The organism is Psychrobacter sp. H8-1 (assembly GCF_904846575.1).
GTDB lineage: Bacteria > Pseudomonadota > Gammaproteobacteria > Pseudomonadales > Moraxellaceae > Psychrobacter > Psychrobacter fulvigenes.
Genome location: NZ_CAJHBG010000001.1, coordinates 865,074 through 1,326,446, shown reverse-complemented (window position 1 = coordinate 1,326,446; position 461,373 = coordinate 865,074). Strand labels below are relative to the sequence as shown.

The 461,373-nt window shown below is 43.7% G+C and carries 380 protein-coding genes, 2 tRNA genes, 1 other RNA gene, 6 pseudogenes and 1 riboswitch (1 of these 390 cut by a window edge); of the genes and pseudogenes, 153 read left to right on the top strand and 236 right to left on the bottom strand.

Features of this window, described 5'->3' with window-relative positions; genetic code table 11:
- Positions 1-243 carry the beginning of a solute carrier family 23 protein gene (locus JMY01_RS05585; protein ID WP_374220362.1) on the bottom strand. 1,077 nt of this gene lie to the left of the window's left edge, so 243 of the gene's 1,320 nt are visible here — the first part of the coding sequence; the start codon lies at positions 241-243; its stop codon lies beyond the left edge, outside the window.
- Positions 244-898: 655 nt separating this feature from the next.
- Between JMY01_RS05585 and JMY01_RS05580 the strand changes: the two genes are divergently transcribed.
- Positions 899-2,332 (top strand): L-serine ammonia-lyase, encoded by a 1,434-nt coding sequence (locus tag JMY01_RS05580; protein ID WP_227677696.1) that lies wholly within the window; start codon positions 899-901, stop codon positions 2,330-2,332.
- Positions 2,333-2,463: 131 nt separating this feature from the next.
- Here JMY01_RS05580 and JMY01_RS05575 read toward each other — a convergent pair whose 3' ends face one another.
- The 3 genes from JMY01_RS05575 to xthA form a co-directional block, all read right to left on the bottom strand.
- On the bottom strand, positions 2,464-2,862 hold the full coding sequence (locus JMY01_RS05575) for a DUF4377 domain-containing protein (protein ID WP_201574658.1): 399 nt from the start codon (positions 2,860-2,862) through the stop codon (positions 2,464-2,466).
- Between the two features lie 590 nt (positions 2,863-3,452).
- Positions 3,453-4,676 carry a bifunctional glutamate N-acetyltransferase/amino-acid acetyltransferase ArgJ gene (gene argJ / locus JMY01_RS05570; RefSeq protein ID WP_201574657.1) on the bottom strand — a complete coding sequence of 408 codons (1,224 nt, stop codon included), beginning with the start codon at positions 4,674-4,676 and terminating at the stop codon, positions 3,453-3,455.
- A 43-nt stretch (positions 4,677-4,719) separates the two neighbouring features.
- The gene (gene xthA / locus JMY01_RS05565) at positions 4,720-5,544 is read right to left on the bottom strand and encodes an exodeoxyribonuclease III (RefSeq protein WP_201574656.1); all 825 of its coding nucleotides are present in this window, start codon (positions 5,542-5,544) and stop codon (positions 4,720-4,722) included.
- Positions 5,545-5,808: 264 nt separating this feature from the next.
- On the opposite strand from xthA, the gene JMY01_RS05560 reads away from it, so the two are divergent.
- The 4 genes from JMY01_RS05560 to JMY01_RS05545 all read left to right on the top strand — a co-directional run bounded on the left by JMY01_RS05560 (position 5,809) and on the right by JMY01_RS05545 (position 10,102).
- Complete coding sequence (locus tag JMY01_RS05560; protein ID WP_227677694.1) at positions 5,809-6,375, top strand: hotdog domain-containing protein; 567 nt, start codon at positions 5,809-5,811, stop codon at positions 6,373-6,375.
- Between the two features lie 9 nt (positions 6,376-6,384).
- Positions 6,385-7,254 (top strand): ATP-binding cassette domain-containing protein, encoded by an 870-nt coding sequence (locus JMY01_RS05555; RefSeq protein ID WP_201574654.1) that lies wholly within the window; start codon positions 6,385-6,387, stop codon positions 7,252-7,254.
- Between the two features lie 129 nt (positions 7,255-7,383).
- Positions 7,384-8,175, top strand: coding sequence for an iron export ABC transporter permease subunit FetB (gene fetB, locus JMY01_RS05550; RefSeq protein WP_201574653.1), 792 nt, complete (start codon positions 7,384-7,386; stop codon positions 8,173-8,175).
- 235 nt (positions 8,176-8,410) lie between these two features.
- Entirely contained in the window at positions 8,411-10,102 is a 1,692-nt protein-coding gene (locus JMY01_RS05545) for an AMP-binding protein (protein ID WP_201574652.1), read from the top strand.
- 89 nt (positions 10,103-10,191) lie between these two features.
- Here JMY01_RS05545 and JMY01_RS05540 read toward each other — a convergent pair whose 3' ends face one another.
- The 5 genes from JMY01_RS05540 to sohB all read right to left on the bottom strand — a co-directional run bounded on the left by JMY01_RS05540 (position 10,192) and on the right by sohB (position 16,137).
- The gene (locus JMY01_RS05540) at positions 10,192-11,061 is read right to left on the bottom strand and encodes an SDR family oxidoreductase (RefSeq protein ID WP_201574651.1); all 870 of its coding nucleotides are present in this window, start codon (positions 11,059-11,061) and stop codon (positions 10,192-10,194) included.
- Positions 11,062-11,201: 140 nt separating this feature from the next.
- Positions 11,202-11,954, bottom strand: coding sequence for a histidine phosphatase family protein (locus JMY01_RS05535; protein ID WP_201574650.1), 753 nt, complete (start codon positions 11,952-11,954; stop codon positions 11,202-11,204).
- A gap of 201 nt (positions 11,955-12,155) precedes the next feature.
- Positions 12,156-13,406, bottom strand: coding sequence for a phosphotransferase family protein (locus JMY01_RS05530; RefSeq protein WP_201574649.1), 1,251 nt, complete (start codon positions 13,404-13,406; stop codon positions 12,156-12,158).
- Between the two features lie 195 nt (positions 13,407-13,601).
- A complete protein-coding gene (locus JMY01_RS05525) occupies positions 13,602-14,837 on the bottom strand; it encodes an acyl-CoA dehydrogenase family protein (protein ID WP_201577261.1) in 1,236 nt (411 codons plus the stop codon).
- A 331-nt stretch (positions 14,838-15,168) separates the two neighbouring features.
- Positions 15,169-16,137, bottom strand: coding sequence for a protease SohB (gene sohB / locus JMY01_RS05520; RefSeq protein ID WP_201574648.1), 969 nt, complete (start codon positions 16,135-16,137; stop codon positions 15,169-15,171).
- Positions 16,138-16,753: 616 nt separating this feature from the next.
- On the opposite strand from sohB, the pseudogene aspS reads away from it, so the two are divergent.
- The 5 genes and pseudogenes from aspS to JMY01_RS05495 all read left to right on the top strand — a co-directional run bounded on the left by aspS (position 16,754) and on the right by JMY01_RS05495 (position 22,733).
- Positions 16,754-18,580: pseudogene (gene aspS, locus JMY01_RS05515) on the top strand (aspartate--tRNA ligase).
- A gap of 103 nt (positions 18,581-18,683) precedes the next feature.
- The gene (locus tag JMY01_RS05510) at positions 18,684-19,664 is read left to right on the top strand and encodes a lysophospholipid acyltransferase family protein (protein ID WP_201574647.1); all 981 of its coding nucleotides are present in this window, start codon (positions 18,684-18,686) and stop codon (positions 19,662-19,664) included.
- A 114-nt stretch (positions 19,665-19,778) separates the two neighbouring features.
- Positions 19,779-20,555, top strand: a complete 777-nt coding sequence (locus JMY01_RS05505) for a glycosyltransferase (protein ID WP_201577250.1) — start codon at positions 19,779-19,781, stop codon at positions 20,553-20,555.
- 256 nt (positions 20,556-20,811) lie between these two features.
- Entirely contained in the window at positions 20,812-21,615 is an 804-nt protein-coding gene (locus JMY01_RS05500) for a hypothetical protein (protein ID WP_227677692.1), read from the top strand.
- 23 nt (positions 21,616-21,638) lie between these two features.
- Positions 21,639-22,733, top strand: coding sequence for a glycosyltransferase (locus JMY01_RS05495; RefSeq protein ID WP_201574646.1), 1,095 nt, complete (start codon positions 21,639-21,641; stop codon positions 22,731-22,733).
- Between the two features lie 15 nt (positions 22,734-22,748).
- On the opposite strand, the gene JMY01_RS05490 is transcribed toward JMY01_RS05495, so the two are convergent.
- From JMY01_RS05490 to JMY01_RS05480, 3 genes are all read right to left on the bottom strand, one after another.
- Positions 22,749-23,558, bottom strand: a complete 810-nt coding sequence (locus JMY01_RS05490; protein WP_201574645.1) for a glycosyltransferase family 25 protein — start codon at positions 23,556-23,558, stop codon at positions 22,749-22,751.
- A 92-nt stretch (positions 23,559-23,650) separates the two neighbouring features.
- Positions 23,651-24,733 carry a glycosyltransferase gene (locus JMY01_RS05485; RefSeq protein ID WP_201574644.1) on the bottom strand — a complete coding sequence of 361 codons (1,083 nt, stop codon included), beginning with the start codon at positions 24,731-24,733 and terminating at the stop codon, positions 23,651-23,653.
- A 64-nt stretch (positions 24,734-24,797) separates the two neighbouring features.
- Positions 24,798-25,661 (bottom strand): glycosyltransferase, encoded by an 864-nt coding sequence (locus JMY01_RS05480; RefSeq protein WP_201574643.1) that lies wholly within the window; start codon positions 25,659-25,661, stop codon positions 24,798-24,800.
- Between the two features lie 356 nt (positions 25,662-26,017).
- Here JMY01_RS05480 and JMY01_RS05475 point away from each other — a divergent pair, with 356 nt between their 5' ends.
- Positions 26,018-27,355 (top strand): glycosyltransferase, encoded by a 1,338-nt coding sequence (locus tag JMY01_RS05475; protein ID WP_201574642.1) that lies wholly within the window; start codon positions 26,018-26,020, stop codon positions 27,353-27,355.
- Between the two features lie 98 nt (positions 27,356-27,453).
- Here JMY01_RS05475 and JMY01_RS05470 read toward each other — a convergent pair whose 3' ends face one another.
- Entirely contained in the window at positions 27,454-28,383 is a 930-nt protein-coding gene (locus JMY01_RS05470) for a branched-chain amino acid transaminase (RefSeq protein WP_201574641.1), read from the bottom strand.
- Between the two features lie 228 nt (positions 28,384-28,611).
- Positions 28,612-31,459: pseudogene (gene glnE / locus JMY01_RS05465) on the bottom strand (bifunctional [glutamate--ammonia ligase]-adenylyl-L-tyrosine phosphorylase/[glutamate--ammonia-ligase] adenylyltransferase).
- Positions 31,460-31,890: 431 nt separating this feature from the next.
- Between glnE and tusD the strand changes: the two are divergent.
- The 4 genes from tusD (at position 31,891) to JMY01_RS05445 (ending at position 33,633) form a co-directional block, all read left to right on the top strand.
- Entirely contained in the window at positions 31,891-32,400 is a 510-nt protein-coding gene (tusD, locus tag JMY01_RS05460) for a sulfurtransferase complex subunit TusD (RefSeq protein WP_201574640.1), read from the top strand.
- Between the two features lie 35 nt (positions 32,401-32,435).
- Positions 32,436-32,759, top strand: a complete 324-nt coding sequence (locus JMY01_RS05455) for a hypothetical protein (protein ID WP_201574639.1) — start codon at positions 32,436-32,438, stop codon at positions 32,757-32,759.
- A 218-nt stretch (positions 32,760-32,977) separates the two neighbouring features.
- The gene (locus tag JMY01_RS05450; RefSeq protein WP_201574638.1) at positions 32,978-33,307 is read left to right on the top strand and encodes a hypothetical protein; all 330 of its coding nucleotides are present in this window, start codon (positions 32,978-32,980) and stop codon (positions 33,305-33,307) included.
- A complete protein-coding gene (locus JMY01_RS05445) occupies positions 33,304-33,633 on the top strand; it encodes a TusE/DsrC/DsvC family sulfur relay protein (RefSeq protein ID WP_201574637.1) in 330 nt (109 codons plus the stop codon). The genes JMY01_RS05450 and JMY01_RS05445 overlap by 4 nt, the downstream gene beginning before the upstream one ends.
- Before the next feature lie 72 nt (positions 33,634-33,705).
- Here the strand turns inward: JMY01_RS05445 and JMY01_RS05440 are convergent, their stop codons facing one another.
- A complete protein-coding gene (locus tag JMY01_RS05440) occupies positions 33,706-34,269 on the bottom strand; it encodes a tRNA (cytidine(34)-2'-O)-methyltransferase (RefSeq protein WP_201574636.1) in 564 nt (187 codons plus the stop codon).
- 376 nt (positions 34,270-34,645) lie between these two features.
- On the opposite strand from JMY01_RS05440, the gene JMY01_RS05435 reads away from it, so the two are divergent.
- Positions 34,646-34,789 (top strand): entericidin A/B family lipoprotein, encoded by a 144-nt coding sequence (locus JMY01_RS05435; RefSeq protein WP_201574635.1) that lies wholly within the window; start codon positions 34,646-34,648, stop codon positions 34,787-34,789.
- A 105-nt stretch (positions 34,790-34,894) separates the two neighbouring features.
- Here the strand turns inward: JMY01_RS05435 and hemW are convergent, their stop codons facing one another.
- Entirely contained in the window at positions 34,895-36,190 is a 1,296-nt protein-coding gene (gene hemW / locus JMY01_RS05430; protein WP_201574634.1) for a radical SAM family heme chaperone HemW, read from the bottom strand.
- A 252-nt stretch (positions 36,191-36,442) separates the two neighbouring features.
- Between hemW and JMY01_RS05425 the strand changes: the two genes are divergently transcribed.
- The 4 genes from JMY01_RS05425 (at position 36,443) to accC (ending at position 40,930) form a co-directional block, all read left to right on the top strand.
- On the top strand, positions 36,443-36,931 hold the full coding sequence (locus JMY01_RS05425; RefSeq protein ID WP_201574633.1) for an EVE domain-containing protein: 489 nt from the start codon (positions 36,443-36,445) through the stop codon (positions 36,929-36,931).
- A gap of 249 nt (positions 36,932-37,180) precedes the next feature.
- Entirely contained in the window at positions 37,181-38,548 is a 1,368-nt protein-coding gene (locus tag JMY01_RS05420) for an MATE family efflux transporter (RefSeq protein WP_201574632.1), read from the top strand.
- A 476-nt stretch (positions 38,549-39,024) separates the two neighbouring features.
- Positions 39,025-39,453 carry an acetyl-CoA carboxylase biotin carboxyl carrier protein gene (gene accB, locus JMY01_RS05415; protein ID WP_201574631.1) on the top strand — a complete coding sequence of 143 codons (429 nt, stop codon included), beginning with the start codon at positions 39,025-39,027 and terminating at the stop codon, positions 39,451-39,453.
- Between the two features lie 115 nt (positions 39,454-39,568).
- A complete protein-coding gene (gene accC / locus JMY01_RS05410) occupies positions 39,569-40,930 on the top strand; it encodes an acetyl-CoA carboxylase biotin carboxylase subunit (RefSeq protein WP_201574630.1) in 1,362 nt (453 codons plus the stop codon).
- Between the two features lie 188 nt (positions 40,931-41,118).
- Here accC and JMY01_RS05405 read toward each other — a convergent pair whose 3' ends face one another.
- A complete protein-coding gene (locus JMY01_RS05405) occupies positions 41,119-41,736 on the bottom strand; it encodes a hypothetical protein (RefSeq protein WP_201574629.1) in 618 nt (205 codons plus the stop codon).
- A 364-nt stretch (positions 41,737-42,100) separates the two neighbouring features.
- Positions 42,101-43,885 (bottom strand): 2-isopropylmalate synthase, encoded by a 1,785-nt coding sequence (leuA, locus tag JMY01_RS05400; RefSeq protein ID WP_201574628.1) that lies wholly within the window; start codon positions 43,883-43,885, stop codon positions 42,101-42,103.
- 204 nt (positions 43,886-44,089) lie between these two features.
- Between leuA and JMY01_RS05395 the strand changes: the two genes are divergently transcribed.
- Positions 44,090-44,578 carry an Lrp/AsnC family transcriptional regulator gene (locus tag JMY01_RS05395; RefSeq protein ID WP_201574627.1) on the top strand — a complete coding sequence of 163 codons (489 nt, stop codon included), beginning with the start codon at positions 44,090-44,092 and terminating at the stop codon, positions 44,576-44,578.
- Between the two features lie 57 nt (positions 44,579-44,635).
- Here the strand turns inward: JMY01_RS05395 and JMY01_RS05390 are convergent, their stop codons facing one another.
- The 5 genes from JMY01_RS05390 to JMY01_RS05370 all read right to left on the bottom strand — a co-directional run bounded on the left by JMY01_RS05390 (position 44,636) and on the right by JMY01_RS05370 (position 51,148).
- Positions 44,636-45,910: a YbfB/YjiJ family MFS transporter gene (locus tag JMY01_RS05390; RefSeq protein ID WP_201574626.1), complete on the bottom strand. Its 1,275-nt coding sequence runs from the start codon at positions 45,908-45,910 to the stop codon at positions 44,636-44,638.
- Between the two features lie 90 nt (positions 45,911-46,000).
- Positions 46,001-47,353, bottom strand: coding sequence for an AarF/ABC1/UbiB kinase family protein (locus JMY01_RS05385; protein WP_201574625.1), 1,353 nt, complete (start codon positions 47,351-47,353; stop codon positions 46,001-46,003).
- Positions 47,354-47,402: 49 nt separating this feature from the next.
- Complete coding sequence (locus JMY01_RS05380; protein WP_201574624.1) at positions 47,403-48,236, bottom strand: HesA/MoeB/ThiF family protein; 834 nt, start codon at positions 48,234-48,236, stop codon at positions 47,403-47,405.
- A gap of 21 nt (positions 48,237-48,257) precedes the next feature.
- Positions 48,258-49,157 carry a peptide chain release factor N(5)-glutamine methyltransferase gene (gene prmC / locus JMY01_RS05375; RefSeq protein ID WP_201574623.1) on the bottom strand — a complete coding sequence of 300 codons (900 nt, stop codon included), beginning with the start codon at positions 49,155-49,157 and terminating at the stop codon, positions 48,258-48,260.
- A gap of 74 nt (positions 49,158-49,231) precedes the next feature.
- Positions 49,232-51,148, bottom strand: coding sequence for an MFS transporter (locus JMY01_RS05370; protein ID WP_201574622.1), 1,917 nt, complete (start codon positions 51,146-51,148; stop codon positions 49,232-49,234).
- Positions 51,149-51,611: 463 nt separating this feature from the next.
- On the opposite strand from JMY01_RS05370, the gene JMY01_RS05365 reads away from it, so the two are divergent.
- The 3 genes from JMY01_RS05365 (at position 51,612) to JMY01_RS05355 (ending at position 54,091) form a co-directional block, all read left to right on the top strand.
- Positions 51,612-52,541 (top strand): LysR substrate-binding domain-containing protein, encoded by a 930-nt coding sequence (locus JMY01_RS05365; RefSeq protein WP_201574621.1) that lies wholly within the window; start codon positions 51,612-51,614, stop codon positions 52,539-52,541.
- Positions 52,542-52,885: 344 nt separating this feature from the next.
- Positions 52,886-53,905 carry an LLM class flavin-dependent oxidoreductase gene (locus JMY01_RS05360; protein ID WP_201574620.1) on the top strand — a complete coding sequence of 340 codons (1,020 nt, stop codon included), beginning with the start codon at positions 52,886-52,888 and terminating at the stop codon, positions 53,903-53,905.
- 30 nt (positions 53,906-53,935) lie between these two features.
- Positions 53,936-54,091 carry a hypothetical protein gene (locus tag JMY01_RS05355; RefSeq protein WP_201574619.1) on the top strand — a complete coding sequence of 52 codons (156 nt, stop codon included), beginning with the start codon at positions 53,936-53,938 and terminating at the stop codon, positions 54,089-54,091.
- 136 nt (positions 54,092-54,227) lie between these two features.
- Here the strand turns inward: JMY01_RS05355 and JMY01_RS05350 are convergent, their stop codons facing one another.
- From JMY01_RS05350 to ispF, 6 genes are all read right to left on the bottom strand, one after another.
- On the bottom strand, positions 54,228-55,247 hold the full coding sequence (locus JMY01_RS05350; RefSeq protein ID WP_201574618.1) for an ornithine cyclodeaminase family protein: 1,020 nt from the start codon (positions 55,245-55,247) through the stop codon (positions 54,228-54,230).
- A 160-nt stretch (positions 55,248-55,407) separates the two neighbouring features.
- A complete protein-coding gene (locus JMY01_RS05345; protein WP_201574617.1) occupies positions 55,408-56,367 on the bottom strand; it encodes an AEC family transporter in 960 nt (319 codons plus the stop codon).
- Between the two features lie 160 nt (positions 56,368-56,527).
- Positions 56,528-58,423: a tRNA uridine-5-carboxymethylaminomethyl(34) synthesis enzyme MnmG gene (gene mnmG, locus JMY01_RS05340; RefSeq protein WP_201574616.1), complete on the bottom strand. Its 1,896-nt coding sequence runs from the start codon at positions 58,421-58,423 to the stop codon at positions 56,528-56,530.
- Positions 58,424-58,706: 283 nt separating this feature from the next.
- Positions 58,707-59,237 carry a hypothetical protein gene (locus tag JMY01_RS05335; protein ID WP_201574615.1) on the bottom strand — a complete coding sequence of 177 codons (531 nt, stop codon included), beginning with the start codon at positions 59,235-59,237 and terminating at the stop codon, positions 58,707-58,709.
- 231 nt (positions 59,238-59,468) lie between these two features.
- Positions 59,469-59,819 carry a Grx4 family monothiol glutaredoxin gene (grxD, locus tag JMY01_RS05330; protein WP_201574614.1) on the bottom strand — a complete coding sequence of 117 codons (351 nt, stop codon included), beginning with the start codon at positions 59,817-59,819 and terminating at the stop codon, positions 59,469-59,471.
- Positions 59,820-59,988: 169 nt separating this feature from the next.
- The gene (gene ispF, locus JMY01_RS05325; RefSeq protein WP_201574613.1) at positions 59,989-60,486 is read right to left on the bottom strand and encodes a 2-C-methyl-D-erythritol 2,4-cyclodiphosphate synthase; all 498 of its coding nucleotides are present in this window, start codon (positions 60,484-60,486) and stop codon (positions 59,989-59,991) included.
- A 138-nt stretch (positions 60,487-60,624) separates the two neighbouring features.
- Here ispF and mnmA point away from each other — a divergent pair, with 138 nt between their 5' ends.
- From mnmA to JMY01_RS05310, 3 genes are all read left to right on the top strand, one after another.
- Positions 60,625-61,827 (top strand): tRNA 2-thiouridine(34) synthase MnmA, encoded by a 1,203-nt coding sequence (gene mnmA / locus JMY01_RS05320; protein WP_227677690.1) that lies wholly within the window; start codon positions 60,625-60,627, stop codon positions 61,825-61,827.
- 297 nt (positions 61,828-62,124) lie between these two features.
- On the top strand, positions 62,125-63,528 hold the full coding sequence (gene purB, locus JMY01_RS05315; protein WP_201574612.1) for an adenylosuccinate lyase: 1,404 nt from the start codon (positions 62,125-62,127) through the stop codon (positions 63,526-63,528).
- A 27-nt stretch (positions 63,529-63,555) separates the two neighbouring features.
- The gene (locus JMY01_RS05310) at positions 63,556-64,191 is read left to right on the top strand and encodes a DUF2238 domain-containing protein (RefSeq protein WP_201574611.1); all 636 of its coding nucleotides are present in this window, start codon (positions 63,556-63,558) and stop codon (positions 64,189-64,191) included.
- On the opposite strand, the gene JMY01_RS05305 is transcribed toward JMY01_RS05310, so the two are convergent.
- Positions 64,188-64,373 carry an NF038104 family lipoprotein gene (locus tag JMY01_RS05305; RefSeq protein ID WP_201574610.1) on the bottom strand — a complete coding sequence of 62 codons (186 nt, stop codon included), beginning with the start codon at positions 64,371-64,373 and terminating at the stop codon, positions 64,188-64,190. The genes JMY01_RS05310 and JMY01_RS05305 overlap by 4 nt on opposite strands.
- A gap of 169 nt (positions 64,374-64,542) precedes the next feature.
- On the opposite strand from JMY01_RS05305, the gene JMY01_RS05300 reads away from it, so the two are divergent.
- The 3 genes from JMY01_RS05300 (at position 64,543) to JMY01_RS05290 (ending at position 67,992) form a co-directional block, all read left to right on the top strand.
- On the top strand, positions 64,543-65,715 hold the full coding sequence (locus tag JMY01_RS05300) for a cupin domain-containing protein (protein WP_201574609.1): 1,173 nt from the start codon (positions 64,543-64,545) through the stop codon (positions 65,713-65,715).
- A gap of 323 nt (positions 65,716-66,038) precedes the next feature.
- Positions 66,039-66,785, top strand: a complete 747-nt coding sequence (locus tag JMY01_RS05295; protein WP_201574608.1) for a hypothetical protein — start codon at positions 66,039-66,041, stop codon at positions 66,783-66,785.
- A gap of 379 nt (positions 66,786-67,164) precedes the next feature.
- Positions 67,165-67,992 carry a carbonic anhydrase gene (locus JMY01_RS05290; RefSeq protein WP_201574607.1) on the top strand — a complete coding sequence of 276 codons (828 nt, stop codon included), beginning with the start codon at positions 67,165-67,167 and terminating at the stop codon, positions 67,990-67,992.
- A 141-nt stretch (positions 67,993-68,133) separates the two neighbouring features.
- Here the strand turns inward: JMY01_RS05290 and JMY01_RS05285 are convergent, their stop codons facing one another.
- Together JMY01_RS05285 and JMY01_RS05280 are read right to left on the bottom strand one after the other, a co-directional pair.
- Complete coding sequence (locus tag JMY01_RS05285) at positions 68,134-68,658, bottom strand: Rrf2 family transcriptional regulator (protein ID WP_201574606.1); 525 nt, start codon at positions 68,656-68,658, stop codon at positions 68,134-68,136.
- A 57-nt stretch (positions 68,659-68,715) separates the two neighbouring features.
- Positions 68,716-69,957 (bottom strand): NnrS family protein, encoded by a 1,242-nt coding sequence (locus tag JMY01_RS05280; protein ID WP_201574605.1) that lies wholly within the window; start codon positions 69,955-69,957, stop codon positions 68,716-68,718.
- A gap of 154 nt (positions 69,958-70,111) precedes the next feature.
- On the opposite strand from JMY01_RS05280, the gene JMY01_RS05275 reads away from it, so the two are divergent.
- A complete protein-coding gene (locus tag JMY01_RS05275; protein WP_201574604.1) occupies positions 70,112-70,753 on the top strand; it encodes a carboxymuconolactone decarboxylase family protein in 642 nt (213 codons plus the stop codon).
- Between the two features lie 103 nt (positions 70,754-70,856).
- On the opposite strand, the gene JMY01_RS05270 is transcribed toward JMY01_RS05275, so the two are convergent.
- Complete coding sequence (locus JMY01_RS05270) at positions 70,857-71,294, bottom strand: DUF3429 domain-containing protein (protein WP_201574603.1); 438 nt, start codon at positions 71,292-71,294, stop codon at positions 70,857-70,859.
- Positions 71,295-71,353: 59 nt separating this feature from the next.
- A complete protein-coding gene (locus JMY01_RS05265) occupies positions 71,354-72,679 on the bottom strand; it encodes a DASH family cryptochrome (RefSeq protein ID WP_201574602.1) in 1,326 nt (441 codons plus the stop codon).
- Positions 72,680-72,869: 190 nt separating this feature from the next.
- Between JMY01_RS05265 and JMY01_RS05260 the strand changes: the two genes are divergently transcribed.
- The 6 genes from JMY01_RS05260 to JMY01_RS05235 all read left to right on the top strand — a co-directional run bounded on the left by JMY01_RS05260 (position 72,870) and on the right by JMY01_RS05235 (position 78,396).
- On the top strand, positions 72,870-73,100 hold the full coding sequence (locus JMY01_RS05260) for a hypothetical protein (RefSeq protein ID WP_201574601.1): 231 nt from the start codon (positions 72,870-72,872) through the stop codon (positions 73,098-73,100).
- 254 nt (positions 73,101-73,354) lie between these two features.
- Positions 73,355-73,981: a TetR/AcrR family transcriptional regulator gene (locus JMY01_RS05255; RefSeq protein ID WP_201574600.1), complete on the top strand. Its 627-nt coding sequence runs from the start codon at positions 73,355-73,357 to the stop codon at positions 73,979-73,981.
- Between the two features lie 394 nt (positions 73,982-74,375).
- Positions 74,376-75,593 (top strand): iron-containing alcohol dehydrogenase, encoded by a 1,218-nt coding sequence (locus JMY01_RS05250; protein ID WP_201574599.1) that lies wholly within the window; start codon positions 74,376-74,378, stop codon positions 75,591-75,593.
- 203 nt (positions 75,594-75,796) lie between these two features.
- Entirely contained in the window at positions 75,797-76,846 is a 1,050-nt protein-coding gene (locus tag JMY01_RS05245) for an NADP-dependent oxidoreductase (RefSeq protein ID WP_201574598.1), read from the top strand.
- Between the two features lie 190 nt (positions 76,847-77,036).
- Entirely contained in the window at positions 77,037-77,714 is a 678-nt protein-coding gene (locus JMY01_RS05240; protein WP_201574597.1) for a type 1 glutamine amidotransferase domain-containing protein, read from the top strand.
- A 52-nt stretch (positions 77,715-77,766) separates the two neighbouring features.
- Positions 77,767-78,396 carry a glutathione S-transferase family protein gene (locus JMY01_RS05235; protein WP_201574596.1) on the top strand — a complete coding sequence of 210 codons (630 nt, stop codon included), beginning with the start codon at positions 77,767-77,769 and terminating at the stop codon, positions 78,394-78,396.
- 124 nt (positions 78,397-78,520) lie between these two features.
- Here the strand turns inward: JMY01_RS05235 and JMY01_RS05230 are convergent, their stop codons facing one another.
- The 7 genes from JMY01_RS05230 to cysS all read right to left on the bottom strand — a co-directional run bounded on the left by JMY01_RS05230 (position 78,521) and on the right by cysS (position 89,240).
- The gene (locus JMY01_RS05230; protein WP_201574595.1) at positions 78,521-79,861 is read right to left on the bottom strand and encodes a D-arabinono-1,4-lactone oxidase; all 1,341 of its coding nucleotides are present in this window, start codon (positions 79,859-79,861) and stop codon (positions 78,521-78,523) included.
- Positions 79,849-81,096, bottom strand: coding sequence for an alanine racemase (locus JMY01_RS05225; protein ID WP_201574594.1), 1,248 nt, complete (start codon positions 81,094-81,096; stop codon positions 79,849-79,851). The genes JMY01_RS05230 and JMY01_RS05225 overlap by 13 nt, the downstream gene beginning before the upstream one ends.
- Before the next feature lie 335 nt (positions 81,097-81,431).
- Positions 81,432-82,085: a pyridoxamine 5'-phosphate oxidase gene (pdxH, locus tag JMY01_RS05220; protein WP_201577230.1), complete on the bottom strand. Its 654-nt coding sequence runs from the start codon at positions 82,083-82,085 to the stop codon at positions 81,432-81,434.
- A gap of 47 nt (positions 82,086-82,132) precedes the next feature.
- A complete protein-coding gene (glmM, locus tag JMY01_RS05215; protein ID WP_201574593.1) occupies positions 82,133-83,509 on the bottom strand; it encodes a phosphoglucosamine mutase in 1,377 nt (458 codons plus the stop codon).
- A gap of 192 nt (positions 83,510-83,701) precedes the next feature.
- Complete coding sequence (gene guaB, locus JMY01_RS05210; RefSeq protein WP_201574592.1) at positions 83,702-85,174, bottom strand: IMP dehydrogenase; 1,473 nt, start codon at positions 85,172-85,174, stop codon at positions 83,702-83,704.
- A gap of 409 nt (positions 85,175-85,583) precedes the next feature.
- Positions 85,584-87,674: a mechanosensitive ion channel family protein gene (locus JMY01_RS05205; RefSeq protein ID WP_227677687.1), complete on the bottom strand. Its 2,091-nt coding sequence runs from the start codon at positions 87,672-87,674 to the stop codon at positions 85,584-85,586.
- Positions 87,675-87,779: 105 nt separating this feature from the next.
- Positions 87,780-89,240 (bottom strand): cysteine--tRNA ligase, encoded by a 1,461-nt coding sequence (gene cysS, locus JMY01_RS05200; protein WP_201574591.1) that lies wholly within the window; start codon positions 89,238-89,240, stop codon positions 87,780-87,782.
- A 237-nt stretch (positions 89,241-89,477) separates the two neighbouring features.
- Between cysS and JMY01_RS05195 the strand changes: the two genes are divergently transcribed.
- Positions 89,478-90,146: a cob(I)yrinic acid a,c-diamide adenosyltransferase gene (locus tag JMY01_RS05195; protein ID WP_201574590.1), complete on the top strand. Its 669-nt coding sequence runs from the start codon at positions 89,478-89,480 to the stop codon at positions 90,144-90,146.
- Positions 90,147-90,235: 89 nt separating this feature from the next.
- Here the strand turns inward: JMY01_RS05195 and JMY01_RS05190 are convergent, their stop codons facing one another.
- Positions 90,236-91,189 (bottom strand): hypothetical protein, encoded by a 954-nt coding sequence (locus JMY01_RS05190; RefSeq protein ID WP_201574588.1) that lies wholly within the window; start codon positions 91,187-91,189, stop codon positions 90,236-90,238.
- Positions 91,190-91,514: 325 nt separating this feature from the next.
- On the opposite strand from JMY01_RS05190, the gene JMY01_RS05185 reads away from it, so the two are divergent.
- The 4 genes from JMY01_RS05185 (at position 91,515) to JMY01_RS05170 (ending at position 98,698) form a co-directional block, all read left to right on the top strand.
- Positions 91,515-92,321, top strand: a complete 807-nt coding sequence (locus JMY01_RS05185; protein WP_201574587.1) for a glycerophosphodiester phosphodiesterase — start codon at positions 91,515-91,517, stop codon at positions 92,319-92,321.
- A 619-nt stretch (positions 92,322-92,940) separates the two neighbouring features.
- Positions 92,941-94,146: a fatty acid desaturase gene (locus tag JMY01_RS05180; protein WP_201577222.1), complete on the top strand. Its 1,206-nt coding sequence runs from the start codon at positions 92,941-92,943 to the stop codon at positions 94,144-94,146.
- Between the two features lie 323 nt (positions 94,147-94,469).
- Positions 94,470-95,936: a YdiU family protein gene (locus tag JMY01_RS05175; protein WP_201574586.1), complete on the top strand. Its 1,467-nt coding sequence runs from the start codon at positions 94,470-94,472 to the stop codon at positions 95,934-95,936.
- Positions 95,937-96,382: 446 nt separating this feature from the next.
- Positions 96,383-98,698 (top strand): NADP-dependent malic enzyme, encoded by a 2,316-nt coding sequence (locus tag JMY01_RS05170; protein ID WP_201577219.1) that lies wholly within the window; start codon positions 96,383-96,385, stop codon positions 98,696-98,698.
- Between the two features lie 24 nt (positions 98,699-98,722).
- On the opposite strand, the gene JMY01_RS05165 is transcribed toward JMY01_RS05170, so the two are convergent.
- Complete coding sequence (locus JMY01_RS05165) at positions 98,723-99,373, bottom strand: IS1595-like element ISPssp3 family transposase (RefSeq protein ID WP_201574297.1); 651 nt, start codon at positions 99,371-99,373, stop codon at positions 98,723-98,725.
- Between the two features lie 205 nt (positions 99,374-99,578).
- Between JMY01_RS05165 and JMY01_RS05160 the strand changes: the two genes are divergently transcribed.
- The 9 genes from JMY01_RS05160 (at position 99,579) to JMY01_RS05120 (ending at position 107,258) form a co-directional block, all read left to right on the top strand.
- Positions 99,579-100,766, top strand: coding sequence for a tRNA nucleotidyltransferase (locus JMY01_RS05160; protein WP_201574585.1), 1,188 nt, complete (start codon positions 99,579-99,581; stop codon positions 100,764-100,766).
- A gap of 50 nt (positions 100,767-100,816) precedes the next feature.
- Positions 100,817-101,614 carry a pteridine reductase gene (locus JMY01_RS05155; RefSeq protein ID WP_227677686.1) on the top strand — a complete coding sequence of 266 codons (798 nt, stop codon included), beginning with the start codon at positions 100,817-100,819 and terminating at the stop codon, positions 101,612-101,614.
- A 78-nt stretch (positions 101,615-101,692) separates the two neighbouring features.
- Positions 101,693-101,769, top strand: a tRNA-Ile gene (locus JMY01_RS05150).
- Between the two features lie 149 nt (positions 101,770-101,918).
- Positions 101,919-103,112: an integrase arm-type DNA-binding domain-containing protein gene (locus JMY01_RS05145; protein ID WP_201574584.1), complete on the top strand. Its 1,194-nt coding sequence runs from the start codon at positions 101,919-101,921 to the stop codon at positions 103,110-103,112.
- A 10-nt stretch (positions 103,113-103,122) separates the two neighbouring features.
- Positions 103,123-103,686: a hypothetical protein gene (locus tag JMY01_RS05140; protein ID WP_201574583.1), complete on the top strand. Its 564-nt coding sequence runs from the start codon at positions 103,123-103,125 to the stop codon at positions 103,684-103,686.
- Positions 103,655-104,050 (top strand): hypothetical protein, encoded by a 396-nt coding sequence (locus JMY01_RS05135; protein WP_201574582.1) that lies wholly within the window; start codon positions 103,655-103,657, stop codon positions 104,048-104,050. The genes JMY01_RS05140 and JMY01_RS05135 overlap by 32 nt, the downstream gene beginning before the upstream one ends.
- A 131-nt stretch (positions 104,051-104,181) precedes the next feature.
- The gene (locus tag JMY01_RS05130) at positions 104,182-104,448 is read left to right on the top strand and encodes an AlpA family transcriptional regulator (RefSeq protein ID WP_201574580.1); all 267 of its coding nucleotides are present in this window, start codon (positions 104,182-104,184) and stop codon (positions 104,446-104,448) included.
- Positions 104,441-105,988 carry a DUF3987 domain-containing protein gene (locus JMY01_RS05125; protein ID WP_201574579.1) on the top strand — a complete coding sequence of 516 codons (1,548 nt, stop codon included), beginning with the start codon at positions 104,441-104,443 and terminating at the stop codon, positions 105,986-105,988. The genes JMY01_RS05130 and JMY01_RS05125 overlap by 8 nt, the downstream gene beginning before the upstream one ends.
- A gap of 55 nt (positions 105,989-106,043) precedes the next feature.
- A complete protein-coding gene (locus JMY01_RS05120; protein WP_201574578.1) occupies positions 106,044-107,258 on the top strand; it encodes an IS256 family transposase in 1,215 nt (404 codons plus the stop codon).
- An 889-nt stretch (positions 107,259-108,147) separates the two neighbouring features.
- Here JMY01_RS05120 and JMY01_RS05115 read toward each other — a convergent pair.
- The 7 genes from JMY01_RS05115 to JMY01_RS05085 form a co-directional block, all read right to left on the bottom strand.
- Positions 108,148-111,306, bottom strand: coding sequence for a tyrosine-type recombinase/integrase (locus JMY01_RS05115; protein WP_201574577.1), 3,159 nt, complete (start codon positions 111,304-111,306; stop codon positions 108,148-108,150).
- On the bottom strand, positions 111,299-113,611 hold the full coding sequence (locus tag JMY01_RS05110; protein WP_201574576.1) for a hypothetical protein: 2,313 nt from the start codon (positions 113,609-113,611) through the stop codon (positions 111,299-111,301). Before JMY01_RS05110 ends, JMY01_RS05115 begins: the two co-directional genes overlap by 8 nt.
- Entirely contained in the window at positions 113,598-114,050 is a 453-nt protein-coding gene (locus JMY01_RS05105; protein ID WP_201574575.1) for a hypothetical protein, read from the bottom strand. Before JMY01_RS05105 ends, JMY01_RS05110 begins: the two co-directional genes overlap by 14 nt.
- A gap of 354 nt (positions 114,051-114,404) precedes the next feature.
- Entirely contained in the window at positions 114,405-114,557 is a 153-nt protein-coding gene (locus JMY01_RS05100) for a helix-turn-helix domain-containing protein (protein ID WP_374220361.1), read from the bottom strand.
- Positions 114,558-114,900: 343 nt separating this feature from the next.
- Positions 114,901-115,335: a PD-(D/E)XK nuclease family protein gene (locus JMY01_RS05095; protein WP_201574571.1), complete on the bottom strand. Its 435-nt coding sequence runs from the start codon at positions 115,333-115,335 to the stop codon at positions 114,901-114,903.
- Positions 115,336-115,386: 51 nt separating this feature from the next.
- A complete protein-coding gene (locus JMY01_RS05090) occupies positions 115,387-116,160 on the bottom strand; it encodes a YafY family protein (RefSeq protein ID WP_227677684.1) in 774 nt (257 codons plus the stop codon).
- Between the two features lie 374 nt (positions 116,161-116,534).
- Positions 116,535-117,392: a PP2C family serine/threonine-protein phosphatase gene (locus tag JMY01_RS05085; protein ID WP_201574569.1), complete on the bottom strand. Its 858-nt coding sequence runs from the start codon at positions 117,390-117,392 to the stop codon at positions 116,535-116,537.
- A gap of 482 nt (positions 117,393-117,874) precedes the next feature.
- Here JMY01_RS05085 and JMY01_RS05080 point away from each other — a divergent pair, with 482 nt between their 5' ends.
- From JMY01_RS05080 to JMY01_RS05065, 4 genes are all read left to right on the top strand, one after another.
- Entirely contained in the window at positions 117,875-119,176 is a 1,302-nt protein-coding gene (locus JMY01_RS05080) for a hypothetical protein (RefSeq protein ID WP_201574567.1), read from the top strand.
- Between the two features lie 617 nt (positions 119,177-119,793).
- Positions 119,794-121,893, top strand: coding sequence for a RecQ family ATP-dependent DNA helicase (locus JMY01_RS05075; RefSeq protein WP_201574565.1), 2,100 nt, complete (start codon positions 119,794-119,796; stop codon positions 121,891-121,893).
- Positions 121,890-123,269, top strand: a complete 1,380-nt coding sequence (locus tag JMY01_RS05070) for a DNA-processing protein DprA (protein WP_201574562.1) — start codon at positions 121,890-121,892, stop codon at positions 123,267-123,269. The genes JMY01_RS05075 and JMY01_RS05070 overlap by 4 nt, the downstream gene beginning before the upstream one ends.
- 321 nt (positions 123,270-123,590) lie before the next feature.
- Positions 123,591-124,043: an IS630 family transposase gene (locus JMY01_RS05065; RefSeq protein ID WP_227677682.1), complete on the top strand. Its 453-nt coding sequence runs from the start codon at positions 123,591-123,593 to the stop codon at positions 124,041-124,043.
- 391 nt (positions 124,044-124,434) lie between these two features.
- Here the strand turns inward: JMY01_RS05065 and ppc are convergent, their stop codons facing one another.
- Positions 124,435-127,209: a phosphoenolpyruvate carboxylase gene (gene ppc, locus JMY01_RS05060; RefSeq protein ID WP_201574561.1), complete on the bottom strand. Its 2,775-nt coding sequence runs from the start codon at positions 127,207-127,209 to the stop codon at positions 124,435-124,437.
- A gap of 232 nt (positions 127,210-127,441) precedes the next feature.
- Between ppc and JMY01_RS05055 the strand changes: the two genes are divergently transcribed.
- Entirely contained in the window at positions 127,442-127,792 is a 351-nt protein-coding gene (locus tag JMY01_RS05055; protein ID WP_201574560.1) for an IS630 transposase-related protein, read from the top strand.
- Positions 127,719-128,291 carry an IS630 family transposase gene (locus JMY01_RS05050; protein WP_201574559.1) on the top strand — a complete coding sequence of 191 codons (573 nt, stop codon included), beginning with the start codon at positions 127,719-127,721 and terminating at the stop codon, positions 128,289-128,291. Before JMY01_RS05055 ends, JMY01_RS05050 begins: the two co-directional genes overlap by 74 nt.
- A gap of 245 nt (positions 128,292-128,536) precedes the next feature.
- On the opposite strand, the gene JMY01_RS05045 is transcribed toward JMY01_RS05050, so the two are convergent.
- The 14 genes from JMY01_RS05045 to JMY01_RS04985 form a co-directional block, all read right to left on the bottom strand.
- Positions 128,537-129,166: an IS630 family transposase gene (locus JMY01_RS05045; protein ID WP_227677677.1), complete on the bottom strand. Its 630-nt coding sequence runs from the start codon at positions 129,164-129,166 to the stop codon at positions 128,537-128,539.
- Entirely contained in the window at positions 129,142-129,381 is a 240-nt protein-coding gene (locus JMY01_RS14070; protein WP_227677680.1) for a transposase, read from the bottom strand. The genes JMY01_RS05045 and JMY01_RS14070 overlap by 25 nt, the downstream gene beginning before the upstream one ends.
- 66 nt (positions 129,382-129,447) lie before the next feature.
- Positions 129,448-130,467, bottom strand: a complete 1,020-nt coding sequence (gene dmpG, locus JMY01_RS05040; RefSeq protein ID WP_201574558.1) for a 4-hydroxy-2-oxovalerate aldolase — start codon at positions 130,465-130,467, stop codon at positions 129,448-129,450.
- Between the two features lie 3 nt (positions 130,468-130,470).
- The gene (locus tag JMY01_RS05035; RefSeq protein WP_201574557.1) at positions 130,471-131,412 is read right to left on the bottom strand and encodes an acetaldehyde dehydrogenase (acetylating); all 942 of its coding nucleotides are present in this window, start codon (positions 131,410-131,412) and stop codon (positions 130,471-130,473) included.
- Positions 131,413-131,468: 56 nt separating this feature from the next.
- Positions 131,469-132,254 carry a 2-keto-4-pentenoate hydratase gene (locus JMY01_RS05030; protein ID WP_201574554.1) on the bottom strand — a complete coding sequence of 262 codons (786 nt, stop codon included), beginning with the start codon at positions 132,252-132,254 and terminating at the stop codon, positions 131,469-131,471.
- Between the two features lie 135 nt (positions 132,255-132,389).
- The gene (locus JMY01_RS05025) at positions 132,390-133,217 is read right to left on the bottom strand and encodes a transporter (protein ID WP_201574553.1); all 828 of its coding nucleotides are present in this window, start codon (positions 133,215-133,217) and stop codon (positions 132,390-132,392) included.
- 248 nt (positions 133,218-133,465) lie between these two features.
- Complete coding sequence (locus JMY01_RS05020) at positions 133,466-134,800, bottom strand: Rieske 2Fe-2S domain-containing protein (RefSeq protein WP_201574552.1); 1,335 nt, start codon at positions 134,798-134,800, stop codon at positions 133,466-133,468.
- 408 nt (positions 134,801-135,208) lie between these two features.
- The gene (locus JMY01_RS05015) at positions 135,209-135,655 is read right to left on the bottom strand and encodes a lipocalin-like domain-containing protein (protein WP_201574551.1); all 447 of its coding nucleotides are present in this window, start codon (positions 135,653-135,655) and stop codon (positions 135,209-135,211) included.
- Between the two features lie 28 nt (positions 135,656-135,683).
- The gene (locus JMY01_RS05010) at positions 135,684-136,526 is read right to left on the bottom strand and encodes an alpha/beta fold hydrolase (RefSeq protein WP_201574550.1); all 843 of its coding nucleotides are present in this window, start codon (positions 136,524-136,526) and stop codon (positions 135,684-135,686) included.
- 19 nt (positions 136,527-136,545) lie between these two features.
- Positions 136,546-137,499 carry a VOC family protein gene (locus JMY01_RS05005; protein ID WP_201574549.1) on the bottom strand — a complete coding sequence of 318 codons (954 nt, stop codon included), beginning with the start codon at positions 137,497-137,499 and terminating at the stop codon, positions 136,546-136,548.
- A gap of 87 nt (positions 137,500-137,586) precedes the next feature.
- On the bottom strand, positions 137,587-138,300 hold the full coding sequence (locus tag JMY01_RS05000; RefSeq protein ID WP_265089844.1) for an SDR family NAD(P)-dependent oxidoreductase: 714 nt from the start codon (positions 138,298-138,300) through the stop codon (positions 137,587-137,589).
- A 65-nt stretch (positions 138,301-138,365) separates the two neighbouring features.
- Positions 138,366-139,814, bottom strand: coding sequence for an indoleacetamide hydrolase (iaaH, locus tag JMY01_RS04995; protein ID WP_201574547.1), 1,449 nt, complete (start codon positions 139,812-139,814; stop codon positions 138,366-138,368).
- A 102-nt stretch (positions 139,815-139,916) separates the two neighbouring features.
- Complete coding sequence (locus JMY01_RS04990; RefSeq protein WP_201574545.1) at positions 139,917-141,239, bottom strand: M20 family metallopeptidase; 1,323 nt, start codon at positions 141,237-141,239, stop codon at positions 139,917-139,919.
- A gap of 29 nt (positions 141,240-141,268) precedes the next feature.
- Positions 141,269-142,402, bottom strand: a complete 1,134-nt coding sequence (locus JMY01_RS04985; protein ID WP_201574544.1) for a 2Fe-2S iron-sulfur cluster binding domain-containing protein — start codon at positions 142,400-142,402, stop codon at positions 141,269-141,271.
- 291 nt (positions 142,403-142,693) lie between these two features.
- Between JMY01_RS04985 and JMY01_RS04980 the strand changes: the two are divergent.
- Positions 142,694-143,174, top strand: a pseudogene (locus tag JMY01_RS04980) (transposase); the annotation flags it as partial.
- A 158-nt stretch (positions 143,175-143,332) separates the two neighbouring features.
- Here the strand turns inward: JMY01_RS04980 and JMY01_RS04975 are convergent.
- The 5 genes from JMY01_RS04975 to JMY01_RS14065 all read right to left on the bottom strand — a co-directional run bounded on the left by JMY01_RS04975 (position 143,333) and on the right by JMY01_RS14065 (position 148,432).
- Positions 143,333-144,547: an IS256 family transposase gene (locus tag JMY01_RS04975; protein WP_201574543.1), complete on the bottom strand. Its 1,215-nt coding sequence runs from the start codon at positions 144,545-144,547 to the stop codon at positions 143,333-143,335.
- A gap of 84 nt (positions 144,548-144,631) precedes the next feature.
- Entirely contained in the window at positions 144,632-145,630 is a 999-nt protein-coding gene (locus tag JMY01_RS04970; protein WP_201574542.1) for an AraC family transcriptional regulator, read from the bottom strand.
- 114 nt (positions 145,631-145,744) lie between these two features.
- On the bottom strand, positions 145,745-146,875 hold the full coding sequence (locus JMY01_RS04965; protein WP_201574541.1) for a 2Fe-2S iron-sulfur cluster binding domain-containing protein: 1,131 nt from the start codon (positions 146,873-146,875) through the stop codon (positions 145,745-145,747).
- 713 nt (positions 146,876-147,588) lie between these two features.
- Entirely contained in the window at positions 147,589-148,218 is a 630-nt protein-coding gene (locus JMY01_RS04960) for an IS630 family transposase (RefSeq protein WP_227677677.1), read from the bottom strand.
- A complete protein-coding gene (locus JMY01_RS14065) occupies positions 148,211-148,432 on the bottom strand; it encodes an IS630 transposase-related protein (RefSeq protein WP_227677675.1) in 222 nt (73 codons plus the stop codon). Before JMY01_RS14065 ends, JMY01_RS04960 begins: the two co-directional genes overlap by 8 nt.
- A 301-nt stretch (positions 148,433-148,733) precedes the next feature.
- Between JMY01_RS14065 and JMY01_RS04955 the strand changes: the two genes are divergently transcribed.
- On the top strand, positions 148,734-149,384 hold the full coding sequence (locus JMY01_RS04955) for an IS1595-like element ISPssp3 family transposase (protein ID WP_201574297.1): 651 nt from the start codon (positions 148,734-148,736) through the stop codon (positions 149,382-149,384).
- A gap of 457 nt (positions 149,385-149,841) precedes the next feature.
- On the opposite strand, the gene JMY01_RS04950 is transcribed toward JMY01_RS04955, so the two are convergent.
- The 18 genes from JMY01_RS04950 to JMY01_RS04865 form a co-directional block, all read right to left on the bottom strand.
- Positions 149,842-151,524 carry an NAD-dependent malic enzyme gene (locus JMY01_RS04950; RefSeq protein ID WP_201574540.1) on the bottom strand — a complete coding sequence of 561 codons (1,683 nt, stop codon included), beginning with the start codon at positions 151,522-151,524 and terminating at the stop codon, positions 149,842-149,844.
- Between the two features lie 328 nt (positions 151,525-151,852).
- Positions 151,853-152,395 carry a cupin domain-containing protein gene (locus JMY01_RS04945; RefSeq protein WP_201574539.1) on the bottom strand — a complete coding sequence of 181 codons (543 nt, stop codon included), beginning with the start codon at positions 152,393-152,395 and terminating at the stop codon, positions 151,853-151,855.
- Between the two features lie 53 nt (positions 152,396-152,448).
- Positions 152,449-153,318, bottom strand: a complete 870-nt coding sequence (locus JMY01_RS04940; RefSeq protein WP_201574537.1) for an alpha/beta fold hydrolase — start codon at positions 153,316-153,318, stop codon at positions 152,449-152,451.
- 99 nt (positions 153,319-153,417) lie between these two features.
- Complete coding sequence (locus tag JMY01_RS04935) at positions 153,418-154,362, bottom strand: 3-carboxyethylcatechol 2,3-dioxygenase (protein ID WP_201574536.1); 945 nt, start codon at positions 154,360-154,362, stop codon at positions 153,418-153,420.
- A gap of 196 nt (positions 154,363-154,558) precedes the next feature.
- The gene (locus JMY01_RS04930; RefSeq protein ID WP_201574535.1) at positions 154,559-155,611 is read right to left on the bottom strand and encodes a hypothetical protein; all 1,053 of its coding nucleotides are present in this window, start codon (positions 155,609-155,611) and stop codon (positions 154,559-154,561) included.
- A 150-nt stretch (positions 155,612-155,761) separates the two neighbouring features.
- Positions 155,762-157,015: a 3-(3-hydroxy-phenyl)propionate transporter MhpT gene (gene mhpT / locus JMY01_RS04925; protein WP_201574534.1), complete on the bottom strand. Its 1,254-nt coding sequence runs from the start codon at positions 157,013-157,015 to the stop codon at positions 155,762-155,764.
- A 77-nt stretch (positions 157,016-157,092) separates the two neighbouring features.
- On the bottom strand, positions 157,093-157,872 hold the full coding sequence (locus tag JMY01_RS04920; RefSeq protein ID WP_201574533.1) for an SDR family NAD(P)-dependent oxidoreductase: 780 nt from the start codon (positions 157,870-157,872) through the stop codon (positions 157,093-157,095).
- 51 nt (positions 157,873-157,923) lie between these two features.
- Complete coding sequence (locus JMY01_RS04915; RefSeq protein ID WP_201574532.1) at positions 157,924-158,472, bottom strand: 3-phenylpropionate/cinnamic acid dioxygenase subunit beta; 549 nt, start codon at positions 158,470-158,472, stop codon at positions 157,924-157,926.
- Positions 158,459-159,790, bottom strand: a complete 1,332-nt coding sequence (locus JMY01_RS04910; RefSeq protein WP_201574531.1) for an SRPBCC family protein — start codon at positions 159,788-159,790, stop codon at positions 158,459-158,461. Before JMY01_RS04910 ends, JMY01_RS04915 begins: the two co-directional genes overlap by 14 nt.
- 38 nt (positions 159,791-159,828) lie before the next feature.
- Positions 159,829-161,679 carry an AMP-binding protein gene (locus JMY01_RS04905; protein ID WP_201574530.1) on the bottom strand — a complete coding sequence of 617 codons (1,851 nt, stop codon included), beginning with the start codon at positions 161,677-161,679 and terminating at the stop codon, positions 159,829-159,831.
- A 118-nt stretch (positions 161,680-161,797) separates the two neighbouring features.
- Positions 161,798-162,766, bottom strand: coding sequence for a nitronate monooxygenase family protein (locus tag JMY01_RS04900; RefSeq protein ID WP_201574528.1), 969 nt, complete (start codon positions 162,764-162,766; stop codon positions 161,798-161,800).
- A 5-nt stretch (positions 162,767-162,771) separates the two neighbouring features.
- A complete protein-coding gene (dmpG, locus tag JMY01_RS04895) occupies positions 162,772-163,791 on the bottom strand; it encodes a 4-hydroxy-2-oxovalerate aldolase (RefSeq protein ID WP_201574526.1) in 1,020 nt (339 codons plus the stop codon).
- A 2-nt stretch (positions 163,792-163,793) separates the two neighbouring features.
- Positions 163,794-164,729, bottom strand: coding sequence for an acetaldehyde dehydrogenase (acetylating) (locus JMY01_RS04890; RefSeq protein ID WP_201574524.1), 936 nt, complete (start codon positions 164,727-164,729; stop codon positions 163,794-163,796).
- A 56-nt stretch (positions 164,730-164,785) separates the two neighbouring features.
- A complete protein-coding gene (locus JMY01_RS04885; RefSeq protein ID WP_201574522.1) occupies positions 164,786-165,571 on the bottom strand; it encodes a 2-keto-4-pentenoate hydratase in 786 nt (261 codons plus the stop codon).
- 35 nt (positions 165,572-165,606) lie between these two features.
- Positions 165,607-166,494 carry a VOC family protein gene (locus JMY01_RS04880; protein WP_201574520.1) on the bottom strand — a complete coding sequence of 296 codons (888 nt, stop codon included), beginning with the start codon at positions 166,492-166,494 and terminating at the stop codon, positions 165,607-165,609.
- Between the two features lie 43 nt (positions 166,495-166,537).
- Entirely contained in the window at positions 166,538-167,779 is a 1,242-nt protein-coding gene (locus tag JMY01_RS04875) for an NAD(P)/FAD-dependent oxidoreductase (protein ID WP_201574518.1), read from the bottom strand.
- Positions 167,776-168,084 (bottom strand): bifunctional 3-phenylpropionate/cinnamic acid dioxygenase ferredoxin subunit, encoded by a 309-nt coding sequence (locus tag JMY01_RS04870; RefSeq protein ID WP_201574516.1) that lies wholly within the window; start codon positions 168,082-168,084, stop codon positions 167,776-167,778. Before JMY01_RS04870 ends, JMY01_RS04875 begins: the two co-directional genes overlap by 4 nt.
- 12 nt (positions 168,085-168,096) lie before the next feature.
- The gene (locus JMY01_RS04865) at positions 168,097-168,927 is read right to left on the bottom strand and encodes an alpha/beta fold hydrolase (RefSeq protein WP_201574514.1); all 831 of its coding nucleotides are present in this window, start codon (positions 168,925-168,927) and stop codon (positions 168,097-168,099) included.
- A gap of 660 nt (positions 168,928-169,587) precedes the next feature.
- On the opposite strand from JMY01_RS04865, the gene JMY01_RS04860 reads away from it, so the two are divergent.
- The gene (locus tag JMY01_RS04860) at positions 169,588-170,154 is read left to right on the top strand and encodes a TetR/AcrR family transcriptional regulator (RefSeq protein WP_201574512.1); all 567 of its coding nucleotides are present in this window, start codon (positions 169,588-169,590) and stop codon (positions 170,152-170,154) included.
- Between the two features lie 153 nt (positions 170,155-170,307).
- On the opposite strand, the gene JMY01_RS04855 is transcribed toward JMY01_RS04860, so the two are convergent.
- The 3 genes from JMY01_RS04855 to JMY01_RS04845 form a co-directional block, all read right to left on the bottom strand.
- Entirely contained in the window at positions 170,308-171,123 is an 816-nt protein-coding gene (locus JMY01_RS04855; RefSeq protein WP_201574510.1) for a thioesterase family protein, read from the bottom strand.
- Positions 171,124-171,308: 185 nt separating this feature from the next.
- Entirely contained in the window at positions 171,309-172,376 is a 1,068-nt protein-coding gene (locus tag JMY01_RS04850) for a maleylacetate reductase (protein WP_201574508.1), read from the bottom strand.
- A gap of 68 nt (positions 172,377-172,444) precedes the next feature.
- Positions 172,445-173,362 carry a LysR family transcriptional regulator gene (locus tag JMY01_RS04845; RefSeq protein ID WP_201574507.1) on the bottom strand — a complete coding sequence of 306 codons (918 nt, stop codon included), beginning with the start codon at positions 173,360-173,362 and terminating at the stop codon, positions 172,445-172,447.
- A 349-nt stretch (positions 173,363-173,711) separates the two neighbouring features.
- On the opposite strand from JMY01_RS04845, the gene JMY01_RS04840 reads away from it, so the two are divergent.
- From JMY01_RS04840 to JMY01_RS04830, 3 genes are all read left to right on the top strand, one after another.
- Positions 173,712-174,872 carry a muconate/chloromuconate family cycloisomerase gene (locus JMY01_RS04840; protein WP_201574505.1) on the top strand — a complete coding sequence of 387 codons (1,161 nt, stop codon included), beginning with the start codon at positions 173,712-173,714 and terminating at the stop codon, positions 174,870-174,872.
- Between the two features lie 71 nt (positions 174,873-174,943).
- Positions 174,944-175,234: a muconolactone Delta-isomerase gene (gene catC / locus JMY01_RS04835; RefSeq protein WP_201574503.1), complete on the top strand. Its 291-nt coding sequence runs from the start codon at positions 174,944-174,946 to the stop codon at positions 175,232-175,234.
- 82 nt (positions 175,235-175,316) lie between these two features.
- On the top strand, positions 175,317-175,547 hold the full coding sequence (locus tag JMY01_RS04830) for a dioxygenase (RefSeq protein ID WP_227677673.1): 231 nt from the start codon (positions 175,317-175,319) through the stop codon (positions 175,545-175,547).
- On the opposite strand, the gene JMY01_RS04825 is transcribed toward JMY01_RS04830, so the two are convergent.
- The 3 genes from JMY01_RS04825 to JMY01_RS04815 all read right to left on the bottom strand — a co-directional run bounded on the left by JMY01_RS04825 (position 175,539) and on the right by JMY01_RS04815 (position 176,729).
- Positions 175,539-176,015 (bottom strand): IS3 family transposase, encoded by a 477-nt coding sequence (locus JMY01_RS04825; protein WP_227677979.1) that lies wholly within the window; start codon positions 176,013-176,015, stop codon positions 175,539-175,541. The two genes, JMY01_RS04830 and JMY01_RS04825, sit on opposite strands and share 9 nt — an antisense overlap.
- The gene (locus JMY01_RS14420; protein ID WP_374220360.1) at positions 175,930-176,307 is read right to left on the bottom strand and encodes an IS3 family transposase; all 378 of its coding nucleotides are present in this window, start codon (positions 176,305-176,307) and stop codon (positions 175,930-175,932) included. Before JMY01_RS14420 ends, JMY01_RS04825 begins: the two co-directional genes overlap by 86 nt.
- A gap of 110 nt (positions 176,308-176,417) precedes the next feature.
- Positions 176,418-176,729, bottom strand: a complete 312-nt coding sequence (locus tag JMY01_RS04815) for a transposase (RefSeq protein WP_192529932.1) — start codon at positions 176,727-176,729, stop codon at positions 176,418-176,420.
- A gap of 55 nt (positions 176,730-176,784) precedes the next feature.
- Here JMY01_RS04815 and JMY01_RS04810 point away from each other — a divergent pair, with 55 nt between their 5' ends.
- Entirely contained in the window at positions 176,785-177,957 is a 1,173-nt protein-coding gene (locus JMY01_RS04810; protein ID WP_201574501.1) for a sigma-54-dependent Fis family transcriptional regulator, read from the top strand.
- 242 nt (positions 177,958-178,199) lie between these two features.
- Here JMY01_RS04810 and JMY01_RS04805 read toward each other — a convergent pair whose 3' ends face one another.
- From JMY01_RS04805 to JMY01_RS04710, 20 genes are all read right to left on the bottom strand, one after another.
- Entirely contained in the window at positions 178,200-179,654 is a 1,455-nt protein-coding gene (locus JMY01_RS04805) for an aldehyde dehydrogenase family protein (RefSeq protein ID WP_201574500.1), read from the bottom strand.
- A 156-nt stretch (positions 179,655-179,810) separates the two neighbouring features.
- Positions 179,811-181,613 carry an acyl-CoA dehydrogenase C-terminal domain-containing protein gene (locus JMY01_RS04800; RefSeq protein WP_201574499.1) on the bottom strand — a complete coding sequence of 601 codons (1,803 nt, stop codon included), beginning with the start codon at positions 181,611-181,613 and terminating at the stop codon, positions 179,811-179,813.
- A 63-nt stretch (positions 181,614-181,676) separates the two neighbouring features.
- Positions 181,677-182,762 carry a TRAP transporter substrate-binding protein gene (locus JMY01_RS04795; RefSeq protein WP_201574498.1) on the bottom strand — a complete coding sequence of 362 codons (1,086 nt, stop codon included), beginning with the start codon at positions 182,760-182,762 and terminating at the stop codon, positions 181,677-181,679.
- Positions 182,763-183,446: 684 nt separating this feature from the next.
- A complete protein-coding gene (locus JMY01_RS04790) occupies positions 183,447-184,352 on the bottom strand; it encodes an MBL fold metallo-hydrolase (RefSeq protein ID WP_201574496.1) in 906 nt (301 codons plus the stop codon).
- Between the two features lie 30 nt (positions 184,353-184,382).
- A complete protein-coding gene (locus tag JMY01_RS04785) occupies positions 184,383-184,838 on the bottom strand; it encodes a MarR family winged helix-turn-helix transcriptional regulator (RefSeq protein ID WP_201574494.1) in 456 nt (151 codons plus the stop codon).
- Positions 184,839-184,888: 50 nt separating this feature from the next.
- The gene (locus JMY01_RS04780) at positions 184,889-186,784 is read right to left on the bottom strand and encodes a feruloyl-CoA synthase (protein ID WP_201574492.1); all 1,896 of its coding nucleotides are present in this window, start codon (positions 186,782-186,784) and stop codon (positions 184,889-184,891) included.
- 511 nt (positions 186,785-187,295) lie between these two features.
- Entirely contained in the window at positions 187,296-188,126 is an 831-nt protein-coding gene (locus JMY01_RS04775; protein ID WP_201574490.1) for a p-hydroxycinnamoyl CoA hydratase/lyase, read from the bottom strand.
- 668 nt (positions 188,127-188,794) lie between these two features.
- Positions 188,795-190,087, bottom strand: a complete 1,293-nt coding sequence (locus JMY01_RS04770) for a TRAP transporter large permease (protein ID WP_201573378.1) — start codon at positions 190,085-190,087, stop codon at positions 188,795-188,797.
- A complete protein-coding gene (locus tag JMY01_RS04765; RefSeq protein WP_201574489.1) occupies positions 190,084-190,611 on the bottom strand; it encodes a TRAP transporter small permease in 528 nt (175 codons plus the stop codon). Before JMY01_RS04765 ends, JMY01_RS04770 begins: the two co-directional genes overlap by 4 nt.
- Before the next feature lie 228 nt (positions 190,612-190,839).
- A complete protein-coding gene (locus JMY01_RS04760) occupies positions 190,840-191,493 on the bottom strand; it encodes a 3-oxoacid CoA-transferase subunit B (RefSeq protein ID WP_307781393.1) in 654 nt (217 codons plus the stop codon).
- A complete protein-coding gene (locus tag JMY01_RS04755; RefSeq protein WP_201574488.1) occupies positions 191,490-192,161 on the bottom strand; it encodes a 3-oxoacid CoA-transferase subunit A in 672 nt (223 codons plus the stop codon). The genes JMY01_RS04760 and JMY01_RS04755 overlap by 4 nt, the downstream gene beginning before the upstream one ends.
- Before the next feature lie 45 nt (positions 192,162-192,206).
- Entirely contained in the window at positions 192,207-193,394 is a 1,188-nt protein-coding gene (gene pobA / locus JMY01_RS04750) for a 4-hydroxybenzoate 3-monooxygenase (protein ID WP_201574487.1), read from the bottom strand.
- A gap of 58 nt (positions 193,395-193,452) precedes the next feature.
- On the bottom strand, positions 193,453-194,076 hold the full coding sequence (gene pcaG / locus JMY01_RS04745) for a protocatechuate 3,4-dioxygenase subunit alpha (RefSeq protein ID WP_201574486.1): 624 nt from the start codon (positions 194,074-194,076) through the stop codon (positions 193,453-193,455).
- A 3-nt stretch (positions 194,077-194,079) separates the two neighbouring features.
- Entirely contained in the window at positions 194,080-194,808 is a 729-nt protein-coding gene (gene pcaH, locus JMY01_RS04740) for a protocatechuate 3,4-dioxygenase subunit beta (protein ID WP_201574485.1), read from the bottom strand.
- A gap of 63 nt (positions 194,809-194,871) precedes the next feature.
- Positions 194,872-196,044, bottom strand: coding sequence for an alpha/beta fold hydrolase (locus JMY01_RS04735; RefSeq protein WP_201574484.1), 1,173 nt, complete (start codon positions 196,042-196,044; stop codon positions 194,872-194,874).
- A gap of 2 nt (positions 196,045-196,046) precedes the next feature.
- Complete coding sequence (gene pcaF, locus JMY01_RS04730) at positions 196,047-197,255, bottom strand: 3-oxoadipyl-CoA thiolase (protein ID WP_201574483.1); 1,209 nt, start codon at positions 197,253-197,255, stop codon at positions 196,047-196,049.
- Between the two features lie 306 nt (positions 197,256-197,561).
- Positions 197,562-198,353, bottom strand: coding sequence for a class II aldolase/adducin family protein (locus JMY01_RS04725; protein ID WP_227677672.1), 792 nt, complete (start codon positions 198,351-198,353; stop codon positions 197,562-197,564).
- 59 nt (positions 198,354-198,412) lie between these two features.
- A complete protein-coding gene (locus tag JMY01_RS04720; protein ID WP_201574480.1) occupies positions 198,413-199,462 on the bottom strand; it encodes a TRAP transporter substrate-binding protein in 1,050 nt (349 codons plus the stop codon).
- Positions 199,463-199,513: 51 nt separating this feature from the next.
- On the bottom strand, positions 199,514-200,569 hold the full coding sequence (locus tag JMY01_RS04715) for a TRAP transporter substrate-binding protein (RefSeq protein WP_201577205.1): 1,056 nt from the start codon (positions 200,567-200,569) through the stop codon (positions 199,514-199,516).
- Between the two features lie 226 nt (positions 200,570-200,795).
- Positions 200,796-202,166, bottom strand: coding sequence for a lyase family protein (locus JMY01_RS04710; RefSeq protein ID WP_201574478.1), 1,371 nt, complete (start codon positions 202,164-202,166; stop codon positions 200,796-200,798).
- A gap of 48 nt (positions 202,167-202,214) precedes the next feature.
- Here JMY01_RS04710 and JMY01_RS04705 point away from each other — a divergent pair, with 48 nt between their 5' ends.
- Entirely contained in the window at positions 202,215-203,003 is a 789-nt protein-coding gene (locus tag JMY01_RS04705; protein ID WP_201574477.1) for an IclR family transcriptional regulator C-terminal domain-containing protein, read from the top strand.
- Positions 203,004-203,296: 293 nt separating this feature from the next.
- Here the strand turns inward: JMY01_RS04705 and JMY01_RS04700 are convergent, their stop codons facing one another.
- Positions 203,297-204,961, bottom strand: coding sequence for an alpha-keto acid decarboxylase family protein (locus JMY01_RS04700; protein WP_201574476.1), 1,665 nt, complete (start codon positions 204,959-204,961; stop codon positions 203,297-203,299).
- 272 nt (positions 204,962-205,233) lie between these two features.
- On the opposite strand from JMY01_RS04700, the gene JMY01_RS04695 reads away from it, so the two are divergent.
- The 4 genes from JMY01_RS04695 to JMY01_RS04680 all read left to right on the top strand — a co-directional run bounded on the left by JMY01_RS04695 (position 205,234) and on the right by JMY01_RS04680 (position 207,763).
- Positions 205,234-205,308: transfer RNA gene (locus JMY01_RS04695), tRNA-Gly, on the top strand.
- Positions 205,309-205,595: 287 nt separating this feature from the next.
- Positions 205,596-206,669, top strand: coding sequence for an HNH endonuclease domain-containing protein (locus JMY01_RS04690; protein WP_201574475.1), 1,074 nt, complete (start codon positions 205,596-205,598; stop codon positions 206,667-206,669).
- A gap of 23 nt (positions 206,670-206,692) precedes the next feature.
- Positions 206,693-207,337, top strand: coding sequence for a bifunctional 2-polyprenyl-6-hydroxyphenol methylase/3-demethylubiquinol 3-O-methyltransferase UbiG (locus JMY01_RS04685; protein ID WP_201574474.1), 645 nt, complete (start codon positions 206,693-206,695; stop codon positions 207,335-207,337).
- A gap of 108 nt (positions 207,338-207,445) precedes the next feature.
- Positions 207,446-207,763, top strand: coding sequence for a DUF1244 domain-containing protein (locus tag JMY01_RS04680; RefSeq protein ID WP_201574472.1), 318 nt, complete (start codon positions 207,446-207,448; stop codon positions 207,761-207,763).
- Positions 207,764-207,963: 200 nt separating this feature from the next.
- On the opposite strand, the gene JMY01_RS04675 is transcribed toward JMY01_RS04680, so the two are convergent.
- Positions 207,964-208,812 (bottom strand): IS630 family transposase, encoded by an 849-nt coding sequence (locus JMY01_RS04675; RefSeq protein WP_201574471.1) that lies wholly within the window; start codon positions 208,810-208,812, stop codon positions 207,964-207,966.
- Between the two features lie 166 nt (positions 208,813-208,978).
- Between JMY01_RS04675 and JMY01_RS04670 the strand changes: the two genes are divergently transcribed.
- Complete coding sequence (locus JMY01_RS04670; RefSeq protein ID WP_201574469.1) at positions 208,979-209,506, top strand: peroxiredoxin; 528 nt, start codon at positions 208,979-208,981, stop codon at positions 209,504-209,506.
- 467 nt (positions 209,507-209,973) lie between these two features.
- Here JMY01_RS04670 and JMY01_RS04665 read toward each other — a convergent pair whose 3' ends face one another.
- From JMY01_RS04665 to rluF, 11 genes and pseudogenes are all read right to left on the bottom strand, one after another.
- Positions 209,974-211,227, bottom strand: coding sequence for an FAD-binding oxidoreductase (locus JMY01_RS04665; RefSeq protein ID WP_201577203.1), 1,254 nt, complete (start codon positions 211,225-211,227; stop codon positions 209,974-209,976).
- Between the two features lie 97 nt (positions 211,228-211,324).
- Complete coding sequence (locus JMY01_RS04660; protein ID WP_201574467.1) at positions 211,325-212,353, bottom strand: ornithine cyclodeaminase family protein; 1,029 nt, start codon at positions 212,351-212,353, stop codon at positions 211,325-211,327.
- Positions 212,354-212,497: 144 nt separating this feature from the next.
- Positions 212,498-213,933: pseudogene (locus tag JMY01_RS04655) on the bottom strand (FAD-binding oxidoreductase).
- 135 nt (positions 213,934-214,068) lie between these two features.
- The gene (locus JMY01_RS04650; RefSeq protein WP_201574465.1) at positions 214,069-215,355 is read right to left on the bottom strand and encodes an FAD-binding oxidoreductase; all 1,287 of its coding nucleotides are present in this window, start codon (positions 215,353-215,355) and stop codon (positions 214,069-214,071) included.
- Positions 215,356-215,370: 15 nt separating this feature from the next.
- Positions 215,371-216,834 carry a Na+/H+ antiporter NhaC gene (gene nhaC, locus JMY01_RS04645; protein WP_201574463.1) on the bottom strand — a complete coding sequence of 488 codons (1,464 nt, stop codon included), beginning with the start codon at positions 216,832-216,834 and terminating at the stop codon, positions 215,371-215,373.
- A 189-nt stretch (positions 216,835-217,023) separates the two neighbouring features.
- Positions 217,024-218,514: an aldehyde dehydrogenase family protein gene (locus tag JMY01_RS04640; RefSeq protein ID WP_201574461.1), complete on the bottom strand. Its 1,491-nt coding sequence runs from the start codon at positions 218,512-218,514 to the stop codon at positions 217,024-217,026.
- A 159-nt stretch (positions 218,515-218,673) separates the two neighbouring features.
- Positions 218,674-220,074 carry a VOC family protein gene (locus JMY01_RS04635; protein ID WP_374220359.1) on the bottom strand — a complete coding sequence of 467 codons (1,401 nt, stop codon included), beginning with the start codon at positions 220,072-220,074 and terminating at the stop codon, positions 218,674-218,676.
- 147 nt (positions 220,075-220,221) lie between these two features.
- Positions 220,222-220,815, bottom strand: coding sequence for an aminotransferase class III-fold pyridoxal phosphate-dependent enzyme (locus tag JMY01_RS14255; RefSeq protein ID WP_265089843.1), 594 nt, complete (start codon positions 220,813-220,815; stop codon positions 220,222-220,224).
- An 88-nt stretch (positions 220,816-220,903) separates the two neighbouring features.
- Entirely contained in the window at positions 220,904-221,497 is a 594-nt protein-coding gene (locus JMY01_RS14250; protein ID WP_265089842.1) for an aminotransferase class III-fold pyridoxal phosphate-dependent enzyme, read from the bottom strand.
- A 209-nt stretch (positions 221,498-221,706) separates the two neighbouring features.
- Positions 221,707-222,636, bottom strand: coding sequence for a LysR substrate-binding domain-containing protein (locus JMY01_RS04625; RefSeq protein ID WP_201574458.1), 930 nt, complete (start codon positions 222,634-222,636; stop codon positions 221,707-221,709).
- 323 nt (positions 222,637-222,959) lie between these two features.
- Positions 222,960-223,958, bottom strand: a complete 999-nt coding sequence (gene rluF, locus JMY01_RS04620; protein ID WP_201574456.1) for a 23S rRNA pseudouridine(2604) synthase RluF — start codon at positions 223,956-223,958, stop codon at positions 222,960-222,962.
- A 282-nt stretch (positions 223,959-224,240) separates the two neighbouring features.
- On the opposite strand from rluF, the gene JMY01_RS04615 reads away from it, so the two are divergent.
- Positions 224,241-225,236 carry a diaminopimelate dehydrogenase gene (locus JMY01_RS04615; protein WP_201574454.1) on the top strand — a complete coding sequence of 332 codons (996 nt, stop codon included), beginning with the start codon at positions 224,241-224,243 and terminating at the stop codon, positions 225,234-225,236.
- Positions 225,237-225,516: 280 nt separating this feature from the next.
- On the opposite strand, the gene betT is transcribed toward JMY01_RS04615, so the two are convergent.
- The 19 genes from betT to JMY01_RS04525 all read right to left on the bottom strand — a co-directional run bounded on the left by betT (position 225,517) and on the right by JMY01_RS04525 (position 248,989).
- On the bottom strand, positions 225,517-227,562 hold the full coding sequence (gene betT / locus JMY01_RS04610; protein WP_201574452.1) for a choline BCCT transporter BetT: 2,046 nt from the start codon (positions 227,560-227,562) through the stop codon (positions 225,517-225,519).
- Between the two features lie 278 nt (positions 227,563-227,840).
- Positions 227,841-229,541, bottom strand: a complete 1,701-nt coding sequence (betA, locus tag JMY01_RS04605) for a choline dehydrogenase (RefSeq protein WP_201574450.1) — start codon at positions 229,539-229,541, stop codon at positions 227,841-227,843.
- Positions 229,542-229,657: 116 nt separating this feature from the next.
- Positions 229,658-231,172, bottom strand: coding sequence for a betaine-aldehyde dehydrogenase (gene betB / locus JMY01_RS04600; protein WP_201574448.1), 1,515 nt, complete (start codon positions 231,170-231,172; stop codon positions 229,658-229,660).
- A 140-nt stretch (positions 231,173-231,312) separates the two neighbouring features.
- Entirely contained in the window at positions 231,313-231,885 is a 573-nt protein-coding gene (locus JMY01_RS04595) for a TetR/AcrR family transcriptional regulator (RefSeq protein WP_201574447.1), read from the bottom strand.
- A 515-nt stretch (positions 231,886-232,400) separates the two neighbouring features.
- Positions 232,401-233,114, bottom strand: a complete 714-nt coding sequence (locus JMY01_RS04590) for a hypothetical protein (RefSeq protein WP_201574446.1) — start codon at positions 233,112-233,114, stop codon at positions 232,401-232,403.
- 611 nt (positions 233,115-233,725) lie between these two features.
- Positions 233,726-234,307 carry a YeeE/YedE thiosulfate transporter family protein gene (locus JMY01_RS14245; RefSeq protein ID WP_265089841.1) on the bottom strand — a complete coding sequence of 194 codons (582 nt, stop codon included), beginning with the start codon at positions 234,305-234,307 and terminating at the stop codon, positions 233,726-233,728.
- Positions 234,276-235,013 carry a YeeE/YedE family protein gene (locus tag JMY01_RS14240; protein ID WP_265089840.1) on the bottom strand — a complete coding sequence of 246 codons (738 nt, stop codon included), beginning with the start codon at positions 235,011-235,013 and terminating at the stop codon, positions 234,276-234,278. Before JMY01_RS14240 ends, JMY01_RS14245 begins: the two co-directional genes overlap by 32 nt.
- Positions 235,014-235,292: 279 nt before the next feature.
- Positions 235,293-235,940, bottom strand: a complete 648-nt coding sequence (locus JMY01_RS04580; protein ID WP_201574445.1) for a glutathione S-transferase — start codon at positions 235,938-235,940, stop codon at positions 235,293-235,295.
- Between the two features lie 97 nt (positions 235,941-236,037).
- Positions 236,038-237,357, bottom strand: a complete 1,320-nt coding sequence (locus JMY01_RS04575) for a short-chain fatty acid transporter (protein WP_201574444.1) — start codon at positions 237,355-237,357, stop codon at positions 236,038-236,040.
- 144 nt (positions 237,358-237,501) lie between these two features.
- Positions 237,502-238,647 carry a CaiB/BaiF CoA-transferase family protein gene (locus tag JMY01_RS04570; protein ID WP_201574443.1) on the bottom strand — a complete coding sequence of 382 codons (1,146 nt, stop codon included), beginning with the start codon at positions 238,645-238,647 and terminating at the stop codon, positions 237,502-237,504.
- On the bottom strand, positions 238,640-240,811 hold the full coding sequence (locus JMY01_RS04565; RefSeq protein ID WP_201574442.1) for a 3-hydroxyacyl-CoA dehydrogenase NAD-binding domain-containing protein: 2,172 nt from the start codon (positions 240,809-240,811) through the stop codon (positions 238,640-238,642). Before JMY01_RS04565 ends, JMY01_RS04570 begins: the two co-directional genes overlap by 8 nt.
- Positions 240,812-240,881: 70 nt before the next feature.
- Positions 240,882-242,090 carry an acetyl-CoA C-acetyltransferase gene (locus JMY01_RS04560; RefSeq protein ID WP_201574441.1) on the bottom strand — a complete coding sequence of 403 codons (1,209 nt, stop codon included), beginning with the start codon at positions 242,088-242,090 and terminating at the stop codon, positions 240,882-240,884.
- A gap of 100 nt (positions 242,091-242,190) precedes the next feature.
- Positions 242,191-243,342 (bottom strand): acyl-CoA dehydrogenase family protein, encoded by a 1,152-nt coding sequence (locus tag JMY01_RS04555; RefSeq protein ID WP_201574439.1) that lies wholly within the window; start codon positions 243,340-243,342, stop codon positions 242,191-242,193.
- 229 nt (positions 243,343-243,571) lie between these two features.
- Complete coding sequence (locus JMY01_RS04550) at positions 243,572-244,075, bottom strand: hypothetical protein (protein ID WP_201574437.1); 504 nt, start codon at positions 244,073-244,075, stop codon at positions 243,572-243,574.
- A gap of 393 nt (positions 244,076-244,468) precedes the next feature.
- Positions 244,469-245,452 carry an MDR family oxidoreductase gene (locus tag JMY01_RS04545; RefSeq protein ID WP_201574435.1) on the bottom strand — a complete coding sequence of 328 codons (984 nt, stop codon included), beginning with the start codon at positions 245,450-245,452 and terminating at the stop codon, positions 244,469-244,471.
- 80 nt (positions 245,453-245,532) lie between these two features.
- Positions 245,533-246,165 (bottom strand): TetR/AcrR family transcriptional regulator, encoded by a 633-nt coding sequence (locus JMY01_RS04540; protein ID WP_201574433.1) that lies wholly within the window; start codon positions 246,163-246,165, stop codon positions 245,533-245,535.
- Positions 246,166-246,232: 67 nt separating this feature from the next.
- Positions 246,233-246,817 carry an alpha/beta hydrolase gene (locus tag JMY01_RS04535; RefSeq protein WP_201574431.1) on the bottom strand — a complete coding sequence of 195 codons (585 nt, stop codon included), beginning with the start codon at positions 246,815-246,817 and terminating at the stop codon, positions 246,233-246,235.
- 57 nt (positions 246,818-246,874) lie between these two features.
- Complete coding sequence (locus JMY01_RS04530; RefSeq protein ID WP_201574430.1) at positions 246,875-247,789, bottom strand: hypothetical protein; 915 nt, start codon at positions 247,787-247,789, stop codon at positions 246,875-246,877.
- Positions 247,790-248,386: 597 nt separating this feature from the next.
- Entirely contained in the window at positions 248,387-248,989 is a 603-nt protein-coding gene (locus JMY01_RS04525; RefSeq protein WP_201574429.1) for a hypothetical protein, read from the bottom strand.
- A 458-nt stretch (positions 248,990-249,447) separates the two neighbouring features.
- Between JMY01_RS04525 and JMY01_RS04520 the strand changes: the two genes are divergently transcribed.
- The 4 genes from JMY01_RS04520 (at position 249,448) to JMY01_RS04505 (ending at position 253,247) form a co-directional block, all read left to right on the top strand.
- The gene (locus JMY01_RS04520; RefSeq protein WP_201574428.1) at positions 249,448-250,647 is read left to right on the top strand and encodes a sugar transporter; all 1,200 of its coding nucleotides are present in this window, start codon (positions 249,448-249,450) and stop codon (positions 250,645-250,647) included.
- Between the two features lie 317 nt (positions 250,648-250,964).
- Positions 250,965-252,227 carry an MFS transporter gene (locus JMY01_RS04515; RefSeq protein ID WP_201574427.1) on the top strand — a complete coding sequence of 421 codons (1,263 nt, stop codon included), beginning with the start codon at positions 250,965-250,967 and terminating at the stop codon, positions 252,225-252,227.
- 133 nt (positions 252,228-252,360) lie between these two features.
- The gene (locus JMY01_RS04510) at positions 252,361-253,044 is read left to right on the top strand and encodes a glutathione S-transferase family protein (RefSeq protein WP_201574426.1); all 684 of its coding nucleotides are present in this window, start codon (positions 252,361-252,363) and stop codon (positions 253,042-253,044) included.
- Positions 253,045-253,073: 29 nt separating this feature from the next.
- Positions 253,074-253,247 carry a hypothetical protein gene (locus JMY01_RS04505; RefSeq protein ID WP_265089839.1) on the top strand — a complete coding sequence of 58 codons (174 nt, stop codon included), beginning with the start codon at positions 253,074-253,076 and terminating at the stop codon, positions 253,245-253,247.
- A gap of 7 nt (positions 253,248-253,254) precedes the next feature.
- Here the strand turns inward: JMY01_RS04505 and JMY01_RS04500 are convergent, their stop codons facing one another.
- Positions 253,255-254,469, bottom strand: a complete 1,215-nt coding sequence (locus JMY01_RS04500; RefSeq protein ID WP_201574425.1) for an IS256 family transposase — start codon at positions 254,467-254,469, stop codon at positions 253,255-253,257.
- Positions 254,470-254,527: 58 nt separating this feature from the next.
- Between JMY01_RS04500 and yghU the strand changes: the two are divergent.
- Both yghU and JMY01_RS04490 read left to right on the top strand, forming a co-directional pair.
- A pseudogene (gene yghU, locus JMY01_RS04495) lies at positions 254,528-255,241 on the top strand (glutathione-dependent disulfide-bond oxidoreductase); the annotation flags it as partial.
- Between the two features lie 245 nt (positions 255,242-255,486).
- On the top strand, positions 255,487-256,071 hold the full coding sequence (locus JMY01_RS04490) for a TetR/AcrR family transcriptional regulator (RefSeq protein WP_201574424.1): 585 nt from the start codon (positions 255,487-255,489) through the stop codon (positions 256,069-256,071).
- 36 nt (positions 256,072-256,107) lie between these two features.
- Here JMY01_RS04490 and JMY01_RS04485 read toward each other — a convergent pair whose 3' ends face one another.
- The 8 genes and pseudogenes from JMY01_RS04485 to hppD form a co-directional block, all read right to left on the bottom strand.
- Positions 256,108-256,833: an ABC transporter ATP-binding protein gene (locus tag JMY01_RS04485; RefSeq protein WP_201577201.1), complete on the bottom strand. Its 726-nt coding sequence runs from the start codon at positions 256,831-256,833 to the stop codon at positions 256,108-256,110.
- 43 nt (positions 256,834-256,876) lie between these two features.
- Positions 256,877-258,109 carry an ABC transporter permease gene (locus tag JMY01_RS04480; protein ID WP_201574422.1) on the bottom strand — a complete coding sequence of 411 codons (1,233 nt, stop codon included), beginning with the start codon at positions 258,107-258,109 and terminating at the stop codon, positions 256,877-256,879.
- Positions 258,106-259,410: an efflux RND transporter periplasmic adaptor subunit gene (locus JMY01_RS04475; RefSeq protein WP_201574420.1), complete on the bottom strand. Its 1,305-nt coding sequence runs from the start codon at positions 259,408-259,410 to the stop codon at positions 258,106-258,108. Before JMY01_RS04475 ends, JMY01_RS04480 begins: the two co-directional genes overlap by 4 nt.
- 149 nt (positions 259,411-259,559) lie before the next feature.
- Entirely contained in the window at positions 259,560-260,420 is an 861-nt protein-coding gene (locus JMY01_RS04470) for a CoA ester lyase (RefSeq protein ID WP_201574418.1), read from the bottom strand.
- A gap of 257 nt (positions 260,421-260,677) precedes the next feature.
- Positions 260,678-262,082 (bottom strand): annotated as a pseudogene (nhaC, locus tag JMY01_RS04465) (Na+/H+ antiporter NhaC).
- A 92-nt stretch (positions 262,083-262,174) separates the two neighbouring features.
- The gene (locus JMY01_RS04460; protein ID WP_201574416.1) at positions 262,175-262,516 is read right to left on the bottom strand and encodes a 4a-hydroxytetrahydrobiopterin dehydratase; all 342 of its coding nucleotides are present in this window, start codon (positions 262,514-262,516) and stop codon (positions 262,175-262,177) included.
- 142 nt (positions 262,517-262,658) lie between these two features.
- Positions 262,659-263,474, bottom strand: a complete 816-nt coding sequence (gene phhA / locus JMY01_RS04455) for a phenylalanine 4-monooxygenase (RefSeq protein WP_201574414.1) — start codon at positions 263,472-263,474, stop codon at positions 262,659-262,661.
- Positions 263,475-263,704: 230 nt separating this feature from the next.
- On the bottom strand, positions 263,705-264,805 hold the full coding sequence (hppD, locus tag JMY01_RS04450; RefSeq protein ID WP_201574413.1) for a 4-hydroxyphenylpyruvate dioxygenase: 1,101 nt from the start codon (positions 264,803-264,805) through the stop codon (positions 263,705-263,707).
- A gap of 148 nt (positions 264,806-264,953) precedes the next feature.
- Here hppD and JMY01_RS04445 point away from each other — a divergent pair, with 148 nt between their 5' ends.
- The 8 genes from JMY01_RS04445 (at position 264,954) to JMY01_RS04410 (ending at position 275,483) form a co-directional block, all read left to right on the top strand.
- On the top strand, positions 264,954-265,883 hold the full coding sequence (locus JMY01_RS04445; RefSeq protein ID WP_201574412.1) for a LysR family transcriptional regulator: 930 nt from the start codon (positions 264,954-264,956) through the stop codon (positions 265,881-265,883).
- Between the two features lie 156 nt (positions 265,884-266,039).
- Positions 266,040-267,236 carry an amino acid aminotransferase gene (locus JMY01_RS04440; protein WP_201574411.1) on the top strand — a complete coding sequence of 399 codons (1,197 nt, stop codon included), beginning with the start codon at positions 266,040-266,042 and terminating at the stop codon, positions 267,234-267,236.
- A 271-nt stretch (positions 267,237-267,507) separates the two neighbouring features.
- On the top strand, positions 267,508-269,685 hold the full coding sequence (locus JMY01_RS04435) for an FAD-dependent oxidoreductase (protein ID WP_201574410.1): 2,178 nt from the start codon (positions 267,508-267,510) through the stop codon (positions 269,683-269,685).
- 214 nt (positions 269,686-269,899) lie between these two features.
- Positions 269,900-271,207 (top strand): ABC transporter substrate-binding protein, encoded by a 1,308-nt coding sequence (locus JMY01_RS04430; RefSeq protein WP_201574409.1) that lies wholly within the window; start codon positions 269,900-269,902, stop codon positions 271,205-271,207.
- Positions 271,204-272,964 carry an ABC transporter permease gene (locus JMY01_RS04425; RefSeq protein WP_201574407.1) on the top strand — a complete coding sequence of 587 codons (1,761 nt, stop codon included), beginning with the start codon at positions 271,204-271,206 and terminating at the stop codon, positions 272,962-272,964. Before JMY01_RS04430 ends, JMY01_RS04425 begins: the two co-directional genes overlap by 4 nt.
- 185 nt (positions 272,965-273,149) lie before the next feature.
- Positions 273,150-273,794, top strand: a complete 645-nt coding sequence (locus tag JMY01_RS04420; protein ID WP_201574406.1) for an ATP-binding cassette domain-containing protein — start codon at positions 273,150-273,152, stop codon at positions 273,792-273,794.
- Between the two features lie 206 nt (positions 273,795-274,000).
- A complete protein-coding gene (locus JMY01_RS04415) occupies positions 274,001-274,642 on the top strand; it encodes a CDP-alcohol phosphatidyltransferase family protein (RefSeq protein WP_201574403.1) in 642 nt (213 codons plus the stop codon).
- Between the two features lie 49 nt (positions 274,643-274,691).
- Positions 274,692-275,483, top strand: a complete 792-nt coding sequence (locus tag JMY01_RS04410) for a sterol desaturase family protein (protein WP_201574402.1) — start codon at positions 274,692-274,694, stop codon at positions 275,481-275,483.
- 7 nt (positions 275,484-275,490) lie between these two features.
- Here the strand turns inward: JMY01_RS04410 and JMY01_RS04405 are convergent, their stop codons facing one another.
- From JMY01_RS04405 to cobT, 3 genes are read right to left on the bottom strand one after another with little or no spacing between them, the layout of a single operon-like run.
- Positions 275,491-276,051: a histidine phosphatase family protein gene (locus JMY01_RS04405; protein WP_201574400.1), complete on the bottom strand. Its 561-nt coding sequence runs from the start codon at positions 276,049-276,051 to the stop codon at positions 275,491-275,493.
- 57 nt (positions 276,052-276,108) lie between these two features.
- A complete protein-coding gene (gene cobS, locus JMY01_RS04400; RefSeq protein WP_201574398.1) occupies positions 276,109-277,008 on the bottom strand; it encodes an adenosylcobinamide-GDP ribazoletransferase in 900 nt (299 codons plus the stop codon).
- Positions 277,008-278,066 carry a nicotinate-nucleotide--dimethylbenzimidazole phosphoribosyltransferase gene (gene cobT, locus JMY01_RS04395; protein ID WP_201574396.1) on the bottom strand — a complete coding sequence of 353 codons (1,059 nt, stop codon included), beginning with the start codon at positions 278,064-278,066 and terminating at the stop codon, positions 277,008-277,010. The genes cobS and cobT overlap by 1 nt, the downstream gene beginning before the upstream one ends.
- A 119-nt stretch (positions 278,067-278,185) precedes the next feature.
- Between cobT and JMY01_RS04390 the strand changes: the two genes are divergently transcribed.
- Positions 278,186-279,322 (top strand): glycerate kinase, encoded by a 1,137-nt coding sequence (locus JMY01_RS04390; RefSeq protein ID WP_201574395.1) that lies wholly within the window; start codon positions 278,186-278,188, stop codon positions 279,320-279,322.
- Between the two features lie 63 nt (positions 279,323-279,385).
- Here the strand turns inward: JMY01_RS04390 and JMY01_RS04385 are convergent, their stop codons facing one another.
- The gene (locus JMY01_RS04385) at positions 279,386-280,255 is read right to left on the bottom strand and encodes a LysR family transcriptional regulator (RefSeq protein ID WP_201574393.1); all 870 of its coding nucleotides are present in this window, start codon (positions 280,253-280,255) and stop codon (positions 279,386-279,388) included.
- Positions 280,256-280,345: 90 nt separating this feature from the next.
- On the opposite strand from JMY01_RS04385, the gene JMY01_RS04380 reads away from it, so the two are divergent.
- Positions 280,346-280,849 carry a lactoylglutathione lyase family protein gene (locus tag JMY01_RS04380; RefSeq protein ID WP_265089838.1) on the top strand — a complete coding sequence of 168 codons (504 nt, stop codon included), beginning with the start codon at positions 280,346-280,348 and terminating at the stop codon, positions 280,847-280,849.
- A gap of 253 nt (positions 280,850-281,102) precedes the next feature.
- Positions 281,103-281,927: an enoyl-CoA hydratase gene (locus tag JMY01_RS04375; protein ID WP_201574391.1), complete on the top strand. Its 825-nt coding sequence runs from the start codon at positions 281,103-281,105 to the stop codon at positions 281,925-281,927.
- 59 nt (positions 281,928-281,986) lie between these two features.
- On the opposite strand, the gene JMY01_RS04370 is transcribed toward JMY01_RS04375, so the two are convergent.
- From JMY01_RS04370 to JMY01_RS04330, 9 genes are all read right to left on the bottom strand, one after another.
- Positions 281,987-283,147 (bottom strand): FAD-dependent oxidoreductase, encoded by a 1,161-nt coding sequence (locus JMY01_RS04370; protein WP_201574389.1) that lies wholly within the window; start codon positions 283,145-283,147, stop codon positions 281,987-281,989.
- A 70-nt stretch (positions 283,148-283,217) separates the two neighbouring features.
- A complete protein-coding gene (locus JMY01_RS04365) occupies positions 283,218-283,922 on the bottom strand; it encodes a cupin domain-containing protein (RefSeq protein ID WP_201574386.1) in 705 nt (234 codons plus the stop codon).
- Between the two features lie 36 nt (positions 283,923-283,958).
- Positions 283,959-284,372, bottom strand: coding sequence for an alternative ribosome rescue aminoacyl-tRNA hydrolase ArfB (gene arfB, locus JMY01_RS04360; protein ID WP_201574385.1), 414 nt, complete (start codon positions 284,370-284,372; stop codon positions 283,959-283,961).
- Between the two features lie 167 nt (positions 284,373-284,539).
- Positions 284,540-286,066, bottom strand: a complete 1,527-nt coding sequence (locus JMY01_RS04355; protein WP_201574384.1) for an acetyl-CoA hydrolase/transferase family protein — start codon at positions 286,064-286,066, stop codon at positions 284,540-284,542.
- 206 nt (positions 286,067-286,272) lie between these two features.
- Positions 286,273-286,701: a tetratricopeptide repeat protein gene (locus tag JMY01_RS04350; protein ID WP_201574383.1), complete on the bottom strand. Its 429-nt coding sequence runs from the start codon at positions 286,699-286,701 to the stop codon at positions 286,273-286,275.
- A gap of 374 nt (positions 286,702-287,075) precedes the next feature.
- Positions 287,076-287,564 carry a hypothetical protein gene (locus JMY01_RS04345; RefSeq protein WP_201574382.1) on the bottom strand — a complete coding sequence of 163 codons (489 nt, stop codon included), beginning with the start codon at positions 287,562-287,564 and terminating at the stop codon, positions 287,076-287,078.
- Positions 287,565-287,762: 198 nt separating this feature from the next.
- The gene (locus JMY01_RS04340) at positions 287,763-288,758 is read right to left on the bottom strand and encodes a histone deacetylase family protein (RefSeq protein ID WP_265089837.1); all 996 of its coding nucleotides are present in this window, start codon (positions 288,756-288,758) and stop codon (positions 287,763-287,765) included.
- A gap of 338 nt (positions 288,759-289,096) precedes the next feature.
- Positions 289,097-289,858 carry an SDR family oxidoreductase gene (locus JMY01_RS04335; RefSeq protein WP_201574380.1) on the bottom strand — a complete coding sequence of 254 codons (762 nt, stop codon included), beginning with the start codon at positions 289,856-289,858 and terminating at the stop codon, positions 289,097-289,099.
- Between the two features lie 80 nt (positions 289,859-289,938).
- Positions 289,939-291,759, bottom strand: a complete 1,821-nt coding sequence (locus tag JMY01_RS04330) for an acyl-CoA dehydrogenase (RefSeq protein ID WP_201574379.1) — start codon at positions 291,757-291,759, stop codon at positions 289,939-289,941.
- Positions 291,760-291,937: 178 nt separating this feature from the next.
- Here JMY01_RS04330 and JMY01_RS04325 point away from each other — a divergent pair, with 178 nt between their 5' ends.
- Positions 291,938-292,960 carry a GlxA family transcriptional regulator gene (locus tag JMY01_RS04325; protein WP_201574378.1) on the top strand — a complete coding sequence of 341 codons (1,023 nt, stop codon included), beginning with the start codon at positions 291,938-291,940 and terminating at the stop codon, positions 292,958-292,960.
- Positions 292,961-293,081: 121 nt separating this feature from the next.
- Here JMY01_RS04325 and JMY01_RS04320 read toward each other — a convergent pair whose 3' ends face one another.
- The 4 genes from JMY01_RS04320 to speB all read right to left on the bottom strand — a co-directional run bounded on the left by JMY01_RS04320 (position 293,082) and on the right by speB (position 299,316).
- Entirely contained in the window at positions 293,082-294,488 is a 1,407-nt protein-coding gene (locus JMY01_RS04320) for a YjiH family protein (RefSeq protein WP_201574377.1), read from the bottom strand.
- Positions 294,469-296,301, bottom strand: coding sequence for a D-lactate dehydrogenase (gene dld, locus JMY01_RS04315; protein ID WP_201574376.1), 1,833 nt, complete (start codon positions 296,299-296,301; stop codon positions 294,469-294,471). The genes JMY01_RS04320 and dld overlap by 20 nt, the downstream gene beginning before the upstream one ends.
- Before the next feature lie 46 nt (positions 296,302-296,347).
- The gene (locus tag JMY01_RS04310) at positions 296,348-298,057 is read right to left on the bottom strand and encodes a 5-guanidino-2-oxopentanoate decarboxylase (RefSeq protein ID WP_201574375.1); all 1,710 of its coding nucleotides are present in this window, start codon (positions 298,055-298,057) and stop codon (positions 296,348-296,350) included.
- Positions 298,058-298,347: 290 nt separating this feature from the next.
- Positions 298,348-299,316 (bottom strand): agmatinase, encoded by a 969-nt coding sequence (speB, locus tag JMY01_RS04305; protein WP_201574374.1) that lies wholly within the window; start codon positions 299,314-299,316, stop codon positions 298,348-298,350.
- Between the two features lie 249 nt (positions 299,317-299,565).
- Here speB and JMY01_RS04300 point away from each other — a divergent pair, with 249 nt between their 5' ends.
- Entirely contained in the window at positions 299,566-300,471 is a 906-nt protein-coding gene (locus JMY01_RS04300; RefSeq protein ID WP_201574373.1) for a LysR family transcriptional regulator, read from the top strand.
- 109 nt (positions 300,472-300,580) lie between these two features.
- On the opposite strand, the gene JMY01_RS04295 is transcribed toward JMY01_RS04300, so the two are convergent.
- Together JMY01_RS04295 and JMY01_RS04290 are read right to left on the bottom strand one after the other, a co-directional pair.
- Positions 300,581-300,919 (bottom strand): RidA family protein, encoded by a 339-nt coding sequence (locus JMY01_RS04295; RefSeq protein ID WP_201577197.1) that lies wholly within the window; start codon positions 300,917-300,919, stop codon positions 300,581-300,583.
- Positions 300,920-300,957: 38 nt separating this feature from the next.
- Positions 300,958-302,217 carry an FAD-binding oxidoreductase gene (locus JMY01_RS04290; RefSeq protein WP_201574372.1) on the bottom strand — a complete coding sequence of 420 codons (1,260 nt, stop codon included), beginning with the start codon at positions 302,215-302,217 and terminating at the stop codon, positions 300,958-300,960.
- A 237-nt stretch (positions 302,218-302,454) separates the two neighbouring features.
- On the opposite strand from JMY01_RS04290, the gene JMY01_RS04285 reads away from it, so the two are divergent.
- The gene (locus JMY01_RS04285) at positions 302,455-302,799 is read left to right on the top strand and encodes a multidrug efflux SMR transporter (RefSeq protein ID WP_201574371.1); all 345 of its coding nucleotides are present in this window, start codon (positions 302,455-302,457) and stop codon (positions 302,797-302,799) included.
- 14 nt (positions 302,800-302,813) lie between these two features.
- On the opposite strand, the gene JMY01_RS04280 is transcribed toward JMY01_RS04285, so the two are convergent.
- From JMY01_RS04280 to surE, 3 genes are all read right to left on the bottom strand, one after another.
- Positions 302,814-305,000 (bottom strand): ATP-dependent helicase, encoded by a 2,187-nt coding sequence (locus JMY01_RS04280; protein ID WP_201574370.1) that lies wholly within the window; start codon positions 304,998-305,000, stop codon positions 302,814-302,816.
- 331 nt (positions 305,001-305,331) lie between these two features.
- Positions 305,332-306,129, bottom strand: a complete 798-nt coding sequence (locus tag JMY01_RS04275; RefSeq protein WP_201574369.1) for a peptidoglycan DD-metalloendopeptidase family protein — start codon at positions 306,127-306,129, stop codon at positions 305,332-305,334.
- 297 nt (positions 306,130-306,426) lie between these two features.
- On the bottom strand, positions 306,427-307,269 hold the full coding sequence (gene surE / locus JMY01_RS04270) for a 5'/3'-nucleotidase SurE (RefSeq protein ID WP_201574368.1): 843 nt from the start codon (positions 307,267-307,269) through the stop codon (positions 306,427-306,429).
- Between the two features lie 485 nt (positions 307,270-307,754).
- On the opposite strand from surE, the gene JMY01_RS04265 reads away from it, so the two are divergent.
- Positions 307,755-308,165 carry an MCR_0457 family protein gene (locus JMY01_RS04265; RefSeq protein ID WP_227677664.1) on the top strand — a complete coding sequence of 137 codons (411 nt, stop codon included), beginning with the start codon at positions 307,755-307,757 and terminating at the stop codon, positions 308,163-308,165.
- Between the two features lie 415 nt (positions 308,166-308,580).
- Positions 308,581-309,747, top strand: a complete 1,167-nt coding sequence (locus JMY01_RS04260; RefSeq protein ID WP_201574366.1) for a D-alanyl-D-alanine carboxypeptidase family protein — start codon at positions 308,581-308,583, stop codon at positions 309,745-309,747.
- A 394-nt stretch (positions 309,748-310,141) separates the two neighbouring features.
- On the opposite strand, the gene JMY01_RS04255 is transcribed toward JMY01_RS04260, so the two are convergent.
- The 3 genes from JMY01_RS04255 to JMY01_RS04245 all read right to left on the bottom strand — a co-directional run bounded on the left by JMY01_RS04255 (position 310,142) and on the right by JMY01_RS04245 (position 313,141).
- On the bottom strand, positions 310,142-310,759 hold the full coding sequence (locus JMY01_RS04255) for a flavodoxin family protein (protein ID WP_201574365.1): 618 nt from the start codon (positions 310,757-310,759) through the stop codon (positions 310,142-310,144).
- A gap of 77 nt (positions 310,760-310,836) precedes the next feature.
- On the bottom strand, positions 310,837-311,853 hold the full coding sequence (locus JMY01_RS04250; RefSeq protein ID WP_201574364.1) for a polyphenol oxidase family protein: 1,017 nt from the start codon (positions 311,851-311,853) through the stop codon (positions 310,837-310,839).
- Positions 311,854-312,022: 169 nt separating this feature from the next.
- Positions 312,023-313,141: an RluA family pseudouridine synthase gene (locus JMY01_RS04245; protein WP_374220358.1), complete on the bottom strand. Its 1,119-nt coding sequence runs from the start codon at positions 313,139-313,141 to the stop codon at positions 312,023-312,025.
- Positions 313,142-313,767: 626 nt separating this feature from the next.
- Here JMY01_RS04245 and JMY01_RS04240 point away from each other — a divergent pair.
- From JMY01_RS04240 to yfaE, 12 genes are all read left to right on the top strand, one after another.
- A complete protein-coding gene (locus JMY01_RS04240; RefSeq protein WP_201574363.1) occupies positions 313,768-314,985 on the top strand; it encodes an outer membrane protein assembly factor BamD in 1,218 nt (405 codons plus the stop codon).
- A gap of 170 nt (positions 314,986-315,155) precedes the next feature.
- The gene (locus JMY01_RS04235; RefSeq protein ID WP_201574362.1) at positions 315,156-317,309 is read left to right on the top strand and encodes a DNA primase; all 2,154 of its coding nucleotides are present in this window, start codon (positions 315,156-315,158) and stop codon (positions 317,307-317,309) included.
- 643 nt (positions 317,310-317,952) lie between these two features.
- Positions 317,953-319,830, top strand: a complete 1,878-nt coding sequence (gene rpoD / locus JMY01_RS04230; protein ID WP_201574361.1) for an RNA polymerase sigma factor RpoD — start codon at positions 317,953-317,955, stop codon at positions 319,828-319,830.
- Between the two features lie 207 nt (positions 319,831-320,037).
- Positions 320,038-320,180: riboswitch (TPP riboswitch) on the top strand.
- A 138-nt stretch (positions 320,181-320,318) separates the two neighbouring features.
- Positions 320,319-320,966, top strand: a complete 648-nt coding sequence (gene tenA / locus JMY01_RS04225; protein WP_201574360.1) for a thiaminase II — start codon at positions 320,319-320,321, stop codon at positions 320,964-320,966.
- A 56-nt stretch (positions 320,967-321,022) separates the two neighbouring features.
- A complete protein-coding gene (locus JMY01_RS04220) occupies positions 321,023-321,721 on the top strand; it encodes a class I SAM-dependent methyltransferase (protein WP_201574359.1) in 699 nt (232 codons plus the stop codon).
- A 252-nt stretch (positions 321,722-321,973) separates the two neighbouring features.
- A complete protein-coding gene (locus JMY01_RS04215; RefSeq protein ID WP_201574358.1) occupies positions 321,974-322,369 on the top strand; it encodes a YbeD family protein in 396 nt (131 codons plus the stop codon).
- Positions 322,370-322,892: 523 nt separating this feature from the next.
- Entirely contained in the window at positions 322,893-325,169 is a 2,277-nt protein-coding gene (gene nrdA / locus JMY01_RS04210; RefSeq protein WP_201574357.1) for a class 1a ribonucleoside-diphosphate reductase subunit alpha, read from the top strand.
- 531 nt (positions 325,170-325,700) lie between these two features.
- The gene (locus JMY01_RS04205) at positions 325,701-325,928 is read left to right on the top strand and encodes a hypothetical protein (protein WP_201574356.1); all 228 of its coding nucleotides are present in this window, start codon (positions 325,701-325,703) and stop codon (positions 325,926-325,928) included.
- A gap of 189 nt (positions 325,929-326,117) precedes the next feature.
- Positions 326,118-326,318, top strand: a complete 201-nt coding sequence (locus JMY01_RS04200) for a hypothetical protein (RefSeq protein ID WP_201574355.1) — start codon at positions 326,118-326,120, stop codon at positions 326,316-326,318.
- 69 nt (positions 326,319-326,387) lie between these two features.
- Positions 326,388-326,780, top strand: coding sequence for a hypothetical protein (locus JMY01_RS04195; RefSeq protein WP_227677661.1), 393 nt, complete (start codon positions 326,388-326,390; stop codon positions 326,778-326,780).
- A gap of 101 nt (positions 326,781-326,881) precedes the next feature.
- Positions 326,882-328,015 (top strand): class Ia ribonucleoside-diphosphate reductase subunit beta, encoded by a 1,134-nt coding sequence (gene nrdB / locus JMY01_RS04190; protein WP_201574354.1) that lies wholly within the window; start codon positions 326,882-326,884, stop codon positions 328,013-328,015.
- A gap of 140 nt (positions 328,016-328,155) precedes the next feature.
- Positions 328,156-328,422, top strand: coding sequence for a class I ribonucleotide reductase maintenance protein YfaE (gene yfaE / locus JMY01_RS04185; RefSeq protein WP_201574353.1), 267 nt, complete (start codon positions 328,156-328,158; stop codon positions 328,420-328,422).
- A gap of 89 nt (positions 328,423-328,511) precedes the next feature.
- Here yfaE and JMY01_RS04180 read toward each other — a convergent pair whose 3' ends face one another.
- Positions 328,512-329,834: a S1C family serine protease gene (locus JMY01_RS04180; protein ID WP_201574352.1), complete on the bottom strand. Its 1,323-nt coding sequence runs from the start codon at positions 329,832-329,834 to the stop codon at positions 328,512-328,514.
- Between the two features lie 334 nt (positions 329,835-330,168).
- Between JMY01_RS04180 and JMY01_RS04175 the strand changes: the two genes are divergently transcribed.
- Entirely contained in the window at positions 330,169-331,011 is an 843-nt protein-coding gene (locus JMY01_RS04175) for a Nif3-like dinuclear metal center hexameric protein (RefSeq protein ID WP_201574351.1), read from the top strand.
- An 802-nt stretch (positions 331,012-331,813) separates the two neighbouring features.
- Complete coding sequence (locus JMY01_RS04170) at positions 331,814-333,031, top strand: transglycosylase SLT domain-containing protein (protein WP_201574350.1); 1,218 nt, start codon at positions 331,814-331,816, stop codon at positions 333,029-333,031.
- A gap of 129 nt (positions 333,032-333,160) precedes the next feature.
- On the opposite strand, the gene JMY01_RS04165 is transcribed toward JMY01_RS04170, so the two are convergent.
- The 3 genes from JMY01_RS04165 to JMY01_RS04155 all read right to left on the bottom strand — a co-directional run bounded on the left by JMY01_RS04165 (position 333,161) and on the right by JMY01_RS04155 (position 338,400).
- On the bottom strand, positions 333,161-336,178 hold the full coding sequence (locus tag JMY01_RS04165) for a LysM peptidoglycan-binding domain-containing protein (RefSeq protein WP_201574349.1): 3,018 nt from the start codon (positions 336,176-336,178) through the stop codon (positions 333,161-333,163).
- Between the two features lie 433 nt (positions 336,179-336,611).
- Positions 336,612-337,106, bottom strand: a complete 495-nt coding sequence (locus JMY01_RS04160) for a hypothetical protein (RefSeq protein ID WP_201574348.1) — start codon at positions 337,104-337,106, stop codon at positions 336,612-336,614.
- 181 nt (positions 337,107-337,287) lie between these two features.
- Positions 337,288-338,400 (bottom strand): hemolysin family protein, encoded by a 1,113-nt coding sequence (locus tag JMY01_RS04155; RefSeq protein ID WP_201577188.1) that lies wholly within the window; start codon positions 338,398-338,400, stop codon positions 337,288-337,290.
- Positions 338,401-339,080: 680 nt separating this feature from the next.
- Between JMY01_RS04155 and yajC the strand changes: the two genes are divergently transcribed.
- The 7 genes from yajC to JMY01_RS04125 all read left to right on the top strand — a co-directional run bounded on the left by yajC (position 339,081) and on the right by JMY01_RS04125 (position 345,923).
- Positions 339,081-339,410: a preprotein translocase subunit YajC gene (gene yajC / locus JMY01_RS04150; protein WP_201574347.1), complete on the top strand. Its 330-nt coding sequence runs from the start codon at positions 339,081-339,083 to the stop codon at positions 339,408-339,410.
- A 358-nt stretch (positions 339,411-339,768) separates the two neighbouring features.
- Positions 339,769-341,646: a protein translocase subunit SecD gene (gene secD, locus JMY01_RS04145; protein ID WP_201574346.1), complete on the top strand. Its 1,878-nt coding sequence runs from the start codon at positions 339,769-339,771 to the stop codon at positions 341,644-341,646.
- A 9-nt stretch (positions 341,647-341,655) separates the two neighbouring features.
- Complete coding sequence (gene secF / locus JMY01_RS04140; protein WP_201574345.1) at positions 341,656-342,936, top strand: protein translocase subunit SecF; 1,281 nt, start codon at positions 341,656-341,658, stop codon at positions 342,934-342,936.
- Between the two features lie 308 nt (positions 342,937-343,244).
- Positions 343,245-343,385, top strand: a complete 141-nt coding sequence (locus JMY01_RS14055) for a hypothetical protein (protein ID WP_227677659.1) — start codon at positions 343,245-343,247, stop codon at positions 343,383-343,385.
- A gap of 56 nt (positions 343,386-343,441) precedes the next feature.
- Complete coding sequence (locus JMY01_RS04135; RefSeq protein WP_227677658.1) at positions 343,442-344,632, top strand: MATE family efflux transporter; 1,191 nt, start codon at positions 343,442-343,444, stop codon at positions 344,630-344,632.
- A 296-nt stretch (positions 344,633-344,928) separates the two neighbouring features.
- Complete coding sequence (locus tag JMY01_RS04130; protein WP_201577186.1) at positions 344,929-345,567, top strand: AzlC family ABC transporter permease; 639 nt, start codon at positions 344,929-344,931, stop codon at positions 345,565-345,567.
- A complete protein-coding gene (locus tag JMY01_RS04125; RefSeq protein WP_201574344.1) occupies positions 345,564-345,923 on the top strand; it encodes an AzlD domain-containing protein in 360 nt (119 codons plus the stop codon). Before JMY01_RS04130 ends, JMY01_RS04125 begins: the two co-directional genes overlap by 4 nt.
- Before the next feature lie 150 nt (positions 345,924-346,073).
- Here the strand turns inward: JMY01_RS04125 and purF are convergent, their stop codons facing one another.
- The 11 genes from purF to JMY01_RS04070 all read right to left on the bottom strand — a co-directional run bounded on the left by purF (position 346,074) and on the right by JMY01_RS04070 (position 357,243).
- Positions 346,074-347,597, bottom strand: coding sequence for an amidophosphoribosyltransferase (gene purF, locus JMY01_RS04120; protein ID WP_201574343.1), 1,524 nt, complete (start codon positions 347,595-347,597; stop codon positions 346,074-346,076).
- A gap of 394 nt (positions 347,598-347,991) precedes the next feature.
- Positions 347,992-348,489, bottom strand: a complete 498-nt coding sequence (locus tag JMY01_RS04115; RefSeq protein ID WP_201574342.1) for a CvpA family protein — start codon at positions 348,487-348,489, stop codon at positions 347,992-347,994.
- Between the two features lie 84 nt (positions 348,490-348,573).
- Complete coding sequence (locus tag JMY01_RS04110; RefSeq protein ID WP_201574341.1) at positions 348,574-349,608, bottom strand: quinone-dependent dihydroorotate dehydrogenase; 1,035 nt, start codon at positions 349,606-349,608, stop codon at positions 348,574-348,576.
- A 172-nt stretch (positions 349,609-349,780) separates the two neighbouring features.
- The gene (locus tag JMY01_RS04105; RefSeq protein WP_227677657.1) at positions 349,781-350,302 is read right to left on the bottom strand and encodes a hypothetical protein; all 522 of its coding nucleotides are present in this window, start codon (positions 350,300-350,302) and stop codon (positions 349,781-349,783) included.
- 113 nt (positions 350,303-350,415) lie between these two features.
- A complete protein-coding gene (gspM, locus tag JMY01_RS04100; RefSeq protein WP_201574340.1) occupies positions 350,416-350,937 on the bottom strand; it encodes a type II secretion system protein GspM in 522 nt (173 codons plus the stop codon).
- A 92-nt stretch (positions 350,938-351,029) separates the two neighbouring features.
- Positions 351,030-352,358: a type II secretion system protein GspL gene (gene gspL, locus JMY01_RS04095; RefSeq protein ID WP_201574339.1), complete on the bottom strand. Its 1,329-nt coding sequence runs from the start codon at positions 352,356-352,358 to the stop codon at positions 351,030-351,032.
- Between the two features lie 142 nt (positions 352,359-352,500).
- Positions 352,501-352,959 (bottom strand): phosphohistidine phosphatase SixA, encoded by a 459-nt coding sequence (gene sixA / locus JMY01_RS04090; protein ID WP_201574338.1) that lies wholly within the window; start codon positions 352,957-352,959, stop codon positions 352,501-352,503.
- 21 nt (positions 352,960-352,980) lie between these two features.
- Positions 352,981-354,354, bottom strand: a complete 1,374-nt coding sequence (locus JMY01_RS04085; protein ID WP_201574337.1) for an NAD(P)H-dependent glycerol-3-phosphate dehydrogenase — start codon at positions 354,352-354,354, stop codon at positions 352,981-352,983.
- Positions 354,355-354,498: 144 nt separating this feature from the next.
- The gene (locus JMY01_RS04080) at positions 354,499-355,176 is read right to left on the bottom strand and encodes a nitroreductase (RefSeq protein WP_374220357.1); all 678 of its coding nucleotides are present in this window, start codon (positions 355,174-355,176) and stop codon (positions 354,499-354,501) included.
- A gap of 87 nt (positions 355,177-355,263) precedes the next feature.
- Entirely contained in the window at positions 355,264-356,367 is a 1,104-nt protein-coding gene (gene zapE / locus JMY01_RS04075) for a cell division protein ZapE (protein WP_201574335.1), read from the bottom strand.
- A 222-nt stretch (positions 356,368-356,589) separates the two neighbouring features.
- Positions 356,590-357,243 (bottom strand): alpha/beta hydrolase, encoded by a 654-nt coding sequence (locus JMY01_RS04070; RefSeq protein ID WP_201574334.1) that lies wholly within the window; start codon positions 357,241-357,243, stop codon positions 356,590-356,592.
- Between the two features lie 535 nt (positions 357,244-357,778).
- On the opposite strand from JMY01_RS04070, the gene JMY01_RS04065 reads away from it, so the two are divergent.
- The 3 genes from JMY01_RS04065 (at position 357,779) to xseB (ending at position 360,250) form a co-directional block, all read left to right on the top strand.
- Positions 357,779-358,147: a hypothetical protein gene (locus JMY01_RS04065; protein WP_201574333.1), complete on the top strand. Its 369-nt coding sequence runs from the start codon at positions 357,779-357,781 to the stop codon at positions 358,145-358,147.
- 245 nt (positions 358,148-358,392) lie between these two features.
- Complete coding sequence (gene xseA, locus JMY01_RS04060) at positions 358,393-359,823, top strand: exodeoxyribonuclease VII large subunit (protein WP_307781392.1); 1,431 nt, start codon at positions 358,393-358,395, stop codon at positions 359,821-359,823.
- A 181-nt stretch (positions 359,824-360,004) separates the two neighbouring features.
- Positions 360,005-360,250, top strand: coding sequence for an exodeoxyribonuclease VII small subunit (xseB, locus tag JMY01_RS04055; protein WP_201574332.1), 246 nt, complete (start codon positions 360,005-360,007; stop codon positions 360,248-360,250).
- Between the two features lie 9 nt (positions 360,251-360,259).
- On the opposite strand, the gene pncB is transcribed toward xseB, so the two are convergent.
- The 5 genes from pncB to JMY01_RS04030 all read right to left on the bottom strand — a co-directional run bounded on the left by pncB (position 360,260) and on the right by JMY01_RS04030 (position 368,866).
- Complete coding sequence (gene pncB / locus JMY01_RS04050; RefSeq protein ID WP_201574331.1) at positions 360,260-361,486, bottom strand: nicotinate phosphoribosyltransferase; 1,227 nt, start codon at positions 361,484-361,486, stop codon at positions 360,260-360,262.
- A 396-nt stretch (positions 361,487-361,882) separates the two neighbouring features.
- Entirely contained in the window at positions 361,883-363,763 is a 1,881-nt protein-coding gene (msrAB, locus tag JMY01_RS04045) for a bifunctional peptide-methionine (S)-S-oxide reductase MsrA/peptide-methionine (R)-S-oxide reductase MsrB (RefSeq protein ID WP_227677656.1), read from the bottom strand.
- 460 nt (positions 363,764-364,223) lie between these two features.
- A complete protein-coding gene (locus JMY01_RS04040) occupies positions 364,224-365,108 on the bottom strand; it encodes an ATP-binding cassette domain-containing protein (RefSeq protein ID WP_201574330.1) in 885 nt (294 codons plus the stop codon).
- A gap of 24 nt (positions 365,109-365,132) precedes the next feature.
- Positions 365,133-367,076 (bottom strand): glycine betaine ABC transporter substrate-binding protein, encoded by a 1,944-nt coding sequence (locus JMY01_RS04035; protein WP_201574329.1) that lies wholly within the window; start codon positions 367,074-367,076, stop codon positions 365,133-365,135.
- A 341-nt stretch (positions 367,077-367,417) separates the two neighbouring features.
- Entirely contained in the window at positions 367,418-368,866 is a 1,449-nt protein-coding gene (locus JMY01_RS04030) for a coniferyl aldehyde dehydrogenase (protein ID WP_201574328.1), read from the bottom strand.
- A 379-nt stretch (positions 368,867-369,245) separates the two neighbouring features.
- Between JMY01_RS04030 and lipB the strand changes: the two genes are divergently transcribed.
- The 3 genes from lipB to JMY01_RS04015 all read left to right on the top strand — a co-directional run bounded on the left by lipB (position 369,246) and on the right by JMY01_RS04015 (position 371,472).
- Entirely contained in the window at positions 369,246-370,184 is a 939-nt protein-coding gene (lipB, locus tag JMY01_RS04025; protein ID WP_227677972.1) for a lipoyl(octanoyl) transferase LipB, read from the top strand.
- A 145-nt stretch (positions 370,185-370,329) separates the two neighbouring features.
- Positions 370,330-370,860 carry an inorganic diphosphatase gene (locus JMY01_RS04020; RefSeq protein ID WP_201574326.1) on the top strand — a complete coding sequence of 177 codons (531 nt, stop codon included), beginning with the start codon at positions 370,330-370,332 and terminating at the stop codon, positions 370,858-370,860.
- A gap of 144 nt (positions 370,861-371,004) precedes the next feature.
- On the top strand, positions 371,005-371,472 hold the full coding sequence (locus tag JMY01_RS04015) for a hypothetical protein (protein WP_201574325.1): 468 nt from the start codon (positions 371,005-371,007) through the stop codon (positions 371,470-371,472).
- A gap of 409 nt (positions 371,473-371,881) precedes the next feature.
- Here the strand turns inward: JMY01_RS04015 and JMY01_RS04010 are convergent, their stop codons facing one another.
- The 4 genes from JMY01_RS04010 to JMY01_RS03995 form a co-directional block, all read right to left on the bottom strand.
- Complete coding sequence (locus tag JMY01_RS04010; protein WP_201574324.1) at positions 371,882-372,769, bottom strand: SDR family NAD(P)-dependent oxidoreductase; 888 nt, start codon at positions 372,767-372,769, stop codon at positions 371,882-371,884.
- Positions 372,770-373,107: 338 nt separating this feature from the next.
- Positions 373,108-374,145 (bottom strand): tRNA dihydrouridine synthase DusB, encoded by a 1,038-nt coding sequence (dusB, locus tag JMY01_RS04005; RefSeq protein WP_201574323.1) that lies wholly within the window; start codon positions 374,143-374,145, stop codon positions 373,108-373,110.
- Between the two features lie 120 nt (positions 374,146-374,265).
- Positions 374,266-376,311, bottom strand: a complete 2,046-nt coding sequence (locus JMY01_RS04000) for a BCCT family transporter (protein ID WP_201574322.1) — start codon at positions 376,309-376,311, stop codon at positions 374,266-374,268.
- 276 nt (positions 376,312-376,587) lie between these two features.
- Positions 376,588-377,025, bottom strand: coding sequence for an HIT family protein (locus JMY01_RS03995; RefSeq protein WP_201574321.1), 438 nt, complete (start codon positions 377,023-377,025; stop codon positions 376,588-376,590).
- Between the two features lie 298 nt (positions 377,026-377,323).
- Between JMY01_RS03995 and JMY01_RS03990 the strand changes: the two genes are divergently transcribed.
- The 3 genes from JMY01_RS03990 (at position 377,324) to JMY01_RS03980 (ending at position 381,679) form a co-directional block, all read left to right on the top strand.
- Positions 377,324-378,091, top strand: a complete 768-nt coding sequence (locus JMY01_RS03990) for a hypothetical protein (RefSeq protein ID WP_227677655.1) — start codon at positions 377,324-377,326, stop codon at positions 378,089-378,091.
- A 172-nt stretch (positions 378,092-378,263) separates the two neighbouring features.
- The gene (gene ilvD / locus JMY01_RS03985; protein WP_201574320.1) at positions 378,264-380,174 is read left to right on the top strand and encodes a dihydroxy-acid dehydratase; all 1,911 of its coding nucleotides are present in this window, start codon (positions 378,264-378,266) and stop codon (positions 380,172-380,174) included.
- A gap of 260 nt (positions 380,175-380,434) precedes the next feature.
- Complete coding sequence (locus tag JMY01_RS03980; RefSeq protein WP_201574319.1) at positions 380,435-381,679, top strand: sodium:proton antiporter; 1,245 nt, start codon at positions 380,435-380,437, stop codon at positions 381,677-381,679.
- A gap of 62 nt (positions 381,680-381,741) precedes the next feature.
- On the opposite strand, the gene JMY01_RS03975 is transcribed toward JMY01_RS03980, so the two are convergent.
- From JMY01_RS03975 to JMY01_RS03960, 4 genes are all read right to left on the bottom strand, one after another.
- A complete protein-coding gene (locus tag JMY01_RS03975) occupies positions 381,742-383,106 on the bottom strand; it encodes a serine hydrolase (protein ID WP_201574318.1) in 1,365 nt (454 codons plus the stop codon).
- Positions 383,107-383,235: 129 nt separating this feature from the next.
- Positions 383,236-383,748, bottom strand: coding sequence for a beta-lactamase hydrolase domain-containing protein (locus tag JMY01_RS03970; protein ID WP_201574317.1), 513 nt, complete (start codon positions 383,746-383,748; stop codon positions 383,236-383,238).
- Between the two features lie 108 nt (positions 383,749-383,856).
- Positions 383,857-384,774 carry a MaoC/PaaZ C-terminal domain-containing protein gene (locus JMY01_RS03965; RefSeq protein WP_201574316.1) on the bottom strand — a complete coding sequence of 306 codons (918 nt, stop codon included), beginning with the start codon at positions 384,772-384,774 and terminating at the stop codon, positions 383,857-383,859.
- Positions 384,775-385,075: 301 nt separating this feature from the next.
- A complete protein-coding gene (locus JMY01_RS03960; RefSeq protein ID WP_201574315.1) occupies positions 385,076-386,476 on the bottom strand; it encodes a 3-oxoacyl-ACP reductase in 1,401 nt (466 codons plus the stop codon).
- 988 nt (positions 386,477-387,464) lie between these two features.
- On the opposite strand from JMY01_RS03960, the gene JMY01_RS03955 reads away from it, so the two are divergent.
- Together JMY01_RS03955 and ppk2 are read left to right on the top strand one after the other, a co-directional pair.
- Positions 387,465-388,997, top strand: coding sequence for an acetyl-CoA C-acetyltransferase (locus JMY01_RS03955; protein ID WP_201577182.1), 1,533 nt, complete (start codon positions 387,465-387,467; stop codon positions 388,995-388,997).
- Positions 388,998-389,498: 501 nt separating this feature from the next.
- Positions 389,499-390,512, top strand: coding sequence for a polyphosphate kinase 2 (gene ppk2, locus JMY01_RS03950; protein ID WP_265089835.1), 1,014 nt, complete (start codon positions 389,499-389,501; stop codon positions 390,510-390,512).
- A 112-nt stretch (positions 390,513-390,624) separates the two neighbouring features.
- On the opposite strand, the gene JMY01_RS03945 is transcribed toward ppk2, so the two are convergent.
- The 11 genes from JMY01_RS03945 to rsmG form a co-directional block, all read right to left on the bottom strand.
- Positions 390,625-390,972 carry a PilZ domain-containing protein gene (locus tag JMY01_RS03945; protein ID WP_201574314.1) on the bottom strand — a complete coding sequence of 116 codons (348 nt, stop codon included), beginning with the start codon at positions 390,970-390,972 and terminating at the stop codon, positions 390,625-390,627.
- Positions 390,973-391,071: 99 nt separating this feature from the next.
- The gene (locus tag JMY01_RS03940; protein ID WP_201574313.1) at positions 391,072-392,211 is read right to left on the bottom strand and encodes a DNA polymerase III subunit delta'; all 1,140 of its coding nucleotides are present in this window, start codon (positions 392,209-392,211) and stop codon (positions 391,072-391,074) included.
- A gap of 52 nt (positions 392,212-392,263) precedes the next feature.
- On the bottom strand, positions 392,264-393,094 hold the full coding sequence (gene kdsB, locus JMY01_RS03935; RefSeq protein ID WP_201574312.1) for a 3-deoxy-manno-octulosonate cytidylyltransferase: 831 nt from the start codon (positions 393,092-393,094) through the stop codon (positions 392,264-392,266).
- 48 nt (positions 393,095-393,142) lie between these two features.
- Positions 393,143-394,285 carry a tetraacyldisaccharide 4'-kinase gene (gene lpxK, locus JMY01_RS03930; RefSeq protein ID WP_201574311.1) on the bottom strand — a complete coding sequence of 381 codons (1,143 nt, stop codon included), beginning with the start codon at positions 394,283-394,285 and terminating at the stop codon, positions 393,143-393,145.
- Positions 394,286-394,299: 14 nt separating this feature from the next.
- Entirely contained in the window at positions 394,300-396,024 is a 1,725-nt protein-coding gene (gene msbA / locus JMY01_RS03925) for a lipid A export permease/ATP-binding protein MsbA (protein ID WP_201577179.1), read from the bottom strand.
- A gap of 198 nt (positions 396,025-396,222) precedes the next feature.
- Positions 396,223-396,654 carry a biopolymer transporter ExbD gene (locus JMY01_RS03920; RefSeq protein ID WP_201577176.1) on the bottom strand — a complete coding sequence of 144 codons (432 nt, stop codon included), beginning with the start codon at positions 396,652-396,654 and terminating at the stop codon, positions 396,223-396,225.
- Positions 396,655-396,770: 116 nt separating this feature from the next.
- Positions 396,771-397,529: a MotA/TolQ/ExbB proton channel family protein gene (locus JMY01_RS03915; protein ID WP_227677654.1), complete on the bottom strand. Its 759-nt coding sequence runs from the start codon at positions 397,527-397,529 to the stop codon at positions 396,771-396,773.
- A gap of 157 nt (positions 397,530-397,686) precedes the next feature.
- Entirely contained in the window at positions 397,687-398,004 is a 318-nt protein-coding gene (locus JMY01_RS14415) for a hypothetical protein (RefSeq protein ID WP_374220345.1), read from the bottom strand.
- A complete protein-coding gene (locus JMY01_RS03910) occupies positions 397,907-398,836 on the bottom strand; it encodes a ParB/RepB/Spo0J family partition protein (protein WP_374220344.1) in 930 nt (309 codons plus the stop codon). The genes JMY01_RS14415 and JMY01_RS03910 overlap by 98 nt, the downstream gene beginning before the upstream one ends.
- Positions 398,837-398,974: 138 nt before the next feature.
- Positions 398,975-399,754 carry a ParA family protein gene (locus JMY01_RS03905; RefSeq protein ID WP_201574310.1) on the bottom strand — a complete coding sequence of 260 codons (780 nt, stop codon included), beginning with the start codon at positions 399,752-399,754 and terminating at the stop codon, positions 398,975-398,977.
- A 348-nt stretch (positions 399,755-400,102) separates the two neighbouring features.
- Entirely contained in the window at positions 400,103-400,819 is a 717-nt protein-coding gene (rsmG, locus tag JMY01_RS03900) for a 16S rRNA (guanine(527)-N(7))-methyltransferase RsmG (protein WP_201574309.1), read from the bottom strand.
- 576 nt (positions 400,820-401,395) lie between these two features.
- Here rsmG and JMY01_RS03895 point away from each other — a divergent pair.
- The 3 genes from JMY01_RS03895 to JMY01_RS03885 all read left to right on the top strand — a co-directional run bounded on the left by JMY01_RS03895 (position 401,396) and on the right by JMY01_RS03885 (position 406,314).
- Positions 401,396-404,191 carry an ATP-binding protein gene (locus tag JMY01_RS03895; RefSeq protein WP_201574308.1) on the top strand — a complete coding sequence of 932 codons (2,796 nt, stop codon included), beginning with the start codon at positions 401,396-401,398 and terminating at the stop codon, positions 404,189-404,191.
- 356 nt (positions 404,192-404,547) lie between these two features.
- A complete protein-coding gene (locus JMY01_RS03890; protein WP_227677969.1) occupies positions 404,548-405,588 on the top strand; it encodes a YafY family protein in 1,041 nt (346 codons plus the stop codon).
- A gap of 72 nt (positions 405,589-405,660) precedes the next feature.
- Positions 405,661-406,314, top strand: coding sequence for a TerD family protein (locus tag JMY01_RS03885; RefSeq protein WP_201574306.1), 654 nt, complete (start codon positions 405,661-405,663; stop codon positions 406,312-406,314).
- 106 nt (positions 406,315-406,420) lie between these two features.
- On the opposite strand, the gene JMY01_RS03880 is transcribed toward JMY01_RS03885, so the two are convergent.
- Both JMY01_RS03880 and JMY01_RS03875 read right to left on the bottom strand, forming a co-directional pair.
- Entirely contained in the window at positions 406,421-407,401 is a 981-nt protein-coding gene (locus tag JMY01_RS03880; RefSeq protein WP_201574305.1) for an ion transporter, read from the bottom strand.
- Between the two features lie 316 nt (positions 407,402-407,717).
- Positions 407,718-407,945 (bottom strand): hypothetical protein, encoded by a 228-nt coding sequence (locus tag JMY01_RS03875; RefSeq protein WP_201574304.1) that lies wholly within the window; start codon positions 407,943-407,945, stop codon positions 407,718-407,720.
- 358 nt (positions 407,946-408,303) lie between these two features.
- On the opposite strand from JMY01_RS03875, the gene JMY01_RS03870 reads away from it, so the two are divergent.
- Entirely contained in the window at positions 408,304-408,936 is a 633-nt protein-coding gene (locus JMY01_RS03870; protein WP_201574303.1) for an OmpW family protein, read from the top strand.
- 164 nt (positions 408,937-409,100) lie between these two features.
- Here the strand turns inward: JMY01_RS03870 and JMY01_RS03865 are convergent, their stop codons facing one another.
- Both JMY01_RS03865 and aceE read right to left on the bottom strand, forming a co-directional pair.
- On the bottom strand, positions 409,101-410,828 hold the full coding sequence (locus tag JMY01_RS03865) for a 2-oxo acid dehydrogenase subunit E2 (protein ID WP_201574302.1): 1,728 nt from the start codon (positions 410,826-410,828) through the stop codon (positions 409,101-409,103).
- Positions 410,829-410,869: 41 nt separating this feature from the next.
- The gene (aceE, locus tag JMY01_RS03860; RefSeq protein WP_201574301.1) at positions 410,870-413,689 is read right to left on the bottom strand and encodes a pyruvate dehydrogenase (acetyl-transferring), homodimeric type; all 2,820 of its coding nucleotides are present in this window, start codon (positions 413,687-413,689) and stop codon (positions 410,870-410,872) included.
- A gap of 1,100 nt (positions 413,690-414,789) precedes the next feature.
- Here aceE and JMY01_RS03855 point away from each other — a divergent pair.
- The 3 genes from JMY01_RS03855 to JMY01_RS03845 all read left to right on the top strand — a co-directional run bounded on the left by JMY01_RS03855 (position 414,790) and on the right by JMY01_RS03845 (position 418,320).
- The gene (locus JMY01_RS03855) at positions 414,790-416,880 is read left to right on the top strand and encodes a hypothetical protein (protein ID WP_201574300.1); all 2,091 of its coding nucleotides are present in this window, start codon (positions 414,790-414,792) and stop codon (positions 416,878-416,880) included.
- Positions 416,881-417,124: 244 nt separating this feature from the next.
- Entirely contained in the window at positions 417,125-417,589 is a 465-nt protein-coding gene (locus JMY01_RS03850; RefSeq protein ID WP_201574299.1) for a hypothetical protein, read from the top strand.
- 47 nt (positions 417,590-417,636) lie between these two features.
- Complete coding sequence (locus JMY01_RS03845) at positions 417,637-418,320, top strand: hypothetical protein (protein ID WP_201574298.1); 684 nt, start codon at positions 417,637-417,639, stop codon at positions 418,318-418,320.
- Here JMY01_RS03845 and JMY01_RS03840 read toward each other — a convergent pair.
- Positions 418,317-418,967: an IS1595-like element ISPssp3 family transposase gene (locus JMY01_RS03840; protein ID WP_201574297.1), complete on the bottom strand. Its 651-nt coding sequence runs from the start codon at positions 418,965-418,967 to the stop codon at positions 418,317-418,319. The two genes, JMY01_RS03845 and JMY01_RS03840, sit on opposite strands and share 4 nt — an antisense overlap.
- Positions 418,968-419,111: 144 nt before the next feature.
- Between JMY01_RS03840 and JMY01_RS03835 the strand changes: the two genes are divergently transcribed.
- From JMY01_RS03835 to JMY01_RS03825, 4 genes are all read left to right on the top strand, one after another.
- On the top strand, positions 419,112-420,464 hold the full coding sequence (locus JMY01_RS03835) for a hypothetical protein (protein WP_201574296.1): 1,353 nt from the start codon (positions 419,112-419,114) through the stop codon (positions 420,462-420,464).
- 146 nt (positions 420,465-420,610) lie between these two features.
- Positions 420,611-423,757 (top strand): DUF11 domain-containing protein, encoded by a 3,147-nt coding sequence (locus JMY01_RS14050; protein WP_227677653.1) that lies wholly within the window; start codon positions 420,611-420,613, stop codon positions 423,755-423,757.
- A gap of 129 nt (positions 423,758-423,886) precedes the next feature.
- Positions 423,887-425,944 carry an outer membrane protein gene (locus JMY01_RS14045; protein WP_227677652.1) on the top strand — a complete coding sequence of 686 codons (2,058 nt, stop codon included), beginning with the start codon at positions 423,887-423,889 and terminating at the stop codon, positions 425,942-425,944.
- A 115-nt stretch (positions 425,945-426,059) separates the two neighbouring features.
- Positions 426,060-427,022, top strand: a complete 963-nt coding sequence (locus JMY01_RS03825) for a hypothetical protein (protein WP_201574295.1) — start codon at positions 426,060-426,062, stop codon at positions 427,020-427,022.
- 214 nt (positions 427,023-427,236) lie between these two features.
- On the opposite strand, the gene JMY01_RS03820 is transcribed toward JMY01_RS03825, so the two are convergent.
- From JMY01_RS03820 to glpK, 4 genes are all read right to left on the bottom strand, one after another.
- The gene (locus JMY01_RS03820) at positions 427,237-427,950 is read right to left on the bottom strand and encodes a TetR/AcrR family transcriptional regulator (protein WP_201574294.1); all 714 of its coding nucleotides are present in this window, start codon (positions 427,948-427,950) and stop codon (positions 427,237-427,239) included.
- A 222-nt stretch (positions 427,951-428,172) separates the two neighbouring features.
- On the bottom strand, positions 428,173-429,201 hold the full coding sequence (locus JMY01_RS03815) for an endonuclease/exonuclease/phosphatase family protein (RefSeq protein WP_201574293.1): 1,029 nt from the start codon (positions 429,199-429,201) through the stop codon (positions 428,173-428,175).
- A 121-nt stretch (positions 429,202-429,322) separates the two neighbouring features.
- Positions 429,323-429,835 carry a hypothetical protein gene (locus JMY01_RS03810; protein ID WP_201574292.1) on the bottom strand — a complete coding sequence of 171 codons (513 nt, stop codon included), beginning with the start codon at positions 429,833-429,835 and terminating at the stop codon, positions 429,323-429,325.
- A gap of 407 nt (positions 429,836-430,242) precedes the next feature.
- Positions 430,243-431,832, bottom strand: a complete 1,590-nt coding sequence (gene glpK, locus JMY01_RS03805) for a glycerol kinase GlpK (protein WP_201574291.1) — start codon at positions 431,830-431,832, stop codon at positions 430,243-430,245.
- 575 nt (positions 431,833-432,407) lie between these two features.
- Between glpK and JMY01_RS03800 the strand changes: the two genes are divergently transcribed.
- From JMY01_RS03800 to JMY01_RS03780, 5 genes are all read left to right on the top strand, one after another.
- Positions 432,408-433,964, top strand: coding sequence for a TolC family protein (locus tag JMY01_RS03800; RefSeq protein ID WP_227677651.1), 1,557 nt, complete (start codon positions 432,408-432,410; stop codon positions 433,962-433,964).
- Between the two features lie 109 nt (positions 433,965-434,073).
- Positions 434,074-434,934, top strand: coding sequence for a YihY/virulence factor BrkB family protein (locus JMY01_RS03795; RefSeq protein WP_201574290.1), 861 nt, complete (start codon positions 434,074-434,076; stop codon positions 434,932-434,934).
- A gap of 145 nt (positions 434,935-435,079) precedes the next feature.
- Entirely contained in the window at positions 435,080-436,291 is a 1,212-nt protein-coding gene (locus JMY01_RS03790) for an HlyD family secretion protein (RefSeq protein WP_201574289.1), read from the top strand.
- 3 nt (positions 436,292-436,294) lie between these two features.
- Positions 436,295-437,563, top strand: a complete 1,269-nt coding sequence (locus tag JMY01_RS03785; protein WP_201574288.1) for an ABC transporter permease — start codon at positions 436,295-436,297, stop codon at positions 437,561-437,563.
- Positions 437,563-438,774 carry an ABC transporter permease gene (locus tag JMY01_RS03780; protein ID WP_201574287.1) on the top strand — a complete coding sequence of 404 codons (1,212 nt, stop codon included), beginning with the start codon at positions 437,563-437,565 and terminating at the stop codon, positions 438,772-438,774. The genes JMY01_RS03785 and JMY01_RS03780 overlap by 1 nt, the downstream gene beginning before the upstream one ends.
- A gap of 100 nt (positions 438,775-438,874) precedes the next feature.
- Here JMY01_RS03780 and sthA read toward each other — a convergent pair whose 3' ends face one another.
- The 3 genes from sthA to JMY01_RS03765 form a co-directional block, all read right to left on the bottom strand.
- The gene (gene sthA / locus JMY01_RS03775) at positions 438,875-440,530 is read right to left on the bottom strand and encodes a Si-specific NAD(P)(+) transhydrogenase (RefSeq protein WP_227677650.1); all 1,656 of its coding nucleotides are present in this window, start codon (positions 440,528-440,530) and stop codon (positions 438,875-438,877) included.
- 87 nt (positions 440,531-440,617) lie between these two features.
- Complete coding sequence (locus JMY01_RS03770; protein WP_201574286.1) at positions 440,618-441,025, bottom strand: DUF4377 domain-containing protein; 408 nt, start codon at positions 441,023-441,025, stop codon at positions 440,618-440,620.
- A gap of 137 nt (positions 441,026-441,162) precedes the next feature.
- Positions 441,163-442,059 (bottom strand): pyruvate, water dikinase regulatory protein, encoded by an 897-nt coding sequence (locus tag JMY01_RS03765; protein WP_374220343.1) that lies wholly within the window; start codon positions 442,057-442,059, stop codon positions 441,163-441,165.
- Between the two features lie 413 nt (positions 442,060-442,472).
- Between JMY01_RS03765 and ppsA the strand changes: the two genes are divergently transcribed.
- The 6 genes from ppsA to ssrA all read left to right on the top strand — a co-directional run bounded on the left by ppsA (position 442,473) and on the right by ssrA (position 448,142).
- Positions 442,473-444,857 (top strand): phosphoenolpyruvate synthase, encoded by a 2,385-nt coding sequence (gene ppsA, locus JMY01_RS03760; RefSeq protein ID WP_201574285.1) that lies wholly within the window; start codon positions 442,473-442,475, stop codon positions 444,855-444,857.
- A 280-nt stretch (positions 444,858-445,137) separates the two neighbouring features.
- Positions 445,138-446,115: an RDD family protein gene (locus tag JMY01_RS03755; RefSeq protein WP_227677649.1), complete on the top strand. Its 978-nt coding sequence runs from the start codon at positions 445,138-445,140 to the stop codon at positions 446,113-446,115.
- A gap of 292 nt (positions 446,116-446,407) precedes the next feature.
- The gene (gene rpsF / locus JMY01_RS03750) at positions 446,408-446,812 is read left to right on the top strand and encodes a 30S ribosomal protein S6 (RefSeq protein WP_201574283.1); all 405 of its coding nucleotides are present in this window, start codon (positions 446,408-446,410) and stop codon (positions 446,810-446,812) included.
- A gap of 16 nt (positions 446,813-446,828) precedes the next feature.
- Positions 446,829-447,056 (top strand): 30S ribosomal protein S18, encoded by a 228-nt coding sequence (gene rpsR / locus JMY01_RS03745; RefSeq protein ID WP_201553980.1) that lies wholly within the window; start codon positions 446,829-446,831, stop codon positions 447,054-447,056.
- Between the two features lie 25 nt (positions 447,057-447,081).
- The gene (rplI, locus tag JMY01_RS03740) at positions 447,082-447,594 is read left to right on the top strand and encodes a 50S ribosomal protein L9 (RefSeq protein ID WP_201574282.1); all 513 of its coding nucleotides are present in this window, start codon (positions 447,082-447,084) and stop codon (positions 447,592-447,594) included.
- A 189-nt stretch (positions 447,595-447,783) separates the two neighbouring features.
- Positions 447,784-448,142: a transfer-messenger RNA gene (gene ssrA / locus JMY01_RS03735) on the top strand.
- 122 nt (positions 448,143-448,264) lie between these two features.
- On the opposite strand, the gene JMY01_RS03730 is transcribed toward ssrA, so the two are convergent.
- The 3 genes from JMY01_RS03730 to JMY01_RS03720 form a co-directional block, all read right to left on the bottom strand.
- On the bottom strand, positions 448,265-449,629 hold the full coding sequence (locus JMY01_RS03730; protein WP_201574281.1) for a hypothetical protein: 1,365 nt from the start codon (positions 449,627-449,629) through the stop codon (positions 448,265-448,267).
- Positions 449,630-449,978: 349 nt separating this feature from the next.
- Positions 449,979-450,230: a hypothetical protein gene (locus tag JMY01_RS03725; RefSeq protein WP_201574280.1), complete on the bottom strand. Its 252-nt coding sequence runs from the start codon at positions 450,228-450,230 to the stop codon at positions 449,979-449,981.
- A gap of 475 nt (positions 450,231-450,705) precedes the next feature.
- Positions 450,706-451,377, bottom strand: coding sequence for an alpha/beta hydrolase (locus tag JMY01_RS03720; RefSeq protein ID WP_201574279.1), 672 nt, complete (start codon positions 451,375-451,377; stop codon positions 450,706-450,708).
- Positions 451,378-451,826: 449 nt separating this feature from the next.
- Between JMY01_RS03720 and JMY01_RS03715 the strand changes: the two genes are divergently transcribed.
- The 4 genes from JMY01_RS03715 (at position 451,827) to JMY01_RS03700 (ending at position 456,112) form a co-directional block, all read left to right on the top strand.
- On the top strand, positions 451,827-452,636 hold the full coding sequence (locus JMY01_RS03715; protein ID WP_201574278.1) for a response regulator: 810 nt from the start codon (positions 451,827-451,829) through the stop codon (positions 452,634-452,636).
- A 54-nt stretch (positions 452,637-452,690) separates the two neighbouring features.
- Entirely contained in the window at positions 452,691-454,442 is a 1,752-nt protein-coding gene (gene creC, locus JMY01_RS03710) for a two-component system sensor histidine kinase CreC (RefSeq protein ID WP_201574277.1), read from the top strand.
- A 105-nt stretch (positions 454,443-454,547) separates the two neighbouring features.
- A complete protein-coding gene (locus tag JMY01_RS03705) occupies positions 454,548-455,762 on the top strand; it encodes an IS256 family transposase (protein ID WP_201574248.1) in 1,215 nt (404 codons plus the stop codon).
- A 164-nt stretch (positions 455,763-455,926) separates the two neighbouring features.
- Positions 455,927-456,112, top strand: a complete 186-nt coding sequence (locus JMY01_RS03700; RefSeq protein WP_201574276.1) for a hypothetical protein — start codon at positions 455,927-455,929, stop codon at positions 456,110-456,112.
- A gap of 149 nt (positions 456,113-456,261) precedes the next feature.
- Here the strand turns inward: JMY01_RS03700 and aroC are convergent, their stop codons facing one another.
- Both aroC and prmB read right to left on the bottom strand, forming a co-directional pair.
- Positions 456,262-457,365 carry a chorismate synthase gene (gene aroC, locus JMY01_RS03695; protein WP_201574275.1) on the bottom strand — a complete coding sequence of 368 codons (1,104 nt, stop codon included), beginning with the start codon at positions 457,363-457,365 and terminating at the stop codon, positions 456,262-456,264.
- 65 nt (positions 457,366-457,430) lie between these two features.
- Positions 457,431-458,600: a 50S ribosomal protein L3 N(5)-glutamine methyltransferase gene (gene prmB, locus JMY01_RS03690; RefSeq protein WP_201574274.1), complete on the bottom strand. Its 1,170-nt coding sequence runs from the start codon at positions 458,598-458,600 to the stop codon at positions 457,431-457,433.
- A 362-nt stretch (positions 458,601-458,962) separates the two neighbouring features.
- On the opposite strand from prmB, the gene JMY01_RS03685 reads away from it, so the two are divergent.
- A complete protein-coding gene (locus JMY01_RS03685; RefSeq protein WP_201574273.1) occupies positions 458,963-460,378 on the top strand; it encodes a L,D-transpeptidase family protein in 1,416 nt (471 codons plus the stop codon).
- 200 nt (positions 460,379-460,578) lie between these two features.
- Positions 460,579-461,370, top strand: a complete 792-nt coding sequence (locus JMY01_RS03680; protein WP_201574272.1) for an aspartate dehydrogenase — start codon at positions 460,579-460,581, stop codon at positions 461,368-461,370.
- Positions 461,371-461,373: the final 3 nt, after the last annotated feature.

Sequence of the window (461,373 nt, the reverse complement as noted above, 5' to 3'; positions counted from 1 at the left end):
GAACATCAGCGTACAGATGCCAGACATCAAAATAGCCAAGTTGGGGTCAAAACCCATCAATAAGGGTGCCAGTACGGTCGCACCAAACATCGCAAAGGTATGCTGAATACCAAGTAAGATACTTTTAGATGGCGGTAGATACTCATTAATACCGACGGGATTGTGATCAAGATCTCCTTGATAAGGTCGCCAAGTTGGGAACCAACGTCCATTCTCAAAATCTGGGTTGTCTATGAGCTGCATCGAGGCTGGATCTATAGCAGCTGTTTGCGCAGTTGAAGAAAGTGGCTCTTTAGAGTTGTTTTCTGATTGAGAGGAGTGCTCCGAGGGAGATACCATGCGCGCGTTTCCTATGTGACTGTTTGTAACTGAGACTTTGAATTAAAGCTTAGATATAGAGTTTTGATCAACGACGGCAAACATTGTTTTATGCAGTCTGTCATCTATTAGGTCTAGCAAGTATCAGGCATAAAGAGTTTTAGTTGTACTAGAACATACTTATTTTTATGAATGCGCTAGATTCTACTAGATGTCTTAGCCCAGATATGTTCTACTAAACTCAGCGCTTAGGTTGATTACGTCATGATATATTCTATAGTGACAAACAGCTTACAGGATGTTACATAAGCGTCGATGCTGAGCATCATAACGGAATTCAATAATAAACAAAAGATATTATTCTCCCATCATCCTTATTACTACGTTTACATACTTTCATAGACAACTCGCCGAATCCATCTTTGATGATGATATTGATTATTGATATAAGCCATATCTGTGATGCTTATATCAGAGGTCAGTATCTGGGTGTTATGGTAGCAGCGAAACGCTCAAAGTTGTAAAGCTATTTAGGATGAAAAACCATGCTCATTCCATTTCACTTTTTTGGTAACTTATTATGATCAGTGTATTTGATTTATTCAAAATCGGGATTGGCCCTTCAAGCTCACATACCGTAGGCCCTATGGTGGCGGCCAATTTATTTTTGGCTTCATTAGCAAAGCAAACAGAGCTGACAGATGTTAAAGCCATAGAAATCGAGCTGTATGGTTCCCTCGCTGCGACAGGTAAAGGACATGCGACCGATACAGCCGTGTTGTTAGGACTGTTGGGTCATACTCCCAGCACCATAGACACCCGTTTAACCAGTCAGTATTTGACACCTATATTTTCTGATAAAAAACTAAACCTTGCTGGCAAACATACTATTACCTTCAATAGCGAACGCGATATCCACTGGTACGGCGACACTGTCCTCTCCTATCATCCGAATGCCTTAACCATTCGGGCAGTATTGGCAGATGATACCAGCTATCAGCAAACCTATTATTCCATCGGTGGCGGCTTTGTTATCAATGAAGAAGATGCCAATAACCCAGACGAAGATCAAGCCAGACCCAATATTGACATCGCCCCCTACCCGTTTAGTACGGGTGCAGAGCTTCTCGAGCAGTGCCGCAAACATCAGTTGAGTATCAGCGAGGTAGTGCTTGCCAACGAATGTCACTATCGCGACCAAGAAGAAGTCTTTGCCTATTTAGATACCATCTGGGATGTGATGCAAGATTGTGTCAAACAGGGCTGTGAAAATGCAGGCATCTTGCCTGGCGGGCTTGATGTCAAGCGCCGTGCCCAAGATCTGCATCTACAACTGATCGCTGAGAAGGATCAACCTATCTCAAAGACTGATAAGTTGGCGGCGATGGATTGGGTAGATCTCTATGCACTGGCCGTCAATGAAGAAAACGCCAATGGCGGCAAAGTAGTCACCGCACCGACCAATGGTGCGGCTGGCATCATTCCAGCAGTACTGCATTATTATCGTGATTTCCTCCCAAGCTATAGCCAACAGGGTGTCCGCAATTTTTTATTAAATGCGACTGCGATTGGCGGCTTAATCAAGCAAAACGCCTCTATCTCTGGCGCTGAAGTAGGCTGCCAAGGTGAAGTGGGCTCAGCCTGCTCAATGGCAGCCTCTGGACTAGCAGAGCTGATGGGCGGTGATCCTGCCAAGTGTCTCAACGCTGCCGAAATCGGCATTGAACATAACTTAGGTCTCACTTGCGACCCTATTGGCGGTCTCGTACAAGTGCCTTGTATCGAACGCAACGCTATGGGCGCGGTAAAAGCAGTCAATGCAGCTCGCCTTGCCTGCCGCGGTAATGGACAGCACTTCGTCTCTTTTGACAAGGCCATCCAAACGATGAAACAAACCGGTGCTGACATGTCAGATAAGTATAAAGAGACTGCACGTGGTGGCCTAGCGGTTTATGCTGATAACCGCATTCCTACCGCGACCCATGGTGTCAGTGTCAACTACAGCCAATGTTAATTGTTAGGGTCTATTAAAACAGTCATGATCATTTAAAATAGCCATAAAAAAAGCCTCTAACGAATTAGAGGCTTTCCTTTAATCTAAGATATAGCTATAGATTTAACTATTAAGTTACTCAACAAACCCTATTACTCAGCGGTTTTTGAGATAACTTCATTCAAATACCATACTGGCTTCACAACGCCTGCAGCTTCGTCAGCCACTGCTTCTTGACGTACGTCTAACACGTAGCGATAACCTGGCTCATAAGTGAAGCCCTGGATATCACCATTAAATGTGGTGTAGTTTCTTTGGAAGGTTTGACGGAACTGTAAGCACTCAGCTTTAATCATCTCGCCAGTAGCAGTCTGTACATCACATACTGCTTTGCGCGGTGCAAGCTCTACTTTTAGACTTGGAATATTAACGACTTTAACATCCATTGCCTGACCTTCTACTACCATGGTGCGCTTATCATCTAAGTTCATAGTAGAACAACCCGCTAGGGCAAATGTCGTCATCAATGCTGCGATTGCTAATTTTTTCATTATTCTTCCTCAGTTAATTATTTATGCTCATTAATTATGTTGGTTACTTCTGAAGTATTAATGCTTAAGTATTAATGTCTAATTTGGCTTATTTACTACTTTACAGTTAACGATCCGTAAAGCGTAATCTTTCAAAACCTATCTAAATATTAAGCATTAATAATGTTAAGCATTAATAATAGTGCTGTTAGCACTGCCTGAATTGATAGACAGCCATGTTTCAACAGCACCGTTTATTGTTGTACTTCACTGAGTATAGAGTGCCCAAGGCCTTATCCTCTATAACTACTTTGTAACATAACGTCAGTATTTGCAACTCATGTTAAACAAACGTATGAAATAATAACTTAAAGGGTATCTGTAGCAGATTTACTTTTATTATATAGAGGGTAATTCAAGCGAATCTATTATATAGCCAGTCCAATATGAAAAAGATACAGCGGAACTGGGATGAATTTTTTGCAGCCTCTGTCGGCGTAGGCACAGCAAGCTAGAAAAATTTATACCAGTTTCGCGTTATTAAATAACGTATCCATTTTATTTAGTATCGACTATACATAGGCTAAGCGAAAGTCGTACCTACAAATTTTTTAGCTACGATAGTCAGCATTAATCTTGACATAATCATAAGACAGATCACAAGTGTATACGGTGTCAGTGGCATCACCGCGAGCAAGATCGATATGAATGGTAATCTCCGGACGGCTCATAACAGTATTGCCTGCCTCTTCCGTGTAGTCAGGCGCCACACCGCCACCTTGCACGATCTTCACCTCATCGAGTGACACATCGACTTGCTCGGTATCAAGATCCTCAATACCTGCATAACCAACAGCCGCCAAGATACGTCCCCAATTAGCATCACTGGCAAAGAATGCTGTTTTTACCAGTGGCGAATGTGCGACGGCATAAGCGACATCGCAGCACTCTTGACTGGTTTTGCCGCCTGTCACTTTGACGGTCATAAACTTAGTTGCGCCTTCCCCATCACGCACGATTAATTGTGCCAAACGTACAAATACGTCGGTTAAGGCTGCATATAGTGGCTGATAATGCGGATGCTCTGGACTATCAATCACATCTGAGCTGGCAGCGCCCGTGGCTATCAATACACAGCAATCATTGGTTGAGGTATCACCATCGACAGTGATTCGGTTAAAAGACTGCTCATTGATGGCGCTGAGCATTTCTTGTAAGACATCAGCGGCAATGTTGGCATCGGTCGCTACGTAGCCGAGCATGGTCGCCATATTTGGGCGTATCATCCCAGAGCCTTTAGAGATACCTGTGACATGGTAGCTAGCACCAGCAACATCGACCTTTTGACTGGCAAGCTTGGGGATAGTATCAGTGGTACGAATACCATTGGCGGCTGCCAGCCAGTTATCGGCAGCTAGGTTAGCTAGCGCCTTATCCAACCCCGCGATTACCGCTTCACTATTGAGCGGCTCACCAATGACACCAGTAGAGAATGGTAATACGCTATTGGTATCGACGCCTGCTTTACTGGCTAATGCCGCACAAATATCCTCTGCACGGCGCATGCCGTCAGCACCCGTACCTGCGTTGGCATTACCCGTATTGGTTACTAAATAGCGCGGGCTTGCTTTGGCAAAGTGCTCACGCAATACACGGACAGGAGCGGCACAAAAGGTGTTTTTAGTCGTGACAACCGCACTGGTCGCGGTCTCAGAAATCTCAATAACCACTAAATCGTCACGATCTTTGTAGCGCACCCCTGCGGCGGTAGCACTCAGTTTGATACCATCAATGGCATAAATAGTCTCAGGTATTGCAACATTTCCGACAGCCATAGCTCAATCCTTATTTATTGATATTTATCATGGTTTATTTAGATTAGGGTTTACTAAAATCAAACGACGACCAAATCGGCGCATGGTCAGAAGGTTTTTCCATTCCGCGCAGCTCATAACTGATACCAGCGTCTACCGAGTGCGCCTGCAAGTCTGCTGTGCATAAAATATGATCGATGCGTAACCCACGCTTTGGATCATCATTAAAGCCGCGACTGCGATAGTCAAACCAGCTATACAGCTCTGTACTGTCTGGATAATGCAGGCGATAGGTATCAAAAAGCTCACGTGACATCAGTGTCTCATACCAGTCACGCTCCTCTGGTAAAAACGAGGTTTTACCCGTTCTAAGCCAACGCTTAGCATTGGCCTCACCAATACCAACATCGATATCTTCTGGTGCGATATTCATATCGCCCATGATGATAAGCGAGCGACCTTCCGCCTTTAAGGTATCGATATAAGCGGTTAAATCTGCATAATAGGCACGTTTCATAGGGAATTTGGTTGGATGGTCTTGACTCTCACCTTGCGGAAAATAACCATTAAGCACATCAATCTCGCGACCTTGTAGCAGATAACGTGCATGGATGAAACGCTTTTGCGCCTCAATGTCTTCCCCAGGAAAGCCTTTTTGCACGAAAATAGGGGCGACTTTTGATAACAGTGCTACCCCATAGTGTGCCTTTTGCCCGAAGTATTCAACATGATAGCCAAGACCTTCTACATTTTTGAGAGGGAATTGCTCGTCATGTACTTTGGTTTCTTGCAGACCCATTACATCGGGATCAATCACTTCTCGTATTGCTTCGAGCTGATGTTGACGGGCGCGGATACCATTGATATTAAAACAAACAAAACGAGTCATGCCTTATCCTATATTAATTTATTAAAATTTGATTATTTTTTGGGCGTCACTATGATAACAGACCTCAGCCAACCTAGCTGTTGCGTGTCCTCAAATCTTAAGCTACAGTAGAAAAAAATTGATACATTAAGATCTTGTGTTAATAATCCTATAAAGTACTGTGCTAATAAACGCTGTATTTTGATTCACTCTTACATGGCGTTTTTCAATAACCTCTCAAGAAAACGATGAAATCCCTGTCAACAAAACTATATGAGCCAAACTATGACGACAACCGCTACAAACCACACAGCCACACCGCTATTTTCTACTGACTATCATATCTACATTAATCATACCGATGCAGGTGGCATAGTCTACCACGCTAATCACTTAGTGTTTTTTGAAAACTGTCGCCGTGACTGGTTTACCAAGCTTAACTTAAACGGTTATTTTATGCATTCTGATGAGGGTCAAGTTCAGCATTTTGTCGTCAGTCAGGCACAGCTACAGTACAAAAAAGCCATCCTGTTAGATGAGGTCATTAATGTGCGTATCGATCGTGTTGAGCTAAAGCCTGCCAGCATCGTATTTTATCAGAGCATTCATCGCCGTCTGCCAGCAGATGCGGACGAAAAACAGCGCTCATCTACAAACACCTTATTGAGCAGTAGCAAAATCGTCATCGCCTGTGTACAAAACCAAATCAAGCCTGAGCCACCACAGTCAACCAATGCATCAAGCACCACGACTGCAGTAGATAATGCCACCCCTATGCGGCCCATACGCGTGCCAGAAAAGCTCTATAATACCATCCAGCAAGCTATTGCGCACCATGCCGATGAGCAGTGATATCAATCGATGAACGATCATTGTGATACTAGCGCAGCGATGCTCACCTTCGAGGATATTTGGGTTTACAGCAAGCGCACTACTCTAGCAGCCTCTGAGGAAGACCGCACTGCTGTGGCCGCTAGTATGCTCGCACCGCATAAGAAATGGCTGACTCGGATAAAGGGTGAAGCCACAGCTGATAAGACTTTGTCTGCGCATCAGCGTACTCTGATCGCTGGCGCTCATGGCAAACTAATAGCTGGCCAAGTAACTGTATTAACTGGTCACTCTGGCAGTGGGAAGTCAATATTATTGCGAATGCTATCAGGACTGTCTCCTATGAGCGCAGGTAATGTCTGGCTACAGCATGGTAATGAGAAAGTGAATAGTGAACAAAATAGTAGCAAGAAAACTAGCTACGACCGTCTCAGCATTCACAACACCTCACCCACACAATGGCGCGCGCAAGTCGCTCTATTAGCGCAACACCCACAACTGCTAGAAGGCAGTGTCCTTGATAATCTGACAATGCCTTATCGCCTACAAGCCTATCAACACAGTCGTTTTGATATGGAGTGGCATATCAAACAGCTTGCGCAGTTAGAGCGCACAGCTGACTTCTTACAGCAAGATGCCAACCATCTCTCTGGCGGCGAGCGACAACTGGTCAATACGCTGCGTCTATTGCAGTTAGAGCCGCAAGTACTACTGTTAGATGAACCGACAGCGGCATTAGATGCCGATACCTCAGCCAAGCTTGTTCACCTACTGATCAACTGGTTACGTGCAAAACCAGCGCGCACATTGTTATGGATAACTCATGATACGCAAGACATAATGCCTTTGGCAGATAAGCATTGGCACATGCAAGCAGGTGTGTTAACCGAAGTATTCTAATAGTATTTTGAACCTCACACTTAATAGCAACTTTTAGTAGCAACTTTCAAACTCTAGCTCGATAGTTAATCGTTATTTGTCTATTTTATATTAGATTTTTTTACCGCCATTTTTTTCAAACGAGCACCTATGACTGCTAAAGACGACCTGCAAATCTTACTGACTTATAGTGACATTGTGCTTGCCAGCAGCTTGATTGCCATTGTGCTTATTGTGTCGTGGCGACTACGCTTACGGCTAACATCGACACTATTGATGGCTGCTGTTCGTACCGTGGTACAGCTGAGTTTTATTGGTCTGATATTGGCATGGATTTTTGCACGCGAACAGTGGTATGAAGTATTGCTCATATTGACCATCATGACTCTGATTGCGGGTAGCGCTGCTAGGAATCGTGTCAAACGCAGCTACAAAGGCTTGTTTGTCGATACTCTCATGGCAGTCAGCATCTCAGCCGTATTGGTCACTATCATTGCTATCAGTCTTATCTTACGGGTGCAGCCTTGGTATACGCCGCAGTTTATCATCCCGATATTAGGCTTGATACTAGGGAATTCTTTGACTGCCATTTCTTTGACCAGTAACCAACTTATCGAGGCCTTTCATGAGCAGCAGGCGCGTATTGAGATGATGTTAAGTCTATCTGCCCGTCCATTTGAAGCCGTACACGAGCAAATACGTGCTGCAATCGTCAATGGTATGACACCCACGCTGAACTCTATGTTAGTCGTTGGTATTGTCAGCTTACCCGGCATGATGACTGGTCAAATACTCGCCGGCGCAGACCCTACTCAAGCTGTACGCTATCAGATTGTCACCATGTTTTTGATATGTGTTAGCAGTACACTTGGCTGCACAATAAGCTCACTCCTGATTTATAGACGCTTTTTTAACAAAAAAAAGCAGTTCATCCTACCTTAAATACCGCCAGTCGAATATAGTTTGACTTATCCGTCAGCCTATTTGTCTACTTTCTCTATCTTAGCCAGTTTTGTCATGCTAGTATGAGCTGAAATTACGTTGTTGTTACTCTTCTGTAGGACTTAATTACAATTAATCATATATCAGTCGTATCCGTGCTGATCCGCTCTACAGATAGCAACTGAGTCATTTTCTCGTACACATTCCCTATGACTACAACTTGAGGACGCTGGCAATGACAGTGAACAAACCCTGGCTAGATCACTATCCTTCAAATGTGCCAAAAACGATAGATCCAGATCAATATGGCAATCTGATAGAGCTATATGAGGAATGCTTTGAGCGCTTTCGTTTCCATCCTATGAGTATCTGCATGGGGGTTACTCATACTTATGATGATGTTGACAAAGCATCACTCGCAGTTGCTGCGTGGTTACAAGGACAAGGATTGGCTAAAGGCAGTATCGTGGCACTAATGATGCCCAATGTACCGCAGTATTTACCGATTATGATCGGTATCTTGCGTGCAGGTTTTGTCTGTACTCCTATCAACCCTTTGTATACTGGTCGTGAGCTACGCCATCAGCTCAATGACTCTGGTGCTGAAGTTATATTTATCGTCGATAACTTTGCTCAAGCTCTCGAACAAGTCGTAGGTGAGACCTCTATTAATCGTATCATCCTCTCAAAAATGGGTGACATGATGGGTCTAAAAGGCATCTTAGTAAATACTGTTATTCGTCAAGTAAAACGCTTAGTGCCCAAATATGCTCTGAACGACCCTAAATATAAAGTGACCAAGTTTCCTGATGTGCTCAAAGCGGGAAAAAACCTGCCCCATCAAGCACCGGAGATGGAATTAGAACAAAAAGCCATTTTACAATATACAGGCGGCACTACAGGGTTATCAAAAGGCGCTGTATTGACTCAGCGCAATATCGTTGCCGCAGCCATGCAGTCAGAAGCATGGTATCGTCCGGTCACCTCAGAGATTGACGAGGTGTATATCAATATGGTTATGGCATTGCCGCTATACCATATTTTTGCTTTTATGCTGAGTTTGCTCGGTATGCGCTCAGGCTATACCTTTATTTTGGTACCAAACCCACGCGACATACCAGGATTTATCAAAACTCTCTCAAAGCAGCCTTTTCATATATTTCCCGCTGTCAATACGCTGTTTAAAGGACTACTTGATCATCCAAAATTTGGACAGTTGAACTTCAGCTCTTTACGTATCTCACAAGCAGGTGGCATGGCAGCGACTGAGCAAACTGCAGCGCGCTGGTTAGAGGTGACAGGCTGTGCGATGATTGAAGGTTGGGGTATGACTGAAGGCGTCGCTGTAGGCACAGCAAACGTGGTCACAGATCGTCAGTTTAATGGCACAATTGGCGTGCCAGGCCCTGGGGTTGATGTTATCGTCGTTAATGAAGACAATGAGCGTGTCGGTATAGGCCAAGCAGGTGAGATGTGTATTAAAGGCCCTAATGTCACCTCTGGCTATTTTAATCATGATAATAGTGACAGCTTCACTGAAGATGGTTACTTTCGTACTGGTGACATCGTCAGTATGGACGAAAAAGGCTACTTTACCTTGCTAGATCGAAAAAAAGATATGATCTTAGTCTCAGGATTTAACGTATTTCCCAACGAAGTTGAGTCCGTGATGCTCGACTGTGACGCTATCGTTGACTGCGCCGTCATTGGTATTCCAGATGAACGCCAAGGCGAAGCAGTGAAGATTTATATCGTACCTGCAGACAGCAACGTCACCGAAGGTGTGATTAGATATTTTGCTCTAGACAACCTAACTGGCTATAAGTGCCCGCGCTATATTGAGTTTGTCAGTGAACTTCCAAAGAGCAATATTGGCAAAGTACTACGTCAAAAACTACGTGAAAAGCATATGGCTGAGCATGGTTAGACTACATAATATATCAATGGTCATAAAAAACCCCTCTACACAATAATGTAGAGGGGTTTTTGCTGTTTAAATAAGCATTGACGAACTGATTAGCTAATTTTGTTAACAATACCAAGTGGTAAGTGCTTCATTGCTTGACCCACAATTGACCAAGGCAAGCTTGGTACACAGGCTTCTGCCACCCCAGACTCAATAGCAGCCACGATGGCTTTGGTACCTGTATCAGCATCGACTTCAAATGGCAACGGTTTGGCATTGGTATTGATTTCGGTACGAATATAACCTGGATAAATAGTAGAAACCTTAATTGGCAGTTTCTCGAGTAGCATATCCGCACGAATACCTTCTGCCAAATATGCCAAACCAGCCTTGCTAGCGCCATAAGTGGTCATATGCTTAGGCAAGCCGCGCATCGCTGACATGCTAGATATTACCACCAAATGACCACTGTTTTGCTCGCGGAATATTTTCATTGCCGCTTCGCACTGTGCCAACGCTGAGATGAAGTTAATCTCAGCCGTACGGCGATTGGTCTCAAAACGGCCTTTACCAATGCGGCGACTCTCTCCCACTCCTGCGTTGACTACTACGCGGTCGATGTGACCGAAATCAGCAGCAAAAGCATCAAACACTTCAAATATCGCATCATAATCAGTGACGTCAAGCACGCGATACTCAATACGAATATCAGCATAGCGATCCATGAGCTCAGCTTTGAGCTGTTCCAGACGTTCGGCACGGCGGGCACAGATGGCTAAATTGTAGCCTAGACTTGCAAAGATGCGCGCCATTGCCTCACCAAGGCCTGAGCTGGCACCGGTGATCAATACCGTTTTGTCGAGGCCAACTTGCGATTTCGTCAAGCCTTTTAAATAGCGTGCAGGCTGAATAGCGCTGAATGTCTGATCTTTGCCTTGTTTGGCAGTCTGCGTTACCAAATTCATTAATTTATTTTGCATAAGCAGTCCCTTATATAATAATGCGTTCATAAGAATAAAAAAAAGAGGGTTGGCACCCTCTATTATAATGGCAATACCCTAATAAATAAGTACGGATATGTATCAAAGAATCTAAAAAACAAACGCTATTAACTTTGATTCTAGCGCCAAGTGACAAAGCGCTCTCCATCAGAAAATAAGTGACTGTATTCATTTAACGACAACAGTTGCGGTACTTGTTCTCTGACAGTGATGGCCGTCACACCAGTATTTACAAGGTTTTTATTTATTTGATAAGCGGTTTGACTGCCTTGTCGTAATAATTGAGCGGTAATTGCAGCAATCACACCCCCTGAGGTAAAGACCAGCACCGTACTGTCGCGTTCCAAATGATTAAGTTGTGATGCTTGCTTGCGTACCTGATCGAGCGCTCGCTGAGCGCGCACATTAAACTGTGGCCAACTCTCTAGATAAGCCTCATCATTGTCTCCCGCATGCCAGCGCTGCATGGCCAAGTCAAACAACTCAGCCAAGCGTTGTTTTGGTACCTCTGCTTTGGCAATCTCTGAGGCGATTGCTTCTTGACTGGTAAATGCAGGATTGGATTTTATAAACACATCCTTATGATTAAACTCATTAAAGCTCTCAATCAAATAGCTATCAGGAACCGTCAAGTCTAATGCTGGTAGCGAAAGACTGGCCGCTGATGCAGGCTGATAAGCTTCCCAAAAGTAGCGCGCTGAGTCCTGTTGTCTTGACAAGCTGCCTGTAAATATCGCATCGATACGGCGCTGAGTGGTTGCATAATGCTGACCAAGTAAACGCGCCTGTAAGCCCCCTAACTCTGAGAGCTGATCGTAGTTTTGTTGTCCAAACGATGCTTGACCGTGGCGTGCCAAGAGAATAGTTGTCATAAAAATACTGCCTATGTCTATAAATACTGTAATATTTTTAATAAAGCTTAATATCAATACATCAAGCTCTCAACTTAGTTAAGCTGTAGGCTGTGGCTTTAGCCCAGCTTGAACCTTTGCAAAAGCAAAATGCTGGGCTAAAGCCACAGCTTACGCCAACATATTAAAATAGTTGGGACTAAGGCATGAATACCCTATAAGCTACTCAGATGGTTGCTCAAAATAGCTTTTGGGTAATATGCCTTTAATGACGGCCTGCACAGGGCTTGGTAGCTTCTCAATAGTAGCCATATCGACACCCATATCTTGCAAATGCGGCTGTACATGACTGTTAAATAGCGCCTCACCTTCGTATTGCGCAATCAGCTTTAAACACTTAGCATGCAGCACATGGTTGATAATCCAAAAGTTTTTGAAGGCAGGATTCTTAGTTTGCTTATGATAGTAGCGATAATAAATCTGCTGCACGATACCTGCTAAGCGAAACAGACCAAACACTTCATAAAATGTCCAGTTGTCTACTTTTAGACCAGTACGCTCAAGGTAATAATCCACCACTTCACTACGTGTCATCATACCTTCTAAGTGAGTCGGCTGACGGCGCGACTGCTGCATGATGATATTATCATCTTCCTCAATCCAGTAAGCGAGCGCGCTACCTAAGTCCATCAATGGATCGCCTAAGGTGGCCATCTCCCAGTCGAGTACACCGATGACTTTGGTAGGATAAGCAGCGTCTAAGACAATATTATCAAAACGCCAATCATTATGAATGACGCAGGTTTTAATATCGACGGGTGTATGCTTATTCAGCCACTGACGTACTAAGGCAAAGCTTGGTACATTGGGGGTTTTTGCCTTGACGTAACGCTTATCCCAACCATTGACTTGACGCTCGCAGTAACCATCACCGCGGCCTAAGGCTTTTAGGTCAGGATTGTCTTGGTAGTCTACTTGATGCAACTCAATCAAGGCATCAATCACATTGCTACATAGCTCACGCGTTTGGGTAGGCGTTAACACCACTTCTTTTGGTAAGTTGGCACGTGGAATGATACCTTCCATCCGCTCCATCACATAAAAGTCGGCACCAATGACCTCATCATCTGTGCACAAAGCCACCATTTTTGGTACATACGGATAATCTTCTTTTAGCGCTTTTTGTACCGTATATTCACGCACCATGTCATGCGCTGACTTCGCTTTAGTGCCTTTGGGTGGACGACGTAAGATAAGATCTTGGTTTTCGTACTGTAAACGATAGGTCCAGTTTGACGCACCTCCTGAAAACTGAGTGACAGTAGGTTCACCTGCTACCTCTACACCCTGATCTTGCAACCAGCTGCTTACTGCTTGTACATCAAGGGCTTCCCCGTCTCTTACTGGCCCACCTTCATCCAATACTTTATTATTGTTTTTCTCATTATTCTTTGCATTATTATCTGTTGCCATGTGATGTTCCTTATCATCTGGTTATTTATCATCAAAAATAAATCATAAGCGAGAGCCGACTTAGTCGTAGGGTGCTTTCTAAGCACCTAAAAGCTATTATAGTGGTGGATAAATCCACCCTACGCCCCTTCAAAGTCAGTTTCTATTAATCAATATTTATTGCTTAGGCTATTTTAATAGCTGACTTATTACAACTTAACGCTTAAGACGATATCCTTCACGCTTTAGCTCTAATTTGGCAATCATGGTTTTATGCACTTCATCAGGGCCGTCAGCTAAGCGCAGTGCGCGTGCTTGTGCAAAAAAGCTTGGTAGTAATGCATCTTGACACACACCCATGCCACCATAAATCTGAATCGCCATATCGACCACTTCTTGTAGCACAGTTGGAGCAACTACTTTAATGGCTGATATTTCAGTTAGCGCCGCTTTGGTACCTTGACTGTCCATTTTTTGTGCAGCATATAGCGTCAATAAGCGGGCTTGGTCAATTTTGATACGAGCATCGCTAATACGCTCGAGGTTACCGCCCAACTGCAATAACGGCTTACCAAAAGCCGTACGCTGCATACCGCGGTGAATAGCAAGCTCCAAAGACTTCTCTGCAGCACCAATACAACGCATACAGTGATGTATTCGACCTGGTCCCAAGCGCCCTTGCGCAATCTCAAAGCCCATCCCTGGCCCACCAATGAAGTTAGCGGCTGGCACACGCACGTCAGTAAAGCTCACCTCGCCATGACCATGCGGCGCATCGTAATCACCAAATACCTTTAGCATACGCTCGATTTTGACACCAGCGGTCTTAGCAGGCACCAGCACCATAGAGTGTTGATGATGACGATCTTTACTCTCATCAGGGGTATACGCCATGACTATCAACACATCAACAGCAGGATCACCAAGACCAGATGACCACCACTTGCTACCATTAATGATGATCTCATCACCATCGACCACGGCAGTTGCCTGCATGTTGGTCGCATCACTAGAGGCAACATCAGGCTCCGTCATACAGAATACCGAGCGGGTCTTACCTTCCAATAATGGCGTCAGCCACCTATCTTGCTGCTCAGTACTGCCATAACGCCACAACAGCTCCATATTGCCGCTGTCAGGCGCATTACAGTTAAAAACGTAAGGTGCCAATAAACTGCGTCCGGTCAACTCTGCAATCGGTGCATAATCAGTGACGGATAGCCCAGCACCTAGATTTTCATCAGGTAAAAACAGATTCCACAAGCCTGCAGCGCGTGCTTTTGCTCTCAGGGTCTCGTACGCTTCTGGCCACTGCCAGTTTTCCCAATGGCCATCAGGATTTTGCTCATGACAGTCTTGCCAGAACTGGGCTTCTATCGGCTCGATATGCGTTTCTATGAATTCTTTGACTTGTTGATGCATGGACTGACCATGCGCCGTTGCGCTAAACATAGTTTGTGATGTATTGGTTGTCATTATTATATTCCTCTTCCTTGTTAAATATTCTAGATTTTACCGTAAGCCACTAGCCATCAGTGACCACTAGCTATCTGTCTTTAGTGCAGATAGTCAATTCAATTTGCAAGTAGTACAAGGCAACCAAGTGTAGATGTATATTAAATGCTTCAAGCGAGGTTAACGCTGTAATACTTTTATAGTGGATTGACTATATTAGGTAGAACGCTCTCTACATTTATAGCATAACCCTTGTTCTGAAACAGAAAAAGGCGCGACCGGCTAGGCCACACCTTTAGGTTGTCAACACACTTTAATGACTCAGATTTTATTTTAGAATATTTAAGCGACTATTAAAGTCAAAGCGCATCAAGGCTTCTGGTAGCTTGTCAGCGGCGATATTAAGCGTCGCTTCTGCAGCCTGTGCCAGACCCAGCTTTTCGGCCAAAGTTGGCTTTTGGCGTGAATGCAATGCATACACTTGACTCCTATCCATCAACTGCAAAATATAACTGTCCGAAGTCTGTAAGCTATCCACCAGGTTTAGCGCTAAAGCGTCCTCACCATACCAATGTTCGCCAGTTGCAACCTTGTCCAAGTCCAAAGACGGACGATAGGTATTGACGAAATGCTTAAATAGCTGATGTGTTTGCTCAAGCTCTTCTTGATACTTCGCACGATCTTCTTCGTCGTTTTCACCAAATATAGTAACTGTGCGCTTATAATCACCTGCGGTGAACATCTCATAATCAACGTCGTGATTTTTGAGCCATTTATGGAAGTTTGGCAATTGTGATACCACTCCGATTGATCCAATAACCGCAAACGGTGCAGCAATGACCTTATCCGCGACGCAGGCCATCATATAACCACCACTGGCAGCGACTTTATCAACACAGACAGTAAGTTTAAGACCTGCATCTTTTAGGCGTGCCAACTGCGCCGCAGCCAGACCATAGCCATGCACCAAGCCGCCCGATGATTCAAGACGAACCACTACTTCATCACCTTTGTTAGCCGTGCTAATCAGAGTGCTGATCTCTTCACGCAGATGCTTCACCGCTGTGGCTTTCAGATCACCATCAAAATCAAGCACAAATACTTGCTGCGACTTGTCTTTACTTTTGGCTTTAACTTTTAAGGCCTTTTTCGCTTTTTTTGCCATGCTCTTTTTGAGCTGCTTAAGTGCGGCCTTACCTTGAGTCGCTTCCATAAGGTCTTCACGGCGCTTTTCTTGATTTTTATTGAGATGCAGAACTTTTAGCTCAACAGGGTTTTTGGGCGGATGAAATAGCATAAAGTTTCCTTAAATAAAATAATCGATATCAATCTTGTTATCAGTACAACCTACAACCGCTTAGTATGACAACTTATTAGCTTGGGTTGTATGTGAAAGTAATATAGTTAATATCAAACTGATATGCACGCACAGTCGACAGTTTTCAAGCCTACATACGATATTTAACCTATTATATGGCAGCTGTACAAACATCTGTTAAATGAACGTCGAACCATGACGCTATCAGCTTGTCACGCGTAACCGAATCTAAAGGGATTGTGCAAGCAGAGTTGTATAAAAATGGCAGATTAGGCATAATATGCGTTTACATCTATTTCCATGCAGCCAGCGCGACGAGGTTTTGTCTTGATCGCGTTTTATTTGCTATTTTTTCATAACATCTTAAATCACATCGACATAAGATACGCTATATTAAAATAGCAGCGCCACTTAAGCCTATACTTAGCAACTGATAAACGCTCATTTCTTGCCTACTGGTTCTCATGCCATGATGGCTTGTCGTGAGCCAATGACAAAAAAGATAGCATTGGTTGAAATCAAATAGCGCTGGCCGCATGATTGTACATCGAACTGGGCTGACAACTGGATAACTAATATTATGACGCAAAGTACTATGACGCATGGCAAATACCGAGACGAATATTGCGGAGCCGTAACCGAAAGCTTTATAGAACAAACCATCACTATCGTAGGCTGGGTACATCGCCGCCGCGATCATGGTGGCGTAATTTTCTTAGACATGCGTGATCGTGCAGGCATCCTGCAAGTCGTCATCGATCCTGATACTCCAGAAGCATTTGCGACTGCCGATGCGGCACGTCCTGAATACGTACTTAAAATTACTGGTCGCGTGCGTCGTCGTTATGAAGGCACCGAAAACCCAAATATGACCAGTGGTCAAATCGAGCTATTGGGCAAAGAAATCGAAGTATTGGCTAAGTCTGATACGCCGCCATTCCCGCTTAACGATGAAAACACCACTGTATCAGAAGACTTGCGCCTGAAGTATCGTTACCTCGATATGCGTCGTCCGCAGATGCAAGAGCGTATGGTATTCCGTGCCAAGGCCACATCAGCCATTCGTCGTTACTTAGATGACCATGGTTTCTTAGATGTTGAAACTCCTATCTTGACACGCGCGACCCCTGAAGGTGCTCGTGACTATCTGGTGCCGTCACGTACACGCCCAGGTAACTTCTTTGCCCTGCCGCAGTCGCCACAGTTATTTAAACAGCTATTGATGGTATCTGGTTTTGATCGCTACTATCAAATCGCTAAGTGCTTCCGTGATGAAGATTTACGAGCTGATCGTCAGCCAGAGTTTACGCAAGTGGATATTGAGACTTCTTTCTTAGATGAAGAAGAAATCATGAACATCAACGAAGGTCTCATCAAGCACTTATTCAAAACCATGATGGATGTGGAGCTTGCCGACTTCCCACGTATGACCTATGCGGATGCGATGCGTGACTACGCTTCAGACAAACCTGACCTACGTATTCCCCTAAAACTGGTCGACGTTGCAGATCTCATGCAGAGTGTTGATTTCAAAGTCTTCTCCGGCCCAGCCAATGATCCAAAAGGTCGCGTCGCGGCACTACGTATCCCTAATGGTGCGGCTCTCACCCGTAGACAAATCGATGAATATACCAAATATGTTGGTATCTATGGTGCGCGTGGCTTAGCTTATATCAAAGTCAACGATGTAAGCTTGATCAACAATGGCGTCGATAAAGAGTCTGGATTACAATCGCCAATCATCAAAAACATGACCGATGAGGTGTTAGCCAGCCTAGTCGAGCGCACTGGTGCACAAGATGGCGACATTATCTTCTTTGGTGCAGATAAAGCCAGTGTTGTTAATGATGCCATGGGAGCACTGCGTCAGAAGATTGGTCTAGATCTTGAGATGCAGACTTGCACGTGGGCGCCGCTATGGGTCACCGACTTCCCTATGTTTGAAGAAACGGATGATGGAAAATGGACCTCGGTACACCATCCCTTCACTAAGCCATAAGGCTCAGTAGATGAATTAAAGAACAGCCCAGAGACTGCTCTTTCTGTCGCCTATGACATGGTACTGAACGGTACTGAAGTCGGTGGTGGTAGCTTGCGTATCAATACGCTTGAGATGCAAAAAGCCGTGTTTGAAGCACTCGGTATCGACGAGGCCGAAGCAGAAGCGAAATTCAGCTTCTTACTTGACGCCCTTAAGTTCGGTGCGCCGCCGCACGGTGGTCTGGCCTTTGGTTTGGATCGTCTGATTATGCTAATGGTTGGTGCGGACTCCATTCGTGATGTCATCGCCTTTCCGAAAACCAAAACTGCTGAATGCCCATTGACTCAAGCCCCTGCTGAAGTTGACAGCAAACAACTGCGTGAATTGGGCATTCGTGTGCGCGAAAAAGCACAGGCTGACACCAATAAACCTGCCCAATAAAGGGTCTGATAATGCATACATTTTTTTTACAGCGTGATTGTGTGTTCAGTAGCATCTCGAGTTATGAGAGACTACACAGTCATCTATTACAATGTGAAAAATTATGAATCCTTATCAGGTTTTCAAATACGTGCCACTATCTGTCTTACAGGTATTGGCGCGTTTTGTTGCCTACATCATAATGCGCATGCCTAATGCCAGTCTGACTCGTGCGATTAACATCAACTTATCGCTGGTGGCTCCTGCATTATCTGCTGCTAAAAAACAAGCACTGATTAAAGACATCGTGCTACATCAATGTCTTAGCAGTGTCGAGTCTGTCAAAAGCTGGGCAATGTCTCCTGAATGGAGCATTAAGCAAGTCTGTGACGTCCATAATAAAGACATTTTGCTTGAGGGTCTTAATAACCCAAATGGCATGCTCGCTATCGTGCCGCACTTGGGTACGTGGGAGATGATGAACGCTTGGCTCAACCAGTTTGGTGCGCCAACCATCATGTACAAGCCAGTGAAAGGCAATATTACCAATGACTTTCTCCTGCGAGGACGTTCGCGGCTCAATGCAACTTTAGTGCCTACCGATGCCAGTGGCGTCAAGGCGATATTCAAAACCCTCAAACAAGGTGGTTTTAGCATTATCCTGCCTGATCATGTTCCTGAACCAACAGGCGGCGTAGTAGTACCGTTTTTTGGTGTCGAGACATTAACCAGCACCCTGGCCTCAAAACTCGCTAGCAAAACCAAATGTGCCTTGGTAGGGTTGTCCTGCATTCGTCGTGACGATGGTCGCGGATTTGATATTCATTGTTATAAGCTTGATGATCCAGCACTATATGACCGTAATGTATCTACTGCTGCTCATGCACTCAATCAAGCGATGGAAGATATGATTTATGACAACTTTGACCATTACATGTGGGGCTACAGGCGCTTTAAGCATATACCCATCATAGAAGACCCTTATCGCGCAGATGAGACTGCTCTAGCCGACTTTATTCACGCTCATCACAATAATAACAATTGTAATGAGCAAGCTAACAATGACAGCTCAACGAATCTTAGCAAAAGCAGCAAAGACAGCTAATACGATGACTTAGACGTACAGTAAATAAGGTTTATGCTAAAATCAGTACCATTCTTTGCCCTTCTTTGATATCAATAAGAGTCTATTATGACAAGCAATCAAACTGAATCTCTAATGACAGAGCAAGAAGTCTCTACAAGAGATAGCACACCTGAGCAGCGTTATATCATCTGTATGAAATGGGGTGATAAATACGGTCCTGAATACGTCAATCGTTTATATAATATGGTCAGCAGGCATCTAACTTTAGATTTTCAGATGGTCTGTCTGACCGATGATAGCACTGGTATTGATTCTGCCGTTCGATGCTATCCAATTCCAGAGATGGATCTGCCAGCTGGCCCTGAGCGTGGTTGGAAAAAGCTCACCACTTTCAAACCTGAGCTATACGACCTTAAAGGGGTTGCGCTGTTTTTGGATATCGATATCGTTATCGTCGATAATATCGATGCTTTTTTTACTTACGAAGCCAAGCATGACGATAGCGTGGTCATCATTCGTGACTGGAAAAAACCTTGGCGTATGATCGGTAACAGCTCGGTCTATCGCTTCAAAATTGGGCAAAACACCTACCCTGACTTGCTTGCAAACTTCGAACGTAATTTCGACAGCATTCGCCAGCAAGTTCGTCATGAGCAAGCTTATCTCTCTAACTACTTACGTGAGCATCATCACTTAGAGTACTGGGATAAAACATGGTGCGTTAGCTTCAAATACCAGTGTATTGCCCCTATTCCATTTAACCTTGTGCGAGCGCCAAAACTCCCTGATGGTGCAAAAATCGTCATCTTTCATGGTGAGATTAATCCGCCCGATGCGATTAAAGGTGGCGGCGGAAAATGGTATCGTCATGTGAAGTCCAGTCCATGGCTTGAGAAACATTGGGTATAATTAGACATTGGGTATAATTAAATTAGCAGACCCAGTTAAAGCATTGGCTTGCATTGTTATGAATTTGCGCATTTTCTAGAGCTATGGTTCGTTCGAAATAAAACCGATACGCTAATATGGGCGTGCTGCTGTGATAAATAAATATTGTTTAAAAGCTAAATGATAAAACTCTGTAGGAAATACTATATTGGATAATAATATAAAAAAAGCTATAAACTTTCCTGATGCCATAGCTATAAGTGTCCATGGAAAAAAGGTGAGTATCAAAGCTTTTGACGCCAGTGAAGACAGTCAAAACCTGAACAAGCAAGTGGTCAATATATTTGCATCCGGGCCTTCTATTGCGGATTTGGTTTTTGATAAACATTTGACATCCACACCAAGTATATTTGTCAATGGCAGTTTAAGCTTAACGAAAGAGCATGCTTTTTCTAATATTGTAGGCTATGTGATCAGCGATGCCAGATTCATTAAAAACAATCCAGAGGTTCTAACTCAATATTATAAAGGGCAGCTTCTATACGCTACCCTTGCTGTCTATGAAGCAATGAGCGCAGACTTACCTGAGTTAATATCTCAGTATCACAATAATATGAGAATAATATTTCCCGTTGATAGACCATTAAATAGTAGGGTCAATAAGCACTGGCTTACTTCATTACCTGTCATTAAGAAGTTTGTAAATAAAAAGATAGCGCTCAGTGAACTTGCCAATCACTCTAACTTTGTGATTGATGACTCTCACAAGCCAGAGGCTATTGGGGTCTCGCTGAATGTCACTGACGGCTTTGTTGAAGCGGGAACTGTTGCCTATATTGCAGCTCAATTAGCGTTTTCGCGGCAAGCAGGCGCTATTCACTTGTATGGTATAGACTTATTAAACAGTCATAAACCACGATTTTATGAAGATGAGGACAACAATGCTCCATGTAAGCTTGACAAAGCCATCACTGATCGTATTGTGCCCTCTTTTAATTTACTGAGTAGAGTTTATAACAAACTGGGTGTTCCCGTGATGAATCATTCGCCAGTATCTAAAAAACTTTTTAACTCTCATTAGGGTCTATTGAACATTTAAATATTATGACAATACCTACACATCCCAATAAAAAACTACAGACCATTATTCTGGCAATACCTTCTTTAAATATTGGAGGTGCAGAGCAATTTGTAATTACCTTGGCTAAAGCCTTAAAAAAAGCACAGCATAATGTACATATTTTGCTACTACGTGATGAGATTAAATTGCCTGTCCCTAGTGATATACCTGTGCACATTTTTCCTTATGATAACTATCGCAAGATACCAAGATTCATGCGAAAGAAAATCATAGCAAAGGCGATAGATGCGTTTATTATAAAAAATATAGGTGCTCCCGACTTATTATTGTCTAACTTAAAATCTATCGATCAGTTTTTGGCGCATAGTCATTTAGATAATGTCTATTTAGTGGTTCACAATACTTTATCTAAGCTTCATAGCATGTCATCAAGATCATTGAAGCAGTTAAAAGACATTTACTTATCAAAGCCTTGTATAGGTGTCAGCCAGGGGGTGACCGCAGATTTGCCTATTCTGTTAGAGCAAGCTATTGATATAACGACCATTTATGATCCTGTTGATCTACAAAAGGCTGAAGATTTATCAGCGCTATTTACCCCTCCATATCAAGACTATTTGATAAATGTCAGTACGTTTAAAATGGCAAAAAGACATGATCTGTTAATCAAAGCTTATGCAAAAAGCAACTTAGACGTTGATTTAGTATTGGTTGGTGATGGAGTAGAACGTCCAGCATCTGAAGCACTGGCTAAGCAGTTGGGGGTCGCTAATCGCGTTCATTTTGTAGGTCTTACAACAAACCCATATCCTTATATAAAGAACGCTCTAGCCATGGTCATCTCATCAGACTATGAAGGATTAAATATTGCCATGCTTGAAGCCATCTCTTTAGGTACGCCAGTTATTAGTACCGCTTGTCCATCAGGGCCTCCTGAAGTATTACCTTCCAAAAACCTAGTACCTGTCGATGATACGGATACTTTATCGCAAAAAATGTTAGCAGTAGTAGACAATCCTGAAAAATTTATCATTGCTTTAGAGGAGAAGTTTTATCCTGATTATGCTGCTGTACAATACTTAGAGCTTATCGGTAGCGACAATACCATTGCTAGTTAATGTATCAGCATTGCACTACTCTTTATATTCGATCTTTTGCTTTTTGTAGCCGCCAACAGTCAATAGTAGTGAACGCGAAAAATTTACTAACTGCATTTGTGTCCAAAGTCTCATTAGCTCTCTATTAATTTTTTGTTGTGCAGAGAGTTTGACTTTGATAACAGGCCTAGCCTGCCTTTCTTCTTCAAGACAACTTCCAAAGCGCGTAGATTGTTCATTATATATCTTATCTTGGATACATAAAGCTGGGGATACTTGATACACTTTGCTCGCTTTTTGCTCAATCAGCCTATCGAACATAATATGATCAACAGGCCTATCGACCCCTAACCCTTGTATCATTGTCACCAGCTTTTTAGCCCCTTTTTGGCTAATAATATATCCAGCCATACCCATGTGACTGCTCCTCATATGGCATAACTTATGATCTAGCATGATGTCGATGCCTTTATTGATCATAACCCTACCATGCATAGTCTCAAGTTTAATCACATCAAAATCATTGGGTAACCAATCAAGGTTATTTAATAAGGTTTTAGCTCTTTTAGAAAAATATATATCATCTTCAAAAACCATTAAATATGGCAGCTTGTGCGCTATAACTTGCTGCCACAAACAATAGTGACTTAGATAACAAGCAACCTCTCCTGCAGACATTCTTGCTGATTGAACTTTTAAACCATGTTTCTGCAAAGTATCTTCAACTTGAGTCTTATTTATAGCATCAAAGTAGCTAAAATCAAGATTATGTGCATCAAACAAGCTATCAATATGTTGACGACGTTCATGCTCATCAATAAGGCTAACAACAGCTACTTTTTTCATCTTAAAATTTCTCTTTTCTGCGAATACTATGAGTAAACTAATTTACCTATTGATTAGAGTCTATTGAACAATAACAATGAACCAAAAGCACATTAGACAACAGTTTGTACAAACTCAAGATATTTTTTGGCAATCTCTTTCGGGAGAAGTGCTTCATCGAAGTCTGCGTAGAATTGTTGTGGGTTTTTCATAGCTTGGCTTAACTTCTCCGCGACAGCGTCGACATTATCTATCGGCATTAAGTTTTTTTCAGGCAACATCTCTCTTGGTCCAGACTGGCAGTCAGTACTGATAACTGGCGTGCCAAGTGCCAAAGCCTCTGCAAGAACCATCGGAAACCCTTCTCGATTAGACGTCATGATTTCAAATTGGGCATGCTTGACATACGGATATGAGTTTTTCTGAAAGCCTAATAGGGTTACCTTCTCTGTTAAACCAAGATCGACGATTAATTGCTCTATGTCACTTTTTAGCTTACCTTGTCCTAGGAGTAACAAAGGTAAGGATTGGTCAGTTTTTGCATAAGCCTTGAGTAGTATATCGTGGCGCTTAGCTTCTTTAAAGCTACCAACATGCACAATATAATTTTGATAATTAGGAATAAACTCTGTAGCTAACTCCTGAATACTATCTCGATCAATAGGATTATTAATAGTGGTTATAGGGGTAATATTACCCAGATGCTGAATAAAATCATCTTTTACGCCGTCACTTACGCATATACAGGGATGTTGAGAGTAAATGTCTCGCAGTTTTAACTTTAACTGATCAAGATTGCTTACCTGATTAAACTTATAATATAACGATAATGTACTGTGAATCACATAAGCCACATTCGGCAACTGGCTATAACGAAAAATATTGTCTGGTCGCTCTAGATTAGATAAAACAATATCAGGTTGACCAATCTTATTTAAAATATAGTTATCAACAGCACGGGCAAAAATTTTGTGACGACGCGCTGCTCCTGGAATGAGCTTATAAGGCTTAAATTTTAATAAGTGATAGTTCAAATTATCATTCAGATTATATTCTACGAGCGGCTTAAACCTCAAAATATGGACATCATAGCCCAAATCATAAAACCCTTGCCCCAGTGTGAGCACAGAGCGCTCAGCACCACCGCCTTGTAGACAGTTAATAACAAGTACCGCTATTTTGGTACGTTTATTCATAAATAAAAACCTATTATAAAGTAACACTCATCTCATGGATTAAGGTATGTTGAACATAATTTTTTTAACGTTTAAAAACTCTCGAAAATAACGATCTGGAGACGTGTGGACGAGTGACCTTATTGCCCGTATAGCGTTGCTGAGTTTTTTTTGGAAAAGCACCAAATGGCTCTACTCGATAGTTATCTAACTGGTAACCATTATCAAGGGCTTCGTAATAGTATTTATCGAATAACTCGACTAAATCCTGTCTTGGATGCGGCATTATTTCTCCATCAAACCAGTGCTCACGGCCTTCTGCGCTCAATCTCTTTAATGAGTGCTTATGGCTGAACTGAGTACCCATATCTGAATAATGCAATATTCTGATATCTTCAATCGCTAAACCTTCTCCATCCACACAGTTATAGCTGTCTTGATACGGCTCGACAAGCTTAGGGTCTTTTTTGATGAGCTTCATCATTTTACGATGGCCTTTAGGGTCTTTTCTGAGCTTTGTAACTGCTGGAATGGTATTTTTTGCCTTACTACAATCCCATACACAAGTACAAAGACGTGTCATATCGGCTTTTGTCTTAGCTGCTACAATGGATTTACCATTTATAGGATGTGCCCATAATTCGGCCAGATCAGACAGCACAATCATATCTGCATCCATGTAGATTGCCCGTCCTGAAAAATTGCAATATTCTGGTATTGCCCAGCGAAATCCTGAAAAAGGGGTTGGCCATTTAGTGGTGTTCCACCCTTCATCTGTCTCAGGGTTAGAATACCAGAAGCTTTGTGGATCACGTGACAATTGCATCCATACAATCTCAACAGGCAAGCTAGTATATTTATGAATACTATAGTCTAGCACCATCATTTGTTCTAAATCACAGTTGTTAGGATCACAGCCTACAAACACCTTAATAGTATCACTACTCATATACCACCTTCGTAAATTAACAATCTAAGAATAAAAGCTATTTAACACCCATTATACTAGCTGCCTACTGACATGCTATCTAATCATTTTTTAATTATGACTATATTTTAAACTATATGGATCGCTTAGCTATGCTCATTAAGTGATAGCATTTATAATAGCCCTATTATATACACTCCCTATTAAGGGTATGGGTATTATACAGCTTTTACCTAATGTGTGGACGTATTTACCCTATCAAACCATACAGTTATATAAGCTTATATAGTTATAATCAAAGACACCTATCAGTCACTTATCTACTTATTCAATAGCGATCACTCTTTTCACTAAACATTTAATAAAGGAAATAATTTATGCCACCTGAACTGGCTGTAAATAATTTTAATAAACCCACCAACATTCTTTTCATTTATCATCGTCTTGACGGCATCGGTGGTATTGAGACCCGCTGGATAGATGAATTTCAATATTTAAATAAACACAATTATCACGTCTATTTACTAACTCACAAGAGAGCCTTTGATCCGAATATTGCTAAGCTATTCAATACCTGTCATTTTACTACAGTTGATATAGAAAGCGTGTCTTTAGCGACTGACTTCATCAAACTGGTCGATCATGTTGTTGATACTATCGAGAGTCATGATATTGAATTACTGAGCATACATATGCTTGATTTGTTTGCCTGTGCAGCTGTGATGGCCGCTCAACTTTGTCGTATCCCTGTCATATCTACTATTCATGGAACACCAGATATATACCGCGCACCATTTAATCGGTTATTTATTCAGAGTCTAACAGGTAATAGTTTCAGTTTATCAGTCAGTGTCTCTAAACATTTAGAAGGTATATATTTCTCTCAAGCACCGTTGATTAAAGTAATTCCCAACTTAATTAATTTAAATGAATATCGACATCAAGCAAGTGAAATAACACCAGCTTGGCTATTGATCAGTCGTATAAGTGCTGAAAAGTACGAGTCAATTTTACGTTTTTTGCAGGCAGCAAATAGTTGTAATATAGCTAATATTGACATCGCAGGCGGCGGTGATCCATTAGAACTACGCAAACGTATCAATGCTCTTGATATCAAGACTCAAGTAAGGTTTTTAGGTGAAGTTAGAGATATAGCGGAACTGATGCCAGGGTATTTAGGTGTTGCTGGAATGGGCCGTGTCGCTATAGAAGGCTTAGCGTGTCAAAAGCCAGTGTGTATTATTTCTCCTGAAGGCAATTTGATCGGTTTAGTGACGGCATATAACTTTACACGCCTTAGAAATTACAATTTCACTGGCAAAGGACTTGTGGCAATTGACAATCAAGAGCTATCCAAACAGCTCGAACGTCACACTCCTGAAAATAGTCAACACCTCTATCAAAAATTAAAACATGAGCTTTCTATCGATAATTGGGATAAATACATCGAGCTGTATAAAAAAACAACTTTTATAGACAACCAAGCTTTAGAATCTCTTTATCATAAGCTTGCTTACTTCGCAGTTACCCTTTCACGTCCATTTGAAAAAGATAAGTTTTTCTGGCATTTATTTTACGAGACACTTATTGAATATAAATTAGACGATATCAAAGAGATGTATCATTATTACGAAGACAGTATCGGTCTGACAAGCGACTATCCCAATCCTTATGTGACAAATAAAAAAGTGAAATGGCGAGATAAATTTAAATAGCTGTGTTTAAGATCTGTTGAATAAACGCAAAAAAGCTAAGACCCATAGAAATCTTAGCTTTTTCTATATAAAAAACATCTAACTATGCTAACTTATGATTAATCAATAAAACTTAACCAATCCATATACTGCTCATTGCGGCCATGTACTACGTCAAAATATAACGTCTGTAGCTGCTCAGTCAACGGACCACGACCACCATTGCCGATAGTACGGTCATCGTATTCACGAATCGGGGTCACTTCGGCAGCCGTACCTGTCATAAAGATCTCGTCTGCCAAATAAAACTCGTCACGAGTGATACGGCGCTCAACGACTTTGATACCTAAGTCGTCAGCAAACTGAATGATCGTACGACGGGTGATACCATCTAGCGCACCACCGCCCAAATCTGGTGTATGTAGTACGCCGTCTTTCACTAAGAATAAGTTCTCGCCAGCGCCTTGACAAACATATCCTTGTGGATCCATCAAAATGGCTTCATCGTAACCATTACGGGTCACTTCTTGGTTTGCCATGATAGAGACTGGATAGTTGCTCGAGGCTTTGGCCTTACACATGGTCACATTGGTCATGTGATGCGTGAATGATGAGGTCTTCACACGGATACCATTTTTGATACCGTCTTCACCAAGGTAGGCACCCCAGTGCCACGCAGCAACCATCGCATTGATACTGTTATCACGTGAAGACAAGCCCAGCTTCTCTGCACCGACCCAAATCAGGGGACGAATGTAAGCTTCAGCCAAGTTGTTTTGCTTAACCACATCTTTGTGTGCTTGCTCAAGAGTGGCAGCATCGAAAGGCACGTCCATTTGGAAAATTTTGGCAGAGCCTAATAAGCGCTCAGTATGCTCTTTTAGACGAAAGATTGCGGTACGATTGTCAGCAGTTTGATATGCACGTACCCCTTCGAACACTGCCATACCATAATGCAGGCTATGTGTGAGCACGTGAACCTTGGCATCAGGCTGTTCAATTATCGTGCCATTCATCCAAAGCTTGCCTTCCTGTGTTGCCATATTCATTTAGTAATCCTTATGTTAGTGCTAGCGACTAACTTTTTTGTTGAGTAAGTGTTGCAATTTAAACTATAAGCTGACACTGTTTTTATAGTGAAACCGATTATATCACTGGCAGAGCAAACAAATGAAACATTTTAGTGATTCACTGTCTTTTAGCTGCTCAAAACCTGTCTTTTATTGATATCACTTTTTCATACCGCATTTTATATATACCGTATCTTAGACAGCGTTTTATTCTGGCTCGCCCTGTCTGGAAGGCACACCCATCAGACGCTGCCACTGTGCTTGTACCAGTGCGCGAGTTTCTTGCCACAATGTTTCATCTACCAGTAGTGACTGCTCGGCCAACGCTAATTGATGAGTAGCAGCACGAATGCGCAGATAAGCATCAGTGAGATCTTGACAGACCTGCGCTTCCCAAATACCAAGCAGCGCGACTTCTTCAAAGATACGTACGTTATCACTCCATTTGGTCAAGCTTGGATGTTCATGCGAGTAAGCCAACACCGCAAACTGTGCCAAAAACTCAATATCAATGATACCGCCAGCATCTTGTTTCAGCTGAAACTTGCCTGCTTGTTGTTGCCATTGACTGGTACCCAGATGCTTTTGCATCTTGATACGCATGCTGGTCACTTCGGTGCGCACTTGATCGAGGGTACGTGGTAAGGCCAACACCTTGCGGCGAATGTCACAAAAGTGTGCCGTGACGCGTTTGTCACCACATATCGCCCGCGCCCGCACCAAGGCTTGATGCTCCCAGGACCAGGCTTTTTCGCGTTGATAAGTCTCAAATGCGTGACAAGAAACCACCATCATGCCAGCATTGCCTGAGGGCCGCAGGCGCATGTCAATCTCATATGCTCGCCCATCACGGGTTTGGGTATGCAGATAAGTCATCAGCTTTTGTGCCAGACGCGCGGCAAACTTCATCCCACTAACAGACTTTTCTCCAGTCGTCATACCCTGCTCTTTTATCTTGTGCAAAAACACCAAGTCTAGATCAGAGGAATAAGACAGCTCAAGACCGCCAAGCTTACCATAGCCAATAATCGCAAAGCCACAGTCCGCTTCCAGTCACTGGATCGCCATTTTGGGCAATGGGATAGCCGTGGCGTTTGACCAATTCTGCAAAAGCGCGTTCAAGCGCCGCTTCTAACACCACTGCCGCAATATAGGTCAGTGAGTCAGACACCTTCATAATTGGTCGCTCAGCCAGTACATCACTCGCAGCAACTGCCAATACTTGATTCTTTTTAAACAGCCTCAGGACGCTTAGCAACTCTTCTTCGTCGTTTGGCTCGACTCGCAGTAGCTGCTGGCGCAAAATATCACGCAGCTCTGGTTTGTCCGGCAGATGACGGTAACGCTGCTGCAAAAAAGTATCTAGCAGCACAGGATAACGCGCCAGCTCATTGGCAATCCATGGACTCGCAGACAACATCGGGATCAGCTCAACGGTTGCATTAGGGTTTTCAGCAATCATCACTAGGTAGATAGAGCGCCGACAAATCGCTTCAAGCAAGGCAATCAGTCTTGGTAATGCGGTATTGGCCAGCTGCTGCTGTTCTTGATGGGCAAGCAAAGCATGGACGATCACTGGGTAAGCGGCATCTAAGCGGCTTCTGGCTTCATCACTGAGGTTTGCAACCATCTTTGATTGCCAAAACGTCTGTAATAGCTCTCGGTTAGATTCAGTGAGCACCTTATCGAGCTGCACAACTTGTTCGTCTAAGTCAGCAGGTTCAAGTGCAGTGTCTTCCTGCGCTGGCACTTGACGCTCGGTCACCATGCGCTCAAATGGCACGTTGACATTATCTCGATGGTGATTCAGCGTTGTCAGTAAGCCTTTCCAGTCCTCAAAACCTAAGGTAACGGCTAGATTGTGCTGCCACTGAGCATCCTGTGGTAGGCGCTGAGTTTGCTGATCATTAATCGCTTGAATACCATGCTCAAGCCGACGTAAAAAGCGGTAGGCTGCTTGCAGCTCCTCGTAAGTTGATAACTCTAGATACTCAAGCTTACACAATACCTGCATCGCTTGTAAGCACGCCTTCACCTGTAGTTGTGGATGGCGACCCCCATATATCAGCTGAAAGGCTTGCACGATAAACTCAATATCACGGATACCACCTGCACCCAGCTTAATATTGTCCAAATCTTCTCGCTGCGCTACTTGGTTCTGAATGAGCGATTTCATCTCTCTGAGCGCTGAAAAGGCACTGTAATCGACATAATATCGAAACACAAAAGGCTTAATCAGTGCTTGTAGCTCATCATAAAACGGCGGTGAAACCTGACCGACCACTCGCGCTTTGAGCCAAGCAAAGCGCTCCCATGCACGGCCATGATTGGCGAAGTACTTTTGTAGTGCTGACAAGTGAATCGCCAAATCACTACCATCACCCCACGGACGCAAGCGCATATCCACTCGGAATACAAAACCATCTGCCGTGCAGTTATCGAGCAGTTTGATAATACCTTGACCTAGACGAGTCATAAAACGCTTGTTGTCGATACTGCGCGTGCCCTGCGCTTTATCGCCGTCCGTTTCACCGCGCGCTTGATGGACGAAGATCAAATCAATATCACTGGATAAATTTAGCTCATGTGCTCCAAGCTTGCCCATAGCCATAATGGCCATATCATCGATGTGTCGTACGCCTTTACTATCAATGAAGGTTGGATGACCATATTTAGCAACCAAGTGCTGATAGGTATATTCTTTGGCAAACAGAATACAGCCATCCGCCAGCTCCGATAGCTCATCGGTCAGCTGCTCAAGCTCGATTAGTCCTAGTGCATCTTGCCAAATCCAGCGCATCATTAGTAGCATACGCAAATTTCGCAAGCCTTTCATGACAGTGGCTTCGTCACCCAACTGATAATTCTCATCTAAGGTATAGTCTTGAATGAGGTCATCTATCTGCTGGCGCGTCAAGGTCTGATCTAAAGGATAGCTGCGTAAAAACATCTGGCAAGAAGCCGTTCGACTCTCCCATATTTGCGCTGCAAACTCACTGGCAGTAAATAAGACTTGAATTTGTTCGGGCGTAACAGAAGACATAGCTGGTAACATAATAATAAAAGCTCCGTGCAGCATAGGACTATAAGACTACCTGAACCCAGCCGTATTGTTGATAATTTTTTCTTACGAGGTGGTCATGCGTATGGGTAGTGATATGAAATAGACACATCATGTTTGCTTGACTGACTGTCATTACAAAACAAATGGTATTGTATTTGATTCAGCTGTACTTATGGTAGCATGACATCCATAGCACATCCTTAAGAGACAAAGCATTCTTTTACCAGTAAGGTGTTGAAGAGTACTAAATAGGCAATTACAATGCCTAGGGCAAGCTTCCATTTTGAGAATATAGATACTAAAGCCCCTAATTTTAAAATAGGTTACTCTCGAACAAGCTTTTTCTCAATCACTTAGTCTCTTAAAACAAAATAGCCCCTTAAAAAGCGACCACTACTAAAACATGACTGATGACATAACCTATGACTGATAAGCCTACGCCACTACTGTTGATTACCGCTGATCCTAGTCAGCCGCTCGCTCATTTAGCATTACGTTATGCACGTGCCTATTTAAAACACAAAAAGTTAGAGAAAGAGACGTTAGAACAAACAAAGCTAGAAGAGGCCACGTCGCAACAAACAGCAGCCCATAATAACATCGATCCTGAAATTTCTGACGACATGGCTAAAAACGATACGCCGCCATTAAACCTGTTTTTTTATGCGGACGCCGCACATACTGCCAATCGCTTACGCTGGCAGTCAGCCGACCAAAGCGATTTAACCAAAGAATGGCAAGCGCTTGCCAAACAACATAACCTCTCGCTACCTGTTTGTGTCAGCACCGCGCTAAGTCGCGGTATCAGTGATACCGACAACAGCGCACGCCATCAATTAGATAGCGAAAATCTTGCAGAAGGGTTTCATTTGGTTGGACTCAGCGAGCTTGCCATGATGATGCAAGACAATTGCCGCCTGATTCAGTTTTAAGTGCTAAAAAAACGCCAATAGTAAAGGTTAAACTCATGAAATTACTCATTCAGCTACGCACTCCGACTGAAATGGCAAGCTATGAAGGCTGCGCCCTAGCCTTGACGCTTGCGACTTTCGGTCATGAAGTACAGCTTTATTTAGACGCGCCTGTCTTTGGATTGTTAATGCAGCCTAATTCGCGTTTGCATGGCATGATTCAATCCCTTGAACTATACGATATGCCGCAAGCTTGGCTCCCTGACGATGTATTTAGCGGTTGGATGACTGGCATGGTGCCAGACGACCTAGCCTCACAGCTCACCTTGATACCAGAAGTGGTGAACTCACAAGACTTTGAGCAAGTCTTAACCTTTTAGCTCTCTATATAGTCAGCTGAATGTAAAACTGTTATGGATTTAAACGCGCTACTGGTATAAATTTTACTTGCGTGCTGCGTACCCAGAGGCTGCGCAACTGTACTTCAAAAGATAGCATCCCAGTAGCGCTATGACATTTTTAGAGTGTATCGACTATAGCATCAGATTCTTTAGCATTAAACATTCGCTCAACGCTTTGCAATCAATCGGAACCTCATATGGCAACTCTATACCAATTACACAGCTCAATGGATAAGCTTAGACGCAGTACAGAACAGATGGCGCAAACTTGGCGCGCTGGTGACAGTATTATTTTATTAGGAGCGACCGCTGCTTTTATTGACTGGCTCAATGCCTATTTAGAGGATAATGATATAGACCGCATCGCCAGCATCTACGCCCTAGCTGATGATGTAGCGCAGCTCGGTGACCATACCAATGCAAAGCTAAACCTAAATACAAAGCTAACAGCAGTTTTGTCAGATACTGAGTGGGTAACCCTAACCCAAGACCCACAGTTCGATAAAGTGGTGACAATCGCGCTATGACTACTTCTACTTCCAACATTGCTTTAGATCAAGACGGTCATCTTTGTGATCATACTATTTGGACACCTGCTATCGCCCAACAATTAGCCGATACGCTAGAGATAAAGCTAACGGATGAACATCTGGCTATTCTGCAGCAAGTACGGGCATTTTTTGTCAAATTCAATCACGCACCAGCGACGCGCCCCCTGATTAAATGGCTACAAAAAACCTTACCTGAGCACGACATCAGCAATCAAAAACTACAGCAGTTATTCAATACTGGCTTGGTAGCAAGACATGTCAATCGTCTCTCTGGATTACCCAAGCCGCCTAACTGTTTATAGTTACTTTTTTTATAGTTACTTTTTGTTTATAATTACTTTTTTATAGATATTCGTGACAGTTATTCCTTATCGCTATTTGGGATCATAGACCGCAAGCGTCTCATAACCCGTACTGCGACCGGTATCACCGTAAAACCCTTGCTGGCGCCACACTTCATAGAGGCATATCGCCACACTATTAGCTAGGTTCAAGCTACGTGAATCAGGTAACATAGGCAGTCTTAGCCAGTTATCCTCACCAATATCATCACGTATATCGTCGCTCAAGCCTGCTGTCTCAGAGCCAAACACCAATGCCACACTCGCTGCTGCCCCTAATGTATCGGCTGTATTGGTATTTGCTTGCATCATGAAGTCGTAGTCATAAAATGGTTGACTAAGCTTGGTGGTTAACGCTGTGATTGCCTGACATCCTGCCGTAAGCAATGCCTGCTTTGCCGCTGCCCAATCTGTGTGTACCTGCAAGTTTGCATATTCATGATAATCCAAGCCAGCACGGCGTAGTTTTTTATCATCAAGCTCAAATCCCAGCGGCTGTACTAAATGCAGCTGCGCGCCGCTATTGGCACACAAACGAATAATATTACCCGTATTACTGGGCATTTTTGGTGCGACTAGCACGATATGAATGGTCATAAGACGATTCCGTAAAGTTAATTGGACAGGGTTCTAAAGGATTGGGAGGGTTGTCATCAAAAATTAGCTGACTTTTACTTGTCAATGACTCTTACCACATAACAGCGATATAAAATAATAAGATAACAAGCGTAATCAAAAGTTACAGTTTACTGTCAATACTTACATTTTGATACTGTGCACAGATTTCAACTTTCACTATGATGTCTGTAATGGATATCCAGACAATGCCGTGATATCAGAAACATATTTTTTTAATATGACTCTGATGCCACTATTTTGTAGTGTGTCCTGTATAGCGTTTATGATGTTTGAGCACAGCGCTTAATATCATTTTCGTTAATTGTAATAACCCACCCATTTTGAGGACTTTATTATGAAAAAAGTAATTATCGCATCTTTAGCTGCTATGTTTGTACTAACTGGTTGCAACACTTTCAAAGGTTTTGGCCAAGACGTCTCAAGCGCTGGTGAAGCTGTTACTGGCGGTGCAGAAAGCGCTCAGCAGAAAATCCAATAGTTAGTAGCTAACCGTTAGGTTTTTTAAAAGACTCACCATTGGTGGGTCTTTTTTTATTTAGGCCAAAGCCTTAACTAGGGTCTGTTGAACATTCACAAATGAGCATTATAAAAATGGTTGTAATATTTGATTCATATAGCGACGACCCAGTGCGGTTGGTTGTAATTGCTCAGCGCTATCAATCAATAAACCTTGCTTGATAAGGCCTTGCACTTGCTGTGCAATACTCTCATAGCTCAGTCCTGTGCGCGTCTCAAATAGCGACCACGTCACGCCATCATATAAGCGCAGTGCATTTAGCATAAACTCACTAACAAGCTCATCATCTGCAATCTGTTGCCAGCCAACCATTTTTGGGGCGTTCTGATAACTCATATAATCTTTTGGTAAGCGAGACTTACTAAAACGATAGATACCTGTGTTTGGTAGCTGCTCATTGTCTGTTAAACCTTCAGCTAATAATAAACCAAAGGCACCTTTATTTAGCGTGCTATTATCTAGCGTTACTTTACCGTGAGCGCCTGCGCCAATTGCCAGATAGTCGCCAAACTGCCAATAGTTTACATTATGTCGACAAGGGGCGTCTGCGGCTCCTGCCCATGCTGATACTTCATAGTTGTCATAGCCTAGACGCTGTAATAATGCCTGACCCTCTGATTCAATATCGGCTAAATTATCTTCATCTGGTAACACAGGCTGATTACGATAAAATACAGTATTTGGCTCAATAGTTAGCTGATACCAAGAAATATGCGTCGCGCCAGCCTCATGGGCGGTTTGAATGTCATATAACGCTTCGTTCAGGGTTTGCTGCGGGAGACCGTGCATCAAATCCACATTTACCCGCTCAAAACCCGCGACTCTTGCTGATTTGATAGCAGAAATTGCCTGCTTAGGATCATGAATACGCCCAAGCGTCTGCAACTTATCGGCAGCGAAGCTCTGTACCCCTATAGATAAGCGGTTGATTCCCACCTCTAAATACTCAGCAAAGGGCGCATGCTCTAAAGTGCCTGGATTGGCCTCCATCGTCACTTCCACATCGTCCGTAACGTCAAAACAGTCACGTAAGCCAGTAAACAGGCGCTGATACTGGGTAATGGGTAATAATGAAGGCGTACCACCGCCAATAAATATGGAGCTAATCGGGCGTCCTTGCATCAGTGGCTGCTGCATCTGTGCATCTAACAACAGGGCATCTACATATTCGTCATACATGGATAGCGGTGCGTCAGCGCGCAACTCATGCCCCAACTCATGTGAGTTAAAATCGCAATACGGGCATTTTTTGACGCACCATGGAATATGTATGTATAGTGCCAACGGGACACTTTTAACATCTATAAGAGAGGCGCTTGTCGTGCTTGCAAGATGGTCGGGCTTAGAATGAGAGATAGGCATGGCATAAACTTATTGGGCAAAGGACTGTGGTAAACAGAAAAAACACGACTAGGATAACGGCTTGACACCATAATGGAAAGCACTGATATTTGCTATTTAATTAGAATACAAATCAAGACTTGCTGCTAATCTAGTGAAATAACGCTTGTTGCTAAACTTATAACAAAATTATTAATGAATGCTCATATTAATCAAAGGTTATTAGCGTTAACTTAGACTGAATTTTACAACTAAAATATTAGGATGCATGACATGGCTTATTGGCTGATGAAATCTAATCCACGCTTCTTTGGTATTGACGATCTACAACGCTTGGGCACAGACAGTTGGGATGGCGTACGCAACTACCGCGCTCGTAACTTCATGCGCGCTGATATGCAGGTGGGTGACAAAGTATTTTTTTACCATTCAAGTGCCAAGCCATCTGGCGTGGCTGGCATCATGAGCATCAGCCAAGCAGGCTACCCTGACCCCACTCAATTCCATCCCGAGCATCGACATTACGATCCAATAGCAACGGAAGAGGAACCACGTTGGTATATGGTGGATGTCACCTTTGAGCAGACGTTTTTAGATGTTTTACCATTATCAGAGCTAAAGTTTATCCCTATGCTTGAGGATTCATTGCTACTCAGAAAAGGCTGCGAACAATTAACCGTGATTCCGCTTGAACCCAAACACTGGCAAGCCATTATGGCTATGGCAGAGACGCTTGAGATACTGCCTGAGAGTTTTGAATAGCATTACTATGAATATTCGAGTCCTGAGAAGCGTTGACATCACATAACGGCTTCTTTACCATTCTCTCTACTTTTAACCTGTCAGTTCATAACTTGAATTGACGGGTTATTTTTATTTTAGTGTCTTTTATTTTCAATCAGAGTATTATCGTCCGCACTGTTTTTCTCTACACCATCTTACTATGAAAGTGTTGATGGCAGTATTTACTTATCAATAATAACCACCGTGAATAATGAAAAGTTGCTAACTATGGTTTTTCCATTATCCTTTCCAGATTTTAAAAGCTACAGCTTACGCTTGGGCGTGCTTGCATTGCCTATCTTGATTACCCAGTTTTGCCAAGCAGCACTTGGCGTCGTTGATGCCATTATGGCAGGACAAGTCTCCGCTCTCGATCTGGCTGCTGTCGCAGTTGGCTCTGGTATTTGGCTGCCGCTGTTTTTATTAGCCACAGGCATCTTAATCGCGACCACACCTTTGATTGGTGAGGCGATAGGTCAAAACAAACACAGTCAAGTACCACATATTACCCAACAATCAATCTGGGCGGCTGGGGTCATTGGCATCGCTGGGTTTATCATCGTCAACCTTATGCCAAACGTACTGGGCATTATGGGTGTGCCTGACAATATTCGGCCCATAGCCTCGCAATATTTACATGGGGTTTCCTTTGGTTTCCCTGCTATGGCAGTGTATGCAGTGTTACGCAGCTACTGTGAGGCGCTCGGACGACCAGAGCCAGTGACCGTTATCAGTATCATCGGTCTGCTGGCTGACATTCCGCTCAACTATATTTTTATCCATGGATTATTTGGCATGCCAGAGATGGGCGGCGCTGGTTGCGGCGTAGCAACCGCCATCGTTCTATGGATAAACGTATTGCTTTTGGGCACTTATACTACTTTTACTAAGCGTCAGCAATTTGCCAGTACCCGCTTTTTTTATAGCTTTACCAAACCCAATCGCGAGCAAATTACCAAACTATTGAAGCTAGGCATACCCATTGGTATTTCTATCTTTTTTGAAGCCAGTTTATTTAGCTTAGGGGCGTTGGTTATTAGCCCGTTAGGTGAGCTGGCGACGGCGTCACACCAAGTGGCCTTGTCAGTGACGTCACAGCTGTTTATGATTCCCATATCGGTCGCCATGGCACTGACCATCATGGTCTCTAACCGCTTTGGTGAAAAAAACCTCATGGCCCTGCGCCAAGTACAAGCGACTGGGCTAATATGGACAGTGATTATTGCTGTTGTCTGTATGCTTGGAATTTGGCTGTTTAGACCTCAGTTAGCCGCCGCTTTTACTGATAACTTAGAAGTACGAGCACAGGCCATGCACTTGCTTATCTTTGCACTTGGTTATCAGCTGTTTGATGGTTGGCAGGTCAACGTCGCTGGTATATTGCGCGGTATGCAAGACACCACTGTGCCTATGTGGGTGACGCTGTTTTGTTATTGGCTCGTCGCCTTGCCACTTGGTATCTATTTAGTGCGCTTTACGGATGTTGGAGCGCAGGGTTTTTGGGTGGCATTGATTACGGGTTTGTTCTTATCCTCTATACTCCTGACACTGCGATTACGCTATCAGCAAAAGCGCCTACTAGAGCTATGGGGCTAACCTTAGTCAACAAATGCTAGCACTTACTGGCCACATAGACTATGATAAATAATGGCTCTTTTAATGTATGCCTATAATAAATACAATCACCTTTACCCGCTACAGAAATGCAAGGACGCTTTCTTTTTTGGTGGTGTTCTAAAAAGTATGCTAGCGATAGAAGTCAATAAGAAATCTATGCTAAGTTCTCTGATTCTATAGGGCTTTAAAGGCTTCAAAAATTGTTCAAGTTTTAATCAGCATACTTTTTGACACACCACCTCTTTTTTAAATATAGTTGGCACAGCATCGAAGCTTTAGAAAACATATGAGGTCTTACCAATATGTATGTTTGCGTCAAAAAAATGTAAAATATTCCAGTTAACAACTGTACATTGATTGCTCATTGCAGCAATTATAGGTATCATTAGCAACTAACTAAACAATATTTTGTTACACTATTTCTTTTTAAATTCAGCAGAGGTATAAAAAAAACTATGGATATTGAAAAAATACGCACCCTAATCGCCCTCATGGAAGAAAACGAGCTGGTCAATTTAGAAGTCAGTTCAGACGATGAGCATATTAGTTTAACCCGTCACTATGACGCCCCTGCTCCTACGATGATGGCTGCGCCTGCTGCTGCCGCTCCTATTGCTGCGACCCCTGCCAAAGCAGCTGGCAAAGCTGGTAGTGTAGAGACAGCTCCGATGGTTGGTGTCTTTTATTCTGCTGCTAGTCCTAATGATCCACCGTATGTTAAGGTCGGTCAAAAAGTACAGGCTGGTGATACCTTAGGTATCATTGAAGCAATGAAAATCATGAACCCGCTTGAAGCGACTCAAAGTGGTGTTATTGACGAGATCTTAGTGGACAACTCTGAGGTTGTACAGTTTGGCCAGCCAGTTATACGCTATAAAGCCTAATTGTACTTGCTGTACCTTATTTTGTTATGCTCAATTTATCGCTCATATTCATAGTCAATTATGAGTAAATTGCAGCGATTGAGTTGATCAACACCGCTTTGACAAGGATGACCCCATGATAAAAAAACTGCTCATCGCCAACCGAGGTGAGATTGCCTTACGTATCGTACGTGCGTGTAAAGCGCTAGGTATTGAGACTGTCGGTGTCTATTCCACCGCAGACGCCAACCTCATGCATCTACGCTTCGTTGATGAAGCGATCTGTATCGGCAACCCAAGTGCCAGCGAAAGCTATTTGAATATCAATACCATCTTAACGGCAGCTGAAATCTCTGGTGCTGACGCTATTCATCCTGGTTATGGTTTTTTGGCTGAAAATGCTGAATTTGCTGAACGCATCGAAGAAGCCGGCTTAACCTTCGTGGGACCCACTGCTGATCATATCCGTCTAATGGGCAACAAAGTCTCTGCCATTAATGCCATGAAAAAAGCAGGCGTACCAACTGTGCCTGGATCCGTTGGCGCTGTAACTCTGCACAATGCTGAAGAGCAAGCCCGTAATATCGGCTTTCCGCTTATCATCAAAGCAGCCTCTGGTGGCGGTGGTCGTGGTATGCGCGTCGTAGAACGCTTTGACGAGCTTATCGGTCAGGTACAAGCAGCTAGGCAAGAAGCTGAGCTGTGGTTTGGTGACGATACCGTCTATATGGAGCGCTACTTACAAAACCCGCGCCATGTCGAGATTCAAGTATTGGGTGACGGGAATGGTAATGCCATTCATCTATACGATCGTGACTGCTCCCTGCAGCGTCGCCATCAAAAAGTACTAGAAGAAGCCCCTGCTCCTGATATCCCTGATGATGTTCGTGAGCCGATATTGCAAGCGTGTGTGAAAGCTTGTGAGTTGGTTCAGTATCGCGGCGCTGGGACGTTTGAGTTCTTATTTGAAAACAATGAATTCTTCTTTATTGAAATGAACACACGGGTACAAGTCGAGCACACCATCACTGAGATGATCACTGGCATTGATGTGGTCGTTGAGCAGCTCAAGATTGCAGCAGGCTACGGTCTCTCTTATCGTCAAAGTGAAATTGAAGTTCAAGGCCATGCCATTGAGTGTCGTATCAATGCTGAAGATCCAGTGACTTTTGTGCCGTCACCTGGTACGGTCACCCAACTGTTCACGCCTAGTGGTGCGGGAATACGTTTTGACTCGCATCTGTATCCTGGTTATGAGATACCGTCTTATTATGACTCGTTAATAGGCAAGCTTATTTGTCACGGGCAGACACGCCAGCAAGCAATATCAAAGACACTGCATGCCCTTGATGAGCTCATTATTGAAGGTATTAAGACCAATATACCTATGCATCGTGATGTCATTTTAGCGGATGAAGGTTTTGTTAATGAAGCGCAAAACATTCACTATCTAGAAGAAGAGCTGCTCAAGTCTCAAGAGACCAAAACAGCAAAATAGCTAAAACCTTATCCTAGGACATACGCTAATACTTCTCATAACTGAAAAAACCGCTCTCTTAAAGAAAGCGGTTTTTTTGTGTTTGATTGACAACGCAAAGCAAATATACAAACATAATAGCGATGTTCACTATCTACTATATTTAGTAGTTTTATTTGCTAGATTTATTTACTAATTTCATTCATTAGCTATGGCAATACTCTATGGAAATTCATATAGCATTCTGTGCCATCAGGATCAGCACACCACTGCATTGTATTGCCTTCATGGTTTAAAAAGGCAATCACTGCTTCGCCCGTTTGATCCACCTGATTGCCTGAGCAGTCGACTTCATTATTATCATAAAGGGTCTTGATGGCGATAATGGGTAAGCCCTCTTCACGGTGGGTCACCAAATAACGTCCATACGTCCATTCTTTGCCGCTAACCGACCACATTTCATTATCTGCACCAAAGTTGTATAATTCGCGGCATTGATTGGTCTTGGTTGTTGTCTTTACAGTGTCTATGGCGGTAGGCTTAATATTCAAAATGCGTTGTTCATTTTGAGTCAGTACCCCACCTTCTGCACCTGCAGTTATCTTAGGCTCATTGGTTTCGATATTTTGAGTAAGTTCCTGCGCTGCTTGTCTGGCTGCAGCCTCTTTAGTCATGGTCACTTCGCTGTCTAAATCTATCTCCCATTGTCCAGCGATGGCAGGGCTAATATGCGTCTTGATGACCGATTGACTGACTGGCTCGCCATTGGCAGGTAATGATGCCAAAATAGATGCTAAGGTGAATGACGCAAATGAGATAGGTTCCATAATTAACCTTGTATTTTTATTTATAATAATAAGCAATACCATTTTCAAAAATTAGAATAACGCGGAAAACTTGCGCAAGTACTACATCTAGTAAGCTTAGCAAGTTTGACAAAGCTAATCGCACTTTTTGGGTTTGGTATAATGTGCACACATTAGTGTAAGTCTTAGACACCGAACACACAAGTAACATTATGCTATTAGTGCTTGGCTTAAAACAGACATTTATATGTCTAAGAAGCCTTAAAGCATCATAGTCAAGCAATTTTAAAAGTACTCCGACTATACTCCCCCTGCAAACGCAAAATAACGCTATGCATCATAAAGAAACATAGCGTTATCGACACTCAGACTAATCCAATTTGGCTTATGCTGCTACTGTCGTTGGCGCTTGAGCAAAAGCAGACAGTGCACCTTTGAGCATTGCAGATACCGTGCTGCTGCAAGTACCGATGCCAGAATACACCTCACCATCGACATTCAACTGGATATAAGCCGCCGCATTGGCATTGGTCTTATTATCATTGTTGTTGCCATCATCGATACCATCGCCGCTATTGTGCTGCGGGTTGATGGCATGTTCAGCATAGTTAATGACATGTATCGACTTACCAGTATACTGTGCAAGCCCATCGATAAATGAAGATAAGGGACCGTTACCTGTGCCATCAAGAGTAATGGCATCGCCATTCATCTGCACTTGACCATTAAAGAACACTTCACCGCCTTTGTTATTGACACTATAATCAAGAAGCTCAAAGCTACCTTGCTTCAAGTAAGTGTCTTCAAAGGTCTGCAAAATCTCATCATTTTGTAACTCTCGTGCAGCCACTTCAGCTTGTTGCTGAATGACACCACTAAAGTCAATTTGCATCCAGCGTGGTAAGTTGAAGCCGTAATTACGTTGTAAGATATACGCTACACCCCCTTTACCAGACTGACTATTGATACGTACCACATCTTGGTAACTGCGACCAATGTGCGCAGGATCAATCGGTAGGTAAGCCACGTCCCAGACGTTGTTTGTTTCGTCTTGATGTTTCTCATTATAATCGAGAGACTTTTTAATCGCATCTTGATGCGAGCCACTAAAGGCGGTAAATACCAATTCGCCAACATACGGATGGCGCGGATGTAATGGCAAGTTATTACACTCGCTAACCACCTGTACAATCTCACTCATGTTGCTAAAATCAAGCTCAGGATCGATACCTTGGCTGAACATATTCATCGCCATGACCATGATATCCATATTACCCGTACGCTCACCATTACCCAGCAAAGTGCCTTCGATACGATCCGCGCCAGCAAGCACACCAAGCTCAGCGGCAGCCACAGCACAGCCACGGTCGTTATGAGTATGTAGGCTGATAGTGACATGTTCACGCTGTGCTAAGTGACGGCAAAAGTATTCTACCTGATCAGCAAAGACATTAGGCATAGAGGCTTCAACAGTGGCTGGTAAGTTAATAATAACCCCCTGCCCTTGCTGTGGCTGCCACACTTCACAGACAGCATCACAAACTTCTACTGCATACTCAGTCTCTGTTTGACTAAAGCTCTCTGGTGAATACTGAAATACCCACTCTGTTTCTGGATACTTGGCGGCATACTGCTGCAACAGCTTGGCACCAGTGATAGCAATCTGTTTGATTTCAGCTTTATCTTTACCATACACCTTTTCGCGCTGTATCTTACAGGTAGAGTTATAGACGTGCACAATGGCACGTTTGGCACCTTTTAACGACTCAAACGTACGCGCAATGAGATGCTCACGCGCCTGTACCAATACCTGTAATGTAACATCTTCAGGGACATGGTTTTCTTCGATAAGCTGGCGGGCAAAGTCGAATTCAACTTGCGCAGCAGAGGGGAATCCAATCTCTATCTCCTTAAAACCAACACCAACTAGCGTCTTAAAGAAGCGCATTTTTTGCTCAATGGTCATAGGATCAATGAGCGCCTGATTACCATCTCGCAGATCTACGCTTGCCCATATTGGTGCTTTTTCTAGCGTTTTGCTTGGCCAAGTGCGATCTGGCAGCGACGGTGCAAAAGCAAATGGACGATATTTGCGATAATCAAAAGCGGCATGCTTTGGGGTAATTTTTGCAGGGCGTTTGGCCGCATTTTGTGTGGTATTGTCAGACATAATCAATCCTCTTCGATGATGTGATAGGCTAGGATGTATTTACGAAATATACTTCATCTTATGAGATGATAATTTGTATTATAATAATAGCAAAGTTTATGCGCTAGAAAGCAGCTTTATCAATCAAATTAATGACTAGTTTTAGTGATTAACACTAATATTCAATATATAATTGATATAAACCACTAATAATTAATAAACTTTATGACTGACAGAGATTTGACTACCCAAAGCGCTCATGTAGTTGATGATATCGATAGACGCCTTTTGCGTCTATTACGGACTGAAGCACGCATGAGTATTACTGAGCTGGCCGAGCACGTTAATCTGTCAGCGACTCCCTGTGCACGCCGTATCAAACGTCTAGAAGATGCAGGTATTATCACAGGTTACCATACCCAGACTGATGCAGAAAAACTTGGCTATCCTCTGGCAGTGTTCATCGCTGTCAGTATGGATCGGCATACTGCTGAGCGCTTTGAGATGTTTGAACAAAAGGTTCAAAGCTTCGATGAAGTCATTAGCTGTAGCATCGTCACAGGCCGCTCTGAAGATTATCTCATTAAGGTACGGGTACGTGATATGGCCCACTATGAAGAGTTTTTATTACATAGGCTAAATCGTATTGAGGGAGTCGCACAAGTGCATACCAGCTTTGAGCTACGAGAGATATTTAGCCGTAGTATTGTTTAACAGATGACAACTTCCCTATTTTGCATATCTCAGCCCTTCTTATGAGAGCTCATGTTATCAAAGCTGATGATTTCGTTGCTGACGAAACCATATGATCAGTCCAAGCCCAATCAGTAACCCGATAGCAGCAACTAACAGTCCTGCATTAAAGTTGTCGTCCTGCCCTGCCAGCGCCACCGTCACTAATGGCCCGATAAACTGCCCAAGCGCATAAGCCAGTGTCGCAAGCCCTATCAATAAGTTTGAGTAAGCAGGATTGATGTTTTTGATGATGGTCAAGGTCATTGAGACCATGCCGACAAAGGTTAACCCCAAGATGACCGCATTTGCATATAAGCCAAGCGCACCTTCGAACCATAAAGGCAAAAACATACCAAATGCCTGCAATAAGGTCAAACCCATCAAGGTTTTTATCTCGCCTATGCGTTTGGCAAGTGCGCCCCATAGAGGGTTGGATAGCATCGCAAAAATACCGACTAGCAACCAGATCAGCAATCCAGCATAATTCTGTGTCGTCAGCCTTTGTGCAGCCATCACTGGCAAAAAGGTGGCTGAGGTAATATAACCGAACCCTGCTAGCACATAGCTTGCTGACAAGAGCAGAATGGCTTTGTTATGACCAACGATTGCTTCATACAGCGCGCGTTTAAAATTAGTATAAGCTTGAAGTATAGATAGTTGCGCAGAACTATGCTTTGAATATTCCTGTCCGACTTCGCCAGATGTATCTGTGACTATGCTTACAGGCCGTAAACCATATAGCAGCCACAGTAACGGCAAACTACTGACGCCCGCCACCAACCAAATGATATCAAAATGGTAGCCAAGCACTAATAACCACCAAGTCAGTACTGCCGAGAGACTGATACCAACACCGATCCCCGCATAATGCAACGCTGAAAGCACAGAGCGGCGCTCGTTACTAAAGCTTTGTATCACCAGTGACGAGCTCAAAATCATCGCGACACCGCTAGCGATACCTGATAGCAGGCGAATGACATACCATAGATTTAATGACATCTCTGGCACGACGAGTAGCATGGTAGTGATCACACTGACAATCGTCCAAAACATCAGCATTTGCCACGTTAATCGCTGCGGCACAAACATAGCAATGAGCGCCCCAATAAAATAACCAATATAATTAATCGACGCCATCCAACCAGCGATGGCAGTCGATAACGATAGTTGAGTCATAATATCGGGTAAGGTGGCAGTAAATAAAAAGCGCCCATAGCCCATTACCACCGCTAGACAGTAGAGTCCTATCCAAGCGATGGCGGCTTCGTTAGTAATAATAGGGAATAGGCGGCTTTTGGGAGCAGTCGTCATGACAGAGCCAATTTGTGGCAATTAGCACACAATCCTTTGTGTTAGAAAATCTATAAGCAATATTCAAAAGCCGCCATAAATTATTAAAGGCTACGAAACGTTAAGCGGTGGCGTTGCAGATTGCTCTATATCTGGCTGTCCTAATATCTGTACCCGCTGATCACTAAACATATCCATATCAGGGGCGAGCGTGCGCATAAAACGATCGAAATATAATAACTGCTTGGTCAATAAGGCAAAATCACGTGGGAAATGAATACCATGTCGCTTGCCGACATCAACGATCTCTAACATCATCTTATTCAGCTCGTCTGCCTGCTCTTTTGAATTAAAAGGCACGCCGCTGGTAAATGCCATGTCTTCTGCCATGATAGACTTCATCATACGCTGTAAGTCAATTGCTAGTGCAGCTTCGTCTACTTCATGGCGGCCATGTGTCATTTCCATATCTATCATGTGTTTTGCCATTGCTTGATAGTCATTGTCTTGCAAAGCTTGCATCATACCCATGCACGCACGCCAGCTCTCGGCTTTTAGCTTACCCACGATACCAAAGTCTAGAAACCCAATGCGACCATCGGTCAATAGCATTAAGTTACCAGCGTGCAAGTCAGCGTGGAAGCTGTTACACATTATTAGGCTTGCAAACCAAGTGTTCAACGTATCTGCCATTACTTGTGCAGGATCAGCACAATATTGTCGCATCGCTGACTCATCGATCATAGAGACGCCATACAACCGGCTCATGGTCAGTACGCGCTTAGTGGTCAACTCATCGTAAACCTGCGGCGCAACCACTCGAGTATTACCCGATACCAGCAAGAACTGCTGAAAATCACGAATGTTTTGCGCTTCAGCAACAAAGTCCGTCTCAGCCAACATACGCAAACGAATCTCATCGATAATTGGTGCAATGCTGGCAAACTTCATCGAAGGCATCAGCAGCTCGATCAGTTTGGTGACGCCATGCAACACACCCAAATCTGTCTGCATGATGGTCTCGACTTCAGGCTTTTGTACTTTTAATACCACCTCATCGCCATTATGCAAACGCGCCGCATGTACCTGTGCAATAGAAGCTGACGCCAAAGGCTGCTGATCAATGTGAGCAAACTTGTCGTCTAGCGTTTGCCCATCAACCGCCAGCTCAGCTTTCAGTACCTGTTCTATATAGTCATACGATAGCGGTGTTGTTTGATCCAAACAGTCTTGAAAAGCTTCTACATATTCACGTGGAAACAACGATGGCGTACTGGCGATAAACTGCCCGATTTTGATATAAGTCGTGCCCAACTGCTCAAAAGTTTCTTTTAACAATCTGGCATCAGGCTTTTCGCCTTTTGCGACTCGCAGCGCAGACAAGCCTGCAACACTCGCCGTTTGGCGCACACGGTTCACCACATTAAAAGTATGCTTTAATAAATGAGGACGATGAATTTTCATAAACGACAACTATAATTAGTAAAAAGAATAGAGATAAACAAAAAAACAGCTAAACGGCGCATACAGGGCAATTCTTATCTTGCCGATAACCCATGAGTCGCTGCTGCATTCGACTACCATCCCACAAAAGCAGCTTGGTTGTCAGTGGATTTTTAGTTAGCCCTAAATATTGCAACGCAGCATTGGCCTGCAAGTTACCCATAATACCAGTCGTACTGGCCAGCACCCCTGAGTTGGCACAAGTGCGTTCATCAGCCTCAGTATTAATATCAGTATCAGGCCCATTATTAGCACTAGGATCACCGAATACACAGTGGTAACAGCCAGTATGCAACTGCGGCTCGAACAAGGCCAGTTGCCCCTGCATTCCGATCGCTGAAGCTGTCAAAAGCGGGATTTGGAAACGCACACTAATGCGATTGATAATGTCACGAGTAGCAAAGTTATCGGTACAATCCAATAACAGACTCGGCTTGCCTGTCGCCATATCAAGCAGCTCATAAGCGTTGTCTGCACTCAGCCGTGCAACCGTACCGCGCGCTGTGATTAATGGGTTGATTCTCTCTAGCATCTCGGCAGCAGTCAGCGCCTTGGACTGTCCAATATCTTCAGGTAAAAATAGCGTTTGACGCTGTAAGTTGCTTGCCTCAATCTCATCGTCATCAATCAAATGAACCTGTCCAAGCCCTGCACGCACTAAGGTCTCAGAGGCAGGACAGCCAAGGCCGCCCGCCCCTATCATGACGACACGCGATGATTTTAGCCGTAGCTGAGCATCAATATCCCAGCCCTCAAGCAACACTTGGCGAGCATAGCGTAGTAGTTCAGCGTCTGTTAGTGTCTGATGGTCAATTGAAGCATCAGTGTCTATTAACTGCGTCATATTTATCACCAAATTTAGAAATTAAAGCTGCCCAAGGGTCACTCTATCATTACCCCCAAAGTCTTGCACAGTGTCAACGGACTCAAAGCCATTAGCCAAAAACAGCTGACGAACGGCTGCCCCTTGATCAAAACCATGCTCTATTGCTAAAAGCCCGCCAGCACGCAAGTACTTCGGCGCATATACAACAATATGCTCTATGTCTGCCAAGCCTTGATTGGGCGCACTTAACGCACTGATGGGTTCGGCTTGCAGGCACGCTAAATGCCCATCGGCCTCATCAATATAAGGCGGGTTCGAGACAATCACATCGAATAACGCTTCAGCATGAGTAGGCAAATTTAGATACCAACTGCTCTGCACAAACTCAATATTGGCAACATTATTCATGGTGGCATTGTGCTGAGCAACCTTCAGTGCTTCTAGCGATAAATCAACTGCCACCACCTGCCATCTCTCTGATGTGCTGCCAATGCTGCTATTATTCAACTCATGCGCCACGCTAATGGCGATACAGCCTGAACCAGTACCCAGATCCAGTAAGCGCTTTGGTTTATCATCATCTGTGCTCTTTGGCTGTACTTTTATCCAATTTAATACTTGCTCGACCAATACCTCAGTGTCTGGTCTAGGTATTAAAGTATGTGCGTTCACTTTAAAATCAAGCGACCAAAACGCTTGCTGTCCCGTTAGATAGGCGAGCGGCGTGCCAGCCTGCATCTGCTGCACACCAGCATTGAACTGCTCAAGCTCACGATCCGTTAGCTGATAATCGTCATCTGTAATTAAAAATATCGCAGGCTTATCGATAACATACAACAGCCAGTCACTTAACCAAAATGACGGTAACGTGCTTCCTGAAGCCTCATTTGTCAGTTGCTGGATCTGCTGTTTTATTTGACCGACGGTAGACGCTGCCATAGATAACTCGTAAAAATACTGGATAATGGTTTAAGTAACAACTGTAAATAACAGCGCGGCTGATATAGTTTTAGCTACTCTGTTGCCCGTGGTGGCTCTTTGGTATCGGTCAAACTAGGGTTTACCTTTGTTAATGACGGCTTACCATCACTATTGCTATCATCGTCACCCTCATCATCGCCATAAATATCGTCGTTATCGCCAATGACGATGTGTCTATCGACCAGATAAATAAGCAGTAATACCGGAATACCAATAGCGAAAGTGAATAAGAAAAAGAAAGGATAACCCATATTATCAACGATACCGCCAGAGTATCCACCTAACACCTTGGGTGCCAGTGTCATCAATGACGAAAATATTGAATACTGTACCGCTGTAAACCTAATAGAAGTCAAAGCTGATAAAAAGGCAATAAATACCGCACTAGCAAAACCTGCCGCCAAATTGTCTAAAATAACCGCCAGATACATGTGCGGTAAGCTACCTGGATTATAAGTCAATAATACAAATAATAAATTGGTCACACAGGCTAATAATGCGCCCAGCATCATAGCATGCATCAGCCGCATCTTTTGCGCCAATACCCCGCCCAAAAACCCGCCAGCAAGCGCCATTAATACGCCTACCAACTTGACCGCATTGGCAATCTCAACTTTGGTAAAGCTCATATCTTGGTAAAAAACGTTGGAGATTACCCCCGCCACGATATCAGAGACTCGGTACAAACCAATAAGTAGCAATAATAATAATGCCTTTTTGCCATAGCGTTTGAAGAAGTCAGCAATAGGATCTATCCACATGGTTTTGGCGACTTCTTTTTTGGCCAGTCCCACATGAGTCAATCCATATCCTACCGCTACGGCTACCACTAAGCTGCCTAGCAAACGTACGGTTTCAGCCACAAAGCTCAATAATACGCTTTCACTATCGTCAAAAAAGCTACCAATAATAATAAAAGCGGCGATAAAGCTGATGACCGTAAAAGCAAACAGCAAGACGATTCTGACGTAATCCTCACTGGTCTCAACCACCAAAGAGACTTTATTGATAATCTTAGGCTGGTTTATAATAAAGAATAAAAGTAGCAGCGGCGCACAAGCAACCAAAGCTAGGAAGTAGAAATTAACGGCTGGCATGATAGCGAGTGGTATGACATTGATAGTCGTATCTAAAAAATTATTATAGATAATCTCAATCAAACTCAACACACCATAAATCGAGCCAGGAATCACCAATAACCCAGCATAAATAAAAAATAATTTAAGATTGAGTTTTTGCTTTTTAACTTGCAAAATCTCAGCAATAGGCTCATAGCCTGCAAAGGTAGTCAGGATACCAATCGACATCACTGCGGCCATAATATAATAGGTATTACGCCAAGCCTCATAGCTATAAAAGGCTTCGGTAGAACCAAAATAGTCTGCTAAATATAACGCCCCTGCCCCCGCAACAATCATACCTATGCGGTAGCCTGCCACATACATAGCCGCTAAAGTCGGCTGCAAGGTCGGCGGTGCAATCTCAATTCGATAAGCATCGATGACGATATCCTGCGTCGCTGAGGAGAAGCCTAACAGAACTGCTGATGCCGCCATGAACCACAGCACACTTTCACTGACTGGATTGAAGCTTGCCATCAATAAGATAGCAATGACTATGAGTAGCTGTGAAGTGACAATCCACGCACGTCGTCGTCCCAGCCATTTGGTCAAAAAAGGTACCGGAAGAGCGTCAATCAAAGGGGCCCAGATAAACTTAAAAGAATAACCAAGCGCCGCCCAGCTAAACATAGTCACCACACTACGCTCAATGCCTGCTTCTCGCAGCCACAGTGATAAGCTTGAGAAAATCAGCAAAATGGGAATGCCCGCTGAAAACCCCAAAAACAGCATAATAACAGCACGCGGCTCGAGATAGGCTTTTATCGCCTCGCCCCATGATTTTTTGGGAACAGCAGAATTAGGTGGCACAGATTTGACAGCAGACATAACAACTCACCAACACTTGAGACAAAGAAAACAACTGCGCATAGTCTTTATCGATTATTCGATTTGTATTATTTTGCTTTAGACAAATTTGCTTTAGACAAAATCGATAAAAACTGCTCAACGTTGTACAAATACGACCATGACAACAAAATTCAATTATGTTACTTGAGAACGCCTACCTTGACTAGATGTTTTTGTATTAACTGATGCATACAGACTCTCACAACTGCTTATGTTTCATTCTAGTAACGTGCTGTGTCAATACCCTGCTTTATTGTGAAAGAAATGGCCTCTTTGTCTCATCTTAACTATTATATATTCCTATTGTTCATAAGCTGATAGCTATTTGCTATATACAAGAATAATAGACTTGATTTACACTGGTCGCTTATTAGTCGGTATTTATACGTTTTATTTTTTATATACAGACGCGATCTGTATATTTATACAATAGGGTTAAGTTATGGCAATCGATATGGTCGTCAATCAGCGGCATCTACAGATTCAGCTCAAACAGTTGGAGACGGTGTGGCATACGGTAATTAATGGCTATAACTTAAGTCAAGCAGCGACGGTATTACATACCAGTCAGTCAAGCTTGTCAAAACACATCGCGGCACTTGAGAACCAACTCAAAACTGAAGTATTCGTGCGTCAAGGCAAACGCCTGACAGGCCTTACCACCATGGGCACAGCGCTGATGCCGCATATTGAGACTATTTTCGCTGAGATCCGAACGATTGAGAACCTCAGCCTTGATTTCAATGACCCTAATATCGGCACATTAACCATTGCTACCACTCATACGCAGGCACGTTATGTCTTGCCACAAGTGGTTAAAGAGTTCAAAGAGCGCTTTCCCAAAGTAAATTTAATCTTGCAGCAGGCTGACCCCGAAACCATCGCCCAGATGGTCATCCGCGGTCAAGCCGATATTGGCGTGGCAACCGAATCCCTACTTCATAACAACTACCTAAGATGCTACCGTTATTATGACTGGACGCATCGCGTCATTGTGCCGAGCGACCACGAACTTGCTGGAAAAGAATCCATTGACTTACCCACATTGGCAAGCTATCCAATCGTGACTTATCATGGAGGCTTCACAGGACGCGGTGCCATTGACAAAACTTTTGAAGCGGCAGGATTAGAGCCTGATATTGTATTAGCCGCGCTTGATGCTGATGTCATTAGCACCTATGTTGGTCTTGGCTTAGGTATTGGTATCATTGCTGAGATGGCTTTTGAGCCAAGTCACTATCAAAACCTAACGGCGATTCCAGTCGACCATTTTGGGCGCTTTACCAGTTGGATGGCGGTACGTGATGATGCAGAAATTCGCCAATATGGTCGTGCTTTTATGGAGCTCTGTCAAAAGCAGTTTAGTGAGTAGCTTTTTAAATAGTAGCTTGTTAAATAGTAACTACTCTACGCATAGCTAATGAGCACTTTTATCTATAAAAATTCAACGGCATCGTTATCAGCAGATAGCGGTGCCGCTTGCTTTTTATACTATTATTTCTCCTAAAAACTGTATTTCACTCCTGTACAACCATCACATTATTAAGATTTGTTATTACCTCATACTCTGACCTTGATATTCACTATAACTGCCCCATCATACTAATTATTGAACAATCAGTAGGCAGTCACGTCAAACTAGTGCTTTCTATAACTATAATTGAATACAAATATAATAATGTCGTTGAGACACGGCATCATAACAATAGGTGAGTCATGAGTAATACAATCCCTTTGTCATTTTTAGACCTAGCGCCCGTTCCTGAGGGTAACACCATCGCTGAAGGTATCGCCCAGACTGTTGAGACCGCACAACAAGCAGAGGCAGCCGGCTTCAACCGTTATTGGATGGCAGAGCACCACAATATGCCCGGTATCGCTAGTGCAGCGACCTCGGTGCTACTATCGCATATTGGTAGTCAAACCAAGCGCATCCGTATTGGTGCAGGCGGTGTGATGTTACCTAACCATGCTCCGCTGGTCATCGCTGAGCAATTTGGTACCTTGCAAGCACTCTATGGCGACCGTATTGATTTGGGCTTGGGCCGCGCCCCTGGTACAGATGGAGCGACGTTTCAGGCGCTACGTCGGCAAATGAAAGATGCTGAGCGCTTTCCGCAAGATGTACAAGAACTGATGTATTTTTTGGGCAATGATACTGATAATAGTCCTGTACAGGCATTCCCAGGCGCCAAATCAAACATTCCCATTTGGATATTAGGCTCATCATTATTTGGAGCGACCCTAGCTGCACATTTAGGACTCCCTTATGTGTTCGCTTCTCACTTTGCACCACAAATGCTGACTCAAGCTATCGCCGCTTATCGAGAGCAGTTTAAGCCTTCAAAGTATTTAGATAAGCCTTACGTGATGCTAGCTGCGAATTTATTACTTGCTGATGATGATGAAACTGCACAGTATCACTTTACCTCAGCGCAGCAGAGTTTTGTACGCTTACGCCGTGGTGAAACAGGTCAAATGCCAAAACCGACTCATGATATGGATAGCATCTGGAGCCCAACAGAAAAAATGATGGTCGACAATGCGCTATCGGTATCTTTTATTGGCTCTGTAGAAACCGTGCAGCCCAAACTTGCTGAGTTCTTGGCAAAATATCAGCCAGACGAGCTGATTGTCACTGCCAACGTCTATGATCAGGCAGCACGTTTGCGTTCACTTGAACTTACACCCGAGCTAAATTTGTTTACTTTACAATCGGCAGCAGCGCTTGCATAATTATTATTGAACTCCAATGAGATAATAGTCATGGAAAACTCTACCACTTTTATCGGTTCAGCAATATTTTTATACATCGTCGCATTTATTGCAGTGATGGCAGTTGGTGGGTATCTGACGTATCGTACTAGCCCAAAACGCAAGAAGCGCCGAGAAGATAAGCGTAACAAAGACAACTTGAATTAGGGTCTGTTGAACATACTCTAAACTCAAACAAATTAATGTCAAAGCCCCCTTCTCTTATTCGAAAAGGGGGCTTTTTTGACTGTATTTACCTAGGACTAACTATATTACAGTATTAAAGTTATTCGTGTTATTAGAGCTACCAATCAACTGATGTTCCAAGGCTCTTTTGCGCCGCTTGCTGCGCGACATATAACGCCACTGCCGCATCAAATCTAGCAGCACCAACGGACTTAAACAGAGTGATACCATCACTAGATTTTTTAATTTTCTGTGTCACTAGTGCTTGCAGATCACCGCTAATATCATCCCAAGTCCATGAGCAGTCAGAATTATCGTGGGCTTGAATCAGATCCCCCGCTTCATGACGACCACCAGCCAAGTCATCTATTACCACGATACTACTGCTTTCAATGACATCATCGCTGATCTCTTTCATCGATGGCTGATAGGCGCCTACAGCATTAATATGGGCATCAGACTTTACTTTATCGACACTAAACAAGCCTTCGTTAGCGCGAGTTGCTACATTAATCACATCCGCATCACAGATAGCATCATCAATTGCTTCACAAACTTTGATGTCTACATTCCATTGACTATAGTTTTGAGCAAAGCGTTCTTTGAACGTCTCAGCACCTGCATGACTTCTATTCCATAAGTAGACAGTTTTTATCTCAGGGCGTACCGTCAGTACCGCATGCAACTGCTCATAGGCCATACCACCGCACCCAACAACTGCCACACTCTCACACTCAGACTTTGCCATATATTTAGTCGCGATACCCGATAGTGCTGCTGTCCGTACTTGAGTGGTATAGATACCATCCATAATGGCCAATATCTCACCCGTATCGTTTTTTGATACCGTAATAATCGCCGTAGTCGTTGGCAGATCGCGACTCGGGTTGTCTGGACAAATAGTAACCAGTTTGACTGCGGTATACTCTTGCTCACCATCGTAGATGGTTGCCGGCATCGATAAATGTGACCCTTGGCTATTGTTATCATCCTCGCTAAAGGTATCAATAACTAAGCGATCAGGCGACTTAATCCAATTAGGGTTTTTCTCTTGAAGACGTAAAAGCCCTTCAATCGCATCGATAGCAGCTTGCATATTTAGGTGTTCGGCGACTACCGCTTGGTTTAGTAACTGCACTTTGAGTACTCCTTGCTTGTTAGAATTATTACGTTGTAATCGAATTTAGAAATTAGTTTTAGAGACAAATTATCGTTTAATACTTAATTCTTAATATTTGATAGCTAACTACTCTATCACTCCTTTATCAAACGTATAACACATTCACTGTCATTTTATATTATATCAGCCCTAAAGCACGTAACAATGCCGCCCCAATTGCCATTCCAAACATCCCAACCACAGTGGTGAAGGCTAAAATATTGGCCGCCAATACATCATTGCCACCCATTGCTTTTGCCATGACGTAACTGGCAGCCGCCGTCGGTGACGCTACCATCAAAAACAGCACGCCCAGATGGACACCTGATAAACCAAAAGCCAATCCAACTGCGACAGCTATTAATGGCGCGATAATAATGCGGCCAATACTGGCTTGCATGGACAGTCCAGAAAGATGCAGCATGGCTTTTAAATCAATGCTGGCACCTGCACAGATCAGCGCCAGCGGCAACGCCACCGCTGCGAGCAGACCTCCTGTGGTATGAATTACACCAGCAAGTGGCGGCAATGGCAATGCCTTGTATGCAAACGCAGCCAGTAATGCCAGAATAAGCGGGTTGGTGAATAATTTTTTGGTAATCATAGTGCTGCGGCTGATCCAAGTGTCTTCAGCACTCTTAGAGACGCGGCTGAGGGTAATGACTGCTAGGATATTAAACAGTATCGTCACCACACCCATATACACTGCGCCAATACTTAGGCCGTGCTCTCCATAGGCGTTGGCGACAGTCGCCAATCCAATAATGGCCATATTACTGCGAAAGACACCTTGGACAAACACCCCTTGGTCAGCAGGTAGTTTGACAAAGCGATTGGCATACCACTCAGCCCCTATAAACAAAATAAAGGTCACGACAGTACCAGCAGCGATCAAAATCACTTGCTTACTATAATCAACATCGCTATCGACGACACTAAAAAACAGTAGTGCTGGTAGACAGTAATTAAAGACAAAGTAAGATGCTTGATCGATAAAGGTTTGACTGACTTCACCACGCCGCTGCATAAAAAAACCCAACCCCATCAAGAAGAGGTTGGGCAAAACAATCGTGATAGCAAAAACAATGGCGTCGATCATAAACAGGCTCAAAATAATAAAATGCCCACAATAATAGGGGCATTTTTATTGGCAATATAATGGGGTTAGATAAAATGAGTAGTGAGCACTTATACTAGCATTTATATAACAACTCCAGTCAAACACTCTCTATTTATCTCATCCTATTATAAAGTCAAAGCTATGAATTTAACGCGGCCTTGGCTTTTTTGTTCTTTTTTACTGTCATCGCCAATAACTGTATAGCAGCAGGCGTGACACCGCTGACACGGCTTGCTTGCGCCAAAGTCGCAGGTCGTACGTGATTGAGCTTTTGCACGATTTCATTGGATAGACCTGACACTATATTGTAATCAAAGTCCATCGGCAGCGCCGTATTCTCTAAACGCTTCATCTGCTCGATATCTTCTTGTTGACGATCGATATAGCCTGCATATTTGACCGAGATTTCTATCTGTTCACCGACTTGTGCGTCGACTTGCGAGTCCGTAATCGCTTTGATATCAGCAAAATGTATTTGCGGACGTTTCAGTAAGTCATAAGCAGTTGCTTCTTTGCTGAGCACCTCACCCGTTTGTGCAGTGACTTGCTTGCCTAACGCATTGGCAGGCGTGGCCCACATGTCTTTTAGACGCGCAGATTCGGTGGCGATGGCTTCCATTTTTTGTTGATAGGCTTGCCAGCGTGCGTCTCCGACCAAGCCAAGCTTACGCCCTGTCTCAGTCAGACGCTGATCGGCATTGTCTTCACGCAGCAGTAAGCGATACTCTGCACGGCTGGTAAACATGCGATACGGCTCATTGGTACCATGAGTGATGAGGTCATCAACGAGTACGCCAAGGTAGGCCTCGTCGCGGCGCGGTGTCCAAGTCTCATACTCACTATTATCACAGGTCACGAGTGCCGCATTGGTACCAGCAAGCAGTCCTTGCACGCCTGCTTCTTCATAGCCAGTCGTACCATTGATTTGGCCCGCGAAATACAAGCGGTCAATAGACTTGGTTTCGAGTGTGGGCTTTAGATTCTGCGGATCAAAGTAATCATATTCAATGGCGTAACCTGGACGAGTAATGTGCGCATTTTCAAGTCCTTTCATACTATGGATAAAGTCTAATTGCACATCAAACGGCAAACTGGTTGAGATACCATTTGGATACAACTCATGCGTGTTCAGGCCTTCTGGCTCGATAAAGATCTGATGACTGTCTTTATCAGCAAAGCGATGAATCTTATCTTCAATAGAAGGGCAATAACGCGGACCGACGCCTTCGATTTTGCCAGAGAACATCGGTGAGCGGTCTAGGTTTGCACGGATAATGTCATGAGTACGCGCGTTGGTATGCGTGATATAACAGTTAACTTGCTCTGGATGCATAGATACGTCACCCATATAGCTCATGACTGGCAATGGCGTATCACCAGGCTGCGCCGTCATCACACTAAAGTCAACACTACGGGCATCGATGCGGGCTGGCGTGCCTGTCTTTAGACGACCCACTGGCAACTTAAGCTCACGTAAGCGATCGGCAAGCTTGATAGAAGGTTGATCCCCTGCTCGTCCACCTTTTGAGTTCTCAAGGCCAATATGAATGACCCCGCCTAAGAAGGTTCCTGAGGTTAATACAACGGTTTGCGTATTGAATATAATACCTGTCGATGTCACTACTGCCGTTGCACGGCCGTTTTCAACCAAAATATCATCAGCACCTTGCTGAAATAAATCAAGATTGGGCTGATTCTCAAGCGTTTGACGAATAGCGGCTTTATATAAAATACGATCCGCTTGCGCACGCGTGGCACGGACTGCGGCACCTTTACGGCTGTTCAGTACGCGAAACTGTATCCCTGCTTTATCAGTTGCCAAGGCCATCGCCCCACCCAAGGCATCGATCTCACGTACTAAGTGTGATTTACCAATCCCACCAATCGCAGGATTGCAGCTCATCTGACCGAGCGTCTCTATATTATGTGTCAATAGCAAGGTCTGTGCGCCCATACGTGCAGCAGCCAAAGCAGCTTCCGTACCAGCATGACCGCCGCCGATCACTACCACGTCGTAATTTTTGGGATATTGCATGCATGCCTCACTTGAGTGATGATACCTTGATGACTGTAAGCAAGTGACTGATATAGTAACCGCTTACAATACGATGAATAGGTGTCAAGGATATAAAAATAAATAGCTGCCACTGTCAGCGGCCAAGCGTTAATAGGTAACAGATAATTATAGCAATTTTTTGAAGTTTAAAAAACCATAGCGCAAAAACAGCTGAAATTTCATTCAAAAACATCTTGGCTGTTTTCGCGTTTTTGCATTGTGTTTTTACATTGTTATGTTAGGGTGTATTGATCATTACGCCCTAGTTATTGAGATTATTACCAGGGCTTAAAGGTACCACTCTATCTGTCTCACTACTGGTTATCAGATGCTGACTCCCATGACCTTCAGGGTTGATTTGTAGATAAGCATTCATTTGCCCAATTGCCTCACCATCATTACTGGCTAAGATTTGTTCTTTTATCATCTCAACGGGCGGTAATGGCAAGTTTTTGAGTAATGCCAAGCGTTGGTGGTTATCACCTTTGTTGATGACCAGTTCGATAAGCTGGCGCGCATCAATCGGCAAATCTGGTGTGCTTTGGGCCAATAATGCGAGATGATAGGCGCCCGCAGCATCTTGATCGGCCACGATACGCTGCTCAATAGCGATATAGGTGCCTTCCGTCGCGCCGCCTGCCACACTCAGCTGATGGATACACTTCAGCGCAGAGTTTGGCTCATTGTCAGCAATGTCACTAATGCGCACTGACTCAGATTTTAATTTTTCACGGCGTTTTTCGATGGCAGCTTGCTCAAGGGCTTGTTGATTTTCAATGGATTGATTACTCATAAGACTCTCTTTTTATTCAATATATGGTTATCTTGCACACTATTATGGGGATAAAGTTTGTAAAGACAATAAAAGCTCGTTGCAATAAAAAACTCGAGTAGCCATTGTAGTAGGCCACTCGAGTTTTTATATACCAAACGAGGATTTATTCATTCAGATCTATTCGGAGTCAGAGCACGGACAGTGCGTAATGCTTAGTCTGGCTGACTGTCTGAACAAATAGTATCGTTATTAGGCAGCAGGACTGTTTGCTTCAACCAATGGCTTAAGCTCACCTGATTGATACATTTGCAAGATAATATCTGATCCGCCCATCAATTCGCCATCAATCCATAGCTGTGGAAAGGTTGGCCAATTAGCGACTTTTGGTAAAGTGGCACGAATTTCTGGGTTTTCTAAGATATTGACAAAGGCAAATGGACGGCCAATTTGCGTCAGCACTTCAATAGAGCGCGCTGAAAAGCCACACTGCGGGAACTGCGGTGTGCCTTTCATATAAATCAGCACTTTATTGTCTTTGATTTGGTCACGAATCAGCTGTTCAACGTCAGTTGCAGCAGTATTTGGGGTTTGATCACTCATAAAAGCTCCTATTGCTAAAGCAGTTTATTAAAGGTAGGTAGTTATTTAAAATATAGGTTCGCTATGTTGCTGATACATGGGGCAACTGCCACTAAATTACAAGCAAATTAATACACTGAATACGCTCTTATCTATTGAACGTCAGATACATTATTAGCCATTAGATACGCTAGGCACTATATGTTGGCACTAATAGTACCACAGCACTCGCCATGATACCCTCTTGGCGACCGGTAAAGCCAAGCTTTTCGGTAGTCGTGGCTTTTACACTGATATTACTCACATCCGTTTGCAAGTCACTGGCAATGTTGTCACGCATGGCTTGATTGTGAGGGGCGAGCTTTGGGCGTTCACACATGACGGTAATATCTGCATTACCCAAAGTATAACCAGCCGCTTGAATTTTGCCATACACATAACGTAGTAGTACCCGTGAATCAAGACCAGCATTGGCCGCATCCGTATCTGGAAAATGCTGACCGATGTCTCCAAGTGCCAAAGCGCCAAGCAACGCATCTGCCAGTGCATGTAATACCACGTCCCCATCAGAATGCGCAAGCAGACTGTGCGTGTGTTCAATGGGCACGCCTGCCAATATGACATATTGCTGCTGCTCGCCTGTGTTATGAAAAGCGTGAACATCGATGCCTTGACCGATTTTTATCATTGTCACTCCAAAATAAGTGAAAGGTAGTTAGAGCGACACCGTAGCAGTTTAAAAGTGTGCTGACTATAGGTCGCCACCAGTTTCAATTAACTGGTATAATATGACGCTTATTTTATCATAAGTTGTTGAGCGATTTTTATGCCAGCTATTTCAGATGCTTTCAGTACCCACCCTCCCTTAAGCCTAACCGATATTGCCAATCCTACGACGACGCGCGTCATCGTGGGTATGTCCGGTGGTGTCGACTCTTCCGTATCAGCCGTTTTGCTGCAGCAAGCAGGCTTTATCGTGGAAGGGCTGTTTATGAAAAACTGGGAAGAAGATGACGGTACCGAATACTGTACGGCGATGGACGACCTAGCGGATGCGCAAGCTGTCTGTGACAAAATCGGCATGAAGCTGCACACTGCCAACTTTGCGATGGAGTACTGGGATCGTGTTTTTGAACATTTCTTAGCGGAATATAAAGCTGGCCGTACGCCCAACCCTGACATCTTGTGTAATAAAGAAATTAAGTTTAAAGCATTTTTGGATTATGCCTTAACACTCGGTGCAGACTATATCGCTACTGGTCACTACACACGTCGTAGCGTCAATTATACAAACAGCAATGGTGATGAGGTCGCACAGCTATTGCGTGGTCTGGATAATAATAAAGACCAAAGTTACTTCTTACATGCTGTTGGCGGTGATAAAGTTGCCAAGACTCTATTCCCTGTCGGTGAGCTTGAAAAGCCTGTCGTGCGTCAAATCGCTGAAGAACATGACCTGATTACCGCAAAAAAGAAAGACTCTACGGGTATTTGCTTCATTGGTGAGCGCCACTTTAAAGACTTCTTGCAGCAGTACTTGCCTGCGCAAAAAGGCGACATCGTCACTGACGATCATAAGACCATCGGCACCCATGATGGCTTGATGTATTACACCTTAGGTCAGCGCGGTGGCATCGGTATCGGCGGTGTCAAAGACCGCCCAGAAGAGCCTTGGTTTGTACTCGCCAAAGACTTGGACAAAAACCGCCTAATCGTTGGTCAAGGTCACGAGCATCCCATGCTAATGAGTAATGAGCTGCACGCTTATAAGCTCGATTGGGTCGATGGTTTGCCTCCAGCAGATATTTTTACCGAAGACGGCTTACGCAGCATGTCAAAGTCACGCTATCGTCAGCCTGACCAAGCTTGCCGTGTATTTGCGACAAATACTGATGGCAGCGAAGTGCGAGTCGTGTTTGATGAGCCGCAACGCGCCGTGACCCCTGGTCAGTCAGCGGTATTCTATATCGACGAGGTTTGTCTCGGCGGCGGCGTGATTAAGTCGATAGATGCACCGTGTGGCTTCTAGAATACACGCAAAGCGTTAAATAGATGCCTATTGTTATAGTTGCTATTTGGCTCTCAATATTATTGTTTCTAGTACTTGGAGTTATGACATTACCTAAAAAAGGAGAGCCTAAATACTCTGCTATAAAACGTAATGTATTATTGGTATTTTTAGCCATTCATATAATTTGCTCGTTGGTTTTTATAGTGGTGCTTATCTCAGCAGTTTTTGATGTAAACGCCTCTATTTAATTATGAATAATTTTTCATGTAAAAAAGTCTCACCCACTCAATTCAAAATTGTTATTTAAGGATATTTATGTCTACCTCTTTATCTGCCTTGACCGCACTCTCCCCAATTGATGGCCGTTACGCGTCTAAAGCCGACAGCTTGCGCCCTTATTTATCTGAATTCGGTCTGATAAAAGCGCGTGTCACTGTCGAGATTCGCTGGTTACAGTCATTGGCTGATAATAGCGCGATTGGTGAATTGGCAGCATTTGATGCAGATACCAATGCCTTTTTGAATGCCATTGTTGATAATTTTAGTGAAGCCGATGCGCAAGCGATCAAAGATATTGAAGCGACGACCAACCATGATGTCAAAGCGGTTGAATACTTTATTAAGGATAAGTTCCGCGGTAATGAACAACTAGAAGCCAGTCTCGAGTTTATCCATTTTGCTTGTACCAGTGAAGATATCAACAACTTATCGTATGCGTTAATGCTCAAAGACAGCCGCGAGCTGGTAGTTGCCAAAATGCAGCAAGTCACTGATAGCATCGTTGACTTAGCCATTACTCATGCTGACCAGCCCATGCTGTCACGTACTCACGGTCAGACTGCCAGCCCCACCACGCTAGGTAAAGAGATGGCAAACGTCGCCTATCGCCTTGCTCGCCAAATCAAGCAAATCGGTGACGTTGAGCTACTCGGCAAAATCAATGGCGCGGTTGGTAACTACAACGCTCACTTCTCAGCCTATCCAGAGGTTGACTGGCAGACGCATGCAGAGCAGTTCATCACAGAAAGCCTTGAGCTAACCTTCAACCCTTATACCACGCAAATCGAGCCACACGACTATATCGCTGAATTGTTTGATGTGGTCAAACGCTTTAATACCGTATTGATCGATTTTAACCGTGATATTTGGCAGTATATTAGCTTAGGCTATTTTAAGCAGCGCCTAAAAGATGGTGAAGTGGGTTCATCGACCATGCCGCACAAAGTCAATCCTATTGATTTTGAAAACTCTGAAGGTAACTTGGGTGTGGCCAATGCCATGCTCGCACATTTGGGCGAAAAGCTACCGATTTCACGTATGCAGCGTGACTTATCAGACTCAACCGTACTACGTAATATCGGCGTAGGACTGGCACAAAGCATGATTGCTTATGATGCTTGCCTCAAGGGTGTGGGCAAACTAGAGGTCAATCCAGAGCGCCTCAATGACGACCTGCATCAAGCGCAGGAAGTGTTGGCCGAGCCAATTCAAACGGTCATGCGCCGCTATCGCGTTGAAAACCCATATGAGAAGCTCAAAGCCTTGACCCGTGGTAATGCCATGACCCGCGAAGCCATGCTAACTTTCGTTGACAGTGATGAGCTGTCTGCGGTTTCAGATAGCGACAAAGCACGCCTAAGGGATCTGACGCCTGCCACCTATATCGGTAATGCGGCTGAGCAAGCAAAAACCATCAAAGAGTGGATTGCTAAGCTGTAACAGCTCATCAACAAATGAAACTGGAAAATGAACCGAAGCTTTAAATCAGTGCTTGTCAGTACTGTTGCGGTATTCATCGTAATGGTGCTGGCAAGCATTGAGCCTTTAGAGTGGTCAAGCTACCTACTGCATCAATTAGGCACGCTGCTGTTTTTAGCTCTAATGATAATCGCTTATCGCTACGGCTATATTGGCTCGCGCTCTTATATGCTCGCGGCAGTATTTTTGCTGATTCATATTATAGGCGCACGTTATCTGTACTCGTATGTCCCATATGATGACTGGACGCAGCACCTATTTGGCGTCAGCTTAAATGAGTTATTTGGTTGGCAGCGCAATATGTATGACAGGCTGGTACATCTTAGCTATGGTCTGCTGCTGTTCAGTGCCATGTATGAAAGCGCAAAAACTATTTTTAAGATTCAATCTCCCAAGCAGCTGATCGTCATAGCGCTGATGATCAATATGTCATCAAGCTTACTCTACGAGCTATTGGAATGGGGTATTGCTACTACCTTGTCGCCAGAAGCCGCTGAAGCTTACAATGGTCAGCAAGGCGATATCTGGGATGCTCATAGTGATATGGCACTGGCACTACTCGGTGGACTGATTGCGGCTTGTATTGCTTTATTGCAAACTCGTAACAACCAAATGATGCCTTAATCGTCTTTTTTATCATCATCACTGTCGCCTGGTATGATGGCTTTACCGACAGCGACTGTGCCTTTGACCACGCCTTTAGTGGTTTTATAAGCAACCTTAGTAGGTACGGTCACTATCTTATGTACACAGGCTTGTAGTAAAAACATGCTAACGATGATGACGATAAAATGTAATTTTTTCATAAGTGTCCTACGATTGAGTGGATGCTCTGATGCTAGCTGCTAGTAACTATTCGTTAGTAGCTATTTATTAGTAGCCACCAGATAGCCGCTCATCATAAACTATTAAAACCTTCCTATAAAGTATTCTTTATTATTAATCTCATAGCCATTTTCAGATACGGATTTATCAATGACCTCTATACCCCTTTGTTTACCCGACTCTATTAGTCCAGAGCAGTTCCTAAGCGAATACTGGCAAAAAAAGCCCCTATTAATCAAGCAAGGCTTACCGCAATTAATCGGTATGTTTGAGCCAGAGGATATGCTCGGTCTTGCGCTTGAAGAGGACGCTTCGGCGCGCCTACTGACACAAGCAGCAACCAAGCAAGAAGGCCTACCACAATGGCAGCTCAAAAAAAGCCCGCTAACTGAAGCAGACTTTGATAACTTGCCAGCACAATGGACCGTACTCGTTCAAAACCTTGAACAATGGTCACCAGAGCTTGGTCAATTATGGCAAGCATTTGACTTTATCCCGCAATGGCAGCGTGATGACATTATGGTCTCCTATGCGCCCAAAGGTGGCTCTGTTGGCAAACACTATGATGATTATGATGTGTTTTTAGCGCAAGGGTTTGGGTCCCGGCGTTGGCAGTTGGGCAAATTCTGTGATAAGAATACTGAGTTTGTCACCGATGAGCCAATCAGGCTTTTTGATGATATGGGCGAGATCATCTTTGATGAAGTACTAGAAGCTGGGGATGTACTCTATGTACCGCCGAAACTCTCACACTTTGGTGTGGCCCAAGATGACTGTCTGACTTTTTCATTTGGCTGCCGTCGTCCAAACTTAATGCAGATCATCGATAGTCTGGCTGATGTTGCCACCAACGATAGCGATTTGTTTATACCAATGTTATTGCCGCAAACCCTACAACCCTCTGGTGAACTGCAAGCGGACAGCATCGTTGCAATTAAAAACAAGTTATTACAAATGCTACAGTCTGAGCGCGGCGACGATATTATTCGTCAAGCAGTCAGTGAGGTGGTAAGCAAGCGTCAGTATGATGCACTGGTACCAGAAGAGACCTTAAATACTGATGAATTAATACAAGCCTTGGCTGACGGCGCGACGCTACAGGCGGACTATAGCAATCGTCTGTTATATAACCGAACTGACGATGGCATTGCTGTATATGCCAATGGTCAACGCCTTGATGGCGTCGATAAAGCGACAGCAGCGTTACTGATGCGTTTAGCTGATGGTGAGCATCTACAAAGCCACGATGTCACAGAGGTTGACCCCGATGAGTTAATGGAATGGCTAGAAAACGGTTGGATCTGGGTTGATTATGCGGAGTAAGCTTTAACCTGCCCCTTAATCACAGCTAACCTTTCAATCAAAGCTACTCTTTAACCTTACCATCAAAAGCCGATGTTCAAGACAAACTTGGACATCGGCTTTTCGCTGTTAATTTGACTCTATGGCAATACATCGAGGTTCCGCAACTAAAAGACCATAATACCTGACTACATACAAAAGCTTTTTTCTTACATACCTTAACAGCGCTATCAGTCATAATCGAACGATTAAAAATACTAATCGCTAATATCAACTAGCATATTACTCCAAGTATTTTTTTACTTTATAAACATTTACTTTCTAATAATTAAGGATTAGCACCAATGGCAGATAAAATTTATGACTTGGGCGCAGGGTTTTGGAATATTCGTGGATCATTTCGCTTAGGCGGTGTCATCGATATAGGCACGCATTGCTCACTGATAAAATTAGAGTCAGGGCGCTTTATCTTTTTGGACAGCTACACATTAACGGGTGATGTCCGAGATGAAGTCATGGCACTAACCAATGACGGTCAAGATGTAGAGGCGGTATTAAACGTCCACCCTTTCCATACTGTCAGCTGTGCACAAATGGCCAAAGACTTTCCAAAAGCGACTTTTTATGGCAGTAGCCGTCATAAAGAGCAAGTACCTGAAGTTGAGTGGTCAGAGGATTTGGTAGAAAGTGACGCGGTAGCCAAGCGCTATCCTGAACTTGAGTTTTCTATATCTGAAGGCATCCACTATATTTCACCAAATGACAAAATCCATGCCGGCTCGCTACTGGTATATCACCCTGTCAGCAGAAGCTTGCACGTTGACGATACCTTCATGAGCCCGCCTGCAAAAATTCTTGAGGCCGTATTGCCTGAGCTACTTTTGCACCCTACTACCAAGCATGCGCTCAAAGACGAGCCAAACGCTGGTCAGCAATATTGTGACTGGGCGACCCAACTTGCACACGAGTGGCGTGATACTCACAATTTCTGTGCGGCACATTCTAGCTTGATTACCTTTGAAGTTGGCGGCTTTGAGAAAGCGTTATTAAAAGCCGTAGAAAAGGCGCGTCCAAAGCTTGAAAAGGCTTGAACTAAAAAACTCAACTAAAAACATACCAAAAAGGGCTGCTGCAAAGGCAGCTTTTTTTATGGGATTTAAAATTTATTTGGATTCAATAAAAACCCTCATATAAACATGGATCTAGCCTATATCAGCAAGATAATTTAACTATTTTATTAATAACTCTTAACTAAAGAAACACGGTTCAGTTACTTGTATCTGTTACAACATACGGGTGACTATTAATAGTGTCCAAAACATGATGGATAATACCTAATCAACAAACTTTAATTTTTTTAATTGCTTTTCATAGAAGCAGTGAGTGTTTAATTGCTCATAAAAATGGATTTGACATGGTGTGTTTTGAATCAAATATAGCAGATTGTTTTCTTATAAAAGGAGTTTAAGTATGAAGCGTAATCTTCTCACCGTTGCCATTATAGCCGCTAGTGCCATGGGTTTTAGCGCCTGTTCTAATAGCTATAAAACCGCCGAGCAAGCAAGCAACCCAACCAGTCCCGTTGTCGCTGAGTCAAAAAACAAAGACGACCGTCAAGCCAGCTGGTCATATGTTGGCAATACTGGACCTGAGTATTGGGGAGATGTTGAAGGTGCAACCACTTGTGGAATTGGGCAAGAGCAGTCCCCTATTGATATCAAGACGGTAACTGCCAGTGTAAAAGACGCTCCTACTATCAATTATAGCCAATCAGCAAGCCTAAATATCAACGATAATGGTCATACCATCGTCTATACCCCAAGCACCTCTGAAAATACAATAACCATCAATAATGAGCCTTTTGAGCTACAACAGTTCCACTACCACACCCCAAGTGAGCATCAGTTTGGTAGCCAGCATTATCCAGCTGAGGTTCATTTTGTGCATGCCAATAGTACAGGTAATCTTGCAGTGATGGGCGTGATGCTGACACCAGGACAGTCTAATGAAGTTGTCGAGATATTACTTAACGGCACAAAGGTAAGTGCTCAGAATAAGACTGACTTTATGGCAAATAATATCGATTTGTCAGCAATAATTCCTGCCATGCCGACTTTTTATCATTATGAAGGCTCGCTGACGACCCCGCCTTGCTCAGAGCAAGTACAATGGTATGTAGCCAAAGAACCAGTAGAGCTTGCACCTGCTCAAATTGCTACTATGGCTAGCCTATATGAAGGTAATAACCGTCCTGTACAGCCTCAGAATAATCGTACCGTAGAGCAACTTAGCAATTAATATTGTTATGATTTAAATCATAAACTTCTAAATCATATCGAAGTAAGAAATTAGGCTCACAATTAGCGATACATTATGGCTAATTGTGAGCCTTTTTTAATGTGTACGAAATATTTATAAAGTATTTATAAAACATCACTGTCATAAAGACAATAACGTATTCAGCTCATCTTTATTATTAATAATATCCGCTAAGGTATAACGCTCAAGCACGTTAATAAATGCGTCTAATGCTTCAAAAAATACCGCTTTTAACTGGCAAGCAGGGCTAATCACGCAGCCCAGTGAAGCGGCATTTTTTGATTCTTCTATCAGGGTAATTGGTAACCCTTTTTGCGTGACTTCATTGTTTTGACTGCTGTTATCGTTTGCCAAGGTAGTTGCAAAACACTCAACCAAAGCAAAATCTGGCTCAATCTGCTTAATTAGCACGCCAAGATTAATATCTTTTGGTGCACGTGCTAGCCGAATACCGCCATTTTTACCACGCACGCTATCGATATAACCCAGCTGGCCCAACTGATGAATGATCTTGGTCAAATGGCTCTTGGAGATGTTATAGCTGTCTGCAATATCACTGATATTAGCAAGCGCTTGCGGCGCGGGCTTGACTGCCAAATATATCAACGAACGCAGTGCATAATCAGTGTAATTGGTTAGCCGCATTTGATAACACTCCTCTATTTTTCATTTCATTTATTAAACTTCATTACTCAAACTTCATTACCCAAATAAGCCATCTGGTCTCTCACGTGACAGCATCGGCAAATAGCTGATGCAAAACAACACAAAGCAGGCAATCCACGCCCCCTGCGCTATCATCACCCACAATAGATAATCATCCATATCAACCAAGGGTATAAACACCCGACTGATAAACGCCAACACCATGAGTGCAAATATGGCATTGACCATTTTGGGCGGCTGGTGAATACTGCGTCCCGTATGTCCAAGTGAGACTCGCGCCATCATCGCCACTGTCATCATACCAATACCAGAAACCGCCAGCGCATGCATAGCAATACTGTGAGTAAATCCAAGCCACGGTTGCAAAGCATATAGCACAAAGCTGATACACATACCGGCAAAGGCAAGATACAGCGACCACAGTAGTGGCTTTTGCCAAATACGATGATGATACCAACCTTTTAGGCGCACGATATTAACAATTGCCACCCCAAGTGCGGTAATAGTCAGCAAGTACTTATTAGGATAAAACAGATCAACGATAAAAAAGGCCAAAAAGAATAATAAGCTAGCAATATCTTGTGCTTTACTATTGCGCAACTTGATCACGTCTGTCGTCCCTGCGCTCAGGCCACGCTCAATAAAGAACGGCACGACTCGCCTGCCAATGGTCAACACCAAACCAATAATCAGATAAAACCCCAAATACATGCCTATTCGAGTCAGGTTCATGTCGTTGCTAAAAACGCCCCAATAGCATAGCCCATTACCGAGGGTCAATAATGCCAGCTTGGATAATATACCCATCTGTTTATACTGCTTGACCTGTAGCACAGCGTGAAATATCACCCATGCCATCCATGCGATAAACAGCATATCAAATATAGCAGCGATATACAGCAGCGAGGCGCTGCTACCGCCAACGGTCATGCCAAGAGCAAATGCCGCCCAGCATAAACGCGCCAACAACCAACAAACAAAAATACCAAGCAGCTTATAGCCGTGTGGCATCTTGACCCCTGTCCACGTCTGCACTGCGGTCAATAAAAACCCCGCCACAATCGCCAGCGCATAACCATAAATCATCTCATGACCATGCCAATACAGTGGATTGAGCGCCTGCGCATCAATATCCGTGTGACCAGTAAAGACAAACGCCCATAGAGTCATGGTGATAATGGCAAACAGCGCGCCTGCACTAAAAAAAATCCGAAAGCCAAAATTAAGAATGGGATGCGGCGAGGTTGGCGGCTTACTGGGTAAATTGATAGAGTTCATGGTGGTCTTCTTAGCATTGGTTGATAACTGTTTTCTTAAAGATTCATTTTAAATGAATGTTATATCTTATACAACACCTATATATAGGTGTTGATATTGCTACAGATTGACTATACTTGAGGAAAGCACCATTATTTTTAAAAATGAGACACATATGAAATCGTTAGATTCAGTCAGCCAAACCATAGGGTATAAGCGCAAATTTAACTTAAGAGAATTGTATAGCGCGTTTACTTACGTACCAAAAGCGACTGCCAAACTTGTTCAGAACAGTAAAAACACCATAGTCGATAAGCATTTTTTGAAGCGTCTGATGTTAGCGGTAACAGAGGTCAACGGTTGCGCAGCCTGCTCATATCAGCATACTAAAATGGCACTGCATCAAGGTATGAGTAATGAGGAAATAAGCAGCTTCTTAAGTGGAGGAAATGAGTTTATTAAATCTGAAGAAGTAAAAGCCATTATGTTTGCGCAGCATTTTGCGGATTCAAAGGGATTACCCGCGCGGTATGCTTATGATGCGGTGGTCAAAGAATACGGTCAAGAGCGCGCCTCTATCATTTTGTCAGCGCTACAAGTCATACTTGCCGGCAATATGTATGGTATTCCATACAGCGCATTTCAATCAAGGCTTCAAGGGCAAACCTATGAGGACAGCTCATTGTCTTATGAGTTAGGCATGCTATCAGGCGGCATTATTTGTCTGCCAATAGCGTTGGTTCATGGGATTGCAAGAGGTGTGGTTAAACCCTCAAATATTAGGTTTGATAAGCGCTTAACAGAGGAACCTAGGTGATATGAGACTACTTATCCAACGCTGTGTCAAAAGTCTTGATGCCTCAAAGTAGTGTGGCGAGCAGGGTCACATGCATGGTCATATATACTAGGGTCAATAGTTTTTATAATTGCACGGCGGATACGATTAAAGAGGCCACCACGATCAAAGTGACATACTTTCTGACCTGAAAATACGGCTGACTGATAATATTGGCTTGCTTAAGACCGACATCAATCACTAGCAAGCTGATAAAACCAACCACCAGCAACCATATAAACCCCAAATCTGGTAAGCTTAAAAACCCAAGCCACAATAAAACAGCAATAATACTGCTAAATATCGGCAGCTTGAGCGCCCAAGCGTCATCATCGGTAAGGCTTAAATGATTGCCCCAATGCGCCCCCGCCATAAACGACGCTATCACTAAGCCATAAGCCGCTAAAATATCTACCGTCTTGCCCAGCCCTATCACAGCGTCAATGCCTAAGGTGATAAAGACCGCGCAGACGACAAAAGGAATCGCGCCAGCAAAGGTTAAATATGGACTTGGTTTTTTCATTATTAAAACTCATTATCTATCAAAATTTTTCACTTCATATAATCTTTATGGCATTTACTTTACGCCAACCACTTATCTCGAAACTCGCCATTGGGGTCGTGCTGCTGGGTTTGTTTTTTGAGATTAAACTGCCGGCAGCCTCTAGGGTCAGCGCCAACACCTGCCAGATACTGCCAATTGCCCCAGTTGCTTGCGACATCATAATCAATCAATTGCTGCTCAAAATAGGTCGCGCCATAGCGCCAATCAAGCCCTAACTCATGAATAAAGCAGCTGGCTACCAGTTGCCGACCACGATTGGACATATAGCCGGTATGATTGAGCTGCTGCATACAGGCGTTAATAATAGGATAAGCAGTCTTGCCCTGTTGCCATTGCTCAAGGCGCTCTTGATGGTAGCGAGTTGGCGGTTTTTTATCACTGATACCTTGAAATAAAAATAGATTTTTCTGATGCGTCATCGCATACCAGTAAAAATACTCACGCCACAACAGCTCAAACCATATCCAATAGGTAGATTCATTGGCGACGACCTCACGCTCATAGTGACGCAAACGATTGAGCACTGTCTTGACTGAGAGCGAGCCATTGGCTAGCCACGGGGAGAACTTGGTAGAATGCGACCATTCATCCATCGCGTTGCGAGTGACTTTGTAACTGCTTGGCGCGTCGGAGTCAAAATAATGCTGTAAATGCGCCAGCGCTTCAGTCTCGCCGCTTTTAAAGTTCGGCTCTAGCTGTGCAGGCTCGTTAGGCTGCTCATCAAAGGGCGGCACCTTAAAATAGTATTCATCGTTACTAGCAAGACTGGTCGGCAATGGCGCAAGCGTCACAGGTGTTTGGCAACTATCCAAATCAGCGCTAGCGCTTAATAAATCGTGGCTATATTCTACCTTTTTACGAAACTGAGTAAAGCTTTGCGGTAAATCTTTGGTCGGCATAGTAGCAAATAGCGTGGCGGTTGCCTGATAGTGCCAGCTTATCTGCGGATACTTATCTTGCAGCGCCTCATAAGCCACATTCTGCGCATAATCAGCCGTTTGACTGACACAAATATAGCTAACGCCCTGCGACTCAATGATTTGTAGCAGCTGCTCTGAAGTTAAATAAAGCAGCCTATTGCCTAGACTTTGTAAGGACTTATCCAAATCCGCTAAGCTTTCATCTATAAACTGCTGGCGCGCCGGACCTTTTTTATCAAAGCTATAAGCCTGACTCCAGTTTTTTGATTGCAAATCATCCGCCAAAGTGGGCGCAAAGGTAAGTATCAGCTTGCCCTCATCAGCCAAAGCAGCCGCTTTATGCAAAGTTGCATTGTCATGCAAGCGTAAGTCGTTATGAAATAGTACCAGTACGGTTTTTTTCTCTGTAAACTGCTTGGACATAGTAGAATCTCTGGGTAAAGTATTCATAAAGACAACGGTCAACAAAACTATAATGCTTTATGATAGCGGGCACAGTATAAAGCGTGTTAAACACTCAAGCGTTGCTATATCAATATTGTTTTGATTATTATGATATACATTGACTCAAGTTCGTCGGACTGCTTAAATGGCTCATTTCTAGGAGAATAATATGACTGAAGAAAACACACCAGAAGAAAAACGTAAGATCGTCAATAAGTTTTTGGCGAAGCTTACCAAGGAAGAGCCGCAAATGTATTATGCAACGACATCAGAGATCTCTCGTAGCATTCATACGATGATAAAAGAACACACCAATCGTTTGTCAGTAGAAGAGCAAGCACTCGTTAAAAATATTTCTATTGAAGAAATAGAAGCCTTGTTAGGTTTTCATTCTCGATAGGACAGTTTTAGACAGCTCAATTAATACTCACACAAAAGGCCGCCATAAAAGCGGTCTTTTTTTATGAGCATGTCTAGCAACTTTAAATACACTTTGCATAAAAACTTAAATAAAAATTATAGCGTGTCAAAACCTAACTTGATAGACGACTGGTCTAATGGTACTATGCATTATAGTGTTCAACGATGACTTACACCTTATTTATTAAAATATCTATAATAATCAAACATTGTTCCAAGGAGAATTTGACTGTTATGTCTAAAACTACAGCTTCATCAAGTAGCGAACCTTTAAGTACCACGCCAGCAGACACAAAGGCACATCTACTAGCGATAGGCTATCAACTCATTGCGCAAAAGGGCTTTACTGCTGTTGGTATCAAGCAGATACTAGATACAGCGGGTGTTCCAAAAGGATCTTTTTATCACTACTTTGCTTCAAAAGAAGCGTTTGGTGAAGCGATTATCAATCATTACTTTACCAAATATAAGAATCGCCTTGAGGCTATCAATGCCCAAGATATTAGTGCGCAGCAGAAGCTTTATAACTACTTTCAAAACTGGTATGACACACAGCAGAATGGCTGTGATCATGAAAAGTGCTTGGTGGTTAAACTGAGTGCCGAAGTGGCAGACTTGTCAGAGCCAATGCGCAAAGCACTTCATGCCGGCTATGGGCAAACCATCAACTGGCTTGCCGAACAGATCAAAGCGGGCTGGGCAGATAGCTCGGTGCCGCAGCCTGGCAATATCGCTGCTGAGAGCATGGCAAAACGTTGGTATTTTGCCTGGCTTGGCGCCAGTTTGATTGCTAAAATCAGTCAAACCAATACCCCTCTTGCAGAGGTATGGCAGATGACGACTACTGAGATGGGGCGCTAATAGCGGCTCTTTACTCTGTATCCCCTTTTATAGTTAGCTTCAAGTTTTACAAAGTATTTTTAAGATCCATTATTCCTAGCCTTTTAGCCATATTAAACTGGTTTTTCTGTCTGTCATTTTCATATTAGCTGCCCTACTCTCAAAGTAATCTGAGCAGCGCTTGGCCACATGTGAGCGACCAAGCTTTCACCTTAATTTCTGTTTGATGACTTTATTATTCTAGTTTTATATACGATTTTTCTTAAATTACAATTTTACGAGTGTTTTGTAAACACCTCTAGACGACCGGTCTAATTAATGTAAAATAGCCCTACATACGAAAAACAGCATAATTTATTTTTTAAAAACTGACTGTTAAAACACTCAAACATACTCAATAAAACTTAGGAATCTTATGAAAAACTTTCAATACTACAATCCAGTCCGTATTGTCTTCGGTGAAGGCCAAATCGAAAAGCTCTCAGATTTAGTTCCTAGTGAGGCAAAAGTACTTATTACTTATGGTGGCGGTTCGGCTGAACGCACAGGTACTTTAGATGAAGTCAGAGCCGCACTAGCAGCAAGTGGTAGCCGCGAAGTATTTGAGTTTGGCGGCATCGAGCCAAACCCAGAATTTAATACTCTGCTTAAAGCAGCTGATATGGTTAATGAGCATAACATTGACTTTCTATTAGCGGTTGGCGGTGGTTCAGTTATTGATGGCAGTAAGTTTGTCGCGCTCGTGTCTTCACTTAACGAAGACGACAGCACTGTCTCACGTGAGAAAGCATGGGATGCACTGCTTAGTGGTTGTGCAAACATTGATAATGCCATCGATTTAGGGGTGGTACTCACTATTCCAGCGACTGGTTCTGAGATGAATAATGGCGGTGTCGTCAACCATAGCGAACGTCAAGCCAAACTCCCTTTTCGTAGTCCACTGGTCTTCCCTAAGTTCTCAATTCTAGATCCTACTAAGACGCTAACCTTGCCTGAACGTCAGGTAATGAATGGGGTTGCGGATGCCTTTGTACACGTCATGGAACAATACCTGACTTATCCAGTCAATGCAAAAGTGCAAGATACCTTTGCTGAAAGTTTACTGAAGATTTTGATTGAAGAAGGTGCAGCGGTCAAAGCAGATCCAGATAATCTAGAAACACGTCAGAACATTATGTGGAGCGCAACGATGGCACTTAACGGCTTAATTGGCTCGGGCGTGCCGCAAGATTGGACAACACACATGATCGGCCATGAATTAACGTCATTACATAGCATTGATCATGCTCGCACTTTAACCATATTATTACCCTCAGTTATGCGTGAGCTGAAAGACAGCAAAAAAGACAAGTTACTTCAATATGCCCGTAACGTTTGGGCTCTCGATAGCAATACTGATACAAAACAAGACGACGACAGCATCATCGAGACTGCTATCGTATATACCGAGAACTTCTTCCGTAGCCTTGGCCTACCAGTTAGCTTAGCAGATGCTGAATTAGATAAGTCAGCGATTGACCCAATCATCAAACAGCTTGAAGCGCATAACATGGTAAAACTGGGCGAACACGGTAACAATGACTTAGAAGTATCACGTCGTATATTAGAACGTTCGTTAACCAGTGCCGCTTAATAGTCGTAAATTCTCTTAAAAGCCGTAAGCTGAGAATATAAGTAAATAAAAATAATAACTTTATATAAAACAGCGGCTTTGCGTATTTTTTTATTATTAGTAGCCATTCACTGTCGAGTGGCTGCTAACTTTAAAACCTATACTCTAAAACCAAAACTATACTTTAAAACTATAAACCAATAAATAAAATAAGGATTATTAAAATGAGCTTTAATAAACATCAAAACCAAGAAACAAACCGTCAAATTAAACTGGCAAGCCGCCCTCATGGTGAACCGAAAGCTGAAAACTTTGACATGACCACCAGCGATATCCCAACGCCAAATGACAACGAAATGCTATTACGTACTGTCTATTTATCACTAGATCCTTACATGCGTGGACGTATGAGCGATGCAAAAAGCTATGCCGATCCGTTAGAAGTTGGTGATGTAATGATGGGCGCAACAGTTGCTCAAGTCGTTGAATCTAACCTTGATAAATTTGCCGTCGGTGATTTGGTTGTATCAAATTCAGGCTGGCAGGATTATAGCGTCAGTGATGGCGAAGGCGTGCTGAAACTCGATAAAGATATGCCAAACCCCTCTTATGGTTTAGGCGTATTGGGTATGCCCGGCTTTACTGGTTATATGGGTTTGACTGATATCGGTAAACCACAAAAAGGTGAGACGCTCGTCGTCGCTGCTGCAACCGGTCCCGTTGGCGCAACGGTTGGTCAAGTTGGTAATCAATATGGCGTACGCACCGTTGGTATCGCAGGCGGTAAAGAGAAATGTGACTTTGCAGTGAATGAGCTTGGCTTTGATGTCTGTATTGACCATAAAGCCGATGATTTCGCTGAACAATTAAAAGCAGCCTGCCCAGATGGTATCGATATCTATTACGAAAACGTCGGCGGTAAAGTATTTGACGCAGTGATACCATTACTAAATGCTCATGCACGTATCCCAGTATGTGGTCTGGTCTCACAATACAACGCCACTGAACTGCCTGATGGCAAAGATCGTTTAGGTATGCTAATGGGTCAAGTATTGGCCAACCGTCTAACCATCAAAGGCTTTATCATCTTTGAAGAGTATGGCGATCACTTCCCAGAGTTCCTCAAAACCATGAGCAAATGGGTTGAGTCAGGTGCTGTGAAGACTAAAGAATCTATCGCTGAAGGCTTAGACGATGCACCAAATGCTTTCGTTCGTATGCTAAATGGCGATAACTTCGGTAAAACAGTAGTCAAAGTAGCTGACGTTAAATAACGACTTAACAACACAACTGGTTAAGACAACTACTGAAAGTGACACACTAACCATGAATACTATTGGCAGTCATCATTAATGACGATATTAAGTTAATTTAGTACGAACAATTAGCTCAGTACGAATAGTTAAAAATGACTGCTAACCATCAATCATTTAAAAATAATATTAACAATAAATAAGGACAATTATGAATATTTTAATGGTACTAACCTCACACGATAAATTGGGCGATACTGGTAAAAAAACTGGCTTTTGGCTAGAAGAATTCGCGGCACCTTACTATGCGTTTTTGGATGCTGGTGTCAATGTAACTCTCGCCTCTCCTGCTGGCGGTCAGCCACCTCTTGACCCTAGTAGCGATACTGAAGACGCGCAAACAAAAGATACTAAGCGTTTTAAAGAAGACAGCGATGCGCAAAAGCATCTTGCCAACACCAAAAAGCTTGCTGATATGAAAGCGGAAGACTTTGATTCAGTATTCTACCCTGGTGGCCATGGTCCTTTATGGGATTTGGCCGTTGATGAAAACTCAATCAATTTGATTGAAACCTTTGTCAAGCAAGATAAGCCTGTTGCTTTTGTTTGTCACTCTCCTGCCGCCCTTAAAAATGTCAAGATCGATGGCGAGTACTTAGTAAAAGGTAAGACCGTTACTGGCTTTACTAACACTGAAGAAGAAGCAGTTGGCCTTACCGACGTGGTACCATTCCTAGTGGAAGATGCGCTGATGGCCAATGGTGGCAACTATGAAAAAGCTGCTGATTGGGAATCGTTTGTGGTCGAAGATGGTTTATTGATTACGGGTCAAAATCCAGCCTCATCAGAAGCAGCAGCCAAGCGTTTGATTGCTAAGCTTAAAGGCTAATGGCATTCGATTGATGAATAACACAACATACTAAGCAAAAAAGGCTAATATTATGATTCGTTTACATCATCTTAATCAATCGCGCTCGCTACGTACGCTTTGGCTCTTAGAAGAGCTTGGCGAACCTTATGAGATTGTCAGCTATCAACGTGACGCCAAAACCAATTTGGCACCAGACAGTCTCAAAGAAGTACACCCACTGGGTAAATCACCAGTTATCGAAATAGATGGGGTGATGTACGCAGAATCAGGAGCGATCACCCAACTATTAATTGAACGCTTTGCACCTGATAGTTTGCGCCCTGCCATAGATAGCAGTGACTATGGGCATTACCTACAGTGGATTGATTTTGCTGAAAGCTCGCTTATGGTGCCTTTGTTGCTTGAGTTGTTTACTAATAAAGCTGGCATCACTGACAATGAGTTTTTGAATGGCTACATCGCTGCTGAAAAGCACAAACTGTTAAGCTATCTAAACGATGAGGTCGAAGGTAAATCATTTATCGTTGGCAACAAGCTAAGTGGTGCTGACTTTATGCTGTCGTTTGATTTGATTATGCTGGCTAAGCGTGAAGCATTGGAAGATTATCCACATATCAAGCAGTATGCGTTGCAATTAGCCAGTCTTGATAGCTACCAGCGCAGTATGCGTTTGGAAGCGAATCATGACCAATCTATTTAATGTCTTAGTCTAACTACTGATTGTCTAAGTTTTAAATAATTATTGGATGTATAAAAAACAGCCCTAACAAGAGCTGTTTTTTTATGCGCGTAACAGAAGCATATTGGTTGTCGATTTGGAGAACCTAAAGGCTCTGATTTAAAAACTTCTGTTCAAGCCAGCTATTCATAAACACATTATCAGGATCGTACTCACGGCGAATTTCTAAAAACCGATTAAGCTTGGGATATAGATGCTGTAGCTCAACATGATTGAGTTTATTGACTTTACCCCAGTGTGGACGACCCTGCCATTTTTTCATGTACTCATACAGCCATTTAAATAGTGGTTCGCATTCCATGCCCTTATACACATGAAAGGATAATACCGCACAGTCCTCACCTTGAGTCGGGCTTAGCATGCCAGTCTCACCCTTATGCGTGCGCACTTCAATGGGAAAGTGCGAGCCTTTATTGTCTGCTAATAAGATACGATTGACCTCGGTGATACATTCATCAAAATCTGACAGCTTAATAAAATACTCTGATTCGTTAAACTTCACGCCACGCGGTGTCGGAAACACTTCATAGCTATACCCTTCTCGCTTGGTGTTTGGAATGGAATTGGCTGATATTTCACTGACCTTTTTTGTCAATGATGGTTTCATTCGCGCTAGCTCACACAACACATATAAAGCACCATTAAGCGTCACCACACTGTCAAATTGGTCTTTGGCTTTTTGTATGCTACTCATCGGTTTGGGTTCGATCACTGATAGGGTTTTTTGCTGCAACTTATTGGTGCCTGGAAATAAAAACCATTCTAAATGCCGATGAGCATGAGCAGTATCATAAAACCTTGCTAACCCTTCTTCAAAATCTAACACTTCGTTGCGTTCTTGCAGCCCGTATAATTCCACAACTTTTAGCGTTAACTTGGTAAATACACCCAACATGCCAAGGCTCACATGTAAGGCATTGCCCAGATCATCTGTCTTTGGGTCGCCCCGATGATGAGTATGTATCTGCCCGCGCCCATCCACCCATTCCCAAGCCACAACTTGACTGGCAATAGAGCCCAAGGTAATCCCTGTACCATGAGTGGCAGTACTGGCAGCGCCTGCGATGGTCTGTGCTTGTACGTCACCCATATTTTCTAATGCCAGACCGTGCTCTTTTAACGCTTCGCCAATTTCGTGTAAATAGGTGCCAGCATGTAAAGTCGCCAGTTTGGCCTCAGCATCCACTGAAATGAGCCCGCGCATATTATGCAAACTAACAGCAATCTCTTCAGGCTTGCCGCAGCCACTAAAAGAATGTGCAGCACCTGTCACTCTCACGCGCTTTTTATTAGCTCGTGCACTCTTAATGATATCTTGTAGCTCTTCTAGCGATGAAGGCGTGAGTTTTTGCTCAGGCTGAGCGGTCACATAACCTACCCAATTTTGCCACTCACTATTCCTTTGCCATTGTCTTAATGAAAACATTTGCCCTCTCCTCGGTAAGTTGTCATAGTTTGGACAACTTCCTCACTAGCGATAGCCTCCTCATTATTTAAATTATCTGCATACTTGCTAGGGCTTCGATAACATATAAGCGCATTAAAGTGCTCACATAGCTCGCCCGCTTTGGCATGTCGGCACCAGACAGCATCGCCAATCTTTAGCTCACTTTCACCCTTAGTCGTTTTGTTACTAACTTTAGCAACCGTCATGGGTGTTTGCACCTCCCCAAAACCTTCGTCATTTAATATAGATAAATTAGAGGGGTAATGCACAATAGGTGCCTTATCTACCCCTATCGCACCCGAGGCGATAAAGCCACCACCGTGACAAGTAATCACGCCTTTTTCAGGCTGGCGCGTGTCAGGTAATACAAACCCAGCAGCTGGCTGAAAATTATTCATACTCTCCATATAGTCAAAATACGCAGGTTTGTAGTACGCTGACCCTACCGTGATTTCGGTAACTTCAGGCTGGCTTGAGGTAAAGTCCATACTACCGCTACCACCACCATTGACGAGCTGTAACTGATAGCCTTGTTTGTTTAACCAATTGATGATTGAGCCACGGCGCTGACTGACTTGTTTTTGCGAGCGTTTTTTTAATAGTTTGATGGCAAGTGTCAATAACGCTTTACCTGGTAGATGTTCAGACAATCCTGCAATTTGCGCCTCATAACCCATGGCTGCACAGACATTCACATTGGCTGATTTTTTGATGTGCTTAAGTAGTTTTTTCACGTCCTTTTTACTCAGCAATGCGGAGCGCTTGGTACCAAAATACAGCTTTGGCAGTGGCATCGACATATTAATATCTAGGCAGATATCAATAACCACATCATTCTCTTTAGCGACTTGATTCAGAACATCTACATGCTCAGGGCGATCAACCATCCAAATCATGGTTGCGCCTTGTTTGGTATGTTCAAACGTTTTTACGACGCTGATCATATCTAGTGTTGGATAAGCGCAAAGAATATTATCAAACCCACTCTCAAGCAGATGCACTGACTCGTCGGCGGCATAGGACATAAGGCCGATAAAATTGGGAGAATGGTCTTTTATATAATGCAAAACATCGACAGAGCGAATAGATTTGGTGGCTAAACGCAGATTAACGGCTTGGGTCTTTTGATTGACGAGCGCGATATTATGATCGAGGGCATCCATGTCGAGCCACGCACTCGGCGTTGTAGGTGGAACGATTTGCGCAAAATCCATTTTGCTCTCCGTATAAATGGTTCAGCACAGGACTGTGCTTATTTATTCTTATTTTAATTGCCTATTATTAATTGATAGAAACCAATCATTCAGCTTCATAGTTTGACCCGAGTTATCAGGAGCGTCAAGCACAGCCTCTGTAAAACAGCGTACTTATCAGACACTTAATATTATTGGTAATTAAGTAATATGCCCGTTAACACCCAAATAAAAAGCCCAAGATAAACTTGGGCTTTGTAATTCGCTACTACATTTTAGAAGAAAATACTCTAGCAGCACTATATCGATTTTAAACCAGTTTGAATATAATTGGTGTATATTAGCTAACCTATGACTTATGGCAACAAACGTTTGGTTATCCAGCTGTCTGTATCAGCACTACCATCCTGCGTATAAACAATTCGATCATGCATGCGGCTGGCACGCCCTTGCCAAAATTCAATACGCTCAATCGTAATCTCATACCCACCCCAAAACTCTGGCGTTGGCACTTGGCTATTTTCTGGATAGTCGTTTTGCAAATCTACAAACGTTTGTTCCATTACCTCACGATTGGCGACTTCACCACTTTGTGGTTGGCTCACCCACGCCCCCACTTGGCTATCATGCGGACGTTTTTGAAAGTATGCCGCAGATTTACCAGCATCTATTTTAGCGATATGTCCGCTGATACGAATCTGACGCTCAAGCTCATGCCAAAAGAAGAGTACTTCTGCATTTGGGTTTTCTGCGATATCTTGCCCTTTGGCACTTTCATAATTGGTATAAAAGACAACACCAGTCTCTGTAATCTCACGCAGCAACACAATACGCACACTGGGTTTGTTGTCTGCGCCACAAGTGGCTAAGCTCATCGCATAAGGCTCTTGCACTTGCTGCTCTATTGCTTCATTCATCCAAGCGCTTAACAGCTCAAATGGTGACGCTGGTACTGACTGTTGATCAAGCTCGCCTTTCTCATATGAGCGACGTTGATCGCTGAAATCCATGCTCATCGTGATTCCTCATTTTTGTCTTATTTTCATATTAAATGCTATTAGCCCAATACTGCTTTAATATGATCGGCTAAGTCATTGGCCATTACATCACACTCTATCTCATCATCTGACTCAACCATCACACGAATCATTGGCTCTGTACCCGACTGACGAATCAGTAGACGGCCTCGACCCTCTAGCGTCGCCTGTGCTTTGTCAAAAGCAGCAACCAACTCTTCATGCTCAAAAGGATCTTGCATCTTATTCAAACGCACATTGACCAGCTTTTGAGGCAACACTTCAAAACCTTCCATCAATACACTTAGGGCTTTACCTTGAGCTTGCATCACTGCCAACACTTGTAGCCCTGCGATAATCGCATCCCCTGTACGGCTCTTGTCTAAACACAAGATATGACCCGATGGCTCTCCGCCAAGTATCCAACCATTGGCTTCTAGGTCTTGCATCACATAGCGATCGCCTACTTTTGCACGGGTAAACTCAATGTCAGCCGCTTTGAGTGCCAGCTCCAGTCCCATGTTACTCATGAGCGTTCCAACGACCCCTTCCGTACGATCCTGACTTTGAGTAGCAAGCACATAGAGAATACCATCGCCATCAACCAGTTTGCCGGCCTCATCAACCATTACGATACGATCACCATCGCCATCTAAGGCAATCCCAACATCAGCGTTATGCTCTAACACTGCCTGTTGCAAGCTTTCAGGGTTCATTGAACCACAGTTCTCATTAATGTTGATGCCGTCAGGTTTATTGTGGATGGCTATCACATTGGCACCAAGCTCACGCATGACACGCGGTGCCACGCTATAACCTGCACCATTGGCACAGTCTACTACTACGGTAAGACCGCCTAAGTCATACTGATAAGGAAAACTGCCTTTACAGAATTCAATATAACGACCTTTGGCATCATCAATACGATGGTTTTTACCTAACTGTGCTGGATCAATTATAGGCATTAGTAGACCGTCTGCATCTTCGTCCTCTACTCCACTCATGATCGCTTTTAGCTTATCATTAATGGCGTTTTGCATCTCATCGGTGAGTTTTTTGCCATCACCTGAAAACAGTTTAATGCCGTTATCGTAATAAGGGTTATGCGAGGCTGAAATAACAATGCCAGCATCCGCATGGAAACTGCGAGTCAAATGTGCAATCGCAGGGGTTGGCAATGGCCCTAGCATATGAACGTCAACACCAGCGGCATTAAAACCTGCTTGCAATGCACCCTCAATCACATAGCCTGAAAGACGAGTATCTTTACCAATAACCACACTGGGTCTGCGTGCAGGATTGTCGTTATTTTCTATCAGTACGCGGCCAGTCACATAGCCTAGTTTCAAAATAAAATCAGGGGTGATCGGAAGCTCACCAAATTTTCCACGAATACCATCGGTGCCAAAATAGCTCATTATTTTTATATCCTTATGCTAGCCACTAAGAGTAAGAGATTAAATCCATCCTATCTGTAAGGCGAATTATTGATGTCCTATTTTACAAAAAAAACAGCCAACAACACACGAGCATTGTTGGCTGTTTGTATCTTATGACATAATATACCAAATACTAATCATCTAAGACTATTATTTAATCAACGCGCCAGTCTAATCAACTCGATAGTTTGGCGCTTCTTTAGTGATTTGCACATCATGGACATGCGACTCTTTCATGCCAGCCGACGTGACCTTAATGAACTGCGGCTTGCTGCGCATCTCTTCGATGGTCGCAGAACCGGTATATCCCATTGATGAGCGCAGACCGCCAACCAACTGATTGACGATACCAGCGACTGGCCCTTTATAAGGAACGCGACCTTCGATACCTTCTGGCACCAGTTTTTCTATGCCATCTTTGGCATCTTGGAAATAACGATCTGATGAACCGTTTGAGCCTGACATGGCGCCAAGACTACCCATACCGCGATAAGCCTTGTAGTAACGACCTTGGAACAGCTCAACTTCACCTGGTGCTTCTTCGGTACCAGCCATGAGTGAGCCTACCATAATGCACGATGCACCAGCGGCTATGGCTTTTGCCATATCGCCAGAATAGCGAATACCACCATCAGCAATCAGTGGAATGCTGTCTTGTAGGGCGCTGGCAACGTTATCAATGGCTGAGATTTGCGGCACACCGATACCAGCAATGATGCGAGTGGTACAAATAGAGCCAGGACCAATGCCCACTTTTACCGCGTCTGCACCAGCGTCACGTAAGGCTTTGGCAGCATCACCCGTTGCGATATTACCGCCGATTACCTGTACATTTGGATAGTGCTTTTTAATCCAAGATACTTTGTCAATCACGCCTTTTGAGTGACCGTGAGCTGTATCAACGACGATAATGTCGACATCAGCATCGATTAATGCTTCAACACGTGCTTGCGTATCTGCACCAGTACCGACCGCTGCGCCTACACGGAGGCGACCTTTTTCATCTTTACAAGCGTTTGGATTGTTTTCAGCTTTTGTAAAGTCATTAACCGTGATAAGACCTTTTAAACGGAAGTCATCATCAATAACGATCACTTTTTCGATACGATATTCGTGGAGCAATCTTTTGATATTCTCATTGCTCTCACCTTCATGTACCGTGACCAGCTGGTCTTTTGGTGTCATAATTTGACTAACTGGCAGTGATAAATTGGTCTCAAAGCGCCAATCTCTGTGGGTCACGATGCCCACGACTTTATCCGTGCCTTTTTCGACTACAGGTACGCCTGAGATATTATTGTCTTCGGTCAACTGTATTAAGTCGCCAATAGTCATCTCAGGATGTACAGTGATAGGATCGACTACCGTACCTGCTTCAAACTTCTTGACGCGGCGTACTTGGGTAGCTTGCTTGGCGATATCCATACTCTTATGTAAGATGCCCATGCCACCTAACTGCGCCATCGTGATCGCCATTTCAGATTCAGTCACCGTATCCATAGCTGCAGAGATAAGCGGAAGATTGAGTGTGATGTTTTTAGTCAGGCGGGTAGACAGATCGGCAGTTTTTGGCAGGACTTCAGAATAGGCTGGTAACAATAAAACGTCATCAAAGGTTAAGGCTTCATCGACAATGCGCAACATACATACCCCTAGTGGTGGTTATCTTGATGGGTGGGTAATGCAGCATTAAGTGGATAAATTAAATCTGCGCTAGCACCATAAAATCAAACAATAAGTGATAGCTTTCAAACGCTGACGATAAACGTTCGTTATTAACTTATCAGCAGTAATTAACCTAGTAGAAATATAGACTCACAAATATAGCGTATCTAAACTCTCCAAACACTTAATCACATAAACGCTTAATAACTGAATTAACCCTTAAAAATAACGCCATATTATAACAAATAAGCTGACTGACCGCATGATATATTTATCAGCTTATTTTATAACCTCACTCCCAAAATTAGTTGACACTTTTGAGATGAAACACCATTCATAAGAAAAGCCAGATACCTTAATATCTGGCTTCTTTTGAACGCATCAATTCCTAGTCTCTTTTTTCTTTAAGACTTGCATCTTTATAGATAATGCGTTCAGCTGGCAAATACTCTTTTTGTTCATGATAGAGATATTTCAGCATCTGCTCACGTACCTGACACTCCAAAGCAAAAGCACTTATCGGACCATCAGATGCCAAGCTACCACGCAGCTTGATGGTATCTTCACTGACAGATACCACCAAAAGCTCAGGCTCAGTCTCACCATCCCATAACGTATTTGCTTTGACCAATTCAATATACTTTCGACGAATAGCATCAATATCAGCACCATAATCAACGTGCAGATAAACGACACAGGTTTGATGCACTTCGGTATGCGACCAATTCTCTATCACCTCACTGATTAAGTAGCGCATTGGCACGATTAATCGCCGCTCATCCCAAGTCTTTAACACCGCATAGGTATAGCGCAAATCTTCAATCGTCGTCCAATCCCCCTCCATTATTACTGTATCGCCAATACGAATTGGCTGAGTAACAGCTACCTGCACACCGGCGATAATATTACCCAATATAGGCTGCGCGGCAATACCGATGACCACGCCAGCAATACCAGCCGAAGTCAATAATGTCTTGCCTAGCCCCTCCATGTTGGCAAACTCACTGAGACCTATCCAGATACTGCCCAGAATCATGACAAATATGAATACCCGGCGAAAAATAGATACATAAGTACGGCGACGGCGTTCTTTATCGAAATGTTCTTCAGCGAGGTTTTCGATTTGCAGGTTTTGGTAACGATTGGCAAAAAAGTTAATCACTCGTATGCCTAGCCACATGGTACTGAATACCAAGCCAACCCAAATGATTGGGCGAGTTGATGATGCCACGGCATCTAGATAGGGAAACCCACCTGATACCAAAGTAAAAACCAGCGAAAAACTGATGCTAAATGTCAAAGGGACGGTCAGCTTACTGACTAAATCTGCCACACCATGCGTACTGCCGACATAAGCGCTGTACTTTTCAGTATCAATATAACGGCTGATGATTTTTTCAGTACCTTTACTGAGCAGCCAACCTATGCCCATGGTCATTAAGAAAAACAATCCTAGCGCTAAGAACTCCCATAGGGCAATGCTAAAAAACTTAAGTTTCATCCATGTGGGCAAGTAACGCTCAAACTCTGCTGGATGATATTGTTCATACAGATTGTCGATATTACCAACCGTTTGCGCCGAAAACACCCATTGAGGCGCATTATCCTCAACCCGTACTCGCTCCAAGTAAATAGGTACACGGCGTTCACGATAATCGATATAGCCAAGCTGAATAGAACGCCTAGGAATACCCATCACACTACTGGTATTGCCTAAAGGTGGCTCAATCAACCCATCTGGACGATCAGGCAAGTCATCAAAGACATAAAGCTCTTTTTTGGATAATAAAAAATCCAGACGCTTAGACAGCTCAAGCGCACGGCTGCGCTGAGTATTACTATCAATCAAATTCATATTGAGCGCATAAGCAGCCAAATCAAACTGCTGCTTCATCACTGCCGACTGAAAAAACTCTAAAGTCGCCAGTGGCGTTGACAAGTTTGGCGGTTCAGATAATATTGGCAGACCTGTATTGAGCTTGGTCAATGGGTAGTAATTTTGGTTGTACTCCCCTGTCAGTCCTGAATCACCTTGTAAATTGCCAGCTTGCTCTACCGCCTTGCGCTCGATAGGATCGAACACTTCATCAGCAATCTCAGACGCACTGATACCCTCTTCTGTGATCGTATTGACCTTTTGCCCAACATACTCAATTAAATTATCTGGTTTATCAGTCTCTTGATGCGCTTGCGTCGACTCGTCATTGTTCTGACTGCTACTTTGTTTATTAGAGTTTTGTTGGTCAGCATTGATTGCAGCATGAGCAGGTATATAAATAAAGCTGAGTACAATCACGAAGCAGCCAAGGATTAATTGCAGAGTACTATGACGTTGATAACAGCGCACACCAATGACATCAGCACTCTTTATGGTGCTCTCTATCGCACTCTCGCTATGAGTACGGTTTTGAGTCTGATGAGCAGTGTTCTTATTTGAGAGTTGAGGAGGCATTTGCATACGATTAAAAGTCTCTGCCATGGTATTAAGTTAACCTAAAGTAGTCTGCAAAAAAAAGCCAGCGCAACGCTGACTTAATTTATTACCGTTTGTATATGATGCAGCTTGCTGCTAAGTATGACGCCACTAAGCACGGCGCCATGTCGTACCTGCGCGGCTATCTTCAAGCTCAATCCCCGCCTCTTTCAACTGATCGCGTATCTCATCTGCACGCGCAAAGTTTTTGTCGGCTTTGACATCGTTACGCTCGGTGATTAACGCATCGATATCTGCATCTGTTAGACTTCCCTCTTGCTCACCGCCAATCGCAGCTTGCAAGAACTTCTGTACTGGCTGCTGCAGTATATTCAGCACTTGTGCCAATGCTTTTAGCTGCTGCGCCAATTGCCATGCCGTATCCACCTCTTCGGCTTTAATGGCTTTATTGATATCACGTGCCAGCCCAAATAATACGCTGATGGCTGTTGAGCTATTAAAGTCATCATTCATGGCTTTGATAAAATCTTGCCCCGCAGTGCTGCTGTAAGCCTCATTTATCAGTTCATCATTGATTGTTAGCGTCTGACCTTTTTGCTGCTCAGCCAGTTTTAAAGCATTATATAGTCTGCTTAGGCTATTATGCGACTCATCCAAGGCACTATCAGAGAAGTTTACTTGGCTACGATAATGGCTTGATAATAAGAAAAAACGCACCGTTTCTGGCAGATATTTTGCTGTCACATCACGAATGGTAAAAAAGTTGCCAAGTGACTTAGACATCTTTTCGCCATCGACATTGATAAAGCCGACATGCATCCAGTTGCGTGCGTACTCACAGCCAGTCGCTGCCTCAGACTGGGCTATCTCGTTTTCGTGATGCGGAAACTGCAAGTCATGACCACCGCCATGAATATCAAAAGTATTGCCCAAGCACTTGGTCGACATCGCAGAGCATTCAATATGCCAGCCTGGACGCCCTTGGCCCCATGGTGATGCCCACTGCGGCTCACCAGGTTTCGCCGCTTTCCATAATACAAAGTCAAAGGGGTTGCGCTTGTCAGTTTCGACATCTACCCGCGAGCCTGCTTGCATATCGTCCAGATTACGCTTGGATAACTTGCCATAGTCCTTGAAGCTATCGACAGCATAATAAACATCACCATTATTGCCTGCATAAGCGTACTTGCCTGTGACCAAGGTCTCAATCATCTGCTGCATCTCGTCGATATGATCGGTGGCGCGAGGCTCAGCGTTTGGCATTAGGCAACCGAGCGCATCCGCATCTTCGTGCATTGCGCCAATAAAACGCTGAGTAAGCTGACCAATATCTTCGCCATTTTCGGCAGCACGCGTGATGATTTTGTCATCGATATCGGTAATATTACGGATATAATTGACGTCATAACCTAGCTTGGTTAGCCAGCGCACCACCATATCAAAGGCAACCATGACCCGTGCGTGTCCGATATGACAATAGTCGTAGACGGTCATTCCGCACACGTACATACCTACCTTCCCTGCTTTGAGCGGCTCAAACTGGCGTTTACCGCCAGTGAGTGAATCATAAATGGCAAGCTGAGACATAGCGTCTGCAAGTGGTGTGGTCATAATAAAATAGCCCTGTGATTAAAAATACAATGGATACAATGGATACAATGAGGTTATAAAAACATCAAAAATGCTTGAGTGATAAATAAAAACGTTTATGCAATGTTTTGCGCTAGCCATGAATACAGCTACACTATAAAACTTAACCCATTATCTTAGCGAAAACCGCCGTAAAATACTACAATGAGCGCGAAACTAACACTATTGAACGATAAAACCGTTAAGGATTTAGAAATTATGGGCAATCGCTTAAGCAAGATATATACGCGCACTGGAGATGATGGCAGTACAGGGATGGCAGATGGCAGCCGAGTGAGCAAAGCTGATAACTTATTCAGCGTCATGGGTGATATCGATGAACTCAACTCTCATATCGGTCTGGTTCGCTCCCATCTTACCCAAGCGGTGACGACCGCTAGCACTGATCAATCTGCTCAGAAAAAACTGCCTGAGCGTTTAGAACCTAAGCGTTTAGAACAAGGCGATCAAGGCGATCTGGACTTTGCACAAGCCTTAGTCATCATTCAGCATTTATTATTCAATATCGGTGGTGAGCTTGCGATGCCAGAATATGAAGGCGTGAATGCAACTCACATCGAATGGTTAGAACAGCAGATTGATGCGATGAATACGACCCTGCCACCACTAAAAGACTTTATTTTGCCGACAGGCTCAGTATTGGTCAGCCAACTCCATGTGGCCAGAAGTGTTTGCCGCCGCGCTGAGCGCCAAGCGGTGCTACTACAGCAGCAACGCCCAGAAGCCATTCGTAGTACGGCCATCAGCTTTATCAATCGCCTGTCTGACTGGTTATTTGTAGCGGCACGCTTTTGTACTGATCCAGAGCAAGTCTCAGAAGTACTGTGGGACAGTCAAGTCTTACAGAAGTTTGCCAAGGATCAATAATCCATATATGCACATAAAAAAACCAGCCCATTATTTAAATGATAGGCTGGTTTGTCTTATGATAGTAGTTATAACTAATGCTTTTCTGATTAATAAGTAGCGCTTTCATCTTCGATGATGACCATATCGATACTGTCATCTTTTGGTACAGCCTTAGGTACTGCTGGCGTGACTGGTGCCGCAGCGTTGGCGCTAGGCGTCACTGCCGTGTTACTTTGATTAATAGTCGGCGGCGTAGCAGGTTCAGCGGGACGTACTGGCTGAGCAGGTGTCACAGCACTTGGCTGACGATTGGCCTGATTTTCGCGTTCTTTTTGAGCCGCAGCGCGGCGACGAGCAGCTTCTTGCGCACGGCGTTCGGCTTCTGCAGCTTGACGCTTAGCTTGCTCTTCATCCATGACCGACTTAAATACAGAGCCTGCCATCACATCCGCAACGATAGCGATTAGTGCTGGCTGGCCTGCGATACGAGCCTGAACCTGTCCACCTTGAGCTCCTGCCACGTAAGTAAAGGCATTATCGACCAGCATGTTGTTGTTGATACGGATGTTATTTTGCGCCAAACGAGTTTGCAAGCTCGGCTGATTGTTTGCAGCATGTACTTGGCTGGCTTGATACAGATCCTCACTTGGCAATGTCATGCTGACACTTGCTTGACACGTCGTCATACCGTTGGCATTCGCTGCTTGTAATACCGCTGCATTTTGCACATCAATCATAATGCCATTGACTTTGTCACTGACAGCGCCACTGCTTAGACTGACTTCTGCCTCGTTAGCATAGTTGGCAGCCAGCGTTTGTGCTTGTTGATTGAGCGTGTTTTTTAGAGCAGTTTTGAGACGATCTTGTACCATAGCGTCATCACAGCTGACAGAGGTTGCTGCCGCATTTTCACTGGCAGTTGGCTGTTCTGTTAATTCTGCATTTTCAGTCGCTGCATCCTCTTTTTCTGAGCGATCACAGCCTGCAAGGGCTAAACCACATACCATGCTGATTCCGGCAACCTTTTGCCACTTGCTCCAACGTTTATTTGCTACGCTCATATCTGCCTTGCTCCTAATTTACTGATTCATACCGTCAGCGATGGACTGTATCATCTATATGGCTATTTTAGCGTTATAAGTTTGTGTCACTGACAATGAAAAGCTGTATACCATGAAGAATAAAATTACGCTATTATACGGAGTTTGCAAGCCTTGTTCATCAATGAAGACCGTTGATATACAAATAAATCTCATCGACTCACTCAAAGCCTGCCTTTGGTTGCAAAACCATAACAAAGTTATGTGTTCACTAAGGCGTATCCTTAATCTGAACGATAAATTCTAAATTGATTGAAAAACAACTGATCATGAAAATATATGCTCTATGATAAAACTTGGAAATACGCGACTTCTCGGACATCGCGGTGCACGTAATGAAGCACTAGAAAACACTTTGTTTGGCTTTCATCATGCTCAGCGCTTACAGTCACGCGGCTTGGCAGGGGTTGAGCTTGATGTGCAGCTAACCGCTGATGGACATTTGATTGTCTTTCATGACGATACCCTACAGCGGCTATGCAGGCTACAGTCACGCGTTGATCAGCTGAGTTTGGCTGAGATTCAGCGCCACTTACAGTTTGGGCATCAAATTATTACCTTAGATAGATTAGCTCAAGCATTGCCAGCATCGGATCAAACATTACCCTTACAAGAGCAGTCAGCGCTGACTCAATTTGCCCATATCGAGCTGGAAATCAAAACTCATGACAGGACAAACTACCCCAAATTGATTGGGGCATTGACGCGTTATTTGATAGACACTCCTCTTGCCAGCTTACCTATCGTCCTGACCACCTTTGATATACAACTCCTTGCCCAACTACAGCGTAATACCTTACTGTCAAAAATCCCACGTGGCTTGCTCATTCGCACGCCAGAATTGCTCGCTTCTGCACCAAACACTGCGCTACAACTGGGCTGTACCCAGTTAGGTATCCACTACCCACTTCTGACTCAAGCTATCATTGCCAATGCTCATCGTTACGGCTTACCTGTGAGCGCGTGGACGGTCAATGATATCGAAACCATCAAACAGCTTGTAAAATGGCAGGTTGACTTTATCATCACCGACATCCCAACACAGATTTTGTCGCCTGTTCATTCCCCTGTCTCATTTCAAAACGCGCTTTGATGGTTTCTCAACTTCATGGCGTAGTTGTTGTAGCATAGTTGTCTTGGCCTAGTTTTATAGCTTGGCAACAGAGCTGATACACAGACATGATAAACTCACTCTCTATAGAATACGATAGTGTCCATTTGTATGAACCTCTTATCGAGCAATACTATGTATTTGTATAAAAGACTGATAAATATCAGCTTTTACAGTCACCTTATGAGCTAACGAGGAGTGGTCATTGAGCTACAAGAATTCGCTTATCGTTACACTTTTGCTTAATTCCTGAAAGCTAGTAAGGTATTAATCTCATATAATCTATATATTCATACAAGTTATTGTTATTGCAATATTTTTCTAGTGTATGACTGTTCACTTTCTCCTCTATTTAGGTTAATATAGGGCCTGAAACTAATATCGTTAGGAATATTACATGATTGCAAAAAAAGCAATTGGCTTACCGCTTAAAGGCTTACGTTTCGCTATCAAATCTGGCGACACCATTTTACAAAATGCGACCGTACAAGCGTCGCGTTTTAAGACTTGGTTTGATGATGCCAAAGCGAAAGGTGCGCTCGATGAGCAGCCTACTACAAAACGTAGCTATGCAAGTGCTACCAGCCCAAGTGACGTCGCAATGAGTGATGAGGCTGTGACCTTGAGCTTGCGAGAACTTGAGTTTAAAAAAGCGCCAATAAACTGGATACCAGCAGTTATTTTGGTGTCGACGCCGATTGCTGCGGCAATCATTACTCCTTGGTATTTAATGAACCACCAAGTCAGTGCGCCAGTTTGGGGCGTCTTTGGTGCCTTTATGGTGTGGACAGGCCTTAGTATTACGGCAGGCTATCACCGTCTGTTGGCACACCGTGCCTACAAAGCGCACCCTGTCGTCAAAAACTTTTTATTGCTGGGTGCAACCTTAGCAGTACAAGGTTCTTCGTTTGATTGGGTCTCTGGACATCGTAGCCATCACCGTCATGTCGATGATCGCCTAGATGACCCGTACTCAGCGAAGCGTGGGTTTTGGTTTAGTCATATTGGCTGGATGCTACGCAACTATCCAAGTGGTAAGTTTGATTACAAAAACATTCCTGACTTGACCAAAGACAAAGTGCTGCAAATCCAGCATAAATATTATGGTCTGTGGGTACTGGCTACCAATATTGGTTTGGTATCAGCAGTTGGTTGGTTGATCGGTGATGTCTGGGGCACCTTAGTATTGGCTGGCTTGCTACGTCTGGTACTGACTCATCACTTCACCTTCTTTATCAACTCACTGTGTCATATGATTGGTAACCGTCCATATACAGATACCAATACGGCGCGTGACAACTTCATATTAGCCATCTTTACTTGGGGTGAGGGTTATCATAACTACCATCACTTCTTCCAATACGACTATCGTAATGGGGTTAAGTGGTGGCAGTACGACCCAACCAAATGGTTGATTGCTGGCTTGTCAAAAATTGGCTTAACCACTGAGCTACGTACTGTAGATGACACAACTATCAAACATGCTGAAGTACAGATGCAGTTTAAGAAGGCTCAGAAAACAATTGATGACTTAAACGCTGACAACATCGACGTACCTCATGCGATGCAGAGCTTCCAAGATCGTATTAAGTTTGAATACGATGCCTTTACGCAGACTGTAGAAGAGTGGCAAGCGCTAAAAGCGAAAGCCGTTGAGATGAAAAAGACTGAGTTTGCAGATCGCTTACATGAAGTAGATGACAAGCTGAAGCTTGAATATGCCAAGATTGAAAAGAAAATTCATGAGCATAATGATAACTTAAAAACAGCTTTCCGCTCGATTGGTCATAGCAGCAGAGCCGCATAACCATGGCTGATTGAGTCTTGATTGAGCACAAATATTGTAACGTTTCTCCTACCCTCTATCTGCTACAGATAGAGGGTTTTTTATGTCTTAAAGGTAATAAAAACATCTATCTAAAGCCTTTAAAAAGTACATTACAAGATACGGACAGAGCCTTGTGATGTCGTATTCTAGCTATGTTATAGTGAGGTTATTTACTTTTATTGATGAGGCGCTTAGTCCTTCATTGATTAAAAGCATTTGTCTATAGTCATTTGTTTTACAATCATCTACTTAAAAGTCACAAAATATAAATACGTCTTTACCTAATTAGGAACCGCTTATCTATGCGCTACCACAATACTTACGTCCATCTAGATCCACGCTTATATCATCAGCAGCCACCAACACCCTTAAAAAACCCAAGGGCTGGACACTTCAACCTGTCAGTCGCAGAGCAACTCGGCTGGACAGAGGATGAAGACCTAATGGCACGCTGGGTCGATATCCTCGGTGGCGAGTATGTTCCTGCACAGTTTGAACCTCTAGCCATGGCCTATGCAGGTCATCAGTTTGGACAGTGGGCGGGACAGTTGGGCGATGGACGCGGCTTACTCATGGCGCAAGTGTTGGATGATAACGACCAATTGCAAGACTTGCACCTCAAAGGCAGTGGCTTGACGCCTTACTCAAGAATGGGCGATGGACGCGCGGTACTCCGTAGCACCATTCGTGAATACCTGTGTGGTCATGCGCTCAATCAGCTTGGTATCCCCTCCTCTAACGCCCTTGGATTTGTGGTATCTGACACGCCCATACGCCGCGAATGTATGGAAGCAGGTGCGGCATTGATGCGGGTGGCCGATAGTCATATTCGCCTTGGCCATATAGAGTGGATCGCAAGCTTCGCCCCTGACTTGCTCAGTGAGTTTACCGATTATATGATCGATACTTATTACCCAGAATGCCGAGACAGCGACACGCCAGTGTTGGCATTTTTGCAGAAGGTGGTCGAGCGTACGGCACGCATGATTGCTGATTGGCAGCTGATTGGTTTTGCCCACGGGGTCATGAATACTGACAACCTTTCAATCACTGGTAGTACCATGGACTTTGGCCCGTTTGGATTTATGGAGCGCTTCAATCCTGCTTGGATTAACAACCACTCTGACCATACTGGACGCTATGCCTATCAAAACCAGCCAGCCATCGGACACTGGAATCTCAACATTTGGCTTCCGCACTTTATGCGCTTAGAGGGCGTGACTCGCGAAACGCTGGCCGATTGCCTAGCACCTTATGAAGCCACCTTTATGCAGCATTATCAACAAGGGCTGTGCCGCAAGCTTGGGCTACCACATCAAAGCGAAAGCCTCACCATCGCTTTTGAATGGCTGACGTTATTAGAAGACAACTTGTTGGATTATACCAATGGCTTCCGCGCTTTATTAGGATTGGTTGCCCCGGATGAGCACCCTTATGAGCAGCAACTACTGCTGACATTGACCAGCGAGCTCCAAGGTGAAGCCTTACAAGCTTGGGAGGATTGGTCAACACGCTATTTGGCACAGATACAATCGTTTCCAATTGAACAAGTCATCAACAGCCTCAAAACCAATAATCCAGCTTATGTACTGCGCAATAGCATGGCGCAGCGTGCTATTACTGCCGCTGAACAAGGACAGTTTGAAGAAGTGGCTCGATTATATGACCTGCTTGCTAGCCCATATACCGTACAGGATATCGCCACAGCATTGGATAGTAGCCCACCTGCTCCTAATGCGCCGCAAATGCCGATAAGCTGCTCCTCCTAAATGCTTGATTATGTTTGCTTGTGTGTTCTGATGATTAGCATGGGCTTATAACCAAAGACTGACGGTTTGTATTTTTATTGAAAAAAGTTCAGTTTTTTATCACTATCAACTGGCTAAATGTTCGTTATCAATTTATGATATATTTTGCGCATCCCATCATAGTTGACTAGGCAGTGAATTAGCAAAAATGCTAGAATGGTTATTTTTGTTAGCTTGCTGTTTTAGGATGTCAACTAAGCGCAGATTATCGCCAGTTTACTTTTGCATTACCTTTTAATAATTTACTTGCAGCTGCTTGGTTTATATCGGTCTGTTAGCGCTTATTCATAGCGGATTTGATTGCCATTAAGCAAACTGCACTTAATGATTTTTAGGTCAGGCGTTAACTCATTTATTTGTCACATTTTATTTTATTTCAATTTATTCCAACCATGGCCATTACTATGATGAATGACGATACCAATTTGAATACGGATAATCCTAATATGGAAAAAGAGCAGTTTGAACAAGCAGCTCTGCATTACCATGAGTTTCCTAGACCTGGTAAAATCTCGGTCACCCCTATCAAGCAGCTGGCAAACCAGCGTGACTTAGCACTGGCTTATTCGCCAGGTGTCGCAGTGCCTTGTCTTGAGATCGAAAGAGATCCAAAGCTGGCTGCCAAATATACAGCACGTAGCAACTTGGTTGGTGTTATTACTAACGGTACTGCCGTACTGGGATTGGGTAATATCGGTCCGTTGGCCTCAAAGCCAGTGATGGAAGGTAAAGGGGTACTATTCAAAAAATTCGCTGGTATTGATGTCTTTGATATCGAAGTGGCACAAAACGATCCTGACAAATTCATCGAAGCCGTTGCTGCTCTTGAGCCAACATTTGGCGGTATCAACCTAGAAGATATTAAAGCACCTGAGTGTTTCAAAATCGAGCGCGAATTGCGTAAACGTATGAACATTCCAGTATTCCATGATGACCAACATGGTACTTCGATCATTGTTGCCGCTGCCATGCTCAACGCTTTATTATTAACAGGCAAAAAAATCGAAGAGATTAAAGTTGTCTGCTCAGGCGCTGGTGCAGCTGCCATCTCATGTCTAGACCTAATCTGCGCCCTTGGCGTTGATGCTCATAACATCCTAGTATCTGACTCACGCGGTATCATCAGTACCAGTCGTGAAAACCTTGATGAATCCAAGCAGCGCTATGCTCGCGACACTGACGCCACTACCATAGAAGAAGTCATGGACGATGTGGACATGTTCTTGGGTCTATCTATGCCAGGTATCTTGAGCACAGACATGGTTCGCCGTATGGCAAAAGACCCTATCATCTTTGCACTTGCCAACCCAACCCCTGAAATCATGCCAGAACTGGCGCATTCTGTACGCCCAGATGTGATTATGGCAACTGGTCGCTCAGACTATCCAAACCAGGTTAACAACGCCTTATGCTTCCCTTACATCTTCCGCGGTGCGTTAGATGTAGGCGCGACAACCGTCAATGAAGAGATGAAAATCGCTTGCGTACGCGCAATCGCTGCCATGGCACACGTTGAGGCAACACCAACCACCAACGTCAAAGACATTGAAGCGATGAAGAGCTTTGGTCGTGACTACCTCATCCCAGGACCACTAGAGCCAAACTTAATCATCGAGATTGCCCCTGCTGTTGCAAAAGCAGCGATGGACTCTGGCGTGGCGACACTGCCGATTGAAGACTTTAATGCTTATCGTCAGCGCTTATCTGAGTTTGTATACAACTCTGCATTTGTAATGAAGCCAATCTTTGCCCGTGCCAAAGCAGATCCTAAGCGTATCGTATACTGTGAAGGTGAAGATAGAAACGTGCTATTGGCCGTACAAGTGGTTGTTGATGAGCATCTGGCTCAACCAATCCTAGTAGGTCGTCCTGCCATTATCGAAAAAAATATCGAAAAACTGGGCTTACGCCTAAAAGACGGTGTCAACGTCACTATCGTCAATCAAGACGATGACCCACGCTATAAAGAATACTGGAAGGGTTATTACGAAAACAACAAACGTAATGGCGTTAGTATCGAGCTTGCCCGCCGTGATGTGCGCCGAAAAACCACTCTAATTGGTTCGCTATTGGTCGAAAATGGCGATGCTGATGGTATGATCTGTGGTACATTCAGCCATTACCATTTACACTTAAAATACGTCCAAAACGTGATTGGCAAAAAAGCAGGCGTGAATGACTTTTATGCGATGAACGCAGTACTCATGCAAGATCGTAATATCTTTATCGCTGATACTTATGTGCATGAAGACCCTACTGCTGAGCAATTGGCAGAAATGACAGTATTAGCTGCTGAACAACTACGCCGCTTTAGTATCACCCCACGTGTCGCTTTGGTTTCGCACTCAAACTTTGGTACCTCTGATCGTGCCAGTGCGGTAAAAATGCGCAAAGTCTATCAGCTCCTAAAAGAGATGGATGTAGACTTTGAGTTTGATGGTGAGATGCAAGGTGATGCGGCACTCAGTGAGCAAATCCGCTTAGAAGACTTCCCTTCGAGTGAGTTTAAAGGGGCGGCAAACCTGCTGATCTTACCAACACTTGACGCGGCAAACATTGCCTTTAACTTGCTAAAAACGGCAACCGCAAGTGCTTCTATCGGCCCTATCTTGTTAGGGGTGAACAAGCCTGTTCATATCTTAACGCCATCAGTGACAGCTCGCCGTGTGGTCAATATGACTGCGCTTGCAGTTACTGAAGCACAAGATTTAGAAAGCCAATAAAAATAAAGGGGCTGTCCTAGATAATTAGCTCAAACCCTGTTTAACCCATTGTTTTAATTGTAGTAATTGCGACTTTGGGTCACTGTGATTAAAACGCCACTCACATTCCTTTAAATAGAGGTGAAAATGCTCTTTTGGGACCCCGTTAAACTTACGTAGATGCCGTTTAGCTTGGTTCCAGAAGTTCTCTATACCGTTAATATGATTCTTGTCATTAACAAAGGTTTTAGAGTGGTTGATACGATAATGAGTAAACTCACTGACATCTAATGCGTTATAGCTTTTAAATGAGTCAGTATAAACAATGCTATCAGGCTTCACTTTTTCTCTTATGATGGGGATCAAAGTATCTGCTTTAGCATTGGGTATAATACAAGCGTAGACCTTGCCATTACGCTTTAGTAGGCCAAACACGGGCACTTTGCTACCAGCACCTCGCCCTCGCTTGCCTTTACGAGTTCCACCAAAGTATGATTCGTCTACTTCGATTTCGCCTTCAAATAGACCAGGGTCTTGGCTATTCTCGTAAATAAGTAGTCGTAGCCTATGAAAGTAATAACTGGCTGTAGTTTTATTAACACCAACTAGGCTTGCTGCTGTTCTGGCGGTAGAACCGGCAACAAATAACTCGATTAGTCTGCTTTGTTTATACCAACTTAGTTTGCTTTTTCTCATAGTGCTATCCTAAATAATTTTACTTATCTAGGACAGCCCCAAAATAAATTCTAAAAAACTCACTACTAATCATTATTGGTAGTGGTCTGTTATACTAAAACCAGTCAATGCCTTTGTAATAAATAGCATTGACTGGTTTTTTTTGCCTAAAAAACCATTTCTAAACTCAAATATGAATGCGTTCAATAATAAAAAAGAGGATGTCATGCAAGTTTATCTCGTTGGTGGTGCTGTCCGTGATCAGCTATTAGGTCGTCCTATTACAGACAAAGACTTTGTCGTCGTCGGTGCCACAATAAAAGAGATGCTAGCGGCAGGCTTTCAACAAGTCGGCGCAGACTTCCCAGTATTTTTGCACCCAACCACCCAAGAAGAATATGCATTGGCTCGTACTGAGCGTAAGCTTGGTCACGGCTATCAAGGCTTTAGCGTGCATGCCAGTCCTGATGTCAGCTTAGAAGAGGATTTGCAGCGCCGAGATCTCACTGTCAACGCCATGGCGATTGAAGTGACTAGCTTAACTGACGATACCCCACTGACCGGTAAGGTGGTTGATTATCATGGAGGGCTTGATGATATCGGTAGCAAAACCTTACGACATATATCAGCGGCTTTTAGTGAAGATCCACTACGCGTACTACGAGTCGCGCGCTTTTATGGACGCTACTATGATTTGGGCTTTCAGATCGCTGAAGAAACCCTCACTCTAATGCAGCAACTGGTCAGCTCAGGCGAGCTTGCTCATCTAAGTGCAGAGCGTATCTGGCAAGAATCAAGCCGCGCGACGATGCAAAGCTCTCCGCAAGTCTACTGGCAGCAGCTTTATGCCATTGGCGCTTTGACTGAACACTTTGCCCCCTTGCATGATGCTTGGGATGACGCAGACGTCAGAGAAACCATACAGACCGCATTATACTTTGCCGGTCAGATGCAATTGAGTTTATCGCAGCGTTGGGCACTACTGATGGCAAGCCTTGATAAGCCGTTGTTTCATAAAATATCTGATAAAGAAACTCATACTACAAAAGAGATCATTAAAATAGGCAACAGTGCCAAAGTCCCCAAAGCACACACTCAGTTTGCCACTTTATTCGTAGCCCAAGCTCAAAGGTTAAATGTCATAGAAAAGTTAAACGCTGCCGACAAGATCGATCTGATACAAGCTTGCAGTGCTCATAAAGACCCGAGCAAGCTTTCACAACTGTTGGTCACCAGCCATGTATTGCAGTTGGCACGTCAACACAGACAGATGATGCTCGCTCTCAATAGCTTCCATGCAGTCACCATCGCCGATATCGACCCTGAGCTAAAAAGAGCGGCAATTGGTCAAGCCATGAATGAAAAACGTATCGAGCACTTACTTGCTATGGCACACTCTAATAATCATAGCTAAAACCGTCTTAGCTAAACGAAATACGATTAAACGATGGAAAATTTATTTTTATGACAATGAAATTGACTGTAAATCCTGATAATAGCCCTGTAATGCTAGTCACTGGTAGTGCCAAACGTATTGGCGCTGCTATCATTGGTGCCGCACATGAGCAAGGATATCGTGTCATTATCCATTGCCATAATAGCCAACAACAAGCTCAAGACTTGGCAAATGAACTCAATAATATCCGCTCTGATAGTGCTGCTGTCGTCACCGCCGACCTAGCACTAGTCAACGATGACAGCTCATTACATCAATTTGTCCAAACTATTATTGCAACATTCGGTCAGCTTGATGTACTGGTGCATAATGCCTCACGGTTTTATCCAACACCTGTGGGCCGTATTGGCTATGATCAATGGGACGAACTCATTTTGACCAATGCCAAAGCGCCCTTGCTACTCAGTCAAGCCTTCCTACCCTATCTACAAGTACAGCACGGATGCATTATCAGCCTGCTCGACATCCATGCTCATAATAAGCCGTTTAATGGCTATACTGTTTACAATATGGCAAAGGCTGCCCACCGTATGATGGTACAATCTCTGGCGCTAGAGATGGCGCCTTATGTTCGCGTTAATGGCGTTGCTCCAGGAGTGAACATCCTACCTGACACAAATAGTGATCAGGCACTAGATAGTGAGCTGCAACAAAAGGTCACCAGCTCCATTCCTTTGCAGCGCATTGGGACACCAGAGGATATTGCCCAGTGCGTGCTTTATTTGGTTCAGGCCAGTTATATCACTGGTGAAATCATCGCTATAGACGGTGGCCGAGGCCTAACTTTGGCGGGTAATGGCCATTAATCATTAATAATGTCAAAACTATGCTTATTTGTACTTGAAAATTTAAAAAAATCAGGTATGATTGTGCGTCTAACGTTAGGGCCCATAGCTCAGTTGGTTAGAGCAGAGGACTCATAATCCTTTGGTCGTAGGTTCAAGTCCTACTGGGCCCACCAAATTTTAAATCAGGCTTGTTCGCAGTGATGCGGCAAGCCTTTTTTTATGGGGTTTCACAATATTTAAGAATACCTTGGTGTATGGCGAACCATATAGAATATTGGTATATTTGTTGGTATAGATTATACCAACGCGGAGATATACCAACATGCCATTAACTCATACTAGTATTAACAAACTAACTCCAAGTGGAAAATGCATCCCTAGCCGGCCTGATAAACACAGTGATGGTGACGGTCTGCAGCTGTGGGTAAGACATACTGGAAACAAGGTCTGGGTCAGCGCTTATCGCTGGCAAGGAAAGCAGCAGTCACTCACTTTAGGTAAATACCCAGTAATTACATTACAACAAGCACGCCAGCGTAACCTAGAAATAAAACAGTTAATTAGTGAAGGTATTAACCCGAAGGAAAAGAAAAAAGAAAAGCTCGCTGAGCAAGATGGTTCAAGACTTTTTGATAACATTGCCCAAGCGTGGTATGCAGACCGTAAAACCTTTTTAGCCACAAGTACGTTTAGTCGTAACTATTCAGCCTATCTACGTGACGTTAAGCCAGTTATCGGTCATAAGCTAATCGACGACATTACATCACCTGATATTTTAACAATTGGAAAAAACGTAGAAGCGCGCGGAGCTAATGAGATGGCACGGCGAATAATGGCAGAAGTTGGACAGATATTTAAGCATGCTATTCGTATAGGTGTGGGTACCTCAAACCCAGCAGCAGATTTATCAGCGGCCATTAAACCGCATAAAACTAAGAATCATAGTCGTATTACCTCGAAAGAGTTGCCAAGACTCTTACAAGATATTAATGACTACACTGGGCATATCACAGTCAAATTAGGCTTATGGTTTCTATGCTACACATTCGTACGTACCAATGAGCTTAGGTTCATGGAATGGTCAGAGATAGATTGGAACGATAAAATTTGGCGCATACCTGCAGACAAAATGAAGATGGATAGACCCCATATTGTGCCACTTGCGCCACAGGTTATAGAGATATTAGAGCAGATCAAAGAGCTAAATTTCTCAGAACAGTATGTGTTCTACAATCCCTCAACTCGAAAACCGTACAGCCAAAATGCATTTATTAATGCTCTTTATCAGATGGGTTATAAATATAAAATGACTGGTCACGGTTTCCGTGGGCTAGCGAGTACTACCCTACATGAACAAGGCTATATGCATGAGGCTATAGAGCTACAATTGGCTCATGAGCAGGAAAATAAAATTAGTAAAGCTTACAACGGCGCTCAGCATTTAGACTATCGTCGAGATATGATGAATGATTGGGCAAATTTTATTGAAAGTAAATTAAAAAAAGTTATTAGCTAAGGGTAGTAAAATGTTTGACAGCTCAAAAGAATACTACGATTTAGAAGAAGTTATAGAAGGTTTATCACAAATTTTAAATGAGCCTGTTACACCTTCTATGCTTTATGACTATATTCGTGTTAATAAATTGATTCCTTATGTTCTGTATTCAGGGGTAGTTTATGCAGCACAATCCAAAACTGTATTTTACGACAATAAACCTCCTGAAGTTGTTTTATTTAAGATGTCTGTTTCTTGTAAAGCCTACTTTAAAGCTTCGACTTATAATGTAGAGCTATTACCTCACGGTATTGCGCCAAAGATAGGATATAGTAGCCCTCTATATACTTTAGAAGATCTTTTAACATATAGAGATGAAAGTATGCAGGCACTCATATCATTAAAACCTGTTGGTTATCGTTTATTTAGTTTAGATAGTGAGATAAACGAAAACAGTAGATATGAATTAAAATGTGTTCTCAAATTTAAGTCTATCGATTTAATTCAATTTTCTAACGAAATTCGAACTTTATTAGAGTTTGACAACTTAATGATTCAGTTAAATGAAAATAAAAAAAACCATAAAAAGTCTTGAGAATGAAAACAGGTCACTCAAATCAAAGCTTGATAAGTACGATTCAGACAAAGTCACTACCCAATTATTACCAGTTGAAAAGAAAAATCTCATAACCAGTTTATTTAAAGGTACAGGTATAGCTATAGCTGATTATTTATGGAAAATGGACAAAAACAAAAAAATCAAAAAAAGTCAGATGGTTCAGCAGGTTAAATCAATATTATTCAATATAGATAGCCCTATGATTTCTAAAGATTTCGAAATCTCTAAAGATGACTCTATTAGTGAGTGGCTTAAAGATGTCGCTCCTGATTATGCTAAAAAAGGAGGTAGGCCTAAAAAAGACGATAATGAAGACATTACTTTGTGTATGAAAAAATAACCCCTATCTCATAAGTCGCCTTCCGATAACCCCCTTAATCATAGTGACTTGGGAGTTTTTTATTACCATCTAGAAACATATCATTCTATCCATACCGTGACATCCCGTCACGGCTCACATGGAGATATAGGATGAGTAATCAGAACCCGAATTATTCAGATAAAATTTCTAAAAACCCTCTTTTTTTACCACCTCAAGGCATGTCGCGAGCCCGCGATATCCTGCCACTTTTACCGTTCGGACGCACAACACTACACGAATGGTCTCAAGATGGCAGATTCCCTGCTAGTATTAGATTGTCGCCAACTATGGTTGCGTGGCGCAATAGCGACGTTCTAGAATGGCTGGAAAGTTATGGTAATCCTGTTCATAACGTACAGGAGAATGGCTGTGAATAAAATAAAAAATAAAAACGCTCATGTTAGTAGCATGAGCGTTACTGACCAAAATAAATTCACATGCGACTGTCAATCTAGTGATCATGTTAATAATAGCATAAAAAATGAGCAATGGCCTGATCCTGAATCACTAGCAAACGACCCTAGAAGCCCTACACACTACCCTATCAATGCATTCACGGGACTTCTAAAGGCAGTGATTGAGGGCGTGGCCTATTATGCACAGGTCCCACTTGCGATGGCAGGGCAGTGCGTTTTAGGGGCATTGGCACACATGGGACAGAAATTTATTGATGCACCGATGGGGCATGGTCACATGCCAGCCAGTTTAATATTAATCACTGAGAGCGAAAGCGGATCAGGCAAAACACAAGCAATGGGCTTAACGCATTTCAGTATCAATGAATTTGAGCGCCAGCAATATGAGCAGTATTTGCAAGATATAGACGTATGGGAGAGCGACAAAGCAGGCTTAAAGAGTAAAGAGCTTGCCGAATATCAAGACAATAACTCCTTTCCTAGCAACCCTAAGACTGTGTTTAAAGAAGCCACAATTGAGCCGATCCTTGATATGTTTATCAGTGGGCAGATCAGTAACGCATCGTGGACAACCGACGAGGCGGGGCAATTTTTTAATGGTCACACCATGACAGGAGACACGGCGGGCAATGCATTATCATCATTAACCACGCTGTATAGTGATGGCACTGTGTCCCGTGTGCGCTCGCAAAAGTCTGCATATGCCACGCCATGCACTGATGCGTACGATGTGAGAATGACCTTACTGCTACAAGGTCAGCGCGTGGTATTAGAACCGGCGTTAACCGATCCATTGATGAACGGACAGGGCTTTTTGGCACGGGCGCTTATTGCATGCCCTGATGATCTGCGCGGGCAGCGTGTTTGGAATGATCCACAGCGCCGTAGTGATAACCCTTATGACAATCCCACATTAATAGAATACTGGTCACGCTGTCATGCCTTACTTGATACCCTGCCCACCAATGAGCCAACAGACGCGCAAGGGCAGCCAAAGCGCGTTAAGATACACTGGCAGGACACACAAACCGAACAAACCTTTTATGAGCATATGCAGGCGATTGAGAACCGCCAAGCCCGCGGGCAAGCATTGGAATATTTAAAAGCGTATGCCTCACGAATGGCAGAAAATGCCAGCCGTATTGCCTCATTAATGGTGTTTTTTGATGAACGCACCACAATCACCACCGATGACATTTCCCGAGCTTTTATGTTGGTTGAATATTCCACAAGCGAGCGCTTGCGCTATCTTGATGCCACGCCACAAGGTGAGCAGAACGACAGTGAGAAACTAAGTAGCTGGCTGGTGAATAAGTCGAAAGATAAAAATACACATAAACTAAATAGGACTTATATTGCTAACCATGCACCTAATCCTATGCGTAAAAGTACAAAGTTGTTGCAGATTGAGTTAGACAAATTAGAGTCTGCTAAGCATATCAGGCAAGATATGGAGGGACGAAGCAAAATGATATTAATAAACCCTAAGTTATACGATTAGGGAGTTTCCTAAAAACTGTGTAACTGCTTATAATCCCCTAACAGGAGAATAAGCAATGACTACTCAATCTGACATTAAAAAACTGGCCGAGCAAATGGCTGGTAGCATGAACAGCTTTGATGACATCAAAGACTTCCAAAAGCAGCTCATGCAATCCTTTATCGACACTGCCCTTGAAGCTGAGATGGAAGACCATCTCGGCTATCCCAAGCATGAAAAGGCGGATAAACCTAATAAGCGTAACGGGCACACTAAAAAGACCGTCCGCAGTGACACAGGCGAGCTTGAAATCTCTACCCCAAGAGACCGTGATAGCAGCTTTGAGCCTGTACTCGTTAGTAAGCATCAAACCCGTATTAGTGGCCTTGATGACAAGATCATCTTCCTTTACGCCAAGGGTCAAACCACCACTGAGATCGTAGAGAGCATTAAAGAGCTCTACGATGTCGATATCTCCAGTAGCTTAGTTTCAAGAGTCACCGATAATATCTTAGACGACATCACCGCTTGGCAGAACCGGCCACTGAGCAGTGTTTATCCTATCGTCTATTTAGACTGCATCGTCGTCAAAGTACGTCAAGACAAGCAGATCATCAACAAAGCCATTTACTTAGCCCTAGGTGTTGCTCTTAACGGTAAAAAAGAGCTGCTTGGCATGTGGCTCTCAGAGAATGAAGGCGCTAAGTTCTGGCTGGGTGTTCTCACTGAACTACAAAACCGCGGCGTACAAGACATCTTAATCGCTTGTGTCGATGGTTTAAAGGGCTTCCCTGATGCCATCAATACCGTTTATCCCAACGCTCAGGTTCAGCTGTGTATCGTACACATGGTGCGCTATTCGATGAAGTTTGTACCTTGGACAAATAAAAAGGCAGTAGCGGCTGATCTAAAGGCTATCTACGGCGCTGATACGCTTGAGATAGCAGAGGCTAACCTTGAACACTTTGATGAGGTATGGGGCAAAGATTACCCGCACGTGGTCAAGTCTTGGCGCAATAACTGGGAGGGCTTAACGGTGTTCTTTGAGTATCCGAAAGACATCAGAAAAGTGATTTATACCACCAATGCGATAGAGTCGCTAAACAGTGTGATTCGGACGGCGGTGAATAAGCGTAAGGTGTTCCCATCTGATCAGGCAGCATTTAAAGTGGTGTACTTAGCAACTCAGCAGGCATCCAAAAAGTGGTCGATGCCGATTCGTAACTGGACGTCTGCTTTGAATCGCTTTATGATTATGTTTGATGACCGTATCAGTAAGCATTTAATCTAAATGGCAGTTACACAGAATCTGGGATGGTCTCTACGATTAATACTTGAGCTTAAGAAACCTTGCTTAAATTGCTTAAACAGCCTCTAGCCTTTATAGTTAGGGGCTGTTCATTAAGACTATCAAATCTCAAGCTTGCTTAAACTGCTTAAACTTACTTTAAAACTAATAAGCTTAAGATGAACTTAAGCAGTTTAAGTAATGTTAAGCAAACCTTATCTCAACCTTATCTCTTACCTATTATGCGTTACAGCCAATTTAAGCAGTTTAAGCGAATTTTCATAGGTATAAAACTATACTGACACTCATCGAAAACTCAAAGAACAAGAAAAGCAGAGCACCGGTGACGGATATCAAAACCAACCGCTTTGATGTAGCAGAATATTTAACAGACGAAACACTCATCAACGCCTACTTAGATGAACCCCAGTTCGTGATAAGTAACTCATTAAGCTGCTGTTAGTATTGATATTTCCTATTACTCTTGAAAACCAGCCAAGTCTTTGAAGGCAGGCTTCCCTATAAACCACTGTCAAAAGTGTGACTTTATAAGGTGAAATAATAATTATGCAAATAGTATCAATAACTTAAGCATTGACTTATCCCGAATTCAGGTTAGACGAGATTTTTATAGAAGGTGCATCTGGTGATTTCACTCAATCTCTTAACAACTTCGCAATATCATTGACGCTATGAGTTTACAAGTTACACTTAGTCCTAAAAGCCCAGCTTGATTTGTAGATACAGATCAATATCTATCAGTCTATATACAAAAAAGAGTATCTTTTTTGTATATATTGCCTCTAGCTCTCGTAGCCAGTAGCCTCTTGTTGTTAATACTGAATGTCTAACTGCACCAACATTGACTAAAATTAAGTAAATATTAAATATCCTACTGATTATTATTAATTTCAATTAACGCCTGCAATAGATGCCCCACAAACTTCAGCACCCCTGACGAGCCATAATAATCATCTGTCATCGCTAAATTTTTATCAGACCGCTTACGTTTTTTCTGTACTACCCGTACTTCATAACCATGAAAACTCTCACGAGCACCGATACGTATTGAGCTGTCCAGCCCTAGATCTTTTTTAATATCTCTTGCTGCTTGCTCACTATGTGTTCTAACTTGCCAATGACTGGCATCGATCAGCTGACAACCTACTGTCACGAACTGCTGTAGCATCTCAAGCTGGTTCTCTTTAATCCCAAAATGAATCGACGAGGTGTTTAAGTTTTGTTTAATAGAAAATATTTTTACAAAATTTTGAAGCTCATCCGGCTCCTCAATTGACATCTGATATGCCCGATCAAGCGCTCTGACTAAAACCTCTTGATTTTTATGTCCCGTTGGCGCACTCAAAAGCAATCTATTATCGACAAAAATCTGACTGGCTCTATCATAGATTTTCCTAGCTTCATGAATAGGAATGCCATGCCGAAGTGCGACCTCTGCCAACCGCCCTGCTCGTTTATCAGCGATTATTTTTTGTAGCTCTTCTAACAATGCAATAACATCATAAACTTTCGAATGAATGAATATAGACGGCTGAGTATCTACTGTGTCATTTGGTGTGTTTTGCTCATAATCTGTATTAGCTGGTGTGCTGTTATAAGAAAGTAGACACTCTTTGCTCGCAACTTTGTTGGTTAAATAGCCACGCATCTTATCAAGATGAACCTGTTTAGTGCTGGCATCATACGCTCTGCCATCTTGTCTATTCACCGTCTGATAACCAATACCTGTCACCATATCAAATACGGTTATAGGGATAACAAGCTTGACTTGACTCATTTGCCAGCCAGCCAATAGGTGCGCAGTATGAATGTAGTATTCAAACGTGGTGTCTGGCGTTAGATGCCCAGCAAAGCTAGCCAGCCCAAACCACATCCCTTTTTCTTTATTATTAGCAAGCACGGCGCTAGCGATAACGTCGCTAAGGGCTGTATCATAATCTGTCATCACCTGCGCAAGTGGTGAGCCGCTTAACACCAATGCCAGCTGACTAATCGCAGTATGCCGAAAGCTGTGAAAGGTAAAGTCATGGGTAATTAGCAATCGATCCCATATTATTTTCATCATATTACTGAAAAACACAGATGGTAATGGTTGATCGCCTGACCCTTGTGAGAATAAATAACGGCGCTTTAACCTTTTTTGTTGATAATAGAATGCGATGAACTGCTTTAACTCATCATCCTTGAAAAGACTATCTATCGGTATCACCCGTTTGGCACTACTGCTTTTGAGCCTACGATAGCGATTGGGTTTGAGGATTACTTTAGGTACTTCAATCACTTGACCATTGATAACACCTATATCTCTAATGTCTTTAACCTTAATACCAATGATCTCATTAATACGCATGCCAGTGCGATAAGCGAGTGTTAGTACAATCAAGCAAAGCCGCTTTTGATCAACCTCCAACTCTGATAACTGCACATACTCTTTCATCGCATGATAGACACGCGGAGACACTATATTCGCTTTAACGACTTGCCTACTACTCCCCCATGGAAAATAGACATAAGGGGCATCAAAGTGCATACGCTGGTAATCGTGAAATGCTTTTAGACGACCATAAGTAAATTTCTGGCTGTCTTTTAGGTGATTAAGATAGGAGATCGGTTCACCAGCATTATCATTATCTATACCACTAGAAATATCATCATCAAACTCTGATGACTTGCTCAGCACAGATACCCTGCGGCCATCTTTTACCTTACTTTGAATAATCTGCTCGTAAACTTCCTCAAAGTCACTACCCTCCCACTGATCAATGTCCTCATCCATCGTCAGCATCAGCCAGTCACGACCAATACAGCCCACATATTTACTGATGGTATTTAGTCTAATACTAGTGTCAGCAAGTAATGATAATACCCAGCTAAGCAAGCGTTGTGCATTAGGCTGGCTAGCATCTGTCTTTAATATTGAGATAGTGGAAGTAGCGGTTTTTCTAGTCAATTTGAGCGTATCTTGCAGCTCTTTGATTAGATTTTTACTAAAACTAGGATAGTTTATGGTACTACTTTGGCTATTCGTTTTTATCGATGATTGATAGCTGGCACTAAACAGCTCAGACCACTCGAGTGGCTTAGGGTTTTGATTGATAAGCTCTCGGTTATAATGGATTAGCTTATCCGCAGACAAACCAGTGGTTTTAATATCACCTTGCTTCACCACGGCTAGCGCCCCATCAATCAGGCTACTCTCTAGCTGTCGCCAGTAGTAGTTGGCATATTTGATGAGCAGTGAGTGCTGCGGGCGTTCGATATCTTTATTGGTAAGTTTAAGTGTTTTTGAGATATCGTTGATGATGGTATTAAATGGCTTTATCTTGGCAGTGTTTAACTCTTTATCCTTTAGAGCATATAAAAAACACAGGCTCATATCATCGGGAAAATAATCAACAAAACGGTGTAAGCATTCGCTGTCATCTACCGTAGCTCCATAATTATCATCACGCACTCTAAGCGGAATTACGGCTAACTGCTCTACCCTACTTTTTTCATCAGTCGCTGGCATGTTAATTTTATACATACGGCGCTCACCAAACAGCCAATCATAGAGCGCTTTTAACACATTAATATCATTAACACCGCCATATAGAATACTGCAATAGAACAAATCCTCAACCAAGTCATTAACTGAAAAACGCCGCTTTCGTTGCCAAACCTCCATCATTATCGCGCTACTGTCTGCTACAGCGCGTCCATTCACAAACCAGTCATAGTTAATGGTCAAGTGCTCACGAGTCGCCAGTATCGGTACCACAGGCTCATTAAGGTATATCTGATGAGCTTTATTATAATCACGAACAAACTCTAAAAACCCGCGACGCGCCAATTGGAAGTTTTGAGCGGTATCGAACTTCTCCTCTAGTAACTGGTTAATTGCTTCATAGTGATGCTGCAGCTCACAAGGCGGTTGCATAGGATTTTGATTGATATACTCTTTAATTAGGACTTTAGCATCACGCTTAACACTTTTTTTAGATTCTTCTCTATTCAGCTGTCGCAGTTTATGAGCGCTAATATTATCCATATAGACGAACCTCAATTTGTTTTAAGTGAAGATCTGTAGCAATCGCATCTACATGAGGACTGAGCTGGTGCAGCTGATTGATAGAGCTTGATGACATCGGGTGCATAAATTCTTGGTCAGGATGCTCGTGACCGTAAAGCGCGCAAATCAGATAGTCAGACACGCGCCCTGTGAACATAGACCTCAGCTGATGACGCAGCCAGTTATCCTGATGACTAAAAAAGTCTTGCAACTGGTAGCGAACTTGGCTTGGCGTAATGCTAGTAAAGCCCTTTGGGTTCTTTTTATAGAGCTGAATTAGAGGACGCTCAGATTGCAAGATGTCATTGATGGGATAAGGCGCTGCTGGACATAATGGATTATAGATGGCGGCAAATTGCTCAATATAAGTCATATAGTTTTGTATAGCAGTTATCAAAAACTTGCTAAGAGGAATGAGCCTGCCATCAGATTGGCCATGACGTTCTTCTTTATCGGATACCCATAATGTGCGCCGCTTAAAATCAAACTGATGTAGCAACCCTGGTGCGTGCCTGACTGGGCGGATACCCGTTTGGATCATAACAATATGCCATAGCCAAATACTATAACTATTACACTGCGCAATATAGCGATCCATGTGGGATTTTAGCTTGCCATTAAAGCTCTCGGCACTGACAGCCAGTTGATTAAGGAACTGCTGGCACATTGTGGTCTTTAGCGCCATATCACTACCAATGTGGTCTCTATGCCCGTTCATCGGTACGCTACACTCATCTATTAAAAGTGCTTTTTGCTCATCATTGCAGTATTCAGTTATCAGCTCTACTGCTTTTATATAGGTTTGCTCTAGCTCTACCGTTTTAGTACTAGTGTAATACAGCGCAGAGCTATGCCTTACATCAACGCCTGTGATCAGGTCAGCATGCAAGGGCTTATTAAGTTCGTTTTTGATAAGGATAAATAGCCCTGCTTCAATATACTGGGGACTCAGTGCTGGCAGGTTCAATATATCTTTAGCGTCAGAGATGGCGGCTTTAACAGTATCGGATGAAACGGTAGTTTTATCCTCAAGCATAATCTGTAAAGCTTCAGGAAGTGCGCGATAAAAGGTACCACCATAGCTTTGTCTGTGGGCAAGGAGATGACTTCGAGTATTGGTCGTCACATCAATCGTGATGGCAATGCAACTAATTTTACGGACCCGGTCATAAATAAAATACTGCCGTTGACTGAGACTGCATTGCCAATCAGCAATGATGCTATCAATACTAAGACCGCTTAGTATTGATAGCAGTAATACTGCATATCCAGTCTTATCTTCTGTATCTTCGCTAATAAAGCGTTGCCAAAGCGTAGCAAATAGCATTTGGTAGCCAGTAATACTCAACTGACGATGATTGGTTGGGAAGTGAAATTGATTACGGCGGGCGTGTTGATGGTTGTTTTTCAATCGCCATTGCTGTAGCTCAGAGGATTTAGCGATTTGTGTGGCGGGCTCAAAGTCATTGTCTAGCAATGGCACTTCGTCGTCATCGGCAATATTTTCAGCGATTGCCACGTTACTGTGCTTTTTTGATTGTTTCGTAACAAACACTATTCTTTGTAATGGCTCATTATCAGTATTGACCACTGTCTTGATGACCGCTTGAGCCGACTTTACGCGTTTAGTATCTTCAGTATAGGTTTTACCAATAAAAGCCTTATTATCAATCGCCACCTCATAAGCCAACCTAATTTGACCAATTTTGCTACCAAGATATTGGTTGGCTGTTTCACCTGTTGCCTCTTCCTGTTTGACGTTTGCTTCATATTGTCTGATATAAGGTAAACATGAGGACAAGTTATCGCACTGAGCATGAATGCTGATTAACTGGTCGAGAAGTCTACGTTGTGGATCAGTAGGTCTTAGCGCCATACGAACCCGTACGCTAAGCTTATCAATTTTGGCAAAGTGTTTGTTGTGGCGTACTGTGATCATAAATATCACTTTTAAGTAGCCGCTCATAAATCGCCAAGCATTATTATTGATATCAACTTCGCCATACACCTGATAAAAGACAATCAGCATATAGGTAACCGCCCACTCTACTGTTTTACCTTGCCGAATTATTTCTTTAATCACATCTTTACAGTCTATACCAGTAAAGCCTTTAAGATTGTCATACGGTGTCGAAAACACTAAACCAATATCATCATCTGGCACCAAGCTGATTATATGAGCCACAAGCGCATGCATTTGCATATAATGTGGCGAGTCTATAGGGATAAGCTTGTCTAATACTCGCCTAACAGTCACATCATCAAATAGTTTAGTTTGACTCATAAGAGGCATTCATCCAATTCATATTTTTGTGCAATCCCAGCAATGCCTGATCATCGGCCACTTTGCCCTGCTGATACTCATAAGCGCTTTGGTTGATACCAGCAAACTTGCAATAATTCTCTACCGTCAGGCGATCAATATTCATGAGTTCGCAAATAATGCTCTTTGGCGCATTGGTATTTAATGCCTTAAAAAACTCAGGATGGTAAATCCCTCTTGAGCAAGCCAGCTCGACAACCTCACTCCAAGCCAAGCGTTTAATGTCTTGCAAGCTTTCAGCCGCAACCAAGCAAGGCTGACGTAAACTGGTCTCTTCTGTGAGAATCTTATTGATTCGTCTAAACTCGTTAAAAAAATAGTAAGTCGAGTCTTTGCTAATGATTAAACGTAGAGGTGGTCGATAATAGTCATCCAAGCCACCTATATTTATACCTTTCATTCTTGGCCTAAATTGATGCCATATCAACAATGCCTTTTGCGCATCATGATGAATAAACAGATTAGATTTACTAAAATTTATAAACTTCTGAGTAGGCTTTAGGTGAATATTATTCATTTAAATTTCTTTAATAGTGAATTATATTAATTATGATATGTTATAACTTAACGATTGTAAACCCCTTAATATCGCTGTTATATCCTTATGTTTAGATAACTGACATGTTGATCTACAACCATTTTTTAGACGAAAAAAATACCCCTCAACCTATGATAAATAAAGGCTAAAGAGTATTTTAAATTTTAGTTGGGTGAGGAGGTTAACACCTTATATCAGTCGACCTTCCTATCAAGCTTAGTCTTCTTCATTCTCATCGGGAACATACTTTAAAACATCCCCTGGAGTGAATTCTAATACTTGGCACAACTTACTCAGGGTATCGAACTCTATTCGAGTTGTCTCATCGTTATAAATTCTATGAAGCGTTGATTTGCTGATGTCTGTCATTCTTACTAAATCTGCAACTCGCAATCTTCTTTCCGCTAAAAGCACTGGTAGATTACATGAAATCACAATAAAATCCTTATTGGTAAGTAAAAAAATACTTGCCAGTGACTACTTTTATGTTAAAATAATACTCGTTGGCAATAACTAAGTTTCTGTCAAAAACTATTTTATGCTGGCTAACGCTTTATTATGTCATATACCTATCTTGCTGCTCAATAGCTAGCTAATGACGATAGGTGCGACTGGTTTAATAGATATCATTATTAGATCTCTTGCAAAAGTACCACCCTATTGACTTCCACTCATAGAGTTGCAAGCGCTAGCGATGACTTATGCAAGAGGTCTAATAGTCAATTAATTGATTATGTTGATCTGCTGCATAGGGTTTATTCTCAATACAAATACCATAACTGTCATCACCAACCTGATATCTTAAATAAATATCCATTCGTCGCTGAGTACCACTCGCCAAAGTATGCTCTTCAAGCTTAACTTTAGTTTTATCTAAGTGTTCAATAAATGGCTGCCAATTAAGTTTCGAGTAAATAGTAGGTAAGCAATGCTCAACAAAGAGCTTTAAAAAGGTTTCTTGCTGAGCATGACTACCTTGTGGATCAAGCAAAGACGCTAAGATACGACTAAGCCCCAACTCATCGGTATTGATATAGTCAAAAGTATTAAAATCTGGTGAAAGCTGACGACTATAGAGTGCTTGCGCTGTCTCTAAAGCTTGGATTTTTTGACTCACTTCATTTATTAAGGTTTGGACTTCGCTCACAATTACGCTTCCTTATAATTTATTAATAGCTATTTAGTACATAGTATTTTACTAATGCTCATAAAGCTCTAGTCCACTCTTTAAACGCTCAAGAATCACTGTTTTAAGCTCATTTGGTTCTACCACCACTGCCAGCTGCGACATACTCACCAACCAATCTTGCAGACGAAGCGTATTAGCCACAGTAGCGCTGACTTGATTCCAAGTACTATCGATAACCGTAATCTGCTGACTTTGCGATAATGGACGCTCGAATAAGTGCTGACAGGCATATTTCTGTACCCTTAAAACCAGTTTGATCTGAACATTATCAGTAGGTTCTAACTTACCCAATTTATTCAAACGCTCTAATGAAAAAGCATTTCTCCCTACCCAATCAGGTACCACCTTATCTATAACTACTGCTTCAGTAATACGATTAACCGCAAAATTACGATGCGCTTTTAGCAGTACCTCATCATCGATATGATCATCAGTAGGATTAAACCCTGTGAGATAGATCATATTGTCAATAAAGATAAGCCCTTTAGCATAGATGACTCTCTCAGCAGAACTGCCATGCCATTTATTTTGATAGCTTATTTTAAGTTGAAGTCTATTTAGAAGAGCTTGGTGAATACCTGTAATCACATCATCATTAAGTTTCGGTGCTTGAACTATGCTCGGTAAGGTAATGAGATGATTTTGCCATTGTCCTAGCTTACTTTGATGGAAACCATCCTTATTGTGCCGACCTAATTGGGTGAGCTTATCTGTAATACTTTGCTTAAAAGAGGCTGGTAAGTAGTTTGCGGTATATTTATCAAGCATCTCCCAAAAGAACACCGTTTGCTCATTGATAATATCGATGCTAAAGCTCGGCTCAATATAAAACCGTGCTGTCTGTCCGCTAATATTCTGCCCCCATGCTGGACTCTCACTAATGCGTTACTATAAAAAATATCGTTAAAAATTTGGTTTAAGGCAATCAGATCATTCTCTAAGTTTTTACGTTCATTAGCGAAATTATCTGAATCATCACCATAACCAACCATAAGCTCTGTTAATGACATAGCATCAGTTCACTCCGAGGCAGACATTGATATAAAGCAAATAGACGTGTCGACTTTGTATAGCTTACGGTTGGGTGCGTGGGCATATCGGTTTCTCAGTTAAATCGTTCAATGGTAAGTTTATAGCTTCATTACTAAAACAATGGTTCAATCAAAACGAACCAAGATCGCGGTGCCATTATCATAAGCATTGCCATCTGAATCATAGACCTGATTTTTAAGAGTGATTAGCCACTCCTGTAAATCCATCTCCACACTGACAGCTTGCCATTCATGACTTGGTACTAAATCATGAATACCATCCGTACAAACCAAGAGACAATCGCCACTATTAACATCAATCTTTCGAGAGATGCTCTCTGGTGCTTCACTGCTGATATAACTGTCATCAGTGGTTAAGGCAAAGCTTTCGGTAATACTATATAGACTACCCGCCATCCCTTCTAGGTTATAGTCTGAAAACTCTGCGTAGCGACCTTGTTCTTGCGCCTGCTGATCAATGAGTTCATTTAGCAGATTATGATCGCGAGTCAGGCATTGCCATTGTGCCGCGCCTTTGGGCAGCCAATAAACACGACTATCACCTACATGCGTTATTGTTACTTTTATTATTCCATCACTATTTAACTCTCCAACCACCATTGCGAGGGTTGCCGCGGCACCATGACGCTTAGATGAATGCTTGGTTTGATTAACCAGCTGATGAATAGCATCGGCCGTTGGCTTTGTATTATTACTCCACAACCGGCTAATTGCTTTTACCACCGCCTTTGAGCAATGCTGTGAATGATTGGAGCTGGCAACACCGTCAGAGACTGCTAAACAAAAAGGAAGCTCGACTAATGTCACTGCCATCACGCCTAAGTCTTCTTGATACCAATTATCCAAAAAGAAAAAAGCGTCTTGTTGCAGATTATTACTAGCGTTACCTTTGAAGGTTATTGCACAAGCTTGTGCTAATTCTCCAATAGAAGGGTCATACTCATTACTCAAAGCAGCTATCATATTAATTCGCTCATTACTTGTGACTATTACGTAAGTATAATGAACTACTTAATAAATTATTTTCTAGGTTATGTACTATTCTAAATTCAATTGTTCGTTTCAATAATTATGATTAATTGTTAGGCGGGTTATTTTACAAGGCCTATGGATGTATATTATATAGAACAAATCATATACCGACTTTTGTCAGTATATAAAAATTGGTCGAACTCTACTGCTTAGGTGTTAATATCATCATTTTTTGGGGTGTGCTATTATTAGCCTCAATAGAATAAAGAACTGTATGTTTAGCATAACCTAGCAAAGAAAAGTACTGCTAAGTCAAATCAGAAATGACTTAGCAGCGCTTTTAAGGTTTTACGAAATACTCAGGTGGTATGTGTGATATTGGGGTTTGAAGAAGCTATGGCTGATTTAAAACAAGCATGGCAAGCCAGCCTTGAAGCTGAAGATAAGTTTAAAACTATACTAACTAGGTTTCTATGATGAATAAGCACTTAAATATTTTTAAAACATACACTAAGAAAAATAGAAGCTATCAACTAGAAAATGACTTAACGAGAGCTTTAGCAATATGCTTACAAGAAGACGCGCTGTTTTTCCATGAAGTACTGAAAACAATCATCGATGACTCAGATTTGTACAACAGGTTATTTGAAGATCTTGATGGCGATACAGAGGTACAAATAGAGATCCAAAAGAGGACCAGTCTAATTGAAGAGTTTGACAAGGTCTTCGCCGTTTCGTTGAGCGAAAGTGCTATGTCTAATTTTTGGCAACAAAATCACAATTCTGAGTATGATCCAATTTGCGATTTAGTAATTACTATAAACAATATACTCATTGTTGTAGAAGCTAAAAGAGATAACATCGACTGCACTTCTCAACTCTATAACCAAATACTCAATATTTTCAATAAGCAGAATAAGCCTTTCGAAAATAACCAAGAAGCAATTACGCCGTTTGATTTGAATTGGAAAAAATTAATGGCGATAGCCGTCAAAGTCGCTAGTTTTGAAAAGACGACAGGTAATACAAACCGATTCCTCACCGATTTTATCCAACTAGTCAAAGAACATAACTTTAGCTGGTTACCCGAGACACCGATCGGGTCTCTAAAAAACGTTAACGCTAAATCTATTTTTAGAAGAATTGAATCAGCAATTATAAAGTTTTGTGATAATAACGAAGCAATAGAAAAGCTCGCTTATAGAGACCGATTAGGCACCACATTTACAAAGGGGTGGGCTAACGAAGTGTTATTTAATGTAGATAAAAAAACAGGCGATCTTGTAGTAGAGATATACCCTGGTAATACCAAAGGTCAAGGTTATCATATCTTTCGCAATGAACCCCAATTTAACCCTCAATTAAATATTGATGGTGAATGTTACGCTATAGAGAAAAACTACCATATCAAATTAATGGGGCAATCATACATCACTGGTCTTTGGCTAGACGAAGATGATTTTAAAAAAAACCTCTATACCAAACGAAATTTTCAAAAAAACACGGGTAGAGTCAGAAGGGAGGCTTGGAAAGAGACCGAAGCTTTGTTAGATGAGCACATAAGCTTCGATTGGAAAAGCAAGTGTCAGTGGCAAGATAAAGTTTTAAATTCAAATAGAACCTTGTTCAATATTTCTTTCGGTTATTATATTAACGTAAGAATACCTTTCGAGAGATTATCACAATTAGATGTTTACCATAATGACATTATTCCTTTAGCCCATTTGATTGAGAGTATTTATAAAGCGTTTGAAGCCACTTTGCTTATCGAGTAAGCATCAATATGATGACCCAACAAGAATTAGAGAAATACAACTGGGACGCCGCCACTACTATGCGCGGCACCATCAATACAGGCGACTACAAGTAGTATATCTTCCCATCACTATTCTTTAAGCGTATGTTCGATGAAGAGTTTGAGAAAGCTTTAGTTGAATCAGATGGCGATATAGAGTACGCCGCCTTTGCAGAAAATCACCATTTCTAAATTCCAGAAGGGGCGCGCTGGCAAGACATTCGTGAAACTACAGTTAACATTGATTAGCACTGCAAGGTGCTATATGGGCGATTGAGCAAGCCACTCCAGAAACGTTACAAAGTATTTTGGGTTCAGAAACCTATATTTTAATATTTTTGAGAGCCTACCTAACTAGAGCTTAGTTACTAAAAATGTAGCCAAGTTTTCAAAATACAAAGTTTGTAGTTAACTTCTTAAATCTTATTCTTTATCAGGTATTTTAGAATAAATTAGGGTCTAAGACTCAGGTAGAAAACATATTCGAACAGGCATACGAGTTAAAAGAATAGAACAAGAAGCTCGCTCAAGCTCGTGACCTCCTACTACCCAAACTTATGAGCGGCGCGAGCTAAACGTGTAAATCAAGGAGTGATAATGAACCGGATCCAAGCCCAACAACTATTGCAAACTGCATTGGCAAACCCGACAGCAGAGTTCCGTGATGGACAGTGGGAAGCCATTGATGCTTTGGTCAATCTTCGACAGAAACTTCTAGTGGTGCAGCGTACCGGTTGGGGTAAAAGCTCGGTTTACTTTATCAGTACCAAAATCTTTCGTGACCGAGGTATGGGGCCAACGATTATTATCTCGCCCCTACTCGCCCTGATGCGCAACCAGATCGAATCAGCCCAGCGTTTGGGTATAGTAGCGGAGACCATGAATTCTACGAATATCGATGAATGGCATTCGGTGACTCAGCGCATTCTTAATAATGAAATAGACTGTTTGTTGATTTCTCCTGAGCGCTTAGCTAACGACAGCTTTATCGAAAAGGTGTTACAGCCGATTGCCGACCGCATCGCTCTGATGGTGATTGATGAAGCGCACTGCATTTCTGATTGGGGTCATGACTTTCGCCCAGATTATCGCCGTATTACAAATATTTTGCGCCAGTTACCCTCCAACACGCCAGTACTGGGTACTACAGCGACAGCTAACAACCGGGTAATCGAAGACATACAAACCCAGCTGGGTGATATCAATATTCATCGTGGTCCACTAACTCGTGAAAGTCTCGCTCTACAAACCATGATATTGCCTGATCAGGCTTCACGATTAGCTTGGTTAGCACAGGTGATACCTACGTTACCGGGTACAGGTATCGTTTATACCTTAACAGTAAGGGATGCTGAGCAAGTAGCCGAGTGGCTGGTCGCTAATGATATAGATGCCAAGGCATACCACGGCAGTGTTACACATGATAGCTTTGAAGACAGTAATACCTATCGTCAGCATCTAGAAAACCTGCTTCTCAATAACCAGTTAAAGGTGTTAGTAGCCACCACGGCGCTAGGTATGGGTTACGACAAGCCTGATTTAAGCTTTGTAATTCATTATCAGGCGCCAAGCTCTATCGTTGCCTATTACCAACAGGTGGGTCGTGCTGGTCGCGGTATTGATCATGCTGTGGGTATGTTGATGTCGGGTATGGAAGATCATAATATTCATGAGTTCTTCCGAGAATCGGCTTTTCCTTCAGAAGTGCAAGTGAATGAGATTTTACAGGTATTGGAAAACAGCGATGGCTTATCGATTCGCAGTATGGAAGAGCAAACTAATCTGCGTCATGGCCAGATTGAAAAAGTACTGAAGCTGCTGAGTGTCGAAAGTCCGGCGCCAGTAATCAAAGATGGCAGCCGTTGGGTTAGGACACCAGTGCCCTATAAAATGGACCATGCCCGAATCACTCACTTAACAGGACAACGTGTACAGGAATGGCAAGAAGTGCAGAAATATCTGGATAATACTAATTGTAAAATGACATTTTTACGCCGTGCGCTAGACGATCTAGATCCTACACCGTGCGGTAAATGTTCGTCTTGCTTAGGTCAACCTGTTATCAATATTTTGGTTGATCCTACTTTGGCACATCGTGCAGGTACTTTCCTTAAGCATGCAGAAATGGTGATTACCCCAAAAGCAAAAGTTGCAGCCAATGCGTTTCTAGATTATGGCTTTCGCGGCAATCTACCCCAGAAACTTCGCGCACAAGAAGGCCGTGTTTTGTCCCGTTGGGGTGATGCAGGTTGGGGGAAGATGGTTGCCGACAATAAGCATGCAGGTCGATTTAGTGATGAATTAGTTAAAGCTATAGCAGAAATGATTCAACAACGTTGGCAGCCCAATCCAGCGCCTCAGTGGGTGTGTTGTGTGCCGTCACGCTATCATTCTGAGTTGGTACCGGGTTTTGCACAACGTTTGGCTGATCGATTAGGTTTACCATTTGTAGATGCCGTGAGTAAAATCAAAGATAATCAACCACAAAAAGGCCAGCAAAATCGCTTCCACCAATGTCGCAATCTGGATGGTGTATTTGCTGTGACTCAGCCTTATGAGGGACAACCGGTTTTATTAGTAGATGATATTGTAGACTCCGGTTGGACACTCACAGTAATTGCGGCACTTTTACAGCAAGCCGGTAGCGGTTTGGTCTACCCTATTGCGCTTGCTTCATCTTCGGTGAAAGACTCATGAATGCATCTAACTTATTATCTCCTACAGCCCAAGCAACCTTGCTACTAACGAGCTATTTTTCAAAATCCAGTAACGAAAGTGCTAAGCCACTAAGTAATGCAGAATGGGGTCGCTTTGCCTTGTGGTTAAAAGAAAAGTCTATTACACCAGCTGACCTATTGGTTGGCGATCCTCAATCCTTGCTGCAAGGCTGGCATGATACGCGTATCAGTGCGGAGCGTATCATTGAATTGTTGAAGCGTGGTCATAGCCTTGCACTGGCTATGGAGAAATGGCAACGTGCAGGCCTTTGGGTAGTAACACGTTCCGACACGGAATATCCGAAGCGATTAAAACAGCGATTGAAAACAGACTGCCCTCCTGTATTGTTTGGCTGCGGAAATAAAGACTTATTAAATTCAGGTGGCTTAGCAGTGATCGGCTCGCGCAATGCTAGTGATTCAGACCTCGCCTTTACAGACCAGATAGGTGCTAAAGCATCATCAGAGAATATTGCTATTATCTCTGGTGGCGCACGTGGTGTCGATGAGACAGTAATGATTGGAGCTATGAGACAAGGGGGTATGGTCGTAGGCGTAATGGCTGACCGCCTTTTAAGAGCTGCAACCAGTAGCAAGTGGCGAAAAGGTCTGATGGAAGGCAATGTTGTATTAGTATCGCCTTTCTATCCTGAAGCTGGGTTTAATGTCGGTAACGCCATGGCTCGTAACAAATATATTTATTGTCTAGCGGATAGCTCTCTGGTAATTCATTCTGGTAAAAAAGGTGGCACACTCAGCGGCGCACAAGAAAACCTGAAAAAAACTTGGGTGCCGTTATGGATTAAACAAACCACAGACAAAGATGCTGCTAATGCCGATTTGGTTGCCAAAGGTGGCAACTGGTTAAAAGCAGATATTCAAGCCTTCTCAATTACAGATTTAATGAACAATAAAGAAGAACCTGTGAATCAGGTAAGCGAACCTACAGGTAATCTGTTTTCTACATATGCACAGCCTGAATTGTTTACTGAAACAGATTTTGAACCTGCGCTCACACCTGACTCTAAAGAAAACGTCAACGAAGTAATAATCGATAGAACAGCTATTGAGCTGCAAGCTGAGAATAAAGCTGACTCAACAGATGCTGCCGAAATCGACAATATGCCATTAGAACCTATAGATTTTTATAAATTGTTTATCTCTGAGCTTCAACACTTGGCTGAGGATCCAATCACTATCGACGAGCTGATTGAAAGCACCCAGCTCCATAAGTCTCAATTAACTGAGTGGCTTAAACACGCTATTGATGAAGAAGTTGTGAAGAAGCTCAATCGTCCAGTACGTTATCAAGTCAAAAATAGTGAATGGAAAGATTGTAGTGGCATAAAAAAATAGGTCAGCGAATAAGAGTATATATGTTTGCTGAGTAGCTAAATGAGTACTATATCTGAATCAAGTTAAAGATTCAGTTTTGAATTTGAGAGTGATATTTGAGAGCGATATTAGAGATCAGTTAACCTACACTATAAATTATTAGGTAATGGATCCCTCAATATTATAGTGTTCGGAATATTATTAATATCTATACTTACTATGGGTTTATTTAAATCTGATGAGTCGAAAAAGACCTATATGCTATTATTTATATAGTGTATAAGACTGAGGCATAAAGTTTATTCTTCTCAGGTGATATTGTTAATATCGGGGTTTGTGTATATGAATGAGAGCGGCTTTGAGGCTGAAACTATAAGACGTTACGGATACTCACCGATAGGCAAACCCTGTATCGACAGCTACAACTGGCAAGCAAAAAAGCGCACTAATGTCATCGGTGCTTTGTATAGAAAGATGCTGTTTGCGCTTGATTACTTTGAACAAAATATCAACAGCCATATATTTTATGACTGGTGCAAATATACGCTTATTCCAAGTCTCAAGACTAAATGCGTGATCGTTATGGATAATGCCCGCTTTCATAAGAGCAAGCGTATTCAAAAACTACTGAACAGGCACGGCCATCGTATTCTATGGCTGCCACCCTACAGTCCTGATCTAAACCCCATTGAAAAGAAATGGGCTCAAGCTAAGTTTCTACGCCAAGGGTGGATGGAGAATAATCTGCCTAAGCTATTTCAGGATATGGGCTGTATTTATTTTATTGTGAACTGACTATACTAAAAACCTCATTAGTACAGTGATAGTGATATTAAAATGTTGAATCAATATATAGCATAACTGATTTTAATAAAAGTATAAAATAATGCTAACACTATATATAGCATAGCGTTAACATTATTCTATATTTACAATTTTACTTAGGTGATGTGCTTAATATTGGGGTTTGATACTGGGGTTTTCTTAAGTGCTATAACGTTAGTTAGTAAGGGAATGAGATTATCATTATAACGAGCAAAGCTTTCAATATTTAAGTTTAAAATACTATAAAAAAATTGCTAGAACCATACATAATATAGTATTAGCAATCTTTTATAGTTTAGTATTTTATTTAGGTGAGGTTCTTAATATTAGGATCATAGCATCGCAAAGACTAATTATACTATTAACCCGTATTGCGTAGACCCGCTGCCAAAGCATTGATACTACGGATTAATGGATCTTCAACAGCAAGATCATCGTCATTATCTGTAGTGTCTTTTTGTCTGGCACGTTTCAACAACTCGATTTGGATGTAATTAATCGGATCTAAATAAGCGTTTCGCCATTGTAGTGACGCGGCAAGGTTTTGCTGATGCGCCAATAACGATGTCTGGTTAAGCAAAGAGTTCAAACCTGAGAAGGTTAGATGATGCTCATCGATTACCGCTTGCATAATCTTTTCACGTAATCCCTCATCTTCACATAACTGGCTATAAGCCTGAGCAATGCTCATCTCAGACTTGGTAAAAGCCATTTCAATATTACTAATAAATACGTTAAAAAATGGCCAGCAGCTATTCATCTCCCTCATTAAAGCTTCGTCTTCTTTAACGCTATGAAGAGCACTACCTACGCCATACCAAGCTGGTAGGGTAAAGCGCGCTAAAGACCAACCAAATACCCAAGGAATCGCCCGCAAGGTTGTCTTACTTGGCAGCCCTTTATTACGGTGCGCTGGGCGCGAGCCGATATTTAATAAAGAGATTTCCTGCACTGGCGTCACTTGTGAATAGAACTGATAAAACCCTTCGGTATGGTCCGTAAGCGTACGATAACTTTGTTCACCCGCATCTGCTAAACGCGCAAAGAGTGCTTCATAATTTGGTAGTTCAGGCGGTTGCACCACAAATCTTGTTGAGCACGCTTTAAGCGTACCAGTGATGCCCATGGTAAGCTCAAACACAGCAGTATCGGTGTTGGCATATTTGGCATAAAGCACTTCGCCCTGCTCGGTTACTTTAATTTCTCCATGCAGTGTCCCTGCGGGCTGAGCGGCAATTGCATTATGCGTTGAGCCACCGCCACGACTGACAGAGCCACCGCGCCCATGAAACAGGCGTGTTTTGATACCATATTCAGCAGCGATACGGTTAATGGTTTGCTGCGCGCTATAGAGCTGCCATGCAGACGTAATAATACCGCCATCTTTCGATGAATCTGAATAACCTAACATGATTTCTTGGGTATTATCTGAGTGCGCAAGCAACCCTCGATATAGCGGATTGTCCAAGACGGCAGGTAAGATCTTATCGATATTTTTAAGATCTTCGATGGTTTCAAACAAGGGCGCAACGGGTAAGTCAGCAGACAGCTGACCTGCATCATCAACTCTGCATAAGCCTGCAAAACGCATCAGTAGTAAGACTTCTAATAATTGACTGGCATTGTTGGTCATCGAAATCACATAACTGCCGAAAGTATCTTGCCCGACCAGTTTACGTAATGTCGCCACAGAGTGCATCAAGGCTAACTGTTCGCGGGTTTTTTCTTTTAAATTATCCGTATAAATGAGCGGTGTACCGGGCTTTGCAAGTAAACGCGTCAACCACTCTTGGCGCTCGGTTTCACCTAGAGTCTGATAGTCTGGTAAGTTCGAGGCATTGGCGAAAATATCGGCGATCACTTCACTATGATAAGACGACTCTTGGCGGATATCGAGCGCTGCTAGATGAAAGCCGCAGGTTTTGACCAGACGAATCGTATCGAGTAATAGCCCTTCGCCATGTGCTTTGTCATGAGTATTGACACTTTTTCGAATGATACGTAAATCTTCTAACAACTCTTGCGGGTTGGCGTAAGCATCGTGTGCGGCGTCGAGGTCTGTACCTTTACTTTGAATATGACGATTGGTCGCTTTTATTTTGGCAAGAATAATCGACAACAATCTGCGGTACGGCTCATTGTTGTAATCGTCAGGATTATAATAAAATACTTTTTGATCGAGAGTGGCGTACGCTTTTATACGAGCATAAACGTCTGGCGCAATCTTGATAATCGTATCGCTGTGAATGAGTTCACGACGCAGTTTTTTTAGCAGGACTTGATAATGACGTAGCACGGTATGGGCATGCATCAATACCGCCATTTCTGTGGTGTCATGAGTGACAAAGGGATTGCCATCTCTATCGCCACCTATCCAAGAGCCAAAGCTCATAAAGGCAGGTAACGGGTAGTCTGTTAGCTCTGGATAGATATCGATAATGGCGTCTTTAATATTACGATAAACCTTTGGAATGGCATTAAATAAACTGGCATTAAAATAATGCAGACCGTTATTTATCTCGTCATAGACTAATGGCTTACGCGTACGCACTTCATCCGATGACCATAATAAATCAATCGTCTGCGCCGTTTTTTCTTTTGCTTGTTCGTAGGCAAAGCTGTCTTCTGCAAGATTGTTTAAGGCGTCGCTATGAGTAAATAGACTCTGCAATAGATTCATGGTCGTACGGCGGCGCGCTTCAGTAGGATGGGCGGTAAAGACTGGGATGAATTTTAGCTGTTCAATCAGCTCTTGCATTTGGGCAGGTTCAATATTGCGTTCGCGACATTCAAGCAAGGTGCGGCGAAACGAGCCTTCCCAGCTTTGATCGGATTGCATACGTAAGGCATGACGCTGCTCGCGTAAGTAATTTTCCTCACTTAGATTTGCTAAAAAGAAATAGATAGAAAAGCTGCGGATGACATTTTTTAAGGTTCGATTATCTAACGAGGCGATGAAGTCGATAAGTTGTTGCTTATTCGCTTCGTTAGGCTCACGGCGTTGTTGAATAAAACCTTTACGCAGAGTTTCAATCGTATTAAGTGTTTCTTCGCCAGTCTGGCGAGAAATCGCATCTCCTAGGAATGAGCCTAATAAGCTGATGCGTTCACGTAATACGTCATTATTTATAGTCATCCTTAATCTTCCTTTAGTTGTTTTCCCCTAAGAATATTCACTCTTCAAGCTTTAATATTTATTAGAATGACCTTATATCTTATTATTTAATCTATATAAGTAATTTATTAACTGTAACAAAATTTAACTTAATGAATTAAAAATATAGAAGGTCGTGAACACTATACTATAGTCAATCCCACCTAAAAGTGTTATAAACTAACTATCAAATTCAATTGTTATTATAAAGACCATGACTTACTCACTAGATTTTCGCAAACAAGTACTAAAAAGCTTAGACGAGGGTATGACCTTTGCCGAGGCAGCTAAATTCTATAACCTCAGCCCAACCACCATACAAAACTGGAAGAGACGTGTTCATAGCAAAACAACCAGGCAAACCAAACCCTATAAAATACCAGATGATGTGCTACTTAATGATGTTCAAGAACATCCCGATGATTACCAGTATGAGCGAGCTCGTCGTCTAAACTGTAGTAAAACAGGCATTTATCATGCCCTAAAGCGACTTGGCATCAGTCAAAAAAAAGACCTTAGAACACCCAAAAGCCTGTCCGATCAAAAGAGCGATATACCACAGTAAGCTTGATAACTTTAAACAACAAGGCTATCCCATCGTCTATATGGATGAAAGCGGCTTTGAGCACGAGACCATTCGCTCTCATGGTTATGCACCGATTGGTAAACCCTGTATCGATAGTTACAACTGGCAAGGTAAAAAGCGAACCAACGTTATCGGTGCTCTATATGAAAAGATGCTGTTTGCCCTAGATTACTTTAAGCACAACATTAACAGCAGCATATTCTACGACTGGTGCAAACACAAGCTAATCCCAAGTCTTAAAACCAAATGCGTGATTGTCATGGATAATGCCAGATTTCATAAGAATAAACGCATTCAAAAGCTACTGAACAGGCACGGTCATCGTATTCTTTGGCTACCGCCGTACAGCCCTGATCTGAACCCTATCGAGAAAAAATGGGCTCAGGTAAAGTTTCTACGCCAAGGCTGGTTGGAAAATGACTTATCCAAGTTGTTTTATGATGTTTGTCCTAACCATAACAATTTTATTTTGAACTGACTATAGTTAAGTGTAAACGACCTCTTATTATTAAATTCTTTATTCTTTATTAAGTTGCGTCATTATAAATGAGGTTTAAAATACTAATGCTTGAGTCTATATTCAGTTCAAAATAAAATCGATACGCTAATATTAACTTGCAACTAATAGAGATTTTCTTTACGTCCTGCATCTACGCTGACAGAGACTGCGCAAAATTAATTCTAGCTGCAATGTATCGGTTTTAAAGTGAGTCAACTATATAGTCAATCCACAATAAAAGAGATACAACCCATATCATGAAATACCTTAGGCAGATTATTCTCCATCCAGCCTTGGCGTAGAAACTTAGCTTGAGCCCATTTCTTTTCAATGGGATTAAGATCAGGACTGTACGGTGGTAGCCACAAAATACGATGACCATGTCTGTTGAGTAGTTTTTGGATACGCTTATTTTTATGAAACCGAGCATTATCCATGACAATAACGCATTTGGTTTTAAGGCTTGGGATTAGTGTTCGTTTGCACCAGTTGTAGAATATGGTGCTGTTAATATTCTGCTCAAAGTAATCAAGCGCAAACAGCATTTTTTCATACAATGCCCCGATGACATTCGTACGCTTTTTTGCTTGCCAGTTGTAGCTATCTATACAGGGTGTACCTATCGGTGCATAGCCATGAGAGCGGATAGTCTCGTGCTCAAAGCCGCTTTCATCCATATAGACAATGGGATAGCCTTGCTGTTTAAAGTGATCAAGCCTACTCTGGAATATCGCTCTTTTGATCGGACAGGCTTTTGGATGTTCCAAGGTCTTTTTTTGACTGATACCAAGACGCTTTAAGGCAATCTCAATGCCTGATTTGCTACAATTTAAACGCTGTGCTCGCTCATACATGTAATCGTCTGGATATTGCGCAACGTCTTGAAGAAGTCTTCATTTGGTATTTTACTGGGTGCTTTATCCCGAGATTGTTTGATTGTTGGGTTTTTCAACCAGCGTTGTAATGCCGTCTTGCTAACGTCATAGAAAGTACACGCTTCACGAATAGTCATGTCTTTGTTTTTGACGCTTTTGATCACTTGCGCCCGGAAGTCTGCAGAATAAGTCATCGTTATTAATATCTTTCTCTTAGTTTTAATAGTATTGTATCTTATTTATAAAAAAGACCGACTATACTACCCCTTAACTTTATTAATTAAGTCCAAGGCCACATCAACGATCATATCTTCTTGACCACCGATAAGCTTACGCTTGCCTACTTCGACCAATATCTCGCGCACATCAATATCGTATTGCTTCGACGCTTTTTCAGCGTGACGTAAGAAGCTAGAGTAAACACCAGCATAGCCAAGTGTCAGCGTCTCACGGTCTACCCGAACAGGCCGGTCTTGTAGCGGTCGCACCAAGTCTTCAGCCGCGTCCATCAATTTATAAAGGTCGCAGTTATGCTCCCAACCTAAGCGGTTGATGGCGGCAATAAACACTTCTAACGGTGCGTTTCCAGCGCCAGCGCCCATACCCGTTAAAGAAGCATCGACACGCGTTACGCCGTTTTCGACCGCGACAATACTATTAGCGACGCCTAGACTTAGGTTATGATGCGCATGAATACCAAGCTCAGTAGTATCATTTAGCGTATCTTTTAGCGCTTTAACCCTATCTGCAATATCATTCATATTCATCGCGCCGCCACTGTCTACGACATAGACACAACCTGCGCCATACGACTCCATGATTTTTGCTTGTTTGGCCAGTTTGGTGGGCGATACCATGTGCGACATCATCAAGAAGCCTATGGTGTCCATGCCCATCGCTTTTGCGGTTTCGATATGCTGTTTTGAGACGTCCGCTTCTGTACAATGGGTCGCAACACGCACTGAACGTACGCCCAAGTCATAAGCGCGCTTTAAATCCTTGACAGAGCCGATACCAGGTAGCAATAGCGTGGTCAATACGGTTTTGTCTAATACATCAGCAACCGCCTCAAGCCACTCCCAATCGGTATGCGCCCCAAAGCCATAGTTAAAACTGCTACCACTTAGGCCATCGCCATGCGCGACTTCAATAGCATCAACACCTGCCTCTTCAAGCGCTTTAGCGATATCACGGACCTGGTCAATACCGTATTGATGACGTATGGCATGCATACCGTCGCGAAGGGTGACGTCTTGGATATATAGTTTTTTATTAGTCATGATTTATGCTCCCCTTAATGCTTGTCTGGCTACCGCAATTTTTTCAGCAGTTTTCAGTGCCGCTGAGGTCATAATGTCTAGATTGCCCGCATACGAAGGCAGATAATGCGCCGCCCCTTCTACTTCGAGAAATACTGAGGTTTTGAGTCCTGTCAGCGTGCCGATATCTGGTATATGCAATGGGTTTTGCTCGGTATAACGCTCAAACTGTACTGTCTGCTTTAAACGATAACCCGGTACATAGCTTTGTACCTCTTTTACCATTTCATCAACACTGGCTCTAATATCGTCCTCATTCGCATCTTCAGAAAAGGTCAATACGGTGTCACGCATAATCATCGGAGGCTCAGCAGGGTTTAAGACAATAATCGCTTTGCCTTTTTTGGCACCGCCTACCTGTTCAATTGCTTGCGAGGTGGTTTCCGTAAACTCATCAATATTTGCACGAGTACCGGGTCCTGCAGATTTTGATGAGATGGAAGCGATGATTTCTGCATAGTGCACCGGTGCCACACGTGATACGGCATACACCATAGGAATGGTCGCTTGACCACCACACGTCACCATATTGACGTTAGGCTGGTCGATATTAGACTCGCCATTGACGGCTGGAACAATAAATGGGCCAATCGCAGCTGGGGTCAAATCAACAATGACTTTGCCCGCTTCACTACAAACTTTAGAATGGGTGGCATGTGCAGAGGCTGATGTGGCATCAAAGACAATCGCGATGTCTTCCCATTCAGGCATAGCCACTAAACCATTGATACCTTCGTGAGTGGTCGCGACGCCCATACGTTTGGCGCGCGCCAAGCCATCAGACTCAGGATCGACACCAACCATGGCGACAATCTCTAGCTCTTGAGAGGTTCTTAGAATTTTAATCATCAGATCGGTTCCAATATTTCCTGAACCGATGATGGCGACTTTCGCTTTCGTTGACATATTATTGACATCCTTTTCGATAGGTGGACTTCTTATTCGGTTTGCTATTTGGTTGATTAATCGATGAAACTCACTGACACACTATTGAGGCCATCTATGCTGGCGGTAAAGCTATCCCCTGATTTGACAGCTATCATTGGACCTAAAGCACCAGATAGCACCACATCACCTGCTTTGAGTGCCTGACCATTTTCGATCATCATATTGGCAAGCCAGAGTGTCGCCAATAAAGGGTTGCCTAAACACGCCCGACCTTCACCTTCAGAGACGACTGCATCACCATTTGCTAACTGCATTTTGCAGCTCTCTAAGTCCAGTTGGCTGAGTGGTACGGGAGTGGTTCCCACGATAATTCCGCTATAGGAAGCATTGTCAGCAATAGTGTCAAACAGGCTAATATCCCAGTTCGCCACACGGCTATCGACAATCTCTAAAGCGGCAACAGCATAGTCAACGGCGTTGATGACATCGATAATCGTCAAATGGTCAGCATCTAAGTCAGACTTCAGTACAAAGGCAATTTCAGCTTCAATTTTGGGCTGCAAAAACTGACCGACAGATATTTGCGCCCCTGAGCAATAGCAAGTATCGGCGTAGACCATGCCGTAGTCTGGTTGATCCACACCCAATTGTGCTTGCACGGCGGTTGAGGTCAGGCCAATCTTGCGACCAATAGTGACTCTACCTTGCTCACTCCAGCGGCGGTGATTCTCTTGCTGAATCTGATAAGCCAAAGAGATATCGGTAGCATCAACTTGGTCACGCAGTGGTGCGATTGCGCCTTTGGTATAAGCGTCAAAGATTGTGGTGGCCAACTCTGCAGCTTTACTGTGATCTTTCATAATTTAAAGCTCTCTTGTTAAATATATTTAAGTAATAAAATTGCAGCGTTAACATAAACAACTAGAATAATATTTATTACTTAAGATAAAATTACTAGAAATAGTTCTCAATTATTGATTATTGCCTATTTTCACTTAAAACACTTTTGTCAATGAAGCACGTAAAGTTGTTCCTTCAAAAGTATTTTTATTAGAATACTCTTTATAAGCAGCAACATCTCCACCTAATAGATTACGTGGAGAAAAATAACCTAAAGATAATCCTAGTGCATTTCTTTCTTCATCACCATCACCTGTTTCAAAGGTATTATAACCAATTAATCCAGCATCAATTAAACCAAAGCTTTTACCTAAACCCCACTCTACAATGAGTTCGTCATTGCGATCATTACCATTAGGCATTTCGTAACGGCTAAGAGCACTAAAAGTTATATCACCTGTGGAATTAATTTTCACATTACCTCCAAGGCTTAGCATAACCGAACCATAACCCTTACCAGGGCTTGCAAACCTTCTAGCATCAAAGTCTCCAGTGTCCGACCAATAACCTGCTCCTGTAGTTACATCCCAACGCGTACCATGCCAACCAACAATGCCGCCGACATACAAATCTCCTAGACCTGTGCGCTCATCGATTTCTTGACCAGCAATTTTTAGGTCAGTTTTTAGTACAGGCAGAACAGCTTCAAATGCTAAATCACCGCCTAGTACCTTTTTAGGGGTAACCCATGCGACTCTATGAGCTAAAGCAGTAACATCGACCTTACTATCGGATGGTAATGAGTCATTTTTATCCGCGTTATAGCCTACTAGATAGCCTTTATAATATATGCCAGGTGGAGGTAGAACAGAACCCTTAACACCTTCAAGACCGGGAACATAATGAGAATCAGAAGCTGAAGCAGTTATCGCTAGACTTAAAGCTGTTATAGACAAACTAAGCGTGCCAAGAAAAAATCTCATAGAACATCCTTGTTCTTAAAAAATCTAATAGAAATATTATTGGAAAATCTTTATTTTATTAAACGAAACTATAAATCTCATAGTATGACGAGTAGTAAAAATATTTACTTAAAAGCTGATTTGTAATACTTACTTATATTGCTAAATAAGAGCAAAACCTACTTTATAAAATCATTCAAGCCTTACTCATGATAAGTAATTTTATACAATAAAAATCCAGTATCAAATATTTGATACTGGATTTTGCTTTATTCTTCTATTTTTCTGACTTTATAGCCTGGACGATGACCGTCTGCTGTATCCTTGTAGATTAAGCTAGTATTCTTAACAGAACCTGCAACACCACGTGCTGGTTTAGCAATACCACGATTCCATCTAGATGCAAGTTTACGCCAAGTAATTGGAGATACGTCAGTTGAAACTAACTGCTCTTGATTCCATCCTGTACCATCTGTATAAAAGTTCTGCATTGCTTCTCGTGCATACAGATCACAGTCGTTGAAGCCATGTAGCGCCAATGGTTTATATACAAGATCATATCTTTTTTGATACTTCTTACGCTCTTCAGGGGTATTACATACTTTGACCAAAATCTCCCAATATTCATGGGTATCATCAGTGATAGGCACGTACCACTCATATTGTACTACATGATCTTGAGGCCAGTTCTCAACCATTAGGACGCCAGGTAATACAACTGAAGTACGATAATATCGTCCATTCATACCTTCAACCTTGACACCAAGCTCTTTGTTTTCGAGAATGGGCTCCCATTTATCAGTGAACATCCACTGCATCATTCCCTTCGGGCCTTGATCATCTTCAACAACTTCAATTGCATCGTCAGAAGTCGGTACAATACCTAAGGGAAGTACCCAATCCATAGCATGAACAATAGTATTATCAGCATGAACTAAAATATGGGCATTATCGAAACCATTTTCACAAGCAATACGCCAATCACCAAAACCAGTACGATGCATTCCTAGAATCACTGCATTTTCATCAAGTACGCTCGGTGAGGCAGGCCATAATGGATGAGGAAATCTTTCACTGTTCTCAGGAAAACGAAACGGCAAGTCATCAGACAATGGTGGCACATCTTCTAAAGGAAAATCATCTTCTCTAACGAATACGAAAATCATTCCGTTAACTTCATGAATTGGATAGGTAGTAATTCCTGTGGTTCCAATCAGTTTATCATTTGGATTACCGACAATAGTAGTTAAATCACCATCTTCTAAATCAAAAGTAAACCCATGATACCAGCAGGTGATAGTATCTTTATTAAAACACATTGGCTTTTCAGATAGACGTACTCCGCGATGAATACACTGATCTTTAAGGGCAAATACTTTCCCGTTTGCTCGACGTAAAACAATAGGAATACCACATATTTGAATCCCTTCAACTTGATCCTCTTCAAGCTCTTCACTAAATAAAGCTGGATACCAGTGGTTTACGAATCCCCATGCTGCGTCTTTATAAGGCTGATATTGACTCTGAGTCTTAGCATCATTGGTTCGAGAGTCACTAATTCCTTTTGTAACTACACGACGACGGACAATTTTTTCTTCAGACATATTAAAATTCCTTTTTTGATAAAGAGTATTACGCTTTGTAATACTACAAAATAATAATATGCTATCTTAAAACCCTTATCACTCCCGTAAACGCTGATAACATCCTATAACCGCATAAGAATATTTCTAAAGATAAAAATGTTGTTAATCTATTGCACCTTTATCTTCAATAACTTATTGTCATATTTTTTAATAAAAAATATTAACTCTCTTAATTTTATTCTTGATACTATAGATCAAACGCTTTCTTAATTTATTTATTATTTGGGTATTTCTATAGAACTACTATTTTCGAATAAGTATCATTGTAATATTTAATCCAAGTAAAAAGGACTGAGTTCTTCTAAATGAAGAACTCAGTCCTTAAGTTTACAAAATTTCAAACCAGCTCTAAAATTAGTTATTTTTTTATGAAGTCTTTAATATTTTACGTCTGAACTTCAATTTAGACACACGAGCTTCAGTAGTACCTTCTTCTAGTTTAGCCGTCGTTAGTGAAAGTATATCTCCAATTAATTCAGCGTTGCGATATTGATTACCGCCCACCCAATTAGGAAAAATGCTTTGTTGTATTTGATGTGTAATAACATTGTTGTTCTCATCAACGTCGTAATCACCTGCATAAGTTAAATAACTACTATAAGCTCCTGCTTTCTCGCTATCATCAGCAGACCATTGACCACCTGTTGTAAACTGTTCACGGTTTTTTTTCGAGATGACACAAAACATACCGTAGTCGCTATACTCTATAAAACCGTCTAGCTCTTCACCCATCGGTAAAACTTTGCGTCCATCATCAAATAACTGCTCCCATGACATTACTTCCCAGCGTCCTTTAATAGACTCACGATTCATTTTTATCATCCTTCTATTATTAGTTTAATTATTTATCAAAAAAGTTAATAAGTAATTGAGTAAACTCTTCTGCTTTTTCAATCTGAACCCAATGACCACATTCACCAAACACATGTAATTGTGACTTTGAAATTAAACGTAGTAGACGTTCAGATACTTCAAGAGGTATTACCAAATCATCTCGACCATGAATAATTAAGGTACTATGTGGCAGCGAACGTATTTCATCTTCGCTTGAAGCTAACATCTCAATCCCAGCCTGGCGTGGCTCGGGAAACAGCTGCTCAAAGCGAGTTTGAACGTCATCTCTAATACTTGCCTCATAGCGCATCTGCACTAAATCATTATTAATAATACTATGATCATAAGCAAATACTTCCATTAATCCACGCATTGCCTCAACAGTTGGTTGATAACCCCAAACTTTATCCAAGCCATCTGTTAGCGGAAAAGACAATCCAGCTGCACCCATAAGCACTAATTTATTAGCTCGTTCTGGATATTTTTTAGCAAGTGCTAGTGCAATTGCACCACCAAATGAGTTGCCAACAATAGAAGCACGTTCAATTTGCAAAGCATCTAATAGACTAATTAATGACTCCACCCATGCATCAGTATCTAACACCTTATCGTCAGGACATTTGCTATAGCCAAAACCAAGCATGTCTGGAGCAATAACACGTAAACGTTCAGATAGATCAGGAATAATACCACGCCAGTTTGCCCAACTAGTTACGCCTGGTCCTGAGCCATGAATTAGTAAAACTGCCTCACCTTCGCCCTGATCATGGTAATTGAGAGTATAATCACCAATATCAATGCTATTAGCAACTTCTGGTGATGACTGTATACTAGTAGTTGAATTAGACATAATTTTTGACCTCTTTTAGTTAGTTATGGCTGTTTTGAGCAGTAGTAATTACGGGTGCACGTTGACCTTTTTTTGATAATTTTTTTAATATTTGTCTTGCTTCTTCGCGCTTATTATCAGGCAGCCATGTACGGTCATGCCCCCATAAGCTCATTCCTTCAAGCTCTTCAACCTTCCAATCTGAATCAATAGTACGTGTAGCCCATCCAAGCTCAATCATCCATCCATCAGGATTTTTTAAATAGAAGGAAATTGCGTGATCATTTATATGTCGACCTAGTGTCACACCGATACTGTCTGGATCTATTAATGCCATATCATAGGCACGACCAACATCATCAAAGTCATTGTACTCTAGCATTAGGTGATAGATTTTAGCAGGGCCCCCAGTGTGTGCAATACCGATAGTATGGTGACGTGGATTACAGTGCAAAAACTCCACACGAAAAGGTACTTCAGTATGATCACTTAGTTTTAAGCCAAATATATTGCGATATAAATGGCTCATTTTGTCAAAATGCTCCGTAATCAAAGCTACATGTCCTAAACCCATATCACCTGTTCGAAACCCACCAATAGGACGACCCGACTCAAACTGACTATCAGCATCTGCTAAACCATAACATACCTCTATACGTACCCCATCTGGATCATAAAAAAAGAACATGTCATCCACACCACGTAAAATTAACTCTTGCTGACTTCCTTCCGTAACAGCATAACCCTCTTGTTTAAGCATCTTACTAATCTTATTAAGCTCAATTTTTCCGGCTACTTCGAAACCCATTCCCATCGTGGCTTTACCATCTATTTTAGTAATTACAAAACGCTGAAACTTCTCATCTACACGTAAACGTACACATTGATTAGGCTCAACGACTTCAATCTGCATACCGACATGATCACGAGCTTGGTTTATCCAAGACTCTAGATGAGGAGTTTCTACAACGATATAACTTAAAGCCTGTATCATTATTTATTTCCCTTTAATTATTTAGTAATACTTGCAGAAAGTATTATTCTGCTGACATACCACCATCTATAGAAAGAGTAGTTCCTGTCACATAGAAGCCTGTTCAGACAATAGCCACAATACTGCTGTAGTCACTTCTTTGAGTTGACCGATTCGATGCATCGGTACACCATTATCGTACATATGATCATCACCACCAGTCACGCGGTCAAAACCAGGTGTTTTAATAGGTCCAGGACAAATGGCGTTAACTCTAATATTACTTTTAGCATAATCTAGCGCAACTGCACGCGTTGCACCAATAACTCCATGCTTAGACGCAATATACTCAGGTGTATTAGCCATACCTTTTAAACCAAAAATAGAAGCATTGTTAACAATTGACCCGCCACCATTTTTCAGCATAGCGGCGGTTTCATACTTCATTAAATATAGAATACCTTTTAAGTTAACGTCTATAGTATTTGAAACATCATTAATTGGTGTTTCATGCATAGGGCTAAATTCATATTGAGTACCTGAATTATTGAAAGCGGCGTCAAGACATCCGTACGTCTCTAAAGCAAACTGAACTAATGCTTCACAATCATCAGCAACTGACACATCAGTAACTTTGAATACCGCTTGTCCACCACTATTAATAATTTCATCAATAATTGCTTGTCCTGCTTGTGAATTACGATTCCCAATAACTATCTTAGCCCCTAGGTTTGCTAGAGTTAAACTGACATCTCGGCCCATACCACTAGCACCACCAGTTACTAAGATAACTTTATCGTGCCATTGATTATCAATACTCATAAACTCTGCTCCAACTTTTGTATTTAGCGTTCCTTGCTTGTATTAACTTTTAAAAACTTAATAAGTTATGCCATAGGTATACGACCAAATATGCTTTCTAAAACTTGGCCAATAGCAAGTAACCGACGATCACTACCAGCTGGACCATCAAGTTCCATGCCTACAGGTAATCCGGTAAAGTCACCTAGACCAATAGGAATCTGTATGCTTGGAATGCCTGCGCTAGCAGAAGATTCAGTATTCTGCATTAATCGCTCAAAGTTCTCTGGCCGATAAATATCATCATTAGCTAATGGAGCAACTACAGCAGTAGTTGGGAATATTAGTGCATCAATATTATGCTTAGTAAATAACTCTTGATATCGCTCCCTCAGTACTTGACGCCCCCTACTCTGTGCAGCTCTATAAATTGGCTCAACATCAATCAAACCGTCGTTGGAAGGCATCTTCCTTGGCAATATCCATTCTTTATAAATAGCCTGAACATCTGGACTACTAATTTTTTCAGCAAGCTCATCAATTGTCATACTATGACTATAATCATTCAAATATTTGACCATACAATCATATGCTTCATAGATAACAACAGAAAACCCAACTGGTTCATTGAGAGCTTGCAAACCAGCATCATCTATCTTTATGACAGTAACACCATGAGCTTTGAGCTTTTCAATAGCACCTTCTGCTAGCATAGAGGTATCACTATCAAGATTGTTCCAAAATTCAGTTGGTACACCGAGGCGTAACTCTTTAAGGGCAATGGGTGGTAATTCATATTCATCGGTAATTATGCTATCTAGCAGAATTAGATCAGACATACATAGCGCCATAGGTCCAACCGTGTCACGTGTTTCGGCAATTGGTATAAGACCTTCATTAGAATATCGGCCTGCACTAGGCCGCAGGGCAGCACACCCATTTAGGGCTGATGGAATACGCATAGAGCCACCCGTATCGGTCCCTAAAGACCCTAGAGCCATACGAGCCCCAAGCGCAGCAGCACTACCTGAGGAGGAGCCTCCTGCAATACGCGAATTGTCGTAAGGGTTACGAATACCTATCCCAATACCTGTGTTGTAGGCTTTGTTATAACCAGTGGTACCAAATGCAAGTTCATGCAAATTTGTTTTTCCTAAGATAATGGCCCCTGCTTCACGTAACTTAGCCACAGTTGGTGCATCTTCTCTAGGTATATACTCTGAAAAAGCAGGTGACCCAGCTGTACATAGTAGTCCAGCTGTATGAATATTATCCTTGACCACAATTGGAATACCACTCAGAGGCTTCATGACTTCACCATCTTTTCGCTGTTTGTCAGCACTTCTGGCAGCTGCAAGCGCTTTTTCCTTATCTAAGGTCACAAAGATATTTAACTCTTTACCTTCATTAGCACGTTCCAAACAAGCACTGACCAGCTCAACACTCGTTAGTTTTCCATTACGAAAGTCACTGACTGCTTCAGCAATTGTGATATCTGTCAATATAGCCTGAGAAGCTAGTTCAAATACTTCCATCTAAACTCTCCTTATTAGTAACCTTCAAGATATGAAAGTGTTGTCCTTAATATTTCCAACGTTTAAATAATCCATTCTTTTTTTATTAATTACTTTAAATACCTAAAGATCTAGTTCTTTTCTAGAGCGAGTTAAGGTATCTATTAGCGCGTAAAGAATTTTTTCCGCGCAAGGCATCAAATCAGGAACATATGTTGCTCCCATACCACCAAGACCTTCAGCTACTGGCAATGGTGCTCCAGTTGCTGGCCATGGCCAACCAATACGAGCGGTGGGGACACCGTAGCGACGTAAAGCAGCTCCATCTGTTTGACCAGCTAACAAATCTGGCACTCCATGTGGACGCTTCTCGATAAACTCCCAACCACGCTTACAAGACTGAATAATCCAGTTATCCTGATCAGTTGTACCTCCAGGAACGGAACCATATTGCTCCCAATCTAGATCAAGGCTTGGAAAACGGCTCCTAAGATCCTCAATGAAATCAGAAAACTGAGACTTTACATCAGCTGGACTAACACGAGGATTAACTCTAACATCAAAAAATATCTCGGTAACAGCACTTGGAAATGCAGGGCGCTCCACATCCCCACCGCGAACACCGGCAATCCAACCGTGTGGCTGTATCACACCACTTGTGTTTCGTTCGGTGTATTCTAAAATCCATTGTTGAAGCTCAGTAATAACCGTTGCAGCTGGTACTACAGAGCTACGAAAACCTGGTACATTGTGCGGGACACCAGCGTAACCAAGAGTTCCATAAACTTTTAGTTTGAACCATGCCATACCAGGTTCTTCATGAAAGACCCAATTCCATGGTTTCATAATGACAGCAAAATCCGGATACATACCACGATTAAGCATATGGAGAACGCCATTAGACATTCCAGAATTTCGAGAGCTGATATCAACAGGCATACCACCATCTGCCATACCTATTTGCAAATCACCTATCAAGGGCACTTTAGCTTCAATTAATGCATTAGCAACTTCAGTAAGAGTAGCAACCATTGCTTTAGGATTAGATGATCCCAACCCAAAGACCCAGTCATCGACTTGCTGTGCATAAGGCTGCAAATCAGCCTCTTCACCATCGCCTGTGAGAATCTCTTCACCAGCAACACGATCAAGGTGGGTATCTATAGGTGCATATAACAATACTGTTGCACCGCCTCCTGATCCTTTGTATTCAGCCATTACATTACCTGTAATATCACTCATAGGATAATAGCGAGATTTCATGCCTATTTTTTTGAAGTGGCCTGCCATAAACTCACTTGCTTCGCGCGTTGCTCCTGTCGGGCTGTGAATATTAGTTAAATCGAATAAAAGTTTTTGCAGGCGTTCAGGATTTAGCCTAGACCGAGCCTTTTCATACCATTCAGTCTGTTCAGCTGAAAAAGACATTTTTTTAGTAGTTTTCATATTTATCTCTTTGTAGTTAAAACAATTGATCAATGACTAGCAACGAAGTGTTCTGCGAAGATATTTTCAGCCTTTACTCCAAGTTCAACTAGACGAGCAGTTGCTGCATTAATCATCGGCTGTGGCCCACACAAATATGCTACTGTGTTTGGATCAGCAACATCATCTGCTTGTAATGGACTGACTGGATTACCTAGGTGATGTGCCTCTGTTGCCTCACGATCGACACAAATCCTTGTCTCTAATTTTGGTAGCCACTGCTCTCTTAGCTCAATATCTCCTAAGCAGAACAAAGCATCGGGTATGGCACAGCCAAAATTAAGTAACATTTTAGGTTTGATACCGCTGCTTTGACGTAATGTATCGATTATCGATAAGATAGGCGCAAGGCCTGTGCCGCCAGCGATGAAAATGTGCGGTGCTCGTTTATGTTCTTCTCGAAAGAAGAAGGCACCATAAGGACCAGTGAGGGTAAGGACTTGATCGGCTTCTGCTTGTTCGGCAAGGTAGGTTGACATGACTCCGCCTGGAATGAGACGAACTAAAAATTCCATTTTAGGTAGATCTTGATCGGTACTAGAAGGTGAATAGCTACGTACTAAGCCCACCCCAGGTACGTTGATTTGCATGAATTGACCAGGTCTAAAGCTCATGTGATAGCCATCTGCTAATTCTACAGTTAGCCTTACAGTATCGGCTGCTATCCGCTCTATTGAGTCAATAAATACTTTAGCTTCTTGAACGCTAGTAGCACCTACGTCACTACTGTAGGCTAGATCAAAACTACAATCTGAATTTGCTTGAGACACACACATTAGACGTTGCCCAAGGCTATATTCACTAGGCAGTAGAGTTGAGCTCTCTCCATCTAGAGTATTAGCGTCACCATCATTTATAGTACAGAGACAACTTGAGCAGCTACCCGAGCGACATTGATACAATACAGGTACGTCGTTCTCAAGAGCAGCATCAAGAATACTCGTATTAGGAGCAACGCTAAACTGCTTGGTAATACCATCAGAGAAGTTTAATGTTATTTGATAGTCAGTTACGACTGGATGTGATGAGCTTAATTGCGTAGAGATTTCATCATGCGTGTTGACAGCAACATCATGGTAGTCTGTATCTGAATCAATATTAAGATTGGGGGCTTGTTCATCCATGAGCATAGCGTGATTCCTTTCAATATGGTTCGCATTAACTCCATACTATGAAATATCCATCCCCTAACGCGCTCCATTTAGCACAGCACTTATCCCAAAAACGCAGTTATCCTTAAACTGAACCGCACTCTAAAAAATTTTAATTGTTTGAAACACTATCGATATATTAGTGCGTATTGAACATTGTCGATAAAATTTTGGTAAAAAAATAGCAAACGAGTAATCTTTAAGTTTTCACACCAAAAGACCTCATTTGCTATGCCTCGAACAATGCTCAAATATGAACACTGAATCAGATTAAAATTTAACTTGCTATAACCAAATATTTATGATGAAGGAAAACCGTGACAGACAGTTGAAAGTATTCTTTATCGGATGCAGGTGAATTGCCTTTTGCGTGACTTACCTAAGTATTTTGGTAAACCTAATACTATACACAAAGCTTACCAACTTTGGCCTCGTATCAACAAGCTCATTACTCTATTGAGATAGCACAAATCATAATGTGAAGGTGACAAAAGACTTAACTGCTAAAGTAAATTTGAGCACTACTATGACCTTATGTGCTAATAAGGTCTATAATTCTGATACGCTACGAGCGCATATCAAACAAGCCAGTTGTTACAATAGAATTCCTAGCAAACAGAATGCTAAATTCACCAATAACTATATGAAGCGTTACTTGCAAAAAGCTTACAATTTAGTAGAAAACAATTCCGCTAAGCTGAAAAATTACAGAGTAACTGCTATAAAGCTCAATAAGCTCAATAAGCTCAATAAGCTCAATAAGCTCAATAAGCTCAATAAGCTCAATAAGCTCAATAAGCTCAATAAGCTCAATAAGCTCAAACAGAATTATTATAGCACTCGCTTGCGGTTATTTTTGGTTGGAATTATGAGAGCCCATCCCAGATTCTGTGTAACTGCCATTTAGATTAAATGCTTACTAATACGGTCATCAAACATAATCATAAAGCGATTTAAAGCAGACGTCCAGTTACGAATCGGCATCGACCACTTTTTGGATGCCTGCTGGGTGGCTAAGTACACCACTTTGAATGCAGCTTGATCAGAGGGGAATACTTTACGCTTATTCACCGCCGTCCGAATCACACTGTTTAGCGACTCTATCGCATTGGTGGTATAAATCACTTTTCTGATGTCTTTAGGGTAGCCAAAGAACACCGTTAAGCCCTCCCAGTTATTACGCCAAGACTTAACCACATGCGGGTACTTATCACCCCAAGTCTCATCAAAGTGCTCAAGATTGGGTTCTGCTATCTCAAGCGTATCAGCGCCGTAGATAGCCTTTAAATCAGCCGCTACGGCTTTCTTATCCGTCCATGGCACAAACTTCATTGAATAGCGCACCATGTGCACGATACACAGCTGAACCTTGGCTTTGGGATAAACGGTATTGATGGCATCAGGGAAGCCCTTTAGACCGTCAACACAAGCGATTAAGATGTCTTGTACCCCGCGGTTTTGTAGTTCAGTGAGAACACCCAGCCAGAACTTAGCGCCTTCATTCTCTGAGAGCCACATACCAAGCAGCTCTTTTTTACCATCAAGCCCCACGCCTAGCGCCAGATAAATAGCCTTGTTGATGATCTGCTTGTCTTGACGTACTTTAACGACAATGCAGTCTAGATAGACAATAGGATAAACACTACTCAGTGGCCTGTTCTGCCAAGCGGTGATATCGTCTAAGATGTTGTCAGTGACTCTTGAAACCAAGCTGCTTGAGATGTCGACATCGTAGAGCTCTTTGATACTCTCTACAATCTCGGTGGTGGTTTGACCCTTAGCGTAAAGGAAGATGATCTTGTCATCAAGGCCTGAGATACGAGTTTGATGCTTGCGCACGAGTGTAGGTTCAAAAAAGCCATCACGGTCTCTTGGGGTGGATATCTCAAGATCGCCTGTATCACTGCGGACGGTCTTTTTAGTGTGTCCGTTGCGCTTGTTTGGTTTATCTGCTTTCTCATGCTTAGGATAGCCGAGATGGTCTTCCATCTCAGCTTCAAGGGCAGTGTCGATAAAGGATTGCATGAGCTGCTTTTGAAAATCTTTGATGTCATCGAAGCTGTTCATGCTACCAGCCATTTGCTCGGCCAGTTTCTTGATGTCAGATTGGTTAGTCATTGCTTATTCTCCTGTTAGGGGATTATAAGCAGTTACACAGTTTTTAGGAAACTCCCAATTGTGAATGTTCAACACGCATTACTATTAACGTAATAAAGTCTCATAAGGCGTTTCGCCAAATCGACGTTTGTAGTCAGTAGAAAAATGCCCTAAGTGATTAAAACCCCACTTAAGCGCTATGTTTGTCACAGTATCAGATCCCACATGACCACGCTTCAATCCTTCATTTACATATTGAAGCCGAACTTCTTTTAAATATCGCATCGGCGTAGTATTTTTATACTTTCTAAATCCTATAAATAGGGATCTACTACTCACACCCGCATACTCAGCCATATCGTTTATGGCAATAGGTTTGTGAGCATTATCATGTATGTAATGTTCTATTTGTCTAATAAAAGATGGCGTAACTGAAACAGAATTGTTATGAATTTCATCTGAAAAATTACTGTGTTGAAAATTTAATAGCATATTGACAATATTATTTTCAATTTGAGTTATCATTAAATGAGAAATATCACTTTGTTTAGATATTAGATCAGATATCCACCCAATCATTTGCAACCATTGGCTTCCTTCATTTGTTTCAAGAGACATAGTCGAATTGAATTCAACCGCTGTACCTAAGGTACGACCTATAATTTGTTGAAGGTTCTTTTCAATTAAACCTCTGTCAACACGAATCATTATTTTTTCAGTATTAGGACTATGGTTAATTATAGTTTTAACCTCAGAATTGATAATACCTACCATTTTTGGTGTACATAATATTTTATCCTTTCCTAAATATATTTTTTCAGAACCCCGTATAGGTATTTGTATAAGTATAAAATCTTCAAACACAACTGGGCTAATAGCTACTTCGGTACCATAACTAAGCCTTCCAAATCCTACACCACCAACTTTTCGATAGTATAAGCTTGCATTCAGTATTTTATTGCTACTATCTAGTTTAAGATCATTTGCACATAATACTCTAGCTGAACTGGAACGAACTTCATCCATATCACTTGATTCAAAAATCCGATAATTAGAGAGTACTAACTCAGGTTTTATATTTATATTAAAACTTAAATCTTCCATAATTCTTATTCCTTATAAACACTCCTTGTAAACTACCCAATTATATCAATCTATTAGGTTGCGCGCTTTAGTTAGTAGTTTTCATATTTATCTCTTTGTAGTTAAAACAATTGATCAATGACTAGCAACGAAGTGTTCTGCGAAGATATTTTCAGCCTTTACTCCAAGTTCAACTAGACGAGCAGTTGCTGCATTAATCATCGGCTGTGGCCCACACAAATATGCTACTGTGTTTGGATCAGCAACATCATCTGCTTGTAATGGACTGACTGGATTACCTAGGTGATGTGCCTCTGTTGCCTCACGATCGACACAAATCCTTGTCTCTAATTTTGGTAGCCACTGCTCTCTTAGCTCAATATCTCCTAAGCAGAACAAAGCATCGGGTATGGCACAGCCAAAATTAAGTAACATTTTAGGTTTGATACCGCTGCTTTGACGTAATGTATCGATTATCGATAAGATAGGCGCAAGGCCTGTGCCGCCAGCGATGAAAATGTGCGGTGCTCGTTTATGTTCTTCTCGAAAGAAGAAGGCACCATAAGGACCAGTGAGGGTAAGGACTTGATCGGCTGCTTGTTCGGCAAGGTAGGTTGACATGACTCCGCCTGGAATGAGACGAACTAAAAATTCCATTTTAGGTAGATCTTGATCGGTACTAGAAGGTGAATAGCTACGTACTAAGCCCACCCCAGGTACGTTGATTTGCATGAATTGACCAGGTCTAAAGCTCATGTGATAGCCATCTGCTAATTCTACAGTTAGCCTTACAGTATCGGCTGCTATCCGCTCTATTGAGTCAATAAATACTTTAGCTTCTTGAACGCTAGCAGCACCTACGTCACTACTGTAGGCTAGATCAAAGCTACAATCTGAATTTGCTTGAGACACACACATTAGACGTTGCCCAAGGCTACATTCACTAGGCAGTAGAGTTGAGCTCTCTCCATCTAGAGTATTAGCGTCACCATCATTTATAGTACAGAGACAACTTGAGCAGCTACCCGAGCGACATTGATACAATACAGGTACGTCGTTCTCAAGAGCAGCATCAAGAATACTCGTATTAGGAGCAACGCTAAACTGCTTGGTAATACCATCAGAGAAGTTTAATGTTATTTGATAGTCAGTTACGACTGGATGTGATGAGCTTAATTGCGTAGAGATTTCATCATGCGTGTTGACAGCAACATCATGGTAGTCTGTATCTGAATCAATATTAAGATTGGGGGCTTGTTCATCCATGAGCATAGCGTGATTCCTTTCAATATGGTTCGCATTAACTCCATACTATGAAATATCCATCCCCTAACGCGCTCCATTTAGCACAGCACTTATCCCAAAAACGCAGTTATCCTTAAACTGAACCGCACTCTAAAAAATTTTAATTGTTTGAAACACTATCGATATATTAGAAATTGCTTAATCCTAGAATATAGTCAGCTCCATATAAAGAAGATACAGTGAAACTGGAATGAATTTTTTGTAGCCTCTGTCGGCGTAGGCACAGCAAGCTAGAAAAATTTGTACCAGTTTCACGTTGTCAGATAACGTATCCATTTTATTTAGTACCGACTATAGTCCAAACTCCAAATTATTAGGTAGCAAACCCCTCAATACTATGGTGTTCGAAATATCGTTAATATCTATACTTGCTATGGATTTATTTAAACCTAATGAGTCGAAAAAGCTCTATATGCTTTTATTTATATAGTGTAGAGAGCTAAGGTATAAAGTTTAATTTTCTCGGGTGACGACGTTAATGTCGGGGTTTGACCATTACTTTGGAGATGTTCTGAATACTAAATATAAAATATGGCACTATCATTGGTATCCGATGCATTATGCGTATCTAGACCCAGCGATGGGAGCCTATTTGATAGTGCCAGAAGGTATATGGAATATATTACGAGGCAGATTTGAGAACAGTATCTATATGTTGGGAAGGCTTAATATAGTCAATCCACAATAAAAGAGATACAACCCATATCATGAAATACCTTAGGCAGATTATTCTCCATCCAGCCTTGGCGTAGAAACTTAGCTTGAGCCCATTTCTTTTCAATGGGATTAAGATCAGGACTGTACGGTGGCAGCCACAAAATACGATGACCATGTCTGTTGAGTAGTTTTTGGATACGCTTATTTTTATGAAACCGAGCATTATCCATGACAATAACGCATTTGGTTTTAAGGCTTGGGATTAGTGTTCGTTTGCACCAGTTGTAGAATATGGTGCTGTTAATATTCTGCTCAAAGTAATCAAGCGCAAACAGCATTTTTTCATACAATGCCCCGATGACATTCGTACGCTTTTTTGCTTGCCAGTTGTAGCTATCTATACAGGGTGTACCTATCGGTGCATAGCCATGAGAGCGGATAGTCTCGTGCTCAAAGCCGCTTTCATCCATATAGACAATGGGATAGCCTTGCTGTTTAAAGTGATCAAGCCTACTCTGGAATATCGCTCTTTTGATCGGACAGGCTTTTGGATGTTCCAAGGTCTTTTTTTGACTGATACCAAGACGCTTTAAGGCAATCTCAATGCCTGATTTGCTACAATTTAAACGCTGTGCTCGCTCATACATGTAATCGTGGATATTGCGCAACGTCTTGAAGAAGTGCTTCATTTGGTATTTTACTGGGTGCTTTATCCCGAGATTGTTTGATTGTTGGGTTTTTCAACCAGCGTTGTAATGCCGTCTTGCTAACGTCATAGAAAGTACACGCTTCACGAATAGTCATGTCTTTGTTTTTGACGCTTTTGATCACTTGCGCCCGGAAGTCTGCAGAATAAGTCATCGTTATTAATATCTTTCTCTTAGTTTTAATAGTATTGTATCTTATTTATAAAAGACCGACTATATCATAGATAAGCGTAATTACAATAAGGATGATGATCCTATTGAGATTTATAGCATAATAAAAATATAAATAAAAAAATTCTCATATTTAACAAATGATAACAATATTTCTTGTTGAATCTGAATACCTAAATTTGGCTAGTTGACCAAGCTTTTACTCAAATGAATAGTTGGTATATTGGTTGGTATAAAAATTTTAGGGGCTGTCCTAGATAAGTAAAATTATTTAGGATAGCACTATGAGAAAAAGCAAACTAAGTTGGTATAAACAAAGCAGACTAATCGAGTTATTTGTTGCCGGTTCTACCGCCAGAACAGCAGCAAGCCTAGTTGGTGTTAATAAAACTACAGCCAGTTATTACTTTCATAGGCTACGACTACTTATTTACGAGAATAGCCAAGACCCTGGTCTATTTGAAGGCGAAATCGAAGTAGACGAATCATACTTTGGTGGAACTCGTAAAGGCAAGCGAGGGCGAGGTGCTGGTAGCAAAGTGCCCGTGTTTGGCCTACTAAAGCGTAATGGCAAGGTCTACGCTTGTATTATACCCAATGCTAAAGCAGATACTTTGATCCCCATCATAAGAGAAAAAGTGAAGCCTGATAGCATTGTTTATACTGACTCATTTAAAAGCTATAACGCATTAGATGTCAGTGAGTTTACTCATTATCGTATCAACCACTCTAAAACCTTTGTTAATGACAAGAATCATATTAACGGTATAGAGAACTTCTGGAACCAAGCTAAACGGCATCTACGTAAGTTTAACGGGGTCCCAAAAGAGCATTTTCACCTCTATTTAAAGGAATGTGAGTGGCGTTTTAATCACAGTGACCCAAAGTCGCAATTACTACAATTAAAACAATGGGTTAAACAGGGTTTGAGCTAATTATCTAGGACAGCCCCAAATTTTATTGATATATAAAACTATTCAATATCATACATTTAATTACTAAGTTAAGTTGATACTGGGCCCACCAAATTCAAACCCTTACAGTCATTGACTTGTAAGGGTTTTTTATTGCCTATGACTTAATGAAATCTAACAAAAAAGCCCAATGCTACTTTATATAGCACTGGGCTTGTCTGCATCTAACACCACTTCCAAAAATTAGAGTATAGTCAGCTGAATGTAAAATTGTTATGGATTTAAACGCGCTACTGGTATAAATTTTACTTGCGTGCTGCGTACACAGAGGCTGCGCAAAATTCATCCCAGTAGCGCTATGACATTTTTAGAGTGTATCGACTATAACGCGGAAAACTTGTGCAAGTACTACTCATAGTAGGCTTAGCAAGTTTGACAAAGTTAATCGTACTTTTTGGGTTTGGTATAATTTGCAAAGTTAAAAAGAAGTACGACGATAGTTACGATACTCAGGTAACCAAAAATTCGCTTTTAATCGGCGTTCTAGATTCTCCGCCGTAACTGGTAATGCAAGCTTATCTTTAACCGCTTGTAGAGCTACGGCATAAGCGATTTCTTTACTAATTTCTTGAATAAACCTAATTGGCGGTAGTATGGCACCGGGTGCCTTTTCGTACTGCACTGAGATATCTGCGAGGGCTTGGCTTGCCGCCATTAACATATTGTCGCTAATACCTGTCGCCCGTGCTGCTAAAACACCAAGACCGATACCAGGAAATATATAGCTGTTATTACATTGAGAGACCTCAAAAGACTGACCGTTAAAAGTGGTATTAGCAAATGGGCTACCTGTTGCGATAATGGCGCGACCATGGCTCCAATTCATCACCTCTTGCGGTGTGGCTTCGACACGCGAGGTAGGGTTTGAGAGCGGTAATACAATTGGGCTTTCAGTATTCGCGCATAAGGACTCAATCACCTCTTGAGTGAACAAACCTTTTTGGCCGCTAACACCAAATAATACCGTTATTTTTGCCTGTTTGACCACTTGTGCTAAACCCAGTTTTTGACTCTTGTCCCAATGTTCAATAGCGGACTGCTTTTGCACCAACGGCTCTTGGAATTTTTGTAGTTCTGTCATGCCATCAGTGAGCAAACCATAACGATCAACCATAAATACTTGGCTACGAGCCTGCTCTTCAGTCAATCCTTCGCGCTGCATTTGGCGAATGATATGCTCCGCAATACCGCAGCCCGCTGACCCTGCGCCTAAGAACGCTATTCTTTGTTGACTTAGCTTTTCACCTTTATTTAGGCACGCTGCAATCAAAGTACCGACCGATACTGCAGCAGTCCCTTGAATATCATCATTGAAGCAGCATAATTGGTCACGATATCTATTCAATAACGGCGTGGCATTTTCCTGGGCAAAATCTTCAAATTGTAATAACACCTCTGGCCAACGACGCTTAACGGCTTGAATGAATAAATCGACAAATTCATTATATTCATCGCCAGAGATGCGTGGATTCCTCCAGCCCATGTACATAGGATCATCAAGTAGCTGTTGATTATTGGTACCGACATCTAGCAAAATGGGCAGACAGTAAGCGGGGCTGATGCCTCCACAAGCCGTGTACAAAGCCAATTTACCAATGGGAATCCCCATACCGCCAATACCTTGGTCGCCTAAGCCCAATATACGTTCACCATCAGTGACTACGATTACCTTGACATTTTGTTTGGTGGCGTTCTGCAGCATATCATCGATTTTATGACGCTCAGGATATGAGACAAATAAACCCCGTTTACGGCGATAAATTTGCGAGAATTTTTCACACGCTTGACCAACCGTTGGCGTATAAATGAGCGGCATCACTTCCTCTATATGCTGCTCAAGTAAATGATGAAATAAGGTTTCATTGGTATCTTGTATATTGCGCAGATAAATATGTTTATCCATCGCATTGGTGAATGAGCGCATTTGGTGATAAGCCCGCAGAGACTGCTCCTCAATCGTTTCAATGTTGTGAGGCAATAGCCCTGTTAAATTAAAGCTATCACGTTCTTCTGATGAAAAAGCACTACCTTTATTCAGTAAAGGAGTCTCTAATAGAGCGGGTCCAGCAACGGGAATATATAAGGGACGCTTGTTTGGCATAATAAAATCTTCTTATTAAGGACGTATGAGTAAAAACGATGCTAATGCTGCATTATACATAGCATCCGCCCATACTTAACAATAGATAACAAATCATTTTGAGTGAGCATGGGTCTAAAGTTTATTACTTATACCTTTACCTTAAACTAATATCGCTTTCTCTCTGAAAGTGGATGAAAGGGGTCGATTAACGAGTCAATATTAATAAAGAAATAGATATAAACTTTAGTTCGAAAAGCAGTATTCTAATAACTTAACCCTGTCAAATATGGTTAATTGACTCAAGTAAACTGGTCTTCGATATAGTTAAAATAGTTTATTTGAGACATTACTTTCTATCGGCACCAATCATGATGACTAATAACTTGGCCGGATTTGCACTTTCATTAACCCACGCATGCCTTGTGCCATTTTGGACAACAATATCGCCAACTTTCAGATCTGTACTGTCATTATCTAACAATAGTTTAATTTCACCTTCTAATAGCACCACATAGTCGATAGTATTAGTAGAATGAAAGCCTGGTGGCTCTGATTCAAAGGCCTCAGCCAAACCTGGTAAACGCTCGGCGGTTTCCTTGATCATATCTTCTAAATTGACAGGTGCTAGTGACTCTGTATTAGAGATAGGAGGAAAAGTTATAATCATTGATGATGTTGCTGCAGGCTTAGGCAGTATAGAAGACTTATCCCAAGTTATTGTTTTAAAGGGCTCACCAACAGTAGTATTGGCAGAAGTTTGCCAAAACACTTCCACACTAAAACCTGGCTGATAAGTAAAATAATTCTCAACGTTAATGGGCGTGTTCAGAACGATATGAGATTTACTATTCTCATCATTGCCAGTGACCAATACTCTATAATCCGTCATAGTTTTGTCCTTAAGCTTTCGTTATTCAGTTAAATAGGTTAAAGCCTGTTGAATTATTCAATACCATGTTTCAGAAAATCTAATACCATACGGTTAAACTTATCAGCATACTCCCACTGTACCCAGTGGCCACAGCGATTAAACACGTGCAGTTCAGCTCGCGGCAAACCATTTAAGAGACGAATACCAAGATCCATAGCGACAAAGCGGTCGTCACGACCCCAGATGATCAAGGTTTCATTATTGACCTCATCTAAACGATGACCGACATCTGGAAACTGTTTGCGGTTGGCTTCACTACTTTTTACAAAGTTTTCTAGGTGATCTTCACGCGCCAGTATATTGTCTAGACGAGCTTGGAATAAACTCTCTGTTAGATGGCTGGTATCATAGACAAAGATATCCATCATCTCTTTGATGTTCTCTATAGTCGGCTCACGATACAGCTTGCTGATGCGTTTGATACCTTCAGCGGGCATGGGCGTAAACAAACTACCACCGCCCGTACCACCGCCCATCAATATCAGCTTATCGACATACTCAGGATAATCCATAGCAAAGACGACGGCACTATGAGCGCCCATAGAATTACCAATAATATGAATCTTACTTAGACCTAAACCATCAAACAAGCCTTTGAGAATTCGAGCATTGAGATGTGAGCGCGAGCCTTGATTGATAATACTGTCACTCTTACTCCAGCCGGGACAATCCATCAAAATCACTCTATAACCTGCTGCGGTCAGCGGCTCAATATTGCGATTAAAGTTTGCCCAGCCACTAGCGCCTGGGCCAGAGCCATGTAGCATGACCACCACTTCACCACCCCTTTCGGTATCGTTGTAGTGAATATTTAGATCGGTATCGCCTTCTTTTATGGTTATAAATTTACTGGTTTCTGCTTCAGTCCATTGCTGTGTCATATTCAAAATCCTTGGAATTAGAATTATATTTATATTATTAATTTAGTGACTTGAATTTTATCTCTTTAAACAGTTGCTTAAGATATTGATTTAAAAAAACTACTCAACACTCGTTAGTGTCAATGCACCATATCCTGCGATCCACTCTGGAACCGGACGATAGTAGCTGGATTTTTTTTGGTAATCACCAAAAGTCGCCATAGCTGCCGCAGCCGCTACCCAGTTTTTTACTTCGTGAGTAGATTTTCCCGCTTTTTCAGAGATCTCTTTATTAGTTATTTTATCCAGCTCATTGACCCGACCAGTAATTAACTGCTCTAAAAACCACTGATCCCATTCTGGATTCAGTGGATATAGCGAATTTTGATCAGCAACGAAGTGGCGCGCCGCATCGATGACGCGCTGTGTACGAGCTTGACGCTCATCCGCTGGGAGATTACGCCCACTACCCAGCATTCGATCTTTGACCAGCTCATTTGCGCTAACCAGCTCCGGCACTGGTGGTTGATGGGATAGACCACCTGACCCTATAATTAATACCCGCTTATTCAAGGTTGCCACATAGCGCCCTAGTGCTGCGCCCAATAACCGCGCACGCTTAAAAGAAGGCAGCGGTACCGCGACAGAATTGATAAATACTGGAATAACGGGCACTTTATCTATGCCGCCCAACAAAAACTCCAAAGGTTGCGCAAAGCCGTGGTCTACCTGCATTTTATAGGAGATAGCCACATCGATATCGGCATCCAAAACGTACTGTACAGCAGCTTCAGCAAGTTCAGCGGGCACTAATAAGTCGCCTTTTGCTGAGCCAAAATCACCAATAGCATAGGCGGCCGTACCGATACAAAAGGGTGGCATCACATCATAAAAAAAGCCATTGTAATGATCTGGTGAAAAAAGCAGTACCAGCTCTGGATCAAAGGCCTCAATCTCTTTACGTGCCTGAGCAATGACACCATTAATTTCGTCCAGAATAGGCTTATCAGGGTCTACCAAGCCTACTAAAGGCGTGTGCGATAAACATTGCAATAGTGCTGGCATGTTAAGCTATCTCGGTTTGATTAACGGCTGTCATTTTGTTTTACCGTTTTGCTAAAGTGTCGTTGATGAATGTAGTTTTTACGACAACCATCAAGTTTGTGTATTAAATACTAACGATATAATAAAGAGCTTGTCCCTAACCCCGTAGATTAGAGACAAGCTTTAATGCATTACATTAATAAAGATGGGCTTGGATTTAGAAACTATACTTGGCCATGATCTCAACTTCTTGACCTTTTTGTCTCCATGGTAGCGTGGTATCACTACGATCACGCCATTCAACCCCAATATCGAGATCAGGTAGGTAAGTATAAATAAGATTAGCACTTTTTATATCGATTGAAGTATCTGCTTCATTATCTACTTTGACCTCGCCGTAACGCATATTGCCACGCAGTTTTGGTGAAAAAACATAACGATAGCCCAAGCTAAAGCCTGTTTGTGATACAAGCTCACCGTTTTCAGCATCACAGCCTACCGTATTGCCAGGGTTTAGAGCGCCTGTCGTACAGAGTCCTGAGTAGACTCCCATACCCTCACCAGTATACACACTGCCGTGTAGTGAGCCTTTGCCTAGCGTTAGCTTAGTCGCTAATGACACCCCTAGCCCTAGCTCCGTATCCAAATCATCATTTATGCCAGTATTGGCATCACGGGCCGTTGCAGCTAGGGTATAACCAAAATTAGAGATATCATCACTATAACTGATTACCATATCAGGTAGATTAGCATCATCAGAGATAGGATCTTGCGCGGTAACACGCAGTCCTTTATTGGCATAGTGCAAAGTCAAATCTGGACGAACATAAAGTCCACTACCCGCTATGGTACCAAACCCTAGACCATAAAAATCTAGCTGCTCAGTTAAACGGGGTGCGACGGCAAAAAACTGTCCATTCCAAGTCTTACCTGCCGTGACCTTATCTACTTGCAGGTAAGCATGGCGCAGCCGCAGCTCAGGAGAGCCACTATCATAGCCGCTATAGTTTCCATAAAAATCGCCTTCGATAAAACCTGTTATCTTTTTATCATTGACCAGCGTCGTGGCTTTGAGATTAATTCTAGACTCGCGCGCACTACCTTCAAAATCAGAGTCTTTATCATCAGGTGAAATAAAAGTGCCTTCTGCTTTGACATAACCACCAATACTTAAAGTAGTATCGCCGTTAGTCACTATATCTATAGCTTGGGCATTGGTGCAGGCTACGACGGCGGCGAATACCAACGTCACTTTTTTTAGGTTATTCATGATCTCAATCTTCCCTATAGTTTGATTGTTAATTCCATTTAATGAACATTGTTAATTAAGCTAAGGCGAAAGAGGCTACTTAATATCTAACGGTATACCTACAATCGCCTTAATATTAATGATAAATTTATGACTTAAACAAAGTACTGTTTAACCTTTAGTAAGAGCGGCGGTATTGGTACTCTCACGCTTAGCAATGTTATTCGCTAATAGTATGGCAGCGACACCAGCAATAAGAATGACCGGAATACTGCTACCGATAACAAACGAAGAGCTTGAATTGTAGGAGAATATAACGCCCGCTAATAAAGGTCCTAAGAAAGAGCCAATACGTCCCATAGCAACAGCTACGCCCACTCCTGTACCACGCATACTTTTGCTATAAGCTCTAGCGGCTAACGCATACAATGCGGATTGACCACCCGTTATAAAGAATCCTGAGATACCCGATGCAAAGACTAACGCGGTTAGAGATTTTGAGAATGTTAGTGCCGTCAGTCCAATCAAAATACCAACATAAATCATAATAACGACTGATCTTAATTTGATGTTCGATAATAACCAACCCAAAATAAGTACCCCGCACACCCCTCCTAATTGGTAGGCTAACTGGATGTTCGTTGCACTCTTCATACTTAAACCATTGTTCTGCATAAGAACGGGTAGCCAGTTTAAGATAAAATATAAAACAATTAAGGTACCTAAGAAACTTAACCAAATTTGGATAGTGGTTGCCGTACGACCTTCACCAAATAAAATGAATTTGAAATCAGTATTTGCATTGAGGTCGTCTTTAGTCGCTTGTTTTTTGCTATAAGTTTCTTTTAATAAGAAGATAAGAATAGGAACGAGGGCAATCGGAGTCAATCCACCTAAGTAAAAAATGTTTTTCCACTCACCAACTCCCGTAAATCCTCCTGCAATTATGGCAGTGATACCAGCACCGAAAGGTACGCCTGCATACATGACACTGACAGCAGTAGCACTCCAACGTTCAGGAACCGATTCTGATGACATGGCAATGATTAGCGGTAGCGCGCCACCCATTCCTATGCCTGTTAAAAAGCGCACTATGACTAGTGAAGTAAAATCAGTAGTGAATGCCGTCATAAGCGACATAAAACCAAACAACGCCACACTAATGATCAAGATGTTTTTGCGGCCTATTTTATCTGAGAGACGACCTGCAACAATCGCACCTGGAAACATCCCTAGAGTGGCGGCACTAAAAATCCAACCAAGCTCACCTTTGGTTAGACCAAATTCTGACTGAACCGATGAAGCCACAACACCGATAGATTGGATGTCGAAACCCTCTAAAATAGCAATACAAAAACACATAAAGAGTGTCATATACATGGCTGACGGTTTTTTGGGTGCAGCATTGAGCACAGAGGTAGTCATAGACTCTTCCTTGAGTATAAAATTATTGTAAAATTTAGAATGAATGAATAGTAAAGTTAGAAGATACTTTGATTAACTTATTGACCGGCAGATAACCCCCCATCGCTTACTAAAATAGTACCTGTCACATATCTTGCCCCTTTTGCACTGGCTAAGGTGACATACAGATCAGTATGTTCTTCAGGAGAAGAGACACGCCCTAGTGGGATATGTTTGCCCATCGATTCCAAACGTGTGCGATCCTCATTCATGGATTTTTGACTCTGGTTTAAGCCATCCGTACCACCAATAGGGGTGTCCGTTGCACCAGGTGCGACACCGCAGACCCGTACATTTGGTGCAAAGTCTAGAGCTAACTGAGCCACCACACCACGCAAAGCATATTTAGAGGCAATATAAAGCGGGCCGCCGCCGCCAGGACGGAAGCAAGCGTTAGAGCCAGTAGTAATAAGGCAGCCGTGAGAGTCTTGCAGAGCGGCATAGCTGGCATGTCCTGCCATCAATACGGCACGCACATTGGTTGACATGATTTGCTCAAAGCCGTCTTCTAACTCTTGGGGCGACATCTTCTGTAGCTTCTTAAAAAAGTCCCAAACCCCAGCGTTGGCTATCATGACATCTAGCCCGCCCCACTTATCCGTTATAGTAGTAACGGCAAGCTCGTTAGTAGCATAGTCATTGACGTCCCCTACTACATAGCAGAAGTTTTCGTGACTCAAAAAGTCCTCAATCTGCTCAGACTTACGAACCACAGCAAGGACGCGTGCGCCCTCATCTAAAAACCTAGTCACTATTGCTTTACCAATGCCGCTGCCAGCACCGGTAACAATAACTCGTCTATCAAGTAGCATTTGCATATCGTTGCCTTAAGGTTGAATCAGAGATAGCCTAGAAACTACTCTCGCTACCTACATAAATACGTTTAAGTTTTTGGTCATCAATGTAGATTGCTGTAGAAGTATTAAACGTCCAGCTAAACGATAGTCGTCACCAACCTTGCGCCATATATCTTTACGTCGACCCATTAAGGTAGAGTCATCACGCTCAAACCGACTACGATATAAAGTAAATACCGTATGTACTTCAAACTCATCCGCTTTGTCGGTGTAAAAAACCTGTAGATTCGATATGGCGGTTACTTGACGAGTAGGAGGATCTTCTGTCCAGCACATACCACTATCATTACGCTTTAGACGCATCATGATCGACTCTTTATCTTCTTCAAATAAAGACACTCTAGCCGTCGTAATTTCTGGCGTACGATTCCTGCGCAGTATGTTCTCTCTGATAGGTGCCCAGTAGATTAAATCCTCTTCCAGATTGTCAGCCCATTCAGTCAGCAGTTCATGGTTCAATAGGTATACTTCATGATTAACTGCCTTTTGCACCTCAAAAAAAGTGGACAGATCTACGTGTTTACCTTTAGCTTCTAGCGCTAGCAATTCATCCCTTGTCATGGTAAGCTCCTTTTTGCATTTTTTGTTCTGCTAATGGAATATCAGCCCAAGTGTCGGCTTCCATAAATTCGCTATAGCGTTTAAAGAATAGTCGTTGGTTAGCATCTGTAAGTTGACCTTTAGTCACTGTCCCAGGCATATCAATAGGAACCGCTTGCCCTTTAGTTGGATCCATGCCATAAAAAAGCTTTTGATGCCGAGTCACGTAGCCTGCATTACTCAAAGTTGCCTGCTCCCAATTCTCACCATCATCCATCTCTAAGATGCCACTAGGCGAGAATGTACGCATAGCGCCCAAACGCCATTTGTCTTTTATCTCATCTGATGCTTCGCTAGGCACTAAGGTCCAGCTGTGTAGCTCAGTTTCTGTTGGACCTTTTGGTAAAAAGGTTCTAAAAGTCAGATAGCCCGGTAAAAACGCAAAGTTAGGGAAAATCAAGCCAGATGCCACAGAACCTAGTAGCTTGCCACGAACCTCACCGAGGCGCTTACTGATTTCGACTTCGCGAGCTCTCAGATACTTAACGATATCTTTATCACCCATAGTCGCCGCATTACCGAAGTTATTGGCTAATGAAAATTCCCAACCATGACCATTGACGCTAGCTTGATAAGAGTTTTCATTACTGACTACAATGCCGCCAGCTTCTTTAAGCGTAGCCTCTGCTGCTCCTAAGTGCGTCCATAAAGCATGATAAATATCCCCGACAAAGTTATCAGCTGGATATTTCCAGTTGCACTTTAGTAATGAGCGTGTGGTACCTGGGATAAACTCAGTGCCCTTATCATCAACATCCAAAATCGCATCGAGATACCAGCGAAAATTGCCTAAATAATCGCCCAAAGAAGGCGCTTCCTCATCAAAGGTTGCAAACACTAAGCCTTTGTAGGTTTCTACTCGTGCTCTATGGAGTCCCCAATCTTCTTTTTTGAAGCCTTCGGTTTGATCGTATAGCTCATTGGCTGGCATGCCATTGAGTGCGCCATCTAAACCAAAAGCCCAACCATGATAGTTACAGACAAATGAGCGAATCTTACCTTCGCCAGCAAAACACACTTTATTACCACGATGCGGACAAGCATTTAGCATGACATTGATGCTTTTATCTTTTGCTCTAGCGACGATTACTGCATCTTCACCAATGTAAGTGGTGATAAAGTCGCCAAAGGACTTGACCTGTGATTCGTGCGCGACAAAATGCCAACAGCGTGCAAAAATCTGCTTTAACTCTTGTTGATAGATGGCATCATCCCAAAAAATGCGTCTGTCTATTAAGCCATTTTCGTGATCAACCAGTGACCGTATATTCATTGACATCGTTGTTTCTCCATTATAAAAAAGTGGGTTGTTTTAGGTTAAAAAGAATGAAAGTAAATACTTGCCTTTCTTTCTTTGGCGTGCATTTGGTCTATCAATTCTGACCAGTTAGCTAGTAAGGCGCGTTGATTTAGATAGCCCTTATCAGTGATTTCGTTTTTCTCAATAGAGGGCTGCTCAGGTATGATGGCGAACCGACCTATTCTTTTGCTATTGCTGTAATATATTTCGTTATAGTCACTTAATAGATTGATTACCTGTTCGACTATCTCATTAACACTTTGCAAATGTGCCGCATGCTGCTGTGTTTTATCGAGATTATATAGTTTGGCCAAGCGCTCAATATTAGGAACAATTAATAAGCCGATTTCAGACTGATTGTGTCCAGTTATGACTGCATCTAAAAAGTAAGGTTTTAGTGCTGTCACTACCGCTACTCTAATGGCATTCACATTAACCCAAGTACCAGAGAGCAACTTAAAGTTCTCAGAAGTCCTACCATCGAACACCAGTCCTTCAGATGGGTTATCTGGATTAATCAATCTGCCCGCGTCGCCCATTGAATAAAATCCATCTTCATCGAAAGCTTCAGCAGTCGCTTTTTCATTATGCCAATAACCTGGGGTCACGTTAGGGCCACGTACAGCAAGCGCTTGCTTATCTTGTACTGGAGTTAGCTTAATCTCAGTGCCAGGCATAGGAACGCCAATATTGGTCGATAAATCTGAATCAAAATTTAAACAAGTCGCAAAAGGCGCTGTCTCTGTAGAGCCCCAGCCCGCTAAGAGTTTTGGACTGCTACCTATGAGCTCCATAGACAGCTCGGATAGTCTGTTTCTGGTTTTTTCAGGTAACGCGGCTGCAGCGATAAAAATAACTTTTGCCGAAGAGAAGAATATACGTGCTTGACGATGGTTGTCTTCAAATTCTGCTAACAGGGCTTCAATACCAGCGGGGACGTTAAAGTGAATATTAGGTTCGATCATGCATAAGTTTTCAATGGTTCGACCGATATGTCCAGGTACTGGTTTACCATCGTCAATCGTTATCGTCCCCCCGTTGAATAGGGCTATATTGACGCAGACATTACCGCCAAAGGTATGACTCCAAGGTAGCCAACTCACCAAGCTTGGCGTCATTTCCTTTAAAAATGGCCACATCTTATAAAGTGCAAATTGATTGCTATACATCATTCTGTGAGTATTGATTACGCCTTTTGGATTGCCTGTGGAGCCTGAGGTCATCATGACTTTCGCAATCGTATCTTGAGTCACTTGACTTCTTCTTTCTGCGACTTCTGCTTCTGTTATCTGCGCCAAGCTACGGACTGCTGGAATCTCATCCATATCCGAGTTAAAAGCAATACAAGGGATATCATAATTTGCGAGGACTGATTTGGCTGCATTTTTGAAGATATTGGTATTACTGAAATGAATAACACCAGGCTTCACCGTCTCAATAATACTATTAAGGCGCTCAAAGGTATTACCGTACAAGGCATAGGCTATGGAGACTGGCGTCACTGGCACACCGATCGTCATAGCGGCAAAGGCGACCAAAGCATGATTAATAGAGTTTGGCGCTATGATCATTAAAGGCTTATCTGCTGAAATATCAAGAGAACCTAAATGGGTTGCAATGTTTTTGACTTTGGCTGCAAACTCTTTATAAGATATCTCCGACCAGCCATCGGCTGCTCTCTCACGCATACACACGGTATTTGGAGAGCGCTGCGCCCAATAATCAATGCAATCTAACATGGTATAATTGTCTAAATTAAGCGGCTCTTTATTACGAAATATAACTTCACCCCGAGCATTTTCTTCAGCGATGACCTCGTGGGATCCAAGCTTTACTTTTGAGTCAGTTTTGAACGTAAATTCAATCATTTTGACTATCCTTCCTTGGTGTATATCTACTTGAGTTTTCTTTTAGCTTTTAAATGATAATTACTACTTTTTCATCATGAAGCTAAACCCATTTATATTTATCTGATTTAATTTGCTGTTATACTTTTGGCCACTCAGCTAACTCAGCGTTAAGCTCAGACTTTACCGTCTCAAATTGCGCCACTAATGAATCAACAACTTCGGCTACGCTCTCAACGCACTCAGTGGCACTCACACCATGGCCTGCCCCCCAAGTATCCTTCCAAGCTTTACTTTCACCATGAATATCAGAAAAATCAATTTCTGTGCTGCCCTTAGCTGACTTAAGATCAAAGCCAGATTTTTCTAAACTGGCTTTAAGCCAATTTGCCATGACACCAGAGACGACATCTGAAGTCACAATATCTGACATTTTTGAATCAACCAACATATTGCGATAATCATCAGTGACTAAACTCTCCGGACAGCTGATAAAACGCGTACCCATATAAGCAAAGTCGGCACCAAGCGCGAGCAAAGCAGCAATTGATTTGGCACTCTGTATTGCGCCACCAACGATGATAGGCCCATCATAAAAGCGGCGAACTTCTTCTACAAAAGCAAAAGCAGAATACTTACCAGTATGTCCACCCGCTCCAGAACATACCAAGATAAGGCCATCAACGCCTGCTGCGACTGCTTTTTCTGCTTGCTCTGCATTGATGACATCGGCAAAAACTTTGCCACCAAACGCATGAACCCTCTCAAGCACGCGCTTAGGGCTACCAAGCGCTGTCACGACAAACTTAGGCTTATAACGCTCAACTAAGGCCAGCTCTTCTTCAAAGCGGTCATAGCTCTTGTGCACGATCATGTTCATCGCCCACATACCTTCATACTCTGTGCCATGAAGCTCAGCCGCTATTTGGTCTAACCATTCTTCTAATATGTCAATCGTGCGGGCATTAGGCGCAGGAAAACACCCTATAATTCCCGCTTTAGCTGCAGCAATGGTTATATCAGGTCCCGATATAAGAAACATTGGAGCAACGATCACTGGCAATCTCATGCGCTCATACAGTGTAGATACAATATCTCTATTGGCCATGTCTACTACCCCTTGGCTTTATTGATTAAGTCTAAAGCCACATCAACGATCATATCTTCTTGACCACCGATCAGCTTACGCTTGCCCACTTCAACCAATATTTCGCGCACATCAATATCGTATTGTTTAGACGCTTTTTCAGCGTGACGTAAGAAACTAGAATAAACACCAGCATAGCCAAGTGTTAGCGTCTCACGATCCACTCGAACGGGGCGGTCTTGTAATGGTCTTACTAGATTTTCGGCAGCATCCATGAGCTTGTACAAATCACAATTAGTCTCCCACCCTAAGCGGTTACTGGCAGCAATAAAGACTTCTAGGGGTGCGTTTCCTGCGCCTGCGCCCATACCTGTCAAAGAAGCATCAACCCGAGTGACGCCGTTTTCGACCGCAACGATACTGTTAGCCACACCTAGACTTAAATTGTGATGCGCATGAATACCAAGCTCAGTACTATCGTTTAACGTATCTTTTAAAGCTTTGACGCGATCTGCGATATCATTCATATTCATAGCACCGCCACTGTCTACGACATAGACGCAACCCGCACCATACGATTCCATCAGCTTCGCCTGTTCAGCGAGTTTGCTAGGCGATACCATATGCGACATCATCAAAAATCCTATGGTATCCATGCCCATCTCTTTGGCAGATTCAATATGCTGCTTGGAGACGTCAGCTTCGGTGCAGTGAGTGGCAACACGAACCGAGCGCACGCCCAAATCATAAGCTCTCTTTAAATCTTTAACAGAACCAATACCTGGTAATAATAGAGTGGTCAAAACAGCTTTATCTAATACGTCTGCGACGGCTTCCAGCCATTCCCAATCGGTATGAGCGCCAAATCCGTAGTTAAAGCTACTGCCGCTTAAACCATCTCCATGAGCGACTTCGATAGCGTCAACGCCAGCATCTTCTAGCGCTTTGGCAATATCACGGACATGGTCAATACCGTACTGATGACGTATGGCATGCATACCGTCGCGAAGGGTGACGTCTTGGATGTAAAGTTTTTGATTAGTCATGATTATTCTCCACCTTGTCTGGCTACTGCGATCTTTTCAGCGGTTTTGAGCGCTGCTGAGGTCATGATGTCTAAATTACCAGCATAAGATGGCAAGTAATGCGCCGCACCTTCTACCTCAAGAAATACTGAGGTTTTCAGCCCCGTCAATGTGCCAATATCTGGAATGTGCAGGGGCTTTTGTTCGGTATAACGCTCAAACTGTACTTCTTGCTTCAAGCGATAACCAGGTACATAGCTTTGTACTTCCTTTACCATCTCAGCAACGCTGGCTCTGATATCATCCTCATTGGCGTCTTCAGAAAAGGTAAGTACCGTATCGCGCATGATCATCGGTGGTTCAGCAGGATTCAATACGATGATGGCTTTACCTTTTTTGGCGCCGCCTACTTGCTCAATGGCTTTTGAGGTGGTCTCAGTGAACTCATCAATATTGGCACGTGTACCTGGCCCTGCCGACTTAGAGGAGATAGAGGCGATGATTTCTGCATAATGTACAGGCGCTACGCGTGATACGGCATGCACTATCGGAATAGTGGCTTGACCACCACAAGTCACCATGTTGACATTAGGCTGATCGATATTGCTCTCGCCATTGACCGCAGGGACGATAAAGGGACCGATGGCGGCTGGCGTCAAATCAACGATGACTTTGCCTGCTTCTTTACATATATTTGAATGAGTGGCGTGCGCATAGGCTGAAGTGGCATCAAAAACAATAGCGATCTCATTCCACTCAGGCATAGCAACTAAGCCTTCGATACCTTCATGAGTTGTCCCTACTCCCATACGTTTGGCACGAGCCAAACCATCAGAATTAGGATCAACGCCAACCATGGCGACTACCTCAAGCTCTTGCGAGGTTTTTAGGATTTTGATCATCAAATCGGTTCCGATATTTCCTGAACCTATGATTGCGACTTTAGCTTTAGTAGACATGGTACTGGCTTCCTTTTTAATTAATTGACGTCCTATTCGAGGTACTATTCGGTTTGTTATGCAATAAAACTCACTGAGACACTATTTAGGCCGTCTATACTAGCGGTAAATTGATCACCTGATTTCACCGCTACCATAGGGCCCAGCGCACCAGAGAGTACAACGTCACCTGCTTTGAGCGGTTGACCATTTTCGATCATCCTGTTAGCCAACCACAGTGTTGCTAATAACGGGTTACCTAGACAAGCTCGTCCTTCACCTTGGGAGACGATTTCATCGTTATTTGATAATTGCATTTTGCAGTTTTCTAAGTCCAGCTGACTGAGTGCGACAGGAGTAGTACCCATAATGATCCCACCATAAGAAGCATTATCAGCAATCGTGTCAAACAGACTAATGTCCCAATTTGCCACCCGGCTATCGACAATCTCTAAAGCCGCAACAGCATAGTCAACAGCATTTATCACATCGATAATCGTCAAATGATCAGCGTCCAAATCCGACTTCAGGACAAAAGCTATTTCAGCTTCAACTTTAGGCTGCAAAAACTGAGCGACAGATATCTGCGCCCCCGAGCAGTAGCAAGTATCGGCATAGACCATGCCGTAGTCGGGTTGATCGACACCTAATTGTGCTTGTACCGCAGTCGATGTCAGACCAATCTTACGCCCAATAGTGACTCGGCCTTGCTCAATCCAACGGTGATGGTTTTCTTGCTGAATGTTATAGGCCAAAGAGATGTCACTGGCGTCAACTTGGTGACGTAATGGTGCTATTGCGCCTTTTTTATAAGCATCAAAAAGTGTGGTGGCTAATTCTGAAATCTTATTGTGATCGTTCATAATCTGAGCTCTCATGTGCGTAATGTGTCTAGAAGTTATTTACGTGGAGGACGTTGAAATTTGTGTCCCCAAGCTGAATTGGTGTGATGAACTTTGACATGCCATGTATCATCATCAACCTCTATAGCACCCCAACCAAACTCAACATCAAAACCAGACGGACTCATGGTATAAAAAGACAACATCTCATCATTAGAATGTCGACCGAGCGTAAAGGAGAAGTGTGTCCCTGCTTTTTCTGCGGCATCCATAGCGCGACCAACGTCATCGACGTCATCGACTTGCAACATGATATGGGCAACTTTTGCTGGGATAGGTACAGGCGCTAGCGCCAAAGAGTGATGGCGTCCATTACAACGCAAAAAGGTGATACTCAAAGGTTTACCAGGTACGATCTCGGTATTGATATAGTCTGATACTTTGAACCCCAGCAGCTGGGTATAAAAATCTTCTTGCGCAGTATGGTCTTTACTAATAAGGACAATATGACCGAGCCCCTGCTCACCAGTAATAAAGCGAAAACCTTTAGGACTAACAAAAGGTTTATTAGTCAATTGCAAGGAGCCAAAAAATGCTTCGCAGCGGGTGCCATCAGGATCATTAAAGACGATAAGCTCTTTGACTTGACGAGATTTCGCCAACTCATCTGAACCCAACTCAAACGCAACATTTTGGTCAGTCAAACGAGCTTTTAAGCTTTCTAAATCTTGCTTGTCACTAACTTCCCAACCGACATAATCAAGGCTGTCGTGATCTGAGTTTTTGAGTTTGATACGCCAAGCGTAAGAATCGATTCGCAGTGACATATCGCCGTTATCATGATCATCTATACTGACGCCTAATATGTTATTAGCGTAATCCTGCCAAGCTGCTTTATCAGCTATTGAAAAGCCCAGATAGCCTAATGCTTTTATCTCTGACATTTTAAAAATCCTTTTTTTAAAGTTTAATCCTTGAGCCCTACCGTTAGCCGCGCATCAGCTTTCGTAGGGGCAGCTCTGGATCAGCTAACTGTAATGGATCAACATGAATATCATTCTTTATCATGCGCATGGCAGCACGAACCGCATTCGGATTATTAACGCTAACAGCACCAATAACACGATTGTCAACCACACTAAAATATACGGGCCAATCGCCTTCGAGTCTGGTAACCAAATGCTCTTTAGTAGGCAAAATCTTGCCAGCCATCTCTATATGCAAATCGCCTTGATCTGACCAAAACCAATCAACAGGCGTCTCTGGCAGCTCTTTATTGAGAATAGCCGCCGCAGCGCGCTCCCCTTGATGTTGAGCGGATTGCCAATGCTCATGACGAATCGTTGAGCCATCAGCTTGAGCGACTGCCGCCACATCTCCAGCAGCATAGATACCCGAAAATTGGGTAGCTTGATTTTCATCGACCTGAATGCCGCCGGTGGCTTGATTAAGTATTTTGGATTGAATCGCCTCAGAAAAATAAGGCGTCTTTGGCGTCATGCCGACACCCATAACAATGGCATCAACCTCAATTGAGGAGTCATTCTCAAATAAAATAGAGACTTTGCCATCTGCTTGTTCTGCAAATTTTTTGATACGGCAATTAGTGACTAGTTCCACCCCTTGGGCGCAGGTATTGGCGACAATTTTTTCACAAAGCGCCTGCGGTAGTAGGTGAGCCATAGGTAGCTCTACTGCATCTAGCCAGTGCACAAAAAAGCCAGATTTAGACAAAGATGCCGTTGTCTCAGCGCCAATAAAACCGCCACCGATCACAGCAACACGGGCATCAGGTGTTAGTCTCTGACGTAAGTTAAGAGCATCCTCATAATTACGTAGTACCAATACTTGAGACAAATCAGCCCCTTCTATAGGTAAACGTCGAGCTTCTCCGCCCGTAGCCAATACTATGACGTCAGCCGTTAATTGCTTGCCCGACTCTAAGGTAACAGTGCGTGAAGTAGGATCTACATCACGAGCACCATCACCGTAGTGAGCTTCTATATTAAGCTCAGTAAGCTCATCATCACTGATCAAAGCGATATCTTTATGCGTAGTATCTAATTCTAATAATATCTGCTTAGATAATGGCGGTCTCTCATAGGCACCGTGCTGGTCTTTGTCAACCAATACAAGACTACCCAAAAACCCCTCATTACGTAGTTTTCTGATACAGCTAATACCAGCTGCACTAGCCCCTACGACAATGACCGACTCAACCTGACTCATCTCTCAACCCCAACGTATATCTCACCGTCTTTGATCTCAACATCGTAGACATTGACCGCTTTTATTGCAGGTGGATTATCAGGTACACCTGTTTTTAGACAAAATACAGACATGTGCAGTGGACACTCAACGGTATCGCCCTCTACAAAGCCATCACAAAAAGAGGCCTGAGCATGAGTACAAGTGTCATCTATAGCATAGACTTCACCACTTTCACCGCGAATAACTGCAATAGGAGGATCAAACTGATCAAGCTTTATCGCTTCGCCAATATCTAAATCTTCTAATTTGCCAACATGAAACATAACAGCCTCGCTTTATTCTGCCGAAAAGTGATTGATGACCAATTGCAGGAACTCTTTTGGTCGTTCAGCCATCACCCAATGCCCACAATTGGCTAAGACATGCAAATCTGCATTAGGCATCGAACGACCCAACTTAAAGCCCATTTCTGTCGGCACGACTTTATCTTCACGGCCGTGAATAACGATAGCGGGATGGTTGATTTTGGCGACCACGTGCTCAGGCATGCCCGAGAGTTGGGTTTCCCCCTCTTCATTTGGCTGTACCAATAACTTGCGCAGACCTTCTTGCGCGCCAGGAATGAGGCTGGTTTGATAACGTTCTTCCACCAACTCATCAGTGATGGTATCTGGGTTATACGGGAAATGTGACATGGCTTGACGCATGTTCTCGCGTGATGGCGTGTAGTCCCACCCCGAGCGTAGACCTGGTGTCATAAAGAATTTGTCACACGGAGTGCCCATCAAACAGAGCTTAGAGAATCTCTCAGGAAAGCGTGCAGCCGTTGCGAGAGTCAACGAACCACCAAATGAATTACCAATGACGTGTGTTTTCTCAATACCTAAAGCATCCAAAAAGGCCAGTAAATGCTTGCCCCAGTGTTTAATATCATAACTAAAGTTAGGATCTCTTTCGGTATGACCAAAACCAGCCAAATCAGGTGCTATCACACGAAAATGTTTGGCCAGTTCAGGAATAATCTTACGCCAGTTGGTATAAGCTGAAACACCTGGACCTGAACCATGCAGTAGCAACAGCGGCTCTCCTTCGCCCATTTCTAAGTAGTTTGTTTGCAATCCAAAAGCTTCGACGGTTTTGCCTTTGCCAGAATCAGTTACTTGCATATTAAATCTTCCTTGATAACAGTTTTCACGAGATAGTTATTTATCACTTGCAATTACAATAATAAAAAAAAGCTCTCATGTCAATACGCTACCGTATGTTAATTATGAAGAAATACTATCTACTGTTGTTTCATAAAAAAATATTAGTACATCACTATTTAGCAGAAGCTTATGTACATTGACTTTAAAAGCCTTAAAAACAGTAGGGCTTAGGAGTAAACATCATCTAATGAATTTATTTCATCCCATACTAAAATAATAGTTTTTATTTTTACCATACTCATGGGTATGCTTTTAGCACTATGCCTAACCGTATGGAGAGGCGAAAACTAAAGGCAGAAATGTTATTTATTCTCATTTAATACTATGAAGTGTTGGTTGTTGGACACTAAATAAAACTAGAGAAAGAGGAGAAAGAAGGTTTATTAGAATAAGACTTAGATTGATTAAAATGATAAAATATGGCAAATCTGATGCGGCTTGCTGGCTTTATATACGTATGATCATGTGCTATTACAAACGCTATAGTAAAGTCAGACTATTGATACTTCGTAAGCATCATTCGCAATGATTAGAACCTGTCAAACATACTAAAATAACTTTTATAAGAGTGAGTCATTTATGATTGACTCTTTTTTAATACATAGAGGTCCTAACAGCATGGATTTAACAAAAAAGAATCCAAGTCAACCCAACAAACTCACTGCTCAAGACTGGTTAGATATCGCTGAGTCTGAACTGGCCAAATCTGGTATCTCTGCAGTTAGAGTTGAGCCGCTTGCCAAAAAGCTAAAAGTCACCAAAGGAAGTTTTTACTGGCATTTTAGTAGTCGAAAAGAGCTGTTTGAAAAACTATTATCAAACTGGCGCACTCGCTCAACAGTTGCCATTATCGAGCGTTTAAGTGATATAGAGTTAACGCCAAAAGAACGACTAAGAAAACTCTTCTTAATTCCGTATAAACGTCATAGCAAAACTAATGCTGCAGCGCTAGAGCTAGCCATTCGCAATTGGTCACAAAACGATAAAGCGGTGCAAGAAATTCTGAATGAAGTTGATAGTCATCGCCTCACTTTTATTGCGATGATTTTTGAAAACTTGGGTTACGAAAAAGAACAGGCAGAAATAAGAGCATCACGGTTTTATTACACCATGCAAGGTATATCCGTAGTCAATGTGCACAAAGAAGAAGCCCATATTGAACAGATATTTGAGACGTTGTTATGATATTGCTTTTATGAATAGAGTCATTAGCAATGATGTCATCTATTTAAGCCACCATCGCATAATGGCAATTTAGTTAAGTTTCATTAGAATATCTAGTAATCATTATGCGACGGTTGTTATCTCTATTTCATAACATTTTTGTATAGCCCAAATTTAACGCGGAATCTGACGAAGGGTAAGGATTTGCTCACTACGACCAAAAGGTCCGTGTACATCATGTAAGACTGCGCTGGTTATACCAATACCGTCATTACCGTACTGTTGTACTGCTTCAATACCCAACCAACTTCCTTTAGGCACTCGATGCATGTGAATTTGTAAATCAGTATTAGGGAATATCCATTGCAAATCATCAAGCTCTAACCCGAGCCTCGGTACGATACCATTGGCAAGATCGACCATACCTAGCAGATGGACTAAGTCAGTCGTTGGCTCCCCTTCTACCATCTGGATATTGTTAGTAACCCATACCATACCTTTACCCGCACGCCGCTCTGAATTAGCAACCAAATGCACGCTTTTGACAAACCCACCAGGCCAGCCTTTCATCCCCTCCCAAACTGACAGCTCGTCAGGATGATAAGTGGCATAATCATCTTCCAAGCCTGCAATTATGCTGGTATCTTGTGTTATTAATCGCCAAGCGCGCGCAATAATAGAATCTCGACCGCCACTACTCATTACCGATTCAATTAATTCAATGGTTTTGCCAGGACGTATACAGCGAGTGGTAATCGTAAACTCATCGAGCGGTATGAGCCCTAAAATATCTAGGCTAATACGTCCTATGCGCATATTTTCTTGCGGTGAAAATTGGCTTAATTCAGCAACCATCACCCCAGTCGCTGGCGCCATATGCTGCTCATGTGGGTTCCATGCACCTTGAGCATGCTGAGTGGGCTTATAATGGGCAACACTGATATTATCTGTTTGCTGCTCGCGTTTGATACAACTGTAATACGCTGCCATGATTATCTCCTGTCCTTGCTTTTTAGTAAGCTGAGTTAAATAAATCTGAATATAGTAGCAGATATAATGATGTTGCACCCTAATCCACAAAATAACCTTCGTAGTAAACACCTTGTCTAGATAATGCCGATGTAGTTGATTCAATTTAATATGAGCTCAAAGCAGCTCGGATGTATATGTGACACTTAAGCAGGTGGCAAACCCATATAGGCTTTTTGTAATAGGTCTTCTAGCTCGTCGTAATGATATTTACGAGGGTTATAATAAGGACTGTCACACACAATCCTTGCTACTTCCGCTGGACCTGTTTCGGGCAAACCAATATCTTTTAGTGCTAATTCAATACCTAAAGACTCGTTTAAACGGTAGATTGCTATACCAACTTCTTCACGGCTACTGACACCCAAAGCTTCTACTAGTCTATCCATGGCTTCACTATCAGCATGGCGATTGTAATGGACTGAATATGCAAGCGTAATGGCATGAGCCTGCGCATGCGGTAAGTTGAAAGTTCCCCCTAAGGTATGACAGATTTTGTGGTGAATGGCCATACCAACTGAGCCAAGACAAACGCCAGCCAGCCATGCACCATAAGTTGCTTTTTGACGGGCTGAGATATTCGTAAGGTCTTTGACAATTACAGGTAAGGCAGACTTGAGCGCTTTGATAGATTCAATAGCCATTAAGCTGACGATGGGGTTTTTGTCCTTAGCATAAAGTGCTTCTACCGCATGCGCCATGGCATTCATACCTGAGCACGCTGAGATTTGGGCAGGCAAGGTTAGGTTTAGTTCTGGATCATAAATCACCACCTTAGGGAGCACATGACTGTCTCTCCCCGTGGTCTTTAGATTGTTTTCTGTCAGACCATAAATGGTTGTCATCTCACTACCAGCGTAGGTAGTCGGTATGGCAATAATGGGCAGCTGCGTCTTCAGCGCTATCGCTTTGGCAAGACCTATCGTAGAGCCACCGCCCAAAGCCAGACAGCAATCAATGTCATGGTCTTGGGCAAATCCTACTGCCTTGTCTGCCACTGCTATTGGTACATGCATGACGGCGTGCGGGTACACGCCTGCACAGATTCCTTGTAATTGTTTTGCCAGTTTATGACCCACCTCTTTTTGACCAGGCGTCGTAATGACCAATACTTTATGATAACCCTGATGCAGTAAGATATCTTTGGCTTCAGCTGACTTCCCTACACCAAAATGAACGTCAATGGGCAGGGCTTTATAATGAAAGAGTTGCATAAGATCATCCTTAATCCTTAGGGTCTATTGAATTCAATATTAAAAGACTTAGTGAGTGCAGTGTTTATTCATATTTGCTCACGTTTATAAACAAAGCCTTCTTCTTCATAAACCTGGTACGTGACTTCTAACAAGGTTTTCAATAGCGCTGACTTGTCAAAATGTCTGACGTTCATAATCACAGGCGATGTTAGAAGTCCTTGCTCGAGTGGTAGATAGCCAATTTCTTGACCGCGTAGATTTTGCAGTGATTTGGGCACGATGGTCATACCCTCGCCTGCCGCCACCAGACCCAATGCCACATGCATTTCACTCACCTCAAAATAGCAACTGGGTTTTAGGTTATTTGCTTCGAACAATCCTAATATATAATCAATAAAACTGGGGCGCGGCGTCTTCGGATAGAGTAATAAATTCTCATTTATCAGATCCGCAATATCAACGCTAGTGCGCCCTTCTTGAATGATAGGATGGTTGATGGGTACAGCCACCACTAAAGTCTCTTCTCTTAATAATATACGTCTGACAGAGGCATCTTCAAATAACAATCTGCCAAAGCCCACATCGATATCTCCACTGGTCAACGCCTGTGTTTGCTGCCATGAGTTAAGCTCATGCAGCTTAATCTGCACGGTGGGATAAGCTTGGCGAAAGCGAGAGATTATCTTTGGTAGTGTGCCATACAAAATTGAGGCAACAAAGCCTATCGATAAGGAGCTATCAAAGTTGCCCTTGCGCATGGTCATGGCTCGTAAATGATCAGACTTTTGCAATATTTGTAGGGCATGATCATAAAAGAAACTACCTGCCTCAGTTACTTTAAGAGGACGCTGATTACGATCAATTAAAGTGACGCCCAACTCTTCTTCTAGCTGTTTGATTTGTCGACTAAGCGGCGGCTGTGAGATATATAAACGCTCCGCCGCTTTATTGAAGCTTTTTTCCTCCACTACCGCTACAAAATAACGTAAATGCCTAAGTTCCATTGGCTACCTCTTGTTTTAATGAACGACTTGCTATTTCGAATATTTTCAACTAAAACTTTTATCGGTAAGTTATATAGTCAATTGATAATAAAACTGTTATAGATGTAGACACGCTACTGGTATAAATTTTACTTGCGTGCTGCGTACCCAGAGGCTGCGCAACTGTACTTCAAAAGACAGCATCCCAGTAGCGCTATATTATTTTTAAAGTATATTAACTATAGCCACAGTATACCCAAAAGGTATCAATATTTGTTAAAACAAGTCTTAGACAAGCTTAACCACAACGCCTATAGTGATATAAAGAATGCAGAATTACTTATTAGCGCTTAAGGGCTTAAGGATAGATATGATTCGTTCAATTAATACCTTGCTGGTACCGATACCAACTATTCGAGAGCATAAGCTTGCTTGTACAGTCATGAGAGAGCAAGTACTGGTATTGGTGCATATCCAGACCGAAGATGGCTATGAAGGTTGGGGCGAAGCGACTACCATCGGTGGTCTAAGCTATGCTGAAGAAAGCCCTCATAGCATCAAAACCAATATTGATACCTACTTTACGCCGCTGTTATTAACAGAGCAGCCAGCTACTTCTGCCAAAGCCATGCAGCTACTAAACCTACATGTCAGTGGCAACCGCTTTGCAAAGTGCGCGATTGAAACCGCCCTACTCGATATCGAAGGCAAACGCTTAGGTCTACCTGTTAGTAAGCTAATCGGTGGGCGCGTCCGTGATCGTATCGAAGTGGCATGGACACTTGCCAGTGGTGATACTGCAACCGATATCGCTGAAGCCAAGCAGATGGTCGCACAGAAGAAACACCGCATCTTTAAGCTAAAAATCGGTAGCAATCCTATTCTTGATGACGTCAAACACGTATTGGCAATCAAACAAGCCATGCCTGATTGCCGCATTACCGTCGATGTCAATCAAGCATGGACAGAGCTTGAAGCCATGAAAGGGATTAGCTTACTCCAGGATGGCGGTGTTGATCTAATAGAACAACCTGTATCAATGCGTAATAAAGCAGCACTCAAACGCTTAAAAGAGCACTTTGAAGTGGCTATCATGGCGGATGAAATCGTCCAAGATCCTCAGAACGCTTTTGCCTTAGCAGCCGATCACTGTGCTGATGTTTTTGCCGTAAAGATTAATCAAGCTGGCGGACTAAAAGCGGCTTGTCTCATCGGTCAAATGGCACAGCTAGCAGGTATTGAGCTCTATGGCGGCACGATGCTTGAAGGCCCTATTGGCACAGCCGCATCAGCGCATGTGTTTTCTACTTACCCTAGCCTAGGCTTTGATACAGAGCTTTTTGGCCCACTATTACTAACCGATGATGTGCTGGCGCAACCACTTGATTATCATGATTTTGGTCTAACGGTGCCTACAGGCGCTGGACTGGGTATCGAAGTCGATAAGGACAAGGTCTATCACTATGCTGAGCACAGTGATGCAGCCCTACCCAAGCTTTCTGAATCAGAGAAATATACTGCTAAGTCTTAATTGCAATAACTATCATCAAATGATGTTTATGTGATCAAATTTATTCACCAATCATTAATAAGGAAGTCACCATGTTATACCACGTCAGAATGGATGTTTTAATCCCAACAGATATGGATGCTGATAAAGTTAATGAGCTCAAAGCCACCGAAAAAGCCCTCTCACAAAAGCTGCAAGAGCAAGGTAAGTGGCGTCATATTTGGCGTTTGGCTGGCGAGTACTCTAATTTCAGTATCTTTGATGTCGAAAGCAATGAAGAGCTACACGATATTATGATGTCGCTACCGCTTTATCCTTATATGAAGGTCGAAGTGACGCCTTTATTACGTCATCCTTCATCTATCCGTGATGACGACAGCTAACACAGTTATCCATACAGTAAAAACATTGAGTAAGGCTACTCAATTAAATACCTTTTAAATAGTCCTCAACAAGGAGAGAGACATGGAACACAAGCAAATTGAAGCATTGGCCGAAAAGTTTGTTAAAGGCAAAATCGACTATCCTGAGCAAGTCAATCCACGCGTGCAAGAGATTACTCTACGTATCGTCACTGACTTGATGAAAACCATCAATGACCTACATATCACTGCTGATGAATACTGGAGCGGTGTGGAATACATTGGTGACTTAGGCAAAGAAGCAGGTCTGCTATGTAGTGGTCAACTAATTTAGGACACCTGATAAGAGGCTTTTGTTAAAATAGCGTCTCTCTGTTTCTAATGGTGTTAAGTAATTGTTGAAAGTATGGGGTCTCACAGTTTGATAATAGCCCCAGATATAGTCAGTGATAGCACTCTTAGCCTCAAAGATATCTTCATAACCACCCTTTGGCATCCATTCCGTTTTAAAGCTTCTAAAGAAGCGTTCAGTTGGCGCGTTGTCCCAGCAATTACCCTTTCTGCTCATGCTTTGAATCATGCCGTCACAACTAGCCACGGATTCAGCAAATGCCTTGCTAGTGTAATGCGTGCCTTGATCCGAGTGAAACAGCACCCTACTGGGTCTAAGTCTCGTCTGATATGCCATCTGTAGTGCTTTAGCAGTCAGCATACTGTCAGGAGAGTCTGATACGGCAAAGCCCACGACACGACGGGCAAACAGATCTAACACCACAGCTAGATAACACCAGCCGCTCTTGATACGGATATAGGGTCACATCTCCCGTCCAGACTTGGTTAGGCATGCTTGGACTAAAATTGCGCTTTAGGATATTGTCGTGGGTTTTATGCATCTGATCAGCATGCTTATACTTGTGTGTCTTTTCCTGAGAGCTTTTAAGGTGCATACTCTTCATAAGACTACCTGCTAGGTAACGTGTCAGCCTGATGTTATGCTCATTCCATAAGATAGCGACAATAGTGCGAGCACCAGCCGATTGCTTGGAGTCATTGAATATCTGACGTATTAATGCTTTGAGTTTGACACGTTCTATATCAATAGGCTTAGTCTTAATACCATAGTAGTAGCTGCTTCTAACGACACCAAACAGGTGGCATAGCTTACGCTTGCTCAGTCGTTTGTCTTGCTCTGCAAGCTTGCTGATCAGCGATAGACGTTCAGGCTGTCCAAGGCTAGCAGAGCCGAAGCCTTTTTTAGAATGTCGCGCTCCATAGTGAGTCGTTTAACTTGTTTACGTAGCTCTTGTAGTTCTCTTTGCTCATCGGTGAGGGCTAAACCTGCAGCTGGTGCAACCCCTTGCTGCTCTTTTTTATACTTGCGTACCCAGTTATCTAGGGTTGATGCACCAATTCCTAAAGACTCTGCCACTTCTGCTACTTTGCGCTTATGATCAACGACTAAGCTGATAGCTTCTAATTTGAATTCTCGGGTATATTCTCTGCGGTTGCTAGTCATACTATGTTCCTTCTTTTGGGTTAGTATAACCTCTTAAGCGTGGTCCGATTTAATTATGCCACTACAGCCGTTAGAGGAATGGGATGAAGACACTGATCTGCAAAAGTTTTTTAATACTGAGCGCCTGAATACTGAATTGAGTGAGCGCCGAAGTAATTTTGATGAGCTCAAAAGACAAAACCCTGATGCACGGATAAAACCTGAAGGCTTTTTTTCTGCTATTGGTGAATCGCCTTCTTTTAGAAAAGCGGCAGCTTTAACAAGAAAAGTTGCGAAAACCAAAGCGACGGTGTTATTGCAAGGAGAAACAGGAGTAGGCAAAGAAGTATTTGCGCAAGCGCTGCATGAAGCCAGCGACCGTAATGAGAACCCATTTATCGCCATCAACTGTGCCAGTATCCCTACAGATCTGGTAGAGTCTGAGCTGTTTGGTGTTGAAAAAGGAGCCTTCACGGGTGCCCTGCAATCTCGAAAAGGCAAGATAGAAGCAGCACACTCAGGTACTTTGTTTTTAGATGAGGTAGTTGAGCTTTCTCCGCGAGCGCAAGCCTCTCTTTTAAGAGTTTTACAAGAAGGTGTACTCAATCGTGTGGGCAGCTACACAGAAATTTCGGTCGATGTTCGAGTCATAGTGGCCACAAATGAAGATTTACAAACTGCTGTCACAGAAGGGAAGTTTCGCCAAGACTTATATTATCGCCTGAGCACGTTCCCTATCCACATTCCACCATTAAGAGAACGTAAACAAGACATCCTATTGCTGGCTAAGTTTTTTTTGCAAAAGTATGCCGCAATGTATCAAAAAAGCATTAAAGGCTTCACGGATGAAGCTCGTGAGTATCTTAATTTGCATACATGGCCTGGTAATGTTCGTGAAATTCAAAATATCATTGAGCGCGCCGTTATCCTTAATGAGGACCATAACCTCATTGATGCCGCTGACTTAATGCTGTCTAATATTCAAGAAAGACATAGCCAAAGTGGTCAGAAACTAAAAATATCAGCGACCAGTGGCAATCTGCATGCTGCTGATGACAACAACGTGAACCAAGCCCTCGAAACTTTATTTCATGAAGGTTTTGATCTAGAAAAGTTTAACGATAAGCTGATTCACGCCGCCTTAAATCAATGTGATGGCAACATCTCTAAAGCCGCGCGCTTGCTGAATATTAGCCGAGCGAAGCTTGACTATAGACTTAGTAAATCAGGCCTAGATTCTTCACGCTAGGCCTGATTTACTATTGAGGGTATATAAGGATCTACTCGAAATAAAGCGAGTTCAGCTAAAATATTTGTAAAAAATCTGTTGTTAATCATTTATCCCTTTTATAAAAATAGTGGTGTAATGAACAAAATTGGATTTCTAAGGGAGCATATTAAAAACTAAAAAACCATGACGACCTTATTATAGGCCATCATGGTTTTCTTAAATCACTAGCAAAACTAACTATGCGTGGATTTGACTACCCCTTAAACTGGATACGGACGTTGCTGAGTCTGTACCGACACCCACTGATAAGTGGTGAACTCATCAAAAGTGATATGGCGACCGAAACGGCCCACACCTGAGGCCTTTTCGCCACCAAAGGCAATGCGCGGCTCATCATTGACACTCTGGTCATTGATATGAACCATGCCCGTCTTCCAGCCAGCGGCAAACTTCTGCGCACGGGCGATATCAGCAGAGTGCACTGCGCCGCTCAAGCCTGCACTGGTGTCATTGGCCAGACGCAGAGCATCTTCATCACCTGTATGCGAGATTAAGGTGGCGACAGGACCGAACATTTCTGTACGGGCAGAATAGACATCATTAGTGCCTTTTAAGACATATGGATGGACGAGAGCGCCTTCGCGTTTGCCTTCAAGTAGCATTTCCGCACCCTCTTCGATTGCCCGCTTGACAGCTTCTTCAACACGCTTCGCTTCATGCTCGTCGATTAGAGGTCCGACCAGTACATCCGCTTGTGAAGGATCACCTACTTTTAGGCCTTTAGTATATTTGACAAACTTTTCTGCAAACTCATCAAAGACAGATTCATGAACGATGATGCGGTTCACTGACATACAAATCTGACCACTGTGCAAGAAGCGACCAAAGACCGCTGAACGCGCGGCATAATCAACATCGGCATCTTCTAGTACGACAAACGCATTGTTACCACCAAGCTCTAAGATGGAGCGTTTGATTTCACGACCTGCCATTTCTCCTATGCGCTGTCCGACTTCCGTAGAGCCTGTAAAGGAGATAATATTGGGAATTGGATGTGTATAGAGGGCATCACCAATCTCAGATGTCTTGGGTACAACAACTGATAGCGCACCCGCTGGCAATCCTGCTTCTTCAAATATTTTGGCCAGTAAGATACCACCGGTAATCGGTGTGGTAGAGGCAGGTTTTAGCAATACCGTGTTGCCACTGGCTAAGGCTGTTACGACTGAGCGCATGGCTAGGAACATTGGGAAGTTAAAAGGACCAATGACGGTCACTACTCCAGCAGGTTTACGAATGATGTGGTTTATTTTATTGGGGATGGCTGAGCGCGCAACGGTAGTTTCCAATAAAAACGGATATTCTGCTGCGACTTTAATCACGCCAATACAGGCATCGACTTCGACATTGGCTTTTATCACGGTAGAGCCAGACTCACGTACCAGTAAATCAATGAGCTCTGCACGGCGATTTATCATTACTTGCGCTGCTTGCTCAATAATTTGGCTCATGGCATAAGGGTTGGTCTCACGCCACTGTTGTTGTGCTTTTTCAAGCGCCTCATAAGACTCATTGAGATCGTCTAAACTGGCGGCTTTGAAGGTTGCAATCTCTTCGCCGGTGAAGGGGTTGCTGGTTACGATTTCGTGGCTGGACGTCCCATCACGCCATTCACCATTGATGTAGTTATGATGTAGATTGTTGTAGTTAGACATGTAAATTCCTTTTTTAAATGACTACAGAAACTGCTCTTATTTACTTAATATGGAAAACTTATCATTTTCACCCTTTAAGCATAATAGCAGGGATTTTGTCAGTAGTACTAGAGCGTGTCCTAGATGCTTAACGACGGGTTTATATTAACTTTTGATTCACATATGATTAAAATAGGCCAAGTCAAAGGCCATCATAGACTCACTTCCTGCTTGAGCCATTGCTATATTTGACTGCATACGAGGTAAAATATGATCGATAAAATAATCTGCCAATTTCAATTTATTAGCATAAAACACTTCATCCTTGCCTTGGCAGGTCTCCACAATCATCGCATACATATAAGCAAAACAAAGATAACCGACAGCGTGTAAGTAATTCACGGCACAGCCATTCACTTCATCTTTACGCTCATTGATGTTCATTAATAACGTTTTGGTCAAACATTCAATATCATTGGCAGCATTCACTGTGGCCTGTTTGATGCCATGCTCGGCTTGCATGTTTGCAATATAACCGCGTATTTCAGCTAAAAAATCAAAAAGCATTGCGCCACTATCTCTGGCCACTTTTCGCCCTAGTAAATCTAATGCCTGAATGCCGTTAGCGCCTTCATAAATCTGTGCAATTCGAGCGTCGCGCACAATCTGCTCCATGCCCCACTCACGAATATAACCATGACCGCCAAATACTTGCTGGCAGTCAACCGTTGCTTCGAAGCCTTTATCACTCAAAAAGGCTTTAGTGATCGGTGTCAATAAAGCAACACGATTATTTGCAGTTTCGACGATTTGCTTGTCATTACTATATTTTGCAATATCCAACTGTTTGGCAACATACATCGCAAAGCAACGAGAGACTTCGGCATGGGATTTTGCATTGAGCAGCATCCGACGTACATCTGCATGGTGTATTAAAGCATCTGCTGGCTTATCAGGGTTTTTTATACCAGAGTCACTACGAGACTGCAATCGATCATTAGCATAGGCGACTGCGTTTTGATAAGCCAACTCTGTGACACTAATTCCTTGAACCCCAATAGCAAGACGTTCGTAGTTCATGATAATGAACATAGAGGCAAGCCCCGTGTTTTCCTCACCCACCATCCAACCCTTGGCCTTGTCAAAATTTAAGACACAAGTGGCTGAGCCTTTGACGCCCATTTTATGCTCGACAGAACCGACAGAGGCAGCGTTGCGCTCACCACTCTGATAGTCACCATTGTCGTCTTTTTCAACCAAGTATTTCGGCACAATAAATAAAGAAGTACCCTTAGAACCAGCAGGTGCGCCTGGCGTTTTCGCTAATACCAAATGGATAATATTTTCGGTCAAGTCATGGTCGCCGGCGGTAATAAAGATTTTACTTCCCGTAATATCGTAGCTTCCATCCTTATTAGGAACCGCTTTGGTTTTGATAAGTCCTAAATCCGTGCCCGCATGTGCTTCAGTCAAGCACATAGTGCCTGCCCATTCACCTGAGTATATTTTTTCCAGATAAATATTTTTTAGTTCTTCAGAAGCTGATTCTAATAAACACAGGCCTGCACCTAAGGCAAGATTGGGATAAAGCGCAAAAGCTTGATTGGCACTAAACATCATCTCTTCTTGAAACATAGATACCATCTTAGGAAAGCCTTGCCCGCCATATTCTGACGTTGCACCTAAGCCAATCCAGCCTGCATCTTTATACTGTTCATAAGCTTGTTTGAACCCTGTTGGCGTCGTTACTTTGCCATAGCCTTGTGAATCATGCGAAAAGCCAACACCTTCTTCATCACCACTACGATTCAATGGTAGAAGCACGTTTTTAGTGAATTTCGCTAACTCCTCAAGCACCATACTTACAGTATCCATGTCAATGTGACTCAGGCTTTCATTCGCTTGCCAAAATGATGGTGCCTCAAAAACTTCGGTAAGTAAAAATTGCATTTCTTGTAAAGGAGCGTTGTAGTTACGCATAAAACTTCCTTCTCTTAGAGGATAAAATGAAATAACGGACTTTAACGTCTATATGAATAACTTTTAAACCTTACAAAAATCACTGGCTTCTTTTACTTTTTTATATATTGCATCAGCATCGGCACCATCTCGACTCACTGAATCAAGATATTTTTGGGTACCTTGCTTTAATGGTCCCGACCAAGCAGGGTCATTTAGTGGATCAGGAATATCAACGATAGTACTGCCAGCCTCTTTAGCATCTTGGAGTGCTTCTATATCCATTTTACTAATCACATCACCTACCATTTTAGAAAAAACCATACCCGAGTTATCATCCAGTACTTTTTTCAAGTCATCAGGTAGTGAATCATACTTTGCTTGGTTCATATTCATAACAAAGCTTGATGAATACAAGGGAATATTGGTGTGATTATCAATGAGTTCGTTTACACGAAATATTGGCACACCATCCCATGGCAAGCTCAGTCCATCGATGACGCCACGCTGTAGAGAAGTGTAAATATCGTTCGCAGGTAATCCTACAGGTGCTGCGCCCATAATTTCTATGATGTCACCAGCTACGGCAGATGGGCGGCGGATACGCAAGCCTTTCATATCTTCAGGTGTGGCGATTAACTTAGTGCTATGTAGCACACCCGGACCCAGACCATATAGAGCTAAGACGTGAGAGTCTTCATATTCACTAGAGATAGTACCGTTATCATATAATGTCTGCATAAGACAGCTCATCTGCGAAGCTGAGTTTGACATACCAGGTAATTCAGCAATTTGTGATATTGGAAAACGACCACTGGTATAACCTTGCAGCTGTATACCAATGTCTACCCTACCATTCACTGCTGCATCATAAGTCTCAGACGCTTTACTTAGTGTGGAACTAGGAAAGTTTTCGATTTTAATACGGCCATTCGACTCTTCTTCTATTTTTTTAGCCCAAGGTTCAAATGCTTGAGTATTCATTGCTGATGGAGCAGGCATAAAGTGCGACATACGTAATACAACCACTTCATCAGAATCAGAACCTTTAGTTTTTGAACCACTATCACAAGCCGTTAGGCTCATTGGAAAAATAAAAGACAATGCAAATATGGGAAGCAGTTTTCGAAAGTTAAATTTGGTCTTGGGACTAAAGCTATTGTTAGACATAATCAAATCCTTTTGATTGAACGGTTGAGAGTGATATCGCCTTCTTGAATCACACATTTACTGACTCAGAGAGCTTCTCTTATTAATAAATTTATTCAGCTCATTAGTAATAGTAGGTTATAAAGAAACTTTATAACTAAAAATGATATTATAAATAAAATACCTCAAAAAACCTCTTATTTAGGGATATGATAAGTCCTAACATCATTACTTGTCAAATAATTAAATCAAGAAGATTGATAATATTTCAACTATACTTCTATTTTTTAGTACAAGCTATTACTTACAAACTTGATTGTTTGTGAATGCTATTGAAGTAAATTTTATGGTGGTGTGTCAAAAAGTATGCTGATTAAAACTTGAACAATTTTTGAAGCCTTTAAAGCCCTATAGAATCAGAGAACTTAGCATAGATTTCTTATTGACTTCTATCGCTAGCATACTTTTTAGAACACCACCAATTTTATTAATAAAATGGAATGTAGGGAGCGCGTATAATTTTACAGAAGGTATCTTTTGCGCTAGTGAATTTAGAGGGAGGCACCACTTTAAGCTTGGGTATTAAAGTCAAATATAAAGGTAGGTTTGTTTCTGCAGATAAATATCATTCAAATGGCTAACCATATACAAGCTTAGCCATTTTTAACCCATTTAGAAGCTCATCGATTGAATTGATGACACGTCCTAGTACTCATCTAGATCATTTGCTAACACCACTTCCCCATTATAAAGCGCTTTTATCTCTGAATAAGCCGTTTCAATAGGGGCGCCATAATGTAAAACATGGGTTAAGACCAGTAAGTTGGGCTTAGCTTTGTTGGCTATTTTGGCCAGTTCGCTGGTCAAAGTATGGGATGAATGGTGATAAGCTTGCCAATCAGGCGTTAAAGCTTTCCAACCTTTCTCACTGATGACTTCATGAATTAAGATATCCACACCTTTTGCTTTTTCGGTTAGGGTCTCACTGTAAGTCGTATCGCCTGAAAAAACTATCGTCTTATCAGGGGTCGTTATTTTATAACCATAGGCAGGTTCTATATCACCATGATTAACGCTAAAGGCTTCTACTGTGACATTGTTGTTATCAAAAACAATACCGTCTTTGGGAATTTCATTCACTGCAACTTTATACATGGTTGGGTCACTGACAGGCTGATTACCACCAGTACGTAGGTCTATATCTAGTTTCTGCATCTCATAATAGCCATTGGTCATATCTTGCAGACCCTTTGGTCCGTATGCATTTAATCGATTCTCACGCCTCCACCAGTAGGTAGCAGCTAACTCTGAATAATCCATAGTATGATCGCTATGTAGGTGTGACAAGAAAACATGCTTGATCATGGGGGGATTTAATTCAGGCGCATTCATTGTTTTCCACGCTTGAATGGCACGTTGCACTGTCCCATGGCCTGCATCGAACAAATATGCTTCATTGTCATAAATAATAGCGAGTCCCGAACCAGCTCGTTCAGCATTGGGTACAGGCGTACCCGTCCCGAGCATAATGACTCGAGTTTCAGCTTGTGCCAGGCTTGCTGAGAACGTAAAGATAACGAAAAGCGAGATCCATTTCATAATTTTGTTCATAATATATTCCCTTTTTAATTTGTCATACCTTTAAGCATCCTCTTTGAGATTCGCTATCAATCGTTGGACAGTGGCTTTTAGCATTAGCACATTCTCAGCTGGTATCCCTGCCAACATTTTATTCTCAAACTCCATCGATTTTACCTTACATCTTTCATAGATTTCCTGCCCTTCTGACGTCAGTCCAATAAGGAGAATACGTCCATGATTAGGATCATCACATTTGCTTATCCACCCCTTCTCTTCCATCGTTTTAATGATTTGATTAGAGGCTTGAGGACTGATAAACGAACGTGAAGCCAATTTAGCATTTGCCATCTCACCATGTAGGTGTAGATTTGATAGCATGGTAAACTGGGGTAAGCTCACTCCCATTTCTGATAGTGCTTCGCTAAGCTGTTGATGAATAAGCTTATCTAGTTTTCCTATACTATAACTCACGGTTGGGGCATTGCTGATAAGCTTATCTAGTGCTATGTTTTTCAATTTATTTTCCTTGCTTGGCAATGTTAAATACTCTGGTGACGCATGTTAGGCTATTTGGCTAAAAACCTCAATTTATCTACTTCTTGTCCGTATAACGCATTGAGTTCTTGCTTTCTATTGTTGCGTAATTTTCGTTGATTGAGCGTTCCCTTATCTGTTTTCTCACCTTCAACAACACTGGCTTGATTTTCCATCAGATAGATACGGGCGATCCTTTTTGAACTCGCGTCACACCCATCGTTAATCTTGTTCATAAAGTCGCTAAACCATGTTTGTACTTTATCGTGTTCTAGCACCTCTTTTAGCTCGGCATCGCTCAGCCCTGTTAGCTTCCGAGCGGCTTTTTCTTTAATAAATACCAAAGCACCGATTTCGCTTTTTCCTTCACCAGTCAATACTGCGTCTTCAATCAAATCAAGGCCTTGCATTACTATGCGGCCTCTTAACTCCCCAACATTGACAAAAGTACCTGTCATTAATTTAAAGTCTTCAGCAATACGGCCGTCATATACCAGACCCTCTAAAGGATCGTCAGGGTTATAAAAAACTAGCCCATCCCCTGTACAGTAAAAACCTTCTTCATCAAAGCTAGCAGAAATATTGGGGTCAGTAGAGTCATGTCGCCAATACCCTGACATAACATGTGGCCCTCTAATACGTAACTCTAGTTTGTCCTGTACAGGAACAAGTTTGATCTCAACGCCAGGAGCAGGAAAACCAACAAAACTGGCAGTAGCATTCGATGGGCCTGTTGTAAAAGTACAAGATGGTGAGGTTTCAGTCATGCCCAGCCCTGCCATAATGCGAATTTTTTCGCCGCAGTGTTGGTAGCTGATGTCACAAAGTTGTTGCCAAAGCTCTGGCGACAATCCTGCTCCACCAAAAAAGTATAAGTCAATGTTTTTGAAGAAGTTATCTCGCAATACCTTATCTTCTTCCAAAGCATTGGCAAGCATAGCCCAGCCTATTGGTACGTTGAAGTATTTGCTTGGAGAAATCTCTTTAAGATTACGAATTGTCTCATCAAATTTACCTACGACAGGACGGCCATCATCAATATAAAAATTCCCACCATTATATAAGGCAACGCCAAGGTTGTGACTACCTCCAAAAGTATGATGCCAGCTCAACCAATCAATCAGCACAAGCGGCTCTTCTTCTGTTAAGCGTAGCGTTTGCTTAAGCATTTGTTGGTTACTACACAGCATACGATGGGTAGTCGGTACCACCTTAGGATCGCCTGTCGAACCTGAAGTAAACAGGAATTTTACAATACTATCGGCGTTGATCTGATGATGTTTTTGCTCAACTTCCTCAGTTGCATTCGTCATCACAAAGTCGTTGAAATGAAGGCATGATTCGCCATCAAGGTCTCCTGTTGAGGTGATGATAGGTTTATCTAGCTGACCACACGCCTTGAGCTGACGCAAAAAACCTTTGCCATCACCAGCATAAAACAGCGCTGGTGTGAGTTTATCAATTACGTATTGCAGCTTATCAGGCGTTTTGGCGAGTAATGAATAAGCAGGTGCAATCAAAGTGAAAGGAGCGCCAGCAAGCATGGCACCAAACATCAGCAAGAATACTTCCAGTGAGTTTTCAGACAATATCATCAGTGGATTTTCTGCTGAAAGGTCGTATTCAAGCAATGCTTGAGCGATGTTTCGAGTCTTTTGTAGTACTTCACTGTAGGTGATTTCTATCCAGTCGCCGCGTTCACCCGTTTCGGTATTGAGCTCACGTTGGGCGATAAGTATTCTGTCAGGATATTTTTCAGCATACTCATATAGCTTATCGAATAGACACTCTGGATAGTCCTGCAGTTCCTCAACAGCGTTAATATAAATAATATCGCCTTCTTGTGCGCTTTTATAGTGAACTGAAACTTCGTGACTACCAACAGAAACCGCTCTTTCTGGGTAGCTATGATAGGTAAATTGGGCCATGAAGTACTCCATTAGTCTTGATTAATTTCTTCCTTGTTTTTTACTGAGTCATCTCGGATATGTATTTTGGCGTATGCTCTTCAGTGTATTCACTGAATCAAAGCTACTAGAGTTGATGTAACAGATTCCGCTTTCGATGCAGATGGTAAAACTTATATCCTTTACCATTTTTGACTAAAGACTATGAAAGCAGCCCGAATCCTATCGAGTTGACTTTCGTAATAGCCTTGTCGCCACCTATTTGTCGTTTTAAGAAACAACTGTGGCTGAAAGGTTTTCAATATATGGCTTCATCTCTGGGGAAATACCATTAAGCCAGTTCAGGCTAATAGGTACGTAACGAATGTTGGAATTCCTTTTCCAGAATGGAGCTAAAGTTAGTCGAGCTTATTTCTCTGCTATTTCTTGAGTTTAAAAAATATTGAGATCCCTCTATCAAAAAGGGACCTCAGGATATAAAGATTGGGATGAGTTATATGCTTTTTCTCATAAAACAGAAGGTGTAAAAATTTTAACGCTTATAGGTTTGTAATCCTGGTTTGATGCTTTTTTCGTCAAGGAACTGACGCATACCTTCAGCACGACCATTTTCTGGATCACGCATGAGACACTGATCAAGCTTAGCGTAGAGATAGTCTTCGTTTTGATCCCAAGTAAGCTCTCGGCAGCGCTTAAAACCATTTTTTGCATAGCGTAGAACCACTGGGTTTTTCTCTAAAAGAACTTTTGCAACTTTCTCTACTTCAGCTTTCAGCTCATCAAGTGGCACACTCTTATTTACCAAACCCATTTGTTCCGCTTTTTTACCTTTAAATGGTTCGCCCGTCATAATGTAATATAAAGACTCGCGGTGACCCACAGTGTCTGCCATCGCTTTGCTAACGAGGTTGCCTGGAGGGATACCCCAGTTGATTTCTGATAGACCAAAGGTTGCTTCATCGGCACAATAAGCTAGATCACAAGCGACTAGTGGCGAAAAAGCACCACCGAAACACCAACCGTTTACCATAGCAATGGTCGGCTTATTGTACATACGTAAAAGCTGCCACTGCCATCTACAAGCGTCTCTACGCGCTTTCTCTTGAGCAATTTCAGGTTGCCCATCTGTCTCACGGAAATACTCTTTGAGATCCATACCTGCAGTCCAAGCACTACCTTCGCCTGTAATAACGACCACACCTGCATCTGGATCTTGCTCTAGAGTCTCTAACACCTCTATCATTTCTCGGTTAAGCGTTGGACTCATGCTGTTGCGCTGATCCGGACGATTTAGTGTCACCCAAGCAATGTTTTCGTTTACTTCTACTTTGACGGTTGTCCAGCGATTTTCATAATCTGACATAGTGTGCTCCTTTGTTCGTTTGATTACTTTCCTTGGTAGGTTTAAGTAAGATTACCCCCACTATCAACATCTATCATCAAGTAATTAATTGTATGAGTTAAAAAATCAATTATGTATGACGGGCTATTGATGTTTAACTCATATTATCAACAAACTTTATAACTTGCAAAGACTTTTCTGAGAACTATAGGATATTTATATTATTAATCATTCACTCTTAAAGTATAGATCACGGATAATAAACATCAACCGCTCCTAAGATACAGCTGTTTCTATATATTTTCTATTCAAACACAATGAACCCACCCCCAAAGCAACTTGATAAATTAAGAATATATAAAATAAAGCTAATTGATAAAAATGGTCCTGTCATAGATTGGATGAATGCTTAAGTAAACGTAGTATTAACGTGTAACGACTAAGACTGCATATATCAAAAAGTAAAACCACTAAATACCCATAAGTCAAGGAATTTTAAAATCGCTACAAGGCGACCGACCGCAGATAGTACACTGAGTACATCTAGGGCGGTTAACACCGTAGCGGTTTAAAAGTACTCTGACTATACGTCACATATATTCACTGATCTATCTCACTCATACTTATATGCACAAAAAAAGCCATGTCATCACAACATGGCTCTCATTAAACAACACCAGCAATCAACCCTACGCCCCAAGCAGTCCTAATGAAATCACCGGGAAAGCCAATAGGATAGCAAGCCTAACAAAGTCAGAGACAATAAAGGGCGCCACCCCCTTAAACATATCTGACAGCTTGATATGCGGTGCCACCGCCTTAATCACAAAGATATTCATCCCCATCGGCGGCGTAATCAGTCCAAGCTCTACCGTAAGTACCGCAATGATACCAAACCAGATCGGATCAAAGCCCAATGCTAGGATGATGGGGAACACCACCGGAATGGTGATCACCAGCATCGCCAAGGCGTCCATAAACAGACCGAGCAAGAAGTACATCAGCAAGATAGCAAGCAGAACGATCATCGGACTGACGGCCAGTCCTCCAATCCAGGTGGCTAACGAATAAGACAGACGCGAGACTGAGATGAAATATCCTAAGGCTTCTGCACCCAGTAGCATAAAGAACACCACGGCAGACAGTGCTAAGGTTTCAATCAGTGACTGTTTCAATCCTTTTAGGCGCATGCCTTTGGCGGCGGCATAAGCCCATGAGGCAAAGGCGCCGACTGCTGCGCCTTCGGTTGGGGTAAACAAACCAAAGAAGATACCGGCAATGATGACGACGAAGATAAAGCCAAAGGGGATGAGTCCGGTTAGGGACAGCAGTTTGTCTTTCCAGGGTGTCTTCTCGCCGCGCGGGGCGAGATGCGGTTTCCAGCGTACCATGATCATGACGGTCAATGAGTACATGACCATGCCAAGGATGCCTGGTAGGAAGCCGGCGATGAACATGTCACCGACTGACTGTTCGGTTAGGATGGCGTAGACCAGTAAGGCGATGCTGGGCGGAATCATGATGCCAAGGGTGCCACCAGCGGCTAAGATGCCACAGGCAAAGCCGGGTTGGTAGCCGTATTTCTCCATTTGCGGTAAGGCGACACGGGTCATGGTTGAGGCGGTGGCAAGGGAGGAGCCTGAGATGGAGGCAAAGATGCCTGAGGAGCCAATGCCTGCAATACCTAGGCTGCCTCTGACGCCACCAAAGATGGTGCGGGTGGATTCAAAGAGTTTGCCTGCCATGCCTGAGTGGGTGGCAAAGACGCCCATTAAGATGAATAGTGGGATGGCACTGAAGTCATACTTTGCTAAGACGTCGACTGGGAGGTCTTTGAGCATTTGTAGGGCCCCGTCTGGGGAGGTGACGGCGCCAAAGCCGACGAGGCCAACGCCGAGCATGGCAAGGGCGACGGGTACTCTGACGACGACCAGTATGATCATGACGATTAAGCCGATGGCTCCGATAATTTCTGGGCTCATGCGCCTGCCTCCTCGGCGTCAAAGAATTCGCCTGTTTTAAAGATGTTGATGGATTCGATCAATGAGCGGATGGCTAGTAGTAGGCTGAGTACTGCGCTGAGCACGTAGATGGGCATCATGGAGATTCTAAGGTCTTGGGTGACTTTGCCAAATTCTATGGCGTCTAGGGCGCTTTCATATAGTCCCCAGGTGAAGACGAGTCCGATAAGGAAGAAGCCCATCATGAAGACGCCCATCATGTAGCCTTTGATGGCTTTGGACATTTTTTGGGTGAAGACGTCGACGATGATTTGTGAGCGTTCAACAAAAGCGGCAAAGGCGGCCAGTAGGGCGAAGAGCATGAAGTAGGAGACGATCTCGACGCTGCCTTTGACGGTGAAGCCCATTTCTCCGCCGGTGAGTTTGAAGATGTAGCGGGCGCCGACGTCAAGGATGGTGACGAGGACGATGATCACTAGGCTGATGCCGCCGATAAGTTGGCACAGCCTGGAGATGAGGGTGCTGAGTTTGGTTAAAAATATCATAGGAGGTATGCCTTGTAGGTTAAACTTTACAGGTGGCGCTGGCGGCCATATGATCTGAGAATAGAGATGCTTTGACCTCCCCTGTATTATTAAGGCTAGATACTTTACTATCAGCGAAGCTAGACATCGTAAGTCTAGTTGTTTTGCGTGAAGTAGCTTTCGCTACTTCACGTTTTGAATTTGTTTTCATCATGGAATCCCTTCTTGATGGTTAGATATTGAAATTTATTACGTGTTGTCGATTAGTTTAGCGCCTGTCTTATCTTGCAGCTCCTCAAAGGTTAAGCCATCGATCATTTCGCGTACGACCAAGCCTTTATCGGTGACATTAATCACTGCCAGATCAGTGTAGATGCGATTGACGCACTTTTCACCAGTGATAGGCAGCTTAAGCTTTTCAACAATTTTAGGATCGCCATTTTTGCTGACATGATCCATCATGACATAAACCTCTTTCGCACCAACCGCTAAGTCCATCGCCCCACCTACTGCGGGAATATCTTGTGGTCGACCTAAAAACCAGTTAGCAATATCGCCATTCTCAGCGACTTCAAAGGCCCCTAGTACACATAGGTCGATATGACCACCGCGAATCATCGCAAAAGAATCGCCGTGATGGAAATAACTACCGCCTTCTAGCAAGGTGATATATTGTTTACCAGCATTGATTAAATCGCCGTCCTCTTCACCCTCAGCAGGTTCAGGGCCCATGCCCAATACACCGTTCTCACTGTGTAAAAAGATATCTTTATCATCTGGTAAAAAGTCGGCAACTTTCGTGGGCTGGCCAATACCCAAGTTTACGTACATGCCTTCTTCAATATCCTCTGCAACGCGGCGGGCGATCTCATCTACTGACCATGGTGTCTGTTTAGTCATCATGCTTTTGCTCCAATACAAACGACTTCATGAACGAAAATACCTGGGGTGACGATATGCTCAGGATCTAAAACGCCAAGCTCCACCACTTCACTGACTTGGGCTATCGTATGACTGGATGCAGCAGCCATAATAGGCCCAAAGTTGCGGGCAGCTTTATTGTAAATCAGGTTACCCCAACGATCGCCTTTCAATGCTTTAATGAGCGCAAAATCGCCTTTGATAGGGTACTCTAATACATAGTTGACACCATCAATGGTGCGCGTCTCTTTACCTTCAGCAAGCAAGGTTCCATAAGCTGTCGGGGTAAAATTCGCACCAGGACCACTACCGCCTGCTTGAATGCGGGCAGCCAATGTACCTTGTGGCACTACTTCCAGCTCAATCTTTCCTGCTCGGTAGAGATCATCAAAGATATATGAGTCGTGCTGACGCGGGAAAGAGCAGATTATCTTACGGACACAGCCTGCCTTTAGTAGCGCAGCTAGCCCTGTATCACCGTTGCCAGCGTTATTATTAACAATCGTTAAGTCTTTTGCATTACGCTCAATCAGCGCATCAATCAATTCTGCTGGCTGTCCAGCCAAACCAAAGCCACCTATCAAGATGGTGGCGCCATCATTGATATTACTGATGGCTTCGGCCGCAGATTCTGTTATTTTGTTTAACATTGATTTGTCCTATAAAAAAGAAGCAAAAATCTGAGTCTGAATGGCTTATTCTAGCTCTTCAAACGGTAATCCAACGTAGTTCTCAGCAATGGTTGTCTTCCCTGCTTCTGAGTGAATGAAATAATCAAACTCAGCTTGTTGGACACGGAAATCAAAACGACCAGCACTTTCAAAACGGTGTAAGAACATGGTCATCCACCATGAAAAACGTACCGCTTTCCAGACGCGGGCTAAGCAAATCTCTTGATAGCGTGGAATCAGATCCGTACGGCCTTCGTTATAGATTTTGACAAACAGACGGAATGCTGTTTCTACATCACTGGCGGCAAGGTTTAAGCCTTTAGCCCCTGTTGGTGGTACGATATGCGCCGCATCACCCAACAAGAATATTTTGCCATACTGCATGGTTTCACAGACATAAGAGCGCAGTGGTGCAATACTCATCTCTAACGCAGGACCTGTGACTAAGCGCTCTGCCATTTCTGGTGGAATACGGCGCTTTAACTCATCCCAGAACTTTTCTTCATTCCAGTTTTCCATGGTATCGGTATCAGGTACTTGCAAGTAATAACGACTGCGCGTCTCTGAACGCATGGAACATAAGGCAAAGCCTCGCTCATGGGCACAGTAGACCAACTCATCATGTACTGGTGGCGTATCACTCATCAGACCGAGCCAGCCAAAAGGATAGACCTTTTCGTACTCTACCAGCTTGTCGTGTGGAATGGATTTGCGCGTCACGCCGTGAAAACCATCGCAACCAGCGATATAATCACAATCGATACGGAAGGGCTCATCATTGTGATAGTAGGTCACATAAGGGTTGTCTGAATCAATGTCGTGTAGCTTGACGTTATCGGCTTCATAGACGGTGACGCCGCCTGCTTTTTTACGTTCATCCATCAAGTCGCGGGTGACTTCTGTTTGGCCATAGACGATGACGTGTTTGCCACCGCTGTACTTTTCTAAATCCAGATGATGATGCTCACCTTGGAAACTAAAATCTGTCCCGGTATGGATGATGCCTTCTTTATCCATACGCGCGCCCGCACCAGCTTCACGAATCAAATCTGCCGTACCTTGCTCTAACACACCCGCACGAATACGACTTAAGACATAGTCTCCAGATTTTCTTTCTAAAATAATATTATCAATGCCGGCTTTGGTCAGTAATTGACCGAGCAATAAGCCTGATGGACCGGCGCCGATGATGGCAACTTGAGTTTTAGTCATGAAATCCCTCTCATTATCTAATTAGAATGTTGATTAATATTTATGAAATATATTGATGTTAAAAATCAAAAAATACCGTCTCGCCCGCGCCTTGTAGGTAGATATCAAAACGATAACGCGGCTTACCCTCGCCTGCTTCTTTGACTGCTACCAATGTTTTACGGCGTACGTCCGATGGAATGCCATTCAGGATTGGGCAGTTATCATTGGCCGCTTGTTCGTCATCGAAATAGGCTCTGGTTTGTAGATGGATATTGATACCACGGGCAAACACAGCGATATTGATATGCGGCGCCATTGGCTTACCATTAAAATCTACTTGCCCAGGTTTAATGGTATTAAAATGAAAATCACCGTCTACTGCACAGGCGCTACGCCCAAAACCACTAAAAGGTTTTTTGTTATCAAAATTGGCAATATAGTTGCCTTGACTGTCGGCTTGCCAGATTTCAATTAAGGCATCACGCACCAAGTCGCCATTGCCGTCATACACCCGACCAACCAACTCAATATGCTCACCTTCGGCGCCTTCTTTGGCCAAATCCTGCCATATTTCATCTGCTCGTGATTCAAAACCAGCAATTTCTAACGCCAAACCAATATGCACAAAAGGCCCTGCCGTTTGCGATGCTGTTTCGCGCAATAAACCCGTTTCATCTTGTAATTTGTATTGGCTATACATGTTTTACTCCTCAAAATAGGTTTGTAATGCGCCGCGAACGACAATGTCAAAACGATACGCTAAGCAGTCCATGGGTTTACTCATGGCCATATCTAAGCGTGCAATCATCGTTTCAACGGCTTCTGGATCTTTTAATACTTGTACAATAGGGCACAGCGGAATGAGAGGATCACCTTCAAAGTACATTTGGGTGATCAAACGCGTTGAGATCGAAGGCCCCATGACCGACACGTGAATATGCGCTGGACGCCAAGTATTGATATCATTGGGCCAAGGATAAGGGCCTGGACGAACTGTACGAAAGCGATAACGACCATCAGCATCGGTAATACAACGACCAACACCACCAAAGCTCGGGTCTAATGCGGCTATATAGCCATCTTTTTTGTGGCGGTATTTACCACCAGCGTTTGCTTGCCACATCTCAACCAAAGTATTAGGCACCGGCTTACCGAATTGATCAATCACCCGGCCATGCATGATAATGCGCTCACCAACAGGCATGCCTGCTGCAGACCCTTCGGTACGAAAGTTCATTAATAAATCATTGTCGTATTGACCAAGCGCTAAACCATCAAAAACAGGACCACTGCGCTCAGAAGGACTGGCATTTTGGATGCTGACCAGTGCTTGGCGCGGCGAACGCGTCACCGATGTTTTATAGCTTGGCGTGTATTGTGCTGGTTGCCATGCCCGATCACGAGCAATAAAATAAGGATACTTTTGACTCATTATGGTTTTCTCCATTCTTATAAAGCGACCTTTATGTAGACAGTTTGCTTTACAGTGTTAATTTTAAGAAATTGCATGGCCCCAGCCATTGTCCTTGGCCAAAGAAAAAGCATGGTTGGCTGCTGGTACGCCAGCATAGATAGCCACATGCATCAGTACTTGACGCAGCTGATCTTCATTGATGCCTAGACGCTTTGCGGTGCGCAGGTGCAAACCAAGCTCTCCATCACGTCCTAGTGCTGCTAATATGCCTGTGGTAATCATGCTGCGTTGCTGTACCGTGAGGCTTGGATTTCCCCATAACTCGCCCCAAGCATTACGGGTGATAAACTGCTGAAATGGATTGTCTAATGTGGTCGCATTTTTAGAGGCTCTTTCGACATGCTCCTCTCCTAAAATACGCTTACGCTGTACCAAACCTTGCTCATAGCTAATGCCCGTTTGACCAACAGTCGCGCGATCTGCATTGGTTTGAATATGCTTAACCAATAGGCTTGGCGCCTCAACTGACGGCACATGACCTACCCCTGCAAAGACGCTTAGGCTGGCATCAGTAAATTCAGCTTTCAGTGACTCTAAAGCAGTGACAGGCGTTGAGACATCATCTGCACCCGCTATCAATGCCACACCATTAGCATAATCCGCTAGCTTTCCGCGATTATCGACCTCTGCTAATGCTTCACAAAGCTTGGCATAGCTTTCATCATCGCTGCGTGACAATTGTACTTGCCAGCCTTGTAATACATCAGAATTCTGCTCGACATAACTTGGTGAGAACCAGCGCGGCACAATGGCTTCCGCCATTTCAGCCAAGCCCAAGCGACGCACATTGTCAGCACGCTCAGCCCAAGCTTCTTTGGTGCCGATCACCGCACCGGTATTGGTGAGCCAAACTTGCTCTAAACGCTGCGGCGCTATCTGGCATAAGCTTTGACCAATGACACCGCCAATTGAGGTACCGATAAAATGAAAGCTATCAATGTCTAAAGTGTCAGCCAAAGCAAGAACATCGCGCGCAAGCAGCTCAGCTGTCAGTCCCTCTGCCGCAGCGCCGCTACTACCATGACCTGGTAAGTCCCAGCGCACACAACGATAATGCCCATGTAGCTCATCACAGACTTCATCCCAAACATCACGGCTCATTCCCAATGGATGCGCCATAAATAATGCCGGTAAATAGGTTTCGCCACTGTCTTGATAGCCAATAAGGTGAGCGTCTGTCGCTAAAAATGCCATTATTATTCTCCTACTCTTGAAACGACCAAGGCAATGCCCTGCCCAACGCCAATGCACATGGTACAAAGTGCCCGATCTTTTTTGCTATGCTGTAACTCATGGATAGCCGAGATTAAGATACGCGCGCCCGACGCCCCGAGCGGATGACCCAAAGCAATAGCACCACCTCTAGGGTTAATACGCTCGTCACGATCCTCAAGTCCCAACTCACGGGAACAAGCCAACGCTTGCGCAGCAAAAGCCTCATTAAGCTCGATAACATCGATATCATCCAAACTGATATTGAGCCGCTTTAATAGCTTCTGAGTAGCAGGCACAGGTCCGATACCCATAATCGTTGGCAGGACACCAGCCGTTGCCATGCCTTCGATTTTTGCCACAGGCGTCAAGCCGTATTTCTTTACGGCGGCAGCGCTAGCAACCAACATCGCAGCAGCACCATCATTAATACCTGAGGCATTGCCTGCGGTGATTGTGCCATTCTCATAGATAGGGCGTAGCTTTGTTAAAGCGGCCATATCAGTATTCGGACGTGGGTGCTCATCTTTATCTACGACGAGTGGCTCTTGCTTACGCCTCTCGATAGTAATAGGAGTGATCTCTGCGTTTAGACGACCGTCATTTTGTGCTTCGGCGGCTTTTTGTTGCGACCATACTGCAAAAGCATCTTGATCTTCGCGCGAGATATTGTATTTTTCTGCTAGATTCTCTGCGGTACGTGGCATCGCTTCTGTGCCATACATCTCATCAAGCTTTTTATTAATAAAGCGCCAGCCCATGGTCGTGTCTTGTAGTTTCTGACTACGATCATAAGCTTTTTCTGGTTTACCCATCACAAATGGCGCGCGCGTCATCGACTCCACACCGCCAGCCAGTGCCAACTCCATCTCACCACTGGCAATCGCGCGAAAAGCCGTGCCCACTGCATCTAAACCAGAGCCACACAAACGGTTGATAGTCGTTGCCGGCACTTGCTCTGTTAAACCAGATAGCAAGCTACTCATACGGGCAACGTTGCGATTGTCTTCACCACTTTGGTTGGCACAGCCCATGAACACATCTTCGATCGCGCTATGGTCAAATTCAGGTGCATCTGCCAATACAGACTTAATCACTTGTGCAAGCAAGTCATCTGGACGGATATCAGCCAAAGAGCCACCATAGCGGCCTACCGCTGAACGTTTTGGATGACAAATATAAACTGCTGTCATGTTTCTCTCTCCCTAGAGATGATGTTAGATCGGTTCATTTCTCATTGTTCATTGTCGTGACTTAACTATTACACGATTCGATGATCATCACAATTTAATAACACTCATGACTTAACGATGATCACTACCAAGAACAATCACGACCAAATTTGTTCTATATAAGAATTGTTGTTCGTATAGTGAATTAACTTAACCCTTTTCTAGCCTTCTGTCAATATGGTTGACTTGTTTTTCAAAAAAAAACCTACGGATTACCGTAGGTTTTATTCATTTCAAAAAACTATATAAATCATTTGCATGGTCTTGTTATCTAATCCAGTTAGGATCAAGCCTACTCATCAAACGATAATACGCCGGCCACTCAGGCAGTCTAACCTCAGCACCGCCTTGGGCGTCGCCACCTTCAAACTGCTCTCTGGTTCTAATCATGGCTTCTTCACTGGCTTGCAGTAACTCACCGCCTGATGCCATGACTTTTAACTGAACCTGACAGCCTTGTATAATTTGGTACATTCGCATAAATGCCCAAGCCACATCAGGCCCAGTAGTAATAACTCCATGATTGTTAAGCATCAAGGTGTGATTGGTCGGGCCTAGCGAGTCTACCAATCTTTGCTGCTCGCTTTCATCCAGTACGATGCCTTCAAAGTCATGGTAGCCAATACGATCGTAGAACATAAAAGCTTCTTGATATAAGGGCATAAAGCCACACTTGAGCGCACTTACTGCTTGAACATCAGGATTATGGGTATGCATGACGCAGTGAACATCAGGTCTGCCCTTATGCAAGGCCGTATGAATAACACTACCAGCTTTATTGATAGGATAAGGTGAGTCATCAACTTTATTGCCATCAAAATCTATTTTTACCAGATTTGAAGGGGTGATTTCACTGTATAGAAGACCAAAGGCATTAATGAGTAAGTGCTCAGTACCTGGGATTCTATATGAAACATGGTTATAAACTTGAGTCGTCCATCCATAATAATCAACCATCCTATAGCACAGTGCTAACTCTACTCGAGCCTTCCATTCAATATCGCTATAACCTGCAGGCGTCACTGCTGAGGCAAAAATATCTTTCATAGTCTGATCCATAATGTCCTCCATAACTCTTATCAACGATATGCTTTTTTGACTAAGAACTCTGCTACGCTTTAAACTTTACAAGCTCTACTTGCTGCTTGCGCTTTTTCATAGACACCTTGCGCGTCCAGTCCTTGAGCTTCAAGATTGTCTAAATAGCTTTGAATTTCTGTCTTGAGTATACCGCTCCAAGCAGAATCGTTTAATGGATCAGGAATCTCTATCATCGTATCACCGCGAGCTTTGGCCTCAGCAATCACTCTGGTATCTTCGCTATCAAATAAATTACCTGCAACCTTTGCCATCTCCATGCCTGAGTTGTCATCGATGACTTTTTTGAGATCATCAGGCAAGCTTTCATACTTACCTTTATTCATCGTCACAAGCAAAGCCGAGCCATATAGAGGCATGGTCGTATGCGTATTGGTCAATTCAGCCAACCTAAAAGCGCCTGCCGCATCCCAAGGCGTACTCACTCCATCAATGACGCCGCGCTGCAAAGACGTATATTGATCAGATGCTGGCATACCAACAGGGGTGCCACCAGCCGCTTCGATAATGTTAGCCGCTATCTCTAACGGGCGGCGAATACGCATGCCTTTTAAGTCTTCTGGCTTGCGGATAGGCTTATCAATAGTATGAAAAGCGCCAGGTCCTGAAGCCATCATAAATAACGGGTGCGTGTCCTCATACTCACTTGCTATCACATCATCATCATACAAAGTTTGTAGCATACAGCTTAATTGAGTACCTGAGCTTGACAGACCTGGCAGCTGAGTAATCTCAGTCAATGGAAAACGGCCACTGATATAGCCTTGAACCTGAGCGCCTATATCAACCGTACCCTTAGCCGTTGAATCATAAGTGATGTCAGGCTTACTCAAGGTTGCTGAAGGATAAATCTCAACCTTGAGCCTACCAGCTGATTCGTCTTCGATTTGTCTAGCCCATGGCTCAAACACATCTTTATGTAGCGCAGCTGTAGAGGGCCAAAAATGAGAGAACCTTAAGATTATAGCGTCCTCTTTAACCGCCCCTTCAGGCTGACCTGAACAACTTGCAAGACCCATCGCAGACGCTACCAATAAAAACATAGCACTGGTTTTAAATTTATTAGACATTGTTATTTCTTCCCTGTAAATAAGCTGTATCTAATTTTTATTATACATACTTTAGGACTTACAAGCCGCACTTGCTTCTTTGGCTTTTTCATAGACCATTTGTGCATCTAATCCAAGTGCTTCAACATCTTTTAAGTACTTTTGCGTGCCTGCTTCTAGTGGGCCTCTCCAAGCAGGATCATTCAATGGATCAGGGATGTCTATCATCACATCACCTTTCGCTTTGGCTTCAGCCATAAACTTATCATCTTCTGCATCGAACACTTTACCGGCAAGTGCCGCCATCATTTTTCCAGAGTTATTATCGATGACCTGCTGCAGATCCTCTGGCAACCCTGCATATTTATCCTTGTTCATAGTGACCACAATAGCCGAGCTATAAAACGGAATATTGGTATGGGTGTTTGAAAGCTCAATCAGTTTAAATGACCCCATGGCATCCCATGGCAGACTCAAGCCATCAAGCACACCACGTTGTAGTGACGTATATACATCAGTAACAGGCAAGCCTACAGGTGTACCACCTGCCGCTTCAATGATGTCTCCAGCGATGGCAGATGGACGGCGAATACGCAAGCCTTTCAAATCATCTGGTTTGTTGATAGGTTGGTCAACCGTATGTATACCTCCAGGGCCCGTACCCATCATAAATAGTAGGTGTGTGTCCTCATACTCACTTGATATCACCCCATCATCATATAAGGTCTGTAGCATACAGTTCATTTGCGTTGCTGAGTTAGATAGACCTGGGAGCTCTGTGATTTGAGTCAATGGAAAACGCCCAGCGGTATAACCTTGAAGCTGCGAGCCTATATCGACCATGCCTTTAGAGGCTGCGTCATAGGCAGCGTCGGCTTTACTGAGGGTTGCAGAAGGGAAAATCTCAACTTTCAATCGTCCGTCTGACTCTTCTTCAATCTTTTGCGCCCAAGGAGCAAAAACCTCTGTATGCGTCGCTGAAGTCGCTGGCCAGAAATGGGCAAAACGTAAGGTAGTGGTTTCTTTAGAGTCTACAGCACCATCACTAGCGGTATCATTTGATTGCGAGCAACCAGCGATACCAATCATAGCGGCTAAGGCCATACTAAGTGCGAGAGTCTTCTTCATCATGAAATCCTTTTTGATGGTTAAATATAATTCTAGTATAAAGCTCTAGTATCAAGTCAGGCGCAGCTTGCTTGATGGCAATCATGAAAACAACTTTGAGGAAATGCACAACCAAACCATTAGGAGTTGGTTGTATTTGTTCTTCATTAGAATAGTTGTTTGTATAGTGAATTAAGGTAACCCTTTTCTATCCTTGTGTCAATCGCGTTATTTGATTTATTACCCTCTATTTATCATCTTTTAGAGCCAGAATTAATTTTTCAATGGTTTGTAATATCATTTGGCACTGTCTATCTGCAGCACCGCTATAGGTTAAAGGCGATAGAATGGCTTTAAGTTCAGCGCTATTGTTATTGGCATCGCTATCTATAGACTGCGCTTCTAATAAAGCTAAGAGAGTCTGCACAAACCCTTTGTGCTCGCTATGCGCTTCTTGGCTGGCTTGCTCTATCAAAGGATAAGCTTGCTGTTGGTTGTGTAAAAAATAACGCTGCAAAGACTCAATAAGATAAGCGTCGCTATTTAAATCAAGGTTGGCGGCCATGCGTTCTGGATAGACTTGCAGACCTTGTAGCAAAGTCTTCAGATAGGCTGCTGCACCTGCGACTAAAGCCACTCCCTCGGTTAAAGGTACCCAACTGGCATGCCATTGGCCTAATGCGCGCTCAAAAGGTTGAGCCGTTGTATTACTAATCACACTCAGATGGCCATGCATTCTTAAAGTGGCTGTCTTAATTAAGGCACACAATACAGGATTGCGCTTATGGGGCATTGAAGATGATCCGCCCATCCCTTTAATCGCAGGCTCAGCCACTTCACCCAACTCAGACTGACACAGTAATGCGATGTCATCAATGATATTTTCCATCGCGCCTGCACAGGCATCTAATGCGGAAGCGATCGCATGAATCGGTTGCCTATTGGTATGCCAAGGTAATAATGGCAGTGACAAACCAAGTAGTGTGGCGACTTGCTGGGGTAGCTCATACTGCTCATTCTCTGGATCACTGACCCCAACAGGCCCACCCCATTGCAAATAAAAACCTGATTGCTCTAATTGTGCTAAATTTGGCATCACAGCGATTAATGATGCCGCCCACTGTGATACTTTTACGCCAAAAGTAATCGGTAAGGCTTGTTGCAATAACGTCCTACCCGCCATCGGTGTCGTGCTGTGGGCTTCTATCAATACAGCGCACGCTTGCAGCACATCGATCAAGTCATGATTGATGCGTCTTAGTGCTGGCTTAAGCATCATCATCATCGCGGTATCAACCACATCTTGACTGGTGACTGTTTTATGAAAATAAGGTTTTATTTCTGGAGGTAACAAAGATTTGGCTTGGGCGACAAAAGGAATGGCAGCATTGCCACCCAAATAAGTTTGTGACCCAATCGCCTCAATATCAAATAAATCTATCGTTAATGCTTGCTTAGTTTGCTGTAGAATACCTGTAGGAATGAGGCTATGATGTTCTCTGGCTTCTATGATAGACAGCTCAAAATCCAACATCGCTTGCACAAACAAACGATCAGAAAAATCTTGGGCAATGTCAGGATGTACAAAAGGCTGATTGATTAATTGAGTAATGTGCATTTAAAATCCCTAATTTTAGTCATCATTTATTGGTAATTATTAAACATCATGCATAAAGAACAAGATAAGAAAATACCCTTCGATAGTCCAGACTTTGTGGCCTCTCTTGCAGCAGGTCTAAACGTATTACTGACTTTTGATGAAAGCCACTCTAGCATGACACTGAGCGAAGTCGCCGAACGTGCCAATATAGACAGAGCAAAAGCCCGACGCTATCTATTAACCTTGCACGCGCTTGGTTACGTGCATAAAGACAAGCGCCAATTCAGCTTGACACCGAAGACGTTAAGTATTGGTGCCAGCTATTTGGGCGGCGTACATCATCATGATATTATTCAGTTTTATCTTGAGCGCGTGACTGAGCAGACAGGAGAGTCTTGTTCTTTTGCGGTATTGGATGGCGATGATGTGGTTTATATCGCCCGCTCTGCCGCCAAACATCGCTTATTGTCTATCAGCATCTCAGTTGGCACAAGGCTTACTGCTGCCTATACCTCGATGGGCCGTGCTATTCTTGCCAACCTGCCTAATGAACAGCTTGAAAGCTATGTCGATAGCGTTGAATTGGTTTCACACACCCCCCACAGCATTACCGACCGCAATCAGTTTCTGCAAGTTCTACAACAAGCAGCAGAGAAGCAATATGCGGTCGTAGATCAAGAGCTGGATACGGGCTTACTGTCTCTAGCACTTCCCGTCTATAAGGCAAACAAGGAACTCATTGGTGCCATTAATATTAGCACTAACGCCTCACGTATTTCTCATGACGCTCTAATGGAGCAGTTTTTGCCCATATTACGGGATTGCGCGGCACAAATCCAAACCTACTATGTTTAAGGGCAGTTTAAGCAAAAAATTTTGTTTAAATGCAAGATTTAAGCGCAGGTTAAAAATCAACCTACCTAACTACTAGCTAGTTAAATAGTTAAGCATACTGTGGACTTATGAATACAAAACCATGTCGACCACCTGTTAATCGCTTAATTTATCATAATAATCAACGCCTAGAGCACAATAGCTGACAATAAAAAGTAAGCGTCATCAGACATAAAAAAGCCCTACTCAGCATACTGCTGAATAGAGCTTTTATTTTCTACATACTCAGTGATCTAACACAGTTATTAGACTACTTATGATGGCTTAAGCGCCGCACTGATATCTGCCAGTAGTGGCGGGATATCATGCTTATCTGCAATTACTTCTAACATCACTAGCTTGTCTGTCGTTGCAGCGGCCTGCTCAAGAGCAGCTTTCAACTCACCAGGCGTTTCTGCTTTGAGAATTAAGCTATTTTCTTCAGTGGCACCAAAGGCTTTTGGCATTACCTGCCAGTCGCATTTAGGGATGTCATTATAGGGTTGGTTTTCACCATGAATGGCTCTCTCAACCGTATAACCATCATTATTGACCAATACAATCACAGGGTTAATGCGCTCTTTAATCATCACTGCGATCTCTTGTACCGTGAGTAAGGCTGAACCATCCCCAATTAATAACACACTACGCTTGTTCGGCGAGGCAATGGCAGCGCCCAAACTTGCTGGCAACGTATAACCAATAGATCCCCACATCGGCTGCCCATAAGAGGTCACCCCTTCTGGCAGACGCACATCACTGATACCAAAGTAAGCCGTACCTTGATCAGAAAACACCACGTTATTATGATTTAAGTGATCGGCAATGATGTGCCAGAGGTCGTCTTGACGAATCGGCTCATCGTCTTTACCGTTTTGCTCGTGCGGCTTCATCTCTTTACAGAACTGCTTGGGTACAATTTCAATACCCGACGTCATGACTTCATGCAATGCTTGCAAAGAGTCCTTTAGCGAAATCGGAGCAAAGTTTCGACCGCTGATAGATGCACGCTCATAATGTAAATCAACCACCACCTCTTCATTGATGTCTTGGCTAAAGCCTGCCGTGGTGGTATCGGTATAATGCACACCAACTTTTATCAAACATTCGCAGTTTTCAACAGCATCTTTGACGACTGGACGCGAAGCTACACCAGCGTAGGTACCAGCCCAGCGCTCGCTGTTCTCATCAAGGAGTGTCTTACCCCATGACAGCGTGGTGTAAGGAATGTCGGTGTCAGCAATGAGGGCTTTGAGCTGATTTTGCAGTCCTAAACGATGCACCATCAAATCTGCCATAAGCGTGGTAGTTTTGTTCGGTAAAAACTCTATCAACGCTTGTTTAAAGTCTGTCAAAGCTGCTTGACTGGTGATATCTTCTTGACTGTCATCAAGCTTGGTCGTCGGTGGGTAAATAGGCGTTTTTGCCACATCTGGTGGTAGTAACAAATAGCCTGGACGATGCTTTTTGAGTATTAAGCGAATGACTCGATCAATCTCTGAGGCAGCATTTTCTGGTGTAATTTTGGCACGCGCCACAGTGACCGGCTCAACCATTTTTATAAAGTGGTTAAACACGCCATCACCAAGCGTATGGTGGATGCGGCGCTTTGAATCTTGTAGCGCTGTGCTGGGTGCACCGACGATATGCAATACTGGCGCGTACTCGGCAAAAGAGCCTGCCGTGGCATTAATCGCTGATAGCTCGCCCACACCAAAGGTCGTCACCATGGCAGCAAACCCACGCTCACGTGCGTAACCATCGGCAGCGTAGCCAGCATTTAGCTCATTGGTATTACCCACCCAGCGCAACTTATCAGAGGCGATAACATTGTCTAAAAACGTTAAGTTAAAATCACCAGGCACACCAAATATCTCAGTCGCACCCGCCTCGGCGATGCGATCGAATAAATAATCAGCGATGGTATATTGTTGAGTCATTTTTCATCCTTTGACTTATCATTATAAGTATTATTGATTGTGAATTTGATTGGGGCTAATTATAAAGTGCATACCTGCTCATTTATTTTTTACAAAGCTTTTGGAATACATATTATAAAAAACTGTTATAACATATATTCGTAGCCAGATAATATGCCTATTTTGCTAACTTTTACTTTTTTTCGTGATGGGTGTTGACAGTTCAAAAAAAATGCGTATAATACGCCTTCATCATCTGATGTTACGTAGCTAACAAATAACTTGATGATTCAGCGGGATTAGCTCAGTGGTAGAGCACAACCTTGCCAAGGTTGGGGTCGAGAGTTCGAATCTCTTATCCCGCTCCAAATTTGCTTTGATAAAGCACAAAAGCCTCACTACTCATACAAGAGCGGTGAGGCTTTTTTTTGTTCAATTTTCGTGGGTTGTAGCGATTTTTAGTATTAGATAATCAGTCCAACTATTAAGTTTATTTAATATGTTAAAAGCTTAAAAATCAGCACCGTGACCAAAACGTGACCATTTCGTGCCCTACTTCTTAGACCTAATTCTCGTTTCAACCGTTAAAGTTATAGTACTATTAGAGTCGACTATCACTACAGTCCATTCTAATTAACGACAGATTGAGCCATTCATGAACTTTATAGACGTTGAACCCACGCTAGAGAATTATTGGCGAGCGATTATTTTGTTTGGTAGAAATACGGCTTCTTATAAATTTGCGCTTGCCAAAGCTCTGATAGACGTTAGTTTAGAGAGAGATTCTGATTTAATTTCATTAGAAGATTTGGCACTGCCCTACGCCATGCATCTGTGTGAACATCTAAAACACAGTCCTAAACAAAGCACTTTTGGTAGTGGTAAGTTTATCAATGCTTGCATTCAATTCAACCATCAACAGATTAGCGAAGACGAACTCCTTAACATTACGAATAAAGAAGGATTTAAGTACGTTTTGGACGCTTTTCATGTGGTCAATACCAAAGCTGTGCATGAGCGCTTTTATGATGTGGTTGATGAAACATTTTTTATTGACGAGCGCAAGCATAATAAAGGTATACGTCTAACAGATAACTTATTTAAATTATTCTATGTGTTTGATCACTCGGCAGAAAATTTGAATTTCGAGACAGAATCACGTTGGAATTTGGTAGAAAAAGCATGGGAACTTAATTTAAATAAAAATCTAATTGCAGTCGAATTTGACCAAGATACCAAGCGGCTATTTACTCAAGACACTAAACATCGTCGCATTGACATTACTAGCTCAAGAGGTGCCCTAAATGGGTATCAAAAGAGCCGCTGCTTTTACTGTTTTAAAGAAATCAGCATTGCCCCTAATGACCTGATGCTAGCAGACGTCGACCACTTCTTTCCCCATACTCTAAAGCCCCAAGTAGCAACCGCTGGTTGCTGTCGTCCCGTTAACGTCGATGGCGTTTGGAATCTAGTACTTGCTTGCTCTGATTGCAACCGTGGTATCGAAGGTAAATCTGCTCAAGTACCTAATATTGAGTTATTGAAAAGACTGCATACACGCAACGAATATTTGATTGGCAGTCATCACCCACTACGCGAAACCTTAATCAATCAAACGGGTAGGAATGAAAAGACACGTCAACAGTTTTTGCAGAAGTCTTTTAACTTCTCAAAAGAGCATTTGATTCATGTTTGGCACCCTAAACAACAAGGCAGTAGTCTCTTCTAACAATGACCAGCGATATATAGCCCATGATAGATCAATCGAATACCCTAGCCTTTTATAATAGCAATGCACACTCATTCATTGAGCAAACCATCAATGTTGATATGCATCTGCTATATCAACCCTTTATAGATAATCTGCCTGTTAGACCACCAAGCCAACAAAAAATACTTGATTTAGGCTGCGGTTCAGGTCGTGACAGTATGCATTTTGCCAATTTAGGCTTCAATGTTACCGCTATTGATAATAGCGCTGCATTAATTGATCTTGCAAAAGCAGCTGCTCAACAAGGCATGAACCATCAAAATGCGATTGAGTGGCATTGCGCTACTTTTCAAGACATTGTCCAAAAAGACTGGCAACGTCAATTTACCGCTATCTGGGCATGCGCTTCATTGCTTCATGTGGCTTATGATGAGTTGCCTGAATTAATAGATGGATTACTACACATGCTTACAGACGATGGAGTTTTTTATGCATCATTTAAATACGGTGATAGTGAGCGCGTGAAAGATGGTCGCTTTTTTTGCGATATGAATGAAGAGCGTTGGGAAGCTCTAAAACAAAAAATTACTGCTGAATTCAAAGATAAAACTTGGCTCACCACTGACCGAAGAGCAGATAGAAATGAAGAGTGGTATAATATTATCATTAAAAATAAAGGGCTTTAGGAGACAGATAATCAGTAAGCAATAGAATAACAGCTTATCATTATCTCTAAAGCACCCTGTGTAAAAACAAACACACTCAAATACACATTAACAATTAGGAAAAACCTTATGGCAAAATTAGAATCAAACATCGAATTAGAAGCCGCAGCATTTCGTCGCTTATTAGCTCACTTAGACGAGCGTAAAGATGCACAAAACATTGACATGATGAACCTTGCCGGCTTTTGTCGTAACTGTTTATCCAAATGGTATAAAGCCGCTGGTGAAGAACGTGGTATTGACATTGATTATGAAGATGCGCGTGAGCTCGTTTATGGCATGCCCTACTCTGAGTGGAAAGAGAAGTATCAACAAAAAGCCACACCAGAGCAATTAGCGCGCTTTAATGAGATTGAAGCTGCCAAGAACAAGAGTGATAAAGAGTAACAAGCGTTGCCCAAACTCCATGAGCTACGTTTGTAGCAAACCATAAAAGGTACTACTAAAAGAATGAAATAGAAAGTAAACATTGCCGCTAAATATTATCTCGTCAAGATGAAGGCTATCTATACAAAAGTCTTTACTGATAGTAGCTATTTGCTTGTAAGATCTAAAAAAAGTCATATATTTTGATAGCTTATATATAGTCAGTTCAAAATAAAATTGTTATGGTTAGGACAAACATCATAAAACAACTTGGATAAGTCATTTTCCAACCAGCCTTGGCGTAGAAACTTTACCTGAGCCCATTTTTTCTCGATAGGGTTCAGATCAGGGCTGTACGGCGGTAGCCAAAGAATACGATGACCGTGCCTGTTCAGTAGCTTTTGAATGCGTTTATTCTTATGAAATCTGGCATTATCCATGACAATCACGCATTTGGTTTTAAGACTTGGGATTAGCTTGTGTTTGCACCAGTCGTAGAATATGCTGCTGTTAATGTTGTGCTTAAAGTAATCTAGGGCAAACAGCATCTTTTCATATAGAGCACCGATAACGTTGGTTCGCTTTTTACCTTGCCAGTTGTAACTATCGATACAGGGTTTACCAATCGGTGCATAACCATGAGAGCGAATGGTCTCGTGCTCAAAGCCGCTTTCATCCATATAGACGATGGGATAGCCTTGTTGTTTAAAGTTATCAAGCTTACTGTGGTATATCGCTCTTTTGATCGGACAGGCTTTTGGGTGTTCTAAGGTCTTTTTTTGACTGATGCCAAGTCGCTTTAGGGCATGATAAATGCCTGTTTTACTACAGTTTAGACGACGAGCTCGCTCATACTGGTAATCATCGGGATGTTCTTGAACATCATTAAGTAGCACATCATCTGGTATTTTATAGGGTTTGGTTTGCCTGGTTGTTTTGCTATGAACACGTCTCTTCCAGTTTTGTATGGTGGTTGGGCTGAGGTTATAGAATTTAGCTGCCTCGGCAAAGGTCATACCCTCGTCTAAGCTTTTTAGTACTTGTTTGCGAAAATCTAGTGAGTAAGTCATGGTCTTTATAATAACAATTGAATTTGATAGTTAGTTTATAACACTTTTAGGTGGGATTGACTATAGTGAATATCAGCTTAAAGATTTGCTTATGGATTTCTAGCTATTACTATATATACGCAGTATTTTGAAAACAAAAAGACAATAACCTAAATCGGAGTAAATAATGATTACCCATGTACCTGATGTAACTTTTAAAACTCGTGTTCGTGATGAATCTATCGGAGGAGACAACCCATTCACATGGTATAACCTAACCACGGATGAGTTATTTGCCAATAAAAAAGTGGTCGTGTTCTCACTACCAGGTGCCTTTACGCCAACTTGTTCGACCAGCCACCTACCTCGCTACGAAGAGCTTTACCATGAGTTTAAGGCATTAGGCGTAGATGAAATAGTTTGCGTTTCTGTCAATGATGCGTTCGTCATGTACCAATGGGGCCTAAAGCAAAACCGTGAAAATGTTTTTTTGCTTCCTGATGGCAATGGTGAGTTCACCCGTAAAATGGGTATGCTTGTTGATAAGAGTAATCTTGGCTTTGGTATGCGCTCATGGCGTTATTCGATGTATGTCGACAATAAAGCCATCAAAAAAGTGTTTAAGGAACCTTATTTTGGCGACAACTGCCCAATAGACCCCTTTGAAGTATCAGATGCAGACACCATGTTAGAGTATTTGAAAAGTAATGCTTAACCACATTGACGCTTGACTGTTGTTATCAAGTGTTATCAGGCGTCGATAGATGCTCTACTACTATCGAACTGCCAAGCTGCGTAGTCCTTAGATATAAGGGCTACGCAGCTTTTACCAGAACAATTAGCGCGCTTTAACGAGCTTGAAGCTGCCAAAAACAACAGTGATAAAGAGTCACAGTAGTTGCCCGCACTCCCTGATCTATACGTAGAGCAAACCATAAAAGGCACTACTAAAAGAGTGAGATAGAAAGTAAACATTGCCGATAATTTAGCGGCTTTTTAAAGACTTAAGCATACTAATAAAAACTAGGGGCTATCCTAGATAAGTAAGATTATTTAGGATAGCCCTAAAATTTTACTTATACCATTTCCAAAAATGAGAGTAGCGCGGAAAACTTATGCAAGTACTACTCCCAGTAGGCTTAGCAAGTTTGACAACGTTAATCGCACTTTTTGGGTTTGGTATTAATACTCAGGATCAAAGCGCTTACTACTAAAGGGTTGTGCATCAATAAACAAGGGCTTACCATGAATCATCTCTTCAATGAGGCGCCCTGTTACAGGTCCGAGTGTCAGACCTTGATGAGCATGACCAAAAGCAAACCATAAGTTATCGTGTTGTGATGCAGGACCAATAACGGGCTTCATATCAGGCATACAAGGTCTGGTACCACACCATGCTTCAGACTCTACAGCCGTTTCAAGCGGTATAACTTTTTTTGCATAAGTAAGTACTGTTTTTATCTGCTCGAAGTTTTTTGGCGCATCCAGTGTTGCCATTTCTGCCCCAGTAGTAACTCTGATACCCTGCTCCATAGTACCCATCACAAAGCCTTTCTCTACATCAAACAAGCTATGAGAAAATGAGTTTTTCTCCGTTATTTCAAAATGTTGATGATAGCCACGCATAGGAAACAAAGGAATATTGTAGCCCAGCGGCTTGATTAAATCAGCTGACCATGGGCCTGCTGCAACAACGACATCCTGACATGAGTAACTTTGATCCTCGGTCACAACTTGCCAACCACTCTCTGTCTGTATTATGTCTTTTACGCTTGACTGCTTTATATCTCCCGCCATTTCTTCAAAGCTTTTTACATATGCTTTTACAAGCCCACCAGGATCTTTCACTTGCCAAGAATTTTTCCAGTGGATGCCGCCGATATAGTCGGTAAAGTTTACATTTGGCTCTAATTCTTTTAAATCTGCTAGCGATAGCACTTGATACTCTACTCCTTGATCGGCCGCTTTTGGTGCTTTACTGATGGCTTTTTCAAAACTGCTGGATTTACGATGAAGCTCAATCCAGCCTACTTTACTGACCAGCTCATTAGCACCTGAGGCTCTAATCATAGAATCATGCTCATTGGTGCAGTGCTCAATAAGAGTAGCCCACTCTTTATCGATTGCCTCGACCTTTTTTATACTAGAGTTCGCCCAGTACTGCAATAGAGGACGCTGAAGACCATATATAGCCGACCAGCGATAGCGAATATCCGTACTTTTATTCGGTAATACTCTGAATATTTCTTTAAAACTTCTAGGAAAGGGTTTGGTATTTACCGCTTCTCTAGTGATGATACCTGCATTACCATATGAGGTTTCTTCTCCGGGTGGTTTTTTATCTAACAGAAGAACTTGAGAGTTATTCTGTTGTAGGTGCCAGGCTATAGAGGTACCCACTATGCCTGCACCGATAACAATCACATCATAGCGCATACTCATACTCTCAGATAACAAGCTGATTTTATTAATCTAGCTTCACCGCTTTAAAAAGGTCTGCCTTAAGATCAATCAACTGATTATGAGTGAATCTTTACAGCTCAACAAACCGACCCAAACCTTCTTTCTGCGCTGTTTGCGCAACCTTTAAGGCAACTGCTGCATCAAAGCTTGCTGCTCCAACTGACTTAAACAACGTAATGCCCTTATCTTGACTTAAATCGATACTAACCTTCTTATTCACCAAATCATTCAACGTGCCCGTTAGCTGATCCCATGTCCAAGTACTGTTAATATCATCATGAGCTTGTATCAAGTCCCCCGCCTCGTGTAAGCCACCTTCAGCATCATCGATAATGACAGAGGTGCTGGCCTCTATAACAGAGTTGCTAACTTCCTTCATGGTGGGTTGATAAGCGCCAACCGCATTAATGTGAGCATCTGGCTTTATTTGCGCGGCTTCGAACAATCCTTCGGTTGCTCTTGTAGCAAGATTAATAATATCTGCGTCTCTGATAGCACGCTCGATATTTTCATAGACCTCAAAGTCAACTTGCCACTGTGGGTACTCTTGTTTAAATTTCTCATGAAACTCATGTGCCGTCTCAGTGGTTCTATTCCATAGGTTAACCTGTTTGATATTTGGACGTACAGTGAGTATGGCATTGAGCTGCTCATACGCCATCCCTCCCGTTCCTATTACAGTCACTACACTACTGGCTAGGTTCGCTAGATACTTAGTAGCTATCCCAGATAGTGCTGCTGTTCGTACTTGGGTGATATATACCCCATCCAAAAATGCGAGCATCTCTCCTGTCTTATTATCTGATACAGTGATTGTTGCCATGGTTGTTGGCTTATTGCGCTTGGGGTTGTCTGGACAGATAGTAACCAGCTTCACTACTGCATACTCGTTATCACCGTCGAACACTACTGAAGGCATTGATAAATGCGAGCCTGATGTATTCTTATTGCTGTCTTCAAAAGTAGGAATAACTAGGCGCTCAGGTGTTTTAATCCATGTTGGATGATCGCCTTGAGTTTTGAGTAAATCCTCAATAGCACGGATTGCCATTGGCATCGTAAGCTGTTTTTTTATGGTATTAATATCTAAAATCTGCATAATTACCCCTAAAGTTCCCTGTCATTTTACTATTACGGTGCGATAAAGCTGAAGTATAAAGATCTAGTCATCAATCAACCAAAGCTGAGTACAAGACGGCATAACCCTTAAAAACCAAGCATATTGAATACATAATCCTTTTTATTACATATCAAAAATCTTGCCACGATTCATAATATTATTCGGATCAAACACCTTTTTGACCTCTCGTAAATACTCAATCTCAGTTTCACTGCGGCTATAATGCAGATACGGCTTTTTAGTCATACCAACGCCATGCTCAGCAGACACGGAACCGCCGTACTTTTGTACCGTTTCAAACACCTGTTTATTCACTACCTGACAAGCGGCAAAAAAGTCATCCTTGCTTAAAGTTTCAGGCTTTAAGATATTCAGATGCAAGTTGCCATCGCCAATATGACCGAACCAGCACACCTCAAAGTCAGGATAGTTGCTACTGACAATGTGGTCAATCTCATCGATAAAGTCAGGTACATGGCTTATCAGTACTGATACATCGTTTTTGTACGGGGTAAAGACTGAGATGGTCTCAGAGATATACTCACGTAGCTTCCACAGCTCTTCAGCTTGCGTCAGACTCTGACTCATTACCCCATCGACCACCCAGCCTTGCTCCATACAATGTTCAAAGATGGCCATGGCTTTATCCATGATGGGCTCATACGGTCTTCAAACTCTAGTAAGGTATAAAACTTGGTGCGTGATTCAAACGGCTCTTGAACTTGACCATGCGCCATCAGCTTATCCACTGCCACGTCATCAAAGAATTCAAAAGCGGTCAAATCAATCTGCGCTTGAAAGGCTGATAGCACATTCATGACATCACTAAAGTTATCCATACCCAGCACCATGACGTTTAAGTCTTGGGGCTGACGCTCAAGCTTTATTTGCGCGTGAGTGACGAGTCCAAGCGTGCCCTCAGAACCGATAAACAATTGACGTAAGTCGTAACCAGTGGCGTTCTTAATCATACCGCGATTCAGATGCAAGATATCACCTTTACCAGTAACGACAGTCAGACCCATGATCCATTGACGGGTCATGCCATAGCGTATGACTTTGATGCCGCCCGCATTGGTACCGATATTACCGCCCATTTGACTAGAGCCAGCAGAAGCAAAGTCGACAGGGTAATAGAGGTCTTTTGACTCGGCGAACTCTTGCAGCTGCTGGGTGATGACGCCGGCTTCAATCTCAACCATGCGATCAGCAGGATAGAACTGTCCGATACGGTTCATTTTGTCCATGCTGACGACAATCTCACCGTTAGACGCGACTGCGCCTGCAGAGAGACCCGTACGGCCGCCACTTGGGGTCAATACGATGTTGTGCTCATTGGCAAGCAAGACGAGGGCTTGTACTTGCTCGGTGGTCTTTGGAAAGACGATGGCAGCAGGTGCGGGTGCGAAGTGCTTGGTCCAGTCTTTGCCCCAGTGCTCTAGGCTCTCAGCATCAGTTTTGATTTGGCTGGGGTCAAGTTGATGAGTCTGTTGCAGCGTATGCAAAACTGTATCGATAGATACTTGTAAGGGTTTGATAAGATCATTCACTGAATACATCCCTTAGCATAATGAATAAAGAAAAAAACAAGCCTAACTATTACTTAATATGACCATATTGGTTTTTATATCAGTAATAATATATGCGGCTTGTTATCAAATGGAGGGTTAAATTATCTGATTACACTGTTTACACTATCTGATAATTTTGAGACATTGACCAGCATGGTATAAGGTCAGACCAAGCTCAGTAAATCCAGATTTAATTCCTCCAAAAGAGACTTTCGCCTCCTCTAAAGTCTTAAAGGGTAAGGGAATACTGTCTCTATCGCCCGTCATTATATACTCTGCAAAGCACTTACCCATTAGCGTGCCTGTGGTAATACCGCGTCCGTTATAAGCCGTGGCTGTCAGTAAGCCTTCATCAGGCTCCATCACTCGAAAGATATGGTCTTGCGTAAAACCAAAGCTACCACACCACTCATATTGCCAATTAAATGCTGGCAAATCTGGATAATAGCTTTTTTGCACAGCATTGGCCCACGACTGATAAAAGGATTTCGGTTTAAGCTGCGTACCACCGACCGTTCCCAATAATAAGCGATCATCGTCATCGCGGCGAAAGCTAGATAAAGCCAAGCGCGTGTCCCATGCACCTGTTCTATACGGCAAAATACGATCTGCCGCCTCTCCACTGAGCGGCTCAGACGCAATCTGATAGTAATAAACCAGATAAAACGTCTTGGCAATTTCTGTCCATTCGCCTTCGGTATAAGCGTTGGTAGCAATAATGACGCGCTCAGACTTTACACGGGCTTTGGAAGTCCTTGTGTACCAATGGCCATCTACTTTCTCTAGTGCTTCAACAGCTGAATGCTCGTAGATAGTGACTCCAAGATCTGTCGCTACTTTGGCAAGTCCTCTGACATAAGCCAATGGATTGATGGTGCCAGCACGGTGATCTAGCAGTGCCTTATTGATGCTTGTGGTACCACAATACTCATGGCATTTGCTTCCAGTTAATACCTCAACATTTGCACCGCGACGGCTAAGCTGCTCGTATCTGATATCGACATCGACTTCGCCTTTGGCATTATGTGCCATATGGATATTGCCAGCACGCGTCGCTTGCGCATCAATGTTGTAGCGTTCAATCAAATCAAATACTAGGCTTGGTGCTTGCCCAAGCGCTTCAGTCAGACGCTCACCTGCTGCTTCGCCTAGAGCAACATTCAAATCATCAGGGCGTGCCCACGTTCCTGCATTGACTAGCCCGACGCTTTTACCTGAACCGCCACTACCGATCGTTTGGCTCTCAAGCAAGATAACTTTGACGCCTTTTTCGGCCAGATGAATCGCAGCCGATAATCCTGTATAACCTCCACCTATGATGCAGATAGTCGCTTCAGTATCACTACTCATCTGGCTGTAAGTATCAATAAGGGGCGCAGTCATGTTCCATAAACACTGCTCTTGCAACATCTCATACTCCCTTTATCACACTTCACTAATTGAAGAGTTAGTGTCGAGCTTTTCTACAATGGGCTCTTCACGCGGTATAAACTTATCAAGGAACGCCCATAACAAGCCAAATAGAGGCGACAACCAACATGCAAAAGCAAAAGGTGCATAAGTCAACGTTGCTATACCCAATGTGGCGGCGACAAAGCTACCACCCATATTCCATGGGATAAGCGGTGACAACAGCGTACCACTGTCTTCGATGGAGCGTGTTAACGTCGTGCGCTTATAGCCCATTTCTTTGTATTTGTCTTTTAGTAAACGACCTGGTAGTACTAAAGTTGTATAAACATCACCGATGAGCGTACCGACACTGAGCACACTGCCATACGTCGTAAAGATCAACCCTAAACGCGTTTTTACGAAATGGTTAATCTTGGCCATAATGGCCTTCAGTGTGCCGTAATGCTCAAGTGAACCAACAAAAGCTAGAGCAAAGATGGTCAAGGTAATGACCCATGTCATTGACATCACACCGCCTTTAGACAATAGCTGATCAACAACGTCGAAACCAGTTTCACTAACATAGCCATTTTGTAAGACTTGAAAAATTTCACTAACCCCAACACCTTGCATAAAAAATGCAATCAGTGATGCAACTACTACGCCGCTTAAAACAGTCGGTATCGCTGGCATTTTTCTGACAGCAGCAATAACAACGACAGCAGCCGGTAATAAGGTAATAATACTCAGGTTGTAATTAGCAGCTAAGTTTGTTTTCAGCGCTTGGATAGAAGATAAATCAATATTGTCATCGCCATAGCCCATGCCAATCCAAGCATAGATAGCTAAGGCTGTAATCATCGCTGGGACAGTAGTCGGCAACATGCCCTTGATATGATCCCAAAGCTCAACACCCGCAGCCGCAGGAGTCAGGTTAGTGGTATCCGACAATGGCGACATTTTGTCTCCAAAAAAAGCACCAGAGACAATAGCGCCACCAGTAAAGTGCGCTGGGATACCAAGCCCCATTCCAATGCCCATCATTGCCAACCCTACGGTACCGACTGTGCCCCACGAGGTGCCAGTGGCAACAGAAATAATGGCACAAATAATACAGACTGAAACCAAAAACGAGGAAGGAGAAAATATACTAAAACCATAATACAGAATGGTCGGAACTGTCCCTGCGATAATCCATGAACCAATGAGCATACCCACGCCCATTAGAATAATCATCGCTGGCAAGCCTATTTTAATAACTCTTAAAAAACGCTCCTCCATACCCTGCCAATCACGGCCACGCATCTTCATAAACAAGCCAGTGATCAAGATGCCACAAGCTAATGGGGTGTGAGGGGTAAAGTCTTTAAATACGAAAAACTGCACCATGAGAATCATGGCAGTCAATATTAGAGGGGCAATATCAAGTAAGAAGTTAGAAGATGGACCGTAACCATCTTTATCAGGGTCAAGGTTATGGGGTTTTGGTTCAAGCATGCTACACCTTCCTTAGTAATCATCAATGGTCATTGCAATCAATCCTTGATTGCTTATAATTCTTAGTCTGCCAAGCATACGCATAGTATGCTTGGCAGTTTATGTCCAACAATTTATGCTCAGTTAATCTATATAAAAAACACAGATTAAATAGCAAGCTAAAACACTCAGTGCTCAAACAGATTGGTATTAACCAAAACTAATACCTTGTGCCAGTGGTAGCTCTTTTGAGTAGTTGATGGTATTGGTTTGACGGCGCATATAGACTTTCCAAGCATCCGATCCTGACTCACGACCACCGCCTGTTTCTTTTTCACCCCCAAACGCGCCACCAATCTCAGCGCCACTGGTGCCAATATTGACGTTAGCTATCCCGCAATCACTACCGCGATCGCTTAGGAAGGTTTCAGCCTCACGCAGATCATTAGTAAATACACATGATGATAAGCCTTGTGGTACATCATTTTGCATCTCAATTGCTTCATCGAACTCTTTGTAAGTCATGACATATAGGATAGGCGCAAAGGTCTCACTTCTGGCAACGTCATTTTGCTCATCAAACTCGACAATGGCAGGCGTCACATAATAGGCATTTGGATACTTATCTTCGAGTACACGCTCGCCGCCTGTAACTGTACCGCCTGCTTCTCTCGCCTTTTTCAAGGTTTCTTGCATATTATTGAAGCTGTCTTCATCGATAAGCGGACCTACCAGATTGCCCTCTAGTGGATGGCCAATGCTGACGGTTTCATAAGCGGATTTGATGCGTGGTAAGATATCGTCTTTGATAGATTCATGCACGAATAGACGGCGTAATGTGGTGCAACGCTGACCCGCTGTACCGACAGCTGAGAACAAAATCCCACGTAACGCAAGATCTAGATCAGCACTTGGCGCCAAGATCATGGCATTATTACCACCAAGCTCAAGCAAGCTCTTACCAAAACGATTCGCAACTTTTGGTCCTACTTCTCTACCCATACGGGTACTGCCCGTCGCACTAACTAAGGCAACATCTTTATTTTCAACCAAGGCGTTACCGACATCTGTCTTACCCAGTAGTACTTGAGATAGATGCTCTGGCGCATCACCAAACTTAGCTAAGGCTTTTTCGAACATGGCTTGACACGCCAAAGCAACTAAAGGGGCTTTTTCTGAGGGTTTCCAAACGACAGGGTTACCACAGACGATAGCAAGCGCTGTGTTCCATGACCATACAGCGACTGGGAAGTTAAAGGCAGATATCACCCCAATCACACCAAGCGGATGCCATGTCTCACGCATGTGGTGACCTGGGCGTTCTGATGCGATCGTTAGACCATATAGCTGGCGTGAAACGCCAACAGCGAAGTCACAGATGTCGATCATTTCTTGTACTTCACCTAGGCCTTCCTCTTTAATCTTGCCAGCCTCAAATGACACTAGCATGCCTAAGTCTTCTTTATGCTCACGCAGCACTTCACCGAGCAAGCGAATTAGCTCACCACGTCTTGGAGCAGGAATGATACGCCACTCTTTGAATGCTTTTTTGGCATTGGCAATCTTAGTATCGACATCATCAACACTGTCCAAGGTAATCTTGCCAATAACAGAGCCATCAATAGGGCTGTTCACTTCAAAGTCGCCATTTTGGTATTGTTCTTCTTTGACACCCATAGCGGACATATACTGCTTAATCATAATCAATCCCTTTATGTTGGTTAATACTTCCTTGAAAGACTTATTAACTTACCTTGCAACAAGCTGAGTTGCAAAATAATTAATTTCTTACTGTCATTCCTTTTTGGAATGACGCGCAAATAATTCGCTTATCAATATGCATTTTTAGGCACTGCTACTCTAAGCATGGTTATTTAATCTCATCAGACACGCTTTAAGACTCTGCGCTTGTATTGTTTGATATAGCTCAAGCTCGTCGTGAACACGTGCACCCAATGCGCTCTCAAACTCCTGTTGGTTTGAGTTGCCCTCATAACTGCTTTGCTTGGTGTCTTGTAGATTGGACTGCAGATTGGATTGAAAAATTCCTGCGGCACTCACTGGCAAAAAGTCCTCATAGACGATAGGCTCAACCCTGATAACACCTTGCTCGATCAAATCAGCCATGGCTTGCTTTGATATAGAACCATTCGAGCTACCTGATTCTGAAGCGTTTACGCCTAGCTCATATCCATTGCTGCTCATATCTGCGCTACTATCACTGGCTTGATAGTAAAAATAAGCCAACCCTTCATCATGTAGCGTTTGATAGTCATCGGGGAACGCTTCAAATGCACTCTCTAAAATTTGATAATACTTTGCAGCATTGTCTGCATTCGGAATCACGCCCAACTGATTGCGAGCTTGACTAAGCAATTTGTCATACAACTCTCTACCTTTAGGTGTTAAAGCCACCCCGCGCTGCTCAATCTCACCAAACCGTGCAGTATGATGACCCGTTTCATAGCCACCTTCTGAGTTTTTAAAACTAACCGCCTCTTCTAATGCTTTAAAGCTCGTTTGCCTTAATAAAATCGGACACTCTCGTCTGGGCGGCCCTTCTATGATCGCTTTTGGCGGAATACCTTTTGCCTGCATACCTGCCTGTACCGCATCTATATCCAAGGTTCTAGGGGTCAAGTGATTGATATGAGGCCCTTTAAAACCAACGACGTCAGCGATTAGTCCATGCTGCGATAATAGTCGTTGATATAGCGCTTTTGAGACTGGAGTCTTATCATGCCAGCGAAAGGTTTCTAGCGCTTCTTTGACGAACTGTCTTGCATCATCAGCCGTTAGACCCCCCTGCTTCTCAAAGCGTTCAATCAGGCTGACCACATTATCAGTAAAGATATTGCGATTATTCAGAGCTGCTATCGCTTCTTGCTTTAGCGCTTCATCACCAATCAAATCTAAACGCAAGAGAGAGGTAAACACGCGAAATGGGCTGTTATTTAATGACTGGCTATCAATTGCTCTAAAAGCAGTAGAGTGCACAGGCACACCAGCTGGTGCCAAATCATAATAGCCAACAGGATGCATGCCCATCACAGCAAAAAGCCGACGCATCATACTCAGCTCAGCAGCTGTCCCCAACCTAATCGCACCATGGCGCTCCATATTGAGTCTATCAATCTCTCCGGTGTGCTCAAGTTGCTGTCTAATCTCAGGCTGCTTGTTTAACACCTCTGTATTTACTTCTGTCACTAAGTCAATGAGGTCACCATATAGCGGTACTTCTTTTTGGTACATCTCTGACATTGCAACAGAGAAATCATGGCGAATATCATCGCTATTTATAAACGTATTTTTCACAGGTAGGTATCCTTTTTAATTAATAGCTGTTAGGTAAGCAAGGTTGGATAAGTAAGGTTGGGTAAGTAATCATAGTGATATCGCAAGTCATAGCTATGGCTGCGGTGCTTCATTAGGGATAGCAGCGAGCACTTCTTTTAAAATATCGAGTCCAGCTGTCAACGTCTCAGGCTCAATCGTCAGCGGTGGTAATAGGCGAATAATATGTCGATGCTTACCACTTGGCATGAGTAGCAATCCCCGCTCTCGTGCTTGCTTTAACACATAAGACATGATGCTTGGGTGCGTGCCATAAGCAGGATGACGCAGCTCGATACCGCGCATAGCACCTACTCCTGTGAGTCCATGCAACCATGGCGAGATTCCTTGCTGTTGCCAATCACTCACTGTATCTTCGATGGTCTTTGCATAATGCTTGGCAGACTGCCACACCTCATCTTCTTGCATGATATCTATAGTGGCGTTCGCTGCGGCACACGCCACTGGATTACCCGAATAAGTACCGCCCAAACTCCCTTTTGGCAGACCGTTCATAACACTAGCCTTGCCTATTACCGCACCCAATGGCAGGCCTCCTGCGATGCTTTTACCCAGCAATATCATGTCAGGCTCAATCCCTAAATGCGTAAAGGCAAAAGGTGTACCCGTACGACCATATCCTGATTGAATCTCATCCATAATGAGCAAAATGCCATGCTCATCACAAAAGGCGCGTAGATATTGGGCAAACGTCGCTGAGAGTGCATTTGAAGCGTTCCCCGATGACTATCAAACGCTACATGATGAAGGCACCGATGTTATCGACATCCGTCTCCACAGCAAATAAACGTTCTAAAGCGTCGATAGCCTGCTGATCACTAATATCACTGTCGGGACTGGGGAAAGGAATATGGTAGACACCGCCCGCTAAAGGCCCTAGCCCTCGCTTGTAGGGAGCGACCTTACCATTTAGATTAACCGCTGCAAGCGTACGCCCATGAAAGCCACCATCAAAGGCGATGACACCAGTACGGCCTGTCTTCATGCGAGCGATTTTTATGGCGTTTTCGGTGGCTTCTGCACCGCAGTTGGTCAGCATGCCTGCAAGCTCACCTTGGATAGGAATGAGCTCGCACAATCTTGGCATGAAGGCTTGATACGGCGTATGAGCAGCCGCGTTGTAAGCATAATGAATAAGCGACTGTGCTTGAGTGATGATCGCGCTGACGATGCGCGGATGACAATGACCAAAGTTCAGCACACCAATACCACCGACGAAATCAACGTAGCAGCGGTCTTTATCATCCCAAACTTTTGCATTGACACCTTTCGTTAAAGTCACCGGATGCACCATCGTAAAAGCATCGGTGACATTGTATAGCTGATCCATGAGCATCTCTCATCTTCCTTGAGTTAGACCTTCATTTCAGCAAAACCCCGTGTTATCAGCAAACGAATAATAGTTGTGACGCCATTCCTTTTTGTCATTGCAAAAAAAACCAGCATATAGCTGGCTCGTTTGTGTCCCTATTAGCAGGGCTTTCTACGCTTATCGCTAGTCAAAAGGTGAAAGTACGTTCTATGGTTGAAAATATAAAATCATAGAACGTGCTCATTTGATTCTTCGAGATAGTTCGAGACCCATTCTAAAATAACCTTTACCTTATGTGAGCTACCCATAGATAAAGGATAAGACATGTAATAAGAACCCCTGCCTTTGGCAGCATAGCTCCATGCTGTCACCAGTGCGCCCGACTGCAACTCTGGCGCAACTAAACGTAGTGGCACTAATGCGATACCGTATCCCTGTAAAGCAGCAGAAATAGTAGTATGAAAAGTATCAAAGCGTGGGCCCACAAAGGTTGCATCCATACTGATGTCTTGCTGCCTAAAATACTCATACCAAGCACTTGGCCGCGAGCTAAGTTGTAATAGCGTGCAGTTATCTATGTTGTTTGTGCATGGTGCTTTGTCTGTTAAATATTCAGGATGACAGACAGCCACACTATACTCATCAAACAACTTAATCGCCTCCATGCCAGCCCATATTCCATCACCATATAAAAAGGCGACATCGACATTTTGATCCTCAGAAAAAAACGGCCCAGCCAACTCTTTGATATTTAAATTAATCAACGGATGTGCTTGGCTAAACCCACTTAATGCGGGTATTAACCAACGAGAGCAAAAAGTTGGGTGCGAGACGACCTTAAGCACCTCTGAGTTGTCACTATTTGACATCAAGCTGGTAGTCGCTGCTTCTATATGTTTAAGAATGTCTAATACTTCAAGATAATAAGTCTTACCAGCTGGCGTTAAGGATATTCGATGCGGTGTACGATAAAATAGTGAGAGATTTAACATCTCCTCGAGCTGAGCGACTTGTTTACTAACAGCACTTTGAGTCATATGCATCTCTTGCGCTGCATTGGTAAAACTTAAGTGCCTAGCAGCCGTCTCAAAACACTGCAGAGCAGTTGTCGAAGGATATCTTCTAAAAGCAAGGGAGGTTTTTATTTTATTGTTCATAATTTATTCATTCTTTTATACTGTTTAAATAAAAGTAAATAATATTTGCCAATCTCAGTAGCAGGTCTATCTGGAATAATGTTGCACGGCTCTTTTCATTATTAAATTCTTTGACAATTAACAATAGTCTAATTTGAAATACTTTATTGTTTCTATCTGCTTTATTTCATCCATTGTTTTCTGATGCTTTTAGCCCTCTATTTTAGCTTTTATTTAAAGCAAACAGGCAATAAACATTAAAAATCCAGACAGCTTAAGTTGTCTGGATTTTTGTACAGTATCTCTAATCAGGCCTCATAGTTAATTGAGTGTTACAAAGCAATTTATGATTTTGAAGAACGCTTAGACCCTCGACCTTTTGCAGGGCGCCTGCCATTTGCAGCAGGTTTGCCATTGCCCCCAGACTTCTTACCATGACCAGAAGGACGTCCACCTTTAGAACCCGCCGGCTTCCTAGCACCGTCTTTAGGATGTTTACCACTCCCCTTTGCGGCGCCGGCGCCTCTTGGTTTTGAAGCCGTCTTTGACTTTGCAGAGGTATCAGTACGAGGTTTTTTTCGTGGCGCATTACGAGACTTCTTGGCCGGAGCGCTGTCATTAGCAGAAGAGTCTTCTATAGATTTAAGTAAAACAGACAGCTCTTTTGGGGTTAAATCTCGCCAATCTCCAACGGGAAGACCCTTAAGATTCACATTCATAATCCGTGTACGCTCAAGCTTCACGACTTCATAGCCAAAATGCTCACACATGCGACGAATTTGACGGTTTAGCCCTTGCACTAGCGTGATGTTAAATACGTTAGGCGTTACCTTAGTAACAGGGCATTTTTTTGTCATCGTTCCCAAAATAGGCACACCACCGGCTAAACCCTCAATGAAGCTATCCGTTATCGGCTTATTCACCGTCACCAAATATTCTTTCTCGTGATTGTTGCCAGCACGCAATACCTTGTTCACCAAATCGCCATTGTTGGTCAAAAATATTAAACCCTGAGAATCTTTATCCAAACGACCAATCGGGAAAATACGTAAACTATGTCTAACAAAATCAACAATGTTGTTTTTCTCTGAGCTCTCAGTGGTGCTCACAATGCCCACGGGCTTATTCAATACAATAAAAACAAAATCATCGGCCTCTCGTGGCTCGATGAGCTGGCCGTTAACTTTTACCGTATCTCCAGCAACCACCTGATCGCCCACTTGAGCACGCTTACCATTGACGTAGACATTACCTTGTTCAATAAATCGGTCAGCGTCTCGCCTGGAGCAAATACCGCTTTCGCTGATGTATTTATTTAAACGAGTCGAGGAAGCATTAAACATAAAGCACCGTTTTTACCTGATAAGAAGCCTTTTTTGCAAAGAAAAAGGCCTAAATTGAATGGATAATTAACAACGAGACGGCTTACATTATATAAGAAATTCAGTGCCCTTTTCAGGAGAGATGGGAAAACTTCCTTCTCATTCTTTAGAGCTACAAACAACCTATTTTGGTTGCAAGTTAAGAGCCATCACTTGTAATAGTAGTTATCTATATTATACTATTTCCCAAAAGTATCACTTCTCGTTTAGAAGATCCGCTACACCAACGTAAGGCTAATCATAATGACCCCAGTAATTAGAGTCGCCATCGCCGGTTACGGCAACCTCGGCCGCGGTGCCCAAGCTGCCATCAAACACTGCCCAGACATGCAGTTAGTCTGTGTATTCAGTCGCCGAGACCCCGCCTCAGTCACCTTAATTGACCCTAGCGTGCCCGTGTATGCTATGGACGATATTGCACAGTATAAAGACGACATAGACGTGCTGATCTTATGTGGCGGCTCCAAGTCTGATTTGCCCGAGCAAGGCCCTGCACTCGCCAGTTTATTTAATATCGTCGACAGCTTCGATACTCACGCCAAAATTCCTGATTATTTTACCGCGCTTGATGCGCCTGCTAAGCAAGCTAAAAAAGTCGCCATGTTATCCGTCGGTTGGGATCCAGGTCTATTTTCTATCAACCGCTTATACGGTGAAGCCATTTTACCAGTCGGCGAAACCTATTCCTTTTGGGGCAAGGGCTTAAGCCAAGGGCACTCAGATGCCGTACGCCGCGTGGATGGCGTCAAGTCAGGCGTGCAATATACCCTTCCCTCAGAATCTGCTATAGCACGGGTACGCAGCGGCGAGCAGCCCACACTTAGTACCCGCGAGAAACACACCCGCGAATGTTATGTAGTGCTAGCAGATGACGCCGATGCCGATACTGTGCGCAACGCCATTGTGACCATGCCAGACTACTTTGCTGACTACGACACCAAGGTGCACTTTATCGATCAACCAACTTTTGAGCGCGATCATCAAAAGATGCCCCACGGCGGTTTTGTCATTCGCAGTGGCGTGACTGGCATCGATAATGAGAAAAACGATCAAGCAATGGAGTTTTCCCTAAAGCTAGGCAGCAACCCTGAATTTACTGCCAGCGTACTCGTAGCCTACGCCCGCGCCACTTATAAAATGAACTTGGCAGGGGAAACTGGTGCGAAAACCGTGTTCGACGTCGCACCTGGTTTATTGTCGCCCAAGTCTCCCGCGCAGCTGCGTAAAGAACTGCTGTAAATACTGGCTTTCAACTAGAAACGATAAACCTCTCAGCTAAAAAGAAGAAGCACCGAGCCTGTATGGCTTGGTGCTTTTTTTGTGGTCTAATCTTTAACATCACTACTGCAGCTTATGCTATTTATCTAAATTATCAGCCAAGATACTCTATAGTATCAGAAGCCGTATTAATGAGAAAAAAATTACCCTCACCAGCTGTATGCAACTGACGAAGGTATCTCTTACGAGTTTTTATTCAAAACTTAGTACGTCATATTACAGTAGCGAATTGATGAATCAATTAACGCTCTAAATGTAGATACTGCAGATGGCACTCGTACTGATGCAGAATATCAACCAGCACTTGCTCCTTTGTGTAGCCAACCAAGTCATACTCTTGCGAACCATCACTTAAGAACACTTCAGCACGATAGTAAAATTCTGCATGCTTGGTCGAGGTATTCAGCGTAAAGTTAGGGCGCTCAGCTTTGATGAGATTAACTTCATACACAAAGTCATCTTCATCGCCATGACCGACACGCAGTTTTACGCCATCTATCTGACCCTCATCTTGACCCTTACCAGCATCTATACTTTCACTGATATTATCAAGATTGCGGATATCTAGAGAAGTGTTAAGACCGCCTGCTTTCAGCTCTTTTTCAACCTCGGTCATCGCTGGCATGACAGTATTTTGCAAAAACCTTTCAACTTGTCTGTGCCCAGGGAAGCTGACAATACGTTGTAAGCGCGCTTTCCAGCTCTTACCGCTATCGAGCACGTTTGCAGTACCAAGGGTGCTGGCTTTGCGTTTATTACCCTCTTCTTTTAGCGACTTCCACATCGACATCATGTAAAGAACTAAAATAAGCGAGAACGGCAAACCGGCAATCACAGAAACTGACTGTAATGATGCAAAGCCACCTGCGAACAGCAAGCCTAGGGTAATTAAACCTGTTGCCGCCGCCCAAAACAAACGCAGCCATACAGGAGCGTCAGTATCATTGGTCATGCCTCTTGAGCTTAGGTTCGCGAGTACCAAAGCGCCTGAGTCAGCTGAGGTCACAAAAAATATAAGACCAATGACCACGCCTGCGAATGACAAAATATCACTATAAGGAAAGTATTCAAACAAGGCAAACATGCCCATCGCTGCATCATTGACTGCAATTTCGCCAAGCTCAGTTGCCCCATTGGCGACTAGGTTTATGGCTGAATTACCAAAGATAGAGAACCATGCAAAGATGAAACCTAGCGGGATAAACATCACGCCAAACACAAACTCGCGCAAGGTACGACCACGGCTGATACGCGCGATAAACAAACCGACAAATGGTGCCCAAGCGACCCACCATGCCCAGAAAAATATCGTCCAGCCTGATTTCCAATCGGCACCAGCAGTACCATCATAAGCATAAACATCGAATGTTTTGAACACGATAGTTTGGAAGTATTGACCGATACTTTGGGTAAAGGTATTGAGCAAGTACACGGTATTACCCATGACCAAAATCGCGATCAACAGCAATATCGATGACAGCATATTAAATTCAGATAGACGGCGCACCCCTCGCTCTACGCCTGTCATCGCAGAGATAGCCGCAGCAGTAACTACGCCCAAGATAATAAGGCTCTGCACCATTTTGCTAGACTCGATACCGAAAACATGCGTTAAGCCCGCATTGGCCTGCAATACCCCAATACCTAGGCTAGTCGCAATACCCATCAGCGTACAGACGACACCAAAGGTATCGATACCATCACCAAGCCAGCCCTTGATTAAACGCTCGCCAAAGATAGGGGTCAGTGGTGAACGTAGTGCTAATGGCATGTTTTTACGATAAGCAAAGTACGCCAATGCCATACCGATTAAGGCATAAATACCCCAACCATGTAGACCCCAATGTAAAAAGGTCTGCGACAGTGCTTCACGCATGGCCGCCTCACTGCCAGGCTCAAGCCCTGTATGCGGCGTCAAATAATGCATCAACGGCTCAGACGCACCAAAGAACAATAAATCAATGCCGATACCAGCAGAGAACAGCATTGCCGCCCATGCTAAAAAGGGAAACTGGGCTTTTTCGTGGTCTTGCCCAAGCTTGATATCGCCATATTTAGAGAAGCCAACAAACAAAGCAAAAATACTATAAGCGGCTACCACCAGCATGTAGTACCAACCAAAACTCTCTGATACCCATGCCATGCCAGCGCTTAGTAATGTCTCGCTATAATCTGGAAACATGATCGTCCAGATTATCAATAAAATAGAAATAATAGCTGAGCCTAAAAAAACCGTCTTATTTAGAGTCAGGGATTTCGTCGCATCTTCTGATGGCGAACTGTACATAAAAGACCTCAATAGGTAAATGAAACACAGTCTGATATTGCTTTGTCCGTCATAACTTTATGACTGATAACCACATAAGATATGTATAACCACATGACGCACAAAGCAGTACCAATAAATAAAAACTGCTGGGTAGCTAGCAAAACATAAGCGGATTTAACCATAATGGTATTCGCCTTCTTAAATTTTGGCGCTGATAAAAAAGACCTTTACTATGAAAGGCCTTCTTTTTTGAAATTGTCTTATATTATTCATTGTCCAATAGCTTAGAAAGTCGTTTAAACAACAGAGCTATAATCACGCATCGGCTCGGCTCTCAGCGGCGCGCCATTGGCAACATAGTAGTCAGCCGTTGAGCGTGGCAGCTGCACGCCGCGCATCTTATCAACGATTTTTTCTGCAAGCATAATGGTGGTGGCGTTCAGATTACCACTGATGATATTTGGCATGATAGAAGCATCAACGACTCGCAAGCCACTAATACCATGCACCAGCCCTTCTCCATTGACTACCGAATCATTGCCTTCGCCCATTGGACAAGTACAAGATGGGTGATAAGCCGTCTCACTGTGGTTACGAACGTACTCATCCAACTGCGCATCGGTCACCAAATCATCGGTCGGCGCAATAGCACGACCGCGATAAGGGTCAAGCGCTGGCTGATGCATAATCTCACGAGTGATGCGCATGGCAGCACGGAACTCTTGCCAGTCTTGGTCATGAGACATATAGTTAAACAAGATACTTGGATGAGCACTTGGATCTTTTGAGGTCAGCTTGACACGACCACGACTTGGCGAGCGCAATGAACCGACATGCGCTTGGAAGCTATGTGATTTGACTGCGCTGCGACCATCGTAACGCACCGCTAACGGTAAGAAATGATACTGAATATTAGGATGAGTAAATTTCTCATCGGTACGGATAAAGCCGCCGCCTTCAAACTGGTTTGATGCGCCTAGTCCTGTGCCCATAAATAACCACTCGGCACCAATCGCGGGCTTATTCCACCACTTATTGGCAGGCGCAATTGAGACTGGTAGCTTACATTCGTACTGCATATACAGCTCTAAATGGTCTTGTAGATTATTACCGACGCCTGGTAAATCTAAAACCTCAGTCACGTCCAAATCTTTAAGCCATTGACCAGGACCAATACCTGAACGCTGCAACAGTTGCGGTGTGGCAATCGCGCCCGATGAGACAATCACTTCACGAGATGCGTAGAATTTTTTGGTTTGACCTTGGTGCTCTACTTTGACACCGACAGCGCGCTTACCATCAAATAAAATCACATCAGTCAATGCGCCCGTCAAAATAGTAATGTTACTGCGCGGTTTGGCGCGGTCAAGATAACCGCGAGCCGTTGATGCGCGGCGACCATTGGGCGTCACAAAGCGATCCATTGGCCCAAAGCCTTCTTGCTGATAGCCATTTAGGTCATCCGTGCTTGGATAGCCAGCTTGTACGCCCGCTTCAATCATCGCTTCAAACAGCGGATTGACTCCTGGCTTTGAAGTGGTCATCTCAACCGGACCACCGACGCCATGATAATCGTTTTCGCCAGCATCGCAGTTTTCTAGCTTTTTAAAATAAGGCAGACAGTCCGAATAAGTCCAATCCTCTAAGCCTTTGATTTTCGCCCAATCGTCAAAATCTAACGCATTGCCACGGATATAGCACATACCGTTAATCAACGATGAGCCGCCAAGTCCTTTACCGCGACCGCAGTCCATCACGCGATTATTCATATTCGGCTCGGGATCGGTTTTGTATCCCCAGTTATAAGTCGTTCCTTGTAACGGCATGGCGAGCGCCGCTGGCATCTGGGTGCGAAAGTCTAAGCGATGGTCTGGACGACCAGCTTCTAACAGCAACACCTTAATGTTGGCATCTTCGGTCAAGCGCGTGGCCAGCACGTTTCCTGCTGAGCCTGCACCAACAATGATGTAGTCATACTCAGGTGTGGTTGTTGTCATAAAATGCTCCATAATATTGAAAATAAATCATTTAATATCAGTAAGATTGAATCAAAAAGAAAAATTAGCCCAAATGAATCAATCTTACTGATTAAGAATCTTCTCAATACAAATTATTAAAATACAGACTCAAACGCGCCCAACTCTACTTGAATAGATTTGGTCTGTGTATAGTGTTCAATGGCTTCAATGCCATTCTCACGGCCAATACCCGAATGCTTATAACCACCAACTGGCATTTGCGCAGGTGATTCACCCCAGGTATTTAACCAGCAAATACCGGCTTCAATCTGACCGATCACTCGATGTGCTCGGGTCAAATCAGCGGTCACGACCCCTGCTGCCAAGCCGTACTCGGTATCATTGGCACGGCGAATGACTTCTTCTTCGGTCTCATAAGTCAATATCGACATCACTGGACCAAAGATTTCCTCACGTACGATAGTCATATCATCGCTGCAATCGGTGAACACGGTCGGTGCGACAAACGCGCCATTGGCAAGTTCGCCTGACGTGATACGTTCGCCGCCAGTCAATAGACGCGCGCCACCCTTTTTACCTTGCTCGATATAGCCAAGCACTCTTTCCATATGCGTAAAGCTGACCATTGGACCCATATTGATATTCTCATCCATTGGATCGCCAAGCTTAATACGCTCAACACGCGTTAAAATAGCCTCTTCAAATTTGGTTTGTAACGCTTTAGGAATAAACACGCGCGTGCCATTGGTACAGACCTGACCACTGCTATAGAAGTTCGCCATCATCGCGATGTCAGCAGCGGTATCGATATCGGCATCATCAAATATGATTAATGGCGACTTACCGCCAAGCTCTAAGGTCACGTCTTTAAGAGACGATGATGCTGCGCTCGACATGACTTTTTTACCAGTCGGCACACCGCCAGTAAACGATACTTTGGCGATATCAGGATGCTGGGTTAATGCTTCGCCCACTTCATAATTACCTTGCACGACGTTAAAGACGCCATCTGGTAAGCCCGCTTCGGTAAATATTTCCGCCAGTTTTAATGCGGTTAATGGCGTGACTTCTGATGGTTTAAAAATCATCGCATTACCTGCGGCCAACGCAGGACCCGCCTTCCACATAGCGATTTGAATCGGATAATTCCACGCACCAATACCAGCGACTACGCCGAGCGGCTCTTGACGGGTATAGACAAAGCTGCTATCACGCAGCGGAATCTGACGACCTTCAATCATTGGCGCCAGACCTGCATAATACTCAACGACATCAGCACCAGTGACGATATCGACATACTTGGTCTCAGAGTAAGCTTTACCCGTGTCTTTGGTCTCAAGTAACGCCAGTACATCATTGCGTTCGCGCAGGATGGCTACGGCGTTTAGCAGAATGCGACTACGTTCAACTGCCGTCATCGCTGCCCAAACTTTTTGACCTTTTTGCGCCGCGATTACGGCTTCGTTTATCTGCTCAGCAGTCGTTTGCTGAATGGTGGCGAGCACTTCACCCGTCGCTGGATTAATATCTTCAAAGGTAGCTAATGAATCATCGACAGCCAGATAACGCCCGTTAATATAGGCAGTTTGTACTTGTTCTAAATCGATAATGTCTGTTAAGTTACTTGGGTTTGGGTTTGAATCTGTCATGAGTTCTCCTATCGACGACTGGTAACAGCTTTATACAAAAGCTAATACCGAATAATTTCGTCATGGTTTAAGTTTCAAAAAATAAAATTTACGTGGTTCTTTCTTAAGGTTTCTTTAATGAGTTATTTGAGAGCGGCGTTTTAATCATCCTCAGGTTGCGTCATTTTTATCAAACGCGCGCGTAATGATTTTTTGTCCGATATATTAATTCCTGAAAAATCAGAGAGCCAAATCCCATCAGCGACCAAACGCACCATACATAGCGTTTCGGTATTATCGGTTGCTTTATGCTTTTCCAATTGCTCATTCGACCACGCAGCCCACAGCTGACGCAGCTCACTATCACCCAGCATCAACACATATAAAGTGGCTTGATTATCAAACTCTTCCTGCCCTTTTTCGCCTAAGCTAATCGTGGCATCAATATAAGCCCGCGTGAAAGAGCCATAACGCATAGGGTCTCTCGCCATAGCTTGATTGACTTCTGCCTCAAACTTCGCCATCGCATCATGAAACACTTCAAGGATGAGCGCATTCTTAGTGGTAAAGTGATGCATCACACCACCTTTGGTCACCCCGACCGCATCAGCAACGGCTTGAAAAGTTACCTTTGACAGCCCCTGCTCCAACGTGATTCGTGCCGCCTGATCTAGTAGTGCACGGCGCACCACTTCTGGCTGTTTTTTACGTTTATAAGGGTTTTCTGTTTCCATCTTTATTTCCATGTTCATTTTTACCTACCTGTCAGTGCACCACAGAATTAGACAGTAAGTTCATGACCACGACACCGCCCACAATCGTAGCGCTCATATTTAGAATACCTGTCTCAAATCAAGTACATCGTCTTGATTGACAATCAGTCAATAATGTATACTAAAGAAACCATATGGTCGGTATTTTATAGAAATAATCTAACAATGTACAGGTGAAAGATGATGACGCCTGCTTGGCTAATATAAAAGTACGTTAAGTATGTCCGCCACAGCCAGATCTTTTTTGGATGATGTGTTTGTACTAGAAAACCTTTTTTCATCTCATTTTTATATTATCAATGCTTTCAATAAGTTACGCAGGCCTGAATACTAAGTAGCAGCTTATATTCATCTCATAGGAAACAGCAAAAATACCGGCACAGATGAACGAAAAAAGCTACGATACAAACCTTCTGCATCGTAGCTTTTAGAAAACTAACTAATCTCTTGTTACAAATTTAGAGCTGGTTGAGCTATCAAAACCAACCTTCTTCTAACAGATGCTCTGTATTACTCAGTTTAAACTCAGTATGCAGATCATAAAACGCTCCTGGGTCTTCAACATTATCGAGCAACTCTCGTTTATTGAGCGCCACAAACATCGCCAGCGAATAAGCCGCACAATGAATAGACTTTTTTGGATTAAACGTAATATCAGTAAAGGCTTGATATTGCATGACTTCCTCGGCTAGCTGAGAGTTTTGCTTTAGCGCATTGATATACAGCCAATCGTAAAATGCAGTTAGCGGCTCAACACCCCACTCCACACCAAAATCATTGTAACCATCAAGCTGACCTGAGTCTTGTAAGCGCTCGTCTTTTTTGGCATGTCTTGGCGCGGCTGTCAGCAAGTCGGTATACGGACCACCGTGCTCAAAAACCTTACTGGCCTGAAAGATGTTTTCGACACTATACTGCCCGCCGCTATGCTCATCAGTGAGCTTTAAGCTGAGTGGACTCAGTAAAAAACTTAACTTATTACCTGACTTGCTAGAGAGCTCTAAGACGTTATTAAAGCCATATTTCTTGCGAATGACTTGATGCAGGTCATTGATGGATTTTTTCTTTTGGCGACTGGCAAACCCCACATGGCGCTCAAACCTAACCATATCCGTTTTTACCAGATTGTCACTGTTGACTCTAGGCATAAATACGGGTTTTTGCTCTACAGCGTTTTTACTTTGTTCCATAATTTATAGTCTTTATTTCATAACGATGGGCATTATATCAATAGTTTTGTATAAATGCTCTTTGATAGCAGCTCTTGCATAAATAGCGTTTAAATAAACAGCCTTCTAAACACATTTCTATCTTATAATTAATGATTAATCACAGTGAACTGCCTCGACGATATCTTAGACTGCTTCATTAGAGTCATGGCTTTTTATGTTTGAATCCAATTCACATAATATATAGATTTAAACTCAAAGGGCGATATATAACCAATCGTAAGATGCAGACGCTTCTCATTAAACCCACCTACCCAATATTTAATTGTAAACTCAGTACTTTTAAATTCTACCACCTGTTCAGCTAGTCTGGATAAAATATAGAAACAAACTTGGCAAACTAAGGATATTAACAGGAGCCTATCATGGCTAAGAAAATGAGAGCTATCGTAACATAGCAAAACTGAACAACTTGACTAGGCGCCTTCATATGAAAAGGTCTTGCCGATAATTACACTGGCTTCAAACTTATTATTAATGCTTAAGAAAAGCAAAATAAAAAAAGGCTCATAATTGTTTATGAGCCTTTTTAGACAGGAAATCTTTATCCCGATAATGACTGATGACTTATATCAACAAACAGAATCATTGGATTTTGGCACTGATAGCCCAAAGAGTGGACGCAAGTACAATGCTAAGAAAGTTCCTGCCATTGCGAGTATGCCCCATATATAACCGTGCAAGCTGAAGGAAGCAATACCACCAAAGTAAGCGCCGATATTACAGCCAAATGCAAGACGTGCACCATACCCCATCATCAATCCACCAATCACAGAAGCAGCAAAATTGCCTGCCGTAATCTGCGTAAATTTGAATAAACCACCTGCGGCCGAAGCGATAAACGCACCAATGATAATGCCGATGTTCAGTACAGTCGTTGAATCTGTAAAAATAGAAGCATTAAGCGCGGCGGCGTTGGCCCCCTGCCAATAGCCCCAACTGGCTACATCAACACCCAAGCCGCTAGCAATTTTAGAACCCCATAGAGTAAAAGCTGAAGTAATACCCCAAGGCTGGCCACGCGTTAGTAGAGTCAGTGCATTCAGTAGTGCCAAAATAATCGCTGCTGCAAACAGTGGCCAAGAACCGCGGAAAATGTTATGTTCATAACTTTCATTTTCTTTATAATTGGAGCCACATTTGGCGCTTATCATCCGCCATTTTAGGTGCATTTCTTTTTTTCTCAATAATCAACGTCACCCACGCGATTAAACCGAACAACGCAAGCGATACTAACCAAGCGCCTGTATAACCAAGACCTGTAGAGGTCGCCAGTGAATAAGGTGCATAAGCTGGCATCTCTTCTGTCCAAAATGGCAGATGATAAGCGCCAATTGTGGCTCCAATTATAAAGAAAATGAAAGTTATGAACATAACAGAACGCCCGCCTCCTACAGCGTAAAGCGTACCAGAAGCACAACCGCCACCCAGTTGCATACCAATACCGAAAACAAAAGCCCCGACCACTAAGCTAACGCCTAATGGTGATACATAGCCTGCAACCGGCCCACCAAAAATTGTGGTGCCACAGGCAAGGATGGGCGCGAATAGCGTTACAGCGACTGCTAACATTAACATATGTGAGCGCATAGCCTGACCATTGCCTACCGACATCATACGTCTAAAGGCCGAGGTAAAACCAAAACGCGCATGAAAAAGGGTATAGCCTAACAAAAAGCCTATGCCGAGAAGCAGCGATTGTGATATATGCTGAGTATTAAGTAAATACATCAACAGCAGCACTCCTGCAACTGCGCCTCCTGCTATTAATATTTTCTGCGGTGCATTTAAAGTAAGACTCTCTCTAACGATAGGATCTTTTGTATCGTTCACGGGTTGAACTCTAGCAATAGTATTCAAGGTAATAACATCCTTCTCCGATTCATTTGATCAGATATGACTTTTATAAGATTTTATAGGGGAATATTAAATGTAGATTTTTGGAGCTTGGCAGGGTTCTACAATGAGTAACCATCAACGCTACATATTAATCTTAATACCGTCAAAGTAAACATGAGAACACTAGAAAAATAAGAATTAGCATATGACAATATGGAATAAAAGAAGACTAGCTAATATGAGGCAGTGAGGTGAATATTTCGCAATTTCAACTATGCCTTCAAACCTCTACATTTAATACTAAGAAGGAAATATCACCACCTCATCGTCTTCCTGCCAAGGCTGATACTTCGTCATTACTTGCAAAAACATCGGATGCTCCAGCCACTGTTTTAGCCAACGCTGCAAGTTTGGATACGGTAAACTGTAAAAAACTTCGCGATCGACATGGGCGAATTGACGGACAAAGGGCATGATACCAATATCGGCAATGGTTACTTTGTCTCCCAGCAAATAAGTGCTCTTAGTTAGCAGCTCCTCTAAAGTCTGTAAAAACACTTCGCCGCGTTGTCGATACTCGGTTTGGGTCATTTCAGGATGACGATCAGCATACTTGTATCGATCCAGCCAATGTTTAAATTCATTATCATTTTTATCGATCAGCGCATTGGCCTCATGCAAAACTTCAGCCGCAAGCAAGCCTTGCGGATCTTTCTGCGCAAGCGCCCATATCATGATATCAAAGCTCTCCTCAATCACAGTACCATCAGTAAGCTGTAAAACAGGCACAGTGCCTTTTGGGCTAATCGCTAGCATCTGCAGCGGCTTGTTTTTTAGTATTATCTCTCGCAGCTCTACTTGCTGCTTAGCAAACAAGATGCCAAGCCTAGCACGCATGGCATAAGGGCAGCGACGAAAAGAGTACAAGAAAGGCAACGAGGCAGTCATAATTTTTCTCACGATAAAATCAATAGGCTAACATAAAAAAGACCTCACCTCTAAAACAGGTAAGGTCTTAGTTTTAAGACTTACTGATAAAACTCACTTATAGAAACAACAATCCCAGAGCAATCACTACGCCGCTGACAAGCAGCACGATGACACAAAATCCCATGATGTCTTTGGCTTTGAGTCCTGCAATTGCTAGCGCCGGCAATGCCCAGAACGGCTGAATCATGTTTGTCCAAGCATCACCCCATGCCACCGCCATGGCCACTCGTGACGGGTCACTACCCAGCATTTCCGCCGCTTCTAACATAATTGGCGCTTGCACTGCCCACTGTCCGCCCCCTGATGGGACAAAAAAGTTGACCAGTCCTGCACTCAAAAAGGCAAAAAGTGGTAACGTTTGCGCTGTCGAAACACTGACAAAGGCTTCTGACATCACCCCGGCCAAACCAGACGCGGTCATCATACCCATAATGCCTGCATAAAACGGGAATTGGACGATAATACCGCCCGCGCCTTTGACGGCTTCTTGAATAGAAATTAGATAGTTGCGGGGCGTTCCATGAAATATAATTCCAAGGAATAAGAACATAAAGTTAACTAGGTTGAGCGTTAAAGCAAAACCATTTTGTACAAAGTAATAAATAATAAAAGCAATGCCCAATAGGCCGATAATCATTGACAAAATCCAGCTGTTTTCCAAACGCTCTGCTGGTGTCATATCTGATTTTGCTGGCAGCGCTTCGGCGGCAGGTTCTACTAGCAGCTTCGGATCTACCGTCACCGTATCTTCTTTTTTTGGCATCATCAGACGGTTTAATAACGGTACCACAATCACCAATGCCGCAATGATGATTAAGTTATAGCCAGCAAAGATGGTGGCACTCGTTGGAATAACACCAATGGTATCAACGAACGGATGGCCTTCTGTCGCAATAGACAAAGGAATCGATCCCGAAAACCCTGCATGCCAAATGATAAAACCAGAATAGGCACTGGCAATGAGCAAGCGGTAATCGACGTTTTGTACCCGCTTTGCCAACTCTTTTGCAAATAACGCCCCGATGACCAGTCCAAAACCCCAGTTGATCCAGCTTGCTGCCAGAGACACTAGGGTTACCAATATAATCGCGCTACCGGGCGAAGTTGCGAAACTGGCAAGCTTGCCAAGCCCCTTTTTAAATATCGGACTACTTGCTAGCACAAAGCCAGTGACCAACACCAATACCATTTGCATCGAAAATGCCAGTAATGCCCAAAATCCATCACCCCAATACGCCACCATCTCTACAGGAGACGAGTCGGTTAACCCCAAACCCATTACAAAAATGACTAAAGTTAAAATAATGACAAATAAAAACGGATCTGGTAAATACTTTTCCATCAAACTATTCGAGAAGCGGGTAATTGCTTTCATTTTTAACTCCCTTTTTATTTAGATACTCTCTTAAATCCCAATGCTACCTCATTATGGCTTTTTATTGTTAATTATTCGGCAATAATACATCTGTCCGATGCTGTGCAGACTGTGTTGTTCATAATAAGCGTACTGGGCATGGACTTACTCCACCAACTGCCACCCAGGCGTTGAGTAATATTGGTCTTGATGAGCAAATAAAGGATGCGCTTTTGCTTCTTGTAGGCTAAGCACAGGGGTGACGCAAACATCAATGGATGCAAAGTGCTGCTGCCAATGAGCGAGCGTTTGACTGGCAAAGATATCACTCACTGCCTTTGCTGCTGCTAGGCTCTCAGGGGAGTTTGGCATGACGCCAAGTTGCCAATGGCTCTCTTTTAACTCTGGCAGCTCCAACGCCTCGCACAGTCCTTGCCAAAACTTTAGCTCCAATGATCCAACTGCCATATAGCGATTATCAAGGGTTCTGTACAAACGATAGCAAGGCAATAGTCCACCCAAAAAATCAAGATGCGGTGGCGGTGTCTGTCCTGAGAAACTTTTGACCAGTGCGCCCGTTTCCTTTGGCATGACTAGATGCTGATATAAGCTATGGGTCATACTGACCGCAATATGTCGACCCTTGCCTGTACGCTGAGCGGCAAACACTGCAGCGAGCAAGGCAATGACGGCAGTATCATCACTACCACCCGCTAAGTCTGCAAACTGCACATTGGGCATGGCCTGCTCACCGTTTGCTGTTTTTAGTTGATCAAGGACACCACTCATCGCCATAAAGTTAATATCATGGCCAGCTTTATGCGCCCAATCATGACTGGCTCGTGGGTGATTGATCGTACTTTCATCTATAGCACTCCCTTCTATTGCAGCGCTCTCATTGGCATCTTTAGCCGTCACGCCGTAGCCTGTAATCGACACCATCACTAGCTTTGGATTAAGCGCATGCAGCGTCTTAGCACCTAGTCCCATACCTGTTAAAACGCCTGGGCGGAAGCTGTCGAGCATGACATCGGCATCTTTGATATGCGCCTTAATAGCTGCAATGCCTTTGGGGTCGCGAAAGTCATGTTTTTCGGTAGCCTTGCCATGATTTAATGCGGCAAACAGCTCCCCAAAGGCTCGGGCAGGGTCGCCATTTTTGGGTTCAATCTTGATAATATTTGCACCCAAATCGGCAAGCAGACGGGTGGCAAAAGGTCCTGGCAGGTTACGCGTCAAATCAACCACTCGCAGCCCTTGTAAGCAGTCAGCCATTGAGTCTACTATTGAATCTGTCGTCAGCTCAGTCATCAAAGAACACCTCACCTTTAGCCGCCATGTCGAGCACAACTGGCGCCGGCTGAAAACGCTCGCCATATTTCTCCGCAAGCTCACGGCTGCGCTCAATAAATCTATCGAGTCCCATAGCATTGATAAACTGGAGGGTACCGCCATGGTGCGGTGTAAAACCCCAACCAAAGATAGCGCCGATATTGGCATCCGCGACAGAGCGCACGACATTTTCTTGATAGCATTTAGCCGACTCATTGGCTTGAATAAACATCAAACGATCGATTAGCTCTTGCTGTGATGGTTGCTGTGCGCTTGGTGGGTATAAATTCAGCAGCTCAGGCCACAAATATTTATCACCTTCATCAGGATACTCATAAAAGCCTTTACCGTTCTTTTTCCCTTCGCGATTATGCGCTTTGACCAATGTTTTGAGTATCTCGTATGAGGGACGTACGGATACGGGCTTACCTTCGGCGGCCATATCTAGCTGCTGCTGTTCGCTCACATGCAGCGCCAGACTTAGAGATACTTCATCTTGTAATGCCAGTGGCGGCATCGGCATACCTGCCTTTAGACCAGCGACCTCGATACTGCGTGGATGCACGCCCTCACCTAACATTGCCACGCCTTCAGACACATAAGTGCCAAATACCCGTGAAGTATAAAAACCACGACTGTCATTGACGACGATGGGTGTTTTGCCGATTTGTAGCACATAATCAAAGGCTTTTGCCAAGGTGGCATCATCGGTCTGCTCACCCATGATGATCTCAACCAATGGCATCTTATCGACTGGCGAGAAGAAATGCAGCCCGATAAACTGCTTGGGGCGCGTACTGGCTTGAGCCAACCCCGTGATAGGCAAGGTTGAGGTATTAGACGCATAGACAGCCGACTCAGCAATCACCGCTTCACTCTGCTCAGTACATTGCGCTTTAATCTCACGATTTTCGAATACGGCTTCAATGACAAGGCCACAGTCTGCTAAGTCATCATAAGAGACGGTCGGCGTGATGCGATTTAGCAGTGCCTGCTTTTTCTCTGCTGTCGCGCGCTGACGGCTAATGGCTTTATCCAAAATGGTGGCAGAATAAGCTTTACCTTTTTCAGCACCTGCTAGATCGGTATCGAGCAGTACCACCTCTATGCCCGCTTTGGCAGTGACATAAGCAATACCCGCGCCCATCATGCCCGCCCCTAAGATGCCAACTTTTTTGGTTTTATAGCGCTCAAAACCATCAGGACGCGACTGACCTTTTTTGATACTGTTCAGCTGCGTCCAAAGGGTATTGATCATATTTCTTGATTCAGCAGACAACACACAAGCGGCAAAAAAGCGTGATTCAAGCTCAAGGCCAGTGTCGATGTCTACAAGGCAGCCTTCAAATACACAAGACATTATATGGGTAATCGCTGGATAATTGCCGTGCGACTTTTGATTGGCCATGGCGGGTGCCACAGAAAACACTTGTACGTTTTTGGGATGGTTGCTATCGCCGCCTGGGATTTTAAAGCCTTTTTTATCCCACGGCTGCTGCGCCTCAGGATTGGCTTTGATCCAGTCTTTCGCCTGCTGTAGCATATCTGCTTGATCAGTGGCAATGGCATCAATCAAACCGATATCTTTAGCAGCATCTGGACGTAGCTCTTTACCTTGCGTCATGAGCTCAAGCGCCGCTTGAATACCAACCAAGCGTGGTAGGCGCTGAGTACCGCCGCCACCTGGCAGCAAGCCGAGTTTAACTTCAGGCAGTCCCAATTTGGTTTTAGGAGCGTCAATAGCGATGCGATAATGACAGGCTAAGGCCAACTCCAAACCTCCACCCAGCGCTGTGCCAGTCATGGCTGCGACGACTGGCTTACCTGATGTTTCAAGTTTGCGCAAGCTACCTTTAAGGTCTTCGACCAGCTCAAAGGCTTGCTCGGCGGTATCAATACTAGCCAATTGGTCGATATCAGCGCCAACGACAAAGGTTTCTTTTGCCGACGTTAAAATTAAACCTTTAGCAGACTCATCATTGATAAAGCTATCGGTCATCATAGCAAAGGCATCTGTAAAGCCATCACCGATGACGTTCATTTTGCGGTCGCTTTGGTCAATCGTGACAGTAATAATTCCATTATCAGATTCGGCAGAAAAATGGTTCAATGTATTGATAGCATCTATGCTATTTGTACTCATGTTAAGTCCTTTTAATATTATTTTACTTCGATATAAATTACTAAAAACCTATCAGCGCTATTCATCAAAACTACACGCGCTCGATGATGGTGGCAATGCCCATACCACCGCCTACGCATAAGGTAATCATTGCCGTTTTAAGGTCACGACGTTCAAATTCATCAAGGACCGTGGTCATGAGCATCGCGCCCGTGGCTCCAAGCGGATGACCCATAGCGATAGCGCCACCATTGACGTTGACGATATCAAGCGAGATACCTAAGTCATCGGCAGTATTGAGTGGTATGGCAGCGAAAGCTTCATTAATTTCCCACAAGTCGATATCGGAGGCTTGCATGCCCGCCTTTTTGAGGGCTTTTTGGCAGGCAGGTGTCGGCCCTGTCAGCATAATGGCAGGCTCTGATCCAATGACTGAGGCCATAGTGATTTTGGCACGGGGTTTGAGACCTGCCTTTTTACCAGCGGCAGCGCTACCAACCAAGCAAATTGCGGCACCATCGACAATGCCCGACGAGTTACCCGCATGATGCACGTGATTGACGGCCTCAATGGTGGTATATCGGTCTAAAATGACACTATCAAAACCCATCTTGCCAAATTTAGTAAAAGAAGGATTGAGAGCCGCCAAGGTTTCGGTACTGGTATTCGGACGGATGGTTTCGTCTTTATCCAATAACAACATGCCATTGATGTCAGCAACAGGGACAACGGACTTATCATAATAGCCCTGATTCCAAGCGTGCGCGGCCCTTTGATGCGATTCAGTAGCAAACTCATCCACATCCCTGCGACTAAGGCCTTTTAATGTCGCTATAGTATCTGCACCAACCCCTTGCGGCACATAATGCGTCGCCTCATTGACCCGTGGATCCATATACCAAGCACCGCCATCAGAGCCCATTGGCACGCGGCTCATAGATTCTACGCCGCCTGCGACTACCATATCCTCCATACCAGACATGACTTTGGCGGCAGCCAGATTGATAGACTCAAGGCCCGAGGCGCAAAACCGAGATAAGGTAACGCCCGCCACACTTTGCGCCCAGCCAGCGTCAATCACCGCGATACGCGCAATATCAGAGCCTTGCTCGCCAACAGGGGTCACACAGCCAAGTACCACATCGTCAACTAGGCTAGTATCCAAATTATGGCGCTGCTGCATCTCCTTTAATAACGTACGTGTCAGCCAAATCGGGGAAACCTGATGTAAGGAGCCGTCCTTTTTGCCTTTGCCACGCGGCGTGCGGATAGCATCATAAATATAAGCGGTCTCAGTCATAAAAATCCCTTTTTATTTTTAAATCATTAATAAATCTACATCTTTCTTTATTTGAAATATGCTTAGCTATAAACCCAGATAAAAAATGAGTCGTCACCCTTTACATAAAACGTGACGCCAGCTCTTTCATAATCTCATTGGTGCCGCCGTAGATTTTTTGCACGCGAGCATCGGCATACAGGCGCGCGATTGGGTATTCGGTCATATAGCCATAGCCACCAAACAGCTGCACGCATTCATCAATCACCTCACACTGCTTTTGTGTGACCCAGTATTTGATCAGTGATGCGTGCGGTACGGTCAGCTTATCCTCCAGCATGGCATCGACAGCAGCATCGCACATACTACTGGCAGCGAGATAATCAGCGTAGCACTCTGCCATCTTAAAACGAGTGTTTTGAAAGCTCCAAACAGGCTTACCGAAGGCTTCACGCTCTTTGACATAATCTAACGTCAAATTAATCGCCAACTTCATCGCGCCAACCCCTGATAGAGCAATAATAAGCCGCTCACGTGGTAACTCCTCCATCATTTGAATAAAACCTTTGCCCTCAACAGCCCCTAACAAATTCTTTTGTGGTACACGGACATTACTAAAAAACAGCTCTGAGGTATCCTGTGCGCTCATGCCGATTTTGTCGAGATTACGACCACGCTCAAACCCCTCTACTTTGTCAGTTTCTACCACGATAAGGGAGACGCCTTGCGCACCCTTTTCACGATCTGTTTTACATGCCAGCAAAATGAGGTTGGCATGCTGACCATTGGTGATAAAGGTCTTGGAGCCGTTGATGATATAGTCATCGCCGTCTTTGACCGCGTAGGTTTTGATGTTTTGCAGATCTGAGCCAGTGCCAGGTTCGGTCATGGCAATGGCAGCGACATACTCGCCCGTTGCCATCTTAGGCAGCCACTCTTTCTTTTGCTCGTCAGTGCCATGCGTCAAAATATAAGGTGCGACAATCCCCGAATGCACCATACCGCCAAAGCCTGGTTGATTGGCTTCCGCTTGTGCATAAAGCAGCGCTGCCTCATGACCAAAATCACCGCCGCCGCCGCCATACGCCTCGGGTATGGATGCGCATAAGAATCCCATCGCACCCGCCTCTTCCCACGCTGCGCGGTCTATCATGCCGTTTTTGCGCCATTCTTCGTCCTTTGACTCCCAACTTTTAAACATTTTAAACGCGCTGTCATAGACCATCTGGTGCTCTTCGGTCATCCAGTTTGGGGTAAATTTTTCAATACTCATGGTGTCTTCCTTGACGATTTTGCATCGTTGATGTTCAATAAATAAAAGTTAAACTCGCACTTTTTGGGTTTGGTATGAGACTCATACTAGGACAGTCAACTCACTTGCGCAAGACGCTATTGAAAAGCAGTGGTACAAAAAAAAGCCCCACTATAAGAGTGAGGCTGTGCTATGTTGATATGTTTGAAAGTTCGCTGTTTACGACTAAAAAACCTTTAAGTAATTCTTCTTAAGCGCTGCTGGCTTTTGGTCGTTCATACGCTACTCTATCGAAATCGAACGCTTCATGCTTTTCTTCGATAATTAATTGATGGCTTTCATTGGCATCACTAGACATCCAGTTTGCGCTATCAAACTCAAAATCTACTTCTGCTCTTAAGCGATATTTGGGTGAAAAGTCAGGATAATGCGCCAACTCATACTTAATTTGATCGATATCCTTTGCAAACGACTCATAAGGCAACTCAATGATCAAAAATAGCCTTACCAAAAATGCATCAGCGGTAAAGTATTTATCCATATAACTACCATCAAGCCCAAGGTAGCGATTGCACAATACATGACGTAAGCGCTCACAAGCAGGGATAGTATGCCCTAACGGATAGCCCATCGCTTTGATAATATCTTGTGCACGCAGCTGCTGCGTGTCGATTTGAGTAATAATATACTGAGCAAGAGAATGCTGCGGGCGATAATGGCGAATGTATTTGGATTGACTGCTTGAGTGGCTCATAGTATAGAACACCTTAGATTCCTAGCACTCCGACAAAAAAGTATAAAATCAGGCACAAATGAGGATGTCGGAGTACAGGCTCATGCGCTTTACCAGGATTGTTTTATATCGTGCTGGAAGTTGCAAGGTTTGTACGTCGCCACTAATTGCAATTATGATAATTTACAGTAGCGATTGGCAATACAAAACTGTTAAACCCACGATAATTTGTCCAACGATGATAGCACATCAGATGACAGAAAATAAATACCGATATGTGTGACTGTTTGTGAATAGTAATTTTTCACATTAAGCACTCAATACTGGACCTTTCTGTATACTTTGTTCATGTGCTAACACGAGGCTCAACATCAAAACATTAATGTTGAAATATTAAAGAAAATGACTGATAATCTAACGGTTGACGTCAACGACTATTCTGCCTCGAATTTTACCATCCAATAAGTGGCTGGCTGTCGGAATGACTTCGCTTAGGCCAATCTCTCTGGTGATTGCATCTAATTGTGTCATATCCAAACTCGTACTCAAGCGCTGCCATGCTTCTATACGCTCATCATAAGGTCGCGTCACGCTATTAATACCAAGCAAACTGACACCGCGTAAAATAAAAGGTGCAACAGTAGCAGGGAAATCCATGCCTTGAGCCAACCCACAGGTAGCCACTAAACCATCTTCACAAGTACTGGCACAAACATTGGCTAGCGTGTGACTACCAACAGAATCAATTGCGGCGGCCCATCTCTCTTTACCAAGAGGACGTCCCGGACTACTTAACTCCGATCGGTCGATGATTGTCGTTGCACCCAGGCTCTTTAGGTAGTCTGCTTCTTCTAGGCGACCCGTAGAAGCTGTGACAGAGTAACCTTGGTTTGCTAAAAGTGCGATGGCAAAGCTACCAACGCCGCCATTAGCACCAGTCACCAATACTTCACCGCTATCTGGTGTCAGCCCATGACGTTCCAACGCAATCAAGCAAAGCATTGCGGTATATCCTGCCGTACCTATCGCCATCGCCTGACGTTCAGTCATCGATTCAGGGAGCGGGATAAGCCAGTCACCATTTAATCGCGCCTTTTGTGATAGACCGCCCCAATATTTCTCACCCACACTCCAACCATTTAACAACACCTTGTCGCCAGCTTTGTAACGAGGATGGCTGCTTGTCTCGACGGTGCCAGCTAAATCGATCCCTGGAACCATAGGAAATTGACGTACCACAGGGCTACGACCAGTGATAGCCAGTCCATCTTTGTAATTAAGCGTGCTAAATGCGACACGAACCGTGACATCTCCCTCAGGCAATTGCGTGTCCTGTATCTCAGTCAGATTAGACTGATAAACATCATCATTTTTTTCAATTAATACTGCATTAAACATAGTAGCTCCTATTTAGACCATTCGTCTATAAATGAGTAAAAAATAATTTAGACCAGTCGTCTAAAAATATAGATAAAAAATTACTTCTGTATTCCTGCTATAAAACCTCGGAAAAAAATATCCAATGGACTGACGTCTTGCACCAACTTAGCACGCAAAACTGCACCTTCCCAACCAATCCAAAAGAAAGCAGCAAGCTCATCACAATCACTATCAGAAGGTATTTGTCCTTGTTGTACTGCCAAACGCAAGCAAGCTGCTAAACGCTTCTGCCAATCAAGTAATACACCTTCTAACTCACAATGAAAACTCTCAGGCAACACGGTGACCTCTTGGCCCAAGTTTCCTACCAAGCAGCCACGTCGAAATTCGTGCTTGATCATTCCCGATTTAGCATCCTCAACGAAGTCACTGATACGCTGCATAGGAGGTACTTTCTCATTCAAAAAACAATGATCTAGTTTACGAGCAAAATATAATGCGTATTGCCGCAACACTTCCTGTCCAAACGCTTCTTTGTTTTTGAAGTAATTGTAGAAAGAACCTTTGGGCACATTGATACGTTTGAGTATGGCATCTATACCAGTGGTCGCAAAGCCTTGCTCTGTGAGCATCTCTACCCCAGATCTTAAGAGAGCCTTACGGGTATCCGTAAACTCTCGCGCAACATTGGGTGGACGCCCTCGGCGGGCTTTTGGCTTAATAATCGTCATGCACAAATATTATGACCGATCGTCTTTAATGTCAATAAATTATTTGTAAGCCCTCAACTGCTGCTGATTAGTCTTCACCATGATACGTCGCCTCGTCCATCCAAATGATGGGATCTTCACACAGATGAACCAAGTGATACCAGATATCACTACTGCGGGCGATACGGTGATGACCGCCTGCAAAATAATCGACTTCCCAGCTATCAGATAAATTGACTAAGGTTCGTCTAGCAACCGCCACATCCAAACTTTCATCGTCGACTTCCACCATGACGCGCATCATCTCAGTGTTAGAAGTGGGGAACGACAGCTTCATATCTGCCGCTGCCGGAATACGGTCGGCTAAGACATCACTAGGATAGATACAGGGCGCAATCAATAACGCGCGTAAGTTATATTTATGGGCGAAATGATTGGCAAACCAGCCACCAAGCGAATGCCCTGCCAATACTACTCGAGGATATTCTTGCATCTTTTCTTGAATTAAGGCATCGTAAATCTCAAATATTTCTGCAAAGTTGTCTCGGTAATTGACCGTTTGGCAATATTTAGGCTCACGTGTGATACAGGTATATTTACTGGTCTCATTGCTTGAGTCGAGACCATGAAAAAACAATAAAAACGTGTCATTATTTTCGATAGGAAACATCATAACCTTCTCCTTTTTTAATTATTATGTAGGTTTATTTTTATTAAACTGGTTTATGAATTAAACCGCTTTTTGGCTAGCAATCTGCGCTTGATATAAACCCAAAATCTCCTCACAAGCCTGCATTGAGATATTTTTTGCAAACCCCTTATTAAACCAAAAATCATAAACGGTTTGGACAATATCTTTCACCGCTTGCGCATCCTTTGGCTTCTGCTCTTTTAATTTGCGCGCAATGTCTTGTGCCTGTATATCCGACTCGCTATAGGGCGCGCTCCAGCCCACGCAATATCGATAGAGCACATCATTAATGGCCAGTACAAATATGGCATTGGACACACCAAATGAACCAATTAACCTCTCAAACAGCGCATAGCGCTCTTCATAAATACTGACCTCTATTGGCATATCGGCTCGCTCAAACAGACAATCAGCACTGACTATGTGCGAGGGCTTACTAAAATCCTCCCACAGTAGTGGATAAGACCCGCCAATACCGCCCTTCTCCACCACGTTAAAGCGCCAAATGGCGTAATGCGTCTCAGCCCCCTTAAAGGGCAGATGTATCAGCCACTGCATCAGCGCATCACTGTCATAAATGATATGACTGCTACCAATACGCACACCTTGCTTGGGTAATACATCGGTGTATAAACGGTCCATGTCATTACTATAAAGCTTTACTTTGTTTAAATTCTCATCACTGACATCGCCTAATTTAGCCCTTGCCTCTATTATATTTCGATAGGGTTGAAATGGCGCTACAAAGCTTAGCGTCTCACCGGTATTGTTCACAAAATAAATATCATCTTCATAATCGTCCACAGAAACGCTCTTAAGATAAAATAATGGCGTTTTTCGTACTCGTCCCTGCTCATCACTCGCCAATGCCGTTATACCAGACAGCTTTGCGCCATCTGCCCACTGCACATTTTCTAACCGCTTTTGCTCAAATTCATATGTTAACTTTGTCATAGTCATATCCTTATTATTTTGACTTTGGTTTGTTTGTCGCTTTTTTTGGTTGCTCTTTGCTCGATGCCTATTTTGAGCAAGCAGAGTCTGTTCGCCATTTTATTAAATGACTTTATTATCTATAAGTTAGTATTTATAAAGGGAAGTAGATTAATCGATTTGGCAAGGCAGCAGTTTTATGGTGAACTGGCTTTTAGGCGCAGCTTTTTATTGTCGCATCATCAACATTTTTGCAAGACTAACGAGCGTTTTTGTGTTCAATCTTTATGCTTATTAACAACTATGGTTTTTGGGTTTGTGCAGGCGAAGGTGTTTAGGATTAAAGAAAAATAACATTGTTAAAAAAAACTCAGCTAAGAAGTGAGGCGTTGCGCCCCGAGGGTTAGCTGTTTGCCCAGTTATTTTCGCCTGACTCAATAACTATAGTATAAATTTTTATAAAAATAAAGCATTTTGATATTACCTGCGACAACTGGTGTCGCCCATCTTTTTTTAACAGCTTCTTTCAATAGCCTCTGTTAGCAAGCCTTTAGCACTCACTAAACATGTACTTGGCAGGGATGTAAATCATCTATTAGAAACATGTATTAAAGGCAACTAGGCAAAATCAGCGGGGATATAAAGGTATTCTTTTTGACCATCTTCATTTTCAAACGACACTCGATAGCCATTGATAATTCCATCAAATGGAATGTTTCCTGACATAGCCGTGTAATGCGTTCGAACCAATTCATCAATCACTTGTCGCTGTTGGCATCTATCAAGTAGGCGCACCTCATCATCCAACTCTATCCTTCTAAACTTAGATACAGCCATCATGCTCATAAATGAGGGTTGGAAGTTATCGCTAAAAGTAACATCTGCATAAACGATGGGCATGGTGGCATTGAGTACCTTATGCGCGTATTGCTCTAACTGCTGTAAAAGTAGCAAATATTGATCTTTCTCAATATCTAACACTCTACACAGAGCATGAACGAACTCAGCGGATGAGTATTTAAAATCATAACTGGTTTTGGTCAGCCCTAATTCTGGCGACGACAAGACATGCTCTAAACGCTTTAAGGCTCTAGTTTGGGTTTTAATGTGAGTCTGATAGCCCATAGATTGGATTATTTGGGCATGTGATAGGTTTTTTTGCTCAACCCGCTGTAGGATTAAAGCCTGCAATGTGCTTGCATATTGACTAGAATAAATCATGGGATGTGTCCTTATACTCTGGCGAATGTAACTGTACTTACAAAGGTAAAAGCACAGTTACTTTGCTGAAGGATGCAGAGTAATAAGGGGTTGTGCGTTTTACCAGTGGTTGTTTTTCATCGTGCTGGAAGTAGCGTTAAACCCACGATGTGCTTACATAGTAGCAAGGGTGATACAGTCTGTCTAGATAGGTGTTAATGCAATACGACAGTTGATGTCGTCTATATTGTGATGATCAACTTTAATAATTAGAAAGCATTTTACTATAACGGTTAAGCAGTACTTTTCGCTTAAAGCTTTTTCAATAAACGTCTAATTAACAATCCTTAGCAAAAAAGCCCTTTCACTAATGCCATTGACTTGCTATCTTGCCTCGCCACTCTTGTATTGCCAAACACTTCTATTTTAAATAATTTTTGACTCCACTTTTGGCTAATCTTCTTATCGTATTAGGTCTTATGAAACACAACCTTAAGGCGAGCTCAGATGCTCGTCGGACTCAGTATTTTCAAGTATTCTTGATGGGCGTCAGCGCATTTATTATGAATACCACAGAATTTGTTCCCGTCGCCTTATTAAGCGACATTGCCCAAGACTTTTCTATTACTACAGCTGAGACTGGCTGGATGTTGACGCTGTATGCGTGGATCGTCGCTGCCATGTCATTGCCGCTGATGCTGCTGACCAGTCGCTTTGAGCGTAAAAGCTTGCTCTTAGGTCTGTTTGCAGTATTTATTGCCAGTCATGTATTATCCGTATTTGCATGGAGCTTTGATGTACTGCTCATTAGCCGCGTAGGGATTGCCCTATCGCATGCGATATTTTGGTCCATCACAGCCGCGATCGCCATACGCGTGGCACCTGAAGGCAAGAAAGCATTAGCACTTAGCGTACTTGCGACGGGTACCTCATTAGCGATGGTGCTGGGCGTACCGTTAGGGCGCTTGGTCGGTCAATGGTTTGGCTGGCGCGCGACATTTGGCGGTATTGGCGGTATTGCCTTTATCGTATTTGTGCTGCAAATGAGACTGTTGCCAACATTGCCGAGTATGTTTGAAGGCTCTTTTAGAAAAATTCCAGAACTACTGAAAAACCCCTTATTGGTCTGTTTGTATTTGCTCATCCTACTGGTCTTTACAGCGCACTATACTGCTTATTCTTATATCGAGCCTTTCATGCGTCAGGTCGGCTCAGTCAGCGAAAACTCGGCTACTTTTGTCCTACTCTTATTCGGTGTCGCAGGGATTGCAGGCAGTGTGATATTCAGTCGATGGGGTGATAGGTTCATTACCAGACTGATGCTGATATCGACGATACTGATGCTACTCTCTATGCTCGTATTGTTGTATGCCGTGACCTCTATATGGGCGCTTAGTCTAATTGCCTTACTATGGGGTGCTGCACTTATGCTGCTTATTATCTCTATGCAGGCCAAAGTGATTATGGTCGATGTCAACGCGCAAGACATGCTGATGTCGATGTTTTCAGGCATTATCAATTTAGGTATTGGTACGGGTGCGCTATTCGGCGGTTATGCGGTGACGCATCTCTCGATATCAAGCGTGGGCTATGTCGGGGCAGCTATCGCTGTTATGGCATTGCTACTCATGCTATTTATGATAAAACGCTTTCCTGAGTTAAGTAGAAGACTGGGTTAGCTAAAAGTCTGATATCAAAGAAAAGCAGTTAACATGCCAGCCACTTAAATGGGTTGGCATTTTTTATAGTATTGCTTGTAAAAATCATTTCAACAATCTAGTCAAATACTAATTGAACGAATGTTCAGGTAAAGTTATACTCATTTCTATTGGACATAATTATGCAACAGTTGATTAAAGACTGACATCAATAGCTAAGCAAGGAGCGAAAGCTATATGAATAAGATTCAAAACAGGGAAGTATTTTTCTTCGATCTAAATACAATTATTATAGGCATCATGAACTATCAAATTCTTCGACTTATCGGAGATTCGTGATGCATGATGAAATCATTCAACAAGAAGACCAAGGTAGCACTCCTCCTCTCAGACTAGGCGGGTTAAATTATGCTTGGATTGTAGCCGCTACAGGCTCTATAGCGATGTTCTGCGGCCTTGGATTAGGCCGATTTGCGTTTGGTATGTTGCTGCCGTCGATGTCGGCTTCTTTGGGATTAAATTACACTCAAAGCGGAATATTGGGATTCACTAACCTGATAGGATATCTGGTTGCGGTTCTCCTAAGTCCGCTCATTATACCTCGATTTGGTACTCGAATCACTTGTACTGCCAGCCTTCTCTTAATCGCCGTCTCTATGCTCGGTATGGCTTTTACCACAAGCTTCCCCCTACTCTGCGCACTTTACGTATTGACTGGTATTGGTAGCGGCGGCGTGGTCTTACCGATGATGAGCGTCATGTCGCATTGGTTTTTCCCTTCACATCGTGGGCTCGCCTTAGGACTCGTTATGGCTGGCCCTGGCTTTGGCATTATTCTATCGGGCTTCGTCGTACCAAAACTCTTACCTATCTCTGGTCTACTGTCTTGGCAGACGGGCTGGCTAATTTTTGCCGTTGTCAATATCGTGGTAGCTTGGCTTACTTTCACTTTGATTCGCAATCATCCAGACGATGTCAATCAAAATCCTTTTGGACGTGTACCTACCTCACCTGTAAAAAATAAGAAAAAGCTAGAACGTAGTAACGTCAAACTGCTGGTACATTTGGGTATCATTTTTGCCATTTATGGCGCCACTTATATGGTTTACGTGACCTTTATCGTCACTAGCATGGTTGGATCGTATCAACTGAGTGAAGCGACTGCGGGCGGTATTTGGGCGTGGATTGGTCTGCTTAGTGTCTTTTCAGGCATGTTGTTTGGCTGGATTTCTGACCATATTGGCAGACGCCTTGGGCTCGCGCTGGCTTTTTTCTTCCTTGCCATCGCTTATCTGCTGGTTGGATTGACTGATTGGACTTTAGGGCTTTACTTGTCAATCATCCTGTTTGGCTTAGTAGTTTGGAGCGTTCCTGTCATTATGGCGGCCTCCGCTGGCGATTATTTTGGACCTGCAGCGGCGGCAAGTGCACTTGCGGCGCTGACTTTTGCCTTTTCAGGCGGACAGGCTCTTGGGCCAGTGGCAGCAGGCTATCTCGCAGAAATCACGGGAGACTTTAGTATCAGTTATATGGTATCTGGCATCGCAGCCTTTATAGCGATTGGACTTGCCTTATTATTACGTCCACAAAAATCTGCTTAGTAAGCAATCTTTATATATTTAACTTTAGTGGCATGAACGACTACTCAAACTATACTTGAACGGTCGTTCATTTTTGTTTATAGTGGTTGTAAGACTAACACCTAAACCTTTCGAGCCGTCTAAGGATATCAACATGCTTAAGTTTTATTTTCACCAAACACCTAACCCTATGAAAGTGGCTCTTTATCTGATGGAGACGGGTTTATCGTACGAATTAATGCCAATAGATACCATGAAAGGTGAGCAACATACGCCTGAGTATCGCGCTATCAACCCGAATGGTAAAACGCCCGCTATCGAAGATGATGGCAAACGTGTCTTTGATTCGACGGCTATCTTGATGTACTTGGCTGAAAAGACAGGCAAGCTTGCAGGAAAGCCAGAAGACCGAGGTGAAATGCTCTCATGGCTGATGTTTATCGCGACTGGATTGGGCCCATTTTCTGGTCAATCAGTACACTTTAGACATAAAGCACCCGAAAAAATACCTTATGCGATCAATCGCTATCTTCGTGAGACCGAGCGTCATTATGAGGTGCTAGATAAGCATATGGAAGGCCGTGAATATCTGGTTGGTGACGACTACTCTATTGCTGATATCTCAGCTTGGGGCTGGGTTGATAAAGCAACGTTTGTATTGGGCGAAGAAGGGTTAGACAACTACCCTAACCTTAAACGTTGGTTTGCTCGTATAAACGCTCGTCCTGCCGTAGATAAGGCGCGCAATATTGCTAAAGACATTCAGTTCAAATCTGAATTTGATGACGCAGCTGCACGTGCTCTATATCCACAAAACTTTGCGAAAAATGCTGAATAGCCACAGACATAAAAATAGGAATAATTACAATGGAAAACCAATATGTACCCCCAAAAATTTGGACGCATGATGCAGAGAGTGGCGGTAAATGGGCCAGTGTGAATCGCCCCGTTTCAGGTGCTACCCATGAGAAAGATTTACCAGTGGGTGAGCATGCTTTGCAACTGTACTCAATGGGCGAGCCCATCCCAGATTCTGTGTAACTGCCATTTAGATTAAATGCTTACTGATACGGTCATCAAACATAATCATAAAGCGATTCAAAGCAGACGTCCAGTTACGAATCGGCATCGACCACTTTTTGGATGCCTGCTGAGTTGCTAAGTACACCACTTTAAATGCTGCCTGATCAGATGGGAACACCTTACGCTTATTCACCGCCGTCCGAATCACACTGTTTAGCGACTCTATCGCATTGGTGGTATAAATCACTTTTCTGATGTCTTTCGGATACTCAAAGAACACCGTTAAGCCCTCCCAGTTATTGCGCCAAGACTTGACCACGTGCGGGTAATCTTTGCCCCATACCTCATCAAAGTGTTCAAGGTTAGCCTCTGCTATCTCAAGCGTATCAGCGCCGTAGATAGCCTTTAGATCAGCCGCTACTGCCTTTTTATTTGTCCAAGGTACAAACTTCATCGAATAGCGCACCATGTGTACGATACACAGCTGAACCTGAGCGTTGGGATAAACGGTATTGATGGCATCAGGGAAGCCCTTTAAACCATCGACACAAGCGATTAAGATGTCTTGTACGCCGCGGTTTTGTAGTTCAGTGAGAACACCCAGCCAGAACTTAGCGCCTTCATTCTCTGAGAGCCACATACCAAGCAGCTCTTTTTTACCATCAAGCCCCACGCCTAGCGCCAGATAAATAGCCTTGTTGATAATCTGTTTATCTTGACGTACTTTAACGACAATGCAGTCTAGATAGACGATAGGATAGACACTGCTCAGCGGCCGGTTCTGCCAAGCGGTGATGTCCTCTAATATGTTATCGGTGACTCTTGAGACAAGAGAGCTTGAGATGTCGACATCGTAGAGCTCTTTGATACTCTCTACAATCTCGGTGGTGGTTTGACCCTTAGCGTAAAGGAATATGATCTTGTCATCAAGGCCTGAGATACGAGTTTGATGCTTGCGCACGAGTGTAGGTTCAAAAACGCCATCACGGTCTCTTGGGGTGGATATCTCAAGCTCGCCTGTGTCACTGCAGACGGTCTTTTTAGTGTGTCCGTTGCGCTTGTTTGGTTTATCTGCTTTCTCATGCTTAGGATAGCCGAGATGGTCTTCCATCTCAGCTTCAAGGGCAGTGTCGATAAAGGATTGCATGAGCTGCTTTTGAAAGTCTTTGATGTCATCGAAGCTATTCATGCTACCAGCCATTTGCTCGGCCAGTTTCTTAATGTCAGATTGGGTAGTCATTGCTTATTCTCCAGTTAGTGGATTATAAGCAGTTACACAGTTTTTAGGAAACTCCCCAATGGGCACGCCTAACGGTCAAAAAGTCACCATTATGCTAGAAGAGTTATTAGCACTGGGCAAAGACGCAGAATATGACGCCCATATGATTAATATTGGCGAAGGCGATCAGTTTTCATCAGGCTTTGTAGATATCAACCCTAACTCTAAAATCCCAGCTTTCGTTGATTACTCTGGCACTGAGCCTGAAACGGTATTTGAATCTGCTTCTATTTTAGTTTATCTTGCTGAAAAGTTTGGGGTCTTGTTACCTGAAAAAGGCAGCAAACGTACCCAAGTCTTTAACTGGTTATTTTGGTTACATGGTTCTGCCCCATACTTAGGTGGCGGTTTCGGGCATTTTTACGCTTATGCACCCGAAAAGTTTGAATATGCCATCAATCGCTTTACAATGGAAACTAAGCGCCAGTTGGATGTGCTCGATAAGCAATTGGCGAAAAATGAATTTATTGCCGGTGATGAGTATAGTATCGCTGATATTGCCACTTGGCCTTGGTATGGCAATTTGGTGTTGGGCAATCAGTATGAGGCAAAGGACTTTTTGCAGGTCGATGATTACACCCATGTGCAGCGCTGGGCAAAAGCTATCTTAGCGCGACCAGCCGTACAACGTGGCCGCATCGTTAACCGTACTCATGGTGAAGAATGGGAACAACTGGAAAACCGTCATAGTGCGGCAGATATCGATAAAGTGTTGGCACTAAAACCAGAGTAACTGGTTATCACCAATACAGGGCTTGCTAGGATAAGTTTTTTTGCAACATCGAGCGGCTAGCTACAGCACGCAAGAAAAAACTATCCTAACAGCACGTTATAATGGTTATGCTTTTGTTGTTTAGGATTAACGCTACCAATAATCTCTGCCAATAATATTAGTGTCACTTGGTTTTCCAGATTTTAAGACTATATTTTTAATAAGCTCATATCTTTAATAAGATACTAGCTTTTAAGGTGAAAATTATGAGTGCACAAGCGAAGTTTAATCGTGATGATGTCATCGAAAAAGCCAAAAACCTCTATTGGGAAAAGGGCTATCACGCTACCTCTATGAGAAATCTGCAAGATGTCGTCGATATGCGCCCCGGTAGTATCTATGCCGCTTTTGGTAATAAAGACAATTTGTTTAAAGAGGCATTAAATCGTTATGCGGAAGAAGGCGCTGCGAATCTTGCCAATAGTATTGCCCAAGAAGAAACAGTCCTTGCTGGCCTAAAACGTTTCATTCATAGCGTCACTGTTTGTAGCAAAGGCACCGCACCCAGCGGCATATGTATGGTGGTCAAAACCATCGGTGAGCTCACGCAAAACGATAGTCCAGAACTGCTTAATCACGCGACAAGCATTTTAGAACGTGTTGAAGCTTCTTTTGTTAAGACCTTTCAGCAAGCCATTAATAATGGTGAAATTAGCAGTGATAAAGACCCAGCTGAACTGGCCCGCTACTTTCAAATTCAAGTCATAGGCTTAAGAACTTATGCGCAAGTCAGCAATGATACGGATGCGGTAGAAAAATATATTGATGGTATATTCGAAGGTATTCTTTAAGAAGGTATTTTCTAATAAGATATCTACTAATCTTATTTAGCGTTTAGCATTCAAAGTATCACTTTCAATCAGCCCATCTACCAGATTGATAGTACGATCACAGGAAGCTGACAATCGTGGATCATGAGTGACCAAAAGCACACCACAATCGCGCTCACGATTGACCTTACGGAACAGCTCAAATACCTCAGCAGCCGTTACTGTATCCAAATTGCCAGTCGGTTCATCCGCTAATAGTAATGCAGGGTCAGTGATAAGCGCCCGAGCAATGGCCACTCGCTGCTGTTGACCACCCGAAAGCTCGTTCGGCTTAGTATCAGCAAACTTCTCAAGCCCAACCGCAGCCAGCAAGCCTCGTGCTTTTTGTATGGCGTATTTATCTGGTCGGCCTCGGGTCAACATCAGTGGCATGAGCACATTGTCTATCGCTGTAAACGCTTGAATTAGATGATGAAACTGAAACACAAAGCCAATGCTACTGCCACGCAGCGCGGTACGTCCAGCATCATCCATGCCACTGGTCGGCTGACCGAGTAGATAGAGCTCGCCACTGGTTGGCTTATCGAGCAGCCCAAGCACGTTTAGCAGGGTACTCTTACCAGAACCAGAAGGACCGATGAGCGCCGCAAAGTCGCTGTTATCGATGCGTAAGTCGATGCCATGTAGTACTTCTATCTCGTTAGGTTGGCCTATATTATAGGACTTGCGCAACGCCTCTAAGCGCAGCACTTCATGAGTGTCGTTAGACCTATTATCAGGCATAAAGTTATCAGGCATAGAAGTAGGCTCATTTTTGGACTCATTATTAGACATAGCGAATGGCCACCACCGGATCTAGTGCTGCTGCCCGCCGTGAAGGTATAGCAGCCGCTAATACGCCTGTGAGCGTTGCTAACAGCATTACCAACAACACTAGCTCTATAGACACGGTTATATAAAACAAACTTGGGCCAAAGGTATTAAACCCCCATATCAGTATATAACTGGCAGCACTGCCCAGTACCGATCCAAGCAAGCCAAATACAGCGCCTTGAATTAAGAATATTCGTAAGATTTGCTGACGGGTTGCGCCAGTGGCACGCAAAATCCCAATCTCTCTAGTGCGCTGTACGACACTAACAGATAGCACACTCGCAATACCAAAGGCGACCGAGATGGCCACAAAGACAATAATCATATTGGTAGATAAGCTTTGCGCAGAAAGTCCACTCATCAATTGTGCATTGGTCTTAATCCAGCTTTCAGCCTGCAATGAGGTCAAGCGCCCTACTTGTTCTGCGATATCTTCTGCCGCAAAGATATCTTCAACGGTCAAATCAATGACGGTGACCCCACCCGGCAGACTGAGTAATGACTGGGCTTGCTTTAGATCCAGATAAACATAACGAGCATCCAACTCGCGCACGCCCAGCTCAAATATACCTGCGACGTTGACCACGGTGTTGTCTTGTTGACCCGTATCGAGTCGCAGCTTACTACCTACTTGCACACCGAGATCTTTGGCAAGCTCACTGCCAATCATGACATTGTCAGCGCCGACACGTAATTGACCACTGATTAGGTAGTCTTCGAGTGGTATGATTTTTTGATAGCGTGCAAGCTCGGTTCCGACCAGCACTACCGACTCTAGTGCATCACCACGCCTGACAAAGGCTGGGCCTGATACTATTGGTGATACGGCATTCAGTATGGGTAATTGATCCAAGGTTTCGGTGATTTGCTGCCAGTTATTAATTGAGCGTAAGCGCTGCGGCCTTTTATCTTCTTGAATCAGCTGCACTGTACCTGTTTCTGATGGGGCTGGTGGCGCTACTTGATTGACTTCATCTGGTGATACCAAGCGAATATGTGACTGACTACCAAGGGTGCTGTCTATCAAATTGGCTTGCAACCCATGGATCAAAGCAGTAATAAATACGATCACCGCCACGCCGATGGCGACCCCTACCGTTATCATGAGCGACTGTACACGCCCCTCGCGTAAAAAACTGAGCGCAATGGTTGCGTCAATCCATAGTCGCCCGAGAAGGTTTTTCACTGTGAACTCACCGATGCTGCTTTCTGAGGAGCCTGCTCATCACCAACTAGACCCTCTCTACTGGACTCTCTGCTACTTAAAGCGCGACTGTTTGAATCGCTGGTATTTGCATCAGTGCTACTAACCGCAAACGGCATGTCTTTTGCTACAACTCGTACTCGCTCACCATTGGCTAAAGAGGAGGTTGCATCGACCATTACTTGGTCGCCTTCACTCAATCCTGCGACAATCTCTGACATGGCCAAACCACGTAAGCCTAAGGTTACCCTCTGGCGTTGAACTTTGCCGTCACGTAATAATAGTACGATTGCCTTGTCTGCTTGGACATTTGCTAAAGCATCATTGGCAATCACTAGCGCCTGCTCGCGGCGTCCTGTTTCGATGTTTACTGACACCGTCATGTCCTGACGCAAAAACTCAGGCACTGGATCAACGCTTAATCTCACCTCAACCGTGCCACGCTGCGGGTCAATGCCCGGTGCGATGAAGTTAATACGAACAGGAAAGGGACGCTCTGGATAAGCATCAGCAATGGCAATAGCATTTTGCTGTAGTGCCAACCGCGATAAGTTGCGCTCATCAAGCGGCACATGTATTTCTGTGCTGCCATCAAGTGCAATGGTGAATAAGGTACGCCCAGGCTGGACAAAATCGCCAGGCTCTACATCACGGGTCAATACCGTGCCTGATACCTCGCTACGTACTTCAGTTTTGTTGAGCTGAGCTTGCAGTGCAGCCAGACGCTCACGAAGTAGCGCTTCTTCGACTCCGCCAGCTGCTAGCGCCTGTGCCCTTAGACGTGCTGCCTCAAGATTAGTGCGGGCGACGTTTTCGGCCTGTACCGCCTGCTCCATTTCTTCAGCCGATATCGCTGAAATCGCTGCTAATTCGCGCCTGCGAGCGACGTCACGGCTGGCTTGTGCCAACTGTACTTTCGCTCTGTCTAATTCGACTAGCGCTTGTGGCCGCGTACTACTTGCCAGTGCTTGCAGCTCGGTTTGTGCTTGGCGTACCTGAGCCGCGATATCATCTGAACTTAGTACCAGCAATAAATCACCTTTGGCAACTCGATCACCCTCCTGTACCAAGCGCTCAAGTACCACGCCAGAGACCTCACTGCCCACTTGCGTGCGCGACACTGTCACTACTTGACCTGTCGCAACTACTGTCTGTACTAATGGCATAGATACAGCGGTATAGCTTTCTACTAGTGGCCCTTGCCACCAACGAAATACTGCAAAACCCACGGCTAGCATCAGTAGTATGATCACAAGCACAGATTTATAGCCTATAGCGCGCAATAGGTTTCTCCAGTTCACATTAACAGCAGGTATATCGCTAAAAACTTTAAAATAAGTACAGTGTTGACTTCACCATGATAGACGTCACTTGCAGTGTTGTAAATCAGGATTTTATATGTCTAGTCGGATTTGAGCACAGGCTTTCAACGTTAATCTTTTTGCTTACCTAACAGCTCCATACAACGCTGAATCACAGGCGCGTCAACCATTTCACCGTCTACTTTAAACACTGCTTGCCCACTGCGCTGATACTCCTCTACCACACGCTGAGCAAACTCAATCTCAGCAGCTATCGGCTTAAGCGCTTGCTGCATTATAGCCACTTGCTTAGGATGAATACAAAGCATCCCTGACATGCCCATCTGCGACCACAGCTGTACGCGAGCACTCAGGCCGTCGCTATCATTAAAATCAGGATAAACAGTGTCAATAGGCGGCGATAGTTGATTGATTTTTGAAGTAAGGATGAGTTGATAGCGAATTTGATTGGCCACGATATCCGCTGCTGGCGTCCCGACTTGCACTCGCAAATCATTGCATAAATCCAAGAACCCATAACTAAACGCGACCAGTCCTGACGCCTTGGCCATGGCATCGACTTGATACAAACCAATGGCGCTTTCTATCAACGCAATCACTGGCAAACCTGTACGCTGATAAAACTGTTCAATATCTATAGCTTGCTCAGCTTTAGACAGTATCACGCCTGCTAGGTTGGGCAGCTGCTGACAAAGCTGCACATCTTTGGCAAACTCATCACTCCCTGCTTTATTTATGCGCACCCAAACCGCTTGATAATCAGCACTATCATGATAATTTTTTAGACTGTCACGGGCTTTTGCCTTGTCTGCTTGCGCAACTGCATCTTCTAAATCAACAATCACGGTATCTGTGCCACTGGCAAAGGCTTTTGCGACCAGCTCTATTCTTGTAGCAGGCACAAACAGCCATGTCTTGTTATGAGCAATACTGGCTAAATTATTATTGATATTATTAATAGGTGCTTGCATGCGTACATCCTTCCTTAGACATAAATTCTACAATATGAGTAAATCAGCTTAGTGTCTTTTGACTCTAACAGACACTGAGCCTGAACAGAACAACCAAGCGTTAAAACTTTAAAGTAACCTTAAAATAACAGCTAATAAAAAACCAGACAACATAATGCTGCCTGGCTTCGATGATAACAATATGAATATAGCATAGATTTATTTAGTCATTAGCGCAAAACGTGTCTTTAAGATAAGAAACGCTATCTCTTAACTAACTAAACATCTGCTTTTTTACCCTCATCTGTGCGACTGATCGTCAAACCTGTAAAACCAAATATCAAGGTCAAAAACAGCGACAGGTAACAGAAGAAGGCATAAGGCAGATAGTCGAGCACGGGCACACCCAAAGCCTGACTGATAAACACCCCGCACACACTCCAGGGTACGAGCGGATTGATGACTGTACCCGCGTCTTCGATGGTACGTGATAGGTTTTTGGGGTGTAAGTTCAAGCGCTCAAATATCGGACGGAACGCCGTACCTGATAATAATAGACTTAAATACTGCTCGCCAATCAGTACGTTGATACTCAGCGCCGACATGGCAGCGGCAAATATAGCTCGCCCTGAAGTGGTTAGCTTATCTTTGATGCCTGATAATAAGGCTGGCAAGATTCCTAAGGCCGTCAATAGCCCACCAAGGCTGAGCGCCAATATCACAATTGCTTGGGTAAAGAACATACTTTGCACGCCGCCGCGCGAGAGCATACCGCCCACTTCCCCGAGATCTAATGATTCAGCGGGCGAATAGCCTGCAAAGAAGTAGCCACCCAACTGCCCAAAACTTGGCGAGCTATGCAAGTAGGTGACAACCAATGCCGCGATGATGGTACAGATAATGGTATAAATGGCATTGACTCGAAATACTGCCAGTCCTATCAGTACCACAAATGGCAATACGGCATAGCTATGTACCAAGCCACTTTCAATCAACTGGCCTTGCAAGACGGTCACTTGGCTTAGATCGCCACTGACCGTCTGTCCAGAGAAGAACCAAAATAGCATTACGGTCAGTATCCATGCTGGCACCGTGGTGTACATCATGTTGCGAATATGCTCAAACAAATCAATACCTACCACCGATGAAGCGATGGTACAGGTATCAGATAAGGGGGACATCTTATCACCGAAAAACGCGCCCGACACTATAGCGCCCGCCGCAATAGCGACGTTGGCATCAAAGGCATTACTCATACCAATGAAAGCCACGCCAAGCGTCGCTGCGGTGGTGAGACTACTGCCCAAGGCTATACCAATAATAGAGGTCAATATAAAGGCGGAGATATAATAGAATTCTGGCGATATCAGCTCAAAACCAAAATACATGAGTGTCGGTATGGCGCCAGACATCATCAAGGCGGCAACCATCAAACCAATAAAGAAGAACTAGATATATCGCACCAATACCGCTCATGACGCCTGATGCCATCTGTTCTTGCATATCATTGAAGCTCAGGCCTTTAAATAGACCGATAGCCAGTAACACACAAATAGCGAGTATTAATGATAAATGAGGTACCCAACCAAAGCCAATCATGGTAACGCCCATGATAGCGATGACAATGGTGGAAATCATAAAGGCCAGTTTAGGCGATATTTGAGTTAATATTTTTGGCGGCATCACACATCCTTAGGTTGCCAGTTGCATCTGGCGTTAGGGTTGGCTTTGAGTGGGGCAAGTTTAATGAGTTGCTATGATTATTGCTACCCTGATTACTTACCTAACAGGCTATCGGTCTTGGCAGCCATGACAAAGTCATTGCGATGCAGACCTTTAATACTGTGTGACCACCAAGTGACGGTGGCTTTGCCCCACTCGACCAAGATGCCTGGATGATGCCCTTCGGCTTCAGAGATGTCTGCAAGCTCATTGGCAAACGCCATCGCTGTGACGAAGTTTTTGAATTTATACTGGCGCTGTAATTGTTTGATGCCATCAACTTCAATCAGCGACCAATCTGGAATTTGCTTTAACAGCTCACGTGCCTCAGTATCGTCGACTGTTGGTGCGCCGACACGGCAGGCTTCGCAGCTAGATTGTGATAATGCAGTCATAATAAGTTCCTTTTATTTTAACTATTAAGTTTTTATAAAATCTACGTCCATGTTAACGCTGTTATCATCAGTGCCTGTGAAACACTAAATATTAAATACTGTTGATTAAGCCATCTGCTTAGATTGCCTATTGATGAAACCCTCAGTTAGTTTCGACTGAATACGTTGGTTCAAAGAGTCCAAGTGACATCGCCTGCTTAACCACTCCCATGATATCGCTATCAACGATGTCAAATAGGGTATCCAAATCATCAATCACATAATAAATCGGTTGGATATGGTCAATTCGATAAGGGGTACGTAGCACATCAAGCAAATCAAATGCTCGATGTTCAGGTTGAGGCGGGTTTTGACTCTCATCACTGAGCGCATAGAGGGTTTCAGAAGGTGAGCTTAAGATGCCGCCGCCATAGATTCTGCGGTCTTTACGGCTATTGCCCACTAAGCCAAACTCAATGGTAAACCAATACAGCCGTGCCAAAAACCATCTTTCTTCTTTTGTTGCACTCAGCCCAAGCTTGCCGTATGTCTCATTAAAAGCAGCAAACGCAGGATGGGTCAGCAGTGGACAATGTCCGACGATTTCATGAAAGATATCAGGCTCTTCGATGTAATCCATATCATCAAAGCGGCGGATAAAAGTCGCTACAGGAAAGCGCTTATCTGCCAGCAGTTTAAAGAACTTTCCAAAGCTGATGAGCGCAGGCACGGCAGCAGTCTGCCAACCTGTGGTGGCTTGCAGTACTTGATCGATATCCTGTAGTTGGGGAATATGTGTGCTGGGTAGATCTAACTTTGTTAAACCCTCTAGATATTCTGAGCAGGCACGGTTTGGTATTTGCTTAGCTTGACGCTCAAGCAAGGCCTGCCACATGGCATTTTCATCATCACTATAATGAATATCACCATTGGCATCAGGCTGATGCGACACGTAGGGTTGCTTATTTTGGCGTTCCATGCCGATGTTCCTTTTCCATTCGTTCATTCTATTTGAAGCATTACTTTAGATTTATTACCTGAATGATTACAAGATTGATAGTGACCGTATCAATCATCACTAAATCAATCATTATTCAATAAGCTGCTACTAAATAAACAGCTACTAAAGTTAATGGTGGCAAGACAAACTCCTTTTGCCCTGCCATATTTGTTTACTGACTGACGGACTCGCTATAGCTAGAAATGATACTATTCTGCTTCAGTCTCTGACTGACCGATGGTACCGCGGCGCAGTTGGTCACGCTCTATGGATTCAAACAACGCCTTGAAGTTACCTTCACCAAAGCCTTCTTCGTAATCGCCTTTGCGTTGGATAAATTCAAAGAATACTGGGCTACCCAGAATAGTTTCTGAGAATATCTGTAATAGCAGACGCGGTGTGCCGCCTTCAGTGGTGCCATCTAACAAGATACCACGAGTTTGCAATTCAGAAACGCTCTCACCGTGGTTTGGTAAACGCTCGCTCAGCATTTCATAGTAAGCAGCAGGTGGCGCTGTCATTAGTGGGATACCAGCTTCTTTTAGCTTGTCGATGCTGGCGAATAAGTCATCACTGGCTAAAGCAATATGCTGAATACCTTCACCGTTAAACTGCATCAAATACTCTTCGATTTGTCCACCACCCTGCTTAGACTCTTCGTTTAACGGAATACGAATTTTGCCGTCAGGTGCGGTCATTGCTTTACTGGTCAGTCCTGTATATTCGCCTTTAATATCAAAATAGCGAATTTCACGGAAGTTAAAAATGCGCTCATAGAAGTTCGCCCAATAAGCCATACGGCCACGGTAGACGTTGTGCGTGAGATGGTCAATGACTTTAAAGCCATAGCCAACAGGGCGTCTATCAACCTCTGGGAAGAATTCAAAGTCGACGTCGTAGATAGATTCACCATCTTTAAAACGGTCAATCAGATAAATCAGTGAGCCGCCGATACCTTTAATAGCAGGAAGTCTCAGTTCCATGAATCCTGTCGGTACCTCTACTGGCTGGGCGCCATTTTCAATCGCCAGCTCGTAAGCTTTTGTAGAATCTTTAACCCGAAACCCCATGCTACATGCCCCTGCACCATGCTCTTCGACGAAGTAACTGGCTGGGCTTCTTGGTTCACGGTTAAGGATTAAGTTGATATCACCTTGACGGTATAGAGAAACGTCTTTGGATCTATGGTTGGCAACATGAGTAAAACCAAGCTGCTCAAATAGCGCTTCCACCGCTTTAGGGTTGGGCGAGGCGAATTCAACAAAATCAAACCCTTGTAATCCCATGGGGTTTTCGAATAAATCTGCCATTGTAATCATCCTTAATTTCAATTGGTGAGGTAAAGATCAGTGTAAAAAGTTGTATATATCAATAAATGTTATTGACGATGTATTTATATTAGATTAGCTTCATTTATAAGACCAATCGTATTTTATGATTTATTTATCAGGTTTTCTTATGAATATCAGCATTCGCCAATTGAACGCCTTTATCAAAGTCGCTGACAGCGGTAGCTTCACCCGTGCCAGTGAGCAGTTATATTTAACCCAGTCTGCCGTCAGTGGATTGATCAAAGAGTTAGAATCAAATCTGGGTATTGTGTTATTCGACCGCACTACCCGCCAGTTATCTTTGTCGGTAGTAGGACGACATTTATTGCCGCAAGCGCGCCGAGTACTGAATGAGATGCAGCTGTTTGAAAATGAAGCGAGCAGCCTGATGAGCTTAGCGCAAGGTCAGGTACGACTGGCAGTCTCGCAGTTTGCCGCGTCCTCTATGCCTGCAGTCATTGCTCAGTTTGCCAAAGAATATCCTGATATTAGTGTGTCGTTGCTTGATTGCTCAGCCGAAAACGTCCTTGAGCACATTCAAGACATCGAAGTAGATTTGGGCGTCGGCACCGAGCTTGGTTTTATGGAAAGCGAGGATGACATTAGTGCTGATTTGGTATATGAGCTACCGTTTTGCGTCGTCATGCCTGACAACCATGTGCTGGCTCAAAAAAGCGAGCTCACTTGGCAGGATTTAATAGACAACCCTTTGATTACTTTGCAGGGCCCTTTTCTTGAGCAAGTAACCGCCGAGCTTGATGAAACCATTGCAGCACACATCCAGCAAGCGCGCTATAAGGTAAACTTTATGTCGACAGCGCTTGAGATGAGCCGCCAAGGTTTTGGTATTACCTTGTGCCTGCCTTATATGCCTGAAGTGATTGATTGGGTGAGTGCCAATGGCCTACAAATGCGGCCGCTATCTCAGCCTGTAAAAACACGGCGGTTTTTTATTTACCAACGCTCCTCTCGAGCGATGTCACCCGCTACTATCGCTTTTAAGCAGTTTTTGCAAACCTATTTTTCCAATCACTTTAATGACTTACATCAGGTTTAACTGGGAGATGTGCGAGAATTGAAAAGATTGAAAGTGACTCATCATACTGTTTGGCTGATAAAGAAATTACGTTAGAGATAAATCTAACATTGAGTTAATCGTCAATCTGGTTTATGCTTTTTAACGGCTTTGTCTCTATTCTTGTAAGGAAAAAAAATGTTTGAACGTATTGACTACTATGCTGGTGATCCAATCTTAGGGCTAATGGACAAGTTTGCACAAGATAACAATCCAGATAAAGTGAATTTGGGTGTGGGTGTGTATTATGACGAAGACGGCAAAATGCCAGTGCTTGAGTGTGTAAAAATCGCTGAAAAGCGCATTGCAGACCCAATCTCTCCTCGTCCTTATTTACCAATGGAAGGCTTGCCTGGACACCGTAAAGGCTGTCAGGATCTTTTGTTCGGTAAAGATGCCCAAGTCTTAAAAGACGGCCTCGTCGCTACCATTGCTACTATTGGTGGCTCTGGCGCATTGAAAGTGGGTGCTGATTTTATTCATCAGTGGTTCCCGCAATCCAAATGCTACGTCAGCGACCCAACTTGGGGCAACCACATTGCCATCTTTGAAGGGGCTGACGTCGAAATCGGCAAATACCCATACTACGACCAAGCCACTGGTGGCATCAAGTTTGATGAGATGATTGCGTTTTTTGAAACATTGAATAAAGACGACGTGATTTTATTGCACCCTTGCTGCCACAACCCAACGGGCGTGGACTTGACTCAAGAGCAGTGGGATAAAGCACTAGAGGTCATTCAAAAGCGCGAACTGATTCCATTTATGGATATCGCTTATCAAGGCTTTGGCGAAGATATGGACAGCGATGCTTATGCCATTCGCAAAGCTGTGGACATGGGTCTGCCATTATTTGTGAGCAATTCATTCTCCAAAAACCTATCACTATATGGTGAGCGTGTCGGCGGCCTGTCCGTGGTTTGTCCAACAGCAGATGAAGCTGAGCGCGTCTTCGGTCAACTGACCTATACAGTACGCCGCATTTACTCAAGCCCGCCATCACATGGTGGCCGTGTGGTCGATATCGTCATGAATGACGAAGCCCTGCATGAGCAATGGGTTGGCGAAGTCTATGCGATGCGTGACCGCATCAAAGCGATGCGCATGAAGCTAAAATCCGTGCTAGAAGCTAAAGTCCCTGGTCGTAGCTTTGATTACCTCACTGCTCAAAACGGCATGTTTAGCTTTACAGGATTAACGCCTGAGCAAGTCGAACGTATGAAAGATGAGTTTGGCATCTATATGGTCTCCAACTCACGCATGTGTGTGGCTGGCTTAAATAATGCTAACATTGACTATGTCGCCAATGCGATGGCAGAAGTATTAAAAGACTGATCCTTTCAAAAGTATTTTAGATAGATATTTTAATAAAAAGGTTGGGCGTTGGCTCAGCCTTTTTTTATTTGTCTTTTTTATCGACCTCAGGTTTGTTAAACATTCACATGTCTACTCATAAAGCCATAATATAATACGCTGATAAGAACTTGAGCAATCGCTCAATAACACGTACAATACTTTTTAAGAAGCTCATCAAGCTACTCCATAAATAAACACTTGGTATCAGTAAACACCTCTTTGCTTGCCTCACTATTTAGCCGGACATTTCATGATCAAAAGAATACTGTTGATATTGATATTAGCGGCAAGCTTTTTTTATTTTGATCTCAACGAGCTATTAACGCTTGAAGGCTTAAAAAACTCAATGGATCAATTTAGCCAATACAAAGCACAATCTCCCTTATTGGTTATTGGCGTCTTTTTTTTATTGTATGTTTTGGTCACCGCGATCTCCTTACCGGGCGCAGCCGTTCTCACCCTTGCTGCTGGTGCGCTATTTGGCTTAGCTGAAGGCTTACTCATTGTCTCTTTTGCCTCTAGTATTGGTGCTACCCTCGCCTTTTTAACCTCACGTTATTTATTGCGTGATACGATTAAACAGCGCTTTCCTGAACGCTTAGCAGCCATTGACACTGGGGTTGAAAAAGAAGGCGCTTTTTACTTATTCACCCTGCGCTTAGTACCGATATTTCCGTTCTTTTTGATTAATTTACTCATGGGCGTTACCGCGATTAAAGCGTGGACTTACTATTGGGTCAGCCAAGTCGGTATGCTCGCAGGTACTTTTGTATTCGTTAATGCTGGCACGCAGCTGGCGCAAATTGACAGCTTGTCAGGGATTTTATCGTTTAATTTGCTAGTCTCATTTGCGTTATTGGGTTTTTTCCCACTTATCGCAAAGGGAATATTAACTGTGCTAAAAAAGCGCCGCGTTTATAAAAACTATAGCAAACCTAAAAAGTTTGACCGTAACATGATTGTGATTGGCGCTGGTGCTGGCGGGCTAGTCACCAGCTATATCGCGGCGACCGTCCGAGCAAAAGTGACACTAATCGAAGCAGGCGAAATGGGTGGCGACTGCTTAAACTACGGCTGTGTACCCAGTAAAGCCCTTATTAAAAGTGCGAAAATCGCAGAACAGATGCGCAATGGTGAGCGTTATGGCTTAGAAAATACGTCACCAGAGTTTTCATTCAAAAACGTCATGACACGCATCCATAAAATCATCGCTGACATCGCTCCAAACGATAGTGTCGAGCGTTATACGGACTTGGGTGTCGAAGTGTTAAAAGGCTATGCTAAATTTATCGACCCATGGACGGTAGAGATTGCGCTAAACGATGGCGGCACACAAAGACTAACCGCACGCACCATCGTTATCGCTACTGGCGCGCGCCCATTTATACCAGACTTGCAAGGTTTGGAAGAAACCAGCTATGTGACCAGCGATACTATATGGAACAAGTTTACTGAGCTTGATGAAGCACCGAAAAAGCTAGTGGTACTTGGCGGCGGGCCAATCGGCTCTGAACTGGCGCAAGCTTTTGCACGCTTAGGCTCCAATGTGACCCAAATCGAAAGAGGCGCGCGTCTTATGAAAAAAGAAGACGTGGAAGTCTCTGAATTTGCACAGAAAGCACTCACTGAGAGTGGCGTAAACGTCTTAACCTCGCATCAAGCGATTCGCTGTGAAGCTCGCGATGGTAAAAAGTTCATTATCGTTGAACCGCAAGGCGAGAGTATAGTTAAAAAAAGCAGTACAGATAAGCAAGAAATCGCTATTGAATATGACGAATTGCTTTGTGCCGTTGGACGCAGTGCGCGCTTAGAAGGCTATGGCTTAGAAACATTAGGGATTGAAACTGAACGTACCATCGAGACCGATGACTATCTAGAAACCCTCTACCCCAATATTTACGCTGCTGGTGATGTCGTCGGCCCTTATCAATTTACTCAAGTGGCCTCCCATCAGGCATGGTATGCGGCGGTAAATGGTTTGTTTGGACATCTAAAGAAGTTTAAAGTCGATTATCGCGTGATTCCGTGGACGACTTTTATTGATCCAGAAGTCGCACGCGTTGGCTTAAATGAGCAAGAGGCTATTGAAAAAGGCATCGACTTTGAGATTACCCACTACGACTTTAAAGACTTAGATCGTGCGGTGACGGAAAGCGCCAACGATGGCTTTATCAAAGTCATTACGCCAAAAGGCAAAGATAAAATACTCGGCGTGACCATCGTCGCTGAGCATGCTGGTGATTTAATGCCGGAATTTATATTAGCGATGAAGCATGGCTTAGGGCTGAATAAAATACTCGGCACCATTCATATGTACCCGACATGGGCGGAGGGTAATAAATACGCGGCTGGTGAATGGAAACGCAATCATGCGCCTGAAACGGTATTAAGCTGGCTTGAGAAATACCATACATGGCGTCGAGGTTAATTAGCCTTCCAGTGAAACTCGATGCTGTTGCAATTCATTAATTTCATCGTCTTTTAGACGATCGATTTTTTTAGAAATAAGTGCTGTTGGGATAATTTTTTTGAAGCCTCTGGAGTGACGAAGTCACACAGCAAGCGAAGAAAATTTGTACCAACAACACGCTTCAGAACCTATAACTGAATGACATTTAACACGGGTTATAACGAGAACATAAATGTACGTTATTAAATCTTTACTAGCTTTGCCAACGCTAAAACATCTAAGCCGCTATAGCACCTATGCTATGGTGCTTAGCGTTTGCATTGGCATATCAGCAAGCACTGCCTCACCCACTACCGATGACCTTAATCAAACTTTATCATCTTGGCAGCAGATAGAAGCCCAAGGTAAAAACCAAGACGTTTACTTCTATGCATGGGGCGGTGACCCGCAAATAAATGCCTATCTACAGTGGGCCGCTGAAGAAGTGGATGACAAATATAATATTAATTTGGTTCATGTCAAATTGAGCGACACCAGTGAAGCCGTTAGTCGCGTACTCGCGGAAAAGTCTGCCAACAACAATGATAAAGGCAGCGTTGATCTCATCTGGATAAATGGTGCCAACTTTGCCACCATGAGTGAGAATTCGTTGTTGCTGAAACAATGGGCGAACAAGATGCCTAACTTTGCCTTGACCGATCCATACAACAACCCTGCCGTTAACTTTGATTTTGGGGTACCGACCAATGGTATGGAAGCGCCATGGGGACAAGCCTCGCTGACCTTTTATTACGACAGCTTATCAACCGACAAACCACCAACCACCCTGAATGAACTAGTCAATTGGACAGCGCAAAACCCAGGACGTTTTAGCTACCCAAAGCCGCCTGACTTTTTAGGAATGAGCTTTTTAAAATACGCGTTAGTCATGCTGCACGAAAAGCAGGATGCTAAAACAGGCGGAAATATAAAAGCACAACTCAACCTGCCAGCCACTGAGCAGAATACAAACATGATATTAGATCCCTTGTGGATATTTTTAGACGATTTGCATCCCACCCTATGGCGCAAAGGTGAGCAGTTCGTACAAACGGGCGCACAAATGCGGCGTTTGGTTGATGATACTGAGCTTAGCTTAGCCTTCACATTTTCCGCGCCGGAAGTGCCTGCGGCAGTGCAGCGTTATGATTTACCCCAGAGCATTCGTAGCTATGCGATGAGCGATGGCAGCTTAAGTAACACCCATTTTGTGGCCATTCCTTATAATGCCAGTCATCCGCAAGCCGCGCAGCTAGTGGCAAACTTTTTGCTGAGCCCAGAAGCACAAGCAAAAAAGCAAACGCCTGCTGTATGGGGTGATAAAACTGTACTCGTGCAGTCGACGCTCAGCCCTGAGCAACAAGCGCTATTTAAAACCGATAAATCGCACCCGAGCGCCCTGCCCTTTGATAGCATTAAACGCACAATAAGCGAACCACATCCAAGCTGGGTTGATGCCATTATGCAAGGCTGGCAGACACGCTATGGGGTCAGCCCATGAGTGAAAATTTTAACGATAAAAGGGCTGATGCAAACACTGGAGTGATAGCGCTCTATAAAACAGACCTATTTACGCGCATTGTATCTTTAAGTCCGAAATTTTTACTGCTACTGCTGATATTACCCGTACTCGGTGGTTTGCTCAGCGTGCTGTTGCCTGCCTTTAGCTGGGTGCCTGCACTTGAGCAAACGACCATTAGTCTACAAGGATTTAACGATCTTTGGCAGACACCTGGTCTTACCCAAATGCTGGCGTTAAGTATTGCCACTGGATTAATCAGTACCCTATTCGCTTTTTTCATGACCTTAATGATATTGGCGGCATTTTTTAATAGCGTTTGGCTGACCCGTATTGAACGTTTACTAAGTCCAATCTTGGTCATTCCTCATGCAGCAGCAGCCATTGCGGTTGGCTTTTTAATTGCGCCTTCTGGTATGTTTTCACGCCTTATTTCACCGTGGCTAAGTGGCTGGGAGTTGGCGCCAAGTGGTATCTTTCCACATGACCCCTACGGCATCAGCATCATTTTGGGTTTAACCTTAAAAGAGCTGCCGTTTTTATTACTCATGGCATTAGGCGCTTTGGCACAACCAGAGCTTGGTAAAAAGCTGCGTCAACAATATAAAGTTGCGCTAAATCTCGGCTATTACCCCATCACTGCCTTTTTTAAAGCCGTGCTCCCTATCCTCTATCCTTTTTTACGTTTGCCTATCTTAGCCGTGCTTGCCTATGCCAGTGCTAGTGTTGAGATGCCATTGATATTGGGCCCAAACACGCCGCCAACGCTGGCGGTCACTATCATGCAATGGTTTAACGACGTAGATTTAAACCTACGTATAAAAGCCTCGGCGGGCGCGTTATTACAATTGGCGTTAACGGGCGGTTTAATCGCCTTGTGGCTTGGTAGCGAAAAAGCGATAAAAGCTTGCTTCAATGGCACATTGATAAATGGCAAGCGCCACTATGCTGATGCACTATGGCAAAAAATCACCGTCGCGTTGACCACTGTGGTGATTGGCTTTATCTTGCTGGCGCTCATTGGACTGGTCATGTGGTCAGTGGCTGGTTTTTGGCGTTTCCCAGCTGCATTGCCAGAGCAGTTAGTGCTATTACATTTTCAAAGTGCCTTTACGCAAATGAGTACGCCGTTATTTAATACCATTACGATCGGTATCGTGAGTACCGTATTTGCCATTGTGCTGACTTTATTATGTTTGGAAGCTGAGCAATTAAGTAAAAAACCTATTTCAACGTTTACCAGTTTCATTATCTATCTGCCGCTGTTAGTGCCCAGTATTGCCTTTTTATTTGGTTTGGTGTGGTTGCAACAATTGGTAAATAACCAAACGGCATTTTTTAATGTGGCGTTCACCCATCTGCTCTTTGTGCTGCCTTATGTGTTTTTATCACTTGCCAGCAGCTACAGGCGTCTAGATCCGCGTTTTGCTCATGTCGCCGCAAGCCTTGGTGCAACCCCAGCAAAAGTATTTTTGCAGGTGAAATTACCCCAGCTGTTTGCACCGATTTTGATTGCCTTTGCGCTTGGTCTGGCGATTAGCTTTGGTCAATACTTGCCGACGTTACTGGCAGGCGGCGGACGTATCGCCACCATCACCACCGAAGCGGTGACCCTTGCCAATGGTGCCAGTAGGCGCACCAGTGCAGTGTATGCCATCATCCAAATGATACTGCCATTAATTGGCTTTATATTGGCATGGGTATTGCCGAAGTATTTCTTTAAAAGTGGCACTCGTTAGAAATAACATCTATAAGCGCTCCACTTTAAAGAAACAGTTGGCGTAGGCTGTGGCTTTAGCCCAGCTTAAATCTTTGCAAAAGCAAAATGCTGGGCTAAAGCCACAGCCTACGTTCGTCCATACTAAGTTAAGAGTCAGATAGCTGTGAAAATATCAGTCGTTAAAAACGCAAAAAAGGGTCCTTGATGCAATCATCTTTACAGATAAAAGACTTACAGTTATATCGACAAAGCCAGCTATTACTAAGCCTAAATGAGCAAATTACTGGTGGTGAAATATTGACCGTCATGGGCCCATCTGGCAGTGGTAAATCGAGCTTGTTAAATTGGCTGACAGGTACCTTATCAAATGGTTTTACCGCTACTGGTGAGGTTTGGTTAAATGATAAGAATGTAAGCCATCTGCCGACGCACCTGCGTCACATTGGAGTACTGTATCAAGATGCCCTACTGTTCTCACATTTATCGGTAGCGGGTAATATTGCTTTTGCGATGCCTAAAAGCAATAAAATGGGCGATAGAAAACAGCGCCATGAAAAAATAGAACAAGCGCTTGTACAGGTTGGATTAGCAGGCATGGGAGATCGTCATCCTGACAATTTATCGGGCGGACAACAAGCACGAGTGGCGCTACTTAGAACGCTATTGAGCGAGCCAGAAGCGATACTGCTTGATGAGCCTTTTAGCAAGCTCGATACCCAGCTAAGAGTAGATACACGCCAACTGGTATTTGAGCAAATTCGCACTCATAAACTCCCCGCTATCATGGTCACGCACGATCATAGCGATGCTGAGGCCGCAAAGGGTAAAGTTATTCATCTAAAACTATAATTTTATGCTTATAGTTTTAGATATAAACATTAAACATTAAACATTAAAAAAATACAGCTAATTCATTTAAAACCGGTAGCTACTAGAATGATTTTTACTTGCTTGCTGTGTCTACGCTGACAGAGGCTGCGCAAAATTCATTCCGGTAGCATGCAGATATTAGCGTATCGATTTTATTTAGGACTTACCATATAAAAGGCAAGCGCATGCTAGACAAGTTTCTTACGCCCATGATTAAGCCGATACTAGCCCCTGTGGTCGTTGTCTTGCACAAGCGCGGCATCACGGCTGATCAACTCACGGTGGCGGGCTTTTTAATCGGCATGTTAGCGTTGCCATTACTGGCGTTTGAGCTTTGGTATAGTGCACTTGCAGCGATTGCGCTGAATCGTATTTTTGATGGTCTTGATGGCGCGCTAGCTCGTCATGCACAGCAAAGCTCAAGTGCAGGCGGCTACTTAGACATTACGCTCGACTTTTTATTTTATGCAGCAGTGCCGCTGGGTTTTATCTTGGCAAATCCTGCACAGAACGCCATTGCTGGCGCTTTATTACTTGCTACCTTTATCGGCACAGGCTCTAGCTTTTTGGCGTTTGCCATCGCCGCGGAAAAGTTTAAACTGGATAAACCACAGTTCAAATATAAAAGTTTTTATTATTTAAACGGTTTGACTGAAGGTACTGAGACTATTGCGCTGTTCGTGGCCTTTTGCATTTGGCCACAGCACTTTGTACTACTCGCTAGCATTTTTGCCACAGCCTGCGCGATTACAATTTTTACCCGTATCCATGGCGGCTATCATACCCTTAAACAGCTAGAGGCTGATGCCATGGTCGGTTCAAAATAAAAGAAAATGGTAAAACATCCTGCCGTTTTAAACTCTCAAGAGGTAAGCAATGACTAACGAAGTATGGTGGCGGCTTGGGTTCTTTTTGAGCATTTTAGTGATTATGATGCTGATTGAATGGCGCATGCCTGCACGTAAAGCGCCGATCAAAAGCCGTAAACGCTGGTTCGCTAACTTTGGCTTGGTGTTTGCGTCATCCCTTATTGCTCGTCTAGCGGTGCCTGTCGGTCTAACGGCTGTGGCGCTTTATAATCAGCAGCATGGGATTGGTTTATTTAATATTATCGATTTGCCAAGCATTGTTGTCATCATATTAAGCTTAATATTGCTCGACATCATTATCTACTGGCAGCACCGATTATTCCATCGTGTGCCTATCCTGTGGCGTTTGCATAAAGTACATCACGCTGATGCGCATGTTGATGCCAGTACAGGCCTTAGGTTTCATCCGATTGAAATCGTTTTAAGCATTCTAGTAAAGCTCGTTGCCGTCAGCTTATTGGGCGTCCCTGCCATTGCGGTACTGATTTTTGAGATTGCGCTAAACGGCTTGGCGATGTTTAACCATGCCAATATTCGTTTGCCACCCGCAATTGAAAAGCCACTGCGCTTAATATTAATGACGCAGATTTTGCACCGTATCCACCACAGCCAACGTGTGTCTGAGACCAACTCAAACTATGGCTTTAGCGTTATCTGGTGGGATTGGATTTTTGGTAGTTATAAAGGCGATGCGCAAAAGTCTGATAACGAGCTAGATATTGGGCTAAAAGAGTACCCCTCACCCAAACAAAACGCTTCACTATGGGGATTGCTAGCGATGCCGTTTAGAAATAAATAAGCCATAGCTAGATTCCTGAAAGCTCCAAACAACTACGCTTCCCATAAGCAACCGAAGACGGCCAATCAGCTGCTGTCTTCGGTACATCTTGCCCAGTATCCATAATCTTGGCAGCATTAATCCAGCCAGCATGACCAATTGCTAGTATTGGGGTGTTGCCTTGTTCAGCCAAAACTTTATTCAACCACCCTTCAACACGATCAAATAGCTGCTGCAGACTTTCCCCTTTATCAGGGGCAAAGTGTGCAAAGTTATTACACCAGTCATCAATCTCTTGCTTAGCGATTTGCTCCCAAGGACGACCGTCCCATTCGCCAAAATCAATCTCCGCAAGCTCAGGCGCGACTCGACATTGAAAGCCACGTTGCGCCAGTATCTGTCCGACTTTTAGGGAGCGTTGTAATGGGCTTACCCAAATGACTTTAGGTAATTGGTGCAGATGCACAAAGCGCGCGATTTGATTGGCAAGACGTTTTAATTTACGCCTATCTACTCCGATATCCGTCTGACCGATACAGATACCCTCAGCTGCGATGGGCTTAGGATGACGCCAGATATAAAGAGTCATTAATAATAATTTTCCATGTTTGTCTTTCTATTCGATTTCCACACTTAGTGTCCACGCTTAGATAAAAGGTATAGCCGCTGCCAAACCTGCATAAATGGCAACTTCACTCAGCTGTTGTGTCGCTCCTAAACCATCACCAGTATAGCCATCCAGACGCCTACGTAATAAGCGCCGCATATAATCAGTGGCAACTAAAGCCAACACCAAAGCCAATAACCACTGACCGATGCTAATCTGCTGTATGGCATTAGGAAATATAACCATCAATAAAACTACTGCCACGAGCAACCAACCGCTACTGAATAACCCTTGTAACGGTGTCAGCTGCTGCGCCATCGGTTTGGCCTTGGCATGTTCTATCTCACCGCCATACGGCAGCAGCGCAAGCAGGCTAATACATAGCAAACGCGATGCAGTATGGCCAATAATCAGCGCGACGATAGCCACCGATAACGGCATGGTGGCTAATAAGGAAATCTTGAGCAGTAATGCTGACACCAAACCTAACACGCCATAAGTCCCTAGGCGTGAATCTTTCATAATGGTTAACGTGCGCTCACGTGTCAGACCGCCACCCAAACCATCGCAACTATCCGCAAGACCATCTTCGTGAAAAGCGCCTGTAAGCTTAATTCCGAATACCGTACTCAGCACTGCAGCGACTAAGGGCGTAAATAAAACACTAGCAAGCCAAAACACGCCAGCGCAAAGTAGCCCAACCAGCAAACCGACTGCGGGAAAATGACGGCTGCTCTGATGTAGCCATTGCGGATTGTAGTTTTTGAATGGCGGAACTGGCAATCGGGTCAAAAACTGAATGGCGACCAGTAACAATATCCATTCATGCTTTATAAACTGCCCAACACTTGGTTTAGGCGATGACTGCTGTAACGGCTTTGGCTGATTTAATAACTGTTTTGATTCTTGCTTTGATGGTTTTTTTGATAATTGTGACATTAACTGTTTTGCTCACTAATACCCGCGTCACTAAAGCTTGCCATCTCATTGATAATGGCACAAGCGGACTGCAATAGTGGATAAGCAAGCGCCGCTCCGCTACCCTCGCCCAAGCGCATACCCATATTGAGTAATGGCTCAGCATTAAGTAATTTTAATAAATGCGCATGTCCTGGCTCGACTGAATGATGGGCGAAAATAGCATATTGAGCGACACCTGGTGCTAGGCGCTCCGCAACCAGTAAAGCACTGCTGGCAATAAAGCCATCGATTAATAAAATACGGCGTTCGCTAGCAGCCTGAATCAGCGCACCTGCCATCATAGCTATCTCAATTCCGCCTAATGCAGCGAGCGCGTCCAATGGAGAATGTGCCTCATTATGACGCACTAATACTTGCGTTAAAATATCCGTCTTGTGCTGTAGCCCTGCATCATCAAGCCCGGTACCACGACCGATACAATCAGCAATCGGCACATCACCTAATCTCGCCAACAAAAGACTCGCCGCTGAGGTATTACCAATGCCCATCTCACCGACGATAAGCAAATTACCCGTTAAGTTCTCAACCACTTTCATACCGTTCTTTAGCGCAGCTAAGCATTCTGCTTCGGTCATGGCAGGTTCTGTTAGCGCGTCTCGGCTACCATGACGAACTTTATAATCAAGCAATTGTGGATGGTCTTTAAAAGGAGAATTGGCAAAGTCTGCATCCACACCAGCGTCGACTACTTTTAGCTCGATATTGTGCTGGCGTGCCAAGACATTGATAGCAGCGCCACCTTGCAAGAAGTTATAAACCATTTGCGCGGTGACGGCACTTGGATAGGCTGAGGTTCCATGCTTAGTTAAACCATGGTCAGCGGCGAACACTCGAATCTGTGGTTGGGTAATATGCGGTGTAAGCGTCCCCTGAATCATGCCCAATTGCAGTGCCAGTGTCTCTAAGCGACCAAGTGCACCAAGTGGTTTGGTCTTTAGATCTATAATCTGTTGCAGCTGCTGGCGTAGTTCATTATTTTCTATATTGGCAATGGTTGGTGCGGTAAAAGCGGTCAAGGCTATCATCCTAAAAGTTATAAATGGAACAGGGCACTATGGTAGCAGATTATCCCATTTATAATGATATGATTAGACTAATTGCACGATCCAAACTTACGTAATTATAAGAGCACTTCATGAAAATTTTAATCGCCCCTGACTCGTTTAAAGAAAGCCTAGAAGCAATCGAGGTGTGCCGCGCTATCCAATCTGGATTTAATCAGGTTTTTCCTGATGCAGACTATACATTATTGCCCATGGCAGATGGCGGTGAAGGCACCTCTGCGGTGTTGTCCTACGCGCTTAGTGGACGTTGGAAAAACGTAGATGTGAATGATCCATTAATGCGACCCATCACTGCCAAATATCTGTTGTTAGAAGATAAGACAGCCGTGATTGAAATCGCGCAAGCCTGCGGTTTGCACTTATTAACGAATGAAGAAAGAAATCCGCTCATTACCAGTAGCTACGGTGTCGGTGAACTTATCGCTGATGCTTTGGGCGAAGGCGTCAAACGCATCATTATCGGTCTGGGCGGTAGTGCCACCAATGATGCTGGTCTTGGTATGCTCATGGCCTTAGGAATGAGTTTCTATGACCATGATGGCAAGCCTTTGGCGCAAGGCGGTAACGAACTGGCCAACTTAAAGCAGATAGACGGCTCAACCCTTCATCCAAAGCTGCGAGATACGGTCTTTGAAGCCGCTTGCGATGTGACCAATCCGTTATGCGGATCTTCAGGAGCCAGTGCTATCTTTGGGCCACAAAAAGGCGCCAGTCCCGAGCAAATCGCACTATTGGATAAGGCATTAAGTCGCTTTGCGATGGTATCTGGACAGCACGGCTATCAGGATTACCAAAATATAGCAGGCGCAGGTGCAGCAGGCGGTCTTGGCTATGCCTTAATGACCTTTTGTGCTGCTACCCTTAAATCAGGCTTTGATACCGTCGCTGAGACTGTCAGTCTAGAAGAGCATATTGCTAACGCTGACTTAGTAATTACTGGCGAAGGTAAGCTTGACGCACAAACTTTAATGGGTAAAGTCGCTGGCGGTATCAGTCAACTTGCAAAAGCCAATGGTAAACCTATAATCGCTATTTGCGGTAGCGTTGACGGCTTAAATCTTGCTCAGACTACTGGGTTTGACGTCGTCATGCCGAGTATTCAAAAGCTGGACATCCTTGATAAGGTACTAAGTAATGCTTATGAGAATATTGAAACTACCGCGGTCAATATTGCCGCTGCCATGAAGCTAGGGCAAGTTATGAAATAGAAATAGCCCGCAAGTTAATTCATTGACCATCATCAAATCTAAATATCGCTATTCTTTATAATTTTACAACCATTTTTTTACCTCGTTGATAACAGTTTGCATTCTATTGGGTAGGGCTTGCTGCCGCCGTACGGCAAGATATAGCGTTTCACTCACTGGCGTTGGCAAGCGATGACTGTTAATAAGCTCAGGGTTTGCGTACGCTGCAACCGCGTGTGCTGGTAATACGGTAAAGCCAAGTCCCCTACCGACAGGCTCCAAAATCAAGCCAATTTGATTAGAAAAACCCTTTTTCTTAAAGTCATTAATATGCTGAAACTCGCTATAATTTGCGCTTAATAACATACTGGCATGATGGGCACCGTCAGGATGATCGATAAACCCAAGCTGAATGAACGCCTCCCAACTTGGTTCATTAGTAGTCGCAGGCGTCACCAGTATTAACGCTTCTTGAGCTATTGACTGGCAACTTATTCTCTCATCATCTGAGATATCCGTCATAAATCCAATATCAATGTCGTGATTCGCAAGCGCTCGCTCTATATCGCTATTTGGCGCAAAGCGATAGTCAATCACCAATTGTGGATACTGTTGTTGTAAGGTCAAAAGCTGCGGATACAACTTTAAGCCCACGCTACCAGGAGACATGAGTCGCACTAACCCTGCAAAGGCGGGGTCGTCACCGATACGCTGTTCTAGATTTGCTAAACGCTGCAAGATATCATCCGCTTCCCTATATAACTGTTCGCCGGCATCCGTTAATGAAAACTGCTTCCCTTGGCGGATGAGCAAGTCGACATCTAACTGACTTTCAAGCTTACGTATGTGCTGACTCACGCCTGATTGGGTCATATGTAGGCGCTCGGCAGTGCGGGTAAAGTGCCCCACCTCAACAAGGGTACAGAACGTACGTAGCCACGTGATATTCATCATTACGATACATACTTATCTTTATAAGAAATGATAATTTTACGTAATGGATATAGCTTTGTAAACTACTCCCATATCAAAACAGGAGTATGAATGATGAATAACGTTTATCCAAGAAGCTTTTCGCACATTGGTCTTTCCGTCCCTGACCTAGAGGCGGCAGTAAAATTCTATACTGAAGTGATGGGTTGGTACACCATCATGGAGCCGACCGAAATTGTTGAAGATGACAGCCCGATTGGCGAGATGTGTACGGAAGTCTTTTGCTCAGGCTGGGGCAGTTTTCGTATCGCTCATCTCTCAACTGGTGACCGTATCGGTGTTGAAATCTTTCAATTCAAAAATCAAGAAAACCCTGAAAACAACTTTGAATACTGGAAGACAGGTATTTTTCACTTCTGTGTTCAAGATCCAAATGTAGAAGAACTTGCTGAGCGCATCGTCGCAGCAGGCGGCAAAAAGCGTATGGAAAAACCGCGTTATTACTACCCCGGCGAAAAACCTTACCGTATGATTTATATGGAAGACCCGTTTGGCAATATCGTTGAAATATACAGCCACAGCTATGAGCTGATTTATAGCGAAGGCGCATATTAGGTACAGCGCTTAAGAGTAAAGTAACGGTTTATGTTAAAAGTTAAAAAAATCGGACTTATCTCTACATGTCGACTTGTTCTTAATAAAGATATGAATAGCGCACTCATATTATGAATGCGCTATTTTTATTTATGCAATTTCAATATCAGCACTCTATTGTATAATTTATAAGTCATGCTACTATTTAGAGTATTATTCAGATGCTTTTTTAGATCTTTCCTTACGTTTACATACCAATTATCAAGGATGATAAATGAATACCACAAACACAGACGTCCCTACTACTGACACTAGCGAACCATTAGTTATCAGAGAAGACAGTAAAGATTCAAACGGCGTCGTTACCCTTACTTTAAACCGCCCTAAACAATTCAACGCGCTATCGGTCGATATGTTATCCGCTATGCAGGCAGAGCTGGACAGCATCGCCCAAGATAGTAATATACGTGTGGTCGTCATTGCGGCGAATGGCAAGGCGTTTTGTGCAGGTCACAATCTAAAAGAGATGCGTGCAAACTCAGACGAAGCATTTCACAGCGCGTTATTTAAGCAGTGTAGTCAGATGATGCTGACCATCAATCAGATGCCGCAAGTAGTGATCGCTAAGGTACAAGGCATTGCTACCGCCGCTGGGTGTCAACTGGTGGCAGCGTGTGACTTGGCAGTGGCCTCTGATGACGCTAAGTTTGCGACTTCTGGGATAAATGTTGGACTGTTTTGTTCAACCCCTGCCGTTGCCGTCAGCCGCAACCTATCTCGCAAGCAAGCTTTTGAGATGCTTATCACGGGTGAGTTTATCGATGCAAATACGGCCTTGCAGCAAGGACTGATTAATCGTGTCGCGCCAGCGGATCAGTTAGATGCAACGTTGCAATCTTTAATCGATGCCATTACCGCCAAATCCTCTGTCGCTGTCAAAACAGGCAAGGATATGTTCTATAAACAGTTGGACATGGACTTAGCGGATGCTTATGAATATGCCGGTAAAGTGATGACTTGTAATATGATGGCAGACGATGTCAGCAAAGGCATTGACGCCTTTATCGAAAAGCGCCATGCGGTATGGACGGGACGTTAATCGCTTCACCATTTAGAAGAATGCTACTTAAAAACAATACTATTAATTAAATTAAAAAACTATATATCTTCAGGCAAGCTTTGTACCGCAAGGCTTGCCGCTTCAATAGCACCAGCAATATAACCAGAAAACTGTGGCGACCATTCACTGCCTATCCCCATTAGGCAATCACTCCATACACCTGATATTGCCTTAGAAACAGGTGCCACCGCGTGCTGACCATCACTACTTGCGTCGGCAGTCGTTGCGGTGAATTTATCTTGTGACCAGTCTTTCAGGTACTCAGCTTTGGGCGTGTCTGCCTGCTCGCCAAATAGACGTACCAATTGCGCACGGCAATGTGCTTTTAACACCTCTTCAGAGACGCTTTGGCGTACGGAGGCAGGTACTCCTATAAAGCCAAACAACGCACCCCTGCCACCCATGCTAGAGGCATCATGAATCTCAACCATTGGCCCTTGCGAGCTACGCGCGGCTCCTGAGAGACCTAGCTCGCGCCAAAAAGCCGTATCGTAAACGGCAAAATACTTGGCATGGGGCGCCATCCAAGTCGCTGTGTTGCGCCATTGGGTTATCATATCGGATGGTAAGGCCGGCTCAAACGTTATGCTGTCTTCCACCAACCGTGGCGGTAGCGCCAGTAATACATGCTGCGCTCGCCAAGTCGTCACTTTCCCAGACGCGTCTTCGCTGGTTATCTCTGTGTGATCACCTGTTCTATGCAACCAACGTACAATTTGGCCAGTAAAAACACGTGAGGAATCAAGACGACGATATAAAGCATTAATCAATGCAGCCATACCACCGACTAGACGCATCGAAGGCGGTGAGCTTTTATAGCCTTGCATACGCACAGCAGGCTCGTTAGGAGCGCGCTCAACCATCATGTCGCCCTCTTCATACTGTGCAAAAGTCTCTAGCTGCAATTCATTGACCAGATCGCCCAACTGCGGCTGATAATCAGGCCAAAACCAAGAAGGTCCTAAATCAAAGCTATCTACCTCTTGTGCATTCTCAGATCCAAGATATTGTGAAATTGGTTGCTCTAAGGCTGAATCTTTTAAAAGCTTACTAGCGAGAATGCGACCGCCCAAAGTATCACGCGCTTCTAACAATATATAATCAATGCCTTTTTGCTCTAATAAATAAGCCGCATACAGACCGCTTAAACCACCACCGATAATTGCTACGGGTACACTTGTCGTATCTACTTTTTGCATAGGATTTTTCTTTTTATTATTTATTGAAAGCGCTTAACATCTTAAATTATGGATAACACTCTTTAGCTCATTAAACGTCTAAACCTTCAACATCCGCACCAATGACTTGAGCGAGATGTCCCGTTATAAGGTAGACGGTAGCGCCTTCCTCGCCTGCTTTTATTTGTGGCTGCGCACCTACGGGCCAGCGTAGCCAGCTACCTTGTTTATAGGTTTGATCGCCTTCTATCAAAGTGCCTTCTACTACTAACAGCTCTGCACCGCCTGCCACTGTTTGAGTCGTAAGATCTTCTGTGAACAACGTGTCACTTGCATTTAGACGCTGTAAGCTCACCTGTTCGCTATCATCCGAGAATAAAGCACAAACCTCACGTTTGCCGACTCGTTGCCAGTTGGCGCTATCGTGCGTATCGATAGCGACATGACGCTCTTCGGACGGTGACATCTGTCGCAGCTTAACAAAGATAACCGCACCTTCATCGCTATAAGGCGTATGGCCTGATGCTGGCGGGTTGCGTAGATACCAGCCAGCTGGATAATGCTTATCATCAGCAGAAAAAGTACCAGACAATACCAAAATCTCCTCGCCACCCGGATGCTGATGATGAGGAAAATGCGAGTTAGGCGCATAACGCACAAGGCTAGTCGCTCGCGCCTTCTCTGCGCCCACGCGATCAAGCATGACGCGCTCAACGCCATTCTGTGGAGATGTAATCCATTGATGTTGCTCAGTCGTTAGCTCAGCACGACGTAAAAAATCTGCATTAATTAACATAGGATATTGTCCAAATTCGGTTTGAGAGAAGCCAGCTTAAAAGTCCACCTTACCGCGTAAGGCTTTGGTTTTGCCGCGCTGCGTCTTTTGATCGACACGTTTGCGCTTAGCATTTCGGCTAGGCTTGGTGGGTTTGCGAGCTTTGGCGACTTGGGTTGATTGTAAGATAAAGGCTTTAAGACGTTCAAATGCATCAATCTTGTTGCGCTCTTGGGTACGGTATTGCTGAGCTTTGAGGACAAAGATGCCGTCTTTGGTGATACGGCTGTCTTTGCTGTCTAATAAACGCTGCTTTTGTACGTCACTCAGACTTGAGGCGTTGATATCGAAGCGCAGATGAATAGCAGAGGAGACTTTATTGACGTTTTGTCCGCCTGCCCCTTGAGCGCGGATGGCGCTAATCTCGACCTCACTATCGCTTAGGCTAATATTACTACTTATAAAAATCATAGTTGTCTTTTATTTCTTCTAAATAATTGGCTTTTAAATGGTTCTCTTCTATATGGGGCGTGGTTAAGCATTTATAAATGGGTATAAACACTAAAAAGCTCCTTATCTCATCAAGATAAGGAGCTTTAATTTATATCAGAATTTGACTATCAATCATAGATAAGCGCTTACTTAATACGCATATCACCCGTCTCGACAAAACGCTGATGCCATGACAGCGCTTCATTCAAAATATGCGGCGTTTGTAGGCCACCTGCTTTAGCAGCACGGTCATAGTAGTCTTGCAGCATTGGGCGATAATCTGGGTGTGAGCAGTTATCGATGATAGCCTTCGCACGTTGACGCGGCGACTTACCACGTAGATCAGCAAAGCCTTGCTCAGTGACGACAAACATCACATCATGCTCAGTGTGGTCGTGGTGCGATACCATAGGTACGATGGCTGAGATAGCGCCATCTTTGGCCGTTGATGGACTCACGAAGAACGAGAAATGCGAGTTACGAGTGAAGTCACCTGAACCACCGATACCGTTCATCATCTTGGTACCCATGATATGGGTTGAGTTGACGTTGCCGTAGATATCCGCTTCGATCATCGCATTCATCGCGATAATACCAAGACGACGGATCACCTCTGGATGGTTGGTGAACTCTTGTGGACGCAAGATAAGCTTGTCACTCAAAAACTCGATGTTGTCATTGAAGCGCTGTAGCGCATCTGGGCTAAACGACAGTGCCGTGGCCGAAGCTGATTTCATCTTGCCGCTCAGTACAAGATCAAGCATACCGTCTTGCAGTACTTCTGTGTAACCCATCAAGTCATCAAACGGGCTGTCTTGTAGACCCATCAACACCGCGTTTGCTACGTTACCCACACCAGATTGTAATGGCAATAGGTTCTTTGGTAGGCGGCCTTGTTTTACTTCATGATCTAAAAATTCAATGATTTGCGAAGCGATGGTCTTTGATTTCTCGTCTGGATCTGCAAATTTACTATTACGATCTGGCGCATCGGTCATGACGATACCGATGATCTTATCAAGGTCACACTCTAGATACGGCGTACCGATACGGTCGTCTGGTTTGACGATGGGAATCGGCTGGCGATGCGGTGGCTCACCGAGGTCTGCAGGGATGTCATGCATGCCTTCTAACAACATGCTTTGACGCGCGTTGACTTCGATGATGACTTTTTTAGCTGTTTTGAGCCATTGGTTATTGGTACCAATACCCATTGAAGGAATGATCTTACCGTCTGAGGTAATGCCTATCGCTTCAATCAAGGCGATGTCCATATCACCATAAAAGCCAAAGCGAACTTGCTGCTCAAAGTGTGATAAATGCATATCTACGTAGTGAGTGTTACCTGCGTTGATGTGGTTACGCATGGCAGGATCGGACTGGAAAGGCGCACGGAAATTCACACAGTTGGCTTCTGCTAGTACACCATCACAATCATGAGCAGTTGACGCCCCTGTTAGCATACCGATGCCAAACTCTTCGCCATTCGCATGAGCTTCTTTAGCACGGTTAGCAATAGCGGTAGGTACAAACTTTGGATAACCTGCGCCTGTGAACCCTGCGATACCAAGCGTCATTCCATTTTTTACAAATGAAGCGGCCTCTTCAGCCGACATGATCTTTGCACGCAAACCTTCGTGTTGAACGCGCGCTTCATGGTTAGTTGTATTCATACTGTTTTCCTAGTAACTTCCCTATTAAAATTAGCTCTCAATACATTACATTATAATGAATATAGTATTGAGGAAAATTTGAAACGAACCCGTTAACACGATTTCGTAGCAACATTTTGGACAATTTCAGCACAAAATACAAGTAGATTGGCTAAAGTATGGTCGATTTAATTCAATTCTTTCGTCTTATGCTCAATTAATAGCATTTAAGTTTCATTGGCGAGCCATTGAGCAAGCAGCTGATCTATCTCAACTTTGAACTCTCTGTCTTCAATTTTATTGGCGCTTATTTTGGCATTTTGCAGGCTCTTGATAGCAGCGTCCTTTTGACCCAATTCATATTGCAACTCAGCCATAGAAAAAGTAATCGATGCCATGTGATCTTTAGAGTTAATCGCAGTCGCTTTGCCGAGCGCTTTTTCATAAATCACCAGCGCTGCATCCAAATCCTCAGTGAAATCAGCGAGCGTTTCCCACTGCTCAGGATGATCTTTATCGCTCTTTTCGTTCTCAATACACAGATCTTTTAGCTGTGCATACAGCGCATCAAACGCCTGTTGGTCATTTTTGCTGTCAGCTTCTAATAGCTGCTCCGCTAACACATAAATGGACTTATATATTTTGGTATTAATCATGACTCGTGCCCTGTTATCAAAGGTATCATTTATGATGGCGTGTTTCGTTTAGGGTGATTATAGCCCAGATTGGAGAGTTAGGGCTGAGACTTTCACTCAGTCTATGCAATCATTGGAGTCTAAGGCAGTTTTATACCAAACCCAAAAAGTGCGATTAACTTTGTCAAACTTGCTAAGCCTACTAGGTGTAGTGCTTGCGCAGGTTTTCCGCGTTACTCTAATTTTTGGAGGTATTAGTACAAAATTGAGTATAAAAAAGAACACGATATCAATATCGTGTTCTTTTTTTAGCAGTGCCTAATTGTGAATGAGTTATGAATGATCAACACGCCCTAAGGCTTTGTCAAAACACCAAACACATTTTATGTTCTGTATTAAAAACTCACTACTTGAGTCTTACCATCAACCATCAATGCACCAATATCGGCAGGATCAGCGGCGGTCACACCATCGATCAATGCTGATTGATCCACCCCTTTGCCTGGCAAATACAGTGCGCAGACTTCGACCTTAGTCTTGGTGTTTTTCAAGACCATTTGCATGAGACCTTGTGGGCTCATGTTTTTGGGTGGCTGCCCTGTCGTTGCACTTGCAGGCGCATCACGTAACGCCATATCGCCTGCGGGACCACATAGTAGCACGCGAGTATCAGCGCCTTGTTGGGCTGATTGCATGGTCAGTACCATCGACATTAGCTGTACTTGGGCGTCGTCTGAGGTGACGTTAATCAATACCGATGGTGTCGGCGTTTTGACTTCAGGGGTGGCCTGAGCTTTTTGAGACATCGCATTGGTCGCGGTGCAGCCAACCATCAGTGAGGTCGCACCGATGGCTAGTGCAGTGGCAAGGATTTTTTTCATCATTCTCTCCAATTATCATCCATTATTAAAAAACTATCCATTATTCATTATTAAAAGGTATCAGCTAAAAAGTTATTGGCTTATTTGCAGTCTATCTTTTAATTACTCTTAAATATACATTATATTTAAGAGTATAACGTAAATTGGAGTGATACGCGAATTATACTGTCCAGTAAAAATCATTGATATCATGAGTCTCTGCTAGCTATCTTCTGCTATCAATCCCGATAAAAATGCCTGCAAGTTGTCATTAAGCTTTTGGATGTAATAGCCACCTTCAACCAGCACAATTAAAGGCTTGTTCAATTCTTTCATCTTTTGCGCTAAGATTTTGAAGCCTTCTGTACTGACTTTACATCTTGCTTCTGGGTCATCCTTGTAAACGTCAAACCCTAAAACATGAACGATGACATCGGGGTCAAAGGTCTTTATGCTCTCGATGGATTTATCGACATAAGCAAAGAATCCTTCCTCATCAGTGCCATGCGGCATCGGGAAGTTGATGTTATAGCCATAACCTGCGCCCTCGCCTTTCTCAAACTCATGACCAGTGACAGCAGGATAAAAGTTAACGGGGTCGCCGTGGACAGAAGTATAAAGGACGTCTTTGCGGTCATAGAATATCTCTTGAATACCTTGACCGTGATGCATATCGGTATCAATGATGGCTATTTTGGCGTATTTTTGCAGTAAGTGCTCTGCGATGATGGCAGCATTATTTAGATAACAGAACCCGCCTGCTGCACTCTTGCGCGCATGATGACCAGGAGGCCGTGAAAAGCAGAGCTGTATATCGCTATCGCCGCTGTCATCGTTGAGCAAGGCTTCAGCAGCATTGAGCGCTGTCTGCGCTGACCAGTAGATGGACGTCCATGAATGCTCGCTGATAGGCGCACTATCATCAGCTTGATATTTCGCTGCCTTTGCCATGATACCCAATCCAGGATTATCATAAGGCACAAAAATCCCTGTCTGCACTTGCTCCCCTAGGTCCTCATCCACTGCCATCCATTCATCATAGCCGTGCTTTAAAAACTCAACATAACCAAAATCATGTACCGCTAAGATGGGCCCGATTCCTATCTCTTTGGCAGTCGTCACCTCAAGCCCTAACGCTGCGGGTGCTTTTAACATCTCCACCATACGTTCTGGTATCTCTAGCGGCTCATGCATCTTTCCGTATGAAAAGTAAGGCAAGGGTCTATGCAAACTTAGATTTTCATGACTATATATCTTCACTCTATACACTCCGTTGTTTGGGATAAATTCCATTTATTATGTAGCAACCACTGAATATATGTCAGTGCCTAGACAGTGTCAAATGATATAAAACAAGTATTAAAGGCACGTTGTTTGTTCGATAGCATCTACTGATAGCGGCTCTACTGATAGCGGCTCCTTATGAAAACTTAGATTTTAAGTGCTTTATTATACAAAAAAACCGCATGATATCAGCATCATGCGGTTTCTCTACTCTAAGCGTTGTCTCTATTATTTCAAACAACTCATTTATCACCAAGCTAAGTTTTTTGTGACTAGGCCAGCATACCACCATCGACAACGACTGTTGCCCCTGTGGTATAGCTTGATGCGTCAGACACTAGATATAACACTGTGCCAGCCATCTCATCAGGATGAGCAACGCGCCCTAACGGTATCGCATGTAGCGCCATCTTTAAAACCTTATCATTAGTAGTCAAGGCGGAGGCGAACTTAGTATCAGTCAGACCCGGCAATAAGGCATTGACACGAATATTTAATGGGCCACACTCTTTGGCAAAGGCTTTGGTCATGCTAATCACTGCAGCTTTGGTAATTGAATAGATACCTTGCTTGTCACCTGCAACCAAGCCATTGACCGATGCGGTATTTAATATCACCCCGCCGCCCTGCTCGCGCATCATTTTTCCCGCCGCCGTCGACATAAAGAAATAACCGCGGATATTGACCTCTACCGTCTTATCAAAAGCTGCCAAATCCGTATCTAAAATATGCCCATAATACGGATTTGCTGCGGCGTTATTCACTAAGATATCAATCTGACCAAACTCACTCTTGATGTGCGCAAAAATCGCCTCAATTTGATCTATTTCTCCCACATGACAAGCAAAGGCACTGGCCTTACCGCCATCAGCATTGATGCTATCAGCGACTGCTTGGCACGCGTCGATTTTACGGCTAGAGACAATCACATGTGCGCCTCTTGATGCCAGTAGACGCGCGATAGACTCGCCAATGCCGCGGCTAGCGCCAGTAACCAAAGCAATCTTGCCTGTTAGATCAAATAAGTCCTTCATCGTATTTCCTTATATTTTTAAAAGTAAGTGTGGGTTTAAAGATAAGCTTTTTAGCTGTTTAGATGTATTAAACCGTCAAACTAAAACCAATCGGCTTGCATATCGGTACATACAGCATTGTCTTTATTTAACAGTTCAATATCGCGATTGATTAAGGGTAATTCCCAATCGATAAAGTATTTGGCTGCTTGGATTTTGCCTTTGTAAAAATTCTGCTTTTCGACATCTTGCGTGGCGCTGTCGTTAATTCCGCTTAGCAATTGCTCAGCTTTACTCGCTTGGCGAATCCAAATCCAGCTGACCACAATAGTAGCAAAGATATTCATCAATGCTTGCGCATTACCAGTCAATGTGATGGCTTTTTCGTTTTGCAGGATTTTGCTTAAATGCAGCAACACTTCATGCAGATGACCCATATAAGGCATCAATTTACCTGCCAATCTAGTAGTCTCTGGCGTACTGATACTTTCCAAGTCTTGGGTAATTTCACGTTTTAGAACTTGAATACCAAGCCCGCCTTTTTGCCACAGCTTACGAAATGACAAGTCTAACGCTTGAATACCATTTGTGCCTTCATGAATGGGATTGAGACGATTGTCACGCCAAAACTGTTCGGCTTGATACTCACGCGTGTAGCCTGCGCCTCCCAACACTTGGATACCCAAGTCATTGGCTTTCGGGCCATACTCAGACGGCCATGCTTTGAGTACTGGCGTGAGCAAGTCTAATAATTCTGACAGCTCGTTTTTGAGTGTTGCATCTTCACAAGTATTGATACGATCAATAAGGTTTGAGCCGTATAAACACAGTGAAATACCGCCTTCAGTATAAGATTTTTGCGCAAGGAGCATGCGCTTGACGTCACCATGATTGATAATCGCCGTTGCTGCATCTTCAGGTTTGTTGTTTGGGGCGATTCTGCCCTGCGTTCTGTCTTTAGCATAATCGAGCGAATACTGATAACCACGATAGCCAATCATCGCCGCGCCAAAGCCAACCGCAATGCGCGCTTCGTTCATCATTTTGAACATATAACGCAGACCAAAATGCTCTTCGCCGATAAGGTAACCCCGACACTCGCCTGTATCGCCAAAACTTAATGCCGTAGAAGTCGCCCCTTGGTAACCGAGCTTATGAATCAGCCCAGTTAAATGTACATCATTGCGCTCGCCGACCGATAAGTCCTCATTCAAGCGATATTTTGGCACGGCAAATAACGAGATACCTTTAACGCCGCCTGGACCGCCCGGCACTTTGGCTAATACCAAATGTACGATATTGTCAGACAACTCATGATCGCCCGCTGAGATATAAATCTTGCTGCCTTTTACACGATAAGAACCATCTTCTTGTTTGACAGCAGTGGTTTTGATATCGGCAAGCGATGAGCCAGCATGCGGCTCAGTTAATGCCATCGTTCCTGTGAACTCACCCGTTAGCATGCGCGGCATAAAGGCATCTTTAATCTCATCACTGGCGAAATGTGAAATGACATTAATCGCGGCAGTGGTCAAAAACGGATAAGCGGTGGTTGAGGGATTGGCGGCCATAAAATAGCCTGCCACAGCGGTCATCACGGTTTCCGGTAATTGCATGCCGCCATCGTCAAAGCTATAACGACCAGCGATAAACCCTGATTCACGAAACGCATCAAAAGCGACTTTTACATCGTCTATCATGCTGACTTTTTTACCATCGAACTGTGGCTCGTTTTTATCTGCCACATGGTTGTGTGGCAAAAATAGCTCGGTCGCGATTTTATTGGCAGTATCGAGTACCGCGTCGAAGGTTTCGCGGCTGTGTTCTGCAAACTTGGAATGCTTGGTTAAATTTTCAGTACCTAAGACATCATACAGTTGAAACGGTAATTCAAAGTCATTGATAAGCGTATCTGCTGCCATAATATTCTCGTTAACAAATTAAAATCAGTTATCAATCAATATTAGTATAATTTACCCCCTTACCGTATTGTCATTTATGACATAATTATGGTCAAATCAGACATACGCAACATACATTGTGAGAGATATCAGTCGAAAGACTCCATTTCGGATAAGTGTAAAAAAGGAAAGCACACTCATGCCCTACTTCAAACCTTTTACAGTCATCATTGTTGGTTTTGACGGGGTGCTCGGTAGCGCATTAACAGGTGCGCTGGATTTATTTTCGTTTACTGGTGTCAGTTGGCAACGCTTTTTGGGAGAGCGCGTCGAGCCTAGATTTAACGTGCAGATTGCCAGCCTAGGCGGCGTCGATATCAAATGCAGCAACCGCTTAATCATGCAAGCGCATTGTGATATTCAGGAAGTGACTGAATGCGACCTATTGTTGATTCCAACGATTGGCGATTCAATAGATAAAGTATTAAGCCAAAATAACGATTTAATTTTACATATAAAGCGGCTGGCAAACACCAAAGCTGATATTGCTAGTAACTGTAGCGGTGCATTCTTGCTCGCAGCCGCTGGCTTGCTAGATGGCAAAGTAGCGACAACTCATTGGGGCTATGCCAGTAAGTTTAAGGCGGATTTTCCATTGGTTGATTTGCAAGAAAACCAGTTTGTTACTCAGTCGAGGAGCCAGTCAAATAATCAATCAGGTAATATATTTTGTGCGGCAGGGGGCAGTGCTTTTTATGACTTGGCGTTATTGCTGATAGAACGCTATTGCGGGCGCGAGATTTCTACCCAAGTGGCAAAAACCCAAATTATCGACAGCAAACGCGGCAATCAAAACAGCTATACCAATGTGACCTTGCACAAACCGCATGCGGATCCACTGGTCAAGCAGGTGCAAGAGTTTATCGAACAAAACTTCACTCAGCCTATGCAGGTCAGCCATTTGGCTGCCATGGTCAATATCACCGCGCGCACCTTAAACAGACGCTTTCAAGCCTGCACAGCCATGCGCCCGATTGAGTATATTCAAGCAGTACGAATTGAGCAGGCCAAACGCTTATTAGAATCAGGTGAGGTAACGATAAAGTCGCTGGCAAGCCAAGTCGGTTATGAGGATAGCTCTTCGTTTACCCGTTTGTTCAAACGTGCCACCGAGCTGACACCCAAAGAATATCAAGATAAGTTTTCACGACTGGCGATTTAATAGCGCTTGTTAATAAGCGCTTCAAACAGATAAAAAGCAAAAAATCGGTCTGATATTCAATCAAACCGATTTTATTAATGTCATTATACAAACACTGTAGCGACGTTATCTTGGCAAATTACTAATACAGTAGGTGTGCCACTGACGTAATCACCACTAAGCTGATGAGTGTACGGAAAATGAAAATCATAAACAGCTCTAAGACATTAAGCTTAATATTTGACTTCAAAATCAGCGCACCAACCTCAGACATATAAATAATCTGGGTAATAGAGGCGGCACCAACGATAAATCGTGTCATCTCACTTTCAATACTCTTACCGACCAAGGCTGGCAAGTACATATCAGCAAAGCCCATAATCATTGCCGGTGCCGCTTCTGCTGCCTCTGGAATCTGCAACAATTCAAGCAGTGGTACCAGCGGTGCAGACAGCCAATTAAACACTGGCGTATATTCTGCAAGTCCAAGACCAATCGTACCAATAGCAAAAATAACCGGAATTAAACCAAAGTAGATATCAAATAAGTTTTTGATACTATTTTTAAACACACTACCTAAAGGTGGCATCGAGTGCGCGCGAGTCACAGCGCGATTAACCGCCCATTGATAGGTAGTGTACTGAGCAGGAATATCTTCATCCAACATACATTTACCAGAGTGGTAAGTATCTGGCTTTAATGACAACGGCGGTATACGCGGCATAATAATGGCTGCGATGAAGCCAGTTAGAGCAATCGTAAGATAAAAGAAAACAAAGTTATTATCTACGCCAATGGTTTTGGCAACGACATAAGTAAAAGCGATTGAAGTGACCGAAAAGGTCGTGGCAATAATCGCCGCTTCGCGCTGACTATAGTAGCTTTTATCATACTCTTGCATCGTCACTAGCAGACCGATAGAAGCCGCGCCAAACCAAGAAGACATGGCATCGACAGCAGAACGGCCGGGCAGTTTGAATAACTTGATAAATATCTTACTGGCCAGCGTTCCCAAAAACTCCATCAAGCCAAAATCCGTCAAAAACGGTAACGATAAAATGGCAAAAAAGAACAACGGAATCAAAATTGGAATCAAATCTTCAAAGATGACACCGCCAGTATTACGGTTGATAATAAACTCAGGACCCACTTGCAGAAAGATCATCCAAATGAACAACATACCCAAAAATCTTGCCGCAAGCCAAAACCAGTCCACATCGAAGAGCTTTTTTAACATGGAATCTTGATGTAAGTTAGGCTTTAGTACTTTGATCGCCAGCGCACCAATAAAGGAGGCCGAGACTATTGCCAACGCCACATAGATGACATAATCGCCCATCCATGCCTGCAAGGTGTCCGTTAATACACCTAATAAAATCGTAACTTTACCATCCCATTGAAACGGAATAATAAACAACGCTAGACCAAGCGCTGAGAACAATAAAAACTTCCACATTGACGCGCGCCATTGCTCTCCTTGCGGCGTTTTTGGATCAACAGCATTGTTGCCCAATACTGGCTGCTGCGACTTATTGATATAATTCGTCATTTAACTCCTCCTTGATAGGCGACGATCGCCAATTTTTCCATTTTGCTATCTGACCGATTCCTGGGTTTAGCGAATTGGTCGGATCCAAAGCTTTATAAAAATAATGTAATGCAGGTTTAGCAGTATAGATATGACCCACATTGTGTTCTGCGGGATACTCGATATGGCGCTGATCATAAAATGCCAACAGTTCATCCTTAAACGCTGCAGGATCAACATCAGGGTGTAGCAAATAATCTTGGTGCATGACATGACAAAAAAAATGACCCAGATAAAAGGTCTGTTTTACTTGGCTCTGTAGGTGTTTTGGCAGTACCTCGTCCCAATCTAGAGCATTCCTAGGCAAAGCGATATCTGTCGATAGCAACTCGCCAAACTCTGTGTGATTGAGGTTGTGATAACGAAACATCGCCGCCGTCGCAGCGCTGCGAAAAACCAGCAATGCCTGTGCTTCTATATCGGTACATATATGCAGTGCGCCTTGATGCTTCTGCATAAACGACTGCAAAAAGTCTTGCGCACTGACGATATTGTTATCTGCTACCTTAATAATCAGATGATAGCGATATGAGACAGACTGCTTAGCCAAGGACTTTGGTAGCGACGGCGGCATAAAGACAGACACCATCTGTAGCACACGATCTGGCAAGGTCTTTGGTAATCGCCACTTGTGCAGATAATAGCCAATCTTGGCTTGTAGCCGATACAACTCCCCTATCTTGCTGGCAGGTAATTTGCGCATACTAAGGCAAGTATCACGCCCGTAGCGGAGGGTAATGTCGTTATAATCTTTGTGCATATACTCTGCCAAAATAGGCAGATTCAAGTCACTCTTAAGCCACTGTTGTCTCAATGTGGTCAAGGTGTCCGCAGTATCGGTGGAGATATAAAAAGTCTGCTCTTGCGTAGGTTTTACAAATGTCGCCACTCGAACGGCGAACACGATCACCTTACCTGCTGAGCCAGAGGCTTCATACAAGCCATTGGGGTCGTTGTTGAATCTAGCAGGCGTATCAGCCTCGCAGTCGCGAACCTTGGTTTGATAGTGATAATTTGAGTTGGCTCTATCGGCTACCCTATGGTCTGAAGCGGCTAAAGCTTTATCAAATTGACCAGATTGTAAGTTGTGTAGTATCTCTTCTGGATGCGCGCCTAAATCAATCCCTAAATGATTGATTAACTTAAACTCTCCTGCAGCGTTACGTTTGGCAAATAGTGCCATTTCGGTATAAGCAGGGCCACGCTGCACCAACATACCGCCAGAACTATTACAAATACCGCCAATCACAGACGCACCGACACAACTAGAGCCCAGCACAGAGTGTGGCTCACGTCCTAGTGGTGCAAGTTTAGATTCTAGCTGCTGCAAGGTCGCAGCGGGTAACGCTATCACCTCTTTGGCATCATTCAGCAGATGAATACCACTGAGCGATTGCATAGACATCACTACCACAGGCCTGTCGTACTCACCAAAAGGTGTCGAGCCACCGGTTAGGCCAGTATTGGCAGCCTGAGCGATAACAATCACATCCGCTGCCGCACAGATATTAATAGCACGCCATAAGGCGACCAAAGCCTGCGGAGTCACAACTGCTGCTACTACTGGAGAGTCAATCTCTTTACCATCCTGATCAATGCTGACGTTATCAATCACCCCTCGCACATAGGCCTGCTGCTGACTGGGTTTTATCAGTACATTCTCAGCTCCAACTACGGCGGCCAAACCAGCTAGTAAGTCAGCCTGTATACTCGCTGGCTGACTAGCCGACTTGCGTGCCAATTTGCCAGATGAGCTATTATGATGTGGCTCCATAGACGTGCTTCCTTGAGCGACCAACACTCAGCGCATTTGGCCATACTTAACTAAAATAAGTAAATGACTCACCCATTTCAGCGAGAAAGTCATCTGCTTCATCAACCTCATAAATCATCGGTTGTTGGCCGCCTAAGTCCTGCTGCAATGCCCCTAATAGCTGTTGTTTGTCTGTAATTCTGCGATAGCCTGCGCCAAACCCTGCTGCCAATGACTCAAAGCTAGGCGTCTTGATATTAACCCCAATCAATGGCAGTCCTCGATCTTCCATATAGCTGCGGATTTCACCATAGCCTTGGTTATTCCACAGCAGTACTATCAAAGGAAGCTCTAGCTCTGCAGCACAAATCAGCTCAGGAATGGTGAATTGAATACCACCATCACCGATGAGGCTAATCACTGGCTTATTCGATCCAATCATGGCACCAATTGCGGCTGGCAGACCATAACCCAAAGTACCAAAGCCTGTCGCTGAGTTGAACCACTTGCGAGTGCCCAAAGCTTCAAAGCCGTGGTTACCGCTATAGACTGGCTGTGTGGAATCACCGACGATAATGACGTCTTTTATCTCATCTCGAAACAGCTTCAGTAATGCATTTTGACCCTTGAAGCTTGTTGGCATGGCTGCAATCATGGCCTGTTTTACTTCTGCCACACGCTGTGCAGCTTGATGATCTAAAGCTGTTGCATTCTCTAAGCGCTCGCACAGTCCACTAATTGCCATCTGTGCATCGGCTAACACTGCGATATCGGCTCTAAAAGGTCGCTGCAGCTGCTGAGCATCACAGTCGATGCGAATGAGCGTGCCGTTGATACGAAAACCACCATCAAACACAATATCGTAATCCGTTTCACCGAGTTCAGTGCCGATTGCTAATACCAAATCTGCCTCACCGATAAGCGCACGACCCGCCTCTAGCGACTGGTTACTGCCCAGACTTAACGAATGACCAGGTGGTAATAGACCTTTGGCATTAATGGTCAAAAAAGTCGGTGCATCTATCAGCTCTGCCAATCTTTTCGCATCACTATCGACATCTACGCAGCCACCACCGTAGAGTAACACTGGGTTTTTTGCCGTTTTTAGCTGCTCTACGATCAAGTCAAGCTGTGCAGGATTTGGCAGTGGTCTCATTATTTGATATGACATTAAGTCATTTGCGGCGGTTGGGCTGTGCGCAGGTGGCTTGGCCACATGACTGGCATCTGCGGTGATCACATCAATAGGCAACTGGATATGAACAGGTCCTGGTCGCGCACTATTAAATAGTGAAAAAGCTTCAGCGATGACCTTAGGTAGTGCCTCAGGCTGCCAGACAGTCTTACTGGTCAGTGCCACTTTACTGACCATGCCTTGCTGATCATGCAGTTCATGCAAGTGCCCTTCACCGCTGCCAGTGTCCTTAATTTTATTGACACTTGATATGACCAGCATCGGTATAGAGTCCGCTGCTGCTTGCGCCATCGCCGTCATGATATTGGTCATACCAGGACCAGTAATAATAAAACAGACCCCAACTTTACCAGAAGCGCGATAATAGCCGTCAGCCATAAACCCAGCGCCTTGCTCATGACGCGGGGTCACGTGGCGAATATTTGTGCTAGGCAGGCCACGATATAGCTCTACGGTATGTACACCTGGAATACCAAATACGGTATCTACGCCATAATATGCTAACCATTGCACCAACAGCTCACCGCAGGTCAGTGGTGGAATGGTTGGCTGTGAAGTCGATGCTTGAGTCGAATGCGTCATGAGTAAATCATCCTTAAAATTACACTGAGTATTCAATTGCTAATTAGTCGTCGTAGTCGTCACTGACTAGTTATTGTCTTGTATCATAAAGCTTGAGCAGTATGTATGAACGAGAAGTATCTACTATAGTTGATCCGCTCTAGAACAAGTACAGTACTATTGGAATGAGTTTTTCCGACGCCGCTGCAGGGCAACGCAAGCAAGGAAAACCTAAACCAACAGTACGATATTGAAGCTATGCTTCTTTTATTTTGAAATGACTATAACAAGTTACTTATAAAATCCAGCTATTAATAAACAGCTTTGACTTTGTCGTCGTAGCGCACGCCTGGCAAGATACAAAGCATCTCAAATAACAAGTTTGCCGCCAGCACTGATGTATTACCAAATGGATCATAAGGTGGTGACACCTCTACCAAATCACAGCCAACCACATCTAGTCCACGCATACCGCGAATGATTTCTATACCTTGAGTAGAAGTAAGTCCACCAATCTCAGCAGTACCAGTACCAGGGGCAAAAGCAGGATCAATACCATCGATATCAAAGCTTAGATAAACTGGGCCATCTCCTACTTTTTCTCTGACTTCTGCCATCAGTGGCACGAGCGACTTGTACCAGCACTCCTCAGCAGGCACAACGCGAAAGCCTTGCTGGGTTGACCAGTCAAACTCTTCAGCGCTATAGCCAGTACCACGCAGGCCGATCTGTACCACACGATTACCATCAAGTAAGTTCTCTTCCACCGCTCGACGGAATGGCGTGCCATGGGCGATTTTTTCACCAAACATCTCATCGTTGATGTCAGCATGAGCGTCTATGTGCACCAATCCGACAGGGCCATGCTTTTTTGCCAGAGCACGCAAGATAGGCAAAGCAATCGTATGATCACCACCCAAAGTTAACGGAATAGCGTCATGGCTGAGGATTTTTTCTGAATAGAACTTCTCAATGATATCGACACTTTTGAGAAGGTTGAAGGTATTGATAGGCACGTCACCGATATCGGCAACTTGTAGTGACTCAAAAGGAGCCGCGCGAGTAGCCACATTGTATGGGCGAATCATGCGTGATTCATCACGAATCTGTCTAGGGCCCAGTCTGGCACCACTACGGTTTGATGCACCTATATCCATAGGCACACCGACAAAAGCCGCGTCTAGCCCTCGCGCGTCAGCTTGAGTGGGCAGGCGCATCATAGAAGCAAAGCCGCCAAACCTTGGCATATCATTGCCACTTAATGGTTGATTAAATATCATAAGTCATATCCTTTGTCATATTTAACATCATAGTTATGGTGCAGCTCATGGAGAGCAGTCTTCCTTTTATATACATTCACAATACCTAAATATCGCTCAGCAAACCATGCTAAAATTCAGAAGTAAACTTCTGCTATTTCGTAGTAAGTCTAATTTATTACTTATAATCAGAAGTTATTGCTGTGTTGATGAGGCAAGTTTTCATAAGCAAATCATCAAAAACCTATCTTTCATAAAGCGTGGCAAATAATGTTTGATGAACTCATAAAAATAGACGTCAAAACCTTACGTAGCTTTATGGCTATCGTTGAATGTCAGGGCGTGACCGCCGCCCAATCTCGGTTAAATATTACCCCTTCAGTAATCAGTGGGCACTTAGCACATTTGGAGGATCGCTTAGAGATGACCCTTTGCCATCGTGGTCGCGGCGGCTTCAAGCTCACAGAAGATGGTATCGCTGTGTATGAAGCCTGCTTAAGCTTTCAAGAAGCAGTAGCAAACTTCGAACATCAGCTGCACTATATCCGTCAGTTGGACTCGGTGCGTGGCAGTCACATTCGCTTGTGTTTGATAGATCAGATGCCAACGTTTTTTTATGAAGCTTTGCGCCAAACACTGTCTGCAAGCTATAGTAAAAACCCACTGATACACTTCTCTATCGACGTGCAAAGTCCAGAGAGCATGTTAGAAAAACTGTTGAGTAACGAGAGTGACATTGGTGTGGGTTATTTTGGCAGTTTTCCACCGCTACTGACTTTTAAAAACGCATTTACTGAAACACAAGTTGTGTGCTGTGGGCATGAGCATGAGTTGTTTCATCAAGCAGATGAATTAACCTTTACCGCCTTGGAGCAAAACTATGCTTGGGTCAAAAGAGGCTATATCACCGATCATAAGATCAATCATATCCATCCTAAGACCTTAAGCGCTACTACCTACCACATGGAAGCCACAGCGCAGCTTATCCTTGCTGGTCATCATATTGGCTACCTACCAAATGATTTAGCAAGGCGCTATGAGGGCATGGGACTGATGAAAATTTTACTGCCTGACGAGGCAAGCTATGAAGTGCAGCACCATTGGGCCTATCGAGGCAATCTGCATAAGCAGACTGGGGCGTTTTTAGAGCAGATGACAGGACTGCTAGCCGATTGAGCCCCACTCTAACTGAACGATTGACAGTCAGTCTCAAGTATATAAATATAAAAAAAGGACACGATACAAATATCATGTCCTTTTTTATGTCACTATCGAGGTAGAGTGGCTATTCAGCAGCGATGGCTGTCATTTCAACCAACAGCTCAGGACGTGCCAATGCAGACTCGCCACAAGCACGCGCTGGCGGCTGTATGCCTTCAAACCAGCTGTCCCACACTTCATTCATTGCGGCAAAGTCTGCCATATCTTTTATCCAAACCGTCACTGAGAGTAGCTTTGATTTATCGCTGCCAACTTCTTCTAACAATGTTTGTATTTTCTCTAAACAAGTCAGTGTTTGCGCTTTGATATCATCTTCCGCATTGCCCACTTGACCACATAAATAAACGGTCTGGTTATGAACGACAATTTTGCTCATGCGTTGATTGCTATGGAACTTTTTAATCATGATTTATCCTTACTTTATTCAAATTTAGGATCAAACTATTTAGAAAAACGCGTCGCATTAAACGGCTTAACATCAACCGTCAATGGCTTATCATGAATCAGCTCTTCAACGAGACGTCCAGTAATCGGACCCAAAGTAAAGCCTTGATGACTATGACCAAAAGCAAACCATAATTTATCATGCTTGTCTGCTGGACCAATAACTGGCTTCATATCTGGCATACAAGGACGTGACCCTGCCCATGCTTCGCTCTCTACCACATCTTCTAATGGCAAGATTTTCTTAGCCAGTTTCAACACGGTTTTTAGTTGGCCAAAGTTCTTTGGTGCATTCATCGTGGTCATTTCAGCACCTGTGGTAATACGAATACCTTGCTGCATTGGCCCCATGACAAAACCTTTATCCATATCAAACATGCTGTGATGAATGGTGTTTTTTGCATGTACTTTGAAGTGCTGATGATAACCACGCATTGGGAATAATGGTAAATTATATCCTAACGGCTGTATTAACTCATTTGACCATGGGCCTGCTGCAATAACCAGATGATCACTATAGTAAGTATCATTATTAGTCACTACCTTCCAGCCTTCACCATCCTCACTGCTATCTGGTTGTATCTCTTGCACATTACTTTCAACTATCGTGCCTTGCATCTCTTCAAAGCTTTTGGCATAAGCTTTTACCAGGGCACTTGGGTTTGATACTTGCCATGAGTTGAGCCAATGAATCGCACCGACAAAACCGTCGAAGTTTGCGTTAGGCTCTAAGGCTTTTAATTCCTCTAAGCTCAGTACTTTATGTTCGACGCCTTTCTCACGATCAAGAATGGCTGTATCAACTGCTTTTTTTAGCGTCTCTTCAGAGCGATGCAGTTGCAACCAACCATCGCGGGTGATCAACTCGTCAGCGTTTGATGCTTCAATCATCTTTTGATGCTCACTGGTACAATGCGCAATCAGTGTCTGCCACTCTGACTCTATTTTTTTGACTGAGGCTGGCGTAGAATACTTCCAGTATTGCAGTAGCGCTTGGTGATAACGCAGCAAGGCTGGTATACGATAGCGAATATCTGTACCCTGATTGGGCAATACTCTTACCATTTCTGTGATCTGACGCGGGAATGGGTGCGTATGAACCGCTTCACGCTGAATCAATCCAGCATTGCCATATGAGGTTTCGAGTCCTGGTAGCTTTCTGTCCAACATCAGCACTTTTGAGCCGTTGTTTTGTAGATGCCAAGCCGCTGCCGTACCGACCATACCTGCACCAATTACAATAACGTCATAACGCATAGCCTATCCTTTTCTGGTAAGAATATAGAAGATTTAGGGGCTTATGGTAACGCATTTTGATAAATATTAAACCACCATTTAAAAGAAAATTTTGTTATCCGTTACTTTTGGTTATATAGCTTTGACTAACCTTATGACCTATATGAGATTTTGCTTTTACTTGCTACACCTAACGCTAATATCTAGATAATTCGGCATGTTATCTCATCTTTATTCTACTGGCTGGATCCTTACTTTATGAATCCTATTTTTATCGGTTACGGCTACTTGTTTTTAGCCATTATCTTCGAAGTACTTGGCACGTCCTTTTTGGTCAAATCTGAGCAGTTCACGCGCTTAGTCCCTACGCTATTAACAGCCATTCTTTATGTCTGCTCGTTTTACTTTTTGACCTTAACTCTCAAAACTCTCCCCTTAGGCATCGCTTATGCGATTTGGGGCGGCGTCGGTATCGTATTGGTCGCTGTTATCGGGGTAGTGCTATTTAGACAAAGTATTGATATACCAGCAATTATTGGTATCGCACTCATTATCAGCGGGGTTATTGTGATTAATGTCTTCTCAAAAACGGTGGGGCATTAGATGTGCGCCTATTTTTACCACCACACGGGATCATCACTCGCCAGCGCGGCTAAGCCTTTTTTGGACGTCTTGACCTCTACCTCATCTGCAGATAATTCAGCGATAAATCGTGATGGCTTATCAAAGTAGCCAGAATAACTGGCAAAGTAATCTGGCGCAGTCAGATACAGTCTGGTCTTAGCGCGGCTACAGGCCACATAAAACAGTTTACGCTCTTCTTCTAACTCTTCAAAGTCAGCCAATGAGCGATGGTGCGGCGTAATACCATCGACCAATGAGTTGACAAAGACCACTGGCCACTCTAGTCCTTTGGCACTATGAATGGTCGAAATCGTCACTTTATCTTTGTCATCCTCTTCTGGCTGTCTGGTCGTCGCCACTGAATCATTGGGTGGATCGAGCGCCAGATTTTCTAAGAAATTATCAAGGCTGTTGTATTCTGTGGCTAAATTTTTTAGCACCCGAAAGTCTTCATTGCGCTCACGCCAGTTTTCCTCTAGCGTTTTTAGAATAGGAACATAAAACTCTAAAACATGCTCAATAATACTCTCGACTGATTCTGCCTGACTGGCCTTTGTCAGAGTATGATACAAAGGCTCAAGTTGCTCACTTTTTTTGGCAAACTTTGCCGTGAGTAATGGCTCAAAAGAATTATTATCGCCATTAATCGCTTGGGTTAACCTGGTCGCGGTGACTACCCCTACTCCTTGGAACAAAGTTAGAATGCGATGCCACGCAATGGTGTCATTTGGGTTATAGAGTATTTTGATAAAGGCCAAGACATCTTTAATATGCCGTCTCTCAATAAACTTAATACCACCTACCACGATAAATGGAATGCCACGCTCCATAAACTCTAGCTGTACATAGTTGGACTGAAAGGACGTGCGGCACAGTACCGCAAAATCATTGTAATCGTGATCTGGTTTTAGCTCTATGATTTTATCAGCGATATATTTGGCCTCGCGAGTTTCATCACTCAGGCGGCTAAAGACGGGCTTACACCCCTCTATCGATACGCTAGAGTACAGCTGCTTTTGATATCCCAAGGTGATTTGCGCGGACAAGGCATTGATATAATTTAAAACAGCAGGCGTACTGCGATAGTTTTGCTCCAGCTTAATGAGTTTGGCATCAGGATAGGTCTCACCGAACAGTAGAATATTTTCGTAGTTTGCGCCGCGAAAAGCATAAATACTTTGATTGTCATCACCGACTACCATCAGTGATACCGATTCAGGCTCACAAATTAAATCTATCAGCTGTTTTTGCGGAATATTGGTATCTTGATATTCATCGACCATGATGTAGCGATATTGATTTTGTAGCATTTGGCGAAAGGTATCGTTGGTCTTTAAATGGCGCACAACTTGGCTAATAATATCGTCAAAATCATAAAGATGATTGGCACGCTTATACTCATGAAAATCAATTGCCAACTGCTCAATAATGGGAATGTGTACAGCGATATCAGGATAATTATTTTCGATTAAGTCGCGGATATGAATGCGTCTGTTTCTAGAAGTGGAGATGATATTTTGCAAGGTCTTTTTACGCGGAAAGGCTTGGCTTTTGGTCTGCGCAGGATACTTTTTCTCTTTATGAATTAAATCGATGGCATCCTCGCTATCGCCTGTGTCCAAGATAGTAAAGCGCGGGTTGATACCGAGCAGCCCTGAGTACTGACGCAATAGCATGTTGCAGAATGAATGAAAAGTGCCACTAGTGATATCATTTAGCATCTTACTGGTCGGTAGGGTATCTTTTGCAAAGTCATCGTCTGATAACGTATCAGCCAATAAGACTTTGGCGCGACTTTTTATCTCATTCGCCGCTTTACGGGTAAAGGTCAGTAGCAAGATGCTTTTGGGCGTCACCCCATTCTCTAACAAATAGCTGGTGCGATAAGTCAAGGTCTTGGTCTTGCCAGAGCCAGCACCAGCGATGACCAACACTTTCCCTTCAACAGTTGTGGCAGCTAGCAATTGGTTAGGATTTAGCTCGCTAGCATAGTCTACTTTTAACCCTAACTCACTATTTAACCTTTGCTTGAGCAGTTCAACATTTGCCTCATCACTAGCATCGATTAAATTAGCTTCTAGCTTTTTGATCGCCTGCTCCAGACGCGTAAGCTTGGGCTTAATCTCCATGAAGTTCTGCGGATAGTTGTAGCGGCATGTATCAAAGATCGTGGTCGTCATGGTAGAGATTGGCCTTTCATATAATGTACAAGCTCGTTATTTAATAAACTGGGCTTAGTGAATGAGTCGTTAATTTTAAAAACCTACCTGCCTGCAACTCTAGCAGAGTAGCATCGAATTATCATGGCTATCTTTTATGGCTAGACTTTATCTAGTCATAAAAGATAGTCGTCAAGTTTTGGGGAGTCATCAGTGCTGACCCAACCTCAAAGCGCTTTAAATAAATCATAAAAAACCTGTCACCACTCTTTATAAAGCATTGAGCAGTATAAAGAGTGCTAACAGGTTATTGAGTGGGTTCAACTTAAGTCAGAATCTGCTGATTGATACTCTAACGCCCTAATACGGCACGCGGGTCGATAGGATTGCCATTCAAGCGCACTTGGAACTCTAACGCTACTTGATTGGTTTGACCACTGCTGCCCATGTTGGCAATACGCTGACCACGCTGCACCGAATCACCCTCTTTCACCAGTAGCTGACTGTTGTGAGCATAAGCTGTGATATAGCTATCACTGTGGCGAATCATGATGAGATTGCCATATTCTGGCAGTCCATCACCCGAGTACAGCACCGTACCACTTTGACTCGCAAGGACAGGATCGCCCATCTTCCCCGCAAACCACATACCCATGTTGCCTGTCGAGGCATCAAAGTTACGAATGACTTGGTTACGGCTAGGATACTCATATCCTAGCGTAGAGTTCGCCGTTACTTGATAAGCAGGCGCTGCTGGGCTTGTCGTAGGCGGCGTATACTGCGGCTGTGGAGTCGGCTGCGTGGTGCCAACATTGTAGTTATTCGTACGAGCAGGACGCGCAGGAGTACCCTGCTCGCCGTGCCAGAGCTTGAGCCACTGACCAGTATAAATCGTATATTTACTATCAAGATTATTCAACGCACCGACTTGGCGATAGTTCAAACGGTAGCGCGAGGCGATTTGACTGACGGTATCACCGCGTCTGACGAGATGATAGTTAGGCACACCTTGGCTGTTTGTGATGATGGTAGGGCTTGATTGCGTAGGGCTTTGATAAGTCGGCTTAGTCGCACAGCCCGTCATTGCAAGCGCAATAGTACCAACCATGGCTGCTGTGGCAAGCTGAGTTTTAGAGGTAAGCTTTTTCATACAAGGTTTCCTATTCTTTATATTAGCGGCTGTTTAGAATTCATTTATAGTCAAGGAATTTTACAATCGCTACAAGGCGACCGACCGCAGATAGTACACTAAGTACATCTAGGACGGATAACACCGTAGCGGTTTAAAAGTGCTCCGACTATACTAGGACTGCTGATAGCTAAACAGCCCCTGCTCACGATCATTGTGTTGATTGCTTAAGGCGTGTTGAGGTATTTGTGCAGTCGCTATTATAGCCATAATTTACTGAGATTTATAATAAAAGCAACATTTTGCAACGCCTGCGACCTATAAACTTATATTCAAAAACGCATCAAGAGTGGAAGCCGGCGTATGATGCAATCGAACAGGCGATACGCTCATATAGCCTGCAGCCACTGCTTGGTAATCTGTATACACTGGCGATTGACTCTCATAATCTTCACTATGACCCGCAGTGTCTTCTTGCTGTGGTGGGCTTGACTCGCTATTAAGCTGCTGACTCTTTCGCAGGCTCAACCAATACGCATCTCGGCCGCGCGGATCGACGATATGATGTACGGGCTGTTTTATCTGTCTGTACCCTAGGCTTGTGACTTTGCGACCCTTGATATCTTCGGCGCGCTCGACATTTGGAATATTGACGTTTAACACGTGATTGGGTAACTGCTTGATTACCTCCATGATAGAGGTTTCAGTTAGCAGCTTGACGATTTCTGTTGCAGCCATGTCATAGCGACTCGCTTGTTGCTCATCATCACTCATAGTGCCACCGACCAATGAGGTGGCAATCGCTGGCACCCCAAAGACTTGAGCGGTTAATGCAGCACCAAAAGTACCTGAATAAAACACATTCTGCCCTAAGTTATCTCCAGCATTAATACCAGTAATCACACAATCAAAGCGGGTCTCACGGTATAGTTGATTCAAGGCCAAATAAACACAGTCAGCTGGTGAGCCATTCACTGATATAAACCCCGATGCTAGCTTTTGCGCATACAACGGCTGAGAGATATGTAGGGAGCTGGCACTACCGCTATGCTCGGCATTGGGTGCAACGACCACCACTTCACCAACCTTGGACAACGCCTGATATAGTGCCAACAGTCCTGGCGCATACACCCCATCATCATTACTAATCAAAAACTTCATATCAGCTCAATTTATTCATATTCAATTTATTCATGTATAGTCATCTGGTACCAAAAACTGTGGTGCCATAAGTTGGCGATTGATTATACCTGAATAGTGCACAGCCATAAACGCTAGCCAAATCATATTAAAATAAATGCACTGATACAGCGCTGCTGGGATACCTTTTTAAAATACAGTGGCGAAGTCTTTGGAGTACGAAGCGCCCAGCACGCATATCGGAAAAACACTAGGGCGTCACCATTTTTGTTGCTACTTTAGTTACAATAGGCAACAATGCACAACGTATCCATTAAAGTGACGTAACTTACTATCAGTTGCTACCGATATGTTGCTATAAAACGCGCTTAGGTGACAAGACATCTACACATAAATCAATATTTTATGTGACTTTTGTTTTTATTCCAATTACCATAAGACCATCAAATAACGCAAAGCGAGTGTGATACCGAATGAAGACTCAATCGATATTATCTATAGTTCCTATGACCACAAAAACAGTAATAAAAACAGCTTCAAAAATTGGCATTGCCGGACTGATAACCTCCATTGCTATGTTGGGTCAATCGGCTAATGCCGCTAATAATGTCTCAACCATTCCGCTAGACATGTCAGGCATGAATATTACCAAACACGAAATTGCTGTGATGCAAGTTCTGTCTGAAATCTGTCCACCGATGCTCAATGGCAATCAAAAACAGCGTTTTTATAAATCGTATAATGTTCAGCTAAAAGAGTTAATGCCTACCTTGGATGATCCTAAAGCTGCCATTCAGTACTTATCAACGCAGCAAGACTATCGCCAAATCCTACAGAGCATGCGCAGTTGGACACTGAGCTTTTCTAAACAAGACAACAAAGCACTGTGTGAAGACTTGGCTAACGCCAGCTATTAATAATAAAGGCTGTCGAGAGATAGCGATAATAACTTTCAAAAACCGCCAGACGTAATCATAGCAGCCACTTAAACAAACAACTTACTTGTATACCCTTTATAAAAAGCTTGCTGATACCTGCCCTAGAACTTAAGAGCAGCTCAGCAAGCTTTTTTATTACAGGCTTTCATATTTTTTAAATCATTAAATCTATGCGATAGTCATTATAGCTATTGCTGCAGACTGCTTTTTAGATTATTCTTGCCAGCGTTATCAATGTCTTATTTTATATTATTTATACATTTCACCTGAGATAGTATTTTGCTAAGATAAGGCGTTAATTTTATGTCTATCGCCTTAACCGCAGCCGCGCTTGTCAGCGCACTGTCGGTAGCGCGGTAGACGCATTGGGTTTCATGATGTGGTGTAACAGTATATGACAGTAAAGCGTGTAAAAAACCAGCTCGTGCAGTTGGTAGTCGGTGTTAGCGTCTCTTTTGGGGCAGTCATGGCGAATGCTGCCATTCAGCCACCAGAGATGGAAAACACTGCCTATGTATTGATGGATTATAATACCGGTGAGATCTTGGCGCAAAAAAACGCCAACCAGCCCTTACCACCGGCTTCACTGACTAAAATGATGACCAGCTACATCATTGAGCAGCGTCTAAGCTCAGGCGACTTGACCGAAGATGAGCAAGTGCTGATGAGCGAAAACGCATGGTGCCGTGGTAGCAGCAGCCAGTCTTGTATGTATGTACCCGTCAATAAGACGGCAAGCGTCATTGATATGCTACGCGGTATCATTATCCAATCAGGTAATGATGCCTCAAAGGCAATGGCTGAGCATATCGCCGGTAGTGAAGCCTCATTTGCTATATTGATGAACGAGCAAGCCAAAAAGCTTGGCATGGATAATACCCACTTCGTCAACGCAACGGGTATGCCAGATGAAGGCCATCAAGCATCAGCGCTTGATTTGGCCAAACTGGCGCAAGCGATCATCAAAAACAGTGGTGATTACTATGATCTGTATGCCGAAAAAGAATTCACTTACAATGGTATCACTCAAGGCAACCGTAATGCTCTGCTTGCTACAGACCCGACCGTTGATGGGCTAAAAACTGGCCATACCAATGCCGCAGGCTACTGCTTGGTCGCTTCGAGCAACCGCGATGACATGCGTCTAATCTCCGTCATCATGGGCACAGAGAGTCAACAAGCACGCGCTGATCAGTCACGTGAGCTGCTTAACTGGGGTTTTGGACACTTCACTACCGTGACCAAAGCGCCTACAGGTCAGTTCGTGAGTAAACTGCCAGTCTGGTTTGGTGAGGCTGATGAGATAGAGCTGGTAACAGGCGACAATCTACAAATTCTGACCACTAAAACTCAGAAAAATAAAATCACTACCGTCGTCGATATTCCTGATAGCCTAGAAGCACCTATCAAAAAAGGTCAGCAAGTCGGTAAAATGATGGCCGTCATTGATGGTAAAGCGGTCGCATCCGTCCCTATCGTCGCTACCAGCGATGTCGAGCAGTCAGGTTTTGTCAGCCGTATGTGGCAACACGTGGTACGCTGGGCGCAAAACTTGTTTTAATAAAGCCATCTAAAAGATGCTTGTTGATTCAAAAAAGACGCTTACTACTAAGCGTCTTTTTTGAATTTAGCATGATTTACTGATAGCAATATGTTGAGAACAATCATGAAGTCTTTTATTTTTACGTGTCTGTTTGCATTCATACCTGTGCTTGCGGGTTGCCAATCCTTGCAACTTGCAGAAAGCCCCATTCCAGTCACCTCTTATCCTATCGTAGTACAGAACAAGTAATACAGAATAAGTAATACCAAAAAAGCAGGCATCAATTTGATACCTGCTTTTTTGTTGACTGCTTACTTTTAACGATTACCAAACTTAGTCTATAACTATAGTCAATCCTGAATAAAACTAACACGTGTTTGCCATGTGCTGCTTTTAAAGTGTTTTAACCATACTATGATTCTGAACTTGTCGGCTGATGCTTGATAATGGTTTTGGCTAGATGATCACCAAACCAAATAGCAGTATCAATATCACCCTTGCCTGGGGTTTCTTCAGGAGGTGCATCAAGCGATTGAGTCATCAACCCTAAGAAGCTTGATAAACGATTTAAATCTTCTTCACCATGTCCTGTCGGCATAAGCGGCAAACCAATCCAGTTCATACCATGTTGCATGGTATACAAACAAATCTGCTGTAATACGGCAAGCTTATCACCGCTTAGTCCACCAGAATTGGCAAAACCTGCTGCCCACTTCCCTTCCCACTTACGATGATACCAACGCTTGGACGTTTCATCCATAAAGGTCTTAAAGCCAGCCGGCACATTACCCATATAAACTGCACTACCAAATACCAGTAAGTCTGCTTGATCTAAAAACTCCCAATCTACATCATGCACATCGACAGCTTTAGCTTGGGCTGTTGGTAGTTGCTGGCGTGCGCCCGTGACTATGGCTTCGGCGACGCGTTTGGTATGTCCATAGTTACTGTGATAGACAACCGCCATGGATACCGTCGGTTTTTTATCAGTGTTGACAGTAGACTGTGAGGGTTTTGCAGATGTATTCATACAAACTCTAATAATGGTAGTAAATGGACAGTTTAGTGAGCTTTATCGGGCATGCTCGATACTTAAATGCTAGATACTTAAATAATGGACGCATTAGCACGACTGCGTACGATAACAAGTGCCATACGCCCAGTGGCTGATTGCTTTAGATGCGTCTGACGTCTATAAGAGTAATAATGCGCATCACCGTAGCTGCAGTGTTGTGGCACATCAGTAGCTACTTCAACGCCAATATTAGCCAATTGATAGGCTGCAAGCTTTGGTAAGTCCAGCTTTATTTTACTTGTATCTACTTTAGCAGTATTTGAGAGGTTATAAGCTGTCTCAGGTAAAGTGTCAATATCAGTAGCAGCACCATTATTGGAGGCTGGTTCAGCGTCAGACGGTACACAAAAAAGTTGGTCAAAGCGATCTATGTCTGATGCTGAGAGCAATTTATTCTCTATGCAGCCATTCAGTAGTTGGTCACGGACAGCGGCGCCCACTTCATAGTTGTCTTGACTGATACACACCCCTATCCACGCCATAATAGAAGCGGATAAATCAAAACGCGCCGCGGTGGTTTTTATGACACCGCAAGCCAATCCTTGCCAGCCAGCATGAATCGCTGCGATTTGTCCTGTCATCGGTTGGTATAAGACAATTGGCACGCAGTCCGCAGTCATGATGGCAAGCCCAACTCCAGGCTGCTGACTAATCATTGCATCAGCATCCATCGGTCGCATGCCAAGCACTGTGTTATCTAAACCATGGATTTGATTACCATGAACCTGATTGACCCAGTGCAGACTGTTTATAGATCGGCCACTATATGGACAGCTAGACAAGCCACTTTCAGTATCTGATTGTCTGCTTAGTTGCTGATTAATAGCAGCGAGCAGACGCATACGATTGTTAAGTACCTGACTGGCATCGTCATAAACATGCAATCCAAGATTCAGCTCACCATAGCTTGTCTGCCCTGGGTGTAGCATGGTTTGGATTTCTTCTTCAGCAGCCTTTGACGCATCAGCATCCACGAGCAAAGCTGCGGTCTGAAAAACAGTCACGTCATCGATTTGCGCCAATACGTTTATTGGAAGTCTATCCATCATATTTATTTGCTGTCAGGGCTTATTATTAGAATTTATCATTATAGCTTATACCGTTGCCAAAAATTAGAGTAACGCGGAAAACTTGCGCAAGTACTACAGCTAGTAGACTTAGCAAGTTTGACAACGTTAATCTCAACTTTTTGGGTTTGGTATTATTATCGTAGTCGCGCTATTCTGCATAATAGCCGTCACTTAATACCGCCATCAGCTTTTCCATATCTTCGGGGATAGGTGTGGTGACTTCGATATCTTCGCCTGTAGTCGGATGTACAAACCCTAACGCATAGGCATGTAGTGCCTGACGCGGGAAGTTGCTAATCGTTTGGCGCTGCTCTTCTGTGAGACCTGCCCGCAGTTGACGGCGGCCACCATAGACACGATCACCTACTAGCGGGTAACCGATATGGCTCAGATGCACCCGAATCTGATGGGTACGCCCCGTCTCAAGCCCCACATCCAAGCGGCAGTAGTTTTCATTTAATGGCGTAATCTCAAGTAAATGCGTCACTGCATCACGTCCAGCCGTCATTACCGTCATTTTGGTACGTTGGTTGCGATGACGGCCGATAGGTGCATCGATCCTTTGATGGCGCTTGAGACTGGCTTGATCACCTGCGACCACGCACTGATAATGACGATAGACGGATTTATCTTTGAGCTGCGCCATTAAGGCCATTTGCGCAGGTTTGGTTTTACCAATCAGCAATAGCCCTGAAGTATCTTTGTCAATGCGATGTACCAGACCTGCACGCGGCAAATGATACTGCTGCGGATAATGATATAGCAGCGCATTGACCAAGGTACCTGTCTGATTGCCAGCACCAGGATGCACGACCATGCCCACAGGTTTGTTGATGACCAATACATCGTCATCTTCGTAGACGACATCGATAGCGATGTTTTCTGGCTGATCTTCGCTGTGCTGCTGTAACGTCGTCGAAAGCTGCAACACATCACCAGTTTTGACACGGTTTTTCGGCTTTTGAGTGCTGCCATTATTTAATAAGCTACCATCGCCTATCCAGGTTTGCAGCTGTGCACGCGAAAAATCTGTGAAAACCATCGAAGCTAGCTTATCAATACGCTGCCCAGATTCTGTTTCAGTGACGGTATGCGACACATCGATCACTTGCTCTACCGCTTGCCCAGCACTAGGCGCGTCATGATCTTTTTCATAGCCTTCTTCATAATCTTCGGCATCATCGTCGTCATCTAATAAACCGTCATCGAGCAGCTCATCGTCTATAACCTCACCACTCTCATCAAGTGCTAACTCATCTTCAGTCATCATATTTTCATTGATACTTGCATCATTAGCGTCGTCTGCAGGCAACGCTTGCGCGGTTAATTCAGTATCTGACTGCTGTTTTGGTGGTACGTTTGTGCTCATAGCTTTATTTTTCATAGAAGGTTCGTAGGTGACATTATTCATAAGTGAAAAGTCTGTTAAATATCGCCATAGTGTATCATGCCACGCGCTGAAGCCCTACAATTCCTATCATATATCTGCGCGAGATTATTGATGATTGCCTGAGGTTTTTACGTGATAGCAACTAAAAAACGGAGGCGCTTGAAACTCTCTGTAATATAACATTGCCGTAATTTACTGTATATTTATCAGCAATGGCGGGATTTATCATCGCCCATTAAAGTTGCTCATGCTAAACTATTGAAAATTTGTTGCGCTGAGTTTTATAGCAACTATTGTACTTTTATACAATAGTGCGCAAAAAATAGACGAAGCAGACGTTATTCTATAAAGTAGGCAAGGTTTTGCTGTATGCTATGGCACAGCCACGCTCAGTTACGGCAGAGATATTTTCTGCTGCTGTGATAAGTCGTCTTTTACCATCAACCTTGTTATATAGTGTGATAGCGTTATTGTTATTGCACGTTTTGTGTCGGAGAAGAAGTATGCGCCCTGTTGGCAACACGTTTATCAAACTATCATCGGTGACCCTGCTTGCCCTAAGTATCAACTTGGTGGGCTGTCAAACCTTCAAAAACTTGACTGGCAAGGATGACAACGCAGTCGAAACTGCTGAAAAATCCGAACAAGCTTACTATAGTGACGCCATCACTCAGATTGACAAAGGACGCTATACGCAAGCCATTGAAGACTTGAACAGTTTGCGCACCTTTTATCCTACTGGTCAATACGCTGAACAAGCGCTACTTGACATCATGTACGCGCAATACGCCAGTGGCAACTTTGAAACGGCTGCCGCAAGTGCCGATCGATTCATCAGTCTATATCCTTCCAACCCACAAGTCAGCTATGCTTATTACGTACGCGGCGTCGCCAATATGGAAGGCTCGTCTGACGGCTTGAAGATATTTAAGCTCAATCAAGCTGAGCGTGATACGGCCTACTTACGTATCGCCTTCGCCAACTTTCAAGAGCTTATCAATAAATACCCCAATAGCCCTTATGCGCCAGATGCGGCGCAGCGTATGACTTTTATCTATAACCAGTTTGCTCAAAGCGAGCTGACTGCTGCTAACTGGTACATTGAGCGTCAAGCCCATGTCGCTGCCGTCAACCGTGCCAAATGGGTTTTCCAGTACTATCCACTTAGTGAAGCAGTCCCTGAAGCCATTGCTATCTTGGCCTATAGCCATCAACAGCTAGGACTGACCGATTTAGCAAAAGAGTATAAAACGCTACTGCAAATCAACTATCCAAATTGGCTCACCAGTGATGGCCGTGTCAGACTGTCTACCAAAGCTGACCGCTCGTGGTTAAACAAACTAACCTTTGGCCAGCTTGGACGTGCCAGCTTAAAAGATGAATCTATGAGCGCAGGGGATTACACTGGAGCGACCAAAACTCAGATGGTGAGAGGCGCATCTCAGCTGCAACTACCAGCTGACAATATGGCTGCACCTGCTGCGGGTGCTCCTACCCAGCGCCGTGGTATCAATATCGGTCTAGGTCTACCTGAAAGCTCAACCGAGCAAGTTTCTGGTCAAGGAAGTGCGAGCGCGGCAGCAAAAGAAGCCGCTGTTGATCTACCAAATATCAACCCTACTCGCCGCACCGTGCTACCTAATGAAAGTGGCCTCGATCGTATTCGTTTGACACCATCTGATCCAGATGCTGATATGACAGATATGGATGAAACAAACTAAGCGGCTTGGATAAACGAGCAAAAATAATACAAGCACAAACAATAAGGCCAACTATATAATGATAGTTGGCCTTATTTGCCTGTATTTACACCACTCAACTGCTTTTGTGCTATAAATATAAAATCAATAAAATAACTGTCATCTTATTCCGTGGTTAACTGTCTGTACCTATGAGCATCCCTAATCATATTCTCGAACAATTAAACAGCCAAGCTGATCTCATCAGTATCATTGGTCGTCATACCACGCTTAAACGCGCAGGCAGTGAATATAAAGGCTGCTGTCCATTCCATGGTGAAAAGTCACCCTCGTTTTATGTCAATCCACAAAAAAACATCTATCACTGCTTTGGCTGTAGTGTCGGCGGCAATGCCATTAGCTTTTTACGCGATTATGAAAACCTAACTTTTATCGAAGCGGTCAATGAGCTATCAAAGCAAACTGGCATTGAAGTACCAAAGGATGAGCAACGAAACGTTAGCTATCAGCGTACTAAACAAAAACCAGTCAGCAAGCCCGCAGCAGTAAGCACAAAAGTACAGCCCATTACAGCGAGACCTGAGTCCTCAGCAGACATACCACCCGACTATCATAATCAAGGTAATAATGATTATGGTAACCCATATAGCGATATCCATAGCAGTGGTTATGATGACTTACCGCCTCAAGCTCTTTATGATGCTGCTCCTTACGATAATGACGCTTATGCTCAGCCATATTATGATGAAGGTGATAGTAGCTATCCGCCAGCATGGCCGTCAGATACAGACGACGGTGTGGTACTGCATGGCGATAATGGCAACGCTGAGCAAGATGGCAATCTATATGAGTTATTAGAACAAATTCAGCAGTTTTATCAGCATAACTTGACGACACATCCGCATGCCAAGCATTACTTTGTCGCGCGCGGCATTACTGAAGAGATCTTTGAGGCGTTTGGTCTTGGCTATGCGCCCTATGGTTGGCAGCATCTTGAGCATCAGTTTCCGCAGGATATTGAAGGGCTCAAAGCTTTAGGTCTGGTGCGCCAATCAGAGTCTGGACGCGATTATGACCTGCTGCGTGATCGTGTCATCTTCCCGATTCGTGACAATCAGGGCCGCACCATTGGCTTCGGTGGTCGGGCGCTCGATGATGAGGTAAAACCCAAGTACATTAACTCCTCAGATTCACCTGTTTTTCATAAGCAGCACGTCCTGTACGGCTATTATGAATCTCGCCAACAGCGCGCAGACCGCTGGTTGGTCGTAGAAGGCTACATGGATGTCATCGCCTTATACCAAGCAGGTATTTATGGGGCGGTCGCATCGATGGGTACAGCGATTAATGAAAGTCAGATCTCGCGCTTATTAACGCTGAACCCTACATTAACGTTGAGCTTCGATGGCGACAGCGCTGGACAAAAAGCCGCTTGGCGTACGCTTGAAGTTGCCCTGCCTGTGCTGAGTGATGATAAAGAACTGCGGTTTTTGACTCTGCCCAACGGCCATGATCCTGACACCTTTATCAAGGCTAACGGTAGCGAGGCCATGCGCGAGCAAATCACCAACGCCATGCCACTATCACAGTATATTTTTGCCTATCTAAGTGAGCGTCATGATTTGTCTTTGGCAGAAGGCAAAGCCAAGCTGATGTCACAAGTACGCAACCTGACCATGTCATTACCCAAAGGCAGTAGTTTTCGCTATCTGCTCAATAACGACATTTACCAAAAGCTTGGTGGCAGACGCAGCCAAAATGTCGAGGCCAAAGACGCACTGCTAGATTTTGATGGTGACATGACCATCAGTCAGCAATTGCAGCTGTGCTTTTTGTTTCAACCGCGCAGCTTACGAGAAGACCCTATCGAGGATATCTGGCAACGGGCTGGTATTGACCGCATAGACTTGCCCGCTCATATCAAACAAAGAGCAGCGACGGATGCTTTTCGGCCACTCGCTTGGGAAGATCTACAGGATGCGGCACTATTAGATGTGGTCAGTACTATCAAACGCTGTCTTGCGTACTTGCCAGCAGATGTCAACGCCGCTGCGCATTTCATTATGTCCAATGTGCAGCCTATCACTCAAGAAAACCTGAGCCGCAGTTGGAGTGGGTTTTATAAAACATTGACAGCTAGAAACATTTTAAGCCTTGATGAGCTGATTGAAAACTTAGTCATGCAACTGCTGAAGCTACTTATGCAAAAAAAGATGCAAGAGTTGATTAAAAACCCTGACCATATCAAACTGGCTATTGTCAGAAAACAAGCACAGCGCTTAGATGACTGGCTACGCGCCCAGCAAGCCGAGCAATCAGCACAAATGGTGACCGTTCAATCTTAATTTGTATTAATAAAGTGGCAGCCCTTTAAAACATCGCCTATTGCCCCCATTGTTTATGGATATGGCATACATATACTAATAATGAAATATTTAGCCATATAAACCATAACAGTATGGCTGCACTGTGCTCGATAGCTGAGGTCTGTGTTAAACTATGCCGCTGTTTTATATTAGTTGCTATTCTCCAGCAGCTTAGGGCGTGTCCTCATTTTGAAAATGATGATAAAAATGAGATAAATTGAAGTCAAACAAGGAAAATAACGCAGATAATATCGGGATACTAGCCAGTTATTTTACGCCGTTTGGCAAAATTTAGCCATTTTTAGTCCATTTAGATGCAATCGTTCAGGTTGAGGACACGTCCTAGTACGTCCAGAATTTATTGATGATTATATGATCTGTTTTTAAAAGCATTTAGTGTATTTAATAATTTTTTGCTTAGTAACTATTTTATTTATTTAATAATATTTTTATTTCGTAATTTTATTGTAGTTTTTTGAGCCTTTATTCATATCAACTCATTTTCGTTATCATTGACATCCCCTACGCCTTTTTGTGATCAATCGACTGATTGGATCCACGCACCGAGCAAGCGATGGCACGTCATATCACGGAAATGTCCGACGCAAGTAAGTGAGTATTTATGAACGATAAGTCCATTTCTAAGTCCACCTCGCAACTGGCCACCTTAATTCAAATGGGTAAAGAGCAAGGGTATCTTACCTATGCTGAGGTGAATGACCAACTGCCCGAATCCATCACAGAAAGTGATCAGATCGAAGACATCGTCCAGATGTTGACAGACGTCGGTATCAAAATCTTTGAATCAGCGCCTGATGCTGATGACATTTTGATGAACGACGAATCAAGTGACGACGACATGGCAGCGGATGAAGCCGCAGCGGTACTTGCCTCTGTAGAGACTGAGCCTGGTCGTACCACCGACCCTGTGCGTATGTATATGCGTGAAATGGGTACCGTTGATTTGTTGACCCGTGAAGGTGAGATTGTCATTGCCAAGCGTATCGAGGAAGGTATCCGCGATGTGCAGCATGCCATGGCTTATTGGCCAGGTACGGTACAGTTTATTTTAGATGAATATCAGCGTGTATTAGACGGTGAAAAAAAGCTTGCCGATGTCATCACAGGCTTTTTAGATCTTGAAGAAGATACGGACAAAGCCGCTGAAAAAGAAGAGAAAGTTCCTGTCATCAAGCCAAAAGCCAATGCAAAGGCTAAAGACGTTGATGATGAAGACGAAGAAGAAGAAGTCGAAGAGGAAGAAGAAGCTGAAGAAGAAACAGGCGGTATTGATCCTGAAGAAGTGCGTATGCGCCTCGAAGAGATCGAGCATTTATTTATCAAAGCAAAAAAAGCTTTGGCTGAATATGGCCGCGGTAGCGAGCAAGCAAATGAAGCTTATGAGCAACTTGCCAGCCGCTTTATGCTGCTCAAGCTCAACAACCGTATGTCTGATCAAGTAATGGCGATTATGCACGATGTCTATGACGATGTGCGTAAACAAGAGCGTCAAATTATGCGTTTGGTGATTCGCCGTGGTCGTATGCCGCGTTCAGAATTTCGTAAAACCTTCCCAAGCAATGAAACCAATGTTGATTGGCTCACCGAGCGTCTAAAAGGCAAGCCTGCCTTCGCTGAACATTTAGAAAAAGTCATTGATGACATCATCCTCCTACAGCGTAAAATCCTTGATTACGAGCAAAGACTCGACATGGACATTCGTGATATGAAGGACGTCGCTCGCCGTATGGCTGTTGGTGAAGCCAAAGCCCGCCGCGCCAAAAAAGAGATGGTCGAGGCCAACTTACGCCTAGTCATTTCTATCGCCAAAAAGTATACCAACCGTGGTTTACAGTTCTTGGACTTAATCCAAGAAGGTAACATTGGTCTGATGAAAGCGGTCGATAAGTTTGAATATCGCCGTGGTTATAAATTCTCAACCTATGCCACATGGTGGATTCGTCAGGCAATTACCCGCTCTATCGCTGACCAAGCACGTACCATTCGTATTCCAGTACATATGATTGAGACCATTAACAAAATAAACCGCGTCTCACGTCAGCTCTTACAAGAGATGGGACGCGAGCCTACGCCTGAGGAATTGGGCGAACGCTTAGAGATGGACGAAGTCAAAGTGCGTAAAGTACTGAAGATTGCCAAAGAGCCTATCTCTATGGAGACGCCAATCGGTGATGATGAAGACTCGCATCTAGGCGATTTCATCGAAGACGGTACTATCTCAAGCCCTGTGGACGATGCGACGGCAGCTGGTCTGCGCGAAGCGACTCGTGATGTACTTGGCAACTTAACTGAGCGTGAAGCGCGTGTGCTAAAAATGCGTTTCGGTATCGATATGCCAACCGATCATACGCTCGAAGAGGTCGGCAAGCAGTTCGATGTGACGCGTGAACGTATCCGTCAGATCGAGGCAAAAGCGTTGCGTAAGTTACGTCATCCGTCACGTTCTGAGCACCTGCGCTCTTTCCTTGAGAATGACTGATTTATCTAAACGTATATAAACATTCTTAAAATCAAATCAAAAAAGCTGAGCATGTCTCAGCTTTTTTTGTGCCTGAATTATGCTTGTCAGATAGCCATTGCTGATGGTTCTTTGAACATGACTTGCTAATGATGACTGAGTTCGTCTATCATATGGCTCGACTGCTTGAATAATAGCAGCTCGAACTCATTTTATATATATTTCTAAAAAACCTTGTCGGGGTGCTTTGATCTTAGATTTCGTTTATAGACCGTAATTATTTAGTCTATTGAAATCCAAAACCATGGCTGAGAGTTACCCGCGAACCTGATGCAGTTAGCACTGACGTAGGAAACAAGCGTGACATTTTGCAGCACCTCTCTTAAGCATATATTGCTAAGTAACTCTTGCCGGTTTATTCACACAAGCTGGTAAGGCTTTTTTGTGCCTGCTCACTTCTCGTCTCCTACTCTTTGCTTACTTGCACTTTATAACAGTAAGTGAAAACCATGAACTACCAAACACTACGTCACAACTGCCCGTCATGGGATGATTACATTCAGCATGATTTTGTCAAACAGCTGGCCGCTGGCACGCTCGCCTCTGACAGCTTTCGCCACTACCTCGTGCAAGACTACTTATATCTGATTCACTATACCCGCGTGATGGCGTTGAGCGTGTACAAAAGCGACACGTTGGCACAGATGCGTGTGGGTCAAGCAGGTATCAACGCCATGCTCGATATGGAGATTGGCATGTATTTGGACTTCTGTCGCCAATGGGACATACCACTTTCGCAGGTAGAGGGCGCTGCTGAATCTGCCGCAACCATCGCCTATAGCCGCTATATATTAGACGCTGCAATGTCAGGCTCACTGGCTGAGCTGTACGCCGCTATTGCCCCTTGCTTGATGGGCTATGGAGAAATTGGCAAACGCATCAAAGCCGAGGGCTTTATCGCGGGCAATCCTTACCAGCCATGGATTGATGTGTTTTCTAGTGATGAGTTCCAAGCGATTACCGCGCAGAACGAAGCACAGATTGATGCGCTCTTAGCAGAGGCCAGCCCTGCTCAGGCAGACAAGTTCCAACAGCTATTTGACACCGCTGCGCGTATGGAGGTCAACTTTTGGCAGCAAGCGTTGGATCTGTCATAGCCCCTATTTTTTATAAATAAATATCTAACTTAACCCACTACTTAAGGAGAAACACCATGGCAGCATTTGATGAACACGCAAGCGCGTACGACAGCTGGTTTTTTGACAATCAAAACTTACTCACTAGCGAGCTAAAACTGGTCGCGCATTTTTTGGACAAAGATAGTGAGATATTGTCTATCGGCTGCGGTAGTGGCCTGTTTGAGTCGCTACTAGCAAAGGATTACGATATCCATATTACCCATGGTATCGAGCCTTCAAAAGACATGGCAGCAGTCGCTGAGAAGCGCGGATTAAAAGTAGATATCAGCCCTGCCGAAACCTGCGAGATTGCGCCTAATACCTTTGACATCATCATGTTTAACGGCAGTGTCAGCTATATCAGTGACCTGGATATCTGTATAAAAAAGGCATTTGACGCTCTAAAAACTGGCGGCAAGCTCATCCTTATCGATGTCCCAAAAGAAAGCGGCTTTGCCAGTCTGTATAATTTGGCCAGCGCCGTCGATACTTGGGAGCATCCGCTACTTGCGCACATCTCCCCTGCTGACCCCTATCCTATTGAACTGGTGAAATCAGCAAACTGGCGCACCACTGATGAAAAAATCGCCCTGATGCAAGCCAATGGCTTTGTTGATTTTGAGTATGCCCAGACCTTACTGACGCACCCGATGTATGCCAATGACAAAGTCCAAGAAGTCGTCGAAGGCTATGATCGCGGTGACTATGTGGCGGTTTGTGGGTATAAAAGATAAGTCGCTTACTTGTAGTTATCATTGCTCATACTTATCATGCTTTATATTAAACAATAACACGTCGCCATCGTCATCCCAGCACTTGAATAATCACCCAGCTGCCACTATATATAGTGAACAGAGCGACAGGCATTAACAAAGCTATTCATCCAAAGCTTTAGATCCATGAAAGAGCTGAGCAAATCTCAGCTCTTTGACTTTTTTGGTAGTAATGTTAAAGCCCATATTTCAATAAAAAATAAGGATGCCATCATGAGTGATGACCCAAGAGACACCAGCAACCAAAACCACAGCAATCAAGATCAAGCGCCCAAAAGAGATGTCAAAGTCACAGAGCTAGTTGCCAACGACGGTATCTTGAAGGGTAAAAAAACTGATGTGCAGAATCCAGAGCTGTGGGAGTTCCCAATGGACTACCCGATGAGCATCATCGGTCACGAAGGTGAGCATGAGAGTCTGCTCAATGAATTGAAGCTGATTCTTGGTAGTCAGTTTCCAAAGTTTGATTTGGCCTCTATGCAAGTCAAGCCTTCCAAAACAGGCCGCTTTCATTCAGTCCGTGTCAACCTACACTTAACTGCTGTTGAGCAAGTGAACGAGCTGTATGCCGCACTTGAGAGTGCCAAGACGGTACGTATGGTGGTTTAATATAGCGAGTCCAATTTATCTTTAAGCGCAAAATATTGGAAGGTCAATCGCTGACAATATCCTCAATCGTCATCCATATGGGTGGCGATTTTTTTCGGTCTCAGGTACAATCAGCCGCGCTGTAGTCAGCATTATATTGACGGTTAAGGGTCAGTCATTTACCAGATGACAAAACGAGAATTGCAACCCATTTTTTACAAAATATTTTATTATTTTTGCCATTCTCGCCTAACCCTTATACCATCGTCCTTTGCTCAAATCCAAACACCCTTAATCCCTACAACAACATATATCCACTATAAAATCAATATAGCTTTTTCAAAAATTTCCCGCTATATTGTGTCTACTTAACAAAAAACACGCTATATATAGTGCTCAGTGATATTAACCATCACTACGAGTAGATGTCATCTTTTGCCTAAAAAAACCTAGGCTTGCAAGACCATACTGTATAACGTGACAAAAATACTTGCTTGATTTGTCTACGCAAGATAATAACTAGCTATCAACAATAGAGGACAGCATGACACATATCGATAAAATCAAAGTGACCAAACGTGACGGACGATTAGAGCCTATTGATTTAGATAAGATTCATAAGGTAATCGAGTGGGCAGCGGATGGTTTGGATAATGTCTCCGTGTCACAAGTTGAGCTAAAGTCACACATTCAGTTTTACGAAGGCATCAAGACCCGTGACATTCACGAGACCATCATCAAGTCAGCCGCTGACCTCATTTCTGAAGACACGCCTGACTATCAGTATCTGGCTGCGCGTCTGGCCATTTTCCATCTGCGTAAGATTGCCTACAATCGTTTTACCCCGCCGCATCTGTTTGATCATGTGACCAAGCTGACCGAATCAGGCAAATACGATGAGCATATCTTGGCTGACTACAGCCGTGCAGAGTTTGACGAGTTAGAAGCATACATCGACCATTGGCGCGACATGAACCTCGCCTACGCTGCTGTTGAGCAGATGGCTGGTAAATACCTTGTACAGGACCGCGTCAGCAAGACCGTTTATGAGAGCCCACAGTTCTTATACATGCTGGTGGGTATGTGTCTGTTTGCCAACTATGATAAAGCTGAACGCATGAGCTATGTCAAGCGCTTCTATGACGCCACCTCACAGTTCAAGATTTCCTTGCCGACACCTATCATGTCAGGCGTGCGTACACCATCGCGTCAGTTTAGCTCGTGCGTCTTGATCGAATGCGGTGATAGCCTAGACTCTATCAATGCTACCACCAGCGCTATCGTGCGTTATGTGTCACAGCGTGCTGGTATCGGCATCAATGCTGGCCGTATCCGCGCCCTTGGTAGCCCTATCCGTGGCGGTGAAGCGCAGCATACGGGTTGTATCCCCTTTTATAAGCTGTTCCAAACGGCAGTGAAATGCTGCTCACAAGGCGGCGTGCGTGGTGGTGCGGCGACGCTGTTTTACCCACTGTGGCATTTAGAAGTTGAGTCGCTACTGGTACTGAAAAACAACCGCGGCGTCGAAGACAACCGTGTGCGTCACATGGACTACGGCGTACAGTTAAACAAAACCATGTATACGCGTCTGATCAAAGGGCAAGATATCAGCCTGTTCTCACCTTCTGACGTACCTGGCTTGTATGATGCGTTCTTTGAAGATCAAGACACCTTTGAAGAGCTATACACCAAGTACGAAAATGATCCAAGCATTCGTAGCCGTCAAGTACCTGCAGCAGAGCTGTTTAGCCTAATGATGCAAGAGCGTGCCAGCACAGGTCGTATCTATATCCAAAACGTCGACCATTGCAACACCCATAGCCCGTTTGACCCTACAGTTGCACCGATTCGCCAATCAAACCTCTGTATGGAGATTGCGCTACCGACTAAGCCACTCGACAACATCAATGACGAGACAGGCGAGATTGCTCTTTGTACGCTATCAGCGGTCAACTTGGGTAAAATCGACAACGTCAGCGATATCGAAGAGCCAGCCGAGCTCATCGTGCGTGCGCTCGACGCCCTACTCGACTATCAGGACTATCCAGTCAAAGCCGCTGAGAATGGCAGTATGCGTCGCCGTACTCTAGGTGTTGGCGTCATCAACTACGCGTATTACCTCGCCAAGAATGGTGTGCGCTATTCAGACGACAGTGCCCTAGGTCTGACGCATCAAACCTTTGAAGCGCTGCAATTCTATCTCTTAAAGGCCTCAAACAAACTGGCAAAAGAGCAAGGCGCTTGCCCTGCGTTTAACGAGACTACCTACTCACAAGGTATCTTGCCAATCGATACTTATAAGAAAGACTTGGATGCCATCTGCCAAGAGCCGCTGCATTTAGATTGGGAAACGCTACGTGGCGAGATTACCGAGCATGGTCTGCGTAACTCTACCCTAACCGCCTTGATGCCGTCTGAAACTTCTAGTCAGATTGCCAACGCGACCAATGGTATCGAGCCACCACGTGGTCTGGTATCTATCAAAGCGTCAAAAGACGGTATCCTTAAGCAAGTGGTGCCTGAAATTGACAAGCTGCGTGGTCAATACGAGCTACTATGGCAAATGCCAAACAATGACGGTTACCTAAAGCTGGTCGCCATCATGCAGAAGTTCGTCGATCAAAGTATCTCTGCCAATACCAACTATGACCCAACACGTTTTGACGGTCAGCGTGTACCGATGAAGGTATTGCTAAAAGACTTGTTAACTGCTTATAAGCTTGGCGTAAAGACGTTGTACTACCATAACACCCGTGATGGTGCGAATGATGCGCAAGCGGATATGGAAGATGATTGTGCTGGCGGTGCTTGTAAGATTTAGGGTTCGACTATCCAGCTCTCTAATTCAATTTAGAGAGTTGGGTAGATATTTTTATTTAGCAAAAAAAAGGAGGAGAAACAGAAATATATATAGCAGAAAACCACTAAAACCAATCAATAAAGAGGTAAATTAAGTATGGCTAAGAATACAGGCCGTAATACCCGTAAAGGTTCGGTAATAGCTCGAACTCAAATGAAGCATCCTAGTAACCCTAAGCATTCGCTTAAGAGAGACGCTACTACAGGTCAATTTATGAGTGGAATGAAAGGTAGTTATAAAGGAGTAGCACAGGAGGTAGACGACAGAAGAAAATAAAAATGGCACTGATGATAAATCATCAATGCCATCGGAGATACTGAATACGCCAATATTCAATATCAGGAAGTTGAGACTATCGACGTCCACAAGTGATACGGAACAGAATAACTTCGTAGAGTGACGTATTCTAGTTTAAACCGTACCACTTGTCCAAGAAAATCGATGAAGTATTAGTCATCCTTTAAAATAAACTTAGACGAGAGGTAAAAGTATATGGAAACATATCGTGATTTAAATAACGATTCAGGTGTCAGTGCTTATGAAATCAGTAATCACTCAATCACTGTGCGTTTCAAAACAGGTACAGTGTACCTATATAACTATGCATCAACTGGGATCACTGATATCGAAGAGATGAAAAGACTCGCAGAATCTGGAGACGGCTTAAATAGTTATATTGGTAGAAAAGTCAAAGGCAACTACGCTAAAAGACTAGCGTAGATAGTTTGAGCCGTAGGGTGGGTTAGCCAAAGCGTAACCCGCCATAGATTTTTGAAAATGACACAAACGGCGGGTTACATTTTATCCTCATTCTCTACGTGAATTCGGTAAAACTAACCCACCCTACGCCCAAATAGCAATATCGATAAGGGTTGTAGGGTGCGCCCAGCGCACCAAAGATATTGAAGCATGATGGATAGCGGTATCCTGCCAACGACGATGGCTCTCAGAAAATCACAGATTTTCTCTTGCGTCGGGGCAAAGCAGTGCTTTGCTTTTTCCCTCCTCAAGTCTGGGAGTGGTCGCTCGAACGTTGGAACGCTACCAGACACAATAGACTGCACGCCAGCGGCTAGGCAGATACAAGCGGTAGGCGGGATTGGCTACTGAATATCGATACGATTCACTAAAAATACTTTGGCTTTACCGCTATAATTGAAGCACATAGACAGAATAAAAATGACGGAGGTCATAGACTTGCAATATACCGCAATCATCAAAGACGGTGGGTTGTTTATTCCTAACGTATTTTCCGACCTAAATGATGGCGGCTCGCATATCGTACAAGTGGAAATGAACATCGAAGACGTTCGTCAGCAATTAAATGCAAGCGCAGCACCTAACACAGCAGAGCCCAAAAAAACAGTCGCAAAAAAACAACTAAAGAAACAGCCCAAAGCACAAGCGTCAAAAGAACCACAAGACCAGAATGTGGGTACACTGCGTAAGAGCACTGTCGATGAATTGGCCGCATTGGATGATACGGAGCTAAGCGAAATATTCAAAGCCTATCTCAATGATGGATTCAATGATAAAGAAACACCGACACAGATATCTTTGGAGAATCTGTAACACACAGTCTATAAGATAGCGCCTATACGCAGTTTTGCTTAGATATTAGAGCCCTATTCCAAACTTAAATTAACCACCAAAAAACTTATAAAGGTAGAACAATGACTTATTCAGTTTTTTCTCAAAACCCAAATGACGCGCTAAAAGAGCCGATGTTCTTTGGTCAGCCCGTCAACGTCGCCCGCTATGACCAACAAAAGCACCCTATCTTTGAGCAACTGATTGAAAAGCAGTTATCGTTCTTTTGGCGTCCAGAAGAAGTCGATGTCTCACGCGACCGTATCGACTACGGTAACCTGTCCTCGCATGAGCAGCATATCTTTATCAGTAACCTAAAATACCAGACCCTACTCGACTCTATCCAAGGTCGTAGCCCAAACGTAGTGCTATTGCCGCTGGTGTCTATCCCTGAGCTGGAGACGTGGATTGAGACGTGGACATTTTCTGAGACCATTCACTCGCGCAGCTATACCCATATCATTCGTAATATCGTCAATGACCCAGGTATCGTCTTTGATGACATCATGCAAAACGAGCACATCCTAGAGCGTGCTTCTGATATTGCAAAATACTACGACGACTTATATTACAACTCGCAGCTGTTCAACCTCTATGGCGCGGGCACTCATACAGTCAATGGCAAAGAAGTCACGGTCGATTTAAAGACTCTAAAAAAGCAGCTCTATTTGTGCATCATGGCGGTCAACGTCCTAGAAGCCATTCGCTTTTATGTGTCCTTTGCCTGCTCATTTGCCTTTGCAGAGCGCAAGCTGATGGAAGGTAACGCCAAGATCATTAAGCTGATTGCTCGTGATGAGGCGCTACATTGCACCGGTACACAGCACATGCTCAATCTAATGCGCAATGGCAAAGACGACCCAGAGATGGTAGAGATTGCCAAGGAATGCTACGAAGAAAGCCTAGCGATCTTTACCAGCGCTGCCGAACAAGAAAAAGAATGGGCAAGCTATCTGTTTAAAGATGGCTCGATGATTGGTCTGAATAAAGACATTCTCTGCCAGTATATTGAGTACATCACCAACTTACGTATGGAAGCAGTTGGCTTGCCAGCAGCATTCCCGAACTCGAAGTCCAACCCGATTCCGTGGATCAATACTTGGTTGTCGTCTGACAACGTGCAAGTCGCGCCGCAAGAGACGGAGATCAGCTCGTACTTGGTCGGTCAGATTGACTCTGACTTATCAAACAGCGACTTTGATGACTTTGAGCTATAAGGCTCACGTTATAGAGCGTGAACTGTAATGGGTTTTTGACATTCAATGATGATTAATGACTATTAATCATCATTGATAATCGTTAGTAATTGTCGCATTATTTATAAGGTTAACTGTAAAATAGCAGTACAGGATTGATTATGACTTGGGTAAAAACCAGTAAAAAAAAGTTCTACTTGCATGACGATGAGAGTCTGCTCGATGGGCTGCTGCGTACCGGCCATGACATAGATTATCAGTGCAAAGAAGGCTACTGTGGCAGCTGCCGCGTGCGCTGTATAACCAGCTCTCATCCTGTTGATTATCCTTTCCCGCCGCTAGCGATGATTGAAGAGGATGAGATATTGCCCTGCTGCTGCCGTGTACAGGGTGTGATTCATATCAATCATGAGCCTATTACTGATTGATGCAGTCAGTTTTGAATTGAATCAAGCATAAAAAACCCACCATCTTAAATGTAAGATGGCGGGTTTTTATTCGTCTCGCTTATTGAGAATTACTGAGGCAAGCCTTCATTATCAAACAATTTCATCAGCTCCTCACGCAGACGGTTGCGCTCCTCTTCCGACATCATCGGCGCATCTGGATTGTCCAGATGCGGATCATCGCCTTGACCACCTAGGCGACCATCATGGAAGAGCTCTGGCGTCTCGACGGCTTCTTGGGTTGGACGCTCTTCTAGCAATACTTTGACCTGTCTGTTTTTGCCGTTACGCAATATCTGAGTATTTAGCTCAGTATTTGGCGGCTTACGCGCGACGTATTGGATAAGCGTATTGGCATCCGTCATCTCAACACCATCAATCGTCAAGATAATATCACCCACCTGTAATCCGCTTTTGTCCGCAGGTCCTTGGTTGACCACATTGAGCACTTCCACGCCCGTTGAGGTCTCAAGACGCGTCGGATCTCGTAGCTGTGATTGGATTTCAATACCTAACCAGCCACGGCTGACACGCCCGTCTTTGATCAGCGCATTCATCACCTGCTCGACGATGGCGGTAGGAATCGCAAAGCCGATGCCCATCGAGCCGCCTGAGCGCGAGAATATCACCGTATTAATACCAACCAGCTCGCCACTGGCATCGACCAGCGCACCACCTGAGTTGCCTGGGTTAATGGCAGCATCAGTCTGGATGAAGTCCTCAAACTTATTGACACCCAGTCCAGTACGGCCTGTCGCTGAGATGATACCCTGAGTGACGGTCTGCCCGACCCCAAATGGATTACCAATGGCCAGTGCTAAGTCGCCTACACGGATAGGGTTTTCACGAAAACCTAGTGGCGTCAGTCCCGTCATCTCAACTTTAATCACCGCCAAGTCACTGTCAGGGTCGGTACCAACAACGGTAGCACGGCTCTTACGGCCATCATTAAAAGAAACCGTGATCTCATCAGCCTTTTCGATCACATGCGCATTGGTAACGATGTAACCATCCTCTGAGACGATGACTCCAGAGCCAAGGTTGGTATTGCCATTGCCTTGCGACGGCCCACCGTGGAATTCAAAGAAACGGCGCAACACAGGGTCATCCATATAAGGATGCTCAGCCATTAGCTGTGTCGTATATATATTGACCACCGACTGCGAAGCACGCGCGACCGCATCATGATAAGACGCGATAGGCTCTGGCGCGTCAGATACTGGTTCGGGTAGCTGCTGCTCCACTGGTGTTCTTGGTGGCTCCCATGTCGCCTCTGATGGCGTTTTCATACTCATGAACAGCCAAACAAACCCAGCAATCACTACCAGCAGTAAGACCCAAGGTAACCACTTCCAAAAAGTTGCCTTGTCGTTGGTGTTTGGAGATGACGACATATAAAAAACCTCTATAAATTTGCTACGGACAAACAGTAATAAATGCAGTGGGACGGTTGCTATGACACAATTACTATTAATCAGTTAATAAGCTGCTATTAATCTGTTAACAAGTAATTCAGATACTATCTATTAGTATTAGACAGGCTCACGTCTGTAAATTATAACTGGCTACACAATAAAATAGTAACGTATCGTGTACCCTTTCAGTTATGGGGTTTATCTCCTCATTTACAACATCATGCTAGAATGATTGTCATAAAAACCTGTTGACCAATTGCGCTTGCTTGAGCAACTGAAATAATTATATCAATTAAGACTATGAGGACACACCATGACAGCTAAAGATATTTTAACAAAACCATCAAATACAGCGATTACCGTACAAGCTTTGACGCAATTTTGTGATGATTATCTATCTGCAGATGCCTTTAAAGACTATGCCCCTAATGGACTACAAATCGATGGTGGCAAACCTATCAAGCGCATCGTCACGGGCGTCACGGCTTGCGAAGCCTTAATCGATGCTGCCATAGCGGACAATGCCGATGTCATCATGGTGCATCATGGTTACTTCTGGAAAGGTGAGCCTGAGCCTATCACTGGCATGAAAGGTCGGCGCATTCGTAAATTAATGCAGCACGGTATCTCCATGATTGGCTATCACTTGCCTCTCGATGCGCACCCTGTCATCGGTAATAACGCCACACTTGCTGAGATGCTAGGCATAACGATTACGGGTGCGCTCTACCCTCATGAATCCCACCCTGTCGGCAATGTCGCTGTTTGTACCCCGCAAACTGCTGAAACCCTGATCCATACGATTACTCAAGCACTAGGCCGCGTGCCGCTACATATATCAGGCAACTATGACTATTCTACTAATCATCAATCAGAGCAAACGACTGGCACTGCTGCAAAAATGATTGAGCGGGTGGGCATCTGTACTGGCGGCGCCCAAGACATGATTGAGCAAGCAGCGGCGATGGGCTGTGATGCTTATATCTCTGGTGAGATATCAGAGCGCACCACGCACAGTGCGCGTGAGCTTGGTATTGACTATTTTGCTTGCGGTCATCATGCGACAGAACGCGGGGGCATTCAGGCGTTGGGCGCATTGGTGGCTGAGCAATTTGGGCTACCGGTTACCTTTATTGACATTGATAACCCAGCCTAAAAAAGACTAATTTGGGCAACTGTGCTATCATAAGCGCCTGTTTTTTGCCAAATAAACATGGTTATTCTGTTAATTTTTGCAGACTTTTTATTAAATTAACTTAACTTATAGTAAGTTTTATTGAATATTATAGCGACTAGCCACATATAGTTTAATTGTAAAACCGCGTTTTGTCATGAAACGTCCCATTTATTAAAGCCTCCGGTTATGGTGTTAAATGGCGGGTACGATACTGCGCCCTTCATTTAACATTGCAATATATTGACAGTACGGCCTTATGATTGTGCATCATATGTACACCCAAATGACATTTCATAAGTTCTGCTGTTTATCGGCATTGCTGAGTAATAGCTTAATAGTACTATCGCACTCAATATCGTTTTGAGTGCGATAGTACTAAGAGATGTGCAATCAAATTGACTTTAATGATGAATGAATCATCCTTTTATAAAGCCATATGATTGTCATAGCTATTGTCTCAATGACTTATTCATGACCTTACTGATGTCCAATATCGTTACGATTAATAGCCAACACCCAGACCATCAGCTATATCGTAATTAATTTCATTATCAGCGAGTAGAGTGCTTTATCTGCTGGTTGCTAATAGGATTTAATCGTTATCCGCCGAGTATAGGCTATGGATAGCGTCTATATTGAGACAGGATGATGTGACGCTCATGTGATTATTGAGTTGTCCTTCATTTAAGATGCGTGTTTCATACTTCTCTGCTATTTAGAGAGCGTTATGAAGCAGCGGCACCTTTATGGTAAGCAGGATGGCTAAAATCAGGAGACATCCATGCAGCGTATTACTTATCGTGTAAAAGTATCCGCACAAGATGCCAAACGCCGTATTTCTCATCTACTGCGTCCAGCCAAGCGCACACTGAACACTGAAAGTAACATCGTTTCATCCGTTCACCCTATTACGCCAACTGTATCGGCGCGTTTTGCCAAAACAAAAAAAATGGCACAAGTATCTAGTATTGCTCTACTCTCCTTGCCTGCTGACAGTCTCACTATGATGGACTCCAAAGTGCCAGCATATGATCGCGTCATGTTGGAGGAAACTCTTACCATCGCGGCTGTCCCTGGAGACAGTACCTATTTTGCTACAGATGGCTTCCAACATGGCTTTGGTTTCGACTTGGTACGCAGCTATGCTGATGAGCTTGGTGTTGAAGTGGATCTAAAAGCTTATGCAAGCGAAGAAGCCGCGCTAAGAGCGCTCAAATCAGGTGATGCTGATATGGCGCTGACCACCGCCAGTACTCAGCTAAAAAGCCAGCTCAATCTATCCTCTGTCAATGTCAGCTGCGGCTATGATGCAAGCTTGACCAACAATGGCTTGCACCCTAAAGTCAGCTGGTCATTCACTCAAGCTGATGACCCATTATCAAAAAAAGCCAGCTACTTCTTATGTGACAGTATCAAGCTTGAAAACACCCAAAAGCTTGCTGCATTCTACAATCAGAAGTTGCTCAAAGACGCTTATAGTCAAGACCATTTCAAAAAGACACTCACTGAGCAGCTGCCCAATTATCAGTCTTCGTTTGAAGAGCAAGCGCGCAACTACAATCATGACTGGGAGCTACTAGTGGCTATGGGTTACCAAGAGTCGCATCTGGATGCCAACGCTGTGTCGCCGACAGGTGTGCGTGGTTTGATGATGCTGACCAACAGCACGGCTAAAGCGATGGGCGTCTCTGATCGTGTGGATCCTTATCAAAGTATTGGTGGTGGTGCGCGCTATCTAGAAGAGATGAAAGAAAGCTTCTCGGATGTACCAAAGACGGATCGTATTTGGTTTGCATTGGCTGGTTACAATATGGGCCCCAATGCGGTAAAACGCATTCAGCGCAAACTTAGCGAGCAAGGTCTCGATGATAAGAGCTGGGCAAACGTCTATACTTATCTATCAGAAAACAGAGCCTCCAATAGTCGTTATGGACAGGCGATGCATTATGTCAGTAACATCAGAAGCTATCTTGAAACCATCAAAACCCGTATGGTGTAATTCAGTCGCTCAATACATCAGTTAAAGCAGGTTGAATACAATAAGCCAAATAAAGATTCACACATAAAAAAGCTGCTCTTATATTTAAGAGCAGCTTTTTTTACGTCAATATTCTATTCAGAATTTAGACTAACGATTTGGTACCGTCAAGCGTTGACCACGCTGTAGCATAGTGTCTGCTGCGATGTTATTCATATCAGCAAGCTCTTGCGTTGATACACCATATTTACGCGCCAGCCCAATCAAACTATCGCCTGATCCCACTGTATAGCTCACGGTTGCTTTTGGTACTTTGATGGTTTGCCCGCGCTGCAGCTGTGCGTTGGCCGCCATATTATTGGTCGCTGCCAAGTCTTCCACTGAAACACCAAAGCGGCGTGCTAAGGCAATCAAACCATCGCCTGACTGTACTCTGTAGTTTTCAGTGTTACCAAGCTTTTTACCGCTGCTGCTTGCTGTACTAGTAATGCTACTTGAAGAACTACTGCCTTGACTGGCACTACTTGCAACGCTGCCACTAGCAGGAATGGTAATCGTACGACCCAATATCAAGTTTGAATTGGTATTCAGACCATTTGCCGCCGCCAAGTCACTCAAACCGATATTGTAACGCCTGGCCACACCCGTTAAGGTGTCACCTGATTTTACTTTATAACTGACTGATTTATCATTCAGTTGACGATCCACCAATTCTTTAGAAACAGGTACTTTGATAGTCTGTCCACGTTGCAGGCGCGCTCTGGCATCGAAGTTGCTATTCACTGCCGCAATCTCTGTCGCACTGACACCCACACTATTAGCAATGCCAATCAAGGTATCCCCTGATTTTACTCTATAATTGGTTGTCGCTACTGAGCTTGCACCACTGGCACTGCTAGTGGTGTTGCTGGCAGCTGAGATATCAACATTGGCAGGCACTTTTAAGATCTGACCCACGTATAACGAATCCCTCACTCCCATGCCATTCAAACTGGCTAAGGTATCCGTTGAGATGCCGAATTGACGAGCCAGCGCAATCAGACCATCACCAGATTTAACTTTATAGTTTTGCGTCGCTGTGGTTGATTTACTTGGTTTTGATGATGGCGCTGCAGGCGTGCGTGCAGGTGCTTTTACTTTACCTGGTACTAGCCACAGCTTCTGCCCTCTCAGTAAGTCTGCACGGCTACTCAAATTATTATAAGTTGCCAACTCAGTCACTGACAAACCAAAACGGTTGGCTGTGCCAATCAGGGTGTCGCCCGATTGCACCACATAGCTCTCTGGTTGACTGGCTGCAGCCGTACTGGCACTCTTCAAAGGCTCAATTGGTTTTGCATTGTACAGATATAGAGTGCTGCCAGACAGCAAGTTTGCACTGGCGTCTATTTGGTTCCACTCAGCAATTTCACGCCAGCTGACACCAGCACGACTGGCAATATTTGACAGAGTATCACCGCGTTTTACGGTATAAGTGCTGCGTGTACCCTGTGGTTTTGGCTTGCTTGCTGGAGTCTTTGCAAAGCTCAGCTTTTTGTCTTCCCCACTGGCCTCCAAAATAGATTGCTGCGTTTGCACTGCTGATAAATTGATATTTCCGTCAGCATTGATGACATTCGTCTCAGGCGTTTTGCTGCGAATTTGATTGGCAATAAAATCACGCTCTTCTTTACTCAGCGGTGGCTCTTGCACGATGGTGTTATTCTGAGTGATCTGAGCTGAGGTAGTCGGTAAGCTATTGCTGCTTTGGAGCTCAGCGTTAATCTTACTGGTCTCTTTACTGGTAATCGGTGGCTCAGTAGTCACTGGTGCATTACTGCTATAGACAGAGCTGCTGGTTGGCGAGACAGAAGGAGAGATATAACTGGTGGTCTGCTGCGGTACCCTAGCACTCGCGGCATAATCAGCCAATCCACCACCTGTCGACGGCAACGACGTGCTGCTGCCACTATAAGAGGGAATATTATAGCTTGGTGTGGTGCTTGGAGTACTAGTAATGCCACTTGAGGCTAGTACATTACCAGTGCCATTGCCTCTCAGTGAGCTTAGTTTGGCATCTAGATTGAGATTGACATCATTAGGAATAATGACACGCTGTGGCCCTGAGGCATCGACACGTCCTGACGTCAGCGCGGTATTCAACCTTTCCAGCTCATCGCGACTGACACCAGTAATTTGTGAGATTTCGGATAAGCTCACGCCATAGTTTACAGGCACACTACGGAAATGCTGACGGTTGGCAATAGCAGGCAAGTAGACCCCATACTGCTCAGGCTTAGCAACAATTTCGGCGACCGCCAAGAACCGTGGTACATAGTTCATAGTCTCAGTAGGCAATCTGAGTGACCAATAATCCGTTGGCAGACCTCTGGCTTTATTAGCATCAATCGCATTTTGTACACGGCCAGGACCGGCGTTGTAAGCAGCCAGTGCGAGCTCCCAACTACCAAACTGGTTGTATAGGGCCGTCAAAAAGTCATAGGCAGCACGTGTTGACTCAATGACATCACGGCGACCATCATAGGTACTACTTTGATTCAGACCATAGATACGGCCTGTACTTGGGATGAACTGCCATAATCCTGCAGCGGCGGCACTACTGGTACCACTTGGATCGTAGGAGCTCTCAATCACAGGCAACAAGGCAAGCTCAGTTGGAATATTGCGGCGCTCAGCTTCGCGTACGGTATGATAAATATAGCGACTGGCGCGGGCAGTCAAACGGTTTAGATAGTCTTGTCTGCTGGTAAACCAGCTTTTTTGCCCTTCAATACGCTGATTATAAATAGGCTGACCGCCATTCATACGATAACCAGCACGCAGACGATTCCACAAGTCACCATATTGCTGAATGGCAAGCTTATTGTCTTCAACCATTGTCATGTCAGTGGCTTCTAGCAGGTCAGCTAACTCATCTAAACTCTCTGCATCCAAAAACGCAGTCGAATAATCATCGCTAGTAGCAGGTCGAGTCACACTTTGTGTGGCCGGACGCTTGGTCACTGTAGACGAGCCCGTGCTTACGCCTGTATTTTTTACCGCTGAAGTATTACTACAAGCGCTAATGAGTAAGGTCGACACCGCAAGCGTCAAAGGTAAAGCGATCAGTGAGCGAGGTTTGGTAGGTATAGTAGATTTTGATGACACATTTGATGACACAGTAGACATGATAGTGGTTATTTCCTAGCAGCAAGAGATGACGAAAATGAGGATGAATGACAGTATAGTATGCAATGCAGACCAAAAACCATAGCGCCGTGAAAGATAATGTGCACCTTTAATAGATTGAGCCAAAATAACACGCTCATATTTGTTTTTCACAGCTCCTAACTATAAATTACAACCAGAAGATTACAACCATATTATAGATTACGATTAGCTAGGTATAAGATTTGCTGATATTACTACGACAACGGCAGCACAAAGCTCAGCAGGAGATTAACGCTACGATTGTCATAGTCACAGCTCTTATGGGTTTTTTTCGGCCAGTGTTTTTAATCTAATGCGTTTAATCAGGTTAATCTGAATAAATCTAAATAAATCAATAGTCACTTGATCAATAGTCACTTGATCAATAGTCACTTGATCAATAGTCACTTGATCAATCAATGGTCACTTGCGACACTGCCCGCAGTAATACCGCATTGCCCGTTGATAAAGTAAGCGTGACTCTTGAGGTAGTTACATACGAGACGTTTTTGCCATCTTTGACCCAACTCTCTACCGTTTTCACATTGGCTTTGGCTTGAGAGCCAGTAGTAACAATATTATCAACGCTGATTTCATAGCGATAGTTTGAGGTTTGATTCCAGCTATTCTGTAATAATTTTAGATAGCCGTCTTTATCCAGACTGGTCGTTTTGCCTCTTCTTGACAAAGAAATCAGCGCATCATCAGAGACGAGAGCCGCGACTTGGTTGGTACTTTTGCTATTGGCAGCTGATTTCATTGCTGAGGCATAGTTTTTTACCAAATCTTCCGTCATGGTTGCTGCCTGTGCACTGATTGCAACACTACTAGCGACAGCGGCGATCGTGGCAACGCCTGCACTTTTAACCAATAGAGCAAATAGCCCTTTGTGCCATAGTTTTTTCATTATAATCCTTAGCGTTATTACTTTCGTTGCTTGGTTTATTGCTTAATTTCTTATATCACTGTTTTGATTGGCTTGCATAAACCCATCAATCATCATTTTTTATTGCAGTGAAACCTGATGTCATAAATGAATAGCTTTAGCCTAGCATTAAATCCTAACAGCCATGTAACGCCAATTTTAATTATTGCATGTTCGCTTTGCTATTATCATCTTGCTCGTCGTCACTGAGTTTCATGCCTAAGCGCTCTACCCGTCTATCCATCATCTGCCGTGCCAGTGCCTGCATGTCTTCCACACGGTCTATCTCATCTACGATCTCAAGACCTAATAGTGTCTCAAACACGTCCTCTAGAGTCACCACTCCTTTTACTTCACCATACTCACCCACGGTGATGGCAATATGCAGGCGGTTTTTTAGCATCAGCTCCAGCAAATCAAACAGCTTCATTTTTGAGAATACAAAAGTAATCTCGCGCTGAAACTGAATCAATGGCTTATGCATCGCATGATTCACTTTTGCAAGTAGCATATCGGTTTTTAAGACAAAACCCGTAATGTTATCTAGGTCACCATCATAGATAGGTAACCGCGAAAAAGTGAGCTTTGGGCGATCAGCCAACACTTCAGCGACTGTTTTGGTTTGTTCAAACGCCAACATCACTGAGCGCGGTGTCATAATGTCTTCGACTTTAATCGCCCCAAACGCCAATAAATTACGGATAATACGTGACTCTAATGGGTCGATTTGACCAGACTCTTCGCCAATACTGGCCAAAGCGGCAAATTCACGACGACTAAAAGTTTGAGTTTTTTTGCCACGTACCAACAGCTTCGTCAAACGCTCCGAAATCCAAATGAGCGGATACAGTAGCATAATGATGCCACGTACGAAGTAAGCCACCATACCGCTTAGCTGACGCCAATAGACGGTTCCTAGTGTCTTTGGAATGATCTCAGACAAAAACAAAATCGCCAGCGTCATGATCGCAGAAAAAAGCCCAAACCAAGCACTACCAAAGACAATAGTTGCCTGTGCACCAGCGCCAATCGAACCCAAGGTGTGTGCCACCGTATTCAAAGTCAAAATAGCTGCTAGCGACTGATCGATATTATCAATCTTTAAGCCTCTTAGCATGCTTGCTTTTTTTGGATTGCTTTCTTCGACGTCAGCGATAAATGAAGGGGTCATGCTGAGCAAAACTGACTCTGCCAAAGAGCAGACAAAAGAGACCCCTATCGCTAAGAGCACAAAGAATATTAGCAATACCACACTGAGGGCGGTAGGCTCAGCCATTGCACTCGCCGCCAATGCTGGATAAGGCAACAATACTAGCGATAACGCCATTAGCATTGCTAACCTTGAATTCGGCGCTAATACAGTACCAAAACGCTTATGATGTGGCACTGTCGGGGGAGGTTTGGCAGACGCAGCTTTACGGTAAGCGCGTGGACGATATAAACGGGGTGTAGACATAGTTGTGTTGAACAAGTTAGGTAACCTAAACAAAAAAAATGAATAAAATAAGGGTTTGAAAATGATCACTATAATAGATAACAGCTTATCTATACTGTCTACTCTGTATTAAATGGTATATTCTGCGTAAAAACATACGTGAACCAACACCATGCCTGCCTATTCTCTTAGCTATGAAGCCAAGATAAAAGCAGCCGTTCGATATTAGCATTGATGCGGTTATTTAACAATATTTTGTCAGGCTGATGCTAAAATTGACTCATACTAGGATGCAACTCTAGCCAAAGCATCTGCATTGTCGTCGATTTCGCCTTGTTTAAAAACCGCTTTGATAAACCAATCGCAAGCAGCAGTGCTTGTTTTTGAATGTTCAACATCCTCTAGTATGCCCATACACTAAGAAAAATACGCACATCCCATGATTAACAGTTACCAAGTCTGGGAATTTTTGTTACTATGCGTCTAATTTTATTGTTATCTGTTACTTACTGAGAAAATCTATGAGCTTTTTTATCCAATCTGCCCATGCAGCTGAGACTGCTGCATCAGGTGCTTCTTTATTCGGTCAAATCTTATTACCAGTTGCTTTTTTTGCTATCTTTTACTTTTTGGTCATCCGCCCGCAGTCTAAGCGCACCAAAGAGCATCGCGCTATGGTCAATGCTTTGACTGTTGGTAGCGAAGTCATCTTTGCTGGTGGACTTATGGGCCGTATCAAACATCTTGAAGGCGACTACGCGACTGTAAGCTTGAATAGCAATACCGATATTAAAGTACAACGTGCTTCTGTTATTTCGGTATTGCCTGCAGGTACTATCGAAAGCGTATAAGTGCTCGTGGTATGTCTATCCACCAACCACTCATACGATACGAATAGCTCCAGTTATTACAAATTGGCTATTAAAGACCAGTTGTTAAAGAAATGACCGTTAACTATTACGGTCATTTTCTGCTATAAGCCCATCAGGCAGATAGTATTATCTGTTTATGCTGCTTTAATAGTGAGTTTTACCTTTATCGCTATGGCCTCAAAGCCTGCCGTTTTTAGACCCTATTATCATAGCGGATGATCACAAAGATAAATGATTGCTCACATAAATCACGGCAGCCGTCTTTGTAGTCGCTAACTTCCCATCTGCTGACTTGTGGCCTGCGTCGCCAGTACTTTATCAACTTAAAGAAGTGATTATGCAATATCCCGCTTGGAAATACTTACTCATCACTGTCGTGCTATTCATCGCCGGCCTATATGCTGCACCGAACCTCTACCCTGATGAACCCGCTGTGCAGATTACCAGTGCTGCAGCAGGAACTCAGCTGTCTGAAGATATCTTGACTCAGTCACAAAGCTTATTAGAGGAAGCTGGGATTAATTTTCATGATGGTACTTTTGAGGGCAATAGTGCCCTAATCCGTCTGAATAACCCAACCACACAGCTAAAGGCACAGGAAGTCTTACGTCAGAACTTAGGCGATAACTATGTAGTGGCGCTCAACTTAGCACAAACGACACCGCAGTGGCTTCGTGATATCGGTGCCAAGCCGATGAAACTAGGCCTAGACTTACGTGGTGGTGTACGCTTCGTACTTGAAGTAGATATGGATAAGGCGTTAGAGCAGCGTTTGACCAGTGCCAGTCGTGATGTGCGCCGTGAGTTACGTGCCGAGCGTATAGCGGTTAAAGGCACTAAGACTGAAGCGCAAGGTATTGTGCTGCATTTTGCCGATACAGACGCTCGTAATCGTGCACAAAACGTCTTGCAAGGGACGATGGGTACTACCTTTAACCTACAGTCTTCTATAGATGATCAAGGTCCGTCGCTGATTATGGCCTATAACGATGCCACTATCGATGAGATCAACAGCTATGCAGTCAACCAAAACTTGACCACCCTACGCAACCGTATTGCTGAGCTTGGTGTGACCGAGGCTTTGGTGCAGTCACAAGGTGCTAGCCGTATCGTCGTTGAGCTCCCTGGTGTGCAAGATACTGCTGAAGCCAAACGTGTCCTTGGCCGTACTGCAAACCTTGAGTTCCGTCTGGTCGCAAAAGACAGTGAAAATTTCATGGGTGGTATTCCGCCTGCTGGCACCGAAGCTTTCCCGTTCAAAACCCTTGACGGTCAGCCAGTATTGTTAGAGCGTCAAGCGATCGTCACTGGTGACAAAGTCACCAACGCTCAAACCAGCTTGGATGAGAGTGGTCGCCCTGAGGTCAATATCACCTTGGATAGCGCTGGCGGTAAGCTCATGCAAAACGCCACGCGTACCGCTGTCGGTGAGCAAATGGCGGTGCTGTTTATTGAAAACAAGCAAAAAGTCACTTATGAAGAAGACCCTGCTACTGGTGAAACGGTCGAAGTACGTACACCTTATGCTGAAACCAAAGTCATCAACCGTGCTAATATTCAAGCGGTATTGGGCTCATCATTCCGTATTACTGGTCTTGATAGCAACGCTGAAGCTGCTGAGCTGGCGCTATTGTTACGCTCAGGGGCACTTGCTGCGCCGATGTATTTCGTTGAAGAACGTACGATCGGACCCTCATTAGGACAAGAGAACATCGATAAAGGGCTGTTTTCAACACAGGTCGGCTATCTGTTAGTTTTTGCTTTTATGATTATCTTTTATCGTTTATTTGGTGTGATTGCCAACATCGCATTGGCGATTAACGTCATTATTATCATCGCCATTATGTCGATCTTAGGGTCATCGCTTACCCTACCTGGTATCGCTGGTATTGTCTTGACCATCGGTATGGCAGTCGATGCCAACGTACTGATCTTTGAGCGTATTCGCGAGGAGATTGCAAATGGGGTGCGGCCAAAATCCGCTATCGTGGCAGGATTCGATCGCGCCTTTAGTAGTATTTTCGATGCCAACATCACCACACTATTGGTTGCATTTATCTTATTTGCGATTGGTACTGGTCCGATTAAAGGCTTTGCGATCACCTTAGCTATTGGTATTGTCAGCTCGCTATTTACCGCGATTTTGGTCACCCGCGCACTGGTACAAATTGCTTATGGTAAGCGTAAATCTATCAAACGTTTGAGCATCGGCTAGGAGAATAACATGGCGATTGAACAGAATAATCCCCCAAATAACAGCAGCTCAGGTGGCGGCTCAGGCAACAACTCTAACGACACAAATGATGCCAATCAACGTCGTCGCCGTAACAAGCCGCGCCGTGATGGTAAGGGCAGTAACAATCAGACAAATAACCCGACCGCTGCAAAGTCGACTAAAACCAAATCTCGTCGTAGCGGTAAAGGTAAAGGCAGCAAAGACAATCAGGCGTTGAGTACACAAGCATCTAATGCTGCGGTGGATAATGACCTGAATCAAGAGGTTGATAGCGCCGCTGATGAAGCGGCAGCGAAAGAAGGTGGCATTAAAGCCATTGGCAATCAGCGCATCATCCCCTTTATGAAGTTAGAAAAGCCAATGGCAATTCTATCTATATTAATGGTCATTGGTAGCATCATCGCCATCGCCGTCAATGGTCTAAACCTTGGGCTTGATTTCACGGGCGGGGTCTCAGCAGATGTGCGTTATGAGCAGCCTGTTGAACAAGTTGAAGTTGTCGAAGCACTGGCTGACAATGGCTTTAACGATGCCATCGTCCAGTATCTAGGGACACGAGAAGAGCTACTTGTGCGCTTGCCTCCTCAGTCTGATAACGTTGATGGTCTCAATGCCAGCCTAGAGCAAGCGCTCACCCTACCTGATAATGTGGTCAATATTAGCAACGTTAATATTATCGGTAGTCAAGTCGGTAATGAAGTGTATTTGAACTCGGTAATGGCACTGGCACTAGCGTTACTTTGTATGCTTGGGTATGTCGCTCTACGCTTCCAGTTTAAGCTGTCTCTTGGCGCAGTGATGTCGCTATTCCACGATGCTATCGTTACCATCGGGGTGTTTGCGCTATTTGGCTTTCCGTTTGATTTGACGGTATTGGCGGCTATATTGGCATTGATTGGTTACTCATTGAACGATACTATCGTTGTCTATGACCGTATTCGCGAAAACTTCCGCCGTGTTCGTGGTATTACGCCGCGCCAGACGATTGATTTGTCATTAACAGAAACCTTGCGCCGTACCATCATGACTATCTCAACGGTACTACTCGTGGTATTGGCGATGATGTTCTTGGGCGGTGATGGTCTATACTGGTTCTCGGTGGCGCTCTTTATTGGCCTGCTTGCGGGTACTTACTCATCAACCTATATCGCCAGCTCTATCCCGCTAAGAATGGGCTTGTCACGTGATGACTTTGTGGTTAAAGTGAAGCCTGAGTTTGAAGAAGAGATCGTGACGTTTAATGATCCAAAGATGTTCGAACAAGATTGATCGTAGCGCCATGAATGACAGCTAAAACTGCTAACTTTTAGCTTCAACAGATTGTAAAAATAGCATGATAAAAGCACCTAAGGTTAGGTGCTTTTGTCTTTATGTCGGTATTACACTTATTAGATAGCTCACACTTATCCCGCAATCAAGCAATATAGTCAAGGAATTTTAAAATCGCTACAAGGCGACCGACCGCAGATAGTACACTAAGTACATCTAGGGCGGGTAACACCGTAGCGGTTTAAAAGTGCTTCGACTGTATATTGGCGGGTACCGTTATCTGTGTTTTATGCACAAGCGATTATTATATGCCAACGACTACGCCCCCAAATGCAGTATCACCCATCGATACGCGCTACAAACATATCATCGCCATTGCTGTTCCAGTATTGCTGGCCAACCTTGCGATGCCGCTGCAAAGTGTGATTGATACTGCCATCGTGGTATGACTTTATTTTTATCAAAAGGTTTTATCAAAGGTTAGGGGGTATTGTCTCTGATACTTGTGAGTTTTAACTTTTTGCAGTATGCCTCTTCTGGCTTGTCTGCGCAGGCACTCGGTCAACTTGCCGATAGTGACATAAAATCACCGCAGCAAGCATCACCACTGCTCTCTATTTTGCAGCGTGCCCTATTGCTGGCAGTCATGATTGGTTTGGTATTACTAATAGCAAAGCCTTGGCTCATAGATTTCGGCTTAAAAGCACTATCTGCCAACCCAGCCAGCGGCGTGGCGGCAAAGACTTATCTGGATGTACGCTTTTGGGGGGTCATTGCTGAGCTCATGAACTTTGCCTTTATTGGCTGGTTTGCAGGTCAAGGCAAGACTCGCTACATGCTCTATCAGCAGGGCTTTATCGCTGTGCTGAATATTATTTTGACCCTGTTCTTTGTCTACGGTATGCAGCTGGATATCGTCGGTGTCGCACTGGGCACAACCATCGCTTTTTGGTCAGGTGTGGTATTGGCATTATGGCTTAGTCGTCAGCATTTAAAACTGACTTGGGCGGCTTTATTTAAAGTAGATCCGCAGCATTTTACTAAGGATAAGATGCTTAGGCTATTTTCTTTAAACAAAGACATTTTTATTCGTACGCTTATTTTGACATTGAGCTTTGCTTGGATTACTCGCTTATCCGCCCAAAGTGGCGATCTGGTATTGGCAGCCAATGCGATTTTATTACAAGTGCTGAGCATATCAGCGTTTGCGCTCGACGGTGTGGCCGTATCCGCTGAGACCTTAAGCGGTCAAGCCGCTGGACGGCGCGATTGGCCACGCTTTCGTCTCATCGTCAAGCGTACTGGCGTAGTGAGTTACGCCCTCGCCATTGTATTAAGCACTATTTGGTGGCTGGCGATGCCAACTTATCTACAGCTGATGACCAATATCGAGGAAGTGTTTGCATTGACCAAGGCCTATCAAGGTTATGCCGTACTGCTGCCCCTCGTTGGCGTAGGTGCTTACTGGCTCGATGGCATCTTTTTTGGCTTAACAGCAGGTCATGTCATTCGTAACGCGGCTTTGATATTGGCTGCGATGTTTTTTCCGCTGAGCTGGTTACTGTACCAACAATGGGATATGACAGGAATTTGGCTTAGTGTGTGGGCTTTGCTGTTATTACGCTTGTTTATTCTCAGTGGCTTTCTGTACCATGCGCACAAAACAGGCAGCTATGAAAAACTACGGCCTGTCTAATGTTTGAATGTTCAACAGACCCTAATGTTTGCTCTCATGTTTAATTAACAATACCCCCTAACCTTTGATAAAACCTTTTGATAAAAATAAAGTCATACCATTTCCAAAAATTAGAGTCGCTAAGCAAACGAGTTTCAGAACTACATTTTAGTAGGCGCAGCGAGTTTGACACTGCTTATCGAATTTTGTGAGACTGGTATCAGATAATTGTAGGATACTACGTGAATACTTACTCTGAACAACAAAGCGCCACCTACCAATGGGCAGAAGGCTTCAAAAGGAGCATTCCGGTGGCGATGGGCTATTTACCAGCTGGCATTGCTTTTGGCGTGCTGGCTCAGGTCGCTGGGGTGCCTATCTGGGCGACTATCATGCTCAGTGTCGTACTATACGCGGGTGCTGCTCAATACGCCTGCTTACCGATGCTCAGCGCAGGATTGCCAATTGGCAGTATTGCAACCAATATTGCCGCCATTAACCTACGCCATGTATTTTACGGCGTACCCTTGCTACAGTATTTACCTAATCATAAGCTAGCCAAGACCTATTGTTTATTTGCCCTTACCGATGAGACCTTTTCAGTGATGACCAGCTTACCCAATGAAGCTCGTCGCGCACTGATACTACCCATCAGTTTGTTTAATCAAAGCTGGTGGGTGCTGGCCTCTATCATTGGCGTAATGATAGGCAGCGCGCTCAATGATTTGGTGCCACATTTGGATTTTGCGCTTGTTTGTCTGTTTGCAATTTTGGCCTATGAGCAATTTCAAAGTATCAAACGTTACTTCCCGATTGGCATTGCTGTACTTGGCTTGGCAATGGCTTCGCTATTTACCAGTGACTGGTTGTTGTTAGTAGCTATTACCATTTGCATGCTTATGATTTTGGCGCGTGGATTTTGGATACAGCGCAAAGAAGCAGGAGAAACCAAATGACCAGTAGTTATCTCATTGCCGCAACCTTTGCCATGGCAGGTGTCACCTTCATTACCCGTGCCATTCCAGCTCTGATACCCAAAAAAGTCCTCGATACACCTTGGCTACATCGCCTAAATGAAAGCTTACCGCTATCAGTAATGGTACTATTAATTTTGACCAGTCTTTCTTATCAAGATTTGTCTGCTAGTACCGGCCTGAGTAGTGCAGAGCTACATCTATTACTGGCACAGATTGGGGCTTTAATTCTGGTGTTAGCCGTTTACCATCTCAGTCGCCAACTATTAGTTAGCATGGTTGTCGGTATTGCTGCGCTCAACGGCTTGCTGTGGTTATTTACCCGTCTTTTAACTTGAGGAATCGGTTGGTTTAATCTGTTTTGATAACCGCATTTTTAATGACGCTTTTAAGCGGCCTTTATATGACTTGAAAATGACTTTCAAATGATAAAAAAGGGGCTGAATTCTATGAATTCAGCCCCTTTTATTAACTGCTATATAAAGTGATTACTGCTCTTCCACACCCATCATATCGACAGAAGTATCAGCGACGACTTGTACGCCTTTAGCACTATCATTACGCTGCTCTTGGAGATGCTCAAGATAGGCTTCATTGATTTGACCAGTGATATAACAACCATTGAACACTGCACAATCAAAGCCTTCAACGCGGCTATGTTTGGTATCTTTTACCGCATCAATTAGGTCGTCTAAATCTTGAAAAATCAGACGATCAGCACCGATAATCTGACGCACCTCTTCGACACTATGGCCTGAGGCGATAAGCTCACTACGTACGGGCATATCAATGCCGTAGACGTTAGGATATTTTACAGGTGGCGCAGCACTGGCAAAAAACACCTTTTTGGCACCCGCATCGCGTGCCATTTGGATAATCTCATGACAGGTAGTCCCGCGCACGATAGAGTCATCTACGAGCAAGACATTTTTGCCTTTAAACTCTAAAGGCACTGCACTCAGCTTTTGACGGACGGACTTTTTGCGTTGCTGCTGACCTGGCATGATAAACGTACGACCGATATAACGGTTTTTCATAAACCCTTCACGGTACTTGATGTTCATCTTCAGAGCCAACTCCATCGCTGAGGTGCGCGAGGTATCTGGAATCGGAATCACAACGTCGATATCATGATCTTCGCCCCACTCATTAAGGATTTTTTGCCCCAACTTCTCACCCATACGCAAGCGTGATTTGTAAACAGAGATATTATCCATAATCGAATCTGGGCGCGCAAAATATACATACTCAAAAATACAAGGTGTATATTCTTTTTGCTCTACGCACTGATGTGTATGTAGCTTATGGTTTAAGTCGATAAAGATGGCTTCACCAGGTTTGACATCACGAATGATGGTAAAACCACAGCCCGTTAGAGCCACTGACTCAGAAGCAACCATGTATTCGGTGCCACCATTAGCAGCCAGACGCTCACCAAACACCAATGGACGAATACCATTTGGGTCACGAAACGCCAAGAGGCCTTGGCCAGTAATCATCGCTACTACGCCATAAGCGCCTTCACAGCGACCATAAACTGCTTTTACCGCCTCAAAGATATCGTCTGGTTTTGGATACTTCTTACCAATATTTTGCATCTCGTGTGCCAATACGTTTAGCAGCACTTCAGAGTCGGAGTCGGTATTTAGATGCCGACGATCTTCTTGATACAAAGACTTAGCCAAGCTCTCAGCGTTGGTCAAATTCCCATTATGTGCCAAAGTAATGCCATAAGGAGAGTTGACATAAAATGGCTGAGCTTCTGCACTGCTTGAGGTGCCTGCAGTGGGATAACGCACGTGACCGATACCAAACTTACCAACCAGTTTGAGCATGTGACGAGTCATGAATACGTCGCGTACCATGCCGTTTTCTTTGCGCAAGTAAAAGCGACCATCTTGCAAAGTCACAATACCCGCAGCATCTTGACCACGGTGCTGCAACATAGTTAAGGCATCATAAAGAATTTGGTTAACTGGCTCATGAGCTGCAACCCCAACGACTCCACACATAATTATGTCCTATTTCGTACTACACATTGATGACGCAATAACGGTACGCTTGATGGCAGTACTAACTACCAGCGAACCGACAATCTGATGATGTTTATTTACTGAGAGTGATTTCAATGAATCTTGTTTCATGCGATTAGGTTTTAATATTCCTAATGATCAAATGATATAAGCGTTCAGATATAATAGAATCAATTTAAAAGTGTTACAGCGCTACTGGGGTGAATTTTTCGCAGCCTCTGGGAACGCAGCAAGCAAGGAAAATTTATACCAGTAGCGCTTTTGAACTTATGACAGTTTTGTTTCAACTGACTATAGTTTAACGATAAAAGATGAGTTGTATATTATAAACAATAAAACGAATAATTGATTGCAATTTATGACTGATTGCCATTTATGATTGATTGACCTGTTCCCAAGCAACGCCTAGAGCATCTGACACCATCATTTTAGCCATCGGTGCATAGGGTAGCAGCTCAGGCGCTAAGACAGAAGTCTCCCACTGAGGCATTTGCACTAGCAGTGGCGCACTCACACTGAGCACTACTAAAACGACAAGGACATTTTTGGCAGCGCCTAACACGCCACCCGCCATTTTATCTAACATCCCTAAGCGCAAGGTCTTCAGTACGCCTGAGAATACAAACGCCACTAGGTGCATGATGGCTAATATGATGATAACCACCAATAAAAATGCCATTGCCATCTGCAACACTGGGCTTTGTACCAATCCTGAAAACTGCGGAGAAACCACCCCTGCCAAGCGTGTGGCAGCAATCAGAGCAATAAACCATCCTGCTAATCCCACCGCTGTCTTGATGAGACCTACTTGAAAGCCGCGCCACAAGCCAATAAGAACAACTATGGCAATCACAATATCCAGACCACTCATATTACTGTCCCATTATTCTATTTAGCTCTACTTGCACTTGGCTTTAATTGCTTAACTTGGCTTTAATTGATTGATGGCTATAGATTAGCTTTCATGAGCATCGTAGTAACCACCAATGGCTTGTACGCACGATTGTACAAGTCCTGGGCCTTTATAGATAAGCCCTGTATATAGCTGCACCATATCAGCACCCGCTTTGATTTTTCTAACGGCCTTTTCACCGCTATCAATACCGCCAACCCCAATGAGCGCCACTTTATCATCTAACTGATCTGAGAATTGTTGCAAAATCTGAGTACTAATATGACTGACAGGACGACCAGACAAGCCGCCTGCTTGCTCACCATCTGGCAAGTCCTCAACCCCTACTCGGCTCAAGGTGGTATTGGTGGCAATAAGACCATCGATCTCAAAGTCCAATAGTTGCTGTGAGATATAGTCGACTTGTAGCGGTTCTAAATCAGGGGCAACTTTTAATACTAATGGCACATAAAAACCATACTCTGTCGCCAGCTGGCTATGGCGGTTTTTTATCACATCTAATAGCTGGGTTAAGGCCTCACCACTTTGCAGGTCACGCAGGTTTTCAGTATTGGGTGATGAGATGTTAATCGTGATATATGAGGCGTGCGGATAGACACGCTCTAAACAATAAAGGTAATCATCTGCGGCTTGCTCTACAGGCGTGCTGGCGTTTTTACCGATATTAATGCCGATATTGCCTTTGTATTTACAGCGCTTCACATTATCAATCAGATAGTCTACGCCCTGATTGTTAAAGCCCATACGATTGATAATCGCATCTGCTTGTTTCAGTCTAAACAGACGCGGCTTCTCATTACCGACTTGCGGTTTTGGTGTCACGGTACCGACTTCGATAAACCCAAATCCTAGTTCAGCAAGCGCATCAATATAGTCGCCATTTTTGTCCAATCCAGCCGCCAATCCAACAGGGTTGGAAAACTGCAAACCCATACAGTCTGTTGGCTGCATAGGTTGACCATAGGCCAGACCTAAAGCACGTGCCTTATGAGCTTTATCTAACAAAGACAGGGTCATTTCATGAGCGTGCTCAGGGTCCATCTTAAAAAAAAACGGGCGTAATAAGGCGTAGGACATAATGACAATAAACCCTGCTTAAATAAAATAATGAATGAGAGAGTTTCAATAAAAAAACCAGTGAAACGGTGACCACAATAGAGCGCTGCGATTATATCAGCTTAACAGAAATAAGACCAAAGTTTCATACGTAACAAGCTTAACAAGCACTTAATATCAAAGTATAGAGCGCTTAAGGTACAGGACGATTGTCAGTAAGCGCAATCCAGCCGCGTACAATACGGTACAGGTGCCAGATAAAAGTGAACGCTATAATCATGATACCAAGACCCGTTAGCACAATAGAACCTATTGCTAAGTTACCGCTATCTGCCATGACACTCACGCCCAGTCCTCCTAGTGCAAATAATATCAGCATAGATCCTATGACAAAAAACACAATGCTGTACCAAAAGGTCTTAATCTGCCAGTCAAAATGTGTCGCCAACCAAGTACCATCAGCCTCACGGCGTTTGGCATAATTCATAAAGATAGGCAAAATCCATAAGATACCTGCTGTGAAATAACTGACAACATAGAGCAAATAAGTGACGTGGTTATATGTCACTAGGGAGCGTTGCTCTTGCTGCGTCAGTAACGGCCTTTGCTCTTGACGCGCAAGCTCGTGCGTCGACTGTGTACCAACAAAAGGTTCAGTCGTCGGTGTTTGATAATCTAAACGCTCATCAGAATTAGAGTCAGGAGATTGATTCATAATAGATATCCATAACTGGCATTAGCCACTAAGCATTGTATTGTGGCAAAGCGTGCAGTTTTCAAGACAGGTAGTACAACAGCTATTATTTACAAGCCAGTATGTAGCAACGATTAAAGAGCGACCGTGGCTTGTACTTGCAGTTGTCTGGTGGCTGAGTCTTGCTGCATCGATAGCTGAGTGAACTGCCAGCCTTGCTGTTCAAGCTTACCAAGCGCAGCGCTGACGACTGCTTGGCTAGGATGACTGAAGCTGAACTGTACCCCTCCTTCATTAGCAGCAATGACTTGCGCACTATCGATACCTGAGTTTTGTAAGATGGTGTTTACGCGGCTAGCAGGTGGCATCGCATTAGCGCCATCCTGTGCATCATTTACACTTAGTGCACTTGGGTCAATATTGTCTGCTTGCGCACGCAACCAAAAATAATCAGCAACTTGCTCCTGATAGTTTGACTTACTGTCTTTTGCCGCCTGATGCACACTGTAGCCACCATAACCACCGACGAACACCAATAAAAATACCAGCAATATGCTCAGTGCCATTTGATCACGTGATGATAGAGCTTGCCAACGCGACCATAACGCATTGGTGAGTGGCTCAGTACGCTTAGCTTGGCGCTGTAGTAAACTCATTACCTGTTTAACCTTAATGAATGGAGTATAGTTTTACGTATTTATAGATAAATAGCCAACTGCTATATTTTATGTTGACTCAAGCTGCAGTATCAAGACGCTGCAAGGCCATTACTCGTAGCGCTGTCATCGACGACATTCACCGTGACTTGACCGCTAAACTGACCTTGCTCATTGCTGTCGACACGTTCTAAGGTGGCTGCTACCCCTTGCGCCGTCAACGTACTGGTAAACTGATCAAGGCTGTTACGATCTGGCGCTATTAATGTAAAGCTCAGCATCTGTGGCTCCATAACCAACGCCTGCGCATGCAAAGAGGACTGTTTAATAAGGGGTGATATCCGCGCCAGCACTGCTATATGTGACGCCGACGCTGCATCGCCGCTTTGTAGCTTGGGCTGCATTTGCACTTGTAGCTTGGTGCGGCTAGTATTTAGCACCTCATTAGGAAACCAAGCTTGATACTGCGCTGCAACGGCTGTCTGTGTCGCATCAGCAGCGGCATTATAATGATAGATTTGTAGACCATCCGCGGCAATCTGCAACAATAGTGCCGACAAAGCGACCATCATGGCGACACGTAGATAAGGAGATAGTTGTGAATCTGAGGTTTTGACAAAGAAATTTAGTGCATGGCGCTCAGGGTTTTCTACAGGTATGGGAGTGGTAGGCAATGTAGTGAAAACAATCTGTTGCTCAGCCAATAGTGCAGCGGTCTCTGTGACGATTTGCGATTGTGCCGCCATATTTGCGATTGGTTTTTGCAAATCAATATTGCTGTCAACTGAACGCTCAACTGAATCATCAAGTTCATACCCTGCAAAAGCGCTAACTGCAACCGCCTCAGACGACTCTATAGGAGGGAGCGCACAGACCTCACTTAAATGTGGCAAGCGCTCAAGAATTAAAGGCAAATAGCTGATTGCCATGCCTTGCTGCTGCGACTGTCGTAATAAGGCAGTGTGTTGATCTTGATACAAAACTACTTGCTGCCCTGCTCCTTCTTCAGGAATGGGCAGTAGTAAAAAGTCAGGCAGTAGCGCACTGATATTCATACCAACCAGCGCAGCACTTTGCTGCCAAGTTTCAATGTCACTTTGAGCCAGTGCATATAGATGCTGTGTATGAGCATGGCTAAGCTGCCGCACCGCCAGCTGCTCAACTGCTGTCAGTGAGGTTTCTTCGAAGAGATATTGCTTGCCAGTATTGCCCAACTGCTTGAGCTGAGCCGTACTAAGCTCAGTATCTACGTGCAATAGATGACTGGTAGGAAAATAAAGACAGAGTGATTTATGGCTGTTTTTACCTTTATTATAAGTATCGTCAAGCTGCTGCCAACCACTAACAGGTTGCCACTTTTGTGTTTCAGCATGCCAAACTGCCAGCGGGCTATGCTGCGCTCTTAACCAAACATGTAACACCAAACGTGTCCTTACTTAACTTATGAAGCCAATGATTAAACGGCTAAGGCCTTACTTTGTATTTAAAGTCTCGCACTTAAAGTGTCTTATTAAAAAACTCTGGCTGCTCAAACAACTGCTTAAATCAATTCAGCAAAGAGAATCAATACGGCTGCTGCGGCACAAAGCGATCGATTTCAGTGGCCATGCCAGGCATCACAAATTCCATCTCAAACACCCGCGCCTCAGCCAAGGCAAATGACTCAGGGCTGTCACCCGTCAGCAAACTGGCAAGATAGGCGATAATAGACATATGACAAACCACCACCAAGCATTCTGCCTCGACATGACCAAGTTCAAGCAATGCCGTACGCGCATCATCAGACGGCGTGATATTGTCCTGCACAGTGACTGGTACTACAGGCGCGCGCGACTGCAGCTCAGCTAGCGTTTGCTGAGCTCTATCGTAAGGACTGACCACGAAGTGATCTGGCGTATAACGTTCAACAATATACTCTGCCGTTTGCGTGGCTTGCTGCTGTCCATAATCTGTTAATTGGCGCGTGCTGTCTGAACGACTCATGTCTTCGGCTTGTCCATGACGCATCAATATTATCTTCATAATCTTCCTTGATTTAAGCTGTTATTCTTTGCCTTTGGCTACGTTGTCATCTTCTGGATTAGCAGTTGACGCCTGCATTTGCGCAGTCAGCGCAGCGTTACTATGATCATGTGGCATCACAAACTCCACATCACTACGGAAACCTGCCTCCATCAAATGTAGGGCAACGCCTAATGCTGCTTTGTCTTCATAAATAACGGCATATAAAGCGTGGGTGATAGGCATATAGATGCCTTCTTTGGTAGCCTTTTCGTGCACCTGCTGAATGGTATTGACACCTTCGGCTGTCTGTCCAAGCTTTTTGACGGCAGCATCGATCGTCATGCCACGGCCAAGCATGTTCCCAATGCGGTAGTTACGACTAAGCTCTGAGCTACAAGTAGCGTATAGATCACCAACCCCAGATAAGCCCAAGAACGTGAGCGGATTGGCGCCAGTCTCAACCCCAAATCGGCTCATCTCAGCCAAAGCACGTGTCAATAGCATGGCTTTGGTGTTTTCGCCCACATCATATGCTGCAGCCATACCCATCGCAATCGCATAAATATTTTTCAGCGCACCGCCAAGCTCCACACCTTTTACATCATCACTGGCAAACACACGAAAAAAAGCACTATGTAGAGCCGCTTGTACCGCATGACGTAATGGTTCTGATTCACTCGCAATGACCGTCGCTGACGGCATGTTTTTCATAATCTCGATTGCAAGGTTCGGTCCTGACATGACACCAAAGTTAACTTCTGGTAACTCATCTTTAATGATGTCGCTCATCAAGGCAAAGGTATCTTTTTCCATCCCTTTGGTCAGAGAGACAATCGACTGACCCGTAATAAAGGGTGCAATATTTCTCAGAGTTTCACGAAAGGCCAGGCTCGGTACAGCAAGAAAAATAATGTCTTTATCTTTGACCGTCGCTTGTAGGTCATGACTGTACTTAAGGCGATCATCAAGCTTGTAGCCTGGCAGATACTTTTTATTAGTCTGAGTCTTTGCCATGGCTTTAACGGTACGCTTATTGCGTACCCAAAGCGTGGCATCACACCCATTACGAGCGGCTAAGTTTGCCATCGCGGTACCGAAGCTGCCACCACCTAGAAAAGCCAGACGCAGCTTGGTTGGATTATCACGTATTTGCTGCATGTTTTTTTCGACATCTGCTTCAACGACACTAGGATCTAACTTTCTACGTCCGAGACCTGACTTGGTAGCGCGATCAATAATACCCGCCAACAGTCCACTGGGCTTTTCCGCATTGTCTGTATCTGACTTGCTATCTGTTTCAGCATCCACTTGCTCCGCAGGCTTTTTATTCAGCGACTTTTTATCCAGAGACTCTTTATTAGTAGGGTTATCAGTAGTGTCATTAGCAGTGTTGTCTGTATTAGCACTTGTCATATCTAGGTATCCGTGTTGTTCGGCTTATTTTATTCATGCAGCTTATACTGTCTACATAAAAAGGTATAGCATTATGTGGCGCCCTAAGCTTGATTTGTTACTGCTTTGGTCACTTGTGACGGCTTTGATTAGCTAGCGTTATTTCTAAGACTCAAAGCGTAGTAACGGCTCAAGATTAATGGGCTTACGTGTTGGCATATCACAATGAGTAGAGCCAGTATAAACAAAAGCACTGACATAATCATCTTCACCAATATCAAAATAAGCTTTGACTGCGGGCTCATTACAGAGCAGTCCAGTACGCCATACTGTGCTAAATCCTTGCGCTTTTAAGGCAAGAATTAGGTTTTGCACGGCAGCGCCGGTACTAAGCAATTGCTCAAAATGCGGTACTTTCTCATGCGCTTGCATTTGGGTGGTGACAGTAATGATAACAGGCGCTCGCAGAGGCATGTTGTAAGTCTTCTGCTGATCTTCCTCAGACAACACCACCCCTTCTCTAGCCGCCTTTGCTTCTGCCGCTGCCAAAAGCGCACGACCTAGCTCATGACGGGCGTTGCCTTGAGTAACGATAAAGCGCCATGGTTGCAGCTTTTTATGATCAGGGGCGGTGACGGCACAATCTACGGCCGCTGCAATCTGCTCAGATGTCGGTGCGGGGATGGTTAAATTACCAATACTACGTCTTGATTTGATCCAATTAATCAGCTGTTCATCTGTTACTTGTGAGTTAGTAGCGACGACGTTTTCCGCCTCACTCTCTCTATTGCCTTTACCCAAGTCAGTGTCTACATCCGTAGCTGAGCCCGTTTGTTCAGACATACTCATGATTTCTCCTTAGTCATTTTTTATTATCTATTATGTATTATGTATTATTGACTATAATCGTTTGCTTGAAACCATCATCCATTATGCGACTTCAACCTCAACACGGTGTTCCATTTTTAGATAGTCTTCTGATTGCATCTCAAGCAGTCGCGAGCGTGTACGCTCAATCTCAAACGCCAGTTTTTCTCCTTGATACAATTCAAGAATCGGTTGCTCTGCTCGCACCAATAATTTGACACGGCGATCATAAAACTCATCAACCAGATAAATGAAGCGACGAGTAGGATCTCGCAATTCATCACTTAATGCGGGTACTGAGTTGATCAATACCGTACTGAATTGCTTGGCTATCTCGATAAAGTCCGCAGCTGAGCGTGGCTCCATGCACAAATGCCGGAAATCGCAAAATAGAATGTCTTCAGTACGGGCGTTCACTTTTATTTCACGGCCATTAATAGTGATGGGCTCGTTACTGATTTTTTGATTATTGGACAAGCTCGCAAAACGGTTGGCCAGCCAATGATGATTGGCTTTGGTCAAGGGTGACTCATATAACTCCGCTTGCTGCAATACACGCAAACGATAGTCAATACCTGAGTCAATATTCATCACCGTGGTATGCTGCTCAACTTCAGCAATAGCAGGCAGGAAACGGTCACGATGCAGGCCATCTTTGTATAGTCCCGATGGCTCAATGTTTGAAGTCGCGACCAAAGTCACACCACGATTGAACAACATGGTAAACAGATCCCCTAAGATCATGGCATCAGAGACGTTGGAGACAAAAAACTCATCAAAGCAGATAACTACTGCTTCTGCATAAATAATATCAGCAACTTTTTCTAAGGGGTCACTTTGGCCTTGTAGCTTATTTAGCTCTTGGTGCACACGCTGCATGAAATGATGAAAATGCTGACGCATCTTACGATCAATGGTCAACGAATCATAAAACATATCCATCATCCATGTCTTACCACGGCCAACTCCGCCCCACATGTACAAACCTTTTGGCGCGGTGGGCTTAGATTTTAAAAAGCTAAAAAAGCCCTTCTTTTGCTCTGCGCTATTGTTGAGCTGATGATATAACTCATCAAGATAGCTCATGGCCTGATATTGCTGTTCATCTCGAGTAAACTCATCAGTGCTGATGGCTTGCTCGTAACGCTGCAACGGAGATAAACTCATAATGCGACTCATCATTAAATAAATAGTATAGAAATGTGTTTGTACCGTCAGCCGTCACTCACTGTCAGCTTTTATCCCAGTATTGACACTGATAAGATAACAACAGCTGAATTGTTAGACTGGCACATCATAATCCACTGTGCACGGTAAAACACGGCTAAATTTAAGCCTTACTTATGAATAGAAGTACTTATTAATCAAAATACTCCTTAATCAAGACCATTATTCATCAAAACTGTGCTGCTCTAGTAGTTTTTTTAGTTCAGACAGGCGCCCGTGAAAGAAGTGCCCTGCACCCTCTACCACACTGACAGCTATCCCTAAGCGTTCGGCAAAAGCCTGCATACTGTCAGGATCAATCACCTCATCCGCGTTGCCATATATCTCAAAGGTTTTATCAGCCGGTAAGCTTAGGTCACTGCTGTCATTTTTTTCGACGGATGGCGCAATAAGGGCAATCTTAGCAATTTCAAAATCACTCAAACCCCATACATGCGGCGCTATCATGACTTGCTCAGCGACGCGCGCAGTGACGTAACCGCCAAAGGAAAAGCCACCCAACCACAGTTTGCGCGCATTGGTTTGCCCTGCAATCCATTGTAACACGGTCATTGCATCTACGACTTCACCATCAGCATAATCATGCTCACCCGTTGACTGTCCGACTCCGCGAAAGTTAAAACGTACCACGTGCATGCCATTATCACGGGCAAAGCGATACATGGTCGTGACCACTTTATTATTCATCGTGCCTTCAAACAGCGGATTAGGATGACATAATAGCGCCACCGTATCAGTGTTCGGATCGTTAGGATTGTCTTGTTGCCATAGCGCATCCACTTCAAGCACGCCAGCAGGAGCAGGAATTAATTGCATATAGTTACTTATTAATTGAGGGTGAAAGTTAAGAATGAATCTCTCAATTATCCTAGATATGGTTTATATTTCAAGTCATTTGCTGTGTACTGACGAGGTATATGGCTTTTTTGCCTGAACCCATGCTATGGAGTAGCAAAATACGATTGCTAGAAGTTGCTACGTACCATTGCTTAACATAGTAGCTATAGTCGATACACTCTGAAAAGAGTATAGCGCTATTGGAATGAGTTTTACGCAGCCTCTGGGGACGCAGCACGCAAGTAAAACTTATCCCAGTAGCGCTTTTCAATCTATATAACAGTTTTACTTTCAGCTAACTATAGCACTCTGCTCGTCTTTGGCTTTTCTTCGTTCATGGTTACTCAGCGCAAACTTGGCGGGTAATATAAGCGCAATACCACACACAATAACTGCCTAGACACTTAAGACTCTAATAGGTTAGATTCATACTACTGTTTGTTAACGGGTATCTGATAGGATGCCTGTGTCATTTATATTTAAGATGCTTAACTTTTAATTTGAGGAATACTTTATGATCAGTTTTAATAAAACCGCAACCTTAACGGCTACTTTAGCTGCAGCCCTCGCTTTGAGCGCTTGCCAAAGCACGCCTTCATCTCCCGTTATCCAGCGCGCCAACTCTATTTATGAGACAACAGGCATCGCAGATACCAAAATAAAAGCTCAGAAAAATGCGATAGACAGTGCGCAAAAAACCTGCCGTGGCAAACAAGTGATTATCGTCGATGACAAAGTCACCTATAACGGTGTCTTAGATGAGCGTACGGGTCGCATGGTCGGACAAGCTGGTGCGGTGATCGGTTCCATCTTTGGTACTGGTACACCAGACTTGTCGCGTAATGATGATTATGAGTATAAAATCAACTTCCGTTGCCAATAACGCCAGTAAGCCCATGTAATAAAACGATTGCTATTTAGCATTTAGCCAATAAGTCTGCGAAAATAATAATATATGAATCGCAGGCTTATTGGCTACTCTTTTTGTGTGCGCGCTTTTGCGGTAAACTACCCTATCGAATGCCTAGCATACCCCACTCTCAACTATTCTAAAGTTATTAGTGTAGGCTGTGGCTTTAGCCCAGCATTTTGCTTCTATAAAGTTTCAATCCTCTTTGGTCTCCTATTATGCGCAAACCCAATCTCTCAAACCTCAAACAAGCTAAAGTCTTAGCGCCTGCCAAAGATTTGGCGACTTTAGAGGCCGAACTTGCTGAGCAAGAAAACAGTCTTGAGGGCAATTTAGAAGACACCGTCTTGCGCCTCAGTGATTATTTATCAGCGGTTGAGATGGTCATCAAGCAAACCTTTAATCACCGTGTATGGGTAAAGGCAGAGATTCGCAACCTGTCTAGCAAAGGCGGACACTATTACTTTGAGCTGGCAGAAAAAGACGATGACGGTAAAGTCATTGCCAGCTGCCGTGGTAACCTCTGGCGCTTTAAAGCCGCGCGCGTCTTAGCCAAGTTTGAGCGCGCAACGGGCATGGCGCTTGAGCGTGATTTAACAGTACTGCTAAAAGTATCAGCAGGTTTTCATGCGCAATATGGTTTTTCAATCACCATTGAAGATATCGACCCTAGCTATACGCTAGGAGACTTGGCGCGGCAATATGCCGAAATGGTTGACCGCTTGACGGGTGAAGGGCTCTTACATCTCAATCAGCAGCTACCGACTCCATTTGATATCGAGCATGTGCTGGTCATCGCCCCTGAAAAAGCCGCAGGGTTAGGAGACTTTCAAGCCGATGCCGATCGCTTAGCCAGTACAGGTGCTTGTCATTTCCATTATCATAACGCTACCTTTCAAGGCAATCATGCGCCAGGCGAGATTCGTCAAGCAATCGTCAGCGCTCAGCAGCAGTTTTATGATACTTATCAGCACTTGCCTGATTTATTAGTGATTATTCGCGGTGGTGGTGCGGTAGGTGATTTGGCTTATCTCAATGATTATGAACTCGCCGCCCTAGTCGCTGAGCAGCCCATTCCTGTGTGGGTCGGCATTGGTCATGAGCGCGACAAAGTCATCTTAGATGAAGTGGCGCATACCAGCTTTGATACCCCATCAAAAGTCATCGCTGCCATCAGTAGCCATTTAGCCCAGCTGGTCACTCAGACGCTGCAGTACCAAGTGCAAATCAAACAAGCCGCCCAGCGCCAACTGAATATGGCGGAGCAACAGACATCTCGGCAATTGAGCCAAATACAGTCGCAAACGATTGGGAAATTGACCGCGCTGCAAAAAGACAGTGATTATGCGTGGCGTAGTATTCAGCAAAGTGCCCAGCGCCAAGTAAAGCAAGCCGCAAGATTAACCAGCGAGCTGCGCGCGCAGACTCAAGCCTCTGCTTATCAGCAATTGACAATAGCTGCTACTGTTAGTAAAGACTATCAAGCAAGCATTATGCAAACTGCCCAGCATCAGTTAATACAAGCGCAGCGCGACAGTGAACATCTGCGTGATATCGTACTATTGCATCGACCGTCTCGCGTACTCAAGCAAGGCTATACCATGCTGACTGACGCAAAAGACAAACAAATACTGACGAGTAGTACCTAGCTCTATCCCGAGCAGACCATTCACATCGTCTTAAAGGACGGCAAGGCAAAAGCGCAGATTATCGATGTGGTGGCCAAGTAGTCATAGTCTATTTACTATAAGATATACAGCGCTGCTGGGATAAATATAACTATTTACCCACCTTTTTTATTAACCTTACATTTGACCATTAGGAAATCTTATGACAACCCCTACTCGCCGACGCAAAAAAGCCGCCCCAAAAACCTTTAAGGCAGCTTACGATATTCTAAAAACCAATGCTGCTGAATTACAGCAACAAGACGAGCCTGATATTGATAATCTGATGACAACCGTTGAAGAGTCTATTGTGGCTTATCGCGTTTGCGAAACCCGCATCAATGCGGTACAACAAGCGCTAGATGCTGCCTTTTCTAAAGAAGAAAAAACAGAGGATAGCGATGGTTAACGAGCCTCGTTACTCCGGCTCATCAACCTCAAAGACTTGGCGTAAATAGGCAAGATACGTATCATTATTGATCATGGTCTTGCCTGGGCTGTCAGACAACTTAGCGACTGGCTGGCCGTTGCACTCGACTAACTTGAGGACAATATTAATCGGCATTATGCCCATATCATTGGTAAGGTTGGTACCGATGCCAAAGCTGGTTTTTATCTGATCTTTAAAGTACTGGTGCAGCTCCCAAGCCTTCTCAAGATCCAAACCATCGCTAAAGGTCAATATCTTAGTCTTAGGATCTATCTTTAGTTTTTTATAGTGGGCAATCGCTTTGTCACCCCAGATATAAGGGTCACCGCTGTCATGACGTAGGCCATCAAAAAGCTTGGCAAAATACAAATCAAAATCGCGTAAGAACGCATCCATCCCGACGACATCGGTCAGCGCAATACCCAAATCGCCACGATATTCATGTACCCAAGCTTCAAGGGCGGCTTTTTGCGAGTCGCGCAAACGCACATCTAATGCCTGAAACGCCTGCATAAACTCATGTGCCATCGTCCCTATCGGCGTCATTCCTAACTCTTTTGCCAGATAAACGTTAGAAGTACCGCTGACAATATTTGGCTGTGCTTTATTTAAAGTCTCTACGACATGTGCTTGCCAGCGCTTACTAAAGCGGCGGCGCGTACCAAAATCAGCGACGATAAAAGGCGGCGTATCCTGACTATATTGGCTTTGCTCCTCTGCATAGTGATTCAATAATGCTACTTTTGCATCGAGCCTGCGCTGCCCTTCTTCAATGACACTGGGATCAGATAAGGCATTGAAATATAGCTCATTAACAATCGCTAGCACAAATATCTCAAAGAACATCGCCTGAATCATAGGCCCTTCGATGTCGATACATAAGCGACCTTTACCATCGGTACTGACAGTGATAAAACGGCGCTTGAGCTTAAACAGCTCCAAATAGTCGACAAAATCTGAGCGCAAAAAACGCAAGCCGCGCAAATATTCCAGCTCATCTTCTGAAAAACGCAGCTCACATAAGCTGTCTAGCTGCTGCTCTAACGACTCTTTGATGTCAGCCAGTGGATAGGCCGTGTCTTTATTATTACGGCAACGAAAACGATAGACACCATGCGTCTGCGGAAACTGATGCAGCATGGCTTGTAACATCGTAAATTTATACAAGTCGTTATCAAGTAACGAGGTAATAATAGGTGCGTGGGTAACGGTCATGTTACAGCCTTAAACAAACACAAAAGTAAGAGGTCAGCTTCTATGAATAAACGAAGCGATACAATAAAAATTATGACAATTAAATAATGATAATACTTCTATCAAAGGATAAGTATAACGAAGTTTAGTAAAACTTTCAGAGTTCATACCAAACCAAAAAAATACGATTAAATTTATCAAATATATTATAAAAAAGACGCTAAGAGTGCTCTTACCGCCTTTTGATAGATTATGTTTATATCCAAAATATAGTTAAGACACTTTAAAAGTGATACATTGCTGCTGGGATAAATTTTACGCAGCCTCTGGAGTGACAAGGTCGCACAGCAAGCAAGAAAAATTTATACCAACAGCACATGGCAAAAACGTGTCAGCTTTATTCAGGATCAACTATAGTTAGGATTTAATCAATTTCACCAAGGGTGCATAACCTGACTGCGGCATCACATCGACTGGGATAAATTGCAGCGCGCCACCATTGATACAATAACGCAAACCGCCACGGTCTTTTGGACCATCAGGGAATACATGACCCAGATGCGAGTCTGCTACCCGTGAGCGAATCTCCGTGCGTACCATGTTAAAGGCTTTGTCTTCATGCTGAGTAATCACCTGCATGTCGATGGGCTTGGTAAAGCTTGGCCAGCCGCAGCCAGATTGGTACTTATCAGTAGATAAAAATAGCGGCTCACCGCTCACCACATCGACATAAATACCTGGCGCAAATAAATCATCATACTCATGACTGAATGCTCGCTCAGTACCAGCGTCTTGCGTGATATTGTATTGCGCTTTAGTCAGTGTATTCTTAAGCGCATCTTTATCAAATCCAGCATAACGCTTGGAATCTAAAGTTTCAGCTATAGTATTGGCGGGGGCAAACTTAACACGGTTAGTACTCTCTATCTTATCATCAGCTAGGCTTAAATCAACGTGGCAATAACCATTGGGGTTTTTGGCCAAATAATCTTGATGATACATCTCAGCCAAGTAAAAATTGTCTAATGGCTCATTTTCAACCACGACTTTTTGCTCGTATTGACTTTGTACACGCTTGAGGGCGGCATCAATGACGGCTTTGTCTTCTTTATCGGTGTAATACACACCTGAACGATACTGTACACCGCGATCGTTGCCTTGCTTGTTAAGACTGGTTGGATCTATCACGCGGAAATAGTATTTGAGAATGGTATCAAGGTCAGTCTTATCCGCATCATAAGTGACTTTCACCGCTTCAGCATGCCCTGAACCGCGAATGACCTGCTCATAGCTTGGGTTGGCAGTATCGCCATTGGCATAGCCTGATACCGCATCTACGACGCCATCGACGCGCTCCATATAAGCTTCTACGCCCCAGAAACATCCACCCGCCAGATAAATTGAGCGCGTGTTAATCGCCTTGCCTTGGTCATTATAATAAACACCATCTTTCTGCTTAATGGTTTCGATTTTGCTGTTGTTATCCAGTGCTTGTGCGTTTGCAGGCTTGGCGCTACCCGCTTTTAGCTCAGCAAAGTCATTTTTGCCATTGTCCGCCAGTGCATAAGCCTGCTCTGTCGATATATTGCCTTTAACCAAATGCACTAAGTTGCCGTTTTTATCGAGTATCGCCCAGCTTGGATAGACCTGCACGCCAAGCTTATTGATCAGCTCACCTGAGGCGTCCATCAACACAGGTAATTTTGGATAATCTGCTTGAATGCCAGCATACCAAGTACTGAAGTCGCCATCGGCTTTTTCATTCAGGTGGCCGGGACTGGCAACAGTGACCACATTTAAGTCTACAAACCTAGGATCTGTACGCCACTCTTCAGTCTCTTCAAGGGTGCCGAGACATAATGGGCACCAACTTGCCCAAAACTTAATCAAGGTAGGTTTGTTGGGATCGATAACGGCAGCACCGGTGTCACCCAAGCCTTTGGTCAGCTGCGGTAACGCCTGCATTTGCCCAAGCATATCGGATGGCAACATATCGCGTGAGCTCGTCACTCCACTGTTTTGCTTGGCTGATTTAGCATTGCTACCCTTGTTATCCGCACTACTCATTTGGCCACAAGCGACTAATAGCCCTGCGCTTAATAATGTCATCATACCAAATGTACTGGCATTTTTTAGCCAACGTGATGACTGAGAGCTCGAGGATTTTAAGTTATTTTGCTTTGAGTGTAAGCGACTTTGGTTTAAGCTTTTTTTCATATTGTCATTTTCACTGTTGTCATTTTTACTGCTGTCACTGCGATCGTCATGGTCGCTGTTACGAATGTTTTTATGTGGCATAACCTGTCCTTTTACTGGCACTGCTTTCACGGGCAATTGGTTCAAAGCCTTGGATAGGCGTTGATTTAATATACATTGTTTTAATCTAAGTTAGAAAAATGCGCGTTCAGGATTTGATGAATATAGTTTGATAAATATGGTTTGCTAGAGATCGCTAGAATTTTGTATAAGTTTAAATTTATTAGCCTAACGTATGAAGTTTTTGCTTTGCTATCGAGGGCGCAAATAAGACGCAGACCAAAGGCAGATCAAAGAAAGGAATTAACAGAATTTATCGCTATAATGCTAGGCAATATATGGATACTACGACCATAACCGTGCAAATACAATGAGTTATTATTAACAGCGGCCAATTATGATTGAGATTTTGTTAATAGTTGTGTACATACAGATACATTGCCGCTTCTGGTCAGTGATAAATAAGAAACTACATGAATAAGTACGCTTAAAAACACACTATTTAGGATTTAGCACTCATAAACTGTGCAACATAATCATCTGCTGGGTTTTGTCGCAAATCATTGGCCGTGCCGGTTTGTACTAAGCGCCCACCATTCAAAATACTGATACGCTGACCGACTTTTACCGCCTCATCAATATCATGGGTGATAAAGACGATGGTTTTCTGTAGCCGTGCTTGTAGCTCAAGCAGTTGATCTTGCAGCTGCGCACGAATAAGCGGATCAAGCGCAGAGAAAGCCTCATCCATCAGCAAGATTGGACTGTCCATTGCCAGCGCACGTGCCAGCCCGACACGCTGCTGCATACCACCTGACAGCTCATCAGGATAGCTGTGCTCTAGGTTGGGTAGCCCGACTTCGTTGAGCCAGTACCGAGCAACCTCATGGCGCTCGCTAATGCTCATCTTACGTACACGCAGCCCATAAGCGACATTTTGTATGACCGTCATGTGTGGCACTAAGCCAAAATGCTGAAAAACCATGCTGACGGTTTGCTGCCGATAATGTTGCAACTCCTTATCATTCAGCTCTAAGATATTGATAGCCAAGCTTGATTTGGTAGTCTCTGTAGACCAATCATCCTCTGTCATCGCAGTTTGCGCATTGATACTGGTATCCACCCATATCTTGCCACTGGTTGGATCAATTAAGCGATTGATATGGCGTATCAGGGTTGATTTCCCAGAGCCTGACAACCCCATAATGCAATGTATCTCACCCGCTTTGATATTTAGATTGATATCGTATAGCCCAACTGAATAGCCAGTTTGCTCTTTCACCTTAATACTATCCATGCCCTCAGCCAATAATGCCAACGCCGACTGTGCTTGCGAGCTATTGGCATTATAAATCTTACTGATGTTTTCTAGTTGAATATGATTCATTATTGCTCTCATTTTTATTGTTATTTAACCAATCGGGCGTTTGCCTGCGTCAATCGTCTTTTGACGTGCGCGCTTACCTTGACCAAAGGCTTGCGTGATACGGTCAATGATAATAGCGACAATGACGATAGCAGTACCTGCTTGCAAGCCTTGACCGATATTGAGTGTTTGGATAGATTGCAAGACATCCTCGCCAAGACCAGGCGCACCAATCATAGAAGCCAGTACTACCATGGCAAGCGACATCATCACCGCTTGATTAATCCCTGCCATGATACTGGGCAGCGCTTGCGGTAATTTGATCCAGATGAGCAGCTGCAAATGCGTACTACCGAACGAGCGCCCTGCCTCGATCATTTCATGATTGACTTGGGTAATACCCAAGGTCGTCAGACGAATGAGTGGCGGCAGTGCATAAATAATAGTCGCAAAGAGCGCAGGCACTTTACCAATACCAAATAGCATCAGCACTGGTATGAGATAAACAAAGCTTGGCATCGTCTGCATGACATCTAGTATAGGGGTCACAATTTTACGCAGGATTTTACTACCTGACATGGCAATGCCAATCGGAATACCAATCACCACCGTGACTAATACGGATACTATTAGCAGCGCAGTGGTATCAATCAACGCGCCCCACAGTCCAAATGCACCGATGAGAAATAACCCTGCCCCGCATGCCAGCGCAAACCATATTTTACGCACACCAAACCATGCCAATACCGTCACCAGCGCAATGATTAGCCAAGGTGGAATGATGGTTAATAAACGCTCAATGGGCAGTAATAAATAGGTCAAAGTGACATTGCTGATACCACGGAAAACACCGCCGTAGTTTTGGACGACGCTTGCTAAAGTATTATTAAGCGGGGTCTCAAGCGACCATGAAGGGAATCCTGATGTTAAGCCAAATCGATTATCACTGGTTGCACTGTTACTAATGACACCATTATTAGCAACAGCAGCACCTGTTAGGCTAATACCTAGCTTAGCAGCAAGACTCGTGGCCGCTTCATCGGATATCCACTGTTGCCAAACGTTGGGGTTATCACGCAAAAACGCTAACGCTTGCTCATCGCCACTACGTTTACTCTCACTCATCTCTAAGATGGCGCCATTGAGCTCATCGGAGGTGAATTGAACCTTTTTAAAGACCTCTGCCAGCTCGGGATTAGACTCAATAAATGGTGTCGATACGGCGATACCTAAAGGCGATACAGGAAATCCAGAGACGCAGTCGGCTGTACCATCAGCAAGTAGCAAGTCTTGCCAACAGGCGTCGTCATAAGCAGGGAACTCTAAGGGTGCAAAGTCATACTTTGCCATCAAGCCCGTAGGCTGCCAGTAATAGAATAATAGCGGTTTGTGCTGCTCAAACGCGGAGGCAATCTCGGCATCGAGTGCAGCGCCCGTTCCGGGATGGGCGTTATTGAAAATACTGTCCAAACCAGTATTTTTAAGCAAACGAGTATTAAAAATCTCACACGTCCAACCAGACGGACAGTTCATAAAACGTGACTTATTAGGGTCTTCAGGGTCTTTAAATAGCTCAGCATACTTGGGCAAATCTTGATAACTGCGTAGACCTGGGTTTTCTTCTAGTACATATTTAGGAACATACCAACCTTGAGTTGCGCCGCCCTTGAGAGTATCACCGATGACCGCCACTTTATTCTGTGCAATGGCTTGCTCCATGATTGGCGAGCGTCCAACCCACTGCTCCCCAATAACCTGAATGTCATTTTGTGATAATGCCGTTTCAAGTGCAGGACCAGCTCCTGGCACCTCTTCAATCGTACAGTCGTAGCCATCTTCAGCGATGTACTTGAGCACCCCAGAGATAAACTGACCGCTCTCCCATGTCAGTGCGCCAAATTTGATGGGTGATTCACAGGCTGCTGATGCCGACACCGGCAGTAACAACGCACTCATACATAATAAACTTAACGCAATCCATTGGCGCATGGGATATCCTATTTTTTATTTTATAGTCATACTAAAAAAGCAACCGTCTGTATCATTACTATTGTTTAGCCTTATTTGGCAGTGTAGTGATTTATAATACTGATGACAAATACTTATTCAAAAAATAAAAACAAGATATAGTCGATTCAATGTTAAAATGTTACCGTGCTGCTGGGATGAATTTTGCGCAGCCTCTGTATAAGCAGCACGCAAGGAAAATTTATACCAGTAGCACGTTGAAAGATTCATACCTTTTTTATTTTGAACTGACTATAATAAAAAAATAGCGCCTATATCAATAGACGCTATTTACATAATCGTGCTCATCAGTTGCTAAACACTTACTTCAAAAACAGTGCCATGGCTTTTCTAAACAAATCACCATAAGGCGGCAACAACAGATTCATGCCATTAAGCTTGGCTTGTACAAAAACAGGCTTCATATGACTTAAACGCTCAAATCCAGCTTTGCCATGATAAGCACCGATACCAGAGTCCCCAACCCCGCCAAACGGCAGATCATGCTGTGCCACATGCAGAATAACCTCATTGACACAAACGCCGCCTGAGACGGTTTGTGTACGCACCTGATATATCTCATTGTCATCATTACCAAACACATAAAGCGCCAGCGGACGAGGACGCTCGTTCACAAACTGAATCGCATCATCAAGGGTATCATAATGTATCAATGGCAAGATTGGCGCAAAAATCTCATTTTGCATCAGCTGACTTGTCACCGCAGGTTCAGAGACAATGACAGGCGGCATCAAACGTGTTTCAGAATTGGCATCGACACCTGTCAAATTGTGCACGCTATCGGCGGGCAACTCGTCCAAGTAGCCTTGTACGCGGTTGAACTGTGCAGCATTGATAATATATGAATAGTCTTCATTGTTTTCGATATTGGGATAGTGCTTTTGTAGCCACTCAATCGCTAGACTAATAAAATGTTGATGATGCTCACGCTGAATCAATACATAGTCAGGCGCGATACAGGTTTGACCCGCATTGAGGGTTTTGCCCATCATTACGCGATTGACCACACTTTCTAGATTGACGTCTTTGGTAACAATCACGGGTGACTTGCCGCCCAGCTCAAGCGTTACAGGCGTCAAGTTCTCAGCCGCTGCCGCCATGACGATTCTGCCTACTTCAGTTGAGCCAGTATACAGCAGATGGTCAAATGGTAGCTTGCTAAAGGCTTCTGCGATATCGACTTCACCAAGCACCACACATACCATGTCTGACGAAAAATAATGATCCACAACTTTGGCAAATGTTTCGGCAAACTTAGGCGCTGCCTCACTCATTTTTATCATGACGCGATTGCCTGCTGTTAATGCATCAATCATCGGTCCTACTGCCAAATACAGCGGATAGTTCCACGGCACCATGATACCCACAACGCCCAATGGCTGTGGTTGAATCTCATTGTGCGCAGGTCTATACATCGCAGAGATAGAGGCTCGGCGCGTTTTCATCCAAGATTTACCGTACTTCTTAGCATGGCTAATACCAGTAAAGCTTGGAAATAGCTCGGCAAACTGAGTCTCTGACTCACTACGATGTCCAAAATCCGCACTGATCGCATGCGCCAGATTTTCTCGATTATCGCTCAATAGCATCTCAAGATCGTCCAGTAGCCTTTCACGAATTGCCCAATCGTTTATCGGATTAGAACGACTTAGCGCGTGCAAGCGTGAAAACTGCTTCTGTAGCTGCTCAACTGTAGTAATGATACTCTGCGACTTTACAGCAGCGCTTGTGGTCTTATCATTGTCAGTCATCTTCTTTCCTTGTTATATACGTTGGAGTCAGTACCTTATATCGGGTCAAAAACTCTCTATTTCTAGTCAAGCGTTTACTCCTACAGCGACGCCCAGCCGTAAACACTCATGAGATTCCATTCATTGTCGTTTAATGTAGCGTAATGCTTGCTGAATGAAAAGCACGTTTCACGTACTAAGGCGTATTATTTGTGTTTATGGCTATTACCTTATTTTCTCATGCTGCCATTTACCTTGGGTGACAATATTAAAAACTGCTAAACTTGGTACTGATAAACTTGATATGATTGTCAGTATTATTAATAGGCGCACCCATCACGTATCTCAGTTATAAAATCTGCCTATAAACCATAAGAAGCCAACTTTCATGCAAAACTCGATGCCAAAAAACATATCAGAACCTTTAGCGCATATAGCGTCAGAAGCGCTGCATCACATAACCGATACCTTGGTCAGCCAGTCTCTAACAGCTGCCGACTACAATCCCACTCATGATGCAATGCTACAGCGGACGCTAGAACGCATCCGCCTAAAAAAAGAACAAGGGCTACGGACGCCTGATGAGTTATGGATAGTCGATCACAACGACGTGTATACGCTTGGGCAAGCAGGTAAGGAAGAGCATATCTTGCAGCATACTGACACGCCCATCATCAAAACCGATCGCGGCGGACAGGTAACTTGGCACGGTCACGGACAACTGGTTATATACTGGCTGTTTGATTTAAACAGCCTTGGTTGGAGCGTGCGTAACTTGGTCTCACATGCCGAACAAGCGATCGAAGACGTGGCCAATGACTGCTTAAACAATCGCTCCCTATCAGATAATACTCATATCAGTGCCCATGCTCGCCGTGATGCACCAGGGGTTTATTTATATGCTGATAGCTTGAGCAATACTGATGACCATCATCAAAGCGATCGTCAAATGAATAATCAAAATAACGAAAAACAAAACGATAATGCATCTAACCTGCCCGCTGACGATGCCATTATGCTTGGTAAAATCGCATCGCTGGGCTTCAAGATTAAACATGGTTTTAGCTATCATGGTATCGCGATCAACTTAGACTGTGACCTATCCGCATTCAATGCCATCAACCCTTGCGGCTATGCTGGCATGCAAATGCTACGCTTAGCAGACTTCGTCGCAATGGATAGCAACCAAAATAATACCGTCCATCAGCAAGCTGGCTCTACATTCAGCTATCAGCAGGTGACGCAAAAGCTGATTGATAATATCGCTCAGCGCCATGCAGGGCTAATCGAGCTGCGCCCAGTCACCCCGACTAAACAGCAATATAGCCATTTGCCTTAATTGGTTTTAATGGTGGTTTTTGCATAGCCTTGTGCCTGTTTAGACTTAAGCAGAACGAGAAAAAATTATTCAAACTTGCTATACTCGCAAACCGAAGCAACCCCGCAAACTTGTAAAAATTCATTTAAATAAATAGGAGTTCTTAATGGCAGACTTTAATAAAATCTTAGACGCAGGCGATGTCGACGGCGGCATCATCAACGTAGTCGTAGAAATCCCAACGGGTAGCAGCCACAAGATTGAGTGGAATCGCGAGTTGGCCGTATTTGAGCTTGACCGTATTGATCCACAAATCTTTGCCAAGCCTTGTAACTATGGTTTCATTCCACAAACACTTGACGAAGACGGTGATGAGCTTGACGCTTTGATTTTGACTGAGCAGCCATTAACCACTGGCATCTTCTTAAAAGCCAAAGTAATCGGTGTGATGAAATTCGTTGATGATGGCGAAGTGGATGACAAAATCGTCGTCGTACCAGCGGATGATCGCAACAATGGTAACGCTTACAACAGCTTAGCAGACCTACCTGAGCAAATCATCAAGCAGTTAGAGTTCCACTTCAACCACTATAAAGACCTGAAAAAAGCAGGCACCACTGTGGTCGAATCATGGGGTGATGTGAGCGAGGCCAAAGAAGTCATCAAAGAGTCTATCCAACGTTGGAAAGACCTATAAGCGATAAGTAATGGCTTTGACTAAGCATTAAGCAGACTTAAAATACCGCTCTCTCATCGATGATAGCGGTATTTTTTTGTGCAAAGCTTATACAAAAAAAGTTGCTATAATATAGGGCATATAGCCAAGACCTTAAGGATAACCATGTTTAACTCTGACCCAAGCCTAAAAACTAAAAATCCAAAGTTACCCAAAGCGGTGATGATGATGGTCGAAAAGAACAATCTGGTCATGGCGATTAAGACTTTAGCCGAAGAGGAAAACATCAGTATGGATGCAGCGAAAGCCCGTATTGATGCTTATGAACATAGCCTAAAAGTCAAACAACAGCAGAAGCTAACGACTATCGCCAACAAGCAAGGCATCCCTAACGAAGCGCTCAGCTTTGACAGAGAGCCAGAAGTGAGAGAAGACACTGGTATCTTGATTAAAAACAAGGTCAAAACCACTAAGTCTGAACAAGGCTTTAAAAGCCTGCAAAGTGGCGTCGAGAGTAAACTGGGTGACATTGGTTATAAAAAACCACTCGTCCCCTACTGGCTCAAGCGGGTGTCTGTCATTACTATCGTAATGATAGGGATGTTTTGGATATTGTGGCGGGTTTTTGGATAATATTTTGGGGTGGCGCTAAAAAAATAGAAGGCTGGCTGTCTTTTTTTCTGGTAGGTTGGTTTTCTCTAGACTGGAATTCTGAGCAAATAAAATTTTATGTCTTAATTATACAATGTGTCTTCACGCTAGTATTCTTATATGGACTATTTAACAGAGACTTTAGAGAAGAGTATCTGTTTTATTACTTTAATTAACCTCCAAATTTTTATCACCAACTTTGGTTGGTCTTAAATGGATTAAATGCTTCTGTGACCCATGCCGTCAAATTCTTACAAACAAACTTGGGATATTTAAATCATACCGCTTAACGATAATGCCCATTCTTACCACAACAGACATTATGACAAACAAAAAAGGATACCACAGTATCCTTTTTTGTTTGCCATCAAAGCTAATAAATAACCCTATTCTAGTGATGCTCACCAGGAAGGATTTTTGCAAAGGCACGCTGAGCAAGGTTTGGTTTGGCATCTGCCGTTTGCGCCGCTGACGAATTTGGGAAGAGACGATAGCCGATAGACTGAATGCCCACATTGATCGCTGGTGCTAAGGAGTAAGTGGCTGAAGCAAACTTGCCCATATGACTGGCAATACTGTTTGGTTTTTTGACGATAGCCTCTGCCACCATCATTGCCGCCTCATCAGGCATGAGTGCTGGCATATAACGATACAGCTTAGTGGGTGCAATCATCGGCGTGCGCACCAACGGCATGAAGATGTTGGTAACCGTGATGTTATGACCTTTTACTTCTGCCGCCAAACAGCGGCTAAAAGCATCTAACGCCGCTTTTGATGCCACATAAGCTGAGAAGCGCGGACTGTTTGCCAATACGCCAATCGATGAGATATTGACGATTTGACCAGATTTGCGCCCTATCATTACTGGCAAAAAGCCAAGAATGGTTTTGACGGCACCAAAGTAGTTGATATCCATGGTACGTTCAAAATCATGGAAGCGGTCAAAAGACTCGTGAACTGAACGGCGAATGGAGCGACCAGCATTGTTTACCAATACATCAACATGGTCAAAGTCTGCTAAAACCTGCTTAGTTGTGTTTTCGATATCATCCATATTGGTCAAGTCACATACATAATAACTGGCCTGTCCACCAAGCGTTTGAATCGCTTCTTGAACTCTTTTTAGCTTCTCTTCAGTACGCGCCAGCAAGATGACATGAGCACCGCATTCACTGAGTAAAAACGCTGTACGTTCACCAATACCGCTTGAAGCGCCAGTAATAATGATATTTTTGCCTTTAACCTTTCTTTTGATGGTTTTTTTTGAGAGCTTGGCCATAAAACGTCCTTGTAATATTTATACTGTTGATGATACTGCCATTCATACTCAAGCATTGACATCGACACTTCGTTTCAATGCTCTTTTTGTAGCATAGCAAAATTATACTGTCTTGAGTTAACAATGTTAACGTATATTTTTTGTAATATGATGATTATTGACCAGTCGCATAAACCTGACAAGTCTACTGATTCTCATTGACTATCAGAATTTATTAACCATGCGGGAGACAGCGCTTTTGGCGCGTTATATCAGTCTAACTGCCAGATCTGTTGAATTTGTCAGCGTGCTGATTGTGTTCTTTAGGCTGTTTTATGCATTTTTGAAATAGAGAACCCTTATTCATGAGCGTGCAAAAACGCTTCCACCACACGGAATTGTCCAGCGGTGCTCTCCTCGCCATACATCGCTTGGCGAAAAGCGTTGGAGTTTGGGATACCAGTGGTGTACCAAGCGATATGCTTGCGCGCGATACGGCAGCCAGAATACTCACCGTAGAAGCCATATAGCTCTTGTAAATGCGCCAGCACAATCTCTTTTATTTCGCCAACGCTAGGTGCATCAAGGTTTTCTCCCGTTCGCAAAAAGTGCCCGATATCACGAAACAGCCAAGGTTGCCCTTGGGCGGCACGTCCAATCATTACAGCATCACAGCCCGTCAGCTCATAGACTCGCTGCGCCTTTTGCGCACTATCGATATCGCCATTGGCTATCACTGGAATGCTGATGCTTTCTTTAACTTCACGTATCAGTTCATAACGTGCCTCGCCTGTATACATATCTTCACGCGTGCGCCCATGAATGGCAATGGCAGCAATGCCTGCTTGCTCAGCCCGTTTCGCCACTCGCAGGATATTCTCGCGGCCATTCTCAAAGCCCAATCGTGTCTTTAATGTTACGGGTGCGTCAACAGCACTCACAGCTGCATCAAGTAGTCTTGCGACCAACTCTTCATCTTGCAGCAGCGCAGAACCTGCCAACTTACGGCAAACCTTTTTTGCAGGACAGCCCATATTGATATCGATAATCTGTGCACCATTATCAATCTGATAGCGCGCCGCTTCAGCGAGTTTATCTGGCTCTGCCCCTGCTATCTGCGCAGAGATAGGCGCAATCTCATTATCGAAATTTGCACGATACAGCGACTTTTTACGCGCATAGAGCGCAGTATCGGCAATAATCATCTCGCTGACTGCGTGACCTGCACCAAAGGATTTGCATAGTCTGCGAAAAGGATTGTCCGTCACCCCTGCCATCGGCGCGACCATCAGACGGTTTTCGATCGTCAACCCACCGATGGTCAACGGTTGTAACAGTGGATGGTCATCAGTAGTGTTGACTGACGCTTGATAAGACACTGGATTATTTATAGGCATAAAAAACGGCTTGATTCATGATGAAAACAAGCCGTTATTCTAAGGGTTCTTAACTTTAATGCAAGCCATTCACAAGAATAACTTGCACTGACGAACCCTCAATTTTAATAGCCAAACCAACTATTTATCAAACACACTGCCCTGCTCAAGCGTCAGATCTTCATCATGCTGCTGCATGCGCCATGGCAGGCTGTCAGGCGATACATTCAAGAAGTGTAGATACTTCTCAAACTGGTCAATGATATCGTTAATCACTGATTCTGACTGATAACCATACAAGTCATAAGTTTGACCCCCTCGGCGCAGATAGACCTCGGCGCGATGATAGTGCTCTTGCGGTAAATTATCTGCCATCTCTTCCGTATAGTAGTCTGGCAATTCATGTTCAGACAAACGTACCTCATACCAAAACTCGACGTCATCACCACGTTGCAACTCAAGTACGGCACGGTTATTGACCTCATCATAATTAACCTCAGGTATCCAGCCAGTTTCCGCAAACTTCTCTGAGACTTCAGTCATCGATGGCATGACCACCTCTCTGATATAAGCCAATACATTGTCGCGTGTTGGCTGCTCAGTGATGTAGTCAATGCGATCACGCCATGCTGAAGGCTTCAGCAGATGCGGTGGCAACCTGTTGTCTTTATCCAAACTTTGATTACGATGCCCCTCAATACGTAGCGCACGCCACATACCAAATATAGCAATCAATATAATAATGGCAAAAGGTAACGCACTGACAATCGCTGCCGTTTGTAACGCGGTGAGTCCACCAGCAAGCAACAAGACAGAGGCCACCGCACCTTCAGTCACTACCCAAAAAGAGCGCTGCCACCAAGGCGTATCACTACGGCCGCCTGCTGCTAGCGAATCAATGACCAACGAACCTGAGTCCGACGAGGTCACAAAAAAGGTAATAATTAATAAAACCGTTAACGAGGAAACAAACTCAGTAAAAGGTAGGTTTTCTAATAATTTAAATAGTGCAATCGCTTGGTTATTTTGCACTTCGGTGATTAACGAGGTATAGCCATCGTTCATAATCATGCTGAGCGCCGTATCACCAAACACCGCAAACCAAAAGAAGGTAAAGAAAGTAGGCACCAACATCACGCCAAAGACAAACTCACGAATGGTGCGACCACGGCTAATCTTGGCGATAAACAGACCGACAAAAGGCGCCCAGGCGATCGTCCATGCAAAGATAAACAAGGTCCAATTACTGATCCAATCACTGAGCTGATACGCTTGCAAGCTAAAGGTACGCTCAACGATATTACCCAGATAACTGCCCGTGTTTTCCATAAAAGCGTTCAAAATAAATATCGTCGGACCAACGATAAAGACAAAGATCATCAGAGCTGTTGCCAACACCATATTTAGAATCGATAAGCGCTTTACGCCTTTATCCATGCCCGCTAATACCGAAACTAGCGCCGCTACGGTTATTAGCGCAATGGTAATGACCTGCACGGTCGTACTGACTGGAATCAAATCTGGCAATAGATAATTCATGCCCGCATTAATTTGCGATACCGACAAACCCAAACTGGTGGCAATACCGAACATGGTGCCCAAAATAGCAAACACATCCACCGTATGACCGATAGGGCCATAGATTTTATCCCCAATCAGTGGATATAGGGTTGAGCGCATGGAGAGCGGCAATCCATGGCGAAATGAGAAATAGGCCAGTGACAAACCGACTACGCCATAAATCGCCCAAATATGAAAACCCCAATGGAAATAAGCAATCTGCATGGCTTCTTTTGCCGCGGCAATCGTTTGCGGCTCAGACAAGGGCGGACTGGCAAAATGCAGCACTGGTTCAGCGACGCCAAAGAACAATAAGGCAATACCGTAACCAGCCGAAAACAGCATGGCGAACCATTCAAGAAATTTGTATTCAGCCTCTCCATGGTCAGGGCCAAGCTTAATACTGCCATAAGGCGAAAACGCCAGCACAATGATAAACATCAAAAATATCGCCACGGCCAGCATATAAAACCAGCCAAACGTCTCTGTGATGTAATTGAGCACATCACTGAACAATGCGCCTGCTGCTTCTGGATTGATAGACGTACCAATCACCAATAAAATCATAACAACGGCTGCAGGTATGAATACCGGCAGCAGGATAGTAGAGCGAGGTAACTTACTCATAAAAGATAATGTCCTCAAATTAAAAGCGCTTTTACTGAATGAAAAAGTCATCTGTAAAGGCAAAATGGAGCAAATGCGCCCAATAAAGGATATTTTGTACCATACTCTTTAAGTGAACCCCAGATAGAAACTGGGTTTGTAACACTACTTTAACGATTGTTACATGACTATTACCAATAATAAACGAGAAACAAAAAAGGCAGCTTGCTAGCTGCCTCGTTATCTCTTATAGGAGTCTATTAATACTTAGGAATCTATTAGTACTGGTATCAATGATTAAGACGCGATTGCAGCCGCTAGCTGCTTGGCCATCTCAGCAAGCTCACCCTGATCTGCTTGTGTCACTGCATGACGACCCAGCTCATGGATATTGGATGGAATCAGGTGTACATGGTAGTGGAATACCGTCTGACCTGCTTGCGAGCCATTCAGCTGCATTTGAATGATGCCTTCACGCTCAAAAACCTGACGCTGCGCCTGCATCACTTTTTTAGAGGTCATCAATACCGCCGCCGCATACTCTGGCTCAAGGTCAACCAAATCAACGGCTTTTTGCTTTGGGATCACCAATACATGACCTTCTGCTTGTGGCATGATGTCCATAAAGGCGAGGGTTTTATCATCTTCATAAACCTTATGATAAGGAATCTCACCGTTTAGCATTTTTGCAAAAATATTATTATCGTCGTATGTAGTTTGATTATTCTGACTCATTTTTATTCCCTTAGTTATTTTAAAGTTGTTTGTTTGACACTGTTTATTTAACATTGTTTGTTTGAAATGTTTTGACAGCTCTTAGCGTGAATTACTACATTAGTAATATAGTGGACGAAATCAGGGTTAAGCACAAGATGCAGCCGTCGTTATTAGTAGTTAATCACAGTAACCCATGCAGACAGGTGCAGGGTTGCAAACTCGTATCATAACAGTCACAACACATGAATTTATTGGCGTGCACGCCCCATTCAATGTTATATTAAGCCTTCACTTTGCTCATGTTAGGTTTATCAATTTGACCACTTTACCTACTCAGTTATCGTCCAATTCTGATTCTAATACCTTATTATCTACAACTACAGAATCAGCGCCCATAGACATAGAGGTGCCAGATAATAGTGCCAGTCCCAAGCTTGTCGATCCAAATGCTATTATCTTAGCGGAAGCCTTGACAGATACCGCTATCAGCTGGCGCATTCATAATTGTAAAGTCACTGAAAAGACCGTCACGCAAGACAAGCCATTGCCGTTCCTATATCACTATGATAGCTTAGACGATACGATCAAACAGGCCAACCCTTTGACGCCTGAGCTGCTGGCGCACTTTAATACGCCGATGACACCAAACGCGGCAGCAAAGCTTATCGGTATTGAAGAAGGTATCATAGCCAGCCCTTGGCATGTCAAAATCATTGGCTCATTAGTCGTATTTAGCGAAGCGCTGCAGTTGGCAGTGCGATTGCACTGGACCAATACAGGCAAAGCGACGCAGCAAATATACACTCAAAATCAAGCCGATGCTATTAGCGCTGCCTTTAAAGACTGGCAGTTTTTTGGTCGTGTGGATGTTCTGTATAAAAATAACAAGCAAACCCTAGTCAGTATCGATGAGCAACCATCTAAGACTCACTCGCAACCAGCTGAAGCGCTATTGACGATTGAGCCTAGCAGCGACTATCAGCAGCTAGTGGCCAACCATGCACTGGCAGTCATTATCAAACTGGAAGCAGATAAAGTCGATTTGCCTTGGTTTGATAAAGCCATATTGGAGCGTCTTGAGTAGTCCCTTGCTTACTGATTTTATTAGCGAATCATTTTCAGTTACTCATATCTAATGGTATGGTAACGGCCTAGTATTATTCACTAGTCTTCACACTGTATAAAAAGCACACTATCAACATCAAAGCTGAGGCTGCTCATTTTAATTAACCTCGTCTATTTGTAAGGAATATCACATGGATTATCGCTCAAAAACCTCTACCGGTGGTCGTAATATGGCAGGTGCCCGCGCGCTATGGCGTGCGACTGGCATGACAGATGATGACTTTGGCAAGCCGATTATTGCGATTGCCAACTCCTTCACTCAGTTTGTCCCTGGTCACGTACATTTAAAAGACTTAGGTCAAATGGTCGCGCGCGAGATAGAAAGCGTCGGCGGCGTGGCAAAAGAGTTTAATACCATTGCTGTCGATGATGGCATCGCCATGGGACACAGCGGTATGTTGTATTCGCTACCAAGTCGTGACCTTATTGCTGACTCGGTTGAGTACATGGTCAATGCTCACTGTGCCGACGCCCTAGTTTGTATCTCGAACTGCGACAAAATCACTCCTGGCATGCTAATGGCCGCCATGCGTCTGAACATTCCTGTTGTTTTTGTCTCGGGCGGACCGATGGAAGCTGGTAAGGTCATCGCTAGCACTGTTGCCCAAAGCCACAACAACGATGGCGGCAGCGACTCACACGGCACTGATAGTAAAGGCAATGCGATTCGTAAGCTGGATCTCGTCGACGCCATGATGGACGCTGCTGACGACAGTATCAGTGATGAAGACGTATTGGCGATTGAAAGCTCAGCCTGCCCGACTTGCGGCTCGTGCTCTGGTATGTTTACCGCCAACTCGATGAACTGTTTGACTGAAGCCTTAGGTTTGTCTCTACCTGGTAATGGCTCGCTACTCGCGACGCACTCTTTACGTCGTGAGCTATTCTTAGAAGCGGGTCGTACGATTGTTGATTTGGCCAAGCGCCGCTATGAGCAAGACGATGATTCAGTACTGCCGCGCTCTATCGCGACCAAAGCCGCGTTTGAAAATGCGATGAGTCTAGATATTGCGATGGGCGGTTCCACCAACACCATCTTGCATCTACTCGCTGCTGCCAATGAAGCAGAAGTTGATTTCAAAATGGCCGATATTGACCGTTTGAGCCGCGGTGTGCCTTGTCTTTCTAAGGTTGCCCCTGCTTCGCAAAAATATCATATGGAAGATGTGCACCGTGCTGGCGGTGTGATGGCGCTACTGGCCGAGCTTGACCGTGCTGGCTTACTCACCACTGATATACCGACCATCCATAGTCCTTCGATGAAAGCAGCCATCGATAAATGGGATATCATGAATCCTGACAACCTTGAGGCGCGTGCACGTTATATTGCTGCTCCTGGTGGGGTACGTACCACGCAAGCTTTCTCGCAGTCACAAGAATGGCCAAACCTCGACGTCAACCGTGAGTCTGGTTGTATTCGTAGTGTTAAGCATGCTTATTCAGAAGATGGCGGTCTTGCAGTGCTCTACGGCAACATCGCTGAGCGTGGCTGCGTGGTCAAAACCGCAGGTGTCGATGAGAGCATCTTAACCTTTACAGGACGCGCACGTATATTTGAGTCGCAAGATGCTGCTGTAGCTGCTGTCCTTGATGATCAAATCGTGGCAGGAGATGTCGTTATCATCCGCTATGAAGGACCAAAAGGCGGCCCTGGTATGCAAGAGATGCTGTATCCAACGACTTATCTTAAATCTAAAGGTCTAGGTAAAGAATGCGCCCTACTGACAGATGGTCGTTTTTCTGGTGGTACCTCAGGTCTGTCAATTGGTCATGCCAGCCCTGAAGCCGCTGAAGGCGGTGCGATTGGTCTGGTTGAAGAAGGCGATACTATTCATATCGACATCCCAAACCGCACCATCAATATGCAGGTCAGCGATGCAGATTTGGCCACTCGCCGCGAAGCCATGGAAGCTCGCGGTCGCGATGCTTGGAAACCAGTAAGTCGTGAACGTCATGTCTCTCCTGCCCTACGTGCCTATGCTGCTATGACGACTAGTGCTGATACTGGTGCGGTACGTGATGTGAGTCAAGTCGAGCGTTAATTGTAGACAAGCAATTTAATTTTTTAAATCAAGCCTGCACTTGCAGGCTTTTTTTTCACTAAAAAACAACGCGACTATCGTTTTGATAACGATTTTTTGCGGAACTAATTTTAGTTTCCAGTCATGATAAGTTTTTTTAACCGCTTTAATAAACACCATGGAAAACTCATAACCTTCTACTTTCACAGATATATATTATCAACTCTCCATTGAAAGACTCAAAAAAGTTTTAGATGGTCTCAGTGGCATGCACAAACCTTATGATTGAAAATTATAATTTATTGTTATTGATTGGTGGCATAGCATTTTTGCTCGGGGCATTATTCCCTGTTGTTTTTAAGCGCGCGCCTATCTCTTTACCTATGCTACAAGTTAGTTTTGGCATGATGCTGGGCTATTGGTGGACAGATTTAACGTTTTTAAAACCGTTAGAAGATGGCTTAGCTATCGAAAAGCTGACTGAAATCGTGGTGTTAGTATCGTTAGTTGGCGCAGGCATCAAAATCGACACCCCGTTATCTTGGCAACTATGGCGTCCTACTGCGCGGCTTTTACTCGTTACTATGCCCATTAGTATTTTTGCTATGGCTTTTTTGGGCTATTACGCGTTTGGATTAAGTGTAGGTGCTGCCATCTTACTAGGAGCAGTATTGGCTCCTACTGATCCGGTACTAGCAGCAAGTATTCAAGTAGGGCCACCCAATACGGGCGGTGAAGATACACCACGTTTTACCTTAACCTCAGAGGCAGGACTCAATGACGGACTGGCATTTCCCTTTGTATATTTAGCAATCAAAATAGCTGAAGCGTATAGTGAAGGAAAAGGTTTCACTGGGGAGTTATTATGGTCTTGGTTTACGCACGATGTACTGTGGCAAATTGGTGCTGGCGTGGTCACTGGCATAGTCGTGGGGAAGGTTTTAGCAAAACTAGTATTCTCTAAATATACTAGCGAGACCTCGTTATCTCAAGGTTATGTGGTGATTGCGCTTACCCTACTTGCTTACGGGATAACGGAGTATATACAAGGTTATGGCTTTATCGCTGTGTTTGTAGCAGCGTTTGTATTTCGTCGTTCAGAACATGAACACAGCTATCACCAAGAGTTGCATGATTTTGCAGAGCAGTCCGAAGGGCTGTTGATGTCATTAGTGTTGGTAGCTTTTGGCATCTTTATAGGACAAGGCTTGCAGTCGGACATTGAGCTGACATGGAAGGTCTACGCGGTCAGTTTTGCTTTTTTATTATTAATACGTCCAATAGGCGGCATTATTGCCCTATCAGGACTTGACATGCACCATACCGAAAAATACGCTATCTCTGCCTTAGGTATTCGCGGTATAGGTACCCTGTATTATTTATCCTACGCACTGAATCAAGGCTTTTTCCACGATGACGATGCTATCAAACTATGGACAGTGTGCTCTATTGTCATCTTAGTTTCTATCTTTGTTCACGGTATAAGTGCGCCATGGTTGTTGAAAATGACGCCCGCTAAAAAGTAATTTGAATCAAGCCCGCTGATTGAAGTGCGTGGGGAAAGTTATTGTTAGAGCATATTTGATAGCTATTTAAAAGTATCATTATCAATTAAACCTAACACTGCTTCGCTCAATGCAAACTGCCTAATATCATTGAGCATAGTCACATCAAAATTATGCACAAAGGCAAAGGATAGCTGCCGTGCAGGGTCACACCAAGCGACCGAGCCGTTATAGCCCATATGCCCAAAACCCGCTTCCGTATCAGCACAAACACTAAATAATCGATGATAACCCAAACGCCAATTCATATGCGCAGGCATGACGGCATCTCGACCACTCACCTGTGGCGTCGCTAGTTGCGCAAATGTCGCTGCATCAATGAGCGTTTGTCCTTGCCATGTGCCGCCGTTAGCGAGTAGCGCATACACCCTTGCCAACGCTTGGGCAGAAGCGACACCATTAGCAGCAGGAATCACGGCCTGCATGGTCAGCTTGTCATGATAATCAATAGGCTGCTTGTTAGCAGGTACCAGTGCCGCTCTATAGTTGCTGGCATTGATAGCAGCATGATCAAAATATAAGCGATTGATTTTATTGGCGCTTAGCCTCTCGTTAGCCGACTCAAGACTGCTGTCGGTACTGGCAAGCTGTTGCCAACGCTGATAACTTAGCAAGCTGGCATAAGTAGCCAATGTCTGCTCAGAGTCCGGCTTTAAGGTCGGCTTATGGCGTTTGCTACGCAATTGGCCACTGTCTGCTTTTGACGTCTCAAAATCTTTGACCAGTTTGGCAACCTCATCTACTTTATTATCTGGCACTCCAAAATAGCAGCTATCAGCGATGCCTAACGGCTCTGTCAAATAACGCTGTAACGCATCAGCAAGCGACATATCAGTGACAGCTTCTATCAGGCCCCCAACTATCCAGCCATATACCAAGGCACTATAGGAAGAATCATAAGCAACTGCATTATCAGGCTCAGTGATTGGCATGGCTGCGACTTTTGCTAGCATCGCCTCCCAATCAAGAAAGGTTTCGCTATCAGCATCGATAGAATTAAGCGCAAATAAGTTGGCTTGATGCGACAGCACAGCACGTAGCGTGATGTCTGCTTTGCCATTATTGGCAAATGCTGGCCAGTAATCAGCGATCGGCTTATCATAGTCAAGCAAGCCGTTTGACACTAATACATGCACCAACGTCGCGAGCACGCCTTTACCAGTCGAAAAATTAATAGACAGCGTATCTGACTGCCAAGGCTTATCCGCCTGCGCCATACCCACACTTGCCTTTGCGATGCAGTTACCCGCTTGATAAACAACCAATGAACCGCCCGCGGGCGCATCATCTAGCTGCAAGTCAGTCAGTAACTGTTGCAATTTCTGTTGGATTTCAGCATTAATAAAACTACGCTGTTGATGACTTTTTTTATCATTGTTGTCTGTCATTGTGGCTCCATTCGTTATTATGGTCTGTCGAACATTCAAATATTGGAACTGCGGATAATAAAACAGGCCACCAACTGGTCGCCCGTTTTTAAACTATATACTTTTTTTAGTGACCGATACGACTATTTTTTAACGCGGCACTAATAGTCGATTATGCACTTCTTGCTCAAGGCTATCATCCAACCCATGACTGCGCCCACGCTCCATCGCAGTATCCATCTTACGCCCACGTAACCAACCTGCGCGCAATGCCATTGCCGCTCCAGCACGATTGCCAGATCCACAGTGCATGGCAACTTTTTTGCCATGGTATTGACGCAATATATTATCAAACGCCAATATCTTGAGCTGCTTTAAATCATCTGCACCGCCTATTGGAAGCTGCTCGTAATACATACCTGCCTGCCTCACTGCTGCCGCTTCATCAAAACTAAGCTCTTCATCAGGCTGCAAGTTGATGACGAGCTCAACCCCTGCTTTTGCTAAGGCAGCTATCTTTTCATCATCAAGCGCACCGCAAACGATGGTTTGATTGTCAGGACGGAAATAAGGATCTAAAGAGTTGGCAAGATCGATACCGTTATCCGCGTCGTTGTTGGCAGCGTCATTAGTGGTCGATTCAGAATGAGTGTATTGTGTCATGGTCATAATTTTAAAAGTAATAATATTAAGGGGAGTGGGTTGATTAGGAGCCATTTAGAATTCAGCTATCGTACTGATAGCTGAACTTTATACAGCTTGTAGCAGTTTTTATGCGTCGTCTGCAAGCAGCTTGATATCACCCGCTAGATGCGGCTTATCGTTTTTGGAACTATACAAGCCAAAATGACAAACATCCTCTGGCGTCTCAAGCTTAACGACTGGCTCTGCTATCAGCTCCACTTCCGCTGGCAAGAAAATCGGTAGCTTGAAAGAAACCTCAACGCTGCAAGCATCAGGCAAATCCCCCATCATCGCCAAGCATTTCGCTTTGGACCACATACCATGAGCAATGGCTTTAGGGAAACCAAACGCTCGTGCTGATAATGAGTGTAAATGAATGAGATTAAAATCCCCTGAAATAAAGGCATAGCGACGGCCGATATCTTCTGGTACTTCAAAGACGCTATGTACCCCATCAGCATCAGGAATCGGCTTGACCGTTACAGGACGCGGCTTACTCTTAGCACCTTTCTTAGTATCAGGCTTTTTGCCGCGAGCCAAATAAGTCGAGGTTCCTTGCCAAATAGTCTCGTCTTGAGACTTGATGGTAGTCACAAAATCAAACTGCTGACCTTGCGCATGGTCACGCAGATTATCAAATGCCACCGACATACTGACCGTCTCACGCTCACCGATAGGACGATACTGAGTGACACTGTTATCGACATGCACCAAACCTAACATCGCAAATGGAAACGGCTCTTTGACCATCATATTCATTTGTAACGCCTGCGATAGCACCGAAAAATAGGTAATAGGCACTTTACCATTGTCAGCAAAACCACAGATTTTTCGATAGTCTTTGAGGTTACTCTGATCAATGTGCAAATCATTTACATAATAAGTCGCTTGCGGTAATTCATCTTTACCGACTTTGGCATTATCACCGATAGGCAACAAGCTTTTGATAATATTAGCGTAAGTGGTATGCGCTTTTGGCAACGCATCATAATGTTTATCTGACATAAATCAATCCTAAGTGTGGGGCTTAAACAAAGTATTTTTAGCCCAACTATTGAGCCATTGCGTATCTCTTACAGCTCTCAGCAAGCTTAACAACTTGACCTAAAATGATCATTATAATCGACAGGATGGCTGAATACAAAAGTTGTAAACACTGGTTGAGCGTATTGTTGCTGTGTTTTTATCATAAAAAAGCCGCCCTTGGGCAGCTTTTTCACTGTCAATTGATATTTTTTGGTAAGTATTTGTGATTAATTTAAATAAACACCAATAATATCAGATTCTTAGTTATAAAAAACTACTATTAAGCACCGAGCAAGCTTTGACCACAGACACGTACTATATTGCCATTGAGGCCGCCGGATGCAGGAGAAGCTAACCAAGCAATGGTTTCAGCCACGTCGACAGGTAATCCACCTTGGCTCATTGAGTTCATACGGCGACCCGCTTCACGAATGGCAAATGGAATCGCTTCTGTCATCTGAGTTTCGATGAACCCTGGAGCAACCGCATTAATCGTCATGCCTTTGTCATTGTCTGCCAACTGCTTGGCAGTCGCATCGACCAATCCAATCACGCCAGCTTTAGAGGTCGCATAGTTGGTTTGACCTAGGTTGCCTGCGATACCTGAGATTGACGAGACACAAACGATGCGCGCATCATTCTTTAGGACGTTATTGTCAAGTAAGTAGCGGTTGATCTTAGCGATACTGGCAAGGTTGATATTGATGACCATGTCCCACTTCTGCTCATCCATTTTTGCCAAAGTCTTATCACGGGTTACGCCAGCATTATGGATAATAGCATCAAGACCCCCGCGTTTTTCGGCAGCATCTGCAATCTGTGCGCCCGCATCATCACTGGTGATATCTACCATCAACGTCGAACCACTGATTTCGCTTGCGACTTTTTGTAGGTCAGCTTGCTGCTGCGGCACGTCAAGACAGATCACATGCGCGCCTTCACGAGCCAATACGCGAGCCATGGCTTCACCGATACCGCGGCTTGCGCCAGTGACCAGCATGGTTTTGCCGCCCAGTGGCTGCGTCCAATCTACTTCTACAGCCGATCCTTGACCGACACGTACTACCTGACCTGATACATAGGCTGAGCGTGCTGAAGTAAAGAAACGCAGCGTCGAATCCAGGTTTGACTCAGCACCTTTTGAGACATAGATCAATTGCGCGGTGATACCACGTTTGAACTCTTTACCAACAGACTTCACAAACCCTTCAAGCGCACGCTGAGCTAGTGCCGTATCGATATCTGTAATCTCTTCAGGTGGGCGGCCAATGATAATCACCCGACCTGACTTGTCCACGCGGCGCGCGACAAAATGAAAGAACTCATAAACTTGCTTTAGCTCATCTGCATTGCTCACGTTACTGGCATCAAACAGCAGCACTTTGAACTTATCTTCACTGCCCGTATTGGCTTTGGCGTCGATGTTTGCATCAGCAAGTGCGTCTTTGATGCTATCACTGCTATTCACAAAAACTTCAGTATGCAAATCGGACAAAATACGAGCAACTGATTGGCTCACACTTTTATCATCACCAGTGGCTGAGCCAACCAAGACACTACCGCGTACCAAACGCTCACCGCTCTCAAAGCGATCAAGGGTTACTGGTAGCGGTAAACCTAAGTTTTTAGCAACTTTTTTACCAATAGAAGATTGTACAAAATTACCATAACGATCTGACATAAAATACTCCTGTTCTTGTAAATGAAAATATTGATTGATAGTTATAAAATGAATGTACCTTTAATTAACATACCTTTAATAAACATGCCTAGTTCCTATATTAATATGCCTGTATAGGTGCAACTATTAAGAATGCAGCCATTATAAAGGCTCATTGTCACCACGATTATTAATAATTATTAGTCTTTAGTAAGTAAGCTTCAAGCCGTCACAACTATACACACCTAGTGCAAGCATGTCCAAAAGTCAAGGATATACATGATAACCAATGAATATGTCAATAGCTGTCAATAAAAGGGACAAAACGAGTCAGTTACTTTCTCTCTATTAAAAAAACTTGCGCTTATGTTAGAATCAAGCCTAGAAGTTATGGCTAAGATAAACATTGATAACAATATATTATCAGATAAGTGTTCAAGCAATACTAATAATTAATACTGACCAGTGCACATATTTAATGTTTACTTACCTTCTAACATACGTTATTTAACTTGTTATAGTCATATAATGGCATGGTAAAAATTAGTATCATCAGGCATTAATATTCTATAAGTGGATACCCTGTCCTACTCTACTTATCATACTTTTTACTTATCATAATATTTAACTATTTTCGTTTTTTGTCATAACCTTGCTTATTGTTGTTTTACACCATATTTGCCTCTACTTTTTATCACTCCATTTACACCCACTCTTTTTTAAGGATAATTTTATGAGTAACAAAAAAGACAGTCAGATCGTTGAAAGCTCAGTTGTAAAAAGCTCCGTTGTCAAAAAAACTGCTGCAGCAACTGACAACAAACAAGCCAGTGCTCAAACCAAAGGCAGCACTAAAAACAACACTGACAACTATGACTCAATCGCTGAGCTCAAAAAAGCGACCGACATCGTTGATGAGAGTGCAAAAGATAATACTACCGATAGCCAAGCTCAGAAAAAAGCCAAGCTTAAAGATGAGTTAATCAACGAATCCAAAGAAGCGAGCGCTATGGAAACTGAGACTGACGCTAGCGCTACCAAAAAACCAGCATCAAAAACCAATGAACAGAGTGAGAAAAAGATGGAAGATACGACCGCAAAAAAACCAACGACTGCTGCTAAAAGCACTGCATCTACGAAAAGCGCTGCCGCTACGAAGACTGCTACCACTAAAAGCACTGCTACCAAAAAAACCACCAGCACTGCTGCTAAAAAGACAACACGTACCGCTAAAAAAACCAATAACTCTAAACTGAGTGCTGGTCAACATCGCGTTGCTATCTTAGGTGCTAACCGTATTCCTTTTGCACGTTCAAACGGCCCATACTCAGATGCCAGCAACACTGACATGCTGACAGCTGCGCTTAACGGTTTGGTAGAGCGTTACAACCTAGAAGGTGAGCGTATGGGTGAAGTGGTCGCAGGCGCCGTACTTAAGCTTAGCCGTGACTTAAACCTAACTCGTGAAGCCGCTCTTAATACGGCTTTGGATCCGCACACGCCAACTTATGATGTCTCTCAAGCTTGTGGTACTGGCTTGCAAGCGACCTTTACCGCAGCGAACAAAATCGCACTTGGCATCATCGACTCAGCCATTACGGGCGGTGTTGATACCACCTCAGACGCTCCGATCTCTATCGGTGACGGCCTACGCAAAGTCATTCTAAAACTAGGCGCAGCCAAGAATAATAAGCAACGCCTGCAAGCACTAACGGGCTTTAATCCAAAAGACTTAATCGAGTCACCACAAAACGGTGAGCCACGTACAGGTTTATCTATGGGCGACCATCAAGCCATCACTGCGCTTGAGTGGAACATCAGCCGTGAAGCGCAAGATGAATTGGCATTCAATAGCCATAAAAACCTAGCGCGTGCTTATGATGAAGGCTTCTTCGATGACTTGATTTCTCCCTATAAAGGTCTAACCCGCGACAACAACTTGCGTCCAGACTCTACCATCGAAAAAATGGGCAAGCTCAAGCCTGTATTCGGCAAAAACAACGCCAATCCAACGATGACTGCTGCCAACTCTACCCCATTAACTGATGGTGCTTCTTGTGTATTACTCGGTACAGATGAATGGGCAAAAGAGCGTGGACTTAAGCCGCTTGCCTACATCGTGCATCAGGAGACTGCTGCGGTTGACTTCATCGGTAAAGACGGCGACAAAGAAGGCCTACTCATGGCACCAGCTTATGCTGTACCACGTATGCTTGAGCGTGCAGGTCTGACTTTGCAAGACTTCGACTTCTATGAGATTCATGAAGCCTTTGCCTCACAAGTGTTATCAACACTTGCTGCCTGGGAAGATGAAACTTTCTGCCAAGAGCGCTTAGGTCTTGATGCGCCGCTAGGCTCTATCGACCGCAGCAAACTGAACGTCAATGGTTCATCACTGGCTGCTGGTCACCCATTTGCAGCAACTGGCGGACGTATTTTAGCAACTGCTGCTAAGCTACTGGATCAAAAAGGCTCAGGCCGCGTTTTGATTTCAATTTGTGCTGCTGGTGGTCAAGGTGTGACTTGTATTCTAGAGAAGTAACTTTCTATGCAAGCCGCTATGCAAGCCACTCCAGATAAGCCTCTCTATGAAGCACTGTAGAGACCATAATTGGCTTGCTAGTACAAGAAGTTAGCTGATTTAGTTGGCTTATTAGACACCCTTTAATCTTAGGATTAAAGGGTGTTTTTTTATTTATAGTCGACAATATTTAGACCAAATACCCTACATAATAAAAGCTATAGTCAAGGAATTTTAAAATCACTATAAGGCGACCGACCGCAGATAGTACACTAATACCAAACCCAAAAAGTACGATTAACTTTGTCAAACTTGCTAAGTCTACTAGGAGTAGTACTTGCACAAGTTTTCCGCGTTACTCTAATTTTTGGGAATAGTATAAGTACCTCTAGGGCGGATAACACAGTAGCGGTTTAAAAGTGCTCCGACTATATGGAACAGTTAATCTCTATTACAGACTCCACATCAAGATATGCTAAAGTAGATAATACATAAAGCAAAATTGAATATCAGGAGTGTAGTATGTCAAGGATACCTTCAACAACCAATCCTGAGTCCTTAACGCCGCAAGAATATAGCGAACTTAGCAAGCCTGAGCGGAACTGTTTCATCGGACGGATGGACAAAGAGATATTCAATGATGAGCTGCGGCGCAAGATGCACCAAGACTTAATCGATAGCTATGATGAAGAGCTGGAAAACGAGATTGACGACTATGTGCGCGACTTTCGGTTTGATGGAATTGAGGTGACAGAACAAGAAAGAATAGATCGTCGAACCTATTTTCAAGAGCTGCTACGTTTGCAGCGGGAGCTGATCAAACTGCAAGATTGGGTGGTCGAGCATGGTGAGCGTATCGTCGTGATATTCGAAGGCCGCGACTCAGCAGGTAAAGGCGGCGCGATTAAGCGCATCACGCAACGTCTCAATCCACGTGTCTGCCGCGTTGCTGCTCTGCCTGCGCCGACTGAGCGCGAGCAATCACAGTGGTACTTTCAGCGCTATGTAGCGCACCTCCCAGCGGCTGGTGAGATCGTATTGTTTGATCGGAGCTGGTATAACCGTGTAGGCGTTGAGCGGGTCATGGGTTTTTGTACTGATGCGCAGTATGAGGAGTTTTTTCAATCAGTACCAGAGTTTGAGCGCATGCTGGTACGTTCTGGCATTCGCTTGGTCAAGTATTGGTTTTCGATAACAGATGATGAGCAGCATTCGCGCTTTATGAGCCGAATCCATGACCCGCTAAAACAGTGGAAGCTCTCAGCCATGGACTTGCAATCACGACGACGCTGGGAGGACTACACAAAAGCCAAAGAGACCATGTTTGAGCGCACTCATATCCCAGAAGCCCCTTGGTGGGTCGTTGAAGGCAACAACAAAAAACGCGCGCGCTTAAATTGTATCGCCCACTTACTCGATCAAATCCCTTATAAAGAAATACCGCGCGAAGAGGTTGAGCTACCCGATCGTAAGCGCGATGATGAGTACTATCGAGAGCCTATTCCTGACGATATGTATGTGCCGCCGCGTTACTAAGGCGTGATGCGATCAAGTAGCAGTAAAAATTCATTCTGGCATTATTGTGTGGCTTTCAAAATATCTGAATGATTCTACATCCTGTCAGTTAATGAGTTTTTTAGGCTTGGTATTACATCGTATAAGTCGCTAGCTGACTATCAATCTTACCTGCTAATAAGCGCTCGACCTCATGTTTAATTCTTTGACCAGCCACATCTGTACCAATCTGCACGGCAAACCCTGCTGGACGATTGGCTTGGGATTTTTGATTGATCCAAACCACTTTACCGTTCATGGGTAAGCGCTCGCTTGAGTTGGGTAAAGTCACAGCGACGAACACCTCATCTCCAAGCTCCTGCTTCCGGCTCGTAGGCACAAACAAAGCGCCATTATCCACAAAAGATAGGTAGCTGGCGTACAGCTTGTCGATATCCTCAATGTGACAGGTAAGAATCCCGCCACGTCCTTGCATAGCCATAGTCAGCTCCTTGTTCAGATTTATTAGTTAGAGTAGTCAGATACGTTTTTTGAAACTCTTTTAATTACACTTCTAGTATTAAGATGTGCTTTACCTAATTTACAACCGCGCTAACTGTTGCATCAGATTATCATAAGCAAACTTTTCTTGCACGTTTTGCTGCAGCGCGGTTTTTATCTGTTGTAGATCCATTGTCAGCGCCTCTAATGCACTATCGGCTGGTGGATAAGAAGCTAACACTGCTGATAAGTCAATGTCGTTTTGACTGCTCACAAGCCCTAAGCAGACGCGGCGAATATCAAGCAGCATCAGCTCAGTAAGCTTGATAAAATCTGGCAAACTGAGCTGAGTTTGCCAATAGTCACTTGCCGCTACCGCACTGCGTTTACCACTACGCAGTGCCTGCCAAGTAGTCAACCAAAGCGCACGCTTGCTATACCATGCTGCCTTTGCCAGATCTATCGCTGCTAACGGCGCACCATTCGCCAGTTGCAGTAACTGCTCTATTTGAGTCGGACTCACTGCCTCACGATTGACCGTACTGCCAAGCTGATGCGTGACATAGTCTAGGGCAATAGAAGGTACGATGGTCTGTAATGGCAATTGCTGGACGCGGCTCTTAATCGTCGGTAGCAGCTTGGCTGGCATATCACTGATTAAAAACAAATGCACCTGTGCTTGCGGCTCTTCCAACGTTTTTAGCAAGGCATTGGCAGCGGCAATGGTCATTTGCTCAGCATGATCCAATACGCAAATCCGCATGCCCTGCCCACCTTGATAGATAAAAGGTTGCAACGCGCGAATGTCATCTACTTTTATCGTCAGCGCCGCACTGCTCGCAGCTTTTGCAGATTTTTTATCTGCTTTGGCTTTTTTGCCAGAATGACCTGAGGCTGCACTATTTTCTCGACTTTCAGCACTAATAGGCATACTGGCAATAGGTAACACTTGCAGGCTTGGATGCGTGCCAGATTTTAGCCATTGGCAACTCTCGCAGCTACCACAGGCGCCAAGCGGATTCTGGTCACGATTACGACATAGCAGCCAAGCGACCAAGCGCCATACAAAAGCGCGCTTGCCCATTCCTTGCATGCCAGCGGCAAGTAATGCATGCGGCAAATTGTGCGGCGGTGTAGACACTCGCTTGGTAAGCTGTGTCCATAGTGTTTGCTGCCATGGCAAAAGTGGTGCAAAATAAATACTCTCTGTTATATCTGTCGTATTTTCTATATCTACCATTTCGCTCACGCCTGCTGTTTCATAATTTACTATATGTTTTAGGGGCTATTTATCAGTGTATATCAGTTTGAAACTCACTCAGCGCCAGCGCATTTAAGCGATCCAAATCTTCTTGAGTATCCACACCAGCAGGCAGATGAACAGAGGCTTGGGCGATCGCAATCATGCCGCCATTTTCTAGCACGCGTAGTTGCTCTAAACTTTCCAGCGTTTCAAGCGGGGTTTGTGGCCAGTGAACGTACTGCTGCAATAGGCTGACACGATAGGCGTACAAGCCTAAGTGTCGATAAGCGTTTTTTGGTGCAAATTGCTCTGCTGTGTCTAGATTACCCGCCGCCACTGCTAGCGCCACCTCACGATCACAAGGAATTGGAGCGCGACTAAAATAAAGCGCCCGTTGTTTATTGTCAATCGTCGCACTCACGACTTTCACCACCGACGGTCTCGTAAAGGTATCATAATCTGCAATAGGCTCGTACAAAGTTGCCATGACGCTCTCGCTATCTTGCAGCAACAACGTCTTTACTTGCTTCAATAATAGCGGTGGTACCAGCGGCTCATCGCCTTGCATATTGATGATAATATCATCATCCGCCCAGCCCTTTATCGCAGCGACTTCCGCTAAGCGATCGGTGCCTGACTCATGCGTCGCACTGGTCATGACGACCTCATAGCCTGCATCAGCGCAGACCTTAGCAATACGCTCATCGTCGGTAGCAATACACATATCATCGGCAAAGTGTGCCGCTTGAGCCTTTTCAGCGACCCACAATATCATGGGTTTACCATGGATACTTAATAGCGGCTTACCTGGCAGGCGCGTGCTTTTGAAGCGTGCAGGAATGACAATATGAGTTTTGGCAGATACTGGTGCAGTCGACATAGATGATTCCTATCATAAACAGGTAATACATATTAATTTAAACAGACTTTACTTAAGTAGCGATTCAGATATCGGCATAGTAATACCAAATCTTGTTAGTTGCTGCTGTAAGGTCTGATAGCAAGCATTCGATAGCTCGGCAGTCACGGGTAACACCCATAATCGACTGACAAGGTCTTGATACTCATCATTTATATTTTTTTCAGCGGCAGTCTTCAGTAGTATCGTTCTTATTTTCACCGCATCTTTACTGGTCACAATGATGGGATACTGACTATATTGCAGCAGCTCAGTCAAACTAAAATCATGATGGTCAGGATAAGGATGCTCGATGACTTCAAAACCAAGCGTATTGAGCGTAGCAAAAAAACGCTGTGGATAGCCAATACCGCTAACGGCATGTACTAACTCACCTGCTTTAGGTGCTGAAGTAACCACTGATGAAATAATCTCATCTAGCCCGTGACTGTCATGCTTGGATAATAAAAGTTGCAAACCATCTGGCTGCAACTGCATGTTCAAACTCTTACTTGAATGCTGGTCTAAATATTCATTTCGCTCAGATGCTAGTTCTACATCTGGTTTTTTATGATAAATAACCGTCGCATCTGTCAAACGTGCCATTGGCTCACGTAAAAACCCTGTTGGCAATAACTGCTGATTGCCAAAGCCACGCGCGACATCTACCACAATCCATTCTATATCACGTTGCAGAGCGTAATGCTGCAAGCCGTCATCGGCAATAATCAGCTGCAAATCAGGATGCACAGCTAGCAAGGTTTCAATGGCTTGCTGGCGATTGGGACATACGGCCATTGGCACCGCAGTCATATTGACAATCAAGCAGGGCTCATCGCCTACTGTACTTGGCAGGCTCTCTTTGGTCACTAATGCTGGCATCTGGCTGCTATCGCCCCCATAGCCACGACTGATCACTCCGACCTTGATACCTTGCTGCTGCAAATAATCAACCAAGGTTATGATTAAGGGGGTTTTACCGCTACCGCCCACCGTGATATTACCTATTGCCATCACAGGTACTGGTGCGCGAAAGCTTGCAAACCATCCTAGCTTATAAGCCTGATGCCTCAGCCATATCAAGCCGCCATACAGCCAACTGACAGGTAGCAGCAACCACAACCAAGCTGCTTTGCGCTGCCAAGCACGTGTGATCGCCGTCTCAATACTCATCTGTTATCAGCCACTTATTTGAAATCACGGGCATACATCTGTGCATAATGGCCTTGTTTTTCCATTAGCTCGCTATGAGTACCAAGCTCAACAATCTGCCCAGCGTCTAGCACTGCAATGCGATCAGCAGACTCAATGGTCGTCAGACGATGCGCAATCACTAAAGTAGTACGGTCTTGCATCACATTATCGAGTGCCTTTTGAATATAGAACTCTGACTCGTTATCAAGGGCACTCGTCGCCTCATCCAGTATCAAAATAGGCGCGTCTTTTAATAAAGCACGCGCAATCGACAAACGCTGACGTTGACCACCTGATAGCTGCAAACCCTCAGCACCGATCTGGCTCTGATAGCCTTGAGACATCTGCATGATAAAGTCATGCGCAAAGGCATCTTTTGCCGCCGCTTCCACTTCAGCCTGTGACTTGTTGGCCAGACTACCGTAAGCAATGTTATTAAAAACTGTGGTATTAAACAGTACCACTTGTTGATTGACCATCGCAATCTGAGCGCGCAAGCTCTCAAGAGTAATATCCTCGATAGGCACACCATCTATCGTAATCTGCCCTGAGGTAGTGGTGAGCGTACGGGTTAATAAGTTAACCAATGACGACTTACCAGCACCACTACGTCCAACTAGGGCTACTGTCTCACCCGCTCGTATATCCAAGCTAAAGTCTCGCAACGCCACTGTCGAATCAGGATAGACTAGGCTGACGTTATCCAGCTTAATCTCGCCTGATAATTTGGGACTGAGTATGCCAGTATCTTTTTCTTCAGGCTCATCTAGCAAGGCAAATATAGACTCACCCGCCGCGATGCCTCGCTGCAATTTTTGGTTGACATCCGTTAGTGAGCGTACGGGCTTACTGAGCAGCCCTGCCGCTGCAATATAAGAGATAAACTCACCTGCTGAGATACTGTCAATCACTGATGGACGTAGAGCAAGCCATACCACCACCGACATTGCCATCGCCATCAATAGCTGCACTGCTGGAGTGTTGATACTATTAGTCACCACGACCTTCATGCCTTGGCGCAAGTTCTTTTTGGAGACATCGTCAAAACGCTGTGACTCGTACGCTTGACCACCATAGTTTTTGACCACATGATAGCCGCTGATCACTTCGTTGGTGATATGACTGACATCACCCATGGTTTCTTGAATGCCTTTGGACAGTCTCAAATAGCGCTTAGAAGCAAAATTCACCAACCATAATATCGGCGGCAGTACTAAAAATAGGATCAAGGTTAAACGCCAGTTGGTATAAAGCAAGAATCCAATCAAAGCGATTACGGTCAAGCCATCACGTAGCAATGTCTTCATTGAATCAGTGCTGGCGGCCGTCACTTGCTCAACATCAAAAATCAATTTAGATGAGATGGTACCCGCTGGATTGGCTAAATAGAAAGAGCTTGGTAAACGCAGGAGTTTGTTAAATACCTGTACCCGAATCTCATAAACCAGATTACGCGATACCAAGGCTGAAAAGTAATTACCCAAGAAGCTACCAACTCCGCGCACAAAAAACAGCATAATAATCAAAGCGGGAAACCAAGCTTGTTTGCTGCGATCATTCTGATTGATGGCATCAGTGATATATTGCAGCATCTTAGCGATCCAAATCTCTGTCGCCGCATTAATGGCAAACCCTACTACTGTCAATAGTAACGCCCACCAGTACGGCTTAAGATATCTTAATAATCGTAGTAAGGTCTTAATTTTAGATGGTGGCATTGCCTGTGCAGTCGCATCAGAGGTTTTGGTTACATCGGATTGGCCCATAAAAGCCTCAGTTCAGGTATGAATAGATAAGTTGGTAACATCAGTCGATAACGTAAATCGATAAAATAGTTAGAAGGTACGACTACATAAAAAGCGGGTTAATGATAATACACAGCCACAACAAACAATGACAATCAGTAGGGTTAATATTTATTGCGCTAACGACTGACCCATTGGCATCACCGTACTGATATTTAAGTTGATAAACCCCATTTTACCAGCCACATCCATCACCTGCACCACAGACTGGTGCGTCGCATTCGCATCAGCCGCAATCACAAACAGCATATCACGCTCACTACCCACTTCTTGCTTTAGCATATTGGTCAGCTCAGCCGCATTATTGTTAGCCAGACTGATGCCATTGACCAGATAACTACCGTCCTCTTGTACCGCCACCTCAATATTCTCAAGCTGCTCGGTCATTGCCACCCCTTCAGCTTCTGGTAAGACGATGTTTAAGCGGCTAAAATGATTGAATGAGGTCGCCAATAGTAAAAACACAATTAAGAACAGCAAGCAATCGATCATCGGTGTCAGATTGATTTCGAGCGGCTCAACGGTAGGTTTTCTAAAACGCATGGCAATATCTCTGATAGACATAATCTTATAAAACAAGATTTATAGTAAGAAGCTTTCATGGCTCTTTTTGTTTCATGGCTCTTTTTATTTTATAGCAACTTTAGTTTGACAGTCACTTAAGAAGTAGTGACGGCTGCTTTTTGCGCTGACTGATGCATACTTTCAGGTTCGAAATCTAACGCATCACTTAACGCCTTTTTCTCTGAATCTACGCCTTTTTCTATAGATATCGCTGCATCCATAGAGGGTAAGCGCGCCTCTGCCAACAGCTTATAGTCATAAAGCTCTTGAATCATAAGCCCTGCTTCCGTTTCAAACTGAGCATTAATATCGACAATGCGGCGCTGGAAATAACGATATGCTACCAATGCTGGTATCGCCACAACCATACCCGCAGCGGTGGTAATCAACGCCTGTGAGACGCCTGCTGCCAGTAAGGTGGGATCTTGCATCGCACCATCTGTGATGGCCAAAAATGAAGATATGATTCCCAAAACTGTCCCTAACAAGCCAAGCAATGGCGCAATCGCCCCAATTGTCCCGAGCATATTGATGTTTTTTTCTAGCTGATGTACCTGCACGCTAGCACGGTTTTGCATGTGCATGGTCATTGAATCCAAACCATAATGACGGTAAAGTAAGCCAGTGGCCAAAATATCACCCAGCGGTGTCTTTTCTTTGACATTCATCAATTGCGTGCGACCGATATCGCCGTTTTCACGCAAGCGATTAATCAGCTGCTCACGCAATCTACCAGGTACTATTTTCTCAAACTGTAGGGTACTACTACGCTCAATGATGATGATCAGCGCAACGATTGAACAGACGACGATAGGCATCATCAACCAACCGCCAGCCTTTACCAACTCCCACATAACGACTCTCTTATTTATATTGTCAATCTGCTCAAGACATATAACTACTGCTTACAAGCAAGACTATTGCTTAATAAAAATCACGTATAGTATAGTGCAAGAAAAATGCCTAAAAGCTAAGTATGCTCTTTAAAGAATGACCATGCAGGTTATTATATTAGCGCTGCGCTTCTAAATGCTTGATTAACGCTGACAGCTCATCTTGATTGTGAAAAAATATCTCCACGCTCCCTTGGCCATCTTTCTTGTGCTTAAGCTTCACCTCAGCCCCTAACATATCTGTGAGACGCTGCGTCAAACGCTCAGCATCGCGAGACTGTGCTTGTTCTGTGCGGTCAACTTTGGGGGCAGGATTCAATATTGATTTGACCAGCTTCTCAGCTTCGCGCACGGTCATGCCGCCATCGATGATTTTTTGTGCGATGATGGGCTGTTGCTCGGATGATAGTGCCAGCAGTGTGCGTGCGTGACCCATATCTAGGGCGCTGTTGGCTAAATGGTCTCTTGACCGTATCATGCAGCTGATTTAGTCGTAGGAGATTCGATACCGTGGTACGCGCCTTGCCGACTACCTCTGCAATCATGGCGTGACTCATACCAAATTCCGTATGAAAACGCTGTAAAGCAGCCGCCTGCTCAATCACTGATAAATCTTCACGTTGGATATTTTCAATCAGTGCTAAGGCTATGGCCAGCTCATCTGACAAAGCTCGCTCAATCGCAGGGATGACTGATTTACCCGCCATTTTTGCCGCACGCCAGCGGCGCTCACCAGCGATGATTTCGTGAGTCACCTCTGCTGAGCTTTTATCTTCACTGGCCAATAGCGGCCGAATGACAATAGGCTGCATAACGCCGTGCTGCTCAATAGAAGATGCCAGCTCAGCTAACGCCGTCTCGCTCATATCACGGCGCGGCTGATACTTACCCGCTTGCAACTGCGTTACCGCAATCTGCACCAAGCTGATTTGATCTTCAGGGATACTGGCATCGACGCTTTCGCTACGTGTTTTGGCATGACTACGGGCGCCACGCGGCGCTCGAACCGTTGTTTCGGCAGTGATCTTTTTATTGGTTTTGGCAGCGCTGGCTTTAGACTTAGCAGCTATTTGGGTGTCAGGCTTAGTATTATCTGGCACGTCAGAATCACTTAACTTATGATCACGTAATTTAGGCTCACGTAGCTCAGAGCCGTGCATAGCCGTATCGTCTTGCAAAGCAGAGGCGGTAATTTGCTTTTCTTTTTTGATTGACCCTAATAAGGCATCTAAACCTCGATTGGCAGCCAATCCTCGTTTTTTCGCCATGATTACCTATCCTCTAACGCTAAAATAAAAGCCCAATGATTGTTGATAATTCTTTACTAATACAGCTACTGATATCTTTACTTATTAAATGCTTTACTGTCTGACTACTCATTCGTTGTCGTTCGTCGCTGCGCACGTCTAGCTGCTTTGCTTCATCACTTCAGCTGCTAGCTTTTGATACGCGCGCGCACCTTTTGACCATCTCTCATAAGCAATCACAGGTAGACCGTGTGCAGGAGCTTCTGCCAAACGAACATTTCTTGGAATGTGGGTTTTGTACATAATATCGCCAAAATGCGCTTCAAGCTCCGCAGAGACATCGCGAGCGAGCGTATTACGTGCATCAAACAAAGTTCTCACCACACCGCGGATATACAGCTTAGGATTAAGCTCAGTGAGACGCTCAATGGTCTGCGACAAGTCAGCTAAACCCTCTAAGGCATAGTACTCGCACTGCATCGGAATAATGACGCTATCAGTGGCAACCAACGCATTAATCGTTAACAGGTTTAAACTGGGCGCACAGTCTATAATTACATAATCATAGGCGTCTTTATTAGTCGCCACCTGATCACTGACCAAGTCCGCTACTGCCGTTTTAAACAGCTCGTGACTGTTGGTTTGTCCCATCAAGGTAACGTCCATGCCTGCCAATTCACGGTTGGCACCGATGACATCAAAGCCTGCTGGACTTTTAACAGTAGCATCAGATAGAGAAACCCCGTCCAGTAGGACATCTGCCATTGTTAATTCTAAATCGTTTTTATCTAAGCCAGTCCCACTGGTCGCATTGCCTTGTGGGTCTAGGTCAATCAGCAGGACATGCTTGCGCTTGGCAGCCAAACTGGCGGTCAAATTTACCGCTGTCGTGGTCTTACCAACGCCGCCTTTTTGATTCGCAATGGCTATGATTTCCATACACTCACTCAATTTAATTAGGATCTATGACTGTTTTTACTCTAATAACTCTTAAAACGTGTTCAACATTCAACCATGGCTCTGACAGAGACTACTCGTAATATGTTCAACACACTCTCATGCTAAAGACTATACGATAACGTCTGTTCTATAAATCAGTTTTAATTAATTTTGTAAGAACTGCCCTACTTAAAGCACTCCGCTATCGAAACACTATACTACTTAGATGCTTGCAGCTTATCAGATGCTTGCAACTTACTATTTAAGTGCCAGCGCTCAATAAATGCTAGCAGTAAATATGTTTCACAAGATTATATACTGTTTCATGATTAAAAACGTGCTCATAGCTTAGACATTTTTGTCAGACATTTCAATCAAATGACGACTATCGTGTAAACGTGGTACGTCAAGTTTAATGGTCTTAATCTGCCACTCCGCTTCAAGTGCTTGTAGCTCTTCATCCGTAGGCGCTTTGCCTTTCATCGCACATAAACGGCCACTATCTGCCAATCGCGGCTGTGCTACTTCTACAAAATCTATCAAACTGGCAAAAGCTCGAGAAGTCACCACATCATAGCTGGCATCATGCGCTTCAATACGAGAAGCAATGGGCTGCATGTTGGTCAAACCAAGCTCACTACTGATCTGCTTAATAAAACGAATCTTTTTTTGATTGCTATCAAGTGCCGTACATGCGCGCTCAGGCTGACAAATCGCGACAATAACGGCTGGCAACCCAGCACCTGTACCGATATCTAACAACGACCCAGGCGGTAAATGCGGTATAATAGCCAAGCAATCGATGACATGCTTGATCAACGCTTCTTCTGGATGGGTAATGGCGGTCAAATTATACGCTTTATTCCATAATAAAAGCTGGTCTAAGTATAGTAATAGCGTACGCTGCTGCGTCTCACTTAAAGGCAAACCTAACTCGTCTATTGCCTGCGCCAAGATATTAGCCAAGGTTGGTAACTGCGTGCCAAGCTTTACAAAGCCAGTAGGATCTATACTGACAGTAACCGTGCTAGCAGACGATGAAGCGGTTTTAGCGGAAGCTGACATACAACAAATCATCCAGTTTTGACATGTGAACCGTCTATTTTATCATGCAGGCTGCCTATTGAATAGTTGCAGATTGCGCCAATGTCCGCCATCTTATACTATCTGCACTGACATTGAGACGTTATTCTTCATTGATAGGGTCAAATTTACTATGGATTCGTTATTTTTAATAAAGCTATTAGATCAGTTATTGACTCAGTTACTGACTCAACCACCCACATATATATATGATACAAAACTGCCTTTAATAATCTGTCTAAAACACTGCCGCATCTTGTAAGATGGATGGTGGAAACTAGGGCGTGTCCTCATTTAAAAATGGAGATAAAAATGAGATAAATTACCGTCAAACAAGGAAAATAGCGCAGATAATATCGGGATATTACCTAGCTATTTAACGCTGTTTGGCAAGATTTAGCCATTTTTAGCCCATTTAGGTATCCTTCGTTTGAATTGAGGACATGCCCTAAGATAGATTAAGATAAACAATGACAACATACCTATTCACAAAACATCTGTTTTATAAAATACTTACCTTAAAACCTCTTCTACTTTAAAAATGAACAACCTACGCCTATGACCGAACAGCTAACTGCTCCTATGACACAAACTTCAGACGCTATCGATGCAACCACTGTGACCGAAAACGACCCTGTAGCAGTAAACAACCAAGCTGAAAAAGATCAGCAAGATGCCCTATCATCTCATCCGATATTTGCAGAGGTCAATCAGCGCTGCCTGATAACTGCTGAGCAGCTCAAGCGTTATAGTGATGCCGATAGCTTACCGACCGACACACGCACAGCTCCAGACTTAGATATTGGCTTTGGGCAGCAGCGCGCGCTCAAAGCCTTACACACGGCACTAGATATTAATGCTAGTGGCTATCATGTGTTTGCTGCTGGAGAAAACGGCCTTGGCAAACGTACCGTTATCAGTCGCCTACTACATAAAATCGCTGGCGACGCACCAACACCTGATGACTGGGTTTATGTGCATAACTTTACCGATCCACGCACCCCATTGGCACTATCCTTGCCTGCTGGACAAGCGCATTTATTACAGCAGCAAGTCAACGAATTATGGACGCAGGCCAAAAAACGCTTAAGCCAGCGCTTTCGTAGTGATCAGTATCAAAGCAAAATTGAAGCCATCAAAAACGAGACCCATCAAAAAGAAAGCCTCGCTTATGACGCCCTAAATGCTGAGGGTAAACAGTATGACTTGGCTCTGACCTTTCGCTCGCATGACAATAAAGCGATATTTGTACATCCGAGTAAACTGTCTGCAGAAGAAAACGAGCAGTTTACAGATGACACAAAGGCATCTAGCAGCCATAGCCATAAAAGCCAGACAGCGACAGAAAAAACGGCGCGTACTACTGCAGACGATTTCAATGATGATGACCAGAATGACAATAATGAATACAGCACTAGCAATTACGAGTCTGAGCTGAGTAATTTCACTCAAAAGAACCATATGCAAAAGCGTCTGAGTCAGCTGACCATCACTTTAGAACAACTAGAAGATGAGGCCAATGATGCGATAGAAGCCCTACATCGCAATATTGCCCGCCGCGCGCTACAGCCTTTATTTGCGCCCATTCGTCAGCAGTTCTCTAAGCTGCCGCCTGTCATTACTTATCTTGATGCCATATTTGCCGATATGGTCACCCATGCCCCGCATATCGTCAATGGCGATGATGAAGAGTTTGTCACTGCTGTATTGGCGACCACTCCTAGCCGCTATGCAGTCAACGTCATGGTCAGTCATGACCCTGAGGATGGCGCACCAGTCATCTTTGAAGACTTGCCGACTCACTTGAACTTACTAGGACATGTTGAGCAAATCACCCAATTAGGTACCGTCACCACCGATGTCAGTATGATACGTGCTGGCGCCCTACACCGCGCCAATGGGGGTTACTTAATTTTAGAGGCCAGTCACCTACTCGAGCACCCTTATGCTTGGCAAGGTCTCAAACGTGCCTTACAATCACGCAAAATAAAACTGTCTAGCCTTGAGCAGATGCTCACCTTAACAGGCAGTTTGTCGTTAGCACCGGCACCGATCGACCTTGATATTAAAGTCATTTTGCTCGGAGAAGCAGATTTATATTATGAGCTGTTAGAGTTAGAGCCAGAGTTTGATGCCGTATTCAAGGTTCGTGCTGACTTTCATGATGACGTGATTCGCACCAACGAGCATGAATTGGCGCTGGTTGCCAAAATGGCCGACATCATCGATTATGCCAAGCTTTATCCTTTTGATAGTAGCGCACAAGCAGCACTGCTTGAACATCTAAGCTTGCAAGCCGAAGACCAAGACCGTCTGAGCCTGCACAGCGATCGTCTTATTAAGCTGTTGCATGAGTCCAATCGCCATGCACGCCTGGATGGAAAAAACATCGTTGACGATTCTCATGTTGCCCAAGCCATCAGCGACATGGTTGAGCGTTCAGGCTACTTGCGCGACTTGTACTGGGATGAGCTAAAAACAGGCCAGCAGCTGATTAATACGCAAGGTGAGGCCGTCGGACAAGTCAACGCCTTAACTGTCGTCAGCTATGCCGATAGCGAGTTTGGCATGCCAGCACGTCTCACTGCTGTGATTCAGCCCAATATCGGTGCTGGGGAAATCCTAGATATTGAGCGTGATGTCGATCTGGGCGGCAGCTTACACGCCAAAGGCATGCTGATTATGACCAGCTACTTGCGGGCATTATTTAGCCAACATCATGCACTCAATTTTAGCGCCTCCCTAGCATTCGAGCAAAGCTATGCCCATATCGACGGCGATAGCGCCACTGTCAGCGAAGGCTGTGCGCTGTTATCCGCCTTAGCAAACGTTCCTATCAATCAAGCCTTGGCGATTACTGGTTCTATGAATCAGCTGGGAGAGGTACAAGCCGTTGGCGGTATTAATGCTAAGATTGCCGGTTTCTTCGATGCTTGCCGCGAGCAAGGCATGACAGGGCAACAAGGAGTCGTCATACCAATGGCCAACGTCAAGCAGTTAATGTTGCGTGACGACATCATTGCCGCCGTTGCAGCAGGCCAATTTCATATTTATGGCGTGCATACCTTAAGTGACGCACTCACATTGATGACAGGTTTACCCATCGACACGATGAACAAAAAAGGCCGTTATCGTAAAGACACTTTATTTGGCAAAGTCTTGCGCCGTTTACTGTTATGGGATGAAAATCAAGGCACAGATGATGATGTCGATGACAAAAAATCTAAAAAGAAAGCCAAAAAGAAACGCAACGCCAAACGCCAGAAAAAAGAAGATGAGAGAAAACAACAACGCAAAAAAGAAACAGACGTTAGCAAAGATGATATGACAGATAATGACATCGAGCAGAAATAGTTAAAATTTCACGCTGGGTTTTTGATACTGAATCTGCACACTAGGCTTGAAAATAAAAGCCAAATCTTATCGATGCTTGAAGTTTTTTTGCTTTTATAAATGGCTTTGATGATTTATCTGCGATAGGGTATCTTAAATACGGTATTTTAAGTACTGTGTCTTAAGTACGATGCAAACAGCAACCATAATAGATAAACTTAGCATACAGACTTAAGCTCTTTTGAGACTGACAACTTCATATAGGTAACCTCTCAATGACTGCGCCAAACGCTAACGCAACTGACATCTCGACTCTTAACGCCCATGAGGTGCAGGCAGAGCAACCGTCTGCACCCTCTGCCGATGAGACTGCTAATATGGCTGACGATACAGCAGCCAGTCGTCATGGCGCCGCAACCACTGCGCGTCAATGGCAAGTATTGTCTCAGCTGCAGCGCAATCGCTGGGTAGGAACCACCCATATCTATGAGCAGCTCAAGTTGGCGGGATTTGATGTCAGCTTACGCACGGTGCAAAGAGACCTAAATGCTCTAGCCAAACGCTTCCCTATCGAAAAAAACAATGCCAACCCACAAGGCTGGCGCTGGAAAGATGACGCGCCTCTACAAAGCTTACCGCATATGAACTTATCGCAAGCGGTCGCCTTCAATATGGTCGAGGCCAATCTTACACAGTTATTACCGCCTGCTATTTTGGATGAGCTGTTTCCTTGGTTTGATTTGGCACGGCGTCAACTAAAAAACAGTAAAGTCACTCATTCATGGATTGATCGGGTGCGTATAGAGCCTGCGACGCAAGCATTGATTGCCCCGCATATCGACTTGGACAGTAAAGACAACATTTACCACGCCCTGTTTTATCAATTACAAATCAAAGCCTGCTATACCCGCAGCAATAAAACTGAAGCCAGCGAATATGTGTTAAATCCTATTGCCATCATTCAGCGCGGCGTCATTATTTACTTGCTAGCGACCCGTGTTGATGACCCAGAGTCTATCATTCGTACCTTTGCCCTACACCGCTTTGAAAGCGTAGAGATACTTGAAAGTGCGGCCGAGACACCTGACGACTTTCATCTGGATGATTACTTGGAAGCTGGAAGCATGGGCTTTACTCATCCCCTATTAAGCCAACTTCCCGATCATGGCAAAAACACCGCTATTGAGTTACATTTTACCAAACGAGCTGGTAAAAGCCTGACAGAGAGCAAGCTGAGTGACGATCAAACGGTGACGATCAACGATGATGAGACCCTAACAGTGACCGCAACAGTCAATCTGACCTCGCAACTGGTCTGGTGGCTACGTGGTTTTGGTAAAGGGTTATTAGACGCCAAGCCGCAGCTACTTTATCAAGTGGTCTTGGATAAAACGCTAGAAGATAACAATAAGCCCTAATATTTGAATGATCAACAGACCCTAATACTTAAAATATTTAAAAGAATAACTTAATATTAAACAAGGATTTTCATGCCCACTACTGCCTCTCTACCACTATTGTCAGAAAACCTAAAAGCACTGGGGCTAACCACCGATACCATAGCTTTTGGCTTAAACTATGAGTTTACCAAAACCGAACCCAAGGGCATGATGAAGCGCTTTAAAAAAAACCAAAGCGCAATTGATATCGATATAGCCTGCATACTTTATGATGACAATTGTACGATAAACGACATGGTTTGGTTTAAGCAGCTACGTGATAAGACCGAGTCCATTCGCCATCAGGGCGATAGCCTAAATGGTAAAGACCGCGGTGAGCAGGCATTGTACGATGGGCCGCTGGATCAAGAACAGATTCGCCTTTATTTGCATAAGATACCAGCCCACATTAACAAGATTGGTCTACTTGCAAGCTCATACTATGGACAGCCACTCGGCAAGGTTAAAGCCGGTGAAGTACACTTAAGCGACGATGAAGGCAACCGCGCTTTTACAGTGAATTTAAAAAAGCTACCACGCGATTGCCACTCTGCTTGGATTGCCAGTTTGCAGCGCGGGGTCGATGATTGGCATTTGACGCTACAAAACCTACCGCTCTCTACCAATGACTTACAAGGTGCCGCGCAAGAGGTCGCCCACGAGTTAGCACGCGCAATTCCTGTCCCGCAAGCGGTTCGCACTTAATCAGAGCTATATCTTAATCAGAACTACCTATAAAAAAGCTGGAGACTTAAAGTTTCCAGCTTTTTACGTTAATAACGCTCGTTTTACAAGACAGCTTAGCTTATATTTACTCTAACGGCTCCCCGCAATGAGGACAAAAGTTCTTTTGCCGCACTTCCTTCTCGCGGCGATCCAGCTCTTGCTCACGCAACACTTGTAACACGATATCTTGCGCTTGCTCCTTATCCAGCCCCAGCTCACGGCGAATCTTTTCAATCATGACTTGGTTCTGTACCAAATCAAAATCACCATCTACTAAGAACTCACGAAACTGCTGCTCAAGCTCATCACGGCGCTGGGCAAGCTCGTTTGCCAAACCTGTCGCCAAAATACCCGCTGGCAGTGCTGCCAAGCCCACACCTAATATCGTAATGACTGCACCCAATATCTTGCCTGCATTGGTAATCGGTGTCACATCACCATAGCCGACAGTTGTCAGCGTCACGACTGCCCACCACATCGCCTTAGGTATCGACTCAAACTCCTCTGGCTGGGCATGATTTTCTACCAGATAGATACCACTAGATGCTGTGACAATCATAATAATTAAGATAAATATAACGGCTTGGAACGACCCCTTCTCCTTGCTGATAACGACCAAGAGAATACGCATGGAGGCAAAATAGCGCGTTAGCTTAAGAATACGGAACAGACGCAAAATACGTAAGAAGCGTAGATCGATACTGACAAAGAAGTTTAGGAATGCCGGTACAATAGCCACCAGATCAATTAACGCTGAGGGGCTCCTTAGCCAGTCCCAACGCTGACGCCATGTAGTATGATCAGGTTTGGCGTCCGCCACACTCCACAAACGTAGCAAATACTCGATAGAGAATATAACGATGGAGAAGTTTTCAAACAAAGTGAAATATTCTTGATAAGGGTAATACCAAGTGTCGACCGACTCTGCAATGACCGCTGCGACGTTGGTCAAAATCAAAGCGATCAGAAAATAATCCACGTAGCGACTGACCAGTGTATCGTGCTCATCATTTTGTAAGATGTTATAGACAAGGTGACGCAAGCGCCGTATAGATTGGAAGAGCATACCGTCCCCATACGGCTTAACACCGCGAATTAGATAAATATCAAGCGAGCCGTAAAATGGTCGTGAAGGTCAATGACAAGTGAATGTATATGGACGTTTAAAGTAACTAGATATACTGTTTTAATCTGCTCACAACTTAAGAGCAGTACTTAAAATCAGTTCTGTCACTGTAATTGAATGTTCAGTATGCCCTATATTAACAACGATTTTGTATGGTAAGTCAACCATAAAACGGCTATTTGTAGGCCAAACCGAAACACCTCATCAGCGCTCATGGTAAGTCATCTAGCCTATCTCATACAGATTAGAGCTTTGATTATAAAAAACTGTCGTAATAAACATAGACCAAAGCCAGTATCAAAAACGCCATAATACCGAGGCCAAATTGCAAAAACTGTAGCTCCATACGCGCGTTACTGCTTAAGCTATTTGCGGGTACTAGAGACAAGCCACACTCTGGGCAGCAGTTATTAGCCTCATTTATTAAGGTCAGCGTACGGGCATTGACACATCGTGCAGGTGAATTACTACAGTAACCTGTCATAGACCCTCACCCTTTTATCAAAAATCATACTTGTCATTTTCATGCATTATTTTAACTTTATTCGCTTGAAGTCTTTTTTACCTATTATTAGGGTCTATTGAACATTTACCGCTAAACGAAGTCACTTATTAACGTTTTACGTAGTTTAAGTCAAACCATGATAAATCTAAAGCCTCGAAACTGAAATGACTATGTTGCACATTTCCATCTAAATCACTACCGTTAGTAAGGAATGTGTATTATAATGAAGGTTAGAGGTTACAGATCAGAGCTTAACTGTAACGTTACCTATCAGTAACTGATGTTAATCCCAATCAGACAATTACTGACAACCCTTTATAGATTAAGGAACTTCGTGATGAAACTACAATCCCTAGTTTTAGCCGCTGCTACTGCACTTACTATGACCACTGCTTTCGCTGTACCTGCTGGTACTTGGTCTGTGGCTGCTGGTGCGCACTATGTCGACCCTAAGAGTGACAACGGTACTCTAGATGGTGGATTAGCTGTTGATGTTGATAGCGATGTCCGTCCAACCATCAGTGGTGAATATTTCATCGCTAATAACGTTGGTATTGAACTTTTAGCAGCAATTCCATTTCATCATGACATTACCCTAACAGACGCTGATGGCGTTTCTACTGACGCTAAAACTCAGCATTTACCACCAACGCTTTCTGTACAATACCACTTCGATGGCTACAACATGCCAATGAATGTAAAGCCATTCGTCGGTGTTGGTGTTAACTATACGACTTTCTTTAAAGAAAAAGTTTATCTTAAGGAAGGTACTGCAAATCTAAAGCTAGACGATAGCTTTGGTGTTGCTGGTCATATCGGTGTAGACATTCCATTCAATGCGACAGAGTCTTTCCGTATTGATGCCCGCTACATGGACATCAAAACAGATGCTAGCCTAGACGGTGTTGAAATCGGTGAAGTAGATATCAGCCCTTGGGTCTACGGCGTTGCTTTTGTAAAACAGTTCTAATATAGCCAAATTGCTATAAATTGAGAATGATAAATAAAAGAAGCCAGCTTAATCGCTGGCTTCTTTGTCTCTAACGTTTCAGTATCTATCGCTTTATTAGATTCAAAAACATAAAAAAAGACCACCGAAGTGATCTTTTCAACACATTTATAAAAACATTAAGCCTATAGCAGAATACGACGTGGATCAGCAAGTAAGCTTGCGATATAGCGCGTAAATACGGCAGCATCGGCACCATTAATGACACGGTGGTCATAAGATAAGGACAATGGCAGCATCAAACGCGGCTCAAAGGTCTGCTTATCAGCATTCCAGCGTGGTTGCATCGTCGCTTCTGAAGCCCCTAAGATACCGACCTGCGGCCAATTTACCAGTGGTGTAAAGGCTGTGCCGCCCAGATTTCCTTGGCTTGAGATGGTAAAGCTTGCACCTTGCAAGTCTTTGGTACCCAGCTTTTTATCACGGGCTTTTGCGGCCAGCTCACCGATTTCAATGGCAATCTGCTTGATGCCTTTGTCCTGTGCGTTTTTAATGACAGGGACAATCAAACCATCATCCGTTGCTACCGCAATACCCATATTCACAGTCTTACGCAAGATAATTTGCGTATTATCATCGCTGAGATGGCTATTGAAACGGGGATGCTGCGTCAATGCATGAGCCGTTGCTTTGATGATAAACGCCAAAATCGTCAACCCAATACCTTCTGCTTTCATGCCACCTTTTAGCTCACCACGGAGTTTTTCAGTCTCCGTAATATCTGCCACATCAAACTGCGTGACCTGTGGCAGATACGTATTGTAGTTGAGCTGCGGTATCGACACTTTTTGTAGACGGCTCAGATCTTGAATCTCAGTCTCACCCCAGATCTCAGCATTACTCATATCAGGCAAGCTTGGCAGACCTGAACTGACTACATTACCGCTAGCTGCGGCTGTCTTTTGCGTGTTGAGCTTGTCTTTAACATGGGCAAACAAGTCTTCTTTTAAGATACGATCGTTTAATGCCGACCCATTGACTTGAGTAATATCTATGCCTAACTGACGGGCAAGCTTACGCACTGCCGGTCCCGCATAAACCTCAGTCAGCTTCTCATTCACTTGCGCTTCTGTCAGCTTGCGCTCTTGTGGCTGGCTTTGTGTCTTTGCAGACTGAGAGTCTGGCTGCTTTTGCTTGGGCTTGTCATCATCTGCTGCTCGTGACTGCTCTTTACTAGCGCTTGAGCTGTCTTGTGCCTGCGACTCAGTAGCTTTTGCCGCACTGCTGTCCGTCCCAGCACCACCAGTACCGACTATCACGATAAAATCTTGACCATTAGTGACCGTATCACCAGCTTCTACCAAGATTTTTTCAACCTTGCCAGCTTCTGGGGCGGGCACTTCAACAGAAGCCTTATCAGACTCAATCAGCAGAATGGATTGATCCGCGCTGATAGTATCACCGACGCTGACCATAATCTCAGCCACCTGTGCTTCATCAACACCTAGATCTGGTAGCGCGTGAGTTGTCGCCTGCCCTGCTCCTGCAGTATCGGCAGGTTTAGACTGCTGTGGTTCAGACTCTGTCTGCTTGTCTTTATCGTCTTCTGACTTTGTCTCTTGTGATTCATCTTGCTGCGCTGCTGGCGGCTCCTCAGCGGCAGGTGCTTGATCTTCATCAGCACTGGCATCACTGTCGAGTTCAATCAGCACTGTACCTTCACTGACCTGATCACCAACTTCTACATTGATCTTAGTTATCTTACCAGCGGCTGAGCTTGGTACTTCAACTGAGGCTTTGTCTGACTCTATTAAAATAATGTTGTCGTCTTTTTCGATGACATCACCAACCTGTACCATAATCTCACTGACTTCGGCACTATCTACACCCAAATCGGGGGCTTTAATTTCCATCCTATCTCTCCTTATCTTATGATTGCCTTGTCTTATCGTTGTTATTCTTTGACATCATCATCATTGAGTAACTGGGCATCGGCTTTGTCTTCAGCACGACCTTCACTACTGATTTCGTCATCATCTTCACCGACAAACTCAGGCACAGGACTTGGGTTGATATTATCAGGGGCTGGAGCTGGAGCATCTGGGAAATGGTCGTAATGAGGCTGCTGCTGCCATGCTGGTGGCTGATCTGCATCAATACCAAAGCTTGATATAGCATCTTTGACCAGGCGCATTTCAACCTCGCCTTCGTCTGCTAAGCGTTTCAGTGTTGCCACCACGATGTGAGCCGCATCTACGTGGAAGAAACTACGTAACTGCTCACGTGAGTCAGAGCGACCATAACCATCGGTACCAAGCGTGGTATACGGACGGTTATCAGGCAGCCAACCACGGATTTGCTCTGAGTAATTACGCATATAGTCAGTCGCTGCAACCACGATGCCTTTGTGCGGCGCCAACTGCTCAGTTACCCATGGCACTTTTTCTTCTTCCATAGGGTGCAGACGGTTGTAGTCATCACAAGCCATACCATCACGGGTCAGCTCATTGAAGCTGGTCACACTCCAGACGTTGGAGTTGATATTGAACTCGTCTTTGAGGATCTGTGCTGCTTTTTGCACTTCACGTAAGATAACACCAGAGCCTAACAGCTGCACTTGGCTTGAGTTATTATCTTCAAGCAGATACATACCGCGCTTGATGCCTTCTTCCACGCCTTCTAGCATCGGTGGTTGCTCGTAGTTTTCATTCATCAATGTGAGGTAATAATAGACGCGCTCGCCCTCACCATACATGCGGCGTAGACCATCGTGCATGATGACTGCCAACTCATAACCAAAGCAAGGATCATAAGTAACACAGTTGGGCACGACACCAAATAAAATCTGTGAATGACCATCCTGATGCTGCAAGCCTTCACCGTTCAAGGTGGTACGACCAGCCGTCGCGCCTAGCAAGAAGCCCTGAGCCTGACAGTCACCTGCCGCCCATGCCAAATCGCCCACACGTTGGAAACCAAACATAGAGTAGTAAATATATAGCGGTATCATCGGTAGCGCGTTGACAGAATAACTGGTCGCTAGTGCAATCCAAGTACTCATGGCACCCGCTTCGTTAATGCCTTCTTCTAGCATATGACCATCGATGGCTTCTTTATAACCCATCAAGGCTTCGCTATCTTCAGGAGTATACTTTTGCCCCGTAGCCGAGTAGATACCGATTTGACGGAACATACCTTCTAGACCAAAGGTACGCGCTTCATCAGGTACAATCGGTACCACGCGATCTTGGATGTTTTTGTTCTTTAGCATGGCCGATAGCAAGCGCACGAATACCATGGTCGTCGATTGCTCTTTACCTTTACTGCCTTGTAGTATCCGATCAAAAATAGATATATCAGGAATGGTAAGCGGGATATGACCACTACGGCGGTTAGGCAGGTGACCACCTAACGCTTCACGGCGACCCTTTAGATACTTCATTTCTGCTGAGTCTTCTTCTGGACGGTAGAAAGGTAGCGTCTCTAGCTGCTCATCCGTAAATGGTAACTCAAAACGGTCGCGGAAGTACATCAACGACTCATGATCAAGCTTTTTGATTTGATGCGATTTGTTGACCGCTTGCGCTTGGGTAGATAAGCCATAACCTTTCACTGTTTTGACCAAAACAACAGTCGGCTGACCTTTGGTTTTCATGGCCTCACTGAAAGCAGCATAGACCTTCATTGGATCATGACCACCACGATTTAGACGAGAGATATCATAATCAGTCAACTCATCGGCCATCTCTTTGAGCTCTGGGTATTTATTAAAGAAATGCTCGCGAGTAAACTCAGGCGTACGTGCCTCATAGAGCTGATACTCACCATCGACCGCCTCTTCCATACGGTACTGAAGCACGCCCGTATGATCTTTATCCAGTAGCGTATCCCACTTACCGCCCCAGACTACTTTGATCACGCGCCAGCCTGCGCCGCGAAATATCGACTCTAGCTCTTGGATGATTTTACCATTACCCCGTACTGGACCATCGAGGCGCTGTAAGTTACAGTTGATCACCCAGATAAGGTTGTCCAGCTTCTCACGACCAGCGAGAGAAATCGCTCCAAGGCTTTCTGGTTCATCAGTCTCACCATCCCCTAGGAATGTCCAAATCTTGCGATCTTCTCGTTCGAGCAAACCACGGTTTTCCATATAGCGATGTACGTGTGCATGATAGATCGACATGATAGGACCCAGACCCATCGAAACGGTCGGGAACTGCCAATAGTCCGGCATCAAATATGGATGCGGATAGCTCGATAGACCCTTACCCCCTACTTCACGGCGAAAGTTCTCTAACTGCTCTTCCGTCAAGCGCCCTTCTAAATAAGAGCGGGCATAAATACCTGGCGCTGAGTGACCTTGATAATAGATCATGTCACCACCGAAGTGATCATTTGCCGCACGGAAAAAATGGTTGAAACCAGTCTCATAAAGCGTCGCACTGGAGGCGAATGTCGCTAAGTGACCACCCAGATCATCGTCGTTTTGGTTGGCACGCATGACCATCGCCAACGCATTGTAGCGAATCAAAGCGCGAATCTTGCGCTCGATGGCCAAATCCCCTGGATACATCGGCTCGTCTTCGACCGCGATGGTATTGATATAAGCAGTATCTAGACGGTTAAATGGCAAGTCTTCTTGTACCGCCATGTTATAGAGTGCTTTTAGTAAAAACTGCGCACGATCCTTATCGGCATGCTTGATGACAGACTCAAAAGCGTCTAGCCATTCCTGTGTTTCGGTGCTATCAGCATCCTTATAATAATTCATTTTTTTATCCTTTTATGTCGATCAGTCCCACCAACTGGCAGGGTGTTATTAAATAGTGTGACGAGATAACGGTTTACTTTTTAGCTTATTTACTACGCTCAAGCATTCCATTGTCTGACGCGTTTTGATGGCAATCTACTGTAGATAATATATCTACAATATTAATTGCTAACGTTCATTATTAATTAAATGATTGCAGGGTTGGTGAATAATGACGCTTAACTTGACCCTGCAGTCACGTTTGCATACTTGACCATTACGTAATGATGTCTCTTCATTATAGACGCTTATGACGCAAATGTTTATGGCTATAAAGAAATGACGACATAACAAGTATTTTTTAAATAAATAATGATTAGTATTTTTCAAAATGACACAGTTATAAAATTAATTTTATGCGTATATAGTTCAACCATTATTCTTGAGATTCACAAGCCTTTGCTCTCTATCATAGTAAACTAACCGTTGGTAGTTTTGTGGTAGCTTTTAACACTCTTACTACCTAATACCTCCTACTTCATGACTACTATACCGACAATCTTATTTTGGATTCTCTATACTCCTTTTAAAGCCAAAAGAGCTTCCTTAGCCGTGTATTAAGGAAGCTTTAAATATGAGTTTCCCGCACCATATTTGCATCTAGCTTTTATCAACGCTTAGAATTCAACACCTTACTATCCACCTATAAACCTTCTATAAAAAAACCCTAGTATTTATCCTATACTATTGAATAACCTGCCTATTTTTGTCATAAAACTGACAAAAAATGCAACCTCTTTTCTTTTTCAACGCTAACATAAGCTTGCTTTATCGACATCACTTTAGGAAATCTCTCCTCACGCCAACACTTAGCCTATGGCACATTTCTTGCAAACTTTCCCCTAGACTTGATGATTTTTATCATTAATTATGTTTTAGTTACTGTCTATGATATAGACACTTTAGTTATTCAAAACGGTGATATTTAAAGTAATGCCATTGCTAAAATATGAGTAGTAAGAAGAAGATGCGTTGAGTACTACATCTAGTAGACTAGGCGAGTTTGACACGGACAATCATACTTTTTAGGCTCGGTATAAATTTAGCTTTGAGGAAAAAAGATGCAAGAGAGTAGCCATACTAGCTTTAAAAAACATACAGACACACAACTTACATTAGGCCTGGCTGTCTCCACTCTTTTATTCATCGGAATGGGTATCAGCAGCCAAAATGTATTGGCCAATCCATTCTTACCATCAACTACCCCAGCCTCTACGGTAGGTAGCTGCCCAGCTGGCCATAAGATGTACTATATTGGCGCAAACCCGCCTGCATATAGTCCTATGAACTCTCAGAGTCTCAGTTGGACTAATGGCAACCCTTCCAGAACTTTTACGTTTGTAGAAGCCTCTGGCAATAAGACCTTTTTAATTAATTTCCCCCTACTTTTAGACTTAAATAACAACTATGGCGGTACGCCTCCATTTTATGGATCTATCAATGGCGCTACTACATCAGCGCTGAACTTGGTTCACAACTCGCCTGATCCCAAAACCAATCATAGTTTAAATATCAGTATTAATCGCCCAGTGAGTAAAGTAGGTTATAAAATACAAGATTTGGACTCAACTGTAAGCTCTAGGCGAGTACCATACATCGAACAAGTTGACGTCTCAGCTAATCAAGGACAATTAACTTTTAATGCTAATTTTCACACTATCAATACTGCTAGAGACATCGTAAAGGCTATCGAAGGAGAGAACTGTAGTACAGGAGAATGTACTATTGATGCGGCTTGGAGCTATAATATTGCTGACGCCCTTCTTAATCTAAAACATAGCAATGAGCTGACGCAAAGGAATAGTCCACACGCTGTGGGCTATTCAGACTTCTATTTCTGTCTTGCTCCTCCCAAACTCATTGTCAAAAAGCAGCTAGATGGTAATCGCGTCAATGATAATAATAACAATCGTGACCAGTTCTCAATCAGTATAAGCAACGCTACAACACCGCTAAAAACTTTTGTGACTAGTGGCTCAGGACAAGCTATTACTAATGATAATAGCGGTGTGGTAGATCTGACAACCAGTACGACCTATACAATCACTGAACGCGTCACCAACAGCCAAAACAACGGCGATATCGCTAATTATAATGCTGCTTATACTTGCAACAATGCTACCACTGGTAGTACGACAGTCATGCCTACTGCGGCGATGACTTATAACGCAGCTGCTCAAACCCGCTCATTCACCCTTTCTAATACGACTTATGGGGACGAGATCACTTGTACCATCACCAACAGTCCATCTGTCCCATTGAGCTATACGTTTGCAGGTATCGTTTTTAACGACAATGGCGGCATCACGGCTAACGACAGCACCAAACAGGATATCTCTGCCACCTTTACTGGTAACCGTAGCTACTATAATGGTGTGTTCGATAGTAACGAATCAGGTATCTTTGCTAGTGGCTTACAAATTAGGCTGACTGATTGCAGTGGCAGCAATATCGTATCAACTTCACCCAATCCTCAAACCGTGTCAAGTGCTGCAGCCAGCATAGGTAGATACAGTTTTAGCGTCAGCCCAAGTGCACTGGTTGGTAAATCAAGAGTTTGTCTGGTTCAGACCGAACCAAGCGCTTGGGAATATAGTGAAGATACGACGACTAATACCCAAGAAGTCGCGCTAGTCGCTAACGTCTATGATTATAAAACTGAAAAGGACAGCTCAGGTAATGTCACACGCAATCTTGATTTCGGTGAAGTGAAGGCAGCTAATACAGCGTTGGTACTCAAAAAATCCCAATACGTACATACCTGTGATAGCGCGCTTAACTATTCTAATATCGCGAATACCAATCAGCCAACGACAGGCTTTAGTAGCAATCCTGCTAACAATGTCGAGCCAGGTAACTGCATTGCTTATAAGTTAGAAGCCTACAACCGTAGCCACGTTGACTTGAACGAAGTCAAAATTAACGACTCCTTGCAACGTACCCCCGTTGAGTCTGTATTTAATTTACCAAAACCGTTAGGAAACCCTTCGTCAGTGTTTAGAAGCACCAATACATCAGCGCCTATTGGTGAAAATGGCATCATTATCTCTGATGGCTTTAACTTGTTAAAAACGCCCGCATCCTCCACAGAACCAAGTAAGGCAACTTTATACTTCAACACCAAATATGGTTCTAAAAACATAAACCCCTAAATACAATTTATATCAACACTACTCTTAGATAACTGAGACTTTGACTTTTTAACTCTCTTTATATCCATTGATAGGCGTTTAAAGGTCATTTAGAAGTTATTTAATGACGATTTATCATTTCTCTGTGAAAATAAGAATCAAATTAGTGTTGAATTTTTACTAGAAAAACATTGTTCATCGCCATAGCTTTATATTAATTGGTATGGATATTGCTAGTAAAACCTACCCAACTGAGGAATTTGATATGAAATCATTTCAATTTTTACGCCATGCTCTTATCGCCACTGCAGTATCTGCATGTTTAATCAATATATCTTATGCAGAAGATGCGTTAAAGATGGAGCTACAGGCTAATAAAATTGTAAAAACTGCTGATGGCGAGATTAAATATATCTCAGCATCAAACGCTCAGAAGGGTGAGACCGTACAGTATCGCGCTACCTATACCAATGTCATTGACCAACCTATTAGCGATGTTACTGTGACTCTCCCCATCCCTGCCAGTATGATATTTACCGGCGAGGCAAAACCAAACAGTGCACAAGCGACTATCGATGGCAAAAATTATGCTGATATGCCGCTTATGCGCAAAATAGAGGGCAAATTCGTCAAGGTTCCATTTTCTGAATACAAAGCCCTTCGCTGGAATATCAAATTACTTCCTGCGAACAAGTCAGCAGACGTATCATTAAATACCATCGTTAACTAATAATTTTGACCTTAGCCTTTTATTTTTTTACTCAGGAGAATCTCTGGATGAAATCCAGTACCTTTAAGTACTCAGTATTAACAGTCGGCATCGCAGCAGCCTTTGGTATTAACAATCTTGCAAATGCAGCAGAAATCGTAGCTGAGTCAGCGCCTACCATCGAAAACATAGCCAGTGCTACCTATAAAATCGGCACTGTTGCCCAAACTCCCGTTCAATCTAATCCAGTAACCGTCAATATCACTCAAAGTGCCGCCTTTAGCTTAACGGCTAAAAACGATGACGATAATGCTGCCGATGATTATAACCGCGGCGTTGAAGTGACTCCCAAAGGCCGAGTGACTTTTAGCCATACTTTAACCAACTCAGGTAACGTAGAAGATACCTATACGCTGAGCTTGGCTCAGGGTGGTACTATTCCAGGTACAGAGTTTGGGCAAGATCCAAGCTCTTATGATCTAGAGGCAACTAATGTTACCTATACTACCTATAATGCAGAAGGTATAGATATAGGCACAACTACCGTTACTGGCACAGTCTTCCAAGATACCACCATCTTCCTTCAACCTAATGAGCATGTTGAGATTTCTATCGCGGCAAAAACAACTGGAAACGTTGGTGGTAACTCCCAAAACTTAACCTTGTCGGCAACCAGTGATTTCTTTACCACTGCTGATACTAATGCAGCACCATTAATCAACATTAATAACGGGGCTGTCCTAGATAATTAGCTCAAACCCTGTTTAACCCATTGTTTTAATTGTAGTAATTGCGACTTTGGGTCACTGTGATTAAAACGCCACTCACATTCCTTTAAATAGAGGTGAAAATGCTCTTTTGGGACCCCGTTAAACTTACGTAGATGCCGTTTAGCTTGGTTCCAGAAGTTCTCTATACCGTTAATATGATTCTTGTCATTAACAAAGGTTTTAGAGTGGTTGATACGATAATGAGTAAACTCACTGACATCTAATGCGTTATAGCTTTTAAATGAGTCAGTATAAACAATGCTATCAGGCTTCACTTTTTCTCTTATGATGGGGATCAAAGTATCTGCTTTAGCATTGGGTATAATACAAGCGTAGACCTTGCCATTACGCTTTAGTAGGCCAAACACGGGCACTTTGCTACCAGCACCTCGCCCTCGCTTGCCTTTACGAGTTCCACCAAAGTATGATTCGTCTACTTCGATTTCGCCTTCAAATAGACCAGGGTCTTGGCTATTCTCGTAAATAAGTAGTCGTAGCCTATGAAAGTAATAACTGGCTGTAGTTTTATTAACACCAACTAGGCTTGCTGCTGTTCTGGCGGTAGAACCGGCAACAAATAACTCGATTAGTCTGCTTTGTTTATACCAACTTAGTTTGCTTTTTCTCATAGTGCTATCCTAAATAATTTTACTTATCTAGGACAGCCCCTTAATAACAGTAAGACTAAATTACCCGTATTCAAGATTACCAGTAAGGCTGGTAGCACTCTAAACCTGAATGATTCAAGCTCGAAGGTCACGTACACTATAACGGTGAAGAACGATGATAGCGCTGACTATGCAGTGAATGCGAACAATATTACTGTTTTCAATGGTCTACCAGAAGGCTTACGTTTAGCGGATCAACCGAACCTGAGTGTCAGTAACAATGCCACTATCGTACCAGGTAATGAAGGCAAAGGTACTAGTACTGCAAACGACAGTATCAGAGTTACTTTATTGAATTTAGCACCAGGTGAAACAGCAACCATCACCTTTGATGTGCAAAAAGATAAAGATGAACCTCTTACAAATCCTAAAGAGACGATTAACCACGCTTCTGTCACCTTAAACCTTGGTGAAAACGTAGTCATGTATGATAGTACTGACAGTACTGATACTAAGCAAAATACTGATGAGTTTTATCCAGCTGGTGATGATAGTGAGGTCACAGATGGCACCGTTAGTACAGTCACTGGTAGCGACTCTGCAGCGCCTTTAGTTGCCAATCAGCGTGCAATTAGTCTTATCACACCTACCACCAAAGAGATTCCTACCAATACCGCAGATACTACCTTAGTCACTCATTCGGCTATTATTCAAAACACTGGACAAGAGGTAGAAGGTGATGAGCCAGGCGAAGTCAAATTCACGATTGCCCTAGACGCCAATAACAAAGTTACCGTAGTGACAGGCTCAGTTGAGCTAGTATATGACGCTGATAATAATCCAGCTACACCTAACGCGACTTACACCATCTTACGGGATATTAATGGTGATAATGACCTGACCAATGCCGTACCTAAAGACGGCGCCTCACCTTGGGCTGGTATGGCTCCAGGCTCCACTGTTACGATTAACTATAAAGTAGAATCTAACGATGCGGTCTTGGGTACCACGGAAAATATCACCATAGCTATGGTCTTGGGCGGAAATGACGTACCGACCACAGGTGAGCGTCTGGTCAAAAACAAAACACAAGTGAAAGGTCTGACACTTGTCAAAAAGCAAGCATTACAAAAAACTTGTGCTGCTGGCGCTACCCTTACATTTACACAAGATGTTGTCGCCGCTGAACCTGGTGATTGTATCGTCTATAAGATTACGGCATTTAATCAATTCTCAGCGGTAGATGCACGATTTACTTTCGATGATGTGGTCATAACGGATACGACAGATCGCTTTAATAACAAAGCGCAAGTGCTCACGTCAACCACTACTCCTGCTTATACTGTCAAGCTTGACGACGTAGCTAACGCAAACGCATTACCTGCAAACAACACTTATAATGCAGCAGCTGATTCTACTGCAATTAATGGTACGGTAACTAGCTTAGCACCGCAAAAATATGCAGCATTAGTATTTGCTGTACAAATCAATCCTACTGGTGCGGATGACGGTCTTTAATACCCTGTAAGCCGTTTATTTTTATATACCGTTATCTGTGATTAAGGTTTTAGATAACGCAAAAACTGTCCTTACTTAGATTGCTCTAAAAGTAAAAAAGTAAGGACAGTCCCTATGTTTTGGATTTGATTGGATAATCACGTAATATGACACTTCACTGTATCGCTCAGTCTACTCGTCTATCGGCTAAAGTAGCCAAACTGTCTGCATTAACTGCAGCCATACTGATTATGCAATCAAATTCCGCTGCCGCAGCTACCTCTGATGTGCTCAGCATCATCGATAATATTGCTAATGCCAGCTACACTGTCAATAACCAAACGGATAACACCCTAAAGTCTGAATCAAATAGAGTACGAGTCAAAGCCTCTGCTCTATCAGAGTATGGTATCAACTTAAGCAAGTCACCACGACAAACTGTAGCGCCAGGCAACACTGCTAGCTGGGTAAATGTACTCACAAGCAATAGTTATAATATTCAGACTGTCGATCTAAGGCTAACAGTACCTGATACTTTATCGAATATAAGACTCTATCAGGACTTAAATAACAACGGCATCGTCGATGATGAAGATAATCAGATATTGCTTGATAACTTAGCTGCTCAAATTAGGCTAGGACAAGGCGAAAGTATTCAGCTAATCGTGCAGGCACTAACTGCCGCTGATGCAACTGACGGCGACCTGATCGATATTAAGCTTGGAGCAACTGTCGTCGAAGACCCGTCGGTAAAGGCAGTCACAGAGACTGATAGCTTAGTCATCGTCAAGCCAGGCATTGGTTTCAAAAACCAAGCCTTTGACAGTGATCAACCCTCATCGCAAATTGGCAAAGATGTTTATGTCGAAGCCAGTTATGCGCAAGGCAACGTTGATCCTTATAAGCAAGATCAAGTATGGATCACTATCACCTCACCGAAAACGGGTGATAGTTACTCGTTAAAGGCCATTGAAACAGGTGATAATACTGGTAAATATCGCTTAAATATACCTACGCAAAACAATGCCAATGCGATTAACGATGACATCATTCAGACTCTGCTAGGTGACAAGTTAGTAGCTACTTTAGACGCTTATATTAATATAGAGGGTAATCGCGAAAACATCACCACCAATATCAGTAGTAATACCACCATCGTTGATGTGCTGCCCAATCTCAAAATAGAAAAAGAAGCTGATGTTAGAACTGCCGAGCTTGGTGACTACGTCAACTACAGCATCAATATCAAAAACGATGGTGAAACGACTGCCTATGACGTTGATTTAAAAGATGCGCTACCACGTGGCTTTGACTATGTGCCGGGCACCATGCGTATCGATAGTACAAAAGCTGATGACTTCAAAGCAGTTGGTAAATATCAGGTACTGAGCTTAGGAAGTTTTGAGCCGAAAACAACTAAAAAAATCACCTATCGGGTATTGATTGGCTCTTCTGCACTTGGTGGCGACGGTATCAACCGTGCTATCGCCCAAGGTCGTGACTCTGAAACTGGTGACACAATTATCACTTCTAGAGAGGCGCAGTGGCCAATCGAAGTCAACCGCGGGGTGATGAATACTGATGGCATCATCATCGGTAAGGTCTATCACGACATCAACCGTGACGGTATCCAACAAAAAGAAGATGGCGAGCTTGGTGTCGCTGGCGTGCGTATCTATATGGAGGACGGTAACTTTGTCGTGACCGATCCTGAAGGTAAATACAACCTGTATGGTATCAGTGCCAAAACCCATGTCCTAAAAGTAGACCGCACCACTCTACCTAGAGATACTGAGCTTGTCATCCAAAGCAACCGTAATACTGGCGATGCCGGTAGCCGCTTCGTCGACCTCAAATACGGCGAGCTGCACCGTGCCGACTTCGCTATCGTCGGTGGTATGGCGGACAGCACCGAACGTCTGAACCAAGAGCTGATCACTCGTAGCAAAACCATCAGCGCCAAGAACGATACACTCGAAAAAGCCATCAAAAACCAGCTAGCACTAGAGCCTGACTATGACCGTGATAACAGCGACAATATCGATGCCAGTGGCTGTAAGTCCAATGATGACTTAGATCAAGGTATCGAATGTGACTCAGCGATAGTTGCAGACATGGTCGAGCCAAATGCTGATCGCGTCAACATGACGGTCAACACCATCAAGCAACCAAAAGCTGAGCTGCTAGAAGAGTTCCTCAAAGAAGTACCAAACAACGATGTGAGCTTTATTAACCTAAGCTCAGGGCAGCAGTTGGCTTCATATAAGCAGCTGGTACAAGTACAAGCGCCACTCGGCTCTCAGTTTACTTTATATGCCAATGGCAAAGCAGTATCTGAGCAGCAAATTGGTAAGACCGCCGAGCAGAAAAAACAAAACGTCACTGCCTTTGACTACTATGCGGTAGATCTCAAGCGTGGCCGTAATACCTTGCGCGGTGTAGCCACTGATATCACTGGGCAAGTCATCTCCGAGCAGAGCATAGAAGTAGTCACCCCTGATAGTCTGCAAGCCATCGATTATCGTACGCAAACACAACTGATACAAGCCGATGGTGTCAGCGAATATCAAGTCGTCATCAGTCTAAAAGACCGTGACAACCGTCCTTATATTGCTTCTACCCCGATTACCATCGATACCAATATCGGCCGTATTAACCTAAAAGACAGCAACAAAGACCAAGCGGGCACTCAGGTCACCGTCAGCGGTGGCGAGCTACTGATTCCAGTGATTGCACCAAGTGCACCAGGTAAAGGTGAGCTGGTCATCGATACGGGTAGTACCAAGCAAATTATTCCGCTGCAGTTCACTGCCAAGCTACGCCCATTGATCGCCGTCGGTATCGTTGAGGGCGCTATCTCACTCAAAGACTTCGATGGCGGTAGCATCACTGATGCTCAAGGCGCATTTGAAAAGGAGCTGCACGAGTTTTCGGGCAATGATGATTACTCAGCAACTGGTCGTGCCGCTATGTTCCTAAAAGGCAAGGTGCGCGGTGATTATCTACTAACCCTGGCCTACGATAGCGACAAAAAAGGCGAGCGCCTGTTCCGTGATATCGAGCCAGGTGAATACTATCCTGTCTATGGCGACTCATCGGCCAAAGGTTTCGATGCGCAGTCGACCAGCAAGCTCTATGTACGCTTGGATAAAGGCCGCTCGTTTGCCATGTATGGCGATTTAAAGACTGACGTGACAGACGACGAAGGCATTAAGCTTGGTCAATACAACCGCACTTTGACCGGTGTCAAAGCACAGTACGAAGACGACAACACTCGTATTACAGCCTTCGCTGCAGAGACCAGCTCATCATAGCGTGTCAACGAAACTCGTGGCCTTGGTATTTCAGGCCCTTATCCGCTCGCAGAAAACTTTGACGCGGTACTTGAAAACTCTGAGACCATCGAAGTCATCACTCGCGATGCCAACAATCCTGGACTTATCGTGCGCCGTGAGACGCTTACGCGCTTCGCTGATTATGAGATTGACCTTATCAGCCGCAGTTTATACCTGACATCGCCAATTGCTAGCCAAGATTTTGATGGCAACCCTATCTACCTGCGTGTCACTGTGGAAGTAGACGAAGGTGGCGAGAACTATTGGGTCGGCGGTGTCGCTGCCAAGCAACAACTGACGGATAAAGTCTCTGTCGGTGGTAGCTATATCAATAGTGATGATCCACTGAACAAAGAAGAGCTTGCCAGTATCAACAGCGTCATCAAATTCAATGACAAGCTAAAACTGGTCGCTGAATATGCCAAAAGTAAAGCTGAATACATTGATAAAGATTTGGAAGTAACTGACCCAGATTTTAAAAACCCTAATTACCAACCAAGTAATCAGATTAATGCGGAGTCATTAAAAGATAACGACACTGATGGCGCTGCCCTGCGTATCGAGCTAAACTATGATGACAAAAAACGCACACGGGCAAAAGCTTACTACAACGACGCGGATAAAGGCTTCGTTACGGGCGCATCACCGCTCACCGCTGGTCGTACAGAATCTGGCGTAGAAGTCACTCATGCCCTAGAGAGCAAAAAAACTGCGTTCAAGCTGGAAGGTGTGCGTAGCAAAGACCACACCACTGAAGCCAGCATCGAAGGGGTTCAAGCCAGCGTTGAGCAGCGTTTAACTACCAACATCGTCGGTGAGATCGGTGTGCGCTATTATAAGCAAGACGCTACTGCCGCTTCACGCAATATTCAAGGTGCAACCGATGTAGTAAACACTGATATTGTAGATAAAGATGAAAATCCGATATTTAATGATAGTCTGATTAATCAGTCTGCGCTCAATGGTGTCAATAACGCAGCCGAAGACATCGAAGGTACCACTGCCCGCGCCCGCATCACTGCCCGCCTACCCAAGCTCAATAACGCACTGGTATTTGCCGAATATGAGCAAGATCTTGAGCACAGCAATCGTAACGCCACCTCTATCGGTGGTGAGACGCCAATAGGAAATCTAGGCCGTCTCTATGCTCGTCATGACCTAATCAACAGCTTATCAGGCAGTTATGGTCTTGATGATACTGATGAGCGCCAGCGTACCGTGATTGGCTTTGACGCCACCTATATGAAGGACGGCAAGGTCTATAGCGAATACCGTATGCGTGATGCCATCAGCGCTCGCGAAGCAGAAGCTGCTATCGGTCTTAAGAACAAATGGTATGTACAAAAAGGCCTAACCCTCAATACTTTGTTTGAGCGTGTGGAGTCACTCGAAGGTGAAAAAGACAGCACCGCTACTGCCGCAGGTTTCGGTGTTGAGTATCTCGCGCAAGAAAACTACAAAGCATCAGGCCGCTTAGAAAAACGCTGGGGCAATACCAGTGATACCTTATTAGGTAGTGCTGGTATCGCCTATCGCTATACTGATGACATTACTTTACTAGCAAAAGACATCTACTCACGAGTAGACTATGATGATGGTCATCGCACCATCAATCGCTTTCAGCTTGGTGCCGCCTATCGTGATTATGACAGCAATCAGCTAGACATGCTCGCCAAGCTTGAATATCGCTTGGACGATAACAATACGGGAACCGATCCGTACCAAAAAGACACCGTCATTTGGTCATGGAGTGGCAACTATCATCCAACGCGTCCGCTCACTATTTCTGGGCATTATGCGGGTAAATATACTGAATATGATGCTGATGGTATTGCCAGTGACAATACTGCACATGCCGCTTACGCTCGTGGTCTATACGACATCAGCGAGCGCTGGGATGTTGGCCTACAAGCAGGTACGTACTGGAACCGTGCAGCAGATGATATGTCATATATGCTGGGTGCTGAAGTCGGTTATAGCCCTATGACCAACCTATGGCTGTCACTTGGCTATAACTTTATGGGCTTTGAGGACGAAGACATCGCCTATGAAGATACTACCCAACAAGGCGCTTACTTTAGACTGCGCTTTAAGTTTGACGAAGATTTGTTTAAGCGTAAAGATCCTCGCAAAAACCAACGCTTAGACACTGACTCTACTTTATAATCTCTACTTTATAATTTTCAGCGTATGGCTTTTACAGTATTGGTTTTAGCGTTTGGCCCTTAGCAACTTATGATTTCAAGCAACATGGTTTTAGCAATACTACTAAGCAGGATTTATGTTCAAATTAACAGCAGTATTAAAAAAAACAAATAATCGATTACCTACTCTCTCTACAGGTACAGCGCTAGGGGCTGCATTATTGCTGTGTGCTATATCGCCATCTGTACTTGCAGCCAACCATTCTGATGACATTGTGATTAATAACACAGTTGCCAATAACACGGTTGGTAGTACTAATGATAACTCTACTATCGACAGCGCTCCCAGTTTAGCGAGTTTGGCTAACTACTGCACCGAGGATATTAGAGCGCAAACGACGCCTATAAAATATCAAAGTGCGCAACGGCAGTCGATTGATTGCATGTTCACTGAATTAAAGCGCTATCAGCAGCAAGCTCTCACGCCGCGTCAGCAGTACTTTGCTTACAAAGCACAAGCTTGGCTGAACTATGCCTATCATCAAGACAGCATAAAAAGTAAATCTGCTGCTGGCAGACATGCTGTACAGGCAAGTCATACGATTTTACAAGCACTTGTAAACGATGATGATGAACAACTCGAGATAACCTCTGACATCCCTGTCTTTTCAGCGTTGATGCGCCCTGATCTTTGGGCAACCCTCAATGCCTTAAAAGACAGTGGCGGTATAGAAACAGCACCGCGTGAAATGGCCTTTAGTGAGATTGCTTTAGTTTGGGCAGCCGCCAACCAATGTAAGCGCGGCTGGAGAGAGTCAGGCAGCCACTTTCGTATGGCAGACCGCTGGCTTGAGCAAGCTCGCGAAGCATACGTCAATGCTCATGACTCACAGACCAACGTAGCGCTAGAAAACGCAATCAACGACTATTACAAAAATTATGCCCCACTAGACCCAAGCGATGATGTCTGTCGTGGTCAAACCTTTCCTATCATGCCTGTCATGAATAAAAGCTCAGCCAACAATACTCATATCAGTCATAAGTCTGCACCAACGATTGCTCTGCCTATGCCAATCGTGACTTATCATATCGGTGACTAGCACAGTATCGCTGTCATTCCTATTAACAAAAAAGCTGGCTCATAGTATGAGCCAGCTTTTTTGTAGTGCTATTATCCAAGACTATCTATGGCTATGCGCTAAAACTTATACCATTTCCAAAAACTAGAGTAACGCGGAAAACTTGTGCAAGTACTACAACTAGTAGGCTTAGCAAGTTTGACAACGTTAATCACACTTTTTGGGTTTGGTATTACTACTTTTTACGTGGTAGGTTCTCTGGTAAGTAGCAGCGCAGGTAAGCGATGGCAGCGATGGTCGCTTCTTGCAGATACTTATCCGTGATTTCTTCATAACGGCGATACGATAAAGTGAATATCCCATTAATAATACTAAAAGTCACCATTAACATGTCTTTGACATCACCAAAATTAGGCAACTCATAACGCTGCGTCAAGCGCTCATATACCAACTCAACGATTTGCAAGTCAATATCTTCACCGAAGCTATCCCCTTCAAAATCTGGTGTATTGGTATCATAGATCAGCTTAGCTTTGGTGCTGTCATCATAAAAGATACCCACACTGCGCTCTATAATTGCCGTTAGATAGCCCTGCCACCTGTCATAGTCTTCTATTTCAACCGTTGCCAATATCTCTAATATTTCAATAGCATTCAAAAAACGCAGCGCTAAAAAGATTGCTTCAATATTAGGGAAGAAGTGATAAGCAGATGCCCGCGGAATACCTGCTTCTTCACACACATCAGCCAAGGTAATATCATTGATGGCTTTGGTTTCACTCAGCTTTTTGGCACCCATTAAGAGTTTTTGGCGGCGTGCACGGCCCTGCTGGCTAGTAAATTTGAATTTATTAGGCACCAGTTTTTTTGCCAATTCTGAATCAACTAATATGTCTTCCATTTTATCGTCAACTTTATCGTCAACATTGTCGTTTACTTGCTCACTCATTACAGACCTCTCGATGTTATACCCTAATTTTTTATGAATAGCTGTTATTCGTTGATAGTAACAGCATCAAACCAGCCTATTATTTACGGATTGTGATCAATATGACCATCTTCGTATCAGCGGTTAAGCATCATAGATACTTGTACATTATCAAGCAAAGGGCGTATATGGGCTAAATTATTAATGTATCAATTAAATAGTATGATTAGACGTTGCAAACGATTAATCATGAATCTTTATTTTCGCTCGTATAATACCATGATCAGTGGCTCTATCGATATAATCCCACTTTAAGTGGTCGTTAAAATAATCTACTCGTTCGACAGCACCAAGCGCAAACTTACTATCAGGCAAAAACTCCTCTGAGACAAACAGCTGATCGATCACTTCTGGCATGCCTTGATAAATATGAGTATAAGCCACATCCTTCATCCAGCCATAGCGCGATTGGATACGGGCAGCATCAAACAAAGCAACATCACGCATGCTTTTATCATAGTTGACTTCACCTGTCTCAGTCATCAACTGCGTGGTGACACTACCCGTCACATCGTTCATATCACCTAATAAGATGAGCGGTTCGCGAGTATGCTGCAGGCGCTTTATGATAGACATACGTATCGAGGCAGCCTCTGATGCGCGCATGCATAGACTGCGCAGTTTGGCGCGCACACGGATATTAGGATCATCCATATCCTCTAATAGATTACCGTCTTCATCGCGCAAATGATAGGCACGCTTGCTTTTTAGATGCGCGGTAATAATAGTAATTGGCTGCCCAAAGGCATTGACACGTAAGAGTAGCGGCGGACGATTGAATCGCTCATAAGGCCCGACATCAGGAACATCGATGATGGCTTCTGGTGCTATCTCTTCTAATAAGGTCGTTTCTATCTGCTCAAAACGGCTAATAATACCGACGGCAGGTGTCTTTTGTGCACCGTGACCTTGGGTATAAGGACTGGCGCTATCATTGCTTGCCAGCGGCGCGACCACATGTTTGCGCTCAAACCCTAATGACACCGCCAATGCCTCTAATGCATCGGTATCCCATACCTCTTGCACCGCGATGATATCGGCATGAGCCTTGGCAAGTAAATCCGTAAGCCCCTTTAGCTTGCGCTGATAAGTCTTCTGATCATAAGCTGGGGCGTTTTCGTAATAAATTCTGCTAGGGTTGGCTAAGTTAAGTAAGTTTGCAGTAGCAATATAGAACTGCTTTTTACCTTCGGCAATGGCGTACTGACTCATAATATCCCTATTCTTTTTATTTTTAACATCAAATTAAATCTATTCACAATAAAAAAGCCTCTAGAGTTTGCCCTAGAAGCTTTAACATAGCACAAATTGCCATGGCTTTGGCTATCAGTGATTAGCTGACACGGTTCCAAGCATCACGAGATGCGTCGCGAGCTTCTTCCCATGCCAGACGTGAATCACCTTTTACCTCTTCCCACGAACGCTTTAGGTCTGCTTCGTGATCATCAAAACGGGCGTCTACTGGATAGCGAGCACGGTTAGCATAGCCAACTGCATAGGCTGGATGCAGGTCACGATCAAACTCATAGCCATCTTTGAAGTAGCTGGCATTGGCATGTTCTGCACGCCAATAAGCTTCCTCACGTGTTGGATCAATGGCTTCTGCAGCTGCATGACCTGCGCCGCCACCGACGATGGCACCGATAGCACCACCGATTAAAGTACCCAGTGGCCCTGCCATGGTACCAATGGCTGCGCCCGCTGCTGCACCACCGACACCGCCAACCCCCGTCCCTACTGGATGCGATCCTGGCTCTCCAGTAATGATATCAGCATTCAAATCTTTCTTTGACTCTTTCGACATGTGTTTTACTTCATTGCGATCGATATCGTCATAGTTACTCATATTGTTATCCTTATATTATTGGTTATAGGTTTGCCATTAATTAATAATGTCTAGAACCAGTGATGATTGCTAATCATACTTTGGTCTACCACGAATAAATTATATGAGTCACAAGCACCTAGCTGATACGCCCGTTATGTAAACTGTGTCCACCTCGCGATGAGCTTAAGTTACAGCGTGTATGTTTATAACAGAGATACTTGACTAGGTTACTGACCATGTAAACGTCAGCCGAACCCTGACGTTTTTATGTTGCGTACCTTGTTAGTTAAATCACCGTTGGTTAAGTCGCCGTTTGTTGAGTCACCGCTAGTCAAATCACAGCTTGAAGCAACGATGGCGATGTTTGCCTTTTAATAATATAAGCACTTTATATGAGTGCTTTGCAGCTTGAACTAATAACTTGCTCAGATATCTATCAACGCTCTGCTAACCGCAGCCTGCCATTTATCAAGGTGCTGTGCACGTCTCTCAGCTGACATACTAGGCTCAAAGACACGGTCGACTTGCCACGATGCCTTCATCGTACTCTCGTCATATAAACCGCTTTTTAGACCAGCGAGAAGCGCAGCACCCTTAGCAGTGATTTCAGTATCTTGCGGGCGCAGTACCGGCACGCCAAGCAAGTCTGCTTGAAATTGCATGAGCAGGTCATTATTGGCAGCGCCGCCATCGACTCGTAGCTCGGTGAGTGGATGCGGACTGTCTTTTTGCATGGCGATAAGCACGTCATAGGTTTGATAGGCAATCGCTTCAAGCGCAGCGCGAGCGATATGCGCTTTGGTGGTGCCGCGGCTCATACCGCCAATGCTGGCATGAATATCAGAGCGCCAATAGGGAGCGCCTAGACCAGTAAAGGCAGGGAGCAACACTACATCCTCACTACTCTCTACTTGCCGTGCGAGATCTTCCACCTCACAGCTTTGTTTGATCATGCCCAGATTGTCACGTAACCACTGTACGATGGCACCTGCCATAAACACGCTACCTTCGAGGGCATAATTGACTTCGCGACCAAAAAACGTACTAGGAGCCTGTATAATGCGTTTACCAGATTGCACAATGTCACTGATAGACAGCTCATCCACACGGCTCATTGATGCTCGGCGCTGCCAAGCGATGGTGGTGAGTAATTGATGCTCACTAAGCTTTGGGGTTTGACCAATATTCATCAGCATAAAACAGCCAGTGCCATAAGTGTTTTTGGCCATACCAGGATCCAGACAGCCTTGACCAAAGAGCGCTGCTTGCTGATCGCCCAATACCGCATGGATAGGAATTTGTTTGGCAAACAGTCCTCTTTTGGTTTTGCCAAAATCGCCATCTGATGGCAGTACTTTGGGTAATATTGCCAGCGGAATATCAAAGCGTGCACACAGCTCCTCCGACCACGCCAGCTTATGAATATCATATAACAGGGTACGCGAGGCATTGGTCACATCGATGACATGCTCACCGCCAGTTAACTGATAAATCAACCAACTATCGATAGTCCCTACTGCTATCTGTCCACCTTGGCTACTATTGGCGCGCGCTTTAATCTTGGGATAATGCTCAAGCAGCCAAGCAATCTTACTGGCACTAAAATAAGGGTCCAAGCGTAAGCCCGTAATCTGCTGCACGTGTTTGGACATATCACCAGTAGCCTCATTGGCCATATCTTGACAGTAGCTTGCTGTGCGCCGGTCTTGCCAAATAATGGCAGGTGCCAGCGGTGCGCCTGTTTGCTTATCCCACATAACGATAGATTCGCGCTGATTGGTGATCGCGATGCTGGTGACGTCAGTGGCGAGTAGTCCTGCTTGGTTGATGACATCGTGAGCACAGCTGATTTGAGTTTGCCAAATTTGGCGCGCATCTTGTTCCACGTAACCAGCTTTTGGGGTTTTGAGCGTGGTAGGCTGCTGAGCAATTTCAATAGGCCGCGCCTGATCGTCGTACAAAATCGCCCGACTCGATGTCGTTCCTTGATCCAACGCCAATATATATCCCGCCATTACTCACCTCTCAATGTGCTATATTATTTACCAAACTTGCTCAGCATGTTTATGATTTTTTATAATCGCCTATTATAATGCGATGTTTTAGCCTAAAGCATACACCATCACTCTATGACATTTAGCATATTGTATGACACTTGTCTCTTTATAACTTTGAATATCTCACTATTTAAATACCTGCATCTCTATCATTACCTTGTTATAAAAGCCATATACTTACTAGCTTATCCTCATCTTTTATCATAAATAATGCTATCCTTTGGATTAAAAATAGTGTTTTAGTTTGAAAGAAATTAGTATTCAATGAATAACAAGCCAATAATGAGCATTGACCAGTCATGATTGCAGCACTACAGTGTACGCTTTATTGTTATCAGCAAGTTATGTAGATAGCGGCTGCTTTTATGATTTGCTTTATTATTAGAGTCTATTACTCTATTGGCTTTTACTTTTTGATAATAAACCAATGTTTTTAATGCCAAAACCTCAACAGTATTGACCACGAAAACACTATATATTCAAATACCTTGCACGATAATATTTTGCTTCCTGATTAACGGTATAAGTCTCTTATGAAATTTGCTATCTCGTCTCTGTTTAGTGCTATTGCGACTCTCATGTTGATAGGAGTCTCAAGTCATACGGTCGCAGCAAGTACTCATATTAACACTGACTCTGACAGCCAGCCTTTAAATACCCTCGTCGATCCAATCACCCATAAAAGCATCGCTAACAGCTATCCGATAGAGGTTTCTAGCCATTTGAGTCTTGAGCAAGCGCAAGATATCTTATTACAAGTCTCACCCAAGCTTGCTGCCAATCAAGCCGCCATTGCAGCCAGTGAATACCAAACCGATGCATTCAAAACGATAGACAGGCCCTTTGTCTTTGCAAGAATGTCAGCGAGTACTTACACCATTCAAGAAGATATTGATTTGTCATCGCTAAGAAACGAAATCATCAGTGGTGTCAATGAGGTAGGCGACAACATCGGCGATGCTCTGCCTTCTATCCCGCCACCAAATATTCCAGATTTTGATGGAGTGATCGGTGAGCGTATTCCAAACTCTCATGAGTTTAAACGCTCAGGCTCAACGTCAGGCGCAGGTCTTGGTTTTGCATGGCCAGTCTATACTGCTGGGCGCACGGCGGCGCTCACGGGTGCCTCCAATGCCCGTACCCAAGAGGCCATAGCAGATAGTGTATTAGATAAAAACGAGCTATATAACACCTTGATTGAGCGTTATTTTAAGGCGCAGTTGGCCATCATTGCTGCCTACCTACGTGAAGATGCTTATGATACGCTGCAACAGACTGACCATATGGCACAGCGATTATTCGAAGAAGGTTTTATCTCACGTGTCGATCGCCTAGAAGCCCAGTCGGCACTTGCCGATGCTAAGAGCAAATCTATAAAAGCCAACAATGATGCCCGTCTGGCGATGATTGCCTTACAGCGTTTGCTACGCACTGATTATCGTATTAAGCCTACCACGCCATTATTTGTTTCCAGTCGCCCCTTGCCAGATATAGAGTACTTCCAAAACTTAGCACTCAATCATCACCCTGGCCTAAAAAAAGTAGCAGCGAAGCGGGCACAAGCTGAGCAGTTGCATGCGCTATCAGATACTGGCTACAAGCCTACTGTTATGCTTTATGGCTATGGGCAAGCTGAAAAAGACCCCAGCTGGATCGCTGGTATCTCTGCCAGTTGGAAGCTCTGGGGCGGTTTGGATAAATCCGCATCCTTGGCATCGAGCACTGCTAAAATTCGCCAAGCCGATCTTTCGGAGATTGAGGTCAGTGATAATCTGCTACTACTGGTCGAAAAGAACTGGAACGATGTCAATAATGCTCAGTCGCGCTATCAAGCACTACAAAGCAACGTGGATCTGGCGACTGAAGTATTACGCTTACGTCGTCTTGGACTACAAGAGGGCGTGAATACGGCCATTGAAGTGGTGCAAGCGCAAACGCAAGCACTCAAAGCTCGTACCGAGCAAGCGCAAGCGGCCAATGATTATGTACAAGCACTCGCCGCATTGATGCAAAGTGCTGGCACACCGCTCGCCTTTAATGCGTATCTCAAGGCTGCTGATATTCGCCTGCCGACTTTGTATACCGAGTAGTAGGGTCTGTTGACCATAATAAAGATAATATTAATAACGATACCTGATTCTCAACTTAGTATGATTGTACTAACATCACCACCACTAACCATACTGTAAAAATTGCCTTATGAAAAATACTTCCAAAATGAAAAGCTGGCTGCAGCCCTTGCTACAGGCATGGCGTATAGCGAACAACTCTAATGTTTGGGCACATTGCGCGAGCGTAGGTTTTTTTGGTTTTTTATCTATTTTTCCAGTAATGGCGGTGTTTGTACTGCTTTATGGTCTCGCTTTTTCACCCGCTGAAATGCAAGAACAGATCTCACTTTTGCGTCAGTTTATACCTGATTCTGTATACGACGTCCTTAATTCACGCTTGAGCGAACTGGTCTCTAATACCAAGACAACTCTGACATTTAGTCTTGTTGCATCGACGTTATTAGCGCTTTATGCTGGCTCTAAGGGTATCAAGTCTTTAATTGTTCTGGTCAATCTTGCCTTTCATATCACTCAAGAGCGTAACTTTATACAAGGTACGATTCGAGCGCTTAGTCTAACCTTTGCAGCGGTAGTGGTGTTGATCATAGCGATCTCCTCTATCGCTATCATTCCTTTGGGGGCAGCCTACTTTCCTTTCCCTCAAATAGCCAAAACCATTGCGCTGTGGAGCAGATGGCCGATATTGGCTGGCATCATATTCTTAAGCTTCTTAAGCCTTTATCGTTTTGCGCCAAACCGTGACGCCAAACCGCTAAAAAAACTGGTGCCAGGAGCAACGCTCGCGACCGTTCTCTGGATTCTATTGTCTGTGCTGTTTTCAATTTATGTGCAAAACTTCAATAACTATAGCGCTGAATTTGGGGCGCTTTCAGCTGCCGTAGTCATTATGCTATGGCTTTATTATTCAGCTTTCATCGTCGCCTTTGGTGCTATTTTTAATTTTGAAGCCATAGAAAGGTCTAAACCTCATGCTATTCGAGTGTACTAAGGCGTGTTAAAACGCCTTTAGGGTAGTCATTTCGATAATTACTGATTGCTATCACTGCTAGAAATCTAATTTGCAGCCTTTGGTTTTGCTGCCTTTGCAATAAGCCCTCCACTCTCAACTTTACTGCTTTAGGAATCTCACTGTCATGACTGAATTTCCAAATGAATCAGACGACTCGCGCAAATCAACTGATTCAACCGAGTACACTGATGAGTCAAAGCTGTCTCATGATGATCAGCCGTCAGTCGATTCTGTAGAAGACAGACCTAATGCAGAGCAAGGACAGGCAACGCCTACTTATCGTCGTGATAATCCTAAATCTGATAAATCAGCCATGCTAAAAAAGGCAGTTCTTGCTGCCTTGGTCATTGCGGTACTTGGTGTCATCGCTTATGGGCTTTTCAAAAGTAATCAGCATAGCCAGCCAGAAACGATTAGCTTGCAGGGACAGATGCAAATGCAGCAAACATCTATCGCAGCAAAAGTGCCTGGACGTATTGCGCAAATCATGGTCACCGAAGGCGACAAAGTAACCACAGGTCAACAGCTCATCGAAATGGACTCGCCTGAAATCAATGCTAAGATTAATCAGGCTCGTGCTGGTAAGCAAATGGCGCAAAGCCAACTGGATAAAGCGGAAAGCGGTGCACGCCCGCAGGAGATTGCGCAAGCAAAAGCGGCATGGCAAGCCAACAAAGCCGCCTCGGACTTGGCCGCCAATACTTATGAGCGTGTCAATCGCCTGTATCAAGAAGGTCTCATGGCTCGACAAAAGCGCGATGAAGCTTATGCTCAATACTTGGCCACGCAAGATCAGACCGAAGCGGCACGCCTGCAGTATGATCTGGCGACGGAAGGCGCGCGTAGTGAAGATAAAGCAGCCGCAAGCGCTCAAGTGGCGCAAGTCGATGCTCAGCTTGAAGAGGCTTTGGTTGCAAAAGAAGAAGCCAATTTAAAAAGTCCGATTGCAGGTATTGTAGACGACGTGATTGTTAGCGCAGGTGAAGTCATCGGTCAAGGTGTACCAATACTGACTTTAGTCAATCCAGACGATCAATGGGTCGTGCTAAACGTCACCGAAAACCACTTAAATCAATTTGCTATTGGTCAACGGTTTACGGGCACGATTCCAGCGCTGTCCTCTACGGATAAGCCTTTTACTAAAGAGTTTACCGTCTACGCCACCTCAACTCTGTCTGACTTTGCCACATGGCGACCGACCAATAATGATGACGGCTTTGATGTACGCACCTTTGAGATCAAGGCGAGACCCTCAAACCCAGACAGTCGTATTCGCTCTGGAATGAGTGTCATTGTAAAGATTGATCCAACCGCTGCTATTCAGGCTCAAGAGTAAACCATGCACTTGCTAAAAGCGTTTTTACGCAGTGCTGCCTATGAGCGGCGGTTCTTAGCCAAAAACCAGTGGGATTTGGCAATGGTACTGTGGATACCATTAGCAACTGTATTGCTGGTTTGGTGGATATTTTCGCAGACTCAAATCAATGACTTGCCTATCGGGGTCGTTGATCAAGATAATGGTCCTATCGCCAATACTCTGGTGCGCTATCTAGAAGCCAGTCCTGAGCTAACCGTCTATCAACATTACCACTCGCCAGCCGACGTCGAAGCAGCTATCTTGCAACGTGATGTTTATGCGGTCGTCATCATACCTGAGGACTTTTCACGCAATATCTCATCTAGTAAATCTGCGCCTGTCGTTTTGCAAGTGAACGCTCAGTATGGTACTCATTCAGGTATTATTCAGACCAGTGTACAAGCGGTCGTCGGTACATTATCAGCAGGCGTTGAGATACAACGTCTGGTCAAGCAAGGGATGGCGCCTTCGCAGGCAGCAATCAACTACTCTCCTATCGCCATTCAGCGCACCAGCCTATTCAACGCCATCAATAATTATCAGCAGTTTTTGGCATCGACGGTGATTCCTGCATTATTACATATCTTGGCAATGGTGATTGGTGCAACGACAATTGGCCGAGAGCTGCGCGATAAGCAACTTGGACGTTGGTCTCGCTTTATCCATATAGGCACGCCTGATTTAACGTTGGATAATTATAATGGTCAATATAAAAACAATAATGTAGAGCACACGAATAGCATAAGAAAAGCGAGCTTATCCGTATTATTCGTAGGCTTATTAGGCAAGTACTTTTGGCCCATACTGGCTTATAGCGTCTGGTCAGCATTGGCATTATGGCTTGCCACACCGCAACAAAGCGTGGACACAGTATCGTTGTTCATCACTTATATGAGTCTGGTATTGCTGATGACTCTCTCATTTTGGCTTGGTGCTGTCTTTACGCTAGGCTCATTTTCATTACGTATGGGGTTATCTGCTACCGGATTCATCTCCGTCCCTTCTTATGCCTTTGCAGGCGTGACTTATCCTTATATCGCCATTACCGACAGTGCTAAATATTGGGCGGACGCCCTACCCTTAACGCATTATCTGCAGCTGCACATTGCCCAGCTACAGATGCAAGCACCGGTTGCGGTATCATTGCCCATTGTTTATGGCTTGCTTTTGGCAACCATCATTGCGCTGATATTGATGGTTGTATTGACCAAACGCGCTTTAGCGCATCCTGAGCGCTGGGGAGCCCGCTAATGTCGAATTTACCTAAAGCCAAGGCTGTAAAAACACCAACCTCCTTAAAGAAACCACCAGTGCCACAGTCGTTTTGGGCAAACTTTATCCAAACGCTCAAAGATGTGTTTACCGATAAAGGCGTGCTCTTAATGTTGATTATAGCGCCTATTATTTATGGTTTTTTTTATCCATGGCCCTATTCATCTGAGGTAGTCAATCATGTGCCAGTCGGCATTGTTGATTATGATAACAGCGACTTGTCACGTACCATTGTTCGATATAGCAGCGCTAGTCCACAGCTAAACACCAAACGCTTCCTTAATGAGCAAGCAGCCAAAGAAGCCATTTGGTCAGATCAAATTGCAGGCTACATGATCATCCCAAGCGGACTTGAGCAGCAAGTGCTATCAGGAAAGGCCGCCAGCGTCAGTGTGCTCGGTAATGGTGGTTATTTTTTATTAAATAAAAACGTGCAGATGGGGTTTTTACAGGCAGTTAGTACAGTATCAGCAGGGGTTGAGGTCAAGAAAAACGTGGCTCAAGGGGCTTATGCGCCTACTGCTGCGCAAAACACTCAAGCCGTACCATTGCAGATTATGCCTTTGTATAACCAAACTGAGGGTTATGGTGCCTATGTAGTACCAGCGGTATCTATTATTATTTTGCAACAGACTCTGTTAATAGCGACTGCCATGCTGATTAGTACTTGGTACGAGCAGCGTCGTCATAGTACCAGTATTCGCGGCTGGCTTGGACGGATTGCCGCCATGAGTGTACTCAGCTTCGCAGTTGGCTGCTTTTATTATGGCTGGACCTTTGAGCTGCATCATTATCCACGTGGACAAAACATGCTTGGGAGTTTGCTATTTCTGATGATTTTTTGTCCGACAGTAGCGACGCTTGGTTGCGTGTTTGGCTTATGGTTTCGACTGCGCGAACGCAGTATGCAGATATTGATTTTTAGCTCACTGCCGATGTTTTTTATGAGTGGTTACCCTTGGCCGGCAAACCAATTACCAGAAGCACTGCAAGTTTTGCGCTGGTTGATACCAACAACCCCTGCGATCAACACTTCAGTCCAGCTTAATCAAATGGGCGCTAGTCTCTCGCAAGTCGCTACAGGATTCTATGCTTTAATTGGTTTATGGCTGTTTTACTTTGCCTCACTGTTATTTATGCGTCGGCGCACAGATTCCAAACAGCCTGCTTTACAAAAAAGCTTTCTTTGATTTAGAAAGCACTTGTTTGCAAGATACTGACTTCAAAATCAAGTCAAAAAAAGCGCCTGTTAGATATCTAACAGGCGCTTTGCTTATAACAAATTAAAATCTAGAACACTCGGTTGAGACCGTTTAGTGCCGCTACCCGATAGGCTTCTGCCATGGTCGGATAGTTAAAGGTCGTATTGACAAAATACTCAAGCGTGTTGTTGCTCTTGCACTTCATCACTGCTTGGCCAATGTGGATAATCTCAGAAGCATGGTTGCCATAGCAATGGATACCTAATATCTCAAGCGTCTCACGATGGAACAATATCTTTAGTACGCCAGAACGCTCACCAATGATCTGCGCCCTTGCCAAGTGTTTAAAGAAAGCTTGACCTACTTCATAAGGGACTTTTTCATCTGTCAGCTCTTGCTCAGTTTTACCGATACTCGAGATTTCAGGAATGGTATAGATACCAGTAGGTACGCTAGATACTGGTTCGGCATCGCTATCACCAACCATAAAGGCGGCTGCACAGCGTCCTTGGTCATAAGCCGCAGAAGCTAGAGATGGCCAGCCAATCACGTCACCAGCTGCGTAGATATTGTCTACGTCTGTGCGATAATTGTCGTCAACCTTAAGCTGACCACGGCTATTGGCCTTAAGACCGAGGGCTTCTACATTGAGGCCTTCCGTATTACCTGAGCGTCCATTCGACCAAAGAATGGCATCAGACTTGATGCGCTTACCACTTTTTAGATGCAGAACCACATAGTCGTCATGGGTCTCCAGATAGTCAATCTCTTCGTTGCTACGGATAAGCACACCAAACTGTCTAAAGTCATGGGCAATGGCATCACTAATCTCGCTATCCAAATAGCTCAGCAGCTGGTTTTGGTTGTTAATCAAATCGACTTTATAGCCAAGACCAGTAAAGATAGAGGCATATTCACAACCAATCACCCCAGCACCATAAATGATGATTTTTTTAACCACATAATCCATTTGCAAGATTTTGTCAGAGTCAAAAACGCGTGGATGATTAAAGTCTAAAATATCAGGACGGTAAGGACGACTACCGACCGTGATAATGGCTTTGTTAAAGGTGACAGTTTCAAAGACGTTTTCATCAGTTTCGACACGTAAGGTATTCTTATCTACAAAACTTGCCCAACCTTGGATAACTTCAATACGGTTACGCTCATAAAAGCGCGTATGGGTACTGACTTGGCTACGTATCACCCGACGCGCATTGGCGAGCACCTTATTTAGGGGTACTTGCTCATACTCAAGGGCTTTGGTAAACATGGGATCGCGGCGAAAGTTGATCAGGTTAAAGACCGATTGGCGCAATGCTTTACTCGGAATCGTACCAACGTGCGTAGAGTTACCGCCGACCTCATCACGCGGATCAATCACCGCTACCTTTTTACCAGATTTGGCCAGCTTCATCGCTGCCGCTTCGCCAGCAGGTCCTGCACCCAGAACAACGGCATCATACTCAAAATTATGCTTATCGCTTTTTATACGTTGCGAGTCTTTGGTAAAGCCTGACTTGATATCGATACGCTTATCATCCAGTGGATTGATCAAATCTGGATGGTGCATGACATCATCTGTAACTTGCTCATGCGTTTGCTCGATTTGTTCTTGCTTATCTTGAGCGACTGTCTGCTCAGGTGTAGTCACCGGCGCACTGCCGCTATCTTTATTTGATACTTCTGTATCAATGTCCTTACCAGTATCATTGGTAGCATCATCTTTACGTTTGCTTCCCATGCTGTCCTCTTTTATATATGGATGTATTTATTGGTTCGTCATTAATTTGATTTTGAATGACCTATCGTCAAGTATTTACTCACGATATTAAGGGGTGCCTACCATACGTTGAGACAAGATATTTTGCAATGTCCAATGCCCAGTCAAGCTTTTTTGAGTCTCATCAATTTGCGGACGTACGCTGATTACGTATTCAGTCCCAAGGGTTGGCGCAAAGTCATCAATCCAATCATAAGGGATTTGGAATACTGAGCCATCTTTATGAGACTTGGCCAATAAGCACTGCATCGGCAGTGCTGAGGCACAAGCGACACGCTGTGGCATGATGGTCAAGGTTTGCGCTTCGCCTAATACGATAGTCGGCACATAACGCGGCTCAGGGACCGGCTGACGTGAAAAAGGCGAGGTTTGACAGGCGCTAAGCAAAGTAACACTGCATAGCAGTCCCATTAGTAATAAAGGTGATTTGGTCGCTTTGTGGGGTAAACTCATCATATGCTATATATATATAGTAGTAAATATTTGGTAGTGATTAACGTGCAATGACACATTATAAAATCAGCAAGCATTACCTTCTATTAGCCGATTTATAAGTAGCCATTACATAACTTCAGAATATGGCTTCAGAGGTTTTAACCAATTCGGCGTTTAAGACCTGTCATCTGCAAAATACGCGTAGCAATTTCTTCAACCGACATCTCGGACACATCAAGGCTTGGAATTCCATGTGTGATATAAATCCCTTGGATTGCACGCTGTTCTTGTTGAACCTGCTGATAGCTTGAGTAACGGCTGCCCGCACGACGCTCCTGTCGTATTTTTACCAAACGATCTGTATCAATGACTAACCCAAATAATTTATCTTTGTGCTCACGTAGCGCTTTTGGCAGCTGATTGTCGTACAAATCATCTTCAGTGAGTGGGTAGTTAGCAGCACGAATCCCAAACTGTAGAGCCAGATACAGCGACGTCGGCGTTTTACCCGAGCGTGACACCCCTACCAAGATGATATCTGCCATATTATAATGGCGAGTACGAGCCCCGTCATCATTATCTAATGCAAAATGCACCGCATCGATACGCTCTTTATAAGTCTCAGAATCGACATGGTCGTGGGCATGACCTGAGTGCGCATCTGGCTCAACGCCTGTCTCTTCAGCGATACGTCCAATCAAGCCTTCATACATATCTAAGTTACAGCTGTGGGCAGAGTTAATCCTCTCGCGTATCTCAGGACTGACAATGGTATCAAATACCAATGGCAACAACCCATCACGTTGATAGGCCATATTAATCTGCTGAACAGCATCTTCTGCACGCTCCAAGCTATCAACATAGGGCAATACTCGAGTCTCAAAAGGCACCGAGGCAAATTGACTTAATATAGAACGGCCCAGAGTTTCAGCGGTAATGGCCGTCCCATCAGAGATAAAAAAGGCACTTCTGATAGTTTGTGAGTTATCCAAACTCAATGCATGGCGGTTTTGAATAGTGGCTTTGTCTTGTTCAGGTTGGATATTAGAGTACATAGCTTAAAAACCTCAATAGTCACATGCTGTAATCAACACCTTTAGGACGTGTCGACATTTTATGCTCTCCATTATACTCATAATAGACGTTTAATAGGAATCAATGTTCGTACAATCTCCTAACCACGCTGCCAGCTAGTCATCCTATTTTTACGACATAAACCATACTGTTAAATCAGACGTGATTTATATAAAAGCCAAATTTTAGAGATACTTTGCAACTACTTGACACACTTAACATTACCTCTTAATAAGACAATAACGACTTCATTCATTACCAAATTATCTCAAAACCCTACAATTTGTATTTTTTTAACAATTTTTTTGGTTCAGCTATCGAAATTGTCTGAATATAGCGGTATAATTTACCCCGTTATAATCCTTACTAAATAACCTTATTTTTTGGAGTTATCATGGCAGCGCAATCTTCAGCACTTGTGATCAACCTTGATCAGCTAGGAAAAAACGATATTGACATGGTCGGCGGCAAGAACGCCTCACTTGGTGAGATGATCAGTCACCTATCTGATTTGGGCGTTAGTGTACCAGGCGGCTTTGCTACTACCTCAAATGCATTCAATCGCTTTTTGACAGAAACAGGCTTACTTGACAAGATTAATAGCGAACTTAAAGAGTTAGATGTTGATGATGTCAATAAACTAACAGCGACAGGCAAAAAAATCCGTAACTGGATTGTTGAGCAAGAGTTGCCAAAAGACCTTGAGCAAGAAGTACGTAAGTCTTTTGAAGCCATGAGCGATGGTAAAGATATTGCTGTTGCCGTACGTTCTTCTGCCACTGCTGAAGATTTACCAGATGCCTCATTTGCTGGTCAGCAAGAGACTTATCTAAACATTCGCGGTATTGATAACGTCCTGATTGCCATTAAAGAAGTCTTTGCTTCACTATATAACGACCGTGCTATCTCTTACCGTGTGCATAAAGGCTTTGAGCACGAAGGTGTTGCTTTATCTGCCGCTGTACAGCGCATGGTACGCTCAGAAACAGGCGCAGCGGGCGTTATGTTCACCTTAGATACCGAAAGTGGCTTCGATCAAGTGGTCTTTATCACCTCAAGCTACGGCCTAGGTGAAATGGTCGTTCAAGGCGCGGTCAACCCAGACGAGTTCTACGTGTCAAAGCAGCTACTTGCTAATGGCAAACCTGCCATTATTCGTCGCAACTTGGGTAGTAAGCACAAAAAGATGGTCTATGGCGATGAAGGCAGCACCAAAAAATCTGTCAAAGTCGTTGATGTTGAAAAACAAGAGCGTATGCAGTTCTCGCTCTCGACTGAAGAGCTGAACTCTCTTGCCAAACAAGCCATGACCATCGAAAAACACTATGGTCAGGCGATGGATATCGAATGGGCAAAAGATGGCGATACCAATGAAATCTTTATCGTTCAAGCCCGTCCTGAAACCGTGAAGAGCCGCCAAGACAGCAATGTCATGGAGCGTTATGTCATCAACACGACTGGCGCTAAAGTGTTGTGTGAAGGTCGCTCAATCGGCCAGCGTATTGGCGCAGGCAAAGTACGTATCGTTAGTAATCTAAACGAGATGGACAAAGTACAAGAAGGCGACATATTGGTTTCAGACATGACAGACCCTGATTGGGAACCCGTCATGAAGCGTGCTTCTGCCATCATTACCAACCGTGGTGGTCGTACCTGTCACGCTGCGATTATCGCGCGTGAGCTTGGTGTACCAGCCATCGTTGGTTGTGGTAATGCCACCGAACTATTGGTTGATGGTCAAGACGTCACTGCTTCTTGTGCCGAAGGTGATACTGGCTTTATTTATGAAGGTCAGATTGATTTTGACATCCAAACCAACTCTATCGAGACCATGCCAGAGCTGGCGTTCAAAGTCATGATGAACGTTGGTAACCCAGATCGCGCTTTTTCATTCACTCAAATGCCAAACGAAGGTATCGGTCTTGCGCGTCTTGAGTTCATCATCAACCGTATGATTGGCGTGCATCCAAAAGCCTTGCTAAATATGAACAGCTTGCCACGTGAGATATCACAAGCAATCCAAGAGCGTATCGCAGGTTATGCCTCACCAGTTGATTTTTATGTCGATAAATTGGTTGAAGGTATCTCAACGCTTGCCGTTGCCTTTATGGATCAGCCAGTCATCGTTCGTATGTCAGATTTCAAATCGAACGAATACGCCAACCTACTTGGTGGTAAACTGTATGAGCCATCAGAAGAAAACCCGATGCTGGGATTCCGTGGTGCTAGCCGCTATGTTTCTGATAATTTCCGTGACTGCTTCGAGCTTGAGTGTAAAGCGCTAAAGCGTGTACGTGATGAAATGGGCTTGACCAACGTTGAGATTATGATTCCATTTGTTCGTACTGTTGGCGAAGCCAAACAGGTCATCGAGTTACTGGAGAAAAATGGTCTAAAGCGCGGTGAGAATGGCCTACGCGTCATCATGATGTGTGAGCTACCAACCAACGCCTTATTGGCAGACGAGTTCCTAGAGCACTTCGATGGTTTCTCAATTGGTTCAAACGACTTAACACAGCTAACACTTGGTCTTGACCGTGACTCAGGTATCGTCTCTCATCTGTTCGATGAGCGTGATCCAGCAGTCAAGAAGTTGCTATCTATGGCAATCGACGCTTGCCGTAAGCAAAACAAATATGTTGGCATCTGTGGTCAAGGTCCATCAGACCATCCAGATCTTGCTTACTGGCTCATGGAACAAGGTATCAACTCAGTGTCACTGAACCCTGACTCAGTACTAGATACTTGGTTCTTCCTAGCTGGTGAAGAAGTAAAGTAAGCCCTAACGTTAAGTCACAGCAGCAATTCACACAGTCGTTAACAATATAACCATTAGGGTCTATTTAAAAATGTGGTGGTGTGTCAAAAAGTATGCTGATTAAAACTTGAACAGTTTTTGAAGCCTTGAAAGCCCTATAGAATCAGAGAACTTAGCATAGATTTTTTATTGGCTTCTATCGCCAGCATACTTTTTAGAACACCACCAAAAATGTTAAATAGACCCTAATATTATAGAGTATAGATAACGATTTAAGATATGACTAACTATGCAGGCAATTATGCAGATTTTTCTTGCTCGAAATAACGTACAAGCTGGCCCCTACACCTTGGATCAGCTTAATATTATGCTGACATCTGGTGAAGTAGTACTAGATGATTTAGTGTGGCATGAAGGCCTAGATCAGTGGCAGCGTCTTGGTGATGTGACAGGTAATCAGTTTACCTATCGCCCAACGGTTGCTACGCCTAGTGACTCTATCATCAATAATGTGACTGTGTTCCCTGAGGACTCAAACAAAAGCGCTTCAGCAGGTGACAAAAAAGTTTCTATTGATAGGCTCTATGGCAAGCCTGAACGCCCAAAAACCGATGCAAAAAATGCCAAAGCTGATATGACAACCAACCGTCATCACACTCCGCATAATAATGTATCACTCAATAAGCCAAGCACAAGTAAACTTGCTTCAAGCACAGATAAAGTGATTGGTAATGTGGTACTTGCCCCTATTATGTCGCGAGTATTAGCAACCGCCATCAATGCTCTGCTTTATTTATTAGCGATTTTTCCGCTGGTATTGGCATTGACAAAGATGGATATCGATTACACTAAGTTTCAAGACATCCAGAATATGGACGCCGCTTATCAGTATTCAATGACGCTCATGGAAAGCCTACCCAGCTCTACCTTGATGATGTCGCAAGTGATGGTATTTGGTCTATTTGCTTTACAATTGGTGTTTATTACCCTACGCGGGCAGTCACTGGGCAAACTCATTACAGGTATTCGAGTGGTCGATCAAACCACGCACCGTCTACCTTCTTTTACCAAGCTTATCGGTATGCGCACCCTCCTGCTATTTATTATCTATAACTTGCTGTTCTCATTTACCAGCTTTTTAGGCTTTGTAGTCATTGCAGTACATTATTATATGGCATCAAAAAGCCCTGAAAACATCGGCTGGCATGATAAGTTAGCCAAAACTTTGGTGGTAAAAGCGGATAGCAGTCAGTTGATAAAACAGCCAAAAATAAAGTAGCTTATTGATGGTTTACAACCTTATTTAAAACGAGAATAATCAAAAAAGCAGCGCTCAGTCGTTGCTTTTTTATTGCTAACAACTACTACATACTATTTTATCCTTTTATTTATTCTTGATTAGGTTTTATTATCCTTTGTGTTAGCACAGGGTTACTGTTATAATACGGCGCTTTATATCCTAAGCTTATCTTCAACTTTTCATTAATGATTTGTTTGAGATGCAGCTTACCTTATAAACCTCCTTGCTATTAACATAGGGTTAATAGCTACTAATCCGTAAGGAGTCCAATATGCGACATTACGAAGTGGTGTTAATTGTACACCCAGACCAGAGCGACCAAGTGGTCGGCATGGTTGAACGCTATATCAAGTTGGTTCAAGACAACAACGGCGCCATCCATCGTCTAGAAGATTGGGGTCGTCGTCAACTGGCTTACCCAATCAACAAGATTCACAAAGCTCATTACGTTCTTTTCAATATCGAAACTGACGGTGAGACTTTGGCTGAGCTTGAAGAGTTATTCCGTTATAACGACGCGATCATTCGTAGCCTAGTTATGCGCCGTGACGAAGCAGTCACTGAAGAGTCGCAGTTAGCTAAAAATGCCGATGAAAAACGTGCACGTAAAGCTACTACTCGTCGTCCAGACAGTCGTGAAAGCGATAGTGACGACAACGACAACAGTGAAGACTAATTAAAGGAGAATACTCATGGCACGTTTTTATCGCCGTCGCAAATTCTGCCGTTTCACTGCTGAAGGCATCACTCACATCGACTATAAAGATGTTGAATTGCTAAAACAGTACATTAGTGAAAATGGCAAAATCGTACCTAGCCGCATTACTGGTACATCTACTAAATATCAGCGCCAATTAGCAACTGCTATCAAGCAAGCTCGCTTTCTTGCGCTACTTCCGTATACTGACAACCATCAGTAATTCGACGGTTAACTAGGAGTGACTCATGCAAATTATTTTGTTACAGCGTATCGTCAACCTTGGTAAACTCGGTGAAACTGTCGATGTGAAACCAGGTTACGGACGTAACTTTCTTATCCCGCAAGGCAAAGCGTTGCCTGCTACTAAAGCTAATATCGAAAAGTTCGAAGCACGTCGTGCTGAGCTTGAAGCCGAAGAAGCCAAAGAAATCGCTACCGCTCAAGAACGTGCTGATGCTTTAACTGATGTTAATGTCATCATGCGCGCCAAATCAGGTGACGAAGGCAAGCTATTCGGTTCTATCGGTACTCGTGATATCGCTGAAGCACTAACCAACTCAGGCCTAGAAGTTGACCGTTCAGAAGTTAAGCTTCCTGAAGGTACTCTACGTCAAATTGGTGAGTATAACGTTGATATCCAGCTACATCATGATGTTACTGCCAGCATCCTAGTCACCATCCTCTCTGAAGATGGCGATGACGAAGATCTAGTAGAAGATGAAGCAGAAGACGAGAACGAAGATTATTCTGAAGAGTAATCTTTAGAACGTTCGACTTTAGTTTAAAAAGAGAGTCAACATTATGCTGGCTCTCTTTTTTCATTGAAAATATGAAGCGTCTGACTCAATCTATATGCTTGTTATGCTCAACATGTTATGAAGTGTAACGGTTCGACTGTCTTAGCTTGCTAATACTCGCACTTATACTATATAATGTTTTGCTCTATTGGGGATGTTCTGGCTTCGACGCTGGTGATGAAACTCAATGATGCATGTCGAGAGTGTATGTCCTCTCGTAAATCAAACATATATTGTTATAGTCGCAAACGACGAAACTTACGCTCTAGCAGCTTAAACCCTGCTTACTGCGCTGCCGATTACCTATAGTTGGTCAGCCCAGTTGAAGCGTACGCATATAGGTTCGCCACAAGGGATTGTCTCAATCTCTTGGGTTCAAAAGTAGAGAATCGTCCAATCCATCCTGCCTGTCGGATCGGTGCGGACTAAAACCAAAGACAGAATCTAAACATGTAGATTCATGAGCGTAATGCTGGCGGACGCGGGTTCAACTCCCGCCATCTCCACCAAACACTAAAAAACCGATCACTTAAAGTGGTCGGTTTTTTTATGATTGAAGTTTAGCATGGTTAGTAAAAGTAATATAACAGTGCTTATTACGTTAGGTTCAACATTTTCTGTTGCTAATCTTTTATTTATATACAGCCCTGTGTGTAAGATCACTTCCATTAGATAGAAGCTTATAACCGCTTACAGCAACATCCTTCTTTTTTGGTGGTACAAAGAAAGTGTGACCTTCAGTTTCAATATCTTTAATAGTTACATTGCCTAGCCTTTTGCTTGAGAAGCTACCGTTCAAGACGCTATTGATTCCAAAATTAGACCCTTTATGTAAATGAGTAACCTTATCAACAACTAGCTTCAAATCACTATCTTTGTTCCAACCTAGTGCCATTGACTGATATGTTGGTGTTTTATAATAAAGCTCATCTATTAGAACCTCACCCTTGCCTTTAGCCCCGCCATGGAAAAAGCCGACACCTGTATTACTAATATTACTCAATGTAGTTATACCTTTGATATGCAATGATATTTCCACATTATCAGGGAATGCATATACATACAGGCCTCCGTAAGAATCTTCACAGGTAGGACTGTCTATAACTGAATTTACAATTCTTGCAGATGGCTTTCCTTTTGCATTTTCTGGCTCTATGTCAATGCAAGCTTTGGGCCAAGCCCCTTCAATACCATCACTATCACCCACTTTCTGAATTCTAGGCTCAACAATATGAACATTTTCGCCTGATGTAAAAGAGATTCCATTACGTCTAGCACCGTTCACAAGCGGCTGCAATATAGTGATATTGGTTGGTACATTATTACTCTCTGTTCCCCATGCTTTGCCTACATAGATACCATCTCCCCAAACATTTTCTATAACTGGTTTTTCAATATAACCGTTTGAGCTTTCATAAATGGTTAAACCATACCCCCACTCTCCTTTTTTCGCTCTACTTGAGAGTCTATCCCCAATAAGATGAGGGTTATAAACTTTATAGTTATCCACACCTCTAGCTATTAATATACTATAAAGGCCTTTATTTTCAGATATTAACTTCAATTTAGCTTGTGGATTAAATCTTAAATCACTATTATCTTTTATGATTAATCCTACGTTTTCTGTACCATTTAGGCTTCTATTTGCTTTTATATGATAGACGCCATCTATAACAAATGGCTTGCCCTTACTGGTAGCATAATCATATCCTGCCTGCAATTTTAGAACTTGATCTTGTTTAATGTCAGGCGTAGCAAACCAAGAAGCTAAGTACCCTTCTTGGTTTTGCGTGATAAACTTATTCTCAATATCTTGCATAGAGTTATTACTTCGAGCGTAAGCATTAGTCTGAAGCATATCAGAATCAGTTAAATTCTTACTCATAGGTTCTGAAACAATATTAGGTGAGTTCCTATCACCAAATAAAGTCACCCCACCCAACAAGACAATACCACTTAATAAAGCTGCACTACCTAACCATGTCCAACCATTCATAAAACCACCTGTTCATTTATATTAGTGAGAGTCGATTCCGATTCTTACTTATTAATCTTAACCAACTTTATTCATATTATTTATTGACTTATGTTCATTATATTCTATAACAAGAATATACTATTAAATTAAAAATTGTAAGTCATTGGTTTCGATACTCATACTTATTATAAAGTAGTGTTATATATTGCTGTGCCTGACTCTACTCTTATCCTCTCCACCAAATACTAAAAAACCGATCACTTGAGGTAATCGGTTTTTCTATGCTTAAAATTTGACTTTTAAGATTAGATGCTCAGGCTGCTCTGATCTAAACTTTTCATTTAAAGCTGTATCGAGAGCATGCTTATTACATGGCAGGGTTATCCAAAGCCCATCGATATAGCTTTCTAAGCCCATAGCTTGCTGGATCCACAAGCTCAAGCATATCCGCGCAGGCTTCGGAACAAAACAATCGGCGCTCAGGATTATAGAACCCTGGAATCACCGTCCTAATCAGAGCGAGATAGTCGTATTTAAAATTCTGGCGTTTATTAAACCAACGTATGGCATAGTCAATATCGCACATAACTGGTACCAGTACCCAGTGACTAGGTTTCATATCAATTATCTTACGCCGTAATCCGCCATCACGATGACTTGAGCTAATACAGTCATAGCACCCCTCACCTAAGCTATCAATCACCAGCTCGCAATGACTATATGGAGAACCATCAATCAGTAAAGGCTGTAAAATAACGAGCGTTATGATCAGCGATATAAAAAGCCAAGTAGGTCATTTTCATCGTAAGCCTCCAGATGTTTTATCTTTATTGGTCTCAGACTATAAATTTGAACAATATTGTTGAAAAAGTACGCTATATCATATTATTTATACTACACCATTATTGCAGGTGCGGTGGTAAAAATGAACAAGGCAAAATGCGCTATGGCCATCATAAAAGTAAAGTCATTTAAAGTAGGTTGCTGAAACAATATTAGATAGACTTGCTATTTATTGTCCATATAAAAAACTCCATCATTGCTAATGGAGTTTCACTAGAGCCTTATTTAAAACTTGGAGCTGTCCTAGATAACTAATCCAATACCTTATTCAGCCATTTGCCAATGTTTTGAATTTGTGGCATACAGACCTGATGCGCCATTGGATAAGTGTTGTATTCCACCTCATAGCCTTTGTCTGTTAATAGTTGCTGCGCTTGCTGACCTAGAACCACTGGAACGACTGGGTCGTGAGTACCATGCTCAATAAGAATCGGTAGATCTTTATTGATGTCACTATAGCTCAAGCTGTCATTGGTAGCCAAATAGGTGGATAACGTCATCAGACCAGCCAAACGCTGTGGATAGCCAAGCGCAACATGATAAGCCACCGCCCCACCCTGCGAGAATCCTGCAATCACGATATTTTTGGGCTCAACGCCGCGCTCAATCTCACGCTGAATCAGATCGCGTATCTGCTGCGCTGAGCGCTCAATTTGAGCGATGTCGACTTTGCGCTCAAGGCTCATCTCTAAGATGTCGTACCATGCTGGCATGACCATACCGCCATTGATAGTAACGGGGATATTAGGCGCATGTGGAAAGACAAAGCGTACCGCCATATCATTAGCCAAACCTAGTTGCGGTACGACTGGCTCAAAGTCATGGCCACTGGCACCCAAACCATGCAGCCAAATCACCGCTCTATCTATTTGCTTTTGCGATGGATTATGTTCAACAATGACCGCATCTAAATAATTACTCATATTTTTTATATTCCTTTTGTAGAAAGTTAGACGTCTAACAAACTTATATTCCAAATAACAGACGTATTTACAATGTCTTTAGTTTTTTCTTCTGATCATAACGCTCGTTATTTTACAGCCTTTACGCAAAACTGCTAATCAAACAACTCATTAACCAATCAACCCTATTTTCCATCAATTTTTCACATGTTTTGAAGACTGACAGCAAAACCTGAAACTGCTTTTATGCTACGATAATTTAATGTCGTCATGTAAAAACCTCTAGGGCATGTTGTCAATTAGATTATGAGAGTAAAAATATAAATGCTTTAATTGATTACACGCCCTAGCTACTGTATGACGCCCTATTATTATTTTTCAATATCTGTTTTACACAGATATATTTTACACAGACATAACTGGCCACAATTTTGCTATACCCTTTTTTCTTATACAATGATGTAAAGCCTATGACCCATATTTTACTGGTAGAAGATGATCCTGCTATTGCCATGTTGCTCAAAGTTACTTGCAAGCGTGAAGGCTGGAAAATCACGTGGCTAGATAACGCCAGTAGTGTACTGCCGATGCTGCATAGTGATGAGGCGCAAGACCTATCGGCTATTATTCTGGATGTTGGCTTGCCAGATGGTGATGGTTTGAGCTTATGTCAACAGATACGCCATACGTCTGCTCTTAACGCTCTAAAAGACATTCCAATCGTATTCTTGACCGCCCGTAGTGATGAAGTCGATCGCATCTTGGGTTTGGAGATGGGCGGTGATGACTATTGTGCCAAGCCTTTTAGTCCACGCGAATTGGTCGCCCGCCTCAAAGCCATTTGGCGACGTGAGCAATTATTGTCTCAGCAGTCTGCAACTCAGAAAACAGCAACAGATAATACAGATGGCAATGCTTCCTCTAGCCTATTATCTAACTCAGCTTCTGCTAATAATATGTCAGGACAAGCATTAACGTTTGAGTGCCAGTCTGGTGTCTGGCATTACCAACCGCTCAATTACTCTTTAATGTGGCAAGAGCAAAAACTTGAGCTGAGCAATACAGAACGCAAAATCTTATTGACCTTATTACAAGCACCCAATCAAGTCTTTAGCCGTGAGCAGCTGTTAAATGCGGTGAGCGACTATCCAGATCATCGCTTGGCGCGGACGATAGATAGCCATATCAAATCGATTCGCAAGCAACTGGCGACCGTTGACGCTAGCATTGATGTCATTCATACACACCGCGGGCTTGGTTATGCATTATGCCCTGCTTAACTATATTCCACTTAGTACTGGCATTTTACAACTTTAAATAGCACCTTCAAGTATATGAATTCTAAAGCTAAAGAAAACGTTAATAGCCATGCCAATAAAAGCGCCCATACTGATCACAGCAATTGGTATGCAAAACTGCATCCGATTGGCACAGCACAGCAAACCTCTGAGCCTAAACGATTACTAAATTTAAGCATTTTTTTTAGGATTTGGTTAGCCGTCGCTTTGGTAATTATTATTTGCGGTGTACTTGTATTTACTCAGCTGTTCGGTTACGTCAAGCCCACCGCGCAGCAAGTCATTGAAGACACCTTGCTTGATACCAGTCAAATACTAGCAGCCAGCCTGCAAGTACCATTACAGTCAGGCGAGCTATTTGAAGACGACTTTCAACAGCAGCTCGACAGCGCCTTTATCGGTACGCCCACCATAACCAAATCATCTGATAATATCACCAGCTCAAGATCCATCGATAGCATCAAAGAGCCCATTCATCTGAAAAAGACCCGCAGCAGCTTTCGCATCTATGTGACAGACAGTAATGGCAAGGTTATTTACGACTCATTGCTAACGCCTAACAATGCTGAAGGTGAAGATTATAGCCGCTGGAATGACGTTTATCTAACCCTTCGTGGTCAATATGGGGCTAGAAGTACTGCCGATGCAAACAGCAAACGCAATGGCTCAATCATGTATGTGGCACAGCCTATCAAAAATGAGGTAGGCAATCTTATCGGGGTGGTGAGTGTCGGTAAGCCTGTCGATAGCGTGTTGCCTTATCTGGACAATACGCGCAATCGCATGCTTATCACGGCGTTGCTCATTAGTATCGTCGCCCTTATCTTAGCAGGACTGGTCGCATGGTGGCTGAAGCAGAGCATCACCCTAGTTACCCAATATACAAGTGCGCTGGCTGAGGACACCAAAAAGCCTTATTTTTACTTAGGCCATGAGCTCAACAGCTTGACAGATACGATTGAGACCATGAAACATCGCTTAGAAAATCGAGCGTACGTCACGGACTATGTCCATACCCTAACCCATGAGCTCAAAAGCCCTTTGACGGCCATTCGTGCCAGCAGTGAGCTATTAGAAGATGACGGACTGGATTATGAAGATCGGCAAATGCTCATCCAAGCCATTGGTGAACAAAGCATCAAAATGCAGCAACTGATTGATCGGCTGCTATTACTTGCCAAAATTGAGCAACCGAGCTTTAAGCTGAATCGACAGCTAACACCTTTATTGCCGTTACTTCAAAGCTTAACAAAAGACAATGCTGCGAAGCTGAAACAGCAACAGCTCTCGCCTATTGAAATCTATATTAATGACAAACGTTTTACGGAAACAACTGCTTTATCACCAAATATATTAGCAAATACCAGTGTTTTCGCTGATCAGTTTTGGTTGGTACAAGTGCTACAAAACGTGTTAGATAATGCCATTCATTTTGCCGACAGCACTGTCAACATTCATGTGCATAACATAGCGCAGACGGTAACCATTGATATCTTCAATGATGGCAAATTATTACCTGATTATGCGGTTGATAAAGCTTTTGACCGTTATTTTAGCCTATCGCATCAAACTCAAAAAGAGCATACCTCTATGTCTAGTGGTGCTCTAAAAAAAGGCACTGGACTTGGTCTAACCTTAGTTAAACAAGTGATTGAACATCACGGAGGTCATGTGACTATTCGTAATGTTAATGTTAGCAGTAATAATACTAATAATGGTGTTGATACTAACATAAGTCAGCGTTCTGGCGTGATGGTAAGCATTACCCTACCCTTGGCTAAAGATTAAAAAGGTTGCGCAAAATAAATAATTGCTCTTTTCAATAAGTCTTTTTCAAGAGCCTTTCCTAAAAACTGTGTAACTGCTTATAATCCCCTAACAGGAGAATAAGCAATGACTACTCAATCTGACATTAAAAAACTGGCCGAGCAAATGGCTGGTAGCATGAACAGCTTTGATGACATCAAAGACTTCCAAAAGCAGCTCATGCAATCCTTTATCGACACTGCCCTTGAAGCTGAGATGGAAGACCATCTCGGCTATCCCAAGCATGAAAAGGCGGATAAACCTAATAAGCGTAACGGGCACACTAAAAAGACCGTCCGCAGTGACACAGGCGAGCTTGAAATCTCTACCCCAAGAGACCGTGATAGCAGCTTTGAGCCTGTACTCGTTAGTAAGCATCAAACCCGTATTAGTGGCCTTGATGACAAGATCATCTTCCTTTACGCCAAGGGTCAAACCACCACTGAGATCGTAGAGAGCATTAAAGAGCTCTACGATGTCGATATCTCCAGTAGCTTAGTTTCAAGAGTCACCGATAATATCTTAGACGACATCACCGCTTGGCAGAACCGGCCACTGAGCAGTGTTTATCCTATCGTCTATTTAGACTGCATCGTCGTCAAAGTACGTCAAGACAAGCAGATCATCAACAAAGCCATTTACTTAGCCCTAGGTGTTGCTCTTAACGGTAAAAAAGAGCTGCTTGGCATGTGGCTCTCAGAGAATGAAGGCGCTAAGTTCTGGCTGGGCGTACTCACTGAGCTACAAAACCGCGGGGTACAAGATATCCTCATTGCCTGTGTCGACGGCTTAAAGGGCTTCCCTGATGCCATTAACACCGTCTATCCAAAGGCACAGGTTCAGCTGTGTATCGTACACATGGTGCGTTACTCAATGAAGTTCGTACCGTGGACGGATAAAAAGGCCGTAGCGGCTGATTTAAAAGCCATCTACGGTGCGGATACGCTTGAGATAGCAGAGGCCAATCTTGAGCACTTTGATGAGACTTGGGGTAAGGATTACCCGCACGTGGTTAAGTCTTGGCGCAATAACTGGGAGGGCCTAACGGTGTTCTTTGGCTACCCTAAAGACATCAGAAAAGTGATTTATACCACCAATGCGATAGAGTCGCTAAACAGTGTGATTCGGACGGCAGTGAATAAGCGTAAGGTGTTCCCATCTGATCAGGCAGCATTCAAAGTGGTGTACTTAGCCACCCAGCAGGCGTCTAAAAAGTGGTCGATGCCAATCCGTAACTGGACGTCTGCTCTGAATCGTTTTATGATTATGTTTGATGACCGTATCAGTAAGCATTTAATCTAAATGGCAGTTACACAGAATCTGGGATGGTCTCTTTTTCAATTATTAAAAGCCAAATTATTGATGACAGTTCATTAACTTTCCATCATTCCTACATATATTTTCTATCTTCTTGTTTTACGATAGCGTTATTCAAATTCGTAAATAAAACTTAAGAGAGAAATTCTATGCAACATATTGTTATTAAAAGCTTGCTAGGCCAGAACCGCCATCATTGCGCACAGACTTTATCAAACCAAGGCATCGACAGTATTGAATTTGGCCATTGGTTGGCCATTCCCAGTCAACGGTTATTATTGGTTTTTCGTCATCAGCAGTGTGTGGCTATTGATGATTATCAATTGGCAGCTTAAGACTGCTATTAATTTGCCAACTAGAACTCAACCATTAACTGGGTAATTACCCTTTTAAACATTCATAAAAAAGCCCTATATAGTTTCTAATCATATTTCATTAGAAACGATATAGGGCTAATCGCTTTACAATATACTTTGAGGCGACTCTAAGTAATCGATTCTACCGGTTGCTTAACATCCCCGTTTTGACCACGATGACGCAGATAATGATCGAGCAATACAATCGCTAGCATGGCTTCTGCAATGGGCGTTGCACGTACCCCAACACAAGGATCATGACGACCCTTGGTAAGCATATCGACCGCCTCGCCTTGAGTATTGATACTCTTGCCAGGGGTAGTAATACTAGACGTTGGCTTAAGCGCGATACTGACACTGATATCTTGTCCTGACGAGATGCCGCCCAAGATACCGCCAGCATGATTGGCAGTGAAGCCATCTGGCGTCAGCTCATCACGAGAGCTATGACCAAACTGCCCAGCCACCGCCATACCATCACCAATTTCTACGCCTTTGACCGCATTGATGCTCATCATCGCATGAGCAATATCAGCGTCTAAGCGATCGAATACTGGTTCACCAAGTCCGACCGGTACGCTACTGGCGATAACTTCTAGCTTCGCACCACAGCTAGTCCCTTCTCGGCGTAAATTATCTATCAGCGTCTCAAAGCGACCGACCGCCTCTTTATCAGCAGTGAAGAACGGATTACTATTCACAAAATCCCAGTCAATTTGGCTAGGGTCTATGACGTTACTATATTCATTACCAATTTGGGTGACATGACCACGGATTTGTACACCCAAGCGATCTTGCAGATACTTCTTAGCGATAGCACCCGCTGCGACTCGCATCGCCGTCTCACGTGCAGATGAGCGCCCGCCGCCGCGATAGTCACGAAAACCATACTTCATACTATAAGTATAGTCAGCATGACCTGGGCGAAAAGTGTCTTTAATCTCGCTATAGTCTTTTGATTTTTGATTGGTATTACGAATCAGCAGACCAATAGACGTACCAGTAGTTTTGCCTTCAAACACGCCAGAGATAATCTCGACTTCGTCAGACTCGCGGCGCTGAGTTGAGTACTTAGAGGTACCCGGTTTACGACGGTCCAAATCTACCTGCAAGTCGTCTGCGGATAATGCTAAACCTGGTGGTACGCCATCGACGATTGCCATGAGACCTGCACCGTGCGATTCACCGCAAGTGGTGACAGTGAAAACCTGCCCAATACTATTGCCTGCCATATCTATCCTTAAACCAATAAATTCTATTCAGAAGCACTTCATTGAGATCTTGAGTAACCACTATACTACTGAGCATTATCCAGTAGCTGTACATAGTGCGCAAACAGCTCACGATATTCCATCAGCTCATCATAAGTAATGGCAAACACACCATGACCGCCAAGCGCGAATTTTAGCCAATCAAACTGGATGTCTGGATACGCTTGACTGAGCGCCCACTCACTATCTCCCACTTCACACACCAGCAAACCCTCGGGGCTAAGATAGTCTGGCGCCTCAAATAAAATACGATGCACCAAATCCAGCCCATCTTGACCTGCGGCTAGTGCGTGCTCAGGCTCATACAAAAACTCAGGTGGCAAGTCTGCCATGATAGCCGCATCGACATACGGCGGATTGGTTACGATGAGCTCGTACTGATTTTCGGCAGGAATTTTCGCGAATAAGTCAGATTCAATCACATTGACTTGATGACCAAGATCATGATGATCGACGTTAACCATAGCCACTTCAAGCGCGCCTTTATCAATATCGACAGCATCCACTAGCGCATCCACAAAACGTGTGGCAAGCGCGATCGCAATACAACCAGAGCCGGTACATAAATCTAAAATGCGCTCTGGCTGTGACAATTGTTTCACCTCAAGCCCGTGCTCATAAAACTTAGCAGGTTGCTCATTGGCGGTCATACCAAGAGGCTTGGCAAGCTCATTGATATCAAAGTACGGATAAAACTGTTGGCGAATCAACTCGGCTACTGGCGAGCGTGGAATTAAAACGCGCTCATCCACATAAAAAGGCAAATCACAGAAATAAGCCAAATTAATGAGATAGCTGAGCGGCTTGCGCTCGGCGATACGCTCTTCTAACAAGCTTAATACTGCTTGTTTCTCTGAAGCCGTCAAGCGGCAGTCAAGTATCTGCTCGTTCGCTGCCCAGTCCAAAGACAAAGAATGCAAGACAATCGCAGCTGCTTCAGCAAACTCATCATTGGTCCCTTGCGCGACGACGACGTCGTAATTGCGTAGCTGTGTCACTGCAAAACGAATAAAGTCACGAATGCTAAATAGCTGTTCACGTGCTTCTTCAAGCTCGCTATGCAGGTTTGCATAGTCGCTGTGATCAGTAGCAAACTCTGTCTCGCTTCCTGAATCATCTTCCAAGTCTAGAGTTTCTTGATCATTGAGATATTGGTTTTGAAACTCTTCTGCACTCATAGTCTGGTGTTCTGGCATATCGCACCTTGCTAGTTACATGTTGGTTACATGCTGGTTGGTTAAATAAAATATTGTTCTCGCATTATAGACGCAAAGCCGATACAGCGCCAACGACTATAAGTATTAGTTCAAAAGAATGTACTGACAAACCTTTAAGATGCCTCTGGCCTGCCTTTTCAACATCTTGCTAAAAACCTGCTATAACAAGCATTTACGCAATTTGACAGTCAAACTATTGATTGAACATTGCCTGATTGTAGTCAATACGTCAGCATTTGACGCTTAGCATTTCATCAATGCAAAAAGATGTGTCAAAAGTTTGCGTAGCGTCTGAATTATGAGCATAATAGCCTCACTGTAACAACTAACTGTGATCAAACATGATGAAAATAAAGCCACTTATTACCGCTATGTCTATCGCTGTTATCAGCGCCAGTATTGGCATTAGCGCATTTGCTGCAACGACCGACAGCTCTCGCACCCTACCAGTACGTACTGCTGACTCACTGCCTAGTATCGCCAAAAAAGTTAGCCTTGATGTGCAAGAAAACCGTAGCAGCTCAACAACTGGCAGCTCAACTATTGACAGTAGCAAGGTAGCACCTAAGTCTACTGACCGCATGAGCCAGCTGATTGACTCAAAGAAAAAAGCCAGTCAAGTAGAAGCGCCAGTAGTAGCAGCTGACAATATGAGTGCACAAGAGCTGACTCGCAAAGACGAGCAATCTGATAGCACTGACGACATTACTGAAGGTCAAGCTTTTGCCGCCCCTAGTGATGCCACTTCTATCGACTCAACTGATCCGTTGTCTTTTGAGCTGCCTGCCGATCAGCAACTACAAGGCGCCAGCGATGACACTGCCATCAAAAGTATCGAAGACAAAGATGGCAAAAGATATACCACGCTGAACCTATCCAACTATGCCAAACAAGTAAACGGCGCCATTTGGTCGCCGAATATGAAAGTCAACTCAGCGATGACGATTAAGATGCAGGCTTTGCTTGATTGGAACCATGCGTCTCCTGGTCCAATTGATGGCGGTTGGGGCATGAATAGCAGAAAAGCCTTAACCAATTTCCAAACTATGAAAGGCTTGCCAGCAACGGGTAAGATGGATCAAAAAACATGGGATGCCTTGATTAAAAACATTCCTGCCAACAAACCTGTGCTCGTGACATATACGCTCACTGAAGATGATATCAATACCAAGTTTGCGACCACTCCTGCTGGCTCAGAAGCCAAGTCAAAGATGAAAGGCTTGTATTACCAAGACATCAAAGAGATGCTTGCCGAGCGCTTTCATATGGATATACGCTACTTAGATAAGCTCAACAAAAACAAAAACTATCAAGCAGGCGAAACCATCACTGTGGTCAACAACCGCGCACCGCTTAACAAGCGAATCAACCGTGTGGTGGCAAACAAAGCAGACAAAACTCTGTATGCTTATAATGGCAATCAATTGGTCGCCACCTATCCGACCACTGTCGGTAGTGATGCCACTCCTTCACCTCAAGGCACGTTTAAAATCATCAATAGAGTGAAGATGCCTTGGTATAAAGCGACTGTCGGTGACGGCGCTCAAAAAAAGGTGCATATGCTACCACCAGGCCCGAATAACCCAGTAGGCGTGGTGTGGATGGGACTATCTAAACCTTCTTATGGTATTCATGGCTCGCCAAAGCCTGAAGGCATCAGCCGTCAAGCATCAGCAGGCTGTGTACGCTTGACCAACTGGGACGTGTTAGAAGTCTATGCCAATATCGAAAATGGCGCGACAGTCGAGCTCAAATAATCAGTATGCAACGACAGCTTAGAAGTTAGATATAATAAAAAGACCTTTTCGTAAGGTCTTTTTGTTTTTTGACTGTTAGTTTAGTTATAAAGTATGGTCAATTCAATGTAAAAGAGGTAACAGAATGCAGATGGCTATATGGCACCTTCAGCGAGACACTGTCACTCTTTTATAGTAGATTGAATAACTAGGAGTTAATTATGGAAACAGTGATGTTTATAGGTTACGGATCGATGGCAAGAAAGGTGCACGAGATGCTACCTAAAAATGTCATATTGTCGACTGTATTGGCCAGCGCTAGAAGCGCAAGCAGACTAAAAGCGGAGATAGGCGATGCTGTCAATGTGATTACCTCGGTAGATGATTTGGTAGAGGTGCCTGATATCGCTATTGAAATGGCAGGACAAGAGGGAGTTAAAGAACACGGTCTAAAAATTTTAGAAAAAGGCATACCACTTGGGATTGTCTCAGTAGGTGCTTTTACCGATGAAAAATTAGCGATAGCGCTACATGATGCCGCTAAGGCGCACGGGGTAAAAATTCATATCTTAGCAGGAGCAGTGGCAGGTATTGATGGCATCAATGCTGCAAGCTTAGCGGGACTCGATAAAGTGATATATCAAGGCAGAAAAAGCCCGTCTGGTTGGCAAGGCAGTCATGCTGACGAGCTTATTGATTACGACGCTTTAGACAAAGCAACGGTGTTTTTTACAGGCAGTGCCAGAGACGCTGCGACTTTATTCCCTGAAAACTCAAATGTAGCAGCAACCATCGCTCTTGCAGGGGTTGGACTTGATGATACCCAAGTGGAATTGGTTGTCGATCCAGCGCTTGAACACAACATCCATCGTATAATGGCTGAAGGGACGTTTGGTAAGCTTGAAGTCAGCATCACAGGCCTACCCTTAGCTGAAAATCCCAGGACTTCGAGTTTAGCAGCATTTAGCGCTTTACGTCTGTGCCACCAGCTTGACCAAGCTCTACAAATATGAGGT

What these genes read in the sequence shown, in the direction of transcription:
- JMY01_RS05580 (WP_227677696.1), top strand. Translation starts at nt 899, where the DNA reads ATGATCAGTGTATTTGATTTATTCAAAATCGGGATTGGCCCTTCAAGC.
- JMY01_RS05575 (WP_201574658.1), bottom strand. Translation starts at nt 2,862, where the DNA reads ATGAAAAAATTAGCAATCGCAGCATTGATGACGACATTTGCCCTAGCG.
- argJ (WP_201574657.1), bottom strand. Translation starts at nt 4,676, where the DNA reads ATGGCTGTCGGAAATGTTGCAATACCTGAGACTATTTATGCCATTGAT.
- xthA (WP_201574656.1), bottom strand. Translation starts at nt 5,544, where the DNA reads ATGACTCGTTTTGTTTGTTTTAATATCAATGGTATCCGCGCCCGTCAA.
- JMY01_RS05560 (WP_227677694.1), top strand. Translation starts at nt 5,809, where the DNA reads ATGACGACAACCGCTACAAACCACACAGCCACACCGCTATTTTCTACT.
- JMY01_RS05555 (WP_201574654.1), top strand. Translation starts at nt 6,385, where the DNA reads ATGAACGATCATTGTGATACTAGCGCAGCGATGCTCACCTTCGAGGAT.
- fetB (WP_201574653.1), top strand. Translation starts at nt 7,384, where the DNA reads ATGACTGCTAAAGACGACCTGCAAATCTTACTGACTTATAGTGACATT.
- JMY01_RS05545 (WP_201574652.1), top strand. Translation starts at nt 8,411, where the DNA reads ATGACAGTGAACAAACCCTGGCTAGATCACTATCCTTCAAATGTGCCA.
- JMY01_RS05540 (WP_201574651.1), bottom strand. Translation starts at nt 11,061, where the DNA reads ATGCAAAATAAATTAATGAATTTGGTAACGCAGACTGCCAAACAAGGC.
- JMY01_RS05535 (WP_201574650.1), bottom strand. Translation starts at nt 11,954, where the DNA reads ATGACAACTATTCTCTTGGCACGCCACGGTCAAGCATCGTTTGGACAA.
- JMY01_RS05530 (WP_201574649.1), bottom strand. Translation starts at nt 13,406, where the DNA reads ATGGCAACAGATAATAATGCAAAGAATAATGAGAAAAACAATAATAAA.
- JMY01_RS05525 (WP_201577261.1), bottom strand. Translation starts at nt 14,837, where the DNA reads ATGTTTAGCGCAACGGCGCATGGTCAGTCCATGCATCAACAAGTCAAA.
- sohB (WP_201574648.1), bottom strand. Translation starts at nt 16,137, where the DNA reads ATGCTATTTCATCCGCCCAAAAACCCTGTTGAGCTAAAAGTTCTGCAT.
- JMY01_RS05510 (WP_201574647.1), top strand. Translation starts at nt 18,684, where the DNA reads ATGAATCCTTATCAGGTTTTCAAATACGTGCCACTATCTGTCTTACAG.
- JMY01_RS05505 (WP_201577250.1), top strand. Translation starts at nt 19,779, where the DNA reads ATGACAGAGCAAGAAGTCTCTACAAGAGATAGCACACCTGAGCAGCGT.
- JMY01_RS05495 (WP_201574646.1), top strand. Translation starts at nt 21,639, where the DNA reads ATGACAATACCTACACATCCCAATAAAAAACTACAGACCATTATTCTG.
- JMY01_RS05490 (WP_201574645.1), bottom strand. Translation starts at nt 23,558, where the DNA reads ATGAAAAAAGTAGCTGTTGTTAGCCTTATTGATGAGCATGAACGTCGT.
- JMY01_RS05485 (WP_201574644.1), bottom strand. Translation starts at nt 24,733, where the DNA reads ATGAATAAACGTACCAAAATAGCGGTACTTGTTATTAACTGTCTACAA.
- JMY01_RS05480 (WP_201574643.1), bottom strand. Translation starts at nt 25,661, where the DNA reads ATGAGTAGTGATACTATTAAGGTGTTTGTAGGCTGTGATCCTAACAAC.
- JMY01_RS05475 (WP_201574642.1), top strand. Translation starts at nt 26,018, where the DNA reads ATGCCACCTGAACTGGCTGTAAATAATTTTAATAAACCCACCAACATT.
- JMY01_RS05470 (WP_201574641.1), bottom strand. Translation starts at nt 28,383, where the DNA reads ATGAATATGGCAACACAGGAAGGCAAGCTTTGGATGAATGGCACGATA.
- tusD (WP_201574640.1), top strand. Translation starts at nt 31,891, where the DNA reads ATGACTGATAAGCCTACGCCACTACTGTTGATTACCGCTGATCCTAGT.
- JMY01_RS05455 (WP_201574639.1), top strand. Translation starts at nt 32,436, where the DNA reads ATGAAATTACTCATTCAGCTACGCACTCCGACTGAAATGGCAAGCTAT.
- JMY01_RS05450 (WP_201574638.1), top strand. Translation starts at nt 32,978, where the DNA reads ATGGCAACTCTATACCAATTACACAGCTCAATGGATAAGCTTAGACGC.
- JMY01_RS05445 (WP_201574637.1), top strand. Translation starts at nt 33,304, where the DNA reads ATGACTACTTCTACTTCCAACATTGCTTTAGATCAAGACGGTCATCTT.
- JMY01_RS05440 (WP_201574636.1), bottom strand. Translation starts at nt 34,269, where the DNA reads ATGACCATTCATATCGTGCTAGTCGCACCAAAAATGCCCAGTAATACG.
- JMY01_RS05435 (WP_201574635.1), top strand. Translation starts at nt 34,646, where the DNA reads ATGAAAAAAGTAATTATCGCATCTTTAGCTGCTATGTTTGTACTAACT.
- hemW (WP_201574634.1), bottom strand. Translation starts at nt 36,190, where the DNA reads ATGCCTATCTCTCATTCTAAGCCCGACCATCTTGCAAGCACGACAAGC.
- JMY01_RS05425 (WP_201574633.1), top strand. Translation starts at nt 36,443, where the DNA reads ATGGCTTATTGGCTGATGAAATCTAATCCACGCTTCTTTGGTATTGAC.
- JMY01_RS05420 (WP_201574632.1), top strand. Translation starts at nt 37,181, where the DNA reads ATGGTTTTTCCATTATCCTTTCCAGATTTTAAAAGCTACAGCTTACGC.
- accB (WP_201574631.1), top strand. Translation starts at nt 39,025, where the DNA reads ATGGATATTGAAAAAATACGCACCCTAATCGCCCTCATGGAAGAAAAC.
- accC (WP_201574630.1), top strand. Translation starts at nt 39,569, where the DNA reads ATGATAAAAAAACTGCTCATCGCCAACCGAGGTGAGATTGCCTTACGT.
- JMY01_RS05405 (WP_201574629.1), bottom strand. Translation starts at nt 41,736, where the DNA reads ATGGAACCTATCTCATTTGCGTCATTCACCTTAGCATCTATTTTGGCA.
- leuA (WP_201574628.1), bottom strand. Translation starts at nt 43,885, where the DNA reads ATGTCTGACAATACCACACAAAATGCGGCCAAACGCCCTGCAAAAATT.
- JMY01_RS05395 (WP_201574627.1), top strand. Translation starts at nt 44,090, where the DNA reads ATGACTGACAGAGATTTGACTACCCAAAGCGCTCATGTAGTTGATGAT.
- JMY01_RS05390 (WP_201574626.1), bottom strand. Translation starts at nt 45,910, where the DNA reads ATGACGACTGCTCCCAAAAGCCGCCTATTCCCTATTATTACTAACGAA.
- JMY01_RS05385 (WP_201574625.1), bottom strand. Translation starts at nt 47,353, where the DNA reads ATGAAAATTCATCGTCCTCATTTATTAAAGCATACTTTTAATGTGGTG.
- JMY01_RS05380 (WP_201574624.1), bottom strand. Translation starts at nt 48,236, where the DNA reads ATGACGCAGTTAATAGACACTGATGCTTCAATTGACCATCAGACACTA.
- prmC (WP_201574623.1), bottom strand. Translation starts at nt 49,157, where the DNA reads ATGGCAGCGTCTACCGTCGGTCAAATAAAACAGCAGATCCAGCAACTG.
- JMY01_RS05370 (WP_201574622.1), bottom strand. Translation starts at nt 51,148, where the DNA reads ATGTCTGCTGTCAAATCTGTGCCACCTAATTCTGCTGTTCCCAAAAAA.
- JMY01_RS05365 (WP_201574621.1), top strand. Translation starts at nt 51,612, where the DNA reads ATGGCAATCGATATGGTCGTCAATCAGCGGCATCTACAGATTCAGCTC.
- JMY01_RS05360 (WP_201574620.1), top strand. Translation starts at nt 52,886, where the DNA reads ATGAGTAATACAATCCCTTTGTCATTTTTAGACCTAGCGCCCGTTCCT.
- JMY01_RS05355 (WP_201574619.1), top strand. Translation starts at nt 53,936, where the DNA reads ATGGAAAACTCTACCACTTTTATCGGTTCAGCAATATTTTTATACATC.
- JMY01_RS05345 (WP_201574617.1), bottom strand. Translation starts at nt 56,367, where the DNA reads ATGATCGACGCCATTGTTTTTGCTATCACGATTGTTTTGCCCAACCTC.
- mnmG (WP_201574616.1), bottom strand. Translation starts at nt 58,423, where the DNA reads ATGCAATATCCCAAAAATTACGACGTGGTAGTGATCGGCGGCGGTCAT.
- JMY01_RS05335 (WP_201574615.1), bottom strand. Translation starts at nt 59,237, where the DNA reads ATGAGTAATCAATCCATTGAAAATCAACAAGCCCTTGAGCAAGCTGCC.
- grxD (WP_201574614.1), bottom strand. Translation starts at nt 59,819, where the DNA reads ATGAGTGATCAAACCCCAAATACTGCTGCAACTGACGTTGAACAGCTG.
- ispF (WP_201574613.1), bottom strand. Translation starts at nt 60,486, where the DNA reads ATGATAAAAATCGGTCAAGGCATCGATGTTCACGCTTTTCATAACACA.
- mnmA (WP_227677690.1), top strand. Translation starts at nt 60,625, where the DNA reads ATGCCAGCTATTTCAGATGCTTTCAGTACCCACCCTCCCTTAAGCCTA.
- purB (WP_201574612.1), top strand. Translation starts at nt 62,125, where the DNA reads ATGTCTACCTCTTTATCTGCCTTGACCGCACTCTCCCCAATTGATGGC.
- JMY01_RS05310 (WP_201574611.1), top strand. Translation starts at nt 63,556, where the DNA reads ATGAACCGAAGCTTTAAATCAGTGCTTGTCAGTACTGTTGCGGTATTC.
- JMY01_RS05305 (WP_201574610.1), bottom strand. Translation starts at nt 64,373, where the DNA reads ATGAAAAAATTACATTTTATCGTCATCATCGTTAGCATGTTTTTACTA.
- JMY01_RS05300 (WP_201574609.1), top strand. Translation starts at nt 64,543, where the DNA reads ATGACCTCTATACCCCTTTGTTTACCCGACTCTATTAGTCCAGAGCAG.
- JMY01_RS05295 (WP_201574608.1), top strand. Translation starts at nt 66,039, where the DNA reads ATGGCAGATAAAATTTATGACTTGGGCGCAGGGTTTTGGAATATTCGT.
- JMY01_RS05290 (WP_201574607.1), top strand. Translation starts at nt 67,165, where the DNA reads ATGAAGCGTAATCTTCTCACCGTTGCCATTATAGCCGCTAGTGCCATG.
- JMY01_RS05285 (WP_201574606.1), bottom strand. Translation starts at nt 68,658, where the DNA reads ATGCGGCTAACCAATTACACTGATTATGCACTGCGTTCGTTGATATAT.
- JMY01_RS05280 (WP_201574605.1), bottom strand. Translation starts at nt 69,957, where the DNA reads ATGAACTCTATCAATTTACCCAGTAAGCCGCCAACCTCGCCGCATCCC.
- JMY01_RS05275 (WP_201574604.1), top strand. Translation starts at nt 70,112, where the DNA reads ATGAAATCGTTAGATTCAGTCAGCCAAACCATAGGGTATAAGCGCAAA.
- JMY01_RS05270 (WP_201574603.1), bottom strand. Translation starts at nt 71,294, where the DNA reads ATGAAAAAACCAAGTCCATATTTAACCTTTGCTGGCGCGATTCCTTTT.
- JMY01_RS05265 (WP_201574602.1), bottom strand. Translation starts at nt 72,679, where the DNA reads ATGTCCAAGCAGTTTACAGAGAAAAAAACCGTACTGGTACTATTTCAT.
- JMY01_RS05260 (WP_201574601.1), top strand. Translation starts at nt 72,870, where the DNA reads ATGACTGAAGAAAACACACCAGAAGAAAAACGTAAGATCGTCAATAAG.
- JMY01_RS05255 (WP_201574600.1), top strand. Translation starts at nt 73,355, where the DNA reads ATGTCTAAAACTACAGCTTCATCAAGTAGCGAACCTTTAAGTACCACG.
- JMY01_RS05250 (WP_201574599.1), top strand. Translation starts at nt 74,376, where the DNA reads ATGAAAAACTTTCAATACTACAATCCAGTCCGTATTGTCTTCGGTGAA.
- JMY01_RS05245 (WP_201574598.1), top strand. Translation starts at nt 75,797, where the DNA reads ATGAGCTTTAATAAACATCAAAACCAAGAAACAAACCGTCAAATTAAA.
- JMY01_RS05240 (WP_201574597.1), top strand. Translation starts at nt 77,037, where the DNA reads ATGAATATTTTAATGGTACTAACCTCACACGATAAATTGGGCGATACT.
- JMY01_RS05235 (WP_201574596.1), top strand. Translation starts at nt 77,767, where the DNA reads ATGATTCGTTTACATCATCTTAATCAATCGCGCTCGCTACGTACGCTT.
- JMY01_RS05230 (WP_201574595.1), bottom strand. Translation starts at nt 79,861, where the DNA reads ATGTTTTCATTAAGACAATGGCAAAGGAATAGTGAGTGGCAAAATTGG.
- JMY01_RS05225 (WP_201574594.1), bottom strand. Translation starts at nt 81,096, where the DNA reads ATGGATTTTGCGCAAATCGTTCCACCTACAACGCCGAGTGCGTGGCTC.
- pdxH (WP_201577230.1), bottom strand. Translation starts at nt 82,085, where the DNA reads ATGGATTTCAGCGATCAACGTCGCTCATATGAGAAAGGCGAGCTTGAT.
- glmM (WP_201574593.1), bottom strand. Translation starts at nt 83,509, where the DNA reads ATGAGCTATTTTGGCACCGATGGTATTCGTGGAAAATTTGGTGAGCTT.
- guaB (WP_201574592.1), bottom strand. Translation starts at nt 85,174, where the DNA reads ATGTTGCGCATTGTCGATGAAGCCTTAACCTTTGATGACGTTTTATTG.
- JMY01_RS05205 (WP_227677687.1), bottom strand. Translation starts at nt 87,674, where the DNA reads ATGGCAGAGACTTTTAATCGTATGCAAATGCCTCCTCAACTCTCAAAT.
- cysS (WP_201574591.1), bottom strand. Translation starts at nt 89,240, where the DNA reads ATGACCACACCACTTGCAGACGCTATGTCTCAGCTTGCCATTTATGAT.
- JMY01_RS05195 (WP_201574590.1), top strand. Translation starts at nt 89,478, where the DNA reads ATGGGCAATCGCTTAAGCAAGATATATACGCGCACTGGAGATGATGGC.
- JMY01_RS05190 (WP_201574588.1), bottom strand. Translation starts at nt 91,189, where the DNA reads ATGAGCGTAGCAAATAAACGTTGGAGCAAGTGGCAAAAGGTTGCCGGA.
- JMY01_RS05185 (WP_201574587.1), top strand. Translation starts at nt 91,515, where the DNA reads ATGATAAAACTTGGAAATACGCGACTTCTCGGACATCGCGGTGCACGT.
- JMY01_RS05180 (WP_201577222.1), top strand. Translation starts at nt 92,941, where the DNA reads ATGAGTGATGAGGCTGTGACCTTGAGCTTGCGAGAACTTGAGTTTAAA.
- JMY01_RS05175 (WP_201574586.1), top strand. Translation starts at nt 94,470, where the DNA reads ATGCGCTACCACAATACTTACGTCCATCTAGATCCACGCTTATATCAT.
- JMY01_RS05170 (WP_201577219.1), top strand. Translation starts at nt 96,383, where the DNA reads ATGAATGACGATACCAATTTGAATACGGATAATCCTAATATGGAAAAA.
- JMY01_RS05165 (WP_201574297.1), bottom strand. Translation starts at nt 99,373, where the DNA reads ATGAGAAAAAGCAAACTAAGTTGGTATAAACAAAGCAGACTAATCGAG.
- JMY01_RS05160 (WP_201574585.1), top strand. Translation starts at nt 99,579, where the DNA reads ATGCAAGTTTATCTCGTTGGTGGTGCTGTCCGTGATCAGCTATTAGGT.
- JMY01_RS05155 (WP_227677686.1), top strand. Translation starts at nt 100,817, where the DNA reads ATGACAATGAAATTGACTGTAAATCCTGATAATAGCCCTGTAATGCTA.
- JMY01_RS05145 (WP_201574584.1), top strand. Translation starts at nt 101,919, where the DNA reads ATGCCATTAACTCATACTAGTATTAACAAACTAACTCCAAGTGGAAAA.
- JMY01_RS05140 (WP_201574583.1), top strand. Translation starts at nt 103,123, where the DNA reads ATGTTTGACAGCTCAAAAGAATACTACGATTTAGAAGAAGTTATAGAA.
- JMY01_RS05135 (WP_201574582.1), top strand. Translation starts at nt 103,655, where the DNA reads ATGAAAATAAAAAAAACCATAAAAAGTCTTGAGAATGAAAACAGGTCA.
- JMY01_RS05130 (WP_201574580.1), top strand. Translation starts at nt 104,182, where the DNA reads ATGAGTAATCAGAACCCGAATTATTCAGATAAAATTTCTAAAAACCCT.
- JMY01_RS05120 (WP_201574578.1), top strand. Translation starts at nt 106,044, where the DNA reads ATGACTACTCAATCTGACATTAAAAAACTGGCCGAGCAAATGGCTGGT.
- JMY01_RS05115 (WP_201574577.1), bottom strand. Translation starts at nt 111,306, where the DNA reads ATGGATAATATTAGCGCTCATAAACTGCGACAGCTGAATAGAGAAGAA.
- JMY01_RS05110 (WP_201574576.1), bottom strand. Translation starts at nt 113,611, where the DNA reads ATGAGTCAAACTAAACTATTTGATGATGTGACTGTTAGGCGAGTATTA.
- JMY01_RS05105 (WP_201574575.1), bottom strand. Translation starts at nt 114,050, where the DNA reads ATGAAAGGTATAAATATAGGTGGCTTGGATGACTATTATCGACCACCT.
- JMY01_RS05100 (WP_374220361.1), bottom strand. Translation starts at nt 114,557, where the DNA reads ATGACAGACATCAGCAAATCAACGCTTCATAGAATTTATAACGATGAG.
- JMY01_RS05085 (WP_201574569.1), bottom strand. Translation starts at nt 117,392, where the DNA reads ATGATAGCTGCTTTGAGTAATGAGTATGACCCTTCTATTGGAGAATTA.
- JMY01_RS05080 (WP_201574567.1), top strand. Translation starts at nt 117,875, where the DNA reads ATGATGAATAAGCACTTAAATATTTTTAAAACATACACTAAGAAAAAT.
- JMY01_RS05075 (WP_201574565.1), top strand. Translation starts at nt 119,794, where the DNA reads ATGAACCGGATCCAAGCCCAACAACTATTGCAAACTGCATTGGCAAAC.
- JMY01_RS05070 (WP_201574562.1), top strand. Translation starts at nt 121,890, where the DNA reads ATGAATGCATCTAACTTATTATCTCCTACAGCCCAAGCAACCTTGCTA.
- JMY01_RS05065 (WP_227677682.1), top strand. Translation starts at nt 123,591, where the DNA reads ATGAATGAGAGCGGCTTTGAGGCTGAAACTATAAGACGTTACGGATAC.
- ppc (WP_201574561.1), bottom strand. Translation starts at nt 127,209, where the DNA reads ATGACTATAAATAATGACGTATTACGTGAACGCATCAGCTTATTAGGC.
- JMY01_RS05055 (WP_201574560.1), top strand. Translation starts at nt 127,442, where the DNA reads ATGACTTACTCACTAGATTTTCGCAAACAAGTACTAAAAAGCTTAGAC.
- JMY01_RS05045 (WP_227677677.1), bottom strand. Translation starts at nt 129,166, where the DNA reads ATGTATGAGCGAGCACAGCGTTTAAATTGTAGCAAATCAGGCATTGAG.
- JMY01_RS14070 (WP_227677680.1), bottom strand. Translation starts at nt 129,381, where the DNA reads ATGACTTATTCTGCAGACTTCCGGGCGCAAGTGATCAAAAGCGTCAAA.
- dmpG (WP_201574558.1), bottom strand. Translation starts at nt 130,467, where the DNA reads ATGACTAATAAAAAACTATATATCCAAGACGTCACCCTTCGCGACGGT.
- JMY01_RS05035 (WP_201574557.1), bottom strand. Translation starts at nt 131,412, where the DNA reads ATGTCAACGAAAGCGAAAGTCGCCATCATCGGTTCAGGAAATATTGGA.
- JMY01_RS05030 (WP_201574554.1), bottom strand. Translation starts at nt 132,254, where the DNA reads ATGAAAGATCACAGTAAAGCTGCAGAGTTGGCCACCACAATCTTTGAC.
- JMY01_RS05025 (WP_201574553.1), bottom strand. Translation starts at nt 133,217, where the DNA reads ATGAGATTTTTTCTTGGCACGCTTAGTTTGTCTATAACAGCTTTAAGT.
- JMY01_RS05020 (WP_201574552.1), bottom strand. Translation starts at nt 134,800, where the DNA reads ATGTCTGAAGAAAAAATTGTCCGTCGTCGTGTAGTTACAAAAGGAATT.
- JMY01_RS05015 (WP_201574551.1), bottom strand. Translation starts at nt 135,655, where the DNA reads ATGAATCGTGAGTCTATTAAAGGACGCTGGGAAGTAATGTCATGGGAG.
- JMY01_RS05010 (WP_201574550.1), bottom strand. Translation starts at nt 136,526, where the DNA reads ATGTCTAATTCAACTACTAGTATACAGTCATCACCAGAAGTTGCTAAT.
- JMY01_RS05005 (WP_201574549.1), bottom strand. Translation starts at nt 137,499, where the DNA reads ATGATACAGGCTTTAAGTTATATCGTTGTAGAAACTCCTCATCTAGAG.
- JMY01_RS05000 (WP_265089844.1), bottom strand. Translation starts at nt 138,300, where the DNA reads ATGAGTATTGATAATCAATGGCACGATAAAGTTATCTTAGTAACTGGT.
- iaaH (WP_201574547.1), bottom strand. Translation starts at nt 139,814, where the DNA reads ATGGAAGTATTTGAACTAGCTTCTCAGGCTATATTGACAGATATCACA.
- JMY01_RS04990 (WP_201574545.1), bottom strand. Translation starts at nt 141,239, where the DNA reads ATGAAAACTACTAAAAAAATGTCTTTTTCAGCTGAACAGACTGAATGG.
- JMY01_RS04985 (WP_201574544.1), bottom strand. Translation starts at nt 142,402, where the DNA reads ATGGATGAACAAGCCCCCAATCTTAATATTGATTCAGATACAGACTAC.
- JMY01_RS04975 (WP_201574543.1), bottom strand. Translation starts at nt 144,547, where the DNA reads ATGACTAACCAATCTGACATCAAGAAACTGGCCGAGCAAATGGCTGGT.
- JMY01_RS04970 (WP_201574542.1), bottom strand. Translation starts at nt 145,630, where the DNA reads ATGGAAGATTTAAGTTTTAATATAAATATAAAACCTGAGTTAGTACTC.
- JMY01_RS04965 (WP_201574541.1), bottom strand. Translation starts at nt 146,875, where the DNA reads ATGGATGAACAAGCCCCCAATCTTAATATTGATTCAGATACAGACTAC.
- JMY01_RS04960 (WP_227677677.1), bottom strand. Translation starts at nt 148,218, where the DNA reads ATGTATGAGCGAGCACAGCGTTTAAATTGTAGCAAATCAGGCATTGAG.
- JMY01_RS14065 (WP_227677675.1), bottom strand. Translation starts at nt 148,432, where the DNA reads ATGACTTATTCTGCAGACTTCCGGGCGCAAGTGATCAAAAGCGTCAAA.
- JMY01_RS04955 (WP_201574297.1), top strand. Translation starts at nt 148,734, where the DNA reads ATGAGAAAAAGCAAACTAAGTTGGTATAAACAAAGCAGACTAATCGAG.
- JMY01_RS04950 (WP_201574540.1), bottom strand. Translation starts at nt 151,524, where the DNA reads ATGCCAAACAAGCGTCCCTTATATATTCCCGTTGCTGGACCCGCTCTA.
- JMY01_RS04945 (WP_201574539.1), bottom strand. Translation starts at nt 152,395, where the DNA reads ATGACGGATTATAGAGTATTGGTCACTGGCAATGATGAGAATAGTAAA.
- JMY01_RS04940 (WP_201574537.1), bottom strand. Translation starts at nt 153,318, where the DNA reads ATGACACAGCAATGGACTGAAGCAGAAACCAGTAAATTTATAACCATA.
- JMY01_RS04935 (WP_201574536.1), bottom strand. Translation starts at nt 154,362, where the DNA reads ATGCCAGCACTATTGCAATGTTTATCGCACACGCCTTTAGTAGGCTTG.
- JMY01_RS04930 (WP_201574535.1), bottom strand. Translation starts at nt 155,611, where the DNA reads ATGAATAACCTAAAAAAAGTGACGTTGGTATTCGCCGCCGTCGTAGCC.
- mhpT (WP_201574534.1), bottom strand. Translation starts at nt 157,015, where the DNA reads ATGACTACCTCTGTGCTCAATGCTGCACCCAAAAAACCGTCAGCCATG.
- JMY01_RS04920 (WP_201574533.1), bottom strand. Translation starts at nt 157,872, where the DNA reads ATGCAAATGCTACTTGATAGACGAGTTATTGTTACCGGTGCTGGCAGC.
- JMY01_RS04915 (WP_201574532.1), bottom strand. Translation starts at nt 158,472, where the DNA reads ATGACAAGGGATGAATTGCTAGCGCTAGAAGCTAAAGGTAAACACGTA.
- JMY01_RS04910 (WP_201574531.1), bottom strand. Translation starts at nt 159,790, where the DNA reads ATGTCAATGAATATACGGTCACTGGTTGATCACGAAAATGGCTTAATA.
- JMY01_RS04905 (WP_201574530.1), bottom strand. Translation starts at nt 161,679, where the DNA reads ATGATTGAATTTACGTTCAAAACTGACTCAAAAGTAAAGCTTGGATCC.
- JMY01_RS04900 (WP_201574528.1), bottom strand. Translation starts at nt 162,766, where the DNA reads ATGGCCAATAGAGATATTGTATCTACACTGTATGAGCGCATGAGATTG.
- dmpG (WP_201574526.1), bottom strand. Translation starts at nt 163,791, where the DNA reads ATGACTAATCAAAAACTTTACATCCAAGACGTCACCCTTCGCGACGGT.
- JMY01_RS04890 (WP_201574524.1), bottom strand. Translation starts at nt 164,729, where the DNA reads ATGTCTACTAAAGCTAAAGTCGCAATCATAGGTTCAGGAAATATCGGA.
- JMY01_RS04885 (WP_201574522.1), bottom strand. Translation starts at nt 165,571, where the DNA reads ATGAACGATCACAATAAGATTTCAGAATTAGCCACCACACTTTTTGAT.
- JMY01_RS04880 (WP_201574520.1), bottom strand. Translation starts at nt 166,494, where the DNA reads ATGTCAGAGATAAAAGCATTAGGCTATCTGGGCTTTTCAATAGCTGAT.
- JMY01_RS04875 (WP_201574518.1), bottom strand. Translation starts at nt 167,779, where the DNA reads ATGAGTCAGGTTGAGTCGGTCATTGTCGTAGGGGCTAGTGCAGCTGGT.
- JMY01_RS04870 (WP_201574516.1), bottom strand. Translation starts at nt 168,084, where the DNA reads ATGTTTCATGTTGGCAAATTAGAAGATTTAGATATTGGCGAAGCGATA.
- JMY01_RS04865 (WP_201574514.1), bottom strand. Translation starts at nt 168,927, where the DNA reads ATGCAAGTAACTGATTCTGGCAAAGGCAAAACCGTCGAAGCTTTTGGA.
- JMY01_RS04860 (WP_201574512.1), top strand. Translation starts at nt 169,588, where the DNA reads ATGGATTTAACAAAAAAGAATCCAAGTCAACCCAACAAACTCACTGCT.
- JMY01_RS04855 (WP_201574510.1), bottom strand. Translation starts at nt 171,123, where the DNA reads ATGGCAGCGTATTACAGTTGTATCAAACGCGAGCAGCAAACAGATAAT.
- JMY01_RS04850 (WP_201574508.1), bottom strand. Translation starts at nt 172,376, where the DNA reads ATGCAACTCTTTCATTATAAAGCCCTGCCCATTGACGTTCATTTTGGT.
- JMY01_RS04845 (WP_201574507.1), bottom strand. Translation starts at nt 173,362, where the DNA reads ATGGAACTTAGGCATTTACGTTATTTTGTAGCGGTAGTGGAGGAAAAA.
- JMY01_RS04840 (WP_201574505.1), top strand. Translation starts at nt 173,712, where the DNA reads ATGATTCGTTCAATTAATACCTTGCTGGTACCGATACCAACTATTCGA.
- catC (WP_201574503.1), top strand. Translation starts at nt 174,944, where the DNA reads ATGTTATACCACGTCAGAATGGATGTTTTAATCCCAACAGATATGGAT.
- JMY01_RS04830 (WP_227677673.1), top strand. Translation starts at nt 175,317, where the DNA reads ATGGAACACAAGCAAATTGAAGCATTGGCCGAAAAGTTTGTTAAAGGC.
- JMY01_RS04815 (WP_192529932.1), bottom strand. Translation starts at nt 176,729, where the DNA reads ATGACTAGCAACCGCAGAGAATATACCCGAGAATTCAAATTAGAAGCT.
- JMY01_RS04810 (WP_201574501.1), top strand. Translation starts at nt 176,785, where the DNA reads ATGCCACTACAGCCGTTAGAGGAATGGGATGAAGACACTGATCTGCAA.
- JMY01_RS04805 (WP_201574500.1), bottom strand. Translation starts at nt 179,654, where the DNA reads ATGTCTAACTACAACAATCTACATCATAACTACATCAATGGTGAATGG.
- JMY01_RS04800 (WP_201574499.1), bottom strand. Translation starts at nt 181,613, where the DNA reads ATGCGTAACTACAACGCTCCTTTACAAGAAATGCAATTTTTACTTACC.
- JMY01_RS04795 (WP_201574498.1), bottom strand. Translation starts at nt 182,762, where the DNA reads ATGTCTAACAATAGCTTTAGTCCCAAGACCAAATTTAACTTTCGAAAA.
- JMY01_RS04790 (WP_201574496.1), bottom strand. Translation starts at nt 184,352, where the DNA reads ATGAACAAAATTATGAAATGGATCTCGCTTTTCGTTATCTTTACGTTC.
- JMY01_RS04780 (WP_201574492.1), bottom strand. Translation starts at nt 186,784, where the DNA reads ATGGCCCAATTTACCTATCATAGCTACCCAGAAAGAGCGGTTTCTGTT.
- JMY01_RS04775 (WP_201574490.1), bottom strand. Translation starts at nt 188,126, where the DNA reads ATGTCAGATTATGAAAATCGCTGGACAACCGTCAAAGTAGAAGTAAAC.
- JMY01_RS04770 (WP_201573378.1), bottom strand. Translation starts at nt 190,087, where the DNA reads ATGAGCCCAGAAATTATCGGAGCCATCGGCTTAATCGTCATGATCATA.
- JMY01_RS04765 (WP_201574489.1), bottom strand. Translation starts at nt 190,611, where the DNA reads ATGATATTTTTAACCAAACTCAGCACCCTCATCTCCAGGCTGTGCCAA.
- JMY01_RS04760 (WP_307781393.1), bottom strand. Translation starts at nt 191,493, where the DNA reads ATGATGACTAAACAGACACCATGGTCAGTAGATGAGATCGCCCGCCGC.
- JMY01_RS04755 (WP_201574488.1), bottom strand. Translation starts at nt 192,161, where the DNA reads ATGTTAAACAAAATAACAGAATCTGCGGCCGAAGCCATCAGTAATATC.
- pobA (WP_201574487.1), bottom strand. Translation starts at nt 193,394, where the DNA reads ATGACTAAAACTCAAGTTGCCATCATCGGCGCCGGTCCATCAGGCTTA.
- pcaG (WP_201574486.1), bottom strand. Translation starts at nt 194,076, where the DNA reads ATGTATAGCCAATACAAATTACAAGATGAAACGGGTTTATTGCGCGAA.
- pcaH (WP_201574485.1), bottom strand. Translation starts at nt 194,808, where the DNA reads ATGAGTCAAAAGTATCCTTATTTTATTGCTCGTGATCGGGCATGGCAA.
- JMY01_RS04735 (WP_201574484.1), bottom strand. Translation starts at nt 196,044, where the DNA reads ATGGCATTTTTAGCGACAGACGCTCACCTTATTGGCTATCAAGACAGT.
- pcaF (WP_201574483.1), bottom strand. Translation starts at nt 197,255, where the DNA reads ATGACAGCAGTTTATATTTGTCATCCAAAACGTTCAGCGGTAGGCCGC.
- JMY01_RS04725 (WP_227677672.1), bottom strand. Translation starts at nt 198,353, where the DNA reads ATGGATCAGACTATGAAAGATATTTTTGCCTCAGCAGTGACGCCTGCA.
- JMY01_RS04720 (WP_201574480.1), bottom strand. Translation starts at nt 199,462, where the DNA reads ATGTCTAATAAATTTAAAACCAGTGCTATGTTTTTATTGGTAGCGTCT.
- JMY01_RS04715 (WP_201577205.1), bottom strand. Translation starts at nt 200,569, where the DNA reads ATGAAGAAGACTCTCGCACTTAGTATGGCCTTAGCCGCTATGATTGGT.
- JMY01_RS04710 (WP_201574478.1), bottom strand. Translation starts at nt 202,166, where the DNA reads ATGCACATTACTCAATTAATCAATCAGCCTTTTGTACATCCTGACATT.
- JMY01_RS04705 (WP_201574477.1), top strand. Translation starts at nt 202,215, where the DNA reads ATGCATAAAGAACAAGATAAGAAAATACCCTTCGATAGTCCAGACTTT.
- JMY01_RS04700 (WP_201574476.1), bottom strand. Translation starts at nt 204,961, where the DNA reads ATGACTCAACAATATACCATCGCTGATTATTTATTCGATCGCATCGCC.
- JMY01_RS04690 (WP_201574475.1), top strand. Translation starts at nt 205,596, where the DNA reads ATGAACTTTATAGACGTTGAACCCACGCTAGAGAATTATTGGCGAGCG.
- JMY01_RS04685 (WP_201574474.1), top strand. Translation starts at nt 206,693, where the DNA reads ATGATAGATCAATCGAATACCCTAGCCTTTTATAATAGCAATGCACAC.
- JMY01_RS04680 (WP_201574472.1), top strand. Translation starts at nt 207,446, where the DNA reads ATGGCAAAATTAGAATCAAACATCGAATTAGAAGCCGCAGCATTTCGT.
- JMY01_RS04675 (WP_201574471.1), bottom strand. Translation starts at nt 208,812, where the DNA reads ATGACTTACTCACTAGATTTTCGCAAACAAGTACTAAAAAGCTTAGAC.
- JMY01_RS04670 (WP_201574469.1), top strand. Translation starts at nt 208,979, where the DNA reads ATGATTACCCATGTACCTGATGTAACTTTTAAAACTCGTGTTCGTGAT.
- JMY01_RS04665 (WP_201577203.1), bottom strand. Translation starts at nt 211,227, where the DNA reads ATGCGCTATGATGTGATTGTTATCGGTGCAGGCATAGTGGGTACCTCT.
- JMY01_RS04660 (WP_201574467.1), bottom strand. Translation starts at nt 212,353, where the DNA reads ATGCAGATTTTAGATATTAATACCATAAAAAAACAGCTTACGATGCCA.
- JMY01_RS04650 (WP_201574465.1), bottom strand. Translation starts at nt 215,355, where the DNA reads ATGTTGCAAGAGCAGTGTTTATGGAACATGACTGCGCCCCTTATTGAT.
- nhaC (WP_201574463.1), bottom strand. Translation starts at nt 216,834, where the DNA reads ATGCTTGAACCAAAACCCCATAACCTTGACCCTGATAAAGATGGTTAC.
- JMY01_RS04640 (WP_201574461.1), bottom strand. Translation starts at nt 218,514, where the DNA reads ATGATTAAGCAGTATATGTCCGCTATGGGTGTCAAAGAAGAACAATAC.
- JMY01_RS04635 (WP_374220359.1), bottom strand. Translation starts at nt 220,074, where the DNA reads ATGTCAGAGATGTACCAAAAAGAAGTACCGCTATATGGTGACCTCATT.
- JMY01_RS14250 (WP_265089842.1), bottom strand. Translation starts at nt 221,497, where the DNA reads ATGGATCAGCTATACAATGTCACCGATGCTTTTACGATGGTGCATCCG.
- JMY01_RS04625 (WP_201574458.1), bottom strand. Translation starts at nt 222,636, where the DNA reads ATGAACAATAAAATAAAAACCTCCCTTGCTTTTAGAAGATATCCTTCG.
- rluF (WP_201574456.1), bottom strand. Translation starts at nt 223,958, where the DNA reads ATGTTTAATGCTTCCTCGACTCGTTTAAATAAATACATCAGCGAAAGC.
- JMY01_RS04615 (WP_201574454.1), top strand. Translation starts at nt 224,241, where the DNA reads ATGACCCCAGTAATTAGAGTCGCCATCGCCGGTTACGGCAACCTCGGC.
- betT (WP_201574452.1), bottom strand. Translation starts at nt 227,562, where the DNA reads ATGTACAGTTCGCCATCAGAAGATGCGACGAAATCCCTGACTCTAAAT.
- betA (WP_201574450.1), bottom strand. Translation starts at nt 229,541, where the DNA reads ATGACAACAACCACACCTGAGTATGACTACATCATTGTTGGTGCAGGC.
- betB (WP_201574448.1), bottom strand. Translation starts at nt 231,172, where the DNA reads ATGACAGATTCAAACCCAAACCCAAGTAACTTAACAGACATTATCGAT.
- JMY01_RS04595 (WP_201574447.1), bottom strand. Translation starts at nt 231,885, where the DNA reads ATGGAAACAGAAAACCCTTATAAACGTAAAAAACAGCCAGAAGTGGTG.
- JMY01_RS04590 (WP_201574446.1), bottom strand. Translation starts at nt 233,114, where the DNA reads ATGGAACAAAGTAAAAACGCTGTAGAGCAAAAACCCGTATTTATGCCT.
- JMY01_RS14245 (WP_265089841.1), bottom strand. Translation starts at nt 234,307, where the DNA reads ATGATAAGCGCCAAATGTGGCTCCAATTATAAAGAAAATGAAAGTTAT.
- JMY01_RS04580 (WP_201574445.1), bottom strand. Translation starts at nt 235,940, where the DNA reads ATGACTGCCTCGTTGCCTTTCTTGTACTCTTTTCGTCGCTGCCCTTAT.
- JMY01_RS04575 (WP_201574444.1), bottom strand. Translation starts at nt 237,357, where the DNA reads ATGAAAGCAATTACCCGCTTCTCGAATAGTTTGATGGAAAAGTATTTA.
- JMY01_RS04570 (WP_201574443.1), bottom strand. Translation starts at nt 238,647, where the DNA reads ATGACTGAGCTGACGACAGATTCAATAGTAGACTCAATGGCTGACTGC.
- JMY01_RS04565 (WP_201574442.1), bottom strand. Translation starts at nt 240,811, where the DNA reads ATGAGTACAAATAGCATAGATGCTATCAATACATTGAACCATTTTTCT.
- JMY01_RS04560 (WP_201574441.1), bottom strand. Translation starts at nt 242,090, where the DNA reads ATGACTGAGACCGCTTATATTTATGATGCTATCCGCACGCCGCGTGGC.
- JMY01_RS04555 (WP_201574439.1), bottom strand. Translation starts at nt 243,342, where the DNA reads ATGAGTATTGAAAAATTTACCCCAAACTGGATGACCGAAGAGCACCAG.
- JMY01_RS04550 (WP_201574437.1), bottom strand. Translation starts at nt 244,075, where the DNA reads ATGAGCCACTCAAGCAGTCAATCCAAATACATTCGCCATTATCGCCCG.
- JMY01_RS04545 (WP_201574435.1), bottom strand. Translation starts at nt 245,452, where the DNA reads ATGTTTAATGCAGTATTAATTGAAAAAAATGATGATGTTTATCAGTCT.
- JMY01_RS04540 (WP_201574433.1), bottom strand. Translation starts at nt 246,165, where the DNA reads ATGACGATTATTAAGCCAAAAGCCCGCCGAGGGCGTCCACCCAATGTT.
- JMY01_RS04535 (WP_201574431.1), bottom strand. Translation starts at nt 246,817, where the DNA reads ATGATGTTTCCTATCGAAAATAATGACACGTTTTTATTGTTTTTTCAT.
- JMY01_RS04530 (WP_201574430.1), bottom strand. Translation starts at nt 247,789, where the DNA reads ATGACAAAGTTAACATATGAATTTGAGCAAAAGCGGTTAGAAAATGTG.
- JMY01_RS04525 (WP_201574429.1), bottom strand. Translation starts at nt 248,989, where the DNA reads ATGATTTATTCTAGTCAATATGCAAGCACATTGCAGGCTTTAATCCTA.
- JMY01_RS04520 (WP_201574428.1), top strand. Translation starts at nt 249,448, where the DNA reads ATGAAACACAACCTTAAGGCGAGCTCAGATGCTCGTCGGACTCAGTAT.
- JMY01_RS04515 (WP_201574427.1), top strand. Translation starts at nt 250,965, where the DNA reads ATGCATGATGAAATCATTCAACAAGAAGACCAAGGTAGCACTCCTCCT.
- JMY01_RS04510 (WP_201574426.1), top strand. Translation starts at nt 252,361, where the DNA reads ATGCTTAAGTTTTATTTTCACCAAACACCTAACCCTATGAAAGTGGCT.
- JMY01_RS04505 (WP_265089839.1), top strand. Translation starts at nt 253,074, where the DNA reads ATGGAAAACCAATATGTACCCCCAAAAATTTGGACGCATGATGCAGAG.
- JMY01_RS04500 (WP_201574425.1), bottom strand. Translation starts at nt 254,469, where the DNA reads ATGACTACCCAATCTGACATTAAGAAACTGGCCGAGCAAATGGCTGGT.
- JMY01_RS04490 (WP_201574424.1), top strand. Translation starts at nt 255,487, where the DNA reads ATGAGTGCACAAGCGAAGTTTAATCGTGATGATGTCATCGAAAAAGCC.
- JMY01_RS04485 (WP_201577201.1), bottom strand. Translation starts at nt 256,833, where the DNA reads ATGCCTGATAATAGGTCTAACGACACTCATGAAGTGCTGCGCTTAGAG.
- JMY01_RS04470 (WP_201574418.1), bottom strand. Translation starts at nt 260,420, where the DNA reads ATGCAAGCACCTATTAATAATATCAATAATAATTTAGCCAGTATTGCT.
- JMY01_RS04460 (WP_201574416.1), bottom strand. Translation starts at nt 262,516, where the DNA reads ATGACTGCATTATCACAATCTAGCTGCGAAGCCTGCCGTGTCGGCGCA.
- phhA (WP_201574414.1), bottom strand. Translation starts at nt 263,474, where the DNA reads ATGGAACGCCAAAATAAGCAACCCTACGTGTCGCATCAGCCTGATGCC.
- hppD (WP_201574413.1), bottom strand. Translation starts at nt 264,805, where the DNA reads ATGGCAGATTTATTCGAAAACCCCATGGGATTACAAGGGTTTGATTTT.
- JMY01_RS04445 (WP_201574412.1), top strand. Translation starts at nt 264,954, where the DNA reads ATGAATATCAGCATTCGCCAATTGAACGCCTTTATCAAAGTCGCTGAC.
- JMY01_RS04440 (WP_201574411.1), top strand. Translation starts at nt 266,040, where the DNA reads ATGTTTGAACGTATTGACTACTATGCTGGTGATCCAATCTTAGGGCTA.
- JMY01_RS04435 (WP_201574410.1), top strand. Translation starts at nt 267,508, where the DNA reads ATGATCAAAAGAATACTGTTGATATTGATATTAGCGGCAAGCTTTTTT.
- JMY01_RS04430 (WP_201574409.1), top strand. Translation starts at nt 269,900, where the DNA reads ATGTACGTTATTAAATCTTTACTAGCTTTGCCAACGCTAAAACATCTA.
- JMY01_RS04425 (WP_201574407.1), top strand. Translation starts at nt 271,204, where the DNA reads ATGAGTGAAAATTTTAACGATAAAAGGGCTGATGCAAACACTGGAGTG.
- JMY01_RS04420 (WP_201574406.1), top strand. Translation starts at nt 273,150, where the DNA reads ATGCAATCATCTTTACAGATAAAAGACTTACAGTTATATCGACAAAGC.
- JMY01_RS04415 (WP_201574403.1), top strand. Translation starts at nt 274,001, where the DNA reads ATGCTAGACAAGTTTCTTACGCCCATGATTAAGCCGATACTAGCCCCT.
- JMY01_RS04410 (WP_201574402.1), top strand. Translation starts at nt 274,692, where the DNA reads ATGACTAACGAAGTATGGTGGCGGCTTGGGTTCTTTTTGAGCATTTTA.
- JMY01_RS04405 (WP_201574400.1), bottom strand. Translation starts at nt 276,051, where the DNA reads ATGACTCTTTATATCTGGCGTCATCCTAAGCCCATCGCAGCTGAGGGT.
- cobS (WP_201574398.1), bottom strand. Translation starts at nt 277,008, where the DNA reads ATGTCACAATTATCAAAAAAACCATCAAAGCAAGAATCAAAACAGTTA.
- JMY01_RS04390 (WP_201574395.1), top strand. Translation starts at nt 278,186, where the DNA reads ATGAAAATTTTAATCGCCCCTGACTCGTTTAAAGAAAGCCTAGAAGCA.
- JMY01_RS04385 (WP_201574393.1), bottom strand. Translation starts at nt 280,255, where the DNA reads ATGATGAATATCACGTGGCTACGTACGTTCTGTACCCTTGTTGAGGTG.
- JMY01_RS04380 (WP_265089838.1), top strand. Translation starts at nt 280,346, where the DNA reads ATGATGAATAACGTTTATCCAAGAAGCTTTTCGCACATTGGTCTTTCC.
- JMY01_RS04375 (WP_201574391.1), top strand. Translation starts at nt 281,103, where the DNA reads ATGAATACCACAAACACAGACGTCCCTACTACTGACACTAGCGAACCA.
- JMY01_RS04370 (WP_201574389.1), bottom strand. Translation starts at nt 283,147, where the DNA reads ATGCAAAAAGTAGATACGACAAGTGTACCCGTAGCAATTATCGGTGGT.
- JMY01_RS04365 (WP_201574386.1), bottom strand. Translation starts at nt 283,922, where the DNA reads ATGTTAATTAATGCAGATTTTTTACGTCGTGCTGAGCTAACGACTGAG.
- arfB (WP_201574385.1), bottom strand. Translation starts at nt 284,372, where the DNA reads ATGATTTTTATAAGTAGTAATATTAGCCTAAGCGATAGTGAGGTCGAG.
- JMY01_RS04355 (WP_201574384.1), bottom strand. Translation starts at nt 286,066, where the DNA reads ATGAATACAACTAACCATGAAGCGCGCGTTCAACACGAAGGTTTGCGT.
- JMY01_RS04350 (WP_201574383.1), bottom strand. Translation starts at nt 286,701, where the DNA reads ATGATTAATACCAAAATATATAAGTCCATTTATGTGTTAGCGGAGCAG.
- JMY01_RS04345 (WP_201574382.1), bottom strand. Translation starts at nt 287,564, where the DNA reads ATGATGAAAAAAATCCTTGCCACTGCACTAGCCATCGGTGCGACCTCA.
- JMY01_RS04335 (WP_201574380.1), bottom strand. Translation starts at nt 289,858, where the DNA reads ATGAAGGACTTATTTGATCTAACAGGCAAGATTGCTTTGGTTACTGGC.
- JMY01_RS04330 (WP_201574379.1), bottom strand. Translation starts at nt 291,759, where the DNA reads ATGGCAGCAGATACGCTTATCAATGACTTTGAATTACCGTTTCAACTG.
- JMY01_RS04325 (WP_201574378.1), top strand. Translation starts at nt 291,938, where the DNA reads ATGCCCTACTTCAAACCTTTTACAGTCATCATTGTTGGTTTTGACGGG.
- JMY01_RS04320 (WP_201574377.1), bottom strand. Translation starts at nt 294,488, where the DNA reads ATGACGAATTATATCAATAAGTCGCAGCAGCCAGTATTGGGCAACAAT.
- dld (WP_201574376.1), bottom strand. Translation starts at nt 296,301, where the DNA reads ATGGAGCCACATCATAATAGCTCATCTGGCAAATTGGCACGCAAGTCG.
- JMY01_RS04310 (WP_201574375.1), bottom strand. Translation starts at nt 298,057, where the DNA reads ATGACGCATTCGACTCAAGCATCGACTTCACAGCCAACCATTCCACCA.
- speB (WP_201574374.1), bottom strand. Translation starts at nt 299,316, where the DNA reads ATGATATTTAATCAACCATTAAGTGGCAATGATATGCCAAGGTTTGGC.
- JMY01_RS04300 (WP_201574373.1), top strand. Translation starts at nt 299,566, where the DNA reads ATGTTTGATGAACTCATAAAAATAGACGTCAAAACCTTACGTAGCTTT.
- JMY01_RS04290 (WP_201574372.1), bottom strand. Translation starts at nt 302,217, where the DNA reads ATGCGTTATGACGTTATTGTAATTGGTGCAGGTATGGTCGGTACGGCA.
- JMY01_RS04285 (WP_201574371.1), top strand. Translation starts at nt 302,455, where the DNA reads ATGAATCCTATTTTTATCGGTTACGGCTACTTGTTTTTAGCCATTATC.
- JMY01_RS04280 (WP_201574370.1), bottom strand. Translation starts at nt 305,000, where the DNA reads ATGACGACCACGATCTTTGATACATGCCGCTACAACTATCCGCAGAAC.
- JMY01_RS04275 (WP_201574369.1), bottom strand. Translation starts at nt 306,129, where the DNA reads ATGAAAAAGCTTACCTCTAAAACTCAGCTTGCCACAGCAGCCATGGTT.
- surE (WP_201574368.1), bottom strand. Translation starts at nt 307,269, where the DNA reads ATGAAGTTTTTGATTAGTAATGATGATGGGGTGTATGCGCCAGGACTG.
- JMY01_RS04265 (WP_227677664.1), top strand. Translation starts at nt 307,755, where the DNA reads ATGACCACAAAAACAGTAATAAAAACAGCTTCAAAAATTGGCATTGCC.
- JMY01_RS04260 (WP_201574366.1), top strand. Translation starts at nt 308,581, where the DNA reads ATGACAGTAAAGCGTGTAAAAAACCAGCTCGTGCAGTTGGTAGTCGGT.
- JMY01_RS04255 (WP_201574365.1), bottom strand. Translation starts at nt 310,759, where the DNA reads ATGAATACATCTGCAAAACCCTCACAGTCTACTGTCAACACTGATAAA.
- JMY01_RS04250 (WP_201574364.1), bottom strand. Translation starts at nt 311,853, where the DNA reads ATGATGGATAGACTTCCAATAAACGTATTGGCGCAAATCGATGACGTG.
- JMY01_RS04245 (WP_374220358.1), bottom strand. Translation starts at nt 313,141, where the DNA reads ATGACTGAAGATGAGTTAGCACTTGATGAGAGTGGTGAGGTTATAGAC.
- JMY01_RS04240 (WP_201574363.1), top strand. Translation starts at nt 313,768, where the DNA reads ATGCGCCCTGTTGGCAACACGTTTATCAAACTATCATCGGTGACCCTG.
- JMY01_RS04235 (WP_201574362.1), top strand. Translation starts at nt 315,156, where the DNA reads ATGAGCATCCCTAATCATATTCTCGAACAATTAAACAGCCAAGCTGAT.
- rpoD (WP_201574361.1), top strand. Translation starts at nt 317,953, where the DNA reads ATGAACGATAAGTCCATTTCTAAGTCCACCTCGCAACTGGCCACCTTA.
- tenA (WP_201574360.1), top strand. Translation starts at nt 320,319, where the DNA reads ATGAACTACCAAACACTACGTCACAACTGCCCGTCATGGGATGATTAC.
- JMY01_RS04220 (WP_201574359.1), top strand. Translation starts at nt 321,023, where the DNA reads ATGGCAGCATTTGATGAACACGCAAGCGCGTACGACAGCTGGTTTTTT.
- JMY01_RS04215 (WP_201574358.1), top strand. Translation starts at nt 321,974, where the DNA reads ATGAGTGATGACCCAAGAGACACCAGCAACCAAAACCACAGCAATCAA.
- nrdA (WP_201574357.1), top strand. Translation starts at nt 322,893, where the DNA reads ATGACACATATCGATAAAATCAAAGTGACCAAACGTGACGGACGATTA.
- JMY01_RS04205 (WP_201574356.1), top strand. Translation starts at nt 325,701, where the DNA reads ATGGAAACATATCGTGATTTAAATAACGATTCAGGTGTCAGTGCTTAT.
- JMY01_RS04200 (WP_201574355.1), top strand. Translation starts at nt 326,118, where the DNA reads ATGATGGATAGCGGTATCCTGCCAACGACGATGGCTCTCAGAAAATCA.
- JMY01_RS04195 (WP_227677661.1), top strand. Translation starts at nt 326,388, where the DNA reads ATGACGGAGGTCATAGACTTGCAATATACCGCAATCATCAAAGACGGT.
- nrdB (WP_201574354.1), top strand. Translation starts at nt 326,882, where the DNA reads ATGACTTATTCAGTTTTTTCTCAAAACCCAAATGACGCGCTAAAAGAG.
- yfaE (WP_201574353.1), top strand. Translation starts at nt 328,156, where the DNA reads ATGACTTGGGTAAAAACCAGTAAAAAAAAGTTCTACTTGCATGACGAT.
- JMY01_RS04180 (WP_201574352.1), bottom strand. Translation starts at nt 329,834, where the DNA reads ATGTCGTCATCTCCAAACACCAACGACAAGGCAACTTTTTGGAAGTGG.
- JMY01_RS04175 (WP_201574351.1), top strand. Translation starts at nt 330,169, where the DNA reads ATGACAGCTAAAGATATTTTAACAAAACCATCAAATACAGCGATTACC.
- JMY01_RS04170 (WP_201574350.1), top strand. Translation starts at nt 331,814, where the DNA reads ATGCAGCGTATTACTTATCGTGTAAAAGTATCCGCACAAGATGCCAAA.
- JMY01_RS04165 (WP_201574349.1), bottom strand. Translation starts at nt 336,178, where the DNA reads ATGTCTACTGTGTCATCAAATGTGTCATCAAAATCTACTATACCTACC.
- JMY01_RS04160 (WP_201574348.1), bottom strand. Translation starts at nt 337,106, where the DNA reads ATGAAAAAACTATGGCACAAAGGGCTATTTGCTCTATTGGTTAAAAGT.
- JMY01_RS04155 (WP_201577188.1), bottom strand. Translation starts at nt 338,400, where the DNA reads ATGGCTGAGCCTACCGCCCTCAGTGTGGTATTGCTAATATTCTTTGTG.
- yajC (WP_201574347.1), top strand. Translation starts at nt 339,081, where the DNA reads ATGAGCTTTTTTATCCAATCTGCCCATGCAGCTGAGACTGCTGCATCA.
- secD (WP_201574346.1), top strand. Translation starts at nt 339,769, where the DNA reads ATGCAATATCCCGCTTGGAAATACTTACTCATCACTGTCGTGCTATTC.
- secF (WP_201574345.1), top strand. Translation starts at nt 341,656, where the DNA reads ATGGCGATTGAACAGAATAATCCCCCAAATAACAGCAGCTCAGGTGGC.
- JMY01_RS14055 (WP_227677659.1), top strand. Translation starts at nt 343,245, where the DNA reads ATGCCAACGACTACGCCCCCAAATGCAGTATCACCCATCGATACGCGC.
- JMY01_RS04130 (WP_201577186.1), top strand. Translation starts at nt 344,929, where the DNA reads ATGGGCTATTTACCAGCTGGCATTGCTTTTGGCGTGCTGGCTCAGGTC.
- JMY01_RS04125 (WP_201574344.1), top strand. Translation starts at nt 345,564, where the DNA reads ATGACCAGTAGTTATCTCATTGCCGCAACCTTTGCCATGGCAGGTGTC.
- purF (WP_201574343.1), bottom strand. Translation starts at nt 347,597, where the DNA reads ATGTGTGGAGTCGTTGGGGTTGCAGCTCATGAGCCAGTTAACCAAATT.
- JMY01_RS04115 (WP_201574342.1), bottom strand. Translation starts at nt 348,489, where the DNA reads ATGAGTGGTCTGGATATTGTGATTGCCATAGTTGTTCTTATTGGCTTG.
- JMY01_RS04110 (WP_201574341.1), bottom strand. Translation starts at nt 349,608, where the DNA reads ATGTCCTACGCCTTATTACGCCCGTTTTTTTTTAAGATGGACCCTGAG.
- JMY01_RS04105 (WP_227677657.1), bottom strand. Translation starts at nt 350,302, where the DNA reads ATGAATCAATCTCCTGACTCTAATTCTGATGAGCGTTTAGATTATCAA.
- gspM (WP_201574340.1), bottom strand. Translation starts at nt 350,937, where the DNA reads ATGAGTTTACTACAGCGCCAAGCTAAGCGTACTGAGCCACTCACCAAT.
- sixA (WP_201574338.1), bottom strand. Translation starts at nt 352,959, where the DNA reads ATGAAGATAATATTGATGCGTCATGGACAAGCCGAAGACATGAGTCGT.
- JMY01_RS04085 (WP_201574337.1), bottom strand. Translation starts at nt 354,354, where the DNA reads ATGACAAGTGCTAATACAGACAACACTGCTAATGACACTACTGATAAC.
- JMY01_RS04080 (WP_374220357.1), bottom strand. Translation starts at nt 355,176, where the DNA reads ATGTCTGAACAAACGGGCTCAGCTACGGATGTAGACACTGACTTGGGT.
- zapE (WP_201574335.1), bottom strand. Translation starts at nt 356,367, where the DNA reads ATGAGTTTATCTCCGTTGCAGCGTTACGAGCAAGCCATCAGCACTGAT.
- JMY01_RS04070 (WP_201574334.1), bottom strand. Translation starts at nt 357,243, where the DNA reads ATGCAATTAATTCCTGCTCCTGCTGGCGTGCTTGAAGTGGATGCGCTA.
- JMY01_RS04065 (WP_201574333.1), top strand. Translation starts at nt 357,779, where the DNA reads ATGATCAGTTTTAATAAAACCGCAACCTTAACGGCTACTTTAGCTGCA.
- xseA (WP_307781392.1), top strand. Translation starts at nt 358,393, where the DNA reads ATGCGCAAACCCAATCTCTCAAACCTCAAACAAGCTAAAGTCTTAGCG.
- xseB (WP_201574332.1), top strand. Translation starts at nt 360,005, where the DNA reads ATGACAACCCCTACTCGCCGACGCAAAAAAGCCGCCCCAAAAACCTTT.
- pncB (WP_201574331.1), bottom strand. Translation starts at nt 361,486, where the DNA reads ATGACCGTTACCCACGCACCTATTATTACCTCGTTACTTGATAACGAC.
- msrAB (WP_227677656.1), bottom strand. Translation starts at nt 363,763, where the DNA reads ATGCCACATAAAAACATTCGTAACAGCGACCATGACGATCGCAGTGAC.
- JMY01_RS04040 (WP_201574330.1), bottom strand. Translation starts at nt 365,108, where the DNA reads ATGAATCATATTCAACTAGAAAACATCAGTAAGATTTATAATGCCAAT.
- JMY01_RS04035 (WP_201574329.1), bottom strand. Translation starts at nt 367,076, where the DNA reads ATGCGCCAATGGATTGCGTTAAGTTTATTATGTATGAGTGCGTTGTTA.
- JMY01_RS04030 (WP_201574328.1), bottom strand. Translation starts at nt 368,866, where the DNA reads ATGACTGACAATGATAAGACCACAAGCGCTGCTGTAAAGTCGCAGAGT.
- lipB (WP_227677972.1), top strand. Translation starts at nt 369,246, where the DNA reads ATGCCAAAAAACATATCAGAACCTTTAGCGCATATAGCGTCAGAAGCG.
- JMY01_RS04020 (WP_201574326.1), top strand. Translation starts at nt 370,330, where the DNA reads ATGGCAGACTTTAATAAAATCTTAGACGCAGGCGATGTCGACGGCGGC.
- JMY01_RS04015 (WP_201574325.1), top strand. Translation starts at nt 371,005, where the DNA reads ATGTTTAACTCTGACCCAAGCCTAAAAACTAAAAATCCAAAGTTACCC.
- JMY01_RS04010 (WP_201574324.1), bottom strand. Translation starts at nt 372,769, where the DNA reads ATGGCCAAGCTCTCAAAAAAAACCATCAAAAGAAAGGTTAAAGGCAAA.
- dusB (WP_201574323.1), bottom strand. Translation starts at nt 374,145, where the DNA reads ATGCCTATAAATAATCCAGTGTCTTATCAAGCGTCAGTCAACACTACT.
- JMY01_RS04000 (WP_201574322.1), bottom strand. Translation starts at nt 376,311, where the DNA reads ATGAGTAAGTTACCTCGCTCTACTATCCTGCTGCCGGTATTCATACCT.
- JMY01_RS03995 (WP_201574321.1), bottom strand. Translation starts at nt 377,025, where the DNA reads ATGAGTCAGAATAATCAAACTACATACGACGATAATAATATTTTTGCA.
- ilvD (WP_201574320.1), top strand. Translation starts at nt 378,264, where the DNA reads ATGGATTATCGCTCAAAAACCTCTACCGGTGGTCGTAATATGGCAGGT.
- JMY01_RS03980 (WP_201574319.1), top strand. Translation starts at nt 380,435, where the DNA reads ATGATTGAAAATTATAATTTATTGTTATTGATTGGTGGCATAGCATTT.
- JMY01_RS03975 (WP_201574318.1), bottom strand. Translation starts at nt 383,106, where the DNA reads ATGACAGACAACAATGATAAAAAAAGTCATCAACAGCGTAGTTTTATT.
- JMY01_RS03970 (WP_201574317.1), bottom strand. Translation starts at nt 383,748, where the DNA reads ATGACACAATACACTCATTCTGAATCGACCACTAATGACGCTGCCAAC.
- JMY01_RS03965 (WP_201574316.1), bottom strand. Translation starts at nt 384,774, where the DNA reads ATGTCAGATAAACATTATGATGCGTTGCCAAAAGCGCATACCACTTAC.
- JMY01_RS03960 (WP_201574315.1), bottom strand. Translation starts at nt 386,476, where the DNA reads ATGTCAGATCGTTATGGTAATTTTGTACAATCTTCTATTGGTAAAAAA.
- JMY01_RS03955 (WP_201577182.1), top strand. Translation starts at nt 387,465, where the DNA reads ATGGAAACTGAGACTGACGCTAGCGCTACCAAAAAACCAGCATCAAAA.
- ppk2 (WP_265089835.1), top strand. Translation starts at nt 389,499, where the DNA reads ATGTCAAGGATACCTTCAACAACCAATCCTGAGTCCTTAACGCCGCAA.
- JMY01_RS03945 (WP_201574314.1), bottom strand. Translation starts at nt 390,972, where the DNA reads ATGGCTATGCAAGGACGTGGCGGGATTCTTACCTGTCACATTGAGGAT.
- JMY01_RS03940 (WP_201574313.1), bottom strand. Translation starts at nt 392,211, where the DNA reads ATGGTAGATATAGAAAATACGACAGATATAACAGAGAGTATTTATTTT.
- kdsB (WP_201574312.1), bottom strand. Translation starts at nt 393,094, where the DNA reads ATGTCGACTGCACCAGTATCTGCCAAAACTCATATTGTCATTCCTGCA.
- lpxK (WP_201574311.1), bottom strand. Translation starts at nt 394,285, where the DNA reads ATGAGTATTGAGACGGCGATCACACGTGCTTGGCAGCGCAAAGCAGCT.
- msbA (WP_201577179.1), bottom strand. Translation starts at nt 396,024, where the DNA reads ATGCCACCATCTAAAATTAAGACCTTACTACGATTATTAAGATATCTT.
- JMY01_RS03920 (WP_201577176.1), bottom strand. Translation starts at nt 396,654, where the DNA reads ATGCGTTTTAGAAAACCTACCGTTGAGCCGCTCGAAATCAATCTGACA.
- JMY01_RS03915 (WP_227677654.1), bottom strand. Translation starts at nt 397,529, where the DNA reads ATGTGGGAGTTGGTAAAGGCTGGCGGTTGGTTGATGATGCCTATCGTC.
- JMY01_RS14415 (WP_374220345.1), bottom strand. Translation starts at nt 398,004, where the DNA reads ATGGGTCACGCACGCACACTGCTGGCACTATCATCCGAGCAACAGCCC.
- JMY01_RS03910 (WP_374220344.1), bottom strand. Translation starts at nt 398,836, where the DNA reads ATGGCGAAAAAACGAGGATTGGCTGCCAATCGAGGTTTAGATGCCTTA.
- JMY01_RS03905 (WP_201574310.1), bottom strand. Translation starts at nt 399,754, where the DNA reads ATGGAAATCATAGCCATTGCGAATCAAAAAGGCGGCGTTGGTAAGACC.
- rsmG (WP_201574309.1), bottom strand. Translation starts at nt 400,819, where the DNA reads ATGTCAGCTTCCGCTAAAACCGCTTCATCGTCTGCTAGCACGGTTACT.
- JMY01_RS03895 (WP_201574308.1), top strand. Translation starts at nt 401,396, where the DNA reads ATGACCGAACAGCTAACTGCTCCTATGACACAAACTTCAGACGCTATC.
- JMY01_RS03890 (WP_227677969.1), top strand. Translation starts at nt 404,548, where the DNA reads ATGGCTGACGATACAGCAGCCAGTCGTCATGGCGCCGCAACCACTGCG.
- JMY01_RS03885 (WP_201574306.1), top strand. Translation starts at nt 405,661, where the DNA reads ATGCCCACTACTGCCTCTCTACCACTATTGTCAGAAAACCTAAAAGCA.
- JMY01_RS03880 (WP_201574305.1), bottom strand. Translation starts at nt 407,401, where the DNA reads ATGCTCTTCCAATCTATACGGCGCTTGCGTCACCTTGTCTATAACATC.
- JMY01_RS03875 (WP_201574304.1), bottom strand. Translation starts at nt 407,945, where the DNA reads ATGACAGGTTACTGTAGTAATTCACCTGCACGATGTGTCAATGCCCGT.
- JMY01_RS03870 (WP_201574303.1), top strand. Translation starts at nt 408,304, where the DNA reads ATGAAACTACAATCCCTAGTTTTAGCCGCTGCTACTGCACTTACTATG.
- JMY01_RS03865 (WP_201574302.1), bottom strand. Translation starts at nt 410,828, where the DNA reads ATGGAAATTAAAGCCCCCGATTTGGGTGTAGATAGTGCCGAAGTCAGT.
- aceE (WP_201574301.1), bottom strand. Translation starts at nt 413,689, where the DNA reads ATGAATTATTATAAGGATGCTGATAGCACCGAAACACAGGAATGGCTA.
- JMY01_RS03855 (WP_201574300.1), top strand. Translation starts at nt 414,790, where the DNA reads ATGCAAGAGAGTAGCCATACTAGCTTTAAAAAACATACAGACACACAA.
- JMY01_RS03850 (WP_201574299.1), top strand. Translation starts at nt 417,125, where the DNA reads ATGAAATCATTTCAATTTTTACGCCATGCTCTTATCGCCACTGCAGTA.
- JMY01_RS03845 (WP_201574298.1), top strand. Translation starts at nt 417,637, where the DNA reads ATGAAATCCAGTACCTTTAAGTACTCAGTATTAACAGTCGGCATCGCA.
- JMY01_RS03840 (WP_201574297.1), bottom strand. Translation starts at nt 418,967, where the DNA reads ATGAGAAAAAGCAAACTAAGTTGGTATAAACAAAGCAGACTAATCGAG.
- JMY01_RS14050 (WP_227677653.1), top strand. Translation starts at nt 420,611, where the DNA reads ATGACACTTCACTGTATCGCTCAGTCTACTCGTCTATCGGCTAAAGTA.
- JMY01_RS03825 (WP_201574295.1), top strand. Translation starts at nt 426,060, where the DNA reads ATGTTCAAATTAACAGCAGTATTAAAAAAAACAAATAATCGATTACCT.
- JMY01_RS03820 (WP_201574294.1), bottom strand. Translation starts at nt 427,950, where the DNA reads ATGAGTGAGCAAGTAAACGACAATGTTGACGATAAAGTTGACGATAAA.
- JMY01_RS03815 (WP_201574293.1), bottom strand. Translation starts at nt 429,201, where the DNA reads ATGAGTCAGTACGCCATTGCCGAAGGTAAAAAGCAGTTCTATATTGCT.
- JMY01_RS03810 (WP_201574292.1), bottom strand. Translation starts at nt 429,835, where the DNA reads ATGAGTAACTATGACGATATCGATCGCAATGAAGTAAAACACATGTCG.
- glpK (WP_201574291.1), bottom strand. Translation starts at nt 431,832, where the DNA reads ATGGCGGGATATATATTGGCGTTGGATCAAGGAACGACATCGAGTCGG.
- JMY01_RS03800 (WP_227677651.1), top strand. Translation starts at nt 432,408, where the DNA reads ATGAAATTTGCTATCTCGTCTCTGTTTAGTGCTATTGCGACTCTCATG.
- JMY01_RS03795 (WP_201574290.1), top strand. Translation starts at nt 434,074, where the DNA reads ATGAAAAATACTTCCAAAATGAAAAGCTGGCTGCAGCCCTTGCTACAG.
- JMY01_RS03790 (WP_201574289.1), top strand. Translation starts at nt 435,080, where the DNA reads ATGACTGAATTTCCAAATGAATCAGACGACTCGCGCAAATCAACTGAT.
- JMY01_RS03785 (WP_201574288.1), top strand. Translation starts at nt 436,295, where the DNA reads ATGCACTTGCTAAAAGCGTTTTTACGCAGTGCTGCCTATGAGCGGCGG.
- JMY01_RS03780 (WP_201574287.1), top strand. Translation starts at nt 437,563, where the DNA reads ATGTCGAATTTACCTAAAGCCAAGGCTGTAAAAACACCAACCTCCTTA.
- sthA (WP_227677650.1), bottom strand. Translation starts at nt 440,530, where the DNA reads ATGGGAAGCAAACGTAAAGATGATGCTACCAATGATACTGGTAAGGAC.
- JMY01_RS03770 (WP_201574286.1), bottom strand. Translation starts at nt 441,025, where the DNA reads ATGATGAGTTTACCCCACAAAGCGACCAAATCACCTTTATTACTAATG.
- JMY01_RS03765 (WP_374220343.1), bottom strand. Translation starts at nt 442,059, where the DNA reads ATGTACTCTAATATCCAACCTGAACAAGACAAAGCCACTATTCAAAAC.
- ppsA (WP_201574285.1), top strand. Translation starts at nt 442,473, where the DNA reads ATGGCAGCGCAATCTTCAGCACTTGTGATCAACCTTGATCAGCTAGGA.
- JMY01_RS03755 (WP_227677649.1), top strand. Translation starts at nt 445,138, where the DNA reads ATGCAGATTTTTCTTGCTCGAAATAACGTACAAGCTGGCCCCTACACC.
- rpsF (WP_201574283.1), top strand. Translation starts at nt 446,408, where the DNA reads ATGCGACATTACGAAGTGGTGTTAATTGTACACCCAGACCAGAGCGAC.
- rpsR (WP_201553980.1), top strand. Translation starts at nt 446,829, where the DNA reads ATGGCACGTTTTTATCGCCGTCGCAAATTCTGCCGTTTCACTGCTGAA.
- rplI (WP_201574282.1), top strand. Translation starts at nt 447,082, where the DNA reads ATGCAAATTATTTTGTTACAGCGTATCGTCAACCTTGGTAAACTCGGT.
- JMY01_RS03730 (WP_201574281.1), bottom strand. Translation starts at nt 449,629, where the DNA reads ATGAATGGTTGGACATGGTTAGGTAGTGCAGCTTTATTAAGTGGTATT.
- JMY01_RS03725 (WP_201574280.1), bottom strand. Translation starts at nt 450,230, where the DNA reads ATGAAACCTAGTCACTGGGTACTGGTACCAGTTATGTGCGATATTGAC.
- JMY01_RS03720 (WP_201574279.1), bottom strand. Translation starts at nt 451,377, where the DNA reads ATGAGTAATTATTTAGATGCGGTCATTGTTGAACATAATCCATCGCAA.
- JMY01_RS03715 (WP_201574278.1), top strand. Translation starts at nt 451,827, where the DNA reads ATGACCCATATTTTACTGGTAGAAGATGATCCTGCTATTGCCATGTTG.
- creC (WP_201574277.1), top strand. Translation starts at nt 452,691, where the DNA reads ATGAATTCTAAAGCTAAAGAAAACGTTAATAGCCATGCCAATAAAAGC.
- JMY01_RS03705 (WP_201574248.1), top strand. Translation starts at nt 454,548, where the DNA reads ATGACTACTCAATCTGACATTAAAAAACTGGCCGAGCAAATGGCTGGT.
- JMY01_RS03700 (WP_201574276.1), top strand. Translation starts at nt 455,927, where the DNA reads ATGCAACATATTGTTATTAAAAGCTTGCTAGGCCAGAACCGCCATCAT.
- aroC (WP_201574275.1), bottom strand. Translation starts at nt 457,365, where the DNA reads ATGGCAGGCAATAGTATTGGGCAGGTTTTCACTGTCACCACTTGCGGT.
- prmB (WP_201574274.1), bottom strand. Translation starts at nt 458,600, where the DNA reads ATGCCAGAACACCAGACTATGAGTGCAGAAGAGTTTCAAAACCAATAT.
- JMY01_RS03685 (WP_201574273.1), top strand. Translation starts at nt 458,963, where the DNA reads ATGATGAAAATAAAGCCACTTATTACCGCTATGTCTATCGCTGTTATC.
- JMY01_RS03680 (WP_201574272.1), top strand. Translation starts at nt 460,579, where the DNA reads ATGGAAACAGTGATGTTTATAGGTTACGGATCGATGGCAAGAAAGGTG.